The organism is Maribacter algicola, assembly GCF_003933245.1.
Classification (GTDB): domain Bacteria; phylum Bacteroidota; class Bacteroidia; order Flavobacteriales; family Flavobacteriaceae; genus Maribacter; species Maribacter algicola.
Genome location: NZ_QUSX01000001.1, coordinates 1556859 through 2018231 on the forward strand (window position 1 = coordinate 1556859; position 461373 = coordinate 2018231).

General features: G+C 40.9%; 394 protein-coding genes, 1 tRNA gene and 3 pseudogenes (1 of these 398 cut by a window edge). 202 read left to right on the top strand and 196 right to left on the bottom strand.

The genetic code is table 11. The features are described 5' to 3' along the window. Nucleotides 1–277: the 5' portion of a TetR/AcrR family transcriptional regulator gene (locus DZC72_RS06585; RefSeq protein WP_125222056.1), read on the bottom strand. It extends 287 nt beyond the left edge of the window; 277 of the gene's 564 nt are visible here — the first part of the coding sequence; the start codon lies at nucleotides 275–277; its stop codon lies beyond the left edge, outside the window. 190 nt (nucleotides 278–467) lie between these two features. Between DZC72_RS06585 and DZC72_RS17725 the strand changes: the two genes are divergently transcribed. Beyond that, entirely contained in the window at nucleotides 468–632 is a 165-nt protein-coding gene (locus tag DZC72_RS17725) for a hypothetical protein (protein WP_165869283.1), read from the top strand. A gap of 199 nt (nucleotides 633–831) precedes the next feature. Here the strand turns inward: DZC72_RS17725 and DZC72_RS06590 are convergent, their stop codons facing one another. From DZC72_RS06590 to DZC72_RS17730, 6 genes are all read right to left on the bottom strand, one after another. After that, complete coding sequence (locus tag DZC72_RS06590; RefSeq protein WP_125222057.1) at nucleotides 832–1908, bottom strand: serine hydrolase domain-containing protein; 1077 nt, start codon at nucleotides 1906–1908, stop codon at nucleotides 832–834. Further along, nucleotides 1905–2087, bottom strand: a complete 183-nt coding sequence (locus DZC72_RS06595; RefSeq protein WP_125222058.1) for a hypothetical protein — start codon at nucleotides 2085–2087, stop codon at nucleotides 1905–1907. The genes DZC72_RS06590 and DZC72_RS06595 overlap by 4 nt, the downstream gene beginning before the upstream one ends. A 339-nt stretch (nucleotides 2088–2426) precedes the next feature. Continuing rightward, complete coding sequence (locus tag DZC72_RS06600) at nucleotides 2427–4688, bottom strand: amidohydrolase family protein (protein ID WP_125222059.1); 2262 nt, start codon at nucleotides 4686–4688, stop codon at nucleotides 2427–2429. A 160-nt stretch (nucleotides 4689–4848) separates the two neighbouring features. Beyond that, nucleotides 4849–5787 (bottom strand): polysaccharide deacetylase family protein, encoded by a 939-nt coding sequence (locus DZC72_RS06605; protein WP_243641664.1) that lies wholly within the window; start codon nucleotides 5785–5787, stop codon nucleotides 4849–4851. 164 nt (nucleotides 5788–5951) lie between these two features. Further along, the gene (locus DZC72_RS06610; RefSeq protein ID WP_165869284.1) at nucleotides 5952–6293 is read right to left on the bottom strand and encodes a ribonuclease E inhibitor RraB; all 342 of its coding nucleotides are present in this window, start codon (nucleotides 6291–6293) and stop codon (nucleotides 5952–5954) included. Between the two features lie 18 nt (nucleotides 6294–6311). Then, a complete protein-coding gene (locus DZC72_RS17730) occupies nucleotides 6312–6470 on the bottom strand; it encodes a hypothetical protein (protein ID WP_165869285.1) in 159 nt (52 codons plus the stop codon). 155 nt (nucleotides 6471–6625) lie between these two features. On the opposite strand from DZC72_RS17730, the pseudogene DZC72_RS18025 reads away from it, so the two are divergent. Then, nucleotides 6626–6817, top strand: a pseudogene (locus DZC72_RS18025) (phage integrase N-terminal SAM-like domain-containing protein); the annotation flags it as partial. Nucleotides 6818–6832: 15 nt separating this feature from the next. Then, a complete protein-coding gene (locus tag DZC72_RS06615) occupies nucleotides 6833–7405 on the top strand; it encodes a tyrosine-type recombinase/integrase (RefSeq protein WP_262707261.1) in 573 nt (190 codons plus the stop codon). A gap of 28 nt (nucleotides 7406–7433) precedes the next feature. On the opposite strand, the gene DZC72_RS06620 is transcribed toward DZC72_RS06615, so the two are convergent. Further along, nucleotides 7434–8282 carry a helix-turn-helix domain-containing protein gene (locus tag DZC72_RS06620; protein ID WP_125222062.1) on the bottom strand — a complete coding sequence of 283 codons (849 nt, stop codon included), beginning with the start codon at nucleotides 8280–8282 and terminating at the stop codon, nucleotides 7434–7436. Nucleotides 8283–8447: 165 nt separating this feature from the next. Here DZC72_RS06620 and DZC72_RS06625 point away from each other — a divergent pair, with 165 nt between their 5' ends. Both DZC72_RS06625 and DZC72_RS06630 read left to right on the top strand, forming a co-directional pair. Then, on the top strand, nucleotides 8448–9422 hold the full coding sequence (locus DZC72_RS06625; protein ID WP_125222063.1) for a phytanoyl-CoA dioxygenase family protein: 975 nt from the start codon (nucleotides 8448–8450) through the stop codon (nucleotides 9420–9422). A gap of 82 nt (nucleotides 9423–9504) precedes the next feature. Then, nucleotides 9505–11082: a SulP family inorganic anion transporter gene (locus tag DZC72_RS06630; RefSeq protein WP_125222064.1), complete on the top strand. Its 1578-nt coding sequence runs from the start codon at nucleotides 9505–9507 to the stop codon at nucleotides 11080–11082. A 15-nt stretch (nucleotides 11083–11097) separates the two neighbouring features. Here the strand turns inward: DZC72_RS06630 and DZC72_RS06635 are convergent, their stop codons facing one another. Further along, complete coding sequence (locus DZC72_RS06635) at nucleotides 11098–11385, bottom strand: hypothetical protein (RefSeq protein WP_125222065.1); 288 nt, start codon at nucleotides 11383–11385, stop codon at nucleotides 11098–11100. Nucleotides 11386–11488: 103 nt separating this feature from the next. On the opposite strand from DZC72_RS06635, the gene DZC72_RS06640 reads away from it, so the two are divergent. Next, nucleotides 11489–12091, top strand: coding sequence for a TlpA family protein disulfide reductase (locus DZC72_RS06640; RefSeq protein ID WP_125222066.1), 603 nt, complete (start codon nucleotides 11489–11491; stop codon nucleotides 12089–12091). A gap of 35 nt (nucleotides 12092–12126) precedes the next feature. Here DZC72_RS06640 and DZC72_RS06645 read toward each other — a convergent pair whose 3' ends face one another. The 3 genes from DZC72_RS06645 to DZC72_RS06655 all read right to left on the bottom strand — a co-directional run bounded on the left by DZC72_RS06645 (nucleotide 12127) and on the right by DZC72_RS06655 (nucleotide 14640). Next, nucleotides 12127–12609 carry a c-type cytochrome gene (locus DZC72_RS06645; protein ID WP_125222067.1) on the bottom strand — a complete coding sequence of 161 codons (483 nt, stop codon included), beginning with the start codon at nucleotides 12607–12609 and terminating at the stop codon, nucleotides 12127–12129. 85 nt (nucleotides 12610–12694) lie between these two features. Beyond that, a complete protein-coding gene (locus tag DZC72_RS06650) occupies nucleotides 12695–13660 on the bottom strand; it encodes a YheT family hydrolase (RefSeq protein WP_125222068.1) in 966 nt (321 codons plus the stop codon). Nucleotides 13661–13665: 5 nt separating this feature from the next. After that, entirely contained in the window at nucleotides 13666–14640 is a 975-nt protein-coding gene (locus DZC72_RS06655) for an NAD(P)H-dependent flavin oxidoreductase (RefSeq protein ID WP_125222069.1), read from the bottom strand. A gap of 117 nt (nucleotides 14641–14757) precedes the next feature. On the opposite strand from DZC72_RS06655, the gene DZC72_RS06660 reads away from it, so the two are divergent. Both DZC72_RS06660 and DZC72_RS06665 read left to right on the top strand, forming a co-directional pair. Next, a complete protein-coding gene (locus DZC72_RS06660) occupies nucleotides 14758–15231 on the top strand; it encodes an acyl-CoA thioesterase (protein ID WP_125222070.1) in 474 nt (157 codons plus the stop codon). A gap of 85 nt (nucleotides 15232–15316) precedes the next feature. Continuing rightward, nucleotides 15317–15934 carry a GntR family transcriptional regulator gene (locus DZC72_RS06665; RefSeq protein WP_125222071.1) on the top strand — a complete coding sequence of 206 codons (618 nt, stop codon included), beginning with the start codon at nucleotides 15317–15319 and terminating at the stop codon, nucleotides 15932–15934. A gap of 15 nt (nucleotides 15935–15949) precedes the next feature. Here DZC72_RS06665 and DZC72_RS06670 read toward each other — a convergent pair whose 3' ends face one another. Together DZC72_RS06670 and DZC72_RS06675 are read right to left on the bottom strand one after the other, a co-directional pair. Further along, complete coding sequence (locus DZC72_RS06670) at nucleotides 15950–16846, bottom strand: DMT family transporter (RefSeq protein WP_125222072.1); 897 nt, start codon at nucleotides 16844–16846, stop codon at nucleotides 15950–15952. Beyond that, nucleotides 16843–17199 (bottom strand): arsenate reductase family protein, encoded by a 357-nt coding sequence (locus tag DZC72_RS06675; RefSeq protein WP_125222073.1) that lies wholly within the window; start codon nucleotides 17197–17199, stop codon nucleotides 16843–16845. The genes DZC72_RS06670 and DZC72_RS06675 overlap by 4 nt, the downstream gene beginning before the upstream one ends. Before the next feature lie 79 nt (nucleotides 17200–17278). On the opposite strand from DZC72_RS06675, the gene DZC72_RS06680 reads away from it, so the two are divergent. Further along, nucleotides 17279–17737, top strand: coding sequence for a DinB family protein (locus tag DZC72_RS06680; RefSeq protein WP_125222074.1), 459 nt, complete (start codon nucleotides 17279–17281; stop codon nucleotides 17735–17737). A 5-nt stretch (nucleotides 17738–17742) separates the two neighbouring features. Here DZC72_RS06680 and DZC72_RS06685 read toward each other — a convergent pair whose 3' ends face one another. Then, a complete protein-coding gene (locus DZC72_RS06685) occupies nucleotides 17743–18483 on the bottom strand; it encodes a DUF3298 and DUF4163 domain-containing protein (RefSeq protein ID WP_125222075.1) in 741 nt (246 codons plus the stop codon). Between the two features lie 84 nt (nucleotides 18484–18567). Here DZC72_RS06685 and DZC72_RS06690 point away from each other — a divergent pair, with 84 nt between their 5' ends. The 6 genes from DZC72_RS06690 to DZC72_RS06715 all read left to right on the top strand — a co-directional run bounded on the left by DZC72_RS06690 (nucleotide 18568) and on the right by DZC72_RS06715 (nucleotide 26926). Then, nucleotides 18568–19722 carry a cystathionine gamma-synthase gene (locus DZC72_RS06690; protein ID WP_125222076.1) on the top strand — a complete coding sequence of 385 codons (1155 nt, stop codon included), beginning with the start codon at nucleotides 18568–18570 and terminating at the stop codon, nucleotides 19720–19722. 182 nt (nucleotides 19723–19904) lie between these two features. Then, on the top strand, nucleotides 19905–21248 hold the full coding sequence (gene gdhA / locus DZC72_RS06695) for an NADP-specific glutamate dehydrogenase (protein ID WP_125222627.1): 1344 nt from the start codon (nucleotides 19905–19907) through the stop codon (nucleotides 21246–21248). 118 nt (nucleotides 21249–21366) lie between these two features. After that, on the top strand, nucleotides 21367–22809 hold the full coding sequence (locus tag DZC72_RS06700; RefSeq protein ID WP_125222077.1) for an MBOAT family O-acyltransferase: 1443 nt from the start codon (nucleotides 21367–21369) through the stop codon (nucleotides 22807–22809). Continuing rightward, nucleotides 22810–23766 carry a hypothetical protein gene (locus DZC72_RS06705; protein ID WP_125222078.1) on the top strand — a complete coding sequence of 319 codons (957 nt, stop codon included), beginning with the start codon at nucleotides 22810–22812 and terminating at the stop codon, nucleotides 23764–23766. 27 nt (nucleotides 23767–23793) lie between these two features. Then, nucleotides 23794–24513: a DNA repair protein RecO gene (gene recO, locus DZC72_RS06710; RefSeq protein ID WP_125222079.1), complete on the top strand. Its 720-nt coding sequence runs from the start codon at nucleotides 23794–23796 to the stop codon at nucleotides 24511–24513. Nucleotide 24514: 1 nt separating this feature from the next. Next, entirely contained in the window at nucleotides 24515–26926 is a 2412-nt protein-coding gene (locus DZC72_RS06715; RefSeq protein WP_125222080.1) for a TonB-dependent receptor, read from the top strand. Between the two features lie 74 nt (nucleotides 26927–27000). Here the strand turns inward: DZC72_RS06715 and DZC72_RS06720 are convergent, their stop codons facing one another. Next, nucleotides 27001–27354, bottom strand: a complete 354-nt coding sequence (locus tag DZC72_RS06720) for a hypothetical protein (protein ID WP_125222081.1) — start codon at nucleotides 27352–27354, stop codon at nucleotides 27001–27003. Nucleotides 27355–27534: 180 nt separating this feature from the next. Between DZC72_RS06720 and ileS the strand changes: the two genes are divergently transcribed. From ileS to DZC72_RS06740, 4 genes are read left to right on the top strand one after another with little or no spacing between them, the layout of a single operon-like run. Beyond that, complete coding sequence (ileS, locus tag DZC72_RS06725) at nucleotides 27535–30933, top strand: isoleucine--tRNA ligase (protein ID WP_125222082.1); 3399 nt, start codon at nucleotides 27535–27537, stop codon at nucleotides 30931–30933. Between the two features lie 4 nt (nucleotides 30934–30937). After that, nucleotides 30938–31321 (top strand): TraR/DksA family transcriptional regulator, encoded by a 384-nt coding sequence (locus DZC72_RS06730; RefSeq protein WP_099544332.1) that lies wholly within the window; start codon nucleotides 30938–30940, stop codon nucleotides 31319–31321. Nucleotides 31322–31358: 37 nt separating this feature from the next. Further along, on the top strand, nucleotides 31359–31976 hold the full coding sequence (locus DZC72_RS06735) for a hypothetical protein (protein ID WP_125222083.1): 618 nt from the start codon (nucleotides 31359–31361) through the stop codon (nucleotides 31974–31976). A 30-nt stretch (nucleotides 31977–32006) separates the two neighbouring features. Then, nucleotides 32007–32687, top strand: a complete 681-nt coding sequence (locus DZC72_RS06740) for a lipoprotein signal peptidase (RefSeq protein ID WP_125222084.1) — start codon at nucleotides 32007–32009, stop codon at nucleotides 32685–32687. On the opposite strand, the gene DZC72_RS06745 is transcribed toward DZC72_RS06740, so the two are convergent. Next, nucleotides 32666–33232, bottom strand: coding sequence for a 5-formyltetrahydrofolate cyclo-ligase (locus DZC72_RS06745; RefSeq protein ID WP_125222085.1), 567 nt, complete (start codon nucleotides 33230–33232; stop codon nucleotides 32666–32668). The genes DZC72_RS06740 and DZC72_RS06745 overlap by 22 nt on opposite strands. Nucleotides 33233–33740: 508 nt before the next feature. On the opposite strand from DZC72_RS06745, the gene uvrC reads away from it, so the two are divergent. The 9 genes from uvrC (at nucleotide 33741) to DZC72_RS06790 (ending at nucleotide 47370) form a co-directional block, all read left to right on the top strand. Then, a complete protein-coding gene (gene uvrC / locus DZC72_RS06750; protein ID WP_125222086.1) occupies nucleotides 33741–35528 on the top strand; it encodes an excinuclease ABC subunit UvrC in 1788 nt (595 codons plus the stop codon). Continuing rightward, nucleotides 35512–37812: a patatin-like phospholipase family protein gene (locus DZC72_RS06755; RefSeq protein WP_125222087.1), complete on the top strand. Its 2301-nt coding sequence runs from the start codon at nucleotides 35512–35514 to the stop codon at nucleotides 37810–37812. Before uvrC ends, DZC72_RS06755 begins: the two co-directional genes overlap by 17 nt. 329 nt (nucleotides 37813–38141) lie before the next feature. After that, on the top strand, nucleotides 38142–38921 hold the full coding sequence (locus tag DZC72_RS06760; RefSeq protein ID WP_125222088.1) for a DUF3108 domain-containing protein: 780 nt from the start codon (nucleotides 38142–38144) through the stop codon (nucleotides 38919–38921). 6 nt (nucleotides 38922–38927) lie between these two features. After that, complete coding sequence (locus tag DZC72_RS06765) at nucleotides 38928–39896, top strand: tryptophan 2,3-dioxygenase family protein (protein WP_125222089.1); 969 nt, start codon at nucleotides 38928–38930, stop codon at nucleotides 39894–39896. 4 nt (nucleotides 39897–39900) lie between these two features. Beyond that, the gene (locus DZC72_RS06770) at nucleotides 39901–41187 is read left to right on the top strand and encodes a M23 family metallopeptidase (protein WP_125222090.1); all 1287 of its coding nucleotides are present in this window, start codon (nucleotides 39901–39903) and stop codon (nucleotides 41185–41187) included. Continuing rightward, nucleotides 41174–42811, top strand: coding sequence for a glucose-6-phosphate isomerase (gene pgi / locus DZC72_RS06775; protein WP_125222091.1), 1638 nt, complete (start codon nucleotides 41174–41176; stop codon nucleotides 42809–42811). The genes DZC72_RS06770 and pgi overlap by 14 nt, the downstream gene beginning before the upstream one ends. Nucleotides 42812–42981: 170 nt before the next feature. Next, a complete protein-coding gene (locus DZC72_RS06780; RefSeq protein ID WP_125222092.1) occupies nucleotides 42982–46236 on the top strand; it encodes a TonB-dependent receptor in 3255 nt (1084 codons plus the stop codon). Between the two features lie 88 nt (nucleotides 46237–46324). Further along, the gene (locus DZC72_RS06785; RefSeq protein WP_125222093.1) at nucleotides 46325–46762 is read left to right on the top strand and encodes a hypothetical protein; all 438 of its coding nucleotides are present in this window, start codon (nucleotides 46325–46327) and stop codon (nucleotides 46760–46762) included. A gap of 11 nt (nucleotides 46763–46773) precedes the next feature. Further along, a complete protein-coding gene (locus DZC72_RS06790; protein ID WP_125222094.1) occupies nucleotides 46774–47370 on the top strand; it encodes a 3-keto-disaccharide hydrolase in 597 nt (198 codons plus the stop codon). Nucleotides 47371–47383: 13 nt separating this feature from the next. On the opposite strand, the gene DZC72_RS06795 is transcribed toward DZC72_RS06790, so the two are convergent. Beyond that, nucleotides 47384–48421 (bottom strand): endonuclease/exonuclease/phosphatase family protein, encoded by a 1038-nt coding sequence (locus DZC72_RS06795; RefSeq protein ID WP_243641666.1) that lies wholly within the window; start codon nucleotides 48419–48421, stop codon nucleotides 47384–47386. A gap of 193 nt (nucleotides 48422–48614) precedes the next feature. On the opposite strand from DZC72_RS06795, the gene DZC72_RS06800 reads away from it, so the two are divergent. Next, entirely contained in the window at nucleotides 48615–51356 is a 2742-nt protein-coding gene (locus tag DZC72_RS06800) for a carboxypeptidase-like regulatory domain-containing protein (RefSeq protein WP_125222095.1), read from the top strand. Nucleotides 51357–51412: 56 nt separating this feature from the next. Then, on the top strand, nucleotides 51413–52738 hold the full coding sequence (locus DZC72_RS06805) for a DUF5689 domain-containing protein (protein WP_125222096.1): 1326 nt from the start codon (nucleotides 51413–51415) through the stop codon (nucleotides 52736–52738). Between the two features lie 2 nt (nucleotides 52739–52740). Here DZC72_RS06805 and DZC72_RS06810 read toward each other — a convergent pair whose 3' ends face one another. Then, entirely contained in the window at nucleotides 52741–53130 is a 390-nt protein-coding gene (locus tag DZC72_RS06810) for a response regulator (RefSeq protein WP_125222097.1), read from the bottom strand. 191 nt (nucleotides 53131–53321) lie between these two features. Next, entirely contained in the window at nucleotides 53322–53732 is a 411-nt protein-coding gene (locus DZC72_RS06815; RefSeq protein WP_125222098.1) for a response regulator, read from the bottom strand. Nucleotides 53733–54576: 844 nt separating this feature from the next. On the opposite strand from DZC72_RS06815, the gene DZC72_RS06820 reads away from it, so the two are divergent. Both DZC72_RS06820 and DZC72_RS06825 read left to right on the top strand, forming a co-directional pair. Then, nucleotides 54577–55041 carry an ankyrin repeat domain-containing protein gene (locus DZC72_RS06820; RefSeq protein WP_125222099.1) on the top strand — a complete coding sequence of 155 codons (465 nt, stop codon included), beginning with the start codon at nucleotides 54577–54579 and terminating at the stop codon, nucleotides 55039–55041. A 52-nt stretch (nucleotides 55042–55093) separates the two neighbouring features. Then, a complete protein-coding gene (locus tag DZC72_RS06825; RefSeq protein ID WP_125222100.1) occupies nucleotides 55094–55876 on the top strand; it encodes a nitrilase family protein in 783 nt (260 codons plus the stop codon). On the opposite strand, the gene DZC72_RS06830 is transcribed toward DZC72_RS06825, so the two are convergent. The 3 genes from DZC72_RS06830 to DZC72_RS06840 are packed head-to-tail and all read right to left on the bottom strand — an operon-like array spanning nucleotide 55859 to nucleotide 58775. Next, a complete protein-coding gene (locus DZC72_RS06830) occupies nucleotides 55859–56533 on the bottom strand; it encodes a hypothetical protein (RefSeq protein WP_125222101.1) in 675 nt (224 codons plus the stop codon). The two genes, DZC72_RS06825 and DZC72_RS06830, sit on opposite strands and share 18 nt — an antisense overlap. Before the next feature lie 6 nt (nucleotides 56534–56539). Next, the gene (locus DZC72_RS06835; protein ID WP_125222102.1) at nucleotides 56540–58156 is read right to left on the bottom strand and encodes an Ig-like domain-containing protein; all 1617 of its coding nucleotides are present in this window, start codon (nucleotides 58154–58156) and stop codon (nucleotides 56540–56542) included. Nucleotides 58157–58199: 43 nt separating this feature from the next. Further along, entirely contained in the window at nucleotides 58200–58775 is a 576-nt protein-coding gene (locus DZC72_RS06840) for a ComF family protein (protein WP_243641668.1), read from the bottom strand. A 155-nt stretch (nucleotides 58776–58930) separates the two neighbouring features. Between DZC72_RS06840 and DZC72_RS06845 the strand changes: the two genes are divergently transcribed. Next, nucleotides 58931–59842, top strand: coding sequence for a hypothetical protein (locus DZC72_RS06845; RefSeq protein WP_317127114.1), 912 nt, complete (start codon nucleotides 58931–58933; stop codon nucleotides 59840–59842). A gap of 37 nt (nucleotides 59843–59879) precedes the next feature. Continuing rightward, a complete protein-coding gene (locus tag DZC72_RS06850) occupies nucleotides 59880–61427 on the top strand; it encodes a glycine--tRNA ligase (RefSeq protein ID WP_125222104.1) in 1548 nt (515 codons plus the stop codon). Here DZC72_RS06850 and DZC72_RS06855 read toward each other — a convergent pair. Further along, nucleotides 61424–63514: a TonB-dependent receptor family protein gene (locus tag DZC72_RS06855; RefSeq protein ID WP_243641669.1), complete on the bottom strand. Its 2091-nt coding sequence runs from the start codon at nucleotides 63512–63514 to the stop codon at nucleotides 61424–61426. The genes DZC72_RS06850 and DZC72_RS06855 overlap by 4 nt on opposite strands. An 18-nt stretch (nucleotides 63515–63532) precedes the next feature. Continuing rightward, complete coding sequence (locus DZC72_RS06860) at nucleotides 63533–64054, bottom strand: hypothetical protein (protein WP_125222105.1); 522 nt, start codon at nucleotides 64052–64054, stop codon at nucleotides 63533–63535. Between the two features lie 129 nt (nucleotides 64055–64183). Between DZC72_RS06860 and DZC72_RS06865 the strand changes: the two genes are divergently transcribed. From DZC72_RS06865 to DZC72_RS06880, 4 genes are all read left to right on the top strand, one after another. Next, the gene (locus tag DZC72_RS06865; protein ID WP_125222106.1) at nucleotides 64184–64948 is read left to right on the top strand and encodes an exodeoxyribonuclease III; all 765 of its coding nucleotides are present in this window, start codon (nucleotides 64184–64186) and stop codon (nucleotides 64946–64948) included. A gap of 77 nt (nucleotides 64949–65025) precedes the next feature. Next, on the top strand, nucleotides 65026–66066 hold the full coding sequence (locus DZC72_RS06870) for an NADP(H)-dependent aldo-keto reductase (RefSeq protein ID WP_125222107.1): 1041 nt from the start codon (nucleotides 65026–65028) through the stop codon (nucleotides 66064–66066). Between the two features lie 175 nt (nucleotides 66067–66241). Then, on the top strand, nucleotides 66242–66853 hold the full coding sequence (locus DZC72_RS06875; protein ID WP_125222108.1) for a hypothetical protein: 612 nt from the start codon (nucleotides 66242–66244) through the stop codon (nucleotides 66851–66853). A 248-nt stretch (nucleotides 66854–67101) separates the two neighbouring features. Further along, nucleotides 67102–67500: a GNAT family N-acetyltransferase gene (locus tag DZC72_RS06880; RefSeq protein WP_243641670.1), complete on the top strand. Its 399-nt coding sequence runs from the start codon at nucleotides 67102–67104 to the stop codon at nucleotides 67498–67500. 168 nt (nucleotides 67501–67668) lie between these two features. On the opposite strand, the gene radA is transcribed toward DZC72_RS06880, so the two are convergent. From radA to panC, 6 genes are all read right to left on the bottom strand, one after another. After that, nucleotides 67669–69030: a DNA repair protein RadA gene (radA, locus tag DZC72_RS06885; protein WP_125222110.1), complete on the bottom strand. Its 1362-nt coding sequence runs from the start codon at nucleotides 69028–69030 to the stop codon at nucleotides 67669–67671. Between the two features lie 56 nt (nucleotides 69031–69086). Next, nucleotides 69087–69257 carry a hypothetical protein gene (locus tag DZC72_RS17735; protein WP_161595304.1) on the bottom strand — a complete coding sequence of 57 codons (171 nt, stop codon included), beginning with the start codon at nucleotides 69255–69257 and terminating at the stop codon, nucleotides 69087–69089. Nucleotides 69258–69323: 66 nt separating this feature from the next. Further along, nucleotides 69324–70466 (bottom strand): alpha/beta hydrolase, encoded by a 1143-nt coding sequence (locus DZC72_RS06890; protein WP_125222111.1) that lies wholly within the window; start codon nucleotides 70464–70466, stop codon nucleotides 69324–69326. Nucleotides 70467–70493: 27 nt separating this feature from the next. Beyond that, a complete protein-coding gene (locus tag DZC72_RS06895; RefSeq protein WP_125222112.1) occupies nucleotides 70494–71459 on the bottom strand; it encodes a lysylphosphatidylglycerol synthase transmembrane domain-containing protein in 966 nt (321 codons plus the stop codon). A gap of 93 nt (nucleotides 71460–71552) precedes the next feature. Next, nucleotides 71553–71903 (bottom strand): aspartate 1-decarboxylase, encoded by a 351-nt coding sequence (gene panD, locus DZC72_RS06900; protein ID WP_099545342.1) that lies wholly within the window; start codon nucleotides 71901–71903, stop codon nucleotides 71553–71555. A 13-nt stretch (nucleotides 71904–71916) separates the two neighbouring features. Next, the gene (gene panC / locus DZC72_RS06905) at nucleotides 71917–72762 is read right to left on the bottom strand and encodes a pantoate--beta-alanine ligase (protein ID WP_125222113.1); all 846 of its coding nucleotides are present in this window, start codon (nucleotides 72760–72762) and stop codon (nucleotides 71917–71919) included. Nucleotides 72763–72865: 103 nt separating this feature from the next. On the opposite strand from panC, the gene DZC72_RS06910 reads away from it, so the two are divergent. The 7 genes from DZC72_RS06910 to DZC72_RS06940 all read left to right on the top strand — a co-directional run bounded on the left by DZC72_RS06910 (nucleotide 72866) and on the right by DZC72_RS06940 (nucleotide 84239). Continuing rightward, nucleotides 72866–73675, top strand: coding sequence for a glycogen/starch synthase (locus DZC72_RS06910; protein WP_125222114.1), 810 nt, complete (start codon nucleotides 72866–72868; stop codon nucleotides 73673–73675). Nucleotides 73676–73680: 5 nt separating this feature from the next. Next, entirely contained in the window at nucleotides 73681–75573 is a 1893-nt protein-coding gene (locus tag DZC72_RS06915) for a DUF4270 family protein (protein WP_125222115.1), read from the top strand. Between the two features lie 143 nt (nucleotides 75574–75716). Continuing rightward, on the top strand, nucleotides 75717–77561 hold the full coding sequence (gene glmS, locus DZC72_RS06920; RefSeq protein WP_125222116.1) for a glutamine--fructose-6-phosphate transaminase (isomerizing): 1845 nt from the start codon (nucleotides 75717–75719) through the stop codon (nucleotides 77559–77561). A gap of 190 nt (nucleotides 77562–77751) precedes the next feature. Next, on the top strand, nucleotides 77752–80535 hold the full coding sequence (locus DZC72_RS06925) for a TonB-dependent receptor (protein WP_125222117.1): 2784 nt from the start codon (nucleotides 77752–77754) through the stop codon (nucleotides 80533–80535). A 26-nt stretch (nucleotides 80536–80561) separates the two neighbouring features. Further along, entirely contained in the window at nucleotides 80562–82196 is a 1635-nt protein-coding gene (locus DZC72_RS06930) for an SGNH/GDSL hydrolase family protein (protein ID WP_125222118.1), read from the top strand. Nucleotides 82197–82366: 170 nt separating this feature from the next. After that, complete coding sequence (atpD, locus tag DZC72_RS06935) at nucleotides 82367–83875, top strand: F0F1 ATP synthase subunit beta (RefSeq protein WP_125222119.1); 1509 nt, start codon at nucleotides 82367–82369, stop codon at nucleotides 83873–83875. Between the two features lie 85 nt (nucleotides 83876–83960). Next, nucleotides 83961–84239 (top strand): F0F1 ATP synthase subunit epsilon, encoded by a 279-nt coding sequence (locus DZC72_RS06940; protein WP_125222120.1) that lies wholly within the window; start codon nucleotides 83961–83963, stop codon nucleotides 84237–84239. Between the two features lie 143 nt (nucleotides 84240–84382). On the opposite strand, the gene DZC72_RS06945 is transcribed toward DZC72_RS06940, so the two are convergent. The 4 genes from DZC72_RS06945 to DZC72_RS06960 form a co-directional block, all read right to left on the bottom strand. Then, nucleotides 84383–84586, bottom strand: coding sequence for a helix-turn-helix domain-containing protein (locus tag DZC72_RS06945; protein WP_125222121.1), 204 nt, complete (start codon nucleotides 84584–84586; stop codon nucleotides 84383–84385). Between the two features lies 1 nt (nucleotide 84587). Continuing rightward, nucleotides 84588–85103 (bottom strand): DUF2975 domain-containing protein, encoded by a 516-nt coding sequence (locus tag DZC72_RS06950; protein ID WP_125222122.1) that lies wholly within the window; start codon nucleotides 85101–85103, stop codon nucleotides 84588–84590. A gap of 78 nt (nucleotides 85104–85181) precedes the next feature. Next, entirely contained in the window at nucleotides 85182–85718 is a 537-nt protein-coding gene (locus DZC72_RS06955) for a GNAT family N-acetyltransferase (protein ID WP_125222123.1), read from the bottom strand. Beyond that, nucleotides 85719–87515, bottom strand: a complete 1797-nt coding sequence (locus DZC72_RS06960) for a M61 family metallopeptidase (RefSeq protein ID WP_125222124.1) — start codon at nucleotides 87513–87515, stop codon at nucleotides 85719–85721. A gap of 194 nt (nucleotides 87516–87709) precedes the next feature. On the opposite strand from DZC72_RS06960, the gene DZC72_RS06965 reads away from it, so the two are divergent. The 3 genes from DZC72_RS06965 (at nucleotide 87710) to bioD (ending at nucleotide 89965) form a co-directional block, all read left to right on the top strand. After that, a complete protein-coding gene (locus tag DZC72_RS06965; protein ID WP_125222125.1) occupies nucleotides 87710–88861 on the top strand; it encodes an aminotransferase class I/II-fold pyridoxal phosphate-dependent enzyme in 1152 nt (383 codons plus the stop codon). Nucleotides 88862–88864: 3 nt separating this feature from the next. Further along, nucleotides 88865–89242, top strand: a complete 378-nt coding sequence (locus DZC72_RS06970) for a putative signal transducing protein (protein WP_125222126.1) — start codon at nucleotides 88865–88867, stop codon at nucleotides 89240–89242. Nucleotides 89243–89347: 105 nt separating this feature from the next. Next, nucleotides 89348–89965 (top strand): dethiobiotin synthase, encoded by a 618-nt coding sequence (gene bioD, locus DZC72_RS06975; protein ID WP_125222127.1) that lies wholly within the window; start codon nucleotides 89348–89350, stop codon nucleotides 89963–89965. Between the two features lie 164 nt (nucleotides 89966–90129). Here the strand turns inward: bioD and DZC72_RS06980 are convergent, their stop codons facing one another. After that, entirely contained in the window at nucleotides 90130–91620 is a 1491-nt protein-coding gene (locus DZC72_RS06980; protein WP_125222128.1) for an ArnT family glycosyltransferase, read from the bottom strand. 62 nt (nucleotides 91621–91682) lie between these two features. Between DZC72_RS06980 and bioA the strand changes: the two genes are divergently transcribed. The 4 genes from bioA (at nucleotide 91683) to DZC72_RS07000 (ending at nucleotide 96275) form a co-directional block, all read left to right on the top strand. Then, nucleotides 91683–92957: an adenosylmethionine--8-amino-7-oxononanoate transaminase gene (bioA, locus tag DZC72_RS06985; protein WP_125222631.1), complete on the top strand. Its 1275-nt coding sequence runs from the start codon at nucleotides 91683–91685 to the stop codon at nucleotides 92955–92957. Nucleotide 92958: 1 nt separating this feature from the next. Beyond that, the gene (locus DZC72_RS06990; RefSeq protein ID WP_125222129.1) at nucleotides 92959–94170 is read left to right on the top strand and encodes a beta-ketoacyl synthase N-terminal-like domain-containing protein; all 1212 of its coding nucleotides are present in this window, start codon (nucleotides 92959–92961) and stop codon (nucleotides 94168–94170) included. Between the two features lie 65 nt (nucleotides 94171–94235). After that, a complete protein-coding gene (gene bioB / locus DZC72_RS06995; RefSeq protein ID WP_125222130.1) occupies nucleotides 94236–95330 on the top strand; it encodes a biotin synthase BioB in 1095 nt (364 codons plus the stop codon). 78 nt (nucleotides 95331–95408) lie between these two features. Then, on the top strand, nucleotides 95409–96275 hold the full coding sequence (locus DZC72_RS07000) for a cupin-like domain-containing protein (protein ID WP_394340622.1): 867 nt from the start codon (nucleotides 95409–95411) through the stop codon (nucleotides 96273–96275). Between the two features lie 52 nt (nucleotides 96276–96327). On the opposite strand, the gene DZC72_RS07005 is transcribed toward DZC72_RS07000, so the two are convergent. From DZC72_RS07005 to DZC72_RS07020, 4 genes are all read right to left on the bottom strand, one after another. Further along, entirely contained in the window at nucleotides 96328–96798 is a 471-nt protein-coding gene (locus DZC72_RS07005) for a regulatory protein RecX (protein WP_125222132.1), read from the bottom strand. Next, nucleotides 96798–97376, bottom strand: a complete 579-nt coding sequence (locus DZC72_RS07010) for a PepSY domain-containing protein (protein ID WP_125222133.1) — start codon at nucleotides 97374–97376, stop codon at nucleotides 96798–96800. The genes DZC72_RS07005 and DZC72_RS07010 overlap by 1 nt, the downstream gene beginning before the upstream one ends. 219 nt (nucleotides 97377–97595) lie before the next feature. Further along, a complete protein-coding gene (locus DZC72_RS07015) occupies nucleotides 97596–99143 on the bottom strand; it encodes an Rne/Rng family ribonuclease (protein WP_125222134.1) in 1548 nt (515 codons plus the stop codon). A 257-nt stretch (nucleotides 99144–99400) separates the two neighbouring features. After that, nucleotides 99401–99691, bottom strand: coding sequence for an HU family DNA-binding protein (locus DZC72_RS07020; RefSeq protein ID WP_013306152.1), 291 nt, complete (start codon nucleotides 99689–99691; stop codon nucleotides 99401–99403). Between the two features lie 126 nt (nucleotides 99692–99817). Here DZC72_RS07020 and mutY point away from each other — a divergent pair, with 126 nt between their 5' ends. The 6 genes from mutY (at nucleotide 99818) to DZC72_RS07050 (ending at nucleotide 105439) form a co-directional block, all read left to right on the top strand. Continuing rightward, nucleotides 99818–100867: an A/G-specific adenine glycosylase gene (gene mutY, locus DZC72_RS07025; protein ID WP_125222135.1), complete on the top strand. Its 1050-nt coding sequence runs from the start codon at nucleotides 99818–99820 to the stop codon at nucleotides 100865–100867. Between the two features lie 115 nt (nucleotides 100868–100982). Continuing rightward, on the top strand, nucleotides 100983–101444 hold the full coding sequence (locus tag DZC72_RS07030; protein WP_125222136.1) for a single-stranded DNA-binding protein: 462 nt from the start codon (nucleotides 100983–100985) through the stop codon (nucleotides 101442–101444). A 22-nt stretch (nucleotides 101445–101466) separates the two neighbouring features. Beyond that, on the top strand, nucleotides 101467–102795 hold the full coding sequence (locus DZC72_RS07035; RefSeq protein WP_394340623.1) for a gliding motility-associated protein GldE: 1329 nt from the start codon (nucleotides 101467–101469) through the stop codon (nucleotides 102793–102795). Beyond that, nucleotides 102785–103339, top strand: a complete 555-nt coding sequence (gene gldD / locus DZC72_RS07040; protein WP_125222137.1) for a gliding motility lipoprotein GldD — start codon at nucleotides 102785–102787, stop codon at nucleotides 103337–103339. The genes DZC72_RS07035 and gldD overlap by 11 nt, the downstream gene beginning before the upstream one ends. Before the next feature lie 12 nt (nucleotides 103340–103351). Beyond that, complete coding sequence (locus DZC72_RS07045) at nucleotides 103352–104299, top strand: pyridoxal-phosphate dependent enzyme (RefSeq protein ID WP_125222138.1); 948 nt, start codon at nucleotides 103352–103354, stop codon at nucleotides 104297–104299. Then, nucleotides 104300–105439 carry an MBL fold metallo-hydrolase gene (locus DZC72_RS07050; RefSeq protein WP_243641671.1) on the top strand — a complete coding sequence of 380 codons (1140 nt, stop codon included), beginning with the start codon at nucleotides 104300–104302 and terminating at the stop codon, nucleotides 105437–105439. Here the strand turns inward: DZC72_RS07050 and DZC72_RS07055 are convergent. The 3 genes from DZC72_RS07055 to DZC72_RS07065 form a co-directional block, all read right to left on the bottom strand. Further along, complete coding sequence (locus DZC72_RS07055) at nucleotides 105436–105756, bottom strand: hypothetical protein (RefSeq protein ID WP_240042648.1); 321 nt, start codon at nucleotides 105754–105756, stop codon at nucleotides 105436–105438. The genes DZC72_RS07050 and DZC72_RS07055 overlap by 4 nt on opposite strands. A 250-nt stretch (nucleotides 105757–106006) precedes the next feature. Beyond that, the gene (locus DZC72_RS07060; protein WP_125222140.1) at nucleotides 106007–108079 is read right to left on the bottom strand and encodes a M16 family metallopeptidase; all 2073 of its coding nucleotides are present in this window, start codon (nucleotides 108077–108079) and stop codon (nucleotides 106007–106009) included. A gap of 4 nt (nucleotides 108080–108083) precedes the next feature. After that, a complete protein-coding gene (locus tag DZC72_RS07065; protein ID WP_125222141.1) occupies nucleotides 108084–109406 on the bottom strand; it encodes a M16 family metallopeptidase in 1323 nt (440 codons plus the stop codon). Nucleotides 109407–109569: 163 nt separating this feature from the next. On the opposite strand from DZC72_RS07065, the gene DZC72_RS07070 reads away from it, so the two are divergent. The 3 genes from DZC72_RS07070 to rpmA all read left to right on the top strand — a co-directional run bounded on the left by DZC72_RS07070 (nucleotide 109570) and on the right by rpmA (nucleotide 111098). Beyond that, nucleotides 109570–110025: a DUF4199 family protein gene (locus tag DZC72_RS07070; protein WP_125222142.1), complete on the top strand. Its 456-nt coding sequence runs from the start codon at nucleotides 109570–109572 to the stop codon at nucleotides 110023–110025. A 98-nt stretch (nucleotides 110026–110123) separates the two neighbouring features. Then, complete coding sequence (gene rplU, locus DZC72_RS07075; protein WP_125222143.1) at nucleotides 110124–110795, top strand: 50S ribosomal protein L21; 672 nt, start codon at nucleotides 110124–110126, stop codon at nucleotides 110793–110795. A gap of 42 nt (nucleotides 110796–110837) precedes the next feature. Further along, nucleotides 110838–111098 carry a 50S ribosomal protein L27 gene (gene rpmA, locus DZC72_RS07080; RefSeq protein ID WP_099544685.1) on the top strand — a complete coding sequence of 87 codons (261 nt, stop codon included), beginning with the start codon at nucleotides 110838–110840 and terminating at the stop codon, nucleotides 111096–111098. Between the two features lie 58 nt (nucleotides 111099–111156). On the opposite strand, the gene DZC72_RS07085 is transcribed toward rpmA, so the two are convergent. From DZC72_RS07085 to ahcY, 3 genes are all read right to left on the bottom strand, one after another. After that, complete coding sequence (locus tag DZC72_RS07085; RefSeq protein WP_125222144.1) at nucleotides 111157–111678, bottom strand: 5' nucleotidase, NT5C type; 522 nt, start codon at nucleotides 111676–111678, stop codon at nucleotides 111157–111159. A 16-nt stretch (nucleotides 111679–111694) separates the two neighbouring features. Next, on the bottom strand, nucleotides 111695–112990 hold the full coding sequence (locus tag DZC72_RS07090) for a M20/M25/M40 family metallo-hydrolase (protein WP_125222145.1): 1296 nt from the start codon (nucleotides 112988–112990) through the stop codon (nucleotides 111695–111697). A 144-nt stretch (nucleotides 112991–113134) separates the two neighbouring features. Further along, nucleotides 113135–114451 (bottom strand): adenosylhomocysteinase, encoded by a 1317-nt coding sequence (gene ahcY, locus DZC72_RS07095; protein WP_125222146.1) that lies wholly within the window; start codon nucleotides 114449–114451, stop codon nucleotides 113135–113137. A gap of 80 nt (nucleotides 114452–114531) precedes the next feature. On the opposite strand from ahcY, the gene DZC72_RS07100 reads away from it, so the two are divergent. The 8 genes from DZC72_RS07100 to DZC72_RS07130 all read left to right on the top strand — a co-directional run bounded on the left by DZC72_RS07100 (nucleotide 114532) and on the right by DZC72_RS07130 (nucleotide 121524). Further along, complete coding sequence (locus DZC72_RS07100) at nucleotides 114532–115164, top strand: 4'-phosphopantetheinyl transferase family protein (RefSeq protein WP_125222147.1); 633 nt, start codon at nucleotides 114532–114534, stop codon at nucleotides 115162–115164. A gap of 51 nt (nucleotides 115165–115215) precedes the next feature. Then, a complete protein-coding gene (locus DZC72_RS07105) occupies nucleotides 115216–115476 on the top strand; it encodes a hypothetical protein (protein ID WP_125222148.1) in 261 nt (86 codons plus the stop codon). Then, on the top strand, nucleotides 115460–116092 hold the full coding sequence (pnuC, locus tag DZC72_RS07110) for a nicotinamide riboside transporter PnuC (protein ID WP_207891714.1): 633 nt from the start codon (nucleotides 115460–115462) through the stop codon (nucleotides 116090–116092). The genes DZC72_RS07105 and pnuC overlap by 17 nt, the downstream gene beginning before the upstream one ends. Further along, nucleotides 116053–116616, top strand: a complete 564-nt coding sequence (locus tag DZC72_RS07115; RefSeq protein WP_125222149.1) for an AAA family ATPase — start codon at nucleotides 116053–116055, stop codon at nucleotides 116614–116616. The genes pnuC and DZC72_RS07115 overlap by 40 nt, the downstream gene beginning before the upstream one ends. Then, the gene (locus DZC72_RS07120; protein ID WP_125222150.1) at nucleotides 116613–118151 is read left to right on the top strand and encodes a DUF4301 family protein; all 1539 of its coding nucleotides are present in this window, start codon (nucleotides 116613–116615) and stop codon (nucleotides 118149–118151) included. Before DZC72_RS07115 ends, DZC72_RS07120 begins: the two co-directional genes overlap by 4 nt. Nucleotides 118152–118374: 223 nt before the next feature. Beyond that, a complete protein-coding gene (locus tag DZC72_RS07125) occupies nucleotides 118375–118683 on the top strand; it encodes a hypothetical protein (RefSeq protein WP_125222151.1) in 309 nt (102 codons plus the stop codon). Nucleotides 118684–119066: 383 nt separating this feature from the next. Then, nucleotides 119067–119303, top strand: coding sequence for a hypothetical protein (locus DZC72_RS17740; RefSeq protein WP_165869286.1), 237 nt, complete (start codon nucleotides 119067–119069; stop codon nucleotides 119301–119303). Between the two features lie 40 nt (nucleotides 119304–119343). Continuing rightward, a complete protein-coding gene (locus tag DZC72_RS07130; protein ID WP_125222152.1) occupies nucleotides 119344–121524 on the top strand; it encodes a TonB-dependent receptor in 2181 nt (726 codons plus the stop codon). Nucleotides 121525–121615: 91 nt separating this feature from the next. On the opposite strand, the gene DZC72_RS07135 is transcribed toward DZC72_RS07130, so the two are convergent. Beyond that, nucleotides 121616–122053 (bottom strand): Rieske (2Fe-2S) protein, encoded by a 438-nt coding sequence (locus tag DZC72_RS07135; protein ID WP_165869287.1) that lies wholly within the window; start codon nucleotides 122051–122053, stop codon nucleotides 121616–121618. 133 nt (nucleotides 122054–122186) lie between these two features. Here DZC72_RS07135 and greA point away from each other — a divergent pair, with 133 nt between their 5' ends. After that, on the top strand, nucleotides 122187–122663 hold the full coding sequence (gene greA, locus DZC72_RS07140; RefSeq protein WP_125222153.1) for a transcription elongation factor GreA: 477 nt from the start codon (nucleotides 122187–122189) through the stop codon (nucleotides 122661–122663). Between the two features lie 75 nt (nucleotides 122664–122738). Then, complete coding sequence (locus DZC72_RS07145; protein ID WP_125222154.1) at nucleotides 122739–123128, top strand: HIT family protein; 390 nt, start codon at nucleotides 122739–122741, stop codon at nucleotides 123126–123128. On the opposite strand, the gene DZC72_RS07150 is transcribed toward DZC72_RS07145, so the two are convergent. Further along, nucleotides 123118–123474: a hypothetical protein gene (locus DZC72_RS07150; protein WP_125222155.1), complete on the bottom strand. Its 357-nt coding sequence runs from the start codon at nucleotides 123472–123474 to the stop codon at nucleotides 123118–123120. The two genes, DZC72_RS07145 and DZC72_RS07150, sit on opposite strands and share 11 nt — an antisense overlap. A gap of 2 nt (nucleotides 123475–123476) precedes the next feature. After that, complete coding sequence (locus DZC72_RS07155; RefSeq protein ID WP_125222156.1) at nucleotides 123477–124625, bottom strand: sensor histidine kinase; 1149 nt, start codon at nucleotides 124623–124625, stop codon at nucleotides 123477–123479. Nucleotides 124626–124950: 325 nt separating this feature from the next. Here DZC72_RS07155 and DZC72_RS07160 point away from each other — a divergent pair, with 325 nt between their 5' ends. Both DZC72_RS07160 and aat read left to right on the top strand, forming a co-directional pair. Further along, nucleotides 124951–125325 carry a DUF3127 domain-containing protein gene (locus DZC72_RS07160; protein ID WP_125222157.1) on the top strand — a complete coding sequence of 125 codons (375 nt, stop codon included), beginning with the start codon at nucleotides 124951–124953 and terminating at the stop codon, nucleotides 125323–125325. A 144-nt stretch (nucleotides 125326–125469) separates the two neighbouring features. After that, nucleotides 125470–126105, top strand: a complete 636-nt coding sequence (gene aat / locus DZC72_RS07165) for a leucyl/phenylalanyl-tRNA--protein transferase (RefSeq protein ID WP_125222636.1) — start codon at nucleotides 125470–125472, stop codon at nucleotides 126103–126105. Here the strand turns inward: aat and DZC72_RS07170 are convergent. The 4 genes from DZC72_RS07170 to DZC72_RS07185 form a co-directional block, all read right to left on the bottom strand. Next, entirely contained in the window at nucleotides 126094–126786 is a 693-nt protein-coding gene (locus DZC72_RS07170) for a DUF2490 domain-containing protein (protein WP_125222158.1), read from the bottom strand. The two genes, aat and DZC72_RS07170, sit on opposite strands and share 12 nt — an antisense overlap. After that, nucleotides 126773–127357 (bottom strand): hypothetical protein, encoded by a 585-nt coding sequence (locus DZC72_RS07175; protein WP_125222159.1) that lies wholly within the window; start codon nucleotides 127355–127357, stop codon nucleotides 126773–126775. Before DZC72_RS07175 ends, DZC72_RS07170 begins: the two co-directional genes overlap by 14 nt. Further along, entirely contained in the window at nucleotides 127344–127922 is a 579-nt protein-coding gene (locus tag DZC72_RS07180; RefSeq protein ID WP_125222160.1) for a DNA-3-methyladenine glycosylase I, read from the bottom strand. Before DZC72_RS07180 ends, DZC72_RS07175 begins: the two co-directional genes overlap by 14 nt. Before the next feature lie 125 nt (nucleotides 127923–128047). Beyond that, nucleotides 128048–128425 carry a hypothetical protein gene (locus DZC72_RS07185; protein ID WP_125222161.1) on the bottom strand — a complete coding sequence of 126 codons (378 nt, stop codon included), beginning with the start codon at nucleotides 128423–128425 and terminating at the stop codon, nucleotides 128048–128050. Between the two features lie 245 nt (nucleotides 128426–128670). Between DZC72_RS07185 and DZC72_RS07190 the strand changes: the two genes are divergently transcribed. The 7 genes from DZC72_RS07190 to DZC72_RS07220 all read left to right on the top strand — a co-directional run bounded on the left by DZC72_RS07190 (nucleotide 128671) and on the right by DZC72_RS07220 (nucleotide 136002). Next, entirely contained in the window at nucleotides 128671–129357 is a 687-nt protein-coding gene (locus tag DZC72_RS07190; RefSeq protein WP_125222162.1) for a TetR/AcrR family transcriptional regulator, read from the top strand. Further along, nucleotides 129350–131023: a peptidase domain-containing ABC transporter gene (locus tag DZC72_RS07195; RefSeq protein WP_125222163.1), complete on the top strand. Its 1674-nt coding sequence runs from the start codon at nucleotides 129350–129352 to the stop codon at nucleotides 131021–131023. The genes DZC72_RS07190 and DZC72_RS07195 overlap by 8 nt, the downstream gene beginning before the upstream one ends. A 4-nt stretch (nucleotides 131024–131027) precedes the next feature. Further along, complete coding sequence (locus DZC72_RS07200; RefSeq protein ID WP_125222164.1) at nucleotides 131028–132380, top strand: HlyD family secretion protein; 1353 nt, start codon at nucleotides 131028–131030, stop codon at nucleotides 132378–132380. 2 nt (nucleotides 132381–132382) lie between these two features. Next, nucleotides 132383–133789 (top strand): TolC family protein, encoded by a 1407-nt coding sequence (locus DZC72_RS07205; RefSeq protein WP_125222165.1) that lies wholly within the window; start codon nucleotides 132383–132385, stop codon nucleotides 133787–133789. A gap of 11 nt (nucleotides 133790–133800) precedes the next feature. Beyond that, the gene (locus DZC72_RS07210; RefSeq protein ID WP_125222166.1) at nucleotides 133801–134682 is read left to right on the top strand and encodes a YitT family protein; all 882 of its coding nucleotides are present in this window, start codon (nucleotides 133801–133803) and stop codon (nucleotides 134680–134682) included. Between the two features lie 105 nt (nucleotides 134683–134787). Then, a complete protein-coding gene (locus DZC72_RS07215; RefSeq protein WP_125222167.1) occupies nucleotides 134788–135156 on the top strand; it encodes a hypothetical protein in 369 nt (122 codons plus the stop codon). A 216-nt stretch (nucleotides 135157–135372) separates the two neighbouring features. After that, nucleotides 135373–136002, top strand: coding sequence for a thioredoxin family protein (locus DZC72_RS07220; protein ID WP_125222168.1), 630 nt, complete (start codon nucleotides 135373–135375; stop codon nucleotides 136000–136002). Here DZC72_RS07220 and DZC72_RS07225 read toward each other — a convergent pair. The 6 genes from DZC72_RS07225 to DZC72_RS07250 form a co-directional block, all read right to left on the bottom strand. Further along, on the bottom strand, nucleotides 135985–136710 hold the full coding sequence (locus DZC72_RS07225) for an energy transducer TonB family protein (RefSeq protein WP_125222169.1): 726 nt from the start codon (nucleotides 136708–136710) through the stop codon (nucleotides 135985–135987). The genes DZC72_RS07220 and DZC72_RS07225 overlap by 18 nt on opposite strands. Nucleotides 136711–136790: 80 nt before the next feature. Further along, nucleotides 136791–137489, bottom strand: a complete 699-nt coding sequence (gene truB / locus DZC72_RS07230; RefSeq protein ID WP_394340624.1) for a tRNA pseudouridine(55) synthase TruB — start codon at nucleotides 137487–137489, stop codon at nucleotides 136791–136793. A 20-nt stretch (nucleotides 137490–137509) separates the two neighbouring features. Beyond that, nucleotides 137510–138307, bottom strand: coding sequence for an undecaprenyl-diphosphate phosphatase (locus tag DZC72_RS07235; protein ID WP_125222170.1), 798 nt, complete (start codon nucleotides 138305–138307; stop codon nucleotides 137510–137512). 1 nt (nucleotide 138308) lies between these two features. Next, nucleotides 138309–138572, bottom strand: a complete 264-nt coding sequence (locus DZC72_RS07240; RefSeq protein ID WP_099544652.1) for a DUF3098 domain-containing protein — start codon at nucleotides 138570–138572, stop codon at nucleotides 138309–138311. A 9-nt stretch (nucleotides 138573–138581) separates the two neighbouring features. Beyond that, a complete protein-coding gene (locus tag DZC72_RS07245; protein WP_125222171.1) occupies nucleotides 138582–139460 on the bottom strand; it encodes a cell division protein FtsX in 879 nt (292 codons plus the stop codon). Nucleotides 139461–139613: 153 nt separating this feature from the next. Then, the gene (locus DZC72_RS07250) at nucleotides 139614–141491 is read right to left on the bottom strand and encodes a T9SS type B sorting domain-containing protein (protein ID WP_125222172.1); all 1878 of its coding nucleotides are present in this window, start codon (nucleotides 141489–141491) and stop codon (nucleotides 139614–139616) included. Nucleotides 141492–141682: 191 nt separating this feature from the next. Between DZC72_RS07250 and DZC72_RS07255 the strand changes: the two genes are divergently transcribed. From DZC72_RS07255 to DZC72_RS07265, 3 genes are all read left to right on the top strand, one after another. Next, nucleotides 141683–145108 (top strand): leucine--tRNA ligase, encoded by a 3426-nt coding sequence (locus DZC72_RS07255; RefSeq protein ID WP_125222173.1) that lies wholly within the window; start codon nucleotides 141683–141685, stop codon nucleotides 145106–145108. A 257-nt stretch (nucleotides 145109–145365) separates the two neighbouring features. Further along, entirely contained in the window at nucleotides 145366–146466 is a 1101-nt protein-coding gene (ald, locus tag DZC72_RS07260; RefSeq protein ID WP_125222174.1) for an alanine dehydrogenase, read from the top strand. Nucleotides 146467–146610: 144 nt separating this feature from the next. Further along, nucleotides 146611–147306, top strand: coding sequence for a zinc metallopeptidase (locus tag DZC72_RS07265; protein ID WP_125222175.1), 696 nt, complete (start codon nucleotides 146611–146613; stop codon nucleotides 147304–147306). Between the two features lie 141 nt (nucleotides 147307–147447). On the opposite strand, the gene DZC72_RS07270 is transcribed toward DZC72_RS07265, so the two are convergent. Together DZC72_RS07270 and DZC72_RS07275 are read right to left on the bottom strand one after the other, a co-directional pair. Beyond that, nucleotides 147448–147918, bottom strand: coding sequence for an Lrp/AsnC ligand binding domain-containing protein (locus DZC72_RS07270; protein WP_099544477.1), 471 nt, complete (start codon nucleotides 147916–147918; stop codon nucleotides 147448–147450). A gap of 54 nt (nucleotides 147919–147972) precedes the next feature. Beyond that, nucleotides 147973–149346, bottom strand: a complete 1374-nt coding sequence (locus DZC72_RS07275; RefSeq protein ID WP_125222176.1) for a saccharopine dehydrogenase family protein — start codon at nucleotides 149344–149346, stop codon at nucleotides 147973–147975. Between the two features lie 163 nt (nucleotides 149347–149509). Here DZC72_RS07275 and DZC72_RS07280 point away from each other — a divergent pair, with 163 nt between their 5' ends. From DZC72_RS07280 to pckA, 4 genes are all read left to right on the top strand, one after another. Next, nucleotides 149510–149899 (top strand): DUF423 domain-containing protein, encoded by a 390-nt coding sequence (locus DZC72_RS07280; protein WP_125222177.1) that lies wholly within the window; start codon nucleotides 149510–149512, stop codon nucleotides 149897–149899. Between the two features lie 10 nt (nucleotides 149900–149909). Then, nucleotides 149910–151379 (top strand): SLC13 family permease, encoded by a 1470-nt coding sequence (locus tag DZC72_RS07285; protein ID WP_125222178.1) that lies wholly within the window; start codon nucleotides 149910–149912, stop codon nucleotides 151377–151379. After that, nucleotides 151376–152506 (top strand): glycerate kinase, encoded by a 1131-nt coding sequence (locus tag DZC72_RS07290; RefSeq protein WP_125222179.1) that lies wholly within the window; start codon nucleotides 151376–151378, stop codon nucleotides 152504–152506. The genes DZC72_RS07285 and DZC72_RS07290 overlap by 4 nt, the downstream gene beginning before the upstream one ends. A gap of 259 nt (nucleotides 152507–152765) precedes the next feature. Next, nucleotides 152766–154382 (top strand): phosphoenolpyruvate carboxykinase (ATP), encoded by a 1617-nt coding sequence (pckA, locus tag DZC72_RS07295; protein WP_125222180.1) that lies wholly within the window; start codon nucleotides 152766–152768, stop codon nucleotides 154380–154382. Between the two features lie 75 nt (nucleotides 154383–154457). On the opposite strand, the gene DZC72_RS07300 is transcribed toward pckA, so the two are convergent. The 3 genes from DZC72_RS07300 to DZC72_RS07310 are packed head-to-tail and all read right to left on the bottom strand — an operon-like array spanning nucleotide 154458 to nucleotide 157533. Continuing rightward, nucleotides 154458–155201, bottom strand: coding sequence for a uroporphyrinogen-III synthase (locus DZC72_RS07300; protein ID WP_125222181.1), 744 nt, complete (start codon nucleotides 155199–155201; stop codon nucleotides 154458–154460). An 8-nt stretch (nucleotides 155202–155209) separates the two neighbouring features. Next, entirely contained in the window at nucleotides 155210–155863 is a 654-nt protein-coding gene (locus DZC72_RS07305) for a DUF4271 domain-containing protein (protein ID WP_125222182.1), read from the bottom strand. Continuing rightward, nucleotides 155863–157533 carry an ArnT family glycosyltransferase gene (locus DZC72_RS07310; RefSeq protein ID WP_125222183.1) on the bottom strand — a complete coding sequence of 557 codons (1671 nt, stop codon included), beginning with the start codon at nucleotides 157531–157533 and terminating at the stop codon, nucleotides 155863–155865. Before DZC72_RS07310 ends, DZC72_RS07305 begins: the two co-directional genes overlap by 1 nt. 130 nt (nucleotides 157534–157663) lie before the next feature. Here DZC72_RS07310 and DZC72_RS07315 point away from each other — a divergent pair, with 130 nt between their 5' ends. The 3 genes from DZC72_RS07315 (at nucleotide 157664) to DZC72_RS07325 (ending at nucleotide 160263) form a co-directional block, all read left to right on the top strand. Next, nucleotides 157664–158395 carry a polyprenol monophosphomannose synthase gene (locus DZC72_RS07315; protein ID WP_125222184.1) on the top strand — a complete coding sequence of 244 codons (732 nt, stop codon included), beginning with the start codon at nucleotides 157664–157666 and terminating at the stop codon, nucleotides 158393–158395. Between the two features lies 1 nt (nucleotide 158396). After that, nucleotides 158397–159731: a dihydroorotase gene (locus DZC72_RS07320; protein WP_125222185.1), complete on the top strand. Its 1335-nt coding sequence runs from the start codon at nucleotides 158397–158399 to the stop codon at nucleotides 159729–159731. 88 nt (nucleotides 159732–159819) lie between these two features. Then, nucleotides 159820–160263 (top strand): DUF4296 domain-containing protein, encoded by a 444-nt coding sequence (locus tag DZC72_RS07325; protein WP_125222186.1) that lies wholly within the window; start codon nucleotides 159820–159822, stop codon nucleotides 160261–160263. Here the strand turns inward: DZC72_RS07325 and DZC72_RS07330 are convergent. Then, entirely contained in the window at nucleotides 160235–161251 is a 1017-nt protein-coding gene (locus tag DZC72_RS07330) for an NAD-dependent epimerase/dehydratase family protein (RefSeq protein WP_125222187.1), read from the bottom strand. The two genes, DZC72_RS07325 and DZC72_RS07330, sit on opposite strands and share 29 nt — an antisense overlap. 200 nt (nucleotides 161252–161451) lie before the next feature. On the opposite strand from DZC72_RS07330, the gene tyrS reads away from it, so the two are divergent. From tyrS to DZC72_RS07345, 3 genes are all read left to right on the top strand, one after another. After that, nucleotides 161452–162750: a tyrosine--tRNA ligase gene (gene tyrS, locus DZC72_RS07335; protein ID WP_125222188.1), complete on the top strand. Its 1299-nt coding sequence runs from the start codon at nucleotides 161452–161454 to the stop codon at nucleotides 162748–162750. Nucleotides 162751–162792: 42 nt separating this feature from the next. Further along, nucleotides 162793–163182 carry a lipocalin family protein gene (locus tag DZC72_RS07340; RefSeq protein WP_125222189.1) on the top strand — a complete coding sequence of 130 codons (390 nt, stop codon included), beginning with the start codon at nucleotides 162793–162795 and terminating at the stop codon, nucleotides 163180–163182. A 104-nt stretch (nucleotides 163183–163286) separates the two neighbouring features. Continuing rightward, entirely contained in the window at nucleotides 163287–163739 is a 453-nt protein-coding gene (locus tag DZC72_RS07345) for a hypothetical protein (protein WP_125222190.1), read from the top strand. Here the strand turns inward: DZC72_RS07345 and DZC72_RS07350 are convergent. The 5 genes from DZC72_RS07350 to DZC72_RS07370 form a co-directional block, all read right to left on the bottom strand. Then, a complete protein-coding gene (locus tag DZC72_RS07350; protein WP_125222191.1) occupies nucleotides 163736–164713 on the bottom strand; it encodes a LuxE/PaaK family acyltransferase in 978 nt (325 codons plus the stop codon). The genes DZC72_RS07345 and DZC72_RS07350 overlap by 4 nt on opposite strands. An 80-nt stretch (nucleotides 164714–164793) precedes the next feature. Further along, nucleotides 164794–165117, bottom strand: a complete 324-nt coding sequence (locus DZC72_RS07355) for a T9SS type A sorting domain-containing protein (RefSeq protein WP_125222192.1) — start codon at nucleotides 165115–165117, stop codon at nucleotides 164794–164796. A 167-nt stretch (nucleotides 165118–165284) separates the two neighbouring features. Further along, entirely contained in the window at nucleotides 165285–165593 is a 309-nt protein-coding gene (locus tag DZC72_RS07360) for a T9SS type A sorting domain-containing protein (RefSeq protein ID WP_125222193.1), read from the bottom strand. Nucleotides 165594–165751: 158 nt separating this feature from the next. Continuing rightward, a complete protein-coding gene (locus tag DZC72_RS07365; protein WP_125222194.1) occupies nucleotides 165752–166942 on the bottom strand; it encodes a multidrug transporter in 1191 nt (396 codons plus the stop codon). A 20-nt stretch (nucleotides 166943–166962) separates the two neighbouring features. Beyond that, nucleotides 166963–169788, bottom strand: a complete 2826-nt coding sequence (locus DZC72_RS07370) for a TonB-dependent receptor (protein ID WP_125222195.1) — start codon at nucleotides 169786–169788, stop codon at nucleotides 166963–166965. Between the two features lie 261 nt (nucleotides 169789–170049). Between DZC72_RS07370 and DZC72_RS07375 the strand changes: the two genes are divergently transcribed. From DZC72_RS07375 to DZC72_RS07395, 5 genes are read left to right on the top strand one after another with little or no spacing between them, the layout of a single operon-like run. After that, a complete protein-coding gene (locus DZC72_RS07375; RefSeq protein ID WP_125222196.1) occupies nucleotides 170050–170736 on the top strand; it encodes a response regulator transcription factor in 687 nt (228 codons plus the stop codon). Beyond that, nucleotides 170736–171803 (top strand): sensor histidine kinase, encoded by a 1068-nt coding sequence (locus DZC72_RS07380; RefSeq protein WP_125222197.1) that lies wholly within the window; start codon nucleotides 170736–170738, stop codon nucleotides 171801–171803. Before DZC72_RS07375 ends, DZC72_RS07380 begins: the two co-directional genes overlap by 1 nt. A 45-nt stretch (nucleotides 171804–171848) precedes the next feature. Continuing rightward, nucleotides 171849–172517, top strand: coding sequence for a tRNA (guanosine(46)-N7)-methyltransferase TrmB (gene trmB / locus DZC72_RS07385; RefSeq protein WP_125222198.1), 669 nt, complete (start codon nucleotides 171849–171851; stop codon nucleotides 172515–172517). A gap of 3 nt (nucleotides 172518–172520) precedes the next feature. Further along, on the top strand, nucleotides 172521–173153 hold the full coding sequence (locus tag DZC72_RS07390) for a LysE family transporter (protein WP_125222199.1): 633 nt from the start codon (nucleotides 172521–172523) through the stop codon (nucleotides 173151–173153). A 1-nt stretch (nucleotide 173154) separates the two neighbouring features. Next, nucleotides 173155–173496 carry an MGMT family protein gene (locus DZC72_RS07395; RefSeq protein ID WP_125222200.1) on the top strand — a complete coding sequence of 114 codons (342 nt, stop codon included), beginning with the start codon at nucleotides 173155–173157 and terminating at the stop codon, nucleotides 173494–173496. On the opposite strand, the gene DZC72_RS07400 is transcribed toward DZC72_RS07395, so the two are convergent. Together DZC72_RS07400 and DZC72_RS07405 are read right to left on the bottom strand one after the other, a co-directional pair. Next, the gene (locus DZC72_RS07400) at nucleotides 173493–174839 is read right to left on the bottom strand and encodes a sensor histidine kinase (protein ID WP_125222201.1); all 1347 of its coding nucleotides are present in this window, start codon (nucleotides 174837–174839) and stop codon (nucleotides 173493–173495) included. The two genes, DZC72_RS07395 and DZC72_RS07400, sit on opposite strands and share 4 nt — an antisense overlap. Before the next feature lie 2 nt (nucleotides 174840–174841). Further along, a complete protein-coding gene (locus DZC72_RS07405; RefSeq protein ID WP_125222202.1) occupies nucleotides 174842–176206 on the bottom strand; it encodes a sigma-54-dependent transcriptional regulator in 1365 nt (454 codons plus the stop codon). A gap of 209 nt (nucleotides 176207–176415) precedes the next feature. On the opposite strand from DZC72_RS07405, the gene DZC72_RS07410 reads away from it, so the two are divergent. The 14 genes from DZC72_RS07410 to DZC72_RS07475 all read left to right on the top strand — a co-directional run bounded on the left by DZC72_RS07410 (nucleotide 176416) and on the right by DZC72_RS07475 (nucleotide 203827). Next, nucleotides 176416–177762: a TolC family protein gene (locus tag DZC72_RS07410; RefSeq protein WP_125222203.1), complete on the top strand. Its 1347-nt coding sequence runs from the start codon at nucleotides 176416–176418 to the stop codon at nucleotides 177760–177762. Nucleotides 177763–177839: 77 nt separating this feature from the next. Beyond that, nucleotides 177840–179090 (top strand): efflux RND transporter periplasmic adaptor subunit, encoded by a 1251-nt coding sequence (locus DZC72_RS07415; RefSeq protein WP_125222204.1) that lies wholly within the window; start codon nucleotides 177840–177842, stop codon nucleotides 179088–179090. A 119-nt stretch (nucleotides 179091–179209) separates the two neighbouring features. Beyond that, nucleotides 179210–179905, top strand: coding sequence for an ABC transporter ATP-binding protein (locus DZC72_RS07420; RefSeq protein WP_125222205.1), 696 nt, complete (start codon nucleotides 179210–179212; stop codon nucleotides 179903–179905). A 102-nt stretch (nucleotides 179906–180007) separates the two neighbouring features. Continuing rightward, nucleotides 180008–180775 carry a head GIN domain-containing protein gene (locus DZC72_RS07425; RefSeq protein WP_125222206.1) on the top strand — a complete coding sequence of 256 codons (768 nt, stop codon included), beginning with the start codon at nucleotides 180008–180010 and terminating at the stop codon, nucleotides 180773–180775. 3 nt (nucleotides 180776–180778) lie between these two features. Continuing rightward, entirely contained in the window at nucleotides 180779–183160 is a 2382-nt protein-coding gene (locus DZC72_RS07430) for an ABC transporter permease (protein ID WP_125222207.1), read from the top strand. Between the two features lie 42 nt (nucleotides 183161–183202). Beyond that, on the top strand, nucleotides 183203–185590 hold the full coding sequence (locus tag DZC72_RS07435) for an ABC transporter permease (RefSeq protein ID WP_125222208.1): 2388 nt from the start codon (nucleotides 183203–183205) through the stop codon (nucleotides 185588–185590). A gap of 42 nt (nucleotides 185591–185632) precedes the next feature. Further along, the gene (locus tag DZC72_RS07440; RefSeq protein ID WP_125222209.1) at nucleotides 185633–188032 is read left to right on the top strand and encodes an ABC transporter permease; all 2400 of its coding nucleotides are present in this window, start codon (nucleotides 185633–185635) and stop codon (nucleotides 188030–188032) included. A gap of 253 nt (nucleotides 188033–188285) precedes the next feature. Next, nucleotides 188286–190721 (top strand): ABC transporter permease, encoded by a 2436-nt coding sequence (locus DZC72_RS07445; RefSeq protein ID WP_125222210.1) that lies wholly within the window; start codon nucleotides 188286–188288, stop codon nucleotides 190719–190721. A 192-nt stretch (nucleotides 190722–190913) separates the two neighbouring features. Then, complete coding sequence (locus DZC72_RS07450) at nucleotides 190914–193274, top strand: ABC transporter permease (protein ID WP_125222211.1); 2361 nt, start codon at nucleotides 190914–190916, stop codon at nucleotides 193272–193274. Nucleotides 193275–193308: 34 nt separating this feature from the next. Then, complete coding sequence (locus DZC72_RS07455) at nucleotides 193309–195729, top strand: FtsX-like permease family protein (RefSeq protein ID WP_125222212.1); 2421 nt, start codon at nucleotides 193309–193311, stop codon at nucleotides 195727–195729. 81 nt (nucleotides 195730–195810) lie between these two features. After that, on the top strand, nucleotides 195811–198210 hold the full coding sequence (locus DZC72_RS07460) for an ABC transporter permease (RefSeq protein WP_125222213.1): 2400 nt from the start codon (nucleotides 195811–195813) through the stop codon (nucleotides 198208–198210). Nucleotides 198211–198299: 89 nt separating this feature from the next. Continuing rightward, a complete protein-coding gene (locus DZC72_RS07465; RefSeq protein WP_125222214.1) occupies nucleotides 198300–200684 on the top strand; it encodes an ABC transporter permease in 2385 nt (794 codons plus the stop codon). 25 nt (nucleotides 200685–200709) lie between these two features. After that, nucleotides 200710–203118 carry an FtsX-like permease family protein gene (locus tag DZC72_RS07470; RefSeq protein ID WP_125222215.1) on the top strand — a complete coding sequence of 803 codons (2409 nt, stop codon included), beginning with the start codon at nucleotides 200710–200712 and terminating at the stop codon, nucleotides 203116–203118. Between the two features lie 43 nt (nucleotides 203119–203161). Beyond that, nucleotides 203162–203827, top strand: a complete 666-nt coding sequence (locus tag DZC72_RS07475) for an ABC transporter ATP-binding protein (RefSeq protein WP_125222216.1) — start codon at nucleotides 203162–203164, stop codon at nucleotides 203825–203827. On the opposite strand, the gene DZC72_RS07480 is transcribed toward DZC72_RS07475, so the two are convergent. Further along, a complete protein-coding gene (locus DZC72_RS07480; protein ID WP_125222217.1) occupies nucleotides 203824–205497 on the bottom strand; it encodes an amidase in 1674 nt (557 codons plus the stop codon). The genes DZC72_RS07475 and DZC72_RS07480 overlap by 4 nt on opposite strands. A gap of 201 nt (nucleotides 205498–205698) precedes the next feature. Here DZC72_RS07480 and DZC72_RS07485 point away from each other — a divergent pair, with 201 nt between their 5' ends. From DZC72_RS07485 to DZC72_RS07505, 5 genes are all read left to right on the top strand, one after another. Beyond that, on the top strand, nucleotides 205699–206841 hold the full coding sequence (locus DZC72_RS07485) for an Mrp/NBP35 family ATP-binding protein (protein ID WP_125222218.1): 1143 nt from the start codon (nucleotides 205699–205701) through the stop codon (nucleotides 206839–206841). 11 nt (nucleotides 206842–206852) lie between these two features. Beyond that, the gene (locus DZC72_RS07490; RefSeq protein ID WP_125222638.1) at nucleotides 206853–207095 is read left to right on the top strand and encodes a NifU family protein; all 243 of its coding nucleotides are present in this window, start codon (nucleotides 206853–206855) and stop codon (nucleotides 207093–207095) included. 64 nt (nucleotides 207096–207159) lie between these two features. Continuing rightward, nucleotides 207160–208218, top strand: coding sequence for an NAD(P)/FAD-dependent oxidoreductase (locus DZC72_RS07495; RefSeq protein ID WP_125222219.1), 1059 nt, complete (start codon nucleotides 207160–207162; stop codon nucleotides 208216–208218). Between the two features lie 106 nt (nucleotides 208219–208324). Then, nucleotides 208325–208672 (top strand): four helix bundle protein, encoded by a 348-nt coding sequence (locus DZC72_RS07500; protein ID WP_125222220.1) that lies wholly within the window; start codon nucleotides 208325–208327, stop codon nucleotides 208670–208672. A 92-nt stretch (nucleotides 208673–208764) separates the two neighbouring features. Next, a complete protein-coding gene (locus DZC72_RS07505) occupies nucleotides 208765–209097 on the top strand; it encodes a 2Fe-2S iron-sulfur cluster-binding family protein (protein ID WP_125222221.1) in 333 nt (110 codons plus the stop codon). Between the two features lie 166 nt (nucleotides 209098–209263). Here the strand turns inward: DZC72_RS07505 and DZC72_RS07510 are convergent, their stop codons facing one another. The 4 genes from DZC72_RS07510 to DZC72_RS07525 all read right to left on the bottom strand — a co-directional run bounded on the left by DZC72_RS07510 (nucleotide 209264) and on the right by DZC72_RS07525 (nucleotide 214153). Continuing rightward, nucleotides 209264–211003 (bottom strand): ABC transporter ATP-binding protein, encoded by a 1740-nt coding sequence (locus DZC72_RS07510; protein WP_125222222.1) that lies wholly within the window; start codon nucleotides 211001–211003, stop codon nucleotides 209264–209266. A 116-nt stretch (nucleotides 211004–211119) separates the two neighbouring features. Then, nucleotides 211120–211794 (bottom strand): ABC transporter ATP-binding protein, encoded by a 675-nt coding sequence (locus DZC72_RS07515; protein WP_125222223.1) that lies wholly within the window; start codon nucleotides 211792–211794, stop codon nucleotides 211120–211122. Nucleotides 211795–211811: 17 nt separating this feature from the next. After that, on the bottom strand, nucleotides 211812–213074 hold the full coding sequence (locus tag DZC72_RS07520; RefSeq protein ID WP_125222224.1) for an ABC transporter permease: 1263 nt from the start codon (nucleotides 213072–213074) through the stop codon (nucleotides 211812–211814). Further along, nucleotides 213071–214153 (bottom strand): efflux RND transporter periplasmic adaptor subunit, encoded by a 1083-nt coding sequence (locus DZC72_RS07525; RefSeq protein ID WP_243641672.1) that lies wholly within the window; start codon nucleotides 214151–214153, stop codon nucleotides 213071–213073. Before DZC72_RS07525 ends, DZC72_RS07520 begins: the two co-directional genes overlap by 4 nt. A gap of 274 nt (nucleotides 214154–214427) precedes the next feature. On the opposite strand from DZC72_RS07525, the gene DZC72_RS07530 reads away from it, so the two are divergent. Then, nucleotides 214428–216545: an acylase gene (locus DZC72_RS07530; RefSeq protein WP_394340635.1), complete on the top strand. Its 2118-nt coding sequence runs from the start codon at nucleotides 214428–214430 to the stop codon at nucleotides 216543–216545. A 22-nt stretch (nucleotides 216546–216567) separates the two neighbouring features. Here the strand turns inward: DZC72_RS07530 and DZC72_RS07535 are convergent, their stop codons facing one another. The 7 genes from DZC72_RS07535 to DZC72_RS07565 all read right to left on the bottom strand — a co-directional run bounded on the left by DZC72_RS07535 (nucleotide 216568) and on the right by DZC72_RS07565 (nucleotide 223401). Then, nucleotides 216568–217602, bottom strand: coding sequence for an agmatine deiminase family protein (locus DZC72_RS07535; protein WP_125222226.1), 1035 nt, complete (start codon nucleotides 217600–217602; stop codon nucleotides 216568–216570). Between the two features lie 5 nt (nucleotides 217603–217607). Further along, nucleotides 217608–218492, bottom strand: a complete 885-nt coding sequence (locus DZC72_RS07540; RefSeq protein ID WP_125222227.1) for a carbon-nitrogen hydrolase — start codon at nucleotides 218490–218492, stop codon at nucleotides 217608–217610. 100 nt (nucleotides 218493–218592) lie between these two features. Then, nucleotides 218593–219243, bottom strand: coding sequence for a hypothetical protein (locus tag DZC72_RS07545; protein ID WP_317127117.1), 651 nt, complete (start codon nucleotides 219241–219243; stop codon nucleotides 218593–218595). 90 nt (nucleotides 219244–219333) lie between these two features. Further along, complete coding sequence (locus DZC72_RS07550; protein ID WP_125222228.1) at nucleotides 219334–220401, bottom strand: dipeptidase; 1068 nt, start codon at nucleotides 220399–220401, stop codon at nucleotides 219334–219336. A gap of 1 nt (nucleotide 220402) precedes the next feature. Continuing rightward, nucleotides 220403–221515 carry a D-TA family PLP-dependent enzyme gene (locus DZC72_RS07555; protein ID WP_125222229.1) on the bottom strand — a complete coding sequence of 371 codons (1113 nt, stop codon included), beginning with the start codon at nucleotides 221513–221515 and terminating at the stop codon, nucleotides 220403–220405. Nucleotides 221516–221612: 97 nt separating this feature from the next. Beyond that, nucleotides 221613–222074, bottom strand: coding sequence for a RidA family protein (locus DZC72_RS07560; protein WP_125222230.1), 462 nt, complete (start codon nucleotides 222072–222074; stop codon nucleotides 221613–221615). A gap of 10 nt (nucleotides 222075–222084) precedes the next feature. Continuing rightward, complete coding sequence (locus DZC72_RS07565) at nucleotides 222085–223401, bottom strand: gluconate:H+ symporter (protein ID WP_125222231.1); 1317 nt, start codon at nucleotides 223399–223401, stop codon at nucleotides 222085–222087. Between the two features lie 183 nt (nucleotides 223402–223584). On the opposite strand from DZC72_RS07565, the gene DZC72_RS07570 reads away from it, so the two are divergent. After that, nucleotides 223585–224841 carry an aminotransferase class V-fold PLP-dependent enzyme gene (locus DZC72_RS07570; protein ID WP_125222232.1) on the top strand — a complete coding sequence of 419 codons (1257 nt, stop codon included), beginning with the start codon at nucleotides 223585–223587 and terminating at the stop codon, nucleotides 224839–224841. 7 nt (nucleotides 224842–224848) lie between these two features. Here the strand turns inward: DZC72_RS07570 and DZC72_RS07575 are convergent, their stop codons facing one another. The 3 genes from DZC72_RS07575 to DZC72_RS07585 form a co-directional block, all read right to left on the bottom strand. Continuing rightward, nucleotides 224849–225973, bottom strand: coding sequence for an acyltransferase family protein (locus tag DZC72_RS07575; RefSeq protein WP_207891715.1), 1125 nt, complete (start codon nucleotides 225971–225973; stop codon nucleotides 224849–224851). 73 nt (nucleotides 225974–226046) lie between these two features. Continuing rightward, nucleotides 226047–227219: a helix-turn-helix domain-containing protein gene (locus DZC72_RS07580; protein ID WP_125222233.1), complete on the bottom strand. Its 1173-nt coding sequence runs from the start codon at nucleotides 227217–227219 to the stop codon at nucleotides 226047–226049. A 2-nt stretch (nucleotides 227220–227221) separates the two neighbouring features. Next, on the bottom strand, nucleotides 227222–228121 hold the full coding sequence (locus tag DZC72_RS07585; protein WP_125222234.1) for a metallophosphoesterase family protein: 900 nt from the start codon (nucleotides 228119–228121) through the stop codon (nucleotides 227222–227224). Between the two features lie 111 nt (nucleotides 228122–228232). Between DZC72_RS07585 and DZC72_RS07590 the strand changes: the two genes are divergently transcribed. Beyond that, nucleotides 228233–230602, top strand: a complete 2370-nt coding sequence (locus tag DZC72_RS07590; RefSeq protein WP_125222235.1) for a GAF domain-containing protein — start codon at nucleotides 228233–228235, stop codon at nucleotides 230600–230602. Here the strand turns inward: DZC72_RS07590 and DZC72_RS07595 are convergent. Next, a complete protein-coding gene (locus tag DZC72_RS07595) occupies nucleotides 230591–231811 on the bottom strand; it encodes a Pycsar system effector family protein (RefSeq protein ID WP_125222236.1) in 1221 nt (406 codons plus the stop codon). The two genes, DZC72_RS07590 and DZC72_RS07595, sit on opposite strands and share 12 nt — an antisense overlap. Before the next feature lie 56 nt (nucleotides 231812–231867). Between DZC72_RS07595 and DZC72_RS07600 the strand changes: the two genes are divergently transcribed. Further along, nucleotides 231868–235578, top strand: coding sequence for a metallophosphoesterase (locus tag DZC72_RS07600; RefSeq protein WP_125222237.1), 3711 nt, complete (start codon nucleotides 231868–231870; stop codon nucleotides 235576–235578). Here DZC72_RS07600 and DZC72_RS07605 read toward each other — a convergent pair. The 8 genes from DZC72_RS07605 to DZC72_RS07640 form a co-directional block, all read right to left on the bottom strand. After that, entirely contained in the window at nucleotides 235575–236441 is an 867-nt protein-coding gene (locus tag DZC72_RS07605; protein ID WP_125222238.1) for a hypothetical protein, read from the bottom strand. The two genes, DZC72_RS07600 and DZC72_RS07605, sit on opposite strands and share 4 nt — an antisense overlap. Nucleotides 236442–236490: 49 nt before the next feature. Further along, a complete protein-coding gene (locus DZC72_RS07610) occupies nucleotides 236491–237855 on the bottom strand; it encodes a vanadium-dependent haloperoxidase (RefSeq protein ID WP_125222239.1) in 1365 nt (454 codons plus the stop codon). Nucleotides 237856–238025: 170 nt separating this feature from the next. Next, nucleotides 238026–238937, bottom strand: a complete 912-nt coding sequence (locus tag DZC72_RS07615; RefSeq protein WP_125222240.1) for an AraC family transcriptional regulator — start codon at nucleotides 238935–238937, stop codon at nucleotides 238026–238028. 58 nt (nucleotides 238938–238995) lie between these two features. After that, nucleotides 238996–242253, bottom strand: a complete 3258-nt coding sequence (locus DZC72_RS07620) for a VCBS repeat-containing protein (RefSeq protein ID WP_125222241.1) — start codon at nucleotides 242251–242253, stop codon at nucleotides 238996–238998. Beyond that, nucleotides 242243–245575, bottom strand: coding sequence for a VCBS repeat-containing protein (locus tag DZC72_RS07625; protein ID WP_243641673.1), 3333 nt, complete (start codon nucleotides 245573–245575; stop codon nucleotides 242243–242245). The genes DZC72_RS07620 and DZC72_RS07625 overlap by 11 nt, the downstream gene beginning before the upstream one ends. 13 nt (nucleotides 245576–245588) lie before the next feature. Then, nucleotides 245589–248897, bottom strand: coding sequence for a VCBS repeat-containing protein (locus tag DZC72_RS07630; protein WP_125222243.1), 3309 nt, complete (start codon nucleotides 248895–248897; stop codon nucleotides 245589–245591). Nucleotides 248898–249057: 160 nt separating this feature from the next. Further along, nucleotides 249058–250689 (bottom strand): RagB/SusD family nutrient uptake outer membrane protein, encoded by a 1632-nt coding sequence (locus DZC72_RS07635; RefSeq protein ID WP_125222244.1) that lies wholly within the window; start codon nucleotides 250687–250689, stop codon nucleotides 249058–249060. A gap of 21 nt (nucleotides 250690–250710) precedes the next feature. Further along, complete coding sequence (locus tag DZC72_RS07640; RefSeq protein WP_125222245.1) at nucleotides 250711–253842, bottom strand: SusC/RagA family TonB-linked outer membrane protein; 3132 nt, start codon at nucleotides 253840–253842, stop codon at nucleotides 250711–250713. 358 nt (nucleotides 253843–254200) lie between these two features. On the opposite strand from DZC72_RS07640, the gene DZC72_RS07645 reads away from it, so the two are divergent. From DZC72_RS07645 to DZC72_RS07675, 7 genes are all read left to right on the top strand, one after another. After that, a complete protein-coding gene (locus tag DZC72_RS07645; protein WP_125222246.1) occupies nucleotides 254201–255217 on the top strand; it encodes a LacI family DNA-binding transcriptional regulator in 1017 nt (338 codons plus the stop codon). A gap of 14 nt (nucleotides 255218–255231) precedes the next feature. Next, nucleotides 255232–255885 carry a beta-phosphoglucomutase gene (pgmB, locus tag DZC72_RS07650; protein ID WP_125222247.1) on the top strand — a complete coding sequence of 218 codons (654 nt, stop codon included), beginning with the start codon at nucleotides 255232–255234 and terminating at the stop codon, nucleotides 255883–255885. Nucleotides 255886–255940: 55 nt separating this feature from the next. Continuing rightward, nucleotides 255941–258247: a glycoside hydrolase family 65 protein gene (locus DZC72_RS07655; protein WP_125222248.1), complete on the top strand. Its 2307-nt coding sequence runs from the start codon at nucleotides 255941–255943 to the stop codon at nucleotides 258245–258247. A gap of 52 nt (nucleotides 258248–258299) precedes the next feature. After that, on the top strand, nucleotides 258300–260069 hold the full coding sequence (locus DZC72_RS07660; protein WP_125222249.1) for an alpha-amylase family glycosyl hydrolase: 1770 nt from the start codon (nucleotides 258300–258302) through the stop codon (nucleotides 260067–260069). Nucleotides 260070–260145: 76 nt separating this feature from the next. After that, entirely contained in the window at nucleotides 260146–260889 is a 744-nt protein-coding gene (locus DZC72_RS07665) for a glycerophosphodiester phosphodiesterase (protein WP_125222250.1), read from the top strand. Beyond that, entirely contained in the window at nucleotides 260889–262160 is a 1272-nt protein-coding gene (locus tag DZC72_RS07670; protein WP_125222251.1) for a BaiN/RdsA family NAD(P)/FAD-dependent oxidoreductase, read from the top strand. The genes DZC72_RS07665 and DZC72_RS07670 overlap by 1 nt, the downstream gene beginning before the upstream one ends. A 4-nt stretch (nucleotides 262161–262164) precedes the next feature. Further along, nucleotides 262165–262710: a DUF1697 domain-containing protein gene (locus DZC72_RS07675; RefSeq protein WP_125222252.1), complete on the top strand. Its 546-nt coding sequence runs from the start codon at nucleotides 262165–262167 to the stop codon at nucleotides 262708–262710. Here DZC72_RS07675 and DZC72_RS07680 read toward each other — a convergent pair. Continuing rightward, nucleotides 262703–263191: a TspO/MBR family protein gene (locus DZC72_RS07680; protein ID WP_125222253.1), complete on the bottom strand. Its 489-nt coding sequence runs from the start codon at nucleotides 263189–263191 to the stop codon at nucleotides 262703–262705. The genes DZC72_RS07675 and DZC72_RS07680 overlap by 8 nt on opposite strands. A 67-nt stretch (nucleotides 263192–263258) precedes the next feature. Between DZC72_RS07680 and DZC72_RS07685 the strand changes: the two genes are divergently transcribed. The 5 genes from DZC72_RS07685 to DZC72_RS07705 all read left to right on the top strand — a co-directional run bounded on the left by DZC72_RS07685 (nucleotide 263259) and on the right by DZC72_RS07705 (nucleotide 268393). After that, on the top strand, nucleotides 263259–264347 hold the full coding sequence (locus DZC72_RS07685; RefSeq protein WP_125222254.1) for a diphosphomevalonate/mevalonate 3,5-bisphosphate decarboxylase family protein: 1089 nt from the start codon (nucleotides 263259–263261) through the stop codon (nucleotides 264345–264347). A gap of 142 nt (nucleotides 264348–264489) precedes the next feature. After that, nucleotides 264490–265425, top strand: a complete 936-nt coding sequence (locus DZC72_RS07690; RefSeq protein WP_125222255.1) for a mevalonate kinase family protein — start codon at nucleotides 264490–264492, stop codon at nucleotides 265423–265425. An 18-nt stretch (nucleotides 265426–265443) separates the two neighbouring features. Next, nucleotides 265444–266349, top strand: coding sequence for a geranylgeranylglycerol-phosphate geranylgeranyltransferase (locus DZC72_RS07695; RefSeq protein ID WP_125222256.1), 906 nt, complete (start codon nucleotides 265444–265446; stop codon nucleotides 266347–266349). A gap of 119 nt (nucleotides 266350–266468) precedes the next feature. Then, entirely contained in the window at nucleotides 266469–267311 is an 843-nt protein-coding gene (locus DZC72_RS07700) for a pseudouridine synthase (RefSeq protein WP_125222257.1), read from the top strand. Between the two features lie 23 nt (nucleotides 267312–267334). After that, a complete protein-coding gene (locus tag DZC72_RS07705) occupies nucleotides 267335–268393 on the top strand; it encodes a zinc-binding metallopeptidase family protein (protein ID WP_125222258.1) in 1059 nt (352 codons plus the stop codon). Nucleotides 268394–268603: 210 nt separating this feature from the next. On the opposite strand, the gene DZC72_RS07710 is transcribed toward DZC72_RS07705, so the two are convergent. The 4 genes from DZC72_RS07710 to DZC72_RS07725 all read right to left on the bottom strand — a co-directional run bounded on the left by DZC72_RS07710 (nucleotide 268604) and on the right by DZC72_RS07725 (nucleotide 279434). Beyond that, nucleotides 268604–269878, bottom strand: a complete 1275-nt coding sequence (locus DZC72_RS07710) for a hypothetical protein (protein ID WP_125222259.1) — start codon at nucleotides 269876–269878, stop codon at nucleotides 268604–268606. A gap of 62 nt (nucleotides 269879–269940) precedes the next feature. Beyond that, the gene (locus DZC72_RS07715; RefSeq protein ID WP_125222260.1) at nucleotides 269941–271536 is read right to left on the bottom strand and encodes a M1 family metallopeptidase; all 1596 of its coding nucleotides are present in this window, start codon (nucleotides 271534–271536) and stop codon (nucleotides 269941–269943) included. Between the two features lie 137 nt (nucleotides 271537–271673). Further along, nucleotides 271674–272606 (bottom strand): PorP/SprF family type IX secretion system membrane protein, encoded by a 933-nt coding sequence (locus DZC72_RS07720; RefSeq protein WP_125222261.1) that lies wholly within the window; start codon nucleotides 272604–272606, stop codon nucleotides 271674–271676. Between the two features lie 3 nt (nucleotides 272607–272609). Beyond that, nucleotides 272610–279434, bottom strand: a complete 6825-nt coding sequence (locus DZC72_RS07725) for a BspA family leucine-rich repeat surface protein (protein WP_125222262.1) — start codon at nucleotides 279432–279434, stop codon at nucleotides 272610–272612. Nucleotides 279435–279646: 212 nt separating this feature from the next. On the opposite strand from DZC72_RS07725, the gene DZC72_RS07730 reads away from it, so the two are divergent. Beyond that, entirely contained in the window at nucleotides 279647–280501 is an 855-nt protein-coding gene (locus tag DZC72_RS07730; protein WP_125222263.1) for a YihY/virulence factor BrkB family protein, read from the top strand. On the opposite strand, the gene argH is transcribed toward DZC72_RS07730, so the two are convergent. From argH to DZC72_RS07835, 21 genes are all read right to left on the bottom strand, one after another. After that, a complete protein-coding gene (gene argH, locus DZC72_RS07735) occupies nucleotides 280498–281778 on the bottom strand; it encodes an argininosuccinate lyase (RefSeq protein ID WP_125222264.1) in 1281 nt (426 codons plus the stop codon). The genes DZC72_RS07730 and argH overlap by 4 nt on opposite strands. A 67-nt stretch (nucleotides 281779–281845) precedes the next feature. Then, on the bottom strand, nucleotides 281846–282910 hold the full coding sequence (locus DZC72_RS07740; protein WP_125222265.1) for a M20 family metallo-hydrolase: 1065 nt from the start codon (nucleotides 282908–282910) through the stop codon (nucleotides 281846–281848). A gap of 1 nt (nucleotide 282911) precedes the next feature. Next, nucleotides 282912–283691, bottom strand: coding sequence for an acetylglutamate kinase (gene argB / locus DZC72_RS07745; RefSeq protein ID WP_125222266.1), 780 nt, complete (start codon nucleotides 283689–283691; stop codon nucleotides 282912–282914). Between the two features lies 1 nt (nucleotide 283692). Further along, complete coding sequence (locus tag DZC72_RS07750; RefSeq protein ID WP_243641674.1) at nucleotides 283693–284445, bottom strand: SDR family NAD(P)-dependent oxidoreductase; 753 nt, start codon at nucleotides 284443–284445, stop codon at nucleotides 283693–283695. 2 nt (nucleotides 284446–284447) lie between these two features. Beyond that, nucleotides 284448–285386, bottom strand: a complete 939-nt coding sequence (locus tag DZC72_RS07755; protein WP_125222267.1) for a Rossmann-fold NAD(P)-binding domain-containing protein — start codon at nucleotides 285384–285386, stop codon at nucleotides 284448–284450. Then, a complete protein-coding gene (gene proB, locus DZC72_RS07760) occupies nucleotides 285383–286147 on the bottom strand; it encodes a glutamate 5-kinase (RefSeq protein WP_125222268.1) in 765 nt (254 codons plus the stop codon). Before proB (DZC72_RS07760) ends, DZC72_RS07755 begins: the two co-directional genes overlap by 4 nt. 247 nt (nucleotides 286148–286394) lie before the next feature. Beyond that, entirely contained in the window at nucleotides 286395–287543 is a 1149-nt protein-coding gene (locus DZC72_RS07765) for a glutamate-5-semialdehyde dehydrogenase (protein ID WP_243641702.1), read from the bottom strand. Nucleotides 287544–287587: 44 nt separating this feature from the next. Further along, nucleotides 287588–288715, bottom strand: a complete 1128-nt coding sequence (locus tag DZC72_RS07770; RefSeq protein WP_125222270.1) for an aspartate aminotransferase family protein — start codon at nucleotides 288713–288715, stop codon at nucleotides 287588–287590. 142 nt (nucleotides 288716–288857) lie between these two features. Then, nucleotides 288858–289652: a pyrroline-5-carboxylate reductase gene (gene proC, locus DZC72_RS07775; RefSeq protein ID WP_125222271.1), complete on the bottom strand. Its 795-nt coding sequence runs from the start codon at nucleotides 289650–289652 to the stop codon at nucleotides 288858–288860. Nucleotides 289653–289774: 122 nt separating this feature from the next. Further along, nucleotides 289775–290749 carry an N-acetyl-gamma-glutamyl-phosphate reductase gene (argC, locus tag DZC72_RS07780; RefSeq protein ID WP_125222272.1) on the bottom strand — a complete coding sequence of 325 codons (975 nt, stop codon included), beginning with the start codon at nucleotides 290747–290749 and terminating at the stop codon, nucleotides 289775–289777. Next, nucleotides 290742–291929 carry an argininosuccinate synthase gene (argG, locus tag DZC72_RS07785; protein WP_125222273.1) on the bottom strand — a complete coding sequence of 396 codons (1188 nt, stop codon included), beginning with the start codon at nucleotides 291927–291929 and terminating at the stop codon, nucleotides 290742–290744. Before argG ends, argC begins: the two co-directional genes overlap by 8 nt. Before the next feature lie 39 nt (nucleotides 291930–291968). Continuing rightward, nucleotides 291969–292589: a GNAT family N-acetyltransferase gene (locus DZC72_RS07790; protein ID WP_125222274.1), complete on the bottom strand. Its 621-nt coding sequence runs from the start codon at nucleotides 292587–292589 to the stop codon at nucleotides 291969–291971. 239 nt (nucleotides 292590–292828) lie between these two features. After that, the gene (locus DZC72_RS07795; RefSeq protein ID WP_125222275.1) at nucleotides 292829–294172 is read right to left on the bottom strand and encodes a mannosyltransferase; all 1344 of its coding nucleotides are present in this window, start codon (nucleotides 294170–294172) and stop codon (nucleotides 292829–292831) included. Nucleotides 294173–294339: 167 nt separating this feature from the next. Next, nucleotides 294340–294885, bottom strand: coding sequence for a cupin domain-containing protein (locus DZC72_RS07800; protein WP_125222276.1), 546 nt, complete (start codon nucleotides 294883–294885; stop codon nucleotides 294340–294342). A gap of 87 nt (nucleotides 294886–294972) precedes the next feature. After that, nucleotides 294973–295773 (bottom strand): helix-turn-helix domain-containing protein, encoded by an 801-nt coding sequence (locus DZC72_RS07805; protein WP_125222277.1) that lies wholly within the window; start codon nucleotides 295771–295773, stop codon nucleotides 294973–294975. Between the two features lie 105 nt (nucleotides 295774–295878). Then, nucleotides 295879–297207, bottom strand: coding sequence for an MBL fold metallo-hydrolase (locus tag DZC72_RS07810; RefSeq protein WP_125222278.1), 1329 nt, complete (start codon nucleotides 297205–297207; stop codon nucleotides 295879–295881). 58 nt (nucleotides 297208–297265) lie between these two features. After that, complete coding sequence (locus DZC72_RS07815; RefSeq protein WP_125222279.1) at nucleotides 297266–297934, bottom strand: peroxiredoxin; 669 nt, start codon at nucleotides 297932–297934, stop codon at nucleotides 297266–297268. A gap of 167 nt (nucleotides 297935–298101) precedes the next feature. Then, complete coding sequence (locus DZC72_RS07820) at nucleotides 298102–299772, bottom strand: SulP family inorganic anion transporter (protein WP_125222280.1); 1671 nt, start codon at nucleotides 299770–299772, stop codon at nucleotides 298102–298104. A 157-nt stretch (nucleotides 299773–299929) separates the two neighbouring features. Then, the gene (locus DZC72_RS07825; RefSeq protein WP_125222281.1) at nucleotides 299930–301423 is read right to left on the bottom strand and encodes an alpha-L-fucosidase; all 1494 of its coding nucleotides are present in this window, start codon (nucleotides 301421–301423) and stop codon (nucleotides 299930–299932) included. 372 nt (nucleotides 301424–301795) lie between these two features. Further along, nucleotides 301796–302209, bottom strand: a complete 414-nt coding sequence (locus DZC72_RS07830) for an SRPBCC domain-containing protein (protein ID WP_125222282.1) — start codon at nucleotides 302207–302209, stop codon at nucleotides 301796–301798. A gap of 4 nt (nucleotides 302210–302213) precedes the next feature. Beyond that, on the bottom strand, nucleotides 302214–302621 hold the full coding sequence (locus DZC72_RS07835) for a VOC family protein (RefSeq protein ID WP_125222283.1): 408 nt from the start codon (nucleotides 302619–302621) through the stop codon (nucleotides 302214–302216). 355 nt (nucleotides 302622–302976) lie between these two features. On the opposite strand from DZC72_RS07835, the gene DZC72_RS07840 reads away from it, so the two are divergent. After that, nucleotides 302977–303945 (top strand): transposase, encoded by a 969-nt coding sequence (locus DZC72_RS07840; protein ID WP_125222284.1) that lies wholly within the window; start codon nucleotides 302977–302979, stop codon nucleotides 303943–303945. A 204-nt stretch (nucleotides 303946–304149) separates the two neighbouring features. Here DZC72_RS07840 and DZC72_RS07845 read toward each other — a convergent pair whose 3' ends face one another. The 3 genes from DZC72_RS07845 to DZC72_RS07855 all read right to left on the bottom strand — a co-directional run bounded on the left by DZC72_RS07845 (nucleotide 304150) and on the right by DZC72_RS07855 (nucleotide 306511). Continuing rightward, nucleotides 304150–304884, bottom strand: coding sequence for a DUF3667 domain-containing protein (locus DZC72_RS07845; protein WP_125222285.1), 735 nt, complete (start codon nucleotides 304882–304884; stop codon nucleotides 304150–304152). 260 nt (nucleotides 304885–305144) lie between these two features. Then, nucleotides 305145–305846 (bottom strand): family 16 glycoside hydrolase, encoded by a 702-nt coding sequence (locus DZC72_RS07850; RefSeq protein ID WP_207891716.1) that lies wholly within the window; start codon nucleotides 305844–305846, stop codon nucleotides 305145–305147. 95 nt (nucleotides 305847–305941) lie between these two features. Continuing rightward, entirely contained in the window at nucleotides 305942–306511 is a 570-nt protein-coding gene (locus DZC72_RS07855) for a Crp/Fnr family transcriptional regulator (protein WP_125222286.1), read from the bottom strand. Nucleotides 306512–306669: 158 nt separating this feature from the next. Here DZC72_RS07855 and DZC72_RS17745 point away from each other — a divergent pair, with 158 nt between their 5' ends. Beyond that, complete coding sequence (locus DZC72_RS17745) at nucleotides 306670–306834, top strand: hypothetical protein (RefSeq protein ID WP_165869288.1); 165 nt, start codon at nucleotides 306670–306672, stop codon at nucleotides 306832–306834. 215 nt (nucleotides 306835–307049) lie between these two features. Here DZC72_RS17745 and DZC72_RS07860 read toward each other — a convergent pair whose 3' ends face one another. From DZC72_RS07860 to DZC72_RS07925, 14 genes are all read right to left on the bottom strand, one after another. After that, nucleotides 307050–307661, bottom strand: a complete 612-nt coding sequence (locus tag DZC72_RS07860; RefSeq protein WP_125222287.1) for an MBL fold metallo-hydrolase — start codon at nucleotides 307659–307661, stop codon at nucleotides 307050–307052. A gap of 11 nt (nucleotides 307662–307672) precedes the next feature. Then, on the bottom strand, nucleotides 307673–307969 hold the full coding sequence (locus DZC72_RS07865; RefSeq protein ID WP_125222288.1) for an MBL fold metallo-hydrolase: 297 nt from the start codon (nucleotides 307967–307969) through the stop codon (nucleotides 307673–307675). 217 nt (nucleotides 307970–308186) lie between these two features. Further along, nucleotides 308187–309014, bottom strand: coding sequence for a 4,5-DOPA-extradiol-dioxygenase (gene ygiD / locus DZC72_RS07870; RefSeq protein WP_125222644.1), 828 nt, complete (start codon nucleotides 309012–309014; stop codon nucleotides 308187–308189). A gap of 77 nt (nucleotides 309015–309091) precedes the next feature. After that, nucleotides 309092–309919, bottom strand: a complete 828-nt coding sequence (locus DZC72_RS07875; RefSeq protein WP_125222289.1) for an SDR family oxidoreductase — start codon at nucleotides 309917–309919, stop codon at nucleotides 309092–309094. Nucleotides 309920–309944: 25 nt separating this feature from the next. Beyond that, entirely contained in the window at nucleotides 309945–310349 is a 405-nt protein-coding gene (locus DZC72_RS07880) for a DoxX family protein (RefSeq protein WP_125222290.1), read from the bottom strand. 78 nt (nucleotides 310350–310427) lie between these two features. After that, a complete protein-coding gene (locus DZC72_RS07885; protein ID WP_125222291.1) occupies nucleotides 310428–310946 on the bottom strand; it encodes a Crp/Fnr family transcriptional regulator in 519 nt (172 codons plus the stop codon). Between the two features lie 581 nt (nucleotides 310947–311527). Next, on the bottom strand, nucleotides 311528–312067 hold the full coding sequence (locus DZC72_RS07890; RefSeq protein WP_125222292.1) for a hypothetical protein: 540 nt from the start codon (nucleotides 312065–312067) through the stop codon (nucleotides 311528–311530). A 152-nt stretch (nucleotides 312068–312219) separates the two neighbouring features. After that, entirely contained in the window at nucleotides 312220–313269 is a 1050-nt protein-coding gene (locus DZC72_RS07895) for a hypothetical protein (RefSeq protein WP_207891717.1), read from the bottom strand. A gap of 454 nt (nucleotides 313270–313723) precedes the next feature. Next, nucleotides 313724–314188 carry a DUF1572 domain-containing protein gene (locus DZC72_RS07900; RefSeq protein ID WP_125222293.1) on the bottom strand — a complete coding sequence of 155 codons (465 nt, stop codon included), beginning with the start codon at nucleotides 314186–314188 and terminating at the stop codon, nucleotides 313724–313726. A gap of 615 nt (nucleotides 314189–314803) precedes the next feature. Further along, on the bottom strand, nucleotides 314804–316288 hold the full coding sequence (locus tag DZC72_RS07905) for a cellulose synthase family protein (RefSeq protein ID WP_125222294.1): 1485 nt from the start codon (nucleotides 316286–316288) through the stop codon (nucleotides 314804–314806). Between the two features lies 1 nt (nucleotide 316289). Then, nucleotides 316290–316979: a glycosyltransferase family 2 protein gene (locus DZC72_RS07910; protein ID WP_125222295.1), complete on the bottom strand. Its 690-nt coding sequence runs from the start codon at nucleotides 316977–316979 to the stop codon at nucleotides 316290–316292. A gap of 153 nt (nucleotides 316980–317132) precedes the next feature. Next, the gene (locus DZC72_RS07915; protein ID WP_125222296.1) at nucleotides 317133–317438 is read right to left on the bottom strand and encodes a GIY-YIG nuclease family protein; all 306 of its coding nucleotides are present in this window, start codon (nucleotides 317436–317438) and stop codon (nucleotides 317133–317135) included. A gap of 195 nt (nucleotides 317439–317633) precedes the next feature. Continuing rightward, nucleotides 317634–319217, bottom strand: a complete 1584-nt coding sequence (locus DZC72_RS07920) for a 4Fe-4S binding protein (RefSeq protein ID WP_125222297.1) — start codon at nucleotides 319215–319217, stop codon at nucleotides 317634–317636. A 28-nt stretch (nucleotides 319218–319245) separates the two neighbouring features. Beyond that, a complete protein-coding gene (locus DZC72_RS07925) occupies nucleotides 319246–320592 on the bottom strand; it encodes an NAD(P)/FAD-dependent oxidoreductase (protein ID WP_125222298.1) in 1347 nt (448 codons plus the stop codon). A 255-nt stretch (nucleotides 320593–320847) separates the two neighbouring features. On the opposite strand from DZC72_RS07925, the gene DZC72_RS07930 reads away from it, so the two are divergent. The 6 genes from DZC72_RS07930 to DZC72_RS07955 all read left to right on the top strand — a co-directional run bounded on the left by DZC72_RS07930 (nucleotide 320848) and on the right by DZC72_RS07955 (nucleotide 327169). After that, complete coding sequence (locus DZC72_RS07930; RefSeq protein ID WP_125222299.1) at nucleotides 320848–321564, top strand: DUF547 domain-containing protein; 717 nt, start codon at nucleotides 320848–320850, stop codon at nucleotides 321562–321564. Nucleotides 321565–321582: 18 nt separating this feature from the next. Beyond that, nucleotides 321583–322458, top strand: coding sequence for a hypothetical protein (locus DZC72_RS07935; protein ID WP_125222300.1), 876 nt, complete (start codon nucleotides 321583–321585; stop codon nucleotides 322456–322458). A gap of 55 nt (nucleotides 322459–322513) precedes the next feature. Beyond that, a complete protein-coding gene (locus tag DZC72_RS07940) occupies nucleotides 322514–323845 on the top strand; it encodes a BamA/TamA family outer membrane protein (RefSeq protein ID WP_243641675.1) in 1332 nt (443 codons plus the stop codon). 146 nt (nucleotides 323846–323991) lie between these two features. After that, complete coding sequence (locus DZC72_RS07945; protein ID WP_125222301.1) at nucleotides 323992–324999, top strand: glycoside hydrolase family 113; 1008 nt, start codon at nucleotides 323992–323994, stop codon at nucleotides 324997–324999. A gap of 124 nt (nucleotides 325000–325123) precedes the next feature. Beyond that, the gene (locus DZC72_RS07950; RefSeq protein WP_125222302.1) at nucleotides 325124–326083 is read left to right on the top strand and encodes a hypothetical protein; all 960 of its coding nucleotides are present in this window, start codon (nucleotides 325124–325126) and stop codon (nucleotides 326081–326083) included. Between the two features lie 51 nt (nucleotides 326084–326134). Beyond that, nucleotides 326135–327169, top strand: coding sequence for an N-acetylmuramoyl-L-alanine amidase family protein (locus tag DZC72_RS07955; RefSeq protein ID WP_243641704.1), 1035 nt, complete (start codon nucleotides 326135–326137; stop codon nucleotides 327167–327169). Here the strand turns inward: DZC72_RS07955 and DZC72_RS07960 are convergent, their stop codons facing one another. From DZC72_RS07960 to DZC72_RS07975, 4 genes are all read right to left on the bottom strand, one after another. Continuing rightward, nucleotides 327170–327874 carry a TIGR04283 family arsenosugar biosynthesis glycosyltransferase gene (locus DZC72_RS07960; RefSeq protein ID WP_125222304.1) on the bottom strand — a complete coding sequence of 235 codons (705 nt, stop codon included), beginning with the start codon at nucleotides 327872–327874 and terminating at the stop codon, nucleotides 327170–327172. A gap of 28 nt (nucleotides 327875–327902) precedes the next feature. Then, nucleotides 327903–328718, bottom strand: a complete 816-nt coding sequence (locus DZC72_RS07965) for a purine-nucleoside phosphorylase (protein ID WP_125222305.1) — start codon at nucleotides 328716–328718, stop codon at nucleotides 327903–327905. Nucleotides 328719–328720: 2 nt separating this feature from the next. Next, nucleotides 328721–329347, bottom strand: a complete 627-nt coding sequence (locus DZC72_RS07970) for a TIGR04282 family arsenosugar biosynthesis glycosyltransferase (protein ID WP_243641705.1) — start codon at nucleotides 329345–329347, stop codon at nucleotides 328721–328723. Between the two features lie 101 nt (nucleotides 329348–329448). Then, nucleotides 329449–329898 (bottom strand): rhodanese-like domain-containing protein, encoded by a 450-nt coding sequence (locus DZC72_RS07975; protein ID WP_243641676.1) that lies wholly within the window; start codon nucleotides 329896–329898, stop codon nucleotides 329449–329451. Between the two features lie 125 nt (nucleotides 329899–330023). Between DZC72_RS07975 and DZC72_RS07980 the strand changes: the two genes are divergently transcribed. Next, a complete protein-coding gene (locus tag DZC72_RS07980; protein WP_125222307.1) occupies nucleotides 330024–331586 on the top strand; it encodes a glycoside hydrolase family 32 protein in 1563 nt (520 codons plus the stop codon). Here DZC72_RS07980 and DZC72_RS07985 read toward each other — a convergent pair. The 3 genes from DZC72_RS07985 to DZC72_RS07995 all read right to left on the bottom strand — a co-directional run bounded on the left by DZC72_RS07985 (nucleotide 331583) and on the right by DZC72_RS07995 (nucleotide 334462). Continuing rightward, the gene (locus DZC72_RS07985) at nucleotides 331583–332899 is read right to left on the bottom strand and encodes an ADP-ribosylglycohydrolase family protein (RefSeq protein ID WP_125222308.1); all 1317 of its coding nucleotides are present in this window, start codon (nucleotides 332897–332899) and stop codon (nucleotides 331583–331585) included. The two genes, DZC72_RS07980 and DZC72_RS07985, sit on opposite strands and share 4 nt — an antisense overlap. 327 nt (nucleotides 332900–333226) lie before the next feature. Continuing rightward, complete coding sequence (locus DZC72_RS07990) at nucleotides 333227–334198, bottom strand: phosphotransferase (RefSeq protein WP_125222648.1); 972 nt, start codon at nucleotides 334196–334198, stop codon at nucleotides 333227–333229. 191 nt (nucleotides 334199–334389) lie between these two features. Further along, nucleotides 334390–334462, bottom strand: a tRNA-Phe gene (locus DZC72_RS07995). 365 nt (nucleotides 334463–334827) lie between these two features. Between DZC72_RS07995 and DZC72_RS08000 the strand changes: the two genes are divergently transcribed. From DZC72_RS08000 to DZC72_RS08070, 15 genes are all read left to right on the top strand, one after another. Next, nucleotides 334828–336468 carry a TldD/PmbA family protein gene (locus DZC72_RS08000; protein WP_125222309.1) on the top strand — a complete coding sequence of 547 codons (1641 nt, stop codon included), beginning with the start codon at nucleotides 334828–334830 and terminating at the stop codon, nucleotides 336466–336468. Between the two features lie 26 nt (nucleotides 336469–336494). Further along, nucleotides 336495–337811 carry a TldD/PmbA family protein gene (locus tag DZC72_RS08005; RefSeq protein WP_125222310.1) on the top strand — a complete coding sequence of 439 codons (1317 nt, stop codon included), beginning with the start codon at nucleotides 336495–336497 and terminating at the stop codon, nucleotides 337809–337811. A 112-nt stretch (nucleotides 337812–337923) separates the two neighbouring features. Further along, a complete protein-coding gene (locus DZC72_RS08010) occupies nucleotides 337924–338544 on the top strand; it encodes a DUF4159 domain-containing protein (RefSeq protein ID WP_125222311.1) in 621 nt (206 codons plus the stop codon). Between the two features lie 9 nt (nucleotides 338545–338553). Next, complete coding sequence (locus DZC72_RS08015; RefSeq protein ID WP_125222312.1) at nucleotides 338554–339564, top strand: AAA family ATPase; 1011 nt, start codon at nucleotides 338554–338556, stop codon at nucleotides 339562–339564. After that, nucleotides 339561–340457, top strand: coding sequence for a DUF58 domain-containing protein (locus DZC72_RS08020; protein WP_125222313.1), 897 nt, complete (start codon nucleotides 339561–339563; stop codon nucleotides 340455–340457). Before DZC72_RS08015 ends, DZC72_RS08020 begins: the two co-directional genes overlap by 4 nt. Next, nucleotides 340458–341744, top strand: coding sequence for a BatA domain-containing protein (locus DZC72_RS08025; RefSeq protein ID WP_125222314.1), 1287 nt, complete (start codon nucleotides 340458–340460; stop codon nucleotides 341742–341744). It begins immediately after the preceding gene. Continuing rightward, nucleotides 341741–343945 (top strand): tryptophan-rich sensory protein, encoded by a 2205-nt coding sequence (locus DZC72_RS08030; protein WP_125222315.1) that lies wholly within the window; start codon nucleotides 341741–341743, stop codon nucleotides 343943–343945. The genes DZC72_RS08025 and DZC72_RS08030 overlap by 4 nt, the downstream gene beginning before the upstream one ends. Continuing rightward, nucleotides 343935–345668: a hypothetical protein gene (locus DZC72_RS08035; RefSeq protein ID WP_125222316.1), complete on the top strand. Its 1734-nt coding sequence runs from the start codon at nucleotides 343935–343937 to the stop codon at nucleotides 345666–345668. Before DZC72_RS08030 ends, DZC72_RS08035 begins: the two co-directional genes overlap by 11 nt. A gap of 51 nt (nucleotides 345669–345719) precedes the next feature. Beyond that, a complete protein-coding gene (locus tag DZC72_RS08040) occupies nucleotides 345720–346448 on the top strand; it encodes a type III pantothenate kinase (protein ID WP_125222317.1) in 729 nt (242 codons plus the stop codon). After that, nucleotides 346449–347735 carry a hypothetical protein gene (locus DZC72_RS08045; protein ID WP_125222318.1) on the top strand — a complete coding sequence of 429 codons (1287 nt, stop codon included), beginning with the start codon at nucleotides 346449–346451 and terminating at the stop codon, nucleotides 347733–347735. 39 nt (nucleotides 347736–347774) lie between these two features. After that, nucleotides 347775–349145: a tetratricopeptide repeat protein gene (locus DZC72_RS08050; RefSeq protein ID WP_125222319.1), complete on the top strand. Its 1371-nt coding sequence runs from the start codon at nucleotides 347775–347777 to the stop codon at nucleotides 349143–349145. A 1-nt stretch (nucleotide 349146) separates the two neighbouring features. Next, complete coding sequence (gene lptC / locus DZC72_RS08055) at nucleotides 349147–349752, top strand: LPS export ABC transporter periplasmic protein LptC (protein ID WP_125222320.1); 606 nt, start codon at nucleotides 349147–349149, stop codon at nucleotides 349750–349752. Then, nucleotides 349745–349948, top strand: coding sequence for a hypothetical protein (locus DZC72_RS08060; RefSeq protein ID WP_099546844.1), 204 nt, complete (start codon nucleotides 349745–349747; stop codon nucleotides 349946–349948). Before lptC ends, DZC72_RS08060 begins: the two co-directional genes overlap by 8 nt. Nucleotides 349949–349950: 2 nt before the next feature. Further along, nucleotides 349951–351237 (top strand): hemolysin family protein, encoded by a 1287-nt coding sequence (locus tag DZC72_RS08065; RefSeq protein ID WP_125222321.1) that lies wholly within the window; start codon nucleotides 349951–349953, stop codon nucleotides 351235–351237. A gap of 144 nt (nucleotides 351238–351381) precedes the next feature. Further along, entirely contained in the window at nucleotides 351382–353502 is a 2121-nt protein-coding gene (locus tag DZC72_RS08070) for a peptidylprolyl isomerase (protein ID WP_125222322.1), read from the top strand. Between the two features lie 48 nt (nucleotides 353503–353550). On the opposite strand, the gene DZC72_RS08075 is transcribed toward DZC72_RS08070, so the two are convergent. Both DZC72_RS08075 and DZC72_RS08080 read right to left on the bottom strand, forming a co-directional pair. After that, nucleotides 353551–354459 carry a GYDIA family GHMP kinase gene (locus DZC72_RS08075; RefSeq protein ID WP_125222323.1) on the bottom strand — a complete coding sequence of 303 codons (909 nt, stop codon included), beginning with the start codon at nucleotides 354457–354459 and terminating at the stop codon, nucleotides 353551–353553. After that, complete coding sequence (locus tag DZC72_RS08080) at nucleotides 354460–355776, bottom strand: hydroxymethylglutaryl-CoA reductase, degradative (protein ID WP_125222324.1); 1317 nt, start codon at nucleotides 355774–355776, stop codon at nucleotides 354460–354462. A gap of 207 nt (nucleotides 355777–355983) precedes the next feature. On the opposite strand from DZC72_RS08080, the gene DZC72_RS08085 reads away from it, so the two are divergent. After that, nucleotides 355984–358149, top strand: a complete 2166-nt coding sequence (locus DZC72_RS08085) for a S9 family peptidase (protein WP_125222325.1) — start codon at nucleotides 355984–355986, stop codon at nucleotides 358147–358149. A 26-nt stretch (nucleotides 358150–358175) separates the two neighbouring features. Then, a complete protein-coding gene (locus tag DZC72_RS08090) occupies nucleotides 358176–359675 on the top strand; it encodes a peptide MFS transporter (protein ID WP_125222326.1) in 1500 nt (499 codons plus the stop codon). Between the two features lie 2 nt (nucleotides 359676–359677). Here DZC72_RS08090 and DZC72_RS08095 read toward each other — a convergent pair whose 3' ends face one another. The 5 genes from DZC72_RS08095 to surE form a co-directional block, all read right to left on the bottom strand. Continuing rightward, nucleotides 359678–361696: a ComEC/Rec2 family competence protein gene (locus DZC72_RS08095; RefSeq protein WP_125222327.1), complete on the bottom strand. Its 2019-nt coding sequence runs from the start codon at nucleotides 361694–361696 to the stop codon at nucleotides 359678–359680. A 93-nt stretch (nucleotides 361697–361789) separates the two neighbouring features. Beyond that, a complete protein-coding gene (locus DZC72_RS08100; protein ID WP_125222328.1) occupies nucleotides 361790–362365 on the bottom strand; it encodes a C40 family peptidase in 576 nt (191 codons plus the stop codon). Nucleotides 362366–362434: 69 nt separating this feature from the next. Next, complete coding sequence (lpxB, locus tag DZC72_RS08105) at nucleotides 362435–363553, bottom strand: lipid-A-disaccharide synthase (protein WP_125222329.1); 1119 nt, start codon at nucleotides 363551–363553, stop codon at nucleotides 362435–362437. 1 nt (nucleotide 363554) lies between these two features. Further along, nucleotides 363555–363839, bottom strand: coding sequence for a hypothetical protein (locus DZC72_RS08110; protein WP_125222330.1), 285 nt, complete (start codon nucleotides 363837–363839; stop codon nucleotides 363555–363557). Continuing rightward, nucleotides 363836–364612: a 5'/3'-nucleotidase SurE gene (surE, locus tag DZC72_RS08115; RefSeq protein WP_125222331.1), complete on the bottom strand. Its 777-nt coding sequence runs from the start codon at nucleotides 364610–364612 to the stop codon at nucleotides 363836–363838. The genes DZC72_RS08110 and surE overlap by 4 nt, the downstream gene beginning before the upstream one ends. A gap of 189 nt (nucleotides 364613–364801) precedes the next feature. On the opposite strand from surE, the gene DZC72_RS08120 reads away from it, so the two are divergent. Continuing rightward, nucleotides 364802–366946 (top strand): carboxy terminal-processing peptidase, encoded by a 2145-nt coding sequence (locus tag DZC72_RS08120; RefSeq protein WP_125222332.1) that lies wholly within the window; start codon nucleotides 364802–364804, stop codon nucleotides 366944–366946. A 55-nt stretch (nucleotides 366947–367001) separates the two neighbouring features. Here the strand turns inward: DZC72_RS08120 and msrA are convergent, their stop codons facing one another. Together msrA and msrB are read right to left on the bottom strand one after the other, a co-directional pair. Further along, entirely contained in the window at nucleotides 367002–367541 is a 540-nt protein-coding gene (gene msrA / locus DZC72_RS08125; RefSeq protein WP_125222333.1) for a peptide-methionine (S)-S-oxide reductase MsrA, read from the bottom strand. Then, nucleotides 367534–367995: a peptide-methionine (R)-S-oxide reductase MsrB gene (gene msrB / locus DZC72_RS08130; RefSeq protein ID WP_125222334.1), complete on the bottom strand. Its 462-nt coding sequence runs from the start codon at nucleotides 367993–367995 to the stop codon at nucleotides 367534–367536. Before msrB ends, msrA begins: the two co-directional genes overlap by 8 nt. Before the next feature lie 87 nt (nucleotides 367996–368082). On the opposite strand from msrB, the gene DZC72_RS08135 reads away from it, so the two are divergent. Beyond that, entirely contained in the window at nucleotides 368083–368895 is an 813-nt protein-coding gene (locus DZC72_RS08135; RefSeq protein WP_125222335.1) for a DNA/RNA non-specific endonuclease, read from the top strand. Here the strand turns inward: DZC72_RS08135 and rodA are convergent. From rodA to miaB, 14 genes are all read right to left on the bottom strand, one after another. Then, nucleotides 368892–370172: a rod shape-determining protein RodA gene (gene rodA / locus DZC72_RS08140; RefSeq protein WP_125222336.1), complete on the bottom strand. Its 1281-nt coding sequence runs from the start codon at nucleotides 370170–370172 to the stop codon at nucleotides 368892–368894. The two genes, DZC72_RS08135 and rodA, sit on opposite strands and share 4 nt — an antisense overlap. Continuing rightward, nucleotides 370162–372030, bottom strand: coding sequence for a penicillin-binding protein 2 (gene mrdA, locus DZC72_RS08145; protein WP_125222337.1), 1869 nt, complete (start codon nucleotides 372028–372030; stop codon nucleotides 370162–370164). Before mrdA ends, rodA begins: the two co-directional genes overlap by 11 nt. Further along, nucleotides 372027–372536 carry a rod shape-determining protein MreD gene (gene mreD / locus DZC72_RS08150; protein ID WP_125222338.1) on the bottom strand — a complete coding sequence of 170 codons (510 nt, stop codon included), beginning with the start codon at nucleotides 372534–372536 and terminating at the stop codon, nucleotides 372027–372029. Before mreD ends, mrdA begins: the two co-directional genes overlap by 4 nt. Then, entirely contained in the window at nucleotides 372526–373347 is an 822-nt protein-coding gene (mreC, locus tag DZC72_RS08155; RefSeq protein ID WP_125222339.1) for a rod shape-determining protein MreC, read from the bottom strand. Before mreC ends, mreD begins: the two co-directional genes overlap by 11 nt. 39 nt (nucleotides 373348–373386) lie before the next feature. Continuing rightward, a complete protein-coding gene (locus tag DZC72_RS08160) occupies nucleotides 373387–374415 on the bottom strand; it encodes a rod shape-determining protein (RefSeq protein WP_125222340.1) in 1029 nt (342 codons plus the stop codon). Between the two features lie 56 nt (nucleotides 374416–374471). Then, entirely contained in the window at nucleotides 374472–376004 is a 1533-nt protein-coding gene (purH, locus tag DZC72_RS08165) for a bifunctional phosphoribosylaminoimidazolecarboxamide formyltransferase/IMP cyclohydrolase (protein WP_125222341.1), read from the bottom strand. A gap of 90 nt (nucleotides 376005–376094) precedes the next feature. Further along, nucleotides 376095–376544: a GAF domain-containing protein gene (locus DZC72_RS08170; protein ID WP_125222342.1), complete on the bottom strand. Its 450-nt coding sequence runs from the start codon at nucleotides 376542–376544 to the stop codon at nucleotides 376095–376097. A 489-nt stretch (nucleotides 376545–377033) separates the two neighbouring features. Then, nucleotides 377034–378665: a chaperonin GroEL gene (gene groL / locus DZC72_RS08180; RefSeq protein ID WP_125222343.1), complete on the bottom strand. Its 1632-nt coding sequence runs from the start codon at nucleotides 378663–378665 to the stop codon at nucleotides 377034–377036. 114 nt (nucleotides 378666–378779) lie between these two features. Continuing rightward, nucleotides 378780–379058: a co-chaperone GroES gene (locus DZC72_RS08185; protein ID WP_094997291.1), complete on the bottom strand. Its 279-nt coding sequence runs from the start codon at nucleotides 379056–379058 to the stop codon at nucleotides 378780–378782. Nucleotides 379059–379203: 145 nt separating this feature from the next. Further along, the gene (gene secG, locus DZC72_RS08190) at nucleotides 379204–379563 is read right to left on the bottom strand and encodes a preprotein translocase subunit SecG (RefSeq protein WP_099546867.1); all 360 of its coding nucleotides are present in this window, start codon (nucleotides 379561–379563) and stop codon (nucleotides 379204–379206) included. Nucleotides 379564–379568: 5 nt separating this feature from the next. Next, entirely contained in the window at nucleotides 379569–380465 is an 897-nt protein-coding gene (locus DZC72_RS08195) for a hypothetical protein (RefSeq protein ID WP_125222344.1), read from the bottom strand. Between the two features lie 3 nt (nucleotides 380466–380468). Beyond that, nucleotides 380469–380957, bottom strand: a complete 489-nt coding sequence (locus DZC72_RS08200) for an LptE family protein (RefSeq protein WP_125222649.1) — start codon at nucleotides 380955–380957, stop codon at nucleotides 380469–380471. A 125-nt stretch (nucleotides 380958–381082) separates the two neighbouring features. Then, complete coding sequence (locus DZC72_RS08205; protein ID WP_125222345.1) at nucleotides 381083–382354, bottom strand: sigma-54 interaction domain-containing protein; 1272 nt, start codon at nucleotides 382352–382354, stop codon at nucleotides 381083–381085. Nucleotides 382355–382468: 114 nt separating this feature from the next. Continuing rightward, nucleotides 382469–383914 carry a tRNA (N6-isopentenyl adenosine(37)-C2)-methylthiotransferase MiaB gene (miaB, locus tag DZC72_RS08210; RefSeq protein ID WP_125222346.1) on the bottom strand — a complete coding sequence of 482 codons (1446 nt, stop codon included), beginning with the start codon at nucleotides 383912–383914 and terminating at the stop codon, nucleotides 382469–382471. Nucleotides 383915–384143: 229 nt separating this feature from the next. Between miaB and DZC72_RS08215 the strand changes: the two genes are divergently transcribed. Further along, nucleotides 384144–385412: an LVIVD repeat-containing protein gene (locus DZC72_RS08215; RefSeq protein ID WP_125222347.1), complete on the top strand. Its 1269-nt coding sequence runs from the start codon at nucleotides 384144–384146 to the stop codon at nucleotides 385410–385412. 70 nt (nucleotides 385413–385482) lie between these two features. On the opposite strand, the gene DZC72_RS08220 is transcribed toward DZC72_RS08215, so the two are convergent. Next, the gene (locus DZC72_RS08220) at nucleotides 385483–388629 is read right to left on the bottom strand and encodes a WD40/YVTN/BNR-like repeat-containing protein (protein ID WP_125222348.1); all 3147 of its coding nucleotides are present in this window, start codon (nucleotides 388627–388629) and stop codon (nucleotides 385483–385485) included. Between the two features lie 175 nt (nucleotides 388630–388804). Between DZC72_RS08220 and topA the strand changes: the two are divergent. From topA to DZC72_RS08295, 15 genes and pseudogenes are all read left to right on the top strand, one after another. Further along, nucleotides 388805–391293 (top strand): annotated as a pseudogene (topA, locus tag DZC72_RS08225) (type I DNA topoisomerase). Nucleotides 391294–391361: 68 nt separating this feature from the next. Then, nucleotides 391362–392519 (top strand): formimidoylglutamase, encoded by a 1158-nt coding sequence (locus DZC72_RS08230; protein WP_125222349.1) that lies wholly within the window; start codon nucleotides 391362–391364, stop codon nucleotides 392517–392519. Between the two features lie 120 nt (nucleotides 392520–392639). Further along, nucleotides 392640–394004, top strand: coding sequence for a T9SS ring complex lipoprotein PorK/GldK (gene porK, locus DZC72_RS08235; protein WP_099546875.1), 1365 nt, complete (start codon nucleotides 392640–392642; stop codon nucleotides 394002–394004). Between the two features lie 72 nt (nucleotides 394005–394076). Next, nucleotides 394077–394727, top strand: a complete 651-nt coding sequence (porL, locus tag DZC72_RS08240) for a type IX secretion system motor protein PorL/GldL (protein ID WP_125222350.1) — start codon at nucleotides 394077–394079, stop codon at nucleotides 394725–394727. Nucleotides 394728–394785: 58 nt separating this feature from the next. Continuing rightward, complete coding sequence (porM, locus tag DZC72_RS08245; protein WP_125222351.1) at nucleotides 394786–396345, top strand: type IX secretion system motor protein PorM/GldM; 1560 nt, start codon at nucleotides 394786–394788, stop codon at nucleotides 396343–396345. A 61-nt stretch (nucleotides 396346–396406) separates the two neighbouring features. Beyond that, nucleotides 396407–397294 (top strand): type IX secretion system ring subunit PorN/GldN, encoded by an 888-nt coding sequence (gene porN, locus DZC72_RS08250; RefSeq protein WP_125222352.1) that lies wholly within the window; start codon nucleotides 396407–396409, stop codon nucleotides 397292–397294. Between the two features lie 41 nt (nucleotides 397295–397335). Beyond that, nucleotides 397336–398424 (top strand): NAD(P)/FAD-dependent oxidoreductase, encoded by a 1089-nt coding sequence (locus DZC72_RS08255; protein WP_243641678.1) that lies wholly within the window; start codon nucleotides 397336–397338, stop codon nucleotides 398422–398424. A 161-nt stretch (nucleotides 398425–398585) separates the two neighbouring features. Next, nucleotides 398586–400496, top strand: coding sequence for an ABC-F family ATP-binding cassette domain-containing protein (locus DZC72_RS08260; protein ID WP_125222353.1), 1911 nt, complete (start codon nucleotides 398586–398588; stop codon nucleotides 400494–400496). Nucleotides 400497–400650: 154 nt separating this feature from the next. Next, nucleotides 400651–401526 (top strand): leucine-rich repeat domain-containing protein, encoded by an 876-nt coding sequence (locus tag DZC72_RS08265; protein WP_125222354.1) that lies wholly within the window; start codon nucleotides 400651–400653, stop codon nucleotides 401524–401526. 170 nt (nucleotides 401527–401696) lie between these two features. Then, entirely contained in the window at nucleotides 401697–402584 is an 888-nt protein-coding gene (locus tag DZC72_RS08270; protein WP_125222355.1) for a leucine-rich repeat domain-containing protein, read from the top strand. Nucleotides 402585–402999: 415 nt separating this feature from the next. Further along, nucleotides 403000–404130: an efflux RND transporter periplasmic adaptor subunit gene (locus DZC72_RS08275; protein WP_125222356.1), complete on the top strand. Its 1131-nt coding sequence runs from the start codon at nucleotides 403000–403002 to the stop codon at nucleotides 404128–404130. Next, nucleotides 404130–407405 (top strand): efflux RND transporter permease subunit, encoded by a 3276-nt coding sequence (locus DZC72_RS08280; protein WP_125222357.1) that lies wholly within the window; start codon nucleotides 404130–404132, stop codon nucleotides 407403–407405. Before DZC72_RS08275 ends, DZC72_RS08280 begins: the two co-directional genes overlap by 1 nt. Further along, nucleotides 407405–408721 (top strand): TolC family protein, encoded by a 1317-nt coding sequence (locus DZC72_RS08285; protein ID WP_125222358.1) that lies wholly within the window; start codon nucleotides 407405–407407, stop codon nucleotides 408719–408721. The genes DZC72_RS08280 and DZC72_RS08285 overlap by 1 nt, the downstream gene beginning before the upstream one ends. A gap of 32 nt (nucleotides 408722–408753) precedes the next feature. After that, nucleotides 408754–409425 (top strand): hypothetical protein, encoded by a 672-nt coding sequence (locus DZC72_RS08290; protein WP_125222359.1) that lies wholly within the window; start codon nucleotides 408754–408756, stop codon nucleotides 409423–409425. A gap of 12 nt (nucleotides 409426–409437) precedes the next feature. Then, nucleotides 409438–409620, top strand: coding sequence for a CPXCG motif-containing cysteine-rich protein (locus DZC72_RS08295; protein ID WP_125222360.1), 183 nt, complete (start codon nucleotides 409438–409440; stop codon nucleotides 409618–409620). Here DZC72_RS08295 and DZC72_RS08300 read toward each other — a convergent pair whose 3' ends face one another. Both DZC72_RS08300 and DZC72_RS08305 read right to left on the bottom strand, forming a co-directional pair. Then, on the bottom strand, nucleotides 409621–410316 hold the full coding sequence (locus DZC72_RS08300) for a head GIN domain-containing protein (protein WP_125222361.1): 696 nt from the start codon (nucleotides 410314–410316) through the stop codon (nucleotides 409621–409623). It lies immediately after the preceding gene. A gap of 75 nt (nucleotides 410317–410391) precedes the next feature. Then, nucleotides 410392–410931: a helix-turn-helix domain-containing protein gene (locus DZC72_RS08305; protein WP_125222362.1), complete on the bottom strand. Its 540-nt coding sequence runs from the start codon at nucleotides 410929–410931 to the stop codon at nucleotides 410392–410394. 3 nt (nucleotides 410932–410934) lie between these two features. Between DZC72_RS08305 and DZC72_RS08310 the strand changes: the two genes are divergently transcribed. The 5 genes from DZC72_RS08310 to DZC72_RS08330 all read left to right on the top strand — a co-directional run bounded on the left by DZC72_RS08310 (nucleotide 410935) and on the right by DZC72_RS08330 (nucleotide 416380). Next, nucleotides 410935–411351, top strand: a complete 417-nt coding sequence (locus tag DZC72_RS08310; RefSeq protein WP_125222363.1) for a hypothetical protein — start codon at nucleotides 410935–410937, stop codon at nucleotides 411349–411351. A gap of 26 nt (nucleotides 411352–411377) precedes the next feature. Beyond that, nucleotides 411378–412307, top strand: coding sequence for a dihydrodipicolinate synthase family protein (locus DZC72_RS08315; protein ID WP_125222364.1), 930 nt, complete (start codon nucleotides 411378–411380; stop codon nucleotides 412305–412307). A gap of 8 nt (nucleotides 412308–412315) precedes the next feature. Further along, nucleotides 412316–414043 (top strand): DUF885 domain-containing protein, encoded by a 1728-nt coding sequence (locus tag DZC72_RS08320; RefSeq protein WP_125222365.1) that lies wholly within the window; start codon nucleotides 412316–412318, stop codon nucleotides 414041–414043. Nucleotides 414044–414111: 68 nt separating this feature from the next. Beyond that, a complete protein-coding gene (locus DZC72_RS08325) occupies nucleotides 414112–415119 on the top strand; it encodes a 4-hydroxyproline epimerase (RefSeq protein WP_125222366.1) in 1008 nt (335 codons plus the stop codon). A 1-nt stretch (nucleotide 415120) separates the two neighbouring features. Beyond that, nucleotides 415121–416380, top strand: coding sequence for an NAD(P)/FAD-dependent oxidoreductase (locus tag DZC72_RS08330; protein ID WP_125222367.1), 1260 nt, complete (start codon nucleotides 415121–415123; stop codon nucleotides 416378–416380). A 9-nt stretch (nucleotides 416381–416389) separates the two neighbouring features. Here the strand turns inward: DZC72_RS08330 and DZC72_RS08335 are convergent, their stop codons facing one another. The 6 genes and pseudogenes from DZC72_RS08335 to DZC72_RS08365 form a co-directional block, all read right to left on the bottom strand. Next, nucleotides 416390–417238, bottom strand: coding sequence for a GNAT family N-acetyltransferase (locus DZC72_RS08335; RefSeq protein WP_125222368.1), 849 nt, complete (start codon nucleotides 417236–417238; stop codon nucleotides 416390–416392). A 52-nt stretch (nucleotides 417239–417290) separates the two neighbouring features. Beyond that, nucleotides 417291–418505 (bottom strand): annotated as a pseudogene (locus DZC72_RS08340) (glutamate-5-semialdehyde dehydrogenase); the annotation flags it as partial. A gap of 62 nt (nucleotides 418506–418567) precedes the next feature. Then, a complete protein-coding gene (gene proB / locus DZC72_RS08345) occupies nucleotides 418568–419356 on the bottom strand; it encodes a glutamate 5-kinase (protein ID WP_125222370.1) in 789 nt (262 codons plus the stop codon). Next, the gene (proC, locus tag DZC72_RS08350) at nucleotides 419349–420164 is read right to left on the bottom strand and encodes a pyrroline-5-carboxylate reductase (protein ID WP_125222371.1); all 816 of its coding nucleotides are present in this window, start codon (nucleotides 420162–420164) and stop codon (nucleotides 419349–419351) included. Before proC (DZC72_RS08350) ends, proB (DZC72_RS08345) begins: the two co-directional genes overlap by 8 nt. 410 nt (nucleotides 420165–420574) lie before the next feature. Next, on the bottom strand, nucleotides 420575–420772 hold the full coding sequence (gene rpsU, locus DZC72_RS08360) for a 30S ribosomal protein S21 (protein ID WP_125222373.1): 198 nt from the start codon (nucleotides 420770–420772) through the stop codon (nucleotides 420575–420577). 15 nt (nucleotides 420773–420787) lie between these two features. Next, nucleotides 420788–421648, bottom strand: coding sequence for a sigma-70 family RNA polymerase sigma factor (locus tag DZC72_RS08365; RefSeq protein WP_125222374.1), 861 nt, complete (start codon nucleotides 421646–421648; stop codon nucleotides 420788–420790). A 677-nt stretch (nucleotides 421649–422325) separates the two neighbouring features. Between DZC72_RS08365 and DZC72_RS08370 the strand changes: the two genes are divergently transcribed. The 8 genes from DZC72_RS08370 (at nucleotide 422326) to DZC72_RS08405 (ending at nucleotide 430709) form a co-directional block, all read left to right on the top strand. Further along, on the top strand, nucleotides 422326–423825 hold the full coding sequence (locus DZC72_RS08370) for a mandelate racemase/muconate lactonizing enzyme family protein (protein WP_125222375.1): 1500 nt from the start codon (nucleotides 422326–422328) through the stop codon (nucleotides 423823–423825). Between the two features lie 180 nt (nucleotides 423826–424005). Then, nucleotides 424006–424944 carry an RraA family protein gene (locus tag DZC72_RS08375; protein ID WP_125222376.1) on the top strand — a complete coding sequence of 313 codons (939 nt, stop codon included), beginning with the start codon at nucleotides 424006–424008 and terminating at the stop codon, nucleotides 424942–424944. 36 nt (nucleotides 424945–424980) lie between these two features. Then, the gene (locus tag DZC72_RS08380) at nucleotides 424981–425433 is read left to right on the top strand and encodes a nuclear transport factor 2 family protein (protein ID WP_165869289.1); all 453 of its coding nucleotides are present in this window, start codon (nucleotides 424981–424983) and stop codon (nucleotides 425431–425433) included. Nucleotides 425434–425480: 47 nt separating this feature from the next. Then, nucleotides 425481–426551 carry a bile acid:sodium symporter family protein gene (locus DZC72_RS08385; RefSeq protein ID WP_243641679.1) on the top strand — a complete coding sequence of 357 codons (1071 nt, stop codon included), beginning with the start codon at nucleotides 425481–425483 and terminating at the stop codon, nucleotides 426549–426551. A gap of 35 nt (nucleotides 426552–426586) precedes the next feature. Then, nucleotides 426587–427867, top strand: a complete 1281-nt coding sequence (locus DZC72_RS08390) for a mandelate racemase/muconate lactonizing enzyme family protein (RefSeq protein ID WP_125222378.1) — start codon at nucleotides 426587–426589, stop codon at nucleotides 427865–427867. Nucleotides 427868–427894: 27 nt separating this feature from the next. Then, nucleotides 427895–428830, top strand: coding sequence for an RraA family protein (locus DZC72_RS08395; RefSeq protein ID WP_125222379.1), 936 nt, complete (start codon nucleotides 427895–427897; stop codon nucleotides 428828–428830). 102 nt (nucleotides 428831–428932) lie between these two features. Further along, a complete protein-coding gene (locus DZC72_RS08400; protein WP_125222380.1) occupies nucleotides 428933–429373 on the top strand; it encodes a hypothetical protein in 441 nt (146 codons plus the stop codon). 130 nt (nucleotides 429374–429503) lie between these two features. After that, a complete protein-coding gene (locus DZC72_RS08405) occupies nucleotides 429504–430709 on the top strand; it encodes a fumarylacetoacetate hydrolase family protein (RefSeq protein ID WP_207891718.1) in 1206 nt (401 codons plus the stop codon). A gap of 97 nt (nucleotides 430710–430806) precedes the next feature. Here DZC72_RS08405 and DZC72_RS08410 read toward each other — a convergent pair whose 3' ends face one another. Beyond that, a complete protein-coding gene (locus DZC72_RS08410) occupies nucleotides 430807–431049 on the bottom strand; it encodes a hypothetical protein (RefSeq protein WP_125222381.1) in 243 nt (80 codons plus the stop codon). A 35-nt stretch (nucleotides 431050–431084) separates the two neighbouring features. Between DZC72_RS08410 and DZC72_RS08415 the strand changes: the two genes are divergently transcribed. Then, on the top strand, nucleotides 431085–434210 hold the full coding sequence (locus tag DZC72_RS08415) for a WD40/YVTN/BNR-like repeat-containing protein (RefSeq protein ID WP_125222382.1): 3126 nt from the start codon (nucleotides 431085–431087) through the stop codon (nucleotides 434208–434210). Between the two features lie 5 nt (nucleotides 434211–434215). On the opposite strand, the gene DZC72_RS08420 is transcribed toward DZC72_RS08415, so the two are convergent. The 8 genes from DZC72_RS08420 to DZC72_RS08455 all read right to left on the bottom strand — a co-directional run bounded on the left by DZC72_RS08420 (nucleotide 434216) and on the right by DZC72_RS08455 (nucleotide 444920). Further along, nucleotides 434216–435667, bottom strand: a complete 1452-nt coding sequence (locus tag DZC72_RS08420; RefSeq protein WP_125222383.1) for an aldo/keto reductase — start codon at nucleotides 435665–435667, stop codon at nucleotides 434216–434218. Nucleotides 435668–435670: 3 nt separating this feature from the next. Then, entirely contained in the window at nucleotides 435671–437158 is a 1488-nt protein-coding gene (locus tag DZC72_RS08425) for an APC family permease (protein ID WP_125222384.1), read from the bottom strand. Between the two features lie 25 nt (nucleotides 437159–437183). After that, nucleotides 437184–438830 carry a DUF885 domain-containing protein gene (locus DZC72_RS08430; RefSeq protein ID WP_125222385.1) on the bottom strand — a complete coding sequence of 549 codons (1647 nt, stop codon included), beginning with the start codon at nucleotides 438828–438830 and terminating at the stop codon, nucleotides 437184–437186. Nucleotides 438831–439100: 270 nt separating this feature from the next. Next, complete coding sequence (locus tag DZC72_RS08435; RefSeq protein WP_125222386.1) at nucleotides 439101–439940, bottom strand: universal stress protein; 840 nt, start codon at nucleotides 439938–439940, stop codon at nucleotides 439101–439103. 91 nt (nucleotides 439941–440031) lie between these two features. Beyond that, on the bottom strand, nucleotides 440032–440871 hold the full coding sequence (locus tag DZC72_RS08440; RefSeq protein ID WP_125222387.1) for a universal stress protein: 840 nt from the start codon (nucleotides 440869–440871) through the stop codon (nucleotides 440032–440034). 547 nt (nucleotides 440872–441418) lie between these two features. Further along, a complete protein-coding gene (locus DZC72_RS08445; protein ID WP_125222388.1) occupies nucleotides 441419–442255 on the bottom strand; it encodes a universal stress protein in 837 nt (278 codons plus the stop codon). 95 nt (nucleotides 442256–442350) lie between these two features. Beyond that, nucleotides 442351–443403 (bottom strand): response regulator, encoded by a 1053-nt coding sequence (locus DZC72_RS08450; RefSeq protein ID WP_125222389.1) that lies wholly within the window; start codon nucleotides 443401–443403, stop codon nucleotides 442351–442353. After that, the gene (locus DZC72_RS08455) at nucleotides 443400–444920 is read right to left on the bottom strand and encodes a sensor histidine kinase (RefSeq protein WP_125222390.1); all 1521 of its coding nucleotides are present in this window, start codon (nucleotides 444918–444920) and stop codon (nucleotides 443400–443402) included. Before DZC72_RS08455 ends, DZC72_RS08450 begins: the two co-directional genes overlap by 4 nt. Nucleotides 444921–445008: 88 nt before the next feature. Here DZC72_RS08455 and DZC72_RS08460 point away from each other — a divergent pair, with 88 nt between their 5' ends. Then, the gene (locus tag DZC72_RS08460) at nucleotides 445009–445410 is read left to right on the top strand and encodes a hypothetical protein (protein ID WP_125222391.1); all 402 of its coding nucleotides are present in this window, start codon (nucleotides 445009–445011) and stop codon (nucleotides 445408–445410) included. A 38-nt stretch (nucleotides 445411–445448) separates the two neighbouring features. Here the strand turns inward: DZC72_RS08460 and DZC72_RS08465 are convergent, their stop codons facing one another. Both DZC72_RS08465 and DZC72_RS08470 read right to left on the bottom strand, forming a co-directional pair. Further along, nucleotides 445449–446279 (bottom strand): universal stress protein, encoded by an 831-nt coding sequence (locus DZC72_RS08465; RefSeq protein WP_125222392.1) that lies wholly within the window; start codon nucleotides 446277–446279, stop codon nucleotides 445449–445451. 5 nt (nucleotides 446280–446284) lie between these two features. Then, nucleotides 446285–446596 carry an HPF/RaiA family ribosome-associated protein gene (locus DZC72_RS08470; protein ID WP_125222393.1) on the bottom strand — a complete coding sequence of 104 codons (312 nt, stop codon included), beginning with the start codon at nucleotides 446594–446596 and terminating at the stop codon, nucleotides 446285–446287. 122 nt (nucleotides 446597–446718) lie between these two features. On the opposite strand from DZC72_RS08470, the gene DZC72_RS08475 reads away from it, so the two are divergent. The 6 genes from DZC72_RS08475 (at nucleotide 446719) to DZC72_RS08495 (ending at nucleotide 450081) form a co-directional block, all read left to right on the top strand. Beyond that, nucleotides 446719–447171, top strand: a complete 453-nt coding sequence (locus DZC72_RS08475; RefSeq protein ID WP_125222394.1) for a DUF2267 domain-containing protein — start codon at nucleotides 446719–446721, stop codon at nucleotides 447169–447171. 96 nt (nucleotides 447172–447267) lie between these two features. Then, entirely contained in the window at nucleotides 447268–447906 is a 639-nt protein-coding gene (locus DZC72_RS08480; protein WP_125222395.1) for a WG repeat-containing protein, read from the top strand. A 51-nt stretch (nucleotides 447907–447957) separates the two neighbouring features. Further along, nucleotides 447958–448719, top strand: coding sequence for an SDR family oxidoreductase (locus tag DZC72_RS08485; protein ID WP_125222396.1), 762 nt, complete (start codon nucleotides 447958–447960; stop codon nucleotides 448717–448719). A gap of 24 nt (nucleotides 448720–448743) precedes the next feature. Then, entirely contained in the window at nucleotides 448744–448917 is a 174-nt protein-coding gene (locus DZC72_RS17750; RefSeq protein ID WP_165869290.1) for a hypothetical protein, read from the top strand. 34 nt (nucleotides 448918–448951) lie between these two features. After that, nucleotides 448952–449629: an FMN-binding protein gene (locus tag DZC72_RS08490; RefSeq protein WP_125222397.1), complete on the top strand. Its 678-nt coding sequence runs from the start codon at nucleotides 448952–448954 to the stop codon at nucleotides 449627–449629. Beyond that, nucleotides 449626–450081 (top strand): DinB family protein, encoded by a 456-nt coding sequence (locus DZC72_RS08495; RefSeq protein ID WP_125222398.1) that lies wholly within the window; start codon nucleotides 449626–449628, stop codon nucleotides 450079–450081. The genes DZC72_RS08490 and DZC72_RS08495 overlap by 4 nt, the downstream gene beginning before the upstream one ends. A 319-nt stretch (nucleotides 450082–450400) precedes the next feature. Here the strand turns inward: DZC72_RS08495 and DZC72_RS18100 are convergent, their stop codons facing one another. The 5 genes from DZC72_RS18100 to DZC72_RS08520 form a co-directional block, all read right to left on the bottom strand. Then, nucleotides 450401–450571 carry a zinc ribbon domain-containing protein gene (locus DZC72_RS18100; protein WP_125222399.1) on the bottom strand — a complete coding sequence of 57 codons (171 nt, stop codon included), beginning with the start codon at nucleotides 450569–450571 and terminating at the stop codon, nucleotides 450401–450403. A gap of 166 nt (nucleotides 450572–450737) precedes the next feature. After that, nucleotides 450738–451136, bottom strand: coding sequence for a DUF302 domain-containing protein (locus DZC72_RS08505; RefSeq protein WP_125222400.1), 399 nt, complete (start codon nucleotides 451134–451136; stop codon nucleotides 450738–450740). A gap of 161 nt (nucleotides 451137–451297) precedes the next feature. Beyond that, on the bottom strand, nucleotides 451298–452509 hold the full coding sequence (locus tag DZC72_RS08510; RefSeq protein ID WP_125222401.1) for a succinylglutamate desuccinylase/aspartoacylase family protein: 1212 nt from the start codon (nucleotides 452507–452509) through the stop codon (nucleotides 451298–451300). Nucleotide 452510: 1 nt separating this feature from the next. Next, complete coding sequence (locus DZC72_RS08515; RefSeq protein ID WP_125222402.1) at nucleotides 452511–454367, bottom strand: CBS domain-containing protein; 1857 nt, start codon at nucleotides 454365–454367, stop codon at nucleotides 452511–452513. A gap of 26 nt (nucleotides 454368–454393) precedes the next feature. Further along, nucleotides 454394–455359: a 1-phosphofructokinase family hexose kinase gene (locus DZC72_RS08520; protein WP_125222403.1), complete on the bottom strand. Its 966-nt coding sequence runs from the start codon at nucleotides 455357–455359 to the stop codon at nucleotides 454394–454396. Nucleotides 455360–455478: 119 nt separating this feature from the next. Between DZC72_RS08520 and DZC72_RS08525 the strand changes: the two genes are divergently transcribed. Further along, nucleotides 455479–456567 (top strand): site-2 protease family protein, encoded by a 1089-nt coding sequence (locus tag DZC72_RS08525; RefSeq protein ID WP_125222404.1) that lies wholly within the window; start codon nucleotides 455479–455481, stop codon nucleotides 456565–456567. Between the two features lie 12 nt (nucleotides 456568–456579). After that, complete coding sequence (gene upp / locus DZC72_RS08530; RefSeq protein WP_125222405.1) at nucleotides 456580–457233, top strand: uracil phosphoribosyltransferase; 654 nt, start codon at nucleotides 456580–456582, stop codon at nucleotides 457231–457233. Between the two features lie 18 nt (nucleotides 457234–457251). Here upp and DZC72_RS08535 read toward each other — a convergent pair whose 3' ends face one another. Continuing rightward, entirely contained in the window at nucleotides 457252–459747 is a 2496-nt protein-coding gene (locus DZC72_RS08535; protein WP_125222406.1) for a cation-translocating P-type ATPase, read from the bottom strand. A 130-nt stretch (nucleotides 459748–459877) separates the two neighbouring features. Between DZC72_RS08535 and DZC72_RS08540 the strand changes: the two genes are divergently transcribed. Then, nucleotides 459878–460342 carry an Hsp20/alpha crystallin family protein gene (locus DZC72_RS08540; protein ID WP_125222407.1) on the top strand — a complete coding sequence of 155 codons (465 nt, stop codon included), beginning with the start codon at nucleotides 459878–459880 and terminating at the stop codon, nucleotides 460340–460342. A gap of 210 nt (nucleotides 460343–460552) precedes the next feature. Here the strand turns inward: DZC72_RS08540 and DZC72_RS08545 are convergent, their stop codons facing one another. After that, on the bottom strand, nucleotides 460553–461320 hold the full coding sequence (locus DZC72_RS08545) for a patatin-like phospholipase family protein (protein WP_125222408.1): 768 nt from the start codon (nucleotides 461318–461320) through the stop codon (nucleotides 460553–460555). Nucleotides 461321–461373: the final 53 nt, after the last annotated feature.

Consider the following 461373-nt stretch of genomic DNA (forward strand, 5'->3'; position numbering starts at 1 on the left):
TAATATTATTTATACTTTGGTTTAATCTTTGATCAGGAGTGAGCGTGTTGTTTATTAAGGCTCCGAATATTTTTATTTCTACCCATTCATCTATATAGTTGAATACAGCTTCTGCCATTTGTTTTTTGCCCTCTGGAAATCTGTGATACAAACTAGCTTTTTTTAACCCTGTAGCATCAGCTATTTCATTAAGGCTTGCACCTTCAAATCCTTTTGCTCTGAACACTTTGGTCAAAGCAGAATAAATATCGTTATCTAAAACTTTTTGTGGTCTCATAGGGCAAATATACGAATAAAAAATTAATTACCAAACGTTCGGTAAATTTTATTTCAGCTTGTTGCTAACGCAGGGCTATGTGAAGCCACGTTACGGGTTTTAAATTTACGCAATTGGTTGGGATAAATTTAAAATACGTGTTGAACGTGGACAGGTTGCATATAGCCGTTGATATGTACAGTTATCCTCGATGGCACCTAAAGGTGATAGGTTGGCTGGTCCCTTATCCTACGGATTATGCAAACTGGCATGGCCCGGAGCCTGTGCAGAGTTTACCGAAGTAATGATGTACAAATCCCAAGGGGCGGGAATTGGAGCCTTTGGCGAGAATGTAGCGACTTGGGTTCACCTTTAGGTGACCGAGCGAAGCGACCGATGAATACCCTTGAAAAACAATAAAAATTAGATGAATAATTGTACATCATTGGTCTCGGCTATGAGTAGTTGGGTGGTTTAGCACTTAATTTTGCAAGTACACACCAACCTGAAAATCCGCGAGGATTTTCAGAAGTGGGCGAGAACAAGCAATTACTTATAGCCATTGTTGTGTGCAGTTATTTTATTTCTTTTTTAATGTTTAAAGCCAACTCTTCAAGTCTATCATCTATTCCTTTAGATAAAACTGTGCCTTCAAAACTGGCATTCGATAATACAGCAATTCCAATGTTAGATTCTGGGAAAATCATAAGCCAATTCTGCATTCCCCAAATTCCACCGTGATGACGATAACATATTTCGTTTTCAAATTCAATAATATTCCAATGATATCCGATATCAAAATCGTATTGAGTCTTGAAAAAGTTTTTATGGGATTCTTGAACTTCTGGTATTGATTCGTTCAAATGGTATTTAATATATTTCATTAAATCCTTTGTGTTTGAATGAATCCCAGCAATTCCGCCCCAAAGGTTGTTTTGAAAATGCTCTTGTGGTTCCTTCTCTCCATTGTAGCCTTGTATCAACAAAATTTTGTCGTTTGCATTGAGGACAAATTTGGTGTTTGTCATTTCGTTTGGTTCTAAAATATGTTCCTCAATCAGTTTTTGATATGGAACTCCGTAAGTTTTTTCAAGGATATATGCAGTTATTTCAGGTGCAGTGTTTGAGTAATGGAATTCCGTTCCGGGTTTAGAGCTTATTTCTACCTGATGCAATCCATTCCAAAATGCTTTCTTGTTTTCATCATCAGGTGGAAAATTTGGAAAACCGCCTGTATGAGTTATGATATCTTTAATTGTTATTTTTTCTCCTTCGTATTCAAAATTGGGATATTCCTGTGGCAAATAGTTACGAATATCATCGTCAAGCGATATTTTACCATCAAGAACCGCCTTTGCAACCATTGTTCCGGTAAAGGTCTTGGTTACAGAGGCCAGTTCATAAAGCGTAGAGTCGGTTGGTGGGTTTTTCTTGTTTGGATTTTGTTCGCCAAAATGAAATGTAGTTTCTTTTCCGTTATTGTAGAGTGCAATTGAAACGGAATAAATTCTGTCATCATCTAAAAACTCGGTAGCAAAATGTTCGACAATTTCCTCTGGGCTTTTATTCTCTATTGATTTATTTCGATTGCAACTGACTATTAAAAAAGTTACAAATCCAAAAAGTATTGTTTTCTGAATGTTTCTTATCAATGTTTATCGATTTTTGGTAATTGCAAACAACGCCGCGCTATGTGAAGTCCGGCGAATTTTATGGAAATATAGTGAAAATCATCAACGATGGTTCGGTTATCTGACCGGTTTCGGATATTGCTAACCGAATCATCGTTCATCGATAAGGCTACGTAGTGGCCGTCTATCGTGGTTTTCACGGTATTGGGAATATAATTTGTCGACCAGATTACATATAGCGTCCTGATATGTCGAGTAGATAAGCCGTAGCGGCGGTCTTTGCAAAGAGGTCCCTTATCCTAGGGCCATTGCAATCTGACATAGCCCTGCGATGATGTCGACTGGCTTTTGGTGCGGCAATTGCGCTAGCAATGCAACAAAAGTACGCCGCAGGCGTATTCGACATCATCGGTTTGTATAAACGCAGTAGCGGTATTTTATGCACTGACTTTTCGTTTTATAATGGACGTTCAATTTATGTGTTTTGTTTGGTTTAATCACCTTCACCGCTATTGCGTTTATACCGTGTTACCTGCTGTTTACTTCCTATAATTCTCTAATATATTTGTACTTACCCAATATATGTCTTGATTGCTCGTGTAAAAAAGGTATTTTCCATCTCCTGATACAAATGGACATAATTCGTGCTTTTCTGTATTTATGGATTCTCCCATATTTACTGCCTCGGTCCAATTTCCATTTTTGTTTTTAAAGCTTATGTACAAATCTCCTTGACCAAGTCCATTTTTACGAATAGAACAGAATATCATATATGACTCATCTGGTGCGATAAATACATCGGCCTCATATCTATTGGTGTTTATGGATTCAGGTAAGATTTCGGGTTCCAAGAATTGTCCATTCTCATATTCAGAACGATAAATGTCAAAAGCATAACGAGGTGCATCTTTAGATTTGTCTTTAGATGCAAAATATAGTGTTCCATCATTCGTAAAAGATGCATAATATTCATTCAAGGGGCTGTTCACAGGCAATCCCAAATTTATTGGTTTAGACCATTCTGACTCTATTCTTTCTCGCTCTATGTACCAAAGGTCTATATCTTCTTTTGTTGTTTCTCCATCAGGCGAACGGTTGGATATGAAATAAAGCCGTTTCTGGTCTGGTGAAAACATCGGGTCATTGTAGCTGATAGAATCAGATTCAAAAAGCTTTCTTTGAGACGACCAAACACCATCTATCAAGTTTGAAAAATGGATTTCCATTACACCATTGTTATCTACACCAAAATAGAATTCTGTTCCATCCTTCGAGAGTGTGCACCCAAACTCGTGTCTATCTGGTTTTGATATGATATTTGGCGCGAACAATTCAGGTCGATTAAGTGGCGGTTTTTGACCAAAATAGGTCATTAAATTGTCTGTTTCTGAACCTACATTTCCCTTAACAGAATTTATCAGTTTCTTAGGGTCATAACCAATCCCATTTTTAAATACAGTCGCTACTTTCCTAATTGTCTTTGGATTATTTTCTAAGTCGCCATTAAGTATGACCAAATTTGCAATTTTTCCTTCTTCAATCGTACCGATGTCGCTTCTTTCTAAAAGCTTGGCTCCATTGGAAGTCATCACTTGAATAGCTTCTTCTGGCGTAAACCCGGCTTCAATAAATAATTCATAATTTTTTTGGTCGCCAAATCCGGGCATATTGTGAAGACCTGGGTCAAGACCTGCTACTAACAATCCTCCCATTTTAAAGAACTGAAGTTCGTAGGCCATTGATTTGGTAAGCCATTCTTTTTTGAAATACCAAGCATCACCCTGTGCTTGTTTTCTTGCTTCGCGGGTATAGTATGCTTCGCGGTGATGAGGTGCCATTACCTCCAAATCTCTCAAATCCGCAGCGACATTTGCCTGAGCTTCAAAAATGGCCAATGTAGAACCTAGGGCCACTTCATTTTCAATTAATTTTTGTTGAACCTCTTTAACTTCATCGCTTTCTATCGCCAAGTTTGTTCTAAAATCAGTATTCCCACTACAAGTACCTATTTCTCTTTCGGTTGCGTAGTCATAGCTATGAATAAAGCCGTGTTCAACAGCATTAATTCCTATTTCGGCAGCTTCAGAGTAGGTAGTAGCACAAAGATGCCCTGTTACTTTTAAGTTATTTTTATGTGCCTCGTCAACTATGACCTTTAAATCTTGTGGTCTTGTATCTGTGTAAACTTTTAACCATTTAACTCCTTTGTTTGCCCAGTATTGAATGGTATCTCTCACCATTTTCTCGCTCGTAAATCTTACGAAATTTGGTCTTCCATCAGGTCCTGTAAAGTAAGGCCCCGAATTTATTATCTCTGGTCCAGGCTGCGCTCCGTCTTCGATGGATTTTGCTATGGCCAATTCTTCATAAGGGTTTCCAGTTCCACAAGTTTCGATAGTTGTCACTCCGGCAGCGAGATATAATTTTGGTGATGTTGAGAGCATAGCGGAACTTGGAATTCTCATATGGTTGTGCATCCCAATAATTCCTGGAATAATGGTCTTGCCTGAAAGATTTATTTGATAGAATCCATTTGGGACTTGCAGTGAATTTGAGTTCCCAACTTTGAGAATTTTGCCATTTTCAATTAAAATTGTTTGGGAATCTCTTAATGGATTGCCTGTTCCATCAATTACCTTGACATTTTGCAAAGCAACCCTTGAAGAATCAAGAGAAACGAAGCTCTCTGTATAATCTGACAAGCCTACTCTTGAATCTTGCGACACCTCCTCTTGTTTCTGTGAACAACTTTGGAAGGAAACTAGTGTTGGGACAATTAAAATTTTAAATAGTCTTTTCATTTCTCAAATAGCAGGTAACGGTCTAGTATAACCGTCAGTTACGGGTTAATATGCGTTAATTTTCGGTTTGGCACAGACTTTAGCAATTCCGAGTGGATTCGGACGCAGTCGAATCCGCCGTAATTGCGGTTATACATTGTTGGCATTTCGTTTTTATTGCTCATTTGTTATTTTCCTTCAAGATTCCTTCATACAATTCCATAATTGTTTCTGTTGAAGGTTCTTTCTTCATATTTTCTATCCGTTCCTTTTGGGTAGCTTGCCATCTATATAACCAAGAAATCCCCCATTTTTTGAAATAATTATCTTTTTGTTGGTACACTTTATCAGTCAATGCGTTTTCTAGGTTGATAAATTGATATTGTCTTTTTTTTAATTCGGTTATTAATTGGGGCAAAAAATCTGCATTTAACTTGTTGTCGTGACAAAGATAGATTTGGTTGATTGTCCGTTGATAATCTTCTTTTGCAAGAGTCTCAAAAAAATCAAAATATTCTAAAGTTTTAATTAAATAAGACTCTCCAATTTCTTTCGCTTTTTTGAAATCTTTTATACTCAAATAATGCTCGTAAACAGTATTATACATCCAATCGGAACTTTCTATTGTAAATGGTGTAATTATGTATCCTTTCTCTTGTAAAAAATCTTTTATTTGAGAATGCTGAATAGAATCTTTCCCTAAATCGTTAAAAGGAAACCTGAAGTATTTAATGGGTTTCTTATATTTTTTTGCAAGTTGTCGTGAGATAGATTCACCATTCACAATTTCGTGTGCGAAAGAATCAATTCCAATTGTGGAATATCTAAGATGATTAAACGAATGATTGCCTAATGTTACATATTCCTTTTGAATCCAATTGTTTAAAAGTTCAAAATTTTTAGAAATGGAATCAGTTTTGTATATCAGTCCTTCGTTAATAAATATTGCTATAGGTATCTTTAATGAGTCTAATTTATTCAAAAGAACAGATTGATAGCTGTCTTTTTTGAACCTATTTGAATTGGGTACATCATCAATTGTAATCGACACCATTTTTTGACAATTGGCCAATTGATAAGTGATTAAAAATCCAGTTAATAATAGGTGTTTGAAATTCAATTTATTAGTTTTTTTAATGAATGCCAACGGTCTCGGCTATGATTTCGTAGCGGCAATTCCCAACGGGAATTGTCGGACTGAAATCCAGCCGTATTAAAAGTAATTATTTTTAAGCTAGCGGTATGCAGCTATGAATTATAGCCATTGTTGGCGGTAGTTTTTTATTACACGTCCCCAATATCAAATCCGTCGTATGAATTTATTCCAAATTTTTCAGCGACTTTGTAGAATTCTATGTTCCTTTCAAATAGGGAATCAACTGAGTGAATTTCAACTTTTTCAATATGCAAATAATACATTTCCGCTTTTTCATTTTCTTCCGATTCCGCTTTGAAAATGTCAACAAAAGTGTAACCATTCTTTTTAAGGTTATCCCCAACAGTTTTAAGTTTTTGGCGATTTTCGTCTAGAAAAAAATAACCATAAAGTAATTCCCGATTAATATCCCATTCCCCTTTTTGTCGGATGTCCTCGAAAACTTCCAGAATAGTACTCTTATCAATCAATTTAATTCCTTTATTAAATTACCGCCAACGCCGCGCTATGTGAAGTCCGGCGAATTTTATGGAAATATAGTGAAAACCATCAACGATGGTTCGGTTATCTGGCAGGTTTTTGGTATTGTGAACCGTATCATCGTTCATCGATAAGGCTACGTAGTGGCCGTCTATCGTGGTTTTCACGGTATTGGGAATAAAATTTGTCGACCAGATTACATATAGCGTCCTGATATGTCGAGTAGATAAGCCGTAGCGGCGGTCTTTGCAAAGAGGTCCCTTATCCTAGGGCCATTGCAATCTGACATAGCCCTGCGATGATGTAAAAATTAAAGGCCTACAGCCCTAACACCATACGGGTGTACCTAGCTGAGTTTGCGCACTTGCTCCATCTATTGGATGATTATCCCGTACAGGACCTATCGCCCAAAAGGCTCAAGGATTACTTTTTGTACTGTGTAAACGTGGAGAAAATGGCAGAGCGTAAGATGAACGGAAAAATCAATGCCATTAAGTTTTTCTTTGAGCAGGTACTGCACAGACCAAAAATGTTCTTTGATATTCCTAGACCAAAAAAGCCAACGACCCTGCCAAAGCTCCTGAGTAGAACAGAGGTAAAAAAAATAGTGCGCGTCACCATCAATTTAAAACACAATATAGCAATACAGCTTTACTACGGTATGGGGTTACGGGTCTCAGAGTTGGTCAACCTCAAACTGGAGGATGTGGACAGTAAACGTATGATGGTGCGCATTTCCGTTGCAAAGGGAAAAAAGGACCGCTATGTGCCCTTACCGGAATCTATCCTGCCCAAACTTAGGGAGTATTATATCGCCTACAAGCCAAAATTATACCTTTTTGAAGGACAGTACGGCGGCCCCTATGCAAAAAGTAGTCTGCAACAGGTATTTAAAAATGCACTTAGGAAAGCGGGCATAAAAAAGACCATTGGTATACACGGCCTTAGGCATAGTTATGCCACACATCTATTGGAAAGTGGGGCGGATATGCGGTTTGTCCAAGAATTGTTGGGTCACAATTCCATAAAGACCACCCAACTGTACACCAAAGTGACCCCAAGAAGTATCTCCAAGATAAAAAGTCCGCTGGATAGTCTATAGATACCATTTGCCAACTTGTACAAAGTAGTCATCCGGTCATATACCCCTTTTTAAAAACTGATGGATTCTCGCCCGTTATCTTTTTAAAACTCCGGTTAAAATAGGAAAGACTTTCAAATCCGCACTCAAAACACGCTTCGCCCACATGCTTTCCCATGAGCAATAAGCGTTTGGCCTGACTTATACGGTACTGGTTTAAAAATGAAACAAAGGTGCTGCCCGTGGTCTTTTTAAAATAGCGACAAAAAGCAGGTTTGGTCAGCCCGCAGAGGTTGGCCATTTCATCCAGGGTTATTTTTTCCTGATAGCGTTCATCTATATGTGCATATATCTTTCGCATCCGCTTTTGTTCCTTGTTTTTTAGCTTGTTAACATAGGGTGTTTTATGTAACAGTTGAAACTCCTTGCTTTGGGACAAACGTTTTAGAATGTTCAATACGGATATAAAGAACTCAAAGGGTTCCAATTGATACAATTGCTTCAATAGCGTACCCACCTCTTCCTTGGTCTTACCGTAAAAGGCAACCCCATATCTGGATAGGTCCAAAAGACGGTCCAGTTGCTTCAGTTCCGGGTAATCCCGTAACACGGTATCCTTAAAACCGGGTTTTATATGCAGTACCTCTTTGCGGTACGATGTAGTAACCCCATGATCAAAATTCAAATGCGGAATGTTGGAACCTATGAGCACAAGGTCGCTGCCGGCAAAATTCGATATATGATCGCCCACATGGCGTTTGGCATCGGCACCTTCTATATATACCAGTTCCAATTCTGGATGAAAATGCCAATAAAAAAGGTGGCTAAGTTTAGGGTCGTGTAATAACCTGAACGGACTTTTGGAATCGGGCGAAATGGTTTCCAGTTGTACTTTCATCAAAATGAATTTCTATGCCGAATATAACTAAATTGACACTAAAATAGATAGTAACACATAAAAATGTTAATATAGTTCAAACTTAGATTAATATTACGGTAGCCGGAAGGTTTGTTTCGCATTAGTTTTACCTAAAGATTCAGACAAACATCAATACGATACAACATGCAACAATCCAAAGAAAAAATAGCAATGGGAAATATGGCCCATCAGGATATTCCCGGAAATCCGTCGACCGCTACGAGCAGTAAGCAAAAGCTCAATGATCGATCTAATGGAGAACCGCTTCGAGTGCTTTCGGAGTCAGATTGGGAGTTTTGGAAACACAACGGCTACATCGTAATCAAGAATGCCATAACAAAGGAACAGGCCAAAAAGACCGCAGAATTCCTTTGGGAATTTGATGAAAAGGATCCCAATGACAAAAGTACCTGGTATGCCCCGCCACGGGCAGAAATGAAAATGAAGGAACTTACCGGCACAGGGATGGTGGAAGTCTATAACCACCAATACCTATGGGATAACCGCCAAACCCAAAAGGTATACGATGCCTTTGTAGATGTATGGGGTACAGAAAAACTTTGGGTGACCATTGATCGTGCCAACCTAAATTTTCCGCAGCGGGAGGGGGAAAATAAAAAAGGTTTCATCCATTGGGATTATGACCCGGAAACCAAACCGCAAAACGTACAGGGTGTTCTGGCACTAGCCGATCAAACCGATGAAAACATGGGCGGTTTTCAGTGTATTCCTTGGTTGTACCGAAATTATGATACCTGGAAATTGACCCAACCCGAAGACCGAGATCGTTTTCAACCCGATATTTCCAATTTGGAGGATAAAATTGTGAAGGTGAAAATGGAAGCTGGCGACCTCCTGATTTTCAATAGCACAGAACCGCATGGAATCAGGCCCAATAAATCTGGGGATAAGGTACGTATAGCGCAATATATTTCCATGATGCCTGCCGAAGAGGATAATGAAGCCCTTAAAGATTGGCGTATAAATTCATGGAAAAACAGGGTGGCACCGGAAGGTTATGCATTTCCCGGGGATCCCAGAAACTGGGAACAAACGAGATATGAAACCGCCAAACTATCCCCACTGGGAGAAAAATTATTGGGCCTAAAGCCTTGGTAAGTTGCTAAATCGTTAATAATCATTCGGTTTCTGGTCGCTTCTTGTAATTAATACTATTTTTGCGCCCTTAAAATAATGAGGCGTGCGCAAGTATTTGAATTTATTCGATTTTAAACAAAAGGTAGATTATAAAACCGAAATCCTATCTGGGTTAACCGTGGCCTTGGCCTTGGTGCCAGAGGCCATTGCCTTTGCCCTGATTCCTGGGTTTTCTCCCCTAACCGGTTTGTATGCCGCTTTTGTCTTGGCCTTGGTGACTTCAATTTTTGGTGGACGGCCGGGAATGATCTCGGGGGCAACAGGTGCCGTTGCTGTAATTTTTGTGGGGTTGATCTTGGAATTGAAACGGAACTTTCCCGGGATTGAACCCGAGACTATTTTGAATTATGTCTTTGCGACCGTTATCCTGGCAGGGGTGCTCCAAATAGGTGCCGGACTTTTAAGATTGGGTAAGTTTATCAGATTGGTGCCGCACCCTGTCATGTTTGGGTTTGTGAACGGGTTGGCCATCATCATATTCATGGCGCAATTTCCAAATTTTTACAATAAAACTACGGGTGATTTATTAAGTGGGGCTTCATTGTATATCATGTTGGGGCTCACGCTTTTGACCATGGTTATCATTTGGGGTCTGCCCAAATTAACGAAGGCGGTACCGTCTTCCTTGGTTGCCATATTGGTAGTTTCAGCTATCGTATTAGGTTTTGGTATCGATACCATGCAAGTGGCCGATATCATGGCCGAAGGAGAAAGCATCAAAGGTGGTTTTCCCCCTCTATCCATTCCGCAATTACCCTTAACTTGGGCAACGTTTAAAATCATTATACCCTATGCGGCCATCGTTGCGGGCGTTGGACTTATAGAAAGTTTGTTGACGCTGAACATCATTGATGAGATAACGGAAACCCGAGGGAGCGGAAACAAGGAATGTGTCGCCCAGGGAACGGCGAACATCCTTTCGGGATTTTTATCGGGTATGGGCGGTTGTGCCATGATCGGTCAAAGTTTGATCAACACGTCCGCAGGGGCAAGGGCACGTTTATCGGGAATAACCGCAGCTGTAATGTTATTGGTCTTTATCATGTTCGGTTCCAGTTTGATCGAAAGTTTGCCCATGGCGGCGTTAGTGGGTCTTATGTTTATGGTGGCCATTGGGACTTTTGAATGGGCCAGCTTTAAGACCTTTGGGAAGATGCCCAAATCCGATGTTATCGTGATGGTATTGGTAACCTTGATTACGGCCATAACACATAACCTTGCAGTAGCGGTGCTTTTAGGGGTAGTCATTTCTGCCTTGGCATATTCCTGGGAGAATGCAAAGCGTATCCGTGCCAGAAAATATGTGGATGAAAATGGGGTAAAGCACTATGAAATTTATGGTCCCCTTTTCTTTGGTTCTACCACGCTTTTTGCCGAAAAATTTGATGTTCCCAATGATCCGGAAGAAGTGATTATCGACTTTAAGGAAAGTAGGGTCGCCGATATGTCCGGTATCGAGGCCCTGAACAAAATCACGGAACGTTATGCCAAGGTTGGAAAAAAAGTGCACTTAAGACATTTGAGTAAGGATTGTATCCGTCTACTGCAAAATGCCGATGAGATTATCGATGTAAACGTAATGGAAGACCCAACCTATAAAGTGGTCGCAGATAGGTTCTAGAGCAAAAAGTATGTTCTAAATCAAATATTCGATATATAGGAAAGTGATAATAATAAGCAACACAAAAATGCTGATGCCCATAACCCAAAGATTGTGTAACCTATCTTTTTTCGCCTGTTTTCGTATCCTATCCTTTATTATCTGCTGTTGAAATGGGGTAAGTTCCTTAAACTTTAATTTGGTCGTACTAGTCAGGTCCTCATATTCCGCACGTATATCCCTAAAGGTGCGCCGCTTTTTCAATAGCGCCCTATTGGCCCTTATTACCTTTACCGCATCCAATGAAAACCCTCCGCCTCCCATAGTTGTATTATTACTCTAAAAATAGGCATTTTTGGTACCATTGTAATTTCAATGTATCCAATACGTCTATTTAAAGGTTTGACAGGAATAAAATAGCAAGAAAGTGAAAGTATCAAAATTTAAAATCAGTGATGTTCTCTTTGTTGTGTTTATTGTGTTGTTGCTAATACCCCAGACCAGAACCCCTATAATGGTTTTGGTCAACAAGGTAAAAGTGGAACTGTTTTCACCAGGTGCGGTATCAGCAAAGGAACAAATACAATTAGAGCCCTTTATCTATAAACTTGAAAACTTGGATGGAGAATCGGTCAAGGTCAAAGTGGGTGACGGGGATATCACCTTTATAAGTTATTGGGCCACTTGGTGCCCGCCGTGCATCGCAGAACTTCCCAGTATAGAAGCCTTGTATCAGGATTATGGGGACAAAATAAATTTTGTGATGATATCCAATGAAGACCCGGAAAAAATTAGGAAGTTCCTAGAAAAGAAAAATTTTGCCGTTCCAGCAGTCATTCCAAAAATGGAAGCGCCTGAAGAGCTTTATGAAAAAACAATCCCTACGAATTATATAATAGATGCATCTGGAAAAATCATCATCAAGGAAAAGGGAGCTTCGGATTGGAACAGTGAAAAAGTAAGACAGGTCTTGGATGCATTGATTGCGGAGCGAGACAGTACAATGCATAAAAAAGCCCTTTCCAAATAGTAGAAAGGGCTTCAAAGTTTTATTCAATATTTTTTCTAAAGCGTACGCAGGTACTCCGCAACGGCTCTTGCATCTTCCTCGGAAAGGTTTTGGTTTAGCATAATGGCATTATTGTATTCTTTCAACAAAGCCTTGGCAATTGGATCTTCCTTAAGCATTCCATCAGGGTTCAATATCATGTTCATTACCCACTCCGGACTCCTTCTTTCATACACCCCTTTTAACGCCGGTCCGATCATACGCTGTTCCGCCATATGGCAAGCCGTACAAATAGCTTGGAATTTTTCTTCCCCGGCAGCCGCCAAATCTGCATCAATTTCATCCCCAAACGTTACATTTTTGATCGGGCCAACACCTTTGTTGTCCATATCCACAGGAACACCACCGGTGGTCTCCGTAGCCTTAACTTCCTCTTTCTTGGAACGGTTCATTTCAAACCCTTCCTTTTTTTCTTCTTTCTTTTCGCCACAGCTCATGACCATAGCGCCAAGGGCCAATACGGTGAGTAATTTTCGCATTTCTTTTATGATTTTAATCTTAATTAATTTTGGAAGGACTAAGATATGAAATTTTATTTGTTGGGGCTGATTTTTATGGGTCTCCCTATCCTTCAAAAGTCTTAAAAAATTCTAAGGAACGTACTTCCGTATAGGTAGTATTCCTAGGGCCATGAAAGCCTACATGCCCTCCATATTTTGGAATTTCCAGGTGGAGGTTTTTATTTTCTTCGGCTTCCTTTACAGGATAACAGGCTTCGCCTAGAAAGGAATCGTTTGCTGCATTCACGATGAGGCAGGGAACAGCAATGAAAGATAGGAATTGAAGACAGCTGCTTTTGGCATAATAGTCCATGGCATTGGCAAACCCGTGGGCCTTGCTGGTATAAATATCGTCAAAGTCCTTTAAGGTCTTAACTTTTTTGATGTCGTGCGTTGCGATTTTATCGGGAAAAAATTCCTTTTTTATTTTTAGTTTTTCAATGAGGTTTCCTTTGAACCGTTTTGCATACAGGACATTTTTAAATTGTAATAATTGCCCCAAGGAATCCGCCAGTTGGCATGGTACGGAAATGGCCGCCGCTGCAACGATTGCTGAGGGAATCAACTCATTTTCCCCTAAATACTTCAACAACAGGTTGCCGCCCAAACTAAAACCATAAAGATAGATTTGGCTATGTCTGTCCATCTCCAGCAAGTGGTCAATTACATCCACTAGGTCTTCCGTAGCCCCGGAATGATAGGAACGATACCTTTCATTGGGTACGCCGCTGCACCCCCTGAGATTTATGGCACAGACATCAAAGGAATTAGTACTTAAAATTTTGGCCGCACCTTGAACATAGGCCCGTTGTGCGTCCCCTTCAAGTCCATGAATGATAATACATACCTTTTTTGAAGGTTTGGTGGCGTAACTCCAATCCAAATCCAAAAAATCACCATCTGAAAGCCTAATTCTTTCCCTAACCTGAGTCAGCCCCGTTACCTTTCTGAACAGTCCGTTATAAATGGTTGAAAAATGACTGTGCCTGAACAGCAAGGGAGGATTGTAATTGGAAGAAATGAGGGGCATAAAGCTTACTTGGGAAATGTTTCCAGTACTTTGATTTGTTCCTCGATGGCCTTTTTGAATTCCGATTTTAAGTTGGTTACCAATTTGGAAACCGGGAGTGTGTCCTCTATGTTGGCCACTCCTTGACCGGCGGACCAAATGGTTTTCCAGGCCTTGGCCTCGGTATCCAATTCCTTCCCAAAATCTATTTTGGTATCCTTTTTTAAATCTTCCTCTGTTATCCCGGCAGCCTTTAGGCTTGCGCCTAAAAAATTGGCATGCACCCCGGATATCGCTGCTGTATAGACCACATCGCTTGCACCGGCATTAATGATCATTTCACGGTATTCCGCGGGGGCCTTACTTTCTTCGGTATTGATGAATCGGGTACCCATATAGGCTAGATCCGCACCCATTTGAAGTGCCGATGCAATATCCCTACCTGTACTTATGCACCCTGAAAGGATAACGGTTTTCGTGTAGAACTTTTTTATTTCCGAGACCAGGGTCATTGGATTTATGGTTCCTGCATGGCCCCCTGCACCGGCCGCTACCAATATGAGCCCATCCACCCCGGCCTCTGCGGCCTTTTCGGCATGTCTTTTCTTAATGATATCGTGGAAAACCAATCCGCCATAACTGTGAATGGCATTCACTACTTGGGAAACCGCCCCCAATGAGGTGATGATTAAGGGCACTTGATGTTTGATGCACAATTTCAAGTCGGCCTCCAACCTGGGATTGGTTTGATGTACAATAAGGTTGACCCCAAAAGGAGCCGCTTTTTTTCCGGTTTCCGCTTCAAATTCCTTCAGAGCTGTTTTAATTTCGACCAGCCACTCCTCAAAGCCCTCGCTGGTACGCTGGTTTAAGGCAGGAAACGTTCCTACAATCCCATTTTTGCAACATTCTATCACCAGTTTTGGCCCCGAAATAAGGAACATGGGTGCGGCGATAACCGGTAACGAGAGTTTTTCGATAAATGGAGCTTTTGTTGTCATGATATTTCTTGTTGATTTCAAAATTTAATTAAAAAAGCGGAACGGATGTATATCGTTTAACCAAAACTATGGTATTTTTATGAAGTATTATGCGCGCATAGCAAAAAATGGATAGGAATGTACTTAAAAGATTTTGAAATTAGATGGAGCGATGTGGATGCCAACAGACATTTGGCAAACTCGGCCTACCTAAATTTTATGAGCCATACGCGTATGGCCTTTTTAATGGAAATTGGCTTTGATCAAAGGACCTTGGCCGTCCATGAAATTGGACCGGTGGTCTTTTATGAGCATATCTATTATTTCAAGGAAGCCTTTCCTGGGAAGCCTATCAAAGTATCCATGGAAATCATGGGGATGAGTGAGGATGCCAAATTTTTTGAATTTCATCATAATTTTTATAATCATAAAGGGGAGAATTTTGCCCATTGCGAAATGATGGGCGCTTGGATGGATCTAAAAACCCGAAAGCTTACCGGACTTTCGGACCAATTTTTAAACACCTTCAAAAGTGTGGAAAAGGGAGAGGGTTTTAGAGTATTGTCCAAGGAAGATACCCGTAAATTTTCCAAAACCCCCAAAAATTTATAGCTTTATTTTCTTAAGAATTTAGCTACATTCTTTCCCCCGGAATGGCAGTTTGTTTTTATAAGATTTAATTTTTTAATTTCATCTAATGATAGAACAAGCAGTCGACTGTTTCGAAATTGTTTACACCAAGTTCCGCAAATTAATCCTTACCAAAGGAATACCGTCCGGTGAGCCTATTTGTCAGACAAAACTTTCCCAAATCCTAAATGCAAATATCGATTGCCTAGATTTGGCGGTTGAAAGGCTTCGCAAGGAGACTTTCGTCACCCTAAATTCAAAAAAAGAAATCATGATACGGGAGGTGAGTACCAAGGAAATCATCGATATTTTGGATTATAGGATTGCCTTGGAAACACAGGCCATTAAACTCTTTACATTAAGGGCCCCTCAGGCTAGGATAGATGATTTAAGAAACTTGATGGTACCCTTTGAGAATGGCCCCCAGAACGGATATGTCTTTCATAAAATTTATCGAATTTTCCATGAAATTATTGTGGACAATTGTGGTAACGACATGTTGGTCAGCATCTTTAGGCAATTCAATTGCTGGCCAACCTTGGAACTATTAGGTTTTACGAGGCCACTTATGGAAATATTGCAGGAGCATTTGGATATTGTGTCTGCCGTTCATAACAGGGATGCCAATAAAGCGGCGGACCTGATACAACAGCACTTGGAGCAATGTAAATTCTCCATATTATAGGGGGGTATTATAATCCTAGACCTTTGCCCTAACTGGTTTTCTGTTTGCTAGGTATACCCCTGCCAGAACTAGGAATGCCGCCACTATTTTTATAAAGCTCAAGCTGTCCTTTCCCGTTCCCAAGGCGAAAAGAATGCCAATAAGGGGTTGAAGATATGTAAAGGCACTTACTGAGGAAGCTTTTAACTGGGTCAAGGCGAAAACGTTGAACAAATAGGTAAGAAACGTAGTGCCTAAGATTACAAACGCAATGGAGGCATATGCTTGTGGGGGTATCATAGACCATTGTATGGCTTGCACCTCACTCAAGGTTATAGGGAAATTAATTATGACGCCAATGGTGAAAAGCCATTTCATCAAGGTAAGTGGATGGTATTTTTCAATTAGTTTTTTAACAAGGATGAGGTACGTACCGTAGGCAGTGGCATTTACGATTAAAAGGATATTGCCCAAGGGAATATTGGGAGCGTCCTGTCTTACTTCCGCTCCCATTAAGATCAATAGTAGGGCTCCCACAAAACCCATAAGTATCCCCATAGCTTTTTGCCATGTTATTTTCTCTTTGATCAATAAGGCAGACAGTATTACAACGATAATGGGCGTAATAGTTACCAAAACGGAACTATTGATGGGTGTTGATAACTGAAGGCCCTTGAAAAATGACAGCATATTGATGCCCATACCAAAAAACGAGCAGACAAGAAGTCGGCCCCAATCCCTTTTTTCTATTTTTTGTTTTGGCCCAAGCAAGGAGAAAATCCAGAATAGTACTGTAGCACCGGTTACCCTAAGCATTATGAATCCAAAAGGCTGCACATAATGTGGCATAACGCCTTTGGCAATGGTATGGTTGAGGGCGTATATGGTAGTGGCTCCTAGGGCAGCCAATATGGCTAGGGTCCGTCTGTTCACGAATGAATGGCGTCTTTGGCAGTTTCTATGGTCTTTTTGCTATTCCCAATGAAAACTTTGTCATCCATGATGATTACCGGTCTTTTTAAAAAGGTATAATGGTCCAGGATGAGGTCTTTGTAATCTATTTCTCCAAGCTCTTTTTCATGTAATCCCCTTTGCCTAAAGAGTATGGCCCTTTTACTAAAAAGAGCCTCATAACTATTCGATAAAGCATGCATTTCCTCTAATTGATCTTTGGTAATAGGTTCGGACTTTATGTCCTGAAGTACAAACCCGTCCAAGGGTTCTAGCTCCTTTAGAATTCTTTGGCAGGTATTACAGGTGCTTAGGTGGTATATTTTTTTGCTCATGACATATCAAATTGTGGTACAAAGAAACCCAAATCTATTTAATTGTACTATTTTTAGGTATCATTAAAATAGCATCGATTTGAATAGTCAATTAGCCCTTACCTTGCAAAACAGGAGACATTTGCACCAAATATTGACCCAAACACCCAAAAAGGATTTGTTGAAAATACCCGATGGTTTTAGAAATAATATCTGGTGGAATATTGCCCATGTCGTGGTTACCCAACAAATATTGGTTTATAAGTTCAGTGCACTACAGATGAGGGTTCCTGATGAACTGGTTGAAAAATTCATGAAAGGTACCACTCCAGATGGAACTGCCACGGATGAGGAGATTATGATGGTGGCAGATTTTTTGATTTCCACCATTGAATGGACCAAACAGGATTTGGAGGAAGGACTCTTTAAGGAGTACAAACCCTATACGACAAGTGCCGGTTTCCATTTGGAAACTCTTGGGGATGCCATCAATTTTAACCTTTTTCACGAAGGTTTGCATATGGCGACCATCCTGACCCAAAAAAGACTATTGAAGTAAAATTCCTATAAAGATAGTGGTATCAGGTATCGTTGGATTTCCTCAAAGGGCAAGTTCAAAATTATAGGGCCATCCGCATAGGATGCTACTTCATATTGTTCGTAGAATAACTGCAGGCCATCATTGGTAAAACCTATATTCTCGGGGAGGTAAAATTCATCGCCCTCGAACATGAATCCCGTACTGTTAATGGCTTGGGACGTAGGAATATTTTCTTGTTCCCTAAATTTTGCTTCGGCAAAACCTTGAAAATCCACGATATCCTTAAAAAGTTCTTCATTGCCAAGTTCGGTGGCTTTTGTTTTATCAAAGTTCAAAAAACGGGTACTGCCATATCCATGGGCACCGCCCGTAAAGAGATAATAGTCCAGTTGAATGGTCAATATCCTGTCATTTTCATAGGTTACCGCTCCGTTTATCGAGGCTTCCCAAAGGGTGGATTCCTCCGGAAATTTCTCTCTTAATTTGGAATATTCGTTCTGGAACGATTGTATGGCGGAATCGATGGAGTTGGCATTCACTTCGTCGTCATACTTTAGGATGAATATAACCTCTTCCCTCAAAGCATTATTGATTACCTCGTCCAACTTCTTGTTTCCCATAGCCTTAGGTACGGAAATTGTAACCGTCGCACAATTGCTACAGCGCTCGTTGTCAAAACTGGAAGTCTCAAAGATCAGATTCTTATCTTCTTTGCATCCAATAAAAATCAGTGTTACTAGAAGAATTGAAAGTGTATATTTCATGGTTATTTGTCAAGGTTGGACAAATGTAAGGCTTCGTTGTAATCCCCAAAAGATAACGATACATTTGTATGAATAATTATAGGTATGGCTGCCAATAAATTGAGATTCAATAGTAAGGTTATTCACGGAGGCCAAGAACCAGATAAGGCCTATGGGGCTGTGATGCCGCCTATTTATCAAACAACGACGTTTGCCCAAAGTTCGCCAGGCAAAAACAAAGGATATGAGTATTCCAGAAGTGCCAACCCCACCAGGACGGCACTGGAGAACGCCTTGGCAAGTATTGAAAATGGAAATTTTGGACTGACCTTTGCCAGTGGATTGGCCGCAATAGACGCGGTCTTAAAATTATTAAATCCGGGGGATGAGGTTATTTCAACAAGTGATCTTTATGGAGGTAGCTACCGATTGTTCAAAAAGGTTTTTGAAAACTATGGAATCGTTTTTCATTTTGTAGGAACGGAGCATGTTTCCAATATCAAAGACCGAATCAATGAAAAGACAAAATTGATCTGGTTGGAAACACCAACCAACCCTATGATGAACATTGTGGACATTGAGGCTGTTTCCCAATTGGTAGAACGAAACGAGCTTCTTTTGGCCGTGGACAACACCTTTGCCACGCCTTATTTACAAAAGCCTTTGGACCTTGGCGCCCATATTGTTATGCATTCCGCCACCAAGTATCTGGGAGGGCATAGTGATGTCATTTTAGGGGCCTTGGTGGTAAAGGACGAATCATTGGCCAAAAGATTATATTTTATCCAAAATGCCAGCGGTGCCGTATCCGGTCCCATGGATAGTTTTCTCGTGCTACGGGGAATCAAGACTTTACACGTGCGTATGCAAAGGCATTGTGAGAACGGGAAAGCCATTGCAAATTTCCTGCGAAAGCACCCCAAGGTAGAAAAAGTCTATTGGCCCGGGTTTGAAGATCATCCCAATCATAAAATTGCAAGGAAGCAGATGACCCAATTTGGAGGTATGATTTCCTTTGTGCCCAAGGGAAGCAATTATAACGATGCCATTAAAATTGTAGAGCGCTTAAAACTGTTTACGTTGGCGGAATCATTGGGCGGTGTTGAAAGTCTTGCCGGACATCCTGCAAGTATGACCCATGCCAGTATACCTAAAGAAGAGCGGGAAAAGATCGGTATTGTAGATGCATTGATACGTTTGAGTGTGGGAATTGAGGATGTTGAAGACCTTATTGAGGATTTATCGCAAGCCATGGAATAATGGCTCATTTAATGTATTGTTTAACGGGAAACCCTATTTATTTTTCAGGGATATCAAATGTTTGTCATTAAAACCATAATTTTTAATGTATTATGAAATATTTAGGTATATAATTATAATAATAACATAATTTTGCCGATATATTTTGAATTCAATAATTTAAATCGACGTTAATGAGCTCAATGAAAGCAAAAATAGATGCATTTATGGATGAGGTGAAGTCCCGAAATGGACATGAACCAGAATTCATTCAAGCCGTTCAAGAAGTGGCAGATACGGTAATACCTTATATTGCCGATAATGATATATATAACGGCAAGAATATCCTCTTAAGAATGGTGGAACCGGAAAGATTGATTTCCTTCAGGGTCGCTTGGGTCGATGATGCGGGCGAAATCCATGTAAACCGTGGATATCGCATACAGATGAATTCTGCCATTGGACCCTACAAAGGTGGTTTGCGCTTTCATCCAACGGTAAATGCAAGTATCCTTAAATTTTTGGCTTTTGAGCAAGTATTCAAAAATAGTTTGACTACCCTTCCCATGGGAGGTGGTAAAGGAGGATCGGATTTTGACCCCAAAGGTAAATCTGACGATGAGGTAATGCGTTTCTGCCATGCCTTTATGTTGGAACTTAATAGGCACATAGGTCCCAATACTGATGTGCCCGCGGGGGATATAGGTGTTGGCGCTCGTGAAATTGGGTACTTGTTCGGGATGTACAAAAAAATCCGAAATGAGTTTACCGGGGTTTTGACCGGTAAGGGTCTTTCCTGGGGCGGTTCCAAAATCCGTCCAGAGGCTACCGGATATGGTACCGTTTACTTTGCCGAAAACATGTTGAAAACCAAGAATGAGAACCTTGACGGTAAAACCGTTGTAATTTCTGGATCAGGCAACGTAGCACAGTATGCCGCTGAAAAGGTAATCCAACTAGGTGGTAAGGTCGTCACACTTTCAGATTCCAGTGGCTATATCTATGATGCCGATGGTATCGATACAGAAAAGCTGAAATTCGTTATGGACCTAAAAAACAATAAGCGCGCACGTATTTCTGAATATGTTAAGGAATATCCCAACGCGGAATATAGAGATGGTAAAACTCCTTGGGACGTGAAGTGCGATATAGCCTTGCCATGTGCCACCCAGAACGAGTTGAATGAAAAGGATGCCAAGAAACTATTGGACAACGGATGTATCTGTGTTGCCGAAGGGGCCAATATGCCTTGTACCGCAGACGCCGTACATGCCTTTCACAACGCAAAAATCCTTTTTGCACCTGGAAAGGCTTCCAATGCAGGTGGTGTTGCAACCTCAGGACTTGAGATGTCACAAAACTCCTTGCGTATAAGTTGGACCCGAGAGGAGGTCGATGAACGCTTAAAAGGTATCATGTCAGATATCCACGATTCTTGTATCGAGTACGGTATGGAGGAAAATGGCTATTGTAATTACGTAAAAGGTGCCAACATCGCCGGTTTCGTAAAAGTGGCGGATGCCATGTTGGCCCAAGGGGTCATTTAAAGGAATATACTTTATTGTAAGGCCCATCCTTTTTAAGGATGGGCTTTTTGTTAGGTATAAGATCAGATTGGACAGTAGCATCATATTTTATCCTATTTTTATGCCCTAAAACAAGGGCTTGCTATTCAATTCTTTTGAGTTTTTGGTTTTTCTGATTGTTGTCTTTGGGCTCTATTGGCTCGTTTTCAACACCAAAACCAAGTATCAGAATGTATTACTGTTACTAGCGTCCTATAGCTTCTATGGATGGTGGGACTATAGGTTTCTGTCCCTTATTTTCATATCCACACTGGTGGACTATGTAGTAGGCCTTCAAATTCACGGAACCGTTAAAGCATCCCAAAGAAAAGTATTATTGGGAATAAGTATGGCCTTTAATATTGGTCTGTTGGCATTTTTTAAATACTTCAATTTTTTTGTGGATTCATGGATCCAAGTATTGGACAATCTAGGATATCACACAAAGAATACATGGTCGTTGAACATCATACTTCCCGTAGGAATTTCCTTTTATACCTTTCAGACAATGTCCTATACCATTGATGTATATCGAAAGAAACTGGTACCAACCAAAGACTTTATTTCCTTTGCGGCCTTCGTTTCCTTCTTTCCACAGTTGGTAGCGGGGCCTATAGAACGTGCCTCTAATCTGCTGCCACAAATATTGGGAAAGAGGAACTTTTCCTATGAAAAGGGGATGCAGGGATTACGGCTAATTTTATGGGGCTTGGTGAAAAAGGTTGTAATTGCTGATGTTTTGGCCCTTAAGGTGGATGATATCTTTGGAAACTACCATGACTTTGGAGGTGGAGTACTCTGGTTGGGAGCCATCTATTTTGCCATTCAGATCTATTGTGATTTCAGTGGATATTCTGATATCGCCATTGGGGTGTCCAAATTGTTCGGTATCGAATTAATGTCAAATTTCAAGTTTCCCTACTTTTCAAGAAATGTGGGTGAATTTTGGCGGAGATGGCATATTTCCTTGTCCACATGGTTTAGGGATTATCTTTATATCCCCCTTGGAGGTTCACGCAATGGCAAATGGAAATCGCTGCGTAACGTATTTATAATATTTTTGGTAAGTGGACTGTGGCACGGGGCCAATTGGACCTTTGTAGTATGGGGGGGGCTCCACGCACTGTTGTTCGTTCCCAGTTATATCATGGGGCGAAATAGAAAATATACCGATGCCATTGTTGCGGAAAACTCTTGGTTTCCCACTCTAAGGGAATTCGCTGAAATACTGTTGACCTTTTTATTGGTTGTTTTGGCATGGGTGTTTTTTCGAAGCGAATCATTGGCATCCGCTTTGGAATACCTGACTTTTATGTTCACCAAACTGGATTTTCCACTGATTTATAAAAATGGTCTGTACAGTGTAGGGTCCCTGCTCTTTTTGGATTGGATTTTTAGAAAGGATGAACGTCTCAATTTTACTTTTTTAAAGAATATCAACAAAAAAGTGTTGGGTTTTGTGGAAGTAGCGGTCCTGGTCATAGTGGTATACCTTATTAGTTTGAATACCAGTTCAAGTCAATTCATTTATTTTCAATTTTAGATGAAAGCATTTCTCAAAAAGACAGCAATTTTTGGTTTGACGGTGCTGGCATACTTTTCTGCTACGAGTATTTATAATTACACGATCGACCCTTATGGAATTTTTGGAAACAGGAGGGAATTCAAGGGTCTACGGCCAAATGAACACAGTTTAAAAACCAATTATGTACTGCAAAACCCAAATATGTTCAACAGTTTTCTGTTTTCCAATTCCAAAGGAGGCGTACTGCATGTGAACCAATTGAATACAGCGGAATCCAGATGGTACAATATGACCTATTCATTAGGTACTCCAGAAGAATTCTATAAGAGCCTGTTGCTTTTTCTTGAGAACGATGTTCAAGTGGATAACATTATTTTAGCTATGGATGAAGGGGTTATCTACGAGCGAACGAGTGCCCATGAGAACGACGCCTCTCGAAAGTTCGTAAACCTACAGGAGAATAAAATCCAATGGGAGTTTCTATTCTTGCCCATTTCCATCAAGAAAATTTTGGGGGCCGATCTGAGTAAAAAGTATATTGAGCACGATATATATACCGATGGCAATTATTACGCAAATAATGCTTATGAAACGGACTGCAGGCTTCATGAGAATTTGGAGATACTAGATATTCCAGATGCGGTACCCATTCATCCACTGGATTTTTCTTCACAAATTGAAATTCTTAAGAAAATCAAACTATTGTGCGAACAAAGGGGTATCAAGCTAACCTTTCTGGTACACCCCAATTCTTATGAAAATTATATTAGTTCCACGGAAAGGAGGATACAATTTGGCTATCTCTTGGATGTACTTGAAAATAATGGTTTTGAACTCTTTAGGCCATACGGTTCAAAAGTATTGGGTGTAAGCCCCTGTTACTGGTTGGATAAGCACCACTACACTAAAAATATTGGGGATATAATATTAAATGAATACTCCCAGTATTGGATGAACAGAGCAATAAGGCAGTAAAGGATATCTTTGTAAAAACCTTTTTTAATGCAGGTAACCACCAAGGCCATTGTATTGACTTCCATTAAATATGGGGACACAAGTTTGATCGTGCGTATTTATACGGAATCCGATGGGCTAAAATCCTATTTGTTAAGGGGCATTTTGGCTTCAAAAAAGGGAAAGGTAAGAAAAGCGTTGTTCCATCCACTTTCCCAACTTGAAATAGTCGCCAACCATAGAAATAAAGGCTCCTTGGAAAGTATAAAGGAAGCAAAGATCTACTACCATTATCAGAACGTCCATAGCAATATGGTAAAAAATGCCATGGCCCTGTTTCTGGCGGAAATGCTCGCCAATAGTATCCACGAGGAAGAAAGTAACAAGGAATTGTTCCGGTTTCTGGAGGCATCCTTGCAGTGGATGGATATCCATACGGAAATATCCAATTTCCATCTCTACTTTTTGCTACTATTGACCAAGTATCTAGGGTTTTACCCAGATTTGGATAAGGTGGATGCCCCGTATTTTGACCTGTTGGAAGGTGAGTTTGTCTCCACCACGTCTTTAAATCCCATGCTCTACGGTGAAAATATTTCGTATTTCAAATCCTTTTTAGGCATAAATTTTGATGGAATAAGTACTGTAAAAATGAGAAAAAAAAACAGGCAGGAACTCCTTCAATCCTTGGTTTTGTATTATGAATTGCATTTGCAAGGTTTTAGAAAACCGAAATCATTGGCGGTTCTAAATGAGGTGTTTAGTTAGTATGAGCAGAATTTTACCCCTACTTTTTCTTTTATATGGTTGTATAGGGTGGTCCCAACAAGTGACCGTCTTGGATGATGATACCCATGAGCCCATCCCAAATGTGGCCGTATTTAACCCGGATAAGACCAAAATAAGTGTGACCGATTTCGACGGAAATTTTGATTTCACCCCTTTTTTAAATGAGGAGCGATTGATTCTAAGGCATTTGAGTTACGAAACAAAAAAGCTAACGCGTCTTCAGTTAGTCAAAAATGGGTACAAGGTATTTTTACTAATGAAACCTGAGCGATTGGACGAGGTGGTCATGTCCGTCTCCAAGTGGGAGCAACAAAAGAAGGAGGTACCCAACAAAATCGTTTCCATAGATGCCCAGACTATTGCGATGAATACGCCACAGACTTCAGCGGATCTTTTGCAGAGCAGTGGAAAGGTCTTTGTCCAAAAAAGTCAATTGGGAGGAGGAAGTCCTATGATAAGGGGGTTTGCCACCAACAGGCTGGTACTATCCGTGGATGGGGTTCGTATGAACAATGCAATATTCAGAGGCGGAAACTTGCAGAATGTCATATCCATTGACCCCTTCAACATCAGGAATACCGAAATCATTTTTGGTCCTGGATCGGTTATTTATGGAAGTGATGCCATTGGCGGTGTCATGAACTTTTACACGAAACAGCCTACGTTGAGCCAAAAGGAAACTGCTGAAATCTCGGGGAACGCCATTTATAGATTCTCCTCGGCAAATACAGAAAATACGGTTAACGCCAATGTAAACATCGGCAAGGAGAAATGGGCGTCCTTGACCAGTTTTTCTTATAATAGCTTTCAGGATTTAACAATGGGGAAACATGGTCCGGATTCCTATTTGAGGAACTCTTTCGTGAAAACCTTAAATGGGGAAGATATCCTCGTGCCAAACGAAAACCCAAGAAATCAGGTCCCTACGGGTTATGATCAAAGGAACTTCATGCAGAAATTCCTTTACAGACCCCATGTAAACTGGGATTTGAACTTGGGAATCCATTACTCGGAAACATCGGATTATTCCCGTTTTGACAGGCTTATTAGGCCTTCACGCGATGGTCAAGGATTAAGGTCGGCAGAATGGTATTATGGCCCACAAAAATGGTTTATGGGCAATGTGCAGTTAAAAAAGAAAGGCAACGGAAAATTGTACGATGGACTCAAACTCACCGCAGCCTACCAATTTTTTGAAGAAAGTAGGAATGACAGGGATTTTCAGGGCACCGTATTAAATACCACGCGCGAAAAGGTGGATGCGTTAAACCTGAACTTAGATTTTGAAAACAAGAAAATTGGGAATTTTAAACTGTATTACGGGGGGGAGTTTATTTTTAACAAGGTTGGTTCAACAGGTATGGACACCAACATAATCACCGGGGAAATGGCATCTGCAGCGTCCAGATATCCAGACGGTGCCACTTGGAAAAGTTTGGCAGGCTATCTAAATGGGGAATACAAGGCTAAGCCTAACTTCATTTTAATGTCCGGTTTACGGTATAGCCATGTTTGGATAGATGCGTTGTTCAATCGTACTTTTTATGCGTTTCCTTTTGAGAATGCGGATGTTAGTACAGGAGCACTAACTGGAAGTGTGGGTTTCAGTTGGTTTCCAAAACAAAACCTTCAAATTACGTTTAACGGATCAACTGGTTTTAGGGCCCCCAATGTAGACGATATAGGGAAAATATTCGATTCTGAACCGGGCTCCGTGGTAGTTCCCAACCCAGACCTGGAATCTGAATACGCGTACAATGTAGAGTTGGGAGTTCATAAGAATTTTAAGGATAAACTTGTATTGAAAGGGACTACCTTCTATACGTATTTGGTAGATGCCTTGGTTCGAAGGGACTTTACCTTTAATGGCTTAACGCAAATTGAGTACGGAGGCGAGTTGAGCAATGTTCAGGCCATACAGAATGCCGCAAAGGCCTATGTTTATGGTTTTGAGTTTGGATTGGATGCATATTTGTCAGATCAATGGTCCCTTTCGTCCAATCTTACCATTACCGAAGGGATTGAGGAGGAAGAGGACGGTACGGACTCACCGGCAAGACATGCGCCACCTACTTTTGGTGATTTTCATGTAAAATGGAAGAAGGAGAAAATATCCACTGATTTTTTCCTGAATTATAATGGTGAGGTAGCCAATGATCAATTGGCAATATCTGAACAATCCAAGGATTACATCTACGAGAGGGATGAAAATGGAGATCCTTTTTCACCATCCTGGTATACCTTGAACTTTCGTTCCCAATACGCCATTGCGAACAACCTCAAAGCAACGCTAAGTTTGGAAAACATAACCAATCAGAGGTATAGGACCTATTCTTCCGGAATTGTTGCTCCGGGAAGTAATTTAATATTGGGGATAGGGTACCATTTTTAGTATAAAAAGGCCCGCAACCGGGCCTTTTTTGTTTAGAAATTGTACGCTTCCTATTTTAAGAAAGTACAGGTTTTTTACTGTGAAATTTTATCCGCCGCTTCCTTGGTGGCGTCCTTTACATCCTCACCAATTTTTTTTGCTTTGTCCATAGCTTCTTCGCCGGCCTCTTTTGCGGAATCCAAAGCATCCTCGCCTGCTTCCTTGGCAGAGTCAATGGCTTTCTCTCCTGCCTCCTTCATGCTTTCTCCAGCTTCCTTGGCCTTGTCCATGGCGTCTTCGCCAACCTCTTTTAGGTCATTTCCGGTTTGTTCCAAAGATTCTTCAGCTTGGGTGGCTGCGTCTTTCGCCTTTTCTGCCGTTTCCCTACAGGAAATAAAAGAAGCGCCCAAAGCCAAAACCAATACGGTGCTTACTACTAATTTTTTCATGTTGTTAATTTTTAGTGTTTGTACCCGTATATACGAGGGAATACCCTTTTTGGATCAAGGGTCTTGTATTCTCTTTTGGGGAATTTTCCATTTGAGCCATTTCATGGCGGGGTAGGGCTACAGTTCCAACTAAATTAATTAATTTTGCGGGCTTAAAACCCAGAACCATAAGCATTTCGTATGAAGTTCGCAGAATATAAGGGATTAGACTTGCCTAAAGTTGCAGAAGAAGTTCTAAATTACTGGAAGACCGCCAAGATTTTTGAAAAGAGTATTTCATCCAGGGAGGGTAAACAAAGCTATGTCTTTTATGAAGGGCCACCATCAGCGAATGGAATGCCGGGTATCCACCACGTAATGGCGCGGACTATCAAGGATATTTTCCCTCGCTACAAAACAATGAAGGGCTTTCAGGTAAAAAGAAAGGCCGGTTGGGATACACACGGACTTCCTATCGAATTGGGCGTGGAGAAGGAACTTGGGATTACGAAAGAAGATATTGGTGTAAAAATTTCCGTAGAGGAATATAATGCAGCCTGTAAGAAGGCGGTAATGCGCTATACGGATGTTTGGAACGCCATGACCGAGCAAGTTGGGTATTGGGTGGATATGGACGACCCTTACATTACCTATAAATCCAAATACATGGAATCTGTTTGGTGGTTGTTGAAACAGATTTATGAGAAAGGACTCATATATAAAGGGTACACCATACAGCCGTATTCTCCAAAAGCGGGTACCGGATTAAGTTCTCATGAACTGAACCAGCCAGGTACCTATCAAGATGTTACGGATACTACCGTAACGGCCCAATTTAAGGCTTTGGAGGAAACCTTGCCAGACTTCCTTAAAAATGAGGGAACCATTTATTTTTTGGCATGGACAACAACACCGTGGACACTTCCCTCCAATACGGCTTTAACCGTTGGCCCCAAGATTGATTATGTAATGGTAGAGACCTATAACCAGTATACATTTGAACCTATGAATGTCATACTTGCCAAAAACTTGGTAGGTAAGCAATTTGCAGGAAAATATTTTGAGGTTTCGGAAAAATCAGATTTAATCGGCTATACGAAGGAGGACAAAAAGATTCCATTCTATCAGGTAAAGGAATTTAAGGGAATAGACCTTGTAGGCATTCGATACGAACAGCTTTTGGATTATGTACTTCCCTATGAAAATGCAGAGAATGCATTTCGGGTAATTTCCGGTGATTTTGTAACTACGGAAGACGGTACGGGTATTGTACATACGGCCCCAACTTTTGGCGCTGATGATGCCTTTGTGGCAAAGCAGGCCGTTCCGGAAATACCTCCCATGTTGGTATTGGACGAAAATGCGAACCTTGTCCCGCTTGTAGATTTGCAGGGGAGGTTTAGACCGGAGTTAAAGGAACTCGGTGGAAAATATGTAAAGAACGAATATTATGAGGAGGGGGAAGCTCCAGAGCGTTCCGTTGATGTGGAGATTGCCATTAAACTCAAAGAGGAAAACAAGGCCTTTAAGGTTGAAAAATATGTGCACAGTTATCCCAACTGTTGGCGTACCGATAAGCCTATTTTGTATTACCCTTTGGACTCCTGGTTTATAAAGGTTACAGATATTAAGGACAGGATGTTCGAGTTGAACCAGTCCATCAATTGGAAACCCAAGGCAACTGGTGAGGGACGGTTTGGAAATTGGTTGGCGAACGCAAACGATTGGAACTTATCCAGGTCGCGGTATTGGGGCATTCCTTTGCCCATCTGGAGAACCAGTGATGGTAAGGAGGAACTGATAATCGGCTCTGTTTCTGAGTTGAAGTTGGAAATGCAAAAGGCCATGGAAGCCGGCATACTTGAAAAGGATATTTTTGAGGACTTTGTGGTAGGCGATATGTCCGAAGCAAACTATGAAAGGATAGACCTGCACAAAAATATTGTAGATCAGATCACCTTGGTTTCGCCATTGGGGAAACCCATGAAGCGTGAAAGCGACTTGATCGATGTTTGGTTCGATAGTGGTTCCATGCCCTATGCGCAATGGCACTATCCATTTGAAAACAAGGAACTCATCGACACGGGCAAGACCTTTCCAGCCGATTTTATTGCGGAAGGTGTTGATCAGACGAGGGGATGGTTTTACACCCTACATGCCATAGGCACCATGGTGTTCGATTCCGTGGCCTATAAAAACGTGGTTTCTAACGGACTTGTGCTTGACAAGGAAGGGAAAAAAATGTCCAAAAGATTGGGCAACGCCGTAGACCCCTTCGATACGATGAAGGAGCATGGTGCGGACGCGACTCGCTGGTACATGATCAGCAATGCGAACCCATGGGACAACCTAAAATTTGACCCCGAGGGCATTGTTGAAGTGAAGCGAAAATTCTTCGGGACACTTTACAATACGTATTCATTTTTTGCCCTGTACGCAAATATCGATGCCTTTAGCTTTTCCGAGGAAAATATACCCGTGGAGGAAAGACCGGAAATAGATAGATGGATATTGTCCGAACTCAATTCATTAATCGCTTTTGTAGATGATGCCTATGCAGATTATGAACCTACCAAGGCTACGAGGGCAATTTCAGATTTCGTACAGGAAAACCTAAGCAATTGGTACGTTCGCCTGTGCAGAAGAAGGTTCTGGAAAGGGGATTACCAAAAGGACAAGATCGCTGCCTATCAAACACTCTATACCTGTTTGGTAACGGTAGCCAAACTTTCCGCGCCCGTGGCACCTTTCTTTATGGACAGGCTCTACAAAGACCTGATCGCTACGACCAATTTGGAACCCTTTGAAAGTGTCCATTTGGCAGATTTCCCAACGTCGAATAAAAATATGATCGATTCTGCCTTGGAACAAAAGATGCAAAAGGCCCAAACGATATCGTCCTTGGTTTTATCGATTCGGCAAAAGGAAAAGATAAAGGTGAGGCAACCGCTCCAAAAAATCATGATTCCTATTTTGGACGAGCAGGACAGAATGGATATTTTGGCGGTATCGGACTTAATAAAGTCGGAGGTAAATGTTAAGGAAATAGAACTTTTGGACGATGCTTCAGGGGTTTTGGTAAAACGCATTAAACCTAATTTCAAGACCTTGGGACCAAGGTTCGGCAAAGAAATGAAGCAAATCGCAAACGCGATAAATGCTCTAAATCAGGAAGATATCCAAAAAATTGAACAAGAAGGCGAATTATCCCTTCAAATAGAAAATAAAAACATTATTTTACAGTTTCAGGATGTAGAGATAAGTTCCCAGGATATTGAGGGCTGGTTGGTGGCCTCATCCGGCAAAACAACGGTCGCATTGGATATCACCATTAATGATGACCTAAAGAAGGAAGGCATCGCTAGGGAACTGGTCAACAGGATCCAGAATTTAAGAAAGGAATCTGGTTTTGAAGTGACAGACAAAATTGACATAAAGATGCAGAAGGACGGATTTGTAGAGCAGGCCGTAACCAGTAATCTTAGTTATATAAAGGCGGAAACTTTGACAGCAGAATTGAATTTTGAGGAATATTTAGAGAATGGCACTGAAATTGCCTTCGATGAAGTGAACACTAAATTGTTTATTGCAAAACATTAACGAGATGGCAGAAGATTTAAAAGTAAGATACTCGGACAAGGATTTGGCGGAGTTCAAGGAATTGATAGAAGAGAAAATAGAAAAGGCTAAAAGTCATTTGGAGCTTCTTAAAAGCTCTTATATGAACGATGGAAATAACGGTACCGATGACACCTCCCCAACCTTCAAGGCCTTTGAGGAAGGTTCAGAAACTATGAGCAAGGAAGCGAATACCCAATTGGCCATTCGGCAGGAGAAGTTCATCAGGGACTTAAAAAATGCGCTTCTCAGAATTGAGAACAAAACTTACGGCATTTGCCGGATAACGGGCAAACTCATAAATAAGGAGCGTTTGAAATTGGTGCCGCATGCCACCTTGAGTATAGAAGCCAAGAATATGCAAAAATAATCGAAACGCCTTCCGGGGCGTTTTTTAATGGTCCGTTTTGAAATTATTTCCCTTAGTTCTTCTCCTGATCGCAGCACAGGTTACCGCTCAAAAGAAGGTGCACAAAGTTTTGTTGGGCGAATCCGTAAAGTTGATACAGGTCAACGCGGAAAACTGTTACGAGGTCATTTTGGAAACTGGCGATAACGAGGAAATAGAGGTTGATGCCCAAATGGATGGCGAATACAGTGACGATCTTCAAATGAAGGTCTCTGAAGTGGGCAATACATTGGTACTTGGCGCCGGCTTCCAACCCGTCTTTAAAAACCCCAACGATAAACTAAGTGCACACAAAGTGGTCTCCATTGCATTAAAAATTAAACTTCCTAAATACAAAAGCGTGCAAGTTTTTGGAAATAGCTCCCGGGTCATCGCCTTTGGCGATTACTTGAAACTTGATGTCACCCTTTCTGATGGAACCTGTGAATTACATAATATTTCTCAAGCGGTAAACGTAAGAACCCAAAGTGGCAACATTGTGGTATATGCCAATAGGGCAACCATATCGGCAGAAACAAAATATGGCCAATATAAAAAGGATACTATACCTAATGGCTTCAACAGTTATAAGTTAAATTCGGTCACCGGAAATATCATACTGAACAAAACCGAATAATATTTCTATTTTTGCGCCGTTGAAAAGCTCATGAACCTAAAAAAATCCATTTTATTAATAGTTTTGATTCTCCTTATAGACCAATGGAGCAAAATATACATTAAGACAAACTTCGTATTGGGTGAATCTGTTGATGTCTTCAGTTGGTTCAAAATTCTTTTTATTGAGAACGAAGGCGCGGCGTGGGGTGCCAAGCTAAGTGATGTGCTCCCTATTTCCGATGCTACGGGTAAGCTGGTCCTCACCATTTTCAGGTTGTTTGCCATTTTTGGGATCGGCTATTGGTTGTTCGATGTTGTTAAGAAAAAATCCTCAAAAACATTGATAGTTGCGGTTTCCTTAATATTCGCGGGGGCCCTGGGAAATATATTGGATTCTGTTTTTTACGGTCTCATTTTCGATGATAGCTACAATCATGTAGCGACTTTGTTTTCCGATGAACCTTATGGAAAGGTCTTTTATGGTAAAGTTGTGGATATGCTCTATTTTCCTTTAGTGGATACGACTTGGCCGGAATGTATGCCCTTTGTTGGCGGTAGTAATTTTCGTTTTTTCGAGCCCGTCTTTAACATTGCGGATACGGCCATAAGTACCGGGGTTGGGATTTTATTGGTTTTTAATAAAAGGGCATTTGGAAAGAACGAGGAGGAAGAAACTGTAGTTGAAATTTCAGAAAATACTGAAAATCCTCAAGGGTCAATAAACGAATAATTTTTTTGGGGAGTTATACAATAATCCAAAGGAACATCTCCAGGGAAGGCATCGCTTATTAAAGGTTCCGCTTCAAAAAAACTGAGCCCCACTTTTAATACATTTGGTTTACAGCTTGCCAAGAAGTTATCATAGAATCCTTTGCCATAGCCAACCCTGTGTCCATTTATATCAAAAGCCAATAGGGGAATGAATACCACATCCATTTTATCCGGTTCAACCTTTATACCATCTACGGGTTCTGGAACGCCCCAAGAATTGTTTTTGAATTTGGTGTTATCTGTGAGTAGGAAATGTTCTAATACGTTCTGCTGTACTTTTGGGACGACGATATATTTATCCTTTCCCTGCAATATGGACAGTAAATTGATGGTATCCACCTCATGTTTTGAAGGTATAGGAAGAAAAAGATGGTAATAATCTTTTGACCAAATGGGAAGTTCTAATGCCTTGTTGGATATATCAAGACTTTTGGCTGCAATCTGACTTACGGAGAGCTGTTTTCTAAGAGCTGAATATTTTAAACGCAAATCTTTCTTCAACATAATTGAAAAATGATTTGAAGTACCTTGGGCACTATTTAATCTTTTCCTGCCACAGCAAAGAAAACTTTAAAAAATAACATTAAGATGAGGTAGGTTCCGAGTGTTAAAATGTAGCTTTCCATATATTAAACAAAAAGTATTTGAGGTTCCGTTTCAGTTTAAATGTAAGTAAAAAAATTATTAAATCTCCTTGAAAAGCACATTTTTGTCGTTAAAAAGCACAATTTTATATGAAAATTAACAGATAAGAGAATATAAATTTCATCTATAATAATATAATTCCCTAATAATCAATATTTTACACAAAACCACATAGAATCAATCTTTTTTTAATTCCAATTTGACAAACTACCGTTAATTTTTTGAACAATTCCAACAATTGTTTAGCCACCATCCTTTATATCGTAATTCTTTTTTTTTGAAGTTAAAATACCTAGAAAATTTTAGCTGTTTCAAGAAAAGCATGTAAATTCAAATCCATCGATTTAAGAATTAGTTCAAAAGTAGTATGTCCCAAATTCCAATTGACGTCCAGTTAACCGCACTGCCCAATGGACCTGGCGTGTATCAGTTTTATGACAAGGACGATAAAATTTTGTACGTTGGGAAGGCGAAAAATCTAAAAAAGCGGGTTTCGTCCTATTTTAATAAAAATCATGAATACGGGAAGACAAGGGTACTTGTTAAAAAAATACGGGGCATCAAGCACATTGTTGTGCCAACGGAGTCAGACGCGCTTTTACTAGAAAACAATCTGATTAAGGAATACAAACCACGCTATAATGTTTTGCTCAAGGATGATAAGTCCTATCCGTGGTTGTGTCTAAAGAATGAGCGGTTCCCAAGACTGTTTCCCACAAGACGCGTCATAAAGGACGGTTCTGATTATTATGGCCCCTATACTAGCATGAAGACGGTTAGGACACTTTTGGACCTTATAAAAAGTGTGTATCCGCTCAGGACCTGTACGTATGATCTGTCCAATGAGAAAATTAAGGCAGGTAAGTATAAGGTCTGTTTGGAATACCATTTGGGCAATTGTAAAGGACCATGTGAAGGTCTTCAGAGTTCCGAGGAATATGATAGACAGATTGCCGATATAAAGGAAATCATAAAAGGGAATTTTAAGTCTTCTCTTCAATATTTCAAGGGTCAAATGAAATCCTTGGCAGAGGAGATGCGCTATGAGGAGGCCCAGCGTATAAAGGACAAGATCGATGTTCTTGAAAATTACCAAGTAAAGTCTACTATCGTTAACCCAAAAATTAGCGATGTGGATGTATTTACGATAATTTCCGATAGCGCCCTTGCCTATGTGAATTTTCTTCAATTGTCCCACGGATCTATTATCAGGTCCCATACCATGGAGATCAAAAAGAAATTGGATGAATCTGATGAAGACTTACTTCAATTGGCCATCGTGGAAATCAGACAGCGATTCAATTCGCAGTCCAAGGAACTTTATCTTCCTTTTGATGTTGCATTGGATGCAACCTTAAAAATAACCATACCAAAGCTTGGTGACAAAAAACGTTTGCTGGAACTATCTGAACGAAACGCCAAATTTTTCAGACAGGAACGGTTTAATCAAATAAAGATCATTGACCCTGATCGACATACCAATAGGATTATGGCCCAAATGAAGAAAGATTTGAGATTGTCCGAAGAGCCCAGGCATATAGAATGTTTCGATAACAGTAATATACAAGGCACCAATCCCGTGGCGGCCTGTGTCGTCTTTAAGGATGGCAAACCAAGTAAGAAGGACTACAGACATTTTAATATAAAGACCGTAACGGGACCGGACGATTTTGCTTCTATGGAGGAGGTTGTATTCAGAAGGTATAAAAGGCTCTTGGAGGAGGAGGAACCATTACCTCAATTGATAATAATTGATGGGGGCAAGGGTCAGCTCTCCTCGGCATTGAAAAGTTTGGATGCTTTGGGTCTTCGAGGCAAAATAGCGATTGTAGGCATTGCGAAGCGGCTTGAGGAGATATATTTTCCGGAGGATTCCATTCCGCTTTACCTGGATAAAAAATCGGAAAGTTTGAAGATTATCCAACATTTAAGAAACGAAGCTCACAGATTTGGTATAACTTTTCATAGAAATAAAAGGAGCAAAAGTGCTATCAATTCAGAATTGGAAAATATTGAAGGGGTAGGTGAAAAAACAGCACGGGATTTGTTGAAGAAATTCAAATCCGTTAAACGGATCAAGGAAGCTTCCTTAGAACATTTAACCGAAGTAGTGGGTGCTTCCAAGGCAAAAAAAATATATGGTTCGTTTCATTGAATTAGAAATATGGGCACGATGGATAGGCAAGGGTGCTGTATTGCTCCTTTTGTTTCTTTTTACCTTGAATTGCCCGGGTCAAAACCATGAATCAAAAAAACAGAAAGTTGGACTCGTACTCAGTGGGGGTGGTGCCAAAGGATTGGCGCATATTGGGGCCTTAAGGGTAATTGAGGAAGCGGGTGTAGAAATTGATTATGTTGGCGGAACCAGTATGGGTGCCATTGTGGGGGCATTGTACGCCGCAGGATACACGGCGGATCAATTGGATTCTATTTTTAGGGCGACGGATTTTGTCAATTTGATTCAGGATAATTTGCCTAGGAACGCCAAGACCTTTTATGAGAAAGAAGATTCCGAACGCTATGCATTGACATTGCCTTTTGACAATTTCAAGGTCAGTGTACCTACTGCATTTTCAGGAGGGCAGAACATTTACAACGAACTTGTCAGGTTATTGTACCATGTAAAGGACGTAAACGATTTTTCCCAGCTTCCGATCCCTTTCGTCTGCATTGCCACGGATATTGAAACAGGCGAGGAAGTTGTCCTGGATTCAGGTTACTTACCACAGGCCATAATGGCCAGCGGTACCTTGCCATCCTTGTTTGAGCCCTCCAGTATTGACGGCAGGGTCTTGATCGATGGTGGAGTCGTCAATAATTATCCAATTGATAAGGTAAGAAATATGGGTGCGGATGTAATTATTGGCATTGACGTGCAGCACGATCTTTCCAAAAGGGACGCTCTATTGTCCGCAACGGAAATATTATCACAGATCAATAATTACAGGACCGTAAGGGATATGATGGAAAAGTCCAAAAAAACGGATATTTATATAAAACCGGATATTGAAGCCTTTTCAGTAATAGAATTTGACAAAGCTGACGCGATTATTGAAAAAGGGGTAACCGCGGCCAAGGAAAAACTCGAAGATCTTAAAGAGATTTCAAGCAAAGGGACCGTGGTTAGGAACCCAATAGACTATAAAGGCCTCAACGACTCCATAACCATCAATAGATTGATCATTAATGGCAACAACCAACATACAAGGGGGTATGTGAAGGGAAAGCTTCGGTTTAATTTGGCAGAACCAATCACGTTCAAAAAACTACAGCAGGGAATTAGCAATTTGACCGCTACCGGTAATTTTACCACAAATAGGTACAAATTGGTCTCTAATGGTCCCGGGGAGGATTTGATAATGCGATTGGATGAGACCCCTAATACCTTGTTCATTAGGTTGGGCGCGCACTATGACGATCTTTATAAAAGTGCCGCGATAATTAATTTCACAAAAAGAAATTTGGCCCTACAGGATGATGTAGCCTCCTTTGACCTTATTCTTGGGGACAATGTTAGGTACAATTTTCAATATTATGTGGACAAGGGATCCTATTGGAGCTTTGGGTTGAACTCAAGGTTCAGTGCCTTTACGCAGGACATAAACTTTGATTTGATACGTCAAAATTTTGATGTACCCTTTGGAACGAACTTGAACAACTTGAACCTTGATGTCTCTGACTTTACAAGTCAACTGTACATTCAAACGGTTCTTAGGGAGGAATTTGCCTTTACGCTGGGAGCGGAATATAAATATTTGAAATACAGCACACGAACCATTGAACCCTTTTCCGGGGTAGAGGAAAATCTTACTAATACCGCTTCGGATGAACGGTTCTATTTCGAAAATGGGAGCTTTTTTAGTGTATTTGGAAATTTAAAGTTGGACACCTATGACGATAGGTACTTTCCAACTAGGGGATTGTATTTTGATGGGGATATGCATTACTATATTCTTTCATCGGACTTTAATCAGAATTTTAAGGATTTTTCAATTTCCAAGGCAAAATTAGGAGCCGCTTTCCCAATATTTAAAAATCTTTCAATGAACATAGAAACCGAAGGTGGCTTTAAATTGGGAACCTCAGGCGTAACAACCTTCGATTTTGTTTTGGGAGGATTTGGGACGGACCTGATAAATAATTTCACCCCATTTTTTGGATATGATTTTTTAAGTCTTCCCGGAAATAGTTTTGTTAAGGCCTATGGAAGGCTCGACTTTGAATTCTACCCCAAAAACCATTTACTTTTGGCGGCGAATTACGCCAATGTGGAGGATGATATATTTAGAACGGGAGAATGGTTTACCGCCCCGGATTTTTCTGGCTATGGAATTGGATATGGTTGGGAATCTTTTATTGGGCCAATCCAGGTACTCTATTCTTGGTCCCCAGAGGCAAATAATTCAAACTTTTTTTTCAGCATTGGCTATTGGTTTTGATTTGTAAAGTTAGGTATTACGGGCAATTTTCTTAAGGGATTCATAAATCTGACTCTTAAATGTGAATTACTGTTAAGTTGAAAGTTAAAGTAAGTTAAAACCTACCCTAGAAGAAGAGTATGTTTTAATTTTACCGACGTAAGGGGTGGTTCCCTTACAACTTTAAGTATTGGTTTTTCATAATTTAAAGTTTGGTTGGTTATTTAGGAAAAGCCCAGTTATACGACTGGGCTTTTTTTGTGCAATACTTTGGAATAAATTTTGTTTAAGTTATTGTAAGGATGTTTTTCATGAAAAACGGAATAGTATTTTTACATAAAATTAATGATATGAAAAAGGTGTTGGCCATACTGCTTTTTATAGGTACAAACATGCTATTCTCACAAGCACGGCAATCTGCCTTTAAATCTGGGGAATGGCTCAAGTTCAGAATGCATTATGGTTTCCTGAACGCCAGTTATGCTACCCTTCATGTAAAAAATGCGACCATCGATTCCATTCCGGTCTACCATGTTGTAGGCCATGGCGAGACCACTGGATTTGCAAGTATTTTTTTTAAGGTGGATGACACCTATGAAAGTTATTTTGACAAGGAAGATGGCAAGCCTTACAGATTTATAAGAAAGATAAATGAAGGGGGGTATACGAAAGATGTGGAAATCAACTTTGACCATACCAATGACAAAGCCATACTTAATGATAAAAAAAACAATAAAAAGTTTAATTTTGACCTTCAGGACAGTATACAGGATTTAATTTCCGCCTTTTACTATTTAAGGAACAATTATAATCCCGAAGACTTGGTAGTGGGTGAGGCCATTGACTTAAAAATGTTGTATGATGATGATGGTGTTTTCAATTTCAAATTAAAATACCTAGGGAATGAGATAGTTAACACCAAGTATGGAAAAGTGGAATGTCTGAAATTTAGGCCCTATGTGCAATCCGGCAGGGTCTTTAAGGAGCAGGAGAGCTTATCTCTTTGGGTTTCCAATGACGATAATCGTATTCCTATCAGGATTAAAGCAGATTTAGCGGTTGGTGCCATTAAGGCAGATTTGGATGGTTATAATGGTCTAAAGCATCAATTCAAGATATTAATGGATTAATTTAGAATGGAGGACAAGGAGCGGGTCAAATCTCAAATTTTAAAACTTGAGGAAAAGTATAGGGATTCTGGCCAAGATCTTAGCTCTTACTTGGATGGGTTATTATATCAACGATATTTGACCTATTGGGACTACATCCACTTGGATACCCTACTTAGCCTTCAAGTGCCAAGAACGCATTTTCCTGACGAGGAAATCTTCATTATGTACCATCAGATAACCGAGTTGTATTTTAAACTCATTTTGCACGAGCAAAAACAATTGGTGGACGACAAATCCCAGAACCTTGATTTTTTTGTAGAAAGACTTCGGCGAATAAACAGTTATTACACGGCGCTTATTTCTTCCTTTAGTATCATGATAAAGGGTATGGAACGGGAACAGTTTCTTCAATATAGAATGGCCCTTTTGCCCGCTAGTGGATTTCAGTCGGCACAATTCAGAATGATCGAGATTTATGCCACACCGCTTGAAAATTTGGTGCATGAGTCGCAAAGGGAACAGTTTTCTTCGGACAATACCGTAGAGGAACTTTACGAAAATATCTATTGGAAAAAAGGGGCAACGGATGTTTCAACGGGAGAAAAGACCCTGACCTTAAAGCAATTTGAATATAGGTATACTCCTAGATTGGTGCGTACGGCAAAGCAATTGTTAAACAACACCATCTATCATAAATACTTAGCTTTGCCGGATCAGGCTAGAAAAAACAAAGAGTTGCTCGAAGCATTAAAGACGATGGACCTTAACGCTAACGTAAATTGGCCATTGATGCACATGGGCTCCGCCCATCGATACTTAGGAAAGGAATCCGGGGATTTGAGCGCTACCGGTGGAACAAATTGGAAAGAGTATCTTCCGCCCAGTTTTCAAAAAATAGTGTTCTTTCCAGGGATACATACGAAAGAGGAATTAAACGAATGGGGCAAACAATGGGTAGACCATATATACAACCCCAATAAAATAAATACTTAGACTCATGCGAAAATATTGGGGCATAATATTTACGTTGGTTTTGTTAGGGGCATGTCAAGAAGAAAAGGTTGTCGTAAACCATGATGCATTAAAAATCAGTCCTATCGAAGATCCTATAGTTACAAGATTTGGTTTTAATTTCAAGGAATTCAACGTACATCATGACACTATCAAATACGGTGATAGCTTTGGGGAGCTGATGCTAAAAAACAAGGTGGAATATCCTAAAATAGCGACAATCTCAGAAAAATTCCGGGATACCTTTGACGTTCGAAAAATACGTGTTGGCAAACCATATTTGATACTTAAATCAAAGGATACTTCTGAACAGGCGCAAGTCTTCATATATCAAAATAATCCCATTGATTATACCGTAGTGGACTTTAGGGACAGCGTACAGGTTTATAAAGGTAAAAAGAGAGTGAAGTATGTGGAAAGGGAAGTTTCCGGTATCATAGAGACCAATTTGTCAGAGGCCATTTTGAATCAAGGTATAGATTACAGTGTTACGCACAATCTTGCCAATGTTTTTGCCTGGACAATAGACTTTTCAAGACTTCAAAAAAACGATAAGTTCAAGATTATCTATAAGGAGAAATATATCAATGATACTGTTTATGCAGGTTCTGAACCTTTGAATGCCGCCTTTTTTGAACATAATGGAATTCCTCTTTATGCGTTTGCCTATGAAGCCGACTCTTTAAAAAATCAAGTGGACTATTATGATCATGAGGCCAATAACCTTAGACGCGCCTTCCTCAAAATGCCTGTGGAATTTGGTAGATTGTCATCTAGATATAACCTAAAACGAAGAATTCGGTACTATGGTTATAAAGTAAGACCCCATAAAGGAACGGATTTTGCCGCACCTATTGGAACCCCAATACTAGCCACTGCAGATGGTACCGTAACGGAATCTACCAGGAGGGGCGGTAACGGGAAATATGTAAAAATCAGGCATAACGAGACCTATTCCACCCAATATCTGCACATGAAAAACCAGAACGTGAAAAAGGGGCAGTTCGTGCGTCAAGGCGATGTCATTGGTTGGGTCGGGATGACTGGAAATACCGGAGGACCTCACGTATGTTATCGCTTCTGGAAAAATGGCAAACAGGTAGACCCTCTAAGGGAGGAACTACCACAGGTGGAACCCCTTGCCGAGGCTTTGAGACCAGCTTTCTATGCCCACATAAATCCTATAAAGGAACAGCTGGATTGCATAGTTTTCCCAGAAAAGATCGAAGAAGATGAATTGCTAACACTTAATGAAATAGATGGCACTAAATAATATTGACCCAACGACCACCAATGCTTGGAACAATCTAAAAGAACACTATAATACTACAAAAGACCTACACATTAAGGAATTGTTCAGTAAGGATGAATTGCGGGCCGAGCGCTTTAGCATAACTTGGAACGATTTCCTCTTGGATTATTCCAAGAACAGGATAACTACAGACACTTTACAATTGCTATTGGATTTGGCCGAAGAGGTCGGTTTAAAGGGAGCCATTGCGAAGTATTTTAAGGGTGATGAAATAAATCAAACCGAAGGTAGGGCCGTATTGCACACCGCTTTGAGAGCAAAGGAAACAGACGCCATTTATGTGGATGGCATAAACGTGGTTCCGGAAATTTATGAAGTAAAAAGGCATATAAAGGAATTCTCAGAGTCCGTTATAAATGGCAATAGCAAAGGCTATACAGGAAAGAATTTTACAGACGTTGTAAATATTGGTATTGGAGGGTCTGATTTGGGGCCCGCTATGGTGACCGAAGCCTTAAAATTCTATAAGAACCATCTGAACGTTCATTTTGTCAGCAATGTGGACGGGGACCACGTTCATGAGGTCTTGAAAACCCTAAATCCTGAAACTACCTTGTTTGTAGTGGTATCTAAAACTTTCACCACACAGGAAACCTTGAGTAACGCCACCACTATCAAAAAGTGGTTCTTGCAATATGCCTCACAAGAGGATATAGCAAAACACTTTGCTGCTGTTTCTACCAATACTGAGAAAATAGCCGAATTTGGCATTTCAGATACCAATGTTTTCCCTATGTGGGATTGGGTAGGAGGAAGATTCTCATTGTGGAGTGCCGTAGGACTTTCCATAGCCCTTGCGGTTGGTTACGAAAACTTCGATTCCATGTTACAGGGAGCCAATGAAATGGATGTCCATTTTAAGGAAACGGAATTCAAGGAAAACCTACCGGTATTGATGGCACTCTTGAGCATCTGGTATAATAATTTTCATCAGGCCGAAACAGAAGCTATCATTCCGTATACCCAATATTTAAGCCGATTTTCCGCTTATTTGCAACAAGGAATCATGGAAAGCAACGGTAAGAGTGTTGGCAGAAATGGGAAACGGGTCAACTATGAAACGGGAACTATTATATGGGGAGAGCCTGGCACCAACTCACAACACGCTTTTTTCCAGTTGATACACCAGGGAACCAAACTTATACCTGTAGATTTTATCGGCTTTAAAAAATCCTTGCATGGGGATTCCGACCATCATAATAAGCTAATGGCAAATTTCTTTGCCCAAACGGAAGCTTTGATGAACGGAAAAACCCTTCAAGAAGCGATTGCAGAATTACAAGAAAAGGGCACCCCTAAAAAAGATGTCGAACAATTGGCTCCCTTCAAGGTTTTTGAAGGCAACAAGCCTACAAATACCATCATGATAGATATCTTGACACCTAAAAGCTTGGGGGCATTAATCGCCCTTTACGAGCATAAGATTTTTGTCCAGGGTATCATTTTGAACATCTTTAGTTATGATCAATGGGGGGTTGAATTGGGGAAGCAGTTGGCGGGGACTATTTTAAAGGATATAGAGGGTGATAAAATTGCGCCACATGACAGTTCTACATTACGACTATTGCAATATTTTAAGAGTTGATCTGCACTATTCTTATTTTGAAATATAAGTTTATAACTTCTTCATAATCAGTCTTTTTTTCTTATTTATTGTAGTAAATTTAACATGGTGATTTAACGTTCCCTTAACGTTGAAAGTCTAAAAATACGAGATTTTTGCACCGGTTTAAAAACTAACAAATACAAGAAAAAATGAAAAAAATCTACTTTGCAATTGCGGCATTTCTACTGACCGTAACTGCGTTTTCACAGGGGGTAACTACCTCAAGTATGCAAGGTACTGTTTCTGATGAGGCAGGTGAATCCTTATTCGGAGCGAACATTGTTGCGACCCATACTCCTTCTGGAACCGTATATGGGGCCATTTCAAATGAGGAGGGACGATTTTACCTGCCAAATATTCGTGTAGGGGGACCTTACACGGTAAAAGTAACTTATGTTGGTTTTCAGGATAAGACTTTTGAAGGGATAACCCTTGGTTTGGGCCAAAGTTACAACCTTAAGGTCAACCTATCAGAAGGTGTCGAACTAGAAGAGGTGGTTGTAACCTCGCAAAGAGGGGAAATTATCGATCCTGATAGAACGGGACCAACAACAAACCTTTCAAGAGAAAAAATTGATGCATTGCCTACTATTAGTAGAAGTATCAATGACTTTACAAGGCTTACTCCGCAATCAAATGGTACTTCGTTCGCTGGTACTTCAAGTCGTTTCAACAATTATACCATTGATGGAAATATTTACAACAACAACTTTGGACTTGGATCAGGTCAGTTTGCAGGATCTAACCCAATTTCCTTAGACGCAATTGAGGAAGTACAGGTAAACCTTGCCCCTTTTGACGTGCGTTTGGCTGGTTTTACTGGTGCATCCGTAAATGCCGTTACAAAATCAGGAACCAACGAATTTAAGGGTTCTGCATATTATTATTTAAGGAATGATCAGATGCAGGGTAATAAGTTAAGGGACTTAGAGCTAAACCGTGGAGATGCTCAAAATGATATAAAGGGTGTTAGTCTTGGAGGACCCATTGTAAAGGACAAACTTTTTTTCTTTGTAAGTTATGAAGAGGAGCAGGAAGCGGTACCAGGTTTTACAAGACAAGCTGCGAGAGGTGGATTAACTCCAGATGGTTTAACTATTTCTAGGGTTCCCGCTTCAGAATTGGATTTTATTCGTGAAAGCATGCAAAGTCTTTATGGTTATGAGACCGGTCCTTATGAAAATTATCCATTTGCTTCAGAACAGACAAGGTTCAATGCACGATTGGACTACAACTTGAATCAAAACAATAAATTCTCTTTACGCTATAATAGATATGCTTCAGCTGAAGATGTGTCCATTAATGGTAACTCAAATCGATTCTTGGCAACTCGTTATAGAAATACAGATAGGTTTGGCATAGAAGCAATTACTTTTGCCAATGCCAATTACACCAATGATCGTTTGGTAGAGTCCTTGGTAGGTGAATGGAATGCTAAGGTGGCGGACAATATGTCCAATCAATTGAATATAGGTTACACGGCTATTAGGGATCCAAAAAGAGGGATTCCCGGAGGTCAGGATTTTCCGTTTATAGAAGTGTTGGAACCGGATCCTTCTGGCAACCTATTGTACTATACTGCATTGGGTAATGAATTGTTTACGGTAGGAAACCTATTGGAAAACAATGTTTTCAACGTAACCAATAACTTCTCCATATATTCAGGAGACCACACATATACAATTGGTGCAAACTTTGAGTATATGACCTTTAAAAATGCCTTTAACCCTGTATTCAATGGTTTTTATAGGTTTACCAGTTATGACAGTTTCGTAGAGACCGTTATCAACCGTACCCCAGGAGCTTATCCAGACGCTTTCGCCAAAAGTTTTGCCTTGGATGGTTCAACAACACCTCCAGTGGATGAAACCAACTTTGGTCAGTTTGGTGTCTATTTTCAAGATGAGTATCAAGTAAATGATAATTTCAAATTGACAGGAGGTTTACGAGTTGATTTTCCTTTCTACGCAACTGATATTCCAAGGAATACACTTTTGGATGATTTGAACAAAACCTTCACTGATGGGGATGGAAATACCTTTACTCCTGATGTAAGCCAGTTCCCTAAAGTTAGACCATTGTGGTCTCCAAGAGTTGGTTTCAACTGGGATGTGAACGGGGAAGGCAAGACTCAGTTACGAGGTGGAACCGGTATTTTTTCTGGTCGTATCCCTTTCGTGTGGTTGAGCAATCAGGTCAATGGATCTGGTGTTGTACGTGGTGGTCTTGGTTTTGAAGGACAGGACGCTGTGGACTTTTTAGGCCCTAACTACCAGTTCAATCCAGACGTAACTTTTGGAAACCCAGCGAATCCAGGTCAAACTTTGTCCAATGAGTTGAATCTCACTGATCGTGATTTCAAATTGCCACAGGTTTGGCGTACGAATATTGGTGTAGATCAACAATTGCCTTGGGGCATTACGGGTACTTTGGACTTTATCTATTCCAAGGACGTTTCTACGCCTATTGTTTATAATCCTATATTAAGAGAGCCAGATGGAAATTTAGCTGGTCCTGATCAACGTCCTTATTGGGATGGAGGATATTCCAATGATGCCGATTTCCGAAATGTGTTCTTATTGACAAATGCGGAGGAGAAAGCAGACTACTATTCATTTACGGCCCAACTTCAAAAGCAATTCGATAATGGTTTTTATGCAATGATCGCATATACTGCTTCAAGGGCCAGGGATTTGGATGCATCCGGAGGGTCTCAGGCCGGTTCTCTATGGACTGCCACCGTACAGGAGGATAGAAACAAACCAAGATTGGGATTTGCTTCTTTTGACCAACCTAACCGTTTTATTGCCAATTTAAACTATCAAACAGATAACACTACCATCGGATTATTTTGGCAAGGTGGGGAAAATGGAAGGTATAGCTACACATATTCTGGAAACTTTGGAGATAATTCAAATAGGTTAATATACATTCCAAATGACGCTTCTGAGCTTAATTTTGAAGAATATACTGCTGATGGTGTATTTATTTCAGAACAAGCCCAAATCAATGCATTGAACAATTATATTGCACAGGATGAATATTTGAGTGAAAACCGTGGAACTATTGCCGAAAGAAATGGTGCAAAATTACCATGGGTCAATCGTTACGATTTAAGAATCACGGAAGATATTAATCTGACAAAGGACAATAAAAATAAGATTCAGTTGTCTTTGGACTTCTTGAATATTGGTAATATGTTCAATTCAGATTGGGGCGTTCCTCAATTCGCATTGCAAAATAATATATTAAACTATCGAGGTAGAAATGCCGCTAATGAGCCAATTTACAGATTGAATACGATATCTGGAACTTCTGAATTGCCTAGGGAGAGTTTTAGACCTTCCACTAGTTTAGGAGACACCTGGAGACTACAGGTAGGAATCCGTTATCTTTTCAACTAGTATTTAATAACTAAATTGGAACCCCGCTTTTTGCGGGGTTTTTTATGCCTAAAATTCATTATTTTTAAAATTCATTTAAAACAATAGTATGTACGAAACTATTCAAATGCTGCATTCCTATCTGGCCTATGTAGCATTGGCAATATTGATCATTGCCGTAATAAATGCCATTAGCGGATTGATTAGCAAAAGGGTTTTCACTATGAACAAGGACCTTAGATTAAGTCTCTTCACTTTGATAATCTGCCACATTCAATTATTGGTAGGCCTTATTCTGTACTTTATTTCCCCTAGCGGATTGAACGCCATCCAGGAGTTTGGTATGGGAGGACTAACCTCCGCGGCCAGATTATTGGCCGTTGAACATCCCTTTATAAACATACTGGCCATTGCCGCCATAACGATAGGATGGTCCAGGCACAAAAAATTTGTTGAGGGCGATAAAAAGTTCAAGAGTATAGCCATTTTTTATGGAATAGGTCTGATATTGATTTTAAGTAGGATTCCATGGAGTCAGTGGTTTTAAGAATTAGGGGCATGAAGAAATTATTGGCTATCGTTTTATTGATTTTTTGTGGCAGTCTCCTTAAAGCCCAAAGTATTTCCTTGTTCAACGGTGAAAATTTAGATGGCTGGGAAGTTTTTGGAACCGAAAAATGGTATGTGGAAGACGGACTTTTAATTTGTGAAAGTGGGCAAGATGCTGGCTATGGATATTTGGGCACTGAAAAGGAATACAAAAACTTCATTCTCGTTTTGGACTTTAAACAGGAAGCCGATGGGAACAGTGGAGTTTTTATTAGGTCCAGTGTTGAAGGAACTACTGTCAGTGGTTGGCAAGTGGAGGTCGCACCACCGGGCAAATTTACGGGAGGAGTTTATGAGTCTTATGGAAGGCAATGGTTGAAGAAACCAAAGCCTGAAAAGGATGGGGCCTTAAAATTTGGGGACTGGAACCACATGACCATCAAGGTGGATGGCAAACAAATAACCTCATGGCTCAACGGTACGGAAATGGTTTCCTTTAAGGACCGAATAATTGGTAAGGGGGAAGGTTCCGTTCTTCTTCAAATTCACGATGGAGGGGGTATCAAGGTGAAATGGAAAAATATTGAATTGACGCCTTTGGATTAAGGCAGACATCTCTCTACTTAACTTCCCTTATCAAATGCACAAATACAGGGAAATGGTCACTATAGCCCCCAATATAACTTCCGCCAGCGTAGGTACGTAAAGGATAGCCCTTATACATTCCTTTTGGGTCGATTAAGTATGGTGGGTTAAAAACATCTGCCTTCCAAAATCGGTATCCTTTTGGGTTGTTGACTAAATTGGCGGTTAGGTATATTTGGTCAAAAAGGTTCCATTGGTCCCTGTAGGCCAGAGAACCGATACCTTTTTTGAATAAATTTTCCATGGGCCCAAAGAGACCTAAGGAATCCAGCTGTTTCTCCTTACCCCTTACCTTCAGTATTTTCTTAAAGCTGGGACTTATGGGGTCGTCGTTAAAATCGCCCATACTAATAATCTTCGCACTTGGGTCTAGATAACGCAAAGAATCAATAATTCTCCAGTTCAATTCCGCCGCCTTCAATCTATAAGGCCTGCTTCTGAGTTCTCCGCCGCTCCTTGAGGGCCAATGGTTCACGATAACATATATCTTTTCGTTGTCCAAAAGACCCTCCACCACCAATTGGTCCCGAGTGTAATCCCTAAACCCCTCTTCATTCGTCAACAGCAATCTTCTGCTTACAAAGGAAATAGGGATAAAAGAGGACTTTGCAAAAAGGAGACCTACATCAATTCCGCGTTCATCGGGGGAGTCGAAATGCACGATTCCATATTGCCTTTTTTTAAGCAAGGGATGATTGATCAAATCCTCAAGTACGGTTCGGTTTTCTGCCTCACAGACACCAAGCAAGTCAGGACCCGATGGGTTATTATCGGAACCTATATCGGATAGGACTCTGGATAAATTTTCAATCTTTTTCCAATAGCGATCTTCGGTCCAGTTATCCTTTCCGGTAGGTGTCCTGTCATCGTCAAACACCAAACTGTCATTGGTGGTGTCGAACAGGTTTTCAAGATTATAGAAGGCGATGGTCCGTATTTGATATTCCTTTTTATCCTGACCAAAGCCGAACAGTGAGCACAATAGGATATAAAATAAGCTAACCTTCTTCAAATGACTAATTTTAAGTTTACGCATAAATAGTTGAACATAAACCTTTGGTAAAGGTAATCTGCCGCTCCACAAAAACCTCTTTATTAGCGGTCATTAGAACCGAAATATATGGTTTTTAAGCAAAAAAAACGAGTTAAACCATTGTTTTTAAATATATTAGGATACCATTAATTTTTTGCACTAACCAACCACCATGTACAAGGGCATATTCCTTATACTGATTTTTGTCTTTTTCAATACCACATTCGGGCAAACAGGTTATTCCGTCTCCGGAACTGTTTTCAATGAAACTAATGATGCGCCCATTGAAGGAGCCAAGATTAACATTGAAGGACATGGTTTGGAAACTAGCACAAATATAGAAGGGTCATTTTTGTTGCGGACAGACTTGATCGGGGAATTTATTATAAGGATTGCCTATCAAGATTATGAATCTAAAAGGATTCCGGTTCTTCTTGATGGAAAGGAACTGGATCTTGGAATAATAGTTTTAAAAAGGGATATCTCCTTTGAACAACAGGATAATCTGATCACCCTTACCGATGCAGAACTGCTGGATGATGAATCCACCTCCAACGCTTTGGGACTTTTACAGGCTACCCGAGATGTTTTTCTAAGTAGGGCCGCATTTGATTTTGGTCAGGCTTTTTTTAGGGTTCGAGGGTACGATGCCCAAGAAGGGGAGGTGCTGTTGAACGGTGTCCCCATGAACAAATTGTTCGATGGTCGCCCCCAGTGGAATAACTGGGGAGGGCTGAACGATATTACTAGGAACCAGGAATACTCGAATGGACTCGATGCTTCGGACTATACCTTTGGAGGTATATTGGGCAATACCAATATCGATTTGAGACCTTCCGGATTACGAGCGGGAACCCGTATTTCAACATCGGTATCCAATAGAACCTACAAGGGTAGGTTAATGGCTACCTATAATTCTGGTAGAAAAGAAAATGGATTGGCCTACGCACTATCCGGATCTAGAAGGTGGGCAAAGGAAGGTTTTATTGATGGAACTCTTTACGATGCATATTCTTTAAGCGGTCTGTTGGATTATGAGATTAATGACAACCACAGTTTTTTGCTATCGGGCATATTTACCACCAACAGGAGGGGGAGGTCATCGGCGATTACAGAGGAAGTATTCGATTTGGTCGGAAAAAAATACAATCCGTATTGGGGGCTACAGGATGGAAAGATCAGGAACTCAAGGGAACGATTCATTTCAGAACCCATGCTCATGTTCAATTATTTTTATACTACGAACAAATTAAACCTCACTCTTGGTATGGTCTATCAAAATGGCAATCATAAACGAAGCAGGTTGGGGTACTACAATGCCCCTAATCCAGACCCAACATACTACAGATACCTTCCCAGCTTTTATATCAACAGTCCCATTGGTGCGAATTTTATCAGTGTAGAAATGGCCAAGAATAGTTTTCTAAGAGATCCGCAGTTGAATTGGCAAAATGTGTACAATGCCAATGCCAATTCGTCCTTGGCAGGTGAAGCAGTCTATATGCTCTACAATGATGTGGCTTCGGATGCGCAGTTTACGGCCAATTTGAACGGTAATTTCCAATGGAACCCCAACATAAAAGTCGATTTTGGTATCATGAACCGTTATTTAACTTCTAAAAACTTCGCCGAAGTGGATGATTTATTGGGGGCCGAATTTCACAGGGATATCGACCCTTTTTCCGATACCAGAAATGACCTCGATTCCAATTTGGAAAAAAGGGAAGGGGATGTCTTTGGTTATAACTACACATTTAATGCATCTGAACTTAGGGCCTATTCGCAAATTCAGGTCGATTTGAACAAGTGGAAGTTCTTTTTGGCTGGCCAATTCAATCAGAAAGCATATCAAAGAACAGGTAAATTTCAGAATGAACGGTTTCTGGAAAATTCTTTGGGCGCAAGCAGGAACATAACTTTTTCAAATTTTGGGGTCAAAGGGGGTCTTACCCATGCGATAACGGGAAGGCATTGGGTCACTATGCAAGGGGCATTGATCAAAAGGGCACCGCTGCTTCAAAATGTTTTTGTGAACCCAAGGGAGTCAAATGCCCTAGTTCCCAACGTACGTACGGAAACCGTTTCCACCTTGGATGTCAATTATTTCCTTCGTTTACCCAATCTTACCGGTCGGATAACCGGTTATTATACCCGATTTCAAGACCTTACCGATATCAACTTCTTCTTTGTCGACTCCGGTGTTGGGTCGGATTTTGTCCAAGAGGTATTGACGGATTTGGACAAATTGCACCTTGGAACGGAATTGGGGCTGGAATACCAGGTATCCTCAACGGTAAAACTGTCATTGGTTTCTTCCACCGGAAAATATGTGTATGCCAGTGATCCTTCGGTGACCATTAATTTCGATACCGCATCGGCGGAGGAAGAACTGATTAATGTCCAGGGATTCCAGGATTTGGGGCCTGCAAAGCTAAAGGGATATAAATTGGGTCAGGGACCACAACAAGCCTTTGCCTTCGGCATGGAATATAGGGATCCCAAGTACTGGTGGGTAGGTGTCACCGCCAATTACCTTGCAAATAACTATGCCAATATTTCCACAATAACGAGAACGGATAGCTTTGTTTTGAACCCTGAGACGGGGCAACGTTTTCCCGAGGCAACAGAAGAAAATGTGGAAGCACTTTTGGAACAAAAACGCTTGGACAACTTTTACCTTTTGAACCTTGTAGGGGGGAAATCGTGGTTGAAAAATGGAAAGTACCTAGGTGTTTTCGCCAGTGTGACCAACTTGTTCGATGCTACTTTTAGAACCGGTGGCTACGAACAAAGCCGCAATGGCAACTTTGGTCAGTTACGACAGGACAATTTGAGCGGTACCCCTTCCTTTGCGCCAAAATACTGGTATGGTTACGGAAGGACCTTCTTTCTAAATATAGCCCTAAGTTTTTGATGACACTTCTTTCTAAAACATACTACCGGTTCATTATACATACCATATTCTTACTTATGGCATGTATGTTTTTGGCCTGTGTTAAGAGCAAGGATTTTCAGGAATTACAGCCCTCTTGTGAGACAGATTTAATAGCGAACATCAGTATCCAGGAGCTTAAGGATTATTATCAGGGTGAAACGATTCAAATTCTGGAGGATTGGGTCATCGAAGGATATGTGATTTCTTCCGATACCGAAAACAATTTTTTCAGCGTGCTGTATTTTCAGAACACGCCAAGTAACCCCACCGATGGACTTCAGATAGAAATAGACATGCGGGATTCCCATCTATTTTTTGAGGTTGGGAGCAAGATCCTGATCAAGCTAAAAGGATTGTACTTGGGACGTACCAGAAATCAGTATAAAATTGGCGGCGTATTTACCTCCTTTGGGAATATATCCGTTGGGCGATTGCCATATAACCAAGTATTTGAGCATGTCTTTGTAGCCTGTGGTGAAGGAGCTGCTTTGCAACCAGATTTAATTACAATTCCGGACTTGAGGGATATCAATGCAGGCACATTGGTCCGATTTGAAGATTTGGAGTTTTCAGCCGAAGAAATGGGTAAAACCTTTGCCGAAAAAGAGGCCGAAACGGAGCGTCTACTGGTAGATTGCGAGGATAACGAGTTGGTATTGGTAAATAGTGGTTTTGCCGATTTTCAATCCATTTTGCTACCTGAAGGTCGCGGAAATATCACCGGGGTCCTCGTTAAGGACGGAAACGACTTTAAATTGGTCATAAGGGATTTGACCGATATCGAATTTGACCAAGATAGGTGCGAGGATTTCGTGGATGAATTTACTTCCAACACTATTTTCTTTTCGGAATTGGCGGACCCAGATAATAATCCAGAAGCCAGATTTTTGGAATTGTATAATTCGGCTTTAGAGCCCTTGTCACTCAAAGGTTGGCAAATCCTTCGGTATACCAATGACAGTGAAACCGTAAGTGCTACAACGGATCTATCAGAATATACCATAAATGGGGAAAGTACTTTACTGATATCGCCCAATCCATCGGTATTTGAACAAGTTTATGGGTTTTTACCTGATATGGATGCTGGAACCAATTCACCCGCGGATTCCAATGGTGACGACAACCTAGTATTGATGGATCCATTTGGAACTATTATAGATACTTTTGGTGTACCCGGACAGGACGGAACAGGTACCAACCATGAGTTTGAGGATGGTCGTGCCCTACGAAGATTGGAAGTAACGGAAGGGCGTCCCGCTTATAAGTTTTCTGAATGGGAAATATTCAATGATTCCGGGGAGGCGGGTACGGTTAATTCACCTCAACTGGCTCCAGGGGATTTTTCACCAGGAATAAGATGATTTTACTTAATATTTTTCAAAGATTCTTCCATTAAGGGCTTCACTAAATAGGATGTTACCGAGGGAAATTGATGTGCCTTGGTCAAATTCTCCGGACTTATAAAGGAACTCACAATATAAACCTTTACATCTTCACGCTGATGCTTGGGAATGTTCTGAAACTCCTCCAAAAAGCCCCATCCATCTTTGTTGGGCATATTAAGGTCTAAAAAGATAATTTCCGGTAAGGGAATGTTTTCGATCAAAAGCCCAATAAGACTGTCTATGGCTTCCTGCCCATCTGCATACCACAGAACGTTTTCACAAAACTTAATGTCCTTCATGAGTTTTTTTATGTTAAATGCAAAAAACTCATCATCATCAATTATACAACAACTAGAAATCTTACTCATTAAAGGAATTATTTGCCCAAATGGTTTTCTTGAAATTTATATCTAAGTAAAAATTATTGATCAGATATAATAGCTACTAATTAAGGTTAAATAGTATGTTTTGGACCTCATTTAAAATTAGCTACTATAATCAATCACCTAAAATTTTGGGTAAAGCTATAAAATAATGGGTAGATCTTGACTGATAATAGTCATCTTTTAGTTTTTAAGGTTTGTACAACATTTTCCAGGTCATTGGGGGTAATGGGTTTTAGGATATACTTATTGACAACTTTGTAGTTTTTTACTTTTTCCAAATCCCTGGGGTTTACGGAAGAGCTTAAAATATAAATGAGGGTCCCATAAAGTTTATCGCCGTGTAACCTAATAAATTGGTCTAAAAACTCCCATCCGTCCATTATCGGCATATTTAGGTCCAAAAAAATGACATCCGGGATTTTTTTCCCTAATGTGCAAATTTGATCTAACCCCTCCAGTGCTTCTTGCCCATTGCTATATACGATTAGGTCCTCATAGAAATCGGTTTCTTTCATAATTCGCTTGGTTCCATATATAAATATGGGATCGTCATCTATTATACAACACCTTCCGACTTTATTCATAACTAAGATTTCACTTTTTATTCGCTTGTAAACGTTTTGTTTTTGTCTGGTCTACTTTTTTCGCAAAATGGGAACTTCCATTTTCCTTTCTTATCTCGGAAAAGGTTTATTAGTGTTGCCTATTGAATTTACATTGCTATTTCTTGAAAAATGACAACAGAATAAACTTTTGCCGAAATATCGGTCGCTTCTGATTCATATTTAAATTCAAGTGCTTGGTCAGGTTAAATCCCAATCTAAAGGATAGGGAACAAAGTAAAAAAAAGCAATTAAAACACACATGGATATACACAAATAAATATGCAAAATTATCGGAGCGAACCTTTATGGTATGCTAATTTTAATTTTTCATGGAAGTATAATGTATATCCAGTAGGATTTATTTTTAAATATTTTTTGGCCCTTATGGCATTTTTACCAATTAACCTAAGGCATTTTACTGTTTTTGTAGTTTCTATAATGGCAATTATTCTGTGATCTCTTTTCTTTAGTTTTAGTTCCGATTATCTTTGTCAAAAAGTTTTTGCAATCCGTATAGTACCAGGTGTTATTTGTTATAAATGTTATGTAATTTGAATTGAAATGCCTGTTTTTTGTACCTGAACCTATATGACAGTCAATCCGGTATTCCAAAAAGATACTTTTTAACAAGGTTTATTAGAAAATAGGAATTTTCATCGAGTATTTAGCGTTTATTAAGTATAAAATGTTTCCTTTAGCAAAAAAGGGATGATTAAATGTGCTAGGAAATGTGGACTAATTATTGAACGTTTGTCCAGAGGTATTGCCAAAAATAAAGCGTGTGAATTTAAAATAGTCCAGCATTCATTATTTTTTAAGAGATATGAAATTTACCATTTACGATCAAATTAGGAGTGGAGATTTGGAAGGAGTAAAGAAATCCTTAACCATTGAACCGGAACTTGTCAATTCCAGGGATGAAAGGGGGTCTACCCCGCTGGTATTGGCCACATACTATAACCAATTGGGAATAACGCAATTATTACTTGAATCCGGGGCGAACATAAATGCCACGGATGCCGCTGGCAATACACCTTTAATGGGTGTATGTTTTAAAGGTTATTTGGAGGCTGCAAAACTATTGATGGACAATGGTGCTAAAATGGACGTGCAAAATACAATGGGTGCAACCGCACTTATATATTCGGCAATGTTCGATAAATTTGAGCTAGCCCAACTTCTGGTTGATAATGGAGCGGACAAAACAATTAAGGACCAAAGGGGAAATACGGCCTTGGACCATGCCAAGACAAAAGGGAATCCTAAGCTAATTGAATTATTGAAATGATACTTGCAAGGACGCAACCTTTAAAAGGAATATTTGAACCACATTATTTAAAATGAAAAACGAACTTAAGCTTGCCTTGGTCCAGTCTCCAATTATTTGGGAACAGCCAGCACTAAACAGGGATTACTTTTCCTCTAAGATTGCCACCCTAAAAAATGCCGTGGACGTAATCGTGTTACCTGAAATGTTTACCACTGGCTTTACAATGTCTCCTGAAAACTTGGATGCCAAGGAGGGTGGTATTACCCTAACATGGATGCAGGAAAAAGCAAAGGAACTAAATACCGCAATTTGTGGGAGTATAGTTTTTTCAGAACGCGGTTTATATTTCAACAGATTATTTTTTGTAACCCCAAAGGGAGAGGTCCATCAATATAACAAAAGACACACATTTACCTTGGCCGGTGAAAACGAAAAATACCAAGCCGGTAAGCAGCATTTGATTTTGGATTATAAAGGATTTAAAATGAATCTTATGATTTGTTATGATCTACGATTTCCAGTTTGGAGTAGGAATACCGTTGATTATGATGTTCTGCTATATGTAGCAAACTGGCCGAAACCGCGCATTGAAGCTTGGGATACCTTATTAAAGGCAAGAGCTATCGAAAACATGAGTTATTGTATTGGGGTAAATAGGGTAGGAAGGGATGAAAAGGGTCTTGAATATGTAGGTCACTCCGCTGTATATGATTCGCTTGGTCAACAATTAGTTTTTTCGGAAAAGGAAGAAATTCTTGAAATTATTTTGGATAAAGCACATATTATCCAAACAAGGGATAATTTAAAATTTCTTTATGATAGGGACAATTTTGAACTAATTGGAATTAATTAAGGAAAAAAGTGTAACCAAGTCTTCCTCTTTTTTAAGTGATAACTTTTCTTTTTTAAGGATTTCCAAAAAGTTAGAAGGTAATACTGATTTCATGGATTTTTTATTTTTCGGTACCTGCACTGCCTCACCACCATTCTCATTAAAATAGTAATCATTTAATATTTCTACTCTATCAACGCTTTCTAAATTCAACAATTTAGCATCTGAAGGCGCTCTAATTATTTTGACATCAAAAACTTTATATAGGTTGTATTTTCCTTTGAAAAGGATTTCGGCGAAAATTGCTTTATTCCTTTTTTCTATTTTAAGGGGAACAAAACTCTTGTTATTAAGAGTAACTTCTATTCCGTCGGTAGTGAACAAGGCAGAAATTTCCTTTTCCCCTAAAATCTCGATTTCACTGTGGTATGCATTAAAACGTGCAAGAAGTTTAATCTTTTTATTGTTGGATAAATTAACAATAGTAGCTTGTTCCCATTCTTCATTTAAATATATGCTGCCAACAATCTTATTGCCGCTTGTTTCGGAAACCCGTAAAAATGGAACATCCAAATTTCCCATTTGAAGGGTACCTCCGTCTTCATTCACATAATTTGGTTGTGAAAAAAGGGAACAGTAAACAAGTAGAAAATATCCAATAAAAAAAATTCTTATCATACTAGTTCAATTTAGTATTGTAAAAGAAATATTCTCTATCCAATTGGCACGCATCTCAATTGTATTGGGGTAGTATGAAACCTTTTCCGGTTGAACTCCCTTCAGGTAGTTTCCCGTATCCCATTGGCCGTTATTGTTGGCATCGAATATAGCTCGAATTAAATATTTCCCGGGTTTTATGTGATTGAATTCAAAAACTTGGGCTTCCTTTGCAATCTGTTTTCTTTGTACCTCCCCTTTTTCATTCGTCAATTCCAAAATGACGGGATATTCTATGGAATCGCCACTTAAACTAACGGTAAGGTTCCCATAGTCAGCAAAACTCTTGGTGTTTAGGTTAAAATTTATAGAATCGTTCGTGGTTCCAAAAAAATCGGCTACTGCACCGGGAAGCATTTGTATTTTGTATTTTTCATTGGGACCTACTTCAAAATTGAAATTTACCTGATTACCCAAAGTATCTAAGGCTACCGTATGCATCATCTGTAGGGTATCCTGTTTGAAAAGCTTAAACTTGGTACTGTCAATGGAGCTAATAGGGGTATTGGCCCAAAGTGAAAAACGCTCTTCAAAATTCATGGTTCCCGTTTGGCTAGGGGTCAATTTAAGGGAATCTATTCCCACTTTTCTGCTCTTCACATTAAAAGTATCTATCAGTTTAAGACTTTCGTTTCTAACGGTAAAAAGAAGGGAATCCATGTCATAAGGTGTAAACCAGAAATTTAATGTATCCTTATCCCTTTCTTTTAAGATTTTGTAGCTTACGGTATCTGGTATAGTGGAAATGGGACTTATCTCCATCCTCTTTCCATCACCGTAATACCCAAAGATTATTTTATTTTTTGCGGCGAAAGTAGGTACGGTAATTCCGTAATCAGGTACTTCCTTAAAAAGATTGAGCAGGTAAATGGAATCCGTGGGCAAATGGATCGTATCGTTGATAAATCCTATTTTATCCGTATTCTGGTCAAAAACGTTGTTCTTTGCTTGGTCCTTTACCCCAAAAAGGGCGTAGGTTCCTTCTTTTAAGTTTTTCAAATTGAAGATGATGGCACTGTCCAAGGTATTGGTAATGTAGTTAGGTGGCCTCTTAAATATCGTAGAATCTGTGTAACTTGAATCTATACTATAAAGCATGACACTTATAAAATCGTCTGGCTCCTTGTTGAAGGCGTCCTTGACCACACCTCGCAGCTCCAAAGAGTCTATATAATTGCCCGTTGAAAACACATAGGTTAGAAATGGGTTGGGGTTTCCTTCGTTATTGTCCACAATACTTTGACCGAAGTTTATGGTATAGGTTGTATTTTCTTTTAGAGTATCCTGTATTACGATTTCGACGAACTTGTTGGCACCGCCTTGCGGACTTAACAAAGGCTGATATTTTAGCGGGGGCGATACAATCAGTTGTTCTTGTACTTTTTCCAATTTCACCAACTCGTCAAAATAGAGCCGTATTTTATCCCCCTTGAAATTAACGCTCATGTTTTCCGGTTCGGCACGTAGCAGAACGGGCGGGGTAACATCTTTGGGCCCTCCTGTGGGCGTTCCCTTTCTCGCGCATTGATAAAATGCAGTAATAGAGAGTAAAATGAATATGTAGCCTAGGATTCTACGTAACATAGGATAATATTATAGGGCAAAGAAACGATATATTCCTTAGAATCTAATCCACAATTGCAATGCTTGCCAAGAACAGGGAAGTGCCACCTATTTTTAAAAGTTCCCCAGCACAGAGTTCCATTGTGGCACCTGTAGTGATTACATCGTCGACTAGCAAAATAGTTTTATTTTCCAACAAATGGGCGTCAATCACTGTGTACAATGATTTGTTATCATACCACCTAGCCAAGCGGTTCTTTTTTGTCTGTGTTCTTGTATTGGCGGTTTTGATCAGTACATGATCTAAATATTGGGAGCCTAAATGGGTTGCCAATTGTATTGCAAAAAGGGCTGTTTGGTTATAACCCCTCTTCCTGAGTTTTATTCTGTGTAGGGGAACAGGAATGACAAAATCCACTTTTGGGAGATGGTTGTTTTCCACTAATATCTGTCCATACCAATTACCTAGAAATTCACCAATTTGCTCTTGGTTCTTATATTTTAGATGGTGAATGAGGTTCTTTACGATGCCATGATCCGTAAAATGAAGGAATGAACTCGCTTTTTTTATGTTAATTCTACCATAAAAGATACGATCTACAGGGTTTTCTTCGTTAAAGGTATAATCGGTGAGTGGCAATTGATGTCGACAAACGGTACACAAGAGCTTCTCTCCTCTAGTTAATCGATCATTACATCCAAAACATGTATGAGGAAATAGGAGGGTGTTTATATCATTTGCTATATTTGAAAGCTTGGTGAGAAACAATTCTTGCTACATATTTAACCTACTAAATGCCCATTAATTGGATGGACAACCAAGATAATAAATTCAATTATAAAATAATCCTTGCCGCTATGGCCGCTGTGATAATTGGTATCCTAATTGCCTTTTATTACAGTCATGCCCAATCCAAATCTGAAATAGGTTTCCTTGAACAGCAAAAAGAGGTTCTCGTAAAGGATTTAACACTGATGAAGGCAGATCTGGACAGGCTTTCCGCATTGAACGAAATGAACGATATTGAGCTCCAAGATGCAAAGTTTCAGGTTCAACAGCTTAAGGATTCCGTGGGAAGGTTGAACTTTACCATTGATAGGCTCAGGGAATTTAAAACCGAATTGCGAAGGTTGGAGGCCAAAAACGATAGTTTAAAGCTAAAAAATAATTTTCTCAGATATAACAATCTATTGTTGACTGACAAGTACGACGAAGCCAGAAAACAAATAGAACTTTTACAGGCCAATAGCACTAGTTTGGCAGAAGCTGAGGCCCTGCAGCGCAGAAAAATAATGGAACTCAATCAGCAGTTAAAGGTCAAGAACTATTTAAAAATGGATTATTCGGAGGGAAGCGGCTTTAGGCTAAGAGGCTCCCGTCCCGTGGGCACCAATAAAGCATCTACTATAGAAAAATTGCGTGGTTGTGTTACCGTATTGGCAGATTCTGAGGTAACAAAATCCGAAAAGGTAATCTATCTGCAATTTTTAGATCCCAACAAACAGATTGTTGAAGACAATGCAAATACCATTACAGTAAACGGTAATGTTTATAGTAAAAGGGTCGAATTTCAATATTTTGGCGAAGAAACTTCTATCTGTGATTATGTGACCGTACCGGAGGGATCCTTGAAGGAAGGAACGTACACTTTGAACGTGTTTGAGGACGAACGCCTGATTACTTCTTCGGAATTTCAATTAAAATAAATTCCCTTCTTTTTGGCTAATATTCTATTTTTGCCGCATGGCAAATCAAGAAGATAATTTTAAGAAGGTAATTTCCCATGCAAAGGAATATGGTTACGTATTCCAATCCAGTGAAATTTATGATGGTCTAAGCGCCGTTTACGACTATGGTCATAACGGTGTTGAGCTAAAAAATAATATTCGGGCCTATTGGTGGAAAGCCATGGTTCAATTAAACGAGAATATTGTGGGTATCGATGCCGCCATATTCATGCACCCCACCACATGGAAGGCTTCCGGACACGTTGATGCCTTTAACGACCCATTGATCGACAATAAGGATTCCAAGAAACGATATAGGGCAGATGTCCTCATCGAGGATTATGTAGGTAAAATCGATGCCAAAATAGAAAAGGAGGTCGCTAAAGCTGAAAAGCGTTTTGGGGAAAATTTCAATAAGCAGAAATTTTTGGAGACCAACCCTAGGGTAGTCGAATACCTGGAACAGGGCAAGAGCATTCTGAGCCGGATGGCAAAGTCTTTGGAAAAGGAAGACCTTGCGGATGTTAAAGCCTTGATCGAGGAATTGGATATTGCATGCCCCATGTCCGGTTCCAAAAATTGGACCGATGTCAAACAGTTCAATTTAATGTTCGGGACCAAGTTGGGCGCCAGTGCCGAAAACACTATGGACCTTTATTTACGTCCCGAGACCGCACAAGGGATTTTTGTGAACTTTTTGAACGTTCAAAAAGCCGGAAGGATGAAAATCCCGTTCGGGATAGCCCAAACAGGTAAGGCCTTCAGGAACGAAATCGTTGCAAGACAGTTCATCTTCCGTATGCGGGAGTTCGAACAAATGGAGATGCAATTTTTTATACAGCCCGGGACTCAACAGGAATGGTACGAGCATTGGAAGGAAAACAGGATGAAATGGCACCTTTCCCTTGGCATGGGAGAGGATAACTATAGGTTCCATGACCACGAGAAATTGGCCCACTATGCCGATGCCGCGGCGGACATTGAATTCCGTTTCCCATTTGGATTCAAGGAACTGGAAGGAATCCATTCCAGAACCAATTTCGATTTGGGTAGCCATGAAAAATACTCCGGAAAAAAACTCCAGTACTTTGACCATGAGACGAATCGAAACTATGTTCCTTACGTACTTGAAACATCTATAGGCCTAGATCGAATGTTTTTGGCCGTTTTCTCCAATTCATTACAGGAAGAGGAATTGGAAAATGGAACTTTTAGAACTGTCCTTAAGCTTCCGGCCGTATTGGCACCTACCAAAGCGGCTATTTTACCTTTGGTCAAAAAGGATGGATTGCCGGAGGTGGCCCAACAAATTTTGGATGACCTTAAATGGGATTTCAATGTCACCTATGATGAAAAGGATGCCGTTGGCAGACGCTATAGAAGGCAGGATGCGAATGGTACCCCATTCTGTATCACCGTGGACCATCAGACCTTGGAAGATCAAACGGTCACCATACGGCATAGGGATTCCATGGAGCAGGAACGGGTAGCTATTTCAGCATTAAAAGGTATCATTCATGAGGCCGTGGACATGCGTACTTGGTTACAGAAAATGGAGGCCTAAAGAGCGTAGGCTAAATTAATTGCACCATAGTAATTACGTCCATCACCAGGATAATAGTAACGCGGTTCCGCCCCGCCAAAGCCCTGGGTGTTTATGAGCACGGAACGGGCATACGAAATATCAAATACATTGTTGACGCCAAAGTCCACGCCCAACGTGAATTTTGGCGTTAGTTTTTTGCGATATCCGGCACGAAAATTCATCAAATTGAACGCATCACTGTACACATCGTTGGCATCCGTTAAGGGAATACTACCTACGTGTTGGTAGATAAAGTTGAGGTAAAAATGGGTAAAGAAGCGATTTTGGAGGCCCATGGTCAACCGATGTTTTGGTACGCCGGTCAACTCGTTACCGGAATAATCTACCCCGTTATCCACAAAGTCCGTGAATTGATGGCGGTTGAGATTGTAATTTATAAATGGGTTCACTTGAACTTTTGAGCTTGGTGAAGAAAGTGAGTAATCCATTCCAAGCTCCAAACCTTGGTGTTTGGATGAACCGGCATTTTTTTCAATAAATTGGTCATCCCCTACCTGTTCCCTGATCAATAAATTATTGATATTCATTTGATATAGGGTCAGGTCGATACGTAATCGGTTTTGATCCAGTAGTAGGTTGGTTCCAATTTCGTAATTCGTGCCGGTCTCTTGTTTGATATCCGGATTGATGATACCTTCCGGGGTCAAAGTTCGTTCAAGACTGGGATTTGTGAAACCCCTACTGATGTTGGCAAATAATTCCTGATTATTAGCGAACGTATAATTTAGGGTGAGACTGGGTAGGAGGATAGGGTCAAAATCCCTGCTTCCGCTATTATTTGCGTCACCAACATTGAATCGGTCCTGTAAATCAAAGTCCGTTTTATTAAGGTTCAACCCCAATTGAGCCGTAAACGAATTTGAAAAGGGATATTGCAAGGTTGTAAATACGTTCCATTGCCCCCTAAATTCCATGTTTTGGGCAAACTGGTCGCCCTTTAAACTACCATTACCATCATTTTCCTGATACAGATTTTCAAACTCGTCCCAATCATATTCATCCTTGTAAAGTTCCGCACCAAGGGTGAAATCGGTATTTTTTTCAAAGAGTTTTAATTCCCCAGAAAACAGGGTCCTAAATCCAAAACCATTGGTGATTTCTTCCAAGATACCAAAGGGGCGCGCTTCGGTCTTATCCAAATAACTATAAAAGATGCTAGTAGTGTTCTGAAAGCGGGTAGAAAATTCATGGGAAAAGGACGCACCTAAAAGTGTTTGATTGTTCGTTTCGTACCCACGGGAAGCCCTCCATGTAAATGTGGCCTGCGTAGGGTCTTCATTAAAGGCGGTAATTCCTAGAGAGCTAGGTATTTGTGCCGTATAATCGATATGGTTCACCAATAGGGAAAGTTTGTTTTTGGAATTCAGCTGATAGGATGTATTCAGCAGGAATCCATCGCGCTCAAAGTTGTTGTTTTCCCGGTATCCGTCGGTTTCCAAATGCCCATATTGCAAATTCAACCGAAGTTTCCCATCGTAATGGTTAAAGGCCAGGTTATTCTTTATAAGGTTAAAGGAACCTAAGGTAAAATTGTTGCTAAAATTGGTAGATTTTCCCAAGGCCTCTTTTGGGGTGAGGATAATGGCTCCTCCAAGGTTCGCTCCAAATTCCGTTCCTTTAGGTCCTTTCACCACTTCGATCTGACCTAAATTTTCCAAATCGTATGCCTCTATGGTAGAGGAGCCCGTTCCATTGGTCACGGGAATCTGGTTGTAATAAAGTCTTAGCTTGTCCGTACCGAATAGCGTTCTGGCACCTATGCCCCGTATGGTAATTCGATTGGTGTTAAGGGCTCCGGATAATACGTAGACCCCGGGGATTTGGTTCATGGAGGATACAATGTCTACCGGACTGTAATTTTGAAAGGTCTTGGCCGAAATTACTTCAGAAGGGGTAATGCCTATTACTTTTTTGTCTTTAAGAGCATCAATGAGGATCACTTCCTCGAGTTGGGTTATACTATCCCTATTTATGGGGTCTTGGGCACTTGCCGATACTATAGTAAATAGGAATAAGAAGGGTAAGTATTTCATCAATCTTCGCATAAAATGCGAAGTTAGGGTTTAAAATCTAAAACCGATGGAGAGTCCGCCCCGAAACATAAATGCATTTTGAAAATCCTCCGGATTTATATTTCGGCCTATACCGCCATGAATTTCCAAGGTAAAACGGTCGCTTCGGGTGACCCATTTATTACCTATTCCCAATCCAAGGGCCGTAGTGCCGTAGTCATTGTTTCTTGTTCCCAAGGTTGTGGTGTTCACATCATTTTCACCGGCATAATAGAGTCCAAATACTTCGGCAAAAAACCCGCTTCGGGGTATGAAGCCAAAATAGGCGCGAAGGTTAGGACCAATGCCAAAGTTACCGTTGTAATCGGTCGCATCGCCATTAAAATATAGGGTTCCCCCAATACTTGTATCCTCAGTAAAAAAATATTCATAGGAACCTTCCACAGTGGAGGTAGCCAGAAATTGGCCAATATTGAATTTTATTTCGTGATTGTTTTCAAATCTTGGATAAGCCTGTCCCATAATAGAGATGGTAAAACCTAGACTAATAATCAGGAATAAAAAATATTTCATGACGTATGTTTTCTAATTCTTAAAGTGGTAATCAAAGGTTGTTCCAAAGTGTGCAAAGTTAGGATTTAGGTGGCCATACGTGTGAGTATTTGGACAGGCTTTTCTATTTTTGATCCAAAGGCACTTGGAATGAAGATAGTTTCCTACAATGTAAACGGAATTAGGGCAGCCTTGCGAAAGGATTTTTTACCGTGGTTGAACGCCGTAGATCCAGATGTGGTTTGTCTACAGGAAATTAAGGCAAACAAAGAGCAGTTGGATTTATCGCTTTTTGAAGCGGCCGGATACCCCTATCATTATTGGTTCAGTGCCCAAAAAAAAGGCTATAGCGGAGTTGCCATCCTTTCCAAACAAAAACCGGATGAAGTGGTCTATGGTACGGGTATAGACTATATGGACTTTGAAGGCCGAAATATGACCGCCCATTTTGGGGATGTTGCCGTAATGAGCATGTACCTGCCATCGGGTACCAATCTGGCCCGTTTGGAACACAAGCTTACCTATATGGCCGATTTTCAAAGGTTTGCGGACGAGTTTCGGAAAAAGCATCCCAACTTCATTGTTTTGGGCGACTATAACATTTGCCATAAGGCCATCGATATCCACAATCCTGTGGGCCTGCAGAACGTGTCGGGTTTCTTGCCGGTAGAACGGGAATGGATTGGCAATTTTATCAAGAGCGGTTTTACGGACAGTTTTAGACATTTCAATCAGGAACCTGAGAATTATACCTGGTGGAGCTACAGGGCCAATGCCCGAAACAATAATAAGGGTTGGCGTTTGGACTATGGAATGGTCTCGGAACCCTTGAGGGATAAACTTAAACGCTCCGTTATTTTGTCCGAAGCCAAACACAGCGATCATTGCCCCATTTTACTGGAACTTAACGTTTGATTTAAACAACTTCAAAGTGAGAACCGTTCCTATTTTGTAATTTTAGGATTTTTAATCGATAACCTACCTTATCCAACATGAAATACACCCACCTTCCCCACACCGATATTGAAGTAAGTAAAATCTGTTTAGGAACGATGACCTGGGGGAACCAGAATACCGAAGAAGAGGGGCACGAGCAAATGGATTATGCCCTTGATCAAGGAATCAATTTTTTTGATACTGCAGAATTGTACCCCATTCCAGCCCATCCGGACAGACACTCCCTGACCGAAAAAATAATCGGCACCTGGTTTAAGAAAAATGGCAACAGGGATAAGGTCGTTTTGGCCAGTAAGATTGCCGGAAAGGCGGATTTCACTAAATTCATCCGTACAACCGGATTTACCCGTGCATCCATAATCGAAGCCTTGGAAGCGAGTTTAAAGCGCTTACAAACGGATTACATAGACCTATACCAATTGCATTGGCCAGAGCGCAATACCAACTATTTTGGGCAGCGAGGGTACCAACATCAGGTTACGGATTATTGGGAGGACAACATCCACCAAGTTTTGGAAACCTTACGGGATTTGATGCGCGAGGGAAAAATACGCCATGTGGGCATTTCCAACGAAACACCCTGGGGCACCATGCGTTTTTTGGAAGAAAGCAAGGTACATGCCTCATTACCTAGAATGATTACCATTCAAAATCCCTATAGTTTGCTTAACCGTTTGTTCGAAGTTGGCTTGGCCGAAATTTCCATGCGGGAGAACATTGGCCTACTGTCTTATTCCCCATTGGGCTTTGGGGTGCTGAGTGGAAAGTATCTAGGCGATAGGTTGCCGGAAGGCTCCCGTATCGCCTTGTTTCCCAACTACAAAAGATACAGCTCAGAAACTGCCGTAAAAGCTACCCAGAAATATTATGAACTGGCACAGGAACACAATATTTCCTTGGCCCAAATGGCTCTGGCCTATGTGAACTCCAGACCTTTCCTCACCAGTAATATCATTGGCGCCACCAGTATGAAACAGTTGAAGGAAAATATTGGAAGCGTTGACATTACCCTGACTTCAGAAATTTTGGAGGGCATCGAAAAAATTCACAACGAACACCCTAATCCTGCTCCTTGATGATGGATTTATTGGTTTTTTTAAAGGTAGGTTTTTGGCAAGTCGTATTGATCATATTGGTCATCATCATCATTTTGACGATTTCCAGAATTATGAGGGATAGGAGGTAGTATTTTTGAAAATAGAAATATAGTAACTTGTTACTATATACAACCGTTGTGCATTATTTAAAAAAATGAAATCCTTACTTAAATTTATTCTTGTAATTCTCTTTGTCTCATGTTCGGATAAACAAATCTCTTTGGAACAGTATTCTAAATATCCTGTGAAATTTGCACGGAAAAAAATCACTCACCCTACCAATGATTTTTCCGTTTTTATTCCCAAAGATTGGAACTGGGAAATCCAAGAGAACGAATATATGGACGAGTTAATTTTAGGACTCGGTGCCGAGTCAAATCAACATACAAATGGATTCTCCGACATGATTTTAATTGAAAAATTAAAAAGTGATAAAGAGAACGGATTCTTAAAATATGAATATGGAAATTGGCTAAATGGAATGAAAGAAAATCTAGGGGCAAAAGGCATAGTTGAATCAGGATTATCCAACTTTATGAATCAAAATACATATTTCATTCACTCAAAATATAATAATGAAGATGTTGGACAAGTTGAAACTGTACATTTGTTCATTGAAAGTGGAGAAAAAGGAATTTTTTATATGTTGACTGCAAGCGCATCACAGAAAAAAGAATTGGACAAGAAAATGGCTAGTTTGGTACAATGTCTAAAAACGTTCGAAAGCTTGAGAGGAAATAAAAACAATGCACAACAAAACCTATAAACAATGCGGGCTTAGGGCTTAATCCCGGGGTTTGTGTATTTTTATGAAGTCCGCAAAATCTTATGCCCCGATAGCTATCGGGGTAGCTCTGGACAAGAAAAAATAAATCAAAACAAAAAGATTTCGCTATGTGCGTGGCGGAAAGCAAAAGCCAGTTTGCTCCCGTACTGTTCATAGCTAAACCGTTATCAACAAGCTGAATCACTCAAATGGAGACAAAAACTGAATTTACTATTGAACCTTGCGAAATGGAAAACGTAAAGAAAATAGTTAACGGAATTAATGAATATAATTTGAGTAAAGTTCCAGCAAGTACGGATGTTTGGACGCGTTTGGAATTTGTGGCAAAAGATGAAAATGGAATCGAAATTGGCGGAATATTAGCCGGACTTGGATATTGGAATGGCCTTGAAATTAAAATTCTGTGGGTTAAAGAAGAGTACCGAAAAAAAGGAGTTGGAACTAAAATTTTAAAACACACCGAAAAATTGGCTATTGAAAAAGGAGCGGAAATTTCAATGCTAGACACGTTTGATTTCCAAGCAGAGGAATTTTACTTAAAAAATGGATATAAACCAATTGGGGAAATAAAAGGCTTCCCAAAAGGACATAGGCGAATATATTTCTCGAAACACTTGACGGAATAAATAAAAGACTGTTGCTAAGCGGTTTATAATAAATTGCGATCGGAATTTCTACATGGAAATTCCTGCAATCAATTATCTTTAGAGACGGGCGGACATTTTACAGGCTTCGGCTACGCTCAGCCTAAATGAAAAAGTCCGTTTCTAATCATGCGCAAACCGTTCCAATAATCACCCAAACAAACTACGTACCACATCCTCGATTTTGGCTACCAGCTGAACCTTGATTTTGGTATTCTTTAACCCAATCTTATTGTTTTTGGAAACGTAAATGGTGGTGTAGCCCAATTTTTCGGCTTCCAAAATGCGCTGCTCTACCCGCTGAACGGGCCGTATTTCGCCTGCCAATCCTACTTCCGCGGCAAAACAAATGCCCTTTTCAATGGGAATGTCCTCGTTACTGGATAAAATAGCGGCAATTACCGCCAAGTCAATCGCGGGATCGTCTACGGAGATTCCCCCGGTAATGTTCAGGAAGACATCCTTGGCACCCAGTTTAAAGCCTGCCCTTTTTTCCAATACGGCCAAAAGCATGTTCAAGCGTTTGGCGTTATACCCTGTGGTGGAACGTTGGGGCGTGCCGTAAACTGCCGTACTTACCAAAGCCTGGATTTCTATCAACAAAGGCCGCATACCTTCTACCGTGGAGGCAATGGCAGTGCCGCTCAACCCTTCATCGTTCTTGGAGACTAAAACCTCGGAGGGGTTGTTCACTTCCCGAAGCCCACTGCCCTGCATTTCATAAATGCCCAATTCCGCCGTAGAGCCAAATCGGTTTTTAAGGGAACGAAGGATTCGGTAGACGTAGTTTCGGTCCCCTTCAAACTGTAGGACGGTATCTACCATGTGTTCCAAAATTTTGGGTCCCGCAATGGAACCGTCCTTGGTAATATGACCGATCAAAATAACGGGCGTATTGGTTTCCTTGGCAAATTTGATAAGCTCCGCAGTACATTCCCTAATCTGAGAAATACTCCCCGCGGCGGACTCAATATAATCCGAATGTAAGGTCTGTATGGAATCGATGACCACGATATCGGGTTCCGTAGCCTCGATTTGTTTAAAAATGTTTTGGGTCTTTGTTTCCGTTAGGATATAACAGGTTTCGCTATTGGGATGGATGCGGTCTGCCCGCATCTTTATCTGTTTCTGGCTTTCCTCACCGGAAACGTATAAGGTCTTGTAAGGTAGTTTCAACGCAATCTGTAAAAGGAGCGTACTTTTTCCAACTCCGGGTTCACCGCCCAAAAGGACCAAGGCTCCGGGTACGAGACCACCCCCAAGCACCCTATTGAATTCTAGGTCGAACGTATTGAGCCGCATTTCTTTCTCAACACTTATTTCATGCACCAACAAGGGTTTGGAAATACGTTTGGCAGCGGTAGGAGAAGGTTTCCAGCTGGTTTTCTCCTCTTTTTGAACCACTTCCTCAACGACCGTATTCCATTCCTTGCAAGCGGAACACTGTCCAACCCATTTGGCATATTGCGTACCGCAATTCTGACAAAAGAAAGCGGTTTTAGTTTTGGCCATTCGTAGCGTTTCTAGTTTACGCCAAAGGTACTAAGAAGTTAAAAAAGGAAAATTCCTTATTCCTCTTCCGATCGATTTTTCTTGAATTCCCAGATGGCCATAAAAAAGGAGGCCCATGCCAAGAATAAGGAAAGTATGCTCAATGCCAATAGTTTATCGCCTTTGAGGCCATAGTAGGTAAAATACACGCCAGCACAGGCGTAGTATTTAAAGATGCCTTTAAACATAATTGTAGGTTGTAGGTTAGATTTGGGATCTAAGTTTATATTTGGGTTTGCGGGGTTTGGTGTAGGTTAGAAGCCAAAATCCGCTTTTAATGCGTCCATTTTTTCCAATGCCATTTCTTTAGTTAAAAAATCAATTTCATCCATCTGAAAAGCCTTTTCAAAGGTTTTCAATGCTTTTTTGGGCTCTCCCATCTGCTCGTAATATTCTCCTTCAAAATAAAAGCCCATCATGGTATCCGGATATTCCTTTTTGCATAATTCCGATAGGGATTTTAGGGATTCATAATCCTCTTTCTTTCTTACAGCGGCATAAATGGCCATAATATCGTTAAGCTCCACAGGTTTGCTGAACCCGAACAAATCCACAATACCTTGATATTTATTTTCTAGATATTTATATACGGGTTCCTCTGAAGTCAAAATTTGGGTTTTATACTCCTTGGGACTTATGGGTTTGAACATGCCAAACACATTATCGAACGCCTTTCCAATGCCGTAGGTAGCAACGGAAATATGGTCCGCTTTATCGTATTTATCGAAAAAATAATGTAGGGTTTCCTTGTTCAGGGCCTTGATTCCGGAATCCAACGCCATTATTTGAGGGGTGTCATCGGTTTGTTCCCCTTCAACGATCAATTGGTAGAATATCTGTTTGTCAAAAGTGTTCAATCGCATGGGAACCCTACTTTCCATTTCCGGGGCCAAGGTTGGGGAAATGCTAACGTAGGCATCAAAAACCGAGTTGTCCTTGAACAACCAGTAATTTTGGAAGTTTGCCGTCATATCGTATCCGAAAATCATTTTAAAAGGTGCGGTGCTGTAATTTAAATCTAAGTATGGAATCAGCTCCATCCCGATAAATTCATAGAATTGCTTCCCTTTTTCAATGGGGAGACCACTTTCAGGATCAAAGGCACAATCTTCCAACCGGATGCCATTCTTACTTTGGTTTACTCCAACAACAATACTTTCTGGCATGCCGTGAAATTGACTGTAATATTTTGAAGTGGCCACAACCTGATCAAAAAGATAATTGGCATCCAGTACCACGATCAAAGGATATTTTTTGTCCTCGTCCATGTTGGGAGGGAAGTAATATTGTACATCCCTTCGCTCCTGAAGTTTAAAGGACTCGAATATCTCTTGTGTAGTTTGGGCGCTTCCAAGGCAAACTAATAGAAGGGCCAAAAGGGTAAGTATATGACGCATAGGTATTAATTAAACAGAAAACGCTTTTTACTTGTTTCTGTTCAATAACGGTAATAGGAGAAAAGATATTGCACCAAATATAATGTTCATTAGGGTTTGGGCGATCCACATGATCCATCCAAAGGCGTCCCCAGATACGGAACTTATACCAAAGAGACCCAAGGCCTTGCTCACCAATATGGGGAAAAGGCCCACACCGCCATTGGTAGTAGCCATAGCAAAGGCGCCAAAAACAAAAGCTACCATGATTTCATTTAGGGATAGTTGCGTGGTTTCTGGAACAGTGAACTTTATAACCCACATCATGCCAATGTAGCAAGCCCAAATCAGGAGTGTATGAAATGCGAATGCCCACTTTTTCTTCATTTTAAATATGCTGAAAACACCATCCAATAAACCTTTTACAAAGGACTTGATTTTCAATGCTACTGGATTATCTGATTTTTTGATGAACAAAAAGAAAATGAGGGCCGCCGCCAATCCGGCAATTCCCAAGATGATCAGTCCGCTGGCATTGAATCCACGTTGTTCAAAAAAGGTGATGATAATATCGGTCTGTAAAAAGAGCGTGATTATGACCACGATCAACAGCATGATCAAATCAATGACCCTTTCTGTGACTATGGTTCCAAAGCCTTTTTCAAAAGGCACCCCTTCATACGTTGACAAGGCTGTTGCCCTTAAAATCTCACCAGTTCGCGGTATCCCCAAATTGGCCAGATAGGCCATGAAAATCATTAGAACGTTGTTGATGAGTTTTGGACGGTATCCCAAGGGTTCCAACAAATAGTTCCATCGAACCGCCCTGGATATATGTCCTATGATACCCAATAACAATGAAATAGAAACCCAGAATGGATCGGCCTCCTTGATATAAAAAAGGATTTGCTCCCTATTCTCCGGAGAGGTCTTCAAATACCAATACAACACTAAAAACACTCCAATAAGAATGGGAATGACTAATTTTAGGGTCTTTTTCAAGGATTTGTTCACACTACTGGAATACGTTGCAATTCGCTAAGGTAAGTAAGTATTTTTCAAAAGCATATGGAGCATATAAGCAATCTAATAAAGTAGAAAGCAAACCTATTTCAATAGATTGGTTTTCTCATCTGGGAAAACGAGGCTTGGATTGAAGGTTTTTGCTTCCTCTAAAGGCATCCAGGCATAAGTAATCAAAATAAGAACATCCCCTACGGCTACTTTTCTGGCTGCCGCCCCATTTAGGGTGATCTCTCCGCTATTTCTAGGACCGGGTATTACATAGGTTTCAAGTCGTTCGCCATTGTCATTGTTCACGATCTGGACCTTTTCTCCTTGTATAATATTGGCAGCATCCATCAAGTCCTCGTCAATGGTAATGCTTCCTATATAGTTCAGGTCTGCTCCTGTTACTTTTACACGATGAATCTTGGACTTTACTACTTGTACTTGCATGGGACAAAATTAATCAATTGAGTGCTATGTTGTCAATTAGCCTTACATCTTCGGCATAAACGGCAATAAACGCCCTATATTTTTTGTTCTTTACTTTTCTTTTCAATGGGCTTAACGTTTCCACATCGGCAATTTCAAAATATTCCACCTCAAAATCCCCCTCTTTAAGAAATTGGTTTTTTACCCATTCCTTCACCTTTAAAGCACTTTTCGTGCCAAATTTTTCCTTGGCAGATTGCAAGGTCTTAAAGATAAACCCCGCCTTTAGTCGCATTTTTTCGCTCAACCTTTCATTTCTGGAACTCATTGCCAATCCGTGGGCTTCCCTAATAATAGGGCAGGGAATAATATTCACGGGAATTTTCTGTATTTCCACCAGTTTTTTTATAATACGTAGTTGTTGAAAATCCTTTTCTCCAAAATAGGCGTTATCCGGTTTAATTAGTTTGAAAAGTTGCTCCACTATCGTACCTACCCCATTAAAATGGTCGTCCCTGAATTCTCCTTCCATCACGTTGTCCAAACCCTGGAAATCATATGTTTTTGAGTGGACGGAGTGCTCGTAAATCTCAGAAACGGATGGTGCAAAAACAAGAATGTCTGAATCAATGCTTTCAATGAGGGCAAGGTCCTTGGACAGGTCTCTAGGGTATTTCTTAAGGTCTTCCGGATTGTCGAATTGCGTAGGATTTACAAAAATGCTTACTACGACAAGATCATTCTCCTGAACCGCTTTTTTAACCAGTTCCAAATGCCCTTTATGCAATGCCCCCATGGTTGGAACAAGACCTAGCACTTTTGAATTGGACTTACTTTTTAATAGTTTATCAAGTTCATTTTTAGTCTTGATGGGGAGCATGTGAAAACGTAATTAGCGAGCAAACTTACTATAAATACTGGTAATCTCTATATTTTTTGTAATTTTGCACCTGCGTTTCCACGAAAAATAAAAGAAAGTTTTTATGAATGGTAAAAAGGTATTGTTTGTATCTTCTGAATTAGTTCCATACCTCCCCGAAAATGAAGTTTCACATATGTCCTATGAGGCTCCTAGAATGGTCAATAGCAATGGAGGCCAGATCAGGATCTTTATGCCGAGGTACGGTAACATCAACGAAAGAAGACATCAATTACATGAAGTGATCCGGTTGTCTGGTATGAATCTTGTCATAAACGATATGGACATGCCGTTGATCATTAAGGTAGCTTCCATTCCAAGGGAACGTATACAGGTTTATTTTATAGACAACGAAGAATATTTTAAGCGTAAAGCAACTTTTGCAGATAAAAAAGGGGAGTTGTTTCCTGATAATGACCAAAGGGCCATTTTTTTTGCCAAAGGTGTCATGGAAACCGTCAAGAAATTAAATTGGTCGCCTGATATCATACATGTGCATGGATGGATGGCCAGTTTGTTGCCGCTATATCTTAAGAAGTATTACGCAGACGAACCACTTTTTGCCGATAGTAAAATAGTCCTTTCCGTCTATGGTAAGACTTTTGAGGGAGAGCTTGATAAGGATATGATCAAAAGGATCGCTTTTGATGGTATTCCCGAAGAAGAAATTGCCTCTTTGGAAAACCCCTCCTATAATAATTTGTTAAAAGTGGCCGTCGATTATTCCGATGCCATTATTTTAGCCTCGGAAGAAATTCCGGAAGATTTAACAACACATATTTCCAACCAAGAAAAACCTGTGTTAGGATATGTTCCTATCCAAGAATTTGAGGAAGCATATGCTAATTTTTATAATACGCAAGTTTTAAAATAATCTGAATGAACATTTTTCAAAAGCGGGCTATACCCATACTATGTGGGGCATTTTTAATATCTGCGATATTTTTATCCTGCGAGCAAGACCTGACGACTATAGGTGCGGGAGTAACGGGCGAAAATCCGTTTTCAACGGGAAAGGAGGTATACGATGTGTTCGCGTACAACCGTAATATTGAAGCGGTTAGGACCAATAAGTTGCCGGTTTACCAACTAGGCATCTTTGATGATCCTGTCTATGGAAGGACTACTGCTTCTATTACAACACAATTAAGATTGCCAACCAGCAATCCAACTTTTGGGGTTCTTTCCCAAAGTATAGAAGATAATGCCGCAAGCGATGATTCTGAAACCACCATTGATGAAGATGAAACTGTCAAGGAGGTTTACCTGTATATTCCCTACTTAACCAAAGCGATATTAAGGGATACGGACAACGATGGTGTAGCCGATGAATTTGATGACCTTCCTGAAGACGCAACGAATGACAGCGACGGGGATGGAGCAACAAATGGGGAGGAAAGAACGGCCAATACGGATCCCTTGGATGACCAAAGTGTCGATTTGAACCTTGATGGACTCAATGATACGGATGATTCCCGAATATTTGCAAATAATTTTGCCAATACAATAGATTTGGACAGCATTTACGTAAATGCTAGAAATTTTGATGACGTGGACGGACCTGTAGTTATTGGACTGAAAGTACAACGATCCACTTATTTTCTTAGGGATCTAGACCCTAACTCTAATTTTCAGGAGGCTCAACAGTACTATTCTAATCAACAATTTGCGCCTACATTTGTATCAGAAGTTTTGTTTGATTCTGATGTGGATGGTAGTATTACTGTCGATAATAAAGAAATCTTACTGCCTGGCGAAGATGATGAAACTACAGAAGATGTTGATGAATCCCTGATTTTTTCCAAGCTAGATCCGGGAATAAGAGTCCCATTGAACAAACAATTTTTTCAGGATAATATACTTAATAAGGAAGGTTCGCCAGAATTATTGAGTCAGGCAAATTTTTCAGAATTTTTAAGGGGTATCCATCTATCTCTTTTGGAATCCATTGGAGAGCCTACAATGCTATTGCTTGATTTGACACAGGCCAATATTTCCATTATTTACACGTATAATGCCTTCAACTCTGAGGAAGGAGGGCTTGAAGAGCGTGAAAACACGTTTACGTTAGGTCTATTGTCAGGTTCTGCCGCATCTGGATTTTCAGGGAACGCTGTAAACACATATATAAATGACAGTTATCCGCAGGATGTCATAGATGCTTTGAATACCCAGCAAAACGCCTCCCGTATCTTCTTAAAAGGAGCAGCCGGTTTAACTACGGAAATTGAGCTCTTTGAACCGGATAACGCTGAGAATATTTTGGAGGAGATTAGGGCCAATAATTGGATTATCAATGAAGCGAATTTGGTGTTCTATGTGGATAGAAGTTATCCAGGTATGGCTATGGAGCCTGCAGAGCCACCTCGTCTCTATTTGTACAATTCTGAAACCAAAAACCCCTTATACAATGCCGCCACGGAACGTAATTCAACGGTTGGAGGGTTATTCGGCACCTATTTGAATTATGATGGTATTCTTGTAGAGGAAAATGGCCTTGGGTTAAAATATACGGTTAGAATAACGGATCATATTAATAATTTGGTTGTGCGGGATTCGGTAAATAGTACGTTGGGCCTTACACTTACGACAAGCATTCAAAACTCCAATGTCCTAAATGCCATATTTGCCAATGGTGAAGAGGAAAATATTCCAATAACTTCCAATCTTACCCCACTAGGTACTGTTTTGTTCGGGAGTAATATCCCTGAAACAGATCCTAACTACAATAAAAGGTTAAAGTTGGAAATAAGCTATACCAAAACAGAATAAAATTTTCAAAGTTGTTTTGTCAGATTTTTTTCATACAACGTATACACTTTACAGGATTTATTCGTTCAATAAACAGATAACTTATTGAACTTTTGTTCATTGGATTATTTTTGAACTACTTTTTCTAATTCTAATTAAATAATATGTGCGGAATAGTTGGCTACATTGGACATAGGGATGCCTATCCAATAATCATGAAAGGATTGCAACGATTGGAATATCGTGGGTATGATAGTGCCGGAATTGCTTTGTATGATGGCAGCCAGATCAATTTGGTCAAAACGAAGGGTAAGGTTGAAGATTTAAGGCATAAGGCCAACGGCATTTCCCAAAACGGCTCCATAGGAATTGGCCACACAAGGTGGGCCACCCATGGCGTTCCAAATGATGTGAATTCCCACCCACACTATTCCAATTCAGGCGATTTGGTTATCATCCATAATGGAATCATAGAGAACTATGAATCCATTAAAAAGGAGTTGACCAAACGGGGCTATACTTTTACATCGGACACAGATACTGAGGTTTTGGTCAATCTTATTGAAGAGGTTAAAAAAACGGAGGACGTTAAATTGGGCCAAGCAGTGCAAATAGCTTTAAATCAAGTTGTAGGTGCCTATGCCATAGCTGTTTTTGATCGTAAAAAACCAGATGAAATCGTTGTGGCGAAATTGGGTAGTCCTTTGGCTATTGGAATTGGGGAAAACGAATTTTTTATAGCATCGGATGCTTCACCATTTATTGAGTTTACCAATAACGCCGTATATCTTGAAGACGAGGAAATGGCTATTGTAAGACTTGGGAAGGAGATTAAACTTAGAAAGATTAAGAATGATGCCGTAGCCTATCCAAGAATACTGGAGCTCCAAATGAACTTGGAGGAAATAGAAAAAGGAGGTTATGACCACTTTATGCTAAAGGAAATATACGAACAACCTAGGGCCATAAAGGACACTTATAGAGGACGGCTACTTGCGGACCAAGGAATAATTCGAATGGCGGGAATAGACCAAAATTTGGAAAAATTCATGAATGCCAATAGGATTATCATTGTTGCCTGTGGTACATCTTGGCATGCGGGTCTTGTAGCAGAATATATATTTGAGGATTTGGCCAGAATTCCCGTTGAGGTAGAATATGCATCGGAATTTCGATATCGAAACCCCGTAATTACCGAAAAGGATGTGCTTATTGCCATTTCACAATCCGGGGAAACGGCTGACACCTTGGCGGCAATAAAGTTGGCAAAGGAGAAAGGGGCTTTTGTATTTGGTGTTTGTAACGTAGTGGGTTCTTCCATTGCTCGGGAATCCGATGCCGGAGCATATACACATGCCGGACCGGAAATAGGTGTGGCTTCTACAAAAGCCTTCACCACCCAGATAACCGTATTGACGTTGTTGGCGCTAAAGTTGGCCAAGGAGAAGGGTACTTTTTCTGAAACAAAATTCCACGAATTCCTTACCGAGTTGGAGACGATACCCAATAAGGTTGAAAAGGCACTGGAAGCCAACCCATTGATAGAGATTATCGCCGATGTATATAAGGATTCGCCCAACTGCCTTTATTTGGGCAGGGGATATAATTTCCCCGTGGCACTGGAAGGTGCTTTAAAGCTAAAGGAAATCAGCTATATACATGCAGAAGGTTACCCTGCGGCCGAAATGAAACATGGACCTATTGCTTTGATAGACGAGCATATGCCCGTTTTTGTAATTGCCACCAAAAAGGGGCATTATGAAAAAGTGGTCAGTAACATCCAGGAAATAAAATCCAGAAAGGGAAAGATTATTGCCATCGTTACGGAAGGTGATGAACAGGTAAAGGAATTGGCAGATCACGTCATAGAAGTTCCAGAGACCTTGGAAAGTCTTTCACCGTTGCTTACAACAATTCCGCTGCAATTACTTTCCTATCACATTGCCGTGATGCGCGGGTGTAATGTAGACCAGCCCAGAAACTTGGCAAAATCGGTGACGGTAGAGTAAAATCGAAAAACTTAGAAGAAAAGGGACGCAATTTTGCGTCCTTTTTTGTTTTTGGATTGTGATTACCTATAAAATATAGGGGCAATTTTATTAAAATAATACTATGCATGCATAATTTTTTTCAAATTCCTATTTTTCGTATGAAATTATCTGTATCTTCATCTGCGAAAAATTTTAACTCAAATTTAGAATGAGAACAATACTACTGTTAGCATTGATTTTGTTTGGATCGGCAAGTTTTGCGCAGACTACAATCAATGGAAACGTCGTTGACCAAAACGGCGAGCCAATTCCTGGAGCCAACATTGTCATTGTAGGCAAGGCCATTGGGACTACTACCGATTTTGACGGTAATTTTGTGTTACAGACTTCTGAAGTTCCCCCATTTCAGTTAAGTATTACGAGCATTGGGTATACCGATGGACTCCAAAACATTACCTCTGATAACCAGACTGTACGGGTTGTTTTATCCGAAGCCCAAACGTTCTTGGACGAGGTGGTGATTTCCGCATCCAGAACTCCTGAAAGGATATTTGAATCTCCGGTCACTGTCGAAAGAATGGGTATCGAAACGATAAAAAATACGGCATCGGCCGATTTTTATAGTGGGCTCGAAAACCTAAAGGGCGTTGATGTGAACACCAATAGTTTAACCTTTAAGTCGGTCAATACCAGAGGATTTGCAACTTTCGCAAATACCAGATTCATGCAGTTGGTGGATGGGATGGACAACTCCACTCCGGCCTTGAACTTCCCTATTGGGAACTTGGTAGGTATGATAGAACCGGATGTTCTTAGTGTAGAATTGTTACCAGGGGCGGCATCCGCATTATATGGAGCCAATGCTTTTAATGGTATCCTATTTATGAGAAGTAAAAGTCCATTTGATTATCAAGGCATTAGTGTTTCGGTTAAACAAGGTGTTACTTCCCAGGAAGCTGCGGGTACCAATTCGTATACAGATGTGGGTGTGCGAGCTGCCCATAAGTTCAGTGATAAGTTTGCTATAAAATGGAATTTTGGTTATCTGGATGGTACCGATTGGGCCGCTAACAGCACTGTTGATAAATTTGTACCTGGGCGCACAAGGGATGCCTTAAATTATGATGGTATAAATGTCTACGGGGACGAAGTATCTACGGATATAAAAGATGTGGCCGTAACCTTAGAAGGCTTGGGAATCCTTCCAAATGGAGCAAATGCCTTGGTCCCTTCGGTTGAAGTTAGCCGTACTGGCTACAACGAGGGCGATTTGACAAACTATACCGCCCGAAGTATTAAATCAGACTGGGGCCTTTACTATAGGCCGATAGAGGGCAACAACCTAGAGATTTCCTATGTAGGTAAAATAGGTACAGGAAATACCATTTACCAAGGTACCAACCGCTATAACATAGCGAACTTTTTTCAAGAACAACATAAATTGGAACTTAGGAACGACAATTTTTTCCTAAGAGGTTATGTAGTATCCGATAAGGCCGGGGACTCCTATGATATGGTTTTTACGGGAATCAATATCAACAGGGCATGGAAAGACGATAATACTTGGTTCGGAGAGTATACGGGTACTTTTGTGCAGGCATCATTGGCTGGTGCCACGGAAGAGCAGGCCCATGCTGCCGCTAGGGCCCAGGCGGAATCAGGAAGGTTTTTGCCCGGCACTCCAGAATTTCAGGCGGCCTTTGATAGAGTAATCAAGAACCCAGACCTCTCTAGGGGATCGCAGTTCAGGGATGCCTCTAAATACTATCACGCAGATGCCAATTATAATTTTGGTCATTTATGGGACTGGGCAGAAGTACAAATAGGGGGTTCATTCAGGCAGTACAGTCTAAATTCCTTCGGAACTATTTATACGGATGCGGATGGACCGATTGATTACTCTGAATATGGTTTATATACACAGGTACAAAAAAAGATTGAAATGGCGGATGAAAGAAGCCTAAAATTGACTGCTTCCGTACGATACGATAAAAATGAATTTTTTGATGGCTTTTTCTCGCCTAGATTTTCGGCAGGGTATACCTTAAATAGAGACCATAACATTAGGGCGTCCATACAAACTGGTTTTAGAAACCCTACCACGCAGGATCTTTTTATTGGCTTGGATGCAGGTAGGGCCATTTTGGTCGGTGCCGCACCAGATAACCTGGATAGGTATCAAAGGACATTTGATGTTAGTGGAGGAGGACAGCTATTGGGACAACCAAGTACTATCGTTCAAACGGGTAGAGCTGCTTACGAGAATTCTTATACTGCAGAATCTGTTTTGAGGTTATCGGAAACAGGAAACCCGGCAGTCCTTGAGATTGCTAATCCAGATGTGGTACAGCCAGAGCAGGTTACATCGGCGGAGGTAGGCTATCGTGGGAAGGTCAAAAAATTAGTTATAGACTTAAGTGCCTATTACAATAGCTATAGCAATTTCTTGGCCCCTGAAAATGTTATTGCACCCTATTACGGTACAGTCGGTGATGGGTCCTTGTCTGTGGCGGCTATATCAAATCGTGATTTTCAGACTTATCAAGCCTATACCAATTCAGATGTAAACATTAATTCCTATGGAGCTTCTTTAGGGCTTACCGCAAAGGTTTTAGGTGATTTTGACTTAAGTGGAAGCTATACGTATGCGAAGTTGGATTTTGACAGGGTTGCCAATCCTGATTTCCAAGTGGGATTTAATACACCGGAACACCAGTTTAAGGCTTCTTTTGGTAATGCAGAGCTGTTCAAGAATTTTGGTTTCAATGTCAACTACAGGTTCAGCGATGATTACTACTGGGAGGCTACTTTTGGTAATGGGGTCGTTCCGGAATTCCATGTGGTAGATGCACAGATCAATTACACTGTACCTAGCATAAAATCTACCTTTAAGATTGGTGGTAACAACTTGTTGGGCGATGAATACTTTACGGCCTTCGGAACCGGATTTATTGGGTCTATGTATTATCTGTCATGGACAATCAACAACTAAAAATGAAATTTAAATTCCGTTTAGAAATGAAAAGAATAACCTATATATTTTTATCCTCCCTTCTATTGGTCTTTACTAATTGTAACGACCCGGAGGATGTAGATTTGGACCCAAGTATTGAACCTGAAGCCAAACCAGAACTTACGTCAGGCTCAGCTGATTTTTCCAATTATATTTCTTTGGGAAATTCCCTAACGGCCGGTTTTACGGATGGTGCATTGTTTCAAGCTGGGCAAAATTTTTCCTTGCCAAATATACTTTCCCAAAAATTTGCGATAGCAGGAGGTGGCGCGTTCGTACAACCGCTAACCAGCGATAATTTTGGCGGTCTGGCCGCTGGTGGTAACCGAATTCAAGGGCCAAGATTGGTATTTGGAGGGGCAGGTCCTGTGTCACTTGAATCCATAATTGGACCCGTAACAGTAGGTACGGATATTGCACTAAATAATCCTACGGGACCTTTTAACAATTTGGGAGTACCTGGGGCCAAAAGCTTTCATCTGTTAGCTCCTGGTTACGGTAATTTGGGCAATGTGTCCTTAGGGTTGGCCAATCCTTATTTTGTTCGAATGACGGGTTCCACGCCAAATATCAGTGTTCTGGAAATGGCCGTAAGCCAATCCCCAACGTTCTTTTCTTTATGGATCGGAAACAATGATGTACTTGGTTATGCCACTACAGGAGGTGATGGAACCAACCCAATAACTCCAATTGATGGTCCTCCGGGTGTTGGATTTGAAAATACCTACGGCGCTTTGATACAAACACTTACATCTGGTGGGGCTCAAGGGGTGGTTGCCAATATCCCGGATGTTACGAGTATACCTCATTTTACGACCGTGCCACATAATCCATTGGACCCCACCAACGAGTCGTTTGGGCCGTTGATTCCTACCTTGAATGGAATATTTGGGCAGCTGAATCAGGTCTTTGCCTTTTTGGGCGTACCTGAGCGATCTATTGAATTTTCCACCACGGCGGCCAGTGAGGTCATTATCCAAGATGAAACTTTAACGGACCTCTCCGCCCAAATTGCGGGAGTGCTGAATGCCAGTCCTACGTTCCCCGCATTTGTACAATCCTTTGGGTTGCCGGCGCAAGCGGCTCCCTTAGTGGCCAATTTGTTGGGGACAACCTATGGGCAGGCACGTGAGGCTACTGAAGACGATTTGTTTGTCTTGCCCTCTTCTGCCGTTATTGGTCAGCCAAATTTAGAGGTGGCCGGTGCTTTAATGGCCCAGGGACTTTCCCAAGAATTGGCGGGCCAATTTTCAGTGGAGGGCATTACCTTGCCCTTGGCGGATAAATGGGTTCTAATTCCTGAGGAACAAATGGAAATTGCGAATGCCACAGATGCATTTAATGCAATTATTTCCGCGGCTGCCAGTCAGGCAGGTTTGGCATTCGTTGACGCCAATGCTCTTTTGAACCAATTGGCGAATGGAGGAATAACAAGTGGTCAATACACCCTAACGGCTAGTCTGGTAACTGGTGGGGCTTTTTCATTGGATGGTATCCATCCAACGGCTAGGGGATATGCGCTATTGGCCAATGAATTCATGAAGGCTATCGATGCTACATATGGTTCCAATTTTGAGGATTCAGGCAATTTGGTTAATGTAGGGGATTATCCTACCAACTTTTCACCAACCCTGCAATAGCTCTAAAATGATAAGAACTAACAAAAAAGATGCATTTTAGTGCATCTTTTTTGTTTTGGAAAAAACCCAAAAAAACAATTTTTGTTTAAAAGGGAAAGGCATATCTTTGCAGCCTGAAAATCAGAGCATTTTTTAAGATATTTTTAAAGTAATATATAAACAGATTAGTAATGTCAAAAGTTACAGGTAAAGTTTCGCAAATCATTGGACCCGTGGTTGATGTAGAATTTCAGTCGGGAGATGACCTTCCTAAAATCTATGACTCCTTGGAGATAACCAATAAGGACAATTCAAAATTGGTTTTGGAAGTTCAGTCGCATGTTGGAGAGAATACAGTTAGGACCATCTCAATGGATTCTACCGACGGATTGAGCAGGGGAACTGAAGTCGTTGCTACAGGTGCTGCGATTCAGATGCCTATAGGGGATGATGTATACGGACGTCTGTTTAATGTTATTGGTGATGCTATTGATGGATTGGGCAATTTGCCCAAATCCGGTAAGGATGGTTTGCCTATTCACAGGGAAGCTCCAAAGTTTGAGGACCTTTCCACTTCTACAGAGGTACTGTTTACCGGTATTAAGGTAATCGATTTGATCGAACCTTATGCGAAAGGTGGTAAGATTGGTCTTTTTGGTGGTGCTGGTGTTGGAAAAACGGTTTTGATCCAAGAATTGATCAATAACATTGCCAAAGGACACGGTGGACTTTCCGTGTTTGCCGGTGTTGGAGAAAGAACCCGTGAGGGGAACGATTTACTTCGTGAGATGTTGGAGTCCGGTATTATTAAATACGGTGATGATTTTATGCACTCCATGGAAGAAGGTGGATGGGATTTGTCCAAAGTGGATAAAAAGGCCATGAAGGATTCCAAAGCGACATTCGTTTTTGGACAGATGAACGAACCACCGGGAGCACGTGCCCGTGTAGCCCTTTCTGGTTTGACCATTGCCGAGTATTTCCGTGACGGTTCAGGGGAAGGACAAGGAAAAGACGTTCTTTTCTTCGTTGATAATATTTTCCGATTTACGCAAGCCGGTTCAGAAGTATCTGCATTGTTAGGTCGTATGCCTTCTGCGGTAGGTTACCAACCAACATTGGCTACTGAGATGGGTGCTATGCAGGAACGAATTACTTCGACCAAAAGAGGTTCCATTACTTCGGTACAGGCGGTTTACGTACCTGCGGATGACTTAACTGACCCGGCTCCCGCAACTACTTTTGCCCATTTGGACGCTACAACGGTACTTTCCAGAAAGATTGCCGAATTGGGTATCTACCCAGCGGTAGATCCCTTGGATTCCACTTCTAGGATCTTAACACCGGAGATTTTAGGAAAAAACCATTATGCTTGTGCACAACGTGTTAAAGAGTTGTTGCAACGTTATAAAGAGTTACAGGACATTATCGCGATTTTGGGTATGGAAGAATTGTCCGAAGAGGATAAACTGGCTGTAGGTCGTGCAAGACGTGTACAGCGTTTTCTATCCCAACCCTTCCACGTTGCCGAGCAGTTTACGGGTATCCCAGGAGTCCTTGTAGATATTAAGGAGACCATAAAAGGGTTTAATATGATTATGGACGGTGAGTTGGATCACTTGCCAGAATCTGCCTTCAACCTAAAAGGTACTATCGAAGAGGCTATTGAAGCAGGAGAAAAAATGCTTGCCGAAGCGTAAACAGTTAATAGTTTAAAGTTATTAGTTCATAGTTTTAGTTACTTGTACTCTTAACTTTTAACTTAAAACTCATAACTAGAGAAGTATGTATTTAGAAATTGTATCGCCCGAGGCAACTTTATTTTCAGGAGAGGTGGCTTCAGTAACCGTTCCCGGTATAAATGGGGAATTTCAAATGTTGCAAAACCACGCACCCATTGTTTCCCTTTTGCAGGAAGGAAAGGTAAAGGTTCAAGGTAATGTCTCTCTGGATGAGGAATTTGCTTCCAAATTCACCAAAGATCAAAATGGAAATACGGTTTTGGAGATTTCCAGTGGTACCGTGGAACTGAAAGATAATAAAGTGATTGTTTTGGCGGATTAAAAAGGCCTCCCCTAACCCCTCCAAAAGACGGGGACTAAAATAATAATGACCCAATTCGAATGAATTGGGTTTTTTATTGCCCCTTTAGTGGACTATAAGGGTGTTAATTCCGTATTTTTTGTCTTTTGATTTCTGCTCTGTTTTTAACTCTCAAACTCCAATAAATCCCCGGGCTGACATTCTAAGACCTTGCAAATTGCTTCAAGTGTTGAAAATCGAATCGCCTTTGCCTTACCCGATTTCAAAATGGAAAGGTTGGCTTCTGTTATACCAATGGCTTCAGCAAGTTCCTTGCTCTTCATTTTCCGTTTTGCCAACATGACATCTAAGTTTACGACGATTCCCATACTAAATCGTTAAATCGTTTTCATTTTGAACTTTAAGTCCTCTTTTGAAAATTGCAGCAATAAAGAGCAAAAACACACCGAATATTAAACTGAGAATCAAATTATGGATCCCATTCATTATTGAAATATTCAGTATTATCAGCCGTAACGATAAATATACTATTGGGAAAACCAATATATTGATCATTGCCAATATTTTTAAATGACGAATGGCCGCTGGACTAAAAAGAACTGCCGACTTGAATGATTTCAAAATCATTGACAAACTGTAAAGAAATCCACCACCGTAAATTAAAACTAGTGTGATGCTTATTATGATGGAAGTTTTATAATCACCCTTGACGTCAAAGTAGGGGAACAGTGGAAAAGGAATGGTAAAACGACCATCTTTTAGTTCATAATTGCCTATAACAAAGGAAAGTAAAATAAAAAGTGCCAAAACTAAGGAGCCAATGGCCCCTAAGCGGAAAACATAGAACAAATAACTTGAGACTGATTTTGGACCAAACATTTTCATAACAAAATTATTGTTTAACAATAACAAATATAAAATAATTATTGAAAAACAATAATAAAATATTGTAAAAAGAAACAATTAGTTCCAATCCCAATAGACCAATTCCCAGGAAATACCCTCGGATACCTGGGTTTGCAGGATTTTAAATCCTACACTCAAATGGGCGTTTAAGGAACGTTTGTTGCTTGCGGCCACTTCGGTAATTAGTCCGTCAAAATCTTGTTGAAGTTGTCGTTTATAAAAGGAATACAACCCCCTAAATACCCCTTGACCCCTAAATTCCTTGGCAACACAGATTTGTCCCATGGCCAAGTACTTTTTTCCGGCCAAGAAAATATCCGACATTTTGAACATGGGGGACAGAAGAGGAATTTCGGAACCGAATTTCCGTGTCATGCATAAGGCATAGCCTATAACTTCATCATTAACCTTTGCGATGATATGTGGACAATCCGTATTCATCAGCTTCAACAAATCAAAAGTGTGGATGACCGTTAAAAAGCCCTCCTTTGACTTTTCTTCATCGGAAAGGAAACTTGGTGTATTGTTTTGTTGAAGCTCCAGGATGTCATGTAGATCCTCGTCCGAGGTGGCGCGACAGTAGTGTATATCCATCTATTTCAGCTTTAACCAGTCCTTCCTGGCATCGCGTTGCTTTTTTGTCAATTCATCCCCTTCTTTCTCCGAAGGATAAATAACATATATGGGACTGGGAACCAATTTTGCTTGGGTTGTTTTTGGCTTTCCAAATCTTTCAAATTCAATTTTTAGGACATCTCCTGGGTTAAATTGAGATAGGAAGTCATCAAATTGTTGCCCATTAGGAAATGCGCTCCCATTAATGGAGGTAATAATATCCCCTTTATCCAAACCTGCTATGTATGCAGGACTTCCCATTTTTGGATTCGTGGTTATTTCGCCATGGCCGTCTCCATTCAAACGAGCGGAAATTCCTAAATAAGCCGACTCAGCCTTTGTTTCAAGTGCTACACCTACTATTTCAAAAAGGCTTTTGTAATTGGGCATTTCGCTTTTATAGATATAGGAATTAAAGAAAGTATCGGCAAACTTCTTTCCGGCATATTCGCCCAATGTGTTTTGTAAGTCCTTTATTTTATAGGGAATTTGGGTCTTACCAAATTTTTCCCAAACAAGTTTCATGTACCCATCCAAGTTCAATCCTTTTTCCCTTAAAGCAAGGTCTAGGGCCAAGCCCAAAACACTACCATACGAATAATAGGAAATGAACGTATTCTCCCTGTTGACAGGATCGACCGAAGTGGCGGCATCTACAAAAGGTGCCTGGTAGCTCATCTCTATGGGGTTGAAAAATTGTCTGGCCGGTGAGTTCCATACATAATTGAACGTTCCCGTTAGACCTTCTATATATTCCTCAGGTGTCATTAATCCCGCCCTACAGAGTATTAGGTTTGTGTAATAACTCGTAAAACCTTCAGCAAACCAAAGGGCCCCGCTCATATTGGCTTTTTCAAAGTCGAAGGGCTCCAAACTTTTTGGACGTATCCTTTCTACGTTCCAAGCGTGAAAAAACTCGTGGGAAACGGTTCCAATATTTCGCTCCATACCTCCGTCGGCCAAACTTCTAGTACTTGTTAAAATGGTCGAATTTCGATGCTCCATACCGTCGCCCGATGCATTGGGGATATAACAGGCTAGAAACGTATATCGGCCATAATCAAAATTGGGCAATTCTCCATAAACCTCCTTTTCTGTCAAGACCGTTTTCTTTACCTTTTCAAAATAAGTATTCAGTTCCTCATCCGTTCCGTTGTGGTGGAGAACAAACTGGATTTTTTGTCCGTCCACATCAAATTCCCTCATGTCAAAATCACTAATTTCTACGGGACTATCCATAAAATACTGCAAGTTGGGTGCCGTATAGGTGGTACCTGAAACCAAGGGTAGTTGCGTGGCAACCTTCCAATTCAAATCTTCTCTTGTATCAAAAGTGACTTCGATGGGTCTTTCCTCCAAACTTGGTGCAAACATAAAAGTAGCCGGTATATTTAAATGGGCATGGGTTTCGTCTATTTGTGAATATGTACCGCCCCCACGGTTTGCAAATAGGATATACTCGATTTTTACGGTACCGTCATGACCAAGTATTTCCCATTGGTATGGGTCTGGCCTATTCACTTTCAAGGGACTTCCATTACCGTCGTAGGCTTTAAGCCCATAGACATTCTTTGCAAATTCGTGAAGGGCATACCTCCCTGGGGAAGTCCTGCTCATACGTACCGATAGGGTATCTGTGGTAACGGCCGGAAAAGTCGCCGTAATTATCGCTTCGTGGTGGACCGCATTCGGAAAGGAAATGGTGTAGGTGTTGGTTTGTGCCCACGAAAACGAAATTGCACAGAATAGTATAAATAGAGGACGTATGGATTTCATAATAAAAGAATTTGAAACATCGGTTTTAAATATACAGATTTACGGATTGAATTTTTGAGTTTAGGTCGTAAATGACAATATAAATACGCACTTGGTAGTAGTTTGCGAATTACCTGCCGGTACCATAAAAAATAGCATCAAAAAATATTTTTCTCTTTGGGTTTTTTGATAGATTGTGCTTTAAATTTGATGGAATGGTAGACCTTCCCAAAAAACTTCAAAAAAAACTTGATGAGAGAGCAAGTGATGGATCTTTAAGACAGTTGAGCTTTCCTTCTGGATTGGTTGATTTCTCCTCGAACGATTACTTGGGTTTTGCCAAGAACGAAACCCTTTTCTCCAAGACTTTCCAATTATTGTTAAAACATAATATAAGCCAAAACGGGGCTACAGGTTCTCGATTACTGACTGGAAACCATTTCCTGTTTCAGGATTTGGAATCCAAATTGGCACAGATCCATAATACTGAGAATGCCCTAGTTTTTAATTCAGGGTACGATGCCAATATCGGATTTTTTGGGTGTATTCCGCAACGGGGGGATTTTGTCTTTTATGATGAACTTGTACATGCCAGTATCCGCGATGGATTGCAATTGAGCCATGCCAAGAGCTATAAATTCGGGCATAACGACCTATCGGATTTAAAGGAGAAAATCAAAAATACGTTATTGGATGAAGCGGATGTGGAAGTGTACATCGTTACGGAATCCGTTTTTTCCATGGATGGTGACTCCCCGGATTTAAAACAGTTCGCGTCCTTTTGTGAATCCGAAGGGTATAGACTGGTAGTAGATGAGGCACATGCCTTTGGCGTTATTGGAAAACAAGGTCTTGGGTTGGTACAGGACTCGGGATTGGAAAAGGCCATCTTTGCAAGGATCGTTACTTTTGGAAAGGCCCTAGGCGTTCATGGAGCGGCAGTACTTGGTAGCAATGCCCTTAGAGATTATCTCATAAATTTTTCCCGAAGCTTTATATATACAACGGCACTGCCTCCACATGATATCATCGGTATTTTATCCTCCCATGAATTTTTGGCCGCTGAAGGAAAGGCCCAACGCAGCCTTCTTATGGATAATATAGCATATTTTAAGAGCCAGGCGAAGAAAATGAAGTTGGCGGCCAATCTAGTCGATAGTGATTCTGCGATTCAATCCGTAATTATATCGGGCAACGAAAAAACCAGAAAGATTTCAGCTAAATTGAACGATGACGGTTTTGATGTAAAGGCCATCCTTTCCCCTACGGTTCCAGAGGGGAAGGAACGATTACGGTTTTGTCTTCATAGTTACAATTCGAAGGAGGAAATTGGGTTGGTCCTACAATTATTGGCGAAGTATATTTAGAATATGGACGGGAAATTTTATCAATTGGCTTCTTTTGAATATGTGGCCGATGTCCAAATAATGAAAGGAAAATTGGAGTCCGAAGGTATTCCCGTATTTCTGCGTGATGAAAACACCTTGAATTCAGACCCACTGATAAGTAATGCCATTGGAGGTGTAAAATTACTGGTCTATACCCAAGACAAGGATAGGGCCTTGGAGATTTACAACGAGATAAGAGCGTACGCTTTGGATGAAAAAGGGAACCCAATTACGTGTCCAAACTGCAAAGCATCTAAATCTGAAGTATATTATAACAGGAAGGAGATTTTTTATAAACTTTTTCCTTTTTTTGAGAAAAGAAAATATAAGTGCCTAAATTGTGGCATGATAACTCGATAATCGAGATTGGATTAGTGAAGAGGTTTAAGGCTTTACTTAAAATAAAAGCTATATTGTAATACATGTCCCTTGTGCTTGTGCGGGAAGTGATCAAATTAATTAAACATGCAAAAGATTTTTGTTACTGGTATTTCTACGGGAGTAGGTAAAACGGTGGCTTCTGCAATTATAACAGAAGCCCTTCAGGCAGATTATTGGAAGCCCATACAGTCTGGGGATCTAGACCAAACGGATAGTGATACCGTAAAAAATCTTATTTCAAACGATAGAACTAATATATTGCCCAGTAGTTATGAGCTTACGGCTGCCATGAGTCCCCATGCCGCAGCGGAGATTGACGGGGTGAAAATAGACCGTTTCCATATTAACGAACCTACTACGGATAAGAATTTGGTGATCGAAGGGGCTGGAGGCCTCTTGGTTCCGCTAAATGATGAGGATACCATGTTCGACATCATTATGCCGGAATATAAAGTAGTAGTGGTTTCCAAGCACTATTTGGGAAGTATCAACCATACCTTGCTGACCATTGGTTGGTTACAAAACAAGGGCTATGATGTCTCGGTATTGTTTAACGGAAAGGAAAATCCCCAAACGGAAAGGATCATATTACATAAAACAGGGGTTCCCCTAATTGGAAGAATTGATGAGGAGCCAAGGTTGGACAAAACCGTTGTGGCACGCTATGCCGGGGAGTTCAAGCATCTATTGGAGAGCCTATAAGATTGTTCATAGTTTTTGGTTTTTGGTTGTTCGTTAATGGTTCTAGTTCAACAACTATCCCACTAACTCATTATTCCACTATCTCACTTTTTCACCAGTCCACCAATTCCTTTTTTGTTGCTGGTTTTTTGTTGTCAGTTTCTAATTTTGCTAATTGCTAACCGCTAATTGTACTCTTTTCTCTGAAGTATCTCGGCCTTTTCTACCGTGGCCGAAACTCTATAGTGCATGGCTAAATAAGCGTCAATATATTCGTTTTCCTCTTTCTCATCCCTGTCAAATATTAGCCTGCCCTTTCTTACCACCACGGTTTTGGGTTTGATTACTTCCATAATATACCGCAGTTCCTCCAGTGAGTTTTTCCTAGGGTTATCAAAAAACGGATAAAGTTCGTCCCTGCATATATTACTAGGGTGTGTAGCGGCTAAAGTTGGGGGCAATACTCCTAGGTTCCAATATCCTATGTGGTACCCTAAAAACAATATGTTATCGGTTTTTAATTTTTGTTCCGTAATGTATTTTGGAACCGAAAACCCTTCTCCATTATAAAATGTGCCCCTTTCAAACTTGTTTTTGATAATATTGAAATATTCCAAATAACTTTCCGTTGGAATCAGAAATAGCAATAGGAGAAAAAACCTGGGTATTTTTACTTTAAACCGATAGTATAATTGGTGAAGGAACATACTAAGGAATATTACTAACATGGGATGTATTTGAATCAAATAATGTCCATTTATCCTACCTCCCTTAAAAAAAGATGCAAGAACACCACAAATGGCCACAAACAATAGGATGGAAGTTCTGTCCTTAAACGAGATGACATCCCTTTTCCAACAATAAAATAGGAAGGCGCCAATTACAATAAAAGTGGGTGCCAATTTAAAAAAGGAAAACCTTCTTGCCTCGCTATATTCCAAAGGCGCTAGAACCACGGACTTCCACCAAACTTCAAATTGGTTGTTAAGGTAATAGGGAAGAATCGTCAAAATAACTATGAGTATAGTTCCAAGACCAAAAGCAAGAACCCCCCAAAAGGTGACAGTTTTTTGTTTGCTAAAAAGTTCAAGGACCAAATAAATACCCAAAAAGAGCACCGGATAGGCCATATTCAATTTTACCATAATCGCAATCCCCATACTTAGACCTGCCAAGAGTAACCAAAAGGGACCTTTATTTGAAAGAATCAAGTATAGCGAGGGTACAAAAAAAGCCATACATAGATGCTCTGACATGACCCCTTGTAAACTTCCAAATAAACTGAGCAGTACAACACAGAATATCCCGCTCCAAAGGGCAACCTGAAAGGAGGTTATTCTGGATGCAATTTTATAGGTAAAAAAAGCCGTAGAGGCAATAAGTAGGGCCCCAAAAAGCCTTATAGCGATAAAACTCTTTCCAAATACATAGATTATGGATGCAAAGAAGGCAAATGTTAAAGGGGGCTTAAGATCCCACAATTGAGTATACGGTAAATGTCCGTCCACCCATGATTGTCCTAAAAGAATAAAAGTACTTTCGTCCCGATCTATATAATCTCTAAAGAAAAAAGGAAACCGGATAAAGAATGTAATACCGGTAAGTAAAAGAAAAACGGCCCTATTATTTAATCGTGATTCTCCAAAAAGGCATTCCTTTAAGATACTAAGTTTCATCAACAGGTTTAACTTTATTTCCCATCTTTGCAAGATAGATAAATTGTGGATTCTTGAATTCTATGAAAGGGAAAAATCTATCGGAACGCGATCAAAAACACCTTTGGCATCCATTAACGCAACACAAAACGGCCGCTACTCCCGTGGGTATTGTCAAGGCTGAAGGCGCCTTGTTCTGGGACGAAGCCGGAAATTCCTATATTGACGGTATCGCCTCTTGGTACACGGCCATGTATGGTCACGGGAACGAAGCTATTACTAGGGCCCTCACTGAACAAATGAAGCAGTTGGACTTTGTCATGTTCAGTGGGTTTACCCATGAGCCTGCCGTAAAGCTTTCCGAGGAGCTGATGGCTTTATTACCTCGAAACCAAGCCAAGATTTTTTTCAACGATAATGGTTCCACAGCGGTGGAGGCCGCCATAAAAATGGCCTTACAATACCATTATAATCAACATGACAAAAGGGATACATTGATTGCTTTCGAGGATGGCTTTCATGGCGACACCTTTGGGGCGATGAGTGCCTCCGGACTGTCGGTCTACAATGGTCCTTTTGAAGATTTTTTACTAAAAGTAGAAAGGATTCCCGTTCCTCAAAGGGAAAATATGGAGGAAGTGCTTTCCCAACTGAATTCCATCCTATCGGGCAATAAATGTGCTGCCTTTGTATTCGAACCTTTGGTACAGGGTGCCGCAGGTATGAAGTTCCATTCCGCCGAAGGCCTGGACCTGCTCATCCAAAAGTGCCAGGAAAACGGTGTTCTTTGTATAGCCGATGAGGTCATGACAGGTTTTGGAAAGACCGGTAAGAACTTCGCCTCGGAAAACCTACTACATCAACCCGATATCCTCTGCCTAAGCAAGGCCTTGACTGCCGGGATGTTTCCCCTGAGTATTACAAGTTGTACCCAAGAGGTCTTCAATGCCTTTTTGAGCGAGGAAGTCTCCAAAGGCTTTTTCCATGCCCATACCTATAGTGCTCATCCCTTAGGTTGTGCCGCTGCCCTTGCGGGACTCCAACTGCTGAATTCGCCAGAAATTTTGGAACGAAGGAGCTACATTGCTTCGGCACATAAAACGTTTGTTTCCAAGATTTCGAACCATCCAAAAGTTAGTAATGCCCGTTCCATTGGGGTGATTTTGGCCATCGATTTGAAGGTTGAAACGGAACGATATGGCAATCTACGTGACCGATTATATAATTTTTTCATGGTCCGTGGCGTCCTTTTAAGGCCATTAGGAAATACAATCTATGCGTTACCGCCCTATATAATTTCCAATGCGCAGCTACAGCGGATACATGACGCGATTAACGAACTTTTGGATAGTTTATAGTATGGAATTGCCAACCGACAAAATATCCATTACCGCAATAGCCTCTATCTCTCCGTTGGGTGTGACTTTGGAGGAAATCTGGGAGAATTATCAAAACACTGATCATTGTTTAACGCTCCAAGAGATAGATAAAGAATCTGTATGGACAGGTAGGTTAAGCCAAAATCTTCAACAGAAAATAACGGATTTAAAGGAATCTGATTCTAAATACCAACATTTGGACCATAGTGTCCTATATGCTTTGTTCACGGCAAGGAATGCCGTTCACAGGGCGGGTTGGAAGTCATTGGAAAGGAGCGATAAAAATTTCGGTATCAACATTGGATCTTCTAGGGGAGCCACCGGTCTCTTCGAGCACTTCCATGAAGACTATTTAAAGCATAATAGAACACCTTCCCTTACTTCGCCCACCACCACTTTGGGGAATATATCCTCTTGGGTGGCCCATGACCTAGGTACTGACGGACCCGAGTTTTCACATTCCATTACCTGTTCCACTGCTTTACATGCCTTGTTAAATGGTGTTGCTTGGATTCGAAGTGGTATGGCCGATAAGTTTTTGGTAGGAGGTAGTGAAGCTCCTTTGACACCCTTCACCATCTCACAGATGAAAGCTTTGAAAATTTATGCGTCTTCGGTCGATTCTGAAAATTCCTTCGTAGCTGAGCGTAGTCGAAGTTATCCTTGTAGGGCGCTCGATTTGGACAAAAAAAGGAATACCATGGTATTGGGAGAAGGAGCCTCCGTGGCCTGTTTGGAAAAGGGTATTCCACATGGGGCTTTGGCGGTTATCGAAGGAATTGGCTATGCAACGGAGCTTTTGGAACACAACGTATCCATTTCTGCCGATGCACGGTGTTTTCAAAAATCCATGGCTATGGCCTTGGAAAATACTCCCAAAGAAGAGGTCGATGTCATAGTAATGCATGCCCCGGGAACCCTAAAAGGGGATATTTCTGAATGTAACGCGATTAAAAAGATATTTTATAACGATCTTCCTTTTCTAACTACCAATAAATGGAAAATAGGACACACTTTTGGGGCTTCGGGAATGTTGAATATTGAGATGGCCATTTTAATGTTGAGGTATCAAAAGGCTATTCAAGTTCCTTTTTATAAAAATACCGCAGAACCCAAAAATATTAAAAAGGTTTTGGTCAATGCCGTTGGCTTTGGGGGTAATGCGGTGAGTGTCTTACTTGCCAAAGTTTAGAACGGCCAATTATATTTTCTGAACTTATTCCGCTATTTTTGAAATCTACAAACAACTTTGAATTTATGAGCAGAGTACGACACGACTGGACCAAACAAGAAATCCTGGATATTTATAATAAGCCTATGATGGAACTGCTGTACGAGGCAGCTTCGATTCATAGGGAGCATCACGATCCAAACACAGTTCAAGTCTCTACGTTACTTTCTATAAAGACCGGAGGTTGCCCGGAAGATTGTGGATATTGTCCGCAGGCGGCAAGATACCATACAGATATTGAAGGCAACGACTTGATGTCCGTTTCCCATGTAAAGGCACAGGCCTTGCGAGCCAAAGCTTCTGGTAGTTCCCGGGTTTGTATGGGTGCGGCATGGCGCAATGTGAAGGACGGTCCTGAATTCGATCAGGTTTTGGAAATGGTTCGCACCATCAATAAACTGGACATGGAAGTTTGCTGTACTTTGGGGATGCTTACGGAAAATCAGGCACAACGTTTGGCGGAGGCCGGTCTTTATGCGTACAACCATAATTTGGACACTTCAGAGGATTATTACAAAGATATCATCTCAACCCGTGCGTTTCAGGACCGTCTGGACACTATAGACAATGTCCGCAAGAGCAATGTTACCGTATGTAGTGGTGGTATTATTGGTATGGGTGAAAAACTGGAAGATAGGGCCGGTATGCTCGTCGCATTGGCTTCCCTGAACCCCCAACCGGAATCGGTACCCATCAATGCCTTGGTAGCTGTGGAAGGAACCCCTATGGAGGATATTGAACCTATTGCCATCTGGGATATGATCCGTATGGTGGCTACGACCAGGATCGTAATGCCCGAAACCCAGGTTCGTCTATCGGCAGGCAGAACACAAATGAGTAGGGAAGGACAGGCCATGTGCTTTTTTGCCGGAGCCAATTCCATCTTTGCCGGTGATAAACTTCTAACAACTCCTAACCCTGATGTAAACGAGGATATGGAAATGTTCAGGCTATTGGGACTGAACCCACAAAAACCTTTCACGAAGATATCCCAGCCCAAGACGGTCGAGGCTTCCGAATCAAAATTCCAATCTTTGAACGAAAAGCCAAAATGGTCCAGACCGGGGCACACCATAGAACGAAATGAACTGGCCAAACAGAAGGCAAAATTGACAGACTAACCCTACATTATCCCAATTTTAATAAGCTATTTTCCCTGTGTTGACTAAATTTGCGGCTTACTAAAAACCCAAATTGATTTGAAGTTAGCAGAAATTCCAAGGGTAGAAACGATTACTAAGGAAGACTTTATAACCTATTATTTTAGGCCCCAAAAACCTGTTGTCATTCAAAGGGGCATAGAGGATTGGCCCGCTTTTAGGAAATGGAATCTGGACTATATGAAAGAGGTGGTTGGGGACAGGGAAGTGCCGCTGTACGACGATAGGCCCGTTCATCATAAAGATGGTTTTAACCAGCCCCATGCAAAGATGAAGATGTCCGAGTATATTGAGCTACTACAGACCAAGCCCACAAAATACCGTATTTTTCTTTGGAACATATTAAAGGAGGTGCCAGAATTGCAGAACGATTTCTCCTATCCGGATTTTGGAATAAAACTTATGAAAGGACTTCCAATGTTATTTTTTGGGGGTAAGGATTCACATACTTTTATGCATTACGATATTGACTTGGGAAATATTTTTCACTTTCATTTTCAAGGGGAAAAGGAGTGTATTCTCTTTCCGCAATCAGAAACAAAGTACTTATATAAAGTACCTCACTCTTTGATTACCCATGAGCGAATCGACTTTTCAAACCCCGATTATGAAAATTGGCCAGTTTTAAAACAGGCCAACGGGTATAAGACTGTATTAAGGCATGGTGAGGTATTGTATATGCCAGAAGGATATTGGCATTATATGAAGTATAATACCCCCGGTTTTTCCATGAGCTTGAGGGCCATTGCCAGAAACCCGAAGAACCTTGCCAAGGCACTATATAACGTATTGGTAATGCGCCATTTTGATGTTTTGATGCGTAAGTTTAAGGGACAAAAGTGGATCGATCAAAAAAATGAAAGGGCCATTTATAGGACAAATAAATTGAAAAATATTAGTACCTAGAAATTTGTAATTATAGTCAATAGCCAATTAAAAATAAGCTTGTCCAATGCGCTCAACCTACTAGCTCATTTACCTTATCGTACACTAAATGACTTTCCCAACCACGGTATAGCAGGTAATCAGCAAGTTTTTTCTTTTTCTTCTGAATGTCCGTCTCCTTGATCTGCTGCAGTCTTTTTTTTGCGAGGGCATCAAAAGTAATCTGGTACTGGGTCCCTTCGATTTCCTTTAGTGCCGTTTGAATATTGAACCTTGAAATTTCCCTATGCCTCAACTCCGCTATAATGCGCTGTTTGCCCCACTTTTTTATGTTGAACTTGCCCCTGGCAAAACTTTTGGCGAAACGTTCTTCGTTCAAAAAGTTTTCCTTGATCAAATGGGATATAATGGTATCAACGGCAATTGGGATCATGCCCATGTCCTGTAGTTTTTTAATGACCTCTTTATGGCATCGGTCCTGATATGCGCAGTACCCTTCCAATTTTCGGGTGGCTTCCTCCAATGTAAAGGATTCTTTGGCCATTAGGAACTTTTTGCTATTCTTTTCATTCTTTTGGGCCCATACCAAAGCCAAAATCCTGTAATCGTGAAAACCAATAGGGCCAAGCCCATAATGGACGTGTAGATTAGTTTTATTTGATCGCTCGATGTTCCTATGTATCGGTCCAAAATGGAGCCATCATGTACTTGTTCTATAAAGTCGGACCGCCTTCGTTCAATTTTCAACAATTCGCCTGTGGCTCCATCCAGTTGGATTCCGTAGAAATTGTCCACGAACTTGAACTTTAAGATTCCTTTATCCGGCCGTACATCAATTCTATCGATTTCGGGTGAAAGTTCCCCAGAGATGGAATCCCTAAAAATTGTTTGGGCATTGGATTTTAAAATTTCCAAAGGAAGCCATTCCGATAATTCCGTGGAGGTACCTTTTTCCGTTTTTGCAAGGATGAGTCCATTACTGTTTTTTTTCCAACCTAAAAGAAGTCCGGTAATGGAAATAAATAAAAAAAAGAAGAATAGAAGGGCTCCTGTGGTACGATGTATCTTTCTGAAAATACGAATGACTTTTGCCTGGTGCTGTCTTCTGTTATTTTTTGGCATTAAAGGGATTATTTTTTGCAATTCCTAAAGGTAAGATACTCATAAGTGTCTTAAAACACTTTAAGAATTATTTAGATAATCCACTTGCATGAATGAACGTCCAAAATTTATGGAAAGATGTTATCAGGTCCAATAAAAATAAATTACAGACCTTATAAAAATTTGATTTTAAAATGGGAAACAAAAAAAGCGACCTCTTTTGGAAGTCGCTTTTAACGCTTAATATATTGTTTTACCGTCCTTATTCTTAAAACGGTATTCGAGATACGTATACGCATCCCTTGGTTGAATCTTTATCCATCGCTTGTGTTCAAGGAACCACTTGGTGCGAATGGACGGGAATCCTTTTGAAATGTAGGCCGCTATGAAAGGATGTATGTTTAACGTTATGCTGCTGTCTTTTGCAGGTCCTTTCAAGAGCCGTTCCAGATCCACATTGATTTTGTTGATCAAAACGATGGGAGCTTCAATCTCCTGTCCGCCTTTGTTTGGATTCTCTTCGGTTGTTTTAATATTCATTTCGGGCCTTACACGCTGTCTTGTTATCTGTATAAGCCCAAATTTACTGGGAGGTAAAATTTTGTGCTTAGCCCGGTCGTCTTTCATCTCATCCCTAAGATGGTCAAAAAGTTTCTTTCTATGTTGTGATTTTACCATATCGATAAAATCCACTACGATGATACCCCCCATATCCCTTAGGCGAAGTTGTCTCGCAATTTCCGAGGCCGCCAAAAGGTTTACTTCCAATGCAGTGTCTTCTTGGTTCTTGGCCTTGTTGGAACGGTTACCGCTGTTGACATCAATTACATGTAACGCCTCGGTATGTTCAATGATAAGGTAAGCACCTTTGCTCATGGTCGCAGTGCGGCCAAAGGAAGTCTTGATCTGTCTGTCTATTCCAAATTTTTCGAAAATAGGGACATTGGTATTGTAGTGTTTAACTATGGATTCCTTCTCCGGGGCTATCTCGGCAACATAGTCCTTGATTTCTCCGTATAATGTGGGATCGTCAACATAAATTCCGGTAAAGCTATCGTTAAAGACATCCCTAAGGATGGAGGAAGCCCTATTGAGCTCCACTAATACTTTTGAAGGCGTCTGGGCCTTATATAATTTTTTGCACATTGCTGACCATTTATTCAGCAAGTTTGCTAGGTCTTTGTCCAGTTCCGCAACTTTTTTGCCTTCTGCAACCGTTCTGATAATAACCCCGAAACCTTTTGGTTTTATACTTTTTACAAGTCTTTTCAATCGGTCTTTCTCCTCTTTGCTTTCAATTTTCTGCGATACGGAGACACGATCGGAAAAGGGCACCATGACCAGGTAACGTCCGGCAATGGATAGCTCGGAACTTATTCTGGGTCCTTTGGTCGAAATCGGTTCTTTTACAATTTGCACTAAAAGAGATTGATTGGCCTTAATGGCATCCGTAATGACACCATTTTTGTCAATATCTTTTTCGAATGGAAAGTTTTTTAAGGAATAATCCTTTAGTTTTCCGGTACTCACCTGTTTAACGAACTTCAACATAGAAGACAGTTGTGGTCCCAAATCATGATAATGAAGGAACGCGTCTTTTTCGTAACCCACATTAACGAATGCGGCATTTAGACCTGTTACGGGTTTACGAATTTTGGCAAGGAATATATCCCCTACCGAAAAGTCGTTATTGTCTTCCTCTTTGTGGAGTTCAGTGAGTTTTCCGTCTTTTAGCATGGCAAATTCAACGGCATTGGAACTAGATCTTACGATTAATTCTCTATTCACCTGAATGTATTTGTATCTATCCCTAGTTAGTGTAGGATAGATGGATTAAACAATGCTTGAAACAGATTAAAAAAATCTGCCGAGAGTCTCTTTGGAATCTCTATGTCAAGGAACGTAGGTATTAAAATGAAAAAGTAGTTTCTAAAACTACTTTTTCTTGTGTCGGTTAGCTCTTCTGCGCTTCTTACGCTTATGGGTAGCTACCTTATGTCTTTTTCTTTTCTTACCGCTCGGCATAAAGTTCTTCTTTTAGATTATTATTTTACTTGTACGTTGCTTTTTACACCTTCTACAAAAACCTTTGCCGGCTTAAATGCAGGAATGTTGTGGGCGGGGATTTTGATGGTTGTATTCTTAGAGATGTTCCTGCCGGTTTTCTCTGCCCTGGTCTTGATGATAAAACTACCAAAACCTCTCAGGTACACATTATCTCCACTTTCCAAAGAAGTCTTTACTTCTTCCATAAAGGATTCAACTGTTGCTTGTACATCTCCTTTTTCAATTCCCAGCTTGTCTGAGATCTTCGATACAATTTCCGCTTTCGTCATCTTACAATATTAGATTTTCTGTATTTTTTTCGGGTTGCAAATATATAAATTAAATTCAATCTTTCTTTCTAATAATCTAATTTTAAGTATTTAAACTGATACTTTTGCTGCTTATTATTTTTGCGAATGTCTTTTTCCGATAAAATTTTGACATGGTACCTTGAAAACAAGCGCGATTTGCCCTGGCGCGACACCTTGGACCCCTATAAAATTTGGTTGTCGGAAATCATTTTGCAACAGACCCGTGTTGCCCAGGGCATACCGTATTACCATAGGTTTATCGAAGCCTTTCCCAAGGTTGAAGATTTGGCCATAGCCAATGAGGAAAAGGTCCTTAAACTTTGGCAAGGACTGGGCTATTATTCAAGGGCCCGAAATCTGCACGCTTCCGCAAAAATGGTCGTTGAGGAATTCAATGGGACCTTCCCCAAAACCTATACAGGTTTGATAAAACTAAAGGGTGTTGGGGACTATACGGCGAGTGCCATTTCCTCCATTTGTTTTAACGAACGGCAGGCGGTCGTCGATGGAAACGTATACCGAGTATTGTCCAGATATTTTGGTGTGAACATACCGATCAATAGCACGGAAGGGATTAAATCCTTTAAAAAGTTGGCCATTGAGGTCTTGCATCCCACCAATATTAGGGATTACAACCAGGGCATCATGGAATTTGGTGCGGTCCAATGTACGCCCCAAAGCCCCAATTGTTCTTCCTGTCCGCTGGCCGGTGGTTGTGTGGCCTTGGAAATGGGCACCGTAAAGGATTTGCCCGTCAAAATTGGAAAGACGAAAATTAAAAAGCGCTTCTTTAACTACTTGGTACCCTTGGAGCATAGGAAAAGCGATGAGACCCTCACTCAATTGAGACAGCGTAAAGGAAAGGGTATTTGGCAAAATCTCTGGGAATTCCCCTTATTGGAAACGGAACGGGAAATCGGTTTGGAGGACATTGAAATTCGGCATTCCGAGGTGCTAAAGTTCAAAAGACCACCGGAAATCAGCCTATTTAATTCGGATTTTATCGTCCATAAACTTTCACATCAGCATTTGTATACCCAATTTTGGATCTTGGAAGGGCCCTTTTATCGAACCAATGCCATACCCATATCCAATCTTGAAAATTATCCGGTCCCCGTATTGATAGCGGAATTCATGAAAACATTTAAATTTTAGTACTTTTGAACTATGGATTTCCTTAGTATGGGAATCAGCAGGTAGAACTACCTGATTATTGTAAAGGGCAACCTTTAATTTCAGGCAGTTTGTATACAAATAAAGGTGAAAAAATATGAGCGGTACATTAAATAAGGTAATGCTGATCGGGCATTTGGGAGACGAAGTGAAGATGCACTATTTTGAAGGCGGAGGATGCATCGGGCGCTTTCCTTTGGCCACGAACGAGACGTATACAAACAAGCAGACGGGCGAACGCGTTACCAATACGGATTGGCATAATATCGTGGTGCGGAACAAGGCCGCCGAAATCTGTGAAAAATACTTGAGCAAAGGCGATAAGGTATATGTTGAAGGTCGTTTAAAGAACCGGCAATGGCAGGGAGAGGACGGGAACACCCGTTATACTACGGAGGTACACGTACAGGACTTCACCTTTTTGACCACAAAACAGGAAAGTATGGAAAATAGCTCCGGCCAATCTTCCCAGCCGCAACCAATGCAGCATGATGAAAGGACACCTGCAAAAACACCTGCACCTTTGAGTCAGGACGAGGATGATGACCTACCTTTCTAATTTGGATATTAAATTATAGAAAGTGGATCCCGACCGTTTACCACTGGCATCGTTTTTTATGGCAATGGATAGTGCATTCGCACTAAATATTGCCGTCTTGATACTTCTTCTTTTATGCTCTGCCCTCATTTCAGGGGCAGAGGTAGCCATGTTTGGACTTTCGGTGACTGAAATCAACGAAATAAAGGACCAAAAAACGGACAGGGGAACTATCCTTATAAGATTGTTGGAACGGCCTAAAAAATTATTGGCTACCATACTTATTGCCAATAACGCCATCAACATTGGCGTGGTATTGATTTTTAATTTGATAGGTGATACCCTTTTCTCCGAAATAAATACGGTTCTTTTCAATATTGTATCGGTCAGGTTTCTTTTGGAAGTGGTCGTAGCTACATTTTTGATTCTAATGTTCGGTGAAATATTGCCCAAGGTCTACGCCAATAGAAACCGATTGAGTTTCTCCAACTTCATGGCCTATCCCTTAAAGGTCTTGGACTTTATCTTTTCCCCTTTGAGCCTGCCCATGCGCTCCGGCACCCTCTTTTTATACAATAAGCTGGGGAAGGAAAAATCCAATTTAAGTGTGGACCATCTGTCCCAAGCCCTGGAACTTACCTCAGACGGCGATACCACCAAGGAAGAACAAAAGATTTTACAGGGCATCGTTACTTTTGGGAATACCGATACCAAACAGGTCATGAGGCCCAGGATAGATATTTTCGCATTGAACGATCAAATGAAGTTTCCCGAAGTGTTGGAGGAAATTAAAAAGAACGGATATTCAAGGATTCCCGTTTTTTCGGAAAATTTGGACAATGTCCTGGGAGTTTTGTATGTAAAGGACCTTCTGCCATACCTTGACAGGAAATCCCTTAATTGGATGTCATTGATACGGGAACCCTACTTTGTCCCGGAGAATAAGAAATTGGATGATCTCCTGGCCGATTTTCAGACCAAGAAAAATCATTTGGCCGTCGTCGTGGACGAATACGGGGGTACTTCCGGTATTGTGACCTTGGAGGATATAATTGAGGAAATAGTTGGGGACATAAGCGATGAGTTTGATGATGAGGACCTGGTTTTTTCCAAATTGGACGATTACAACTATGTCTTTGAAGGAAAGACCACCCTAAAGGATTTCTATAGGGTCATCAAGCTTACCGATGAGGATATTTTTGAGGAAAACAAAGGAGAATCTGAAACCATCGCCGGTTTTGTGCTGGAAATGGCAGGAAGTTTTCCAAAAAGAGGCGAGGAAGTTGTTTTTCAGGATTATAAATTTGTCGTGGAGAGTTTTGATAAAAAGAGGTTAAAACAAATTAAAGTAACATTGCCCCATGAGATGTAGGATTTTGGTACTCCTTTTTGTCTTTATTGTTCTTTTAGGCTCGTGTGAAGACCAACCCATTCCCAAGCCAAAGGCCCAAATGCGCTTGGAATATCCACAGGGAGCCTCTTCACCCTTGGAAACCGAAAATTTTAGATTCAATTACAATGAATTGGCAACGCCCAATCTGGATTCGGAAACTGCATTTTCCTTGGAGTACCCAGACATGAAGGGCGCTATTTTCTTAAGTTATAAAAAGATAGATGGCAATCTGGAAAAACTGATTGTTGACGCCAAGCGGCTTAGTTACGAGCACGCCGTAAAGGCCGATAATATTGTGGAGCAACCCTATGTAAACCCCGATAAACAAGTTTATGGTTCCTTGTTCGAAGTGCAGGGGAACGCTGCCTCCCAATCACAATTCTTTGTGACCGATAGTACGGAACATTTTTTGACGGGTTCCGTCTATTTTTACGTAAAACCCAATTATGATTCCATATTGCCCGCTGCAGCCTATCTTCAAAATGATATTAGAAGGATCATAGAAACATTGGAATGGAAGTAATTCAAAAATGGGATGAACAAGACTGTACTAACGGATTGCCACAAGAGAATCATTCCTTTCATACATAATACCCCTGTGCTTACATCGACCTTGATCAATGAACGTTTGGGATGTAAGGTGTTTTTCAAGTGTGAAAACTTTCAAAGGGGGGGGGCTTACAAAATAAGGGGCGCTACCAATGCCATTTTGAATCTGCGCGAGGCTCAACGAAGAAACGGTGTGGTTACCCACTCTTCGGGCAACTTTGCGCAGGCCGTTTCCTTGGCCGCCAGGAGTTTGGGGGTTCCTGCACATATTGTTATGCCCACTACGGCACCAAAAGTTAAGAAGGAAGGGGTTGTTGCCTACGGCGGACAAATCTACGAATGTGAACCCACCGTTGAGGCTAGGCAGGCCAAGGCCGATAAAATTGCATCCGAAACAGGTGCGGTGTTTTTGCATCCTTCCAATGATCTGAACGTGATCATTGGACAGGGAACCGCTGCTCTGGAATTGCTTGCTGAGCAAACTGATTTGAACTTTATTTTCTGTCCCGTAGGCGGGGGAGGCCTCATTGCCGGTTCCTCCTTGTCCGCCAAATATTTTGGACAGGATTGTAAAGTTGTAGGGGGCGAGCCTTTTGAAGCAGATGATGCCTACCGTTCCTTGATTTCTGGGAAGATTGAAGGAAATGAGACGGTCAATACCATCGCCGATGGTTTACGAACCACTTTGGGAGATATCAACTTCCCGATAATCAGGGAAAATGTCTCAAAAATCGTTCGGGTTACGGAGGAGGAAATAGTTTTGGCGATGCGCCTGGTCTGGGAGCGAATGAAGATTATCATTGAACCTTCAAGTGCCGTTACATTGGCGGCCCTTTTTAGGGATTGCAAAGAAAATCCATCGGACTATCAGAATAAAAAAGTAGGTATAATTATCTCCGGGGGTAATGTAGATTTGAATCAGTTGCCTTTTTAAATGCGAACACTAAAGCGGATACTAAAACGAATGTTCATATCGATTCTTTCCATCATCATTGTACTTATTATCCTGGGGGCACTGTTCATAAATTTGAGTCCGGAGTTTGGCGGTACCATCTCGGATTCGCAAAAGGAACAATTTTCAAAATCGGAACACTACGAGAACGGTGTTTTTGAGAACTTGGGCGGTGTGACCATGTCCATGGGCTTCAACGATTATCTCAAAGGATTGCGTGGATTCTTTGGTCCGCAGCCAAATGCAAGACCAAAAGGTGCCGTTCCCGTTGTATCGGTGGATTCTATGGAGCTTGCAAAATATAAGGGTCCCGCAAGGATGGTTTGGTTTGGGCATTCCACTTTTTTATTTCAGGCCGATAGTAGGAATATTTTGATAGACCCCATGTTGGGACCGGTTCCCGCCCCCCATCCATTTTTAGGGGGCAAAAGATTTAGCGAAGAACTGCCTATTTCAATTCAAGAATTGCCATCCATTGATTTTGTGCTTTTGTCACATGACCATTACGACCATTTGGATTATGGATCTATCTTAAAATTGAAGGACAAGGTACAGATGTTCTTTACACCCTTGGGAGTGGGGGCACACCTAGTGGAATGGGGCGTAGCCGAAGATAGAATCAAGGAAATGGATTGGTGGGACGAAACTTCTTTTGGAGGCTTTTCCATAAAATGCGTTCCTGCGCAACACTTTTCTGGCCGTGGCCTAACAGATCGGGGCAAGACCTTATGGAGTGGGTGGGTAATCCAGAAGGATGGTGCCAATGTCTTTTTTAGTGGCGACAGTGGTTATGGAAGTCATTTTTCCAAAATTGGAGACAAATACGGTCCTTTTGACTTTGCCATGCTGGAATGCGGACAGTATAACAAACTATGGCATGAAATCCATATGATGCCGGAGGAGACCGCCCAAGCAGGAGTAGATGTGAAGGCAAAGGTAATTATGCCCATTCATTGGGGCGCCTTTAAATTGGCCATGCACCCATGGACCGATCCCGTCGTACGGGTAAGCGATAAAGCAAAGGAATTAAACCTACCGATTGTTACACCTAAAATTGGTGAATTCATTTATTTGGCAGAACCTACTTCCGATGATGAAGCTTGGTGGACGAGGGTAGATTAGTTGTTGCCCAAGAGCGCTTCGGCATTGGCAATACTGGAATTAATTTTTTCCTTAACTTCCTTGACCTTCTCTTCCTCCTCCTTCAACCATTGCTTTTTTTCCTCGCTCAGTTCCTTGCCATCCATGATTTCTTCGGGCTCGAACCTGTCTCCAAAACCTTGCATCCAATCCATCATGGATTTGTTGGCATCCTGTAAATCGCGCATCGCTTTGGCCTGGGGAGAATCCGTTCCTAAGGAATCCGCCATCGGTTTTAACTGACCCACCAGTTTTCCCAATTTTCCCATTTTGGGCATAACCTCGTCATGTATTGCCATAACTTGTTCCATTTGGGAAGGCAAAGTTTCTTTTTTTTCTTCCTTGCATGAGATAAAAAGCAAGAAGCAACTTAAGATTGGGATAAAATATTTTTTCATGAAGATATTCGTATTAAAGGGTAAAGTCATTCTAAGTTGCAAAGATACCAAATAGGGTTATTATCTATAACTACAAAAACTCCAGTTGTAAAATTTAAAATAATAAAAGCCCGCTCCTTTAGGGAGCGAGCTTTTTAATTATTTGTAAAGGTTACTCAAAATCAGCTGGAGTGACCCCTTCGTTGACCTTAATTTCTGACACTATGAACTCTATATTCTGCGGCCCCATACTCTGTATAAGCTTGTACGGGAAAAGGATGCCCGATACTTCCCTATAATCTTCAAGCATCGTAATCTGTTGCATGCTCTGTCCTTGCATGTCGATCACATTTACTTCCTGCAATTTTAGTCCGGTTTCAGTGTCGTAAAAAGCCGTTTTATTATCTGTAATCTTGACTTTGTAGGCCTTCTTGTCTCCTACCATATCGGTTCCTTCCAAGGAAATACCACCAGCTGCCAAATAGTTCAATTCTGGGAACGGGGCGGATTCCTCCTTCATCTTGGTTATTTCTTCTTCTGAAAAATCCTTTCGTTGACCTTGTGCAACCATATAACCTTTGTCTCCATCAAAAACTTGTTTGCTAAGCGAGTTGCCCATCATTTGAAGGTCCTGCATAAACTGGTCCTTGGATGTTTTCTTTAGTTCCAAATTCAGCTTCATCCCCTGCATTTCCGCTTCTGCGGTCATCGAATAGGAATCTACACTTTCCAAAGTTTCCTTACCGCCTATGGCCTTTAGGTAGTTTTCAATCACGGTTTCCGCTGTCAAACCTTCCGGAGTTGCGGCATTGTAATCCGGTTTTTCAGTACGTTCCGCCGTTTTTGTGTAAAATAGAACGGGTAGATTCTTTCCTTTGAATTCCACTTTTTCAAGATTCTCCAATACCTCGCTTCCCTTGCCCGTCACAACCACGCGCGCATTGGAAGAGCTAAAGTATTTTTGGGCTGCCTTTTGAACATCTTCAACGGTTATTTTTTCCAGTCTTTCCAAATAGGTCTTGTAAAAATCTTTGGGAAGTCCTTCTTTTTCTATGTTCAAGGCGTAATTGGCAATGGTCTGTGGTTGTTCCAAGGCCATAACGAACCTACCAGCATATTTGGCTTTGGTGTTTTTCAATTCTTTTTCAGATACGGGTTCGGTTATTATTCTATCAATTTCCTTTAGAATTTCCACTACCGAGCTATCCGTTACCGCATTCCTTACACTTGCCACGGCCCTAAATCTTGATGGTTCATACTTGTCGTCGCCTATGGCAGAATAGGAACCATAGGTATATCCTTTGTCTTCACGCAGGTTCAGGAACAATCTGGCTTCACCGCCGCCTCCCAAAATTTGGTTGGCTATTAAGGCCGGCAGATAATCGGGATCTTTCATTTTCAAGTTTACGATGTTCTGAACGGTAATTTCTGATTGTACCGCGTTAGGCATATCCACAAAACTGATCTGTGTATTGAAAACATCCTTTGGATTGGTGTAAGTAAACGATGGGGGAACCGCTTTGGTCCAGGAAGTAAAGTGCCTTTCCGTTAATTCCTTTACCTCGTCAAAATTTACATCGCCAACCACCACCAGGTAGGCGTTCGCAGGTACAAAATAATCCCGGTAGAAGGTTTTCACATCTTCTAACTTTACATTATTTACCGTTTCAATGGTGGTGAATTCGCCGTAAGGGTGGTCCTTTCCATAGGCCAAGGCCCTTTGAACCCTTTCGCTTATCGCCGAAACATCTTTTTCCTCCGCCTTTAGGGCAGTTATCAAAATGTCCTTTTCCTTGTCGAATTCCTCCTGTGTGAAATTTGGGTTTATGGCGGCATCGGCTATCAATTCCATCATTCTTGGAAAATACTTTGAAAGTGAACTCGCAAAGGCGCTTTGTGCCCCAAAACTCAGTCGGGCCCCAAGAAAATCGACCTCCTCATTGAATTCGTCTTTGGGAATGTTCTTTGTACCCTGCCCCATCAAGGACCCGGTTAAACTGGACACCCCAGCTTTATCGCCCTCCAAAATGGGCGGGTTGTCTATGGACAGTTGAATCGAAACCGTTGGAAGCTTATGGTTTTCAACTACCATAACCTTTAACCCATTGTTTAGGCTAAAACTTTGGGGTTCTTCCAGGTTTATCTCCGGAGCGGGTCCGGGTTTTGGCATCGTAGATCTGTCCACTTGCCCCTGTGTGGCAGTTGCCACTAATATGCTGAATAATAGGGTATATAGCTTTTTCATTTTCTTAGTTTGAAGGTTTTTCTTCAGGTAAATAGTCGATGATCACGCGTTGATTAGGCTTTAAATATTTATTGGCCACTTCCATGATTTCATCTCGGGTTACGGAACGATATATCTCGATTTCCTTATTGATCAATTCCGTATCACCGTAGAGCATGTAGTTTCTGGCCAAGGAATTGGCGATGCCCTCCACACTGGAATTTGAGTTTACATATTGATTTTCAAACTTGTTCTGAAGTTTTTGGTAATCCCTTTCTGTAATGGGTTCTGTACGGACCTTGGCAATTTCTTCTTCCATCTCAGAAATTAAGGTATCCAAGGAAGTCTCTCCAACGGGTAGGGCAAAGACAAAATACATGCTATAATCCTCTTGTGGAATATTGAAAGCCCCCACCTGCAAGGCCTGTTTTTGGTCATCCACCATTTTCTTGTAAAGTTTGGAAGTAGGGCCATCACTTAAATAGGTCGATATCATATCCAATACATAGGCATCCCTTTCTTTAAAGCCCGACGTTCTATAGGCCAATCCGGCAGCGGGTATCTGAATATTGGGGTCATAGAATTGCACTCTTCTTTCCGTGGTGATTGGGGTTTCTTTTGGATAGTTTCGCGAAACATCGGCACCTTTTGGAATCGGCCCAAAGTAATCCTGTACCAGACCTTTTGTTTTTTCTATATCGATGTCCCCTGCAACTACCAGGACTGCATTGTTGGGTACGTAGTATTTTTCATTGTACGCCTTTACGTCTTCCAAGGTAGCGGCTTCCAAATCTTTCATATACCCAATATTTGGGTCTTTGTATGGATGCTTTTCAAAAAGGTTTTCCCCTAAGACCGGAAGCAATTGACCGTAGGGAGAATTATCATATCGCAGCCTCTTTTCTTCTTTTACGACTTCGATTTGGGTATCCACTCCATCCTGATTGATAACGGGATGCAGCATTCTTTCCGACTCCAACCAAAGTCCCAATTTTAGGTTATTTGATGGAAAGACCTCATAATAATAGGTCCTGTCCTGGGTCGTGTTCGCGTTATTGGTACCCCCGTTGGAAGAAACGATTTCAAACCATTTTCCCTTTTCTATGTTTTTGGTGCCTTCAAATAACAAATGCTCAAAAAGATGTGCAAAGCCTGTCCTGCCTTCCGTTCTGTCTTTACCGCCAACATGGTACATGACCGAAGTTGTTACCACAGGCGCCGAATTGTCCTGATGAAGGATGACGTGCAGGCCATTGTCCAGATCATATTCCTCATATTTGACCTCTTGGGCAAGTAGTACTGTGCTAGAAAGCAAAATGGTGTAAACCACAAGTAGCTTTTTTTTCATTTTTTAATGTTTAGTGTTTTTCTATACCATAAGTATAGATTTCTGAGATTTGTTACGCTAAAATAGGTTTTTGTAGGGCTAATCTTGGTAAAGTTCATTGTTTTAGTCGGTTTTGAGTTACGATTTATGGAAAGATTCACTAACTTATAGGGAAAAACAAGTCATGAAAAATTATACGCTCCCTATTAGATTTGGAATTGTAACTAGCGCCTGTCTTATCGCCTATTTTTTGATTTTGGCGCTTATGGGCCTACACACCAATGTTTTTTATAGTCTATTTAATGTGCTCATTACTGGATTTGGTATTTATGAAACTATAAAATACCTAAAAATCAAAGGCCCTGATACTTTTGAATATGGTACCGGTTTTGTAGCAGGGCTCGTAACGGGTGGCATAGCCACATTTATTTTCACCCTGTTTTTTGCTTTCTATTCCACGGAATTGGCACCTGGGTTTTTGGAAGAACTTTCCACAAAATGGGCTAAGGAATACGAGAACTTTGAGGCCATTGTTTTTTTGGTGGTCGCCACAATGGGATTCGTTACCTCCTTGGTACTAACGCTATCGTTTATGCAACTTTTCAAACCTTCCAATAATTTAAAAAGCGGAAGGGGGTAAAATCCTTAAAAAACCCTTGTAGGTTACGTAATAAGCAGTATATTTGCACCCGCCTTTGGAAAAAATCCAATAGGTATTAACAATACATTTTTAACGATATGTACGCAATTGTAGAGATGGCAGGGCAGCAATTTAAGGTTGCGAAAGACCAGAAAGTGTACGTTCACCGTTTACAGACTGAAGAAGGTAAAAAGGTAACTTTTGACAATGTACTTCTTTTGGATGACGGAAAGAGCGTAACTGTTGGCGCCCCAGCTATAGACGGAGCCGCTGTTGAGGCCAAAGTCATTAAGCACCTTAGAGGTGATAAAGTAATCGTTTTTCACAAGAAAAGACGTAAGGGTTACAGAAAGAAAAATGGGCACAGACAATCCTTGACTGAGATTGTAATCGAGTCCATCGTAGCTAAAGGTGCGAAAAAAGCCGAACCGGCCAAAAAAGAGGAGAAGCCAGCTGCCAAGAAGGAAACTCCTGTAGAGAAGTCGGTTGCCTCAAAACCTAAGGCCGCCAAAGCAAAAGCAGCAGCCGATGACCTTAAAAAAGTAGAAGGAATTGGACCAAAAATTGCAGAAACCTTGAATGCTGCCGGCATTACAACCTTTGCAGAATTGGCAAAGTCCACTCCGGAGAAAATCTCTGAAATTATCACAGACGTTCGTGGTAATCACGTAACCGATACTTGGCCAGCGCAAGCTAAATTGGCCGCTGAGGGTAAATGGGATGAGTTGAAGAAGTGGCAAGACGAATTAGACGGAGGTAAAGAATCATAATTCCTTTATTTTCTAAGTATAACAGTATAAAACCTTAAAATTATGGCACATAAGAAAGGTGTAGGTAGTTCAAAAAACGGTAGGGAATCAGAATCGAAACGTTTGGGCGTTAAGATTTTTGGTGGTCAGGCCGCTATTGCCGGTAACATCATCGTAAGACAGCGAGGTACAAAGCACAATCCAGGTGAGAATGTGTACGCCGGTAAAGATCATACATTGCATGCCCGTGTTGACGGACTTGTAAAATTCGAGAAAAAAGCAGGAGGTAAATCCTATGTTTCCATTGAGCCATTCGAGGCTTAATATGTTATTCTCGTAAAAAAAAAGCCCTCACACTGTGAGGGCTTTTTTTATTCAGTTGTCACAGTAGTTTTTCTGCCACCTCTTTCCAAGAATTCACCCGTTCTATTCCCGTGGTATGGATATTATGGGGCGAGGTAAATAGTAATGGCCGACCATCAAATTGTGTAAGGTTATAGCTTCGGTCATCGATCAAAACATCGCCTTTAAGAATGTGTTTATGGCCGCAAAGGATTCGGTTCTGCCACGGGATAAAAGGGAAATGTTCGTCCAACCAATCACTTTTTTCCTCCAAGGAATTGGGAAATTGCATGGCCGCCGAGGCGATATAAACTTCATATTTTTTTGCCAGTTCGTTCAGGACCTGTATACTGTCAGCTATCGGTTTTAAATTTCTAAAGAAACCGCGCCGTCGGGCATGGTTTCGTACACTGTCCTGATGGGCTTCGGGAACCTTATGCCAGACTTCGCTACCCATACATTGCTCCTCGGTGAGCATGGCATTGAATTCTTCATTGTAAATATCTTTATGGGCGCGGTAGGTATCTGCCAACACCTCGTCCATATCCACATGTATCGTCATAAAAATGGAAATTTAATTATTTGTCCAATCCTGCTTGTGCCAATGTAATCAAGAGGGCTAGCTTAATGGATTCCTCTGCGGATTCATCATTTACATACCATTCATGCAATGAATGCGCCCCGCCCCCAGAACCGCCCCGGCCAATGCAAACGGCAGGGATACCTTTTGAAACTGGAATGTTTATATTTGTAGAGCCCGTGCCCAATGAAGGGGTTCCACCAAAATATTCGGTAGCGGCTATGCTCCTTTGAACCAAGGGGATATCCGAAGACAGTTCACCCGAAGGCCTGTCACCGATTTTAATGAGTTCATAAGTTACTTCGCCCTCAACACCACTGGAATTGTATTCGTTTATTGCCTTTTCTACTGATGACTTAAAGATTTCTTCGATCTCATCCAAGTTCTTAGGGCTGATGGCCCTCATGTCAACCTCCATCCAAGACTCGAACGGAATTGAATTAACGGAAGTGCCACCTCCAATGCGGCCAACATTGAAACTTGTTTTGGAGATATCGCCAGAGGTATATTCCCAAGCCGACTTAGAAAAAACATCAATAGCCTTACCTAGGGCATGATGTGGATTGGCAAGTCCGAAAGCACCCCAAGAGTGCCCTCCTTTTCCTTTGACCAACAATTTGTATCGTTTGGAGCCCAAACCTGCATTGCTGATCCTTCCCATACTACCACCGTCAATGGCAATCCAAGAGTCAATGTCCATGCCGGACTCGTTGAAAATGTACTTCATCCCCCTCAAATCGCCCAATCCTTCCTCACCCACCGAGCCAACGATAAGAATATCCTTATCGGTTTTGATTCCTGCTTTGTTCATACCCTTAAGCATGGAAATTAAATTTGCCAACGCTCTTGTGTCATCCCCAATTCCCGGGGCTTTCAAGGTGTCGCCAACCTTTTTGACGGTAACGTCCGTACCTTCAGGGAAAACAACGTCCAGGTGGGCATCGATTCCTACATAGCCAGATTCCCCACTTGTACCTTTTTTAAGACCTATGACATTTCCAACTTTGTCCGTCCATAGACTGTCCACGCCTGCTTCTTCGAGCAGCTTGGCAAAGGCGATACCCCTTTTGTCTTCCTTAAAAGGTGCTGCGAGAATTTCGGTGAGGGCAATGTGGTCTTGAGTGGTTTGTTCCTTTTGTTGCTCAATGTATTTAAATGCCGTTGCCACTTTTTTATCCTTTGCCAAGCGCTCGATTTCCTTTGTGAATTTTTTATCGATGGAGATCGCATCCTGTGCTCCTGAAATATGGACAACCAACAGGCTGGCCAAGGCTATCAAATGTATTTTGCTCATAAACATTTATTTTTTAAATGGGATTAAATTCCAAGGTTACATTTTCATTGTTAATTTAACGGATAATCCAATAAAGAAAAACCACTGGACCAAAAAATAAAGCCCTTACTTTTTGGTAAGGGCTTTTATGGGTCAAATTAGGAATTAATATCTGTAATAATCCGGTTTGTAAGGACCTTCCACAGTAACCCCAATGTATTCTGCTTGCTCCTCATTAAGCTCGGTTAATTCGGCACCTAGTCTTTCCAAATGCAGCTTGGCCACTTTTTCGTCCAAATGCTTGGGCAGCATGTATACTTGGTTTTCATAATTTTCACTGTTTTTCCAAAGTTCAATTTGGGCCAGTGTTTGGTTTGTAAAAGAATTGCTCATTACAAAACTTGGATGGCCTGTAGCGCAACCTAAGTTTACCAATCTACCTTCGGCTAGTACTATGACATCCTTACCATTTATGGTATATTTATCTACTTGGGGCTTTATTTCATCCTTGGTGTCGCCGTAGTTTTTGTTCAACCATGCCATATCGATTTCATTGTCGAAATGGCCAATATTGCAGACGATGGCCTTATCCTTTAGGGCTACAAAATGCTCCGCCCTAATAATATCCTTGTTTCCTGTGGTGGTAATTACAATATCCGCATTTCCAATAACTGTTTCCAATTTTTTGACTTCAAAACCGTCCATACAGGCTTGTAATGCACAAATAGGATCAATTTCCGTAACCGTAACGATAGAGCCGGCTCCTTTGAAAGAAGCAGCGGTACCTTTACCTACGTCACCGTAGCCTGCTACGACCACCCTTTTTCCCGCAAGCATAGTATCCGTTGCCCTTCTGACGGCATCCACGGCACTTTCCTTACAGCCATATTTGTTGTCGAACTTTGATTTGGTCACTGAATCGTTTACATTGATTGCAGGCATGGGCAAAGTTCCTTTTTTGACACGCTCGTATAAACGGTGAACCCCGGTAGTGGTTTCCTCTGACAATCCTTTTATACCAGCTGCCAGTTCAGGATATTTATCCAAAACCATGTTGGTTAAGTCACCGCCATCGTCCAGTATCATATTCAAGGGCTTTCTGTCCTCGCCAAAGAATAAAGTTTGTTCAATACACCAATCAAACTCTTTTTCGTTCATTCCTTTCCATGCATATACTGGAATGCCTGCTTCTGCGATAGCCGCTGCGGCCTGGTCTTGAGTGGAAAAAATATTACAGGAGCTCCAAGTAACTTCCGCTCCTAAGGCCACCAAGGTCTCGATCAATACGGCTGTTTGAATGGTCATGTGCAAACAACCTGCAATGCGTGCCCCTTTCAATGGTTGTTCATCCTTGTATTCTTCACGTAGGGACATTAAACCGGGCATTTCGGCCTCTGCCAATTCAATTTCTTTTCTCCCCCATGCTGCAAGACTCATGTCTTTTACCTTAAAAGGAATGTAGGGAATGGTTGTAGTGCTCATATGTTATTTTCTTTTTACTTTCGTTTTACTACGACTAGCTATTTTATTAGTCCCAAAGGTACAAAATACGTGAAAAATCAATGCCCCTTTACAAAACTATAACAGTAAACTTGAATACTTCCATAGCCATTTGGAAGGTAGAAGAGACGGAAACTTTTTTGGGAAAGGGGATTCTGTTAACGGATCATTGTCAAAACCGATACAATGGCATGAAGTCCGAATTGCACCGAAGGGCATTTTTAAGTATCAGGCACTTATTGGTACTCTATGGTTATGAAGACAAGGATTTGGTTTACGATGAATTTGGGAAACCCCATTTAAAGGATGGTAACTTTATTTCCATAACTCACTCGCATCATTTTACTGCAATAATTATTAGTCGGACAGAACAGGTAGGCATTGATATTGAAAAGAACAGGGAAAAAATTCTCAGGATAGCCCATAAGTTTACCCCTTTCGAAGAGTACAGGACCTTGGCGAATACAGAGGCCATTATTAGGAAACTGACCATTGTTTGGGGTGCCAAGGAATCGCTTTACAAAATTTACGGCCAACAGGGTATCAGTTTTCTGCACCATATCCATGTGGCCGACTTCTCCTTTGCCCAGAACCAAACTACCGCCAAGATCATTTATCAGGGGGATATATCCTTATATGAAGTTCATTTTATGGAGTTCGAAGGTTTTACCCTCGTATATGCCATTAAGGGGTAAATGAAGTAGTTTTTGCACTAATAATCAAATATATTTACCAAAACAATTTTCATGGACATATCCGTAGAACTTACTTTTTCCCCATTACAGGACGATTTTGAGGAACATATCATCAATTTTATTAAAAAACTAAGACACTCCGGACTTGTCGTTTTGGAAAATCCTTTAAGTACCCAAGTTTTTGGACCTTATGACACCGTTATGGATGTGTTGAAGACCGAAATCAAAATCGCTTTTGAACTCATGGACAAAGGCCTTATGTATATGAAGTTGGTCAAGTCCGACAGAAGCGAATATGAGCCCCATTTTTGATTTTTTCCTTGGGCCCTACCGGGATAAAGAGACCTTCATCATAATCATTGAAGCCATTGTCTTTGTAACCGGTATATTAAGTGTTTGGTACGCGAAGAAGGAGAATATTTGGGTGTACCCAACGGGTTTGGTAGCAACTATCCTTACCGTGTATCTTTTATTTAGGGACCGATTGCTGGGTGACATGATGATGAACTTCTATTTTTCGGTCATGAGTGTTTACGGCTGGTGGAATTGGGCCAGGACCAAGAACAATGAAAAGGTCGTACAGATTTCAAGGACCAATACCAGGGAAAAGAGCATCGGTTTTGGACTTTTTATGCTGACAATGGTCGTTACCTATGTTGTATACCGAATTTTTGATGTGGAAGTAGGTCCATCAAACTATATCGATATTTTTACCTCGGGTATCTTCTTTACAGGTATGTGGTACATGGCGCTCAAAAAGTTGGAAAATTGGACCCTCTGGATTTTGGCCGATATTATTACGGTACCCTTATATGCCTACAGGGGTTGGGGAATGCTTTCCTTGCAATATCTTATATTTACCATCTTGGCAATCCAAGGCTATATTGAATGGAAGAAAAGTATAGACAACGACCATCGAACATCCTAAAAGTGGTCCTTTTTGGTCCTGAATCTACAGGAAAAACCACCTTATCGGAACAATTGGCCAGACATTATAACACCGTTTGGGTTCCTGAGTACGCCAGGGAATATCTTCAAAGCAAATGGAACAACGAACGAAAGACTTGTGAGCCGGAAGACCTCTTGCCCATTGCCGAAGGTCAAATGAGATTGGAAAACGAACTCACCAAAAAAGCTACGGATATTCTCATTTGTGATACCGATCTATTGGAAACTAAAGTATATTCAGAAGCATATTATGTTGGGGATTGTGACCCTATATTGGAAAAGTATGCTCTTGAAAATTCTTATGACCTTTATTTACTTACCTATATAGACATTCCTTGGGAGGCGGACGACCTTAGGGACAAACCAGACGAAAGAGAGCAAATGTTCGAATATTTCAAGGCAACTTTGGAAAAGTATCATCGCAATTTTAGTATCTTAAAAGGGAATAAAAAAGAGCGCCTAAAGCGTGCAGTTGAACTTATAGATAATTTACGCAGAAAATGATAGCACTATCGGAACAGGATATGAAACAGATGGCGAACAAGGGGATTGCCAAGGAAAGAGTAGAGGATCAAATCAATACCTTCAAGGAAGGAATTCCCTTTGTGGATCTGCAAAGTGCCGCTGTTGTTGGCAACGGTATTCTTCGTTTTACGGAGGGGGAAGAAAGGGAGTTGATCAACTATTATGAATCCAACGTTAGTAACTTGGATATTCTAAAGTTTGTGCCAGCATCGGGGGCCGCTTCAAGGATGTTCAAGGCACTTTTTTCTTTTTTGGATTCCTATGATCCTTCCAATGAATCCCTTGAAGCTTATTTTGAACGAACGGGTGATAAGGATATTAAAAAGCTTGCCACAGGTTTGGAACAAATGCCATTTTATAAAAAAGTCATGGACAGGCTTCCTTCTAAATTTAATTCTCAAGGGGAAAAGGTATTTAAATTCGTAAAGGAACTTTTAGTCGAAGAGGCATTGAACTACGGCTTTTATCCAAAGGGTTTATTGCCATTTCATAAATATGGCGAAAATACGGCGACCCCTTTTGAGGAGCACCTAAAGGAAGGTGCCCTCTATGCAAGTTCCTCAAACGGCAGCCAATTACACTTTACGATATCTGAACAACATGAAGAAATGTTCAAGGCCGAATTGGATGCCGTTGGGGAGCGTGTTTCCAAAGATACAGGGATAGACTATTCGGTTAGCTACTCCTTTCAAAAACCATCCACGGATACCATTGCGGTGGATATGAACAATGAACCCTTCCGGAATCCGGATGGGACCGTATTGTTCCGCCCGGGGGGTCATGGTGCTTTGATAGAGAACCTGAACGAACAGGATGCCGATATTATTTTCATCAAAAACATTGATAATGTGGCCGTAATGCAGGATGCAAAAGCGGTCGCGGACAGCAAAAAGACCTTGGCAGGTGTCCTGCTGAAAGTCCAGAAAAAAGCTTTTGAATATGCTAAAATGCTTGATGAGGGAAGTGTCTCCGAAAAAGAACTGGATATAATAAGGGTTTTCTTATCCGAAGAAATGAACGTAAAATTTTCCAAGGATTTCGATAGTCTATCCAATAAGGAAAAGACGGACGTTTTAAAATCCAAAATCAATAGGCCCATCCGCATTTGTGGTATGGTGAAAAACGAAGGCGAACCGGGTGGCGGTCCGTTTTGGATAAAAAATGCTGATGGTGAGATTTCATTACAGATTATAGAATCCGCCCAAATCGATATGGATAACCCAAAGCAAGTGGACATTCTACAAAATTCGACCCACTTCAATCCGGTCGATTTGGTCTGTGGTATTCGCGACTACAAAGGAAACAAATTCAACCTTTTGGATTTTATCGACCCCAAACAGGGTTTTATCACCGAGAAAACTATGAATGGAAAGGAATTAAAGGCACTAGAGCTTCCTGGTCTATGGAACGGTGCCATGGCACATTGGAATACCATTTTTGTTGAAGTTCCCTTGGTAACCTTTAATCCGGTAAAGACGGTTCTAGATCTTTTAAAGGATTCGCACCAAGCTTAAAATTTAATCATAGGCAATAAAAAAAGTGTGTACTTGTTACGCAATATTTTTATCTCAAAGATTATAAGTCTTAACATAATGAATAGTGCCCATGCTTTTTTGAGACATACTGGGTATGATCTCTTTATGCGTTAAAAAAAAGTAAAGTTTTATAGTCAAACATCCAACTTGGCAATGACCCCGTAAATAAAGGTAAGTACGAATCATTAACATAAAATATCTAATGAAAAAGTATATCCTATTTAGCATAGTGGTTTTTGCAACGATAATGAGCGGCCATGCAAATTCTTACCAAATGGAAAAAGTTTCAAAAATTGAAATGGTAAATGACGATTATGAAAGAATTCCGTCCAGTGAGTTGACCCCCGCCGTAGTGGAAGAAATTTTAAAGGAATATCCAACATCAAAGTTGGGAGCGGCCTATAGAAATTCTAAAGGAATATTTAAGTTGGTCATGGTATTGAAAAGTGGTACAAGAAGAACGGTCTATATTGATCCTTATGGAAATTGGATTACCAATAAGAAAAGATGACGAATACTGTATTCATTAATCTAAAAAAGGCTGCCTCGGCAGCCTTTTTTTATTTTTCAAATGCGTATTAAAGATTTTCTTTTCAATGATTATTGACAAAAAAAAATATACTTCGTAAATCATTGATTTTCAAATAACAAAAATAAACGTATCAGTTTTTATTTTTAGAAAGGTGACCTTAGCGCTCAAACTGTGTCCTATAAGATGTAAAGAAATTTAAGAACCCTCGAAAGTCAAACACTAACCGTTAACTGTAAAGGGACCATTAAGTTTCAGGACAATTCGACAAAAACGGGCTATTACAATTTGTGGTAGTTGTGTTATGGGAGTTTTCATAAGGTTTTGGTTGTTGTACCCTAGTTTTGGTCCTGAAATTAATCTTGATGGTGGTAAAGGGAGCTGGTCAGTCGGCTCCCTTTTTTTATCAATTTTTTGTCGATCAATATCAATTTATTCAAACAAGCGGTGTATTTTTGCGCCATCTCAAAGGGGTGCCTAATCCTATAAAGGAGGAAGCTGAGATTATACCCAATGAACCTGGGCAGGTAATGCTGCCAAGGGATGGCAATCGCCACATTAGGATTATCAAGGTCCTTAGTTGGACAAAAATTCATGTTTAATTTAGAATAATAGCCCCTTTTATTCGTAACACTTTTACGAATGAAACAATCTATGTTCGCAACATTGGCCTTACTAGGCCTTACCATGGGCTCGTACGCCCAACAACAACCAACGGAAACGGATTCCCTAGAAGGGAAGAAAGTGGTACTGGACGAAGTCTTTGTCTCCGCGGTACGTGTTACCAAGGAGTCCCCGGTAACCTTTTCCAATTTAACAAAGGAAGAAATCAAACCAAGAAATTTAGGTCAGGACATTCCTATTTTAATGAATTTTTTGCCTTCTGTGGTTACCACCTCCGATGCTGGGGCCGGAGTAGGGTATACTGGTATTCGGGTACGCGGTAGCGATGCCACAAGGGTAAATGTTACTATTAATGGTATCCCGTACAACGATGCGGAATCGCAAGGAACGTTTTGGGTGAACATGCCCGATTTTGCCTCCTCTACCGAGAGTCTGCAGCTACAGCGCGGTGTGGGAACCTCTACCAATGGAGCAGGAGCCTTTGGTGCCAGTCTCAATTTGTTGACCGATGGTTTTTCCGAAGATGCCTATGCCCAGATATCTTCTTCCTACGGCAGTTTCAATACGTTTAGGCGGAATATCAAGTTCAGCACGGGTCTCCTAAACGATATGGTGGAAATTTCCGGGAGGCTTTCACGAATAAATTCCGACGGGTATATCGACAGGGCTACATCAGATTTGGATTCCTATTTTCTGCAAGGCGCCTACAAGGACGATAATACCCTGATCAAGGCCCTACTTTTTGGGGGGCATGAAATCACCTACCAAGCTTGGTACGGTATCGATGCGGAGACTCTACGGACGGACCGCACCTTTAATCCGTCAGGAATTTATACCGATGAAAATGGCAACATTCAATTCTATGAGAACGAGGTGGACGACTACAAACAGGACCATGCCCAGCTTTTATGGAACGAACGGCTATCCGATTCCTGGAGTACCAACATCGCTCTGCATTATACCAAAGGTAGGGGATTTTTTGAGCAGTTTAGGGAGGACGATGCTTTTGAAACCTACGGTTTTGAACCCCTTAACGTGAACGGGGAAGAAGTGAACACCACTGACCTGATCCGGCGACGTTGGTTGGACAATGATTTTTACGGTACCGTTTTTTCCGCAACGTATGATAGGGAAAACCTGAACCTGATTTTTGGGGGCGGATGGAACAACTACGAAGGAGACCACTTTGGCGAAGTCATCTGGGCAAGGTTTGCCAGCAATGGTGAATACAAGGACCGATATTATGATGACACCTCAAAAAAATCCGATTTTAATATCTATTCCAAGGCAAATTATAAGCTGAACGACCATTGGTCGCTCTACGGTGATTTACAATATAGAACGGTAGGGTATCAGGCCAATGGCGAGGATACGGGTATGGTAGATGATACCTTCAACTTTTTTAATCCCAAAGCGGGGGTTACTTATGATTTAAACCGAAATAATAATTTCTACTTCTCCTATGCCCGGGCTAACCGGGAACCCAATAGGAACGATTATGAAAATGGTAGTCCAAGACCCGAAAAATTGGACGATTGGGAATTGGGATGGCGCTACATTTCTCCAGACGTTCAAGTGAACACGAACCTTTACTATATGAAGTATCAGGATCAATTGGTATTGACCGGGGAACTGAACGATGTGGGTGCCCCGTTAAGGGCCAATGTGGGGGATAGTTATCGGTTTGGACTGGAAGTTGACGCACAAGTGCGAATAGGCACTAAGTTTACTTGGGGACCTAACATCACATTGAGTACCAATAAAAACAGGGATTTCCTTTTCCAAAGGGACGGAGTGTTGCAAAATTTGGGAAATACCAATATCGCCTATTCCCCAGATATTATAGCCGGAAACTTGATAACCTACAAGCCGGTGGAAGCATTTCAAATTTCCTTGTTGTCCAAATATGTGGGCAAACAGTTTATGGGGAATATAGATGCCGAGAGTTCCGTACTCGATGCCTATACCCAAACCGACCTGAATTTTCAGTATGAACTCCCATTCAAGGGTTTTTTGAAGAGCATTGTATTTTCAGGTTTGGTAAATAACCTGTTTGATGCGGATATCGTATCGAATGGATATTTCTTTACGTTTGATGATGATTTTTCAAACCCCGGAGTGATTACCACTGTGGAAGGTGCGGGATATTATCCGCAGGCGGGCATCAACTTTTTGTTAGGGGCGACGGTTAATTTTTAAACCTATTGCTTGTACCTGAAAAGGTAACAGTTTAAAAATCAAGACCCCAAAGGTTTTAGTCTTTGGGGTCTTTTTTATGTGATATAATTAGTTAGTTTGTTACGGTAACGCTATTTCCGCCAAAGCTTGTTCTGTATTCCAACATGTCATAGTAGCGATTGCCATCGTCCGGTCTGTTGAGCATCTGTCCCGTAAAAAGACTGTATTCATAGTCCTCGCAGGAGCAGGTCGCTACCTGACCGTTCAAGGTCATGGTGGAACAATCGTTGGGCGCGTGGTTGGGACAACTGGCTTCAAAGGCTCGAAACTGGTTAAATCCGGCATTAATTATAAAAACCCCACGGGTACCCACGCCATCAAGTATAATTCGAACTGCACTTCCCGTATTGGTTAAAGGATTATACTCTGGTAAGTTGAGGTTGGCATCGAACCTAAAATTGATTTCCTGCAGATAGGGATTGCGGTTTGTGGTGTTATTGTCGCAGGCCAGAAAAAACAGAAAAAGAATAAGAGCGGATATGCGTTTCATGCTGTAAGAATGTTTGGGGATTCGATACTTAAATTTGTACAAAATTATATATATTTGTGGGAAATCCTCTCTAAAAAAGTCATGGGTATATGGCTGTTATAGAGGATTTTGCTATTTATAAAACGATGAACTAATGAGTAACGTATCATATTACACTGCTGAGGGACTTAAAAAGTTAAAGGAGGAATTGAATTACTTGAGGGATGTGGAGCGGCCAAAGGCTTCCCAGGCCATCGCGGATGCCCGGGATAAGGGAGACTTGTCCGAAAACGCGGAATATGATGCCGCCAAGGAGGCCCAGGGACTGCTGGAAATGAAGATTTCCAAAATGGAGGCCACCTTGGCAAATGCCCGATTGATTGACGAATCCCAATTGGATACGTCCAAGGTACTTGTACTGTCTACCGTAAAGTTAAAGAACCAGACCAACGGTATGGAGATGAAATATAAACTGGTCGCGGAAAGCGAAGCCGATTTAAAATCCGGGAAAATATCCGTGAACTCACCCATCGGAAAAGGATTGTTGGGGAAAAGCGTGGGCGAAGTGGCGGAAATATCCGTACCAAACGGCACCATGAGATTCGATATTCTTGAAATCACAAGGGAATAATAGATTCGAATTGCTTAATTTTAATCCCACCATATTTCTACTATGGTGGGATTTTTATTTACTAAAACCTGAACCATGGCAACCCTATTCACTAAAATCATAAATAGAGAAATACCCTGCTACAAAATTGCTGAAGATGAAAACTATTTGGCATTTTTGGATATCAATCCCAATGCTAAAGGCCATACCCTATGTATCCCCAAGGTTGAGGTAGATAAAATATTGGACTTGGACGAGGCTACCTATATGGGGCTTATGGCATTTTCCAGAAAGGTTGGAAAGGCCCTTGAACAGGCCGTGGAATGTAAACGGGTGGGGATAACGGTGATTGGCCTGGAAGTGCCGCACGTACATGTACATTTGATTCCTTTGAACTCCATGCAGGACGCTACTTTTCAAATTAAGGTAAAACTATCGGAAGAGGAATTTAAGCAGGTAGCTGAGGCGATCGCTTCTAAACTTTGATCGTTCCTCCCAAAAAGAAGTAGACCCCAATACCCACAATCGCGATCATCAGCAAAAGAATAATAAAAAATAGGAAGGTAGGTTTTGCGGATTTTTTTTCCGGTACGACGGTTTTCTGATAATAGTCGAACATACGTTCAATATCATCGGTCCATTTGACGGGATAGATCATGGAGTTACACTTTCTGCAAACAATTTGATTGGTAATCTCATTCGTAGTCTTATGGAAGAAGGCACCGTAGGTGTGCTTTTGGTAAAAAGTGAGCTTTAAATCCTGATTAAAACACTCGGGACAATTATTGTTCAAGTCTGCCTCCTTAATTACTTTCAGTTTTTCCTTTGCCATGATTATTGATGTACTTTAAGTGTGATTTGCATGATGGTTCCTTCTTTTCCTGAGGAGAGCACTTTTATCTTACCGTTATGATATTCCTCAATAATTCTTTTTACAAGGGATAAGCCAAGTCCCCATCCTCGTTTTTTAGTGGTTACGCCGGGGTTAAAAATAGTATTAAAACTACTTTTGGGGATTCCGTGACCGGTATCGGCCACAAGGATGTTCACATGTTTCCCATTGGGAACGATCTCAATGGCGATGCTTCCCTTGCCTTTCATTGCATCGATGCCATTCTTTACCAAATTTTCAATGGTCCAATTATAGAGCGATCGGTTCAATAAAACCTGTGCATTGTCGACCTTTGAATTAAAGGAAAAATGAATCAGTTTGGAACTCCTTCTTTTAAGATAATCATAGGCGTTCCTGGTTTCAATAACAATGTCGCTTGCATCCAGTTTTGGGAGGGAGCCAATTTTTGAAAACCGTTCCGTTATGGTCTGTAACCTCGCAATGTCCTTTTCTATTTCCTTCGTGATGTCCGTACTTATATTCTCGGTTTTCAAAAGCTCGTTCCATCCTAAAAGGGAGGAAAGTGGGGTGCCAATTTGGTGTGCCGTTTCCTTGGCCATTCCGGCCCACAGTTTGTTCTGTTCCGATGCCTTGTTCGTTTTAAAAAGAAAGTAAATAACGGCCCCAAACAACAGAATAATCAATAACAGGGCGATGGGGTAAAACTTCAATTTGTTCAATACTTCAGAATTACCATAGTAGAGTGTTGCCAAATGTTCTCCCTGCTGATCTATGGAGATGGGAACGTTCTCATCCTGGAACTGTTGTAACTTTTTGGAAATGTATAAAGAATCGGTAGCCAACTCAGAAGGAATATTGTTGGTCCTTATGGAACTATCCTTGTTTATAAGGATCATGGGCGTTGAGGTATTGTTTTGGAAAACCTTTAAATGAAGACTTCCTAAATCAACGTCTTCCGCAGATTGTAAAAATTCTGATTGGGCCGTGGCCCAAATCTCCATCTTTAAACGCTCTTCCTCCTTGAAGGTCTTAAAAAAGCTATTGGTATTCCAAAGAATCAAACTCACCACGATAAAGGAGCCAATAACAAGGAATATGTTCGTAGTCTTGTTTTTAGGACTAAAATTCATCCAGAAATTTTATACTATTAAAGATAACCTAAAATGTAATTATTTGTTGTGCTCGGGAGTTTATCTAGATCATTTCATGATGCGCTGTATCAGGGTTTTCGGATTAACCTTTCCTTCGGAGTGGTCGAATCGCAAATTTTCGGGATTCGGGTTAGGCAAAATACAGTCCCGAAAGCTTTCGGGATCTATTTTAGATTTTTGGGCAGAAATGAAACCGGTGATATGCCATAATGAGTTGCCTAGAGGATAGTTGGTTCCAAGAAATTCTTTATTTCCCCATTCATTTTGTTTATTTTTGGTTTCTGTTTATTAAAAGAGCATTAAGATGGAAATAGAAGGAAAGGTAAAATTGATTGGGGATACCCAAACATTTGGTAATAACGGTTTTAGGAAGCGTGAAGTTGTTGTAACCACAGATGAACAGTACCCCCAACATATTATGGTAGAGTTTGTACAGGACAAATGTGATTTGTTGAACAACTACAAGGTTGGGCAGGATGTAAAGATCAGCATCAATCTAAGAGGTAGGGAATGGGTAAATCCACAAGGCGAAACCAAGTATTTCAATTCCATACAAGGGTGGAGAATTGAAAGTTTGGCAGCTTCTCAACCAGAGGGAATGCCACCTGTACCTCCAATGGAGGCCTTTGAACCTGCCGACAATTTGAATGAGGAGGACCATGATGATTTGCCTTTTTAAATAGATTGACGAAAGCTATTTTTTATAATTACTTCGATATTCGAAAACTTGTTCGATCTGAAAAGGTTAAACAAGTTTTCGATTTTTTGGACTATTGTGTAATTTGAAAGAAAAGAATTTACCTTGCAGCGAGGACAAAATGCTATTTATTTTTTGGACCAGGAACTGTATTTTCCGCCAGTAGAAAGGGCAAATTCAGAAGGGTTATTGGCCGTTGGCGGCGACCTTTCCCCAGAAAGACTGCTACTGGCCTATAGAAGTGGAATTTTTCCTTGGTTCAATGATGACTCCCTGATTTTGTGGTGGAGCCCCGATCCAAGAATGGTGCTTTACCCAGAAGAAATATGTATTTCGAAAAGCATGCGCAAAGTGATCAAGTCCGATAAATTCAGTGTTACCGTAAACACCTGTTTTGAAAGCGTTGTGGAAAACTGCTCCGCTATAAAGCGGGATGGGCAAAAGGGCACATGGATTACTCAGGAAATGAAGTCTGCCTATATCAAACTACACGAAATAGGAATTGCAAAATCCTACGAAGTCTGGGAGGAGGGCAGTTTAGTGGGCGGTCTTTATGGTGTGGATCTTGGCCATGTTTTTTGTGGCGAGAGCATGTTCAGTAAAAAATCAAATACATCAAAGTTAGCCTTTATAAGGCTTGCCCATGATTTGCTTGAAAAAGGGTATCGTTTTGTAGATTGCCAATTGTACACGGACCATTTATCAAGTCTGGGTGCCAGGGAAATTTCCAGGGAATCTTTTATGGAACAATTAAAGGCTTAGGACAAGTTCTGTTAAAAAGAACAATACATTTTCTGTCGTATGTAAGTAATTTTCCGCCCTGTATTCCCCTCCAATCTGAAATTTGGTCGTTGGGCTAAGGATCCAACCTAGTTTGGGCGTTATCCTCTGGTCATATTCTGGATTCATGGATTTACCTACGCTTAAAAGGGCCTCTGTGGAGAGTACCAGGTATGGTTCGCCAACATCAAGTTCTTCGCCCTTCAATGGAAAATCTATCGCGAAACGATACCGAAACCTATGAACCGTATTTTCGTTGGTAATCCTTTGTTCTGCCCTAAATCGGTTTCCGTACCGGATACTTCCATTTTTAAAGGTGACGTTGAACTGTTGGGTGAGTCGGAGTTCGTTATTGGCGTTGTTGTCAAAGGAATTTCGGATCCTATATTTTATGCCAAAACCAACACTTTGGTTGTCCCTTGTTTTAAGATTGGAAAAATGGTTGATGTCAATTTGCCTGACAGTAAGTTGAACATCGGAGTCCCTATAAAGAAAGGACCGGTTTTCAATTGAAAAGTTGTGGGAATAATTGGGCGTTACATCATAATTCAAGGCCACCTGTGGATTCCAATAGCCCGTAAGGTTGTCTTGGGCCAAGTTCACGGATGGGGCCATAAAAACAATCAGAAAAAGTAGTACGGAAATACGTTTAATACAGGACATGGTCGTAATTGGGGGGTAGGGACTTACGCATTTTCTTAAAACTACCATCGGACCCAAAAAGCAGTTCGTAGTCAAAGTATTCCTTGTCCTTTTTTCCCGCCACGACGAATTCATAGTTTATGCCGGGTAGAATGAGGTTTTGAAATGCGTTACTTATCGTTTTCTCCTTCGTCTCTTTCTTGGAAACTGGATATTGTTGTTGAATTCTTTTGATACGGTATTTGCGAAAGGATTTATCTAGATACTTTCTTATTTCCTGCATGGGCTCAGAAGGGATATCCACTTCTTTGATTAGGATTTCAACATCCTCCAAGGTTCCCTCTTTATCAAACTCAATACTATACCATAGCCTATCTTTTTTAAACTTGGCCTCATAACTGATTTTGGTGCTATCCGTTTCCTTGTAGTATTTGATTCTTTTGGAGTCTTCCAGTCTATCTTTAATAAGACCAATGGCTGCTGGTGGAAACTGTGATTTCCGTATTCTAAATTCCCGCTCATATTTGTTTTGGGCGTTTACAAAACATCCTATAAGGAGTAAAAAAATTAGAACTGGGCTATATCTCTTCATATCTAAAACAACTTGTTTCGTGGTCATTAACCATTCCGGTCGCCTGCATCATGGCATAGACCACGGTGCTCCCCACAAACTTGAAGCCTCTTTTTTTTAAATCCTTGCTTATGGTATCTGAAAGAGGCGTCGTGCTAGGGGCTTCCTTATAATTGGAAACTTTATTTTTTATCGGTTTGTTGTCTACGAATGACCAATAATACGTGCTAAAACTTCCAAATTCATTTTGGATTTCCATAAAGGCAATGGCATTGGAAACCGTTGCATGTACCTTTAACTTGTTTCTAATGATACCTTCGTTTTCTAAAACTTCGTTTATTTCATTTTGATCGTACAGGGCTATTTTTTTGTAGTCGAATTGATCAAATGCTTTTCTAAAATTCTCTCGTTTCCTTAAGATAGTAATCCAACTAAGTCCCGCTTGAAAGGTTTCCAATACGAGAAATTCGAAAAGTGTGGCATCGTCCATCACAGGTACGCCCCATTCCGTATCATGATAGGCTTTGTATAATGGGTCGCCCATACACCAACCGCATCGTTTTGGTTCATCTTGATTTGCTTTCATACATGATCTACCTTTAGGGCAAAAGTAAAAAATCCCGCTACAAGAATTTTTGCGGCGGGATTTTTGTTTCGGTATTTGTTCCCAAATAATAGATAAGGGCAGAGGCACTTATCTATGAGGAGGGACTAATTCGTAGCTACGGTCGATTTGCTTCTCAAATCAAGGTATTGCAACTCGCCATCCTCAAGGGCTTGAGTCATATCGGCCTTAACATATTTATACGTATTAAAGAATTTTTTTCCATTGACCGATGTAAGCTTGGCCATTCCATCGTCCAGTAATTCCACAACCTTTACCTTGACATCGTCAAGACCTTTATAATCGGCAACGCCTCCACGTTTTATGATAAAATTTGCCTTTGGAAAATGAATGTGGTCAAAGGGCAGGTTGCTGCTTTTTTGAATACTGAATATATCTCCAACCTTAATTTCGGCCGATTCTGTTTGGGAAAAAGCACCAAAAGAGACTAAAAATAATGTTAATAATGATAATAAATGTTTCATAGTTCTTTCATTTTTGGGTTAATAATCAGGTTGTTAAACCAGTCTGATAGGACCTGAAAATAAATATTTGAAAAATATTCATCTTTTAATTTACCATATTCTCAGAATATCCCCATCAAACTTTCAATTCAAAAATATAAAACCCTTTGGATATAAAAGTATAACTTCTGTTAAAAAAGGTTAAACTTTCAATATATAATAGTAATGCTATTATATTAGCGGGTGTTAATTATTAAAATTTTGGAATGGAAGAGCTTTTTCAAGGTGTAAAAATTCGCGTGAACGACAAGTTGTTTGTCAAAGATCCAGAATCTTCGGAACTGGGAAAATCCATTGTAAAGATGAGTATTGTAATGATGGGGGAGCTTGGTTTCGAAAAATTTAATTTTAGAAAATTGGGCGAGAGAATTGGATCGAACGAAAGTTCCATTTACCGCTATTTTGAGAACAAACACAAATTGTTGCTTTATTTGACCTCTTGGTATTGGGGTTGGATGGAGTACCAACTGGTATTCGCCACACACAACATTCCAGAGCCCAATGATAAATTGACAAAGGCCATCTATATGATTACGCGCGAGATTACCGAAGATTCCAATTTTTCCCACATCAATGAGGTATTGTTGAACCAAATCGTAATTAACGAATATTCCAAATCCTATTTGACCAAAGAGGTAGACGAGGAAGATAAGGAAGGATATTTTGCCAGCTACAAGCGCTTGGCAAAAAGGTTGAGTGAAATGATCAGGCAATACAATCCAGATTATAAATACCCTTCTAGTTTGGCCAGTACCATTTTAGGCGGTGCCCTGCACCAACATTTTCTTAAGGACCACTTTTCTTCCATGACGGATTGTGGCGGTGATATAACACCTACTGAATATTTAACAAACTTGGTTTTCAATGTTTTAAAACAAGACTCAAATGAATAAAGAGGTATTGACCCCTTGGCAAAGGCTACTGGGTATGTTGCGTTTGGATAAGCGAGATGTCTTTCAAATTTTCTACTACGCTATCTTTGCGGGTCTTGTGAGTCTTTCCCTTCCGCTAGGAATTCAGGCCATTATCAATTTGATTCAAGGTGCTCAGATCAGTACTTCATGGATCGTGCTAGTAGTTCTGGTTACTTTAGGGGTAGTTTTCGTTGGTATATTGCAGTTAATGCAGATACGTATTATTGAAAACCTTCAGCAAAAAATATTTACAAGGGCGTCTTTCGAGTTCGCCTATAGATTTCCCAAAATAAAAATGAAGGAACTCTATAATTATTATCCGCCAGAGCTGGCCAATCGTTTTTTCGATGTCCTTACGATTCAAAAATCGCTATCCAAGGTATTAATTGATTTTCCGGCTGCCCTGTTGCAAATAATCTTTGGTTTATTGTTGCTGTCTTTTTACCACCCATTCTTCATAATCTATGGTATTTTGTTATTGGGACTTATTTATGTGGTATTCAGGTTCACCGCAAAGAAGGGTTTGGATACCAGTTTGGATGAATCCAAGAACAAATACAAAGTGGCCCATTGGATACAGGAGGTCGCAAGGTCCATCATAAGCTTTAAGCTTTCAGGTAGAACTTCCCATGCAATTGACAAAAATGACAAACTAGTTTCCAAATATTTGGAAGCCAGGGAAAGCCATTTTAGGATTTTGGTCATACAATTGATTCAAATGATCGGTTTTAAGGTATTGGTTACTGCCGGATTACTTTTGATTGGTGGATTGTTGGTCTTGAATCAAGAAATGAATATAGGCCAATTTGTTGCAGCGGAAATCATAATTCTACTGGTTATAAATTCCGTCGAGAAATTGATATTGGGCCTAGAAACATTTTATGACCTGCTTACTTCCCTGGAAAAAATGGGACAAGTAGTGGATAAGGAATTGGAGACGCAAGATGGGGAAAGACCTTTTGTAGAAGGGGAGGGTTTTAACATAGAATTGGATAATGTGCATTATAGCCTGCCCGATACCGGCAAAAAGGTCCTCAACGGCATCAATCTAACAATCACACCCAAAAGTATAATACATTTAAAAGGGGGACGCAATTCTGGCAGGACGAGCTTTTTAAGGGTAGTAGCCGGTATTCTGGAACCCGATTCCGGTGGAGTCTATGTCAACAATGCCTCTTTAAAGGGCATGAACCTAAATTTTTATCGTTCTCACGTTGGGCAATCCTTATTGGAGGAATCCCCTTTTGAGGGAACCATTCTTGATAATATAACTTTTGGGGACAAGTCGATTTCTGAAGAACAGATATATTGGGCCATGGAAAAAGTAGGGCTGACCAGTTTTGTCAAGGAACAACCTAATGGGATTCAAACGATTATTTATCCGGAAGGCAAGCAGATTCCATATACCATTTCAAAAAGAATCGTACTGGCCAGAAGTATTGTAATCAAGCCTAAGTTGCTAGTGTTAAAGGATCCCTTGGATCAGATAGGCAAAGAGGAAGCGGAAAAAATAATCCAGTTTTTGACAGACCCTACAAATGGATGGGCACTTTTAGTAGTTAGTGAGAACGATTTATGGTCCAAGTACTGCAATGGTGTGGTTACTTTGGAAAAGGGTAAGGTTGTAAACGAAAAATATAAATAAGGTTATGTTGAACATTTCACACAATAAACTAAATAAAAGTGTTTCCATTGAGCACTTTATTTCTGTGCAAAAAGTGTTTCATCAGAGACACTATAAGCATTTCAACAGATTCCTTTTGACTTTTGCCATCATTGGAGTTATAATACTTTTTTTGCCCTGGACTCAGAATATAACGGGAACGGGTTCTGTAACTACCCTGACACCCGATCAACGCCCACAGACGATTCAATCCCCTATTCCAGGTAAAATAGAGAAGTGGTTCGTACGGGAGGGGGACTACGTAAAAAAAGGGGATACCATACTGTTTATTTCGGAAATTAAAAATGAATATTTTGATCCAAGATTGGTGGAAAGAACCGGCAATCAGTTAAAGGCAAAAGAGGCCTCGGTAAATTCATACCAAGGAAAGGTAAAGGCACTCAATGTACAAATCGAAGCCTTGGTCAAGGAACGGGGACTCAAATTGCAACAGGCCCAAAATAAGCTGTTGCAGGCCAAACTTAAGGTTCAGAGCGATAGTATCGACCTGGAAGCGGCAAAGACAAATATTTTAATAGCCCAAAGACAGTTCGATCGTACACAACAACTGGAAAGTGAAGGTTTAAAGGCGGTTACCGATGTTGAAGAGAAGCGAATGAAACTTCAAGAGGCTCAGGCAAAATTGATATCCCAAGAAAATAAACTTCTGGCGGCCAAGAATGAGGTAATCAATTCTGAGGTTGAAATCAACAGGGTACAGGCGGAGTATACGGACAAGATATCCAAGGCCCAGAGCGATATGTTTACGGCCCAGTCAAATCAATTTGATTCTGAGGCACAGGTCAATAAGTTGGAGAGTGAAGTGACCAATTATGAAATACGGAACGATCTATATTACATCCGTGCTCCGCAGAATGGTTTTATAAACAAGGCTATTCAGGCGGGAATTGGGGAGACCTTTAAGGAGGGTGATCGATTGGTGGGTATCATGCCTTCAGATTACGATGTAGCCGTAGAGACATTTGTAGAACCCATTGACCTTCCATTGATTCATTTAGGGGAAAAAATTAGAATTCAGTTCGATGGTTGGCCTGTGATTGTATTCAGTGGCTGGCCCAATGTATCCTATGGAACCTACGGGGGTAAGGTCGTTGCCATAGAAACCTTTATAAGTTCCAATGGAAAATATCGTATTCTGGTAGCTCCTGACGAAGATGATCATCCTTGGCCAGACGCCATACGGGTGGGTTCTGGCGCAAGAACCATTGCCTTGCTGGAGGATGTTCCTATTTGGTTTGAACTATGGAGACAGTTAAATGGATTCCCTCCCAATTATTACCAACCTGAGGGAGCACAAGGGGAACCGGTCAAAAAATAAATATGAACAAGTATTTTATCCTAAGCCTACTTTTTTGTAGTAGTTTTTTGGTGAATGGACAGCAGAGCGATACGTTGGTCCTTAAGTTCAACGAATATCTTGGGTATGTCAAAAGGTTCCATCCCATTGCCAAACAGGCAGAATTGGCCTTGAGTTCAGGACAGGCCAATCTCTTAAAGGCGAGGGGCGGTTTTGACCCAAAGTTGGATGTGGACTACGAACGAAAGGATTTTAAGGGTACGGAATACTATGACCGTTTAAACGCAACTTTTAAGATACCCACGTGGTACGGCATTGAACTCAAGGGAAACTTTGAACAAAATGAGGGAGCATTTATAAATCCGGAGGAATCCGTTCCTGAAAATGGACTCTACAGTGCCGGGGTAGCGATGTCCTTGGGACGTGGTTCGTGGATAAACGAACGTATGGCGACCCTAAAAAGGGCCAAGTTTTTTAGGGAACAAAGTAAGGCCGACCGTGATTTGCTGGTCAACCAAATCCTTTTCGATGCGTCCCTGGCCTATTTTAAGTGGTTACAGGCTTATAGGGACAGTAAGGTGTACTCCAATTTTCTGGATAACGCGCAAATTCGGTTTGTGGGAATTAAAAGGAGTGCCATTGCAGGAGATATACCGGCCATTGATACGGTAGAGGCCAAAATTGCCGTTCAAAATAGGGCCCTTGAATTGGAGCAGGCAAAGGTTACCTTGGTCAACCAATCTATGGAACTGTCCAACTTTTTATGGTTGGGGGACAATATACCCGTAAACTTACAACCCAATGTCATTCCAGAAGAGGATCTTGATATGGAGATAGACCAGACTTTTGAGATATTGGGCAAACCCCTTGACAGTTTCTCGTTAGAAAATCATCCAAAATTGAAAAGCCTTGGCTTTAAGGTAGATGGACTGCGGGTGGATAAACAATTGAAAACGAACAAGCTCCTACCAGCCATCGACCTTGAGTACAATCTTCTTACGGAAACACCAGAATTTGCAAATTCATTTCAAACGGATTTTTACAAGGGTGGGGTAACCTTTCAGTTACCTTTGTTTCTAAGAAAGGAGCGTGGTGACTTAAGATTGGCCAAAATCAAATTACAAGATGCCCAGTTCGAATTGGACAATGCTGAAGTGGCAATTCAGAACAAGGTAATAGCCATATACAATGAGTTGGACTCATTTGATAATCAAAACCAACTGATACAGGATATTGTCACAAACTATCAAAGCCTTTTGACCGCCGAGGAGCGCAAGTTCAGTTTTGGGGAAAGTTCCCTTTTCCTTATCAATTCAAGGGAAAGCAAATTGATAGATGCTGTGCTAAAACAAAATGCCGTACAGAACAAATACTATACGGCCAAGGCAAAGCTTTTTAACAGTTTGGCGGTAAACCCTGAAAACCTTTAAAGATTCTTTTCATGGCACAATCTCCGTTTAATATTGGTCCCAATGTAAAATTATTGGTGAAGGATACTTTTTTTTTGGCAGGTGGAATCCTATCCGCGGCCTTTGGACTGGAAAGTTTCCTTTTGCCAAACCAATTCATTGATGGAGGTGCCACAGGTATTTCCCTACTAATGGCAGAAGTCTATGAAATACCTTTATATGTTCTGATCATTTTGGTCAATATTCCGTTCATTTTTTTAGGCTATAAGGTCATAGGAAGACAGTTTACCATCAAGACTTCTTTGGCCATTATGGGTTTGGCCCTGGTTTTGGTAACCTTGGATTTTCCTGAAGTCACTCAGGACAAACTTTTGGTTGCTGTATTTGGAGGTTTCTTTCTTGGGGCGGGAATAGGGCTATCAATCCGTGGGGGTGGCGTTCTTGACGGTACTGAAATCCTGGCTATCTATCTCAGTAGAAAGCTGGGAACTACCATAGGAGACATTATTATACTTATTAACATCTTGGTATTTATGGCAGCGGCCTATCTACTTTCCGTAGAATCTGCACTGTATTCGATGCTGACGTACTTGGCGGCATCTAAGACATTGGACTTTGTAATAGAAGGTATCGAGGAATATACCGGGGTTACCATTATATCGGATTCAAGTGAGGAGCTTCGGGAAATGATCACGAACGTTTTAGGAAGGGGAGTAACCATATATCAGGCAAAAGGGGGCTACGGAAAAAATGGTGTACACAATGAGTATGATGTGCTTTTTACGGTCATTACAAGATTGGAGATAAGAAAATTGAATATTGAAATCTCAAAAATCGACCCCAAAGCCTTCGTGGTTATGAGTAAAATAAACGATACGAGGGGAGGGATGATAAAGAAAAGGACTATAAAATGATAGTAATACTATCAAAAAAGAAAGTTTAACACTCAATTAACGTAGTAAGTATTTTAAATCTGTTGCTTCGACATTATCTTTGCATCATATTATTAATTAAATATTATGAAGAATAATTTTTATTTTTTGTTGATTTCGTGTGTAACTTTTTCAATGGTCCATGCCAACGACGTGGATCGAAATGTTGAACTTATAAATAGCGAAGGTTCCATAGTATGCAAGTTAATGGACTCTAATGGCCTAAGCGGCACCCCCCAATTCACTCTAAATGAGGGATTATCCTTGACCGAGGTAGAACATGAGGTAGATTTAGGTTTTGATCCCTACCTGTTTCTTTCACCGGATTTTGATCCTTATTTTGGAATGGAGTTAAACCTTGATTCGCTAAACCCCCTAGAGGAAGAAGAAGTAATTTTGGATTTTGATACTTCCCTTTATTTGCCTAAGAATTTTAACCCTTATTCGGGTATTTGAGTTTTGTTTGGTTTGGTTGGTTTGGGCTGGTCTTGACTCTTCTTTAAGACCAGCCTTTTTTTATTTTTACTGCCAAAGTACCTAATATCCATAGGCCTATCTTGAAATTAAAACATATATTCTACGAACGCCTTCTAGACCTGTTCTTAGATGATTTACTTAAAATGATATTATTGGATTGTAAGGTTTGCGGTATATTTCCAACCAATAAACTCAATGTCAATTTTCATTCATATGGACGTATTTGAGAAAACATCTTTGGCCCAAGCCCTTAAAGTAGCCTTTACCTATCAACAATATTCGGACCTCATGACAACCATGGCGAACGAGGGAAAGTCTACAGGAGAAGCACCTACGGATGCCTATATAAATTATACAAAGTTGAACGCACGGAGAATGCAGCGATGGGACAAGACCCTTACATTTTCTGAAGCCGATATAGACTCCATACAATCTTTTTCCTACGAAGTGAATTGGTTGGTATTTACTGAAAGTTGGTGCGGTGACGCATCTCCCGCACTGCCCGTAATGCACAAGATTACAGAAATCAACCCCAATATTGCGTTGAAAATTATTCTAAGGGATGAACATCCAGAACTCATGCAACGGTTTTTAACGAACGGCGCATGGTCCATTCCCAAGCTCGTCCAGCTTGAACCTCAAACCAATAGAATTTTAGGGACCTGGGGCCCCCGTTCTACTAAAGCGACCCAACTGGTTGAAGCTTTTAAAATGGAGCATGGGACCTTGACCGCTGCGTTCCGGGAAAGCCTTCAAATATGGTATAATAAGGATAAGGGGCAGAGTATCCTTGAGGATCTGTTGTTGCTACTTGCCTTGAAATAGATACGTAATCGTGCCTTTTTGACTTGGTTTATCGGAAGTGCTAAATTGCGCCTTATAAGCATAAGCAATAGCATTATCCACAAGGCAGCCGTTGGATGTTCCGGAACTTTTTTCATTGAAACTGGCATCCGTCACTTGACCTAGGTTATTCACCTCTATATTGACAACTACTTTTCCGCCTTCTATACAGGTATATATTGGTGGAGGTAATCGGTATCCATTTCTATCGACCAACGAGAAGGAAATGGAGGTACGCCTTTCGGCCAAATAGTTCGTGTATTCCTCCTTTTTTGCTTCCTTTTCACCGAGCATTTGCTTTTTTTCCTCCCTTTTTTTTGCCAGTTCCTTGACCCTCTCCACAAAATCCCCATCAGACATAAGGTTTTCGGCAAGTTCCCCATTATTTTCCATGGCCCTTTCCTCCATAATTTCCTCCAAGGTCTGCAAGGGTTCCGGGTTGTCAACACTGGGTTTGGCAGTTTCGTTAAAGGCCATATGACTTTTTATGGCTTCGGCCTTGGCAAGTTCTTCAAGGATCTCCTGCTCTTCCTCTGTAAGTTCTTCGGGTTCTTCCAAGACCATTTCCACCACATAGTCGTCATCATCTTCCTCTTGGCCGCCCAAGTGGATATTGTATAACGTCAAGACAACGATACCCATGGAAAATAGGGTAATCAAAAAGGATAAATGTTGTCTGTTGAAATTCATGTGTATATAACCGATTTTTTCTAAAAATATTTCAGTAAATCGACGAACGGGAATTTACTAAAAATCCATCGATATAACGATTACTGCAAAATCCGTTCCGATAAATCCGATGGATCCTGGGCTATATTTACGGTAAAATCACCTATTTTGGTTCTTCTGAGCTTGGACAGATGCCCGCCCGAATCCAAGGCCTTTCCAAAATCGTGGGCAATGGAACGTATATAAGTTCCTTTGCTGCAGGAGATTCTAAAGTCGACTTCGGGCAATCGAACATCCGTTATTTCAAAGGAATGGATCAATACCTTTCTCTTTTGGATGGGAACGTCCCTCCCTTCCCTGGCATATTCGTACAAGCGCTTCCCGTCTTTTTTAATGGCCGAAAAAACCGGAGGGGCCTGCTCAATCTCCCCTATAAATTGGGATGTGGTTCTAGTAATCAGGTCTTCGGTAATATGGGCTGTAGGGAAACGTTCGTTTATTTCGGTTTCCAAATCAAAGGAGGGCGTCGTGCCGCCCAACGTGATCGTGCCTGTATATTCTTTGGATTGTCCCTGATATTCTTGAATTTTTTTGGTAAACTTCCCGGTACAGATAATTAAAAGTCCGGTAGCGAGAGGATCTAAGGTACCTGCATGGCCAATCTTGATTCTTTTAAGGCCGAATTTTTTCCGGATGGCCCATTTTAACTTGTTCACCGCCTGAAAGGAGGACCACCCCAAAGGCTTGTCTATGAGTATAAGCTGACCATTCAAATAATCTTCCTTGGTCAAGATTTCCATTACGGTTTCTGTTTTATGGATTACCTATTCGTTAGTCCGTAGATGATGGCAATAAGCCCAACAATCAGGCAGTAGATGGCGAAGTAGGAAAGTTTGCTTTTACGAACAAGGCGGATCATCCAGGTACATGCGGCCAATCCTGCAATAAAAGCGGCTAAAAAGCCTGCTCCCATAGCCAAATTGTTTTCTCCGTTCAATGTGAGTTCGCCACCCATTAGGTCCTTTGCAATTTTACCGAATATCAGCGGCACCACCATCAAAAAGGAAAATCTAGCGGATTTGGATTTGTCTACGCCCAACAGTACGGAGGTAGAAATAGTGGCTCCACTCCGCGAAATTCCTGGCAACATGGCGATGGCCTGGGAAACTCCAATGATAAACGCACTACCAAAGCCAACCTTTTTACCGGTATCCTTTGCTTTATCGGCAAAATATAATAGTATGGCGGTTATAAGCAACATAAAACCAACGAACATAACATTGCCCCCAAAAAAGGCTTCCAACTGCTTCTCAAAGAAGAGGCCTACAAAAACGGCGGGTAACATGGAAACGATGATTTTGGCAGTGAATTGACTTTCCTCGTTCCATTTAAATTGAAATAGTCCTCTAAGGATTTCCCAAACATCCTTTCTAAACACCACTATGGTACTTAAAGCCGTGGCGAAATGTAATACTACGGTAAACAATAAACTTTCCTCGGGAACGGAGTTGTCGCCCAAAATAGCCTTGCCCAATTCCAGATGTCCGCTTGAGGAAACGGGCAGGAACTCGGTCAGCCCTTGAACGATTCCGAGAATGATTGCGTCTAAAATATCCAAATTAGTCTTTCTTTTTGTGAGGATTCAATAATATGGCGTAGACCTCTATTCCCAGTCCTATCAAGACTAGGGTAGGTGCCAAACGGATTCTTCTAAAATTAAAGATTTCCGGATTAAAAACGTTCGGGTCATCGCTACCGCCGCCACTCATCAATATAAATCCCAATGCTAAAAACGCAACGCCAATGAACATGAAGAGGTAATTTTTTTTCTGAAAAATAAATTCACGTCTTGGGGCCTGTTCCACTTTGTCCTTTTTGCTCATAGGGCAAATTTAATAATATAATTCGTCTGTTCTTAGATTTAAGAAACGTTGGGTGGCAAAGTATGTGCTGAGCAAGGAAATAATCATCCCCAAAAGAAACACACCTACTAAAAGAATCACTAGTATCATGGGGTCTTCCAAAAGTCCCAAATCTTGAAAATTGGTGTTTACATAATAGATGACCCCCGCTATGGCAATAAGTGCAATGAGGGCCCCCAACATTCCCAACTTTATGTTCTGCCAGATAAATGGTTTGCGAATAAAACTCTTGGTGGCCCCAACCATTTGCATGGTCTTGATAATAAAGCGTTTGGAATAAATGGATAGTCGTATGGAGCTGTTGATCAACAAAACCGCGATTACGGTAAAAATGGCACTGGCAACTAAAATCCAAAACCCTATTTTTTCTACGCTCTTGGCGACCATACTTACCAATACACGGTCATAGCTTACCTCGTCCACATAGCTTTTTTCTTCAAGGGTGGCTGCGATTTCCGCAACCTTCTCCGCGGTGACAAAATCGGCATTTAATTTAACATCTATGGAATTCTTGAGCGGATTATAACCCAAATAATCCACAAAATCCTCTCCTATCTCCTTGCTGTGTTGGGCGGCCGCTTCCTCTTTGGATACATAGGTGGCAGACTTGGTGTATTCAGACATCGCCAAGGTTTTCTGCAATTGTTCCACCTCCATATCCTTCGCATCCTCTTTTAAAAATACGGAAATAGTAATCTGCTCTTTGGAACGATCGGCCATTTTTTTGGTGTTAAGTACCAGAAGACCTAGGATACCCAATAGAAACAACACCAAGGCAATACTCAATACGACCGAGAAATAGGACGAAATCAATTTTCTTCTCTGATATCTTTCAAATGCTTTGCTCATAAGTAACCGATAGTGATGTAAAAATAGAAAAGTAATGTGACATGAGCCATAACAAATCGTGATACGCAACTAGAAGTTGCATAGGGAATTAGATATGACCGACAAATAAAAATAAAAACGAACAGATACAATGAATCATGAAACCCAAAACTATCATCGCTTCAAGGTAAAATGCCCGGTACGTACCAAGGTGTCCAATTTTATACGGTACCAATAATCCGATTCGGGCATGGGCGACCCCAAAAAGTTTCCGTCCCAAGAGGCATTGCCACCGCTGCCAAATTTTAACAATTTCCCATACCGATCAAAGATGGAAAGCTCCACATGGTTAAAGGACTCGATTCCTTCCGGAATTAAAAAGTCATTGGAGGTATCCCCATTCGGTGTAAAGAAATTGGGGACAACAATATGTAGATAATCGGTCGTGATGATGCCGCAGTTGGTCTTGTCCCTAATGGAAATGGTATACGGTCCTCCCGTAACTGATTCAAAAACGGGGCTGTCCTGAAAATTAATTCCATCTAAGGAATATTCAAAACCCCCAGAATTTTGGGTGGCAACGATGATGGAGCGTCCGTTGGAAGTAATCGAATCCAATCTAGGTGCATCGATCTGTTCCAAAATAATGGTTCGCGTGTTGGAGCATCCATTTACATCCGTTACGGTAACGGAATACTCTCCTGGAGCGCTAACGGAAATATCACGCGTTGACGCTCCAGTACTCCAGGCATAGGTTACGTTATCTATTTCAGCAGATAACATTGCCGCATCTCCCTCGCAAAAAGTTACCTTGCTATCAAAAACGGGGGGTAAAGGATTAAAGGTCAGGGTGACTGCAGTTCTGGAATTCGAAGGACAATCAACTTCACTTGAATTTGCTTCTGCGTAATATGTACCGGCAACTGTTGGGGAGATTTCCCTTCTGTTTTCAAAAAGCAGGTTGCCTCCCGCAGGGGCATCGTACCAATTTACCGTATAAATTTGCGGACTTTGTACGGATACTATAGCGGTTTCATTTTCGCAGGCGACTCTATTTCCATTGCTTATTGGCGGCGGCGGAATGGGTACGATATTGATCTCGAATACATCCGATAGCACATTACAAAGATCATTGGACACGTTGATGGCATCTTCCGCAACTTTTACACGGTAAAAACGGGTCGAATTTACCAGTGGGGTGGTAAAGGTATTGGACGTTTCACCGGGAATGTCGGTCCAAACTTGATTATCTGTACTTTCCTGCCATTGGTAGGCATGGGTCGAAAAAATGGAATTGTCTGGATTGGCCATCAAGGTTGCGCCAATAGCCCCTTGGTTCTCACAAGTAATGATAAAATCTTCCGATTGGTCTGTGGTGACCGATACGGAATCCCCACAGGATTTAAATACGATATCGTCTATGGCGAGGTCATTTCCACATCCACCATTACTATTGTTTCGCATTTTGAGGATAACGGAAGTCTGTCCTGGTAGCGTTTGAAAGACCAGTGCATATTGTTCCCACTCGGCGTTTGTACGTGCTGGAATATTTCCCGTATCTCCTTGGGCCAAAAGATTTGTATCTGTCTCGTCCCATATCTGAAATCGTACGTTTACAGGGATACTATTTCCCTCACACCCTCCTTGGGGCTGTAAGTTTACCAACCAAGATGAAAACTCGTAGGTGGTATTTTCGCAAAGACCTACCACCTGTCTTTGATAAAACTCGCCGGCCGTAAAACTTGCGTTGACAATAAATGCCTTTCCATTATTGTCTCCAGGAGTATGGTCCTCTAAATTCTGCCAGTCAAAATAATTGGTAGTGCTGGAAATGGTATAGTCACCGTCGTTGGGCGTTCCTGTGGTAAAATTATAGGTGGTGGTTCCTGGTGGTAATGCGGGGCCATCTACAATACCAGAACCAAAGTCTTCGGTAAAAATAGGGTCTCCGGAACTACCAGTACAAAAACCGAGCTGGGCCCTTCCTTCCAAAGAGACCAAAAATAGGAAGAGAAGAAAACAAATAAAGTATTTGGGACTTAGTGTATTCACGGAATTAAAGATACGGTTTTGGTATAGAAAGTACCGGTTTTTTAGTTCAATGAAGTTATAGGTGTAATTCGTCAATATCTTTTCAACTTTCGTCGAATAGGCCTATTTTTGTGCCCTAACAAAACTAAGGTCCAAAATGATAAAGCCGTATGGCATAAATTGGTTTGGACCAACCATATAGTACAGAGATAATGAATTACAATTTCAATGAAATTGAGGCCAAATGGCAAAAATATTGGGCGGATAATCAAACCTTTAAAGCCGAAAATGTATCGGACAAGGAGAAGTTCTATGTGTTGGATATGTTTCCCTATCCTTCTGGGGCCGGACTCCACGTAGGCCATCCGTTGGGGTATATCGCAAGTGATATCTATGCCCGTTATAAGAGACACAAAGGATTTAATGTTTTGCATCCGCAGGGATATGACTCCTTTGGTCTGCCGGCGGAACAATATGCCATTCAAACCGGGCAGCACCCTGCCATTACTACCGAGGCGAACATCAAAACCTACAGAAGGCAGTTGGACCAATTGGGGTTTTCCTTTGATTGGAGTAGGGAGGTACGTACTTCGGATCCTAGCTATTATAAATGGACCCAGTGGATTTTCATTCAATTGTTCAATTCCTGGTACAATACCGATGCCGATAAGGCCGAGGATATAGAGACGCTGATCAAGATTTTTGAAACCGAAGGTAATAAAAGCGTCCATGCAGTTTGTGATGATGATACTCCAATTTTTTTAGCGGAGGATTGGAATTCTTTTTCTTCCAAAGAAAAACAGGAGATTCTATTAAAATATAGGCTTACATATTTAGCCGAAAGTGAGGTCAACTGGTGTCCGGCTTTGGGGACCGTGCTCGCCAATGATGAAATTGTGAACGGAGTTTCTGAGCGTGGGGGACATCCCGTTATCCGAAAGAAAATGACGCAATGGAGCATGCGCATCACCGCTTATGCCCAGCGATTGTTGGATGGGCTGGACAAAATCGACTGGCCACAGCCTCTAAAGGATTCCCAGACCAATTGGATCGGGCGTTCTGAAGGAGCCTCGGTAACTTTCCCCATCCTAACCTTCCCCATAGGGGAAGGAACCAAACCGGGTTATTTAACGGGCGGAAACAATTCACATTTATTATTGGAAAGGGCCAAGGAAATGAGAAATAATCCTACTGCAGCCGAGTCAGTTTTATGGGATGGTTTAAAATCTAAGCAACTGGGCTTCAAATTTAGGAGACAACACTTAATAGCCGACTACATTGTAGATTTTGTGTGTCTTTCCAAAAATTTGGTGATAGAGGTCGATGGTGGTATCCATGATTCACAAATAGAAGCCGATGCATCCAGAACAGAAGTGTTAAATCAGCAAGGATTTGAAGTCCTACGGTTTAGAAATGAAGAGGTGATAGGCGATCTGGATACCGTTTTAACTAAAATTCAAAGGAATTTAAATGAACGCAATATTCCCCCATTGGGGGCTAGGGGGATTGAAGTTTTCACCACCCGCCCCGATACCATTTTTGGGGTTTCTTTCATGACCCTGGCACCGGAGCATGAATTGGTGTCCCAAATCACCACCCCTGAACAAAAAGCTGAGGTTGAGGCCTATATCGAGGCTACGGCAAAGCGCTCCGAACGCGACCGTATGGCGGATGTAAAGACGATTTCAGGAGCCTTTACCGGGGCGTATGCCGAGCATCCTTTTACCAAGGAACCCGTACCTATTTGGATCGGTGATTATGTATTGGCGGGTTATGGTACGGGAGCGGTGATGTCCGTTCCCTGCGGCGACCAGCGCGATTACGATTTTGCGACCCATTTTGGGATAGCTATTCCTAACATATTCGAGGGAGTGGATATTTCCGAAGAAGCTTATGCCGAAAAATCCGGATTTGTATTGAAGAATTCTGGGTTTTTGAACGGATTGGGGTACAAGGAAGCTGCCAAAATGGCCATAGCCGAATTGGAAAAATTGGGTCAGGGTAAGGGCAAAGTGAACTACCGTTTGCGCGATGCCGTCTTTAGCCGTCAACGCTATTGGGGCGAACCCTTTCCGGTCTATTATGATGCCGATGGTATACCTCAGATAATCGAAACTCAATATTTGCCCATTACCTTACCGGAAGTAGAAAAGTACCTGCCTACGGAAACAGGGGAACCACCTTTAGGCAATGCTACGGAGTGGGCTTGGGACACTAAAAATAATGAAGTGGTATCCAATGAGCGCATAGACCATAAAATCGTTTTTCCCTTAGAGTTGAACACCATGCCGGGTTGGGCGGGGAGTTCCCAGTATTTCAATCGCTATATGGACCCGCATAACGACGAGGCCATTTTCTCTCAAGAAGCCATCAACTATTGGCAGGATGTGGATCTATACATAGGCGGTAGCGAGCATGCGACAGGCCATTTGCTGTATTCCCGTTTCTGGCAAAAGTTCATGTTCGACAAAGGTTTGGTGCCCAAAGATGAGTTTGCCAAAAAACTCATCAATCAGGGGATGATTACTGGTGAAAGTGCATTTGTAAACATTATTGAGGGAAGATTAAGAAATGGCAATGAAGATATAAGTGGACAATGCCAAATTATTGTGAGCAAAGAACTGTATGAAAGCTTAGAAAAAAATGAGGGGAGCTTAGGTCAACTACCGAAAAAAATATCGTCTTTCTTGGATGAAAGACTGAGTTATCACCAAGATTTTAATCCTGACAATAGTGAATACGATAAATATTACAAAGCCTTTAAATCGACTCAAATAAATGTTGATTTTGTTAATCTTAAAAATGAATTTAGATTTTTAGACTTAAAGGATGATGCTAGGTTGTCGGAAATTGGAAGTGCACACTTTTTTGATGGTGAAAATATTATACCGAATGAAAAAATGACCAAAGAAACTTTGGGGAAAGTTTATCGTGAGGTTGAAAAAATGTCCAAATCCAAATACAATGTGGTCAATCCAGATGCCATTTGTGAAGAATATGGGGCGGACAGTCTACGGTTGTACGAAATGTTCCTGGGGCCTTTGGAGCAGTCCAAACCTTGGAACACGGCAGGGATTACGGGGGTGCATTCCTTCTTGAAAAAACTTTGGAGGCTTTATCACTCCGGTCCTAACGGAGAATTTTATGTAACGGACACCCCTCCATCGGAGGGGCAGGGGGAGGCTTTAAAAACCCTTCACAAAACCATCAAAAAGGTAGAGGAGGATATTGAAAACTTTAGTTTTAATACCTCGGTATCGACCTTTATGATCTGTGTCAACGAATTGTCAGCGCAGAAATGCAATTCCAGGGCCATCTTGGAACCTTTGGCCATTTTGGTTTCGCCCTATGCGCCACATATCGCGGAGGAACTTTGGGAGCAATTGGGCCACACGGAGTCCATTTCCACAGCACCTTTCCCAAAATTCGAGGAAAAGTATCTGGTGGAAAGCAGCAAGGAATACCCCATTTCCTTCAATGGGAAGATGCGCTTTAAACTGGAACTTCCTATGGACATGGGCAAAGAGGAAATCGAAGCGGCTGTTATGGCCCATGAAAAAACCCAACAACAATTAGAAGGGAGAACCCCTAAGAAGGTCATCGTAGTTCCTGGGAAAATTGTAAACATTGTTGGCTAAAAGGATCTTCAACCCCGCCAAGTACTAAAAGGCAACCAGTAACATTATTCACGCCCTCCTTCTTTAGGGGTATACTAAAGCGGGAGGGTGTTTTTTTTAATATTTTATTTATTTTTTTGAATATCCCCCCATAAAAATTAGGGGTAAGTATCTAAGAATTGTATTTAATAAGTATTAACCCTTCCTTTTATCGAATAATTGTTCTATAAAAATTAAAATTATCGCACCTTTACCCCATAATTTTAAATTTGATCATTATGATTGTGGGTATTCCAAAAGAGATTAAGAACAACGAAAGCAGGGTTGGCATGACACCGGCCGGTGTTTTTGAATTGGTAAAAAACAACCATACCGTATATGTGCAATCTGGCGCGGGGAAAGGAAGCGGCTTTTTCAATAAAGACTATCAACAGGCTGGGGCCGTTATTTTGGATACTATTGGGCAAGTATATGCCATGAGTGAAATGATCGTAAAGGTCAAGGAACCCATAGAAGAAGAGTATGAACTGATTCAGGAAGGGCAAATATTGTTCACCTATTTTCACTTTGCCTCCAGCGAGGCACTTACGAAGGCCATGATCCGACGGAAGGCCATCTGTATCGCTTATGAAACGGTGGAAGACGAAGATGGAACCTTGCCTTTGTTGACACCAATGTCCGAAGTGGCAGGTAGAATGGCCATTCAGCAAGGAGCAAAATATTTGGAAAAACCAGTCAAGGGGCGAGGCGTACTTTTAGGAGGCGTTCCCGGAGTGGCTCCCGGTAGGGTATTGGTGTTAGGTGCCGGTGTCGTTGGGATACAAGCTGCTAAAATGGCAGCCGGTCTTGGCGCGCATGTAACCATTTTGGATATCAATATGAAGCGTTTGCGCTATGTAAACGATGTGATGCCACCACACGTAGTGACCGAATTTTCGAACGAATTCAATATTAGAAAACATATAAAGACCCATGATTTAATCATTGGTGGGGTACTTTTAAAGGGAGCAAAAGCTCCAAACTTAATCACTAGGGACATGCTAAAGGACATGCGACCCGGTACCGTAATCGTGGATGTGGCGGTAGACCAAGGCGGATGTGTTGAAACTACTAGGCCAACTACTCACGAAGATCCAGTATATATTATTGACGACGTGGTGCACTATTCCGTAGCGAATATGCCTGGTGCCGTTCCATATACCTCTACCATGGCATTGACCAATGTTACCTTGCCATATGCGCTCAAACTTGCCAATCTCGGTTGGGAAGCGGCTTGTAAGAAGGATGCTTCCTTGGAAAAGGGATTGAACATTGTGTCTGGTAAAGTGGTTTATGAAGAAATAATTGAGGCCTTTGGATGGAAAGAAGCCTTTGCCTAAACGTACAAATTGTCAGATTTTAAAGACCCCATCAGCTCGTGTATATTAAATTACGGGTTTGGCGGGGTTTTTGCTTTTCAGTAATCGATTCCTGTAGAGAATGGAATCTTATGTATATTTATTGAAACTAAAAATTGAAACGTTATGATGGGATATTATATATTAATCGGTGCTATCGCTTTGGTAAGTTGGCTGGTCAGTAGCAGATTAAAAAGTAAATTCAAACATTATTCAAAAGTCCATTTACAAAATGGTATGAGCGGGGCCGAGATTGCCGAAAAAATGTTGTCAGATCACGGCATTCGTGATGTAAAGGTTATTTCTACTCCTGGTATGTTATCCGACCATTACAATCCTAAGAATAAAACTGTAAATTTAAGTGAAGGTGTTTATAATCAGCGAAATGCGGCTGCCGCGGCGGTTGCAGCGCACGAAGTAGGCCATGCCGTACAACATGCGCAGGCCTACGAGTGGTTGACCATGCGTTCCAAATTAGTTCCTGTGGTAAGTGTTACTTCCGGAATGTCTACATGGGTCGTTTTTGGCGGATTGGCCCTAGGTGCTGCAGCAGGTGTTGGATTCGGATATTGGGTGGCCGTAGCGGGATTGATAATGATGGGGATGGCTACCTTGTTCAGCTTTATTACACTTCCTGTTGAATATGATGCTAGTAACCGTGCTCTAGCATGGCTTAAAAGTAAGAATATGGTAACTCAATCTGAATATAAGGGTTCAGAAGATGCCTTAAAATGGGCGGCCAGAACCTATTTGGTAGCTGCTATTGGTTCCTTGGCTACCTTGGTCTACTGGGGACTTCAGGTTTTTGGAAGTAGGGATTAATCTATTCTATCAAAATAAAAAAGCCTTCCCAAATTTGGGAAGGCTTTTTTATATGATAAAATTTTGGGAAACCATCGGAATATGAGCCATTACCCTTTGGGAGGGTATTTTGATGGCCAACTCAAAAACCCCGATTGTGGGTTATATCGTTATTTGTCGGTCAATCTGTTGTGCCAGTGAAATGAAGGTTTCCGTTCTGGACACCCCTTCTATTTGTTGGATTTCCTTGTTGAGGACATGCATCAAGTGTTCGTTGTCCTTACAAAGAATTTTGATAAGGATGGACCAGTTGCCCGTAGTATAATGGCATTCCAAAACTTCGGGGATTTTCTCCAATTGTTTCACCGCAGCGGGATTGCTCATTGCTTTGTCCAAATAAATGCCGATATAGGCCATCGTAGTATAGCCCATGGCCCTAGGGTTGATAATGAACTTGGAACCGGCCAATAGTCCTGAAGCTTCCAGTTTGCGCAACCTTTGGTGTATCGCCGCCCCGGAAATACCGATGCTTCGGGCAATCTCCAACACCGGTTTACGGGCATCTTCCATTAAGAACCGTAAAATTTTTTTGTCGATACCGTCAATCTTGGTGTTCTTGTTATCGGACTTCATAATAATGATTTCAAATTGAAATCAAAATTACGTAAATACCTTGAATGTGTGAGTTTAACTCGCGACGGAATCGGGATTGTAACCCAAATAAGGAACTTCGTATTCCTTGAAGTTGATACCCAAGCCCTCCAATTCCTTGAGGATGGGTTGGTAGACTTCCTTGGTAATAGGGATTTGAACTCCGGGCGTGGTGATTTTTCCGTTCAGGATTTTTAAGGCGGCAATGGCTACGGGCAAGCCCACCGTTTTGGCCATGGCGGTATGCACCCTATCATCACCAATGACTACCAATTTGGAATCGATTTGTTTTTTTTCCCCGTTCAATTCGTAACCAAACTTATGGTACATGACAATCATATCCTTTTCCTTTTCGCCCAAGGTCCATTTGTCTTCCAAAATTTTCTGTAGTGCCTGTGCCGGAGTAGCATCAGGGATACCGATGGTCCTCGTTTTATCGAAAAGGTTCAGTTCCACTAGCTTTTCCCAAGTACTGTCGTCCTGATCTATTTTGAGATAATGCCTCAGTTTCAGTTCCACGGAATCCGTTGGGGAGTAGGGAAGAAAGAGATTGATAAATTCCCGATAGGTCATATTTTCCGAATCCTCGATAGTATAGGTGTCGTCCGTGGCCCCAAGTTGCACAAAAATGTTCCATGCCTTTGAGAACCCTACGCGCCGCATGGTACCCCTATAGATGGTGAGTGCATCCTGTAAGCCGTAGGCTTCCCGGTAATTGAGGGAATCCCTATTGGCATAGCCCTCAAACTTGCCATATCCCTCCACTTCAAAAAATTCCGTACGTCTAAATAATTTATGGTAGGGAATGTACTTGTACGTACCCTCCTGAATAAACTTGGCAGTTCCCCCTTGCCCGGCGAGGACCACATTTCTAGGGTTCCAGGTAAACTTATAGTTCCAAAGATTGTTATCAAACTCGGGTGCTACGAGTCCGCCGCAGAACGATTCGAACAACAGGATTTTTCCGCCTTTATCCCGTATACGGTCAATGACCTGCATGGCGCTCATATGGTCAATGCCTGGATCAAGCCCTATTTCGTTCATAAAGACCAAACCGCTTTCGGTGACTTTTTCGTTCAGTTTTTTAAGTTCTGGGCTGATGTAGGATGCCGTTACCAAATGCTTTTTGTACGTTAGACAGTCTTCCGCAATTTTGATGTGAAAGCGTGCCGGTAACATAGAAATTACCAAATCCGACGCTGCTATTGCCGATGTTCGCTCATCTTCTTTGAAGATATCCAAGGTGCGAACCGAGCAATTGGGGTGTGACTTAATATGCTCTGAAATGGAAGCCGTATCAAGGTCGGCAATGGTAATCTTTAGATTTTCAGAATCCGATTTTTCCAATAAATAATCCAACAAAAACGAAGTGGATTTACCTGCCCCTATAATCAAAATTTTTCGCACCATGCTTATTATGTACTTTTGAGTGTGATTGACTATACGAAGGTATCAATTTGTTACATATGTAAGAATACATATCGATAAAGTTATATAATTAACTTTAAATCGTTACTGAACAATTGAGTACCTTGTAAAGTGAACCTTAGTATTCCATATAGTTTTTGGTTAGATGAAAAAAATAATACTGATTACCGCTTCCCTTTTAGGATTTTTGGCGGTTGCTTTAGGTGCCTTTGGGGCACACGGGTTGGAGAAATTGGTAACTGCGGATGCCGTTGCTACTTTTGAAACAGGAGTTCGCTACCAAATGTATCACGCCTTTTTCCTGTTCATTTTGGGATCATTGCCCGGAATCAATGAAAAGTCCCAAAGGATAGTATACGGGCTGGTCTTGATCGGCGTGGTCTTCTTTTCATTTTCTATTTATCTCTTGGCCTTAAATGAAGTTACTGCATTTGATTTTAGGACCCTTGGGTTTATAACTCCCATTGGCGGAACATTTTTGCTGGCCGCATGGGTATATTTGGGAGTTCAAATCTATAAATCAACCCTAAAATGAAATATATTTTATGAACAAAACAAGATTAATGGGACTCTTTTTAGGCCCTCTTTCCTTTGTATTGATCCTTAGTTTTTTTCATCCGGAGGGATTGTCCAAGGAAGCGAACGCCGTTTTGGCATCCACGGCCTGGATTGCCATCTGGTGGATTACGGAGGCCATTCCCATTGCCGTTACGGCATTATTGCCCATAGTGCTTTTTCCGCTTTCGGGAGGGTTGGACCTTACGGCTACTTCGGGTTCTTTTGGGCATAAATATGTATTTCTCTATATGGGCGGTTTTGTCATCGCCATCGCTATCGAAAAATGGAACCTACACAAACGAATTGCACTTAACATTATCCATTTAATAGGTGCCGATATCCGAAAAATTATTTTGGGGTTTATGGTGGCGACGGCCTTTTTATCCATGTGGATTTCAAATACGGCAACGTCGGTCATGATGTTGCCCATTGGTCTGGCGATTATCAAACAATTAAAGGATAATCCGGCTACGGTGGAGGACGAGAACTTGTTGTTTGGAAAATCCCTGATGCTTGCCATCGCCTACAGTGCTTCCATTGGGGGAATGGCGACTTTAATTGGTACCCCTCCCAATTTGGTATTGGCTGGTGTGGTATTGGATACCTACGGTTATGAAATTACCTTCATGCAATGGTTCATGTTCGGGCTTCCCATTTCCGTGGTGCTGATTTTCATCTGTTGGAAATATTTGACACGGTTCGCTTTTTCCTTCAAACAAGTCGAATTCCCCGGAGGTAGGGCAGAAATAAAAAGACTTAAGAATGGCCTGGGGAAAATCACCTATGAGGAAAAATTGATAGCCCTGGTCTTTGGCGCTACGGCCTTTTGTTGGATTACACGTTCCTTTCTGTTACAGAAACTGTTACCGGGTCTGGACGATACCATCATCGCCATCTTTTTTGCCATTTTACTTTTCCTGATTCCGGCCAAAAAAAGGGGGGAGCAGCTGCTGAATTGGGACGAGGCCGTTAAAATGCCCTGGGGAATCATTTTACTTTTTGGTGGCGGTATGGCCTTGGCAAAGGGTTTTGATGAAAGCGGTTTGGCCGTATGGATCGGTGGGCAGATGACGTCACTGTCCGGACTCCCCATTTTCATTTTGGTATTGGTGTTGATCGCTGCGGTAAATTTCTTGACCGAGATCACCTCCAATCTGGCCACAACGGCGATGCTGTTACCCGTTTTGGCTCCCATGGCCCTTTCCATAGACGTACATCCGTTCGTTTTAATGGTGGGTGCCGCCGTGGCGGCCTCCTGTGCCTTTATGTTGCCCGTTGCTACCCCGCCCAATGCGGTGGTTTTCGGGTCCGGTTACCTACGGATTCCCGATATGGTCCGAAAAGGCTTTTTCATGAACATCATGTCCATCATCGTACTGAGCCTTTTCGTTTATTTTTTATTACCCCAGCTGTGGGACATTGTCATAAATGGATTTCCTGAAAACCTAAAGAAATGAGATTCCTGATCATCCCCGATAAATTTAAGGGTTCCATGACGAGCGAGGAAGTGTACCGATCGTTCAGAAGTGGAGTGGAGCAGGTTATAAGCGAGGCTTCTTTTCATTTTGTAAAGGCATCGGATGGAGGTGATGGTTTTTTGGACGCTATTTCAATGTATAAGGACTGCAAAAGGGTAGCTATGAAAACCCTAGATCCCTTGGGAAGGGAAATTTCCTCATACTATCTTTTGGATGCGAAATCCAAATCGGCCTTTATAGAATTGGCCAATAGCTCGGGCATGGAGCTTCTGGAACCTTCAGAACGAAACGCCTCCTTGACCTCGACTTTTGGTACGGGACAGCAGATCTGCGACGCCATAGAAAAAGGTGCCAAAAAAATATATGTCGGTTTGGGGGGCAGTGCTACGAACGATGGGGGAATTGGCATTGCGAATGCCTTGGGGTTCGAATTTTTGGGTTCTAACGGCAATCCGATGGAACCCATAGGAAAAAATTTAAGTGAGCTTCAAAGGATTGCTAAATCCGATAATTCTATAGAAATCAAAGGGATACAATTCTTTGCCATCAACGATGTCAAAAACCCGTTATTCGGAAAAGATGGGGCCGCTTTTGTATATGCCGCCCAAAAGGGTGCCGATGCTGCCATGATAATGGAGTTGGACAAAGGATTGCGAAATTTATCGGATGTATACGAAGGACAATTTGGTTCCGATTTCTCAGAAGTACCAGGTTCAGGAGCTGCCGGGGGAACCGGATTTGGTCTTAAGGCCTTTTTTGAGGCCGAGTTCCTCAGTGGGGTCGCTTTTATTTTGGAACTATCCGGCGTCAAGGACGTGTTGGATTCGGAGAAGTTTGATTATATCGTAACCGGTGAAGGCAAAATCGACGAACAGACACTTCAGGGAAAATTGATTCAAGGGGTTATGGAACTTGCCAACTGTTACAATATTCCAGTGCTGGCCGTTTGTGGTAAATTGGACGTTCCCATGGACAAGCTTACTTCAAGTGGCGTTAAGGATGTCATTGAAATTAGGGACCCCAACAAATCTTTGGAATATAATATGCAAAATGCCAAGAACCTACTTGAAAAGAAGGTATCGAAGTATTTTAAGGCCTTTTACTAAGCCCTTATTCGTTAAGAATACGGCCGTTTTAATTGTGTAATCGACAGAAAAACCATATTATTTTATCAATTTAAAAATATAAACTCTAAGAATTTACAGCTTGCTTAATAAATATTATGTATACCGATATTTATTTGTTGAAAATTCAATCATTCATCGTAGATTTCATATTTCTTGCCGATAAATACACGAATACCTCTTGATTTTCAAGGGCTTCAAGGTTAAATTTAATAGCTTTGAAGAAATAATTGTTCGAGTTATGCATAGTTCATTTTACAAATCGAAAACGATATCTTTAAAGAATTACGGAATTGACCACGATAATTTTCACTATCAAGAAACACCGGAAGCTCTTCAAAAGGCAACTATAGACCTTGGTATGGGGGTAGAGACCAAAAATGGCACCCTTGCCGTTAATACAGGGGAATTTACGGGAAGGTCTCCTCAAGACCGCTTTATTGTGAAGGACGATATTACCAAGGATAGAATTTGGTGGGGATCTGTAAATATTCCTTTTGAACCTGAAAAATTCAAGGCACTTTATGACAAGGTTATCGATTATTTGAATAATAAGGAACTTTTCGTGCGGGACTGCTATGCCTGTGCTGACCCAGAATATAAATTGAACATAAGGGTTATAAACGAATATCCATGGTCCAACATGTTCGCCTATAATATGTTTTTAAGACCAACGGAGGAGGATTTGGAGAATTTCAATCCCGAGTGGACGGTCATCAATGCACCGGGATTTATGGCCGATGCCCAAGTAGATGGAACAAGGCAACATAACTTCGCAATCCTGAACTTCACTGAGAAAGTTGCCTTAATTGGTGGCACTGGATATACAGGGGAAATTAAAAAGGGAATTTTTTCAGCCCTCAATTTTATTTTGCCAATATTCAAGGAGACCTTACCCATGCATTGCTCGTCAAATATTGGGGAGGATGGGGATACAGCGATATTTTTCGGCCTGTCCGGAACCGGAAAAACAACATTGTCCACAGATCCAAATAGGCGTTTGATCGGGGATGATGAACATGGGTGGACTAGTAGAAATACCGTGTTTAATTTTGAAGGAGGGTGTTATGCCAAGGTCATAAACCTGTCTCAAGAGCAGGAACCTGAAATTTATAATGCCATAAAACCGGGGGCCATACTTGAAAATGTCATTTTGGACAAGGATGGTAATGTGGATTATACAGATACCTCAATAACTCAAAACACTAGGGTAAGTTACCCAATCTACCATATAGACAACATTCAGCAGCCTTCCATTGGGAAAAATGTAAAAAACATATTCTTTTTGACCGCGGATGCATTTGGGGTACTGCCTCCAATTTCTAAGCTAACACCCAGTCAGGCCGCCTATCATTTCATTTCCGGTTATACCGCAAAAGTTGCCGGTACTGAAGCCGGGGTCGTGGAACCGCAACCTTCTTTTTCAGCTTGTTTTGGTGCACCGTTTATGCCTTTGCATCCCACTAAATATGCTGAGATGTTGAGTAAAAAAATGAAGGAAACAGGGGTGGCAGTCTGGTTGGTGAACACGGGTTGGACCGGTGGCCCATATGGAATTGGTACCCGTATGAAGTTAAAGTATACCCGTGCAATGATTAGCGCTGCACTCAATGGCGACCTTGGCCTGTATTCCTATGATACCTACCATATTCATTCCGTTTTTGGCGTGGCGCAACCCAGGGAATGTCCTGGAGTACCCACCAGCGTATTGAGTCCTAGGGCAACTTGGAACAATGATGAAAAATATTATACCACGGCCTTTAAGCTTTCCAATGCATTTAGGGAGAACTTTAAAAAGTTTGAAAAATACGCCAACGAGGAAATTAGACGCGGAGGACCACAGCGATACGCGTTTTGATTCGATAATCAAAAATAGAAAAACAAAAGGCCTTGCAATTTGCAAGGCCTTTTGTTTTAGCATAAAAAGCAAACATTATTTGTTTGCGTTCGTAATATATTTTTGCAATGCCATGGTCATGGACGGTGTCTCCGGCGTTGGGGCTTTTATGTCGATTCTAAGACCTGCACCTGTAGCGGCTTCTACGGTAGAATTTCCAAAAACGGCGATCCGGGTATCATTTTGTTTAAAATCCGGAAAGTTATGTAGTAGTGACTCAATACCCGATGGACTAAAGAACACCAAAATATCATAGTAAACGTCCCTTAAATCTGATAGATCACTGATGACCGTTTTATAAAAAATACCTCTTTTCCAGATGATATCAAGAGCATTTAGAGATTCAGGTACTTCAGGCTTGAGCACGTCTGAAGAAGGTAACAAAAACTTTTCGTCCTTGTATTTTTTGATCATCGGAGCTAAATCGGAAAACAAACGTTTACCTACATAAATTTTTCTTTTCCTATATACTACATACTTCTGTAAATAGTATGCCACAGCCTCGGATTGACAAAAGTATTTCATGGTATCAGGCACCTTGAAACGCATTTCTTCCGCAATCCTGAAGAAATGATCTACCGCATTTCTACTTGTAAGAATTATAGCTGTATAATCCTTTAAATCAATTTTTTGTTGACGGACACCTTTGGCATCTACTCCTTCCACATGGATAAAGGGTCTAAAGTCGACCTTCACTTTTTCTTTGTCTATGAGCCTGGAATAGGGAGAATTTTCCATTTTTGGCTCGGGCTGAGAGACCAAAATTGTTTTTACTTTCATAGGTTACACTATTTTAGAAAGCTTCCCAATATGATTAGGGGTGCAATTTCGAGTGCGCAAAGGTACAAAATAAAATAGAAAAAGTAGGAACTAATGAATTTTTGATGAATCCTAATAACTGAAACCCAGCCTATAATATTAATTAAGAGAAATAGTGCAAATGCTGATAATACTACAGGCATGGAGTTAATAAAAACAAAGCACAAAAGTATATTGGCAAGAAAAAGGACAAGGCTGCCATAGTTCAAATAAGAGGTTTTTTTGAACAGTAATTCATTAATGGTACTATAGGACCCAAAAATGAAACTGTTTCCCAGTTGTAGGAACAACTTTGCGAAAACGAAAAGAAACAGATAGCCTAGGATTACAAAAAATGTCACCTTTGAGACGAATGTTGTGGGGCTTTCATAACTCTTCCAAACGAGAAAGGCGAACAATGATATATTGATGATTTGGAATAAGGTAAGCAGTATATGAAACCAATTGAAAAGCTTCTCTTTTTTGTTGTACATAATTATGTACTTGTTGTTGAAAGGCAAAATGATAAAATTCAGGAACCGTGTATAGAAAATCTTTTTGGCGATGACAATTAAGAGCAGACTGCCAAACAAGATAAGGGTAATCCAGTCCAAGTTATCGGTAATCCTGTCAATTGGCTCCATTAGTTCACTGGTATTGGTTTGGAATTCAGGCCGGGATACAGTCCGTTTTCTGAAATTACGATTCTAATATAGCCTACTTTTTCTTGATCAAACGAAGGAATGTCCAATGTAAAGTCCGTAGTGTCCTTTTTGGACAACACCAAAAGGTCACTGGTTATAGGTTTGGGAATGACAGGTTTTAAGCCCAAGGTATTTTTATATGGGCTCAAATAGGCTATTGAAAATGTAAGCTGGGACAATGCTATATCAAAGTCATAGGGATTGATGACCTGTAGATGATAATCGGAACTACCTAGCACTACGATTTCCTCTTTCAAAGTACATTCAAGCTTTCTAAAGGAATTGAAATCTTGAATGTATTTGCCTTTATAGTCCCAACCATCGGGTTTGGTATATGAAAAAGTATTATCATTGATGTATTTGGATAAATAGGCCACTTTTTTGCCCCGTACCCGTTCTTCGGATGTATCTATGGAATATTGGTTCTTCCTGTACATCACATTGTTCAGGGAGAAGGTCGGGATTCCTCCCGAATAAAATTCGTACATAGGAGCGTTACGATAAGAATTCTCAAAAACTACAGGAATTTCCCCAACCTCCTCGCGAATTCCATTGACCCAGGTCTTGTTGCCATGACTTTCATAATGGAAATCGAAAAGTAAGGGTTGGTAAATGAGTCCGGCCCGTAAATAAAGAATCAGCAAAGCATTGATGATGCCCAAGCGAACCATCCATTTAAGGACCTGTTTATGTCCCAACATAAAATTATATACGATGACCACCAGGGGAATACAGATAATAATGATCCATTGGGTCTGTACCCTTCTGTTGAAGCTGGAAATAAAGAAAAACAGGATTACGCCATAGGTCAAGAACAAGAGTGCCCTATTGAACATGTCCTTGCCCTTGGTTTTAAACAGGGCAAAATAGATTAGCGGGAAGGTAAGCCCAAAAAGTGCGATCAGGTTTACAAAGAAGCCTAGCGTATATTTCTCAAACTGATAGGCATCGTTGGGACGTTCATAAAGATGGTATTTGATACTGACAAAATCATTTTGATACAGCCAGTAAAAATGCGGGGCATAACAGAGTAGTGCAACCAAAACGCTAAGCCAGGCAAACTTGCTCTTAACAAGGTTCAGGTTGGATAGCAACACAAAAACGATGACCAGTACGGCGTGGTATTTACTGTACATCAAGGCCGCCATAAAAATACCCAATAGCATAGCCGCAGGATACTTTGGGTTCTTTAAGAAATGTTTATATGTAAGTAAAAAGCAGGATGTAAAAAATAGTAAAGGGGTATCCGGAAGTGTAAAAAAGCCGTATGCGTTCAACAAGGTCATGGAAAAGACCAGAATGAAAAAATGAGGTATATATCGATTCTTTTCCGGTCTATCGATAAGTAACCATAATACCACCAGATTTAGGGAGGAAATTATGCAGCTCATAAAACGTACTCCAAGCTCACCGTCAAAAAATAGACTGCTAATCTTTATTAGCAATGAAACCATAGGCGGATGGTCAAAATAGCCCCAGGCCATATGTTGGCTATAATACCAATAATAGGCCTCATCGAAAATTAATTCCGTAAATACGGACTGTATTAGGTTCAAAACAAAAAATGCCGTGAGAAAATAATAGAATAGCCTTGGGATTTTTTCAAACATGGGCGGTCGTTAAGGGCGTAAAATTACAAATTCCGATGGTTTTCTATTTTTCAAAATCCGATTTAAACACACTATGCCATTTTTTCGCCATTATTAAAATAGTACTTTTGTGCCCATATAGTATATGCCGATGTCCAGCAGCAGTGTTGTAATCATTCCTACTTACAATGAAATTGAGAATATTGACGCGATAATCAATGCTGTTTTTGAATTGCCAAAAGATTTTCATGTACTTATTGTGGACGACAACTCTCCCGATGGTACTGCGCAACGTGTACGGGAATTACAGAAACAGTATAAGGATAAGCTGTTTTTGGAAGTGAGGCAGGAGAAATCGGGGTTGGGAACTGCCTATATCCATGGATTTAAATGGGCTATCGGTAAAAAATATGATTATATATTTGAAATGGATGCCGATTTCTCACATAATCCTACAGACCTATTGCGATTGCTCAAGGCATGTGAAAAGGGAGCGGACGTATCGGTCGGGTCCAGATATAAAAAAGGAGTGAACGTGGTCAACTGGCCGTTGTATAGGATTTTATTGTCCTACGGGGCGTCCTTTTATGTAAAAATGATTACGGGCATGCGGGTGCATGATCCAACGGCGGGGTTTGTTTGCTACAAAAGGTATGTTTTGGAGAATATCGATTTGGATTCCGTTCGTTTTGTGGGTTATGCATTTCAGATAGAAATGAAGTTTAGGGCCTACCTGAAGAATTATAAAATAGAGGAGGTTTCCATTATCTTTAAGGATAGGGTAAAAGGGAAATCCAAAATGAGTTCATCCATAATTAGCGAAGCTATCTGGGGTGTTTTTGTGATGAAACTCCGAAGCCTTTTCCAAAAAAATAGATTTTAAAATGGGTAAGACATTGTTAAAGAACGCGAATGTCGTAAATGAAGGTGTCATTGAGGAACTAGACCTTCTTTTGGAGGGTGATTATATTTCCCGAATTTCCAAGGATATATCCGATGCGGACGCGACCGTCATCGATTTGGAGGGGAAATACATACTACCGGGAATCATAGACGACCAAGTACATTTTAGGGAACCGGGCCTTACGCACAAGGGCACTATTGCATCGGAGAGTAGGGCGGCCGTGGCCGGGGGAATCACCACCTTTATGGAGCAGCCCAACACCAACCCACAGACCACAACGATTACCAAACTGGAGGAAAAACATGCGATGGCAAGGGAAACTTCCTATGCCAATTATTCTTTTTTGTTTGGGGGAACCAACGATAATCTGGAAGAGTTAAAACGTTTGGACAAAAATGCCTGTTCTGGGATCAAGTTGTTTTTGGGTTCCTCTACAGGGAATATGTTAGTGGATGATGAATTGGTCATAGAAAGTATTTTTAGCAATACGGAAATGGTCATTTCCGTGCATTGCGAGGATGAAACTACCATCCGTCGGAATTTGGAAGCATACAAGGAAAAATATGGCGAGGATATCCCAATCCAATACCATCCGCTGATCAGAAGCGAGGAAGCCTGTTATCTTTCTTCTTCCAAAGCGATTTCCTTGGCCAAAAAAACAGGTGCAAGATTGCACGTTTTCCACCTTTCAACGGGGAAGGAAATGGATTTGTTCAGAAACGATATTCCATTGGAGGAAAAGAAAATTACGGCCGAGGTCTGTATCCATCACCTGTGGTTTTCAGACGCGGATTATTTGGACAAGGGGACGTTGATAAAATGGAATCCTGCGGTGAAGACGGCCAAGGACCGTGACGCTCTATGGAAAGCTTTGTTGGATGATAGGATCGATGTCATAGCAACAGATCATGCACCGCACTTACTTTCGGAAAAGGATAACCCCTATACAAGTGCCCCAAGCGGAGGGCCATTGGTGCAACATGCTCTGCCCGCTATGTTGGAAAAACATTTGGAAGGTGTTATTGGTTTGGAAAAAATCGTAGAAAAAATGTGTCATAATCCGGCCAAATTGTTCGATATAGACAAAAGGGGCTATATCAGGGAAGGATATTTTGCCGATTTGGCCGTGGTTTCGTTGCAAGAACCTTGGCAGGTCTCCAAGGATAATATCTTGTACAAATGTGGCTGGTCGCCATTTGAAGGAAATTCCTTTAGTGCCAAGGTTACCCATACCTTTGTCAATGGGTATTTGGCCTATGACAACGGGAAACTATCGGAGAAAAGGAATGCCAAAAGACTCACTTTTGATAGATGAAAACCACATAGGAGGACTTTGTTGCATAATCGTATGGTCCCTGAAAAGTATTTATGAAATATCAAATAGTTAACCTAGAATTAAAGGTGTGAATAGATTTAGGATAGTCATAATCGTATTGGCATGCCTCACCGCTTGTGGTGAAAAACTCATAGAACAACCGGAAAACCTTATTCCAAAGGATAAGATGGTCTTGATTTTAAGGGACATGGCGTTAATAAATGCTGCAAAAGGGGCCAATTTGGGAATTTTAAAGGACAATGCCGTAGAGCCCACAAGGTATGTTTTTGAAAAATATGGGATAGATAGTGCGCAATTTGTGGTAAGTGACCGATACTATGCCTCGTTGCCAGTAGAGTATGAGGCTATTTATACCGAGGTGGAGGCCTCTTTGGATGCCACTAGAATTGAGCTTGAGGAGGAAAAAAAGATTACCGATAGTCTTAAGCTTCTTGAAAGCAAACGCACAAGAGAGACTGTTTTGGATAGCTTGAAGCCTTCCTCTATTGTTGGTAAAGACAGTCTTCCATAAACTTTTTGGAAGTAAAGGCAATAGATGCTTCCAAAGGTTCAAATGATATGTTCAATACCGTTCTGACTTTTTCACTGTTATACGTTTCAGGATGTAACAGGGAATAAACCGAGTTTTTGGTAAGTGTTCTAGGTTTTCCGGTAAATAAGGTTTTCAAAAAATCAAAATACCGGCCTATTTCCAATTGCCATTTTTTAAGTTCCTTCTTAGGGGGTTTCCTTCCAAGAATATGGGATATGGAGGTCATTATTTCCTTGTAGGTAAGATTTTCGGATACAAGGATAAACCGATCGTTTTTAATGGTGCTCGCCATGAGAAGCGTCATAACGGAAACTACATCGGTTACGGAAACAAATCCAGTTCCCCCTGGGGGATAATAGGAATAGCCCTCGTTTACAGTGGTAAACAACTTGCCACTGCCGCTATTCCAAAATCCAGGACCCAGGATCACCCCAGGGTTTACGATTACCACGTCCAGGTTTTCTTGGGAACCCCTCCACACCTCCATTTCGGCAGAATATTTGGTAAGGGCGTATACGTTCGTGTGCAATTCGTTCCAATCATTACTTTCTGTAGCTTCCTTGCCCCCGATGCTTCTACCAATGGTACCAATGGTACTTACATAACAGAGTTTCCGGATCTTATGATGGATGCACATATTTACAATGTTTGCCGTTCCCTCCACATTCACTTTCCGTAATTTTTTAAAATCCCTTGTGTCAAACGAAATAAGTGCCGCAGCGTGGTATACCTGTTCAATGTCCAAAAAGGCGGATTCCAAGGAGGGTACATCGAGAATATCTCCCTTTACCCATTCTATTTGATTAAAAATGGTTTCTGGAGCTTCCTCATAATAGGAGAAGACTTTTTTAACGTCCCCCAGTTTTTCTACGGACCTATAAATAGCGCGGACTTTTACCTTAGACAGCACCAATCTTAAAAGTAAGTGAGATCCCACCAAGCCTGTACCTCCGGTAACTAAAACCATATTCCATGTGTTTATAGCAATGTCAATCAGTTGATATTTAAACAATTACTTTTGCTTAAGCATCTTGGATTGTACTGCCAAATCCCTCTATGACGTTTCAAATGTAGGAAATAGACTTGGATAAATTCCTCCCAAGATAGGTATGATCAGCGGCGTATTTCCTTTTATATTTGCAAAGAATTAAAATGAAATAGTTTCAAATGGCTTTAAACTTTGTAAAAGAGCTGGAATGGAGAGGAATGTTGCATGATGCAATGCCTGGAACGGAAGAGTACCTTATGGAGGGAATGCAATCTGCCTATGTGGGGATAGACCCAACGGCAGATTCCCTGCACATAGGTCATTTGGTTAGTGTCATGATGCTGAGACACTTTCAATTGGCAGGACATAAACCTATTGCCCTAGTAGGAGGTGCAACCGGTATGATCGGGGATCCATCCGGTAAATCCGCAGAGCGAAACCTTCTGGACGAAGCCACGCTTAGGTATAATCAGGAAGCCTTAAAAAACCAACTTTCCAGATTTCTTGATTTTGAAAGCGATGCGGATAATGCCGCTGTCTTGGTCAATAATTACGACTGGATGAAGGATTTTTCTTTTTTGGATTTTATCCGGGATGTTGGCAAGCATATTACCGTCAACTATATGATGGCGAAAGACTCCGTAAAAAAGCGGCTTTCCGCCGAAGCAAAAGAAGGAATGTCGTTCACTGAATTTACGTATCAACTAGTACAGGGATATGATTTTCTTCATTTATACAAAACCCTTAACTGTACCCTTCAAATGGGTGGCAGTGACCAATGGGGGAATATAACGACGGGCACGGAACTGATTCGTAGAATTGGCGGAGGAAAGGGCTATGCCCTTACCTGTCCTTTGATAACCAAGGCCGATGGCACCAAATTTGGAAAGACCGAAAGCGGAAACGTCTGGTTGGATGCAGAGCGGACCTCCCCGTATAAATTTTATCAATACTGGCTCAATATCTCCGATGCCGATGCGGAAAAATATATCAAGATTTTCACCTTTCTTTCAAAGCAGGAAATCGAGCATCTAGTTTCGGAGCATTCGCAGGCCCCCCATCTAAGGTTACTTCAAAAGCGATTGGCCGAGGAAATAACGGAAATGGTACATTCAAAGGAAGAACTGGAGAATGTGGTCAAGGCCAGTGACATTCTTTTTGGCAAGTCCACATCACAAGACCTCAAAGCGTTGAATGAAAAAACCTTCTTGGATATTTTTGAAGGGGTTCCACAGGCCCAGGTTCCCATGGCTTCTTTGGAAGGCGGATTGGATATGATTGCGGCCCTATCCGCACAGACAGGGTTTTTAGGGTCCAACGGAGAAGCAAGGCGCGAATTGAAACAGAATTCCATTTCCGTAAACAAGGAAAAGGTGAAGGAGGACTATTTGATCGGAAGGGAGGACCTTATCAATGGAAAGTTTGTGCTGCTTCAGCGCGGTAAGAAGAATTACTTCGTACTTACGGTAACTGAATAGGCAACCTTTGCAGCATTTTACCATCTACAGAAAAAATGGTTTATGAAACGAATTTTAGGGCTGATGATTTTGGTTTTTTTGATTTCCTGTGATTCGGACAATGACCCCATTATACAGGAAACCGGTTTGAACGGGGAATGGATATTACAGGAAGTTAGCTGTTTCTGTGCGTTTGATGCCAACGTTGATTTTTCGGAAACAAGGCTGATTTTCGAAACCGATACGAATACCCTTACCGTCATTAATGAGGGTACCGATCGGTTTTTCAAGGAATCGGGGGAATACCGGTATGGCGGTCAGAACAATATTCTAGATTTTACCGATAATACCAGCTATCAATTCGAAGTTACCGGAAACCAATTGACTTTGGTCTACTTGGACAACCCTCAGATTGCGGATGATGAGGTAGTCTATTCCTTTAGAAGGCCTTAATTTGCTGGTTTAAAGATATTTATTGAAAATACTTCACATTCCCTGAACGCAACCCATTGTTATTTGTAGTATCTTAAGATAGAATTAGTTAACCCTTGGAAATTGTGCAAAACCGATTTTTGTTTTTAGTTACGATTATTCTACTTTTTACGGCAGGATGCACCAACGATGATTTGGTGCTAAAGGGAAAGGATTTGCAATTTTCAAGTCAAAAATGGAGACTGGTTCAAATGACAGGAAGTTTTGTTAATTCAACAACTGTGGGCGAGGCTATGGATTGGCAGGAATACTATATTTTCAATCCAGATGGTTCATTTATTAAAAGCAGGGAGCGTGATGGTGCCGTTTTGGAAGCTACTGGAACCTTTGAGGTGGTCGAGTACGATAATGATGATGCGGATTATCTGGAGCTACTTTTCGAGACTGGAGGGGAGTTGGCAGGCGGTTGTTATGGATTTGGTAGGGAAACCTTGCAATATGTTACCGAGGATAGGCTTCAAAGCTCTTGGATGGCATGTGACGGACCTGGTCTATTTTATGAAATACAAAAGGATTAAAGCGCCATCAAATTACATCCTCTGATATCTGAATGGTCAAAACGGCCCAATACTTCAAATTTTCCACTTTCATATAATTTTCCCAAATCCTGGGTGGCTATAAACGAACAAGAGTTCACATTGGCAAGATCGATTACATTGATGCCTCCAGTCTTTGCTTTGGGTAGTAAGGATAAAGGGTCTTCTGTATCCCTAACCAAAATCTTCATCCAAGGGGGACATTCAAAAAGACTATCCCCTAGAGAGTAGGCCTGTGAAAGGAGTTCCGTCATACCATATTCGGAATGAATATGTTTCACGCCAAACCCTTGCTTTAGTTGCTCGTGCAGTTCCTTACGTATCAATTCCTTTCTACGTCCCTTCATGCCGCCTGTCTCCATCACGATGGTATGTTCCAATTCTAATTTAAACGCATCGGCAAAATCCAAAAGAGCAAAGGAAACACCAATTAAAAGGGTCTTTTGTTTTTGGGCTTCCAGTTCCTTAAGGACGGATGCCAATTTAGACAGGTCATTGAGAAAAAATCCGCTAAAGGGATGTTTGCTTTTATCGATTAAATCGTTCACCATGTAAATCAGGGAAGAACCATCGCGCTCTAAATAGGAGGGCAGCAGGGCCAAAACACAATAATTTTCAATAGGCCCGTAGAAGTTTTCAAAGCCTTTTAGGTAGCTCTGTTCGTACAGGTTGAGGTCCGTAACATAGTGCTTACTTGCAACGGAGCCCGTGGTTCCGCTACTGGTAAAAATGATTTCTTCATTGTCCAAAGTACTAACAACCTTGTGTTCCTTGAAGAATTGAATGGGTAGAAATGGAATTTCGGTAAGCGTATTGATTTGCTCCGATTTTATATTAAGATAGTCGCAGAACCTTTGGTAAACCTGATTATTTTGATACTGAAACTGAAATATTTCCAAACATTTGGTTTCAAATTCAGTTTTGGATGAAATATCAAAAATACCTTTTGGGCCCATGGAATATTTAATTCCCTGTAAAGGTAAAGAACCCTGTAGAATGTATCTTCAAAAGTAGGGTAAATCGGGTTAGGTAACAGTTACTTTACCACCAGTTTTCTGTTGATCGTTTTTTTGTTCTCGGTTACTTGGATAACATAGACACCGGGTGAAAGTCTGGAGATGTCCAAGGTTTTGTTCGAGATACGATCGGTCAAAACCAACTCACCAAAGACGTCATATATTCGTATTTCCTTGGTCTCGTTGTTCTCCGTGGTCACATAAACCATGTCTGCCGTTGCTGGGTTGGGATATAGTTTAAAACCTGAGATCTCCTCATTTTTTAAATTCCTAAAATCAATGGTGTCCTGACCATAAATCGTAAAGGAAAACCCCATTAAAAGGATAAAGTAGATTTTTTTCATTGGGCATCGATTTGGGATCAACACCTCAAAGTTACTTCAGTCTTAAAGGGTAAAAATAAAAATGTTGTCAATGATACTATTTTGTATGTCAATAAGATAGCACTTGCAATATATCGGATTTTTTGTACCGATTATCGATATGAGAATATATTAGGTAGCGGTAAAATTTATTTGACGATGAGCTTTCTGGTAGCCATTTTATCCTTTTCAAAAACTCTTAGGACGTACACCCCGGCATCCATATCGTTAAGGGAGAGTTCCTTGCCAAGTATGGTCGTTTTTAGAATTAGGGTTCCAAAAACATCGTAAATGAAAATTTCCTTAGGACTATTGTTAGCCGTTGTAATATACACCTTACCATTCGTAACCGGGTTTGGATACATACTAAAACCGTCTATATCCCCTTGATTTTTGGGACTTTGTCCAAAACCAACAGCACAAAAAAGAAAGAAAATAACGAGGTAAAGGTGCTTCATATATAGCTGGTTACAAATGCTATGCCACAAATATAGGAATTATAGCCTCTGGACGTCAATAGGATATGACTCTTTCTTTAAATTTTTCGATGAAATGCAAAAGGCCCGTCCGAGAATGGTATCGGGACGGGCCTTATTCGTAAACTTTGGATATGTTTTTAATTGATTCCTACGGTCCAACCCGCACCCCAAGTAGCAATGTCAGTACCCGTTCCGTTGCCATCCCCAAAAATAAATTCAGCTTCCGTAAACGCGGCACCTGTATCATTTTTCAATTTAGTGGTTACATTGTTGAACGTAACATCTGTAACGTTTAAATCGCCACTTAGAACTCCAGCTCCGGTATCAGCATCGTCAAGATCGAAAGCTTCATCAAAGTCATTGAATACCATGTTGGTAAAAATTCCTTGTGTACCTGCTCTTAACCGAATGGCCTCACTGGCATCGTTAGCGCCAACGATTGTTACATTGGTTACTGTTGGTTTTGAGAAATAGCCACCTTCGTTACTAAAATCAGTATTGAAACCGTCACATTCAAAAGCCTTATCATGAGCAGTACCGTGTTGGACATATACGTCGGTCAATGTTCCAACGAAGCCTTCTGTCCAGTCAATTGAATCGTCCTCAGAGTTAACTACCACCAAGTGGCTTGCGCTCACAGTACCTCCAAAAAACTCGAATCCGTCATCGGATCCTTCATATACCTGAACATAATCAATAGTGGTAGCACTACCTACACCGTAAACGGAAAGTCCGTTCAATTCCGCATTTCCATCAATGGCACCACCAGCATATTCAATACGCACGTACTCTAAGATTCCACTATTATCGGTTGGGTTGTTGCCACCATAGGAAAGACTACCTACCTCTGAAGTTGCGGTATCATCTGAACCATCAGGAGTAGAGTTAATGGGCGCTCTTCCACAAAGAACAATTCCTCCCCAATCACCAGATGCAGGTGAAGCAGCGTTCGATGTAAATACAATAGGTTCACTGGCGGAGCCGTCGGCTATAATTCTACCGCCTTGTTGAATGGCGATGTAGGCATTGACCCCAACTGGTTGCGCTTTAATGGTCATGCCCGCGGGTATGGTTAGAGTTGCACCATTGGCAATCAAAACGGGACCGGTAACGATGTATTCAATTGATGGGTCTAAAGTGATATTCTCTGTAAATACCCCACTTAAGTTTACACTAGTTACCTCGGGGGTTTCACCACCTCCGGTCGTATTGTTTGTCGTATTGTTGACGACGCTATTGTCATTAATAATGATTTCAGCGGTGTCATCGCTTTCGCATGACCAAAATAGGCCAGCAGCTATACATAAGAGTAATAAGTTGTTTTTCATTTTTAAGAATCTATTAAATATTAAAATTTATACTTGAGTGTTAGTCCAATGTTCAATCCAAGGTTGAATTCTCTGATCACAATGTCACCTAGTTCAGTACCTTCCCTTACCAAGCTGATATCTGGATTCAATAAATTTTTTGCGGATAGATTAGCCTCAAAATTGTCGCCAAATGAGTTCTTCCAGATAAAATTGAGTGTTGGAACCGCCTTTTCCACGATATTCCCCAAACTGCCAGCACCTAAAGAGAAAATTCTATCGGAAAAATAGGAATAGGCAAGAGTTGCTTTGGGTTTATAGCTACCAAATGTTGGGCTGTAATTTATATCCGTATTGATGATAAAAGGAGAAGCTCCTTCCAATTCATCAGAATCCCTGTCAAATGATGTTCCAAAGGTGTTCAAATCTCCGGCAGGAATATCTTTTAGGTCTTGTTTTGTTTTTGTGTAGGCCGTATTTAAACCTAGTGAAACTATGGCATTCTCGTCTTCATCCATGATAAGATTTTTTCTAAGCTCAAGTTCTACACCGTAAACATCTGCCCTATCACCTGTTCTAAAGTAACGTTGCGTTCCAGTTGCATCCGCTGCAACGACCCTGTTCACGGGGTCATTTATAGTCTTTGCAAATGCCGCCAAGGAGAATATTTCTCCGCGCTCGCGGAACCACTCATATTTTAAATCAAAATTATATACGTTTGAATAGATTGCACCCGTTCCATCCAGTCCTCCTAAAAGGTCAGGATTACCGCCTACACGCTGTGTAACCGATTCGTAAACAAAAGGTGCTGCTTCCTTAAACTCAGGGAAAGAAGCCGTTTTGCTAAATGCAAACCTCAAATTGGAATCATCGTTCAATGAATACTTAAGATTTAAACTAGGGAGGAATAAATTCTCGTATACTATTCTCACTCCAGGATCATCAGGTCTAATGTTGATTACATCATATTGTACTCTTTGACTAAAGGATTCAGCCCTAAAACCGGGTATGAATGTCCATTTTTCACCGGCCTTGATGGTTGCGGTAATGAAACCAGCGTGGATATCCAGATTTCCTTGATATGTGTTCTCTGGCAATCCAGGTCTGTTCACATTTCCAATATCATTATTGATTGGATTAAGGACCAATAGATTGTATATGCCGGTCCCATTTGGAATATTTATATTGTCTACATTAAATATGCTGTTGAAATTGTTCACATCTGTAATTGGGTTACCATCCCTGTCTTGGATATCATAGCCGTACCTAATACTACTGAACCTTCTTTCTTTTGTCCTACCGTTATATCCAAAGTTCCAAGTTAGATTTTCAGATGTTTTATAAGTCAAATTAATGTAGCTGTTTAATTCATCGTCCTTTATATCTTGGAAAAACCGTTGGTTGTCAAAAGGAATATTTGTATAGAAAACAGGGTTTGTGGAGGCATCCCCATCTAGAGCCAATTGATAATTTTCCAAGGTTATCCTTTTTCTATCAGGCTCATAGGAAAATACTTTGTTGTAACCAGTTCCCCAGTCAAGACTAAATTTTTCGTCGAAAATATGCTGGCCAGTTAATTGATTTACGAATATCATATCTTGATTGAACTGAACGTTCATTACATAGAAACCTTGATCTGTATCCAATATGGCGTCCCTATTTTTCCCTTGTCCGTTCACACCATAGAATCCAACGGCATCAGTGGCACTATTGATGAAAAGACTGTTATAATTTACCTTATGGTCATTATTAATCTTATAGGTAGTATTCAATAGTGCCGTTGTGGATGTTTTGTACGCATATTCCTCCACATTGGGAAAATCTATTTTCAATACATTCGTGAAGTCCCTGGCCGGGCCTTCTAATAATTGATATCCGCTATCGAAACCTGCAGAGGCAAAAAAGCTCAGTCTTGATTCGTCCCCAAAATTAAATGAGTAACCTCCTTCGACCGCTCCGTTCAAATTGATGGGGTCCCATGAATTTTCCGGGTCAACACCATGAGAAAGCACAACGGCAAAAGGGTTGTTATCATACCTATTATAAAAGCCATATGCACTGGTGCCTTCACTTTTAAAGAAATCTTCTCCAAAGGCATTTGTATTCAGTCCACTTCCAAGGGATATGTCAAAATATCCATCGCCTGTATACTCTTTGGGTTTAATATTTACATTACCTGCCGCAAAATCAGAATAATAAGAGCTATTATATGCCTTACTTACAGATACGTTTTCAATAATGCTCGATGCAAACAAATCTAGATTAATATTCTTTTTATTCACATCATTGGATGGTAGGGACAAGCCGTTCATAGTCGTATTTTGATACCGATCTCCAAGTCCACGAACATATACGTTGCTAGAACCTTGTTGCTTTGAAATACCTGAAATTTGCGCCACTGCCGCAGCGGCATCATCAATACCCTTTAAAGTCAACGCCTCGGCACTAATGGCTTCTTGCATAATCGCCGCATTTTTTTGTTGAAGCAATAGGGCTACCTCCGAGTCCTTTCTTGATGTGGTTACTACGGTTACCTCTTCCAACGCCATACCTTCTGATGCGCTCATAGGAACATTTACCGTTGTTACCTTGCCTGCGACTACATTTACCTGTGGAACTTCTATGGTCTCGTATCCCAAATAACTAAACACAACAATATAAACCCCTGGTTCTAGGTTGTCAATCTCATAAAGTCCATCAAAATCTGAAGTAGCGCCCTTAGTAGTACCCTTAATAAGTACATTGGCAAAAGCAAGCGGTTCATCATTATATTCCTTGTCCGTTAGCTTACCAACAATGGACCCGGTGCTCTGCGCAAAGGCTCCTGCGCTAAAAATCAATAATATACTTACCAAAAATTTTTTCATTGTACGTTTGATCTCTAAAATCTTGCGCAAAGAACGCTTGGGGTTGTAAAAGTCGGGTTACGGTCATGTTAAATGTGGTTTGCAAAAAGGTTACCTAAACGTTACTATATTAAATCAACGTTAAGCGATTTTGTCATACGGGGATAATCTGTACTTTTGATAAATTAACACGTCCAAAAAACGATTGGGGATACTGCTAAACCATTGCATTTTAATACTTTTAGTTGCCTCTGACCATTAAAGACCAAACCATAGGATAAAATGAAGAAAAAGGATATTACCATACTTTTAGTGGATGACGAACCGGATATTTTGGAAATCTTAAGTTATAATCTCTCTTCTGAAGGCTATGAAATCATTACGGCCAAAAACGGTGCAGAGGGCGTTAGCAAAGCCAAAAAGAAGCTCCCTAATTTGATTATCCTGGATGTCATGATGCCCGAGATGGACGGTATAGAGGCATGCGAAATCATGAGGAAGACGCCGGGATTGGAAAATACCATAATTACCTTTTTGACCGCCAGAGGCGAGGATTATTCACAGGTGGCCGGGTTTGATGCGGGAGCCGATGACTATATTACGAAACCCATAAAACCAAAGGTTTTGGTTAGCAAGGTAAATGCCTTGCTTAGAAGATTATCCAAGGAAGATGTGCCTGTAGAGGACATTACGAAGGTGGGGGACATCGTAATCAATAGGGAAGAATACAAGATCATCAATCAGGGGGAGGAAATCATACTTCCGCGAAAAGAGTTTGAACTATTGGCCCTATTGACTTCAAAGCCCAATAAAGTATTTAAGCGAGAGGTTATCTTGGATCGGGTTTGGGGCAATGAGGTGGTCGTTGGTGGAAGGACCATTGATGTCCACATCCGTAAGCTACGTGAGAAAATAGGGGAAGATCATTTTAAGACCGTTAAGGGCGTGGGGTATAAGTTTGTACTGTAATGGCCGTACGATCTAAAAAATCCTATAGGTTTGCCTTTCGGTCGGCATTATACATAGGAGCTATTTCTTTTTTTGTTCTTGGGGGTCTTTTGTGGTATTTCAATATGTTTGACGGGTTGCTATTGGGCATTGCCTCCTTGCTCATTTTCACCCTTTCCTTTGTCACCCTTCAATTAAGGATCGAGCGATTCATCTACCGCCGGATCAAGAAAATTTATGACGATGTGGAATTGTTGGAATCCACTCCGCTCTCTACCAACCCGGTAACTACGGATATGCGTACCCTTACCGCCGAAATCGAAAAGTTTGCCAAGGACAAGAAGATAGAAATAGATACGCTAAAGATTAGGGAAGAGTATCGAAGGGATTTTTTGGGCAACGTTTCGCACGAGTTAAAGACTCCTTTGTTCACCGCGCAGGGTTATTTGGAAACACTTTTGGACGGGGCCATTGAGGACAAAAATATCCGAAGAAAATACATTTCCAGGGCCAATAAGGCAGTGGAGCGACTTATTTATATTGTACGTGACCTGGATTTGATCACCAAACTTGAGGTGGGCGATTTGCGATTGGAAAAGGAGGATTTCAATATTATCGAGCTCATACAAAATGTGTTCGACCTCCTAGAAATGAAGGCTCACAAAAAGAAAATTGTCCTCACTTTTGATATGGCCTATCCAAATCCTATAATGGTATATGCCGATAAGGAAAAAATCCAACAAGTATTGACCAACCTACTTGTGAATTCCATCAAATATGGGAACGAGAACGGCACTACAGAGGTCAGTGTTGAAAATTTGGTCAAGAACAAGGTTATTGTACGGGTAACCGATAACGGGGAGGGCATCCCTGCCAATCACTTGCCCAGATTGTTCGAACGTTTTTATAGGGTCGATCCAAGTGGTAGTAGAAAGGAAGGGGGCAGTGGCCTGGGTCTATCTATCGTAAAGCACGTAATTGAGGCACACGGTGAAAAAATTTATGTGGAGAGTTCCGAGGATGTGGGCTCCGAGTTTTCCTTTACCCTGGAGAAGAGTAAGTTAGAAAATACAAAATCCAAAAAATAAGTGCCTTCTCAATTTTCTTAGCTTTGTGGTTTTAAAGAACAAATTGTGGGCAGTAAGAACAAGCTAAAAAGATTCAAGGAAAACGAAACCTTTCCAAACGTAATCCAACCAACCCGGAAAGAAGTCACGAATGGTTTTGCATACCAGGGAAATTGGAAGGCACATTTTAAAAACGACCATCCGATTGTGTTGGAACTGGGTTGCGGAAAGGGCGAGTACACCATAGGTCTGGCCAAAAGGAACCCGCATAAGAATTTCATAGGTATCGACATCAAGGGCGCCAGATTTTGGAGGGGCGCCAAAACTGCCTTGGAGGAAGAACTGTCAAACGTAGCCTTTCTAAGAACCCAGATAGAGCTGGTGGACCTTTTGTTCGGAAAAAATGAAGTTTCTGAAATCTGGATTACTTTTCCCGACCCCCAAATCAAGTACAAACGTACCAAACATAGAATGACCAATGCCGCTTTTTTGGAGAAATACAAACGAATTTTGGAGCCCCAAGGATTGATGCACCTTAAGACCGATAGTGAGTTTATGCACGGCTATACATTGGGACTTTTGCATGGTTTGGGGATGGATGTCATTTACGCCAATCACGACGTCTACAAAAATGAAGGCAGCCCAAAGGATGTCTTGGAGATACAGACATTCTACGAAAATCAGTATCTTGAGAAAGGGAAACCCATAACCTATATTCAGTTTAGGATACACTAGCCCATGCAACATTTGCTAATCCTTTTCTTCGCTACCTTTTCAGCGGCGTTCATGGCCACGGTACCGCCGGGTCTTTTAAATTTAAACGCCGCCAAGACCAGTGTGGAGAAAAATAAGCTTAACGGGGTTATTTTTAGTCTTGGGGTATCTACGGTCATTATGCTACAGGCAACCATAGCTGTTTTTATCTCTAAATTCTTGGATAGAAACCCCCAAGTGGTATCTACCCTGCTGGAAGTGGCCATCGTAGTCTTCGCCTCTTTGGCCGTCTATTTTTTCATAGCTGCCAAACGAAACAAAAAAACAAAGATCAAGGCGATCAAAATCAGTAAGCGCAATAGTTATCTAAAGGGAATGTTCCTGGCTGCGATTAATTTTTTGACGATTCCTTACTACAGCGGACTGAACATCATGTGGAATGCATCGGGTTGGATCAAGTTCATGTTTTTGGATATAGCAATCTTCGTTTTGGCGGCCGGATTGGGCACCTTTTCGGTGCTGTACCTGTATGTATTTTACTTTGACAAACTGGAGCACAAAACGAATCGGTTTGAGAAAAATGCCAATTACATTCTTTCCTTTCTTATGATGATTTTGTTGATTATTACCGTGGTAAGGGTGCTAAACAGGCAGTGATATGGCAGATAGCGGTAATTTTTTTGAAAAGGTCTATGAAGTAGCCAAACAGATACCTTATGGAAGGGTGACCTCCTATGGGGCCATTGCCAAATATTTAGGGGCTGCCCGGAGCGCCAGAATGGTAGGTTGGGCCATGAACGCCTCCCACAATAGGGATGATATTCCCGCCCATAGGGTGGTCAACAAAGCGGGACTATTAACAGGGAAACACCATTTTGAGGGTACGAACCTAATGCAGCAATTGTTGGAAAGTGAGGGAGTAAAGGTCAAGGACAACCAGATACAGAATTTGGAGCATCATTTTTGGGATCCTTGGAAGGAATTGGGCGAAACGCTTTAATCAAAAATCAAGGTAAATACCGTGTTTTCACCGGTAAGTACTTGGATACTTCCACCGTGCAACCGCATGATTTGTTTTGAAAGGCTCAAACCAATGCCCGTTCCGGATTTTTTGGTGGTAAAAAACGGCACGAAAATGGCATCCAATAAATCAGGGGGAATGCCGGGGCCATTATCCCGTACTTGAATGTATTTTTTATTCATTTCATTGATGCCACAGATAAACCTTACTTCCCCATTTTCTTGCCCCTCCAAGGACTGCTTGGCATTTTTTCCCAGGTTTAACAACACTTGGGAGATTTGCTTTTGGTCCACGAACAGCGCTAGGTCTCTTGGGGTGATTTCAAGGTCGATCGTGATCTTGTTTTCCGCATCCTGTTCATCCAACAACAGTTTTACACGTTCCAAAAGTTTATGGGCGGGAATCAATTCCTTATCCGGTTCCGGTACGCTTAAAAAGGTCCTATAGGATTGTACAAAACTCATGAGGTCGTTCCCTTGATCTTTAATAACTTCCAATCCTTTGGCCGTATTCTTGATTTGATCTTTGTTGAATTCGCTCGGGTCGGTAAGTAAGCTTCCTTTTTTGAAATATCGTAGGATGGACTCGGATATCGAGGTTATTGGGGTAATTGTATTCATGATTTCATGGGTGAGCACGCGGATCAACTTCACCCAGGAATCTGTTTCCTTATCGTCCAATTCCCTATGGATATCGTGCACAACGACCAACAACAATTCCTGTTCCTCAATGGTCAAGGGGGTACATTTTATACTCAAATCCCTTTTACCCCTTTCATTTCCCAATTGGAATATTTTATTTTCAAAAGGGGCCAGATTTTGAAAGAGTTGGTAAAGTTCCGTGTCCACTTGATTGAGTTGCTTTATGTGGTTCAAGGGCCTGTAATTGAGCAAATCCTGAACGGTGGGATTGGCAAAAAGAATATGCCCCTTGGGATTGATGGTAAAAATCCCAATATCCGCCTGCCTCAAAATTTCTTGATAGTACTGCTCTTGCGCCTGTTTTTTTAAATGGATGTCCTGTATCATGCTATTCAGCATGTTCAGGCTATGGTTTAGTTCCTCCAAGGATTTTACGCTTAATTTTTCCGGAAATCGTAGGGTGAAATCCTCATTCTTTATGGCATCAAAAAAATAGGCAATCTTACGATTGGTCTGATTCACGTAATTGATAAGTGCTGATGTTTGTCCAATCAATATCAAAATACCAATACCACATCCTACATAGTTTCCCTTAAAAAAGAGATAGGTCGAAACCACAACGGTCAGTACGATCAAAACAATCCTAAAGACCAGTTGGAGGTATATATTGCGGCTTACCATAATTATTTAGAGGTTTTTTTAAGCTTATTATAAAGCGTTTGTCTAGAAATCCCCAATGCTTCCGCAGCGGCACTATAATTCCCTTCATGTTTGTTCAAGGCGTTGGTAATCATCATCAACTCCATTTCTTCCAAGGTACTGGGACCATTTTCCAAGGAAAGGATATTTTTAGATTCCAGTAAAAAATCATCGGGTTTTAACACATTGCCCTCGCTCAAAATAACGGCTCTTTCCATTGTATGCAACAATTCACGAACGTTTCCGGGCCAGGCATAGCCCAGTAGTTTTTCCTGCGCCTGTTGGTTGATGCGCAATCCTTGTTTCCCGTATTTGTTTATGAATTTGTTCAAATAAAAATCGGCTAGAACAAGAATGTCGTTTTCACGTTCCCTAAGGGGCGGCACTTCCACACGAATGGTATTGATGCGGTACAATAGGTCTTCCCGGAACAGTCCATCGGCAACCATTTGATCCAAATTGCAGTTCGTGGCACAAATTAATCGGATATCAATGGGGATGTTTTTATTGGATCCCACCCTTACTATAACCCTGTTTTGAATGGCAGAAAGCAATTTGGCCTGCATTTGTAGGGAAAGATTCCCTATTTCGTCCAGGAACAAAGTACCGCCGTTGGCCGCTTCAAACTTCCCGGCCCTATCATCCTTGGCATCTGTAAAAGAGCCCTTTACATGGCCAAAAAGCTCACTTTCAAATAAATTTTCAGAAATTGATCCCATATCCACCGAAATGAATACTTCGTTTTGCCTTGCCGATAGTTTATGAAGCTCCCTGGCTATCAACTCCTTTCCCGTTCCGTTTTCCCCAGTCACCAAAACGTTTACATCCGTTTTGGCCACTTTCTGTACTAAGGATAACATTCGGTTTAGGGCCTTGGAATTCCCAATGATGTAGTTGGAATTTTGGTTGATGACCTGCTTTAGATTGGATTCCTTCTCCTTTAACTGAAGTACTTCCTTTTTGGTTTTTCTTAATTCGTATGCCGATTTAACGGTTGTCAATAACCGCTCATTGTTCCAGGGTTTAAGGATAAAGTCGGAAGCACCTTCCTTTAGAGCTTCTACGGCAAGGTTTATTGCGCCGTATGCTGTCATCATGATGACGGAAATATGGGGCGCTTTTTTTTTGATTTCCCGTAACCAGTAGAGTCCTTCGTTTCCCGTGTTTACTCCTGCGGAAAAATTCATGTCCAATAAAATGATATCCAAAGAATTAAAACTTGGAAAGGACGTAATTTGATTGGGGTTTGAGATGGTCTGTACGCTCTTATACTCGAATTGCAATAGTATTTCCAAAGCACTTAAAACGCTCTTATTATCATCAATGACCAATATTTTTGCATCCACCATAATGTGAATAATTTGTGGGTTGATACGGATAAAGCTACAAATTGAGGGGATCGGTAATTAGCAAGTGTCAAAATATTTTACAATATCTGTACAACTATTTTACAGTGTGTTATTGTTTTACACCAAATCAAAATTTTAATGTATTGAAAATCAATTTTTTGTATTTGTGGCATGTAAATAGTATGTTTTTTGGCATAGCATAAAAAAGTATGATACATTTTCTAAGATTATTACTGTTTATCTTTCTATTATGGAGTACGTCTCTAATGGCGCAAAAGCCATGGACCTTGGATGAATGCATCTCCTATGCCTTGGAAAATAATTTACAATTGAACAATTTTGAATACAACAATCTTTCCAATAAGGAAAGCTATAGACAATCGGTGCGAAACCTATTGCCGGTTTTGAACGCCAATTCAGATTATACCATAAATTCCGGTAGGGCGGAAGACCCCAATACGGGTACCTTTGTGGTTCAGGATTTCTTTTCCAATAGTTATTCGTTGCAGTCCAATATCGATTTGTTCAGGGGTTTTCAAAAAATAAATTCCATTAAGGCGTCCAAATTATTGTACAGTGCCACTAAAGAAGAGGTATTGCAACAAAAGTATCTTTTGGCCTTTAGGGTGATGCAGGCATTCAACAACATCCGCTTCTTTGAAGGGCTGGTGGCGATCGCAAAAGAGCAATTGGAAGTTTCCAGAACCAATTATCGACTAGTGGAGAAACAAATCGAGTTGGGATTAATGGCCGGTGCCGATATGTACGGGGCGCAATCCCTTTTATTGGCCGATGAGCTAAACCTTACTCAATCAGAAAACCAATTGGCTGCGGCGAAGTTGACATTGATCCAGGAAATGAACCTGAAGAATACTTCAGACATTCAAATTATCACAGATATGGGCCAAGAGGCAGAAGCCCAAGTTTCAGGAGCCATGGAATCTGATTCCGTATATGAGAAGGCCAGGGATTTTTTGCCTTTGATAAAGGCGCAGGAATTTCGGGCACAAGCCGCTAAGAAACAGGTGGGCGTTGCCCGGGGAAATCTATATCCGTCGTTGAGCCTTTTCGCGGGTATTGGAACAGGTTACTTTGAAACCTTTCAGGATTCCCTGGGCAATACCTTCCCTTTTCGTCAGCAGTTCAGGGACAATACTTCAAGGTTTTACGGTATCAGTCTTAGTGTTCCAATAAGCAATGGTTGGTCTGCAAGGTCTAGGGTGAAACAGGCCAAAATAGAAAAACTGCGTCAGGAAAATAATCTGGAAGTTCAGGAGCAAGTCCTTTTCCAGACCATACAGCAGCTGGTTCAAGAGTATAATTCTTTGCTGGTTGAAATGGAGCAAAGCCAACAAAATATGGAGGCGCAACGATTGTCCTTCACCATAGCGCAGAAGCGCTACGAGAAAGGCATGATCAACGCCATTGAACTTTTCACGGCAAAAAATCTTTTTGCTAGTGCCCAAAACGAGAACTTACAAGTAAGGCTTCGGTCAGAAATAAACAGGAGTACCTTGGATTTTTATAGGGGATTGCCGGTGTTTGCTATTAATTAGGAGTTAGGGTACAGGGGTTAGGTATTTATAAAACGAAAGACTAGAAACGAGAAAAGAACAACGAACAACAGAAAAAAATGGATATTAAATTAGAAAAGAAAAAAGGATTGCGTCCCAAACATTATGGGTATATAGCTTTGGGATTATTGTTGTTATTTGTGGGGTATCAGTTGCTTTTTGCTACTTCGGTCTCAACATTTAGGACCGAGAAGGATAAATTGTCCATTGCGGAAGTTTCCCAAGGCAAGTTTGACGATTACATCACTATAAACGGGAATGTAGCGCCGATCACCACCATTTACATGGATGCGTATGAAGGTGGAAGGGTTACAGAAAAATTGATCGAGGAAGGTGCGATGGTAAAAAAAGGGGACATTATCCTAAAACTCGAAAACATGAACCTGTACGAGCAGATTTTGGCCAGCGAAAGTAATTTGGCCTTGAAACAAAATGATCTTCGTTCCACAAAATTGACCTTTGATTCCCGTCAGGTAGAGGGAAGGCGTTCCTTGGCCACGGCGAGCACAGACCTTCAACGTTTAAAGAGAAACTATGAGCAGAACAAGGCCCTATTTGAGGATGAACTAATTTCCAAGGAGGCTTACCTTACGTCAAAGGAAAACTATGAACTGTCCCAGAAGCAATATGAGATCATCAAACTACAGACAGAGAACGATGATGAGTTGCGTGAAACATCCTTAACAGGTCTGGACAAGGATTTGGCCCGAATGCAGAAGACATTGGGGATGGTATACCAGCGATTGGACCATTTAAATGTGCGCGCCCCTGCCGATGGTCAACTAGGCTTTTTGGATGCCGAAATTGGACAAAATATATCGCAAGGGCAACGTATTGGACAGATCAATGTTTTGACCGATTATAAAATCGAAGCCGATATTGATGAGCATTATATCGACCGGGTGAAAAGGGATTTGAACGCCGTTCTTGAACGGAATGGAACGGAATTTCCTTTAAAGGTAAGAAAAGTATACCCTGAGGTTCGGAATGGAAGATTCCGTGTGGATTTGGTCTTTACGGGTGATAAACCCGAAACGATTCGTACCGGTCAGAGCTATAACATACGGTTGCAATTGGGGGAATCCAGCGATGCCTTATTGGTGCCCAAAGGAAGTTTTTTCCAAAGTACGGGGGGGCAGTGGATATTTGTGGTAGGTAAGGATGGTGAAGAAGCCTTAAAAAGACCTATACGGATAGGGAAACAAAATTCAAGGTACTATGAGGTGCTGGAAGGATTGGACGCGGGTGAAAAAGTGATTACAAGTAACTACGATAGCTTTGGGGAGGCGGAAAGAATCGTATTAAAATAAGCGACTAATCAAAGGAGAGGGGACTTGTAGTCTACGGTTACAAAGAAAAACAATAAGAAAGTGTCACATCGAGCGCAGTCGAGATGTCTTTATAACGAACAATTTAATCAAAAGTAGAGATGATAACAATCAAAAATTTAAAAAAGAGCTTTCGGACCGAGGAAGTGGAAACCTTGGCGCTAAATAACGTAAACCTAAAAGTGGAAGATGGTGAATTCGTGGCCATTATGGGACCCTCTGGTTGTGGAAAATCTACCCTATTGAACATTATTGGTATGTTGGACAATCCAACCGATGGCAGTTACAACTTTGCCGGTCATGAAGTGGGGGGACTCAAGGAAAGCCAGCGTACACAATTGCGAAAGGGCAATCTTGGTTTTGTATTCCAAAGCTTTAACCTTATCGATGAACTAACGGTATACGAAAATGTGGAGCTTCCGTTGATCTATTTAAAAATGGGGAAAAGTGAGCGAAAGGAGAAAGTAATGAAGGTGCTGGAACGCATGAAAATTGCACATCGGGAAAAACACTTTCCACAGCAATTATCCGGTGGACAACAACAACGTGTAGCCATATCAAGGGCCGTAGTAACAAACCCAAAACTGATCCTTGCGGATGAGCCCACCGGTAACCTAGATTCCAAAAATGGTATCGAGGTCATGAATTTGTTAACGGAGCTGAACCAAGAAGGAACGACCATAGTTATGGTTACCCACTCGGACAGGGATTCCCATTATGCCCACAGGGTGGTTAACCTGTTTGACGGACAGATAGTTACAGAAAGTCAAAACCGAGCAATTGGGGCAATGATGTAAAAAGGAGTTTATTCACTAGCCCTGAGCAAGCTTGTGCCGAGCCAAGTCGAAGTAAAGGGTCAATCAAAAAACAATCAAAAAACAATCAAAAAACGAACGGTCATGAAAATTTTCAAAAATAAGGTTCTTACCCTGAGAAGGATCGTCATTGCAGTCACGGCTTTGTTTGCAACTTCATCGATTTTAGCCCAGAAGGAAATAGCAGTGGATCCCTTTGAGAAGGTGATTGTAAGCCCACATATTGAAGTGAACTTTGTTGAAGGTACCACTGAAAAGGTAGAAGTACATGCTAGCACCCAACCGCTTTCAAAACTGAATATTGAAGTAGTTGGTAAAACCCTTCGAATGTACCTAGATGGCGCTAAGACCTATACGGAAAGTAAAGACATAGAGGGAGATAATTATGATTACAAAGTACCCATTTATAACGGCACAGTGGTCAAGGCAACGGTTACTTATAAAAACCTGGAAGAATTGTCTTTGCGGGGAGAGGAAAAATTCATTTGTAAAAGTACAATCGACCAAAATGAATTTACCCTTAAAATCTTTGGCGAATCCCAGGTCTATTTTAACGAGGTACAGTTGGGTGACTTGTCCACGACCATTTACGGAGAAAGTTTTCTAGAACTTAAAGAAGGCAGGGTTGACAGCCAAAAAATTACCGCTTATGGAGAAACCAAGGTAAACACCTTGAATGTTGATTGCAATGATGCGAAAATAACGGCCTATGGAGAGGGAAGTTATCGACTTTCGGTAAAGGACAAGCTAAAAGTTACGGCCTTTGGCGAAGCTACCATTGCCTATGAAGGTTCGCCCGAAGTTAAAAAGGGATTGGTTATTGGCGAGGCCACCATTCAAAGAATGAATTAGGCCATGTTTAATAACTACATAAAAATAGCCTGGAGAAATATCAAGGCAAACAGATTGTTTTCCTTGATTAATATTATTGGTCTTTCCATAGGTTTGGCGATTGTTATTCTGCTGTTTTTGTTCATTTCACATGAACAGAGTTTTGATACTATGTTCTCTAAAAAGGACAGAATTCATAGGGTTTTGGTAGAAACGGATGGTGATTTTGGTTATGAAACTTGGGCCACTGCACCTCCCGTTGTAGCAAGTAGTTTGCAAAAAGAAGTAACCAATGTGGAAAAAGCGGCCAGAATGCTGAAACATGATTTTGGTGGTACAGCATCACTTCGTGTTAACAACCAGAACTTTACGGAAGATCGGTTCTATTGGGTGGATAAGGAGTTGTTGTCCATATTTGATATTTCCATATTAAAAGGAGATAAGGAAAATGCCTTGGATCGGCCAAATACGGTAATTATTTCTGAAACGACCGCAAACATGTATTTTGGAAACGACGACCCTGTTGGCCAGGTACTACTCGTTGATGACAGCCTAAAGCTAGAGGTAACAGGAGTGTATCAGGATTTTCCTGAAAACAGCACCTTGGATGCCGATGTAATGGCCTCTAGTAACGGTTATTGGTTTTATGAGAATAGATCTTGGAGTAATTCCAGTTTTGAAACCTACTGTCTTTTAAAGAACAATGTTTCTTTTGAATCCACTTTAATTCAAATGAACCACATGTTGGACGCCAACGTATCACAAGAGGACCAATGGTATTCCCTTTCCTTGCAGCCCTTGAGCAAAGTACACTTGTATTCTGCTTCTTTTGGCAATACCTATACCTCCCGTGTTGGGGATATCAATGAAGTGAGAAATCTTGGTTATTTGGCTGTACTTATACTGCTGATTGCCTGCATGAACTATATGAACCTTACCACGGCACGATCTCAGAAACGATCAAAAGAGGTAGGCATTAGCAAAACCCTTGGGGCAACCTCTCAGTCTTTGATAGGTAGGTTCTATATGGAAACCGGATTAATTACGGCTATTTCAATGGTGTTGGGTTTCTTTTTGGCAATTATGGTGTTACCTGCCTTTAATGCTTTGACTGATCAGGAAATAAACATTGACCTTTTGCTTACTGGTGAATTTTTAGCAGTGCTGTTGATGATTTGGGCAATAACTACTTTTTTATCGGGAATATACCCAGCACTATATCTTTCCCGATTCTTGCCAAAACAAATCTTATCCCCTTCCTTGAAACAGGATAAAGGAAACTTGGTGGTAAGAAAAGGGTTGGTGGTGCTCCAGTTTGCCGCTTCAGCATCTTTGATTGTGGGCGTATTGATCATTTATCAACAAACTCAATTTATTCAAAACAAGAATTTAGGCTTTGCTCCGGAAAACGTAATGGCTATATCTGTAAGGGGGTTACGAGGAATGGAAAATCGAAGTGCTATGCTCCAAGAATTAAAAAGTTTGACTGATGTTACCTCGGTAGCCATGGCCCAAGGATATCCTAGTATTGATGTAAGTGGACGTTCCTTAAGGAAAAATGAATCGGAAGAACATGGATTGAATATCCAGACCAATGTGACGGATTCTGAAATAATCGATGTCTTAAATCTCAAACTTTTGGCAGGGCAAGGACTTCCAGCGCATAAAAGTGAAGGCGATACATTAGTAGAAGTTGTACTAAATAAAAAAGCGGTTGATTATTTAGGTTTTACCCCTGACGAAGCCATTGGTAAGGAGGTATATATTGGGGTGCCCAATATTATTGTAGGCGTAGTGGACGATTTTAACTATGAATCGTTGCGCCAACCTATTGGTGCCTATGCTTTTCATAACAACACTAGCGAAGGTAAATCCTACATGTTGGTACGGTTTAAAACGGGCAATATTTCAAATACCTTGTCGGGTTTAAAAGCGGCTTTCAACAAAGTAGCTCCCAATTTAGATTTCGACTATACATTTTTGGACCAGAATCTGGAAAAATTTTACGCCCGTGAGAAAAGGGCTGGGCAGCTAAGTATCGTATTCTGTATACTTGCCATTTTTGTCGCGGCCCTAGGCCTGTTCGGTTTGGCAGCCTATACTGCAGAACAGCGTAGAAAGGAAATTGGAATACGGAAGGTTTTAGGAGCTTCGGTTGCCACCGTAGCGCAAATGTTGTCCAAGGATTTTGCCAAATTGGTATTCATTGCATTATTGTTTGGTTTCCCCTTGGCCTATTGGCTTATGGAAACTTGGTTGGAAGGTTTTGCTTATCGCATACACATTCAATGGTGGGTTTTTGTTGTATCCGCAATTATCGCTTTGGGAATAGCCCTGTTGACGGTCAGTTTCCAATCTATCAGGGCTGCCCTTATAAACCCAGTAAAAAGCTTACGAACGGAATAAAAACTTGTGCTGAGCAAAGTCGAAGCATCAAAAACGAGAATCATGATAAAGAATTATTTTAAAATCGCTTGGCGAAGCTTAAAAAAAAGGAAGGGTTTTGCCACAATCAACATTTTGGGCCTGGCACTGGGTTTTGGCTGCAGTATTTTAATTTTTCTGTTTGTTCAACATCATCTGCAATATGATAATTTCCATAAAAATTCAGACCGAATCTATCGGTTCAATACTGAAGAGCATCGGGATATTGTTGATTACGAAGCGTCCGTACCTCCGGGATTTGCCAATGCCTTTAAACAGGATTATGATTATGCCGAAATAGTGGCAAAAAGTGTGGACCGTGAAAATTGGCTGATTTCCATTGAAAATGGTTCGGAAAAAAAGCTAGTAAAAGCAGATATATCCTTTACGGAAGCTGATTTTTTCAAAATATTCAACTATCCCTTAATCGATGGTACTAATCAAGCTCCTATTACAGAACCCAATACCGCTTTGATTACCGAACAATTGGCAAAAAAATTGTTCGGAGATTCCAATCCTATTAATAAAGATTTCGTTCTTGAAAATTTAGAAACCATTAGGATTACTGGAGTATTAAAGGATTTACCAAAAACTACGTTGATTCAGTCACAAATATTCGTGTCCTTCCCAACAATAAAAAGTTATGATGAATTTTTGTCCTCTGAGAGTTGGGGCGGTATTAATTCCAGTTTACACGGTTATGCACTAATGCGTCCTAATCAGGACATTGCGTTAATAGAGGAGCAACTGAAAGGATATGTTGAAAAGTTTCGTCCCAATAGCAAGAATGTACACCATTACAAACTCCAGCAACTGGCGGATATTCATTTTGATGAACGATATAGCGGAGGAATCGACCCCAAAACGCTGTGGATATTTTCTTTAATAGGCTTCTTCATTCTTATAATAGCGAGTATCAATTTCATCAATATTTCCACGGCACAATCTACCAACCGTTCAAAGGAAGTTGGTGTTCGTAAGGTTTTGGGAAGTTTCAAGGGCCAACTGTTTTGGCAATTTATGGCCGAAACGTTTATTGTGAGCCTGCTTGCTCTTCTTTTTGGGGCTTTGTTATGCTTTTTGGTCTTGCCTTACTTTAATTCGATGTTCGATATAAAGCTTTCCATTAAAGGGCTCTTGAACTTTAAATTCCTAGGATTTATTTCGGGTATATTGGTATTGGTTACCCTTTTGGCGGGAAGTTACCCAGGATTGCTTCTATCCAGGATAGCTCCGGTCTTGGCCTTAAAAAGGAAATTATCCCAAAAGGATACAGGTGGTTATTTGACAAGAAAGACCTTAGTGGTCACACAATTCGTCATCAGTATTGTGCTCATAATCGGGGTCATTGTCATAAGCAAACAATTAAAGTATGCCATTAATTCCGATTTGGGCTTTGAAAAGGAAGGAATTGTAATGGTTGAAATTCCGGATGATATTGAACCCATACAATTGCAAGGATTAAAAGAACGCATAGCGCAGAATGCCGGTGTAGAAAGTGTTACGGCCTGTTTTGCGTCGCCAGGGGCTGGCGATAACAATTGGGGTACCAGTGTCAGGTTTAACAATAGGCCAGAGGTAGAGGATTTTAATATTCAAGCCAAGGCGGGTGACAAAAATTACTTGAATACGTTTGATTTGGAACTGGTCGCCGGACGGATTTTTTACGAAAAAGACTCCGTGGACGAGATTATAGTGAATGAAGATTTTGTCAGAAAAGTGGGTCTATCCAAAATGGAGGATGTTCTGAATAAATCGGTCAATATTAGCAATGACTTTATCCAAGGAAAAATAGTAGGGGTGGTTGCGGATTTTCACGATCAAGATTTTCATGCCAATATTAATCCCATATTCATTACGCCTCAACCGAGACTATACACCGAAATAGCTGTAAAAATTAATCTGGAAAACACCAAGAGTGCATTGACACATCTTGAAAACGAGTGGAGCTCGTCTTTTCCGGATTATGTGTTTGAGTATGCTTTTTTGGATGATCGTGTGGCGGAATTGTATGAGACAGAACAACGTTTTCTATCACTCATTGGAATCTTTTCCGGTATGGCTATTTTTATCGGTTGCTTGGGAATTTATGGGCTCATATTGTTCTTCGTAGTACAAAAAACAAAGGAAATAGGTATTAGAAAGGTCTTGGGTGGCAGTGTCAACCATGTGGTAGGTCTGGTCATGCAGGATTTCTTTAAACTGATTGTCATTGCGGGGATTATAGCTTCACCCATTGCATGGTATTTCATGAACCGCTGGCTTGAGAATTTTGAATACAAAACAGCGATCAATTGGTGGATATTCATCTTAGCAATTGCCATTGTCATGATAATTACCCTACTAACCATTAGTTATCAAGCGCTTAAAGCAGCCATGGCAAACCCAGTTAAAAGCCTAAGGACGGAATAAAAACTTGTGCTGAGCAAAGTCGAAGCATCAAAAACGAGAATCATGTTTAAAAACTATATTAAAATCGCCTGGAGAAATCTATTAAAGAACAAAGGGTATTCGGCCATTAACATTGGTGGCCTGGCAATAGGTATGACGTGTTTTTTGTTGATTGCCATGTTTATCAAGAACGAACTTTCGTATGATAGTTATCACGAAAAAGGAAATCGAATTTATAGGGTGGTTCATCACAGTAGTGCAGATAATATCCAAGACAGATGGATATGGGGGAATGCTCCGGTAGGGCCAGCGTTAAAATCCGACTTTCCAGAAGTAGTTGAGAAAGTCCAATTTTCAGGTAGGGATGATGTATTGTTAGAATACAACGAACGTTCCTTTCAGGAGAGCAATTGCTTTTACATGGACCCAACGGTCTTTGATGTTTTTACATGGCCTTTAATTTCCGGTAATCCAAAAACTGCTTTGGAAGCACCTTATTCCATAGTCTTGACGGAAAGTACGGCAAAGAAATATTTTGGAAACGAGGACCCCATGGGGAAAACTATTAAAGGTGTAGGGGGAAGGGCCAACGACGGTGTTTATACCGTAACGGGCGTAATGAAAGATGTTCCCGCTAATTCACATTTTTCCTTTGACGTACTTATGTCCATGAGTTCATTCTATCAGACTAGGCCCGAAATTTTTGATTCTTGGGGCTATGTGGATTTCTACACCTATTTTCTGGTCGATGAGAATTTTGACCAACAGGCATTTCAGTCGAAAATACCAGCATTTTTAGAAAGCAATCGACCTGAGGAATATGACGAATATTTTTATGATCTTTCCTTTGAACCTTTGAGTGAAGCCTATTTGCAATCAGAAGCTGCAAGGCAGCCAGGTATTACGGGCAGCCTTTCCAATATCTACATCTTTGCCATTATTGGGCTTTTCATTTTAATTATCGCATGCATCAATTTTATGAATTTGGCAACGGCCCGTTCTTTGGAAAGAGCCAAGGAAGTTGGTATTAGAAAGGTGATTGGCGCAAATAAAAAAGGACTGGTGTACCAGTTCTTGGGAGAGTCGTTGACCATGGTTTTTTTAGCATCGGTATTAGGTATTGCTTTGGTATTTCTATGTCTTCCTGCAATGCGAACAATTACTGGGAAACCATTTTTAACAGAGGAAATTTTCGATAGCTCTACAGTATTGTTATATGCCGGAATGGCATTTATTATTGGGCTTTTATCCGGTAGCTATCCCGCTTTTGTGCTCTCAAGTTTTAAACCTTCAAGCGTATTGAAAGGTGTTTTTAGAACATCACAAAACGGAAATAGGCTAAGGAAAGGATTGGTCATATTTCAATTCAGTCTTTCCATAGCGTTGATAGCTAGCACAGTAATCGTGTACTTTCAATTAGGATTTATGTTGGACAAAAATCTGGGATTTGACAGGGAACAGCAATTGGTCATCGATTTTAATTGGGACGGGGAAGTACTTGACAATATGGAAACCATAAAAAGCGAGTTTATGGAATTGCCCGAGGTAGTCTCCGTAGCTGGTTCACGAACCGTTCCCGGAAGTCATTTTCCTGCTGCGGGAACAAGTATTCAGACGCAGGAAGGACAAATGAAAAATTTTGACCCATTTCTATATGAAATCGATTTCGATTTTATTCCGCACTACGAAATAGAAGTTGTTGCCGGACGACCGTATTCGCGGGAGTTCGTTACAGATTCCACCCAGGCCATGGTAGTCAACGAAGCCGCGGCCAAAAGTTTTGGTTATGCAGACCCACAGAAAATAGTCGGTAAGCGCTTTGAACAATGGGGTCGTGAAGGTACGATAATTGGGGTAGTGAAGGATTTCAACTATTTGTCCTTACATCAAAAAGTGGCACCATTAACCATGCGGTATTCACAGTATGGGAAATACCTTTCTTTAAAGGTGAAATCCGATAATATTCAACAGGCTATATCCAATATTGAAAATAAATGGGCAGAACTGGCACCCCACCGTCCTTTTTTATATAGCTTCTTGGACCAATCCTTTAACCAACAATATGAGGCCGACTTTAAGTTTAAGAATCTATTTACCATTTTTTCCTTTCTCGCCATTTTAATTGCTTGTTTGGGATTGTTGGGATTGGCAACCTATAGTGCCGTTCAAAGAACTAAGGAAATAGGTGTGCGCAAGGTTTTAGGGGCTGAGGTATCGAGTATTGCTTTACTGTTATCCAAAGATTTTTTGAAGTTGGTATTGCTGGCCATTTTGATTGCAACACCATTTTCATGGTATGCCATGAACAAGTGGCTAAATGACTATGCATACCAAATTGATATACAATGGTGGGTTTTTGCTCTTTCGGGTGGAATTGCGCTGGCCATTGCAATAGCTACAGTAAGCTTTCAAGCCATAAAAGCGGCGAGGGCCAACCCCGTAAAAAGCTTAAGAACAGAGTAGGGAGATATAATATGGTTCGATTGATTTAAACATGTTTATTGCAAAGGGGTTTTAAAATATTTTAGAGGAGCTTCCTGTAAATATATTGTACATATTTTGTCAAAATATTTTACACCTTTAAAATGAAAAATTATTCAAGTACCTGTAAAACAAATGATTGTCTAATTGGCACGGAATTGGACATAACATTATATGAGCCAATACGTCAACCTGTACCGAGGTAGTGGAAGCATCAATCAAAAAATCGTCTATCATGTTTAAAAATCACATCAAAATCGCCTGGAGGAGTTTAAAAAAGCAACCTTTTTTTGCCTTCCTCAATACCTTCGGACTTGCCATTGGTATGGCAGGAGCCCTACTGATTTCATTATATATCCATGATGAATTGACCTATGATACCATGTTTACGGATGCAGATCGAATCTATAGGGTTAATGCGGATATTAAATTTGGTGGCGATGCCCGAAAGTATGCCGTAAGTCCTGCACCAATGGCAGATGCCTTACAAAGTGATTTTTCTGAAATTGAAGTGGTTACCAGGTTTAGGACTCGGGGTAGTGCTTTGGTCAGGAAAGCAGATGCTGAAGCCAACGTCAAGGAGGAGCAAACGACTTTTGTGGATGCCACTTTTTTTGAAATGTTCGGGATTGAGATGTTGGCTGGTGACCCAACTACGGCCTTAAGGAATCCAAACTCAATTGTAATGACAAGGACTGCTGCAGAAAAGCACTTTGGAGTGACCAATGCGGTGGGTCAAGATTTAATATTGAACAATGAAGAGCCATTTACGGTTACAGGGGTAATTGAAGATTTACCCAATAACTCTTTTCTTAGAGACTACAGTTTGTTCGAGGCTATGGCAGGCAATGAGGATGCTCAGACCGTAAATTGGGGAAGTAATAACTACCAGACCTTTTTCAAACTAATTCCCTCTGCAAATGTGGAGAGTATAAAAGAACCGTTGCAAGGATTCTTAGGTAAATATCTAATTCCATGGGCCCAAAGTTTTATGCCTGGTATTACCGAAGAACAATTTGCTGCTGCTGGAAACTATTTGAATTACAGTACGATTCCTTTGACCGATATTCATTTAAGCTCCAATCTGGTTGCCGAAATGAGTTCCAACAATGATATGCAGAGTATTTATATTCTGTCCTTTATCGCAGTTTTTCTAGTGGTTTTGGCCTCTGTTAATTTCATGAATCTTTCTACGGCACAATCCTTGAAACGGGCCAAGGAGGTGGGTGTCCGTAAAACCTTGGGCTCCAAAAAAAGGGATTTGGTGAGGCAGTTTCTGGTAGAATCCGGTCTAATATCTTTTATATCGTTGCTTTTGGCATTGGTTTTGGCCGTATCGGCCCTACCCTTTTTTAATGAGCTGGCGGACAAGGACATTTCACTTCCGTTTCTAAGTCCTTTCTTTTGGTTGATTCTTTTTGGAGGGGCTATTGTACTTGGATTATTTTCAGGAAGTTACCCGGCATTTTTTATGTCAAGGTTTATTCCCGTGAACGTGCTAAAGGGAGGTGGACAAAGTAGTGTAGGGGGTGGAAATATAAGGAACTCCCTAGTGGTCTTTCAGTTTGCCATATCGGTGTTTTTGATTATCAGCACTTTGGTGGTGTATCAGCAATTGAAATATATACAGAGCAAAGATCTTGGGTTTTCTAAAGATCAGGTACTAGTAGTGAACGATGTCTACACTGCGGGTAGCAAGGCCAACTCGTTCAAGGAACAGATAAAGCAATTAAGCTTTGTTAAAAACGCCACATTAAGTAGCTTTTTTCCAACGCCTTCCAGTCGTAGTGATAGTACTTTCGTTCCTGAAGAAGGGCTAACAGATCAGGAAAATGCCGTAAGTATGCAAACTTGGGGCGTGGATTATGATTATGTGCCTACCATGGGATTCGAATTTGTAACTGGTCGTAATTTCGATGAAAATTTTGGCAATGATTCAACGGCGATCATAGTCAATGAAACTGCTGTAAAAGTAATGAAACTTACCCCCGAGACTGCCTTGGGGGAAAGATATTCACCAGACTTCAATGCTGAAAACCCCGAGTTCTTTACCATCATAGGAGTGGTGAAGGATTTCCACTTTGAAACCATGAAGGAGGAAATAGATGCATTAAGTCTAAGATTGGCCAACAACGCTTATGCCATGGCTATCAAAATTGAAGCTGGAAACTTTGAAAATGCGGTTTCAAAAATCGAGAATGTATGGAACAATATTGTTCCGGGAGAACCCTTTAACTACTATTTCATGGACGATTCCTTCAATGACTCCTACCAGAGTGAGCGTAGATTGGGAAATATTTTTGTCATATTCACCATACTATCCATCATCATTGCTTGTTTGGGATTATTTGGATTAGCTGCCTTCAATGCCGAAAAGCGGGTCAAGGAAATAGGTGTACGCAAAGTACTTGGAGCGAGCGTGACGCAAATTTCGGTAAAACTCACCATGGATTTCTTAAAGTTGGTGGGCGTGGCCATTTTAATTTCTTTGCCATTAGGATGGTATGCCATGAACAAGTGGTTAGAGGATTTCTCCTATAAAATTGATATTCCGTGGTGGGTATTCGCATTGGCCGCCTTCTTGGCCATTGCAGTTGCGGTCATAACGGTGAGTTACCAAAGTATTAAGGCTTCCATTGTAAATCCAGTGAAGAGTTTAAGGACAGAGTAAACAATTAGCAGTCAGCAATGAGCAGTAGGAAGTATTAGTAGACGGTTTCATTTTGTAATAGCTTTAAAGTCTTTTACGCTTTACCATTTAAATCAAATTATAACAAAACACGAAGAACCAACAACAAACAAACAACTGACACCATAAGCTATGCAAAGGGAACTGACAACCATTAACTAACAACAAACAACCATGTTTAAGAACTATTTAAAAATAGCTTGGAGAAACTTAATTAGAAACAGAAGTTTTTCTCTTTTGAATATCCTTGGATTATCCATTGGCCTGGCCATGACTACATTGATTGTTCTATGGATAAACTATGAGTTGGGGGTTGATAGATTTCATGATAAAATAACCCGTTTATATGAGGTAAATAACCAATACAATGTTGATGGGGAGATATGGACTTGGAATTCCACACCAAAACCAATGGCGCCTGCCATTAAAAAGGATTACCCTGAAGTAGAGAAGGTAACCCGTTATTTCTATGACAATACATTTCTATTCGCTTGGGATGACCAAAAAATCAAGGCAACCGGAACCATGGTAGACCCGGATTTTTTGGATATGTTCTCATTTCCGTTGCTACAAGGTGATCTCAATACCGTTCTTAATGATGTCAATTCCGTATTGATTACAGAGTCCTTAGCCCAAAAGATATTCGGAAACCAGGACCCTATGGGCAAAATGGTCAAAATAGATAACAGGGACACCTTTAAAGTGACTGGGATTTTAAAGGACCTTCCTTCCAATACACATTTTAATTTTGAGTTTTTGATTCCATGGTCCTATTTGACCCAACAAGGATGGGACGATGAACACTGGGGAAATAATTCAGTAGCCACGTATGTACTTTTAAAAGATAAGACAGATCCAGAAAAATTTTCGGAAAAGATAGCGACGTTGCGCAAAAATTATGACAAGGATACCCCCGATATGAAAACGCTGTTATACCCGTATTCCCGTATGTACCTATATGGGGAATTTGAAAATGGCGTGGAAAAGGGAGGCAGGATTGAACTGATACGAATGTTCGGGCTTATTGCCATAATCATTTTGATAATTGCCTGCATCAATTTTATGAACCTCAGTACGGCACGTAGTGAAAAGAGATCCAAGGAAGTTGGTGTACGTAAGGTATTGGGTGCTCCTAGAAAGCTGTTGATTGGGCAATTTATAGGAGAATCTGTACTTATTACCTTCATTTCCGCAACTTTTGCAGTCATTTTAGTATTGTTATTGCTTCCCTCTTTTAACGATTTGGTGGAGAGGCCTCTTTCTTTGGATTTGGCAAGTGTTGGTTTTTGGATTTTTGCCATAGGGGTTACTATTTTCACGGGATTGTTGGCCGGTAGTTATCCGGCCCTATATCTATCGGGGTTCAAACCATCATCGGTACTAAGGGGTACTTTTAAAAAAGTGGATGCGATGGTTACACCAAGAAAAGTGTTGGTCATTCTCCAATTTTCGGTAGCTATAGTACTTATAACCGCTTCCCTGATAATTACCCAGCAGCTTCATAAAGTTCAAAATAGGCAATTGGCATACGCTAAGAACAACCTGATCTATAGTTCTCTTGAAGGTGATATGGAGAAGAACTATGATTTAATAAAGACCGAATTGCTTGAATCCGGGGCCTTTACAGCGGTAACCAAGACCAATTCACCCATTACCGAGAGTTGGAGCAATACTTGGGGTTTTGAGTGGGAAGGTAAAAATGAGCAGGATAAGACCATAGTTCATAGACTGATTTCCGATGACGATGTTGTAAATACCATGGGACTCGAACTTATAGAAGGGAGGGATTTTGATCTTCAAAAATACCCAACGGATTCTACCGCGGCTATATTAAATCAATCTGCCCTGGAGTTAATGGGCTTTGAAGACCCTATTGGAAAGAAAATAAAGGACAATGGAATAGATTGGCATATTATAGGGGTGGTAAAGGACTTTGTTTACAATTCTCCCTTCCAAAAAATAGAACCTATGGTCATAGAAGGTGCCAAAGGATGGTTCAATGTCATTCATATGAGAATGAACCCAGAGATGAACACGGCCCAAAATTTGGCCGTGGCCGAACGGATTTTTAATAAATACAATCCGGAATATCCCTTTAACTATGAATTTGTGGACGCCGCCTATGCAAAAAAGTTCAACGACCAGCGTACCACGGGGAAGCTCGCCAATATATTTACGCTTTTGACCATTTTTATCTCCTGCCTGGGCTTGTTCGGTTTGGCAAGTTATGTTGCGGAAAATAGGATCAAGGAAATAGGGGTGCGAAAAGTCCTTGGTGCTTCCGTGGGAACCATTACGGGCCTACTTTCAAAAGATTTTTTGAAGTTGGTCTTCATTTCCATCCTGATTGCCATACCGGTTTCTTGGTATTTTATGAGCAGTTGGCTGGAAGAATTTGCTTTTAGAATAGATATATCATGGTGGGTTTACCTCGTTTCCGGAGGGTTGACCCTTATAATAGCCTTTTTTACCGTTAGTTTTCAAGCGATCAAAGCCGCAAGAGCAAATCCAATAAAAAGTTTAAGAACCGAATAATCAGTCAAAAATCAATCATCAAAAAACGAGTACCATGTTCAAAAACTATCTAAAAATCGCATGGCGCAATCTTTTTAAGAACAAAGGATATACCATCATAAATATTGGAGGTCTTGCCTTGGGTATTGCAGTGGCCCTATTCATTGGCTTATGGGTACATGATGAATTATCCTTCAACACCAATTTTAAAAACCATGAACGCATAGCTCAGGTTTTGATGAACAAGACTGGAAATGGGGAAACCCGAACCCGGTACAATCACCCCTATCCACTGGCCGATGAATTGCGTAGCACATACGGTGACGATTTTGAAGAGGTGGTCATGAGTTCCTTTCCCGGAGACAATGTGTTGTCCGTAAAAGATAAACACCTGAATGAATACGGGGCATTTATGGAGCAAGGTGTCCTTCGTATGTTCTCGTTTCCTATGTTGAGGGGTAATCAAAATGCACTCAGTAATCCCAATGCCATTATCATATCCGAATCCACTGCTAAAGCGTTTTTCGGTGATGAAGATCCCATGGAAAAAACAATGCAGTTGAATAACGACGCGGTGGTTACGGTGAAAGGTGTTTTTAAAAATTTACCGAACAATACCAATATTTTTGATGCCCTTAGTGCGTTTTCTGAGCCAAAGGCCCTTCAATTTGTCGCTTCTTGGGAGTTGTATGTGACCATGAACGATTGGGTGAAGACGGCGCGCGATCAAAAGTTATGGGACAATAATTCGTATTTGCTTTATGCACAGATAGCGGACAATTCTTCCATGCAATCCGTAAGTAATAAAATAAAGAATGTTATTTACCAGCATGTACCCGAGGGCACTAAACGGAGCAATCCTCAAATATTCTTACATGCTATGGAGGATTGGCACTTACTGTCTACTTTTCAGAACGGACGACCTGTTGGGGGAACCATCCAATATGTACGTATGTTTGGCATTATAGGCATATTTGTGCTACTGTTGGCCTGTATCAATTTTATGAACTTAAGTACGGCCAGGGCCCAAAAACGTGCCAAGGAAGTAGGGATAAGAAAGACAGTGGGTTCCCTGAGGAACCAATTGGTGGGTCAGTTCATGTTCGAATCTTTGTTGGTTACCCTTTGTGCCTTTATTTTGGCCTGTGGACTTGTATTGTTATTACTGCCTTTTTTCAATCAATTGGCCAACAAACAGGTTTTGTTTCCTTTAGTCAACCCTATTTTTTGGATTATTTGTGCAGGATTAATTTTGGCTACGAGCCTTTTGGCCGGAAGCTATCCGGCAGTATACCTTTCCTCTTTCCGTCCTGTAAAGGTGTTAAAAGGAACTATCCGTACAGGAAAATCGGCGACATCATTCCGTAAAGTACTGGTTGTCGTCCAATTTACGGTTTCCATAATTCTGGTAGCCGGTACGGTAGTGGTTAATCGGCAGATTCAACATTCCAAGGACCGACCTGTTGGGTACGACAAAAATGGATTGATCATGGTCGAAAAAACTACAGAAGATTATCAAGGCAAATACAATGCGCTTCGCGATGCTTTGAAAGAAACTGGCGTGGTACAGGAAATGGCGGAATCCTCAAGTCCTTTGACCGAGGTCTGGAACAGTAATTCCGGTTATGAATGGGAAGGAAAGGACCCTGATTTCATTACCAATATTGTTGCTTTTTATGTATCCCATGATTATGGAAATACTGTGGACTGGGATTTGGCGCAAGGACGGGATTTTTCTAGGGATTTTGCTTCGGACTCAACCAGTTACATCTTAAATGAGGCTGCTGTAAAGTATATGGGATTGGAAAATCCGATTGGTAAAAAGATTCGTTGGTATGATGGGCAACATGAGGTCATCGGAGTGGTTAAGAATTTATTGACCGAATCACCTTTTGAGCCTGTTAAGCCGGCCATATATTCCATTAATTATAATCAGACCAACTGGATTAATTTAAAACTGGCATCTGGAAAAAGCCTTGCGGCATCGCTCGGTCAAATCGAAACGGTCTTTAATAAGTTCTCGCCTGGCGTTCCGTTCAACTATCAATTTGTAGATGCTGTTTTTGAAAAAAAGTTCAAGACTGAGGAGCGTATGCGAAAATTGTCCGAAATTTTCTCGATTCTTGCCATATTCATTAGCTGTCTGGGTCTTTTTGGACTGGCCACTTTTATGGCTGAGCAGCGTACCAAGGAAATTGGCATCCGAAAAGTTTTGGGTGCTTCCGTTCCGAGTCTATTCCAACTACTTTCCAAAGAATTTGTGGTCCTGATAATTGTTTCTGGTCTTATCGCGGTTCCCGTTGCATACCATTCTATGAAACAGTGGTTAGAAAATTATACCTACCGAACGAACATGCCATGGTGGGTTTTTGGAATTGCAATTATTGGTGTCTTACTAGTGGCCATATTAACGGTTAGTTATCAAGCGGTAAGGGCAGCTAAGGTGAATCCAATAAAAAGTTTACGTACAGAGTGACACATTTTAAAAAAAGGAAAGTCTTTATATAAAACATCAATCTGTGCTGAGCATTGTCGAAGCATCAAAAAATCATCAATCATGTTTAAAAACTATCTGAAAATCGCTTGGAGAAACCTTTTAAAAAACAAGGGGTATTCGGTTATCAATATTGGTGGACTGGCCCTAGGTATGGCGGTTACCTTGATTATTGGTCTTTGGATACAGGATGAGCTATCCTACAACAGTTATTTTAAGAACAAGGAAAAAATCGCCCAGATTTTTCAGTCCCAAACCTTCAATGGAGAAACTGGAACGGGGCCAGCTATACCCAGACCTCTTGAAAAGGCCCTGAGGGATGGTTATAGTGACAATTTTGAGCATTTGATCATGTGTTCATGGACCAATGACCATTACCTTAAATATGGGGAGAAGAGTATTTCCAGACCGGGCAATTATATGCAGCGTATGGGCCCAGAACTTTTTAATCTGGAAATTATAAAAGGGGAAAAGGACGGATTAAGGGAAATCAATTCCATTATGTTATCGGAATCCACGGCCAATGCACTTTTTGGCAGTGAAGACCCCATTGGAAAAACCATCAAAGTGAGCAACGAGCACGATATGAACGTTAGTGCCGTTTATAAGGATATTCCCTTCAACAACTCCTTCAACGATACCGAATTTATCATTCCTTGGGAAAAGTACTTGGCGAATAATGAATGGATACGAAATGCGGAGGACCAGTGGGGCAACAATTCCTTTCAAATGTTCGTCCAAATTGCGGATAATACCACCATGGCTGGCGTTACAAATAAAATAAAGGACGTAAAAAAGACCTTGAATGAGAATAGCGCGGAGTTTAATCCGCAAATTTTTCTATTTCCCATGGAGGATTGGCATCTTAGGGGCAGTTTTGAAAATGGACGGCAAGTAGGAGGCCGCATTAAATATGTTTGGCTTTTTGGCATTATAGGGGCATTCGTGCTACTATTGGCCTGCATCAACTTTATGAACTTAAGTACCGCACGCTCAGAAAAAAGGGCCAAGGAGGTAGGTATTCGTAAATCCATAGGTTCCCAGAAGGGTCAGTTGGTCTATCAGTTTTTAAGTGAGTCTTTTTTGGTAGTCCTTTTCGCATTTGTTTTGGCTTTGGTCATGGTACTTCTTTCATTGAACGGTTTTAATGAACTGTCTCGAAAGGAAATCTCGTTTCCTTGGGCCAATGGTACGTTTTGGCTGGTGTCCCTTGGGTTTATAATGTTCACTTCCTTATTGGCGGGCAGCTATCCAGCGCTATATCTCTCGTCCTTTAGACCTGTAGATGTCCTAAAAGGTTCTTTTAAGGCCGGCAAGTACGCAGGTCTTCCTAGAAAAATATTGGTGGTGTTACAGTTTACGGTTTCCGTGGCTTTTATCATTGGCACCGTTATCGTAATGCAGCAGATCAACTATGCCAAAAACCGACCCGTAGGCTATGATAAGGAAGGTCTTATCCAGATACCAACGTTCAGTCAGGATTTTGAGGGAAAATATGATTTAATGCGCAGTGAATTTATAGGTTCCGGAGCAGTGGTAGAAATGTCCACTTCCAGTAGTCCCACAACTCAGATTTGGTCCAATAGAAGTGGATTTACTTGGGAGGGAAAACCGGAAGGTTTTCAGGAAGATTTGGCCTGGACCGAGGTTTCACCGGAATATGCCAAGTCACTCAACTTAAAAATAGTAGAGGGGAGGGATTTTTCAAGGGAATATGCCACGGATTCCCTGGGCGTACTCATCAATGAAACCGCTAAAAAATATTTGGGTATGCCAGACCCAGTGGGTAAACTTTTAAAAGACGATGATGAGGAAGACCCAGGGCCTCCCTTGAAAATTATCGGGGTAGTACAGGACATGATTACCCAATCCCCTTACGAACCCGTGAAACAAGGTATTTACGTATATGATCGGTTCAATAATTCCAGTTATTATAACCTCAGATTGAACCCTGACCAAAGTGCTGGACAGAATTTAGCGGTTGTAGAAAGGGTGTTCAAGGAGCACTTCCCAGATATCCCATTTGAATACGAGTTTGTGGATAGTCAGTATGGAGAAAAGTTTGCTTCGGAAGAACGCATAGGAACCCTGTCCGGGGTCTTCACGGCTTTGGCCATTTTGATCAGTTGTCTTGGGCTTTTTGGACTTACATCCTTCGTTGCGGAGCAGCGCAAGAAGGAAATTGGTGTTCGCAAGGTATTGGGGGCTTCTATATTCAACGTATGGAATATGCTTTCCAAAGACTTTTTAAAGCTGGTTATAATTTCTTGTTTTATCGCTGTCCCCATTGCCTATTTCATTATGAACGGATGGCTGCAGGAATATCCGTATCGGGTGGTTTTAAAGTGGTGGATTTTCGCTTTGGCTATGTTGGGAGCACTTGCCGTAACTATACTAACGGTTAGTTTTCAGGCGATTAAAGCCGCCAAGGCCAATCCTGTAAAAAGTTTGCGGACGGAATAAAGGGAACTTTTAACCAAATGTACCAAAAAAAATTGGCTCGTGATAAAGACCATTTTAAGGGATACTAATAATTAGAAACTGTAGTATGTATGCTCATAAAATTTGCATTACGAAATCTTAAAAAAAGACCCATTTTAAATGGTATCAAAATTATTGGGCTCGGGCTCGGGCTATGTGGTCTTTTGTTTATTGCCCTTTTCATAAAAAATGAACTGGGCTATGACCAACAGCAAAAAAACGCCGACCGAATTTATAGATTGACCTTTACAAGTCCTGATTTTTTGGACAACAATCATTTTGCCCGGTTTTTTGCTTCTCAAGAACTTCCCAAATTGGCCGACAATGTCCCAGAAATAGAGGAATATGTGCGCCTGCAACCCATTCGTGGAAAACTGATTCGGAACCAAGAACAGTATTATGGAATCAATCAGGGTTTTGCTGTTGATGAAAGCTTTTTTAAAGTTTTTGATGTTCGGCTGTCGCAAGGACAAACCAACGCCATTACCAATCCAGGTTCTGTTGTCATTTCCACTTCACTTGCCCAAAAGGTTTTTGGAAATTCCGATCCAATTGGGAAGGTCATATCACTACCAGAGGGACATTTTAATGCTACCCAATCTGATTTTGAGGTTGCCGGGGTGATGCAAGATTTTGTGCAACAAAGTCATTTTCATCCAGATATTCTATTTATACCCGGTAATGAACGTATCCAAGGATGGGCCTATCTCTATCTGCTCCTTAAAGAAAATACCAATGTAGAAGCTATTGCAGGTAAACTATCCAAGGAACTAGCGTTATTGTATACTCCCCAAGGAGCTACGGATAATGTGGCGGTCAAAGCATATTTGATGAACATTGCCGATATCCATCTTAAATCCAATCTATTCCGTGAAATTGAGCCAAATGGCAGTCTCTCCAACATTTGGGTCCTGGCAATGGCAGGGTTCGTTTTATTGTTTATTTCAATAAGCAACTTTACAAGTCTCAATTTGGGGATGGTGGGCTATCTGTCAACTTTTTTGGCACTGAACCAAATCATGGGTTCGTCAAAACGGATTATTGGCAAATATTTAATCATTGAAAGTGCCATTATTGTGCTATTGGCAGTAGCGTTTGTTTTCTTGGGCATGTTTCATTTCAATACATTGATTTCTCAAAACTATCAGATTGACCTTCTAAAAGGCAACTGGCTTTTTACCATAACAGTGATTCTTTGCTGTTCGCTTTTGATTTTGCTCGCTGGGCTCCAACCTATTGTCAAGAATCGGTTTGTACGCTTGTCGCTCAATCAATCCTTGCGTAAAACAGGAAAGGTGAAAGGGTATAATCCATTATTGATAGCCCAATTTACCTTGGTCATCATATTGTTGATTGGAGTGGTCGTAATTTCAAAACAAATCAACTATGGGTTTGATAAGGCCATGGGGGCAAACGAAAATATTATTTGTTTGCCATTGGTGCACTCCAAAGTGCAAAAAGACTTCTTGCTTTTCAAGAAAGAACTTCTCAAACAAACCGATATCACGTCAGTATCCGCAATGATGGATACTCCGGGGAGTGAAACCCATGATATGTTCCAGTATGCAATTGCCGACTCACCTAAACCAAAAGACGGCAACAATGCCATTGGTGTCTTTGCCGCTGACTATTCTTTTGCCGAGGTGTTCGGTCTTTCATTTTTGGGTGGGAAAAATTTTACGGAAAGAAATACCGACGAAAATGGAAATGGCGAATATATTATCAATGAAAGTGCCCTAAGGCAACTTGGATTTCAAGACCCCAGCTCTATTGTTGATAAAGGTTTTAAACTGATTTCACCTGTAGAAGGTGTGGATTTGCCAGAAGGAAAAATTATTGGGGTTGTTGAGGACTTTCACTTGGCCGGATTACAAAGCAAGGTGGAACCATTGGTGATATTTAAAAGGGAGAACAGTTGGTTGAATAGTATTGTCATTTCCTATAAATCCAAATCCCAAAATGGAGTCACCCAGAGTATTCAAAATATTTGGGACGATTTGTTTCCAGAATACCCTTTGGATTATGTAGAGGTCGATACAATCTATCAGAATGTATATAAAACTGAGCTTTTGCAAAAACGACTGATACTTATCTTTTCCTTAATTGCCATTTTCATTAGTATTATGGGTGTCTTGGGGCTTTCTTTAATGGTAGCGAAGAGTCGTTATAAGGAAATAGGTATCCGCAAAGTAAACGGAGCTAGTAGAATTGAAATACTGACCCTTTTAAACAGTGCCTTTTTCAAATGTTTAATATTGGCACTTATATTGGCGATGCCAATTTCATACGTTACGGTATCTGCTTGGCTAAAGGGTTTTGCCTATAGTATACCACTAACTCCATGGATGTTTCTTCTGGCTGGTGGTTCAGTAGTGCTCATTACCATACTTACAGTTAGTTGGCAGAGTTATAAAGCAGCCTCTGTCAATCCCGTGAAAAGTTTACGAACAGAGTAAATTCATCATCAAAAAAATAAGTAACATGATCAAAAACTATCTAAAAATCGGCTTTAGAAATCTTTGGAAGGATAAAACCTTCACTACTATAAATGTCATTGGGCTTGCCATTGCCTTTGGTGTTGCCATATTGTTGGCTACGGCAAGTTTCTATGAACTGTCCTATGAAAGCTTCCATGAAAATAGGGATAAGATATACGGCGTATATAACGTTCAGCAAACCGAAGAAGGCCCAGAGGCAGGTACTAGTCAACCAACACCTTTTGCGGAGGCCTTGAAATCAGAAGTACCGGGAATTGCAAGGAGCACAAGGGTTCTGGAGAGAGTTGCCTTGGTGATTAATGGCGAGAAAGAGCTCGTGCTTGATGCCAACTGGGTAGACAAAGATTTTTTCTCCATGTTCGATTTTCCCTTGATCGAAGGTGGTAAAGGTAATGCCCTTCAAAACATAGGAGAGGTTGTTCTTACTAGAGAGGCTGCCCATAAACTGTTTGGCAGAACTGATGTAATTGGGCAGACTATTAACGTATTGATCAATGGTAAACAGGAGCCGTTCACTGTTGGAGCCGTTGCAGAGGACTTACCAACGAACACTGAAATGGGCTTTGAAATCGCCTTGAGATTTGAAAGCAATCCTGAATATCTGGATACAAAGGAATCTTGGAACGCGCAATATCATTCGGTTTATGTGGAACTTCAGGATAATATTTCCGTGGAGCAATTTGAAGGTGCTACACGTTCCTTTATAGACCTTCATTACCAGGAGGTCATAGAAACCGCTAAAAACTCAGGTGTTTTGCCCAACAATGAAGGACTATACCGGGAAATTAGATTACTCCCGCTTAAGGACATTCATTTTACTAGCTTTAAAAATGGGTTCGCAGAGGAAAGCAGGAGCGTTCCCTATCTTATTTTGGCCGTTGCCCTTTTAATTCTATTCATAGCTTGTGTAAATTTTGTAAACATGAGCCTGGCCAAAAGTTCTCAGCGTCTCAAGGAAATAGGAATGCGTAAGACCCTAGGGGCAAAAAGAAAGCATCTATTTTTTCAATTTTGGGGAGAAAGCTTGATTATTTTTATTGCTTCGGCAAGTATGGGCATTTTACTCAGTTTGTTGCTTTTCGATGATTTTAAAACTGTCTTTAGCACACAAGCCTCCATGGATGCCTTAATGACACCATTGTTTTGGGGTCTATTCTTTACCACTGTTCTGTTGGTAACTTTTATTGTAGGAGGGTACCCGGCTCTGCTATTGAGCAAATTAGGTACTATACAGTCCTTAAAGGGAAAATTGGACAGTAATGGTAAGAATAGGGTAAGAGATATGTTAATGGTTATCCAATTTGGAATCGCTATCCTTTTGATTACAGGAACCTTGGTGCTTCGAGGCCAAATAGAGTTCATGGGAAACAAGGATTTAGGGTATGACAAGATGCATGTACTCTCTTTTCCTTTGAATGGAAAAAAAGAAAGTTATGCCTTGCTACAATTGCTAAAGGACGAGCTAAGGGGCAACCCGGACATATTGGAGGTTTCAGGTGCCGACAATAATTTGGGCCGGGGAAAGGATGGCAGTCGTTCTTCGAGCGTTATCGGTTTTGATTATAAGGGCAAGATCATAAGGACGAACTTTTTGGTCGTGGATTCGGATTATGTTCCCACGCTGGGGCTTGAAATGGTATTGGGAAGAAACTTTAACGGGATAGGCGATAGTTTGGGAATTCTTATCAATGAAAAAATGGCTGAACAATTGGGCGAAGAGGATATTCTGTCCTCAGCATTACCCATAGGCGGAGACGAAATGAACCCTATACTGGGAGTTATAAAGGATTATCATTTTCAGGACTTGGACAAGGCCATAGAACCCATCACCTTTTACATGACCAAGGATTTGCCTTTGACCTACGCCTATGTGAAAGTGGCTCCCAAGAACATAACCAATAGTTTTGAGGCCGTAGAGAATGCATATAAAAAATTGGAACCCAATGCCGATTTTTTAGGCTCTTTTCTGGATGAGAACGTGGACAGGACCTTTCGTCGTGAGAAGTCCATGGCATTATTGATTACCAGCGGTGCACTTATAGCAATCATACTTAGCTGTATTGGTCTTTTTGCCATGTCTATGTTGGTGGTGACACAGCGTACAAAGGAAATAGGTATTAGGAAAGTCATTGGTGCCAGTGTTCTGAACATTACCTTCATACTCACAAAGGATTTTCTAAAACTTGTTCTTTTCGCTTTTTTGATAGCATCACCAATAGCATGGTGGTTTTTAAAACAATGGTTGGAAAACTACGAGTATAGGATAGAACTAAGTTGGGTGTTTTTTGTAGTATCGGGAATACTGGCAGTTGCTATAGCTTTTTTAACTATTGGGACAAGGACAATCGGAGCCGCATTGGCAAACCCGGTGAAGTCGTTAAGGGATGAGTAGTACAATTTAACATCTAAAATTTATCATCTAATATCTAACATCTATGTTATTACAACTTAAGAATATATTTAAATGGGTCAATTCAGGAGGTCAAAGAATTTTTCTGTTAAAGGACATTAATTTGGAAGTGGAAGAGGGGGAATTCATTTCGGTGATGGGGCCTTCAGGATCTGGAAAATCCACTTTGCTGAACGTCATCGGCATGTTGGATACGTTTGACGAGGGCGAGTACAATTTCTTGGATGAATCCGTTCATACCTTAAAGGAGAAACATCGCTCCAACCTGTACAAAGAATATATTGGTTTTGTTTTTCAATCCTACCACCTTTTGGACGATTTAACCGTACAGGAAAACTTGGAGATGCCCTTGTTGTACAAAAAATTCAAAGGGTCCGAAAGAAAGGCCATGGTTGCCGATATGTTGGACCGATTTAATATTGTGGGCAAAAAGGATTTGTTTCCGGCCCAATTGAGCGGGGGACAACAACAATTGGTGGGTGTGGCCAGGGCCTTGATCGCCAATCCAAAACTCATCTTGGCCGATGAGCCTACCGGAAATCTCAATTCCCAGCAGAGTGAGGAAATTATGCAGCTTTTCAAGAAACTGAATGAAGAGGAAGGTGTTACCATTATCCAAGTTACGCACTCCGAGAAAAACGCTGGGTACGGCACCCGAATCATCAACTTATTGGACGGTAGGAAGGTTTAGTCCATGTATCCTTCTGGGTGCATCTCATCAAAATCCGTTTGTTCCTGGAACGCCTTTGCCAGCAATAGGATACTGGCCTCGTCATAAAGGTTCCCCACCAAAGTAATACTAGTTGGATGTTTGTCCTTGTCCAAACCCGTTGGAATGGAAATAACCGGGTGTCCTGTTAAATTCGTAATGACCAACTGTCTATTGCCAAAGGACGGGGAGATGATGACATCGTAATCTTTGATCAGTTCGTTCATTTTTGCAATCAATACTTCCCGATGCCGATTCGCCTGAAGATACTCTACGGCGGGAATGAATCGGGCCTGACGAAGGGAATTCGCCCTTGAGCTTTGGTCCTGCTCCACCATTTTATCAACATCCGAAGAAAGGACCAAATCATCAAAAAACGCACCTGCCTCGGCCCTCAAAATAATATCAAAACTATTGAAAGGGACATCATCAGGTAATTCCAACGAATCCATTTTTATGCCCATTTTATTAAAAACAGCCAGGGCCTTTGTCAGATTGTCCTTTGATTTTGAGGTATCCTTGTCGATATCCTTTTTTAGATATCCTACCTTAAGGGTGGTAACATCCTTGTTTTTGTCAAACCCAAAAGGGTAGTCCGTGGTAGTGGGGTCCTTTGGATCTTTTCCAGATATGATGTTGTAAACAATAGCGCAATCCTGGGCATTTCGGGCCATAGGACCAATTTTGTCCATGGACCAACTCAAGCTCATAACACCATATCTGCTCACCCGGCCATAAGTAGGGCGTAGGCCTGTAATACCATTACGGGTACTGGGAGAAGTAATGCTTCCCAAGGTTTCGGTACCCAAGGCAAATGGAACCAGGCCTGCTGAAGTAGCTGATCCTGAACCAGCCGATGAACCGCTTGCCCCTTGTTTTATATCCCAAGGGTTTTTTGTTTTACCTCCAAACCAAACATCTCCACGGGCCAGTGAACCAGATACCAATTTGGCGATAAGTACACCACCGGCCTCCTGCAATTTTTCCACCACAGTAGCCGTCATATCAAATTCCTGATTTTTATAGGGTTCGGCACCCCAAGTCGTTTTATAGCCTTTTACAGAAATCAAGTCCTTCACGCCATAGGGAATGCCATGCAAAATTCCACGGTATTTTCCCGCTTGCAATTCCGCATCCATTTTTTTAGCCTGTTCCATGGCCATTTCCTCGGTGATGGTGATGGTGGATTGGAGTATTCCATCGTATTTTTTGATTCGGTCTATAAAAAACTGGGTCAATGCCACCGAGGTTATTTTTCCATGCTTTATGAGCGAGGCCAATTGGGGAATGGTATAAAAAGCGAGTTGGGATTTATTGTTAGGTAGTTCAACATCCGTAGGAATTTCCCATGATGGAAATCCCGCTTGCGGTTTGGGATTAAAATTTAACGGCAAGGGGTCAAATTTAATGGCCGGGAAGACGGTATAATCCAATTCGTACGTGCGCAAGGAGTCATAGCCTTCCCTGTTTCTTTCCAAGTAAGGGTAAAGCGTATCGAGCTGTTTTTTGGTAAAGGCAACCCCCACTAGGTTCTGCGCACCTTTTACGTCTCTTTTTGAGAATTTGTGTTTGCTGGCTCCACAGGCGCATAGCATGAAAACCAAAATCGCGAATACGAATAAAACGGGCTTAGTTTTGATTGGGTCTCTCATGGACGTATTGTTTTGAAGTTTGCCTAAAATACTACATTCGACCGATTCATAATTTATTATTGTAATATAATATGCTTGGAAAACATTTTTAAAGTGTTCATAGGATAGGCAGTTCTTATTGCTTTATCTTCAATTTCAATATAATAGCTTCTTAATCTCATACCTAAGGATTATCTTTGTTGTTTAGAATGAATTTACATAATGATGATAGATAAGAAGGACGTTTTAAAGGCATTGGAAACCATCACCGTTCCTGGTGAGGGCCAGAATATGGTTGAAAGCGGGGCCGTACGAAACATTCAGATTTATGGGGATGAGGTTGAGGTGGATATTACCATTAAAAATCCAAGTCTACAGGCCCGAAAAAAAACGGAGGTTGAAATTCTTAAGGCCATCCATAAGGATGTGTATGAAAAGGCCAAGATCAAGGTCAATATCAAGGTAGATGCTCCTTCCACTTCCCCTAAGGTCAATGAAATTAAAGGAAAACCAATTCCCGGTATTCAGAATATCATTGCGGTGGCCTCCGGAAAGGGAGGGGTTGGTAAATCTACGGTGACCGCCAATTTGGCCGTCACCTTGGCAAAAATGGGATTCAAGGTAGGACTATTGGATGCCGATATTTACGGTCCGTCCATGCCCATTATGTTCGATGTGGCTCATGAAAAACCCTTGGCGGTAAATGTCAACGGGAAGTCCAAAATGAAGCCTGTAGAAAATTATGGGGTTAAATTATTGTCCATTGGGTTTTTTACCCAACCTAATCAAGCGGTTATTTGGAGGGGACCCATGGCCTCAAAGGCATTGAACCAAATGATTTTTGATGCCCATTGGGGAGAGATAGACTTTATGCTTTTAGACCTACCTCCTGGTACCGGGGACATCCACTTGAGCATTATGCAATCTATGCCCGTGACAGGTGCGGTAGTGGTGAGCACGCCACAGGAGGTCGCCTTGGCCGATGCCCGAAAAGGAGTGGCCATGTTCCAACAGGATTCCATTAACGTGCCTGTTTTAGGAATTGTAGAAAATATGGCCTATTTTACTCCAGCGGAGCTGCCTGATAATAAGTATTATATATTTGGTAAGGAAGGTGCTAAACACTTAGCAGAAGATCTGAATGTTCCCTTTTTGGGCGAAATTCCCTTGGTACAGAGTATACGGGAGGCCGGTGACGTAGGTAGGCCGGCAGCCTTGCAAACCGCCACACCCATTGAAGCTGCCTTCGAGGAACTCACCAAAAATGTGGTACAGCAGGTAGTCAACAGAAACGAAAACATTCCGCCAACAGAGGCGATCAAGATAACCACAATGGCAGGCTGTTCTGCCGTTAAAAAGAAGTAGTTATGACAACAATGACTTCGGACGATTTAAAAGGAAAAGTAGAAAAAGCATTGGATGAAATTCGTCCTTTTCTTCAAAGTGATGGCGGGGATATTTCTCTTATTTCCATCGACAACGGTAACTCCGTAAAGGTAAAGTTACACGGTGCCTGTGTGGGGTGCAGTGTCAATCAGATGACTTTGAAAAGTGGTGTTGAAATGACCATAAAAAAATATGCGCCCCAAATAGAAGAGGTTATTAATGTAGAGGGGTAACCTGATAACAATCATAAATTTTAAACTTTCCCAAGAGTAGTTTAGCCAGCTAATAGCGCTATACATGATTAAAACAGATATACTTATTATAGGGGCCGGTCCAACGGGCCTTTTTGCCGTTTTTGAAGCCGGATTGTTACAATTGAAATGCCACCTTATCGATGCCTTACCACAAGCTGGCGGACAGTGTTCTGAGATATACCCAAAAAAACCTATTTATGATATTCCCGGTTTTCCAGAAGTTCTTGCCGGTGATTTGGTGGATAACCTCATGGAACAAATTAAACCTTTCCAACCCAGTTTTACTTTAGGGGAAAGGGCCGAAACTATTGCAAAATTAGATGATGGTACCTTTGTGGTCACCACTAATAAGGGGACCCAACATAATGCTCCAGTAGTGGCCATTGCAGGAGGGCTTGGAAGTTTTGAGCCAAGAAAGCCCTTGCTGGAAAATCTATCGAAATATGAGGATAACGGGGTATCCTATATGATTAAAGACCCTGAGGTTTATCGTGATAAAAAGGTCGTTATTGCAGGTGGTGGTGATTCTGCATTGGATTGGAGCATATTTTTGGCCGATGTTGCATCCGAAGTGACATTGGTACACCGAAGAAACGAGTTTAGAGGAGCTTTGGATTCCGTTGAAAAAGTACAGAATTTAAAGAATCAAGGGAAAATTAATTTGATAACCCCAGGTGAAATCGTGGGGCTCAAGGGCGAAGGCAAATTGGAATCCGTAACCATTAGAAAAACTTCCAATGCCGCCGAAGATATTACTTTGGAGGTAGATAATTTTATACCCTTGTTTGGACTTTCGCCCAAATTAGGACCCATCGCGGATTGGGGTTTGGAAATTGAAAAAAATGCCATTAAAGTAGACACGTTCGACTATCAAACCAATGTTCCAGGAATCTATGCCATTGGGGATGTTAACACGTATCCCGGAAAACTAAAATTGATTTTGTGTGGTTTCCATGAAGCCACATTGATGTGTCAAAGTGCATATCAAAGAATATTTCCAGATAAAAAATACGTTCTAAAATACACGACCGTTGGTGGTATTAACGGATTTGATGGTTCAAAAAAAGAAGCTCCCAAAGCAGTAATAAAGGAAATTACATAATGTGAAATAGTGAGTTAGTGAAATAGTGGATAATGAAATAGAGGATTGTGAGATAGTGTAGAGGATGGAATTGCAAATATTCAAATTTTTAAAATAGCGGAACAAAGTGACCATTCAACGATTTGAGGATTTAGTGGTCTGGCAAAAGGCGCAAGATTTGGCGGTTTTAGTTTATCAAAATTTTACTGATAGTAAAGATTTTGGATTTAGAGATCAGATTACTAGAGCCTCGGTATCAATTTCAAATAATATAGCCGAAGGGTTTGAAAGAAGCTCCAACTCAGATTTTAAACGTTTTCTTTATTTTTCATTGGCCTCCAATAGTGAACTAAGGTCTATGTTGTATCTTGCCAAACGATTAAACTATATTGATTCAGATTTGGCTCTGAAGCTGATAAATGAAACAAATGAAATATCTAAAATGCTATATTCATTTATTAAGTCAATGAAATAAACATTATTTAATTTAAACTTTTTTACTAACCCACTAACCCACTAACCCACTAACCCACTAACCCACTAACCCACTAATAAACTATATGGACTATGTCCGATATTAAAATCAAAATAACCGACCGTGACGGTGTACTGCACGAAGTAGATGCCCCAACCGATATGAACATGAACCTGATGGAGGTAGTGCGTTCCTATGAATTGGCTCCTGAAGGAACTATCGGGATTTGCGGAGGAATGGCCATGTGTGCGTCTTGCCAATGCTATGTGAAATCTGACCATGAACTGCCTGCAAAATCGGATGATGAAGAGGCCATGTTGGCGGAGGCTTTTAATGTTCGTGAGAACAGCCGTTTAGGTTGTCAATTACATATTAGTGAAGATATGGACGGACTGGAAGTTGAGCTTGCTCCTGAGGAACTATAACAAATTCAAATTCAAGAGTCAAGTTCAAACTCAAAAAGTAAAAATTCTAATTTTAGGCGAATCACTACTGAATTTGAGTTTGCGTTTGTATTTTTTCAACCATCAACCATCAACCATCAACCATCAACCATCAACCATCAACCATCAACCATCAACCATCAACCATCTATATCCTCGCCTGATACGTAAACAGATTATAGTATCTACCCTCGGTGGCTATCAATTCCTCATGGGTGCCTTGTTCCGCAATACGTCCGTTTTCAATGACCAAAATCTGATCGGCCTTTCTAATGGTACTTAGGCGGTGGGCAATGACAAAGGTTGTTCGGCCTTTGGTGAGTTCAGCCAAACTTTTTTGAATTAGGGATTCGCTCTCGGTATCTAGATTAGAAGTGGCTTCGTCCAGTATCAAAATTTGAGGATTCGCCAATACGGCACGTGCAATGGCGATGCGTTGTCTTTGGCCACCGGAAAGTTTTACCCCACGCTCCCCAATAACCGTATCCAGACCATCATCGAATCTATCGGTGAATTCATCAACATAAGCAGCTTTAACAGCATCCCGTAGTTCTTGCTCGGTAGCATCCGGCCTGGGGAAAAGAATATTTTCACGGATGGTGCCTTCAAATAGAAAGTCGTCCTGCAGCACCACGCCTAAAAACTGTCGAAAACTGGTCAGGTCAACCTTTGAAAGGTCAATGCCATCAATGGTTATGGTTCCGGAATCCGGATTTAAAAAACTGGCTGCCAAACCTGCAATAGTAGATTTTCCAGAACCGGAGCTTCCAACAAGCGCTATGACATCCCCTGCCTTGGCCTCAAAACTGATATTATGCAATACCTCCTTGTCCTCCTCATAGGCAAACGAAACATCCTCAAAGCGCATATCGCCTTTTATTTGTTTTAGTTCAATGGTCCTGTCCTTATCATCCGCTTCGGCCACTTGGTTCATGAGTTCTTCGGTACGGTCCAATCCGGCCAAGGCTTCGGTAAGCTGACTTCCTATATTGCTCATTTGAACGATGGGGGCAACCATAAGGGCCAATAAAAAGGTAAATTCAAAATACTCGCCCGTACTCAACTCGCCCTGCATCATTTTGTATCCTCCAAAACCCATCATAATGCCTGTAGTGGCCAATCCTAAAAGAAAGGTTGAGGAACTGGTCATAACCGCGGTGGCCGTTAGGCTTTTCTTTACGTTTTCGTATAAACGTTCCACGCCTTCTTCAAATACTTTTCCTTCTTGTTCTTCGGCATTAAAGCCTTTAATGACCCGTATTCCTCCAAGAGTTTCCGTTAGTCGGCCTTTCACCTCTGCATTTATTTTGCCTCTTTCCCTAAAAACGGGTCTAATGATCTTGAAGGCTTTTAAAGCAATAACTGCAAACAATATCAGGGGAATAAAGGTCAGCAAGGTCATGGTGGGGCTAATACGTAATAAGAGAATAAGGGAAACAACCGCCGTAATGGTTCCTCCAACCAATTGTACAAGGCCGGTTCCTATAAGGTTACGTACACCCTCCACATCGCTCATGATTCTGGATACCAGTGCGCCCGACTTTGTATTGTCAAAAAAACGAATGGGCAGGGCAAGTACTTTTTTTTGGACCTGCGCGCGAAGTTCAGATATCATAAACTGCGCCTGAATACTCAGTACTTTTGTCAATAGAAATGACATAATGGCCTGTACCAGAAACGAAAGAATTACGACGATCACCAGAATTTTTAAAAAGTCATAGTCCTTATTGGGAACAATATCATCCAAAAAGTACCTAAGGGATACCGGGGCCACAAAACTTGCCGCCTTACTGACCACGATCAGCAAGAGTCCGATAAAAACCAGTTTTCTTCGGGGCCAAATGATGGTTTTAAATGCCTGTAGGATGCTAACCTTTTTCTCTGCCATGATACAAAAATACCTTTTTGTTTAGAAGTGTATGGAATAACTTTAAGAAGCCAACAAAAAATGGGTCCGAGAACAAAAGTTCCATTCATTGAATTACCGAATGATTTTTGGGATGATTATTTCAATATGCTACCATCCTCCATTTCAATTATACGATCTGTGCGTTTTGCAAAATCATTATCGTGGGTTACTACCAAAAGCGAAAGCCCCTTTTCTTGTGCAAGATTCTTAAAGATATTAAAGACATTTTCAGAATTTTGGCTATCCAGATTTCCAGTGGGTTCATCTCCCATTAGAATTGTAGGGTTGTTGATCAATGCACGGGCTATGGCCACACGTTGTTTTTCACCACCAGAAATGCGGGAAGCCCTTTGTTGGGCCAAATGCCCAATATGGAGCATTTTTAATTTCTCTTGGGCGTCATGTTCAATTTCCTCCAAGGATTTTTCGCCGAGTTTTTTTGCTGGTAGCATCACGTTCTCAAGTACGCTGAATTCTGCGAGCAGATAATGAAACTGAAAAACAAACCCTATGTGCCTGTTTCTTATCCTTGATAGTTCCTCATTGGATTTACCGGTTATCAGTTGATCATTTAGATAAAGTTCACCTGTATATTCCGTATCCATGGTGGACAGAATATAAAGCAACGTAGATTTTCCACAACCAGACTTTCCTACTATCGAGGTAAATTCCCCGGGTTGAATCCCAAAAGAAATATCCTTAAGCACATGGAAATCCTTTGGTTTGTAGAAGTGTTTATTGATGTTCCTTGTTTCAAGTACTAATTTCATGACGCAGGTTTGGGGCTCTAGGTTCCCCTGATTATTTTAATGGGATCCATATTTTTCGCCTTATTGGCAGGTAGATATCCGGCGATAAAGGTGGATAGTAAGGCAAAACCGATACCTATGGCATAATAGAGCGGATTATAATTGATTGGATAGGTTTTTATTGTGGGAAGTGCCTCGGTCTCAAAGGGTGTGTTGTCTATCAATACCGAAAGGCCAAACCCAACCAAAAGACCCAGAATACCGCCCAACAGTCCAATAATGACAGCCTGACTGATGAAGATTAGGGACACGTCCCTGCCCGAAAACCCCGTGGCCTTTAAGATGGCAATGTCCTTCATTTTCTCATATATCAGCATATTGAGAATGTTATAAATACCGAATCCGGCAACAATCAATAAGGTGAGGGAAACAGCATAGGTAATAAGGTTTCGTATGCTTGACCCTGTTTCGAACTGTGCATTGGCTTCTTTGATATCTATGGCCTGGATATCAAATTGTCTCTCCAACCTTTTTGCCATAGCGGGCGCCGCTTCTATATCAAACAATTTTATATGAATGTCCGTGATATAGTTTTCAGGTTGTCCTAAAATTCGCTGGGCCGTTTTCAAGTTTACATAGCTCTGTGAATTATCTATCTCTGCCAATCCGCTTTGATAGATACCTACAATTTTTAGGGGAAAAATAGAGCCAGAAACCGTGGCAACCTGAATTCGGTCACCTACCGAAAGCGACATTTTATCCGCGAGCCCCGCGCCAAGTAAAATGCCATTGGCGCTGTTCTTTAAGGCTTCTGGACTACCCGATACAATATAGTCGTTGATATTGGAAAGTCGGGCTTCTTCCATGATATCGGCCCCGATCAGAATACCTCCCAATTCTATCGAACCTGAAAGATAGAAAATCTGGGCCTGCAACTGCGGGGTAGCGCCCTTTACGTCGTCATTGGTTTTAAGATACTTTAAAATGGGCAGTGCATTGTGAATTTTTATTTGGGTTTCCTTTGGTTTTATGGATGTAACGACATTGAAGGCCCCCTTAAAATCGGTATATAGGGAAACAGGTTGCTCTTTGGAAGGTGCAATTTCGTTGTATAATCGAACATGGGGTGTGCGATTGAGCGTAAGTCCGTCGAGCAGATTGTTCAACCCTGTCATGAAGCCGGCCATGGTAATATAGGCTCCTATACCAAAAGTTACACCTAGGGCAGCTGTCACCGTACTTTTCATCTTGGTCGTTAGATGTGTTCTTGCAATTTTTAAGATGACGCTCCAGTTGGTCATTCTTCAGGCTTTAGGATGGCGGTTTTTTCATCTATTCCTTCCAGAACTTCCACCTGATCTAGGCTCTGCAGTCCAATTTTCAGCTGTACAATCCCGTCCCTTGTACGTACTTGATTCCCATTGATCAAATAGGATTTGGGCAGGGTCAGTACATTTTCCTTTTCCGCAATAATGATATTTCCCTCTCCTGCCAATCCCGGATATAAGGTTTTTGGAGGGTCTTTAAAAATGCCCTCAACCTTGAACGTCTGCGAACGTTCATCTTTTCTTGGATAAATTTTATGGATGGATGCTTCAAAAACACTGTTTTTATAGGCATCCAAGGTAACCAGCACTTGTAATCCCGGGGAGATTTTTACAATATCCACTTCGTCCACAAGCAACTCGATTATAAATACATCCTTACTCCCTAACGCCGCCAAGGGTTCCATAGTGGTTACAATTTCCCCGGGTTGCTTGAAAAGCGCATAGACTTTTCCGTTTATTTTACTGGTGACGGTAAAATCCTCCGCATTGGTTTTTGCGGTTTCGTAGCTGTTACGGGCCTGCTGCCATTGCGTGGAAAGTTCTTTCTGCGTGCGATCATAGCGATTTTTAGCCAATCGAAATTTGTTTTGGGAGAGTTCATAGGCCAATTTTTTATTCTCAAACTGTACTTGGGAACCAATCTGTTGCTCCCAAAGTCTTTTTTGCCGAAAATAATTGATAGAGTCGTTCATTAAGGAAAGTTGAGCTGCTTGAATTTCATCTTCCAATGCGGTTAGAATGGCAGCACTGCCCTTGTAATTTTCCTCTGCCAAATTCAGGTTTAACCGGGCGTTGTCCGCATTGAGTTCTGGTGCCGAGTTTATAATCTGTATCAAAGGATCCCCATTTTTGATCAAATCGCCCTCTTCCACCAAATTATTTTTCAAAATTCCAGATACGGCGGCAAATGCTTGATAAAGACTATCCGGTTGAACCGTAGCCGAGGCATAGACAGATTCTGTCATGAACATTTTCTTAGGATAGACCTTTTCCTCCTGATCCTCGCAGGAAATGAACCATAATGTGATGAACAATAAAGCAACTTTTCTCAATGGACGGTTTCTTTACGTACCGGTATGGTTAAATACCAATGATTTAGATTACCAAATTACCGTGTTTATTCAAAGCTACACGATTTTAAGCATACAAAAACTGACAATCGTCATACCATACGGCCCTGTTTTTTTAAAAATGTGGGAGCGTATACTTAAATTGGTAAAAGAGGATACATTTATGTACCTTCAAAAGCGTAAAGAATAGTGTATGAAAGGTGTATTTTACGTTGCCGTATTTTGTCTATTGATGGCCTGCGGGTCCAAGGAAATAATGAATCCCGAAGTTGAAAAATGGAAGGCCCAAGCGGCGGAAATAGAAATTATTCGGGATGATTTTGGGGTGCCCCACATTTATGGTAGGACCGATGCAGATGCTGTTTTTGGCCTGTTATATGCACAGTGCGAAGATGATTTCAATAGGGTAGAGCAAAATTATATTTGGGCAACTGGTAGGCTTGCGGAAGTAGAAGGAGAGGAAGCCATTTACAGCGATTTAAGGGCGAAACTTTTCATGACCGAAGAAGAGGCCAAGGCCAATTATGAAAAGAGTCCGGAGTGGTTGAAGGAGCTATGCGACGCCTTTGCCGATGGTATCAATTATTACCTGTATACCCACCCCGAAGTGAAACCTAAATTATTGACCCGGTTCGAACCTTGGATGCCCATGTATTTTAGTGAAGGAAGTATCGGTGGGGATATCGAACGCATTTCTACCAAAAAAATTGAATCCTTTTACGAGAGTTGGATGGAACTTCCCGTAATGGAGTTGTTGGAAATACAGAAGAAGGAAGAAATGGCGGAACCACAAGGCTCCAACGGAATTGCAATATCGGGGAAATTAACAAAATCCGGGAACGCCATGTTGCTGATCAATCCCCATACTTCCTTTTATTTTAGGGGCGAGGTTCATGTGGTAAGCGAAGAAGGCCTAAATGCCTATGGAGCCGTTACTTGGGGGCAGTTCTTCGTGTACCAGGGTTTTAACGAAAAAACCGGTTGGATGCATACCTCTACGTATACGGATGTGATGGACGAATTCAAGGAGACCATCGTAAAGAACGACGGAAAATTGTATTACCAATATGGGGAGGAGCTACGGCCGGTAGATTCCACCACGGTAACCCTTAAATATAAATCGGATACTGGAATCAAAGAACGAACCTTTCCCATGTACCGTACGCACCATGGTCCCATAACCCATGCGGTGGACGGACAATGGACGGCATCGGCAATGATGTGGGAACCTGTAAAGGCCTTGGAACAGTCTTTTGTTAGAACTAAAAAGGACGGTTATGAAGCATTCCGGGAAATGATGGACATTCGTACCAATTCATCCAACAATACGGTGTATGCCGATGCCGAGGGAAATATTGCCTATTTCCATGGTAATTTTATCCCGAAGAGGGATATCACTTTTGACCATTCAGAACCTGTGGATGGTAGTAATCCTCAAACTGATTGGCAAGGCCTACATACCGTCGATGAAAATATACTGGTACTGAACCCCGACAATGGATGGATACAGAATTGTAACTCCACACCCTATACTTCAGCGGCGGAGTTCAGTCCTAAAAAGGAAAATTATCCCTACTATATGTCCAAAAATCAAGAAAACTTTAGGGGGATTCATGCGATTGAATTATTGACAAATCGGAAAGGGTATACCATTGATAGCCTCATTCAATTGGCCCATGATTCGTATTTACCTGCTTTTAAAGCCTTGATTCCAGGATTGGTAAATGCCTATAATTCCCACGATGATAAAAACCCTAAATTGAGGGAGCCTATGGCTATTTTGGAAAAGTGGGACTTTAGAACCTCAAAGGAATCCGTTGCCATGACCTTGGCCCACTATTATGGAACGGCCATGGGACAAAAGGCAAAACAACCTGCTGGAATTAGCGATATGGAACGAATGGTCTATTTTGGAAATCATCCGGACGAGGGATTACGAGTTTTGGAAGAGGTCATCGATCAATTGGAAAACGATTTTGGTACTTGGAAAATGCCATGGGGCGAGTTGAATCGCTATCAACGTCTAAACGGGGATATTGTTCAGGAATTTAACGACAGCCTGCCAAGCGTGGGAGTTGGTTTTGCCTCGGGTCGTTGGGGTGCTTTGGCGGCGTATGGGGCTAGATATACTACCTCAGGAGCCAAAAAAATATATGGAACCCGGGGTAATAGTTTTGCCGCCGTAGTGGAGTTTGGGGATACCGTTAAGGCAAAAACAATATTGGCAGGCGGCCAAAGTGGAGACCCAAAATCACCTCATTTTGATGATCAAACGGAACGATATATTAATGTTAATTGGAAGGACGCCGCCTATTATAGGGACGATGTACTTAAAAGGGCACAAAAAACATATCATCCGGGGGAAACGGAATAATTAGTCTTTTGTTGAATTCTATTTATTCCGGTATTTGTTGGCTTAAGCAGTGCAATGTCCCAAAGCCCCAGATTAAATCGATACAGTTGATACCGATGACTTCCCGATCGGGGAAGCACTCCGCTAAAATGTTCAGTGCGATACGGTCATTGGAATCATTAAACGTAGGGACCAATACGGCACCGTTTATGATTAAAAAGTTCGCGTAACTGGCCGGAAGTTCCAAACCTTCAAATAGGATGGTTTTTGGCATGGGCAATTCCACCACCTTCAAAGGGGAGCCATCTTCCAAAACTGCTTTTTGGAGTCTTTTCAGATTCTCTTGAAGCGGTTTGTAGTTCTTGTTTTTCGGGTCGGTTTCCACTACAGTTACTACTGTGTTGGCCTTCACGAACCGACAAAGGTCATCTATGTGGCCGTGGGTGTCGTCCCCTTGGACCCCTTCTCCCAACCAAATCGTATTGGTTACTCCTAAATATTCCTTGAAAACAGCTTCATAATCGTCTTTTGTATAACCTGCATTCCGAACCTGAATCGAAGGATGTAAAAGACATTCTTCGGTAGTGATCAAGGTACCTTTTCCATTGACTTCCAAGGCACCACCTTCCAAAATAACTTTATTTCCCTTGTAAGTCGCTTGGGTCAGCGGGACTTTCAAAAAATCTGAAACTACGGCAGGCACATGTTTGTCCAATTGCCAATTGTTGTACTTGGCCCATCCGTTGAAATTAAAATTTATCGCTTCCGATTTTCCATTATGCTTAACGATAATAGGTCCGGAGTCGCGCATCCAACTTCGGTTGGTTTTGTGGATGATAAATGAAACCCTATCAAGGTCAACCGAAGCCATGAGCAGTAGGTCGGACACTTTTTTCTTTAAGGATTGATGGGCAACAACTAAAAATACCGTTTCAAAAAGGGAAACTTTTTTAATGAACTCTACAAAAGCCCACTGAATGGCTTCATACTTCCCAGGCCAATCCTTGCCATTGTGGGGAAAGCACAATAAGACGCCTCTCTGTCGCTCCCATTCCGCTGGAAATCTTCTTTTATCCATAAGACCTAGTCCAAAGCCCTTTTGGTTAGATCTCCAAAGGCATCAATACGTCTGTCCCTAAAGAAAGGCCAGTTTTGTCGCACATTTTCCTGAAGGGACAAATCCACTTTGGCCATAAGGATTTCTTCCTTATCATGTGAGGCCAATGCTAAGATTTCTCCTTGGGGTCCACAGATAAAGGATTTTCCCCAGAACTCGATACCATCTGTGCCGGGTAAATATTTTTCAAGACCTATCCGGTTGGCTGCCGCTACAAAAATCCCATTCGCGACCGCATGCCCTTTCATAACGTTCATCCATGCCCCGTATTGGTTTTCCCCATATTGGGCCTTTTCAGCAGGATGCCATCCAATTGCCGTGGGGTAGAACAGAACTTCGGCCCCCTTTAATGCGGTTAAACGGGCCGCTTCTGGATACCATTGGTCCCAACAGATCAACGTACCAATATTTCCCTTTTGTGTACTTATGGATTGAAAACCCAGGTCTCCGGGTGTAAAGTAAAATTTTTCATAAAAGTGAGGGTCATCCGGAATGTGCATTTTACGATACAAGCCTGCTTGGCTTCCATCAGTATCAATGATATAGGCACTGTTATGATAGATGCCGGACATCCGTTTTTCAAAAAAAGGAACGATGATCACCACACCCAATTCCTTGGCCAAGGCACTGAATGCTGTAAAGGAAACATCGCCAAGAGGTTCGGCAATCTTAAAATTTTCCACGTCTTCGCTTTGGCAAAAGTAATGGCTACTATATAATTCGGGTAAACAGATGACTTCGGCTCCTTGATGGGCGGCCTTCTTGATCCATTCCACACATTTTTTCCGATTTTCATCGGCTGTATTATTCAAATTGAGCTGAACTACAGCTACGTTATAATTTTTGGACATTAAAGAAGATTATTTTAAATATTTAAAGATATTAAATAGAAGATGAACGCTCTACCAAATACTCCATAAAGATAAAATTAAGAGGAGGGAAAATTAAAACCTAATCCTTGGTGACAATCAGCGTTGCCTTGGAACCGGAAGATAATAACCACTTATTGGAGTAGAGCAGTTGCCCGTTTTCATCATACACATCCACTTGGGCCGTATTGGGTGCGGAGGAACCATGGTTAAGTGCCTCAAAATCTATTTTGTTGAAGCCAGGCTGTAAATCGACATTTACACCTTTAAAGGCTCCTGTCAATAACATATTGGGCTCCACTACCATATCGTTTACATATATTTTTACCCGGTCTCCATCCACATATTCATGGTCCCTACAAACAATTCCCACAAATTTTCCGTTACTTTTTATGTCACCCAAATATTGATCGGGGAAAAACTGCCCTGAACCATTGAGACGTTCGCCCGGTCCGATACGTGGGTCAATTTTTAGCCCTGTACCAGCTTGCACAAGCTCTTCGTCCGGAAGCATTTTTACAGGGTTTCTTGTGGTCATATCCAATTTGGGCTGTTCTTTTATCATCGATGGAATGTTCAAGACCGCACCCGAATTGGTCTTACCCGAATTATCGATGGGATTGACCGCATCAATTTTCAATGGTTTTTGCGTAGGTAGGTCTGTTTGGGCCTGAATCCATCCAAATACCAATACGCAAAGGGCCATAGCCAATGAAAACGGTCTGTTCATCATGAAGAAACAATAATCGGAATAAAGATAACAAATACCCTGCCACAGGGACTTAATGGGGTGTTAAATTCGACTAATGTACTATTTGCTATTTCAATCCGGTAGGTGAAGCTGAAGAAACCGTACAAAGTTACCATACATAATGTTGTTTATATCCTCCTTGGTATATCCTCTTTTTTCAAGCATTGGAGGAATTTTTTGGAGATCGGCAATGGTGTCTATGTCCTTTGGGGATTGCTCCAACCCGAAGCCTCCATCCAAATCGGTACCAATTCCCACATGTAGGGAGTTACTGGATAATTGGCAGATATGATCAATGTTCTGTATGGTTTGCTCCAAGGAAACCCCAGTGCTTTCCGGGGTAGACTTTCCGCGAACCCAATTGGGTACCATCATCCAAGCATCCAAAGCCATGCCGATAACCGCTTTTCGGGCGATAAGTTCTTCGATTTGTTCGTCCGAAAATTGACGGTTATGATCAACAAATTTCCGACAGTTATTATGGCTAGCCCAAATAGGCCCTTCATACGCATCCATGGTTTCCCAAAAACTTTGGTCGCACAGATGGGTAGCGTCCAATATAAGTTTCAGCTTTTGGATTTCCTTGAGCAGTTCTCTACCCTTTTGGCCAATACCACCTACGGAATCGGTTCCAAAGGCATAGGTTCCAGGACCGTAATGGGCAGGTCCTATGGCCCGTAAACCTTCTTCATAAGATTTATGAAGATAATCCAGGTTGATAATGGAATCTGCACCCTCTAAACTAAGAATATAGCCAATTGGTGTTTTGACATTGTCCTCGTTCCATCTTTTTAGGTGATTGTTAAATTGATTCTTTGTTGTGATTTGGAATAGTTCACCTGCACTCTCCATGGCCCTATACCAAGCCAATTGCCCTTGGGTCTGTGCCCATGCTTGGTGTGGGGATTTCCATCCGGGCAAATTATTATTTGGCTTTACATAACGGGCAATCTGCGTGGCTACACAAACACCTATATTTCCCTTTCTCATGGCATCAAAGGAAACCGTGTTTTTTCCGCGGTCCGGTTTGTCCATCATTCCTTGTTCACTTTCCCTAATGGCTTTTACGGACCAGGTTAAGTCCCTGTTCCATTCCATGGCGTTCATAGAAAGATCTAAATGGGCATCCAGGATGAACATGTTAAATTGAGATTTTGTGGTTACGGGCGGCTACCTTCCATGCATCGGTAATTTTCCCACTGTCCACTACCAGAAGTTCGTCGTATTTGGCCACGGTGGGACATATATGTTTGGGGATGGCATAGTGTTCCGTACCCACTTCCATGACATTTAGGTCATCATACTCCACCACCAAATGCTCTTCGGACTGGCTAATTTGTTTATCATGTTTCAGACTTAAAAATTCCACTCTTGGAAAGGGCATTTCAGGAGCAATGGATTTATGTCCTAAGTCAAAACATAATATGCCGGGCTTGGGTTTGCTGATAATCCTAGTGAACAATACGGCGGCAGGGAGAAACTTCATCTCTGGGAAAAGACCTCCATACCCTGCGTCCCATAAAAGAGTTGTGCCCGGACTGGCTATGACGTTTTCCCTTTTACTATGGATTGGGAAAGTTGGAGACCCCCCGGCAATGATAATGGGGTTTGGAAGCTTGGCTTCCAAAATTCTTTCTTTCAATTCCAAAACCGAATCGAAGGCTTTATCGCAATCCTGTTTTCTGCTATCAAAATCGGGATTTCTGAGATGACCATCGTAAACATGTAGGCCGAGAATATTCAAATGGGGATTTTCAGATATATGTTTGTATAAATGGAAGGCCTTTTCATCCGGGGCAATTCCCGTTCGGTTCATTCCCACGTTCAAATCGATATATAGGCTGATTTTCAGGTCGTTTTCTTTCCCCGATGTTGCCAATTTGTCTGCAATGGCCAGGGTATCCGTCAGTGCCGAAAATTCCGTATTGGGAAAGGTTTTCATCAAGGTTATGAATCGGGCTATATTGGCCCCCACGGGCTGCATGGCCAAAAGTACTTGGGGAGCACCGCAATTTCCTAGCAATTCGGCTTCGGCAATGTTAGCACATTTGAACTTGTTGATACCCCGTTTCATTTGCATCTGAACGATTTCCGCACATTTATGGGTCTTGATATGGGGGCAAAGCTTTTTTGTATCCCCAACCATTCGTATCATTTCCTCGATATTGTGGACGACCCTTTCCCTATAAACCAATAAGGATGGGGAAATGACCGAAGTAATATCCTTTAGCCGAAACCAATTTTCTTCTTCCATAATTTCACCTAATTTATATTGATTCTATTTTTAGATAGTTATATGCCTATCTACGTATATGCCTTCAGATTAAAATAACACATCCCTTAAAAAGGGTTTATTTGTGAAGTTCGAACATTGCCTCGATTTCCACGGCGATACCTCCAGGAAGCATCATACCCACCGCACTGCGTACGCCCACACCATTTTCTGCACCAAGAACATCGGCCATCAGTTCGCTAAAACCATTGATAACCAAGGGGTGGTCATGGAAATCAGGTGTACAATTGACCATGCCCAAGGTCTTTACCAGCCTTTTAATACGGTCTATTTCACCAAAATGAGTGATGATGGTTGACAACATGGTCAAACCCACATGCCTGGCACCTAGTTTTCCTCCAGCAAGGTCTAGGTCATCCCCAACCCGTCCCTTGTAGAGAGAACCGTCTTTTAAAACCGGGCCTTGACCGGATACATACAGAAAATTATCTACTATCAAAATAGGTCGGTATAGACCCGCTGGTGGGGGAGCCGGAGGCAATTCCAAGCCTAGCTCCCCAATTCTTTTGGATATGCTCATTGAACAATATTTATATAAACTGATTTAATATCAAAACGCCGATCAATCCCATAACTCCTACGGTGGTTTCCATTACTGTCCACGATTTTAAGGTATCCTTAATAGAGAGGTTAAAGTACTCTTTGAACAGCCAAAACCCACTGTCATTGACATGCGATAGCATGAGGCTCCCTGATCCTATGGCCAAGACCATGAGTTCCGCACTTGTCCCTGTTCCTTCTATCAGCGGTAAAACAATTCCTGCGGCTGTTAATCCGGCAACGGTGGCAGACCCCACACAAACCCTTATGATCGTTGATATCAACCATGCCAAAACCAAGGGGGAAATGGCAGACCCGCTAAGGGCCTCACCAATGTACTCGCTCACGCCACTATCGATTAAGACCTGTTTTAAGGCCCCGGCACCGGCAATGATCAATAAGACCATGGTAATTCCTTTGACAGCATCGCCTACGGTATCCATAACTTCCTTCATTGATTTACCACGCGCCAAACCTAAGGTATAAATGGCTACAAGTACGGATAGAAGCATGGCCATCACAGGGTCCCCACAAAAAACCAAAATGGACCTAAGGATGGAATCAACAGGGAGAAAAAGAGCGGCAAGTGCCGCAATGGCCATTAATATTACGGGGAGTAAGGCGGTAAATATGCTAATACCCGTTCCCGGCATTTCCTCATCTTTAAGGATGGTAGGGTTCATCAATTCCTTTAAGGGCGAAGCCTTGATATTCATCATTGTTCTTGAAAGAAAGGGACCTGCCACGATAATGGCCGGAATGGCTACAATGATACCATAAAACAAGGTTTTACCGATATCCGCATTAAAGGTTGCGGCAATAGCGGTTGGGGCGGGATGCGGAGGTAAATATCCATGGGTCACCGAAAGGGACGCCAGCATGGGCAATCCCACATAAAGCAGTGGTAGGCCAGTGGCCGCGGCAATGGTAAAGACCAGTGGGACCAAAATTACGAAACCAACGGAGTAGAACATGGGTATGCCCACAATAAATCCTGTGAGAACTACAGCCCATTGAATACTCTTTTTTCCAAATTTCTCCACCAATTTGGTTGTAATCCGTTGTGCGGCCCCACTTTCTGCGACCAACTTTCCAAGCATGGCTCCAAGCCCTAAAATCAATACAAGAAAACCAAGAATGTTCCCAATTCCTTTTTGTATGGAACTAACAACTGTAATGGGTTCCATGCCTTCGGCTATTCCAACAAATAGGGATACCAAAACAAAGGATATAAATCCATTGAGTTTAAATTTTGCGACCAAAAGGAACAAAAGAAGTATTCCAAGGACTACGATGACAAGAGGCATGGGTTGTTATTGGATTGGTTTGTAAACCCGAATATAAGATAATTTTTTAGGAGGAAGGTACCGCTCCCATGCCGATTCCATTTTCCTTAAAAAGTAGAAATGTCCTGACCTATCCGTAATTTTTAAGGTTTGTAAAATGCAAGTGCTCTTTTTTTAATACTTTTAAGAAAAGACCCTATCCTGATGAACAAAAGAGATTTTATAAAGCAATTGGGAGGTGCCGCCCTTTTTTCCCCGTTTTTGGGAATGCCCCATGATGCTTTGCAGCAATCCCAAAGCCCCTATCCCCAAAATGAGGATGCTTTCTGGGAACGTATTCGTGAGGATTATGACCTGAAACCGGATTACATCAATTTGGAAAACGGGTACTACAACTTCATTCCAAAACCCACTATGGAGAAGTATATGAAGCATATTCAAATGGTGAACTATGAAGCTTCGTATTACATGCGCACCGTGCAATGGGAAAACAAGGATAAGGTTAGGGACCGCTTGGCAAAATTGGTAGGATCCTCTCCGGAGGAACTTATTATTACACGAAATACCACAGAATCCTTGGACATGATTATTGGAGGTTATCCCTGGGAAAAGAATGACGAGGCCATCTTTGCACAACAGGATTATGGGGCTATGAAGGACCAGTTTGGTTTGGTGGCAAAAAAATATGGTGTCGTCAATAAGGTGATTTCCCTTCCCAATCATCCAGCTTCGGATGAAGAAATCGTTTCCTTATATGAGTCCCAAATAACCAAGAGGACGAAACTGTTGATGGTCTGCCACATGGTAAACATCACAGGGCAAATTCTTCCTATTAAAAAAATTTGTGATATGGCCCATTACCATGGGGTGGAGGTTATGGTGGATGGGGCCCATTGTGTTGGACATATCGATGTGAATATCGCGGAACTTGGGTGTGATTATTATGGCAGTAGCCTTCACAAATGGCTAAGTGTCCCTTTGGGCAGTGGCATATTGTTCGTTGCAAAAAAACACATCGCCAAGATTTGGCCCCTTTTCGCGGACCATACGGATGACGTGCCCGAAATCAGAAGGCTTAACCATACGGGCACTTTGCCCGTGCATACGGATTTGGCCATAGATGATGCCATTGATTATTTGGAAAATATCGGACTTAAAAGAAAGGAAGACCGACTCCGTTATTTGCAAAGGTATTGGAGCGATGCGGTCCGAAACGTGGAACACATTGTGGTAAATACCCCTGTAGAACCACACCGAAGCTGTGGTATTGCCAATGTGGGTATAGCGCACATGAAACCGGCAGACTTGGCCAAAAGCTTATTGGAGGAATTCAACATATTTACCGTGGCGATTGATTATGCCAATGTTCAGGGCTGTAGGATTACCCCGAATATTTATACGACCACCGAGGAACTTGATGCATTTATAATTGCTTTGAAGACAATGGCGAATAGAGTTTAGATTATTTCTATCGTTTCTTTTTTAAACCAAAGAACGGCTGTAATAACGGAATTTTTAGAATTAAGAAATGATATATCAACCAGCTAAATCCAAAAGTTCCCAAAACAAGAAGTGATGCCTTTGGAAATAGCCCCCAAGAAAGGTCCATTAAGAAGTAAGCCAAAACAACGGTGACTGTTTGGTGAAGGATGTAAAAGGGATACACGGCCCTATTGGCATATGAAAGAGAGAGACTTTTATGGTTTAAATGTTTTGCCGCAAACCCAAAAAGCACCAAGATCCATGACCATATATTCACTACTTTAAGCAATGCTTCGGTAAAATGGACCACATATCCGTCTTCCAGAAATACCCAAATGAAAACTTGACTAAGAAAGGTGAAAACACCTATTAAAATAGCTTTGGATTTTAAATCCTCCACAACTTTCCAAAATATATCTCCGGTAGAAATCAGAAGAAAGCCATAAAAAAACAAGACCAAACTAAAGCTAAAGTTAAACCAGTCGTCTATCAATGCATGGGTTATGTCAAAAAATGGTTCTACCAGTGCTTCCAATAGATAGAGCGGCACAACAAACCAATAAATGCCAAAAGGTTTGCCAATGATTCTATTGATCCAATCGCTAAAAGGGTTTTGGTTATTTCTTAGGTAAACGAACAAAGGCCCCAACAAGAGGGAGAAAACAAGCAAATAAGGAAGGAACCATAAGTGGTGCCAGCTTATGTTGCCTTCTGGATATACACCCTTAAAGGCAACCGAGGTAAAATAGTCTAGATAAGATCCTGAAAATTGGTGATTGGCCAATCGTTCTATGTAAACTTGAGGAGGCACAATGAACATCATCCCAAATATAAGAGGAATCCCTAATCTTCTAATTCGTTCCCACCTGAACTGACCAAGATTTCTTTTAGAAAATGCATAGTAGGTACCCATGCCGGATATAACAAACAATATGGGCAATCGCCATTGGTTTAAAAATAGCATGGGCCACTTTAACCAATCGTAAATTACGTTGTTTTTGATATGCCATCCCCAAGGAACAAAAAACATTCCTACATGATAAAAAATAAGCAATGCGAATACAATGACCCGTAACCAGTCCAAATCGTATCTCCTAATTGTGGTCTCCATGATTTACTTTTTCGGCAAATATCGACCTGACCTTAGAACGGACAAATTTTTAGGGTACTCTTACTGTCCTGAATTACAATTTTGGAGAAAAAGACTTTATATATGCGGATGGTGAAGTGCCTGTGTACTTTTTAAATGCAGAATAAAACGCGGATTTCGACTTAAAACCCGCCAATGCTCCTATGGCCTCTATGGTCAAATTGGAAAAGCCGGGGTCTATCAATTTCCCTTGGGAGAAGACTATTCTCTTCTGATTTATAAAATCGTTGAAATTGGAATGTTTCCCTTGATTTATAATTTTTGATATATGGTTTGGATGAACTTTTAGAATAGTGGCCAAATCGTTTAGTGAAGCATCTTGGAGAAGAAAATATTTGTTTTCATCTACGTAGGATTCGATACTTGTAAGATTTAGGTTTGATTTAGACTGGCCAATGGTTTCATACTTGTCCGCAACCCAAGATTTTTCAAAAAACCGGGATTCCGATACTAATACATAGGTAGTTAAAAAGGCAAGGCAGCTGTTGAAAATACCCAGGTAATGATCCCCGCCATCGTCATCAAATGAATAGAAAATTGAAAAAATAAATACCAGTAGTAAAAAAAGAACAATAACCGTATTTCGTGTGAAAATATACTTACTGGATTTATTCTGTACCCCAATTTCAGTTAATCTAGATTTTTCTTCCCAAACCATTTTTAAGGATATGACGGCATAAAATAGAAATGTGAAAAGTATCAACCAATCAAAAATATCCTTTATATAATGATAGCTATAGTCAAAGGATTCCGGTATTTTGGCGCTGGGAAACTTCGAATAATATGCGCCAATATAGGCGTTGTATTTCACTGATATAGGGGCAGTATAAAATGGAATCTGCGATAAAAAATATACAATTGGTAGAATGAAATGCCACCAATGTTTTTTGAAAGCAACATTCTCACGTTTCAAAAAGCAGTAAATGGCCAGGTAAAGTGTTGGTCCTATAATTAAAACGAAGGCCTCTGTGGAATCGTTTAGGAACAGCACATATTTAATAAGACCTGTATAGCAAACATAAACATCCAAAAAAATAAGTGCGGTAGCCAAAATGGAAAATCCTAACCATCTTAGGCCAATATTGTTGTTGGACCTAAGAAGGAGTACAATTGATAGGAAGAAGCTTTGGGCCACTCCCAAAAACATTATTGTGGAAATAAGATTATGACGTAAGGGAATGTTTTCAATAAGCGTGTCCAGTTCCACAATTACTGTTTTTTCATATAGTCCACTAACTTTTGCGGTCCTTCAAGCAGTAACCTTACAACTTTAAGTGTTCCGTCCAAAGTGGTATCAATTTGCCATTTTATAAGGGAAATTTGTCCGTTTTCAATTTCAATTCCCGTAATACTTCTTGGGTGGACACAACTACCATCGTTAAAAAATGGGATGTCTCCAGGCTCCGGAAATCTGGGTCTATGGGTGTGGCCTACAATGGTAATAAGGAGGTTGTTGTTAAGTATCCAACGTTTTATCCTTCGCTCCAACTTTATCAACTCCTTAAAATTCTTGGCCGGACTTGTGGGATCTGCAATGCCCCATACTTGTAAGGGTTTCCAAAGTACACGTACCAAAAATCTGCCCCACCTCCAAAAGGTATAGTTCCACCAATCCGCTTGATGGCCATGGGTGAGAAACAATTCCTGCTGTGTTTGCGTATGTTTTAAAACAAGGGCTTCGTTGTAGGTAATGCCTTCAAATAACTCCTTGTCCGTATTATCGATGGGCTCAAAGTAACTGGAAAGATGCTTGTCCACGTAGGCCTTATCCTTATAGACCATGTCATGGTTTCCCCATATCATGTGTAGTCTTTTTTCCAAATGGAACTTTCGTAAAAGTTGGTATACATTTTTATGGGCCTCAAAGATGGACTCAAAATACATATTTTCCCAAAGTTCGTCCCCATCGCCCAACTCGCAATAGTCAAAACCTTGATTGTAATAGTGGTTCAAGGCATGGAAATAGATATTCCTGTTATTGGCGAAGTCATCGGCAAAACTATTGTCCCCTCGGTGGCAATCACTAAAAAGGATGAACTTTGAAGTATCATCGAACGGAATATATTTTGCGTTGGAATAGGCTCTTGAAAGTCTTTTTGCGGAGGACATCTACAAAGTTTTTATAAATATCCGAAAAACCGTAACATCGTCGGATAAAACTTTAACAAAAAAGAACCGTATCTTTTGTAATTTTAAGAGTGTTTGTTAGACAAATGTTTTATGGAATGCGACGATAAAATAAGACCACTAAGGTATCTTATAAGTTTTGACAAACTTCTAAGGGCATATGAAGAAATGCTTGATGGTGATGATGATGTTTTGGCGGCAAGGGCGAGACAGGTTCTTGAAGCCCAAAGGCCTTATCCCATTCTAAGGGATGGATTTGAGGATTTGGAAATGATCGATGAGCACAAGGATGTCATTTCCTTCATTCTTCAAGACAGTTTTTCCCCTATTCTTGGCGAAAATGAAATTAAGGTGGCTTCCATACCCTATTTTGATTTCTTTTTCAATCCCTCAAAACGGTTTCAAAATATCGTCAGACAGGCGGGCCCGTTTTACAAACCAAAAATAAGGAACCAAGAAATTGGGGTGGATTATATCATGGGATGTATCGTAATCCTCAAGTTCTACTATGGGGTGGAACTCGATTTTAGCCGGCCCTATTTTTATGATATTCCAGATTCCAATGGTGTTATGCACCATTACCGTATTATGTATAATGCGGATTTTATTGATATACTACCTACTGAAAAGTCAAGGGATCTTTCTCAAGCGGATATAGACGAACTCATGGAGAGTCCGGACAATCTTATCCTTTGGCAAGAAAAGATTCCGCCGGACAGTTTTTTAGTCAAAGGTTTCATTATTGCCAATATGTTTGACGTGACCTCTGAACATTCCATATCGGAGATAAAGTCCAGCCTCATAGCAAGCGACAAACGGTCAAATGATAATTTTATGGGAAACCTACAGGAAACGTTCAGGTCGTTCTTTAGGTTGCCTGATATCAAGGTAGGTTTTGTGGTTTATAACGCAAGAAAGGACCAATTTGAACCTGTGTATGGAAGAAACATGTCAAGCTTTATCCTGAACGGAAAGGATTCCAAGTTGTGCCATGACGCTCTTTGTCAATATTCCTATAAAAGGCTTATTCAAGAAAACAAATATTTTGCCATTTCCGATGTAGAAAAGTACAATCAGGAATCTAACGGTAGTGACCCCTATCATGTACTTGGGGACCAAGAAATAAAGAGTGCCATTCTTGCCCCAATTGCTTTTGAAGGTGAGCTATTGGGCGTTTTGGAAGTGGTCTCAGGGCGTAAAAACGAACTGAACGGTGTCAATGCACGAAAGTTGGACGATGTAATGCCCTATATAGTTTCTGCGGTCGTACGATCCAAGATAGAGGAAGAAAATCTTATTGACGCCATCATCCAAAATGAGTGTACTTCCGTGCATTCATCAGTATATTGGAGGTTTCAGGAAGAGGCAAAGTACTTTATAAAAGATCAGTTGGAAAGTAGGTCTCCTTCCTTCAAGGAAATCGTTTTTAAGGATGTGTATCCACTTTACGGTCAAATAGATATAAAGGATTCTTCCAAGGCCCGTAATAAGGCCATCCAAAGGGACTTAATGATTCAATTGTCCCAAATTAATGGGGTACTGGAGAAAGCTTTGGTAAAAAATAGATTGCCCATTTATGAGGAGCTCATTTTTAGGGTAAACAATCATTTGAACAGTATCAAGGAGATGCTATATACAAATAGTGAGCAGGCCATTTTTGACTTTGTAAAAGAGGAAATAGACCCCGTTTTCGAACATCTAAAAAAAACGGATGCGAAAATAGCAAAACAAATACATGCCTACGAAGCCAAGATAGATATGGGTACGGGTTCGTATTACGATCATAGAAAAAACTATGATGAAAGCGTAACCAAGATCAACAAAAAATTGGTGTCTGTCCTGGACAAAAAACAAGAAGATGCGCAGGCTATGTTTCCCCATTATTTTGAACGTTACAAGACGGACGGGGTAGAACATAACTTGTATATTGGCGAAAGTATTTCAGAGAACGGAGGCTTTAATTCCTTATATCTCAACAACCTTAGATTATGGCAACTGCAGGTTATGTGCGAAATGGAAAATGTGCACTATAAATTAAAACCTGAGTTGCCTATTCCTTTGGATGCTACCTCCCTTTTATTGGTCTACAGTTCTTCCCTGTCCATTCGTTTTAGAATGGACGAAAAAAAATTCGATGTGGATGGAACCTATAACGCCCGGTACGAAGTCATTAAAAAGCGGATTGACAAGGCCTATATAAAGGGTACCAACGAGCGACTTACCCAGACGGGTAAAATTGCCATCGTTTATTCCCAGAAAAAGGATGAACTTGAATATTTGAGGTATATCAAATTCCTGAAATCCAAAAAATATTTTACCGATAATGTAGAAATCGTTGAACTTGAGGGTCTTCAAGGGGTTTCAGGGCTAAAGGCCATTAGGGCCGAGATCTTGTACAAGACCGATCAAGAGTCCCAAGAATCCTATACCTACGAAGATTTAATGGCCACTTTAGAAGAATAAGGTCTGGGTTACCAAATCCTGTAGTTGTCTTTCCGGACCAAAAAATTTAAAGGACAAAGCAAAAGCTATGACTGAAATGATCATACCAATCATAAAGGTGGTGTAGGTCCAACGTAGCAATTTGTATTTTTTGTTCAATACAAGTCCCAAAAAATAGAGATCCTTAGTCAAGGAGGAATATATATAATCCTTGTCTTTAACCAATTCATTGATGGCCCATTCATAATCTGCAAGGTCCATTTTGTGAAAATTTCCAAAGAATAGTAGGTTGACCTTTCTTTTGGCTACATCGTCCTTTGTGAATTCGCCACTGGTAACATTGGGTCGGGTGGCCAAAACGGCCAATATCATGGAGACAATGCTGAACAATACAAAAATGGCGGTTGGATATATGAGATAATCGTTGGAAGGATTGTCCAATTTTGGTATTAGGTTGGACAAAGCCAAGGAGATGATAATAGCGTTGACCGATAGTAAAATGTTTGCCTTGGTATCTGCAATATCACTCAAGGTAAGGTGGTTTCTTAACGTAACGCGAAAAAGGGTCTGTATCCCCCTATCTGGACTTTCTCCTTTGAATTTTGCCTTTAACTTTTCTTTTTTTGCAATGTTCTTGATGGATTTTTTCTCTTTTATGAGCTTCTTAAGATTGTCATCCTTTTTCTCTTGCCAATTTTCCTTGGCGTAATCCGTATAATATCGATGTTGATTGCCTAGCACACTTATATTTAGGTCTACCCAGTCTTTATAGGTATAGTCTGCAAGATTCAATAATTTAAGTTCTTCCCGTAATAATTCGGATGTTTCCAAATAGCTTGTTTGCGCAAAGTGCGAGGCATCTGCGTCCCTAAGGATTTTTTCCTCAATGGAATTGGGCACCGCATCTTTTTCCGTTGCCATGATGTATCTGTTTACTTTGGAAATCAGGTCAGAATCATATCCTTGGTTCTCAAGAAATTTTGTCGCAATGATGCAGCTATTCTTTTCATGATCCTTTGTCGCAAAAGTATACCCGGTGTCATGAAACCAGGCAGCAATTTCCAATACTTCTTTTTCCTCATCCGATAGGGCACAGGCTTTAGAGATTTCTTTAGTACTTTTAACAACACGTTGGGTATGCCTTAAATTGTGGTAGAGATAGTTTGGATCTAGCTCATTGGACAGTAAGGCCGTAACGTGATTTTTGGTATGCTGAAGAATATCCGCCATAAGGAAACTTTTTTAGGAATTCCAAATTACAAAAAATAGAACACTGGGTCGTCTACATGAGAAAATATACTACCGCTTTTTTACTACTTTGTTTGATTACGGGTTGTGCTACCTATAAATCAAAATATGCAGATGTACGGGATGCTGAGGATATACAAATCGATACGGATGTTGAGCATACCTTTTACCTAATTGGTGATGCCGGACTCTCACCCATTGGCGGTATGAACCCTGCATTGAAAATCTTTAAAAAAAAGCTTGAACAAGCAAATGGGAACAGTACGGCCATTTTTTTGGGCGATAATATTTATCCGGCCGGTTTGCCAGATCCCAAGGACTCAACCATTGCCTATTTAACGGCAAAGAACCATTTGGATGCCCAATTGAAGACACTCGTCAATTTTAAGGGAAGAAAACTATTTATACCGGGCAATCACGATTGGTACACGGAAGGTCTCATTGGATTGGAACGGGAAGAGGATTATATCAAGGAACAACTGAATGATAAAGATGCCTTTTTACCAAAAAATGGTTGTCCCATAGACGTAATAGAAGTGAGCGATGCACTGGCCATTATTGTTTTGGACACGGAATGGTACCTCACCAACTGGAATAGGAGGCCGGGTATCAACGATAAATGTGAAATAAAAAGCAGGGAAAAATTTCTTTTGGAGCTGGAGGATGCAATAAAGGATTACAGGGATAGAACTACGTTGATCGCCATGCACCATCCCATGACAAGTTACGGCCCCCACGGTGGGCAATACTCGTTTAAAAAGCATTTTTATCCAAAAGACATGCCCGTTCCTTTGCCAGGTTTGGGAACCTTTATCAATATTTTGAGGAGGACCTCCGGGGCTTCCACAGAGGATATGGGCAATAAAAGATATTTGGACCTGGTAAAAAGGGTAACGACCTTGGCGCAATACTCGGATAGGGTCATTTTTGCCTCCGGCCATGAGCATACCTTACAATATATCGTTGAAAACAGTACGCCACAGATTGTTAGTGGTTCCGGAGCTAAAAAGGGAGAAACAAGGTTATTGAACGGATCCCGTTTTTCTACTGGGAGAATGGGGTATGCCACCTTGGAGGTTTACACCAATGGGTCTTCACGGGTTCGGTATTACGGTGTTGATGGTCAGGGGAATGAGGAATTCCTTTTTACTTCTGCAGTATTGCCCCCAAATGCACAGAAATTGGACACTATATTTCCTAGAATTCCGGATAAGGAACTAAAAGCATCCGTTTACACCAAAGAGGAAATCGATAAATCCGGTTTTTTCAAGGCGATTTGGGGAGAACGTTATCGTAGCTATTATGGCAGGGAGGTGACCGCACCCGTGGTCTATATAGATACCTTGTTCGGGGGACTTACACCCGTTAAAAAGGGAGGAGGGCATCAGTCCAAGTCCTTGCGTTTAAGACATGCTTCCGGAAAGGAATACGTCATGCGCGCCCTTCGAAAACTACCTGAACTGTATTTGCAATCCATGGCTTTTCAAGATCAGTACCTTATGGACGATTTAAAGGAAACCTATACAAAGGAACTGCTGGAGGACTTTTATACAGGTTCACATCCCTATGCCCCGTTCACGGTTGGTAAACTTTCAGATGCCGTTAAAATTCTTCACACCAATCCGGTACTTTACTATATTCCGAAACAGGAAGCACTGGGTGAGTTCAATGATGTTTTTGGAAACGAACTGTATATGATCGAGGAACATGCTGGCGATGGTCATGGGGATTTGGAGAGTTTTGGGTATTCCAATGAGTTAAAGAGTACGGATTCCATGTTGGAGGACCTTCGGGATGACGAGAAGTATATAGTGGATACCGATGCCTACATCAGGGCCAGATTGTTCGATATGGTCATAGGGGATTGGGATAGACATGTGGACCAATGGCGATGGGCCGAGTTTAAAGAGGATGGTAAAATAGTTTATAGACCCGTTCCAAGAGATCGTGACCAGGCCTATTCCCAAATGGGCGATGGCATTTTAATGGGCCTTGCCACCCGTATCATCCCGGGCCTACGCTTAATGGAAGGATTTAATGAAAAAATTAGAAACGTTAAAGGATTCAATTCCTCTCCAAAAACGTATGTACTGGATCTCGCCTTATTATCAGAAAGCACCTTGGAAGACTGGACCAAACAGGCCAAGTTTTTACGGCAAAGGATTGATGAAAGGGTTATTGACGATGCGTTTACCATGTTTCCCAAGGAGGTGCAGGATGCCGGTGTTCAAGAAATTAAAAGAATTCTACTATCAAGGGTTGAAAGTATTGAAAACACCGCTATCGAATATTTTAAAGTTTTGAACAAATTTGCCACGGTGGTGGGTACGGACAAGGATGATTGGTTCGTAATCACCCGATTGGATGACCAAAGAACCCAGGTAAGCGCCTACAGGATTATTGACGGGGAAAAGAAACAGCAGTTTTTTGATAAGGTCTTCTATACTTCCAGTACCAATGAAATTTGGGTGTATGGCTTGGATGACGATGATATTTTTGAAGTGGTAAACCCTAACGATTACAAAGGGGTAAAGGTTAGGATTATCGGGGGGCAAAACAATGATATTTACAGGATAAAAAATGGTAGGGGTGTCGCCGTATACGATTATAAAAGTAAAAAGAACACGATTGAGGGGGCTGGGAGAACTAAGGTCAAGTTAACGGACGATTATCCGGTGAATACCTATAATCCTTTAAACATTCGAAGTAGCAACAATCAGGTGATACCAACGGTAGGTTTTAATCCAGATGATGGAATCAAGGTGGGTTTTATGGATACCTATACCTACAATGGTTTCAGGCAAAACCCTTTTACCCAACAACATACTCTTAAGGCATCCTACTATTTTGCCACCAGTGGGGTAGAGTTACAGTATAGTGGGGAATTTGCCAATGTGTTCGAACATTGGAATTTGGCTTTGAATACAAGATTTACCACTCCCAATTTTGCTATTAACTTCTTTGGTTTTGGGAATGACACTGATAACTTGGACGATAATTTAGGATTGGACTACAATAGGGTACGCATTCAAAATTTTGAGTTCAACCCTTCCTTGGTATGGAGAAGTCCCCTGGGCGCAAAGTTTGACTTGGGTTTTTCCTATGAAGCCATTGAAGTAGAGGAAACTTCAGATAGATTTATCAACACCTTTTACCAAGTAAACGGTCAGGAGACCGGGAATAAATTTGTGGGCGTACATGGCAAATATTCCTATGAGAACCATGACAATCAGAGTTTTCCCACCATGGGCATGGCGACCTCCATTGCCTTGGGCTTCAAGGAGAACATTGGTATGGCCAATAGGAATTTTGGATACTTAATTCCGAGTATCTCCTTCGACTATAAATTGATTCCTAGTGGCCGACTCGTTTTGGCGACCAAGTGGAAAGGGCACATAAATATGGGGAATGGTTATGAGTTCTATCAGGCTGCCAGTATAGGGGGAACCGATGGATTACGGGGCTATCGAAACCAACGCTTTACAGGGAAGGCTTCCTATTACCAAAATACGGACGTGAGGTTTAGCCTACGTAAAATGCGCACCCGAATTTTACCATCGGCATTGGGGCTTTTTGGTGGTTTCGACTATGGTAGGGTATGGTCACCAGGAATTTCTTCCAATGAATGGCATACTTCCTATGGCGGTGGTTTTTTTCTGAACACCGCCGATATATTGAACCTGAATCTTGCCTTGTTCCATAGTGAGGACGGTCCTCGTTTTACCTTTGGACTCGGTTTTGGGTTTTAACGCTTTTCAACCTTTCTTAAATCCAAGGAATAGAGATTGTTGCCCGAGCCATGGGAGCCTTCATCGGACAGTAATAGCACATCTTCATTTATAAAGCATATGGACTCCAGTTGGGTCCTAATTCCCAAATCTATTTCCTCAACCTTACCATTGGTGAAGTTGTCCCAAGTAAAATCCGTAAAAATGAAGAGTTTTCCGTAACTGAGAGCGATGACTTTAGTGCCGCTTGGGGAAATGTCTATACCCGTTATTTGGCAGGTCTTCCAATCTGAACACAAGTTTATTTCAGCGACTAATGTTGCCACATATTCCCCCTTTACATCCGGTACGCTATAAACATAGGCACTTCCGGTAAAAGGGTTGGACCTGTTTTTGGTAACGATAAATACTTTGTTGCCATGATGGAAGATGGCTTCGGCATCAAAAAAACGTCCGGACTTCTTCGGTGGGAATTGTTGTTGCTCAGGATAGCGTAGCTCAATTTTTTCGGCAACGATTTTGTCGCCAGGTTCTACTTCTGGATTGGGAACCTTGTAAATTTTTAAATTTTTACGGCTGTTATCGTTGTTGCCTATATCGGCTATGTAAACATTCCCCAAATGGTCCTTGGCAAGATCCTCCCAGTCATCATTGTCGCCATTCTTCATCGTAAGGGTCTTTAGGATTTTTCCCTTAAAATCGACTTTATAAAGTTCGTCCTTATTACCCCCATCCTCTACGATCCAAACAGTGGAATCTGTAAGGCTTATCATACCAGAGTTTTCCTTAAGGCTTCCAGGTAAATCCGTAATGACCTTTAACTGCCCGTAATTGGTACAGGAAAAAATGGTAAGGGATAGTAATAAGAGGCACGTTCTAATCATATTGTAAAATATCAATAAGAACGTATGAATTTACGAATCTAAATTTAAACTACTCTTGATTTGCCGCAACGGATTTGACGCTTTTCATATTTATTTTGTCGATAAGCAATGCACCTAGTTCTCGACCTTGTCCCACACCCACTTCTACGGCGGCCCTATAGTGAATTCCTCCGTACATTCTGCTGATGGCAGCCTCATCCGCAGCTTGGTTGAATGAGGTAAAGCTTCTTATGGGAAGCCCGTACGGTAGTTCCGTATCGTCATCAAAGCTGAAATCGTCCCCAAAAATATCCGTCAGGGCCGTTGCGGCCGCTCCGGAGACTACACTATGTCCGCTAGTATATTCAGGAAAGGGTGGTGTTTGCAAAATGGGAACCCAGTTTTCGTCAATGTGCTGATTGATCAATGTTTCCGGTCGAATGAGATTACTTCTGTATTTCTCGTCCCAGCAGCTTATAAAGGCATCTGCGATTGCCATGGAGGTTTTGGTATATGCGTACACCGATTTCTGAAAATCACTTTCGGTTTTTCTACAGGCTATCTTTGTAATTCCGATCCAATGCGCACCTGGAGTGATTTTTTTGGTAGCAAACATCAGATGTCCACGGGTAACGGATACGTAGGGATTACAATCCCAAAACTTAGCTATGGCTACCTCCTCGGATTCGTCACCAACAGCGGTAATCCTGTTACTGGTTTCATATACCTCCAAAAGTTCTTTATAGAATTGGGAATTTTTGTCCATGGAAAATGCTGGTGGAGGTGCCGGTTTGAATTGAGCCGCCGAGTCCAAAAAGAAAGGACGTATCTTGTTCCAATGCGGTTCTATACCATCCATGTAAGCGGGCGGGGTGGGCTGCCACCTTGCCGGATCATCCGTGTCCACCGTAAACTTGGGCATGGTGCGGGTTTGGCTATAATTGTCCTTCCCCATCCATGTTTTTATATGTTCCGCTACTTTTTCCCCGTAGGCCTTGGACGCCTCGAACTCGATTTTGTTCGTAGTTTCCCATGAGGCAAAGAGACTGTCCTGCAAAACGTTGAATTTATCCTCCGAAAAAATCAACTGCTTGCTAATGTTCATGTGGGCGATCAATGCGGCCAAATTAGGATTTATATTGGGGAGTGAGTCTATTTTAGGTATTGGGGTAAGCTCATTTACCTGTCCGGCCAATGAATTATATTCCGGGTTTACCTGTGCTATGATTTCATAGGCAGCGATATTTGGGTATGCGAATATTCTACTGGCCACTGGTGGAGAAAATATATCATGAATCATGATCTCTACCACCTTATCAATGGAGGTATGTAAATCCTCTGCCGTTACATTGATCGGTTCATTGCTTTGTGGTTTTTCCTGTGAACAGGAAAGGAAAACCAAAACAAGCAAAATGGCCGAAACTTTCTTTAACATATTTAGTGTCATTTTGTTAATCATCGTCAAATTAATCCCTCAATCAAAGGACAAAATTACATTATTTTGACTGCCAATCAATTCTTTAGGGTTAAAATTGGACGTTTTGGGGGAACATTAAACTATTGTTAATTCTTTTTAAGATATACTTTGCTTACACAGTTTTAGTCCTAGTCTTTAGCGGAAGTAATCTCAATGGGCATATAGACCTCTGTAACCCAAGTCTTGGAGTCACCTCCCATTTGGGGATTGTTATGAAAGACCTCTAGAGGGGTTTCTTTTATGCTGATACTATTATTTTCGGCATAATTGATCAAGGCATACCAAGCCCTATCGGATGAGATGTAATTTCCATTAAATATTGCCTTTAATGCAGGTTTAGGATTAAGGTACTTAAACTTGATTTCCCCTAAATCAGGTAAGGTGTCCAATTTTTTTATTGGAAAACCGAAGTTGTAGGTTAGACTATCTGTTTTCTTTGCCCAATGGGTAACCTCTACCATGGGAAGACCATCAAATTGTATATTATTTTTTAATAGAACATCGCTAATGAAGTTGGTATTGTCCATCATACCCTTCGCCTTGTTAAACTGTTCCTTTGAAATGGTAACATAGGCGAAAAATTTGGAAGGCGTTTCTTCTTCTCCTTCAATGGTCACTTTAAAATTATCTACATGATCTTTTAACACGGTCATAAAGTCGTAGACCGTTTTTTCAGATCGCTTCACGAAATCAGTTTTCGTAAAAGGCACTTTAAGCTTATTTATGATGCTATTTTTAAGATTACCATCCTTTATCTCTACAGATACTTTTGAAAGTGAGTCATGAATTGGTATTATGGACCAATGATAATCATGGACTGAGTCTGAAAAGGCAAACGTTTGTATTATATGATTAAGGTCCTCTTGCTTTAAAGTGGTGGTAGTTTTTAATCCTTTGCCCCAAAGTTTTATAGATTGATTTATGGTTCCCGGTAGTGATTTGGACTCAAAATTGATAATGTAATCAGATGGTTTAACAAACAGGTACCATAGAGAGAAAAGTAAAAAAATGAAGAGGATGATTTTTATACTTTTTTTCATAATCGATTTTAAAGTTTATGTAGTTATAATTTATTTTATTGGGAATTGCGCCTTGTCCTTAGGGAAGTATCTTATATAGTTGGGCCTTTTCGTTATTGAATGTGGCCAACAAATAAGGTTGGTCATGAAAACGAAGAATATTAAGGTGTCTTAATGATTTAAACATGAATTTTAACCCTAACTCGTTACCCAAAATGATATCATCGGAGGAATTGATCAATGCCCCCGGAAAGGAATCAAACCTACCATGGTAAGGCTTAACACCAAAATAGTTGCCTCCGGCCAATACTTCCTGACTTCCATCACCATCAAAGTCATATTTTAAAAACGTCAAAATAGGGGCCAACTGCATTTCAAAAGGAAAAGCTACAAACTCAAATTTTCCATTCTCATTTTTTAGATAGCCCGAGTTTAAGTTGGTTACGGTTAGGACCGTGGATTCATCAAGGATATCTTTCCCAAGTACATCTTCAATGGACTTACCGGCAAAGGCGGCATAGGACGTGAATTTTTTTCTTAGGAATACGAGTTGACCGGATAGTTCATTAAGTCCGTCGATTGGATAATAGGCATCTTGATTGTAGTTACATACAATAGTCTCCGTATTGCCATTCCCATCAAAATCATGATAATACATTTTCAATGGATGCTTTTTAGAAGCAGAAAATTTGGAATTCGTGCCCCAATTGCCTAATAGATAATCAAGATCACCGTCTCCATCCATATCAAAGCTTTGTATACTTTGCCATAGACCGGTCAAATCGCCGGATACCAAATCGTCATCCCATATAAAGTTGCCGTTGTTATTCTTAAGGAATTTTGGTGCCATCCATTCACCGATAACAATCAAATCGATTTGTCCGTCTTGGTTATAATCCTCTGCAATGGCATCTGTAACCATACCCAATGACTCAAAGATTTTTTGGTTTTTTATGAAATACTCCCCATTATCATTTACCAGTATATATGAATCCGCTGGTCTTCCAAAATCTCCGGAAACGGATTGGCTTCCGATGAATAGGTCCAGATCGCCGTCTCCATCAATATCAATGGGTACTATAACCGAAGTGTTGCCATACAGTTCAGGAAATTGAGAACTCGCGGCTGAACCTTCGTTGGGTCCAATGGTATAGTAGCTGTTAGTCAATGGCTTTGCCTGCCCGTAAAAATCGGCACCTCCTGTTCCAATTAATAAATTGGGCGAACTATCCTTGCCCGGATTCAAAATTAGGGAGACCACGTCTTCTTTTACGGAGTCCTGTTGAATATTGGGATAGGCCATTTTTACAAAACTGGAGTCCTGTTGAATAAATATCTGTGAAGGAATAAACTTGGAACTTCCAAAATAAATATCGTCCTTACCATCATTGTTCAAATCCCCAATGCTAGTTGCTGGTCCACGATCTGAGGTTTGGTAGGGGATTAGCTTTTGCCGATTAAAATCAGTATAAGAATCTTCAATATGTGCAAAATCAATACCTAGATTGTCTTCTACAATAGTGAACAATGTTTTGGTAGCAGATGTATTTGTCTTGTTATAGGGCTGGGTGTTTTGTGGCGATACTTCCAAGGTTTGATTTACGGAAACATTTTTAAGTATTTGGTAGGATAGGTCAGGCCAGATGATTTCTAATGAGTCTATTGTTGTCAATTGGTCAAATCCAAAATGAATAATAGGTTGAGAAGAAGATTGAAATCCCCGAACGGTGTAGAGCTCCCTGAACTGCAAACTGCCGTTTGCATAAGATTTTACTTTTGTTCCAATGCCAAAAGGATTACCTTCCTTGTATGTTAGTTTTAGCTTTAGGTAATTGGAACTATTATTGGTTTGGTTTTCGTAAAAGGTAATTTCACTGTTTAGGTTATTGGTTACTATGTCCAAGTCACCGTCGTTATCCAAATCCCCAAAAGCCGTTGCTCCGGAAACAAGAGTGTCTTGAGGAATCCATTTCGTGGACTGGTCTAGGAAAGAGGCTCCAGAGGTCCCTTGAAAAACTTTGTTTGCAATATTCCCTGATGGCATTAATTCCAATGCTTTTTTATCAATGAGATTCGTATTATTTATTTTCTTCTCTACATTGTCATTGGACAAGAAATTAATGTAGTCCAAATCATTTGGGCGTTTTGGAATCCCGTTACTTATGAAAAGATCTTGTTCCCCATCTTGGTCATAATCCCCAAATAGGGCGCTCCAACTCCAATCTGAAGCGGCGACGCCACTTGCAAGGGCACTTTCCATAAATGTGCCGTCCGGTTGGTTGAGGTAGAGCATGTTACGGGTAAATTGGTAGTGATAGCCATAGTCGTTGATACGAAGTTTTTGAACTTGGATATTATCATCCCCTTCGGAAGATTTTAGCACTTTTTCGTCCTCAGGTAACATATCCAAGGAAATCAGATCGGGACGACCGTCATGGTTAATGTCCGCGACATCACTACCCATGGAAAATCTGGAAGTATGGCCAAAATTTATTCTAAGACTTTCCGTAAAGGTCCCATCTCCATTATTTAGGTAATAATAATCATCCTCATGAAAGTCATTCCCAATGTAGAGGTCTGGATATCCGTCCATATTGAAATCCGAAACGGCTACGCCCAGTCCGTAGCCATTGATGCCTCCAAATATTCCCGCTTCCTCACTTACATCAACAAACTTCCCGTTATCGTTCCTGAGTAACTTATCACCCGTTTCGTAATTTCGTTGATATCTAAGTTGTACATTGCCAAAGGTATCCTGGGTGTGGACGGCGTGATTCAATAGATACATGTCCAAATCGCCATCCAGGTCAAAATCCAAAAAAGCGGCGTTAGAGCTGTAGGATTCAAAATCCAAACCATAGGCAGCAGATTTTTCAATAAATGTACCGTCGCCTTGATTTATAAAAAGCTCATTATGTCCGTTAAAACCATTGAGGCCAACAACGGCACAAACATAAATGTCCAGTAGTCCGTCACCGTTTACATCGCCCATCACTGAGCCCGTGTTCCAAGAGCTTTTACCGGCTACCCCGGCTTTCTCAGTAATATCTTCGAATTTTAGATTGCCTTTGTTGAGGTACAATTTATTTTCAAGTTGATTGGCGGATAAATAAATGTCCGGCAACCCATCATTATTAATGTCTCCTATAGCAATACCTCCACCATTGTAGAAATAGAGATAGTCCAGAATATTAAGGTCATCCGTTTCCTTTAGGGTGTTTGCAAATTTGATACCGGTCTGTTCCGAAGAAACTTTTTTAAAGACCTCTCCTGAATTTTTATCGGTACAACTTATAGAAATCAGTAACGTAAAGAAAGCTATGGATTTAATTCTCATGAAGGCGATAGATTTTCGGGGCAGCATTATTTATAGCCGCAACAATAAATTGATTTCCGGATTTATCCTTAAGTATTTTGAGATGTTTTACTTCATTTCTAATGAACATTCCACTTTTATCATAGTTTTGCCATTCAAAACCAAGTTTTCCATCCCCTAAAAGAACATTGCCGTAATTGGCATCCAATCTTGAAAATTGAGGCTTAAATTCAAAATTGTTCCCTGCCATTATTAGATCTAGGTTGCCGTCCCTATTCACATCTGTGCATGCTATACCGCAAATACAGGAAAATTGGACTTGTGGTGGTAAGATTTTGACGGAAAATTCACCATTCCCCTCGTTGATTGCAATAACGGACTCTGAGGTTGAAGCCGTTTTAACGATGGAATTATCTATAACTCCTTTTGAAAATAACTTGTCTATCGTTCTTTTTGCATAATCCGAAGCTTTAATGTTTGCCTTTTTAAGGGCCAATATCTGGGTCGTTAACTCCTTTTTTTGATGTAGCGGGTAATCGCCCTCGTCATATCGTTGGGTTACAATTTGTTCAATGGTACCATCATTGTCAAAATCGTTTACCCACATCTTCATAGGATTTCCTGGGGTTGGTTTGTAATGTAGATTGCTTCCTGCGTTACCTAAGATCAGATCTATATCGCCATCATTGTCCAAGTCCTTTGCATCAATAGCGCCCCACCAACCGCTGAGGCTATCTAGGCTGGTATCCCATTGACTAAGTCTACGTCCGGAGTTTTTAAATATTTTAGGTGTTCCCCAATCAGAAACTGTAATCAAGTCTTTTTTATCGTCAGAATCTATATCTACCCAGATGGCATCAGTGACCATTCCGGCATTTTTTAAGTCATAGGCAGATTTTTCGGTAACGTCGGTAAAGGTATTGTCCCCATTGTTTTGGAGCAACAAATGATTTGGGTCTACACCATAGGTGCTTACCACACTTCTGGAGCCAATAAAAATATCAGGGTAACCGTCACCGTTGAAATCATTCGTGACTATAACGGATATATTTTTATTGGTACTGGGCAGTTTAGTGTTCAACTTGGTATAGTTGGCTTTTCCATTATTAATATAAATCCTTGCTTCATAGGTGTTCTGCATACCTATTTCGTTTCCGCCACTTCCAACGATAAGATCTAGATCCCCGTCATTGTCCATATCGAAGAAAGCCGCCGCAGTGTCTTCCTGTGCTGCATCTACATCAAAATAGGATGAAGTTGGCCTTCCAATCTTGGCATTATCCCCAAAAAGATAAAGTGCGCCTGGTTGTCCTTTGGCCCCCCCAATGAAAAGATCATCATTACCATCACCGTTAACATCCCCAATGGCCATTGCGGGACCTTCTTGAGCCAAGGATTGATAAATTAGACCCTCGTTGTTGAAATCATTGTATTCATTTTCATTATGGGCAATTAAATAGGGGTTTTTCACTTCTTGCAAAAGAGGCGTGGATTCAACTTTTTTAGGAAGCTTGTATTTAGTAGTAGCATTCTCTTGATTAAATGTCAAGGTAGTATTGACTTCAACATTTTCCAATTTTTCCGTAAGGTCATTCGGCCAAATAATTCGGATAGAATCTAGAGTAGTTTGACCTCCAAGCCCTATGGTCATTGGGTATTCTACCGAAGATTGAAACCCACGTGAAGGTATCAACGTTTGCTCTATGATCTGGTCCTTAAAATAAAGTTTGGCGACCGTACCTATAGCGAATTTGTTTTTATCCGATCCTATGAACTTTAATTTTATAAAATTGTTTTTGTTTTGTTTTTCCGAATTGTTACGGTAGACAAAACTTTCCATATTCACATTATTCACTACAAGGTCCAAATCCCCGTCATTGTCCAAATCCCCATAAGCTGCTCCATTGGATTTGCTGGGCAATTCAAATCCCCATTCCCTGTTTGCATTTTTAAAAGTAATGTCCCCTTTATTTTTATAGGCGTAATTGGGAAGGGGAGTCATGGGCATTTTGTTGATGATGGAATCAATAGATTCTTTATGACCGGTAAGGGCCATTTTTTGGATGATTTCATTGGCAAAGAAGTCTACAAAATCCAAATCCGTGAGGTCATGGTTTATACCGTTGGTGATGAAAATATCCTTAAGGCCATCATTATCCATATCGAACATAAGTCCGGACCAGCTCCAATCCGTTGCCTCAATTCCACTATAATAGGCAATTTCTGAAAACGAACCATTTCCGTTGTTCAATTGTAAGGTATTTTGAATGTACTGTTGGTGAAAGTCCTTACTTTGCTTGAGTTTAAAAACGTTATAACCTTCAAACTCCATAACGGATTTCACGCGCTGGTCCGGTTCTGGGAGCATATCGGTAATAAAGATATCACTTAGGCCATCATTATTGATGTCCGCGATGTCTATGCCCATTGCGGATAGACTTAGGTGATTTGTCCACTTTTTTATTTCTTCACTGAATGTTCCGTCCTGATTATTAATGTATAGGTAATCCCTTTCATAGAAATCATTGGAAACATAAATATCCGGGTAAAGGTCTTGATTTATATCGGTAACCATGACTCCAAGACCAAAACCAATTAAACTGCCGTAGATTCCGGACTCTTCACTAACGTCCACAAATTTTCCATCATCGTTTCTTAACAACATATCGCCTACGCCCTTGAAGATATCTGGAACACCCTCCCAATCCTGTGCACGTACTTCCCGCTGTTCTGCATATCCTAGGCTACTCACAGGGATGTTACTATTGTTAAGGATGTAAGCATCTAGATCACCATCTTTATCATAGTCAAAAAAAGTGGCATGTGTGGAAAAACCTGTTTTTGCCAAGTTATATTCTACCGCACTTTCCGTAAAGGTCAAGTCGCCATTGTTGATGAACAGGTCATTATCATGGTTATTGCCTTCCATATTTCCGGCATTGCTTACATAGATATCCAAAAATCCATCATTGTTGATATCTGCCATAGTAACTCCTGTTGACCAAGGTTTGTTACCTGTAACACCGGCGGATTCCGAAATATCCTCAAACTGAAAATTTCCTTTGTTGAGGTAAAGTCGGTTAGGCACCATGTTTCCCGTTAAATATACATCTGTAAGGCCATCATTATTTATATCTCCTAGCGCTACACCGCCGCCATTATAGAAATTTCTGTATTTGAAGATGTTGAAATTCTTTTGGTTTTCAATGTTATTGTAAAACCTGATTCCTGTACTGTCTGGGGACATCAAGGTAAAAAGAGTATTTTCCATTTTCTGTGGCTCGTTTCCTCCACTGGATTTTTCCTTACAGGAATAGCCTAGAAAAATTGCAATTAATGACATGATATAATAAGCCTTATTCATTTTGATTCTTGTATGTAAAAAAAATTGGTGAGGCATTGTTACGGGCAATAATAAATGCCTCCCTGTTTTTTAGTTTAATTTTTTGTATTTCCCTGGCTGCTCCATCAATTTCCAACATTTGGTATTGGCCTGTAAATGGATTTTGATTGTCCTTGGAATGGTACAAAATTAATCCATGTAATGCATCTAACCGACCTAGCTGCGTACTCATTTCAAAGGTATTACCAACAATCAATAAATCAGAATAACCATCTCCGTTAAAATCTCCAGAAGTTATGTCGTGAACGGAAGATGCCTGTGTAATTAATGGCAGCGGTTGCTTTTTAAACTTCCCGTTTCCTTCGTTCAAGAATAAACAACTTTTTAATTCATAGACAAATTTTTTATCCGATTCGCTCAATGTGGAATTACCGAATATCTCTTCAATACTCGCTTTGGCAAAAGAATTATAGGAAAGAAACCTCTTGTTGAGGAACGGCATTTGCTTTACTAGTTCATCCTTGGAAGCGAATGGTGTTTCCGTATTGCCATGATAATAGGTTATAACTGGATCTTTTTGTCCGTTGGAATCAAAATCATAGTTGTACAGGGTAATGGGTTTTTCTTCAGTAGCCTGGAATTTGGTGTTGCTACCCCAATTTCCGGCAATAATATCCTGATCGCCATCATTGTCAACATCCATAGTAAATATGGTGTTCCACCATCCATGAGTCTGTTCTAAGCCATTTGATTTTAAAAGTTTTAACTTTTTGCCATCGTTGATAAAAATGGAAATAGGCATCCAGTGACCAACCGCTATTAAGTCGCTTAGTCCATCACCGTTGATATCTTCCCATAGCACATCTTTTACATTCCCTATTTTTTTGAGCTCTGGGGCAATAGTATTGACAGCATTGGTAAACGTTCCATTTCCATCATTTACAAAGAAATATTGTTCTGGAACTTCGCCGTACATAGAGGGTACAAGGTCTGAAGTTATAACAACGTCCATATCCCCATCATTGTCATAGTCAAAGGGCAACACCTTGGAAGCATTAAGGGCAACGTTTTCAAAGGCAGTAACGTCCTCATTAAAAGTCCCCTTATAGTTCAAGTAAAGCCTGGGTTTTAATGGGTTTCCATCACGAAATTCGTTTCCGCCACTTGCCACCAAAAGGTCTAGATTGCTGTCCCCATTTGCATCAAAAAAAGAACTGGTAACGTCTTCGTTGATAGATTTAGGGTGGAACAAATCTGATTGACTTTCGGCAAACTGTCCATTTTTATCTTGAATATATAATTTGGAGGATTGCGTTTTGGCTCCTCCAATAAATATATCCGAAAGGCCATCCATATTAATGTCGGCTACGGAAATTGCAGGTCCTTCATTGGATGAGGCAAAAGGAATCAAGGGTTCTTTGTTAAAGTCAAGTGTCTGTTTTTCTTCATGAACAAAATCTATGGCAAAATCCTTTCCTGTGTAATAGTTATACACTAAAGACTTTTTTTTCGGAATAAAACTTGAACGTTCAGGAGCTTCATAAGTCACTACGATTTCCTTATTCAGCTTTAGCTTGGTGATTTTCTTTATTGAATTGTCCGGCCAAATGATGGATAGTGAATCCACTACGGAGTCTTTTCCCATTCCAAAAATTAGAGTATTGGAACCTGATGAAAGGTAATTGTTGGATGGGTAAAGTTCTTGGAACTGTTCATTTCCGTTCGAATAAACATATACCTTTGCTCCTATAGCGTTGATGTTTTTGGAAGGTCCTTTAAATTTTAGTTTAACGAAGTTGTTGTTTTGCAGGGTGTTTTCCATAATGGTAGCTTCTTCATCTATATTATTTATTATTAGATCAAGGTCTCCGTCGTTATCCAAATCGGCAAAGGCACAACCATTGCTAAATGAAGGTTGGCTTTCGAACCAGTTATTAGTATTATCCGAAAATGTTAGATCCCCATTATTTTTAAAAATATAGTTGGCTACTTTTTTTTCAGGAATTTCATTAATTAATGGCATATCTGTATTCCTCATGCCGGCATCTATCCTGCGCTGAATATCTTCATTGGCAATGAAGTTCATATAATCCATGTCATTGGTAGCTCCTTTTATTCCGTTGGTAATAAAAAGGTCTTTATGCCCATCATTATCAAAGTCTGCCAATAAGGGTCCCCAAGACCATTCAGTTGCGGAAATGCCGCTTAAAAAACCGATTTCCGAAAAGCTGGAACCTGAATTATTTAGGTGTAGGGTGTTTTGCATGAATTGTGGAGCAAAACCATTTTTTAAATATTGTTGATAAATTGGATAACCATATTCCAGCCCCGAAGTTTTGTAGGTCTGTAAATCTTCGGGAAGCATATCCAAAGAAATGATGTCCGGATAACCGTCATTATTAACATCCGCTATGGCATTTCCCATGGAGTAGTGCGAGGTATGGCCCATTTTTGTGTCATCATGGGATATTATTTCCTTAAATGTGCCGTCTTGTTGATTGATGTAGAGATAATCATTTTCAAAGAAATCATTGCCAATATAAATATCCGGATAGCCATCAAGATTAATGTCCGAGATGGAAATTCCCAAACCATATCCACTTTTTCCCTGGAATATTCCAGCTTTCTTACTTACATCGGTAAAATGGCCATTTACATTCTCATAAAGTAGGTCTCCTGAAATTGGGTCAATTTTAGACCGATTTTCTCCTTTACCGTAATTGAGGTTCGGATGGACTGAATGGTTCAATAAGTACATATCTAAATCCCCATCAAGGTCATAATCAAAAAATACAGCTTTGGTAGAAAGTCCTTCGAAATCTAGACCATATTCCATTGATTGGTCCTTGAAAATAGGATTTCCAGAAGCGTCTAACCCCTGATTTACAAACAGTTTATTTTTTCCTTTTAGGGCTCTGTATCCTGAAGCCTGACAGATGTAGATATCCAATAATCCGTCGTTGTTAATGTCTACCTGAGTGACCCCGGTAGTCCAGCTGTTTAAATCCATTTCATCCCAAGGGATAGGTATTTTTTTAAACCTGAAATTTCCTTGGTTTACGTAGAAGGCGGGGGGTACTTGGTTACCCGCAAAAAAAAGATCTATAAGTCCATCGTTATTATAATCTGCGGTAATAACACCAGCACCGTTGTAATAGTACAAATAATTGAGAATATTTAGTCGAGGAGTACTTGTTAGGGTATTTGAGAACTGGATGCCGGTACTGCTGGACGGTAACCTGTTAAAGAGTTTGTCCTTAGTATTTTTAGCACATCCTGTTAAAAGTAGTAGTAAACCAATATATACCAAGTGTTTTTGCATAAGGGCCAAGCAAGCAAAAGTGAGTGTAAAGAAATGAATTTATTAGCTTTTAGAAATACTTTTTAACCTTGCACTAACTGTTTTAAACTTTTATTAAGTTTTATTAAAAAAAGAATCCCTTCCATGGAAGGGATTCTTATATACTCAAAAAATTGAACTACTATTCGTAACCTGGATTTTGCACCAAATTTGGATTGGCCAATAGCTGTGGTAATGGGATGGGGAACAACAATCTTTTCTGATTTGCAATTTCCGCATCATTCTTAAATTCCCATGCTCTAAGATATTGTCCAAAACGAATTAAATCATTTCTTCTCCAACCTTCAGTATATAATTCCCTTCCTCTTTCATCAAGAATGTCGCTTTCAGCTACTGAACCAAGTGGATTCGCACCCCTTAACACACGTAGTGTATTAATCATTTCAGTTGGGTCACCACCGCTTCTGAACATTGCTTCCGCTTTCATTAAATAGGCGTCGGCATATCTAAACTGCACTTTATGCAATGTAGTTTCACCAAAACGGGGATTGTATTTAATAATTCGAATACCTGTTCTTTCACTATTATTTATCAAATTTTTGGAACCGGTTCCGTCTACAAAATCTCTAGTAAAGGCCAAATCAACGCCCTGTCTGTCTTGTAATTTACTTCCATCCAAATCGTATTGTTGGTTTACTAAAAATCCAAAACCAACGTTGGAGCCAAATTCATATCCTTCTACATCTTCTGTATATTCTCTACCGGTAAATGGAAGTCCTTCTGCAGGAACACCTCCACGTCTAATTTCTTGTCCATCCAAGGGAGTAAGATCAGTTTCAACCCTATTGCTATTTGGGTCTCCTTCGAATAAATCATAGTATTCAGCCAAGGTACTAAATCCATTCCATCCGCCACCCCCGGCTAGACCAAAAGAATTCAAGTGAAGTGGAGCGTAAATCATGTTTTGTACGTTGGATTCTGTGAACCAAATCGTTTCACTGTCTGGACTGGCTTTGAAAATCTCAAAATAGTTCTCGTCCAATTCATATCCATCTGCTGTAATAGCATCAACCAAAGAAATGACTTCGGCCATATCTCCTGCATCAGGAGATCCACCACCACCGTTTAACTGGTTTACATAAACATGTTTGTTTAAAAGAATTTTTGCTTTTAAGAATCTAGCGGCTGCTTTACCAGGTCTTTTCAGCTCTTCCCCTGAATTTCCTGTAAGTGAAGGTAAACCTGATATACAAGTGTCTAGGTCAGCTAAGATAAAATCTACAGCAGCCTGACCAGAAAGTACCTCTGGCAATGCTGTGGTAGGTAAACTTGTATCCCTGAACGGTACTTGTCCATAAAGGTCTAAAATTCTCCACATGGCATATGCTCTGAGAAAACGTGCTTCTAACTTGACGTCTTCAGGAGAGTTGCTCCTGTCATCTAAAATTTGTGAAGCCAATAGTTGGTTGGAGTTCCATTGCTCAAATGGTGTAATAACATCAGCATCTTCCAAGCCCCATTCGTGCTGGTGTAATTTTCTCCAGCGACCGTTGTCACCCCAGTCAGCTCCTCTAGTGGGAATAAGTTGAGCATCTGTAGTAACTTCTAAAAGGGCATATGTATTAGCTTGGTCAGATAGCTGCCCCCTAACAGCTCCATACAATGCTTCCAATGAAGAAGCCGGGTTTTCAAGTCCTTGGAAACCTTCCGATATAAAGGAATCGGTTTCCTCAATTTCCAAATCGGTACAGGATACAAACCCCGCTGCCATCAGGAAACTTGTTAGATAAATTTTTAAATTAAATCTTTTCATGATAAAACAATTTTTTTTTAATTAAAATGAAGCATTTATTCCAAAAGTAAATGTACGTGGATTTGGGAACGTCATAAAGTCGATACCCCTTGTTGGCAATTCTGCTGCGTTCAAGTTACCAGTATTTACAGTTACCTCAGGATCAATTCCACTATAATCCGTAATTAAGAACAGATTCTGGCCAGTTAAAGAAAATCTAAGGCTTTTCAAAGCACCTTCTCCAGATAAAGGAACTTTATATCCAATAGATGCATTTTGGAACCTTACGAAATCACCTTTTTCTAAGAATCTTGATGATACTGCTGTAGATGCTCCCGGGTCTTCACCAAGGGCAAGTACATTTTGTGTAACGTTTCTTGCAGTACCCAATTGACCTGCGTTAAAGAAGGAGTTCGCGGTGTTGTTGTAAACCGAGAAACCAAATTGTCCTGAGAAAAATGTGTTCACATCCCAGTTTTTATACCTAAAATTCAACGAAAGACCACTTGTAATATCCGGCAATGCATCTTCACCAACAAATGTTTTGTCCACATCAGGATCTCCAACGCCATTTCCATCAACATCTGTATATATTGGATTTCCAGTGCTATCAAATCCTTCGAATATAGCCATGTAATAAGAGAATAAGGAATATCCGGATTCAAAACGTTGCGCAAAAGCACCTGTTAAACCGGGACCGTTTATTGGTCCAGAGTTGATTGCTCCTGCAAAGTCTTGTATTTCATTTTGGTTATAAGAAATATTGAAGTTTGCAGAGAAATTCACATCCTGTTGTTGAATGAAATCATAACCTATGGCAAATTCAATACCTTGGTTGATTACACTCGCATCCACATTACCAAACTGGAATGGAGTTGTAGCAGGGAAAGCAGGAGGTGTACGTAATAATAAGTCTCTTGTGTCCCTGCGATATACATCAATACTACCATTCAATCGATCATTGTTGAATCCAAAATCCAATCCGACATTGTAATCCAATGTACTTTCCCATTTCAATTCAGGATTATCTGTAGCCACAATTGCCAAACCATTTTGTTGTACTACAGCATCATTGTTACTGCCAAGACCTCCAAAACGCTGTCTGGCCACAAAATTACCATAACCTAAACCGGCTTGGTTACCAGTAAGACCTGCACTTAACCTTAACTTAAGAGTCGAGGTATTTTCACCTATAAAATCCTCTTCGGCCAATTGCCAAGCAAAAGCAGCGGAAGGAAAGTAACCATATTGGTTTTCAGGTCCAAATCTAGATGAACCATCCGCCCTCATTGTAGCTGTAAAAAGATATTTGTTATTCAGCGAATAATTGATTCTTCCAAAATAAGATTGCAATTCATCAGTGTTGTCAAAAGTATCAGCGGTAACAGCGTCTACTTTCCTTTCAAATGCATAAGGTATGTTGTCAGTAGTTGAAGAAGGGAATAATCTATTTACGACCAAATCAGATGTATTGGTTGCATAATAGAACTGTTGAAAGGACCCATCAATGGTTCCTTGAGCCTCTTTCACCGTACTTACTAAATCCCTGCCCATTTGATTTAAATCGGTTGTGCTAAATCCTCTACCGGTAGTATTCCTACCTTGGGTTCTAAAGTCTTGGTAAGCATATCCCAGAACAACATCGAGATTCGATTTTTCGAACTCCTTATTATATGAAATGGTTGTCTCTAAGGTTTTATTATCCCTCTCAAGACTGTAATACGTTCCAAAACCCTGTCCTGAAATCCCTGGATAATTGATAATATCAGATGTTAGAACTGAGACATTTTCACTACTCGATTTATCGTATCCAGCATTCACTTTGGCAGAAATTTCAGGAGTGAATTTGTAATCCACAGAACCATTTAATAAAAATCTGTCTGTGTTGCTGATGTTTTGTGATTCAACCAACATGTTGATTGGGTTCCTGGAAATACTTCCTGGAGGTTGAAAGGATATGCTATTGGGCCAAGTAGGATTTGCAGAATAGGTTGCACCTAAAATATCACCTTCAACACCTGCGCCGGAATTCAGCGGTGGTTGTGACCTATTTACCCTTGAAACGGATGTTTGAAGAGTTAACAATAATTTGTCGTCCAAAAATCTTTGGTTTAAATTTAATCTTCCCGTAATTCTTTCAAATTCAGATTTTTCAATGGTACCAAATTGCTTGGAGTAACCAAAAGTAGTACGAACGTTTCCTGATCCATAGTTGTTAGAATAGGAGATGTTATTATTTGTGGATGCTGCTGAACGGAATATTACCTCTTGCCAGTCTGTGTTCGATCCAAAATCGTTGGCAACTGGGTCAGCTCCATAATCCGGTAGTGCTGTTAAAAATTCATCCCTACTTAATAGGTCAAATAGTCTTACGGGCTTGGCAACGCTTAAATTTGAAGAGAATTCCCAAGATCCTTGTGAAGCTCCTTTACCACTTTTGGTGGTAATGATTACAACACCGTTTGCACCACGCGAACCATAGATGGCGGTTGCAGAGGCATCCTTCAGGATACTCATACTTTCAATATCGTTGGGGTTAAGGAAGTTTAACGGGTTACCCACCTGTCCACTGCCAGTTCCTCCGGCATTGGAACCAGTGGCTTCCGTATTTTCACCAAAAAGGGGTACTCCGTCAACAACAAAAAGAGGGTTGTTATTTGCTCTTACCGAGTTGGCTCCCCTAATGTTAATTTGAATACCAGCACCAGGCTCACCGGTTGTTTGTTGAATATTAACACCAGCGGTCTTGCCTTGAATTAATTGTTCCGGAGAGGCAATGTTTCCACCGTTGAAATCCTCGGAGGTTACGGCCGTTACAGATCCTGTAGCATCCTTTACCGTGGTAGTACCATAACCAATTATTACAACTTCTTCCAAAGCTTCAGCGTCTTCTTCCAAAGTAAAGTTTACAGTTGTTCTGCCGTTTACAGATACTTCCTGGGTTTTGTAACCTATATAGCTTACAACTAGAACGGCATCTTCCCCTACTGAAAGGGTGTAGTTTCCATCAAAATCAGTCTGTGTACCGTTTGTTGTTCCCTTTTCCAAAACACTTGCACCTGGCAAGGGGCCAGAAGCATCGGAAACGGTACCCGAAACTTCTTGTGCCTGATTAATGCCAAAGGTCAAAATTGCCCCAAGAACAACTAGGCTTTTTAATAGCGTAATCTTCATAAATTGTTAATTTAAGTTGAGTTTAATTAATTTCAAGAGTTAAAAATATGTAAAAATGTCAAAAGCACACATATAGAATCAATTATATAGTTACGAAACCGTTTTCGTGTTAATAACTTTTAAAAGGATTAAAGGTTTGTGAATCTTGAAGGTGTTAAAATATTCAATTCGTAAAAAAAATAAACCTAAAATGTGAAATTACAATTTTAAACAAATATATGGATTTAATTTTTCTTACTCTTTTCTTGTCAAATATTTAAAGAAATCCAAAAACGTTCTATTTGAATCGGGTTTAAATTTTATTCTAAAATTTATGTAATTTGCTACCTCTGTTATTCCACCTAATACAATTTTCCAATTGAAAAGGAGAGTCACTTTAAAACAAATCGCAAAGGAATTGGAAGTATCTATATCTACGGTTTCCAAAGCATTGAAAAATAGTGAGGAAATCAGTAAGGATACGAAGGAAAAGATTCAGGCGTTCGCCAAACTTTATAATTATAGGCCCAATAATATAGCCCTAAGTCTTAAAAATAGAAAAACAAAAAACATAGGTGTTATTATCCCGGATATTGTCCATCATTTCTTCACTACCGTTTTTAGGGGAATCGAACAATATGCAGGGGAAAAAGGATATAACGTAATGATTTGTGTTTCGGATGAGTCTTTTGAAAAGGAGGTTCTTAATATGGAACTCTTAGCCAATGGCAGCATAGATGGATTCATTATGTCCCTGTCCGCCGAAACACAGGAGAAGAATGATTATACCCATCTCAATGAGGTCTTGAAACAAGGAATTCCCCTTGTACTTTTTGATCGTGTGTCAGAGGAGGTTTTATGTGATAAGGTAATTCTCAATGATGAGGAAATAGCCTATGAGGCGGTGGAGTATATGATCCATACAGGGAAGAGGAATATTGCCTTAATAACCACGGAGGGCTATTTCAATGTTAGTTATGACAGGGCAAAAGGGTATCAAACGGCATTACGGAAAAATGGATTGGATTACAATGATGCATTGGTATTAACATTGCCTTATAAAAGTGAGGACGATACCGATATTTGGAACTTTTTCGAAAACAACGAAATAGATGCCGTACTCTGCGTAAACGAAATTTTTGCGATTAAATGCATGGATGTAGTCCAAAGGCAGGGAAAGAAAGTGCCGGAGGATATTTCTTTCATTGGGTTTACCAACGGAATTTTGTCCAGATATTCAACGCCCAAGTTGACGACTGTGGCGCAGCATGGAGAGCTTATGGGCGAAACAGCCGCCAGATTGCTGATAGACCGAATAGAGAACGATTTGGAAGGAAACCATAAAACAGAAGTGATTTCCGCTACTATTATCCATAGGGAATCCACTATCAATTAGTTACTTTTGCCGGCATGGAAAAAAAGGGATTTATTTTTGATTTGGACGGTGTTATCGTGGATACGGCCAAATATCATTACCTAGCTTGGAAAAAATTGGCCAATGAATTGGGTTTTGACTTTACCTTGGAGCAAAATGAACTTTTTAAGGGGGTTAGCCGAAAGCGTTGTCTTGAGATACTTTTGGAAATTGGAAAAGTTAATGCCAGTAGGGAGCAGTTTGACCGTTGGATGGTCGAAAAAAACAAGGATTATTTGGACTATATTGAAAAAATGGACGCATCGGAGATTTTACCCGATGTACCGCGTGTCCTGGAATTTCTAAAAAACAAGAAGGTTCCAATCGCTTTGGGATCTGCAAGTAAAAATGCTAGACCCATCTTGGAAAAAGTTGGTCTTTTGCCTTTTTTTGATGTCATTGTTGATGGCAATAATGTTACAAAGGCAAAACCGGATCCGGAAGTTTTCTTGATCGCCGCCTCAAATCTTCAAGTAGTACCCCAGAATTGTGTGGTGTTTGAAGATGCGGTTGCTGGCATAAAAGCAGCCAACAACGCCATAATGACAAGTATAGGTATTGGGGATTCGAATACCTTGACCGAAGCGAACTATAATTTCAACGATTTCACGGAAATGACCGATGATTTTTTGAACAGCTTGCTGCAATAAATCGGCTGTATAGGCCAACTAAGAATAGACAAAAATTTTATCCCAATAATAATATATGAATCAGGATTACATACGACCTAACGAGTGGTCCATTATAGAGGAAGGTTTTGATGCGGAAAGGGTAAAATCCTCTGAAAGTCTCTTCAGTATAGGAAATGGGGCCATGGGACAACGGGCCAATTTCGAGGAAACCTATTCCGGGGAAACGTTCCAGGGTAGTTATATTGCAGGTGTCTACTACCCAGATAAAACCCGTGTGGGCTGGTGGAAAAATGGTTATCCGGAGTACTTCGCCAAAGTATTGAACGCGCCTAACTGGATTGGTATAAAGGTGCTTGTAAATGGGACTGAACTCGATTTGGCTACCTGTAAAAAGGTATCGGTTTTCAAGCGTGAATTGAATATGCTAGAGGGTTGGTACAAAAGAAGCTTTGAAGCTGTTTTACCCAACGACGCCCAAGTTGAGGTCCACATTACCAGATTCCTAAGTTTGGAATTGGACGAGGTGGGTGCCATTTCATTTGACATATCCCTAAAAAATATGGATGGTGAAGTAACCTTCATTCCCTATTTGGATAGTGGAATAACCAATGAGGATAGCAATTGGGACGACAAATTCTGGAATACTACCAAGGTGTCCTCATCGGGCAACAGGGCCTTTATTGAAGCCCACACCATGAAGACGCATTTCAAGACCTGCACTTTCATGCAGGCAAGTTTGGATTACAAGGGTGTTTCGATTCCCGGAACTTTGGAAACATCCACGGATACCTTTGTATCCTTGCAATTTTCGCAGAAAGTCTTAAAAGGGGAGAAACTGACCCTCACAAAATTTGGGGGATATACCGTTTCCAGAAACCATCCCGAGGATGCACTGGTAGATGCGGCCAATGAGGCATTGGACAAAGCTACCAATCTTGGTTTTGAAAACTTATTGGAAAAGCAAAAAGAGGCCTGGGCACGGATTTGGGAAATGAGCGATATCAACATCCAAGGTGATATAAAGGCGCAGCAGGGAATTCGGTTCAATATTTTTCAATTGAACCAAACCTATTTAGGAACGGATTCCAGACTGAACATAGGTCCAAAAGGATTTACAGGAGAAAAATATGGGGGTAGTACGTATTGGGATACCGAAGCCTACTGTATACCATTCTATATGGCCACGAAGGACGAAATGGTTGCCCGGAAATTATTGAAATATAGGTATAACCATTTGGAAAAAGCCATTGAGAACGCAGAGAAACTCGGGTTTACCAATGGGGCTGCCCTATATCCCATGGTGACCATGAACGGTGAGGAGTGCCATAACGAATGGGAAATAACATTCGAGGAAATCCACAGAAACGGTGCCATCGCATTTGCTATTTATAATTACTACCGATATACGGGGGATTACTCCTATATTCCAGAGATGGGCTTGGAAGTGCTCATTGGTATTGCCCGTTTTTGGCACCAACGAGCGAATTTTTCCACCCTCAGGAACAAATTTGTCATTTTGGGGGTAACCGGTCCCAACGAATATGAAAATAATGTCAACAACAATTGGTACACCAATTACTTGGCCCAGTGGTGTATCCAATTTGCCCTGGAACAATTGACCAAGGTAAAGGAAGGATATCCGGAGGATTACAAAAGGATAATGGGCAAGACCAACCTTACGCCTACCGAATGTGATGCCTGGAAAAAAGTGGCGGATTCCATGTATTTCCCTTATTCGGAGGAATATGGCGTCTACCTGCAACAGGATGGATTCTTGGACAAGGATTTGGTCAAGGTAAGCGATTTGGAACGATCGGAACGGCCCATTAACCAAAAGTGGAGCTGGGACCGTATTCTACGATCGCCGTATATAAAACAAGCCGATGTGCTTCAAGGCTTCTACTTTTTTGAGGATCATTTTACAACGGATGAACTGGAAAAGCATTTTGATTTTTACGAACCGTTCACCGTGCACGAATCTTCCTTATCACCTTGTGTGCATAGTATCCAAGCGGCAAAATTGGGAAGAATGGAACAGGCGTATACGTTTTACCTTAGAACTTCCAGATTGGATTTGGACGATTATAACAAGGAAGTTGAGGAAGGACTCCATATAACCTCCATGGCAGGTACCTGGATGAGCATCGTTGAAGGTTTTGGGGGTATGCGTGTGGTCAATGATACACTTTCCTTTGAGCCCCGCATACCCAAGCAATGGGACGCTTATTCCTTTAAAGTGAATTTTAGGAACCGCATCATCAAGGTTAAGGTCGCTTCCAACGAATTGACCTTTGAACTGAACGGGGACAACGGAATTTCCATTCTGGTGCGAGGTAAAGCACATGAGTTATTGCCCAAAATGCCCTTAAATGTTAACTAAGACCCCGTATTTTTTGGGGGGTCCGACGATTTGTTGGAAATAGGAAATTGAAATGCAAGGAAAAATCGTAATCTACCACGTTTTTACCCGACTTTTTGGGAATACCAACACTACCAATAAACCCTGGGGAACCATCGAGGAAAATGGGGTGGGCAAGTTTGCGGATTTTACCGATAAGGCCTTATCGGAAATCAAAAAGCTTGGCGTGTCGCACATTTGGTATACCGGTGTTCCGCATCACGCCGTAATCAGGGATTACACGGCCTATGGTATTTCAAATGACGACCCCAACGTGGTTAAAGGGCGCGCAGGTTCCCCCTATGCCGTAAAGGATTATTACAATGTGAATCCGGATTTGGCCCTGGACCCTGCAAAAAGGTTGCAGGAATATAAAGAGCTAATAAATAGGACCCATGCCCATGGTATGAAGGTCATCATGGATATTGTGCCCAATCATGTAGCCCGGGATTATCAAGGTATCTCCAACCCCAATGGTGTACGCAGTTTTGGTGCCGATGATGATACCAGTAAAGAGTATCAAAAAAATAATAATTTTTACTATATCCCCGGCGCCCGTTTTGAAGTGCCGGATTGGAGGGATGGCTATAAGCCCTTGGGCGGTGAACGGCATATATCCATAGGAACGCTCAAGGAAAATCCGGCCAAATGGACAGGGAACGGTTCCAGAAGTCCCAAGCCCGATATGAACGACTGGTACGAAACAGTCCGCGTAAATTACGGTGTAAAACCCGATGGCGGTTTGGATTTCGACCTTCTTCCGTATGATTTTGGGGACAAAGATTTTAAGGAACACTTCCGATTTTGGCAGCATATGGATGTGCCAGATTCTTGGATAAAATTTAGGGACATTGCCTTGTACTGGATGGATTTTGGTGTGGATGGATTTCGATATGACATGGCCGAAATGGTTCCAGTGGAATTTTGGAGCTTTATGAACTCCTACATCAAAATGCGAAATGAGGATGCTTTCTTAATGGCTGAAGTCTATAATCCTGATCTTTACAGAACCTTTATTCACAAAGGAAAAATGGATTATTTATACGATAAGGTCGATTTTTATGACGGTCTCAAACATATCATGAAAGGCTATGGTTGGTCCGATCATATTCCCGTAGTACAGAACAATCTCAAGGATATTGAACATCACATGCTCCATTTCTTGGAAAACCATGATGAACAGCGTATTGCGAGTCCGGAATTTGTAGGCAAGGCCGAAATAGCAAAACCCGCAATGGTGGTTTCCGCCACGATCAGTACTTCCCCCACCATGATCTATTTCGGGCAGGAAGTGGGGGAGCCCGCAGCCGAAAATCCCGGATTTGGAAGTGCCTCAAGGACTTCCATTTTTGATTATGTGGGTGTTCCACATCATCAGAGATGGGTAAACAATAAAAAATTCGATGGGGGTCAATTAACCCAACAGGAGCGGGATTTGCGTGATTTTTACCGGAGACTTTTGAATTTCACCTTGGAAAGCGAAGCCCTAATGGGAAAATATAGGGAAATTCATTTTTACAACAAGGAGCGTACAAAAGGTTATAACCATAGGGTGCTTTCGTACGTGCGATGGTCCGGAAATCAGAAATTGGTTATCGTCCTTAATTTTGATGTGACCGATTCCTTTTCGTTTGATTTAAAAGTTCCAAAGGAGATTTTGGAGCAGTGGAAATTGAAGGAAGGAACCTATGAAATAAAGGATGCTCTCTACGGTATTAGAAATAAATTAAACATTATTGCAGGAGAAGGCCATATAGAAGTGTCTCTTGAACCATTGGAATCCTTTATTTTTGAAATTTTATAGTCTATGTAAGGATACATCCCAAGAACTTTCTGGCGGGTTACTTATATTTGACTGATAAAACAGATATATAGAGCAAATGAAAAGAGTATTTTTAACCTTAGTTTTTGGGATACTACTATCTTCCTGCAATATGAATCAACCTTTGGTAATCGGGCATAGGGGTGCCATGGGACATGAAACCGAAAATACCTTGGCTTCCGTTCAAAAGGCCATGGATCTGGGCGTTGATATGATAGAAATCGATGTGTTCAAAATCCAAAGTGGGGAAATCGTTGTTTTCCATGACGAAACGGTGGACAGATTGACCAACGGCCCAGGAAAGATTGAGGAGTACAACATTTTCGACCTAAGCAAATTATTAGTTAATGGCGGACACAAAATCCCAATGTTGCAGGATGTCCTCAAATTGATAGACAATAAAGTGGCCCTGAACATAGAGCTAAAAGGGGATGATACAGCAGATAAGGTCAACCATATCATGAACTATTACATTGAGAAACAAGGATGGTCGACCGAAAATTTTATCATTTCCAGTTTCAAATGGGACGAGTTACGCGAAATGAGAAAATTGAATCCAAACGTACAGCTTGCGGTATTAACGGAAGAAAACCCTGTGGACGCCATTCCTGTGGCTAAGGAACTTAACGCGGTTGCCATAAATCCCTATTTCAAAAACCTGGATTTGGAAATCGCAAATCAGATCAGGGAAGCCGGACTTAAAATTTACGTGTGGACCGTAAATGAGGATTTTGATATTGACGCCATGAAGAAAATTGGTGTTGACGGTATCATTACCAATTATCCTGAAAGGGTACGGTAATGTTCGATGTGGTCATTGTCGGGGGCGGTGCGGCCGGTTTTTTTGCGGCCATCCATATCGCCGAAGCTAGACCCCAATTAAAAATAGCCATCCTGGAACGTGGCAAACAGGTGTTGACCAAGGTAAAGGTTTCCGGCGGTGGAAGATGTAACGTTACCCATGCCGAGTTCAACCCCGCAGACCTTGCGTCCAATTATCCAAGAGGAGAAAAGGAGTTGTTAGGGCCTTTTCATACCTATGCCACTGGAGATACCATCGGGTTTTTTGAAAAAAGGGGTATATCCTTAAAAATTGAGGAGGATGGCAGAATGTTTCCAACAACGGATTCCTCACAGACCATTATCGATTGTTTTACATCCGAAGCGGATAGATTAGGCATACATATAGTTAGAATTTGTACCGTTACAGGATTTAAGAATGTTTTTTCTGATCAAGGGGATCTATGGGAAATAAGCACTGCCAAAAAAGCGTATAGATCCAAAAAGTTGTTGTTGACTACCGGAAGCAACCCCAAAATTTGGGGACTATTAAACGGTTTGGGCCACACCATCGTTCCTCCGGTACCTTCGTTGTTTACCTTCAATATTCAGGACGAACGCATCAAAAATATACCGGGTATAAGTTCACATACCGAAGTTACCGTTTTGGACAAAATAAAATCCCGAAGAAATAACGGTCGTGTAGGCCATAGCGAAATCCTGTCATCCGAAGGACCATTATTGATTACCCATTGGGGTATGAGCGGTCCGGCAATTTTAAAACTTTCCGCTTGGGGTGCTCGTATATTGGAATCCTATAAGTACCAGTTCAAAATCAAAGTGAATTGGGTTCCGGACTATCACCCAGACGGACTCCTGGAATTATTCATGAAGGTGAAGCAGGTCGAAAAAAAGACGGTTTTAAGAACCAAGGTGGTGGACGTCCCCAAGCGATTATGGGCCAATTTGGTTTGTGCCGCCGGAATCGATGATAGCCTTACATGGCCAGAAGTAAGCAAAAACCAGTTACAGGACTTAACGGCGCAATTGACGGAAAGCCTGTTCTTCGTAAATGGGAAGAGTACTTTTAAGGAGGAATTTGTGACCGCAGGAGGCGTGGACTTAAAGGAGGTCAACTTCAAAACCTTTGAAAGCAAAGTGCTCCCAAATGTTTATTTCGCGGGTGAAATTTTAAACATTGATGCGATAACAGGTGGCTTTAATTTCCAAAATGCCTGGACGGGCGGTTTTTTAGCGGCCCAGGGGATTGTCAACAGTTTTGATCGAACGTAAAACGATGGATAAAAAAATCGCATTTTTAAGGGGAATCAATGTAAGTGGGCAAAGAAAGGTTCCTATGGCAGAATTGCGTTCAATCCTGTCCAACAATGGATTTAAGGGCGTAAAAACCTATATTCAAAGTGGTAATGTTATTTTTGAGGAAGCTGATGTATCGGTTCCCGAAACAAAAGTCTCTTTGGAAAAAATCATTAAGGCTCATTTCGGTTTTGAGGTGCCCGTTTTGGTCAAGTCCGTATCGGATTTGCATAAGATCATCCGCAATAACCCATTTTCAAGAAAAGAGGATTTGGAAGCCAATAGAATATACTTTGTTATGCTTTTTGGACCCCCCAAAAAGGAAAGGCTAGATTTGTTCAGGAAGGAGGTCTATCCGCATGAAACATGGGAATTGGTAGAGGATTGTTTGTATCTCTGCTGTAAAAACGGGTACGGAAATGCCAAATTGAACAACAACCTAGTAGAACGAAAGCTAGGTTTGGAAGCTACCACTAGAAACTACCGCACGATGTTGAAATTATTGGAAATGGGAAACGCTAATTAAGTTCCCAGATTTTGTAATTCAGTAGGGTCGCAAAGCAGACCCATGCCAAGTACGGGATTAAAAGAAACGCCGCTATTTTGCTCACCAGCCTGAACCATTTGATGGTAAAGATAATCATGACCAAAAGCGCTAGGATGACCAATAAGGCCCAAAAGGGCGATTGAAGTCCAAAAAAAACAATGCTCCAAAGCGCATTTAATAAAAGCTGAAAGCCAAAATGATACAGGGCGGTCTTAACCCACTTATGATGGAAACCTTTCGCCCAGACCCATCCGGCAGATATGCCCATCATGATATATAAAGTAGTCCAAACTGGGGCAAATAACCAGTTGGGTGGATTAAAACTGGGTTTGTTCAAGGTAAGGTACCAATCGTTCACGGAACTTTGGGTAACCACACTGGATACAAATCCGATAACAAGACACAAGGTGACACTTATCAAAACAAAGGGAAGTCTCTTTTTTAGTAGGGCCGTGTTCATGCCCTAAAATAATCATTTATTTTTATTGGTCTGGCTAAAAACTATCTTTGCGAAAATAGTTGGCTACATGACAGAAAAAGATTTTATCCCTTCCAAACCCATTGATTTATTTGAGGAGGGAAAGGTTGCTTATAAATCCCCTAGTAACATTGCATTGGTAAAATATTGGGGAAAGAGGGAAGGACAAGTTCCAGCAAACCCTTCTATCAGTTTTACATTAAGCGCATGCGCCACTACCACCAAAATAAATTTTAAAAGACTGGATAGTCCTAACCCTGAATTTTCTTTTGAATTTTTTTTCGAAGGGAATCCAAAACCCAGTTTTATACCTAAAATCGAAACATTTTTTAAACGAATTGAAGCTTATGTTCCATTTTTAAAGGACTATCATTTTATTATTGAAAGCTCCAATTCGTTTCCTCATAGTAGTGGTATCGCTTCATCCGCAAGCGGGATGTCGGCTTTGGCCTTATGCCTTGTGGAAATAGAGAGAATACTTCAACCAGGAATGGATGATGGTTTCTTTTGTAAAAAAGCTTCTTTTCTAGCTCGATTAGGTTCTGGAAGTGCCTGCAGAAGCATTGAGGGACCTCTTGTTTCTTGGGGAATACATGATGAAATTCCAAATAGTACCAATTTATATGGTGTTTCCTATGATTTTGAAGTACATCCTGTTTTTAAAAACTATCATGATACCATTCTTCTAGTGGACAAAGGACAAAAGCAGGTTAGTAGTACCGTAGGTCATGATTTGGTCAAGGGACATCCATTTGCAGAGCAACGTTTTCAGCAGGCCCATAGAAATCTTAGCAGCTTAAAGCCGATCTTAAAATCGGGCAACTTGGAAGAATTTATAAAGATTGTGGAAAGTGAGGCCTTGACTTTGCACGCCATCATGATGACCGGAGACCCCTACTTTGTTTTAATGAAGCCCAACACTCTGGAAATAATAAATAAAATATGGGCATTTAGGGAGGCATCCGGTACACATGTATGCTTTACCTTGGACGCAGGTGCTAACGTGCATGTGCTTTACCCGGAAAAAGAAAAAAAAGAAGTGTATCAATTTATTGTGAATGAGTTAGTTGCATACTGTGAAAACCAGCAGTATATTTGCGATCGAATTGGTTTAGGTGCCACAAGACTAAAGGTTTAGGTAGATACTTTTATTGTTTTAAATGCGTTAGCTGAATAGGTTTTTTGGCGATAGACCTTTTTTTTGAGCAAAAAGATTAAAAATTGCGCTATAGTTATCTATATTTATAGGTGTTTAAGCCATATCGGTTTTATTTAAACAAATGAAAGGACCACTATTTTATTCAAAAATTCTTCTTTTTGGGGAGTATGGAATCATCAAGGATTCCAAAGGGCTTTCCATTCCCTATAATTTTTTTAAGGGGGCTTTGAAAACCAGTAGCGACTCGGAAAAGGCGAAAAAGTCCAACCAAGCTTTACGTGAATTTGCATCGTACCTAAAGGAATTGGCTATTACAGAGCCGGAACTGGTTGCCTTTGATTTCATCGCAATGGATGCAGATATTGAGGAAGGAATGTATTTTGATAGTTCCATTCCACAAGGGTATGGAGTAGGTAGTAGTGGAGCATTGGTCGCGGCCATTTATGATAAATATGCCAAGGACAAGATAACGGTACTAGAAAACTTGACCAGGGAAAAACTCCTTTCCTTGAAAGCCATTTTTGGTAAAATGGAATCATTTTTCCACGGTAAATCTTCTGGATTAGATCCTTTGAACAGTTATTTAAGCCTGCCTATTCTGATTAATTCACAAGACAACATTGAATCCACCAGCATACCATCCCAAAATTTGGAAGGTAAGGGAGCCGTATTTTTATTGGATAGCGGATCCATCGGTGAAACGGCCCCTATGGTTCAAATCTTTATGGAACAAATGAAGAATGAAGGCTTTAGGAATATGCTTAAAGACCAATTTATTAAGCATACTGATGCTTGTGTGGAGGATTTTGTGAACGGCAACGTTAAATCCCTTTTTGGAAACTTGAAAAAGCTTTCCCACGTGGTATTGGATAATTTTAAGCCAATGATTCCTGCCAAATTTCATGATTTGTGGAAGCAAGGAATAGAAACGAACGACTATTACCTAAAACTTTGCGGTTCTGGTGGTGGCGGATACTTTCTTGGATTTACCGAAGATCTTGAAAAAGCGAAGAAGGCCCTAAAAGACTACAAATTGGAAGTGGTCTACAATTTCTAGTATATACCCAACATATTCATGCTTAGTAGAAAAAACAAACTCCTGCTATTAAAGGTATTGAGTCTGTTTTCAGTGGTACGTGGGTACAATTTATTAATGATCGTATTGGCCCAATATTTGGCATCCATCTATATTCTTTCACCCAATCTACCGGTAAGGCAAGTTGTTTTTGATGTCAATCTTTTTGTAATCGTTGTTGCTTCCGTTCTGGTGATAGCTGCAGGCTACATTATCAATAATTTTTACGATGCTGAAAAGGATCTGATCAACAAACCTAGGAAGACCATGCTGGATAGGTTGGTGAGCCAGCATTTCAAATTGTCTTCGTACTTCGTGTTGAACTTTTTGGCCGTTTTTGCAGCAAGTTATGTTTCTTTTCGGGCAGTACTTTTCTTCTCGGCCTATATCTTTGGTATCTGGTTCTACTCCCATAAGCTGAAGAAAATACCCTTTGTTGGGAACTTTGTTTCCGCTACTTTGGCTATTACACCTTTTTTTGCCGTTTTCGTGTATTACAAAAACTTTGAAACCGTAATATTTGTTCATGCGATGTTTCTGTTTTTGTTGATTTTGGCCAGGGAATTGATAAAGGATTTGGAAAATATTTCTGGCGATGTGGCACAAAATTACAGGACGATACCCATTATTTACGGGGTGGGTGTTTCCAAATCGTTCATTGGAATTTTGATGTTGATGACCTTGGTACCTGCCCTATTATTGATTTTTAAGTTTGATGTTGGTTACATGAACTATTATTTTACAGGTTGCATCCTTCTTTTTATTGTCTTTTTGGTCATTCTTTTTAAATCTAGTACAAGGAAGCATTTTTTATGGCTTCATAATATTCTCAAACTGGTCATTGTAGTGGGTGTTTTCAGTATTTTATTGATAGATGTTGATTTGGTCCTAAATCGAATTCTTTAGTCACTACTTTCAGAATTTTCACCCCATGTATCATTTTGTTTCTTCAGAAAGCAAGGAATGAATTAAACCAAGAAGAAATACCATATCCCTTTCTTACCTTTGCTTAAAATAAGACAGTTATGAGCAGGGGGGATTCAAATAAAGGAGATAAGGCTTCTGGGAGGCAAGGCGGTTCTTTTAGAAAAAAAAGTTATGCTAGGGGTAATGCGCCTATAAAGAAAAACACCGCTCCAAAACAGGTAAGCGACCCAAATTCCATCCGGCTGAATAAATATGTAGCCAATTCCGGGGTTTGTTCCAGAAGGGATGCAGATATTTATATAGCTGCCGGAAACGTTACCGTAAATGGAAAACCGGTTACGGAAATGGGATACAAGGTGAAATTAACGGATGAGGTCAGGTTTGACGGGCAACTGTTAAATCCAGTAAAAAGGGAATATGTGCTTTTGAACAAACCAAAGGACTTTTCTACCACCATACGGGACGAAAAAGGGAAGCGTCATGTATCCGGATTGATTTCAAGTGCCTCCAAATCAAAATTGCTTCCCGTGGATAAGTTGGACAAGGAAGATACGGGACTGCTACTTTTTACCAATGATGGTGATTTGACCAAGCGTCTAAAGAGTCCCATCAACGGTCTTAGAAAGATTTACCACGTGATATTGGACAAGGACCTTAGGAGTGCGGATCTAGTTAAAATTCAGGAAGGTGTTGTAGTGGACGAGAAAGTGGTCAAAGTACAGGAAATCAGTTTTATTGACGATGCCCCAAAAAGAGAGGTAGGTATAGAAATCTACAGTTCCAGAAATAAAATTGTCCCAAGACTTTTTGAACAATTGGGCTATAAAATTGTAAAAATGGACCGTGTGGTGTACGGCGGACTCACAAAAAAGGATTTGCCCCGGGGCCACTGGAGGTATTTGACCGAGCAGGAAATCATCAATTTAAAAATGATAAGATAAACTCAGCCTATGAATGGGAGACCATGAAATTGTTCCAATGTTCCAAATGTGGTAATACGGTTGTTTTCGAAAATAACCTTTGTGTTTCTTGCGGGCACTATCTGGCATATTCTTCCTACTACAATCAAATGGTTTCGCTGGAACCCAACCGCTCAGAATGGGCCATACCATCTTTGAACGGTGAAACCTATAAGTATTGCGCCAATAATCTACATGGAATTTGTAATTGGTTGATTCCCATTGATAATAACTCGGAATTTTGCTTGGCTTGTTCCTTGAACAGGACCATACCTGACTTATCGTATCAAAAAAATCAAGAACATTGGAAGCAAATTGAATTTGCAAAGCATAGGTTGGTATATCAGCTATTGAGGTTAAAGTTACCCATTGTCAATAAAGGGGAAGATCCGGAGACTGGGCTTTGTTTCGATTTCCTATCCCCAAAAAACAAGAACAATCTAAAAACCGGGCATGCCCATGGCGTTATTACAATCCTTATTTCTGAGGCTGATGCTGTGACCAGGGAAAAGGTCAAAGAGAAAATGGAGGAGCGTTACAGAACGATGTTGGGCCATTTTAGACATGAAGTAGGTCATTATTATTGGGATATCCTCATACGGACTGATGAAAACGTATTATCAGGCTTCAGGGAAATATTCGGAAACGATATGGTCCCATACGATGGCGCCTTGCAAAATTACTATTTGAACGGTCCTCGACAAGACTGGCAGAACTTCCACATTAGTAAATATGCTTCTTCCCATCCTTGGGAAGATTGGGCGGAAACATGGTCCCATTATCTACATTTAATGGACACTTTGGAAACCGCCTATAATTTCGGACTGAAGACAACTCCAAACTTACAAGGAACACACAGACTGGGCTTCAATGCCGATTTTGACCCATACTATGAAAACGATTTTCCTACTATTTTAAAAACAGGTATTGCATTATTCTATTCCCTGAATAGTATGAACAGGTCCATGGGAAAGGACGATGCCTACCCTTTTATTATTTCAGAGCCTGTAAAGACAAAATTGACATTTATTCATAACCTTTTATTCCAGAGGAAAAGTTTTTGAGCCAAACTTTCTTTTGAATGTGATCGCTCATCTTGTTTAGTTATGCTTTATTGTAAAAAAGCATAAATTATGAATATATCACCCGTATTAGGTTTTGCAAAACTATTGGTAAAGAGCAGAAAGACTAAATTGTTATTGATCGGGGCCCAGCTAGGATATGTTGGTTATAAATACTTGAAAAACAGAAAGAGAAAATACCCAAAATCTAAATCAAAAACAGTCAAAACAACCGATTAGGGAACTTGGCAGTTCTAAATCTTCAGAACCTTTGAGTGGTTCGGTAAGGTAATCCCTATTTTCAATGATTTCATAGAAGTCGTTTGCTATTTGAGGAAGATTATCTCTTCTTGTTTGAATTGCCTTTATGATTCTTTCACCATCCAGTTCAACTAAAAATGGTTGCCAGGCTTTGAAACTTTCTTCAATAGCCAAATTCGAAAGTAGGCCTTGTAATAGCTTCGCCTCTTTAATGAAATATTCTCTTGGAGTATTTTTCAGAAAATATATATCAAAAGGCATGACCAATCCAGGTAGGTAATCTATTTCCTCTTTAAATGATTGGAGGTCCGGTAATACATGTTTGTTAGAAATGATAGAGGGTATGATTCCATCAACACTAAAAAATGCATTATCCCTATCCCCGGCAAGTGGTATTGCTATATATTCGGTTTCATTTTGAGTTACAACCCATCCCCACTGTTTGGAGTGACGGTCCCAATCACCTATGATAATATCAAATAGTCTCGCCCTAATCAATGTTGATTTGTCTATGTTAAGTAAAGGGCCCGTATCCTTTTTCAATTCTTGCAAGTCTTCAGTATCCAAAATGGCCTTCACGTTTTTATAGTGGGTCCAATTTTTTCCTCCATCCGTTTCATGTTCCAACAAGTAAATTTTATTACCATAGTCCTTATTTAACTTTTCCAGAGCGTTTTGTTCTGGGAGAAAAACAGCCTTAGGGTCAGTATGTAGAAGATTTGATTTTTCCGCCAATTTAGCTACTGCTAAGGCCGCATAGGGATGCTGAGCGGAAATCCCATCAACAATAATATTCTCTAAGCCAAGGGTTCTGGCCCATTCTGGAACCAATGGTTCAGGATCTTTATTTATACTTCTAAGTGTATAGATATACCCACTTTCGGTCTCTAGCTTAAGACTGTGTGTTTGTTTTCCGCCCCCTTTCTTCAAAATCTCTGCACCTCCAAGCAGGGTATCCAAATGTAGTACTGGAAACTTTACTGGTGTAGACCACGCTTCACGATACTGTTGCCCTTGCATCATCTTTTTAACGGCGTTAGCTTTGTACAATGTGCTTGGTGCAACAAGTACGGAGTCAATTCGTGAAAAATCAATAGACTTCAAATCTTCTATATTTAGAACAATGGACGAAGTCTTATTTTCCTTACGTGTAGAAGAAATGGAGATATAGGTAAGTAAGATAAAAGCAAGAACAATTATCCCTAAAATTAAACCGATTTTTTTCATGGAATTAAATTACCCATGAAACGATTAACTTAATACTTCTGAAAATTTTTTTTAGAACCCAATTACAATTTTTCTTCAAACAATAACCAAGTGTTAGGATCTATGGTAATTGATTTAGGAGCTTCATTCATGGGTATTTCGAAAATGGTCTTTTTGCCTTCAACATCTAATGTATATGTTTTTTCTACATCGTCCCCTACGCGTATTTCCAACGGAAAGGAAAAAGTAAAGTGGTCTTGCACTTGCTCAACATCGACAAAAAGCTTGTTTTTCTCATAATGCCAAGACCATTTAATCTCTGGATATCCCTTGGTAAATATCCATTGTTGAAAAAAGGTATCCAGGTTTTTTCCCGAAATCTCTTCCATGACAGCCTTGAAATCTTCGGTTAATGCATTGGAGTTCTGATATTTTTTATAATATGCCACAATGCCTTCCCAAAAAAGGTCATCCCCCAATTCATGTCGAAGCATATTTAAAACCCAGCCACCTTTTTGGTAGGTGTTCACGCTCAATACTTTTAGCGGGTCCTTAATGCTGGGGTCTACAATGGGTGATGGATTCTTTTTGTAATAATCGATTATCTGATTCCGATCTAATATCAGTTCCTCTTTTCTTTTTTCATCGCCGTAAACACGCTCTTGGTACAAAATGGCGAAGTAGGTTGCAAAACCTTCACTAAGCCACACATGGTTCCAATCCTTTTCCGAAGCAGAATTTCCAAACCACTGATGCGCTATCTCATGGGCAATGAGTCCCTCGACTTCATTTTTCCCGTTGACCGAATTTTCAAAATAGGCAATGGTTCCCGCGTTTTCAAGGCCTCCCCACTGGGTCTTTGCTTGCATATTGGCCAGTTTGGCATAGGAGTACGGACCTATTTGTTCAATAAAATATCGGAGGACTTTCGTGGCAACGCCATAATCCGAAAAGCCCTCCAGACGATTCTCTGGATACACCCATGCCGTAACGGGAATATCATACACTTCCCCCAACAACCTACTGGCAAATCTTGTGACCCCAATGGTTACGACCTTCATGGCAACGGGCGCAGGTTCCCTATAAATGGTCAATTTTGTGTCATTATCAAGATAGCTTTCCTCAATTTTTTCGCCCGTGGCTACCACATCATAATGGTCCGGGGCGGTAATCTTAAATTCAATGGAAGCCTTGTCGTACGGATGATCAACGGAAGGTAACCAATGTCTGGCTAAATTGGGCCAGTTGTCACCAAAGAAGGAACGTTGGCCAAACTTGGTAGTGTCTATCACCAAGCCTCTTTCAGGTATGCCATGATAGTTTACCGTATATACCTGAGATAAGGGCGTGGATTGATTAGGGGTGATGGTAATTTTATTGTTTTCAAAAACATAGTCCGCAGGTTTTCCTGCTTCGGAAACATTTGAAATTTTCATTCCGTACTTGCCGGAATATCCTATAAGGTCCAATTGAAAGGGAACCGATTCTTTTTCAAAATCCACATGGATTTCCGCCTCTCCTGCAATAACATTGGTAGTGTCGTTTAGCTGTAAATTGAATATATATTTCTTTATATCGACCGATTCATTTCTAGGGTAGGTGTCCTGGGATTTTAGGGAAGGGGCCGATAAAATACAAAGGGCTAGAAGGCAAACGGTTTTACGAATAGACTTTTTCATGAATATAATAGGCGCTAAAATAAAGGCCTAAGATAGAATATATATCCATTTTACCCATTGGGTTGTGGACACGGAAAACCAAAATTCCTTAAATCAGCTTCGATTTAGCTTTTTGTACAATGAACGAAGTAGGGCTGTTAATCTCTGTGATACCCTTCGCCAAAAAGATAGCTCACCACGATCCCATGGGTGTTTCCAAGCGGATTATCGTTAAAGGCCAAGTTGTAGTTGTATATCGCCCTTATATTTTTTAGGAGATAGACCCCGGCCAACAAATTGATGGACGAATTGGTGCGGTAGCCGGTGCCCAGTTCAAACCTGTTTTTATAGCTCATGGCCACATTAAAATCTAATTGAAACGGGGCTCCGTTTTCATACTTGGCCAGCACATTGGGTTTGATCATGATTTCCTCAAAAATGTTCGAATAAAATCGGTAGCCAAAATAGCCGTAATAGGAATTGGAGAGATCTAGATTATCGTCCGTAGCCAAGGTATCCCCCAATACGTTAGGAGCTGAAAAGCCCAAGTGAAAATCGGCCAGGTTCAATAAGATCCCCAAGCCTATGGTGGGTATGGAAGCATTGATGTTCTGGGCGAAATTGGGATCACCAACGATACCCAGATCAAGAAGATTGTCTTGGTATTGCTGTAGCCCTCCCGAAATGGCGAAAGAAAGGGAGTTGGGCGTGTACACCTGCCAGTAGGGCCTGTTCTTCTTTGTATCGAAAAATATCTTATAAGAATAGGTCGCAAAGGCATTGGTGGAGGTCGTTACGCCAATTTCATCGCGAATGAACCCTGCCCCCAATCCTACTTTTCCTCTGTTCAAAGGGGTATGCAGGCTTAATGCAAAACTTCGCGGACTTCCTTCTACCTGGTTAAAAAAACCGGTATTGCTTATGGATATTTCCGTACTTGGGGCCAGTCCGGCATATGCCGTATTGATGAGATACGGATTGTAATTATACTCAGCAAACAAGGGAGTCTGCTGTGCCTGTAATTTGCTTCCGACTATCTGAAATAGAAAGTATATCGCCAATAAAGCGAATTGGTACATTGTTTTGTTCATTTATTATCGCTTTAAGACTAAGAACCCTTGTAGTTTATTAAGATTGTGTTCGCCGGATACCTGTATGTTAAAGAAATAGGTACCACTTGGGAGTTCACTGGCTCCAAGTTTTGTTTTTCGATTGGCGGTACCATTAAATACATTGGACTGATTATCATAGCCCTGAATCTCGAATACCAAATCCCCCCATCTATTATAGATGGAAACCGTGTTATCAGGATTTAGTTCAATACCGTCAATGGTCCAAAAATCGTTTATGCCATCCCCATTTGGAGAGAACCCGTATAAGGTATCATCTTGATTAATGGTGGTGAACATAAATTCGGTACAGTCTATGGCATCCCCCAAGAAATTGTAAGGTGTAATCCTCACATAATACCTGGTATCCTCCATCAATCTTTCCATAAACGTGTAGGAAGTTAGGATGCTTACATCTTCATTATTGACCACATCGCTGCCACCGGAAGAAGTACCAACGCTGAGTCGGTATCCATCTGCCGTGGGCGATTCCTCCCAAGTAAGAGTTATATCTACAGGAACGTTGATATCCCCATTGCTTGGAGTAAGCAAGGAGGTACAATCTGGTATGGTGGGCAAGGTTTCCGTGGTAAAACTCTCTTCTGAACATCCCATTGCCGTTCCATCCAAGTTATAAGGAACGATGGTCACAAAAATGACGGTAGCTTCAGGCAGGTCCGTTGCCAGATCGTACATGCTTACGTTCCCCACGTCGATAGTGTCCAAAATATCGTTTCCACCCGATGTGGTTCCCACTGTTAGGTAATAGCCATCCGCATTGGAAACGGGAGCCCAGGAAATATCGCTGGATAGGATTACATCGGTTGCATTATTTAATGGACTGGTCAGGTTGGTGCAATCTGGAACATTCAATACAGTTTCCGTGACGAAACTTTCTTCCGCACAACCTATGGCACTTCCAACGGCATTATAAGGAACAACAGTCACAAAAATTGTGGTAGCTTCAGGTAGGTCTGTAGCTAAATTGTACATACTCACGTTCCTAACATCGATACTATCGAGGATATCGTTTCCGCCCGTTGATGTTCCTATGGTCAGATAATATCCATCCGCGTTGGAAACGGTATTCCATGAAATGTTCGTGGATAGGATTACATCGGTCGCATTGTTGAGCGGTGCCGTCAAATTGGTACAATTGGGTACGGTTGGCAAGGTTTCGGTTACGAAGCTTTCTTCCGCACAGCCCATTGCATTTCCAACTGAATTATAGGGTACAATCGTCACAAAAATGGTAGTAGCTTCGGGCAAATCCGTTGCCAAATCATACACACTTACATTGCCAACATCTACATTGTCCAAAATGTCATTTCCGCCGGAAGTAGTTCCCATGGTCAGGTAATATCCATCTGCATTTGAAATGGTATTCCAGGAAATATTGGTGGATAGGATTACATCGGTTGTATTGTTGAGCGGAGCCGTCAAACTGGTACAGTTGGGTGCGGTTGGCAAGGTTTCCGTCGTAAAACTTTCCTCGGTGCACGAAGCGGCACTTCCAAAACTGTTGTAGGGTTCAACGGTCACGAAAATAGTTGCATTTTCGGGTAAATCCGAAGGAAGGTCATACATGGTCACATTTCCTAAATCCATAGCGTTAAGAATATCCGTTGATCCGGATGCCGTTCCTACAGTAAGATAATATCCATCCGTATTTGCGGCAGCGTTCCAACTAATATTGGTGTCCAAAGGTACATTCGCCGCCCCATTCAATGGGGATGAAAGCGCCGTACAAAGGGGAGGGTTGTTCAAGGTGGAAGTTCCGGTCCTAAAATTCTCCTCGGCACATCCAACGGCATCGCCTACCTCATTGTAGGGTATAATGGTTACGTAGTGCGTTCTGTTGCCCTGTAATGTTTGTGGGAAGGAATAGGTAGTCGTGTTTCCAACATCTATGCCATTGGCGATCTCAATACCGCCCTGTGTTATCCCCACATTGACGATATAACCTGTAGCGCCGTCCACCATGTTCCAAGTAAGATCCGTATCAATGGGTACATTCACGGACCCCGATATAGGATTGGTTAGGTTTGTGCACACCGGTGGTACGGGAATCAACTCCGTACGGAAGCTTTCCTCGGTACATCCCAACGCAGGATCTTGTTCGTTATAGGGTACTATCGTTACATAAATATCCGTATCCTCGGGTAGGTTGGCTGCCAGATTATAATTGGTGGTATTCCCAACGTCTATATTGTCCAGAATTTCATTGCCTCCGGAACTGGTGCCAATCGTCAATCTATAGCCATCCGCATTAGAAATGGGCTCCCAGGACAAATCGGTATCCACGGCAACTTCCGTAGCTCCGTTCATGGGCATAGTAAGTTGGGTACATTCCGGTATGGTTGGTGGATTGTTAGCTATCGTAAAACTCTCTTCGCTACATGCCACGGCACTTCCCGTATCATTGGTGGGAACTATGGTCACGTATACGGTTTCACCCCCTAAAAATTCGGTTGGGAACTCGTAGGATGTTGCATTGACCACGATTTCATTATTCAGGATATCATTTCCTCCCGGAGTAGTACCAACGGTCAAATGATATTCACGGGCGTAAAGGACAGGCTCCCAATTTAGGTTGGTGTTAACAGGAACATCAACTTCACCCTTTAAGGGTGCAACAAGTAGGGTACATTCAGGAATCGGGCAATCCAGTATATCCTGATAGAAGGACCATCCAAAATTATCCGTCATGGATTGCCTTTCCTCAAGCGCATCGCAATATAGCAAGCCTTGGGCTCCCAACGAAAGACCAGGAGTAAGATTTTGCTCGGACCATGCAATCAAGGTATTGTCGTAGTTAATGCGAGTCAACGCCGTATTGTTGAGCATGTTGGTCACATTGCTGACATCCCCCATTACCCAATCCCCTAAATACTGGTCAAAGGCCGAAGCATTTTCAAACATGGCTTGCATGGAAACACTGCCAAGGTCCCATTGTTCTACAGGCTGATTGAAAGCTGAGGCGTTCCTGAACATCGAATTCATATTGCCTACCCCGGAAACGCGCCAAGTATTAATATTTTGATCGAAGGCCGATGCATTTTCGAACATGCTTTGCATTGTGGTGACCCTACGTACGTTCCAATTATCCAAAGGTTGATTAAAGGCAGATGCCCCGTTGAACATTGAAAACATGGTAGTGACCGATGCCACGTTCCAGGAATTTATGGGTTGGTTGAAGGAAGTGGCACTTTGGAACATAGCCTCCATAGTTGTTACGAAAGAAGTGTTCCAAGCATCTATATTTTGGTTAAAGGCCGATGCTCCCCTGAACATTTCCCTTGCGTTCAATAGCTCACCGGTATCCCAATTTGGTATTGGCTGGTCAAAAACAATTGCATCCTTGAACATGGCTTCCATATTGGTTACGGAACCTACGTTCCAGTTACCTATGGATCCGTTAAAAACCGCCGCATCCTCAAACATGGAATTCATTAGAGTAACCGAAGAAACATCCCAACTATTCAATGGTTGGTTGAAAAGCGCCGCACTCTCGAACATGGATGCCATATTGGCTACGGCACTCACATTCCAAGAATCCAAGGGTTGGTTAAAAACGGAAGCCGATTGGAACATGGATTGCATGTTCACGACGGAATTCACGTCCCAGTTACTCAAAGGTTGGTCAAAAGCACCTGCCAATTGGAACATACTGCGCATATTGGTAACGTTGGTAACGTTCCAGGTATTGATGTTTTGATCAAAGACCTTTGCATCGTAGAACATGTATTGCATGTTCGTAACTTCGGATACATCCCAATTACCCAAGGGTTGGTCAAAATTATCCGTATCGCGGAACATGTAACTCATGTCCAAAACATTGGATACGTCCCAGCTATTTATGTTTTGATCGAATGCCGTGCTCCTACGGAACATGGCCTGCATATTGGTTACACTACTTACATCCCAATTATTCAAGGGTTGGTTAAAGACCATATCGAATACAAAACCGTCGAACATTTGACTCATATCCGTTACATTGCCAACGTTCCAGGAATTTAGCGGCTGGTTAAATAATTCTGCCCTTTCGAACATGGAAGACATATTGGTAACGTTGCTTACGTTCCAACTATCTATATTTTGATTAAAGGCAGATGCTTGCCGAAACATATCCGCCATATTGGTTACACTGCTTACATTCCAATTGTTAAGGGGCTGGTCGAACGAGGTTGCCGCTAAAAACATGGCGCTCATGTTTGTAACATTGCTTACGTTCCAATTGTTCAAAGGTTGATTAAAATCCGTTGCACCTATGAATACGCCGTACATATCGGTCACATTGCTTACGTCCCAATTGGAAATATTTCCATTGAATAATGCACAGGAACCAAACATACTTCGCATATTGGCTACACTTGACAGATCCGGAACATCGGTGGCGTTATATTCCATGTTGGAGCATCCATAAAAGGCTAGTTCCATAGATTCCCATGGTTGGGTGCCCCATTGATCTATGGAGATTAGTTTAAAACTATCCGAATTTGAGTAATAATGGTAGGGTGCCGGAAAATTGCCTATAATGGAAACGGTATATATTCCTGGGGTAAGATAGGTATGCGTTATGGTACTCGTAACATGGTTATTGTATTGGCCATCACCCCAGTCGATGGAATAATCATATACTAAATAGCCTGGATACCCCGTATTGGCCTCTATTCGCAACTGATTGGCGGGTGTACTCTTATAGTCGGTCAGGGTAGTATTGTAGGTCAATTTAAAAGCAGCTGGACTATTGACCCAGCTTTCAACTACCGTGAAGGTAATAGGGGTACAACCCACTGCATCGCCTTCGGCATTAAATGGGATTACCAATACGGAAACATCGTCCCCTGGGGTAAATTCATTGGTGAAATCTACTCCTACAATAGTCGCTCCCAAAGTTTGATTGTACACCTCCACTGGTCCCGAGCCATCGTCCCTGGTTACCGTTACCCTATACCCAGTAGCATTGGGTACCGGGTCCCATCGAATATCACTATTGGCGGGTACTTGGGTATCACCTGCCGCCGGCATTGTAATGTTTGCGCAAAGTACGAACGAACAGTTTATGGAATCCCCGGTAATGTTCCAGCCATGGTTATCCATCAAATCTTGTCTGGCATCGCGACCATCACAATAAGTAAGGTTCGTAGCTCCCAGATTTACGTTTGATTGGACCGTTTGAGCTGCCCATCCTATCAAGGTATTGTCGTAATTTTCTTGGGATATTCCAGAATCGGACAGCATATTCTCCATACTGGATGCATTGCCAATAGGCCACATGCCCAAATTTTGATCAAATGCAGTAGCTTCTTGGAACATTCTGCCCATATTGGTAACACTGGCGGTATTCCAATTGGATAAAGATTGGTTAAATACTGGTGCCCCCCTGAACATACCGTTCATATTGGTAACAACATCCACGGTCCAAGAGTTCAAGGGTTGGTCAAACACCAATGCCCTCAAAAACATATTGTTCATTAGTGTAACGTTACTTACGTCCCAGCTATCCAGAGGCTGATTAAATAACGGAGCATTCTGGAACATTTCGCTCATATCTGTAACGGAGCTTACATCCCAGCTTCCAATAGGTTGATTGAACATATGGGCTCCATTGAACATCCCTTTCATATTGGTAACATTGCTAACGTTCCATCCGGTTATATCCTGATTGAAGTTGTCCGTGTCCCTGAACATATAGCTCATATTCGTCACATTGCTCACGTCCCAATTGTCCAAGGGTTGGTTGAAGGTAACGTTCCAAATCCATCCATCGAACATACCGGCCATGTTCGTCACATTGCTTACGTTCCAGTTGTTAAGAGGTTGGTTAAATGTTCTATGTCTAAAGAACATGTTGCTCATATTTGTAACATTGCTCACGTCCCAACCTTCAATAGGTTGATTGAATTCCCCTTGTGCGAACATACCGGACATGTTGGTCACATTGCTTACGTTCCAGTTGCCAATAGGTTGGTTAAAATCAGAGGAATAGAACATATTGGACATGTCCGTTACATTGCCAACGTTCCAGTTGTTCAAAGGGCGGTTGAAACTATTTGTACTTTGAAAGGTCCCGGACATATTGGTAACCTGACTTACGTCCCAATTATTGATGTTTTGATTGAACGAAGAAGCACCTGAAAACATTCTTGCCATTGTGGTAACGGAGGCCACGTTCCAGTTGTCCAAGGGTTCGTTATAGGCGCTGGCACTATCAAATGTATGGGACATGTCCGTGACCGAAATCGTATTCCAGGCATCCAATGGTCTATTGAAAATGGAAGCTCCATGAAACAGACCTGCCATGGTAGTGACATTGCTTACGTCCCAATTGTTCATGATACCGTTAAAGTTTCGGCAGTTCCTAAAGGTTTGCGACATATTGGTGACTTGGGACAAGTCCGGCGAATTGATGGCATCAAAGTTGAGGTTTTCGCATCCGTAGAAGGCATTTTCCAACGTTTGCCATTGAATGTTCCCCCAGTCCAGTATTTCAATTATTTTTAGTCGGTCTCCCGTATTGTTAAAATAAATGGCAGGAAAACTACCGCTAATTTGTATGGTATAATTTCCGGGAGATGCGTAGATATGGGTTATATTCCCTGTAACTCCCGTATCCGTATTTCCATCGCCCCAGTCTACATCATAATTATAGGTCGTATACGCAGGGTTTATAGGTATGGTTATCGCGTTGACCGCCGAAGACCCGCCGCTTGTATTGTTCGTATTCCAAATGGAAGTAAAGGATTGTGAGCTGGCTGTTACACCGATTAAAAGCAGAATGAAAAACGGGAAGAACTTCTTGAACATAATTCGACATTATAATGTTTGCTGAGAACGTTTTCAACTTCGAATTATTTTAGGAAGGAAGAAAAATGATGTCAGTTGGCCAATATTGGTTGTAAACGCTCCCAAACAATCAATTTTAAAAGGATTTTGGTGATTCGTGATAGTAAATTTCCGATATGGGTCAAGGAAATTGGATCGATTAAAATACCTTCAAAAAAGCCAAATGGAATAGAATGAAATTTAGTTTAAAACAGCTTCCAAAATTATTGTGGACGACTTTTAATACATGGCTGGACAAGGAACCATTTAAAATAAGTGCCGTAATAGCATACTACGCCATTCTCTCCCTACCAGGACTTTTAATAATCATACTTGAGATTGTTGGTTCCATTTGGGGAAGAGAAATTGTTCGTGGGGAACTATTTTCTGAGATATCCTCTGCCATGGGCCCAGAGACGGCACAGTCCATTCAGGGAATATTGGAGAATACCGGGAGTGAAAATACCTCTACATTGGCGACAATTTTAGGAATATGCGTGCTTGTTTATGGGGCAACCGGTGTTTTCTACCAACTACAAAATGCCTTGAACGGTATTTGGGGCGTGTCGCCAAATTACTCAAATGAACTTTTGGCCACTATTTTTGGTAGGTTGAAGAGCTTTGGATTTATTTTGATTTTTGGTTTTCTTTTGCTAATCAGCTTTGTGATTACCTCGTTTCTTTCAGCTTTTTCCAGGCAATTGTCGCGCTTGATGTCCACCACTGTGGTAGGCTGGACCTTTGTAATGGACGTCCTGTTATCGTTGGTTTTTATTTATTTCCTGTTTGCCGCCATGTTCAAATTCTTGCCAAGTAAAGCGGTCAAGTGGAAAGCGGTAAAAATAGGGGCGGCACTTACCGCGCTTTTGTTCTTACTAGGGAAGTATGCCCTTGCCTTTTATTTTGGGAAAGCGGAACCCGGTTCAACCTATGGTGCCGCAGGATCTGTTATTATAGTAATGCTATGGGTTTCCTACTCCAGTCTCATCGTTACTTTTGGCGCACAGTTTACCAAAATTTACTCGGATAGGTTCGTTACTTCAAACTAACCTATTTTATCCATTTTCGACTTGATTTCTGCTAGGCAAAGATTGCCCAAACTCCCTTCATGTGTATGTGAAATATCCCGTTTTGGGGTAAAGGTACCTTGCTGGATTTCCTGCCCCATTTTCTTATACGCATCCCTGAACGGCATTCCGTTTTGGACCAACTCGTTCAAAGTGTCTACACTGAACAGATAATCGTATTTTTCATCTTCCAAGATGTCCTTATTTACTTTGATTTCCGCCAAGCTGAACGTAAGTATTTCCAAGCAAGCCTTCATATCCTGGATGGCAGGCACAATGATTTCCTTGACCAATTGAAGATCTCTGTGGTAACCACTGGGCAAATTGTTGATGACCAGGCTCAATTGGTTGGGGACGGATTGTAGTTTGTTGCATTTTCCCCTGACCAGTTCAAAGACATCCGGATTTTTTTTATGGGGCATAATACTGCTTCCAGTGGTCAACTCGTCTGGAAAGGAAATAAAATTGAAGTTTTGGCTCATGTAAAGGCAAATGTCCATCGCCATTTTAGATAGGGTGGACGCGATACTTGCCATCCCAAATGCCGTTGCCTTTTCAACTTTTCCACGTCCCATTTGGGCGGCTACCACATTATATTTTAGGGTTTCAAAGCCCATTTCCTTTGTGGTGAAGCTTCGGTCTATTGGAAAGGAACTTCCGTATCCAGCTGCACTCCCCAAGGGATTTTGGTCGGCCACTTTGTAAGCAGCTTCTATAAAATAAAGATCGTCTATCAAGCTTTCGGCATAGGCGGAAAACCACAGCCCGAACGACGAGGGCATCGCTATCTGTAAGTGGGTATATCCAGGGAGCAAGACGTCCTTGTACGTATCTGCCTTTTCCAAAAGCAGCTTGAATAATGACTTGGTCATGGATTTAATTTCAGACAACTCAACTTTCAGATATAAATGCATTGCCACCAAAACTTGGTCGTTTCTAGATCTGGCCGTGTGGATCTTTTTGCCCGTATCGCCCAAACTCAAGGTAAGCATGTATTCTATTTTGGAATGCATATCCTCAAAGGAGGGCTCAATGGTGAAGGTCCCCCTTTCTATTCTTGAGGCGATGGCATCCAATTCCTTGACCAGGTCCTGGGTTTCCTTTTGTGTCAAAAGACCGATTTTTCCTAGCATTTTCGCATGTGCCTTTGAGGCGATCACATCATATTTTGCCAGTTGTAAATCCAGTTCCCGATCGTTACCAACCGTGAACTGGTCTATTTTTTTATCCGTGCTAAATCCTTTGTCCCAGAGCTTCATCGTTGTTCAAATTCAATTTCAAGTGCAAACATCAAGTTCAAAAAATTTGTGTTTGAACTTGTGTTTATTATTTAATAAATCCTTCTAATATCTTAATATACAAATCAATGCCTTCCTCAATTTCGCTTACATATATAAATTCATCGGCGGAATGGGAACGGGTACTGTCCCCCGGTCCCAATTTTAAGGATTGGCAACTCAATGCCGCTTGATCAGATAGGGTAGGGGAACCGTAGGTTTTACGCCCCAAAGCGATGCCCGATTTTACCAAGGGATGATCCTTGTCAATGGACGAAGAGTTGAGTCGCAACGAACGTTCCTTCAATTCACACGGGGCTTCACGCTTCAACAAATCGGCGATTTCCTGATTGGTATACTTATCATTTACCCGAACGTCGACGACCAAATCTACCTGAGAAGGGACAACGTTATGTTGGCTCCCCGCGTTTACTTGTGTCACCGTCATTTTCACATCTCCCAAGACTTCCGATTTCCTGTCAAAAGAATAGTTTTTGAACCACTCCAATACTTCTATCGTATTATAAATGGCATTGTTATCGTTGGGGTGCGCCGCATGTGAAGGAGTTCCCCTTACCACGGCATCAAATACCACAAGACCTTTTTCCGCAATGGCCAGCTGCATGAGCGTAGGTTCCCCAACTATGGCGACGTCTATTTTGGGCAGACTGGGCAAAAGTCCCCGTAAACTGTTTTTTCCGGCATTTTCCTCTTCGGCCGAAGCGACCATCAAAATATTATGGTTCAGGTTTTCGGCATGATAAAAATAGGCGAAGGTTGCCAACAGGGAAACCAAACATCCCCCTGCATCGTTACTTCCCAGCCCGTATAATTTACCATCCTCAATATGGGGCTGAAAGGGATCTTTTGTGTATGCTTGGTTAGGCTTTACCGTGTCGTGGTGTGAATTTAAAAGTAAGGTAGGTTTGGCATTGTCCCAATACTTGTTCTTTGCAAAAATGTTGTTGTGAATACGCTCAAATGGAATATCCAGGCCCTTGAACCAATTTTCCAAGGCAGCCGCCGTACCTTCTTCCTCTTTTGAAAAGGAGGGTATGGAAATCAATTCCTTTAGCAGTTCTAAGGCCTTTTCCGTAAGTGTTCGTTGGTTCATTTTATAAGGTTATGGTCGTAAATAGGTCGTTGTTTTGGTCCAACATGAACATATTTCCCAAACAGACCGATTTTACGTTATTATGTAATGCATGGAAACAATTTTCCAATTTGGGCAGCATCCCGTCCGCAATTATGCCTTCGTGTAAAAGCTCCTTGTATTTTTTTGAATCGATGTGCCTAACTACCGATGCTTCATCGGTCACGTCCATCAAAACCCCCGGTTTTTCAAAACAGTAATAGAGTGTTGTGTCGTATTTTTCTCCCAATCCAATGGCCAATTCAGAGGCGATAGTGTCCGCATTTGTATTTAAAAGCTGCCCATTGCCGTCATGGCTCATGGCACAAAACACCGGGGTTAGACCTAGTGAAATCAGATTGGAAATAGTTGTTGTATTCACACCATCAATATCTCCCACAAATCCAAAATCGATTTCTTTAACCGGTCTTTTGTGGGCCTGTATACTATCAGCATCGGCACCGCTCAGACCAATCGCATTACAATGCTTGGACTGTAATTTAGCGACAATATTTTTATTGGTAAGACCCGCATAGACCATGGTAATAATGTCCAAGGTTTCTGCATCGGTAATTCTGCGACCGTTTACCATTTTGGATGCTATGCCCAATTTGGAAGCCAATTGTGTAGCTAGTTTGCCACCGCCATGTACCAAGATTTTAGGACCTTCCATTTCGGAAAACAAATGGATGAATCGCTCCATTTCGGCCTCGTTCTCAATGACGTTTCCTCCAATTTTCACTACTGATAGTTTCTTCTTCATTTCATGAATTTAAAATACCCCCATCAATGGTCATGGCCGTTCCCGTTATCCAAGAAGCATCTTCAGAAACCAGGAACAACGCTAATTTTGCTATATCATCAGGCGTTCCCAATCGATTCATTAAAGTGGATCGAGCCGCAATCTCCACCGCATTCGCCGGATTGTCAAAGGCTTTTGCGGAATCCCACAGTAATGGTGTGTCCACGGGTCCCGGACACATGGCATTTACCCGTACATCAGGGCCATATTCCACCGCCATTTGTTTCATCAAGGCTATGGCACCTGCCTTGGAGGCGCAGTAAGCTGGATGATTTGGGAAACTTTTAAACGCGGCAATGGAAGCATTGATCAATATGTTCCCTTTTGATTTTTGCAATTGCGGGATGGCATATTTGCTAAGATAAAAAATGGCACCCATATTGGTGTCCATCGTTTTATGCCAATCTTCTAAAGTGAGGTCGATTACGTTCCCCAGTCCTAAAATTCCAGCGTTCAAGGCGACTATATCCAAGGCTCCAAAGTTTGATATTGCCGCCTGAACCAATCGTTCATTGTAACTTGGCTCACAAACGTCACCCTCCAAAAAAACGGCATTCCCAAGGTTCGACGCAAGTTGGGTGCCTTCACCTTTATTTCTACCGGATAAAATTAATTTGGCGCCTTCCCCTGAAAATTTTGTAGCAATTGCCCTTCCCATACCACTGGTGGCACCGGTAACGATACATACTTTATTGCTCAGTTTTGCTTCAATCAAGGTTATAGGTTTTCCAGAATTTTCTTTAAAACGATTTGTGCGGAATACGTCCTATTATTGGCCTGTTCAATGACCAAACTTTGGTCGCTGTCCAAAACTGCATCTTCTACCACCACATTTCTACGAACTGGCAAGCAGTGCATGAATTTTGCTGAACCCAATTTTTCTTTAGTCATCATCCAGTCGGGATCCTGATTTAATACCTTCCCATAATCGGTATAACTGCTCCAATTTTTCACATAGACAAAATCCGCATTTTCCAATGCCTTTCGTTGATCATATTGAATGGTCACATTCTTGGTAATCGCCTCGTTCAATTCATAGCCTTGCGGGTGGGTAATGATAAAATCGGCATCTTGCTTTTGCATCATATCTACAAAGGAATTGGCAACTGCATGCGGTAGCGCTTTTGGGTGGGGTGCCCACGACAGCACAACTTTTGGCCTTTCTTTGGTATTGTTCTCGTCCAAGGTAATGGCATCTGCCAAGGCCTGTAAGGGATGGCCCACGGAACTCTCCATATTTACAATGGGAATGCCAGCATATTTTCTAAATCCGTTCAAGACTACTTCGGCTTCGTCCTGCTCTTTGTCAGTCAAGGAAGGAAATGCCCGTATGGCCACAATGTCGCAATATTGCGAAACTACTTGCGCGGCCTCCTTTATATGTTCCGAAGTATTTTGGTTCATGACGGTACCATCTCCATATTCCAGGGCCCAACCCTCGCTGCCAAAATTCATCACCATGACTTCCATGCCTAAATTCATAGCCGCTTTTTGGGTGCTTAAGCGCGTTCTAAGGCTGTTATTAAAGAATAACAAGCAAATGGTCTTGTTGGCTCCCAGATGTTTGTCGGCCCTTGGTTGGGATTTCAATATCCGTGCTTCTTTGACCCATTCAGAAAGATCATCTATATCACTAATGGACAAGTAATTCTTCATATCTTAATTTTTGTAAAGTTCGATGAGCCTTCAATCGCATCCAAAATAAAATTATCCTTGAGACCGTTCACGATCCAAGTTTCAATGTGGGCTTTTTTCGCGATTTTAGCCGCTTGCAGCTTGGATTCCATGCCTCCCGTACCATGTGAGGATTTTTCCGCACTGATTTCCTTTTCCAGTTCGTCTATTTCATGGACTTCCAAAATGGTACTTGGAAGAGGATCATTGATGGTTTCCTTGACATAAATACCATCTGTATTGGTAGCTATGATGAGCAAATCTACTTTTAGAAGACTTGCGGTCAATGCGGCCAATTTATCATTGTCCCCAAATTTAATTTCGTCGGTCGCCACGGTATCGTTCTCGTTGATAATGGGAATAAAATTATTTTCCACCAAAACATTGATGGTGTTTCTTATGTTTTCTTTGGATTCAGGTTTTTCAAAGTCGGAATAAGAAAGTAAACATTGGGAGGTAAAAAGTCCCAACTCCCTAAAATTTTCTTGGAAAATCCGCATGAGGTGGGGCTGCCCAATAGCGGCCAAGGCCTGCTTAACGGTAATTTCCTGCCCATTATGCTCCAATTTCACGAATTGCTTGGCGGCCGCAATAGCACCTGAACTAACCAAAATAAATTCATAGTCATTCTTTAGCTTTGCAATTTGCCGGGCTATATCCTCGATCTTACCTCTGGAAATTTGGTCGGTTTCCTTGGTAAGGGTGTTGGATCCTATTTTTAGCAATATTCTTTTTTTGGACATTTTTTATTCGCTATTCGTCGTTCGCGAGACGCTTACCGCTGTTCACTGTTGGTTTTTCCTAGGGGATGATCTCTTTTTTCTAATTATTTCTAATTTCACGTTAGTTGTTTTATGCTTCTACATTTTCCTTTCTGAATGCGACATTGGATTCCATTGATTCCATATATAGGTCTCGACAGCGCTCGACCTGACAGATTAATTTTTTTTACCATCAACCATCAACCATCAACCATCAACCATCAACCATTTACCTTACCTGCCCATTACCTTTCACATACCACTTGTTGGTTACCAAATGTTGAAGCCCTATGGGTCCTCTTTGATGTAATTTATCCGTACTAATGGCCAACTCCCCGCCAAGACCAAATTCACCCCCGTCCGTAAAACGGGAGGAAGCATTGTGATATACGGCCGCCGAATCCACGGACGTCATGAACGTTTCCGCTTTTTCCTCATTGTTCGTGACAATCACTGCAGAATGTCCACCTCCGTAGGTGTTGATGGTGTGTACCGCTTCTTCCAAATCTGGAACTTGGCCTATTAATATCTTATAATCCAAAAATTCCTCGTACCAAACTTGGGCATCGGGCATTACGGATGTTCCTTCCAAGCCTTCCAGCTTTGCGTCTGTCAGAATCTCGACCTTATGCTTTTTCAAGGATTGTATCAGATGTTGCAAAAACTCCTGTTTTCTATGTAAATCCCTTGAAATAAGAACTTTGTCCAAGGCATTGCATGCCGAAATCTTCGAGGTTTTCCCATTGATGATAATGTCGAGGGCCATCTGTAAATCGGCATCGGTATCCACATATACAAAATTGTTGCCCCTACCACTTACAATGACCGGGCAGCGGGCATGTTTCTTTACAAAGGCAATCAGTTTTTCCCCGCCCCTAGGGACTATCAAATCCAATTTCTGGGTCGGATTTTCCAAAAAGGCCTGTGTCTGAGTACGGTCGAACTCCAAATAGGTTACCCAATCCTTAGGACAATCATGTTCCTCTAGGGCTTTGTGCCAAAGGTTTACCAAGAAAAGGTTGCTGTTCAAGGATTCCTTACCACCTTTTAATAAAATTTTGTTTCCCGATTTAAAAGCGATTCCCGCCGCTTCAATGGTAACATCTGGTCTGGATTCATAGATAATCAAGATGGTTCCAAAAGGAGCCGTTTTGTTACTGACCTTTATACCGTTTTCATGGGAAAAGGCAAAACGTTCGATGCCCAACGGGTCCGGTTCCTTAGCTAATTTTTCCAAGGAGGAAATCATCCCATTAACCTTGACGTCATCCACTTTTAATCGGTCGCCCATGGCCAGATCTGCCCCATTGTAATTATCCATATCCAATTTGTTGGCGGAGAGCAAGGCCGTTTTTTCAACAGAAATCAATCGTGCCATGGTCGTAAGCACGGCGTTTCTGGTCGTTATGTCCAACTGTTTGTTCACTTCAATGCGGTTTTTAAGGCCTCAAAAAATGTATCGATATCCTTTTCTGTGATGTTTAGTGCGGGAAGAACCCGAAGCACATATTTGTCCTTGGCACCACCCGTAAATAAGTGGTGGTCGTAAATCAATTTTTTTCGCAAGGGACCCACTTCAAAACCAAATTGCAGCCCTAGCATCAAACCTTTGCCTTTCACCCTCTTCACTTGGGGTATTTCGGTAGCCTTTTTTGTAAAGTAACTACCTAGTTTGGCCGCATTTTCCACCAATTTCTCTTCCTCGATTACCTCCAAAACGGCCAAGGCAGCGGCACAGGCCAAATGATTGCCCCCAAAAGTGGTACCCAACATCCCATGACTTGCCTTAATACTTTCATGCAAAAGTATTCCGCCCACCGGAAATCCATTCCCCATACCCTTGGCGATGCTGATAATATCCGGTTGTATTCCATGATGCTGAAAACCAAAGAATTTTCCACTTCTGCCGTAACCTGATTGTACTTCGTCAGCTATAAGCACCACCTCATGTTCCTTACACAGGGAGGCGATATTCTGATAGAATGGTGTGGAAGGCTCGTCCAGGCCGCCTACACCTTGAATGGCTTCAATGATAACGGCACACACATCGCCCTTACTCAGCTCCTTTTGCAGGCCGTCCAAATCATCCAGTGCCAAAAAGGTAACTTGTTGCTGCTTGTTTATAGGTGCGTTGATGGAAGCATTGTCCGTTGCGGCTACCGCGGCGGAAGTCCTGCCGTGAAAACTATTTTTAAAGGCGACGATCCGGGATTTTCCCGAAATAAAGGAAGCCATCTTTAGGGCATTTTCATTGGCCTCTGCGCCCGAATTACAGAGGAAAAGATTGTAATTTTCACAACCGGAAAGTTTCCCCAATTTTTCGGCCAGTTCTTCCTGAATGGGATTTTGAACGGCATTGCTGTAAAACCCAATTTTGTCCAATTGGTCCTTTATCCTTTTTACATAGTGCGGATGTGAGTGCCCTATGGAAATCACTGCATGACCACCGTAAAAATCCAAATATTCATGTCCTTTATCATCGGTAACCACGATTCCCTTGGCGGAAACGGGAGTTACATCGTATAATGGGTAAACGTCGAATAGTTTCATATAATAGTTGTTCGTTGCTGGTTGTTGGTTTTTGGTTGTTCTTTCTTGGAACAAGTTCAAGTTCAAATGTCAAGAGTAGTTTCTTACGTTCTATTTGAATCTTTCACTAATTCGCTAACTTACCAGTTCACTATTTCACTTTTTATCGTTTCTTAAACTCGGTTATTTTATCATAGGAGGCCACGATACCCTGGATCAAGGATGAACTTAAGCCTTGGTGTTCCATTTCGTTCAGTCCTTGTATGGTACACCCCATGGGGGTGGTAACCCTGTCTATTTCTTCTTCCGGATGGTTGCCACTTTCTATCAAGAGTTTTGCGGCTCCGTTGCAGGTGTGCATGGCCAATTCCTGGGCTTCTTTCGCGTCAAAACCCAATTGAATGGCACCTTGGGTAGTGGCACGGATCAGACGCATCCAGAAGGCGATTCCACTGGCACAGATTACCGTGGCCGCCTGCATTTGGGATTCCGGTATTTCCATGGAATGGCCCATCCTATTGAAAATAGCTTTGGCCAAATCGATCCGTTTTTTTCCTTTTTCATTGCTGCAGATGCAGGTCATGGATTCCCCTACTGAAATGGCCGTATTGGGCATACTTCGTATAATATAACGGTCTGTTCCAATTACTTCCTCGATCCTTTTCAACTCAAAACCTGTGATGGTGGAGATAATGACATGATTGTCCGTGAAGAGGTCTTTCACACTTTCCAGAATACTTGCAAAATGCCCTGGCTGTACCGCAAAAATCAGGATATCGCATTTGGCCACCGCTTCCCTATTGTCAGCCGTGACAGTGACATTGCCATATTTCTCATATTCAGAAATGGACCTTACATTACGTTTGGTCAGGTACATGCTCGTGGCACCGTTACTGTTCAAAATGCCTTTGGCTATGGAAAGGCCCAGATTACCTGCTCCTATGATCGCTATTTTCATTTCCCTTTTTCGTTATCCGTTGTTCGTTGTTCGTTTTTCGTTGTTGGTTGATGATGGTGCTCTGGAAACTTTCGGTTTTATGCACTATTCCACTATTCCACTATTCCACTATCTCACTATCCTTAAAACACCCCTGCCTTCAAATTTAACCCCAGGTTTTCTTCCAAACCTAAAATTAAATTCATGTTTTGTACCGCTTGCCCAGACGCGCCTTTCAATAAATTGTCGATGGCCGAAGTTATCAAAAGCGTATCATTATGTTTATGCAAGTGGATATGGCAATGGTTGGTATTCACCACCTGTTTTAGACTAATAGGTTCTTCCGATACATGCGTAAAAAGGGCATCGGTATAATAGTCTTTAAAAAGCTCCTTGGCATCTTCCAATGAACCTGAAAAATCCGTGTAAGCTGTAGCGAAAATGCCCCGTGTAAAATTTCCCCGGTTTGGTAGAAAAAACAACTCGCCAATAGGTTGCTGAAAAGAACGTAGGCTTTCGTTGATTTCCCCTAAATGCTGGTGTGTAAAGGGCTTGTACCAGCTTACATTGTTGTTTCGCCAGCTAAAATGTGAAGTATCCGACGGACTTACACCCGCACCCGTGCTTCCCGTGACCGCGTTTACATGGATCTTGTCCGATAACTCACCGGCCTTTGCCAAGGGCAAAAGCGCCAGTTGAATCGCCGTGGCAAAACATCCGGGATTGGCGATGTATTGGGCATATTCAATATCGGAAGTATTCAATTCTGGCAAACCGTAAACAAATTGTTTTCCGTTAAAATTGGCATCGGCCTGTAACCGAAAATCGTTGCTCAAATCGATGATTATCGTCTTTTCGGAAAAGGTGTTGTCCAATAAAAATTGGGAGGAATTTCCATGTCCCAGGCACAGGAAGACAACATCCACTTCCAGATTCACGGTTCCGGTAAATTGCATATCGGTCAGCCCTAAAAGGTCGGGATGCGCAGTATCCAAACCCTTACCGGCCCTGGTAGTGGAATAGACAAAATCGATTTCCACTGCAGGGTGATTCAATAATATACGTATGAGTTCCCCCCCAGTATATCCCGAACCTCCTATGATGCCCGCTTTAATCATTGCCTTGATTTACGTGGTTGTATATTTTTCCTGCGTTGGACTGAATTTTAATAAAGCCTTTGGCTTCCTCAGCCGTCCAACCTTTGTTCATTTCGCCATAACTACCAAAGGACGCATTCATAAGATCATGCGGGGATGAGATACCGTTCAATCGAAACTGGAAGGGATATAGACTCACGAACACATCGCCAGAAACTGTTTTTTGGGTATCGGTCAAAAAGGCTTCAATATTACGCATAACGGCATCCAAATATTGCCCTTCGTGCAAAAGCATGCCGTAGAAATTTCCTTGTTGTTCTTTTTGAAACTGTTGCCATTTGGTCAAGGTATGTTTTTCCAAAAGGTGATGTGCCTTAAGAATGATCAAAGCGGCAGCTGCCTCAAAACCTACCCTTCCCTTAATTCCAATGATGGTATCCCCAACGTGGATATCCCTCCCAATGGCGTATTTGGATGCCATGGCCTCCAATTTTTCGATGTTTTTCACGGGGGTATCCGCAACTCCGTTAATGGCAACCAGTTCCCCTTGTTTAAAAGTCAGTTTAACATCGGTTGGCGTTTTTTCCTCCAACTGGCTTGGATAGGCACTATCCGGCAGGGCTTTATCGGATGTCAAGGTCTCCTCTCCTCCTACGGAAGTTCCCCAGAGGCCTCTATTGATACTGTACTTTGCCTTTTCCCACGGGTAATCCACCCCGTTTTCCTCTAAGTATTTGATCTCGACTTCCCTTGCCAGTTTATTGTCTCGGATAGGGGTAATGATTTCTATTTCCGGAGCAATGATCTGGAAAATCATATCAAAACGCACTTGGTCGTTGCCTGCACCCGTACTGCCATGGGCGATGTATTTGGCCCCTATTTTCTTGGCATGGTTGACTATTTCAATGGCCTGTACGATCCGCTCCGCACTTACGGAAAGGGGGTAGGTGTTGTTCTTGAGTACATTTCCAAAAATGAGGTACTTTACTACCTTGTCGTAAAAGGTCTGCACGGCATCGATAGATGTATAGGAACTAGCTCCCAATTGCAACGCCTTTTCTTCTATGGTTTTAATCTCTTCAGGAGAAAAGCCACCGGTATTTACACTTACGGCATGTACTTCAAATCCTTTATCCTTTGATAAATATTTTGCGCAATAAGAGGTATCCAATCCTCCGCTATAGGCTAATACTAATTTCATTTTTATTTACTTATTCCCCAGTTATTAGGGATGGTTTGATTACTTTTTTTCTTTATTAAAAAATAGGGCTTCCTTGATGCTTTTGAGCCTTTTAAAGGCTTTGCTACTTATCTCCTTCCGATTCTTATCCTTTTCCTTTTGCTCAGGGTCGTACAACATACCTGTACATAGGCACATTTTACGTTCGGTACGTGTGAGGATATCAAAGTTTTTGCAGGTTTGGCAGCCCTTCCAAAATTCAGGGTCGTCCGTAAGTTCGGAAAAGGTTACCGGTTGGTATCCAAGATCATAATTAATTTTCATTACTGCCAACCCCGTGGTAATCCCAAAAATCTTGGCATTGGGGAATTTCTCTCTACTGAGTTCAAAAATCCTACCCTTTATGGCTTTTGCGAGTCCTTGGCCCCGGTAATCGGGATGTACGATGAGTCCGGAATTGGCCACAAATTTCTCATGCCCCCATACTTCGATATAGCAAAATCCAGCAAATTTCTCCCCGTCCAAGGCGATGATGGCATTACCGTTGGATAGCTTTTTCTGGATGTATTCAGGAGTGCGCTTTGCAATACCTGTTCCCCGCACTTTGGCTGATTCCGCTATGGTATCGCAAATGATCTGTGCGTATTTAAAGTGTGATTCGTTAGCAACAACTAGCTTCATTGCTATAAATTAAGATTAAAAAAGAAATAAAAATAAGATTTTGCTCGTGCGGAAATGGACTCACCTAATTCCATTAAAAGTTTATAACCCTTACGGGCGTCTACGGCGAGATACGAACGGACTGATTGGAGTACTGATACTCTTGGAAATCGAAATGTAATGGTTCTCGTTCATTATGAAAGTAAAAGTACAAATTAAATCCAACCTATCTAAACGAGGAAGGAATTTTTACAAAATGGCTACTTTTTGTGAAGTTGTGCAACAACCTCATACACAATAAATCCAATTACCACAGTGTATTCCAAAGACAATAAAAGCAAATTCTCCTTATTGTCCACTTGTGAATAGGCAAAATAACTTAGTACGATCATTCCTGTCCAAATGACGGGATATTTGACCGAGTTAAAGACACCCAATAGTAATACGGAAATAATATACCAAGGATGGACCGTTGTAGAAATCATGTAGTACAGGGTGAGCAACCACATCATGGAAGAAATTAATTTTAGAAGGTCCCTATTGTTTCTTAGGAAGGTCAGAAGTATGGCGGTTGCCAAGGTAATATAGGGAACGATCTTCCCGTAGTCTTTGATAAAATCCCAAGATTTCTCGTCCATGGATATGGCAATTTTCTTGGCGAGGTTATAAATTCCGGCATTAAATTCAAAATTTGAAAACCAAAGTCCGACAGTTTTTGAATAGTTGGTTAGAAAGGCAGGGTCATAAAAAGGCAGAAACAATAGAAGGGAAATACCTCCGATAATAAGATAAAATGGCAGGCTTTTTTTTAGTCCGAAATATTTTAAAAACAAAGGCAAAAAAAGAATCGGCACCAATTTTACCGAAATAGAACAAGCCATTACGACTCCTGCCAGTTGCCATTTATTTTGGGAAAGCAGATAAAGCGCCCATACCAAAAAGAACAACATAATACCCTCAAAATGAAGGTTCCCTGTTAGTTCAACGATGACCAAGGGATTTAAAAAGTACCAGCAGATAAGATGTGGGGACTTATTGAGGTTTTTTAAGAGTTTTCTTCCGAAATAAAAAATACCTAGATCGGCAAGTATGGTAAAGGCCCGCATGACCATTATGGAGCCCAAAATGCTTTTACCGCCCAGCATGGCGGCCAGGGCAAAAAACAGCTGATGTAATGGAGGATAACTGCTGTAATGTTTAGCACTTAGGCTACCCATTCCTTGATAGAGTTCCTGGGCATTTGCAATGGGCAGTCCCAGATTTTCCATTAAGGCGTTTGGGGTTTCCAAATAAGGGTTTATGAAATTCACCACCAGTTCGCCATCCCATATAAACCGATAAAAGTCCTGGGACAAATGGGGTTCTATTGGTATAAATACGAGCCTGAATAATACACCGGAAACCAAAAGAAACCTAAAGTTCCATTTTTCAAATTGGATAAGCTTCCAAGAAAAGAAGAAAAGCGCGGCAAAAAGCGTAAAAAGTTTAAAGTAATCCGTGCGCTCCAATTGATACGCCAAGGTGTAATAAAATACTAACGAGAACAGCGCAAAAAGTAGGGGCAGTTTGTGGAGTTGAAGATACGTTGTTAACCTTCTTGGCACGGTTATTTGGTTTGGTTTAAGAACATGCTAATTTACTCGATTTTTTAGCGATGCTTTCTTTTAAATCCTATTAATCTATAAATCAGGATTTTCAATATCAAAAACCATAAATGAAAAACGGACGGTCATTAGAGGACCATCCGTTGGATGATAAATAATTTTTTCCCTTAAACGAAGCTTATTCCATACCTTCCGCAAATTTCACCAACTTTTGCCAAATCTGGTGAACCTGGAGGCAATTGGGCCAACTCGTGAAACATTACCTCAATACCGGCGGGAAAGGCGGAAGTAATCATTTTAGCTTTTTCCGTTCCTACTACCTTCCAAGCATGGGGTACATTTTTTGGGGCAAATGCAACGTCCCCAGCTTTCAATATAGAGGTTTTTCCATCTACCATTATTTCTACCTCTCCCTTAATCACGCGAAAAATTTCATCTTCTTTGGTATGGATATGGGGCGGTATACCCGCACCCGGTTCAACATTGTCTACCCATTCCATAATCTGATTCCCCGTTTCACTTCCTAAAATTTTGTGGGTTTGAATATCACCAATAACATTAATGGTTTCACCCTCGTCATCCTTAATAATTTTGGGGTCATTCTTATTTTCAACTGATAGGTTTTTTTGAGATTTGCCACTTAATAATTGTGGAGCGATTAGGGTTACGCCCAATCCCATTCCCGTTGCCTTAATAAATTTTTTTCTGTCCATGTTCTTAAGTTTTACGGCAAGTTAAGGGCATACAGGTATTAGCTTCCTATGAAAAACTCCGTAAAGCCTTAGATTTTGGGACTTTTATTATGCTCGGTGCATGGAAGGCGTAAAACCGGTGTGTTGTTTGTAGAAGTAGCTAAAGTAATCCGCTGATGAGAATCCAAGACCAAACCCAATTTCCTTGATGCTTTTATCCGAAAACTTAAGTTGATGGCGAGCCCTCATAATACGCTGTTCTGTTATTAGACTCTTAGCGGTTACTCCCAGGACCTCTTTGACACATTCGTTCAAGTATTTGCTACTTATATTTAGGATATTGGCATATTCCTCTACTTCATGCAGTTCACAGACATGCTTATCCATCAATTTTTTATATTGATAAACAATGGATTTCTTGCTGTTGTTCTCTGAAATGACCGATTTAATATTGCATTGACCATCACAGTACACAAAAAATGTGTTCAAAAGTGAGATGATAGCATCTTCTTTATGGTTTAGGTGGGAATCCACCAGTTCATCTATCATCTCTAAAATACCGTAAACTCTTTTTTCTATCCCCGGGGCCAAATTTATTTTTGGAATTTCTTCTCCTGAAAACAAGCGAACTTCATTGATATGGAGTTTGCTCAATAAGGGATTATTCAATATTTCTGGCGTCAGATACAATATATATCCGTTAGAAATATCACTTTTTCGCTTACTTATTTCCCAATCGGTCTTTGGATGAAGAAAAAAAATGGTGTTTGCCGCATTCATATAGGTTTCACCATCTATTTTTATCCAATCAATATTGTTTTTTAGTAGACAAACAGCAAAACAACCCGCATATTTTTTAACGGTTTTTTTATGGATAATGGGCTCTATGGCGATTAATTGAGGTTTCATCAACTGCAATATAACCCATTTTCCCTATAAGTGGACATTTGTCGTTAATGGTCACAGAATTACCTTTTAATAGGGTTGGGACAAATGAGTTATGCCATAAGCTATCTATTTGAAATCGTTTATATTTTCACCAAGATCCAATACAGTAACATCATTCATAAGTTTACTGAGCAAACTGCTTCCGGCCGCACTTCTATATCCTCCAGCACAATGCACTACAATGGGCTTGTCCTTTGGTATATTCTGGTAGGTATTTCTTAGATTATTTAAGGGATGTGGCAAGGCTTGCCTAAAAAATTTACCGTCATCGATTTCGCTTTGATTCCGTATATCGACAATAGTATAGTGGGATGGATTCTTTTTAAAATCTGACAAGTCCAGAATGCTACTTTTTTCTAACCGATGCTTGTCCAAAGTAAGAACCGATTTCAATTGCCCTTCATAGCCTATTTTAGAAACCCTATCTAGAATGCCCTCCAATTCATAGGGGTTTTCAATGATGACATTGAACACTTCTTCCGGTTCAACAATGGAACCCAGCCAGGTCTCGAATTTATCATTGGATGAATTCGCCTGTATGTTGATACTCCCGGGTAAATGACCTTTTTTAAAATCCGATGCATCTCTGGTGTCTACCAACAAACCTTTCTCAAACGCTTTGAATCTAAATTTAACCGCAGCATTGGCATTGCGACTATTTTTTGCCCCAGTTTTATTGATATCTACGTTAAATCCAAAATAGGAAGGAATGAAAGGTTGGCTATCCAGCAAATAGTTTACAAAATCCTCCTTGGCCTGTTTTTTAAATGCCCAATTGCCCATTCTCTCATTTCCAAGGGTGCTACTCTTGTCAGAACTCAAATTTTTGCCACATAGGGAACCCGCTCCGTGGGCAGGGAAAACCAAGGCATCGTCAGGTAGCTCATTGAACTTGTTCTGAATGGTATAGTACATCATTTCTGCCAATTCCTGTCGCTTTGCCTTCATATTTCCAGCTTTTTCCCTAAGGTCCGGTCTCCCTACGTCACCTATAAATAAAGTATCCCCGGTAAAAAGGGCGGTTTTCCTTCCGTTTCTGGCGACAATAGTGATACTATCCGGGGAATGACCTGGCGTATTGATGGCGGATAAGGTCACCTGCCCCATTGAAATGGTATCACCTTCATCAAAGGTTACATGAGGATAATCCGCACCCAATTTTTCACTATTGTAAATGGTGGCCCCCGTTTCTTCATGAATCTGTAGGTGAGAACTTATAAAGTCTGCATGTGGATGGGTTTCAATGACCGCTACAATCCTTGCTCCATGGTCATGGGCGAACTCGTAATATTGCATGGGGTCCCTTTCCGGATCTATTACGGCCATTTCCCCATCGCTAACGATGGCGTAGGAGTAGTGGGCCAGCGGGGCATATTCAAATTGTTTTATGATCATAAAATCAGTTTTTAAAAAAAGGCGCCTTTAGAAAAGACGCCTTTAGGAAATACATTTTTTAATTTAAACTTTTTTTGGCAAGATACCAAGTTACCTTTTCCACCGAGTCGTCCGCCAATCTTGCATTTAGTTCATCCAAGGATTTTGGTGGCGGAACAATGGCCTTGTCCCCCCTTTTCCAGTCCAGGGGCATGGCAACACCATGTTTGTCAGAAGTTTGTAATGCTTCCAAGGCCCTAAGTATCTCGTCCATGTTTCTGCCAACATTCAAAGGGTAATACATAATGAGCCTGATTTTCTTTTTCGGGTCGATGAAAAATACTGCCCTTACAGCCGCGGTTTCACTTTCGTTGGGCTGAAGCATGCCATATAGTTTGGACACATTCATATCCAAATCCGCTATAATGGGAAAATCAAAATATACGCCGGTGTTTTCCCTAACATTTTGCACCCAACCCAAGTGGGCATGAATACTATCTATGCTCAAACCCAAAAGCTCGGTGTTTAAAGCATCAAATTCACTTTTTCTAGTAGCGAATCCGCTCATTTCCGTGGTACAGACCGGAGTAAAATCCGCAGGGTGCGAAAACATCACTACCCATTTATCCTTGGCAAAATCCGAGAATTTTATTTTTCCTTTGGTCGTGTTGGCCTCAAAATCCGGGGCAATGTCCCCAATTCTTGGCATCATCGTTGGCTTCTCTTTTAGCTCAGCTACATTTTCCATAATATTGATTTTATTTATTGAAGTATTAATTTTCGATAAAAATAAACTATGAAAAACGATAGGGATGTAACCCTGGTTACATAAAATCCGATTTAACTATTGTTTAACCTTAATCCCGAGTTGTGGCTGGATAATGAAATACACTTAAATACGCTTTCAACCTGAAATTAGCTGGGCCGTTCCCCTGCCTTCAATTTGTTCCTGAGATAGGCATAGCTGTCACCAATACGGTCAAAAACTTCTTCTGGGGAAATCAGGTCCGGAATAATATCCACTGCTTCAAGCATATCTTTAGGCTGCTCTTTTAAGCCTACCAGAATTACCTCTATATTCTCTTTTTCAAGGTCGAATATCACATCCTCCAAAGCATACAGGCCCGTTTGGTCCATATAGGGCACCCTATCCATTCGGATGATGACAGCTTTTACATCTTTTGAAAGTGTTTTGATCTGATCTTTAAAATAGGAGGTAAAACCAAAGAACAAGGGGCCATATAAATGTTTTATGATAACCTTGTCCTTGTACTTGTCATAGAATTCAATCTCGTCCTGCCAGGGTTTCTCACCATCCATTTCTGAAATATCTCCCACTTCCAATCCTTTTTCGCCTATGTCCCCTGATTTTTTCATGAATAACAAACATGCCAGGGCAATTCCAATGCCCACGGCATGGATCAAACTTCCAAAGGTGGTTACTGACAGTACCAATATAAGCACGACAGCATCGGCCTTTGGAACTTTTCGCAAATGTTTAAGTCCCTTAAAATCGATGATCTTGAATCCGATGGGAATCAACAATCCGGCTAAGACAGCCAATGGAATATGAGCCGCAAGTTGTCCAAGGCCCAACAAAACCGCTAAAAGGAAAAGACCATGGAATATTCCCGATAAACGTGTTTTGCCTCCGGCATTGATGTTTACAACCGTCCCTTTGGTGGCACCCGCACCGGGAATCCCGCCAATGGCCGCTGCCAACATATTCCCTATGCCCTGTCCAATAAGTTCCCTATTGCTATTGTGCTTGGTCTTGGTCATATTGTCTGCAATGACGGAAGTCAAGAGGGAATCGATACTACCCAGTACGGCCAAGACCAAAGCATATTCAATGATTTTGGGATAAGCACTTGGATCTACGCTTAGGACACCCCCAAGCTGGAAAGCCGGTAACCCGGATGGAATTTCCCCAATCAAGGGAACGTCCCATTTGGCAAAATAAGCAATCAACGTTGCTACGATCAGGGCCACAAGGGCACTGGGAATGGCTTTGGTGATTTTGGGAAAAATGAAATAGACCGCTATGGTTATAGCCCCCAACAAGAGGGCGTATAGATTGGTTTCGGAAGCTATTCTTGGTAAATCTTTTAACACAGAAACCGTTGATTTTGCGGAGTCCATACCTAGAAAAGGAAAAATTTGCAATAAGACGATTATTAAGCCCACACCGCTCATAAAGCCCGAGATAACTGGGTAGGGGAAATATTTAACATAGCCCGCAATGTTCAAAAAACCAAAGACTACCTGAAAAGCACCCCCCAATAAAAAGGTCAATAAAATAACGTTCATGGCATCATCCATACCGGCGTTCATCTGAATGGCCGCAGCTACCAAGGCCGCAGATACTACGGTCATTGGGCCTGTTGGACCACTTGCCTGGGTTTCCGTTCCCCCAAACATGGCCGCGAATATTCCTACCGCAATGGCCCCGTATAATCCCGCCGTTGCACCAAGGCCCGATTGTACACCAAAGGCCAGGGCCAATGGAAGGGCCACTACACCGGCCACCAATCCTCCAGTAAAATCACCTTTTAAGTGCTTGGTATTGAATAATGTATTGATCATAGTGTTTCTTTTAGATTTTTCAAACGGTATTATATAAAAAGGTACTGCCTAAAATATTTATACGAGGAAGATACCAAATCAGTTCGTTTTTTTAGGGTAAAAACAGATTTAAGTCTAGGATATGAAATACCTCCTATTAAAAAAACACATTGGGGAATTATTCCAATTTGGATACCTTGATTGTCCATGCATGATCACTTGGTGGATTCTTTCTGATCGATTTTGGAATGTTTACCACAAAACCTTCATCTTGCGGGGTCCACTTCAAAGCTTCACCATAACCCAAAAGTGTTACCGAACTCCCGTTAGCAGGTCGGTGGGATTTTATGGTGATGCTCGAGGGCATTTCCGTTTCCCCGTCCTTTGCCAAGTAGAGAAAATAGGTGGTGCCATCTTGCTGTTGCGTCATACAGATATTGTCCTCTTTATAGGGAGCTAGGGTTCGACTATTGTATATGGCTTCACTGTTAATATCCATCCATTTGCCATATTCCTGTAGCAAATTATAAGCACCTTGGTCCCATTCCCCTTCAGGCGATGGGGCAATGTTCAATAGCAGATTTCCCCCTTTCGCTACGATATCCACCAACATCTGTACACCTTCCTTGCCGGTCATGTAATTTGAATCCGGTGTGTAGGACCAGCCATCACCTGAAATAATGCAGGATTCCCACGGATAGGGAAGCTCCTTTTCCGGTACCCTGTTTTCTGGGGTAAGGTAGTTCTGGTTTTTACCATAAACGGCACGGTCTACGACAATAAGTCCGGGTTGTTTTTCACGGGCTTTGGCAACCAATTCGTCCATACGGATGTCCTGAGAGACCATTCTATGTTTGATAAAACCGTTTCCCGAAGTGTTTTCGGCAAACTTTTCCGCATAGTTTTCCTCCAAGTTCTGTTGATCTCGTTTTTTGACCCATCCGCCATCGAGCCAAATAATATCCACTTTGCCGTAATCCGTCAATAATTCCAATAATTGATTATGTGTGAATTGTACGTATTTTTCCCATTTTTCAGGATATAGGGCCGGGTCGTAATTGACGTTCCTATCTTGAGGAGGAAAATAAGGATCCCAGTAGCTTTCATGATGCCAATCCGGTTTGGAAAAATAGGCACCTACCCACATATCCTTGGCCCTGAACGAATCGAAAATTTCCTTGGTAATGTTGGCCTTCGGGTTATCACTAAAGGCACATTCCGGGTCTGTAACCTTATAATCGGTGTATTTGGAGTCGAACATGGAGAATCCGTCATGGTGTTTGGTGGTAAAAACCACGTAGCGCATTCCTGCGGCCTTGGCGGCATTGGCCCATTTATCCGGGTCAAATTTTACAGGGTTGAAAGTCTTTTTTAGACCCTCGTACTCTTTTTTATATTCAAAATAGTTTTGGGGATTGCTTCCTTTGGTCCGTTCGCACCAACCGTAATCCTCCGGACAAATGGACCATGATTCCACGATGCCCCATTGGCTATAAGCCCCCCAATGCATTAGTAATCCGAATTTAATATCCTGCCATTGATCCAATTTTTCCAGGACCAAGGGGTCCGTTTCCGGCACATAGCGTTCATCTTCCAAGATGGCCTGGGAGAAGGAAAGGGAAGTAAAAAAAAGAAGTAATACAAAGGCCAATATTTTTAGCATTGTTTTCATAGATAATTATGTTAAGACCAAAAATGGGTTATCGGTTAAATAAGCTGAAATATAGCAAATCTGGAAATCAATTCAGAAATGAAGATCCTAACGGCCATAATGAAGTGTGTGATTTTCTAAAGTATTTAAATAGATCAAAAGTGGCGGTATATCGCTATTACGTAGATAACCGCCAAATCCTTGGACTCATTGATTGTGTGAATTTTATTTCTTTTTCAAAGAGTATGTGTTTTGACTTGTGCTGAAATATGGCTACAGGTTAATAAATAAATTTAAGCTGTTTTTAAATATACCCTATTAAGTGTTTTATATGAAAAGAATAAATATGATCTTATATCGTATGCAGGTTGTAAACTTCAATTTTCTTTTTCCTCAATTTGTTTCAGAGTATTTTTTGAAGTTATTCAAAATTGCTTGCCAACCATTTCTTTGTAATTCAATTGAATTTTCAGTTTCAGGGTCAAATGTTATAGTTACTTCCGTTTGTCCTCCAGTTTCTTTAAAATCAACTGTTGCATATCTTCCTCCAAACTCGTAAGTAAAATTCTGTCCTTTGTCGATTTTCGTATAAACAGCATCAAAGTCAAAACCAAAACTTCCGTCTTTAGCTTCCATTCTTGCCAAATATCGGCCACCAACATTCAAATCGTTCGTTGCAGTGGGACAATGCCAACTTGTGTCCGCAAAGTTCCATTTAATTATATGTTCTGGTAACGTGTAGTAGTCCCAAACTTTTTGTTTGTTAGCCATTACAATTACTTTAATGGTTATCTTTTCTAGTGTCATAATCTTATTGTTGCATTTGAGTTGGGTCAGAAAACATTATTTCCCATTGGTGTCCGTCAAGATCAGCAAAACAGTCGTAATACATCCAGCCATGGTCTGCACTTTCTCGGTAACGTGTCGCACCGTTTTCAAGTGCAAGTTTTACAATTTTATCTACCTGTTCTTTACTTTCAACTTCAATGGCGGTTAGAACCTGTGTAGTTATTCCGTTTGAAATTGGTCTGTTGGTAAACGTGCTGAACAATTCGTGGGTGATAAGCATGGAATATATCAATCCTTCATTTAAAACTAAACACAATGCCTTGTCATCAGAAAATTGTTCGTTAAAAGAAAAGCCAAGTTTTGTCCAAAAATCTCTTGTCCTTTTAAGGTCTTTAATCGGTAGGTTTACAAAGATTGATTTTACTTTCATTTCAGGTAGTTTTTTAACGGGTTCCAAATGGTTGGACTGTGATTAGTTGCATGTTTCACACGCCTAGTTTAGCAAATACAAACCGAATAGAAAACCCGTAAGGATTTTCGTAAGTAGGCTAGGACTAGTAATAATTTATACACGTCTTAAGTTTGATTCTCTATAAATTGATGTACTAATCAGAAAGAACAAAAGAGAGAATTAAGGTTACTATACACGGTGAAGCTTACGACTTCGACAACATTGTTAATCCTCTCTCTTTTACTACTTAAATCACGTTCAGTTCTGTGAGACCTTGATCTCGTTTTCAAGTTGTTGTGATACCAGTAGCTAGTTCTTTCATAAATCATTTCTTATGAATAAATATAAAGAAACTTATGGAGTCGACATCAGTAAGGATGTCTTTGATGTACATGGTAGTAACAAAGGTCACGACCAGTATAAGAACGATGAAATTGGATTTAAGAAATTCCTTAAGGAATTACCCAAAGGTTCATTGGTGGTTATGGAAGCTACCGGTTATTATCATTATAGACTTGCACAGTTTCTTTACAAAAACGGAGTATTGGTTTCTGTTGTAAACCCATTGTCGATAAAACGTTTCGTACAAATGAAACTGGCCAAGGTAAAGACTGACAAAAGCGATGCAAGGGCCATATGTGAATATGCCCTTATAAATGAAGTTCCGCTTTACAATGCTTTAACGGATACCCAGAGCGAATGTTTACAGTTGTTCCGGTTATTGGATACCTATTTAAAACAACGTACCGCGACCAAGAACAAGATACATGGGGAAGCTGTTTTGGGTATACCCTCAAAGTTTGTTTATCGTTCCTTGATACGCAACAAGAAACAGCTGAATAAAGAGGTAGTTGCTATCGAATCAAAGATCCTGTCGTTGGTAAAGGGAGACCAACAAGAACAATTGACCTTGTTGATGTCAATACCTGGGATAGGTCAAAAGACTGCGTTATTTTTAATAGTGGCAACTGATGGTTTCAGCAAGTTCGAAACGGCATCACAGCTATGTAGTTATGTTGGTATAACCCCAACGATACGTGAGTCGGGAAGCAGTGTAAGAGGTCGTGCACGAATAAGCAAGGTCGGCAATAGAAAGCTTCGTAATCTATTGTTTCTATGTTCTTTCAATGCCTGTAAACATAACAAGGCATGCAGAGAGGTATATGAGCGAATCGTAAATAAGGGCAAGAGTAAGAAACTAGCATTGATAGCAGTTGCAAACAAACTATTAAAGCAGTCTTTTGCTATTGCAAAATCTGGTAGACCATATGATGAAACTTACGTTTCCATACTGCCAAGATAAATAGAAGATGGATTGAATAAAAAAAGCTCAAAAAATCAAGTTATTGAACCTATGAGCGTGGAATAATATTGTCTCAAATTAAGGAAGAATTTGTTTGTTTTTTACCTCAGTTCTTTGTTGCCATTTCGTTGTTTTTAATCGTTCATATTATTCAATCAAATTTCGATTTTCAGATTCAGCGTTTGAGTGAATTTAGTCAGCATTTTAATTCGTAAGCTTATTAATTTCAAGCATAGCAGCAAGTGTAATAAATCTCAAAATATGCGATATAATAAGTACCAATAACACTCTTAAAACTAAATATATTTTTTTGTAGTTGTATCCTGAAAAAAATTGATAAAAAAACCAAAAAGCATAACCAAAACCAATTATTGCATATATATTAATTAGTGGTCTTATCAGCGATTTATCATCAATGAAAGCAAATGATAGTGTAAGAGGTAATCCTAGTACAATTAAACCAGACCAAGAATAGATATTCATTACTAAATGTTCAGCAAAATTCAGTTTGCTTCTTCTAAAAAACAGATAACTGGAAATAGTTGTGGCACAAATAACAATTAAATAGGTGAGTTGTGGATAAGTTTCCAAAATTTGATCCAGTGAATCACCAGAACTTTTAAACATTTCTGGTAATGCTTCATTACTATTTACATTGCCAAAATCGAGCAAAAATTCAATTGCGATTAGTAATATTAATAGACTAAAAGCATTAATATGTCGTATTCTTTTTCCTTGAATATATTCTCTGATGCTATGCCCAGGTCGTATAAAAAGCTCTTTTATAGTGAAGAAAAAACTTTTGTTAACGTTAAAAATTCCATTTAAAACTCCATTATCAAAAATATAACTAAACGAAAATCTATGTGTTGATGTTTTTTGTCCGCAATTTGGGCAGAAATTTTCCTTAACCGAGTTATTACAATTTAAACATTGCATTCTATTTGTGTTTTTTTTCTTTAGTTAAAGATTGCATTCCGCAATGAATGGCAACGGTTCGTATATGAAACGTAGCGTGTAAAAAGACACGGAACTTTCGTATTATATACGAGCCGAAATTTTAAATTTTCGTTTTACCTTTTTTCTCAAATAGCCAAATTTAAAAATTTGGCGGCCTTTGTAAATATACACAAACCTCTAGGAAAGCCCATTCTAGCTATGTTTTATATATATTGTTAGCGGCTGGCTTTATTTTTCAGTTATTCAGATTTCAGTATTTTAAAATCCTTAAAATAACCTTCGGTTCCGATATCAACCCAAAGTGCTATACTTCCTGATTGAGTCTTTCCCTTCATTTCGTTCACGATGAATGATGCGTATTCTTGGTCGTTCAGGTAGAGTTTCGCCTCTTTTCCTTTGAATTCTACTCTAAATGTAATCCATTCATCAAGTCCGATATCTGCATAAGTTTCAAACTCGCCTTTTGATTCAGCCCGTAATCGGTCGAACTTATAGTCTGGATACGCATAATATTGTACGGTATGATTTCTCGCAAATTGATTATCCGACCTACCCACATTAGGTCTTAGGTATATCGATTCGTATGCGGAATTGTCTTCATTTGCCCTAAACGCTACGCCAATAAATCCGTGGGACCCTTTGAATGGGGATGGAGTTTGAATTCTACTCAACATTTTTACTTCAAAGACACCGTTTTGGATATCCAGATTTTTCACTTTGACATAAGTCGGCTCGTCCACCGTATTCGATAAGTTTTCTAACTCAAATGGCAGGGCTTTCAAGTCCCGTTCAACTTTCAAAACATTCTCTCTGTTCAATTCCACTATTGATGCTTTTACATCCGTAATTTCAAATTCCCTGCCTTCCCATTCTATGGTTTGTGCAGAGACATTTATAATAACTAGGAGAAACACTATTGTTGTAAATAATGAATATTTCATAACTAAATGATTTTAAGTTTGTTACATTTTAAAAATGCAAATTTAACTAGGCATTGATAATTTAGTCATTGACATAAATCAAGAAATTGGATAATTTATTTTTTTGCCCTTATCCTGCTAAGGGTTTCAGGTGTTATTCCCATATACGAAGCAATCATATACTGAGGTACTCTTTGTATAATGTCGGGATATGTTTCTACGAAAATTTGATAACGTTTGTCTAGGGATAAACTTATGATATTGGCCGTTCTCTTTTGAATTGCCATGTATGCATTGGTCATCAAGATGCGTATATAGCTTTCATATTTTGGCATTATGTCCAAAAGTCTATCGTGTGACCCCTTGCTAATCAAGACAAGCTCCGTATCTTCCAAAGCATCAATGTTGTAAGTTGCAGGTTCTTGTTTGATAAAGCTGTTCAAATCTCCCATTGTCCAACCCTCAAGCCCAAAAAGGACTACATTTTCATCTCCTTTTGAATTTAGCACATAAGCCCTTAATACACCTTTTTCTATGAAAGTTATGTGGTCCGTAATTTCTCCGGCGTAAAGAAAGTGCTCCCCTTTTTTTAGCTTTTTTAAGGATAAATGGTTGAGTAATATTTTCTCTTCTTCCAAATCTAGTGTCACTTTCTCTCTAAACTTTTTTATAAATAGTTGTGACATAAATTGGGAAGTTTGTTTTTTTTAGCTTGCCGCTAACGCAGGGCTATGTGAAGCCACGTTACGGATTTTAAATTTACGCAACTTGTTGGGATAAATTTAAAATACGTGTTGAACGTGGACAGGTTGCATATAGCCGTTGATATGTACTTTTTTCCTCGATGGCACCTAAAGGTGATAGGTTTGCTGGTCCCTTATCCTACGGATTATGCAAACTGGCATGGCCCGGAGCCTGTGCAGAGTTTACCGAAGTAATGATGTACAAATCCCAAGGGGCGGGAATTGGAGCCTTTGGCGACAATGTAGCGACTTGGGTTCACCTTTAGGTGACCGAGCGAAGCGACCGATGAATACCTTTGAAAAACAATAAAATTTAAATGAATAATTGTACATCATCGGTTAGTATATGAAAAGCTGGCCCTTTTGAAGCACAAAAACTTCGGTTAACCAAGAACTTTGATAAGTGCTAAAAGCTTTGAATTTATTATTGTTTTGTCAACTTTCATAGACACTGTTGTATAACATTTATTCTACAAAAACTTCAGTTATTTGGTTTTTGAAGATTGTTTATTTTTTCAATTACACTTTTTCTTAAAGTTGTGTCTATATTTATTTTGAACTCTTCTTTTGTTAAAATTAGAGGGTTTTTTTCTGTTGGTTTTCTTGATCTTAGTTTTTTCATATCATTCAATAAATCATTAACAAAGGGATGGTTTGAAACTAGAGCATTCACATTGTTTTCAACTGTATACCGCTCAAAATAATTTAAAGATTGCAGATATTTTTTATTTCCTTCTAAGGTATTAGGTAAACCAGTTCCCCCCCAAATGGAAACAACCCGATCAGTATTATTGTCGGTTGTATTGAATATTAGAGAAATCGTTCCTTCAGTATGACCTGGTGTCAATAAAATTTCTAGCTTAGTTTCTCCAAGAGATATAACTTCTTTATCATCTACTTTTTGATATGATTTCGGTAATGCTAAATCACTTGATTTATTTCCAAAAGGATCTACTAAAACGGTCGTATTAGGGTCGTGAATACCATTCCAAGCAACTTCGCTCATTAGTATTTTTGAATGATAAACGCTCTCAATATAATTAGCACCACCATAATGGTCAGCATGTTCATGAGTGATAACTAGGTACTTAATATCTTTAGGATCTAATCCAAGTTTTTTATGCTTGGAATGATGACATTCTTTGCATCATCGTTAGTCCACATAGCGTCAATTAAGATAATTCCTCGTGTAGTATTTATAACAAATGCTCCCACACCTTCGTAACCAACAAAGTAAATATTATCAAACAATTTTGTTGGTTCAACAATTTCTGTATTGAATAATGGTGAAGTAGGTAAATCACTTTTTTCGTACGAAGTTGTAATAGTTCCTTCTTTCTTATAATTAGAATTACATCCCAATATAAGTAGGGTGAAGACCAGCAAAATTATGTTTTTCATGTTTTGATTTTAAATGATTTGCAACGGTTTCTTGTATATGAAGTAGCAAAGTAAATAGTACCTAATTTTCTAAAAGTAAAATACCTGATTAAATGCAAAAGGGATTGGGATTTCAATAAAACAACTATTTCTTAGATACGTTGTTGGCTGTTCACCTTTTTTTAAATTATCATTTTGAAGGAAAGTATTTTCAAGTTTGAATATTGTCTATTTTCTTTTATGAAATTTTTAAACTGGTCATACTCAAACTTCCAGCTAAAAGTTTGTCATTAAATAGGTTAATAGTCTCTCCTTTTTCCTGAAGTCCAAGGCTGTATATCAAAGGTAAATAATGATCTGGCGTAGGAATTGCCAATTGGAATGCTATTGATTGTTTGTGGTAATCAATCAGTGGTTGGTAATTACCATCTGTTAAATAATTGTTGATTTTTGCTCTTGCTTCTATGGCCCAATCATAGCCATAATCATCTTTATGCACATTTGCAAAATCAATCATTCTTAAGTTGTGAATGATATTACCACTACCAATAATTAAAATTCCCCTGTTGCGCAGGTTTGTTAGTTTTTTAGCTAACCCATAATGGTATTGTGCAGGTTTTGTATAATCGATACTTAACTGAATTACGGGAATGTTAGCTTTAGGGTAAAGATGTTTTATAACACTCCATGCACCATGGTCCAGACCCCATTTATCATCTAATTCTACCACGGTGGGTGATAAAAGTGATTTGGTTTCCCGAGCAAGAGCTGGGCTTCCCATAACAGGATATTGCACATCAAATAAAGCCTGTGGAAAGCCACCAAAATCATGAATTGTTTTAGGCATTTCCATAGCGGTAACCTTAGTACCATTTGTAAACCAATGGGCCGATACACAGAGTATGGCGTTTGGGGTTGGAATTGTTTTGGCGATTTCTCTAAAGCCTTTAACAAATTCGTTTTCTTCAATGGCATTCATAGGGCTGCCATGCCCTAAAAATAGAACAGGCATTTTCTCAGTTAGTGAAAAAGCTTCTGATATTTTAGTTAAATCATTTAGTTTCATTCCTAAACCCATACATGGGAGCAGACCTAAAATCCCAAGAAAATCCGTTCTATTCATTATATATTAATGACATCAATTTATTCAGATAGCCATTGCTGCAAAGTGGTTTTTGATTTTCCGAGTAAACGGTCAGAATTTTCTGGGTTTCCTGCTTCTTTTGTTTTCTCAAAATACTCAAACATGGGAATAAACTCTTTTAATTGTTTATTGCCAGATATAAACGCTATTATTTTGAGTAACCAAAATGGTGCATTGGCAACCTTTTTAATGTTTGGATGTTTCACCTTAATATATTGCCCCAATGCTTCGTTAATGGTCAGTGCTTCTGGACCATAGGTATTGAATTCTTGATTTCTACATTCTGGTTTTTGATAGGCATTTACCAATAGTTTACCAAAATCTTTAGAAGCAATCCATCGTAGTTTAATCGGTTGTTTTCCCATAACGTTGGCTTTACCATCTTGTATCATTAAAGCCAAAGATTCCATAAACCAAGTTGGTCTAAAAATCATGTACGGAATACCACTCGTTTTTATAAATTGCTCTGATTCGTATTTAGCTTTTATGAACGGCATTTCAGTATTTTCCTTACATACTGTAGCACCACTCACATAGCTAATACATTTTATATCTTGCTTTTTTGCAGCTCTAACAATTTTCTGCACGGCACCAAACTCGTCTAATTGCCCCAAGGTAATATGTATGGCATCACAGTCTTTAATCGCCAATGCCAAGTCGCTATCATTAAACACATCGCCTTTTACCGTTTCATGATTTGGATAGTTAGCTGCTTTTATGCTTCGAGAGAAGAGCTTAAGTTGAAAACCCGCACTATCAAATGCCTTTATGGTCTCTTGTGCCACCATACCACTTGCGCCCAATATGGCAATTTTTTCTATTGACATTTTAGAAAGAGTTTAAAATAAAAAATTACTTGCCAGTTATTGGTGCTTTTTTTGAGCGCCCCCATGCAACGAAAGCTGCGAGGATGAAAAAGAAAATATTCATACCAATAAGTGATACTTCGCCTCTTGAAATATGAAATACCATAGCAGCAATCATTAATGCCATGGTTCCATAAGCTGCAAGTACCGTTAATTTTGGTTGTAATCTAAAAGCTGCCGGTAAAACTATACCTATACCACCAAGTAAATCAACTATTCCTGTAATTTTTAACAACCCTGGGTTATCAAGTGCCCAAGGCAACATCTGCGCGGTTTCTTCAATGGGTTGGAACAATTTGGCGTAACCTGCCCAAATTAAGGTTAATGAAATTAGTACCTGTGCTACCCATAAAGCAATGTTAAGTCCTTTTGATTTTACTGTCGCTGTCATTTTATATCTATTTGATTGTTAGTGATTAAGCAAAGATGCAAACAATCAAGAAGAAAAAAATTAAGGTATCTTAAGAAATTACTTCTGAACTAATTTTCTTCTAACATCACTTAGATATTCTGGTGTCATGCCCAAATAGGAAGCGATTAGTTTTAGTGGTAGTCTTTGTACTAAAGTTGGATAGGTTTCTATGAAATCCCTATAGCGTTCTTCAGCAGTTGCACTCAAAAGATTCATTAAACGCTTATTAGTAGAAATTAAATTGTTTATTAATTTATTGTTTTGCTCAAGCAAATCATCATGACTTAACTGACTTATATTATTGTAATCTGAAGTAGTAATCAGTGATACTTCGCTATCTTCAATTGCATTAATAAAAATATTGGAAGGTTTGCTATTGATAAAACTGTCCATATCTGTAATAAGCCAATCTTCAGCGGCAAAATGTAAAATATGTTCTTTGCCTGACTTGTCAACTACATAACTCTTTAAGCATCCTTTAACCACTCTATAAACGGATTTACAAATATCTCCTTTGTATAAAAGAATCGTTCCTTTGGAGACCTTTTGGGTTTGCAAATCGTTGAAAAGTTTCATTTAAAAGTTGGATTTGTTATGGAGTTACTATTGGGTTATAGCCAACGCAGGGCTATGTGTAGTCGTGCGCTTGGATTTTTGTTTTTCGTACCAGAAAGGTACGTAAAAAAGCAAAATACAAAGGAGCACACCAGATAGCATAGCCACCAGATGGGTTTTGTCGGGATGGTAGCCGTTGATATGCACAGTTGTTCTCGATGGCGCCTAAAGGTGATAAGATCGATGGTCCCTTATCCTACGGCCATTGCAATCTGACATAGCCCGGAGCCTGTGCAGAGTTTACCGAAGTAATGATGCACAAATCCCAAAGTGCGGGAATTGGAGCGTAGCGACAATGTAGCGATTTGGGTTCACCTTTAGGTGACCGAGCGAAGCGACCGATGAATACCTTTGAAAAACAATAAAAATTAGATGAATAATTGTACATCACGGTCTCGGCTATGAGTAGTTGCGTGGTTTGACACTTAACTTTGCAAGTACACACCAAACTGAAAATCCGCGAGGATTTTCAGAAGTAGCTGAGAATAAGCAATTACTTATAGCCATTGTTGTGCCACGTATTTTGTTCGATTTGTTAAAAGTTAAAGAGAATAAAACTCTTCAATAATTTCAGTTTTCCAAATGTCATTTTCTTTAAATTGGCGCAAAGTCCCACCTAAAATACGATTTGGAGTATCTATAACGCCTTTAATCATTAAGCTTATATGAGGAAATGTAATAAGTTCTGTTGCCTCATCAACTGATACCCATTTTATTTCATCAATTCCAGTTGGTTTTTTCAACATTAGAGATTCAATCTTTGCCACATAAACATTTCTCAAAGAGGTAGAGTATTCATTGTTAATTTCGCGCTTAAGAAGAAAAACACCTCTTAATTTAGGTTCTTCTATTTCAATTCCGTAACTCTTAGCCAAATTGTTTAAGCCGTTTTGGATTGTCTCATCTTGTGTTTGATAAAAACCTTGTGTTACCCATACATTAGCATTTTCAACTTTAACCACCATAATTTTATTCTCGGCATTTATAAGCACAAGTCGATGAAATATTTTTATCTCTGGTTCATTCTGACCGAAAACAGAGTTTAGGAATAATATGAATAGTATGAAGATCGTTTTTTTCATAACTGTTTTTATATGTGGCACAACGGTCTCGGCTATGAGTAGTTGGGTGGTTTAGCACTTAATTTTGCAAGTACACACCAGGCTGAAAATCCGCTAGGATTTTCAGAAGTAGGCGAGAACAAGCAATTACTTATAGCCAATGTTGTACGCAGTTATTTTTTCAATTCATATAAATAATTCGCAGCAGCTTTACTAATTTCTCTATAATCGTGTCCGATATTTGGAATAATTTCTAATTTCCAATTGAATTCAGAGTTTAATTCCGATGCGATTTTTTTTGATTCATTATAAAAATATGTTCCTCTTTCCAGTCTATGAAGACCTTGTTTGTCAACTTCTGGTGAGTGTCTTAAATCTCCTCTCGTTTCATTGGCATCGTCTTTTTCTCCAAGAAACAAGACAAGGTTTTTACTGAAATCTATTTCCTTTTCTAACAGATAACTGTCTTTTAAACCAGTTGGAAAATTTTCTCTATCTGTCGGGACAGTGTACCAACCTGAATTTGATGATAAAATTCTATTAGCTTTATTATCTGACTTAAAAATAGCAAGACGATGTAGAATTTGTCCGCCAGCAGAATGCCCGAACAAATCGTAAGTATCTGTTTTAAGATTAAGTTTTTCTTTTGTTAAATTGAAAATTCGGTCAAAATCGTTGTAAATCCATTTATTAGGGTTCTTGCTAATTTTAAAATCTGTCATAGCTGTTCTCTCGTCATTTATTTCCACATCTGTAATCATTCCTGCCAAATTGTAGCTCCAAAATTCAGGATAATATCTTTCAGAGTATTCGGGTGATAGAACAAGAACATTGTATTTTTCGGCTTTTTCAATCCAAGCATCTCGATATTCATCTCCATTTCGCCCAGCACCTGGTAATACAATCACAGTTGGCGATTCGGATTTCAGATTCTTTGGTTTATAGTAATGAATGATTATTTGTTTTTCTTCTTGAAATCCTCCATCAATTAAAAATTTCCCACTTCCGTCCTGAATATTAATTTCATTTAAGATTAGTTCCTTTTCAGGAAGTAAATCACTTTTTTTAATAAGGTTCATTTTACAGTGTGGACAAATTCCAGATTCGTTAAAAGTCAATTCGTCACAAGGTAAATCACAAGGTTTGCATACATACTCTCCCGTTTGGTCTTTACAAGAAATAAGAGCGAAAAGAACTAGAATAAATAAAAATTTTGATTTCATTGTTGATTGATTTGATTGATGTTTGTTCTAATTGCGTACAACGCCGCGCTATGTGCAGTCCGGCGAATTTTATGGAAATATAGTGAAAACCATCAACGATGGTTCGGTTATCTGACCGGTTTCGGATATTGCTAACCGAATCATCGTTCATCGATAAGGCTACGTAGTGGCCGTCTATCGTGGTTTTCACGGTATTGGGAATATAATTTGTCGACCAGATTACATATAGCGTCCTGATATGTCGAGTAGATAAGCCGTAGCGGCGGTCTTTGCAAAGAGGTCCCTTATCCTAGGGCCATTGCAATCTGACATAGCCCTGCGATGATGTCGACTAGCTTTTGGTGCGGCAATTGCGCTAGCAATGCGACAAAAGTACGCCGCAGGCGTATTCGACATCATCGGTCTAGTATAAGCGGTCGTTTTAATGCCGCTTATACATTGTTGTAAGCAGTTTTTATTTGATTCGTTTTTTAAGGAGCAATATTTGTCCAAGATGATAGTATGTATGTTCAATCATCGCATCTATATTCCTGTAATATGTTCCATATTGTTTATCCACAAAATCCGACATTATTTCTTCGTCTGACATCTTACTTACCAGTTCAATAAATTCTTCAGAATCAAAGCAAAATTTATTTACTAGATTCTTCCAATCTTGTTCTGATTTTATTGGAGGAGAATCAAAACTAAATTTATCTCGTATGTCAAGGGTTCCTCCTTTAAGGACTTTAATTATTCCATCCAAGTAATAATCAATGTGGAAGGTCAAATCAGCAATAGTATTGTAATTTTCAACTTTTTGTGTTGCTTGTTTCCAGTTAAGACTAACTATCTGTTCTTTGAAATTTGTTCCTAAAACCCATTTTCCTTCCAATAAAATCTCTTTTAAACGATTGGACAAATATTCGTTAAGTTTCATTCTAAGCCAGTTTTTGTTTTTTCAGCTTGCGTACAACGCAGGGCTATGTGAAGCCACGTTACGGATTTTAAATTTACGCAACTTGTTGGGATAAATTTAAAATACGTGTTGAACGTGGACAGGTTGCATATAGCCGTTGATATGTACTTTTTTCCTCGATGGCACCTAAAGGTGATAGGTTGGCTGGTCCCTTATCCTACGGCCAATGTAATCTGGCATAGCGCGGCGATGATGTCGACTGGCTTTTGGTGCGGTAATTGCGCCAGCAATGCGACAAAAGTACGCCGCAGGCGTATTCGACATCATCGGTTGGGCTATGATTTCGTTGCGGACTTTTGAAAGTGTTGATATATAAAATGCACGTATATGGAATGCCTGCTGTGCGAAGTTGCAAACTTCACACTTCATCAATGCATCATCTAATTTAAAACTTTGTGCTTTGAAGTAGCAAACTTCGAAGAGCGGGATTGCTGTTTGTTTAAATTATTGCCAACGTAGGAGTATAAATCATTGATAATCTATATTTCTTTTACATGAGCAATATAACCAATAATGACATAAGGGCATAAAAAAGGACGGCCATCGCCGTCCTTTATATTTAAACAAATTTGTCTTTTATGCTCTTGCCGTTAAGCTTTTAAAGAAGACAAAGCTAAAGCCTAGGAACAACATAAAGTGGAACGGGAACAATCCAAAATCGTTCAAGGGAACCGCACTGTACATGCCAAAAAGGAAATACAACATTAAGGCGAATTCCAAGATCATGTTGGGAGACAGTTTCTTTGCCAGATACTTGTTGCCCTTCCAGCTTTGTGTCAGGTTATTGATGTTGAACTTGGGCGTACGTACAAATTCACTGCGCTTGCCCATGTGTCCTTCCAAAACCGCAATGGAGTTGTGTAGCGAGAAGCCCAAGGCTACCGAGAAAAAGGTAAAGAACAGTTTTATGTAGTCCACAAAATTGTCAAAGCTACTGCCCTGAACGCTCTTGTAGGTAAACCAATAACAGATGAATAGGATGATGGTACTTAGGATGAAAAAGCTAGTTGCCTCGAACACCCAACCCAAATGCCCATACATATTTTTAATGTACAGCATGGGGATACTCAAAAAGGCCACAATGAAGACACATAGGAACATACTGCTGTTCAATAGGTGCATCACCCCATGAAACTTCGTCTTAAACGGAATGTTTTTCGCTGTGATTACGCTCCAAACGGTCTTTCTAAAGTTTTCCGCACCACCTTTGTTCCAACGGAACTGCTGCGAACGGGCCGCACTGATTACGACAGGTAGCTCGGCAGGCGTCTCCACGTCCTCCAAATACTTAAACTTCCAATTCTTCAATTGGGCACGATAGCTCAAGTCCAAGTCCTCGGTCAAAGTATCGCCTTCCCAGTTACCGGCATCCAAAATGGTCTCTTTTCTCCAGATACCCGCCGTACCGTTAAAGTTGATAAAGTGTCCTTTGGCGTTTCTGCCCACTTGCTCCAAGGTGAAGTGTGCATCCAGGGCAAAGGCCTGTATTTTGGTCAAGGTGGAATAGTCGCGGTTCAAGTGCCCCCAACGGGTCTGTACCACACCAATTTCCGGATCTTTAAAGTAGATAACGGTTTTCTTCAACCAATCTGGAGATGGCATAAAGTCGGCATCAAAAATAGCGATGAACTCGCCTTTGGCGATCTTAAGCCCTTCCTTAAGTGCTCCGGCCTTAAAGCCCGTTCTATCCGTTCTGCGGATATGCTGTATGTCCAATCCGGTTTCCTGAAGTTCGGATATGCGTTGCGCGGTCACTGCCACGGAGTCATCCGTTGAGTCGTCCAACACCTGGATTTCCAACTTGCTTTTTGGGTATTCTATCTTGGCAATGTTTTCCAACAGACGCTCCATTACATATTCCTCGTTGTACACGGGAAGCTGAATGGTAACAAAAGGAATTTCCTTGGGATCCAATAAATTGAATTTTGGAGCCGTTTGGTTCTTCCTTTTTTGGGAAAGGTAATTGACCAAAAGGTTCAATTGGGCCAAACTGTAAAAGAAGATCAACAGCAGTGCAATACTATAGATCGCGATGATAATGTAAGAGATGGTAAGTGCCATATTATTTTAAACTGTATTTAAAGATCCAACCCAATATTTTTACTCCGGCAAAGATAGTACCTTTTACCGTACCGGACACTTTTGAAACACCAATTCTTTTTTTGTAACGCACTGGTACTTCGGTATATGCCATTTTTTTTCGCAAAATTTTCAACTGCATTTCTACCGTCCATCCGTACGTTTTGTCCTCCATTTTCAATTCTTTGAGACTTTCGTATTTTATCGCCCTAAAAGGTCCCAAATCCGTAAATTTAGAGCCAAAAAACAAACGCATTAAAAATGTGGCCAATTGGTTGCCAAAAACCTGTTGCGGGGTCATGGAACCTTCCTCCCGCAAACTTTTTTTTCTGGCGCCTACAACAAAATCAAGATCGTTTTCAATAATGGGAGCTACAAGCCTATCCAATTCCTCCGGATAGTCAGAATAGTCTCCGTCGATAAATACGATAATATCCGGTTGTTTGGATTGCTTGGCGATGTAATCCATACCACAAAGACAGGCATATCCATACCCTTTTTTGGTCTCCGTAAGCACGGTAGCCCCGGCTTTACGGGCATTTTCAACGGTGGCATCCGTAGATGCATTGTTAATAACTATTATTTCCGAAACCGATTTTGGAAGGTCGTGGATAACATGCGCAATGGAATCTGCTTCATTAAAGGCGGGAATAATAACCTTAATGTCTGTCATTATCTTAAAGGGAAATAGCGGTTAGCCATGTTAAAGTGAAATCAGTCGTAAAAGTACCAATAACTTACAAGCTTTTGGAATACTTCTTATTAATGAGGTTGAAGTTTTGGTTGTATAAGCTGCGACCAGCTCAGCGTGACAATTGGAAAGGAATTAATCTCCTTTTCCAAACTGCGTGTAATTTTTAGAAAACTTAATAAGGTCGCTCCAATTTTCATTTATCAAAGCCTGTTTCTTTCGGTGCGACCAACCCTTTATCTGTTTTTCGATTTTTATCGCTTCGGATGGATTTTCACATTGAATCTGCCACACCAATTTTACAGGTCTTCTTAAATAGGTATAACTATCTTTTCTGAAGCCATTTTGATGCTGAATTACTCTTTTGTCCAAGTCATTGGTCACGCCAGTGTACAACGTGCCGTCCGAACATTTTAAAATGTATACGTAGTAGAATTTCATTCAATTGAATTAATGCGCTTCGACAGGCTCAGCGTGACATTTCGTCTTTTATTTGTCGGTCTAGCCTCGACTGCTTCATGTTAGAGGTGTAAATACCCTTTTATCTCAATTATGCTTCGCAAAGTTCAGCATCACATTCGAGTCTCGTTTGTCAGTCCGAGCCTGTCGAGGACCCATATACATACTTATTAAGACCTACTTTCTATTCACCAACTCCATCAAATCAACATCATTGCCCAAAAGTACTTCGGTAGGATTGATGCGACCCTCTTGCGGTCCGTTCTCCAATTTGAGTACGCCGCGGGGACACACGGCCGAGCAGATTCCACAACCCACACAACTGGACCGGACAATGTTCTCGCCTTTTTGGGCATAGGCCCGCACATCGATGCCCATTTCGCAATAGGTGGAGCAATTGCCACAGGAAATGCACTGGCCTCCGTTGGTGGTTATCCTAAATTTTGAAAACAAGCGTTGCTGAAATCCTAGGATGGCCGCCATGGGACACCCAAATCTGCACCATACCCTGCTACCAAAAATGGGGTAGAAGCCCGTACCGATAACTCCTGAAAAGATGCTCCCGATCAAAAAGCTGTACGTAGTCCTAAGTGTATTCGATTTGAATATGAAAATGTTGCCATCACCGCTAAAGAAGTGCATACCGATCAACACCGCGATAATGGTAAAATAACCTATGGCCCCGTACTGGGCATCTTTTTGAAGTTGGTCTCTTTTAAAGATCATGACCCAAGCGAAAACTGCGGTCAGTATTACGGATACCCCAATGAGAAAGGTGCTTTTGGTCAACCAGTATTTGCTGGTGTCGTTCCCCAAATAGGAGTAGATAACGGCCGTAGTCATCAAGGTTACAAAGACTACCACGCTATGCACTACCCAGCGTTCTACCTTCCAGGCGAACTTGGATTTATCGCTCAATTGTCTGAAAGGATCACCCACGGTTTCCGCCAAGGCACCACAGCCACATACCCAAGAGCAGTACCATCGTTTCCCGAATTTATAGGTCAAAATAGGTGAAATCACAAAAATGGAAAGAATGCCAAAAAACAACATGGCCAACCCAATATCCCCTGCATCGATAAAACCGTTTATCCGGTAGCGCTCAAAATTATAGTAGTTCAGCGGCCACATATTCTTAAGGTCATAATAAGGCAGGTCACCGTTCAGACGTGCCATAATTTCGGGAATGATAAAGGCAAAGGCGGTTTGAAAGAACATGACACTAATGGTTCGCAGACGCTGGTAGCCATTATGCCTATATTTCCACATAAATTTTATCCCAAAGGCCAGTATGCCCAATGTATATAAGGCTCCATATACGAACCACTGACTCGCAGGATTCCCGCTCAAAGCCTTGCTCAAAGGGTCGAACAGGGCAATCACTCCCTTGTTGTCCCCGTCCTGTACCAGACCCAAATATTCCGGATAGAAATAAAGTACAATGTAAAATCCAGTAAGGGCAATCCCGGTCAACCAGCCCAAAACACCCCTGCTCGAAATGGATTTGAACCATACACCATCGTTTTTGATACCCTCGTGCTTATGTGCGTAGGCAGCTTGGGAGAATAGGAATACGCCCAAGAAAATCAACAGCAGGGAGATGCTTAGCCAAAGGGCACTGTTTCCCAATTGCAGATTGAACAATTGTAAAATGAGAATGCCCAGTCCGGTCATTCCTATCAATACGGATATTTTCTGGTTGGTGTTCAAGGCATTTGGTGGTTCCCCGGCCAATGACATACTTTTATCTAGAGTGCTCATATAAGTTATTTTTTAAAGGTTGGTTGGGTTAGGCAAGTTTTAAGATCCGCCTCCAACTTTTCTTTTTAGGTTGGATGTTTTGGTTAAAATCTTGATTGAACTTAGCTATGATAGCCTCTTCATAAGAGTCGTAGAGTTCCGGGTCAAAATTGGCGTCCTTAAGGTGTTCCAGTACATATTGGACACTTCTTTTTTCGTTTAGCCATCTATCGAACAGTTCGTGTCGTAGACGGATGCCGAAGTTATTGATTCCCAAAAATTCATGGGTATCCTTGTGGAAGGCTATGGTGATACAGAGTTTTTCCTTGGGATGCCGCCAGTGGAAATGTTCCTCGTACTCTTTTTTATTACGCTCGCTGAACACCCACCCATAGGTCTGATATTCTATGTCCAAGAATTTGGCCGAGTTGAACCAGTGTCCCGGATTGTATTCGGTGGGGTTGCCACAAAGGGTCTGCGCCAAGGTCTCGCCCATCATTCTGCCCGTATACCAAACGGCCTCTACGGGTCTTCGTAGCCCGATTCCTTCATGCTGTTCCGCACAGTCGCCAATGGCGTAGATGTCCTTTATGTTGGTTTCCAGCATTCGGTTTACCTTGACCCCTTTTCCAAGTTCTATGCCGGAATCCTTTAGAAAATCGATATTGGGCGTGACACCTGCCGTGAGTCCCACCACATCGCAGTCAATGGTTTCGCCTTTGTCCGTTACCACGGCTTTTGCTTTGCCGTTTTCATCGGATAGAATTTCTTTCAAATTGGTACCCAAGCGTAAATCAATATGGTGTTCCCTGATGTGCTCGTTGATCATTTCCGATTCCCCACTGGGCAACACCCCGTTCCAAAAGCTGGTCTCACGCACCAAAAAGGTCACCGGGATGTCCCTGCTTCGCAACATTTCGGCCATTTCGATACCAATAAGCCCGCCACCCACAATGACAGCCCGCTTGCAAACATTCTTGTTTGGAGCGTTCTTTTCCAATTGCTCCAGATCTTGTTTGGAGTATAGTCCCTGTACGCCTTTCAAATCCTGACCGGGCCAGCCAAATTTGTTGGGTTTGGAGCCCGTGGCGATGACCAGGGCATCGTATTTAATGAGGTCGCCATTGGAAAGGGACACCGTTTTTTGGTCCGGAAGCACCTTTTCAACATAGCCGTTTACTAATTCTATCCTGTTTTTCTTCCAAAAGTTGTTTTCGTAGGGCTGTGTGTGTTCAAATTTCATGTGGCCCATGTACACGTACATAAGGGCGGTTCGTGAAAAGAAATATTCGGATTCGGAAGAAATGATGGTGATTTTTTTGTCGGATAGTTTCCGAACATGTCTGGCTAAGGTCACACCTGAAATACCGTTGCCAATGATGACGATGTGTTGCATGGTGGGTTGTATTTTTTGTTTGGTCGCAAAGGTGAATTATAACTTATCGGTGGCAATGTAATTTAGAAAGATTACAAAAAGGTAACAAGAAAGGTTATACATACGTGATTTTTCTGTGATTCTTTTCCTTGAATTTTGCTCCGTTGATTGAATACTGCAAAGCTTTAAAAAAGAGTTAGGAAGTTTTTTTTGTAGGGTATATGCCGAATATTCGACATAACGCCAAGCCAAGTGCAACTATAAATTAATTAGATTATGAAATTAAATGTCCCAACCATACTCCTTTTTTTCTTGTTGGCATACAACCTTCCGGCACAGGAACTCACTACATTTTTTGACAAGTCCGATGCTTTTTTTAAGTTCTATGTTAAAAACGGACGTGTCGATTATTCGGCCATAAAGAAAAATCCTGAGGCTTTACGGTCGATACTTATGGAAGCCGAAAATAGCTCCGTACAAAAATCCGATGCAAGCAATTACCAAGCCTTCTGGATCAACGCTTACAACCTACTGGTACTTGACGGTATCGTCTCTGGGTATCCCTTAAAATCACCCTTGGACATTCCCGGATTCTTTGACAGGAATAAGCATAGTATTGGTGGAATGTCGTTGACTTTGAACGACATAGAAAACAAAATGTTACGAGCAGAATTCCCCAAGGAGGCCAGGTTTCACTTTGTGTTGGTATGCGCCGGACTGGGGTGTCCGCCCATTATCGATATGGCCTATGTACCCGAAAAACTGGAAAGCCAGTTACAGGCCCAGACGGTACTCGCCCTGAACAATCCACAATTTATACAAGTCAACAAAAACAAGGTGAAGATCTCACAGATTTTTGAGTGGTACAAGACCGATTTTGAACAAGCAGGCGACGTAGTTGATTTTATAAACAGGTATAGAGACGAGAAGCTCCCCAATAATTCAAAAGTTTCCTATTACCCATACGACTGGTCCTTGAACGACCTTAACTAATTCTAAACATTAAGAGACATGCAATTTTGGACTAAAAGAGTGGCTCTGGTAGCAGCCCTTTGTACCTTTTTTGGAATATCAGCGCAGGACAGCATCAGTAACCAAAGCAACATTCAGCAATACACCCCGTCCAAACTCATAGGAAAGGGACAGTATGATTTAAAATGGTTCAACAATCTGTATACGGAAACCGAAAGTACTTTTGCCGTGGGGAAGCAGCCTAGGCAAACCTTTTTTACCTCTACCTTGGAGGCGTATACCGGTATTGGAAACAATAAACGATGGAACGTAGGGGCGATTTTCGAATTCCGGTCCAATGTCATTGGGGGAAGGGACGCCTTGGAAGTATTCAAATTTGACGGAGATGAGACTACGGCCCGATCGGGCTTAACGTCCATAGCCCCTTCCATTAAGTTTGTTCCGATAGCATCGGTCAACAACTTTTCCATTCAAAGTTCATTTTTTATTCCCTTGGTCGACAACGAAACGGAAAACGGGATCTTTCTTGATCAAAAAGGATACATCTGGCAAAACCGCTTTTTTTATGATCATACCTTTCCAGGTGAAAAGTGGCAGCTTTTTAGCGAAATAAATTCTGAATTGAGTTTTGGGGACCAAAATGAAAGTTTTGCCAATAACAGTTTGAACCTAACCCCGGGGTTGTTCCTCAGTTATTTTCCTTCCAGTAAATTTACCGTGCTCGTACTTGCCCAACACTCCCAACGATTGGATTTGGGCAATAATTTCGCTCAGGATTTTACGGCACTGGGAGGCGGAGCCAAGTATCAATTGACAAAGGCCTTAAATCTGGAAGTATTGTATACCAATTTTGTGCGGGGAAACAATACGGGACTTGGGGAAACTTTTAATATCGGGTTAAGGGCCATATACTAATGATATCAGGTTGTATTTTTTGTCGATGCCCATAGAGGGTTGGGGAACCAAAAAAATGGAAGGATCGAACGTTTTTTTATCTTGTTTCAATCGGGTACAGAGTGTACCCATTTCCGTATTTTGGAAACTGAAATCGGTCCTGGTACTTGGAATACTGCTTTCTTCTTTTTTTATGAACGGACAAGGATCCCTAGTGGAAAAGCTGGAGTTTATCGATGCCAAGCGTACCAAAAAATCCTTCATTGAAAAATTCATAGGAATGAAGCAGGGCATGGCATTGGACTCCGCCCAAATGGAAAGGGATATCCTGCGACTAAAGCGATTGCCTTCCGTAGCGAACGCCTATTATCTGGTCGCTCAAACGGAAAACGGGAATTATGAGGTCCAGTATGTACTCAACGAAAACTTCACCCTCATACCTTTTGCCAATTTGTTCAGTTCTTCCAATGACGATTTTGCCTTTAGGGTGGGGCTGCAGGAATTCAATGCTTTTGGACGGAACATTACCTTGGGAGCATTTTATCAATTGGATGTCTATAATTCCTATGGATTTGCGATTAGGGCCCCATACCTTTTTACCAATAATTTTGGCATTGCCTTTAACTATAATAACTTCTCAACCTTGGAACCCGTGTTCCTTTCCAGTGGTACGGCAGAGTATAGGTATGGGAACACCGGAGTGGAACTTTTGGGACTTTATGAATTCGACCTAAAAAATAGGATGGAACTGGGATTCAGTTTCTTTGTGGAGGATTATGAATATCTGTCCGGCGCCACCAATCCCCAAGTGCCGTTGAACTTGAATGTGGACAAGCATTTGTTTAAACTTATTTTTGACCATGATGGGCTGGACTATTTCTATTATTATGTGGAAGGCTTTAGAAGCCTGTTGAATTTTCAATACGTGGGAAGTTCGGATGTCAACCTCCCCCAATTCTTTATCGGGTTTAACGATTTTACCTATTACAAAAGAATTGGGAACAGGGGCAACTGGGCCAACCGACTCCGTTTGGGTTTGGCAAGTAATGTAAACAGCCCCTTCGCGCCCTTTACAGTTGACAATAACCTGAACATTCGCGGGGTGGGGAATACCATCGACAGGGGAACGGGCGCCATCGTTCTCAATACGGAATATAGGCATACATTGCTCGAAAGGAACAGTTTTGTGTTGCAGGGGAATATATTTTTGGACGGAGGCACATGGCGAAATCCCGGAGGCGATTTTAATGATTTTTTGGATGCCGATAATCTTAGGATCTATCCTGGATTGGGTTTCAGGGTGATGCACAAGCGTATTTTCAATGCCATTTTTAGGGTGGATTACGGCTACGGAATAACACCCGATGCCGCCAACGGAATCGTCTTCGGTATCGGTCAATATTTTTAAGGCCCTTTCCCGAAAACCAACTTATACTATGGGTTGGATTAGGTTGCCCTTGGATAAATTCTCCAAGGATTTAACAAAATATTTAGGCCACACCATGGTGGGCCATGCCCGAAAATCTGCTAATTTAGTTTTCATAATCTTTAATTATGAGGAACTTAGGCCTGTTATTACTCTGTTTTCTTCAGTTTTGCTGTACCAGTAAGGCACAAAAAAAGTTTAATGGTGTCAGTTTTGTCGCCTCAAGAGAAGAGGCGGCCCAGCCCCACGTTGACGAGATAATAAAGATCCATGCAAATAGTGCGGCAGTAATGCCCTTTGGTTTTATACGTAATCTGGCTTCGCCCGAAATTATTTTTGATACGGAAAGACAGTGGTTCGGGGAAACCAGAAAAGGTGCCAAGCAATACATCGAAATGTTGAAAAAGAATGGCTTGCAGGTTATGGTAAAGCCACAGATTTGGATCGGGGGCGGACAGTTTACAGGCACCATCAACATGAAATCGCCTGAAGACTGGAAAATCTTGGAGGCTTCTTACGATAAATTTATCCTTAATTATGCGGAGCTGGCCGAGGAAACCAAAACACCTATTTTTTGCATCGGTACTGAACTGGAAACCTTTGTGAAGAATCGGCCGGAATACTGGAACGAGCTTATCGCGAAAATCCGGAAAATCTATTCCGGTAAATTGACCTATGCTGCCAATTGGGACGAATATGCCAGAACCCCCTTTTGGAAAGAATTGGATTTTATAGGTATCGATGCCTATTTCCCCCTTTCGGAATCCAAAACACCTTCAGTTGAGGAACTTAAATTAGGTTGGCAGCCTTGGAAACAGAAAATTTCAGACTTGGCTCTTCAGACCCAAAGACCTGTACTTTTCACGGAATACGGTTATCGAAGTATGGATTTTACGGCTAAGAAACCATGGCTGGTAGACCGTACCGAGGAAGGAGTGAACATGGAAGGTCAGTCCAATGCCAAAAAGGCCATTTTTGAGGAGTTTTGGGGAGAGGAATGGTTTGCGGGGGGCTTTGTTTGGAAATGGTTCATTCAGCATGAGAAATCCGGTGGGGAAAAGGACAACCGGTTTACGCCCCAAAACAAACCTTCCCAGGCCATCATCGCCAATTACTATAAGTTACATAAGGATTAGTATAATGCTAATGCCTATTTTAATGGGTTATCCGTCCAAAACCACCTGTTTTTGAAATAAGTTATGCCGCCGCTTTGTCAAGGCTATTATTTTTGATAATCTTTGTAGTAAGAACACTATCAACATGTACAGCCAAAAACCAACCTTCCTTTTAAGGATTTTATTCATTTGCTTTCTGTTTCTGACCAACCATACCACCTCGGCCCAAGCATCGGCAAATACCATCGTAGCCAAAACGGGCGATGGCATTTTTTCGGTTTTGAGGCAATCAGGAATCCATCCCATTAAATATTATGAGCAGTTTCTAAAATTGAATGCCGATAACATCAAGAACGGAAGCGAGCTGATCGTGGGAAAGGATTACATTCTTCCCGATGCCCCCGATTCGTTCAAGCTGACCGGAGTCCGAATTGACACGGGCGAAGGTTCTGAAGCGCCCATTTTCAACGAAACGCAGTTGTCCTTGATGGGCCAAAAGGATACCACCTTACAAAATATGGTCTATTACTTTTTACATTCTGGTGGAAGGGAGTCTAAAAAACGATTTGATCAACTGACCCTGCAGTTGGCGAATGACCTCATGGTAAGAGGGGCAAGGGTGTATCTTCTGGAAGACTCCAAAATAGGAAGTATGGCATTGGATTCGCTTCCCAAGTTGGAAAAAAAGGAGCTATACGGTAATTATTCCAGCGCAATCAATAAAAAGTATTTAAGGCATAACGGTGCTTACCAACGGGTGATTTTGATGGAAGACTCCTTTGGAACCCTTGAAAATTCGGTCGTTAGTATAAGTCACAACGCCAAAAGTAGGGAAGGCCGACAGCTGGCTTCAGTTTTGGAGAACGTACTTCAAAAAAATGGCGCAGCGCCATTGAAGGGCAATAAGGAGCCAAATCCCTTTAAGGATGATGCCAGTCTGTACTTGGCCAACAACTTGATTCCGCCCATAGTCATTTTAAATTTCAACGATGGCTCCAAAGCCCTGCAAGGTGGGTTCAGCCTAAAAGCGGGAAAGAAACCTTTGGTGGGTTTGTTGAACGATAGTATTTTAGAGGATTACTCCAATTTGGATCTTGAAAACTAAGAGGTTTTTTACGGATTCTTCGGCACGGACTTTGATTTTGTGAAAGGTATGATGCGTAAGTCTTTCTTGTTTGTATTTCTTTTTTTTGCACACTACTTTCTTATTTATGGACAGGATACCCTGGCCACCGTTACCGCAGAAAAGGGCGATGGTATTTATTCCCTATTGAGAAAACATGGGGTAAATCCGTATGAGTACTACCATGAATTCATAGACATCAATATGGATAACCTGCGGGACAGCCTGCATCTTTTGGAGGGTAGAACCTATATTATTCCCAAAGTGGAGCTTGACACGGTGCCCGTTGTGGATTCTATTCAAAAACAAGCCAAGAAAGTGAAGGAAATAGCTTCTAAGACCTACGATATTTTTGGTGAGGACCATAAAACGGTACTTTCTAAAAGTGAACGGTTGAAAGGGGCCATCTACTACTTGGTTTCCGGTCATGGTGGACCAGACCCCGGTGCGATGGCCGTATATAAGGGCAAATCCATATCTGAGGATGAGTATGCCTATGACATCACCTTGCGTTTGGCCAAGGAACTTCTGGCCCATGGAGCCATGGTCTATATTATCATCCGGGATGAAAACGATGGTATACGGGAAGAGCGTATTTTGGAAATGGACCGTGATGAGGTCGCATACCCAGACAAGGTCATTCCATTGAACCAACTGGATAGGCTGCAACAGCGCGTGGATATTGTGAACGATCTGTACAAGCAGAACAAAGGCGCCTACCAGCGACTCATCGTCACCCATGTGGATAGCAGGAGCGAGGGGCAGAATATCGATGTTTTCTTTTACCATCACGAAAAGAGCCAAAATGGGAAGCGCTTGGCAGAGAGTATCCATAAGACTTTCGAGGCAAAATACAGGCAGTACCAGCCCAACAGAAACTATTCCGGGACTTTTGAGGACCGTACCTCGCTGTTTTTGGTAAAAAAGACGCACCCAGCCATGACCTTTATCGAGATCGGGAACATTCGCAATGAGAAGGACCAGCGCCGTATTCTGGATCCTGATAATAGACAGGCATTGGCCAAATGGATTTCCGAAGGCGTTATTTTGGATTTTGAGGAACGATAGTTACAAGGCGATATTCCTTCTGTAATAATCGTACAAGGTGTCAGGACCCTTTCCCAAATAGTGTTTTAAGTGAATAACGGCAAAGTGGTATTGTAACCTTACCATACCTTTCTGCATGTACCTACGGGCCGAGGTTACCACATAATCATTGATGATTTTGAAAGAGGTCCTTTTATACAGGCGCCCTATGAATTCGTTGTCCTCGTAAACCTTATAGCTTTGATCAAATCCGCCCAGGGTTTCAAAAAGTTCCTTTCCAACATAAAGGGATTGGTCCCCACCGCGACAAATAGGCCGATTGATTTTAGTCCACCACGCGAAAAACCCAAGAAAAAGACTGGGTGTATCAAAACGGAGCCTAAAGCATCCTGCCTTTTTTCCATTGGTATAGGAATCGATGATCTTTTGGTCAAAACCAAAAGGAGGCAAGCTATCCACATGAATAAAATATAGAACTTTCCCTTGGGCCTTTTTGGCCCCCAAGTTCATTTGCCGAGCCCGTCCTTTGGGACTGGAAATAACAGGGACGCCCAATTTTTTGGCATAGGAAACAGTTTGGTCCGTACTGCCACCGTCTACGACCAAAATTTCCTTTATGCGGGTCGTGGTCGAATGATCAAAAATTTTCCCCAATACTCTTTGTATATAGTCTTCCTCGTTCAACACAGGGATGATGATACTGATATTGGGAACTTCTTTTTGCATTTCTAGTTCAACATAGGGAGACCCCCTATTAAAATTGTTTGATAAGTTCCCGGAAGAGTTTTACCATTTTAGGTTCGGTCTTTTCGGCAATGGCAATGATTTCCGATATATTGACAGGTTCTAAATGGTCCGGATCACATTCATCGGTCAAAACGGATACGGCCACAATGGGCAGTCCCAAGTGGTTGGCCACAATGACCTCCGGCACGGTGCTCATACCCACGGCATCGGCACCTAAAATTTTCAACATTCTGTATTCCGCCTTGGTCTCCAACTGCGGGCCCACGACGGAGGCATAGACCCCTGTTTTTAACGATATGCCATGTTCGTTGGCAATGGAGAGCAATTTTTGTCCCATGTCCCTGTCATAAGGCTGCGACATGTCCACAAAACGCTGTCCAAATTCTGCCACGTTCTTGAAAGCAAGGGGAGATCCGCCCTGTAGGTTGATGTGGTCCTCGATCAACATCATATCCCCCTTTTTAAAATCGAGGTTGATGGCCCCCGCCGCATTGGAAATAAAGAGTTTGGTGATACCGAGCATATGCATCACCCGGATGGGGTAGGTGATATCTAGGAAATCATACCCTTCATAGAGGTGAAAACGGCCTTGCATGACCACTACTTTCTTATCCTCGATGGTTCCAAAAACCAATTTTCCCGTATGGAATTCAACCGTGGCCAAGGGAAAGAAAGGTATATGGTTATAGTGGGCCTCAATGGGATCCTTGATTTCATCGACCAACCTTCCCAGTCCGGTACCCAGTACAATTCCTATTTCAGGGTTGTCAAAACCCTTTGATCTCAAGTGCGCTACGGATTCTTCCAATTGCTTTTTTTGCATACTTATCTATTTTTTAAAAATGGGGCAAAGGCCGGATGGTCCTTTATGTCCTCATAATGATCTACATCGTTTCTGATATCTAAAAGTACTTTTTTTTCGTTTTTCAAATCGGAAAGGGTCGATTCCAAAACGGTATCCTTTCCCCAATCCTTATCCGTAAAAAGTTCGGGTTTTAGCTTTTTCATCCCTAACAAATAATAACCTCCGTCCGCTGCCGGACCTATCACGAAATCGGTTTGGGATAAAACCCTAAAGGCACTTTCCAGGTCATCTTGGCTAAGGTCGTACATATCGCTCCCAATGATGACAATCTTTTCATAACCGCGGGAAAACCCGTCCTGAAAGGCATGGAGCATCCGAGCACCCAAATTGGTACCTATTTGTCGTTTTTTAGTATAAATCCTTTGGTCCCAAATGTCCTCTTCCCAGATTTCCTCTGAGTAGTAGACTATTTTTTCGGCATATAATCCAGAAGTGATCTTTACGGTATGGTCCAGGAGAAAGTTGTAGATGTCCAAGGCCGTTTGGTCGCCTACCGTGGCCGCCAAACGTCTTTTTCCCTTGCCAAGTTCAGGGTTTCTGGTAAAGATAAGTAGCAAATTCTTGCTGTTTGCCAAGGTAAAGTCTATGGTTTTTTCGTCCTTTTCGTTTTTATTGGTCTGTAGGATGCCCAAGGGTAAGAAGTGTTTAATGTTGTTAAGGAAAATAGCTTTTTCAGGTCTTTGGTCGTTCAAGGTTGATATACCTTAACACCTTTCTTCAATAATCTTCCCCATAAACGGTTGTAAGCGTGAACACTGTCCGTCGCAACGCCTTTTGGGTTATAGACGGTTCCATTTTGATTCTTCCATTCAAAGATGCCACCGTAGAGATTCTTTACATCGGTGTAGCCCAATTCCTGTAGCTTTTCACCAATATCCTCAGAACGTACGCCTATGGAACAATACACTACAATGGGTTGGTCCTTTTTAGGAATCGTTTGCAGCATGTTGGCAGGGTCGAAATCTGAATTTCCTACCCAAATGGCATTTTTTAAGTGGCTTACCTCAAATTCGCCTAGTTCCCGCGCATCCAATAAGACGATGGAATCATTCATTTCCAAGTTCTCCGGTTGGATGTAGGGTACGGATTGCTTATTCAACAATTTCAGGGTATTGTCCAAGCTACGTTGGGCTCTCATTGCATTGGATTGCAATAGAAATAGGAAAGGGTAAATCAGAAATGATAATATTTTTTGTGACATCTCTACAAAGGTAGTATTTTAGGTATGAAGGTCGCAAATGGCCAAATCATAAAATCTTGCAAATGCTAAAGTTCACCACCCCAATATTTTTGTTTTTTTTGTTGCTCAACTCTTGTAAGGAAGCCCCAAAAAATGAAGTCGAGGAAGACCCGGTAGATACTTCTTATTACAACGAAGACTATAGGCCCCAGTTTCATTTCTCTCCCGAGGAAAAATGGATGAACGACCCAAACGGTTTGGTATATCATAAGGGAATCTATCACTTGTTCTATCAATATTATCCAGATGATATCGTCTGGGGACCCATGCATTGGGGCCACGCCACAAGTAAGGACATGCTACATTGGGAGCATAAACCTATAGCATTGTTTCCGGATGACCATGGCTATATTTTTTCAGGGTCCGCCGTTGTGGACACCAACAATACATCTGGGTTTGGAACGGAAGAAAATCCGCCCTTAGTTGCCATTTTCACCTATCATGATATGGAGGGCGAGAAAGCAGGCAAGAACGATTATCAGACACAAGGAATCGCCTATAGTTTGGACAACGGGGATAGCTGGACCAAGTTCGATGGAAACCCAATAATTAAAAATGAAGGGATACGCGATTTTAGGGACCCCAAGGTTTTTTGGAACGCAATCCTAAACAATTGGACCATGCTATTGGTCGCTGGGGACCACCTGCAGATTTGGCAATCAGATAATTTAAAGGCATGGGAAAAGGTAAGCGAATTTGGGAAGGACAAAGGTGCCCATGGCGGTGTTTGGGAGTGTCCGGATATGTTCAAATTGAACGTTGAGGGAACCGATACGGAAAAATGGGTCCTCCTAATAAGCATCAATCCCGGTGCCCCAAATGGCGGCAGTGGCACACAATATTTTGTGGGCGATTTTGATGGAACCACTTTTACAACGGACCAGGAAGTTACAAAATGGGTCGATTGGGGAAGGGACAATTATGCCGGGGTCACCTATAATGATACACCAGACAACGAACGAATCTTCATTGGCTGGATGAGCAACTGGGACTATGCCCGTGACACGCCCACCGAAGTGTGGCGAAGTGCCAACACGATACCCCGAAACCTATCGCTCCATAAAAACAACGGAACCTTGGAACTGTATAGTTACCCCATTGCCAATTTTGATGAAATCGTGGAGCGTTCCTATGCGGAGAAACCTGTGGCCTTAAAACCGGGACAAAAGACCCAAATCCCCCTAAAATTCGGCAACCAATCTGAGATTCGTTTTCATTTGGAGGCTTTGGACAGCAAATGGATATTTAGCAATCCGGAGGGCGATAGTTTGGTACTTCAGGTAAATCAAAAGGATAAAATATTTTCGTTAGACCGTTCCAAATCCGGGAAGGTGGATTTTAAATCGGAATTTGTTAATGGTATTCAACTTATGCCCATTCCCAATGTACCTGAGGGCCCTATAGAGGTGCGGATGCTGTTGGACCAATCGTCCTTGGAAATCTTTTTGAATAAGGGCCAGTACGTGATGACGAACCAAATCTTTCCCAATGCCGATTATAAGGAACTCACCATGGAAAACACTTCGGACACCGAAATAAAAATCGACAGCCTTATGGAAAGTAAGGTGATGCGGATTTGGAATTAGGGGTATTTTAACACCGTGATTTCTTGGGCCATGGCCTCTAGGTCTATACCCAAATTGTCACGGTTTACCTTCAAGACTTCTTCTTTGATATCCTTTGGTAGTTTGTTGTATCCTGTCTTGGCACCCAAAACCATTCCTGCCACGGCGGCGACCGTGTCATTGTCCCGGCCATAGTTTACGATGTATTGTATCGTTTTTAAAAAATCACCTTCGCCAAAAGCCAGTCCGGTAATCAGGATTTGCCAGATTTCCCCGGCATGAAAGGGAATGGCTTTTTGCTCCCTTTCCAAAAAGGCATAGGACGTTTCTTGTTGTTCCCACTCCAAGGCCGATCCAGGATACTGTACGGGCATCGCAGTCCTATGGGACTTTTTTTCAGTCAGGGTATCGCTGGCTTTGACCATCTTTTTTATACCCCGAATTTGATTGATGGAAGCCATCCAAATATTGTAGGGTATACGGCCAACCAAACGGCTGTCCTGATAGCCCTCGATATCTGTAAAGGGAACCACGTTTAAAATGGAATCCATATCCTGTGTGCGCAGGGCCATATGCGTCATGGCCGATACACTGGCCGTAATATCCTTGGCATAGCCAATGTCAAAGATGGAAAGTTCATACCCCAGGGCATAGGCATCCTCGGTATTGTTGGCGATCAGCCCGAACATGGGCGCATACAACTGTCCGGCACAGGACATTTCACCACCATAAAAGCGGTTGAGGGCACGGGTATAATCGTTCATGCCATTTTGGTACGCCAGTGAGACCCGCGCCCACTCCTTGATCCAATCGATTTGTTCCATTTTTTCGTCCAGAAGGTCGGTTTGGGCGGCTATTCCGGTATCGGAAAGGTTTTTGGTAAGTTGCCGGTAATAGCCGTTGATGAATTCTGAAAAGGAAGTTGCATTTGGCTTCCCTTCGAACTGCGTAAAATATTCCGTCATAAGAAATTTCCAGCGGGTATCATCGGTTGTGGCGCCTTGAAGGAGGTTGTTTTCCCAAGTGCCCTCCGGAGACTGCACGCGTTCCGCCGGGGTAAGTCCTGTGATATAGCCGTATTTCAGTTGAATATCCTTTCGGTGCCACATTTCCGTACTTGCGCCCATGGCATCGCCAATGGCCGAACCCACCAAAGCACCCAAGACCCTATCATAATAGGCCTCTTTTGAGAGTTGCAGGGTATCCGAGGTATATGCTGCATTTTTCGGTGCCGGAATAAGCGGGGTTTCCTTCTCGTTTTGCTTACATGAAAACGTCAGTACCAACGAAAGGGCAACAATACATTTACTTAGGTTTGGATGATGATATTTCATAGGCTTATACTCTTTTAGGGTCAACTAATTTCCGACTGTCATCTCGAATCGAGAGAATACACTTCTTACTATTCAATTAAGATCGATTTACAATTACACCTCAAAAGCCCAATGTATCGTCAATTCGAGTGATTTTGAGGCGCGAAAAATCGTATCGAGAACTAAACGCTGAAAAAATGCTGCTTCTCGATAAAAATTTTTCTCAATTCGAATCGAAAAATCTACTCGAAGTGATGCATTTTTTTAAAATGCAACATAGATTGTCTTGATTTTTTAATACCATGTTTGAACTTTAAATACTAAGTATTGATTGTTTTATATTGTTTGCTATTTAGACATCATCAGTTTTTCGGCCATGGCCAAAAGTGATTCCTTTTCTTTTAAACTGCGTTCCAAGGGAAGCTGTGCCAGGCCGATAATCCGACGCGTGATTTCCACACCGGCTATTTGTGCCATCAACCTTTTGTCATGTTTACCGGGATACGTTTTGGATAAACTATCCACGAAGGTCGCATCATGTGTTGCCATGATGAGGTGGGCGGACATGACGCCCAAATCGAATTCGGGGAAACCCAAAAAACCAAATTCGGGATCCAGGACATAGATTTCCTCGTTTTTGGACATCCAACTTCCCGGATAATAATCCCCATGCAGCAAGGTGTTGCCCTTGCTGAGATAACGATTTCCAAGCCCGGCAATGATCCCTTTTAATTTTGAATGCCGTTTATAGGGCGCTGCCAAATCCTGTAATCCTTTTTGAATGGTATCCAACGAGAACCCGTTGTTTTCCATAAACGGAAACACAAAAATGTGTTGGTGGTTGAGTTGACGCATTTCCATATTGTCTGGAAAATCCTTGGGAGCCTTGCTGCTATGTATTTTGTAAAGTACCTCGACCAAGGTATTCAATTGACGTTGGTCAACATTCCGTTGGTGGTACAAAAAGGTCATGTCCTTGCAATCACCCAAATCTTCCATATAAAGTAAATGGGCGTCTTTGTCATAACCTAAAATTCTTGGAAAATGCGCTTGCAGTTCTTTATTGCTTACCGCTATATAAAAGGCCTGTTCCACGGCAATCCTTTCAATGGGAGCAGGAATATCCTGATACTTTTGTACGTACTCCCGGGATTGCTTTAGAATGAAGGAACGTTGATTGGTATTGATTTTTACGACCACGTTCATATTTCCCTCACCCGCTTTTGACAATTTTTCGATTTTTTCCTCGGGTTGCAGCCATTGACGCTCGGCCAAAAAGCTTTCCAGCGTTTCAACGGGAATTTCATCATGTATCAGCATCAAAATAAATAGTGTGTTTAATGCATACAAGATACGGTTAATGTGGGGATGGTGGTAATATAGGGGTTGAATCCTTGGGAAACTTAACGTGATTTGAGTTTTTATTTCCCTTTTTTTTTGATTAATCAAGCTTGCCAAAAATCAGGAAAATAAAAAACCCGCTCTTGAAGGAGCGGGTTCGCTGCGTTAAGTGGTACCTCCAGGAATCGAACCAGGGACACACGGATTTTCAGTCCGTTGCTCTACCAACTGAGCTAAGGTACCTTTACGCCCCTATAGCTATAGGGAATGCGGCTGCAAATATAATTTCAAATTTCACATATACCAACTAAAAAACAAAAAAAGCACCCTTTTGTCTTTTGGCCTTTTTCAATTTTCTGGTTCTGAGGTCGTTTTGCCCAGATTCAGGGTGCCAAAAGCCACGACCAACCATTTTTCATATTCCCATTAAATTTTAGATTATGATAGGAATTTCATAAAATGTTCTTAATAAAATCTAAATGGGAATCGCACTTATATCTTTAATTCCCTATTTTTAAAGCTATTCCTAAAGTAAGGTAAAATCGAAATCACTATGTGATCATGGTGACTTATGGAATTCTGACTAAGTAAAAAATTAACTCAAACAGATGAAACGAAGAAACTTTGTACAATTGTCCGGCATGGGTGCAGCCTCCTTATTAGTGCCTGCAAGCATGATGGGCAATGTAATTGAAACAGAAGCGCTTTTGGAACCGGGGATGGACGTCCTCCTAAAAAAGAAAATGGCGGATGTTGCCTTGAACACCGCTAAATCCTTAGGTGCCACGTATGCGGATGCCCGTATTGGCAGGTACCTGAACCAATATGTGTTCACTAGGGAGGACAAGGTGCAAAATGTTGTAAATACGGAATCCTTTGGTATAGGTATACGTGTAATCGCCAATGGAACGTGGGGATTTGCCTCTACCAATAATGTGACGGAGGACGGAATCCAAAAAGCGACCCAGCAGGCCGTAGCCATTGCCAAGGCGAATTCCAAAATTCAAAAGGAACCCGTAAAATTGGCTCCGGTCCAGGCACACGGGGAGGTGTCTTGGAAAACTCCATTGACAAAGGATTTTAAGGATGTACCCGTTTCGGAAAAAGTCGACTTGTTGTTAAGTGCCAATGCCGCGGCCATGGAAAATGGTGCCAACTTTGTGAACTCTGCCTTGTTTATGGTAAATGAGCAAAAATATTTTGCTTCGACGGACGGATCTTATATAGACCAGGACGTACATCGTATTTGGCCCACATTTAGCGTTACGGCCGTAGATAGGGAGGCAGGGAAATTCAAGACTCGCCAGGCCATGAGCGCACCCATGGGTATGGGCTATGAATATATGGACGGACTTGCTTCGGAAAAACTAGAGGGTCCCGCCGGAATTACGCTGTATAGTAAAAGTTATGATATTGTTGAGGATGCCGTACAGGCGGCTAAACAGGCCAAGGAAATGCTTTCGGCCAAATCTGTGGATCCAGGAAAATACGACCTGGTATTGGAGCCCAATCATTTGGGACTAACCATACATGAATCCGTAGGGCATCCCTTGGAGCTTGACCGCGTTCTTGGCTACGAGGCCAACTATGCGGGTACCAGTTTTGCCACGCTGGATAAATGGAAGTCTGGCGACTTCAAATACGGTAGCGATATCGTCAACCTGGTTGCGGATAAGACTCAGGAGGGCAGTTTGGGTGCCGTAGGGTATGACGATGAAGGTGTGAAGACCAAAAAATGGGATTTGGTCCGTAATGGAATCCTCGTCAATTATCAGGCCATTCGTGATCAGGTGAACATCATCGACCAAAACGAATCGCACGGATGTTGCTACGCCCAAAGTTGGAACGATGTACAGTTTCAGCGTATGCCAAACGTTTCCTTGGAGGCCGGAAAGGAAAAATATTCTATTAAGGATATGATCAAGGATGTAGAAAAGGGAATTTATATAGCCGGGCGTGGTTCGTATTCCATTGACCAGCAACGATACAACTTCCAGTTTGGGGGTACGGTATTCTACGAAATTAAAAATGGTGAAATCGTAGGCATGTTGAACGATGTGGCCTATCAATCCAATACCCAGGAATTTTGGAATTCCTGTTCCAAGATTTGTGATGAGGGGGATTACCGTATGTTCGGGTCCTTCTTTGATGGAAAAGGGCAACCTTCACAGGTGAGTGCCGTATCCCATGGTAGTTCTACTACAAGGTTTGACGATATCAATGTAATCAACACGGGTCGTACCATTTAAACCAGACCTAATACAAAATTTCGAAAATGGCAATATATACAGAAGAAGAGGCTAGACAAATAATGGAAAAAGCGTTGAGCTTTTCCACGGCCGATACATGTGAAATAAATTTAAGTGGAGAGGAGAGCGGAAATATTCGCTACGCCAGGAATACGGTTTCCACCGCAGGTCATAGATCCAATCAATCATTGGTGGTACAATCCAGTTTTGGTAAGAAATCTGGAACGGCGACCATCGATGAGTTTGATGATGCCTCCTTGGAAAAGGTGGTGAAAAGAGCTGAGGAATTGGCAAAACTTTCCCCGGAGAATCCTGAGTTTATGGAGCCCTTGGAGCAACAAACGTACGACAAGGCCATAAATTTTGTGGAAGCAACGGCAAACATCACCCCAGAATACAGGGCATCAGTAGCAAATGACAGTATTGAACCCGCCGCAGCAAAGGATGTTACCGCTGCTGGATTTTTGGACGATTCCTATGGTTTTAACGCCATGTTGAATTCCAAGGGGCTTTTTGCCTACAACAAATCGTCCAATGTAGATTTTACGGTCACCATGCGTACCAATGACGGAACAGGCTCCGGTTGGGTATCCAGGGATTACAACGATATTGGTAAGTTCGATGCGTCCGAAGCATCCAAGGTAGCTATCGACAAGGCGGTCATGTCCAGGGAAGCAAAGGCCATAGAACCTGGAAAGTACACGGTTATCTTGGAACCTGCCGCGGCAGAGGACCTTATCAGTAATATGGCCCGATCCCTAAATGCCCGTACAGCGGATGAAGGCCGAAGTTTCATGTCCAAGGAAGGTGGTGGGACCAAATTGGGCGATAAAATCGTGGACGAAAGAGTAAGTCTTTGGTCCGATCCGTTGCACCCTGAAGTTCCTACAAGTACTTGGAGCGAGGATGGCCAGGCGTTGAGAAAAACAGTATGGATTGAAAACGGTGTGGTCAAAAATTTGGCCTATGATCGTTTTTGGGCCAAGGAACAGGGTGTGGAACCAGTACCGTTTCCCAATAACATTATTATGGGCGGGGGCGATGCTTCCTTGGAGGATTTGATCAAAAGTACCAAGAAAGGCATTTTGGTTACCCGTTTGTGGTATATCCGTACCGTAGACCCCCAAACTTTATTGTATACCGGACTTACAAGGGATGGAACGTTCTATATTGAAAACGGTCAAATAAAGTATCCGGTGAAGAACTTTCGCTTTAATGAAAGCCCGATCATTATGTTGAATAATTTGGAAACCTTGGGAGAGCAGGTCCGTATCAATGGTAATTTGATTCCCTACATGAAAATCAGGGACTTTACCTTTACGAGCTTGTCAGATGCCGTATAAAGCTTACAAGTTAAAAAGCTGGTTGCCCTATTTTATCGGAAGGCAGCCAGTTTTTTCTTTTTGCGAGTACGGGAATGAACCTTGAGGTAGTTTTTTAAAAGTGGAACCAAAGTTGAGCAACGATTTTTTCTTTACCCGACTACAATATGAATCCGGCGATTGGGATGTGGACCAACGAATGCCCTCCAACCTGCTCAATTCCTTGGTCGAGTATACGACCCTGCAGGTTAATACCGCAGAGAATATAGTTCCCTTGGCCAGTGATGATATTTTCAAATGTCCCTTTTGTTATCTATCTGGCCATAAATTGGTGCAGTTCTCAAAAAAGGAAGGGGAAAACTTTAAAAAGTACGTTGATAATGGCGGTTTTGTCTTTGTGGACGATTGTAACCATGACATCGATGGGCTTTTTGCAAAATCCTTTGAGCGGCAAATGGGGGAGCTGTTCGGGAACGATGCTTTGGTGAAACTTCCCAACGATCATGAACTGTACACCATCTTTTTTGATTTTGAGGATGGGCCTCCTACTACTTCCCAAGAATTGAACGGTTGGGGAGACGATTTGGTTCATGAATACCTAAAGGCGATCGAGGTCAACGGAAGAATAGGGGTCTTGTATAGCAATAAGGATTATGGCTGTGAATGGGATTATGATTTTAGAAATAAAAGGTGGTACAAGAACGACAATACCCGGTTTGGGGTCAACATTGTAATGTATGCACTAACATCTTAAGAAAAGTACATGGATAAAAATTTAATGGCGGCGGAACAGGAAGTAAAGAAATTGACGGATAAACTACCGTTGCTGAAAAAGGAAATAGGAAAGGTCATAGTGGGGCAGGAGGAAACCATAGAGCATATGCTCATCACTTTTCTCGCAGGTGGCCATGCCCTTTTGGAAGGTGTGCCCGGACTTGCCAAGACCCTATTGATCAAAACAATCTCCCAGGCAATCGACTTAAAGTTCAACAGGATTCAGTTCACCCCAGACCTAATGCCTTCTGATATCGTGGGCACCGAAATATTAGAAGAAGACCACTCCACGGGCAAAAAATTCTTTAAGTTCAACAAGGGACCCATTTTTGCCAATATCGTTTTGGCCGATGAAATAAACAGGACCCCTCCAAAGACCCAGGCCGCTTTGTTGGAGGCCATGCAGGAATTTGAAGTGACGTACTCCGGGAAGACCTATGAAATGGACCGACCCTTTTTTATTTTGGCGACGCAGAATCCCATTGAACAATCGGGTACGTTTCCCCTACCCGAAGCGCAACAGGATCGTTTTCTTTTTTATATAAAGATTGGCTACCCGTCAGCAAAAGAAGAAGAGACGATCTTAAAAAATACCACGGGCACCCATCGGCCCAAAGTGGAAAAAATCATCAGTGGACCGGAAATCATCCGCTTGCAGGAACTGGTCCGTGAGGTATATATCAGCGATGATCTTATAGGTTACGTAAGCGATTTGGTGCGGGCCACACGCCCTGAAACCTCCAATTCCGATTTTGTAAAACAGTGGGTAGGTTGGGGCGCAGGACCCAGGGCAGGTCAGGCCATGATCTTGACAGCCAAGGCCAGAGCCTTGCAGGAAGGCCGCTTTTCGGTTACCATACAGGACCTAAAACATGTTGCCTACCCGGTTTTGAGACATAGGGTCATCGTGAACTTTAGGGCAGAGGCCGAAGGCATAGATTCGGACAAGGTCACCCAAGAATTATTGGAACAAATTAAACCTCAAATAGTTTCTCTTTGAAGACCGACTACAGGGAACTTTTTCAACCTCAAATAATCAACAGTGTATCTGGCTTAGCGTTGATCGCAAGGGTCATTGTTGATGGTTTTATGTCTGGTTCCCATCAGAGTAGACGTGTTGGTCCTGGGCAGGAATTCAGTCAGTATCGCGGGTATCAACCCGGCGATGATATGCGCCTTTTGGACTGGAAAATGTTGGCCCGGTCTGGACGCTATTATATAAAGGAGGCCGATATTGACACCCAGGTCAACGTAAAGTTCATTGTGGATACCAGCGCCTCCATGCTACACGAGGAAGCGGGCCTTAGGAAAATCGATTTTGTAAGGGTGCTCGTCGCATCGCTGGCCTATCTTTCCCATAACCAAGGCGATATGGTGGGGCTTTATGCGCTTAACAATTCCGGATTACAGAGTGTCTATCCGGCAGCGCACAAGAAACATTATAATCGGATTATATATGAATTGATCGAAATGAAGGTGGGGGGAGCGTGGCCCGCAAATCTTGAAGATCTGGAAAAAGTCCATCAAAGAACCCAAAAGGAATTATTGTTCGTTATTACTGACATGCATGAATCGGGTATCGAATTGACCCATTGGATCCAAAATCTGAAGACTTCCAGAAACGAAGTGGTGGTATTGCAAATACTTGGTGAAAACGAACTTGAATTCAAGTATGCCGGGGCATTGGTTTTTGAGGATTTGGAAACTGGAAAGAGAGTGAAGGTAGATGCTAAAAGTGCGAAAGATGCCTATCTAAAATCCTTGGAAGCAAATTTATCGGGAATTAAAAACGAATTCCTTTCCCGCAATATCAGTTATGAATTGTTCAGCTTGAACAGCCCAATAGCCCAGGCACTACAATTATTTTTAAAGAAAAGAATCGCTTTGAAATAAATGACGTTCCTGCAACCTACATATCTTTGGGCTCTTTTTTCCTTGGCAATTCCGTTGGTTATACATTTGTTGAACAGGGGGGACGTAAGGACCATAAAAGTAGGAAGTGTCAAATATCTTAAAGAGTTCGATACCAAGCAATCCAGAAAAATCAAACTCAATGAGCTGTTATTACTCCTTTTGAGAATGCTTTTATTGGCTCTGGTTACAATATCCATGGCAGAACCTAGATGGAAAATAAATACCCCAAAAGCACCAATTACCTATTTTATTGAACCTTCATTGGCAGATGAAGCAGGGTTTATGTCCTTTTTGGATTCCCTTCCCCAAAACAATGTGAAATGGTTTTCCCAAGGTTTTCCAGAATTTGGGGTTGAGGTGAACCCACAGGAAACGGTTCACTATTGGCAACTTGCCCAGAAATTACACGAAGTTCCTTCCGATAGTTTTGTGGTCTTTACAAAGGGACTTGTTAAAGGCATACAAGGCGCCAGACCCTTGTTGGCCCAGAAGGTTCGTTGGGTCGTTTTGGAAAATGAACATAGGATTGACGAAACCATAGCGGCCAGGAACGTTGGGGATTCTGTTCAATTGTATCAAGTCACTAGTAGTTCCCTTTTGACAGATTTGAAAATAGAGACCTTCACCAATACGGATAGCCGGATAGTTTCCATGGACAGGGATACCCTTGGGTGGAAGGAATCGGGAAGAATCTTTAAAATTCCGTTTGTAAAAAATGACACCCTCGACGTGCTCATAGCCTATGACGAGGCACATTCGAAGGAGATGCACTATTTTTCGGCTTCCCTAAAGGCCATTGGGCAATATGGTAAGCAAGCGATCCGTCAGCAAAAACTGGACAGCGCGGTGAAGTTTGAGGAACAAGAATCATTGGATCTATTGATTTGGTTGCGGAGCGATAAAGTGCCCAGTATCAAACAGCCCACGATAGCAATGGTAGAGGATTCCTTGGCCAGTTCATTATTGGAAAAAACGGAGTTCAAAAATAGGTACCACCTTACAAGAAAATTGAACATACAGAATAGCCTGGAAGGCAATCTGACCAATGCCTTGGCAAGCATACTGCTACCAAATGATACGGTATCCCAAAAAATGAACGCTTGGGATGGGCGTGTAGTGCAGGAGGCAGCAATGGCCACCAATTTTTCCAATGAAGAGATTGGACAACAACGCCCCAAAAACATGGATATTTCCCCTTGGATCTGGTTGCCCATTGTTCTGGTATTGGTAACGGAGAGAATACTTGCTAAACTAAGGAAGCAATGAGGGAGCCTAAGGAAATTTTACGTAGGGCATTGAATAAATGGCGGTTGATCAGGGGTGCCGAGGTGCTCGTAACGGGCTTTGCCGCCGGTATGTCCACGTATTTTCTCTTTTCAAATGCAATGGTGGCAATGGCCTGTTTTGTAGGAGTGCTTTTGGTTGCCATGCTCTATGTAAAACCTTGGAAATACACCCTTGAGCATATCTGTTCCCGTGTAGATGAAACCATTACACCTATGGAATATAGTACGGCACTGATATTGGCAAATGAAAGCGAATTGCCCCTCTTGTCCAAAATTCAACGGATACGGGCAGGTGAAACCCTTAAAAGGCATCAAAGGGAGATCCGCTTCAAAAATTCCCTCCTGCCTATAACCGGATTATCACTAATCGCTGTTTTGGGAGCTTGGTTACTCCATGTTTTGGGTGTTTTTCAAATAGATCATACTGCGACACAGATACCAGGGACCGATGTGGTGAATTTTAAGAGATTGGATGCTGTCAATAATGAAATGATACCCCCAAAAATTGGCAAACAGGAAATTCACATTGCCTATCCAAACTACACCCAAATGCCCGATGAATTTACGACCCAAATGAACTTGCGTGTCCTGGAGGGCTCTAGGGTATCTTGGAACATCGCCTTTGACCAACCTTTGAAAGGGGTACAAATACAGATCGGTGAAGATTCGCTCCGCATGGATTTTAGAAATAATTCCTATTCAAAAACCATGGTGGTCGATTATGCCAATTTTTATGCTATCAAATTTCAGGATTCACTGGGCAAGGCCTATCTATCCGATTTGTTCGCTTTGGAGGCCTATAAGGATGAACCGCCCGTAATAGAAATAGAGGGTTTGCCGCAGTTCAGCTCTTTTGACTTTGAAGGCCCCCAAAAATTGGCTTTTACTACACAATTAAAGGATGATTTTGGCCTGACCGATGTCGCCATTATCGCCACGGTGAGCAAAGGAAGTGGGGAATCCGTTAAGTTTAGGGAGGAGCGGTTGGGCTTTGATACAAAACTGAGTCATGGAACAAAACGTCAGGATTTCAGCAAGACCCTCAATTTAAGAGAGCTGAAAATGGAACCGGGAGATGAACTCTATTTTTATGTGGAGGCTATTGACAACAAACAGCCTAGACCAAATATTTCCAGGACGGAAACATTCTTTTCGGTCATAAAGGATACCGTAACAGATCAATTTGCCGTAGAAGGTACTTTGGGAGCCGATCTTATGCCCGATTATTTCAGGAGCCAACGCCAATTGATTATCGACACGGAAAAATTGATTGCGGACAAACCGGTCATTGAAACAAAGGAGTTCAACTTTAGGAGCAATGAGCTGGGCTTTGACCAAAAGGCCCTTCGTATAAAATATGGTGAGTTTATGGGCGATGAAAGCGAGGGTGGTCCGGTGGTTACTGAAGTTGAAACCGTGACGGCAGAAGACCCCTTAGCGGAGTATACCCATGACCATGATGGGTCCAATGAGCACAACCTAGTTGCCGAGGAACACGATCATGAAGATCATGCTAATGAAGGCGACGAAGAAAACCCCTTAGAAGCCTATGTGCACAATCATGAGGACCCAGAGGCATCCACCCTGTTCGCCCAGTCCTTAAAGAGCAAATTAAAGCAGGCTATGGCAGAGATGTGGGATGCCGAATTGTATCTGCGACTTTTTCAACCGGAAAAATCCCTGCCCTATCAGTACAAGGCCTTAAAACTGATACAGGAAATAAAGAACAGCGCGCGCATTTACGTGCATAGAATCGGGTTTGATCCGCCTCCTATAAAAGAGGACAAGCGCCTTACAGGTGACCTAAAGGAAATAGGGAATTTTTCCAAGGACGAAACGCTGGATAACGAAGATCTTTACGAAGGCATACGAAACGCGGTGGCACGTCTAGAAATTTTGTTGGATACGGATATGAAAATTACCAAAGCCGATCGGGAACTGTTCAATAAAGCGGGGAACGAACTGGCGCGAAAGGCCATAGAAGAGCCGGGCAGCTATTTGGAGACCCTTCAAATGGTCAAATGGTTGTCCCAATCTGAAAATAGTACTGAACAGCAATTGAAAAGTGCCCTAAAAGGTCTGTATCAAGTCCTACCTAAAAGGCAAAGATTGCCATACAAGGATGGGCGTTATGATAATCAATTGAACAATCTATTTATAGAAGCGTTGGATGTGGAGTAACCTGTCTTTTGAGAATATTGAATGGTTCACGGTCGTGGTTTTAACGGCTATTTTACTTTGGGGCATATTTGTTTGGAAGAGCTGGAACGGTAGGGCGGATAAGCGTTTCTATTTGAATAGTTTCATGGGTTTTGTAGCTGTTCTATGTTTATCACTGTTAGTTTTGAGACCCACCTACCTGCAAAAAGTTAAGGGCGAGGCCGTTTTGTTGACCGATGGATATCAAAAGGAAACCTTGGATAGTATAAAAAGAACCAACCGTAAGATTTCTGTTTTAGATTATACACCGGGAATGAACCTTTCATCATCATTGGATTCCATTGATCGATTACTGATAACAGGATACGGCGTTAGGGATTATGATCTTTGGCAGTTTAAGCAAAGTTCCGTTTCATTCTTGCCAGAGGATGTATCAGATGGAATTCTACAATTGAAGTATGATCAAGAGGTCATGGTCGGGGATGAATTGACCGTGGAGGGACTTTTTAAAAATCCTATTCCGCAAAGCAAGCTGATACTCCATGGGCCCGGTGGAAACCCATTGGATTCCATTGTATTCTTAAATAAGGAAGAACAAGGATTTACGCTAAAGACCAACTTAAAAGCAAGTGGAAAGTTTCTTTTCTTCCTACAAGAAAAGGACAGTAGCGATACTGTATACAATACCGAGCCATTACCTGTAGTCGTGAAAACGAAGGCCCCTTTGAAGATTTTAATGGTCAATGAATTTCCCTCCTTTGAAACCAAGTATTTAAAGAATTTTTTATCCGAAGAAGGGCATCGGGTCATCGCAAAAACAAAACTTACCAAACAGAAGTACAAATTTGAATATTTCAATACGGAAAGCCAACCTATTTATTCATTGAATTCGGATAACTTGGCGTCATTTGATCTGGTTATTTTTGATGATTTATCGTTAAACATGCTTAGCAATTCGGAAAGAACAGTTTTGACCGAAGCGATACAGCAGAACGGACTCGGTGTTTTTGTGCAACAAACGGAAAATCGGTTTCAGTCTAAAAATAATCTGGGAGCATTTGAAATCCAGCCCGATACTGAAAACACCCTTAAAGTAGGGGTTGTAGCAGAACCGTTGCTGGAAAAATATCCGGTAAGCTTCCCAGCCACAGGACTTATGGAAATGGCTATCGGAAATTATGGAAATTCCAAACGATTGGGCCTAGGCCAAATCGGAACAACTTCTTTAAAGAATACATATGAATTGCTGCTGGACGGTAAGCAGGCAGAATACAAAGAAATTTGGACTTCCTTGATCAACGGACTTCGGAAACAAACCCAGAATATGGGAGCATTTCGGTCGGAATACAATTGGGCATTTGTTAATGAACCCTACGATTTTTCGTTTTTTACTTCGGAAGAAAACCCTGCAGTGGTTTTGGACAATCATTACAGAGTACCTCTTCTAAAAAATACCATAGTGGCGGATGAATGGCAAGGAACTGTTTATCCTAAGGAAAAGGGATGGCATGAATTGGTATCGGATTTGGATACTACGGTTTCCAAAAATTTTTATGTGATGGAGGAAGGGAACTGGAGTTCGTTGACCAGCCAAAACACTTTAAAACGGAACAAACGATTCTTCGATACTTCCTTTACGGATTATAAAGAAAAATATCTTCCGTACAGGATACCGCCAATTTGGTTTTTTCTGATTTTTTTATCGGCCATGGCGTATTTATGGCTAGTGCCAAAATTAAGGTAGTTCCATGGGTGTTTTTATTCATAAAGCCATTCCGTTTTATAACTTTACAGCATGAATTTAGTCGTTGATATTGGGAATACCTTTGTAAAATTTGCAGTTTTCGACAATAAGACCCTTGTTTTTGATGAGCGCTTCAAGTTAGGGGAATTTGCCACTAGGGTGAAAAAACTTTTTAAGGCGTATTCTAGTATTGACAAGGCGATTTATGCATCGGTAGGTGCTACGGACAAAAAATACTGGAACGTTCTGACATTGTTCTGCAAGGTACATGTGCTATCCCACCAGTCCAAAGTACCCTTCAAAAACAGTTATGCAACGCCCCAGACCTTGGGTATAGATAGAATCGCCTTGGCTACGGGGGCATTTTATCATGCACCCCAAAGGAATACCTTGGTCATCGATGCCGGTACCTGTATAACGTATGATATGGTGAACGATTTTGGTGAGTATATTGGCGGGGCCATCTCACCGGGGTTGGAAATGCGATATAGGGCCATGCACCAACAGACTTCGGCCTTGCCACTTCTGCAAGTAGAGGCCCCTTTGGACTTGATTGGGAATACAACAAACAGCAGTATGCATAGCGGAGTCGTTAACGGCGTCTGTGCCGAATTGGACGGAATTATTGATCAATATGCAACCAGATTTAAAGATTTAACAGTTATTTTAACAGGGGGTGATACTCATTTTTTGTCTAAAAGACTAAAAAATACCATCTTTGCGGATTCCAAATTCCTGCTAAAGGGACTTAATTATTTGCTGGAATACAACAAGCACTAAATGATCAAGAAAATTGTAATTGCAATAGTGTGCATAGCCTCAGCGGGCATGTACGCTCAAAATGGTACTGTTTCTCCCTATTCGTTTTTCGGTATTGGTGACTTAAGGACTTCGGCAACGGTTGAAAACCAAATGATGGGTCATATAGGGGTGTATACGGATAGCATTCACCTGAACTTACAAAACCCGGCGGCCTATGGTGAGTTGGGCCTTGATGTCATGGACAAAGTAGGCTTGGTGGTCTACACGGCGGGCATTTCAAACAAACAGGTGCGACTTAAAAGTTTTACCGAAGAGCAAAGTAGCTCCTTGACCAATTTGGATTATTTATCCCTGGGTTTCAGTTTGGGCAAAGGGCTGGGAATGGGATTCGGGATTATGCCCTATTCTTCCGTAGGATATAATTTTGTAGATGAAGGTGCTGACAATGGCCAGACGTTGACCAATATTTTTAGTGGCGAAGGCGATGTGACCAGGGTATATTATTCCATTGGATATCAAATAATCAAGGATGTAAGTTTGGGTGTGACCATAAATTACAACTATGGAACCTTGTCCAATGAAAGGCTCCAACAAATAGAGGATGTTCAGTTTGGCACTTTTGATAGAAGATCTTCGCAAATAAATGGGTTTGATTTCAAATACGCCCTCTTGTATACCCCACAGATTAAAGAAGATTATACCTTACATACCTCTGTGCGTGTAAATACCCAAGGGAATCTTGTTTCGAGGAACAATCGGAACATAGGTTCTTTTTCAGTGGCCAACGGAGGCAACATAGAAAATATAGATGTTAATTTGGATGCCAATAACCTGAGGAATACTGAATTTAAAATTCCTACTACTACAACATTGGGAGTGGGTTATGGTAAGGATTTCAAATGGTTTTTGGGTGCGGAATACAGCTTTCAAGGATTGAGCTCTTTTGAAAATCCTTTTTTGGGGACAACCAACATACAATATAACGATGCCAGTTCATTAGCTTTGGGAGGCTTCCTTACACCGGATGCGAGGTCGTTCGATAGTTATCTTAAAAGGATTACGTATAGGGCTGGGGTGCGTTTGGATAGGACCGGAATGGTGGTCAATGACGTGGACATAAATAATTTTGGCATAACTTTTGGTTTAGGGTTACCACTGGGACGAAGTTTTTCCAATCTTAATGTTGGCTTTGAACTGGGAAGAAGGGGAACCACTAGGGCAGATTTGATAGAGGAGAGTTACTTTAAGGTCAACATAGGCCTATCCTTAAACGATCGATGGTTCCAAAAACGAAAGATTAATTGATATATTTTTAGTACATTAACCACTTTTAAAATTAGAAAGATGAAAACTAAACTTTACTTCACGGCAATTATGTTCCTTGGGATGATGGGAGTAAGTAATGCACAGGCGCAAAATCCTGAATGTATGACGAACTTGTCCATATTTTCAGAGCATGCAAAGGTAAAAAACTATGAAGCGGCCTATGAGCCATGGAAAAAGACATATGAAGCCTGTCCTCAATTGAATAATGCCATTTATGTTTATGGAGAGCGTATTCTGAATGATAAAATAGAAAAATCTTCAGGAGCGGAGAAAGAAGGCTATATCAATGAGCTTTTGGGGCTATACGACAATAAGTTGGTTCATTTTTCTTCCAAAACCAGTGAAGGGGAAACCATGGTGGACAAAGCTATGGTTAAGTATGATAACAAAATGGCCGGTGATTCGGAAATGTATGCAATGTTATCAGAGGCCTTTACCAAGGATAGGGACAATTTTACCAATCCGAAGGCTTTGTACCTTTATTTCTCAAGCTTGGTAGACTTACACGATGCAGGGAAAAAGGAATTACAGGAAGTTTTTGATGTTTACGATGAGGTAACCGCAAAAATCGACGAAGAAAATGATAAGTTGACGGATAATATTGCCAAATTACTTCCCAAGGAAGAAGCAGGTACTTTGACCTCGAAAGAGAAAAGGTCCTTAAAGGTGTATAATTCGTATTCTGAAAATTACGGTAAAATTGCCGGTAGTATAGATTCCAAATTAGGTAAGTTGGCGGATTGTGAGAATCTGATTCCATTGTACGAAAAAAGTTTTGAGGAAAAGAAGGGTGATGTAAAATGGGTAAAGGCAGCCGTAGGTAGAATGTACAGTAAAGAATGCACCGAAGACCCAATGTTCAAAAAGTTGGTTGAGGTTCAAGCACAACTCGATCCCTCTGCGGATACTTATGTTTACTTAGGTTCCTTAAAAAAATCCAGTGGCGATACCAATGGTGCTGTTGCGGATTACAACAAAGCATTGGAATTGGAAACGGATGCTAAAAAGAAGTCAAATATTGCGTATAAAATTGCCACTAGTTATACGAAATCGAGTAGGTCGACCGCAAGAAGCTATGCACAAAAAGCGATTGATGCCAACCCGGCAAACGGTAGGGCTTACTTGTTGATTGCTAGTTTATATGCCGGTAGTGCCAATGAATGTGGAAGCACTCCTTTTGAGAAGCGTGCCATTTATTGGAAAGCTGCGGACATGGCCAGACAGGCAGGTAGGGTAGACCCCGCCTTAAGTGGAAGGGCAAGCCAGGCTGCTACAAGTTACAATGCCAAGGCACCAACCAAGGAAATGATCTTTAGTTCTGGGATGGCCGGGCAAACCGTATCCTTCTCTTGTTGGGTGGGCGGCAGCATTAAGGTACCAGCATTATAAAATGACAATACATGCTGTGAAAATATGTACGGGCATTGCCATGGTTTCCATGGCAATGCTTTTTTTTTCATGTAAGGATAATTACAAACGGGTAGGGGAAGAAGCCAAAAAGGAGATTTTTCCACAGGGGGTCGCTGAAAATTTTGTCCTGACCTATACGGAGATGCAAGAGAACCTAAGCGCGGAGGATACGGGTGCTTCTAAGGTACTGGCCGTTATATCGGGGCCCTTGCGAAATGATTTTGAGAATTTGGCATTCCCCCATCAGACCTTTCCAGAAGGACTATTGGTTGAAATTTTTAATGAACGGAATGAAAGAACGACCATTGAGGCAGATTACGGAATTTACTACACGGCAACGGCTATAATCGACCTTCAGGGAAATGTGATAATCAAGGGACACGATGGTAAAAAATTGGAAGCTCCACAGTTGTATTACGACCAGGAAAACGAGTGGGCATTTACCCAAGAAAAGTTTAAGTTTACAAACCCGGAGGATGGGACCGTTATGGACGGTGAGGGAATGGATATAAAGAAGGACCTTACCTTTTTGAACGCCCATAAAACCTTTGGTCTAATGTTGATTAAAGAAGATAAAGATGATTAAAATTTTAAGATATACGGAGTATTTGTATATAATCGTGGCTGCCTTTTCAATCTATAGAATTTTTACGGATTGGAATACGGATCGCAGCATGGCCTATCTTTTTATTTTTTTCGCGGTAATATCCATAGGAATGTTCTTTTTCCGAAGGAACTATCGCAAAAAGTTTGAACAACGCGCTAAGGATAATAACAAGTAGTGGTGGAAACTAGTATTGTAATTATTGTACTTTCCTTGGTATTTTCCGCTTTTTTCTCAGGAATGGAAATCGCTTTCGTTTCCGCGAACAAGATTCATATTGAAATTGAGAAGAAACAGGCCGGTCTTCTTGCAAAAGTGCTAACCCGTCTTACAAAAAGGCCTTCCAAATTTATAGCCACAATGCTCATTGGCAATAACATAGCCTTGGTCGTGTATGGACTTTTTATGGGAGAGGTGCTCATGAATTGGTTTTTGGGCATGAATACTCAAAATAAGGTTCTCAGGATTTTTTTAACGGATTTTAGCCTGTTGTCCCAAACCATTATTTCCACCTTGGTAATACTCATCACAGCAGAGTTCTTGCCAAAGGTTTTGTTCCAGATTTATGCCAACAGTCTTTTGAAAATGTTGGCCATACCTGCCTATATATTTTATTTGATATTTAGTATCGTTTCTGATTTTGTCATTTATATTTCTGACATTATTCTAAAATATATTTTTCGTACATCTGGGGACGAAGTGCAATTGGCCTTTACCAAATTGGAATTGGGCGATTATATCACGGAGCAAATGGAAACCGTAGAGGCGGAAGACGAGGTAGATTCTGAAATCCAGATTTTTCAGAATGCCCTTGAGTTTGCCGAGGTCAAGGCCCGTGAGGTTATGGTTCCAAGGACGGAAATTACTGCCGTGGAAATTCATGAAACACCTAAAAATTTGGCCAAGTTGTTCACGGAGACGGGATATTCCAAAATTCTTATATTTAAGGATACCATTGATAATGTAATTGGTTATGTTCATTCTTATGAACTTTTTAAAAAACCAAAAACGATCAAAAGTATACTCCTGCCCGTAGAGTTCGTTCCGGAAACCATGCTTATTCAAGATATTCTAAATGTCCTTATCAAAAAGCGAAAGAGCATGGCCGTGGTTCTTGACGAATATGGCGGAACTTCCGGTTTGATGACTGTGGAGGATATCGTAGAGGAGCTTTTTGGTGAAATTGAGGATGAACATGATACCACCGATCTTAAGGAAGAACAGATAGATGAACGGAATTTTTTGTTTTCGGCACGATTGGAGGTTGATTATGTAAACGAGAACTATAAATTGGAACTGCCCATTGGGGACGAATTCGAAACACTGGGTGGACTTTTGGTCCATCAAATAGGGAAAATTCCGGAAAGTGCGGCAGAAATTGTAGTGCAAAACTATAAGTTTACCGTACTTGAGGTCTCGAACACCAAAATAGACTTGGTTTCCCTGGAAGTTTTAAAGGATGATTGATTGAATTTTGGGATGGGCAGAGTATAGACCCTATCAAATTATGGACTACCCACCCTACCGCATTTTACCCACTATTATAGTTTTTATTATTTCAATTAAAAATGGTAATTTCGCCAACTGATTTTAATTTTTTGATTCGATAGGATGGCAGTTTTAGAAAATATTAGAAAACGGACCACGGTATTAATACTGATTATTGGTCTGGCACTTTTTGCCTTTGTGATTTCAGGGGTATTTACAAGTAGCAATTTTGGAGCTGGGGGCAAAGTGGGATCTTCCGTAGCCGAAATTAATGGCAAGGAAATTTCCATCGATGAGTTCAGGCAAAGGGTAGAGACCGCCGCTCAAAGGATGGGGCCTACTGTTTCTTCCATGCAGACTATGAACCAAGTTTGGGATCAAGAAGTTAGAAGAAGTATCTTGGAAGAGCAATTTGAGAATTTGGGCATCGGTATAGAGCAAGATCAAATTGTCGATTTTCTAAGAACTACAGGCTATGCCCAAAACCCTGAATTTCAGAATGAAAATGGGGTATTCGACCCAAATAGGTTTCGGTCCACGGTTTTGGATTGGAAGAACAACAATCCTGCCCAATATGATTTTTGGTTGCAGACCGAAAATGAAATAGTTCAAATGGCCAAGGAACAGACCTATTTTGATTTGATCAAGGCCGGAGTGGGAGCTACATTGAAAGAAGGTGAGTTTGATTATAAACTGGCCAATGAGAAAATGGATATTAAGTATGTAAGGGTACCCTATGCTTCAATTCCGGATAGTACCATAACCGTCACCAAAAGTGAGATTTCCGACTATGTCAACAAACACAAGGATGATTTTAAACAGGATCCTGCACGTGATATCCAGTTCGTCTATTTTAGCGAGAAGCCCTCTGAGGCGGATGATATGGCCATAAATGACGAAATAACCAAATTGTTGGATGATACCATTGAATATAATTCACAGACCGATAGGAATGACACCATAGCCGGCTTCAGGAACACAGAGGATATGGAAGCTTTTCTTGATAGACATTCAGATGTTAAGTTCGATACCATATATAAGGCCAAAAAGAACCTGCCCTCTAGTGTTGCAGATACCTTAATGACTTTGAACGTTGGTGAAATTTATGGTCCTTATAAAGATGCAGGCTCTTATAAAGTTTCCAAAATGATGGGAAGAAGGCCTAATGGTTCCGTAAAGGCAAGTCATATATTGATTGCCTATGAAGGTGCCACCAGGGCCAATCCAGAGGTAACTAGAACGAAGGAAGAAGCAGAAAAGGAAGCAAGCAGATTATTGGCCGAAGCGAAGAAATCCGGTGTAGTATTTGCCGAATTGGCAAGGGATAACTCTGATGGTCCGTCCGCACCAAATGGAGGTGATTTGGGATATTTCCAACAGGGAACAATGGTGCCGGCTTTCAATGATTTTGCCTTTGGTAATGATGTTGGAACGATTGGGATGGTTGAGACCGATTTTGGTTTTCACGTTATCAAAGTAGATGACAAGGAAGATTTGGTGCAAATAGCCACTTTGGCAAGGGAAATCGTTGCTTCCGAAGAAACAACCAACAAGCTTTTTACGGATGCCACAAAATTTGAAATGGAAACCATTGAGGATGAAGGTTCCTTTACTGAAATCGCCCAAAAAAGCGAGTATCTGGTTAGGCCGGTCAATAAAATAAAACAATTGGACGAAAACCTTCCAGGGCTTGGATCACAGCGAGTAATAGTTCAATGGGCATTCAACGAGGATACAGAGGTTGGCGATATTAAGCGTTTTAATATAAACGATGGCTATGCCGTAGTGCAACTGACCGGAATCTATAGGGAAGGGCTTATGAGCGCGGAAGATGCTTCGGCCATCGTACTTCCAATTATTAGAAAAGAAAGAAAAGCAGCGCAAATCATGGCCGCTAACCAGGGTAAGGACATGAATGCCATTGCTTCGGACAACAATACCACGGTTTCAACGGCAAGTGCCCTAACCGTAAAGTCGCCTACCATTCCTGGTGCGGGTAGCGAACCGGTAATCGTGGGTACTGCCTACGGAATGAAAGAAGGCGAAACTTCAGGTCTTTTGGAAGGGAACACAGGTATTTTTAAAATTGAGGTAACCAAGAAAACCGAGGCCCCTAAATTGGACAATTATGCTACGTATGCGAACACCTTGAAGACCAACGCGGCCAACAGGGTGAATTCCGAAGTTTACAACGCGCTTAAGGAGTCTTCAGAAATTGAGGACAAAAGAGCTACTTTCTACTAAAACTTTTTAAAAATAATATCAATAGGCCCTCCCAACGGAGGGCCTTTTTTATAGGATTATTTTGAAATATGGAATTACAGTGGTATATCCCTTTTTGCTGAAGTAGTCCATTTCCTCTTGCCCTCCAGTTGCCAATATAAAGTCACCGCCCCAGGCTCCTAGACTTTTGATACAGCCTTGATAGTCGGGAAAAAGTTGGTTTTTAATCGTTTCGACTTTTAAGGTTTTGGAAAGTAAATGCTCATGCGTATTTATTACAGTTTCAAATGTTCCAAGATCTTTCGCTGCTATAAGTTGAGTGGTAAGACCGTTTATTTGGGCAATAAGCTCTTTTTTATCAATATTTAATTGACGATATGCCTTAATAGCCTCCCTGCTATTTTGTTTTTTGTTCAAGTAGATAAAGAAAAGTCGGTCTTTAAACAGTGGGTCAAAAGGCACCTTTTCTACCTGAGGATTGCCTTCCTTTTTTTGATAAACAATGGGAGTATCGTTTTGGGCACAGGCAATGTCATATCCACTGCCGCCAAAAGTGGCTCCTAAAAGTTCAAAGGGGTTCACTTTGGCCCAGTTTGCCATATTATTGACAAGCGTGGATGAAGATCCCAAGCCCCAATCTTTTGGGAAGGTCAATTTAGTGTCGACAAAAACGCCATCGCAAGCATCCAAAAAGGAAGGATTCAAAGCTTTGGCTTCCCTTAAAACGCTAACCAAGCGCTCTGCCGATTTCACATCGGAGGTGGCAAGGATTTGTAAATCTTTTAAGGATAGGTCTGCCGTAAACCAGGGGGTATTTTTTTCGGTAAGGCTTTGCCAATTGATTTGACCCGTAGTTGAATTTTTCACAGATAAATATTGCCCAAATTTGGTAGGTATAGCAAGTCCTTTAGCGCCATCCAAAATAGCATATTCGCCCGTAAGTAACAATTTTCCGTTGCTGTAAAACTCCTTGATCATCTATTTTCTAAGGTTTTCAAGTGCGTTCAAGACCCCCCTATGGGTAACCGTATGGGTCTTAAAGTGTTCAATGAGGGTTGCTTTCTCTTGTTCCGTAGCGGCATGTTGATTCAAAATATTCATTAGGTGCATTTTCATGTGCCCCTTTTGGATGCCCGTAGTAACCAAAGAGCTTACCGCCGCAAAGTTCTGTGCAAGACCCGCCACGGCCATTATTTGCATTAACTCAACGGCCGATGGATTCTGCAATATTTCTAGATTGAGTTTCACCAAAGGATGTAGCTTTGTGAGTCCGCCCACGGTGCCCACTGCAAGAGGAATCTCAATCCAAAATGTGAATATATCTCCATCGATTTTGGCATGTGTAAGACTGCTATATACACCATTTTTTGATGCATAGGCATGTGCCCCGGCCTCAATGGCCCTAAAATCGTTTCCTGTGGCCAGTACCACCGCATCGATACCGTTCATGATACCCTTGTTATGGGTAACAGCCCTGTAAGGCTCCACTGTGGCAATTTCTACGGCCCGTACCATTTTTTCGGCGAAATCCTTGGGTGCTATGTCGTTGGAAAGGTTCAATTGATCAATAGGACAGTTTACTTCGGCCTTGACCAGACAACTGGGAACATAGTTGGAAAGAATACTCATTACTACTTCCAATTGTTTTTCTTCATCGGAAAAATAAGGGTTTGCCAGTGCCTCTTTTTTAAGGGTTTCGGCTAACTGTTCCAAACAACTATTGATAAAGTTTGCGCCCATGGCATCTTTGGTCTCAAACGTACAATGCAGTTGATAGTAATTAGGAAGCTTGCTAGTTTTGTCCTTTAGAACAATGTCATTGATTCCACCTCCTCGCTTTTGCATGCTTTGGGTCAAATGTTCTGCTTCGGACAACAACGTTGTTTTTATATTGTTGAAGAAATCCAATAGTTTGGACGCACTCCCGTGGTACATGAAATGTACCTGGCCCACTTTTTCCGTACCCAGGACTGTTGTCCTAAAACCTCCACGGCCTTCCCAAAATTTGGCCGCTTTACTTGCAGCTGCAACTACGGAACTTTCCTCAATGGCCATTGGGATAGCATAAAGCCTATCATTGATCAAAAAATTAGGTGCTATTCCCATCGGCATATAAAAATTACTGATCGTATTTTCTATAAACTCGTCATGTAGCTGTTGCAATTGGGAATCCGTATTCCAGTACGATTCCAGGATTTTTTTTGATTGTTGGGGGTTTTGTGTGTAGTTGGTGGCGATCCATTCAATTTTTTCTGATTTGGATAGCTTGGAAAAACCGGCAATGGGCTTCATCATTTTTTAGGGTTTCTTGGGTAATACGGCTAACTTTCAAAATTTGAAAACAGCCTGAAAATAGTCGTTTCAAGGGTAAAGATAATGATATTGGCCCTAATGCAAACGAAAGTGAAAGCAGCGTTAAAAATGAGGTCTTTTTGAATGGAATCCGAGGTTTTTTAGATAATTAGTGGTAAACTTGGAGGATTTAACAAATTTCATCATTTCATGCGAAAATTTTACATTCTAGCACTATGCTTGATTGGTTTTCAAACGGCGATTCTTGCCCAACAAAAAAAGGTTACTGTAGAGGAGATTTATTCGGGAACATTCAGTACTCAGGGTCTTGATGTGCTTCGTTCCATGAACAATGGGAAACAATACACCGTTTTAAACTTTGACCGAAATACTGGAATATCTACCATAGACAAGTACGATTATAAGACCTTGGAAAAGGTGGAGACCATAGTTTCTTCGGCGGACTTGGAGGAAGTTGAAAACTTTTCCTCCTATGAATTTAGTAACGATGAGTCCAAGGTCTTGTTGGCAACTGAAGTAGAATCCATTTTTAGGAGGTCTACCCTGGGTGTTTTTTATGTGTTTGATCTCGCTTCCAAGAAGTTAACCAAAATTGGCAATGATAAAATTCAGGAACCTGCCTTGTCGCCCAACGGTGAAAAGGTGGCCTATGTGAGGGATAACAACCTTTATATGATGGAACTGATGACAGGGAACACCCAACAAATCACCAAGGACGGCAAAAAGAATGAAATTATCAATGGTATTACGGATTGGGTCTATGAGGAAGAATTCGCGTTCGTACGGGCCTTTGAATGGAACAGTAACGGAACCAAGATCGCATTTTTAAGATTCGATGAGACTAAGGTGCCGGAATTTTCAATGGATATGTACGGTACCGAAAAATATCCTTCCCAAAATGTATTCAAATATCCAAAGGCGGGAGAGGACAATGCCATTGTGAGCCTTCATTTGTTGGATGTTGCAAGCGGAACAATTTCCATGGTTGATTTGGGCAATCCTTATTATATCCCTCGGATAAAATGGATGAACAACCCAAATTATTTAAGTGTACAGACCATCAACAGACACCAAAACGATTTGCGATTGCAGGAGGTAAATGCCGATACAAAAACTGTTAGGTTATTGTTGCAGGAGACGGACGATGCATATGTGGATATTACGGACGACCTTACTTTTTTGGCGGACGATAGTTTTATTTGGACGAGCGAGAAGGACGGTTGGAACCATATATATCTTTACAATTCCGATGGGGAACTGATGAACCAAATCACCAAAGGGAATTGGGAGGTTACCCGCTATTATGGATATGATCAAAATGAGGATAAGGTGTATTATCAATCTACGGAAAATGGCTCAATAAATCGGGGTGTTTATAGTGTGGAGAGCAGTGGCAAAAATAAGAGGAATTTGGCAGTGGCCGATGGGACCAATAATGCTTCCTTCAGTGCGGACTTCAGTTACTTCATCAACACATTCTCCAACGCTACCACACCCCCCGTCTACACCCTGCATAAGGCTTTAACTGGTAAAAAGCTTAAGGATATAAAGGACAATACAGGGCTTTTGAAGAAATTGGAAGGATACATCATCAATCCAAAAGAGTTTTCCACCATCAATATCAACGGGAATGATTTAAATATGTATATCATAAAGCCCCAGGATTTTGACGCATCCAAAAAATATCCCTTGTTGATGTACCAATATAGTGGCCCGGGTTCCCAAAGTGTGAACAATACATGGTACAATGCCAGGGATTATTGGCATCAGGTCCTAGTTGCCGATGGTTATATAGTTGCCTGTGTAGACGGCAGGGGTACGGGTTACAAAGGCAGGGATTTTAAAAAATCCACGTATTTGAATTTGGTAAAGTATGAGACCGAAGATCAAATAGCAGCGGCCAAAAAATTAAGTGAGAGACCCTACATTGATGAAAACAGAACGGGCATTTGGGGATGGAGCTTTGGAGGCCATATGGCCACAAACTCGCTGCTTAAAGGAAACGATACCTTTGAGATGGCCATAGCCGTAGCACCGGTGACTTCTTGGCGATTTTATGATACAATCTATACAGAACGCTTTATGCGTACACCGAATGAGAATCCTAGCGGATATGATGACAACTCACCCTTTAATTATCCTGAATTGCTGAAAGGGGATTTCTTGTTGATCCATGGCTCAGGGGATGACAACGTTCATGTGCAGAACACCATGCGAATGATAGAAGCGCTGGTGCAGGCCAATAAGCAATTTGAGTGGGCCATTTATCCAGACAAGAACCACGGTATATACGGCGGAAATACCCGAATTCATCTATTCAACAAAATGACCAATTTTGTAAAGGAAAACTTATAAGAAACCAATAAACCAAACCAAGATTTATGGAAATTACTTCAAAACCTAGCGAGGGTAGCTTTAAACATCCAAAAGGATTGTACGTACTGTTCACCGCAGAAATGTGGGAACGTTTCAGCTATTATGGCATGCGTGCCATATTGATTCTTTTTATGACTACTGACGTGGCATTTGAAGGCTTGGGCTTGACCACCGAAACGGCGGGTGCTGTTTACGGTCTTTATACTGCCTCTGTGTATTTGATGACATTACCTGGTGGATGGTTGGCCGATAATATATTCGGACAAAAGAAAGCCGTGTTCTACGGAGGTGTCCTAATCATGATTGGCCATCTAGTTCTGGCCATTCCAGGTTCTCCAATAATATTTTTTACAGGATTGGCTTTTGTTGCCTTGGGAACCGGATTGTTGAAAGGAAATATAAGCACCCTAGTTGGAGAATTATATTCAAAGGACAGTGGTGCAAAAAGGGATGCAGGCTTCTCCATATTTTATATGGGAATAAATTTGGGATCCTTCTTGGGTCAAATTTTTGTGCCTTTATTGGCAGAATATAATTGGCATCTTGGCTTTGGTCTGGCAGCGGTTGGAATGCTTTTTGGTTTGATTGCCTTTAAGGTGTACTCCCCAAAATATCTCGCCGAAATTGGGGTAGAACCTAAAGTTAAAAGTGCCGGTGAAGAAAAAACGTCCTCCAATTCTTCAATAACGATTTTCATTATTGCAATTGTTTTGATTTCCCTTTTTCTGTTGCAGTTCTTAGGTTATATTGATGTGACAACAGCTACGGGCATTGCACAGGCACTTGGTCTAATCATCGTTTTGATAACCATGGGTTACTTCATAAACATTTTGTTCAATGGGGGTTTGAACATTATCGAGAAGAAACAGGTGGGGGTTATTTTTATACTTTTTGTAGGGATAGCTATATTTTGGTCCGGTTTTGAACAGGCGGCTTCTTCCTTGAATTTATTTGCAAGAGATTTTACAGATAGGTTTATAGGAGGTTGGGAAATGCCAGCGGGGATGTTGCAATCCGTGAACTCCGCCTTTATTATAATTTTTGCACCCATCATAGGGGCACTATGGGTAAAACTGGCAGCCAGAAATATAAATATAAGAACGCCCTTAAAGTTCGCTCTTGGACTTATTTTATTAGGTGCCGGTTTCTGGGTGATGGTAGGTGCCGCCAATGTTGCTGCAAGTGGTACAAAGGCGGGTATGTTCGCTTTGATTCTCACGTATTTTCTGCATTCCATTGGGGAGCTGACCATTAGTCCCGTTGGACTGAGTGCAACAAGCAAATTGTCCCCAGCCAAATACTTGGGCCAAATGATGGGAATTTGGTTTGTTGGGGCGGCCCTGGGCAATTTAATTGCCGGATTGATAGGCGGTAATTTTGATCCTGAAAATGTCCTTGAAATGCCGAATATTTTCTTGAACGTCGTTTGGGTTTCCGTTGGGGCCGGAATTATTTTCTTGGTTGCCGGACCCTTTATCAAAAAATGGATGGGCGATGTAAATTAAACCTATTCAATATCAAAAGCGTAATATCCCATTTCACCTGTATAGTGGAATGGGATATCGTATTTTTCACAGGTCGCTTTCCAGGATTCGATAAAACTTGGGAAATTGCTTCCATCTGCAATGATTTCATGTGGTTTGGTTTCAAGAATGAACCGTTCCAGATTTATCTTCGGGGATTCCACAATTAGAAATATGGTTTGGGAATCCTTAGGCATATAAATTCCAGAACTATCGACAACTTGAAAAGTCCTCCCTTTCAACATATAGCTGTTTTTCAGGAGAAGGTATTTCGTTTGTTCGATGCGTTCTTGTACGCCATAACTATCTACCCAGCTTTTCGCACTTGTTGTATCCGGAGTCAGTACATCCAGTTTATTGCCATTTCTATCAAACACTACAGAGTTTTTTATTTGATGCAATATGATAGTTTCCTTCTTTCCACGCGATTCAAATTCTTGATACACCGTGTACAATTGGAACATCAGAAGAAGACCCAAAAAGAGCATAACACGCTTAAAGTTCGTTTTGGAGAACCCATAAATAAGGGAACCAATAAGAAGGTAACCAAGGAGCAATTGCACGTCATCGAAGGAAATGGATTTAAAAACAAAAGCCTCCTGGCGGGCTATCCAACCTATTATTTGGTTCATAAACCCGATAATTTTATTGTAAAGCGAAATCAATGGCGTTGGAGCAATGTCCAATAGGGATAATAGAATAATGCCTATGCCCATTCCCAAAATCAGTCCCAAAAAAGGAACGATCAATAAATTTGAAATAAAGAATAATCCAGGAAATTGATGAAAATAAAACAAGCTTATCGGCAAAACGCCTAGTTGTGCAGCAATACTAACGGATAACAGTTGCCAAACATAACGTAAAACCTTATTCTTTGGATACCACCAGCGCTGTAATAGGGGATAGATCCAAACAATGGCGAAGACGGCTGCATAGCTCATTTGAAAGCCAACCTGGAACAATAAATTTGGATTGATTACCAATAATATAAAGAACATGGATAAAGCCAAAATATTAAAACTGTTCGAAGGTCTGTTTAGGTACATGGCGTATGCTACAAAGGTAAACATGGCACAGGCCCGGATGATGGAAGGTGAAAGTCCCGCAATAAATGCGAACGCCCAAAGTAAAAACACCGTTAGGAACAAACCTATTTTTTTACCGAAAGGGATGCGATGCAATGGTTTTAACAGAAATTGTATTAAAAGCAATAGGATTCCTATATGGAGTCCGGAGACCGCCAAAATGTGTACGGCTCCGGCATCGATATAATTGGAATATGTTTCCTCGGAAATATTGGTACGTTCGCCCAAAAGCAAGGCCTGTATGATGGAAAGTTGCTCGGCTCCAAATTCCTTTTGCTCCAAGGTTTCTATGATATTGGTTCGTATTTGTTGGGCATAACCGAGGAAGGTCCTTGATGGATTTGGCAAGCTGATAAAGTTATCGCCCGACAACTTCATGGAATGATGCACCCCTAAATGCCCCATGTATCCTTTAAAGTCAAACTGATGCGGATTTACGGGCGGTTTTATTTCCGATACCCTTGTTTGTACAAACAGTTCTTGGTCAACCATAAGAGTATTGGAAGCACTATCTCTAGGCTGATTTACAAGGATTTTACCAACGGTCTTCTTGTCATCTACCGTTAAAACCGATGCCAGGTAGTTTTGGGAAAAGGCATTGGGCTTAAGCACATCCCGTATTTTAATTCGAATTAAGGCAGACTCTGATTTGGCAATTTTACTAAAATGATGATCGTACTGAATAGGCTGATTTTGGAGGTAGGTAAATATCCCTAAGATAATGACAGTAGCACCTGCCGTACTATCAAACTTTTGGCTTTTGTAGTCCTTACGAATGAATACATACCCCAAGGTTGCCAAGCTTGCTAATAATAGACCTAGGCAAAGACCAATGGGTATTTTAAAAAAGTATCCCAATAAAATGCCCAATGTAAGCAATAGCGTACCCTTAATTGGGACAAACGCCAATAATTTCACATGTTCCCTTTTAATTAACTTATTGAAAGTTAAACATTTATTTTTGTTGGACACTTCGCACTGTCCAAGAATAACCTCATTGAAGGCTACCCACTATAATATTCTGGTGGCTTTTACAAAGGCCTGGTTCCAAAAACCGTCCCGTAATGAGGAAATGGTTACGCCCCTTGAGGTAGAAGCATGAATGAATTTAATTTCATCCTCCTCTACCGTTACTACCATACCTACATGGTTGATACGTTTAGAACCTCTGGTTGTCTTAAAAAAGAGAAGGTCTCCTTTTTCAATGTCCTTGACCCGGATTCTTTTTCCTCTCTCTGCCATGCGACTGGAGGTTCTAGGAAGCTCCACGTCATGTTCGCTGAAGGACACATATAAAAGTCCGGAGCAATCCATTCCCTTTCTGGTGGTACCGCCATATTTGTAGCGCACGCCTGAAAATGTCAATGCGGTATTTATAATATTATCGGCCTTTGAAGCATTGCTTTTTGGTACTTCAATAGGGTAGGAATCATTGGGGGAATCATTTAGATCAATCCGGCTGGCGCCCCTTCGGACCTTATCAGCTGCGGCAACTGATATGGTACGTTCTGTTAGGGTTCCCTTTTTTTTGGAACTACCACAACTGGTCAATAAAAAAACGAGTAGAAATATGGAAAAATAGCGCATGGATTTCAAGTAGCCTCTTTTACTTGAACATCAAAATTATAGAATTATTTTGTAATGGTCCGGTTTGTACTAGGAATTGGTCATAGCCACTATTGACAGTGCCGTATTTTTACTGGCACCTATTCCCCCCAATTGTTGTCTTAGTAGCCTATAATCCTTTTGGATTTCTTCCCTTTTCGTTCCGGCTAGGATGGCCTGCAATTCCTTTTTCAGTCGATTGGTGTTTAAATCGTTCTGTATCAACTCGGTAACAACTTCCTTCTTCATGATGAGGTTCACCAAGGAAATATATTTCAAGGTAATGATCCTTTTTGCAATTTGGTAGGAAATCCAATTGGCTTTATAGCAAACAACCTGTGGGACTCCAAAAAGAGCTGTTTCCAATGTAGCCGTCCCACTTGTAACCAAGGCGGCATGGGAGATGGACAAGAGGTTGTATGTCTGGTTTTTGACCATTTTTACATTGTTGCCTTTTAAATAGGGTTCATAAAATTGGGATTCTAAACTGGGTGCCCCGGCAATTACGAATTCATAGTCGGGAAAGTCCTTTGTAATGGATAACATTAGAGAAAGCATTTTTTGTACTTCCTGTTTCCTGCTGCCCGGTAGTAAGGCTATAATGGGTTTATGTGGATCGATTTTAAATTTTTCCCTAAAAACAGGTTCTTTTACCTCTGGGCGATTGGAAATGGCATCGATCAATGGGTGGCCTACAAAATTTACGGGGTAGTGATGTTTCTTTTCATAAAACTCCTTCTCAAAGGGAAGTATGACGTGCATGGTATCAATATCCCTTTTTATCTTTTTGATTCTTCCTTCCCTAGAGGCCCATATTTGTGGTGAAATATAGTAATTTGTTTTGTAACCTTTTTCCTTGGCCCATTTGGCAATCCGTAGGTTAAAACCGGAATAATCAATAAAAACGATACTATCCGGATTAAAACTTTCAATGTCTTTTTTGCAAAAAGCAATGTTTCTGAAAATGGTATGTAGGTTCATTAACACTTCAAGAAAACCCATAAAGGCCATTTCTTTGTAGTGTTTTACAAGTGTACCACCGGCCTGCTTCATTAAGTCCCCGCCCCAACATCGCACCTGGGCACTTGGATCTACCTCCCTAAGTGCTTTTATCAAATTGGAGCCGTGCAAGTCTCCTGAGGCCTCCCCTGCAATGATGTAATATTTCATTCTAAAAAACTTTGTAGTATAGAATCACCAAAGCAGTTAGAATGGTGGCAATTAGAACCCCCTTGGCCCTATTGTCCCTCTTTATCCGCAAAAATCCAAAAAAAGCGATCAGGTTTAAAATGGCACCTAGTGCCAACAGACTGCCTACATGACCTTGTGTAACAGCGGCAGTATAGGTCTCCATAATACTTAGGTCTGAGAATAATACGATATAGGCCAAAGTTCCAATGGTATTGGCAATGATGCCCACTAAAAACCCTATTAAAAGTTCCTTTTTAACGTTCATTTTAAGTTCCAATTATTGATGTCCTGTATGGCATGATGTGCCGTAAGGTCAAACTGGGTGGGCACTATTGAAATATAACCGTTTGCCAAGGCCCATTCGTCCGTATCTTCCCCTTTGTCCAAGAGCTCGAATTCGCCCGTCAACCAATAGTAATCCTTACCCATAGGGTTTGTCCTTTTATCAAACTTCTCCTTCCAATTCGCTTTGGCCTGCCTACAGACCTTAATTCCCTTCAGGTCTTTTTTTGGCAGTTTGGGAATGTTGACGTTGAGGACCACACCTTTTGGGATGCCAAACTTTAAAGCCTCACGGACAATGTTTTTTACAAAATCTTCAGAAGGTGCGAAATCCGCTTCCCAATTATAGTCGCATAGTGAAAATCCTATGGCCGGTACTCCCTCGATCCCAGCTTCAATGGCAGCACTCATAGTACCGGAATAGATTACGTTGATGGAGGAATTTGATCCATGGTTGATACCACTCACGCAAATATCCGGCTTCCTGTCCAAAAGTTCTTGAAGACCTAATTTCACACAGTCGGCGGGGGTGCCACTACAACTATATTCCTCTGTACCCGTATGACTGAGATCTACCTGCATTTTTTTTGAATAGAGTGTACTGTCCAAGGTTATGGCGTGCCCCATTCCAGATTGTGGGCTATCCGGGGCTACCACTACAACATCCCCAATTTCCTTCATGTAAGAGACCAATGCACGAAGCCCAGGGGCCGTGATTCCATCATCATTGGTTACCAATATCAAAGGTTTTCCCATGGTATATACTTTCTGTGGTAAAAATACGTTTTTAAATAGGATTTGTCATTTGGCTCGTTTAACAAAAAATTAATTCCAAGCCCCCAAATTGGCATGGTTTTTTCTTTATCTTAGAGGATTTCGACAAAAAAGTTGCTCGTATAATCTATAAATTCCTAGGTTTTGAAAATTAGATTTAAAAATATATTTATGAAAAGAAATTTAGCTTATGTTCTTACGATAATGCTGGTTGCGGTGGCATCCTGCAGTTTCACAAATAAGTCTTTTGATAATGACGATAAGGATAAATTGTTATTGGACCTGATTACCTATGTTTTGGAAAAGGGACATTACGAGCCCAAGGAAATCGACGATGATTTTTCGGTCAGCGTTTTTGAAGACTTTATAGATGTTCTCGATCCCACAAAACGCTATTTTTTAGCTACAGATATAGCTGATTTTGAGCAATATAAGTTCCAAATCGACGATCAAATAAAAAATACTGACATCACTTTTTTCAATTTGGTGTATGAAAGGCTGATGCAACGAATGGGCGATGCGAAGGAAATCTACAAGGAAGTCCTTAAGAAACCTTTCGATTATTCGGAGAATGAAATTATAAGTATAAAATACGAGGATGAGCCATTCGCTTCCAACAGGCAGGAATTAATGGAACGCTGGAGGAAACAACTCAAATATGCTACTTTGGGTACTTATGACTCCAAAATCGCACATGCTGAGAAGCCAGCTGACGAGGCTATTTCAGATGACCATGACCATAGTGCCCATTCCCCGGAAGAGGCTGAAATAGAATCAAGGGAATCAACCGAAGCCACGTTGGATGAATTTTTTGATTTTGTGGATGATTTGGAGCGAAAGGATTGGTTCGTACAGTATATCAACACCATAGTTGACGAGTTTGATCCGCACACATTTTATTTTGCTCCGGACGACAAGGAAAAATTTGACATGAATATGTCCGGCAAATTTGAAGGTATAGGTGCTAGGCTACAGAAAAAACCGGAAGGTGCCAAAATTGTTGAAATCATTTCAGGGGGTCCGGTGTGGAGAGACCAACGGTTGGAAGTTGGCGATGAAATAATTAAAGTGGGCCAAAATGGCGAGGAACCTATCAACATAGTTGGCATGCGTTTGGATGATGCCATAAAGTTGATTAAGGGCCCACAGGGAACGGTTGTTGACCTAACAGTACGAAAGGTAGATGGTTCTTTGGAGGAGATATCGTTGACTAGAGATGTTGTGGAATTGGAAGAGTCCTATGCAAAATCTGCCAATATTATAAGAGGTGATGAAAAATTCGGGATTATAAATCTTCCAAAATTCTATGTGGATTTTGAGGATTACAACGAAAGAAATGCTGCCACAGATGTGGCCAAGGAAGTTGAGCGCCTAAAAGAAGAAGGTGTCGAAGGATTGATTTTGGACCTAAGGGACAATGGGGGAGGTTCCTTAAAGACAGTTGTTGAAATGGCCGGTCTATTCATTAAAGATGGGCCCATCGTTCAAGTTAGGTCAGGAAACAAGCAAAAAGAAGTTTATGATGATAAGGACGAAAGAATACAGTGGGACGGACCTTTGGTGATACTCGTGAACGAACTTTCTGCATCCGCATCCGAAATTTTGGCCGCTGCCATGCAGGATTATAAAAGGGCCATCGTGATAGGAAGCAAGCAAACCTTTGGAAAGGGAACCGTACAAAACGTAATACCTTTGGACAACATCGTTAGAAGCAATGAACATGGAGATTTGGGTGCCATTAAATTGACTACCCAAAAATTCTATAGAATCAATGGAGGTTCAACCCAATTGGAAGGTGTTAAAAGTGATGTTGTGGTACCGGATAAATACAGTTATATCGATTTAGGAGAGCGAGATCAGGCAAATCCTTTAAAATGGGATAAAATTACACCTGCCGACTATGAAATCTGGGATGGCTATCTTGATTATGAGCAAACGGTGGCCAAGAGTAAAAAGAGAATGGAAAGCAACCCACAGATAAAACTTATTGAGGAAAATGCAAAATGGTTGAAGTCTGAACAGGACGAAACCGAGATTTCCCTAAATTACAATACGTATAAAGAGGAGAAGGAAAAGGATAAGGAACAGTCCAATTATTTCAAAAGTCTAATGGACTATGATTCTAAATTGACTTTTAAGTCCTTGAAATATGAACAGGAATTATTTGCCCAAGATTCTGTGTTAAGGGAAAAAAGGGATAGATGGCATAAGAGTTTGGCTAAGGATGTATATGTAGAAGAAGCCGTCAATGTTCTTGAGGATTTAAAAATGAACAATCTTAAGAACCTTAAACTCGCCAGTAGCGTAAAAAATTAACTACTGATATAATGTATGTAGTAAAAAAAAGCCCCGTTTATACGGGGCTTTTTTATTATTTGATTTTAGTGGCATACAACTTTTTTAGCTTGGCAAGTTTAGGATTAATGACGACTTGGCAATACCCTTGTGAGCCATTATTTTTATAGTAGTCTTGATGATAGTCCTCAGCCTCATAAAAAATGCCAAGCGGGGATACTTCCGTAACAATGGGATTTTCATAGAGTGGTGCTACATCCGCCAGTATATTTTCCGCAATTTTTTTCTGATAATCGTCTCTATAGTATATTACGGAGCGGTATTGTGTTCCTACGTCCGCACCCTGCCTGTTCAAGGTGGTAGGGTCATGCGTTGTCATAAAGATTTGTAAAAGGTCGTACACGGTAATCATGGTAGGGTCATAGGATATTTTTACAACTTCGGCATGACCGGTCAGACCGGAACAAATCTCCCTATACGTGGGTTTACCGGGTGCATTTCCACCCGTATATCCTGATATAACGGATTGTACTCCTTTGATTTCCTGAAATATGGCTTCAGTACACCAAAAACAGCCTCCGCCCACTGTGATGGAATCTAAATTTGATTTATTCATTGATCGCCTCCTTAATCATTTTCATGGATTCCGAATTGATACAATATCGTAATCCGCTTGGAGGAGGACCATCAGGAAAAACATGGCCTAGGTGGGCATCACATGTATTGCAAAGAACTTCTACCCGTACCATTCCAAAAGAGGAGTCCTTTATATACTTTATGGCATTTTCTTTTATGGGCTGCGTAAAGCTTGGCCATCCTGTTCCAGACTCAAACTTAATGCTCGAGTCAAATAAAAGGGTACCACAACAAATACAACCATATTTTCCGGCATCGTGAACACTACATAAGGCGCCTGAATGGGGAGCTTCCGTTCCCTTCTTTCTGGTAATCCTAAATTGCTCTGGGGTCAATAGTTGTTTCCATTCACTTTCCGATTTTTCTACGCGCGTGTCCGGAGTGGGATTTCCTTTAACAGAAAAATGAATTATATCTTTCCAAGTAAGTGCCATAAATTTCCTTTCGTCTTATGATTATTAGATACTCTATCCGTCGTAACAATACTATACATCTTACAGAATTGTGACTAACTTTGAAAAATGTCCGTATATCGTAAAAATAGTACTATTTACTCCATTTTAATAGTGATTTGTATCGTTGGGTTTTGGGTATTTGAGAACTTTTACACCCCGGATACCTATTCAAAAAAGAATGATGAAAATAACGCAAGTTCTTTTCCTTTGGAGTATTTGCCCAGTTCCACTACCGGGGATATCGTGCATCATTCCTATTTTTCATTATCGTATAATGAGCCGTTTGAACAAGCGGAATGGGTCGCCTATGAATTGGAAAAAAAACATTTGACTTACGATGATCGCAATAGGCCCTATTTCATTGAAGATCCTTGGGTAAAATCCAAGTCGGCAGACTGGCGAAACTATAAGGGTTCAGGTTATGACAGGGGACATTTATGTCCAGCTGGGGACCGTAGGTTTTCGGAACAAGCTTATAATGAAACATTTTATACGAGTAATATCAGTCCGCAGGACAAGGACTTTAATGCCGGTGTTTGGAATAGGTTGGAGATGCAAGTGCGCCAATGGGCAAAACGTTATGGAAAAGTGATCGTTATAACGGGTGGTGTTCTGGAACAGGGATTACAAGAAATAGGGGAGGAGGATGTGGATGTTCCCAAGAAATTTTATAAGATAGTTGCTCGTAAGGAAGGGAAAAAATTCAAGGTTTTGGGCTTTTTACTTCCCGGAGCGGAACAGCAAAGACCCCTACAAGACTTTTGCATTCCTATAGATAGTATAGAAGCCCTAACCGGAATCGACTTTTTTGGACAAATGGATGTTGGACTTCAGAAAGAATTGGAAGGCAAGGTGGATACGGAAGATTGGAGGTTCTAAAAATTTTCCTTCAATCGATTTGTGTCCAATTTCAAAAAAATAAAAAGCAATAGGGTAAAGAAAAGTAGCCCGGAGCCGCCGTAGCTAAAAAAAGGTAATGGGATTCCAATGGTAGGTAAAATTCCTATTACCATACCTATATTTATAAAATAGTGGATCAGGAGGACAGATATGACACCATAGCCATACATTCTTGAAAACGCATTTTTTTGCCGTTCCGCCAGGTAAATCAATCTCAAAAAAAGAATGGAAAAAAGGATAATTACCGTAGCCGTTCCTATAAAACCCCACTCTTCACCTATCGTTGTAAAAATATAGTCAGTATCCTGTTCAGGTACAAAATCGCCTTTGGTCCTTGTACCCTCTAAAAATCCCTTTCCTGAAATCCCACCTGATTCTATAGCTTTTTCGGACTGATAGGTGTTATATCCGATAGTTTTTCTAATCTGTTCCAATTTTTCAGGGTCTTTTTCCAAACGAAGCCACAAGCTGAACCGATCCCGATGTCGTTGTTCAAAAAGATTGTTAAATACAAAATTCACTGATAGCGAGAAGAGAATTATTGCAATTGAGCCAATAACGATAGGAAGTATGGAAACCTTTAAGGACTTACGTTTTAGAAGAAAAAACAGGGCTATCAAAAGTAATAATCCAATTGTCAGCCAAATAGTTCCGAACATTAAGGTTGTTATAAAGATTAAAATCAAGGTAAAAACAATACCTAAGTAATAGAGAGGCAATCCTTCCCTAAAAATCACGAATATCAAGGAAAAGAACACCAGAGCGCTTCCAGGATCCGGTTGGGGTATGATAAGCAGGGCTGGAATTAGTATAATCAAGAGTGCGTACAATTGGTCCTTTACGCGCCTTAGGTCGGTTTGGATGTCACTCAGGTATTTCGCAAGGGCCAGAGCAGTGGCTACCTTTGCCAATTCAGACGGTTGAAAGTTAAAAAAACCTAAGTCGTACCAAGATGTTGCTCCTGCGATAGTCTTACCAAACAGGAACAATCCTATCAGAGAAAGTATGGTAAGGAGGTAAAATAGGCTTGCAAAGCGTTCATAAAAGTTGGCTTCCAGGGCAAGAATCACAATTATCGTTACAAAACTTACAATGATAAAAAAGAGCTGTTTCCCCGATCGCGTAGTTAAATCCAGTAGCGAGGTTTGTTCATCAGTAAACGTACTTGAATAAATATTGGTCCAACCTATGAGGACCAGTGCCATGTAAATAAGAATCGTAAGCCAATCTATGCGTCTTAGAACTTTACCAAACACGTTCGTTTATTTTAAATTCCTCACCACTAAATGGTTTGGCGTATTCGTGTTCCAGTGTTTTTTCCAACATTTTCTTCTCCAAATCCTTTCTGGTGATATCACCTTTTAAGTATTTTTCGATCATCAAAGACGCTATATGACCGGCATATCTGGACCCAAAATACCCATTCTCGATGTATACGGCTATGGCAATTTTTGGATTCTCAACCGGTGCAAAGGCTATGAACACGGAGTGGTCCGTTAATTGGGTGCGTACACCGTTGATTTTGGTGAAATTTTCGGCAGTACCTGTTTTCCCAGCTACCTCAATACCTGGTATTTGCAACCATCTTGCGGTTCCCTTTCTGTAAACATCTGCCATTCCTTGAACGACGGGCTCAAAATGTTCCTTGTCTATTGTGGTGCGCTTGGGTTCGGTGAACTTGGGGTCCGTAATTTCCTTACCTTCGATTTTTTTTAGGATATGGGGTGTATAATAAAATCCCCTATTCGCTATAGCAGCCGTCATATTCGCCAATTGCACGGGAGTTGCCAATACTTCACCTTGCCCTATGGAATTGGATATGATGAAAGAGGAGCTCCATCTGTTGTCACCGTACCATTTGTCATAGTATTCTTTACTTGGTATTCTCCCTTTTTGACCAAACGGCAAGTCATAGCCTAGATAATCGCCAAGGCCAAAACTTTTCATATGTTTCTCCCAGACATCCATGGCCTCGTCCGTAGTATCAAATTTTTCAAAGATTTTTCTGAAAGTGCCTGCAAAATAAGCATTGCAGGATTGGTAGATGCCACTATTTAGATTTCGGAGACCTCCACCACAGTGGCATCCCCGTTTCTTTTTTCCTACATAAAAACCGTTAAAACATCTAATGGTTGTTGATTCGTCCAACACACCTTCCTGCAAGGCGATAAGGGCATTTAAGGTTTTAAAGGGTGATCCTGGTGGTTGTTGGGCATGAATAGATCGATCCCATGTAGGATTTGCAATGGTGTCATTGTAAAGTTCTGTATAGTTTTTGGAACGTTCCCTGCCTACAAGGAGTGAGGGGTCATAGGTGGGCCCTGAAATCATACTTAAAATTTCACCAGTGGCGGGTTCCAGCGCCACGATACCCCCTCTTTTACCCACCATCAAGCGCTCTCCATATTCCTGAAGGGTCTTGTCCAAGGTTATACTAATCTGTTTTCCTTGTTCTGGAAGTGTATCCAAGGAACCATTTTTATAGGGACCTATATCTCTGTTAAATCTGTCTTTCTGAATATACTGAACACCCTTTCTTCCCCTTAAGAGTTCCTCATAGTATCTTTCAACCCCTGTTCTTCCCCTTAGTTCCCCTTGAATGTAATACTTATTTTTTGCCAGATCCCCTTCATTTACCTCGCTTATATAGCCCAATACATTTGCAGCACTTGGGGTGTCATAATATCTTAGGGATCTCTTTTGTATGTAGAATCCTTTATATTTCCTCATCTTCTCCTGCAACTTGGCATAGTCCTCTTTCGAGAGCTGCGGAACTAGTACCGATGGTAACCTAGGGGAATATACCCTAGCCTTAGTGAGCTTTTCAACAAATTTCTCCTTGTCTATACCTAACATTCCACAAAACTCCAAGGTATCCAAAGGTTGGACTTCCCTTGGTATTACCATTACATCATAGGCAGGATCATTGCCTACCAAGAGATTTCCGTTTCTATCATAGATATAACCCCTTTCAGGATAGGTGTACACCCTTTTTATACTGGGATCTTCAATAACTTGATCGGGCGAGAAGCTGAATATCTGCAAATAGGACAACCTACCCAAAAAGGTAATTCCTATTATTATGATAATCAATGAAAGTAATATTCTTCTCATTCCTTCCTAGTACTGAACAATGAACTAAACAATAAACATAATAGTATGGATGCTGCCCCAATAGTGATACTTTTTTTGAAGATCAGAAGTACATTCGCAAAACTAAAAATCTCCAGCGTAAAATATATAACGTGATGGGTTACAATTAATAACGCTAAAAATGTGAATTGTTGTGCCTTGGTGGAGCTATTTAACTTAAAGCTTTGAAACTCATAATTCACCCCAAAAACGAACCGCATGATGGATGGCCTTAAGTAAGCGATAGTAACTGTAGCTGCTGCATTTAGGGCTAAGGTATCCGAGAAAATATCGATCAAAAGCCCAAGTAGGAAGCAAATCAAAATAAAGGTTGTTCTATTCTTCTTTATAGGGTACCAATAAAGAAACAAAACATATACCATGGGATTTATATAGCCAAAGAAGTTTAACCTGTTGAATACAAGTACCTGAACCAGGATCAATAGGACAAACCTTAGTACGTTTATAAAAAAGGTGTTATTGATCATTTGTTTCCGTTGATTCCTGTAGTTCCAAGATTTCCTGCCTATTCAGGTTTTTTATTATGTAGACATTGTTGATGTTCGTCATATCATTAAAAAGGGAAACATCTATACGGTAAAAACTTTTGGAGGTATCCAAATCGAATTTTTTAATGGTCCCAATGGGAATATTTTCGGGGAAAATACTGCTCATGGCTCCCGTAACTATAGTGTCTCCTATGGTAAGTTGCACCAATCTGGGAATGTCCATCAGTTGCACGGTCTTGTAATCCTTGGTATCCCAAATCAAAGAACCAAAATGATTGGAATTCTTGATTTTGGCATTTATGTTGGATTTTTCGTTGAGTATGCTTTGTACCGTTGCGAAACCATTGGAGGTGTTTTCTACAATACCCAGAATACCTTTTGACGTAATTACGCCCATATCTTGTTCAACACTATCTTTTTTGCCTTTGTTTATGGTAATATAGTTACGTTGGTCTGAGTAACTGTTTTTGATTACCTTGCCCCTTACCACCAAATAATTGCTCTCTAATGAATCCAAGGCTTGTGCCCCGTTATTTGTCTTGTTATATAGTTGATACCGTAACCTTTGGTTTTCCTGTACCAGTTTTTCGTTTTCCTCCCTCAGGTCAAAATAGGAGGTAGTATTGTCGAAAAAAGAATAAATGCTTCCCGAAACATAATTGGCAGAGTTTAGGAATCTGGATTGATGGTAGGAGTGCGATTGAAAAGTAAAAATTAACGAAATGAATAGTAGCAGAAGGTATAATAGGAAGATTTTATACCGAATCAGAAAATTTATTATCTGTTGCATTCACTTCTAAATTTTCATTACAGGAATCTATGTGTGGTATTACTTGATAAGTATGCTCTTATATCTTTCCAAGTTTTTAAGGGCAATACCCGTTCCACGAACGACCGCTCTCAAAGGATCTTCCGCTATGTAAACCGGCAAATCCGTTTTTTGCGAAAGTCTTCTGTCCAATCCCCGTAGCATGGATCCTCCACCAGCCAGGTAAATTCCCGTATTGTAAATATCCGCGGCTAATTCCGGTGGTGTTTGCGACAACGTTTCCATAACCGCGTCCTCAACCCTTAAGATAGATTTATCGAGGGCCTTTGCGATTTCCCTATATGAAATTTGTACCTGCTTCGGTTTTCCCGTTAAAAGGTCCCTACCTTGAACCGACTTTTCCTCAGGAGGGGATTGTAAATCCTCAGTGGCTGACCCTATTTCAATTTTTATGGCTTCGGCAGTACTTTCGCCCACATAGAGATTGTGTTGTGTGCGCATGTAATAAATAATATCGTTGGTAAAAACATCCCCCCCAATTTTTACGGATTTGTCACAAACAATACCTCCCAATGCTATAACTGCAATTTCAGTCGTACCCCCGCCTATATCAACGATCATATTACCCTTGGGCTGCATGATGTCCAATCCTATACCGATAGCGGCGGCCATTGGTTCGTGTATTAAATAAACCTCCTTGCCGTTCACCCTTTCTGCAGACTCCTTTACGGCCCGCATTTCCACTTCAGTAATACCTGATGGAATACAGATAACCATTCTCAATGCCGGTGGGAACCATTTTTTCTTTAGGGCTGGAATGTTCTTTATGAACATGTTGATCATCTTTTCCGATGCATCAAAATCCGCAATTACACCATCCTTCAATGGTCTAATGGTCTTAATGTTTTCATGGGTTTTTCCTTGCATCATGTTGGCTTCCTTTCCAACCGCGATGATTTTTCCACTAACCCGATCCCGTGCTACGATCGATGGACTGTCTACAACGACTTTGTCATTGTGGATTATTAAGGTGTTAGCAGTACCTAAATCAATTGCTATTTCCTCGGTCAAGAAGTCAAAAAATCCCATATGATAATGTTTGGTTATGGATTAGGGGGTGCAATACATCGACAAAAGTAGTAAAATTAATGCTTAAAATGACGCGTGCCTGTCATCACCATAGAAATTCCATTTTCGTTGCAATAATCTATACTTAATTGGTCTTTGATGGAGCCACCGGGTTGTATGACGCTGGTTATTCCGGCGTTGGCCGCGATTTCAACGCAATCCGGGAATGGGAAGAAGGCATCGCTGGCCATTACGGCACCCTTTAAATCGAAATTGAAGGAGTTCGCCTTGTGAACGGCTTGGTTTAATGCATCTACCCTAGAAGTCTGGCCCGTGCCACTCGCACAAAGCTGTTTGTTCTTGGCCAAGACTATGGTGTTCGATTTTGTATGTTTACAAATCTTGGATGCAAACAACAAATCTTGCAACTCTAGTTCACTTGGTTTGGTGGAAGTGGCATGGCTCAAATCCTCGAAAACATCGGTCTTATAATCTTTTTCCTGTAGCAGGATACCGTTAAGGCAGGTACGTACTTGCATTTCGGGCATAGCCACGTCATTTTGCACCAAAATGATACGGTTCTTTTTTCCTTTTAATATGTCCAAGGCATCGTCAGAATAACTTGGGGCAATGACTACCTCACAAAAGAGTTCATGGATCTCTGTGGCGGTAGCCTTATCAATTTCCTTGTTACTGATCAAAACACCTCCAAAAGCGGAAACAGGATCGCCAGCCAATGCATCAATATAAGCCTTATGCAGCGTATCCCTTTGTGCCAATCCACAGGCATTGTTATGTTTTAAAATAGCGAAGGTAGGAGCCTCGTTTTTAAATTCGAGCATTAAGTTCACGGCCGCATCTACATCTAGCAAGTTATTGTAGGAGAGTTCCTTACCATGCAACTGTGAAAACATGGCATCAAAATCTCCAAAGAAAAACCCTTTTTGATGTGGGTTTTCCCCGTATCTTAAAACTTTTCCTTTGGTCTCGCTCACTTTTAAGGCGGCGATATCATGGTTTTTATTGAAGTAATTGAAAATGGCGGAATCATAATGAGAGGAAACATTGAAGGATTTGGCGGCAAATTTCTTTCGCTCCTCTAAAGTAGTCTCACCAGCGTTTTTAGAAATAATATCCAAGAATTCCGCATAATCCTCCATAGAGGATACGCACATTACATCATTATAATTTTTGGCTGCGGCCCTGATCAGGGAAATCCCTCCAATATCTATTTTTTCAATAATATCCTGTTCCGATGCCCCACTGGCCACTGTTTTTTCAAAAGGGTATAAATCAACGATGACAATATCCAATTGAGGGATGTCAAATTCTTCCAATTGGGCAACATCGCTTTCATTGTCTTGTCTATTAAGGATACCACCAAAAACCTTGGGATGTAAGGTTTTTACCCTTCCGCCCAATATCGATGGATAGCTTGTAACGTCCTCAACCGGTATGACGTCGATTCCCAAATCCTTAATGAATTTCTCGGTTCCTCCCGTGGAATAGATAGTAATACCGAGTTCTTGAAATTTTTTTACGATGGGTTCCAGACCATCTTTGTGGAATACGGAGATTAAGGCCGAGGAGGCTTTTTTTGAGCTACTCATTATAGGATTCTTATGGGTTCGATTAAGGCAACAAAAGTACTTTTTTAGCAGTAAACTAAGGCCGACTTTATCAACAAAAACATCAAAGTTTTAAAGAATTTTGGCAACTTCCCCGTTTACGAATTCCAAAAACCTTTCATCTTCTTCCGTGAATGGATCCAAAGTATTCGAGTCAATATCGATTTGCCCAATGTTTTCCCCGTTTACGAACAGCGGCACAACAATTTCAGATTTGACAGTAATGCTACAGGCGATGTAATTGTCCTGCGCCTTCACGTCGGGAACCACAAAGTTTTGGTTGCTTACCGCCACCTGTCCGCAGATACCCTTGCCAAAGGGAATAATGGTATGGTCTGTGGGAGCTCCTGCATAGGGCCCTAGCTTTAGTTCTTCCTTTTGACCGTTTTTAAAATAAAAACCAACCCAATCGTAGTGGTCCACTTTCTCTTTTAGAAGATCACAAAGTTCCTGTAGTTTTGAATCCAAATCCTTTTTAGATTCTAATATTGAGATTATTTGGGGTTTTAAAGTAGTTAACATAATGGGTCTTTTTAGGCAATAAAATTGGGGTTAAACAATTTAAAATACAATGGTTTTCCATTAAATTTTACCATAAGATTTAAGGCACGTAAGTATCTATATTTTAATACCTTAACTCTTAATTTGTTTCTGCTGATATCAATTTTAGTTAATATTTTCTTAACAAAAATATCATGGATCACTATCTGAAATACATTCGTGTAAATTTCTATAAATTAGATTTCAATGGCACAAGCAAAATCAGCTGGTAAACCTGCTGCGAAACCTTCTCCTGCAAAGGCAGGTAAGAAGGCTGCTCCAAAAGCTGCTCCTAGAAAGAAGTAGTCTTGTTGGGACCTATGGGATAGGTCCTTACCTTTGGAAAAAGAAACCACCTTTTGTAAAGAAAGAAGGTGGTTTTTTTATGAGCTAAAATAAAAAAGCTGCCCAATTTTTTAGACAGCTTTTCACTTTAGTTATCTAAGTCCCCTCTTGTGATTTGGGGGATTATTACATCATACCGGGCATGCCACCGCCACCCATTGCTGGGCCTGCAGGAGCATCTTCCTTAATATCGGTCAATGCACATTCTGTGGTCAAAATCATTCCAGAAACAGAAGCGGCATTTTCCAAGGCTACCCTGGTTACTTTCTTAGGGTCGATTATACCGGCCTTCATCATCTCAACATACTTATCTGATTTGGCATCATAACCATAATCTCCTTTTCCTTCAAGAATTTTGGCAACAACTACGGAACCTTCACCACCGGCATTTTCAACGATGGTCCTAAGTGGTGCTTCTATAGCCCTGGCAACAATTTGTAGACCGGTTGCTTCATCCTCGTTTTCGGTAGTCACTTTTGAAAGAACCGACTTGGCCCTTACCAAAGCTACACCACCACCTGCTACGATACCTTCCTCAACAGCGGCCCTTGTAGCGTGCAATGCATCGTCTACACGGTCTTTTTTCTCTTTCATTTCAACTTCAGATGCAGCACCAACATAAAGAACGGCCACACCACCGGCCAATTTGGCCAAACGCTCCTGTAACTTTTCTTTGTCGTAGTCAGAAGTCGTTGTCTCAATTTGAGACTTTATTTGGTTTACTCTTGCCTTTATATCCTTGGCAACCCCGCCTCCGTTTACGATGGTCGTGTTGTCCTTATCGATTTGTACTTTTTCACAAGTACCTAGCATATCAATTGTTGCATTGTCCAAGGAGAAACCTCTTTCCTCGGAGATAACGGTACCTTTTGTCAAGATTGCGATATCCTCCAACATGGCCTTTCTTCTATCTCCAAAACCTGGTGCCTTAACAGCGGCAATTTTTAGGGAACCTCTTAATTTGTTTACGACCAAAGTAGCCAAAGCCTCACCATCCACATCTTCTGCAATGATCAATAATGGCTTGCCTGATTGTGCTACTGGTTCCAATACGGGAAGCAGGTCCTTCATGGAAGAAATTTTCTTGTCGAACAACAAGATGTATGGGTTGTCCAATTCAGTCACCATTTTTTCCGAATCGGTTACAAAGTATGGTGAAAGATAACCTCTATCAAACTGCATACCTTCCACAACATCCACATAAGTGTCCGTTCCTTTGGCCTCCTCAACGGTAATAACTCCTTCTTTACCAACTTTATCAAAGGCTTGAGCGATCAAATCTCCAATTGCCTCATCGTTATTTGCGGATATAGAGGCAACTTGTTTGATTTTTTCGGATGAATCCCCAACTTTTTTGGCTTGCTTGGCCAAATTTTCCACGATGGCCTCTACCGCTTTATCGATACCTCTTTTAAGGTCCATTGGGTTTGCGCCTGCCGCAACATTCTTTAGACCTTCCTTAACGATAGCTTGGGCAAGAACGGTAGCTGTAGTAGTACCATCACCTGCCAAATCATTGGTCTTGGAGGCAACTTCCTTTACCATTTGCGCACCCATGTTCTCAAGTGCATTTTCAAGCTCTATTTCCTTTGCTACGGTAACACCGTCTTTCGTTACTTGCGGTGCTCCAAATGATTTGCTGATGATTACGTTTCTACCTTTTGGTCCTAAGGTTACTTTTACAGCATTTGCCAATGCATCCACGCCTCTCTTGAGTCCGTCTCTTGCATCAATGTCAAATTTTATGTCTTTTGCCATGTTTTAATTTTTTAGTTTTTTCGGCCTTTCGCTCTACGCATATGGCCATAATTAATTTTCTTATAAATCTTTTTGGATTGGGCTATAGGCCAATGGCCTGCAGCTAAACGATTTTTAAATGATCGCTAAAATGTCACTCTCACGCATCATTAGGTAATCAGAACCATCCAACTTTAATTCTGTACCGGCATATTTTCCATAAAGAACGGTATCACCAACCTTAACAGTAACTTTTTCGTCCTTGGTTCCAGGTCCTACGGCAACCACTTTACCTCTTTGAGGTTTTTCCTTTGCCGTATCTGGAATATAAATCCCCGACGCAGTTTTTGTTTCAGCTGCCATTGGCTCAATAAGTACTCGGTCTGCCAATGGTTTGATATTAACTTTAGCCATAATATTAAAATTTTAAATTGATTTTTTAAGTTTCACACTTTAAAGGCAGAAATTATGCCATTACCTAAAAACTGACACATTGTGAAAGCAAAAATGCCAGCTTGTCATTAAGCTGGCATTTTATATAGACTTTTAAGTTCTTAAACTACAGACTGTCGTTCGTTGAACTATCATTTGTGACAGGTGGGGTCACTTCCTCGGGTAAAGTTTCCGGAACCGTGGTCTCGAAATCATCGCCCTGTAAAAGTTTGGAATCCGCATCTCCAAAGTTTCCTTTTAGAGCAATATTGGAAGCTAAAATCAGTATGACCAAAAGTCCGGCCAATGTCCAAGTGCTTTTGTCCAAAAAGTCACCGGTCTTCTTGACGCCTCCTACGACCTGATTTCCTCCGCCGCCAAAAGAAGATGATAATCCTCCGCCCTTTGGATTCTGTACCATGATTACCAATACCAATAAAAAGCAGACAATGATAATTAGTATCAGAAAAATTGAAAATGTACTCATTTTACCTACTTGTTTTCTTGTTGAATTTTATGTACCGATTTTATTCGGTCTGCAAAGAAACTACTTTTTTCCGGATATTTCAAACTTAAAATTTTGTAGGCCTGTATGGCCTTTTTGTATTTTTTTTGCTCCAGATAGACCCTTGCCAAGGTTTCCGTCATTAACTCGTTTTTGTCGATTTTAACCGAGTCTTTTGGATTGAAGGTGACCTTGATATTTTCCTTGGGAACTATTTTTGGGTTCTCAGCAATGAACTTATCTATGCGGTCGAACTTCTGTTTCTTGCGGTCGGGATTTCTGGATTGTTTTTTTTGTGCCGTTCCCTTCGTTTTTTCATTTAAAGAATCCCCGTTTTCTTCCCGTTCTATTTTTTTCTTTGAAGCGAGTTGAAGCCATTCTGTAAAAGAATATTTTTCTTTTTTGTCAAAATCCAAAGGCTTTCCCAAATCCAAGGTATCAACCTCTTTTTTTATTTCCTCTGATGGTTTTTTGGAGGTGAAAATATCAGGATCCAGAATATGTTCGGCATCGTGGATGTCCTGTGGCAAAGGTTTGTCTTCTGATTCCTCGATGAGTTTTATCTCCTTTTGGGTCAAGCTGGGCGCTTCGTCCGTAACAGGGTTTTCATCAACTTCTGGCGATGTGGGCAAATCGTATTGTAGAAAATCCTTGGAGGTAATAAAATCGAAAAGAACATCACGGTCCGTGGTACAGGCCGCGGTAAGTTTCAACGCCTTATTGTACTTATAGCTATTGAGGTTTTTAAGTCCCTTTAAATGTAGGGCCCTTGCCGCTTGAAAATATGGATATTCCTTAATGATATCTTCCAATTGCTTCGTTTGCAAAGGATCTACAACTTTGTTGGGGTGTTCAAGGAAGTATGTAAAATCCGAAATAGTCATGGGTTACCAATCTGCTAAGGAAGCATTAAAAATATCTTGGGTTATACGTTCAAAAATGACTTCATGGGCCTCGTCCTTAATTGCCGACAATTGCACGTTTGCAGGATAGTCATAAAAAAAGGAAAAACTTTGATCAAAATCCGCATCGGGATCGTTACGGTTGTAGAAGCGGGCCTTTACCCTAATGGAAAGTCGGTTTTGGGCCGCTGTTTGTTGGGCTGTTGCGGCCATAGGTGAAATTCTATATTCTGTTATTTCCCCTTCATACAACAAATCGGCATTCCCATTGTTTACCAAATCCAAACTGGTCTGGTTCAGTATCCTGTTTTGCAAGGCCTGGGTAAAATCCCTGTCCATACCCGGTTCAAAGGTAGAACCTGGACTCTGGGTTGCATAGTTTTGAAAGTAATTTACCTGAAAAGTATCTGCGTTTATGGGCCCGGCCCCCGTAAAATTGTATATGCCGCAGCTGATTGTCAAAAGCAGGGGCATGAGAATCAAGATTATTTTTTTTAGTGTGTTCAAGGGTTCAAAATGTTTCAGGTTTCGGGTTTTTTGTTGCAGGTTTCAAGTTTCGGGTTTTCGTTTCTTCAGTCGGCTTTCCTTGCTTTCTCAAATCAAAGATCGTATTGCTTTATTTTTCTATATAACGTTCTTTCCGATATTCCAAGCTCAGAAGCTGCGGCCTTTCTTTTGCCCCTATTTCTATCCAGGGATTTCTTGATCAATTCAATTTCCTTTTCCTGTAAAGATAGGGTTTCCTCTTCTTCGATTTCCTCTGCAAAATGATATTTGTCCTCCTGGGGAGTAGGAGTGTAGGTCCTTTCTACCTTGGGCTCCGGAAGACTTAGCACTTCCAGGGAAGAGACTTCCTGTTCCTCTATTTCCTCCTCTTGTTTATCGCCATAGATCTTGCGTATGAGGTTTTCATTTTCCTTTTGCACTTTTTGGCTGTCATTGTTCTTCAAGAGTTCCATGGTCAACTTTTTAAGGTCGTTGAGATCGCCCTTCATGTCGAACAACACTTTGTACAAAATTTCACGTTCATTGCTGAAATCGCTTTCGGACTTTTTATTACTGACAACGGCCGGAAGGTTATTGCCCACATTTTGTGGCAGGTAACCATGGAGCGTTGCCGCATCTATGGAGCGGTTTTCTTCCAATACGGAGACCTGTTCCGCTATGTTTCTCAGTTGTCGGATGTTTCCCGGCCATCGGTATTTTAACAACAAATCTACGGCACTGTCCTCCAAACGGATGGTGGGCATCTTGTATTTTTGTCCAAAATCCGAAGCAAATTTTCGGAACAACAGATGGATATCCTCCTGCCGTTCCCGCAAGGGAGGAATATTGATTTCCACCGTACTTAACCTGTAGTATAGATCTTCCCTGAATTTTTCCTTTTTTATGGCCTCGAACATGTTCACATTGGTCGCGGCCACAATACGAACGTTGGTTTTCTGGACTTGGGAGGAACCTACCTTCAAAAATTCGCCATTTTCCAAAACCCGAAGCAGTCTTACTTGTGTCGTTAAGGGGAGTTCACCAACTTCATCTAGGAAAATGGTACCTCCGTCCGCCACTTCAAAGTAACCGCTCCGGGTTTGTGTGGCTCCGGTAAATGCCCCTTTTTCGTGTCCAAAAAGTTCACTGTCAATCGTCCCCTCTGGAATGGCCCCACAGTTTACGGCTATATATTTGGCATGTTTCCTGTGTGACAGGGAATGTATGATTTTTGGTATTGACTCCTTCCCAACACCACTTTCTCCCGTAACTAAAACCGAGATATCGGTTGGTGCTACCTGTATGGCCTTTTCAATGGCCCTGTTCAGTTTGGGGTCCTGGCCTATGATTTCAAATCGTTGTTTTATACTTTGTATGCTTTCCATGTACTCGATCATCGAGATTAAAAATACTCCGATTACTTATTTCGGAATAAAATTTGAATTTTTTATATGTGCCTCTAGGGCTCGCGACAGTTTGGGTTATTGTCCCGCAGGTACTCAGTTATTATGGGAATACCCCACGGCCTTGCCCAACAAGGTGGCAGAGGTACAGTCCTGCATTTCTACCATCACAAAATCTCCAACATTATAATCCTCTTTTGGAAAAACGGCCACCGTATTCTGGGAGGTACGTCCCATCCAGTGGGTATCTGATTTTTTGGAAACGCCCTCTATCAATACTTCTTGGGTTTTTCCAAGATTGGCTTTTATACGTTCCAAGGAGTGTTGTCTCTGTAAGTCGATAATTTCAGTTAGCCTTCGTTTTTTTGTCTCTTCGGGTACATCGTCCCTTAGCTTACGTTCTGCCAAGGTTCCCGGTCTTTCAGAATAGGCGAACATGAATCCGTAGTCATATTTCACATATTCCATCAGAGTTAGGGTATCTTGGTGGTCTTCCTCGTTTTCCGTGGGGAATCCCGCGATCATGTCCTGTGAAATCCCACAATCGGGAATTATGTTCCTAATGTTATCGATGAGTGCAAAATACTCTTCCCGCGTATGCAGACGATTCATCGCTTTTAAAATCCGGTTGCTTCCGCTTTGTACGGGCAGGTGGATGTAATTGCAAATATTCTCATACTTCGCCATGGTGTGGATAACATCCAAAGTCATGTCCTGCGGATTGGAAGTGGAGAATCTAATTCTCATTTTTGGCTGGGACAATGCCACTTTTTCCAATAGCTGGGAAAAGTTAACGGCCATGGCCTGCTCCATTTCGGAAGCTTTTCCAAAATCTTTTTTTAATCCCCCGCCGTACCAAAGATAACTGTCCACATTTTGACCCAATAAGGTCACTTCCCTGAACCCTTTGTTCCAAAGGTCGTTTACCTCGTTTATGATGGATTGGGGGTCCCGGCTTCTTTCCCTTCCACGGGTAAAGGGGACCACACAGAACGTACACATATTGTCACAACCCCTTGTAATCGATACAAAAGCGGTAACTCCGTTCGAATTAAGCCTAACCGGGGCAACATCCCCATAGGTCTCATCTTTAGAGAGAATGACATTTACCGCGTTTCTACCTTCATCTATTTCTTGGATGAGGTTGGGCAGGTCTTTGTAGGCATCTGGACCTACGACCATGTCCACAATTTTTTCCTCTTCCAGAAATTGGTGTTTCAATCGTTCTGCCATACACCCCAATACCCCCACTTTTAGATGGGGCCTGTCTTTTTTTATGGCATTGAATTTTTCTAATCTTTTCCGAACCGTTAATTCGGCCTTTTCCCTAATGGAGCAGGTATTTACCAAGACCAAATCCGCGTCCTCCAAATTTTGCGTAGTGTTGAACCCTTCCTCAGCCAGGATAGAGGCCACGATTTCACTATCGGAAAAATTCATTTGACACCCGTAACTCTCTATATATAGGTTTCGCTGGTTTTGAATCTTACCTTCGGTCCTTAGTGCTGATCCCTGTATGCCTTCATCAATTGTTTTCTCCATAAAGCCTTCAATTGCCATTAAATATTGGGTGCGCAAAGATAACATTATATTCAAAAATATGACAAGATGACAGTTTATTTTAGCTTTATTTTATAGTTTGAATTGCCCAATAAAATTCTGTCATACTTAGGTAATACAAATAAAGCGGAGCAAAATATTTTTTCCAAGTTTACGCAACTTGGTTCACCATTTTTCATCTTAGGAAAGTAACTGATTTAACACTAACATCATGAAAAAGAATGTACTATTGTTTTTTTTGTGCTTCGTGATTCCTTTCGTCTCCTGTGATGACGACGGACCCTACGAGGACTATTTGGTGGCACGCCCCATTTTGGAGGATGCAGTTTCATTCAAGGCCGAAGCTATAGATATTATCGACCCAATTCCCATACAGACATCGGGAAAAATTTATGCATACAAGAATTATATTTTTATAAATGATGTGGGAAGTGGATTCCATGTAATCGACAATCAGAATCCTTCGAACCCTCAAAATATCGCCTTTTTCAAATTGGAAGGAAACAACGATATTTCAATCAAGGACGAGAAGTTATTCGCTGATAGTTATGGGGATTTGGTGATTTTTGATATTTCCGATATCAATAACATTCAATTGACCAGCCGTATGGTAAACGCCATCTACAAGAACTATGATGTTTGGGTCCAAAATATAGAATTTCCCCAAGCAGATATTTATGATTATGGCGATATCGATTACGATAGGTATGTTGTGGTTGGTTGGGAAGTAAATATGGAACGCAGACCAGTATCTGAATATGAAGAACAATTCAGGTGCGATAACTGTGAGTTTAGGAATTTCGATAACGTTATAAACACTGCAGAAAGTAATGTGGGTCAAGGCGGCTCCATGGCCAGGTTCAAGATAGTGGGCGATTATCTTTATGTAGTAGATTACAGTGACCTAAATATTTTTGATATTTCAAATTTGGAAACCCCCACCACTTTGGACGATGTATCCGTGGCTTGGGATATAGAGACGATTTTTAACCAAGGTGATATTTTGTTCATAGGGGGAAGACAGGGTATGTACATCTATGATATTAAAGACCCTGCCAAACCTGAATTCGTTTCTGAATTCAGACATGGAACGGCTTGTGATCCCGTGGTGGTAGATGGAAACTTCGCCTATGTGACCTTAAAAGGCGGGGATTTTTGTGGCAATACGGAGAGCGGTCTCTATGTGGTGGACATTTCTAATTTAAAAAATCCTGAGTTGAAGGTTATCTACCCAATGTTCGGTCCAAATGGGCTAGGTATTAAAGGGGACAAACTCTTTATTTGTGATGGAAGCGATGGGCTGAAGGTCTTTGACAAGAGTAATGCCCCCAACATTACCCAACTCAACCATTTCCCTAATATCGAAGCCTATGATGTGATTCCTTTGGAAAATACCCTGTTGATGATTGGTGGAGGCACGTTACGGCAATATGAATATTTGGAAAATGATATCCAGTTGATAAGTACTTTTGAGTTGTAATCACCTTACAATTAAAATAAAAAGGGAAGCCAATAAAGCTTCCCTTTTTATTTAAAATAGTATGTAACGATTATTCTAAGGAAATCATTTTGATTTTGCTTTCCTGCACCTTGTTATTTAGGTTTTCTACGTATTCCTTCATCAATTTATTCAGGTTTTCGATTTCAACATTCAATTCTTTTGTAGCTACCTCAAAGAATTCTTTGGCCTGCTTTGTAGGAGGTTGATCACCTCTTTGGGAATCGGCCAACAAAAATGCAAGCCGATTGTTTATACGAATGCCATAGTTCAAAGGGTCTTGTCGGCTTTGGTTTTTGGTCATATGTATGTTGTTCTCAATAACCGATAATTTCGACTCAAATTCGGTTATGAGTTCCTGCATTGCTGTATCCTCTTTGGTTTTTTCCTTCAAATAATCCAAATCGTTTTTCACCTTTCTGATGGAAATAATGGCATTGTTCGCACGGCTAACCTGATCCCGTACCTTGATTAGAAAATCGAACTGATCTTGTAATTCCTGTTGCGTGATATCCAGCCTAGGGTCTTTCAAGATCGTAAAGTCCTTTTCCTGTACTTGCCCATTAAAAGTTAACCTTACCCTGTAATCCCCAGGCACCGCTTTTGGGCCAATATTGGGCGATGAATAAAACACCATGCCTTTAAAAGCATCAAAACCGGGATATCTCATGTTCCAAACGAGTCGGTTTCCGCCGGGTTTTACTTTTAAAGTTTTAGTGGCCGAAGGATTCAAATTATCGGCAACGGCCTTGTTCGAAAAACGTTGTATAACCTTTCCATTGGTCTCCAGAATATCGATTTGTACGGAATCTGTTTCCTTAAGGTCTTTGAGGAAATAATTGATAATGGTACCATCTGGATGGTTTTCCCCTTCAAATTTGGCATCTCTATCGTCTGAATCGCCGGATTGATACATCCTATAGGATACATCGGGTTTGAATACATAAAAGTCACTAGTGGCAATTTCTTGGGATAATTGATGCAGTGGAGTGAGGTCGTCTATCATCCAAAAACTTCTGCCGTGCGTTGCGGCGATCAGGTCGTTATCCCTTACATGAAGATCGCGTATGGAAGTAATGGGTAAATTAAGTTGAAAAGGGGACCAAGATTTGCCATCGTCAAAGGAAATGTACATGCCCCATTCCGTTCCGGCATACAGCAGACCTTCCCTCACTTTATCAGATCGAATGGCCCTAGTGTAATATTCTGCGGGGATACCGTTGGTGATGAGCTCCCAGGTTTTTCCATAATCCGTTGTTTTATAGAGATAGGGGGTGTAGTCGCCAAACTTATAGTAAGAGGCGGCTACATATGCAGTTCCTTTTTTGAACGGACTCGCATCGATACAATTGATCATGTTCAGTTTTGGGGATATTTCTAAAGGAGGGGTTACGTTCTCCCAATTTTTTCCGTTATCCCTTGTTACATGGATAAGCCCGTCATCACTACCGGTCCATATTACCCCTTCTTCCAACGCCGATTCCGATATAACAAAAATGTTCGAATAGAATTCCGCACCTGTATTGTCTTGGGTAATGGGACCACCACTTGATTGTATGGTTTCAGGGAGACCTCTGGTCAAATCCGGCGATATGGTCTCCCAGGATTGTCCTCCATCCGTAGTCATGTGTAAATAGTTGGATCCCGCATAAAGTTTGTTTGAATCGTGCATACTGAAAGTCACGGGATAGTTCCAATTGAAGCGGTATTTCATGACTTCGGCCCCGGATCCCGCAGGGTTGTCCGGCCATACGTTTGTAGACCTGGCTTGACCTGTGCTATGGTCCAATCTGTTCATGTAACCTTTGTAGGTCCCGCCGTAAACAATATTATTGTTCTTTGGGTCCGGTGCCAAATGAGCGCTTTCACCTCCCGCAGTAGGTTCCCAATCTCTTTCCGTAATGGCACTACCTACTGTTCTATGAGCTATACGTAAGGCGGTATTGTCCTGTTGGGCCCCGTATAGGCGATAGGGAAAAACACTATCCGTCACTACCCTGTAGAATTGGGCGGTTGGTTGGTTATGGTAGGTGGTCCAATTATTCCCGCCATCATTTGAGATTTGTGCTCCCCCATCATCGGCAATGGCCATTCTCATATTGTTATTGGGATCTATCCATAGGTCATGGTGGTCCCCGTGCGGTGCATTTTTTAAGGTGAAAGTTTTTCCGCCATCCGTGGAAACCCCATAGCTTACGTTCATTACATATAGTTTATCCACATTTTGCGTATCCGCATATATTCGGGTGTAGTACCAGGCGCGTTGTCTAAGGGCACGGTTCTCGTTTATCTTGGCCCAAGTTTTTCCACCATCGTCCGATCGAAAAAGACCGCCCTCCTTAGCTTCAATAAGGGCCCAAATCCTTTTGGAATCTATTGGGGATACCGTTATTCCAACAATGCCCCAAGGAAATCCAGGTAAACCGGAATTTGTTGAGATGTCCGTCCAAGTATCCCCGCCATCGATACTTTTGTACATTTTGCTATCTGGCCCCCCACTGTCCATACGGTAGCCGTTTCGTTTCATTTCCCAAGTAGTGGCATACAAAATTCTTGGGTTATTGGGGTCTATGATAAGATCGCCTGCACCTGCCTTGTCGCTTATATAAAGTATTTTTTCCCAGTTAGCGCCAGCGTCCAATGTGCGGTAAACACCCCTTGTTTCGTTTGGTTTCCACAAGTTTCCTAGAGCAGCCACATAAACAATGTCTGGATTTGTTGGATGTATCCTGATTCTCGCTATGTGTTCAGACCCTTCCAATCCTATAAATTTCCATGTTTCTCCAGCATCCAAACTTTTCCACATACCATGACCCGAGGAAACGTTCCCCCGCAAAGTCTGTTCCCCTTCTCCTACATATATAATATTAGGATCGGACTCGGCTACGGCAACGGTCCCAATGGAACCTCCAAAAAAGCCATCGGAAATACATTCCCATGAATTGCCCGCATCGGAGGTTTTCCACACGCCACCACCTGCAGTACCCATATAATATAGGTTTGGGTCATTAATAACGCCGGTTACGGTGCCTGCCCTTCCGCCACGAAATGGACCAACCAAACGCCATTCCATTCCCTCGTAAAGCGATTGGTCAAATTGCACGCCCTTGGCCTTATTGTTTTTTCGTTGGCCAAATACTTTGTTGGAAGGCAAGTAAATAAGCAAGCACAATGCCACTAGGAAGTAGTTTTTTTTCATCTTTGGTCGGTTCATTAATTATTTCTTCTAAAAATAAGAAAACAAATCTTTCAAATTCATAGCTAAGTATGAATTCTTTGATATCAGGAAATTCTTTGATATTACCCTGAAATAATAGAACTCAAATTTTAAAGTATAAATTTTAGTATACATTTGTATCCATAAAAACCATTGCATGGCCAAGAATTTAGTTATCGTCGAATCCCCGGCAAAAGCAAAAACCATTGAAAAGTTTCTAGGAAAGGATTTTAAGGTGGAATCCAGTTTTGGGCATATTGCAGATTTGCCGTCCAAGGAACTGGGAGTGGATGTGGAGAATGATTTTGCGCCAAAATATGTAGTTGACAAGGAGAAAAAGGCCTTGGTCAAAAAACTAAAGGATTTGGCCAACAAAGCGGAGACCATTTGGTTGGCAAGTGATGAGGACCGTGAGGGAGAGGCTATTTCCTGGCATTTGGCGGAGGAATTGGGCTTGGACAAAAAGAAGACCAAAAGAATTGTTTTTAACTCCGTTACCAAAGCGGCCATACAACGTGCCATTGAAAACCCCAGGGATATCAACTATAACTTGGTAAACGCCCAACAGGCAAGAAGGGTACTGGACCGTTTGGTAGGGTATGAGCTATCGCCCGTACTTTGGAAGAAGATAAAACCTGGATTGTCCGCCGGTCGAGTACAATCCGTAGCGGTCAGGTTGATCGTTGAACGGGAGCGCGATATCGAGGCTTTTACACCGGAAGCCTCGTTCAAGATTTCTGCGGAATTCAAAACTGAATCTGGCAGTGTCTTCCTAGCCAAGTTGGGTAAGGCCTTTGACTCCAAGGAAGAGGCGAATGCCTTTTTGAAACAAAATATTTCGGCTAAATTTTCGGTTGCCAAACTGGACAAAAAACCGGCCAAGAAATCTCCTTCGGCACCCTTTACAACCTCTACCTTGCAACAGGAAGCTTCGCGAAAACTTTATTTTTCAGTAGGAAGAACCATGCAGGTTGCACAAAGGCTCTATGAGGCTGGACTTATAACCTACATGAGGACAGATAGCGTGAATCTTTCCGGGGAGGCCATAAATTCGGCAAAAGAGGCCATAATCAACAATTACGGCGAGAAATATAGTAAGGTTAGAAACTTTACTGGAAAATCCAAAGGTGCCCAAGAAGCCCATGAGGCCATCCGACCAACCGATATGTCAAATCAATCACCTTCCCTTGAACGGGATCAGTCAAAATTGTATGACCTTATTTGGAAAAGAACGATAGCATCACAAATGAGCGATGCCGAGCTTGAGCGAACAAATGTTCGTATACAGGCCGATAAACATTCCGAGGAATTCACCGCCAATGGTGAGGTCATCAAATTCGATGGTTTCTTAAAAGTTTACTTAGAGGGTGTTGATGATGAGGATTTGGCCGAAGAACAGGACGGTATGCTACCGGCCATGAAGGTAAACGAGGTCCTTTACAATAACTATATTACCGCAACGGAACGATTTACCAGACCCCCCTATAGATTTACCGAAGCTTCTTTGGTAAAAAAGTTGGAGGAATTGGGCATAGGAAGACCTTCTACCTATGCGCCAACAATTTCTACAATTTTAAATAGGGGTTATGTTGAAAAGGGAACCATAGAGGGTACGGAAAGAAAATATGCCCAATTGGTTCTCGAGGCGAATACTATAAAGGAAAAGAACCTAACAGAAAATGTAGGATCTGATAAAGGTAAAATGGTTCCAACCGATATCGGTACAATTGTAACCGATTTCTTGGTAAGCAATTTTGGAAATATCCTGGATTACAATTTTACGGCCCAAGTGGAAGAGGATTTTGATGAGATTGCCACCGGAGAGGAAGATTGGAAAAAAATGATGAAAAACTTTTATAAGGATTTTCATCCCAATGTCCTGGACGTAGAGGAAAATGCAGATAGGGCCAGCGGTGAGCGTGTTCTGGGCAAAGACCCTAAAACGGGAAGGCAAGTTTCCGTTCGCCTGGGCAGATTTGGCCCCATGGTCCAAATTGGAACGGTTGAGGAGGAGGAGAAACCGCTCTTTGCAAGTCTTTTACCGGATCAGTCCTTGAACACCATTACCTATGAGGAAGCCATGGATTTATTTAAATTACCCAGAAAATTGGGTGTTTATGAAGGCGAGGAGGTGGAAGCAAACGTAGGAAGGTTTGGACCTTATGTCCGTTTTGGCAAGACATTTATTTCATTGCCCTCGGATGAGAACGCCTTGGAAGTGGAAATGGAACGTGCCATTGAGCTTATAAAAGAGAAGCAAAAGGCCGATGCCCCTATAACCAGTTATGAAGGTGAGGATGTAACAAAAGGAGTAGGGCGATTTGGTCCGTATATAAAATGGAACGGTATGTTTATCAATGTCAATAAAAAGTATGACTTTGATAATTTGTCCCAAGACGATATCGTAGCCCTTATTGAGGACAAAAAGCAAAAGGAACGGGAAAAAGTTGTGCAGAACTGGCCGGACCAAGGAATCAGGATCGAAAAGGCAAGGTGGGACGCCACCATATCATAAAAGGGAAGACTAAGGTCGAATTGGCAAAAACGGTGGACGTTTCCAAAATATCATTGGAAGAAGCTACAGAACTGATAGAAAAAAAGACCCCCAAAAAAAAGACAAAAGGGAAACCCAAATCAAAAAAGTAGTATAATTTTGAAAGAAAGTGTAGGAGACCTCACTTTTAAACAATCAAAATCAATACTTAAAAACCAACATGGCCTTTGATTTTTTAGTTCCTGTAGAGGATAGGGTGCTTGCCCACTGCGAACTATTGCCAGCCCAGGCAATAGGTAGAAATACCCATATACATACAGTAAAGGATGGCTTGCCCGTCTTGGCGAACGCTACCGTTGCGATCTTTGGCGTTAAGGAATCCAGAAATGCCTATGAGAAGAAACTGGAAATTTTGGACGTTTCTGCCATAAGGTTACAATTATACAAACTCATGTTGGGAAACTGGGACACTACTATCGTAGATCTTGGTGATTTGGAAGAGGGTGAAACGGTCGAGGACACCTATTTTGTAGTGAAGGAGGTTACAGCGGGCTTGTTGGAAGAAAATGTAATTCCTATCATCTTGGGAGCTACTCAGGATATTACCTACCCCATTTACAGGGCGTTCGACAGTATCAAGGATATGATAAATCTGGTCGCCGTGGACAGTAGGTTCGACTTTGGCATCGATGACGAACTTATATCCTCCCACTCCTATATGAGCAAGATCATTACGGATAAGCCCAACAATCTTTTTAACTTTTCCAACATTGGCTATCAGAGTTATTTTAACGCCCAGGAAGAGGTGGATCTTATGGAACGCCTCTTTTTTGATTCCTACAGGTTGGGAGAAATTGCCAGCGATTTATCGCTGGCGGAGCCCGTGCTCCGAAACGCCCATATGGTCAGCTTGGATGCTAGGGCCATTAAGGCCAGTGAGATTGGATTTTCCGGAAATTTTTCCCCTAACGGATTTACCGGAAGGGAGATTTGTGCCATTTCAAGATATGCAGGTATCAGTGAGCGGGTCATGGCCTTTGGTATTTTCGAAATGGAAAATAACATTCAGTGCCAACAATTGTTGGCACAAATAATATGGTACTTCATAGAGGGTATCAATTACAGGATCAAGGAGTCCCCTTATACTAAAACAGAGGACTTTACCAAATATAATGTTCCTAACGATGAAGAGGAACTCGTTTTCTACAAGAGTCTTCTGACCGAAAGATGGTGGGTAGAGGTGCCATCAATTTTTACTTCACATACTAAAGAAGGTACGCCAGCGTTATTACCTTGCACCGAGCAGGATTATTTGGACGCATGTGACCAAAAAATTCCCGAAAGGTGGTTTAAGGCCTATAAAAAGGGCTTTAATTAATTGAAAAATTAGTATTACATAAAATTTATAATACAATAATTTATTCAAAACATAGTTTTAAGAGTTAGAATAACCTTATAGTATTTGCATTTTAACCATAATCGAAATTTAACCTAAAGTATGAAGAAGCTATTGTTATCATCTATAGCGTTTGTTTTTTTGCTCACAAGTTGTGGGTCAAAGACTAAAGGAGAGCTAGTCGGCGTCCAGGGCAAAAAATGGTATCCGGAAAAACCATATGGAATGGAACTTATCCCAAGGGGTTCTTTCATTATGGGTAAAAGTGAAGAAGATCAAGCCAAAGTATTAAACGCTCCTACCAAGACCGTTACAGTGCGTTCCTTTTATATGGACGATACTGAAATTACCAACAGCGAGTACCGTCAATTCGTGGAATGGGTAAAGGATTCAATTACAAGAACCCGTTTGGCCATTTTAGCGGATGAATTAGGATTAGGTCCAGAGGACGGGGGTATTGGCGATTATGCATTTAAGGATGCGGATACCACTAGAGCTTCGGTGTACGATAAGTATATGTTGGACAACTATTCCGGTATGGGAGAGACCGGTTATGAAGGAAGGGCCTTAAACAAGGATGAAGACCTTATTTGGGACACTTCAGACTATCCTGATGAATATTATGCCGAGGTTATGGATTCATTATACATACCAGAAGAGGAATCCTATAATGGTCAGCGAAGTATCGATGTTACAAAATTAAAGTACAAGTATAGCTGGATGGATATTGAAGCTGCAGCCCGTGCCGCCAAAAAAGGAAAGGGTAGTAGAAAGGATTTTATCCGCACGGAGGAGTTGGAAATTTATCCTGACACTACGGTTTGGATTAGGGATTTTGAATACTCCTACAACGAGCCCATGCATAACGATTACTTTTGGCACGATGCCTATAGCGAGTACCCTGTAGTTGGAATCTCTTGGCAACAGGCAAAGGCTTTCTGTAATTGGAGAACAAAGTTCAAGAACGATGATCAAAAGAGTCGTGGGAAACAATTTGTAAACCAGTTTAGGTTACCAACCGAGGCAGAGTGGGAATATGCTGCCAGAGGTGGAATCGAAGGAGGAACTTATCCATGGGGAGGACCTTATGTAATAAGTGATACAGGTTGTTTTATGGCCAACTTTAAACCGCAGCGAGGTGATTATGCTGCAGATGCTGCGCTGTACACCGTAGAGGCAAAATCCTATGAACCAAACGATTTCAACCTATATAATATGGCAGGTAACGTTGCGGAATGGACAAATTCCAGTTACGACCCAAGTGCATACGATTACGTATCCACTATGAACCCTAACGGAGGAGATCAATCCAATACACGAAAAGTAATACGGGGAGGATCTTGGAAAGATGTCGCCTACTTCTTGCAAGTAAGTACAAGGGATTACGAATATGCAGATTCTGCACGTAGCTACATTGGCTTTAGAACAGTACAGGATTACATGGGCGAGGAAGACTCAACACAGTAAACAAGTAAACTATTCATATTAATTAATTATTAACCAAATCTTTAGTATTAAACCTTAAATTAAAATTAAATCATGGCACAGTCAAAATCAACAAAAAAATTATTCAACATGGCCTACGGGCTTGGAGCATCGGTAGTAATCATTGGTGCATTGTTTAAAATTCTTCACTGGGAGTTTGGACCTCTAACAGGTGGTCTTTTATTGGCCATAGGTCTTATTACAGAAGCCCTTATCTTCGCTATTAGTGCATTTGAACCAGTAGATGACGAAGTGGATTGGTCTTTGGTATATCCGGAATTAGCGGGTGGAGAATCCAAAGGAAGAAAGAATGAAGTAGCCGAAGTTAAGGAGGCAGAGACTTCTTTGTCCAAAAAATTGGATGATTTATTGAAAGAGGCAGGTGTTGACGCCAGCCTAATGGAGAGCTTGGGATCTAGCATCAGAAACTTTGAAGGTGCTGCAAAAGGTATTGCTCCTACTGTAGACGCAATGGAATCTACAAGAAAGTATTCCGAAGAAATGGTACAAGCAGCCGCGCAAATGGAATCTTTGAACAGTCTTTATAAAGTACAATTGGAAAGTGCTAGCAGACAAGCTTCCGTAAACGAGGAAGTAGTACAAAATGCAAGTGCACTTAAGGAGCAAATGGCTTCCCTTTCTACTAACCTTTCTTCTTTGAATGGTGTTTACGGTGGAATGTTGTCCGCAATGAACAGAAACTAAATTGGATTTTAATAAAACCAAACCAAATCAGTATTAATTAAAATCTAATTAGAAAACCATGGCAGGAGGAAAAGCAACACCACGTCAGAAGATGATCAACCTTATGTATTTGATCTTCATCGCAATGCTGGCGTTAAATATGAGTAAAGAGGTGCTAGCGGCATTCGGTATTATGAATGAAAAGCTGGAGACTTCTAACGAAAAGACAACCGCAAGTAACGAAGCGTTCTTGGGAAGTCTTGAAACGAAGGCATCAGAGGATGCGGCTAAATATGAAAAGCTGTACCAAGATGCGCAGAAGATTAAAACAATGTCCCAAGAGTACTTCGACTATTTGGAATCTCTAAAGGATGGTATGACAGAAGGATTGGAAGATCCAAAGGATTATGCCCGTATGGATAATTCAGATTATTTGGATCAGAAATTCTTTCAAGGTGACAATCTTTCAGAAGGTGGTCAAGAGTTTATGAAAAGACTGACTGACTACAGAGACCAAGTTGCCGCTATCGTACCAGCTACCCTAAAACAATCGGTAATCGATCGTTTTAAAACAGGTGATGAAAACGGTAAAGTGGAGAAAAGGGACGGTACAAAGCAAGATTGGATCAACTATCATTATGAAGGGTATCCATTGGTCGCTTCTTTGGCCAAGTTGACTTCTTTGCAAGCTGATGTAAAGGCTACCGAAGAAGCTGCCTTAAAGTCAATGTTGGAAGGTGAGCTGACAAGTCAAGTGTCTCTTAAGAACTTTGCTACATCACTATCAGCAACAAAGTCTGCTTTTTACGCTGGTGAAAAGTACGATGGTAAGATCATCATCAGTAAAACTGACAACACCTCAACACCGGTAAGGGCTGAATTAACTTTAGATGGTAGAAAACTTTCTGAAGGTACGGACTATAAATTGGAAGCCGGAGGCGTTAAAATGCTTATTGGTGCTGGTAATGCAGGTGATCATAAAGTAGAAGGAGCTATTTATTTTAAGCAGGATGGTGAGGAAATCGAGGTACCGGTAAGTAACTCTTTTGCTACTATCTCCAAGCCGAACGCGGCTTTGATCGCTGCGGATAAAATGAACGTGGTATATCGTGGAGTTGCTAACCCAATGTCTATCTCCATACCTGGTATCCCAAATAACAAAGTAAGTGCATCCGCACCTGGTTTGAAGTCATTAGGGGGTAGCAATTATGTAATGAACCCAGGAACAGGTAGAACGGTAACGATTTCTGCTTCGGGTACTTTGCCCGATGGGCAAACAGTTTCCTCTAAATCGGAATTTAGAATTAAGGACATTCCAAGACCTGAAGGTACGATTAGCAAACAGTCCGGTAGTCTTAAATTACCAAGGGCCAACGTTGAGATCGCAACTATTGGTGCTATGTTGGATGAGTTTGATTTTGACTTGAATCTTGCCGTAAGTGGATTTAAATTCAAAGTACCAGGACAACCAACGGTTAGCGTAAACGGTAACAAGTTGGATGCTAAAGCCAAAGCGGCATTGAGACGAGCCGGAAGAGGTGATGTGGTACAGATCTTCGATATCGAGGCGTACATTACAAATAACAAAAGTTACAAGTTGAAGAAAGTTTCTCCGGTAGTTGTGGAGATAACAAACTAAAATAGTGAATATTACCGGGTAGCCTTATAAGGTTGCCCGGTTAATTTTAAAGTTAACAAGAATGAATTGGAAAAATGTATTAATAATGGGTGCGGTTACTTTATTGCCCGCCTCCATGATGGCCCAGGCCAATATCTTGAACGCTAAAAAACCACAGGAAATAGGTGTTCGTACGGAAGAGCAAAAGGCCGTAGATAACGACGCTCCCTTGGAATATGGTTACGTGGATGATAGGGACATTCTTTGGTCCAAAACACTTTGGGAAACCATAGATTTGGATGAAAGGGTAAATTTTCCACTATATTATCCTACGGATACTATGGACATTGGTAAAAACAGAAGGTCCCTATACCATGTTTTGATAAAAAGCCTTAAGGAAGGTAAGTTGGAAGCCTATGCGGATTCCTATTTTACAGAAAAAAGGACCTACAATGATCTTGCCGGTGCGTTACAATCCGTAGATACATTGGATTACGGATATGAACAAATGAATGCCGGTGAGCAGGTTTCTGCCGAATATATTACCCGTAGGAATATCACCGCCGGGGAAATTGAGGAATACCATATCAAAGGTATGTGGTACTTTGACAAAAGGCAGGGAGAGTTAAAATATCGTTTATTGGGGATAGCCCCGGTTGCTCCGGACGTAAACTTCATCGACGATGAAAACCCTGATATGGTTGAACTTTTCTGGATATGGTACCCAGATGCCCGTGAAATATTGCATGAGGCCAAGGTCTTTAACCAGCAAAATTCCGCACAACCCATCTCTTTTGATATGTTGTTGAACGCAAGAAGGTTTAATGCTGTCATCTATAAAGAAGATAATGTGCATGGTGACCGTAAGGTCAGTGATTACATTGCGGACAATGCGCTTTTCCAATTATTGGAAGCAAAACGTATCAAAGAAACCATTAGGGACAGGGAACAAGATATGTGGGCCTACTAAGGCAAAAGAAAATTCCAATTCAATAATATAAGCTCCGATATATGTCGGAGCTTTTTGTTTATGGCTATTTTTGCCAAATGATGGATTATATTGTTGTGGGCCTTGGATTGGCGGGTGCCGCTTTTTGCGAAACCCTTAGGCGTAATCATAAAAGATTTTGTGTCATAAGCGACCAATCCCAGACATCCTCCAAAGTAGCTGCAGGATTGTCCAATCCCGTAATTTTAAAACGGTTCAACCTGGCTTGGAAGGCCAACGAACTAGTGCCCTTATCCAAAAGTTTTTATGAGGAAATGGAGGAAGAATTGGGTGAAAAATTACTGATTGATCTACCTATTTTGCGAAAATTTAGTTCCATAGAAGAACAAAACCTATGGTTTGAAGCTTCGGATAAGGACTATTTAAATCGATTTTTATACCCACGACTTATTAGAAACACAAACGAGGCATTGAATGCGCCCTATGATTTTGGAAGTTTACAAGGAGCCTATCGACTAAAAACCGAGGCATACTTGAATGGGTTTCAAAAGAAAGTACTTTCGCCGTCTACCTTTCTGCAAGAGTCATTTGATCACGTCTCTTTGAAGGTGATGAACGATGGTGTGGAGTATAAGGGAATCAGGGCCAAGAATGTTGTTTTCGCCGAAGGATATGGTATTAAGCATAACCCATTTTTCAACTATCTTCCTATGCAAGGGTCCAAAGGGGAATATTTAATCGTTGAAAGCCATCAACTACAGGAACAGCGTGCCATTAAGTCCTCCATTTTTGTTATACCCATTGGAAAAAACCTTTATTTGGTTGGGGCGAACTATAATTCCGTTGATAAGGACAATATACCTTCAGAAAGTACCAAGCGGGAGTTGCTATCAAAATTGGAAAGGATAATTAAATGTCCGTATCAAGTGGTTGGACACATTGCAGGTGTTAGACCAACTGTAAAGGACAGAAGACCCTTAATTGGAACGCATCCCATTTATAAGTGCCTTCACGTTTTAAATGGTTTTGGATCCCATGGCGTAATGATCGCACCTTGGGCGGCTACGGAATTGTTCGCATCTTTGGAAACGGGGGCTTCTTTGGAGGATGAGGTATCCGTAGCTAGATATCAAAAATTGTATTACAGTTAAAACTACTGCGCATAAAAGTATCTACAATTTAGGTTATCAGATCTTCTTAGAAATACCGTCGACTTCTTGTCCTTTTTTTTGAACTTTGCAAATCCAAAAAGGGAAACGGTCAATTAGTTAATTTCATTGGTTTCCTGTAGGTTTAAAAACAAAAAAATAGCATGCTAAACATTCATAATTTATCCGTTTCATTTGGCGGGGAATATTTATTTGAGGAAATATCTTTTCGGTTGAATGCCGGTAATAGGGTAGGGCTCGTTGGCAAGAATGGAGCTGGAAAATCCACATTGCTTAAGTTGTTGGCCAAGGATATGTCCATAGATTCCGGGACTATTGCCGTTGAAAAGGACATTAAAATCGGTTTTCTCCGTCAGGATATCGATTTTGAATTGGGCAGGACGGTTTTAGAAGAAGCTTATCAAGCATTTAAGGAGCTAAAGCACTTAGAGGCAAAGATGGATGAAATAAATCATCAATTGGCGGAAAGAACGGATTACGAGAGCGAGGCATACAATCAGCTTATAATCGATTTGAGCGATGTCACTTCCCACTATGAAATATTGGGTGGGTATAACTATCAAGGTGAAACGGAGAAAATTTTACAGGGTTTAGGCTTTAAGAGAGAAGATTTTGACAAGAAGACCGAAACCTTTTCCGGGGGTTGGCGTATGCGCATTGAACTGGCCAAATTATTGTTGCAAAGTAACGATGTACTGCTTTTGGATGAGCCTACCAACCATTTGGATATCGAGTCCATTATTTGGTTCGAACAATTTTTAAACAATTATACAGGAGCGGTCATGATTGTTTCACACGATAAAATGTTCTTGGATAATGTTACCAATAGAACCATTGAAATATCATTGGGTAGGATATATGATTACAATAAACCATATTCCAAGTATTTGGTATTACGCGATGAAATAAGGCAGCAGCAATTAAGTGCACAAAAAAACCAAGATCGTGAAATACAACAAGCGGAACGTTTGATAGAGAAATTCAGGGCCAAATCCACCAAGGCCTCCATGGCCCAATCCCTTATAAAAAAACTCGATAAGATCGAGCGCATTGAAGTGGATGAGGATGACAATAGTGTAATGAGCCTTCGTTTTCCGGTATCCGTTACACCGGGTAAGGTTGTGGTGGAAATGGAGAACCTTACCAAGGCCTATGGGGAAAAAAAGGTCTTGGAAGGCATTAATTTATTGGTTGAGCGCGACAGTAAAACCGCTTTTGTTGGACAAAACGGACAAGGAAAATCCACCTTGGCCAAAATAATTGTAGGGGAACTCGAGCATAAAGGCCATCTTAAGCTAGGGCACAATGTGCAAATTGGCTATTTTGCCCAAAACCAAGCGGAGTACTTGGATGGCGACAAAACCATTTTGGATACGATGATAGATGCCGCCAATGAATCCAACCGAAGCAAGGTTCGAGATATATTGGGCTCCTTTTTGTTTCGGGGAGATGATGTTGAAAAATACGTAAAGGTGCTTTCAGGAGGGGAGCGTAACCGTCTTGCCCTGGCCAAAATGCTATTACAGCCCTTCAATGTACTGGTGATGGATGAGCCAACGAATCATTTGGACATAAAGTCCAAAAACGTGCTGAAACAGGCCTGTTTGAATTTTGAGGGAACACTAATCCTAGTCTCCCATGATAGGGATTTTCTGCAAGGTTTGACAAATAAAGTATATGAGTTTAAGGATAAAAAGATCAAGGAATATTTAGGGGACATCGATTTTTATCTAGAACAGCGAAAAGTCAATGATTTTAGAAGTATAGAAAAACGGGAGGAAAAAAAGCAGGAGAAACCTGTTGAAAAAAAGAATGCCTCCTTTGAAGACCAAAAGCAATTGAAGAGTCTGAAAAATCAGCTCAGCGGATTGGAAAGTGAAATAGCGACACTTGAAAGGGAAATTAAAAAAATAGATCATGATTTATTGATGAATTATGATGCCACGATCGCCAAGCCAAATTTCTTTGATGACTATCAAAATAAAAAGGCAAGATTGGAAAAACATATGGAAAAATGGGAGGCCCTTACATTGGAAATTGAGAGTATCCAATGAATTAAAACATACAGTTTTTGCTGTTTCACAACAACTTAGGGCATTTTCACAACAATAGCTTTCCTTTAAACGATAATTTTTGGTGGTTTATCGTTCTTATAGGAAATTTGTAGGATAATTCTTAGTTTTATAGTATCAACTAACTTCACGGTATATGAAAAAGCTTCACCTAATTCTTTCGGTATTTATGTTGATTTCGAGCCTTGGTATAGCCAAAGTTTCCAAAACCGAAAAAAAGGCTTTGATGGCGCTTTACAATAGTACAAACGGTGCTCACTGGATAAGAAAGTGGGATTTGAAAAAACCAGTTTCAGAATGGTACGGGGTAAAGGTAGTAGAGGATAAGGTAGTTGAAATCAATTTATTCCATAACAATTTAATGGGTCCTTTGCCGTTGGGAATGTCAAAATTGGAAAATCTCAAGGTTCTGAACTTGGCCTTTAATTCCATTACCGGGGAATTACCAGAGGACTTGGCCCTCTTAACAGGCCTAAAGACACTAAAGTTGGAGATGAACAGGCTAAAGGGAGAGTTGCCACACAACATAGGCGGACTTTCAAGTTTGGAGGAACTCACTGCATTTAACAACTTTTTATCAGGAGGTATTCCAGAAAGTATTGGGGATATAAAGAATTTAAAGGTTTTAAACCTATCAAGTAATTCCTTAAAGGGGGCTATTCCAAGTTCACTCGGTCAGTTGACCCAACTAGAGACGCTTGGACTTTTTGAAAATACGTTGGAAGGGTCTATACCTGGAGAATTAGGCCACTTGACAAAATTAAAGGAATTGGTATTGGCCAATAATAGCCTCAACGGGGAAATTCCAGAGGAATTCAATCAATTGGCGAGCCTACAAATTTTTCAAATACAGAACAATAATTTTTCCTCATTTAAGAATCTTGAAAAACTTAAGACAAGGGAATATTTGGTTTTTGATCATGACGGATTTGACAAAAAGTACGAGTTCAAGGAGCTAAAACTTGAAAGAACCAGAATGGCCGATACAAAATACGAAGACATAGAAAATTAAGAGTAGTTTACACTTTTAGTTAGTTTGGTTAAGAAAGGGGCGTTGGTAGCGTCCCTTTTTTGGTTTTTGAAATAAAATAAATATACATTCTTCTCGTTATTTACAGGTGCTTTGTAGTTATAAAAGTATACGGGTATATATTTACTACCATGCGCCTAAAAAACAATTGAATGAACAAAATCTTGTTTAAGGTTGGTTTAGTAATTAGCCTCATAGTCTCAAACAATTTTATCGTTGCCCAAGTTCCTTTGAAGGAACGACAAGCCTTGGAGGAGCTACATGCCCTTACTTCAGGTTCATCTTGGATTAATAAATGGGATTTAAACGAAACGGTGTCTTCCTGGTATGGGGTTCAGGTAAGGGAGGGCCATGTAGTGTCCATCAATTTGCACCATAACGGACTAGCGGGCGAATTACCTGATAATTTTAAGGATTTACCCTATCTGGAAGAATTGAATCTAGCTTTTAACCAACTGAAAGGTAAGCTTCCCCCGTCCCTTTTCAAAAATTCAAGGCTGCAAGTAGTAAGGCTTGAAATGAATTCCCTTTCAGGGACATTGCCCAAGGTGTATGCTTCAGAATCCCAATTGAGAAAATTAAGCTTGTTCAACAATCAATTGGAAGGAGAGATTCCTAGTGAAATCGCACACGCAAAAGCCTTAAAATCATTAAACCTTTCCAGTAATTTTCTAATAGGTTCCTTGCCGGAAAGTCTTTCCGGTCTTACACAATTGGAACATTTGGAGCTATTTGGCAACAAACTTTCCGGGGAAATCAAACTTGAATTAGGTAACATGGTAAACTTAAAGGAATTGGTTTTGTCCTATAATAGTTTTGAAGGAAAGCTTCCTAGTAGTACCGCAAATTTGGAGCACTTGGAATTGGTACAATTGCAAGGCAACAACTTTAGTTCTATAAGGGCTTTGAGATATTCAAAATCCGAAGGTCTGGCTACCTTTGACAGTGATGACTTGATAATGAACAGTCAATTTAAGGATAAGAGCGGGTTTCGCAACACACGCATGGCCGATACAAAATTTGAGGATTCAGAAAATTAATTTTCAAGATACATTTTATTCAAAAGAGGTGCATAAAGCACCTCTTTTTTGTTAATGGGTCAATTACTTTTAAACCACTTTACCCAGCATCAATGTTTGCAATTCAAGTTTTATGAAATTTTTAACCTCCTTCAGAGAATACATGGCAGGCGATTTTTTGTAGTTTCGTCCTCTTAAAGAGCTTAATTTTCATCTAATACATTGATTTTTATTCAGTTAACTTTTTTGATGAGTTTTCTTTTGATGTTTTGGATGGTAGAGTGCATCTCTTGGATTGTTACCTAAAAGTTAAGGAATACTTCAGGTCGTTTCAAGAATTAATTTGGACGTTTCACTTACATAATGGAAGTATTGGAAATATACAGGGCTATATTTGTAGCCGTTTTAAAAATCAATAGTTAAAACCAAAACCACAATGCGAAAAATCATCTTTACCGGACTAGGTATCGTATTAATATTGGCTTCATTTTTCTTGGCGAAAGTGATTATAGACAATAAAAAGGTCTTTAAACCAAGAGCCCAAAAAGTAGTGAAAACCGTTTTTACCGAAGTCGTTCAGAACAAGACCATTCCAATTGTTGTAACGGCCAATGGTAATTTAACGGCCAAACAGAGAATGGAGTTGTATGCAGAAGTACAGGGAGTTTTTAAAACCGGGAGTAAACTCTTTAAGGAAGGACAGTCGTACAGACAGGGTGAGACCATTATCAGTATTAATGACGATGAATATGCCGCCAGTGTTCAATCTGCCAAAAGTAATCTTTATAATGAGCTGACCTCTATTATGCCGGATTTGCGGTTGGATTATCCTGATTTCTATTCCAAATGGCAAAAGTATCTGAACGGATTTGATTTGTCAAAAAGTACCCCAAAGTTACCTGAAATGACCTCGGAAAGTGAGCGTTTCTTTATTACAGGCAGGGGTATTTTATCCAGTTATTACAACGTGAAAAATTTGGAACAACGGCTTTCAAAATATAGGATCATCGCGCCTTTCACCGGTGTATTGACCGAAGCACTTGTAACCGAGGGGACCTTGGTAAGATCTGGTCAAAAATTGGGAGAGTTCATTAATCCCGGTGTTTACGAATTGGAGGTTTCGGTGAGTAAATCATTTACTGATTTGCTAAAGGTAGGGGAGTCCGTGGAATTGACAAGTCTGGGTGGCGATGAAACATATACCGGAAAGGTTACTAGAATAAATGGTAGGGTTGACCAGGCTTCCCAAACTATCAAGGCCTATATTGAGGTGGACAATAATAAGTTGCGTGAGGGTATGTATCTAGAAGCGAAATTGGATGCCAGAAAAGAGGAGAACGCCATAGAAATAGATAGAAGCTTACTGTTGGAGGGCGATAAGATTTTTGTAGTTAGGGATTCTGTATTGGATCTTATTGATGTAAAGCCTGTTTATTTTTCAGAGAAAAGCGTGGTGTTAAAGGATGTTCCCAATGGAATGACGATTATGTCCAAACCTTTGATCGGTGCCTATACGGGTATGGCAGTCAAGGTATATGAAGACCAACCAGATAACTCTAAAGGATAATGCGAAAAATTATTGAATACTTTATAAGGTACCATGTTGCTGTCAATGTGGTGGTTATTGCCTTTGCCCTTTTTGGAATCGTGGGGTACAAATCCTTAAAATCCTCTTTCTTTCCATTATCGGATTCCAAGAACATATCTATATCCATAACATATCCAGGTGCTTCACCTCAGGAAGTTGAGGAAGGTATCGTTCTCAAGATCGAGGATAATTTAAAGGGCTTGGAAGGTGTTGATCGTGTCACTTCTACTTCAAGGGAAAACAGTGGTACCATCAATATAGAAATTGAGAAAGGAAGGGACATTGATTTTATGCTGCTTGAGGTTAAAAACGCAGTGGATAGGGTACCCACCTTCCCAACTGGTATGGAACCCTTGGTGGTTTCCAAATTGGAGGCGGTTCGTCAAACTATTTCCTTTGCCATTAGTGGCGAAAATATACCCTTGGCCACTTTAAAAAACGTTGGCAGGCAGATAGAGAACGACTTAAGGGCCATTCCAGGTATTTCCCAGATAGAAATTTCAGGGTTTCCACAGGAAGAAATTGAGATCGCGGTAAACGAAAATAGTCTATTGGCCTATGGTATTTCCTTTCAGGAAGTGGCCACTGCGGTTGGAAATGCCAACATTTTGGTCACCGGTGGTAATATAAAAACGGAGGCTGAGGAATACTTGATCCGTGCCAACAATCGGTCATATTACGGGGATGAACTTTCCAATCTTATTATAAAGGCGGACCCATCCGGGAGTACGGTGCGTTTAAAGGACGTAGCGGATATTAAGGACCGCTTTGCCGAAGATCCAAATGCCAGTTACTTTGACGGTAATTTGGCGGTAAACGTGTCCATAACCAGTACGAATACGGAGGATTTGATCCAATCTGCCAATGACGTAAAGTCCTATGTGGAGGAATTCAACCAAAAATATACCAATGTGGAATTGGATATTGTTTCGGATCAGTCGGAAACATTGGTGCAAAGAACCGAATTGTTGGCTGAAAACGCCATCATGGGGATGATTCTGGTATTGATATTTCTGTCACTTTTCTTGAATACCAGGCTAGCGTTTTGGGTAGCCTTTGGATTGCCGGTAGCCTTCCTTGGAATGTTCGTATTTGCCGGATTTTTCAATGTCACCATCAACGTACTATCCTTGTTCGGGATGATCATCGTAATCGGCATATTGGTGGATGATGGTATCGTGATTGCGGAAAACATCTACCAACATTACGAAAAGGGAAAATCGCCTGTGCAAGCTGCCGTAGATGGCACCATGGAAGTATTGCCCCCAATTATTTCGGCAATTATTACAACCATCTTGGCCTTCTCCATCTTTCTGTTCCTTGATAGCCGAATAGGGGAGTTTTTTGGCGAAGTTTCCGTTATCGTAATCCTTACGTTGGTAGTTTCCCTCGTTGAGGCACTGATTATCCTGCCTGCGCATTTGGCGCATTCCAAAGCTTTGCAGCCGCTGGATGAAAAACCCAAAAAGGGTTTGGCAAGTGCTTTTGCCAAACTAAGGATCATCAATGATTTTGGAGATAAGATTATGGTTTGGATGCGTGACAAATTGTACGCTCCATCCTTGCGTTTCGCCATGCGTTACAAAATTCTCACCTTCAGCTTTTTTGCCATGGCCTTGGTGCTCACTTTTGGTTCTTTGGGAGGAGGTATCATACGAACCGCTTTCTTTCCAAGAATAGCCAGTGACAGGGTAAGTATTGAACTTCAAATGCCCAATGGTACCAACGAAAAAGTTACGGATTCTATCATAAGCCTTATAGAGGAAAAGGCCGAAATCGTAAATCAGGAACTTACCAAGGAATACTTATCCAACTCGGATAAAATGATGTACGAGAACATGATTCGTAGACTTGGCCCTGGATCTTCAACGGCGCAATTGACTATTAACCTTTTACCAGGGGAAGAACGGCCGGATGAAGTGGTGGCCGATGTGGTAACGAGGAGAATCGAGGAGCTGGTTGGTCCTGTTATAGGTGTGGAAAGTCTCATTTACGGTTCCGGAGGAAATTTTGGAGGCTCACCCGTATCCGTTTCTTTGCTGGGTAACAATATTGAAGAGCTCAAGGCGGCCAAGAATGAACTTAAGGGAATTCTACAGAACAATACCCGTTTAAAGGATATTTCTGATAACGACCCCGCTGGTATCAAGGAAATCCGATTACAATTGAAGGAAAATGCCTATTTGTTGGGATTGGACCTACGAACGGTAATGAACCAAGTGCGGGCAGGATTCTTTGGTGTACAGGCCCAGCGTTTTCAAAGGTCACAGGACGAGATCAGGGTTTGGGTGCGATATGACCGGGAAAACAGGTCATCCATTACAAATTTGGACGAGATGCGTATTGTAACGCCCTCCGGAGACCGTGTGCCTCTAAAGGAAATTGCCGAGTATTCCATAGAGCGCGGTGACGTAGCAATCAACAGGTTGGAAGGCCGTAGGGAAATACAGGTATCTGCAGATATGAAGGATATTAAGGATAGCCCCACGGAAATCATGGCTGAAATCCAAAATGTGATCATGCCGGACATTCAGTCCAAATATCCTACGGTTTCCGCTTCCTACGAAGGTCAGAACAGGGAATTGGGCAAGTTGACCGGTTCACTTAAAGTTGTTGGTCTTTCCGTTTTACTTCTCATTTATATTACCATTGCTTTTACTTTTAGGAGTTTTAGTCAGCCCTTAATGTTGCTGCTATTGGTTCCCTTTAGTTTTACGGCGGTCGCTTGGGGACACTGGATCCACGATTTCCCCCTCAATGTACTTTCAATCTTGGGAATTATCGCCTTGATAGGCATCATGGTAAACGATGGCCTGGTACTGATTGGCAAGTTCAACACGAACTTAAGGGAAGGAATGACCTTCGATGCGGCCATTTATGAAGCTGGAAAATCGAGGTTCAGGGCTATTTTCCTCACCTCGGTAACTACCATTGCCGGTTTGGCGCCCCTTATGGCGGAAACTAGTAGGCAAGCGCAGTTTTTAAAGCCTATGGCCATTTCAATCGCCTATGGTATTGGTATCGCAACCATTTTAACACTTTTGATGCTGCCTTTGTTTCTATCCTTTGGAAATAAATTGAAATCCAAAAACAAAATGTTGGCCAGCGGTCACAAGATTACCAAGGAAGAGGTGGAAAGGGCCATCTTGGAGCAAAGGGAAAAAGAACATTTGGAAGGACAAAAGAATCATGGCCCCAACGGAAATCTATTGGAAGAAAAACCATATCATAAAGAATTAGAAGAAACCTTATAATGATAAGATTTAGATTAACAATTTTCCTAGTACTTGTCTCTTTTTTAAGTGGAGCACAGGAAAACCTACTTTCCAAGCAAGAAGCGATTGCGAAAGCATTGGAGAATAATTTTGGCATTTTGGTGGCCAACAACAATTTAAGGATTGCTGAGAATAACAAAAGCCTTATGAATTCAGGTTTTTTGCCTTCCTTAACAGGAAATGCCGGTGCATCCTATGATAAAAACAATCAAGAGGCCACTTTTCAGGATGGTAATGTTAGGGCCATTGATGGTGCAGAAACCACAAGGTACAATGCGTCCTTAAACATGAACTATACACTTTTCGACGGTCTGGGAAGAATGTATGATTTCAAAAGACTCAAGGAAGAATATAATTTGAGTGCCCTAGAGACAAGGGAAACTATTGAGACTACCATGCTCCAATTGTTTACGGTCTATTTTGAGGTAGCAAGACTTACCGAGAATATTAACGTATTGGAAGAAACTTTTTCCAATACCAAAAACAGATTGCAAAGGGCGGAATATAGCTTTGAATTCGGTCGTACAAATAAATTGGATGTCTTGAACGCAGAAGTTGACTTGGTCAACGATAGTATAAACCTTATGAACGAGCGGCAAACGCTCAGGAATACTAAAAGGGATTTGAACCTCTTGTTGAACCGTGAGCTACTTACCACTTTTGAGGTGGATACGGTCGTGACTTTTTCCAATCCTATTAGACTCGAGGAATTTCTTGGGCTTGGAGTTGAAAACAATGTGCGGATTCTCCAAATGAAACAGAATATTAAAATTAACGACTTCACCTTAAAATCCAGCAAATCGGTCTTTTTGCCTACCGTTGGGCTAACAGGATCATATGGTTGGAACCAAGGTAATTTCCCCGCAACCAATTTCTTGGCGTCAAATGTATCTACGGGGGTTTCCGCAGGTCTAAATTTAACTTGGAACTTGTTCAATGGAGGAACAAGTATCACCCAAGTAAAGAACGCCAAGATTTTATTGGATAACCAAGAGATATTGGAAAATCAGACCATTCAAGAAGTGAAACGGGATATCGAAAACGCCAAGGACGATTATAGAAACCGACTTGATATACTGGCACTGCAAGAGAAGAATGTAATAACGGCGCAAAATAATTTTGATCGATCTAACGAGCAATATAAACTAGGGCGAATTACCTCCGTAGAACTAAGACAGGCACAGATCAATTTATTAAACGCCCAAACCAATAAAAACTTCGCCAAATACGATGCTAAATTGGCGGAATTACAATTACTCCAACTCACTGGGCAGTTACTAAATGTTGAAATATAAACGGCACAGTTCAAATTATAAAATAGCGTACCATGTACAAGGATAAAACGGACAAAGAACTTTTGGAGGTGTTGGAACAGTATTCCCAATTGACATTCGAGTCCCAACTAATATTAAAGGACGAGATCAATAAGAGAGGACTTATTGCTGATACCTCGGAACTTGATGCCGCTATCGACGATAAAATTGCACGCATCAAAAATTTTGAATTTTTGAAGGATTTTGGTTTTAAGGCCGAAATGACCGACAATAAATTTTTGGTAACCAGGACCCAAAGCGCGACCTTGACCGATGTCTTTGCGGTCATTTTGGGGCTCATTATTTTCTTCTTGGGCGTCAACGGAGTCGTAAATCTTGTAATGACCTTTGTAAATGGTGAAGAAATCGATGTGTTTACCCTTGCCGTCAAGTTTGCCATGGCGGGACTCGTTTTTGTTGGCATCAAATTCTTTAGTGGCCTAAAACGATTGTTCGACTATAGTGGTTTTGAACTGGCGCGCACGGATGGCGATATTACCTTAAAAAAGCGCTTCGATATTAAACTTGAGGAAATCAGGGCAAAAGCTTCAGACCTGTTCTTGGATAGGGAGGAGGATGAATTGGAGCTTAAATTGGGGAATCAGGTTATTTTCAGTTCCAATGCGGAAAGTTTGGTGCAACGGATGACCTTGGAAGAATTGACCAAAAGACTTAAAGGGAATTAATCGTACCAAGTTATGTACGAGCACTTTTTTCAATGTCCGTATTGCTGGGAAGAGGTTTCCATGCTCATGGACCCTTCCATTTCCAAACAGACCTATATAGAAGATTGTGAAGTATGCTGCAACCCCATTGAAGTGACCCCCGAATTTCAAGGAGATGAATTGGTTGGTTTTGAAGCTAGGGAAATTGGACAATAACTAATCCATTTCTTGAATCTTACCCCCAAAGACTTTGTCCCTTTTCACATTCTTCGGTTTTCCATAGATGTAAATGGATCCACCGGCCTTCACTTTGGCATTTACTTCCTCCGTGGCTCTGACATCGGCCCTACCCCCTGCCATCACGGTTACTTCTGTAACCTCCGTATTCAAATCCTTGCAATAGGCCTTTCCGCCCGTATTCACGGAAACCTCCTGTTTTTTACTGCTTCCCGTTAGGTTTATTTCACTTCCGGATACGGAGCGTACGTAGACTTCCTCCAAATCGACCTTTAGGTCAATGATTCCACCTTCCTGTCCTTTAATTTCGACTTTGGAACCCTTGAAGGTTTCTTCGGAAATAATTTTTGCATTTTCATTGACATCCAACAAGGTCAAGTCTTCTGAATAGTATAAGGTGCCCTTGGCCTCATCGCCGTCCATGAAATTGCCAAACTCCATCTTGATTTTTAGAAGTCCGTTTTTATTGGATATTTCCACTTCGTCACGGTCGTCTCCCGTAATGACCAATTTGTTCTCATTGCTTTTTACCAAGGAAACTACAATTCGGTCGTAGACCTTCAGTTCCGTAAACTTTTCAAGGGTTTTGGTATTTGCCTTTTGGGCGAATGTTAACGAGCCGATACATAAAGTGATGGCGAAAGTATATAACTGTTTCATTTCTAAGATGTTCATTAGCTGAGTTTTTCAAAGGGTAATTTAAGACTATTTACGCAAAGTTAATAACGTGTTTTTTACAACGGAAAACTGCTATTCAAAACTCTTTTTGTAGGAAGATGGGGATATGCCTTTTAGGGCCTTGAATTGTCTATTGAAATTGGACTGATTTTGAAAACCATAGGTCTCTTCGATTTTACTAATTGATAGGCTGTTTGACAACACCAATTGCTGGCACGCATGGGACACCCTATATTCGATTAAAAAGTCCATAAAACTTTTGTTGGTATGTTTTTTAAAGAACCGACAAAAGGAATTTTTGGTCATATGGCTTAAAGAAGCTACTTCTTCCAGTGGTAAGGGCCTATGAAAATTTTGGATTACCAGATCAAAAATGCGCTGCAACCGTTCCCCTTTGTCCAGACTTCGCATCTTTGCGGTGGCCGATAGCGAGAGCGTCTGGCTAGGAAGGCCACATAACTTGCTCAGTAGCTGCAACAATCCTAGAAATCGGTCGAATCTATTTTTATGTTCCATCCCCTTTATAAATTGACCGAGTTCTTTTTGTTGTTCCAACACCCTAAACCCATGTTGCGCCTTGTCAAAAAACATCCGTACATCTTGAAGTTCCAATAAATGGAAGAAATTTTCACCAAAGGAATCCTTGGTAAAAAACAGCGTGTACCTTTTAGATGGTATCTTGCCGGTATCCTCACTTTTAAACAGGTGGGGAATGGTACTTCCTATAACAAAAAGCTCATCGGAGCTGTATGGATGAATTCCGTCTATAAAGATCAGTTTTCCGGTACCCCGCTCAATATAACTTATCTGTATTTCCTCATGTTAATGGAGCTTGTCATAGAACCGGATTTCCTCATCAACCTGGAATACCAAATTCTCCGAGGGCGATTTTGGGATTACGAAGGGCAGTACTTTCATTTTTTAAGATTAGTTCAAAATATCCGTAAAATGCTAATTATTTTCAAATATAAGGGTAATATAATACTGAAACTGGATAAGATGCAATTAGGGCTTTTTACATTGTCTATGTAATTTTATGAAAACAAAATTATTGAGTTATGGTATTTTCATGGCGTGGGGTAATGCCTGCGGTTACTACAAAATTTACAAAGGACGGAGCATTGGATTTGAATATGTTCCAAGTGAACATCGAGGCACAGGTAGCTGCCGGGGTAAACGGCATTATCCTAGGGGGCACCTTGGGTGAGGCGAGTACCTTGACCGGACCCGAAAAGGAGACCTTGTTAAAAAGGACGATCGATATCGTGGATGGAAAAGTCCCGGTAATTTTAAATATTGCGGAACAGACGACCCAAGGAGCTATAGATGCCGTGAAAGCGGCTGAAAAGAATGGCGCATCAGGTCTTATGATGCTACCGCCCATGCGTTACAAGGCCAATGATTTTGAGACGGTGACCTATTTTCAGGAGGTGGCACGTAGTACAGATCTGCCTATCATGATCTACAACAACCCAATCGATTATGGGATTATGGTGACCCTGGATATGTTCGAGATCTTGTTGGATGAAAAAAACATCACCGCCGTTAAGGAAAGTACGCGTGACATTTCAAACGTTACCCGGATAAAGAATCGGTTTGGTGACCGACTCAAAGTATTGACCGGGGTGGATACCCTTGGTCTTGAAAGTTTGTTGATGGGTGCCGAAGGATGGGTTGCCGGACTGGTTTGTGCTTTTCCCGCGGAAACGGTTGCCATTTACAAATTGGCAAAAGCCGGAAGGATCAAGGAGGCCCTCGAAATCTACCGATGGTTCCTACCCTTACTGGAATTGGACATCAACCCACAGTTGGTACAGAATATTAAGTTGGCCGAAGTTGCCACGGGCATAGGCACAGAAAACGTTAGGGCTCCCCGACTGCCTTTACAGGGAGCGGAGCGGGAAAGAGTACTGAAGATTATCGAGATCGGAATGGCAAACAGGCCCCAATTGCCGGATTATTTGCATTTGGAAGAAGCAATTTTTTAAATACAGGGATGATGGCAATACAAACTGTTAGGAGAATTTTAATCTTGGTTTTTGGCATTGTATTGTATGCAAGTCCGATGTTTGCCCAAAAGCAAGCCTTGGAAAAAATCATCGGGGAGGTGGAGGCGTTTGAACTGTATGACCGGAACGAATTCCCCCTTGGCCGATACCTTCCCGAAGTTTTTAAAAAGAATGCCAATTTTGCCCAGGAACAACTAGCAAAACTGGAATCAGTTGGAACGGAAGGTTTTTCCGAAACCGAAATGATTTCCCTAGAACTGCTGAAATTTAGTCTCCAAAACAGGGTGGACGAGTACAAACACGGACTCTACCTAAACCCGATCCAGGCCGATCAGGGTTTTCATCTCAGTCTCAATTATCGTATTCGGCCAATACGGGATTATGAAAGTGCCAAGCATTATTTGAACGTGCTCAATGATATGCCCCGCTTTGCCGAGGAGCATTTTCAAGTGTTGCGAATGGCCCTCAAAAGAAAGGTTTCACAACCCAAGGTAATTTTTGAGGGATATGAATCCACCTACAACCAGCATATCACTGACAATGTTACGGACAATGCATTTTACGGTCCCTTTAAGGATCTGCCATCATCGCTAACATCCGCACAAAAGGATTCCATTCTTGGTGTAGCCAAAATGGCCATTGAGGCATCGGTCGTGCCAACCTTCAAAAAAATAAAGAACTTTTTTGAATCGGAATACTTGCCCAATACCCGGAACACGTTTGGTATTTCCGATACGCCCGGAGGAGCGGAACTCTATCAGAACAGGGTAAATTATTATACCACGACGGATACATACACCGCAGAGGACGTGCATCAAATCGGTCTAAAAGAAGTAGCTCGGATTCGTTCCGAAATGCAGGAAATCATAAAGTCCGTCGGTTTCAAGGGAAGTTTTGCCGACTTTCTGGAGTTTCTCCGAACCGACCCCCAGTTTTACGTGACCGATGGCGAGGACTTATTAAAAGAGGCTCGAAACATTGCAAAGCAAATCGACGCGAAATTACCTGCCTATTTTTCCACCTTGCCCAGAAAACCCTACGGGGTCATAAAAGTACCCGATGCACTGGCACCCAAATATACGGGAGGTAGGTATTCCGGCTCTCGCAGTCCCACAGAACCCGGGTATTATTTGGTAAACACCTATAAATTGGACAGCAGGCCATTGTATGTATTGCCGTCCTTGACCCTTCACGAAGCGGTTCCCGGCCATCATTTGCAGGGGAGTCTCAATCAGGAAATGTCCGATAGTATACCCCAATTCAGAAGAAATATGTACCTCTCCGCCTTTGGGGAAGGATGGGCCCTGTATACCGAGTTTTTGGGCGATGAAATGGGCATGTACAAGACACCGTATGAAAAATTTGGGAAGCTCACGTATGAAATGTGGCGTGCAACCCGTTTGGTCGTGGATACGGGCATTCATGCCAAGGGATGGACAAAGCAACAGGTCTTGGACTTTATGAAGGACAATACGGCGCTGTCGCTCCATGAAATCAATACGGAAACCGACCGTTATATCGCATGGCCCGGACAGGCCCTATCCTACAAAATGGGTGAACTGAAGATACGGGAGTTGAGATTCAAAGCTGAAACGGAACTTGGTCCCGACTTTAACATCCGGGAGTTTCACGAAGTTATTTTGGGCCAGGGTACGGTTACCTTGCCCATTTTGGAAAGAAGGGTGAACGATTATATTAAAAGTAAAAAGTCCTAGGAGCGAACCATAAATTTGAGCGAACTTCGGAGTACAAATTCCAGCATATCCAACAAAATAGAAATTGAGTGAAAGAGCATGTTTTTAAGTGTATTGACGGACATACCTGTGGGAACCCCGTAAGGCTGGTCGTTGAAGGTGCGCCTACCTTGGAGGGGGCGAATATGAGCGAAAAGCGACTCCATTTTATGAAGGAGTATGATTGGATCAGAAAAGGTCTTATGTATGAGCCTAGGGGCCATGATATGATGAGCGGTGCCTTTTTATATCCTCCTTCAAATCCTGATAACGATTTTGGCATTGTCTTTATAGAAACAAGTGGTTGCCTTCCCATGTGCGGGCATGGCAGCATCGGCGTGATAACAATGGCCATTGAAGAGGGCGTTGTGGTTCCCAAAGAGCCCGGCAAGATTAGAATGGAAGCGCCTGCTGGATTGGTGGAGGTGACCTACCAACAGAACGGAAATAAAGTGGAGTGGGTAAAACTGGTCAACGTAGGTTCTTACTTGGCGGCATCGGATTTGACAGTTTCCTCCAGTTACTTGGGAGAACTTGTTTTTGATGTGGCCTATGGCGGAAATTTCTACGCGATTTTTGACCCACAGAAAAACTTTTCTGGATTGCAGGATTGTTCGGCCTCCCAATTGATAGAAATGGCGAGGGAGCTCAGACAGAATATCAACTTGAAATATCCAGAAAAATTTGTACATCCAGAGAATCCATCCATCAAGGATGTGAGCCATGTCCTTTGGACGGGCACGACCATTTCAACCGATGCTACGGCAAGAAACGCTGTGTTCTACGGCGATAAGGCCATTGATCGTTCCCCTTGTGGTACCGGTACCTCGGCCCGCATGGCCCAGTGGTATGCCAAGGGCAAATTGGGCCTTGGAGCGGAGTTTGTGCATGAAAGTATTATAGGCTCAAAATTCATAGGGATGGCTGAAAAGGAATGTAAAATTGGTAATTTTACGGGCGTAATTCCCAGCATAAAGGGTTGGGCGAGAAAGTATGGTTACAATGAAATTACCATTGATGAAGCAGACCCTTATGCCTTCGGCTTTCAAGTAATATAATATGGCGGAAAAGAAAAGGACTTTGATTATCGGCGCTGGTGTAATGGGGCTTTGTTCGGCCTATTACCTGCACAAAAAAGGGCATCAGGTCACGGTTTTGGAACAGTCCATGGGCGGCCAAGGGGCTTCATATGTAAATGCAGGTTATCTCACGCCCAGTCATATCGTACCTATGGCGGCACCCGGGGTGATTACCAAAGGATTGTCCATGATGATGGATAGTAAAAGCCCGTTTTACATCAAACCACGTTGGGATGTCGATTTCTTTAAATGGGCCTGGGCCTTTCATAAATCTTCCACTAAAGAAAAAGTAGATAGGGCCGCGCCCATCATAAAAGACATCAATCTTTTAAGTTCCAAATTGTACGATGAAATTAAGGAATCCGGGGATTTGGGGGACTTTCATTTGGAGAAAAAGGGGCTTCTCATGATTTATCAGACCGATGCCTATGGCGATGCCGAGAAAAAAGTGGCGGCAACCGCCAAAGGCTTTGGCTTGGAGGTTACCCATTTGGAAACCGATGCATTAAAGAAGCTGCACGGGGACACGGAAGTTATTGGGAAGGGAGCCCTTCATTATTTTTGCGATTCCCATACCACGCCCACCGTCTTCATGGCCAAAATGAAGGAATATCTATTAAAGAACGGTGTTCAAATAAACTATGGCGAAGCGGTAACGAAGTTCCAATCGTCAAACGGAAAAATCAATACCGTTCAATCCAACAAGGAAACCTACCAACCTGACAACGTGGTTTTGGCTTCTGGGTCCTGGAGCAATGATTTGGTAAAACAACTGGGCCTAACCCTTCAGGTACAAGCTGGAAAAGGGTATTGCATCGATGTGCATCGGCCTACGGGAATAAAACTCCCAGCCATTTTAATGGAGGCAAAAGTGGCGATTACGCCAATGGACGGATTTACCCGGTTTGCCGGAACCATGGAGTTTTCGGGCGTAAACTATGATATAAATTTGAATAGGGTAGAGGCCATTGCAGAAGCCGTAAAGAAATTCTACCCAACCATAGAAATAACCAAAGCCGAAATCAACAGTGCCAAATGTGGTTTGCGGCCCGTCTCTCCTGATGGTCTGCCCTATATAGGCAAGATGAAGGCCTTCGATAACTTTTTCATCACTACGGGCCATGCCATGATGGGCTGGAGTTTGGGACCTGTAACCGGCAAACTCATTTCAGAAGTCATGGAAGCCGAGGAGACCTCTATGGATATTGCGCCTTTTGACCCGGAAAGGAAGTTTGGATAGGTTACATATTTAATGCCTATTGTAGTACCAAACGTTCATGCTCTCCATTGCGTCCCTAACGAAAGCGTTGTTGGTAAGAGTGCCGGCAAACTTAAAACCATGTTTGCTATACGTAATGTTCAACCCGTACGAAGTGGCTCTTGCCAACGCGTAAATCGTGGTGCAATTCTCAACGTTCATGAGTTTTTTGATTTCCTGCACTAGGTAATAGGAAAGGTTTTGGCCCCTATAGTCAGGATGCGTTGCAAAATCTACAATCTCCAAATTTGCCTCTGTCGTATGTACCCTCAAAATAGCGGATACCAAAAGTTCATCGTTAACGAACAGCCCATGAAATTGATGGTCCATTTCCTCCAATCCCTCAAAATCGTGTACTTTTTTTATATGCTTTGGATGGTATTTATAGGCCATTTCATGTAAGGTAGCCAAAGAGGAAAAATCCTTTTTCCACAGTTTACGTATCGTATAGTCTTTTGGTATGCCCATGTGTGGATTTTCATTGGGCTTGTTGGCGGCCATCGCTATTCTCTTTACGGTTTCAATGGTCTTCAACTGTTTTTCATCACATTGGAGCCTGTTCTTGTTCAAATAGTCCGCTAAAAAATAGCCCGTGGTCTTTCCATTATATAATCCGGGTATTTTTGCCTCTATTGTATAGCCGCTGGATTTGAAATGCGTGATGGCATTTTCCGGGACTAGCCCCAAGATTTTATCATACTTCTTCCGTTTTGCCAGTTCCGTCATTTTTGGCAAAATCGCATCGATTTTTGCAGAATTTATTTCGGATAAGTAAACTCTATTATGGATCTCCCCATGATATATGGTCGCTCCCTCAATAGTCTCTATTGTTTCAAACATTGTGTAGGATTTATTAGGTATTTGAGTTAGAATTTAAGCTTGATTCTTTTCCTTATTCCCTTATTTGACCGTCGCCAAAGACATAATATTTGTTGGTGACCAATTGTTCCAATCCCAAAGGTCCCCTGTGGTGCAGCTTGTCCGTACTGATGGCAAGCTCCGCACCTACGCCCATTTGACCGCCATCGGTAAATCTTGTGGAAGCATTTTGATATACCGCCGCGCAATCAACTTCTTCCATAAACTGTCTGGCAATTCCCTTGTCATTGGTCATAATGGTGGCGGAATGCCCTCCGGAATACTCGTTTATTTTGGAAACTGCTTCGGTCAACGAATCTACTGCCGCCAAGCAGCATTTCATAGCAAGGAACTCTTCCTTCCACATGGATTTATCTTGAATAGGCTTGGCCGTTATCAAGGTTTTACCAACGGTTTCATCTACACATGTTTCAACACCATTGAAGCTCAATAGATTGTACAACTCCGTGAGTTTTTGTTCGTAGTTATCGATTTTCTGACTGATCAGTATTTTGTCCAACGCATTACACGCCGAAATTTTATCGGTCTTGGCATTCATGATGACCTTGATACTTTTTTCCCAATCTGCATTTTCATCCACATACAGGAAATTATTACCTCTACCGCTTACAAGTACGGCGCAATTGGCATGTTCTTTTACGAAATTGATCAACCTTTCCCCACCTCGTGGAACGATGAGGTCCAATTTTTCCGTGGGATTTTTTAGGAATTCTTGGGTTTCCTGTCTATTCAAGGTCATCAATTGGATATAATCTCTGGGAAGGTCGTTTTCCTCTAAGGCTTGGTGCCAAAGCTCGGTAAGTATAGTATTGCTACGAAGGGCTTCCTTACCTCCTTTTAATAATATTTTGTTACTGGCTTTAAAAGCCAAAACCGCTGCTTCAATGGTCACATCTGGTCGCGATTCATAAATGATCATAATGGTGCCGAAAGGGGCCGTTTTATTGATTATTTCCAGCCCATTATCCAGAATTCGAGATGAAATGGGTTGGTTTACAGGATCTTCCTGGCTCTGAACCTCTCGTATCGATTGTATCATACCATCGATTTTGGTATTGGTAACAATAAGTCGGTCATACATAGCCTGGTCCTCTTTCTGGAATAGGTCCAAGTCCTTTTTATTTGCTTTGATGATACTTTCCCTGTTTTTATCCAGAAGTCGCATCATACTGTCCAATACCTTATTTTTTATGTCTGTAGTCAATAATTTCATTTGTTTCTTAAACTCTTTTTTATGGGAACATCTATTTCTTTATTTCAAGCTTTTAAAGCCATCCTAATTAAGATGTTCTATTTTACTAATTCTTCTTCCAAGGTTACCATTGTCCCTACATTTTTACCTTCAATGATGTCGATGATGGTATTCTTCTTTTTACCGTTGGCAATATAGGTAGGTATACCCTTGGCTGCCGCCTGCTGTGCGTAATCCAGTTTGGAACCCATGCCTCCTCGGCCTTCCTCCTCTTTTTTATTATTGTCCGTGATATACTTGTCCAAATTTTCCTCAGGTTTTACATGTTGGACCAAATCACTATTCTCTTCGTTGGGGTCACCTGTGTAAAGTCCATCGATATCGGTCAGGATAATGAGCTTGTCCGCATTCAAAAGCTGAGCAATTAAGCTTGCCAATTCATCATTATCGGAAAACATGCTCATAGTTACAGATACAGCGTCATCCTCATTGGCAATGGGAATAACACCTTCAGACAATAGGCCTTCACAACAGTTGACCATATTTTGTCTATGTACGCCAGGACTGAAATCCCTTTTGGTGGGAAGTACCTGGGCACATTTCATTCCGTAATCATGGAAAATATTGTAATAAAGGCGCATCATTCTGGGTTGTCCAATGGCAGAATATACTTGGCGTCTTTGGGTCCTATCCTCGATGTTGGATTTTCCCAAAACCTCTTTACCAGCGATGACTGATCCGGAAGAAACCAATACGGTAATAATATCCCTTTCGTACAATTTTGCGATTTGCTCTACTAGGTTTCGTAATACAGGTCTAACAATTCTATTGTCTTTGTTGGTCATTACATTGGTACCAACTTTCACCACTATTTTTTCTTTATACATACGATTTCTCTTTTCCAAGTTCAATGGCACGTTCAAATGCTGCAAAGGCAGCTTCCTTAATTAGTTCACCTACCTTGTTATTATCCATACTATCCAAAGCTGCACGGGTAGTACCTCCTTTGCTGGCTACCTTGTCCATCCAAGAATTGGGTGAAAGGTCGTTCTGATTGAAAAGTTCAATGGCACCTGTAAAGGTCTGGCTTACGAGCACTTTGGAGACATTTTTGGAAAAGCCCATTTTTAGGGCCGCCTCCATCATACTTTGCATAAAATAAAACACATAGGCCGGACCGCTTCCGGAAATACCTGTAGAAGCATCGATAAAATTTTCGTCGCTTACCAAAATGGACTTGCCTGTGGTATCCAATAAACTTTCAATGGTTAAAAGTTCTATTCTGGATACTTCTTCCGATGCTACAAAAGAGGTTAGGCCTTTGCCTATTTGGGCTGGAAGGTTTGGCATGGCCCTTACAACTTTACTTAGGCCGGTAAGGACCTTAATCGTTTTTATGGTTACGCCTGCCATAATGGAAATTACAATCTGCCCTTTGTTTACGAGAGGTTCCATTTTCATCATCAAGCCCTCTGCATGATATGGCTTAACGGCAATAAAAATAATATCTGCCTGTGGAACACAATCTGCCAATTCCTTAAAAGTATCAAATTTGGCCTCTTTCCTAAGCGCTTCTAATTTTTCTTCGGAGGTATCCAACACCATAATGTTTCTTCTTTTCAATAGTTTGGATTTGGACATTCCTTCCGCGTAGGTGAGTCCCATGTTTCCTGCTCCGATAACTAAAATCTTCATAAAATAGTTTTGTTGTTTATTAAAATTTAAAGGTGATTGTTTAGTTTAAACGAATAGCATTTTTTCTACTCTGTTATTTTTTTTCGTGAAAAAAGTATGTGTGTATTTGTGCATGGTTTTGAACGGCATTCCTAGAAAATATTTTTTAATATAAGTTACCTTCCAGTTCAAATGCCCTAGACTTGTTCTATATACTTCTCTTACATTGCTTTCTCTTTTTACATAAATAATCTTCATTCTTCGGTTTTTGTAAGTGCATAACATAAGATTCTGAACGGTCTTTACAAATTGACCATGTTAAGCTTATGTTATTTTGATTATCAAGTAGTTAATCCTTAATTCGCACCAATTCTTATTAAGGTATCGTTAGATTTGACACCCATTAAGAGCCATATTGGTAATCCCAAAAATTATTGGTCTTCGTTCTCTAAAATATATTGTTGCCTATATTCCGCCTTTTGAAGGGCCTCTCTCCTTTCAGTGGATTGTTTTTTGTAATGTTTATTCTCTTTTATTTGGTCCAGCACCTTTGTTTTTCTGTATTTTCTTTTGTAACGTTTTAAGGCTCTCTCAATGGATTCTCCTTCTTTTACTTCTATTTTTAACATGTTTCTTTTTTTGGATTATAAATAACTTCTCAATACTTTATTTCTGGACTTTTTTCTTAATGCACGCAGTCCTTTTTCGCGTACTTGTCTCACTCGCTCCCGGGTAATATCAAATAAATCGCCTATTTCTGAGAGGCTCATTGGAGGTTCCTTGCCTATACCATAAAACAGGCGGATTACATCGCGCTGTCTTTCAGGTATTGTTTCCAAGGCTTGATGTATGTCTGTTTGCAACGATTCTTTCATCATTTTTTCATCCGGTTTATCCGCGTCCTTGGAGGAAAGTACGTCATAGAGGTTGGATGATTCTTCCTCCTTAAAGGGAGCATCCAATGAAAGTGACCTCCCAGAAATTTTGATAGAACTTTCCACCTTTCTTTCGCTCATATCCAATTCAGATGCTATTTCCGATGGATTTGGTGCACGTTCCAATTGCTGTTCCAATGAAGAATACACCTTGTAGATTTTGGTGTTCGTCGCAATTTTGTTTTGTGGTAATCGGATAGATTTTCCATTCTTGGACAGAGCCTGTAAAATAGATTGACGGATCCACCAGACGGCATAGGAAATAAATTTAAAGCCCCGTGTTTCGTCAAATCGCTTTGCTGCCTTGACCAGTCCCAAATTTCCTTCGTTGATCAAGTCTGTTAAACTTAATCCCCTATTTTGATATTGTTTGGCAGCAGAAACAACAAATCGTAGGTTGGCATTTACCAATTTTTCCAAAGCTTTTTGGTCTCCCTCTTTTATTCTTTGGGCTAGTTTCACCTCTTCATCAGCCGTAATCAGTTCGATTTTGCTTATCTCTTGAAAGTACTTTTCAAGTGACTTGGTGTCACGGTTCGTAATTTGCTTTGTAATTTTTAGTTGACGCATAAAGTGTTTTGGGTTATGACTTACATATAACCTACACCTTTTATCAAAAAATCCAAATTAAGGATCAAAAACCTTCGGTTTTTAATGAAATCAGTCAATATTTTGCTGAGAATCATTCAATATAGGCAGATAATGAATGATTATACTCGAATCCAATAGATACATAAAATGGGAACTCCAGGCAGCCCCAGTTCATTTCTAAGTGCATTTGGGTAATAGGACTACCTTTTTATCTAATAAATTTTCTGTCCTGTACTTTGAATTACATTTATTGAAAAACTTCATAATGACATTTTATTTGTTAAAATATTTAAGATGTAATATTTATATTGCACAAATAGTATCAATTTAATACATTGGATTTGTTAGGTGTGTAAAATACAATTATTGAATGGGAGTGATGCCTAATTTAAAAGATATATCCTAAGATTCTAATTACCTATCCATTGGAAAACCCAAGCAAAATACTTCTGGAGAAATTGTTTTTGGAACATTATAAACAATGGGGTTTATGAACCGTTTGCCTTTTTTGGAATATTGATATGTTCTACCGCAAAAATAGCCTTTTAACAACGAAATCTTCAACAAGCGGTTTCTAGAATGGGACCTGATAATTTGGATACCAAAGTAAGGTGGGACGTGGATTAACAAGTATACAAGTTTAATAATAGATAAGAATGAAATCAATTCTAAAACAGATCATAGAGAAGAACAAACTGGAAGAGAAGCATCTTTTTCAATCTAGAAAGTCGGAACTTGAAAACCCTAAGACCCCGGACGAAAGAAGAAACTTCCTAAAGAAGACGGCTTTGGGTGGAATAGCGATGACCGGAATGATCGGACTTGGGATAGAGGATACAATAGCCCAAACGACTTCTAAGGTTAGCCGTATGTCCGCACCTTCAGACCTCAAGATAACTGACATGCGATATGCCTTGACCAATGTCATGGGTGGTACCGCTATTATAAAAATAGAAACCAATCAAGGTATCTACGGTCTGGGTGAGGTTAGGGATGCGGCTGATGTTCGCTATGCTCTTTTTCTTAAGAGCAGAATCCTTGGGGAAAACCCTTGTAACGTCGAGAAGATATTTAAGAGTATCAAGCAATTTGGGGGTCCCGCAAGACAAGCGGGCGGTGTCTGTGCCGTAGAAATGGCCCTCTGGGATATTTGCGGAAAGGCCTACAACGTTCCCGCTTGGCAACTGCTTGGTGGAAGATATAGGGACAAGGTTAGGCTATATGCGGATACACCCGAAGCATCATCCCCCGAAGAACAAAAAAGATTGATAGACTTTAGGGTAAATGAGCAAGGATATACTTGGTTGAAAATGGATGTTTCTATAGGGGAGCTCAGGGGAAAACCTGGAACCGTTGTGAATGGTAAGTTTTGGGAAAATGATAAGGGTGTTTTGGCTCAATGGGGAGATCGAAGAAATATGATGTCCTACGGAAATACGATGCATCCTTTCACGCAAATCCAAATCACTGAAAAAGGTTTGGAAGAATTGCAACAGGTAGTTGAGGATGTTCGTAATATGGTGGGCTATGAGATTCCTATTTCCACGGACCATTACGGACACTTTGATTTGAACAACGGTATTCGATTGGCAAAGGCATTGGACAAATACAGATTGGCCTGGTTTGAGGATATGGTACCATGGCAGTACAATGAACAATGGCGCACTATTACGGATGCTATAGAGACGCCAACAACGACTGGTGAGGATATTTATCTTTTAAAGGATTTCCTTCCCTTGATCCATAACAGGGCCGTGGATATTATACATCCGGATTTGGCCTCTTCTGGCGGGCTTTTGGAAACTAAACGAATTGCCGACTATGCCGAGGAATATGGTATAGCCATGGCCATGCATCAGGCTGGTACGCCGGTTTCATTTATGGCCAATGTGCATTGCGCTGCCGCCACTCAAAACTTTTTGGCATTGGAACACCACTCGGTTGACGTTCCCTGGTGGGAAAGTCTGGTAAAAACGGTGGGAGGTTTTAAAATGATAGATAAAGGTTTTGCCACCGTACCACTCACTGCACCAGGTTTGGGTATCGAGTTGGATGAAGAAGTGGTTAAGGCCCATTTGCATCCATCTGATAAGACATTCTTTAAATCCACAGAGGAATGGAATGAACTTAGATCACATGACAGAACATTTAGTTAAGGTTTTAAAATTGTAATTAATAGAACTGAGAAAGAATGTATGAACATTGAAATTTAGAATTTGAGTTAGTTTAAGTTAGGCTGGAGAACACTTCCTTTTTTGGAAGGGTTCTCAGCTTGCTTACAATGGTATCTAAATTTTGTAATACTATAAATCAAGAGAACTTTAATAATTGTAAAAATGAAAAATTTCAAAATTGTAATGGTCTTATGTTGTTTAACATACCATTTCCAAGGCGATGCTCAAGGGGTTACAGGTTCTGCGGAATATATCAAGGAGCTGACTTCCCAATGGAAAGGGGAGCGCTTTGATGATGGAAGACCCAAGGTGTCCGATGCCCTATTAAGTAGAATGAAGAATATACAGATAGAAGAGGCCTGGGGCTTTTTAAGAAGTAGGGGCTACAACAACCAATATGAAGGGGAATGGGAAATAATCCATCCAGAAGGTGTGATGACAGGAAGAGTGGTCACTGCCCAGTATATGCCGTTAAGACCGGACTATCAAAAATTAATAAAAATAAAGGGAGCCGAGGAAAAAAGAGATACCATTGGAGGTAGTAATTCTTGGCCTATTCAACAATTGGTGCCAGGAGACGTTTACGTTGCGGATGGTTACGGTAGAATTATTGATGGGACCCTTATAGGTTCCAATTTGGGGAATGCCATTTATGCCAATTCACAGAACGGGGTCATTTTTGATGGCGGCGTGAGGGACGTTGCGGGCCTTTTGGATATTGAAGGTTTCAATGGATGGCATAAAGGAGCGGACCCATCGTATCTTCAAGAGGAAATGTTAACGTCCATTAATGTGCCCATCCGAATTGGAAGGGCAACGGTATTGCCTGGCGATGTTGTATTGGCCAATAGGCATGGAACCATATTTATTCCTTCCTATTTGGCTTCGGAATTGGTGATTTCCTCTGAAATTGTAGGCTTACGGGATGTTTTCGGATTTCAAAGATTACGGGAAAAGAAATATACAGCGGGTCAAATCGATACCCGTTGGACCGATGAGATCAATGCTGATTTTGAAAACTGGTTAAAATCATATCCCGACAGCAAATTACCTATGACCAGAAAGGAGCTTAACGATTATATGGCTTCCAGAAAAAAATAAATACCAAACCATTAAATAATGAGGAATATGATATCAATGAAGTTGAGATTACATTTCAAGGTTGCCCGTGGACTAGTATTTATTACACTTTTGGGCCTTACTTCTTTAACATCGGCGCAGGGCCCAAATAAGAATGTTTCGGAAATTGAAAAAACAGTTGCGGAATTATATTCGGCCATGGTGGACAAGGATAAAGAAGTTCTGGAGCAATTGACCTCGGAAAAATTGACATATGGCCATTCCAGCGGCTCTTTGGAGAACAAATCTCAATATGTAAACGGGGTACTCAATGGTGCCTTTCAGTTTTCTTCCATTACCCCAAAGGACCAGACCGTTTCGGTAACCGGTAAAGTAGGCGTGGTTCGGCATATTTTTGAAGCCCAAGGAACCAATAATGGTAAACCAGCCGATGTAAGGATTGGCTGTCTATTGATATTTAAAAAAGAAGGCCGATGGAAGCTATTGGCAAGACAGGCTTATAAATTATAACACATATTACCTTGGGAAAAATTACTATTTATTCAATTTCTATAGGATTGGCAGCAGCACTTTTTCTTGTTGTCATAGGTATGATAATTACTGGGAACCTAGACAAGGCCGGCCCATTTATTTTAGGCTTCTTTGCGTTGTTGGCTTTCGGCTTCAATGGTTACGTAAAACTGAGTGGGTTAATTTTTACAACCATGATTTTTGCTGGCGTTACGGCCGCGCTCTATTATCCATCCTATTTTACCAATATTGGGAATTTCAAATTGACCGTTCTTATAATTCCACTTATACAGATTATCATGTTCGGTATGGGAACCACCATGAGTCTTAAGGATTTCGCAGCTGTTTTTCAATCGCCAAAAGGAGTGGTCATAGGAGTATCTGCCCAATTGCTCGTAATGCCATTAATTGGCTACTTTTTGGCGCAGATCAGTAATTTTCCACCTGAAATTGCCGCGGGTATCGTTCTTATAGGCTGCTCTCCCAGTGGTGTGGCTTCCAATGTAATGGCTTTTTTGGCCAATGCGAATGTAGCTTTATCCATTACCATCACCTCCATAGCCACCCTCTTGGCGCCTTTTCTCACCCCACTTATGATGAAAGTATTTGCCGGCGAGTTCATAGAAATCGATGTGCTTTCCATGATGTGGAGCATAATTAAAATGATTATTCTACCCATTGGAGCGGGACTAATTGTAAATAAGATTTTGGGTAAAAACGCAAATTTTATAGGAAAAGCCATGCCGTTGGTATCCATGTTGGCCATAGGTCTGATTATCACCATTATTACTGCTGCAGGAAGGGACAGTTTATTGGAAATAGGGGGTATACTTATGTTATTGGTACTAATACACAATATTTTCGGATACTTCCTGGGGTATTGGTATGCCAAACTATTTAAGATGTCTGAAGAGGATGCAAGGACAATAGCAATTGAAGTAGGAATGCAAAACGGAGGTTTAGCTTCGGGTATCGCGAACAGTCTAGGTAAAATTGCCACCATGGGGCTGGCCCCGGCAGTTTTTGGGCCGTTAATGAACGTAACTGGATCTATATTGGCTTCTTATTGGCACGGAAAACCTACGGTAAAGCAACCCAACACAATAAAGGTCAATTAGCAAAGAAAAACGATGTAAAAAAATCAAAAGAACCAATGAAAAATTCAAGAAGATCTTTTATCTCCAAATCCCTAATGGCCGGTGCCGGATTGGGTATGGTATCAAGTACGTATGGTAACGAGTATGTAACGGCGATTGATAAAAATCCAAAACTTTCCTCACCCTCTGACTTAAAGATTACCGATGTAAAATGCGGTTTTATTCGTCGGGGTAGTGGACTGTTTGTAAAAATATATACCAACCAAGGAATTTATGGATGCGGAGAGGGTGTTGATGCCGTACCCGGAACCTACCATTTGGTCAAAAGAATGGGACACTTTTTAAGGGACCAAAGTCCGTTCAATGTCCATAAAATATTTGAAGATATTCGCCGCGCAGGTCATTTTGGAGGTGCGCAGTCTGGAACTTATGTAGCTGTGCTTTCCGCTATAGAGACCGCTTTATGGGACTTGGCCGGCAAAGCATTGGATTTACCGGTTTATAAGTTGCTGGGTGGTAAATTCAGGGATAAGGTAAGAGTGTATTGTGATACCGCGCTTTATCGAGTTCGTTTTCCTTCTCCGGATGATTTTGCCACTGCGGCCAGAGATGCCATTAGTAATTGGGGCTTTAACGCATTGAAATTCGATTTGGATTATGCGAGCGATCCTGATAAATATGATCGCTATAATTGGACCGCCAGTCCGGGTGAGATTATACGAATGTATGATCAACTTGCTGCGGTTAGGGAAGCGGTAGGACCAAAAATAGATTTATGTGTGGATATGCATGGACGATATGATCATGTGACCGCCCAGACCATTGCCAAAAAAGTAGAAGATTTAAATCTAACTTGGTTGGAAGAGCCTATTCCAGCAGAAAATTTTGACGCATTCAAAACACTTGCGGAGGAAACAAGCACACCCATTTCAGCGGGTGAAAACGTATACTTAGGTCACGGATTTAAACAATTGCTGGACAATGGAGTGGACATCATCATGCCAGACCTTCAAAAATGTGGGGGCCTAGGGGAAGGACAGCGCATTGCCAACCTCGCCAATTTATACTATGTACCCTTCTCACCACATATGGTGGCTTCCTTCTTGGGTGCCATGGCATGTGCCCATGTGTGTGCCTCGGTTCCCAATTTCCATTTAATGGAATGGCAATCCTACTTCCACACAGACCCTATGTTCAAGGAAATAGTGACCTATGATGAAGCGGATTGGGTGAAGGACAGTTTTGTGAAGGTTTCCGATAAACCAGGTATTGGAGTGGATATCAATGAGGACGCCATGCGAAAGTATGCCCCCGAAGGCATTCCATTTTTTGAATAATCAATAACACATAAAATAGAGACGATTATGTTACAAAGAAAGTATATGCTGTTAGTGGTGCTGATCGGTTTGGCGACCCAGATGATGGGGCAACAGATTAGTAAGGAAGAACTTATTTTTTTAACTCCACAGTGGACAGGAGAACGCTTTGAGGATGGAAGACCCAAAGTGTCCGATGCCTTATTGGAAAGGATAAAGTCTGTTAGTGTGGAGGAGGCCTGGGCCGTAATGAAAAACGAAGGCTATCGGTATCAAATTGCCGAAGACTGGAAACTGATCAATCCCGATAGTGTTTTGGTAGGTCGCGCGGTCACCGCAACGTTCATGCCCGGCCGCCCAGATGTTTGGAAAGCCATTGATGACCGGGGAAAAGCACAGGGAAAACGTGGTCAAAACACCTGGCCCGTGGATATATTGGTAAATGGCGATGTGTACGTTGCAGACCAATTTGGTGCGGATAAGGACGGACCTACCATTGGGGACAACGTAGGCAATGCAATTTATGCAAAGACCGGAAATGGAATTGTTTATGATGGAGCTTTAAGGGATGTTGAGGGACTCATGGAAATAGGAGGTTTTACTTCCTATTACACCAGTTATGACGCTTCCCACCATAATCCACCGGGTGATTTGAACACGATGCTCATAGGAATCAATCAACCTACGAGAATCCGTACTGTAACCGTAATGCCCGGTGATGTAGTATTGGGAAAAATGGGTGTGGTAACTTTCATACCACCGCATTTGGCCGAGAAGGTGGCGACGACCTCAGAAGTTGTTCGTTTGCGCGATATGTTCGGACATCAACGTATAAAGGAGGGTGTTTATACTGCGGGCCAAATCGATACTCGTTGGGCCGATGAAATTGAAAAGGATTTCAGCAAATGGCTCAATGAACATATTGATGAATTACCTGTTTCCAGGGAACAAATCCAAGAAATATTGAAGAAGAGAACTTGGTAAGATCTAGAACAATCTAATAAGATTAAGTTGCCATGGCGAATATTCTATATTTCGCCATAGTATGCTTTACTTGCATTATACACCATGTCAACTAAACAATTATTGAATAAATTATCTGTACTAATTCTCGTACCATCCTTTTTAAGCGTCATGGTAGGATGTCAAACGAAGACAGAGAAAACAACCCGGCACACTACCTGGTCCCAATATGGTGGAAGCCCTGACCAATCCAAATACTTTGAATCACCAATCATTACCAAAGCCAATGTGGGTGAATTGGAACTGCTTTGGAGCTATCCTTCTGGAGATGACCGATTTTATTTTTTTAGTCCCATTATCGTGGATAGTACCATGTATGTACTGGGAAAAAATAGTTCTCTAATCGCTATTCATGCCAAAACAGGTAAAGAATTTTGGATACACACAGACCTACCCGGTATTTCCCGTAGGGGCATTAATTATTGGGAAAGCGAGGATAGAATTAAAAAGGGTTTGCCGTTTCTTGCATGCACCTTAATACGGTTTTTTATTTTTAGAATTTGAAAGGAATGAGGCTCAGTTTTTTTAATTGAACTTTTGGCAGGGAACCGGTAAAGATGCCTAAAAGTCCTTTAGCTGGCACCTGACTTATTTGGAATAGCATAGTTTAGATTATAAAAAAAATTAATTATCAATGGAATACATGGAAAATAATCAGATAATTCCCGAAATGGCAAAAGAAGGCACGTGGATAGGAAGATGTTACATTCCAAAAAAAATAGCCTATAATAATATAGCGGGGCCGCACGTCATTTGGGCATATAAGGGGATGGTTTATGACGTATCACGCTATTACAAATCCACCAGTGAATTGGTCAATGATGGCTCCTATATGAAGGTTTTGAACACGGATGATCCCAACATTTCGCAGGTGGGAAACCTGGAAGACATCTTGGACAATTCGTTTTATCAAAACAGGGATGGGAACAAACCCTATCTACTTGCACCAAACGATACTCAGGCGGTAAAGGCTTGTGGGGTTACGTTTATTAAAAGTCTTTTGGAACGGGTCATTGAGGAAAAGGCAAAGGGGGACCCTCGATTGGCAAATCAGATCAGGGAAGAGATTACCGCTACCATTGGGGAAGGACTCAATAACGTAAGACCTGGTTCTGCGCATGCAATGAAGTTGAAGGAGGAATTAAAGAAACGAGGAATATGGTCCCAATATTTAGAAGTGGGTATAGGCCCAGATGCCGAAGTGTTCACTAAGTCCCAACCATTTTCGGCCGTAGGCTACGGTGCCGAAGTAGGAATACACCATGATTCCGGTTGGAACAATCCCGAACCTGAGGTGGTACTGGTGGTTACCAACAAGGGCGAAATTGTAGGTGCAACATTGGGTAACGACGTTAATCTAAGGGACTTTGAAGGCAGAAGCGCCTTGTTGTTGGGAGAGGCAAAGGACCAAAACGGCTCTTGTGCAATTGGGCCTTTGTTCAGAATGTTGGACGAAACATTTACGCTGGAAGACGTAAAGACTTCCAAGGTATCTTTAAAAATTGAAGGCAAGGATGGATTTATTTTGGAGGATTCCAGTGATATGGGCGAAATAAGCAGGTCACCAGAGGAATTGGTGGCCCAGGTCCTGAGTGACAATCATCAATATCCGGACGGGTTTGTACTATTTTGCGGAACGATGTTCGCCCCCACCTTGGACAGGGACGCAGAAGGCATGGGCTTTACCCATAAGTTAAATGATAAAGTGGTTATCGCATCGCCTAAATTGGGTCAATTGACCAATTGGGTCAATATGACGAATAAGATTCCCCGATGGGAATTCGGAATCAATGCTTTTGTGGATTATACCTTAAGGAGAATGAATACCCCAGTAGGGTAAATAAAAATACTCTAAATAATAAAAAAGGCCGAATGCATCCGTTTTTTTCGATGATGGAATTCGGCCCAAAAATGGTTGGTATTAAAAAGGTCTTTGGTTACTCAAATTTGGAAGCATCCAGATTAAAGAATCGTACCGCATTATTAAAGAATATAACACGTTTTTGATATTCAGAAAGGTAATATGCATTATCAATAACACTAATCGAAGTTTTCAATAGGCCGAACCAAATCATTAAATCGATTTCATATAAAATTCTTTTGGCAAAGCCCTTCTGCCCCCAGGTTTTACGATACGTATGAATCTCTTTATTCTGATTGCTCCATATATATTTGGCCAAATCAATTATTTTTGACAGTAACGAAAACATTACGGATGAAAGTTAGCGTATTGAAAACTGCCCTATTCGCCATATTTTGTTTAAGCTTGGCAAGTGCCCAACAAATCGACTTTTCAAAACTACAGAATCTAAAGATCAGGAATGTAGGTCCGGCGAATATGAGTGGCAGGATAACGGCCATTGATGTTGTGACCGATAATCCCAAAATCATGTATGTGGGGGCCGCCTCCGGTGGTGTATGGAAATCTGAGAATGGTGGTTCTGCTTGGAAACCTGTTTTTGATAACCAACCGACCCAAAATATTGGCGCCTTGGCCATCCAACAAAACAATCCCAATGTGATTTGGGTAGGTACAGGCGAAGGAAACCCAAGAAACTCGATGAATTTGGGCATGGGAATTTTCAAAAGTGAGGACGCAGGTAAAAGTTGGAAGCATTTGGGCCTGGAAGCTACCAAGACCATCCATAGGATAATTATTGACCCTACTGATCCAGATATTGTCTATGTGGGTGCCATGGGAGATCCTTTTACGGCCAATCAGGATAGGGGATTGTATAAAACCATCGATGGCGGTACCCATTGGGAGAGAATTTTACATACCAATGAAAGATCTGGCGTTGCGGACATGGTCATGGACCCAAGAAATCCAAACAGGTTGTTCGTGGCCCTATACGAGCATGAACGCACACCGTATTATTTTACGTCCGGTGGGGAAGGTTCCGGACTTTTTGTGAGCGAGGACGCAGGAAAAAACTGGAAGAAATTAGGGACAGATGAAGGCCTTCCTTCGGGCGATTTAGGCCGAATCGGGCTGGCGATGGCCCCTTCCAACCCCAATAGAATGTATGCTAAGATTGAGGCGAAAAAGAACGCTATTTACCGAAGTGAAGATTCGGGAGCGCATTGGGAATTGATCAATGAAAATCCAAAATTTGCCAATAACCGACCTTTTTATTTTCAGGACTTGGCGGTGGATACGGAAGATGCCGATCGCGTCTATAATATATATCAGCCCTTATCCGTCAGTTATGACGGGGCCGTGACTTTTGATACGATCCCCATGATTCCCGCCGATGAGACCAAGGGTATCCATGCCGATTTCCATACCTTTTGGGTCAATCCCAAGGATGCGAAACACTTCATCATTGGGGGCGATGGCGGTCTGGGCATTACCTATGACCATGGCAAAAGTTGGTATTTTCCAGAGACCATTCCCGTGGCACAGTTCTACCATGTGGGTGTGGATAACGACCGCCCGTATAATGTCTATGGGGGCATGCAGGACAACGGCAATTGGTCCGGCCCGGCCTATACATGGAAACGTGGGGGCATCCGCACGCTCTATTGGCAGTATTTAGTGGGTGGTGATGGTTTTGATATTTCGCCGGATTTGGAAAACTCCCGTTTTGGTTATGGTTCTTCGCAAAATGGAAATTTGTATCGGTACGATAAATTGACGGGCTATTACGTGAACATACAACCTCCCGCACCCGATGTAAAAACAGAGCTACGCTTTAATTGGAACGCCGGTTTTGCGAGGGATCCGTTCAACCCCAATGCAGCCTATTACGGGTCCCAGTTCGTGCATTATACTCCAGACAAAGGGGCTACGTGGCAGGTCATCTCCCCGGACTTATCCACCAATAATCCGGAATACCAAAAAGGGGATTACGGCGGACTCACACTTGATGTTTCCGGGGCGGAACGTTACAGCTCCATCCTTACCATAGCGCCCAGTACGCTGGACGAGCAATTGATTTGGGTAGGTACCGATGACGGTCAGGTGCAATTGACCACTGATGGTGGCAAGAGCTGGACCAATCTTACTTCAAATGTAACCGAAATGCCAGAAGAAGGGTGGATCGCTCAGATTCAGTCATCCACGTATAACAAGGGAACCGCTTGGATGGTGGTCAACAATTATAGAAAAGGCGACTACGAACCCTACCTTTTTAAGACCGATGACTTTGGAAAGACATGGCAGCGAATGGTGAACCGAGATTCGGTACGTGGGTATGCCCTCACCTTTATCCAAGACCCCGTAGAACCCAATTTGGTCTTTTTGGGAACGGAGCACGGTCTTTGGGTAAGTGCCGATGAAGGCCAAGCGTGGACGCAGTTTAAAAACGGTTTTCCTTCCGTATCCACCATGGATTTAAAAATTCAGGAAACCGAGTCGGCCCTTATCGTAGGAACTTTTGGAAGGGCCATTTGGGTGCTGGACGATTTGTTGTCTTTGCGGGAAATTGCGGGTAACCGATTGAAAGACGGACTGACCGCCCTGCCCATGAACGATGCCGTACAGGTCAAGGGGCTTTTTATAAATCCGCCGGGGAATATATGGACCGGGTTTCACACCACTTTTGAGGGCGAGAACAAAGTCTTTCAAAAGACGGAAATTCCCTTTTACCTTTCGGGAACACCCAAGGTGGGGGATGTTGTTAAGGCCGATATTTTTGATCATGAAGGCAACAAAATCAATTCGGTGGAAACCAAAGATCTCAAAGTGGGACTTAATTATATGCTTTGGAAATTGGACGAAAAGTCTAGTTCCCTACTAGGTTCCTGGACGGATGATTTCTCAAGGGATATCCCCGTGCTACCCGGAGACTATACCATCGTCCTGAAGTATGGAAATGTATCCGATACCACCAAAGTAAAAGTGATACCGGATCCACGTTTCGATTTGGACGAGGAAGTAGACCTACAGTTATACAAGTATAGAAAAACGGCGGATGTGCAGGTAAAACAGATTTCGGAGCAACTTACATCCATTGATAAAAAGCAGAAAAAGGTCGAAACGCTTTTAAAGCAATTAGCCGATGCATCGGAAAAATCGAACGCTTCCTTACTACGAAAAATTGACCGAATGAAAACTGACTTAAAAGCCTTGAAAGCAAAAGGTCAGACCCCAAGACCGGAACGCCAGGTAGGGGCTTGGCAATCCTTTGAAACATCGGCCTATTCAAAAATTCGGGAAGTCCTACAGATTGCGGCGGCACAGACCACGGAACCATCCAAACAGCATTGGGAGACCTTGGAGCAGGCAACCCAGTTGATTTCCGATTTTTCTGATGCCGTGGACGATTTTATGAATACCCAGTGGCAGGACTTTGCATCGGCTATCAAAAAATCCGATTTGGACTGGGAAATGGAATAGGTGTATTATTGGCTTAAAACCGCTTCGGCCTCAATTTCCACCATATAGCCTTTGCCCACCAATTTGGCCTCCACCAAGGTATTTGCCGGATTGATGTCTTTAAACCGCTCCCCATGGGCACGGGCCACAGCTTCCCAATCGGATAACTCGTTTACAAAAATTCGGGTACGGATTACATCGGCCAAGGTACCCCCAAAAGAGGTTATGGCGCCTTCAATTTTATCGATGATGAAATGGGTTTGAGCGGCTGGGTCGTTTCCGCCTATTCTCAGGCTGCCATGGGTGGCGGTCGTCCCCGATACATGGATCCTGTTATCCACTTTTACGGCCCTGCAGTATCCCGCATATTCCTCCCATTCCGTGCCGCTAAAAATCTGTTCGCGATTGTGTCCGGTTTTAACTGGGGTAAATGCCTTTGGTATGGTTTCCAAGTGGTCGCTGAGGTCGCCGGATGCCGTTAAAAATGGTGGTTTTCTGTATTCGTCCCCACAGTCGCCAGGAATCATTTGTAATTTCTTTAAGGCATTTTTGATGGTTTCCATATCGGAAGGGTCCAAGGTGATGTCCAACATGTTTCGGTTGTCGTGTATGTGTTCACTTTTACCCAACCGCGCCCCAACGATTACAGCGGCAACGGCCGGATTCTCAAGGATGTACCTAGTAGCGATATTGGCAATGGAGGCCTTGTGTTTGTCCGCCACCGTGCGTACGGTTTTTAGCACGTGCTGATAGGCTTCCCATCCTCCGGCGGCGTCTATGAAGCGCTTGTATTTCATTTGTGACCAGGTGTTCAATTCCGCTTGTTTGGGCTCGGGTTTGCCTAACCAGGCATCGGTCAGAAATCCGCCCGCCAATGTACCAAAGGCCAATAGTTTAACATTGTATTGCCTACAGACCGCGGTCATGTTTCCTAGGGCACGCTGATCGATCAAGGAATGACACACCTGATTACTCACAATAGGGATTCCGCTTGCAAGGGCAATACGTAAATGGGCCGCATCGAAATTGGTAACGCCCAAATGTTTTATGAGCCCTTCGTCCTTTAGTTCCTTTAAATAGAAAAGTCCGTCCAGCCAGCTGGGATCCGGATAGTACCAAGCATGAAATTGCATGAGGTCTATGGATGTTTGCTGCATCCTTTCCAAGGCGGTGTTTACCGCTTCGCGAACTTCTTCCCTCGTAATTTTGCCCGGTTTGGGTACCCATTTGGTAAAAAGTTGCACTTTGTTTTTTTCGGCAAGGTTGTTTTTAAAAGTACCCGAAATGATTTCGCTGGAGCCGTAATGGTCGGCCATATCAAAGGAGGTAAGGCCGGCATCCAGATACGGTTGCATGTATTTAGCGGTTTCCACGGAGTCTAAAGTGGTTCCGTGTCGTTCCATATCGGCAATTTGCCAAAGTCCGGTCACTACACGTGAAATCTCAAAACCATCGGCTAATTCTATTGTTGTATGCATTATTTATTCTTCGGGGAGTTGTAAAAATCGTTTTTTTAAATCAGGTTCATTTTTTGTGAGTCGGACCCAATTATATACAAAGATAGCACTTGCCACACCCATAACGATCAACCAAATGGGAGTGGAGTGAAAATACCATTCGGTGGTATCCGCGGTCATATCCTTATAGGTATGGATGATCAAAAAGGCCGATAGCGATACAATACCCATCCAGCCTATCAGAAGCTGCATCGTCCTATTTTTTAGGACACCGATTCTCTTTGCAATTTCAGGATTTAGTTTTCCGATGGAAACCAGGGTGATGCACATCAACAAAAAATTCACCATCATGGAAGTGACCATGATATCGATACCTAAAAAGAAATCGCCCGCAAAATGGGAGCCCAATACCCCGATGCTGGCCATGCCTCCTGCCGCCCAAAGGGCAACGTGCGGGGTTCGGTTTTTAGGGTGTATTTTGGAAACGGCCTTGGGAAAAATACCGTCCTTTGCCCAAGCGAACATCAATCTGGAGACGGACAAAAGCATGGCAGGTAGATCATTTATAAGTGCAATCGCAGCTCCGGCCAAAATGGCGATTCCCAGACCAGAGGGCAATACATAACTTAAAAGGCCCGGTGCGGAAATGTCCTTACTCATGGCTTCCTGGGCCACATAGCTCCACGGAACGATGTGGTATACCGATGCTGCGAACAAAAAGTAAAACAACCCTACTCCTAAAATGGCCAAAAGAATGGCCGTGGGTAGTGATTTTGTCGGGTTTTTGGCCTCCCCACCTGCCTGGGCGATGGAGTCGAACCCGATAAAACTGGAGAACAATAGGGCAGCGGCCGATAAGAAGATGCGCCAGTCAAAATCGGTCTGTTCGGTGGGCTGAAAAGTGGTTCCGGCCTTGTTTTCAAGGGCCAATAGAAAATCAGATGCGTCGTAGATCAATCCGGCAACGATGACGATACCCCCCAAACCGAACATGAGGAACATCATGGGCAGGACAATGCGTTCGTAACTTTTAATGCCTTGGATGTTGATGGCCACAAAGGCCCAAATGAGACTCAAAGCGATGGATACCCGGATCCATCCAATTTCTAAACTTTGGGAGATTTCTTCCCAACCCAAGGCGAGGGTTACGTCCCTGATGAAGGGAACGGTCACATAGGCAATGACCCCAATGACAATCGAAAGTCCGAACCACTGCGAAAAACTGGCAATAAAACCTAGATAAGGGTTAAGACCTCTGCTGGCGTAAATGTAGCTACCTCCGGCACGTGGCATGGCCGAACCCAAAATCCCATAGGCCAAAGCTGCAAACAGTGCCGGTATGGCCGCAAAGGCAAAGGCCGGGAGCACGTAGGGCCCAATACCAGGAACATTTCGCTGGATCATAAAGGGCACCACGTTGATGGAGGCACCCAACATGGAACAGACCCCCGTAGCGGTAAGGGCCAAAATACCCATTTGACGGGCTAATTTTTTCGGGTTGGCATCGGACATTACGAAATGGATTCGATGGTTGCCACTATTCCTGCCCCAAGTAATTTTCCACGCCTGTCATTTGCCATCGGCCCAAGGAAATAGGAATACTTCCCACTGAATTCAATTCGTCAAAGAAGGCGCGCATTTCAAAAGGCTCGTTATTTGCTTCCTTCATTCTTGCATACTCGGCCATGGTATTTTCCAACAGGTATTTTCCGGTGATGTAGCTGGTGCCGTAGCCGGGCTGCCGTAGATATAGATGTTGTTCAAAAAGCAACAATTCCTTTTCTGTCTTCATCCAGCCCCGTGGGGTATGTTCTGAATGAATGCCCCCGGCCTCCTCCATGGTCATGATATTGGCATGGGCATACAGGGAACCCAATCCCCGGGCTGCGCGCTGGGCTATCATAATATAGACGATTTCCCTGGAACGCGGGGAATCGTCATACAGTCCCGCATCCATGAACATCTCCTCTACGGCCGTGGCCGTACCTTCGTTACGGGAGTCGAAAATATTGTACAAGAGGGGCGTTCGCCTGATTTCACTGGCATGCGGTTCAGTGTCCATACGTGCCAATTCAAACCAATGGTAAAAATGGGAGTAGAGGGGCCGCTGGTCATAATGTGCGGTAATCCAGAAGAAGTTACGCGTTTCACGGGGTACGAACGCACCAAGATGTGCATCTAACGCCGGTTCAAAATAATCCTTTACCGTGACCATTTCATTTTTGTCCAGAAAATCAAGGAGGCTTTTGGCGGCAGCTTTGGCACGACGGTCGTATTCCTCTGGGGAATTGGCATCCGTCAATTCAGGGAGGTTTCTATTCCGATGCTCCTCGAGTTTTAAGGCCGACCAAGCTCGGGAAAGTTCCCGTTTTAAGATCATGACTTCATCTTCCCAGGTCAAAGGAACCAAATGAACGTTTTGTAGGTACCAGGTATAATTTTCCTTCCCGATACCCGACGGACCCGTTTTGGTTGATGCCTCGGCTTCCAACCAACTTGCCAAGTTGTCCGTAGAGGCAATCGCTTCTTCAATGGCCTTTATTAATTTTCGGTCCTTTGATATTCCGGGGAGCTCCTTCATGTCTTCTAGGTTTTTGCTCTGGGTTTTAATATCGCGAATTCCGGCAATCCAAAGGTCCTTGGCATTCCCTGTCAGGTTCAGTTTCGCCTGTTCGTTCAAGGGTGGAATGACCTCTAGTTGTGCCAATAATTTGGTGCGTTGTTCCTTGTTCAACGGAAACTCATAGGTCCAAAGATCTATGATGGCATGATGGGTTGGGCCTTCGTGCGCGGGAACATCGCTGCGGGCCGTCCAAATGGTGGCATAAAAGGCGGGGTCGCGCTGCCAGGGTTTCAGGATGCGGTGGTTAAAGTCGTACCCGTTCATTTCGGCGTTTACGATACGCCAATCTACCTGATGCGGTATGGACCAGTCTGTGGTATCCATCTCTAGCAGCTTTTTATGAAGGGTTTGGAATGCCGGCCACCTTTTGTCAAAGGTTTCCTGGGTGTAATCCGGTGCGCCATCCCGTAAAGGAGGGTTTTCAAAGGTTCTCCACTCCTTAAAAAAAGCGGTCAAATCCTGGTATGTATTAGATGAATTTTGAGCATTCAGGGTTGTTGTAAAAAGGGAGACAAATAGAATATGAAATATGTTTTTTTTGATAATGGAAATAGTTTTCATTTAAGGTTTGTTTTGGTAGGACCGTTTTTACGAATTAAATATAGTGTCAAAATCGACCATAATTTAAATGTAATTATTGGTTTATTTTAGATTGCGAAAAGATTAATTGGAATTTTAGTTGTTACGGGCTAAAATGAAATTTATTTTGTAGCTCTTAAAGTACTTAATCGCACCAAGGCAACAGTTTCTTTGCTTTGCTAGTGGGTATTTCAAATTTGTTTACAGTATTCTATATAAACTTAACTCACTTTTTAAAAAAGAATTTTGATTTCAGTGTAGGGCCAAGATTGGTACTATGGCCTTATAACCAATTTCCTTCACCAATGGTTTGGAAAAGACACTATTGAAGAAAAAGTGCTTGTGATTTATAAATGCAATCATATCGCTATTTCTACTTTCAACAAATGAAGTTATGCCTTCTGCTACGTCATTTTCAGTTAGGTTATGAAAGTCATGCTTTATTGGTTCCATAATAGCATGCAATAATTGCTTATTGCTTTCTTGTAGTTCAGTTAAATCATGTTTTTTACTTACATATAACACTCTTACAGTTGATTCAAACATTTTTGCAATCTCAATAAGGTAGCTAAGTTTCCGTCGTTTAAAAGTGGCTTTATAATTTGTTGGAAAAACAATTTCTTTTGGGATAGAAAACTGTACGTTTTTGGGTACGGCCATAACCGGGCATTCTCTAATCTTTTCCATTGCTTTTACGGTATTGCTTCCAAAAATGACGCCCTTTGTTCCAGAAGCTCCTTGGGTACCCAATACTATTAAATCAATGTCTTTTTCAGCAATTGTACGCTTTATCGCTTCAGAAAGATAATTAAAGGTGGAAATTGTATGAAAGGCATGTTTGGGATTGTCGTTATGTAGCTTCAACATATCCAAGAGTTTTAGAAAAGAATCATGGGATTTTGCTTGGGCAGTCCTGTATTCCGCGCTATCAGGTTCAGGAAAAGATAGTGATTTGGTCGTATAGCCGTCCAAGCTGAAAACGTTTAGAAAGTAGAATTCACAATTCAATTTCGAATAAAGGTCAAGTGCATATCTAGCAGCGTTTAATGCATTTTTTGAAAAATCCGTAGGAATTAATATTCTTTTGTCCATGATAGCATATTGTTTACTATGAGTTTTTATTTTTTTACTTAAGAATTACGAACATTATACCTGAACAAATACAATGGAGTTTTTTGAAGGTTTAATCGTGAAGCACTAAAAATGGAATTGTTGTGTGGTAGCTAACTTTTTCAACCGTAGGCCTAAAAAGAATTCGTTCTATAAAATTCAAATGCTTGGCCACCATTACAATCATATCCAGATCGCGACATTCAATGAAATTTTGAATGGTTTCGTCTAATTTTTTTCCTGTAAGGGTGTGGAAAGAGATTTCGATACCCGTAAAATAATCCTCTAAAAATTGTCGATTCTTTTGTTGTTGTTCACTAAATCGTTCTTCATTGGTCGAAACATATAAAAACCGCAAGGCCGAATTATGTGTTATGATCAGCTCCTTTATATTTTGCATTACTTTCCAATTATAGCCCAATTGAAAGTCTGTTGGAAAGCCTATTTCCTTAGGTCTACTATACTTCGCATTTTCAGGTACCGCCAAAACGGCACAGGGTACTTTTGTAATTACATCACCCGTATTGCTACCCATAGAAATGGCCTTTAATCCTGTGGCTCCTTTTGTTCCCATTATAATCAAGTCAATATTTTTGTCTATGACTTCTTTTTTTATGTGATCTGTAAAAAAACCATAAGAAACCTCAGTCTTAAATGTATGTCTTGTGTTTATTGGAAGATGTTCCACTCTTTTGATCAAGTGGCTCATCTTTTCTTTGCTTTCCTTTAAAATACTATCTTCAAGTATTTGAGGAGAAACATACATCGCTGGCTCACCACCAGAATATGCAGCTATTGGGTGAACGTTTACTATATAAAATGTACAAGACGTTTTATTGAATAACTCCAATCCATAAATAATGGCATTCCAAGCGTTTTCCGAGAAATCTGTTGGTATCAGTATATTTTTCATTTCCGAAATGTTTTACTTAAAGGTATTTGTGATCCAGATGTTATCAAATGATTAAGGTCATGCGGTAAAGGGGGTTTTTAAATTTTGAATAAATTGGGACTACGGAACCTAGAACTCGGTGAAAATTCGTCAGCTTGATAAAATCACCTAACTTTTTTCTTATCAGATTTTGAATAATTAGAGCTACATTCCGGTCCTTGCGGAAATTAATTGAATATTGCATTAGTGCTCAACCCGGGTAATTTTAATCACCTTAGGGTTTATATTTACAATGCTAGCACCATTTCACTTCAAAACACTGCCCAAGTTCAATTCTAGTAGCTTTTTACATATAAGGTTGGTTTAAAGAATTGCCTTTTAAACCCATCATTTTTTGTTGGTATTTGTAGTGCTTATGTCAAATCGAATTAAGGGGACGTACGACCAACTTTTTGAATCTAAATACGTTAATAACTTTTGAAGAATGATAATTTTAAAAATACTTCTTAGGAGATAGGTGTGAAATCAAACTAACGGTATGCTATCGCAGTAATCAAAATAGTGTTAGTTATTCATGTAATACCAACATTGGTATGGTGGTGTGAAAACTAAGTTTTTCGATAGTAGTGTCAAATAGGATTTGTTGAAGGAAATTTAGGTTCTTGGCGACCATGGTTAACATATTAATCTGGTTATCAGAAACAAAATTTAGGATGCTGGATTTTACATCCTTGCTTTTTACACTGTAAAAACTATGTGATTTAGGAAATGTCTCTTCCAAATAATCTTTCAAGTAGTCTTTATTTTTTTCTTGTTGGTCAGTTAATGGGATACTAAATTGTTCCACATTAAAAACCTGGAGGTTGGCATTTGTAATGCGTAATAGTTCTGTAATGGTTTTTAAAATGGGATAGGTGTAATACAGATTGTAATCTGTAGGGAAGGCAATTTTTTGAGGGGTAATGAATGAAGCGTTTTCAGGTATGACCAATACATTACAAAGCACTTTGGTAATAACATCCCCGGTATTACTACCTACAATGGTTTCCATTATACCAGAAGCACCTTTAGTACCCATCACTATAAGATCTATTTTCTTTGCTTCCACTGTCTTACGCACAATATCTATAAAATTCCCATAATCTTGAAGTGCCAAAAAATGGTGTTTGTCATTTGTAGATACATCGGCAATTCTTTCGAAGAGTGATTTCAATTTCTCCCGTATGACAGGACTTGAAGTTTTTCGAGGAAATACAAAGGAATTATTCTTGATTTCTGAGTTGCTCAATTCTCCAACATGCAGTATATAAAAGCTACAATTCTCATTTTTAAAAAAATATATCGCATATTCTAGTGCGTTCCAAGAATTTTCGGAGAAGTCTGTGGGTATTAAAATATGCTTCATTAAATTGGTCTGGTACACAAAAATAGACCATTGAGTAAACCTACTATATGATATTTGTCAGATTATTCATTGTTATGATTTTGCAATCATAAAGACTAATCGACATATTGTAAAGCCTCAAGCTCCAAGATTTTGATGTTACGACCCTCAATGGTGATTAGTCCCTCTTTTTTAAAACCGGAAAGGGTGCGTATTAGACTTTCCGGAGCTATTCCTGCCACACTGGCAAGATCGTTTCTGGAAATTTTAATAGGCTCGTCAGTTTTTGTTTGCATGATTTCCGCGAACTGTAATAACGTTTGAGCCGTTTTCTTGCGTACAGAGCTGTAGGCCATTTGAAGTAATTGTGCTTTTATTACGGAAATGTTCTCAGTGAACAACTCCATTAGCTCTATAGATACATCTTTATTTTTTCCTAAAATCTCCATTAGGTTTTCTTTGGAAATACCGGCAAGCTTCACTTGCTCCAAAGCCGTTGCGGATTCCTGATAAGGGATATTGTTTAAAAAAGAGGTAAAACCTAGGAAATCATCTGCTTTATACAATGATGTTGTGAGTTCCTTACCGTCTGCATCCATACAATGACCTTTGACCAACCCCTTAAGGATAAGATATATTTTATTTGATCGTGAACCTTCCTTATAAATAATAGCACCTGCATCAACTTCCACTATCTCGCCATTATCATCAAAAAAATTCTTAAGTTCATGTAACGTACGCATTTCATCGTTTGAAATCGCTTGTTCCGTAGTTTCTGAATCGAGCATACGGTTTAAAAGTTGTGCCTTGGCCAATCTACTTTCAATGGCACTAATCAATTCTTCTTCTTCAAATGGCTTGGTTAGGTAATCGTCTGCACCGAGATCCATTCCTTTTCTGATTTCCTTATGCTCTGTTTTCGCGGATAGGAAAATAAATGGGATATGTTTAGTTTTTTCATCGGAAGATAATTCCTCCAAAACTCCATATCCATCTATTAATGGCATCATTATGTCGCAAATAATGATGTCCGGTAGGTTTTTCTTTGCGAATTGTATACCTATTTGTCCATTTGAAGCAGTTAGTACCGAGTAACCCGAAAGCTCTAAGAGCTCCTCAGTATTCTCTCTAAGTGCCTTATCATCCTCAATTAATAGAATTTGTTTCATTTTCTAATTGGGATTAAGTTTTTGGGGATTCGCAAAACAAAGGTAGAGCCAACATTTATCTTACTGGAGAATTCAAGACTTGCCCCCAAGTTTTCAAGGTGCTGTTTTGAGATATTCAGACCGATTCCTGTACCCTGCGTAACCAAGGCATTCTCCGCTCTAAAATACCGGTCAAATATATGTTTTTGATCTTCTTCTGGAATTCCAATTCCTTCATCGATGACTTTAATAACAACGAATTCCTCCTCAATTTCCAATTTTAAATCGATAATGGAATCCTCTGGGGAATATTTAATGGCATTATGTACCAAGTTGGAAAGTGCCAATTCCAATGTCTTTTCATCAAAAAAGACGATAGCTTCATCTATGTTATCGGGATACTGAATTTTCTGTCCGGATTTGAGTAACATGTTAGCGTTATAGATTACTTCATTCACTACTTTACTCAAAGGAAAGATTTCGTTTTTATAGTTCACCTTTCCGGACTCCAAGCGTTCTACAGATAAAAAATCGTTTAGAATGGCGTTCAGGTATTTTACTTTGTTTTTTATAGTATTTACGTGTTTATCACGTTTTTCCTGTTGTTCTGTTTCGGTATATTTTCCCAACAAAGTAATGGATGTTAAAATACTGCTCAAAGGAGTTTTGAATTCATGGGAAACGAGGGATAGGAATCGTGTTTTTAATTCATTGAGTTCTTTTTCCTTGGCCAAGGCTTTTGTTAACTGCCTTGTTCGCTCCTCTACCGTTTTTTCAAGTTTTTCAGTATATCCTTTGCGTTCGGTTATATCCAAAATGATTGCAAAAAAGACTTTCTTCTCCCCCATTAGGGAAAGTTGGAGGTGGACTTCTACCGGATATAATGTACCATCCTTTCTTAGATGCTTGGTCTCAAAATCTACTTTGCCCATCGCATCTTCCAATAGTGGTTTAGCCAAAGACCTAAATTCTGAAAGTTTGAGGTCAGGTTTAATGTCCAAAGGTGTCATCTCCGCCAGTTCCTGCATGTTATATCCTAAATTTCGCTGAGCTTCCTTATTTACGTTGATGAATCTGAGACTATCAATATCAAAAACATAAATTTCATTCAGGGTTTCATCAAAAATGCGTGCCCAGAGGCTAAGTTCTTTCTCTATTCTCTTACGTTCCGTAATATCAATGACCAGTGCCATGGTGTAGGTAGCACCATACAGTTCAAATGGGTTTAAACCTGCCTCAACGGGAAACTCGTGGCCATTTTTACAAACACCATGTAAATCCCTTCCATGGCCCATTTGGCGTTTTTCACCTTTGGCAATAAAATTTTGAACATGGGTTTCGTGGTGGTTGTGGAATCGATTTGGGATTAGAATTTTTAAAGGTTTTCCAATGAGTTCTTCTTTTCCATATCCAAACATTTCCTCGGCTGAAGAATTGGTCGCTACAATTGTCTGCTCTTCATTTATGACAATTACACCTTCTGAAACCCCTTCTGAAAGTAGGTTAAAAATATTACTGTTTTTCTTGAAAACATGCATAAATCAAATATAAAGAGATTAGACTGATTTTTGTCATTTATTAACTATGGCCCATGTAATACATTTAAGTGTTTAAAAAAGAGAAAGGATGAAAAATACAGCAAGAACAATGAACAAGCTCTATGAAAGTTTAGGCAAATTATTTTATGCCGTAGCGATTAGTGACGGTAGCGTTCATGTTAAGGAATGGGATAAATTAAAAGAAATTGTAAGGGAAGATTGGCTGTCTTTAGATGACTTTACAGATAGGTTTGGAACCGATTCCGCAAACCAAATAGAAATTGTTTTCGATGTACTCATGGAGTATACAAAAAGCAGTGAGGAATGTTTTGACGAATTCAAGGAATTTTATAAAGAACACCCACATGCCTTTACGGAGGAAATAAAGACTACGGCCAAAAAAACCGCAAGAGCGGTAGCTAATTCTTTTGCGGGAAAAAACAAATCAGAACTAATAATTTTGGCTAAGCTTGACTTGTTGTTGAAATAGCTTGAATAGTTTTGCTTTGTATGGAATTATTTCAGGATTTAGATTTTAATGGTGAGAACAGGTAGATTGGCATGGTTGGCAACATCCTCACCTATACTTCTACCACCTAATAAAAAGTGTAAAAAAGGCTTTCTGCCGTGAGTAGGTATGGCAAGTAGATCAAAATTGCCTTTTTTGGAATAATTCAATAAACCTTGCTCAACTGTGTAGTCATCATATATTACCACATCTTGTGATACATTATTGGATTTAAAAAAGAATTTTGCGATTTTTTCTTCGATTTCATTGGTGCTTTTAAAACCAATATATGGCGTGTTGATATAAATGAGTTTTAATTTTGCGGAAAAACCATTTGTAAAAGCCTGAATATTCTTAAATGCCAATATAACATCTTCAGAAAAGTCACAAGCAAAAAGCACTTTTTCGATCTTAAAATCCGGGTTTTTCATCTTTACTACGAGCACCGGCACATTTGAAGTACGCACTACCTTCTCAGTATTTGACCCAACCAATACTTCACTTATTCCACTAGTGCCGTGTGACCCCATGACTATTAAATCAATCTTTTGTTCTTGGGCCAACGCGTTGAACTCATTAAAAATCTTATAGTTTTGAACAATTTCCCTTATTCTAACATTTTTCAAATACGGTTTGTCCAAAAAAGGCATGAAACGCTTTTTAGCAAGTTCCATATAATATCTGGCCTCTTCGTATTCCTGTATTTCATTTTTAGACAACACGGCCTCTGAAAGCCCCAGCATATGCAGCACTACAATTTCTGCCTGTTGCCTTTTTGCAATTTGCGCTGCAATCTCCAAGGCATAAGAGGAGGTCTCGGAAAAATCTACGGGCACCAAAATTCTTTTCATACTAACTAAATGGCTTTTTTATGTTTATTGAATTTTTCCTTGCGTTTTCTTAACTGACGCTCTAAATCACCAATAGTTTCTGCTGCGGATTTTTCAAAATTGTTTTCAATGGTTTTTGCAAAAATTTGTGGACCAGGAACGCTCAACTGTATTTCGCAAATTTTATCGCTACCATCTGTTCCTTGACCTAACTTGAAATAAACATCCCCGCGGATTATGAATTGATATTTATGCGCTAGTTTATGAAGGTTTCTGGTTACTATAGCACTTAAGGACTCACTTCCCGGCATGTCCACATATTGAATATTTACGGTCATAACAAGCATATTTTGATTCATAAACAAAAGTATAGTGGCCTCCTACTTGGTAAAATGATTTAAATCATTTCAGGGTCGTTCACTAATTATAAATTTTGTGTTTCATTTTAAAATATACTCTCATGGCTCTTAATTTTAACCAATACGCTACAGAAGGCACTACCTTTCTAGAGGATTATGCCAAGGAGATGAATATGCCCAATGACCTTGAAAAAGCGGGGCGTATTTTCGCTTCCATCATGCATGCGCTCAGAGATATTATTCCGGCTGAAGAATCTTTACAGTTTATTGCACAACTGCCTATGTTCTTGAAGGCGGTCTATGTAAACGGATGGTCCTTGAAAAAGAAAAAGCCTAAAATTAAAAACATGGCCGATTTTTTGGATTTGGTTCGCGCTCATGATGGGCCCACCCAGTACAATGACTTTGAATATAGCGATGATACTGCCGAAAGATATGTTGATACCACCTTTATTTACATAAGAAAATATGTATCGTTGGGTGAATTGGAAGATATACGTGGCAGCTTGCCAAAGGAATTAAAAAGCATGATTTATTCGAATATAATGTTTTAAGCAGCAAAGAAGTTTTCACCTTAATGCATAATGACTTTGGTCATTTCAAGGTGCTTATAACGGTATTAATTTTAAACGAATGTTAAAATATAAATTATGATAACGAAACTATTATTATTGACTTTTTTGATGATGTTTCCTTTAGCATTGCCATCGCAAGAGCTAAAGGGTATTGATGAAATAGCCCCTTTTAGTGAGGGGTTGGCAGCAGTTAGGCAAGGTGAAAAGTGGGGGTTCATTGATGAGAACGGAACTTTGGTAATTGACTTTAGAAATGATGTTTATTGGAACGATGATGCTGATACCTCCAAGTCCGATATTTCAGGAGTGCGTTATCCCATGTTTCGAGAGGGTAGATGTGTAATTACAAAGAATGTGGAGGATGGTATTCCCGTTTATGGATTTATGGACACAAAAGGAAACACAATCATAGAACCCCAGTTTTTGAACGTTTTCCCTTTTAAGAATGGCTACACCACTGGGGTCCTATTCGATAAGACATTGAAAGGTAAAAACGAGTTCAAACTTGATATTTACGAGTTTAAGTTTTTTGATGTGTTGCTGGATGCCTCTGGAGAAATAGACGAATATTTTGAACGTCGGCATAATATCCTTATGACCAAAAAACGATATCAAGTACCTACAATTGGAGCAAAATATTTAGCGGAAAATCTTGTTGCTATCCATAATAAAGATCAAGGATGGGAAATACGAAAACTAGGATTAAAAAATTAAAAAAGGGATTCCATCTAAGAGTTAAATCAGATTTCTAAAGAAAAATAGTTTATGGGACGATTACAGGATAAAGTAGCCATTATTACGGGTGGAGCAGGAGGAATAGGAAAAGCAACTGCAAAATTGTTTTTGGACCAAGGTGCCATGGTGGTCATTGCTGATATTAGCAAAGAAGCCTTGGAGAAGGCTAGTTTAGAAATAGATCAGGAGAACTTGTCGTATTGTGTCGTTGATGTTTCCAAACCCAAGGAAAACCAAAAGTTGGTGGCATATACTTTGGAAGTCCATAATAAGATAGATATCTTTTTTGCAAATGCTGGTATAGAAGGAACTTCAAAGCCTATAGTGGAATATCCTGATGATATTTTTGACAATGTTATTGACGTAAACTTAAAAGGGGTTTGGTATGGTTGCAAATATGTTGTTCCTAAAATGACGGTTGGAGGAAGTGTGATGATTACTTCCTCAGTAGCCGGGCTAAAGGGTTTTGCGGGATTGGGAGCCTATGTAGCCACTAAACATGCTATTATTGGCATAATGAGAGTTGCAGCTCTTGAGTTTACTTCTAATAAAATAAGAGTAAATACCATTCATCCGGGACCGGTAAACAATGAAATGATGAGGAGGATAGAAAAAGACATTTCACCAGAAAACCCTGGGGAGGTTCTTAAAGGTTTTGAAGCTACGATTCCTTTTGGTCGATATGTGGATTCAAATGAAATAGCACAAATGGCCCTTTTCTTAGCCTCAGAGGATAGTAAAATGATTACAGGTTGTATGCACATAGTCGATGGAGGAATGTTGACCAACTAAAACTTAGTATATATACAATGTATCATGAAAAACAAGAATGATAAAAGTACTTGGGCAATAGGTGGAATGACCATGGTGGGAGTGGGTGTAGGAATTGCTTTTTTGCAAAGCTCGCCACTTATTATGATTGCATGTATTCTATCTGGCATAGGTTTGGGACTTGTTATAACAGCAATTATTTCTACCAAAAAAGATTAATGGTTTACCATTTTCATCGACTAAAAACTTAATTATGAGGGCATTTTGGATTATTGGTTCGCTTATTATTTTATTTATTAGCTGTAAGGAAGAACCTAAGGTAAATATGCCTGATAGCGAAAATACTATACAAGATTTGCCGAAAAAGGAGGGCTTATCAGCAGTTCAAAAGGAAATAGTAAGTTTTGCCGATTCTACTTTTTCTTATAATAGTGATATGAACACATTAATTGCATATAAAAAAATTGATGAGAAGGGAACTATAACGGATATTGACATGAACGAAGGTATTAGATTGTATAAGGAGTTAATAAAATCCAATACCGTAGATGCTGTGCCAATATTTGAAGTGAAAAATACTGATACCGCTATTTTAACTATACGGGGAAAAGGATTTGGAGGGGCTATTTGGGCAAAGGTGTTGGTTAATATAAAGACTTTGGAAATCAAAAAGATTGAATTTGACCATAAGTCAGAAACATATGGTTATGGATCGGCCATGGAACAAAGAGCTTTCGAAAATCAGTTTGTAGGAACAAAAATAGACTTAGATAAGAATTCCTTTACCCTTCAACAAAATATGGAGAAAAGGATGGATGATGGTGTATATGTCGATGGTATCTCTGGGGCTACCATGACTAGTGCGGCCGCTATTGAAATGGTTAATTTAGGGCTTCAAAAGTATAAGGGATATTTAGTCCATAATAGATGAAATCAAAAACACAATTATTCCTGGAACTTTGGATAGAAGCAAGAACACGTTTTACCAATCAACTTGAAAGACTCAAAGAGGAAGATTTGAAGAAGAAGCTGCCACCTTCTGTAAATAGTGTCGGTTTTCTTATTAGGCATATTGGTGACGTAGAACTACTCTTTGCAAAGAACGTTTTTGGTGCATCTGGAGTTAAGGTAATAGCTAAAACGGTAATAGCTTCAACCGATACGGGTGAATGGACCAATCTTTCTGAACTTAATGACTATGTTTATTATTCATTTAATACCCTAAAAGCTATTGTGGAACGGCAAGAGGAAATGGATTGGGAAACCCTGGTGACCACTGAAGAATTCGGGACAAAGACAAAAGCGGAGGCTTTTGGGCGAATTGTATCCCATACTAACCATCATGCCGGTCAGATGGCAATCTTAATTAAATACGGCAGCTGATTTTAGCAAGACGAAGCACACAAAGTTGTTCTATCATAGTCCTTTCTTCTATTATTTCATAAAGTTTAAATAGAAATAAAGAAGAGGCATTTAATGATGGGTATAGTGCTATTTTATTTGAATCCAAGCTTTTCAATTTTCATAGTCTAACAAAAGAGGGTGAACTATAAGATTATTTCAACATTCATGGAAAAACAATTTTTAGCTCGAGAACTAAATGTAAACTATATAATTCTATAATGGCTTGAGGAGTTTAGAGCGCTACATGTGTGGTTTCCTATAGTGTCCTACTTGACTTATGGGCGTTTTCTAAATTACTTTAAATTTTTTGTTCCAAGCTAATACCATGGTCAATGAATATTCCTTTAATAAAACAGAAATGGCAATAATCTGTATTTATAGTGTCGTCTTCGTTGGTACCAAAATCAGACAAGTGGTACATGGGCATACCACAACTTTGGCATAAATTATTTTCTACTGAGGTTTTCATCTTTATTTATCCTACTAGTTTAACTAGTAAGTTAATTATCAATAAAATATATTAAAATGATCTTGGTCAGTATGTTGATATACCTTTAAATAAACGAAGAATTCATCAGCTATATTCGTCTACGTTAATGGTGTGTTAGGTTTAAGGTGTTTGATTGGCCTTGAACTTATTCATTTGCTAGGTTTTGAATTACCTGTTCAAGTTTTGCACGTACCTTTTTCGCTATCGAAACAAGTGCATCGTTTTTTATAGCTTGCATGGAAGCAGCTGGATCTACGGCTGCTATTTCTATGTTTCCTTGCCCTTTCTCTTGAACGATGACATTACAAGGTAGCATGGTGCCGATTTTATTTTCTACCTGGAGCGCCTGATAGGCCATAGATGGATTGCAGGCCCCAAGAATTTTATATTTTAGGATATCAACATCCAGTTTTTGCTTTAGTGTATTTTTCATATCTATTTCGGTCAAAACTCCAAAACCTTCTTTTTTTAATGCCTCTTTTGTTTTTAAGATTGCTTCCTCAAACGTCAAGTTAATTAGTTCGGTAGAAAAATAGTAGTTCATTGGTATAATATTTTTATTCAGATAATTTGTTTTAGCTATATTGTCCGGTAATCATATTTAATTGTGGTTGCTCATGCCAAGTTATTGATTGTATGTTTTTTGGCTAATGATTTAAATCATGCCTGAATTTCAAATTTTTATTGGATGAGGTTATGAGTCGCTTAAAATGTGTTGCGATACCAAGTTGAATTTCTATACTCCTTGTTTTTGGAGATCGCCTCCCTGTTTTTTACTATTAGGAAATTTTTATCGACCTGTCTACTTCTATATCCCAATAAATGAAAAAGTTTTTTTGCCAAGAATTTCGCTATCCTTAGGTCTACCCTTAATGCATCTTTCTGGTCTGATACCCAGGAAACGCCTGGTAATAAGGTAAGCATATGATCCAGGTGCATTTTTCTAAATAATGAGGAAACGGAAAGAAAGATGGGAGGTATGTGCCTGATAATAAAAAAGCCATCTTCTCCCTTTTTTTGGTATAAAGGCATGAAGATATTTCCATCAATAGGTGTATATACTTGTTTCGAATCACTGGTAGCGATCTGTTGCCCTCTTTTTACCGGCTCAAAATTTGTAAAACCCGGTTTTGTGCAGAAATCTTCATCATGTCCAATTTTGTGATGGTGTACAATTTCATATGCATTGTACAAATCATTGGTTGAACGGTCAAGAATTGTATAATAGGAATTAAAATCTATGTCGGTTTTAAGAATCGCACCACTATAGATTAATGTGAGGTATACAAATGCGGTATGGTTTTCTATGGAACAAAGAGCATCATGCTGTCCAGATTCAAACCCAAAGGCTACGTAGCCAAGTTGATTGATATAATTTAACAAGGTGCCATCCAGAAATTCTTCAATCCCTAAAAGTAAAGGTACCGGGTATTGTTCTGTGAACTTTCGATTCAGTAGTGTGTCGTTAACCGTAATAAAGGGTTTTGTTGGGCTTGAGGTGGTATGCAGATCAACAAAATAGAAGGGTCCTTTATCTTCTTCTAAAATTTGAGAAATTATTTTATAAAGTTGATATTGTTCGTAGTCTTCTTCATTTCTATTGATATTGTCTTCTTTTAAAAGCCATTTGACACTTTCTTCTTTCCACATACGATTCAGGTCTTCCCGATGATATCGTACGCCCTGTTCAAGGGCAGAAACATTGCCGGCAATGGCATATATCTTTCCTCGAACATCTATATTCTTTGATTTAATATCATCAAGCACCTTGACCAATGCGAAAACGCCAGATGGCTCATTACCGTGAATTCCTGCCGTGAAAATTAAAGTGGGCCCGGCTGTATCACCCTCCAACTGTCCAAGAATACGATTTATTTCAATGGATTGATCAAGTGCCTTACTATAAACCTTTACCATTTTATATTGTGGTCATATCTTTAAGGGTAATAATACCAATAAGGGAGCTTTTGCTTACTACTGGTAAGCAGCCAATGTGATTTTTTTCAAGTAACTCGTAAACAGTTTCCAAATCGGTTTCTGGAGTTACTGATATTACTTCCCTTACCATCAGGTCTCCTACCTTGGTGGTGGTAAAATCTGACTGCTCTTTTAGATATTCGGTCATATGGCTCCAAGTCAAGAGTCCACAAAGTTCATTCTTGTCGTCCAGTACTGGAACATGATGAATAATCTTCCAGTTCATTATGGTGGTGGCCATATCTGCCATATCGTTTTCGTTGACGGTGAGCAATTGGGTGGACATGATGTGTTTTGCCAGTCTGGCATTGGATCGAACCTTAAACTCTTTAGGAATCATTGGCCATTCTGAAACAGGGGATGATGTTTGCTGGTTTTCGTAAATTGCCTCCGTTAGAGCAATAACCGCATCGTCTTGTTTCATATTTTTTTTGAGTTTACGGTAATTTAAAACGCTCCATCTTGCACCACTATTTCCGTTGGCCCTTCTCTCTATAACTTCCAAATAACGATGGATGTCATTTGAATCGATAGTGCATTTTTTTAATCCTTCATATGCAAGTGGGAGTAATTCCTTAATAACTAAATCTCTTGTTGATATCTCAATGCCCTTCCATAACATTATGCTTGCGGCCCCATTCCTGGCCGCCTTAATAAAGTTATCCTTGGCATCCCTAAAGTCCATGACTTTGGTAATGTCGTCAAATTCCGCGGGTCTGGATTTCATAAGCCCTACCCAAAACGCAAAATTTGCCATTTCATCTAGAACTGTCGGTCCTGAAGGGAGGTACCTGTTTTCAATCCGGATATGGGCATTCTTTTCAGTCGCTCCATAACATGGACGGTTCCAACGATAAATAGTGCCATTGTGCAAATTAAGGGCATTTAATTTTGGAATATTTCCCTTTTTTAATTCTAAGAGCGAATCTTTTTCCACATTATTGGTCAACATAACTTCATATTGAGCGATGTCCTCTTTGTAAATATCGATAATAGACCCTGATGCCCATGAATTACCGAAGGTGACCCTGGCCAGTTTGTCTTGAAGGGTATAGGAGGAACTTCTTGTATCTATACTCTGTTGAAACAAGGCAATGCGTGTCTCACTCCATAGTTCGCGTCCCATCAAAAGAGGAGAATTGGTGGCTATGCCAAGTATGGGGCCTGATATTGCCTGAGCCCAATTATAACTGGCTACAAAATCATCTGGAGCAATTTGGAGATGCATTTGAAAACTGGTATTACAAGCCTCAAACAAAACTGAGTCATGGTGAATGGAAAGTTCGTCTACTCCACGAATGTGCATTTCAAAATCTTTTTTACGTAGTAATTTTACTGCATTGTTTAAGAGTTCGTAGCGGATGTTTGGTGTCATGAACTCCATGGAAAGTTCTTGTGTGGTAATTGTTGGCAGTATACCAGTTAATATAACTTTGTTATCATATTTGCTGGCGGTCTGCATTGCCTTGTTTAGTAATAACCTAAGTTCTTTTTCCATCACTGAGAAACAATTCTCTTTTAACTCTTCAGGATCCAAGTTGATTTCAAGGTTATAACGGGCAATTTCGTTCGTAAAATGGGAGTCGTCAATAGCCTTTAGGATTCTTATCGCGTCTTGGGTAGGACGCCAGTTCTCATCAACCAAACAAAACTCTTGTTCTGAACCAATATGCATAACCTCACTTTCAATCATACCATCTCTAAGCATGATTTTTAATGCCTGAATATCATTCAGTAAATTTTTAATGAATCTTGCTCTAGAATCTTTATCAATTTTTTCTACTTGGTATGTTCCCATGGTAGTTGTCTTGAATATGTTTTGCTTCAGGCGTTGATTTTAATTTTTTGAGATGTATTGGAATTGGAGCATATCCAATCATTTAATTCCTCCACATCCTTAATTTTACACAATTGGGTGCCATCGGTCATAGTGGCTGCAGTTCCACAAGCAACCCCATATTGGGCCATTTCCAGTAATGATTTTCCTTGGGCAAGTGCAAGAACCATTCCTGCAACCATGCTATCACCAGCACCAATAGTACTTTTTTGGTACACTATGGGTGCAGAAATGTAATCAATTGATTGAGCGGTAAACATTACGGCACCTTGAGGCCCCAGGGAAACCACTAATACTTCACAAGGATTATTCTTTAAAAAAGTTTGGCCGATAGATTCCAGTTCCAGAAAAGAGATCGTTTCTACTCCAGAGAGTGTAGCGAGTTCTCCTAGATTGGGTTTTAGCAGATAGGCTCCGGCCTGTGCTCCTTTCAACAAGGCTTCCCCTGAGGTGTCCAGAATAAATTTCACTTTTTTATCTCCGGCAATTTTGGAAATTCTGGCAAAAAAATCGGTAGGCATACCAGGGCATAGGCTTCCACTGGCCACCAAAATATCGCCTTCTGTGAGTACGGCTTCCAATTGCTCCAAAGTCTTTTTCCATTCTTGGTCTTTGATCATGGGTCCGGGCATCCCAAAACGATATTGTTCATTATTCGAAGTATCTGTTACCGCAAAGTTTTCACGTACCCACCCTTCTATGGGAACTACTAGTTGTGGAATACCAAAATCAACTAACATATCGTTTAAATGGCTTCCAGTTGGTCCTCCTGCCAAATACATACATAAGGAGGTTCCGCCCAGTTCGAGAAGCACTCGAGAAATGTTAATGCCCCCACCACCAGCTTCATAGACGGGATGGCTACATCTTAATTTATTATTTGGTTTTATTCCAGATACAGTAGTGCTTTTGTCTATGGCCGGGTTGACAGTTAATGTTATTATCCTATTCATATTGTGGGTTATTTTAACTGTGTTTTCTCAAATATAGTAGTATGTCAAATGGTCTCATATGACCAATGTCATTGTTGAAAAAGTACCTCTGGAATACTTTCGTCTAAAAACAAAACAATATGAAAGGGGTTCTAAAATTGGGGAGTATTTCTGGGATTAAGATAGAAGTACATTGGACGTTTACCCTATTGTTGTTTTGGGTCGCTTTCCTGGAGATACAGCGAGGGTCTAATCTCAATAGAATACTACTTAATGAAGCCCTCATTGTAGTGTTGTTCATTTGTGTTATACTTCATGAATTAGGTCATGCATTAACCGCAAAAAAATTCAATATCAACACCCAAAAAATAACACTTTTACCTATTGGCGGAGTTGCCATGTTGGAAAAGATGCCAGAAAAACCTAGGCAGGAACTGTTGGTTGCCCTTGCCGGACCAGCTGTTAATGTGGTTATTGCCATTTTAATTTTTTTGGTAGTTCCCATAAAAAGCTATTTTAACTTTGATGCCATCGTATTGGAGGAAGTTTTGTATCAAACCACATTCCAAAATTTTTTATTTTATCTTTTTGTTGCCAATGTAATGTTGGTGGTCTTTAATTTAATTCCTGCGTTTCCAATGGATGGGGGTAGGGTCTTAAGAGCATTATTGTCCTTTAAAATAGGTCGTGTAGAAGCTACTAAAATAGCCTCTTCTATAGGTCAGGGCCTAGCGATTCTATTTTTTATTCTTGGACTTTTATTTAATCCGTTTTTGATTTTAATTGCCTTTTTTATCTTATTTGGAGCTTATGGCGAGAACCAAATGGTAAAGCAAAATTCATTATTGGAAGGTCATTTGGTAAGGGAGGCAACTTTGACGAATATCACATTGATAAGTCCTATCCATACAATAAAGGACGTGATGGATATCACTCTCGCTGGCGCCGAAAAGGATTTTGTTGTTATGGATAAGGATGAAATAGTTGGAATAGTTACCCAAAAGCATGTCCTAAAACATGCAAACACCCCGTTGCTTGTAGTGAAGGATGTAATGGATAAAGATTTTAAGACGGTAGATGCGTCAATGGAACTAGTAAAAGTATTGGAACTGTTCGCAAAAGAAAAGAAAAATTTTTTCCCGGTAATGGATGACGGCATGTTGGCAGGTGTCATTGATAGGACCAATATTGGAGAATATATCCTATTCAAATCTGTACCTTTAGAGTAAAATATTTCTACAATGACCGTACATCACTTTGGTAAGGAAGACTCGCTCTTAAATAAATTTATTGCGGAAATCAGGGATACCGACATCCAAAAGGATTCCATGCGATTTCGGCGCAACATAGAACGAATTGGAGAAATTCTTAGTTATGAGTTGAGTAAAAATTTAAATTATTCCAATACCACGGTACAAACACCTTTTGGAAGTAAGGAAATATCCTTGCCAAAGGATAAACTGGTATTATGTTCAGTGCTAAGGGCCGGTTTGCCGTTGCATCAAGGTATGTTGAATTATTTTGATAGTGCCGAGAATGCGTTCATTTCGGCGTATCGTCATCATAGGGGCGATGAGGATGCTTTTGAAGTTATTGTGAAATATTTTGCCGCTCCTTCTTTGTCCGGCAAAACTTTGGTGCTTACCGACCCTATGTTAGCTACAGGGAAGACTTTGGAAAATGTTCTTGAGGCCTTGAAGGATCATGGAAAACCAGATCAGATTCATATCCTTTCCGTAATTGGCTCAAAAGCTGGAATCGAACATATTACAAGAATTTTTCCTGAAAATACGCATTTATGGATTGCCGCCATAGATGAAAAACTAAATAGTAAGGGGTACATTGTTCCGGGTATAGGAGATGCAGGTGATTTGGCTTTTGGAATGAAACTGTAAGTACTTATTAATCTTGAATCAGCTTATTCGTTTGCCCCATTTAACCAATTCGTACCAGATTACCGATCCAAATCCTGAAAGTACGCTTATCGATAATAGCTTTGGTGTTAGCATTTCAAATTCAAAAAAACGGGTGAATGCAGGAATGTAAAGTAACAATACTACAATGGCGATGGTGATACCAATAATCAGCGGCACCAGATTATTCTTATACTTCAATGTTGTAAGGATTGAAAAGTAAAAGGAACGATTGACAAGAGTGAGAAAGATATTGGCTGCAATAAGAACAATAAATACCATAGTTCTGGTAGTAGATTCGTTCAAGCCTTCCGCCACGGCGTATTGATACACCAGGAGAGCCACTAGGGCAATGGTGAGTCCTTGTGTTATACTTGTTGCCAACTCTTTAAACTTAAAAAATGTGGTGGTAAAGGGTCTGGGTTTTTGAACCATGGTGTTTTTTTCCATAGGCTCATTTTCATAGATGATGGAACAGGTGGGGCCCATAATCAATTCTAGCAAAATAACATGGGAAGGTGAAAAAATCGTGGGATAGAGCCACCCTAGCGCCAAAGGGATAAATACCATCAATATGATTGGAATATGGATGGATATAACATATTGAATGGCTTTTTTAAGATTTGTATAAATTTTTCTACCAATAGCTATGGCATCTACTAATTTGGAAAGATCATCTTCCACTAATATTAACGATGCGGCCTGTTTGGCAATTTCCGTTCCTTTTTTACCCATAGCGATTCCAAAATGTGACGCTTTTAAAGCAGGGCCGTCATTTACCCCGTCACCAATCATGGCTACCACCTCATTATTTGCCTTAATAGCATTGATAATTCGGAGCTTGGCGTCAGGAAACATACGTGTATAAACCTGGGTTGTTTTAACTTTTTCCCTTAATTCAACATCATTTAATTGCATTAATTCATCGCCGGACATGCATCGTTCATATCCAATAAAATCAATTTCCTTCGCTATGGCAATTGCGGTCTCTGAATTGTCTCCGGTAACCAATTTTACATCTATTCCAGCTTTATCAAAAGAGGTCAATACCTTGGATATATTTTCTTTAGGTGGATCATAAAAGGCTACGATTCCTTTAAAATCGAACTTGAATTCTTGTTGTTTTTTAGGAAATTCCATACCCATAAAATGAGCCTGTCCCACCCCTAATAACCTATAGCCCTGTTTTCCCAAACTTTTTATGGTCTCCTCTATTTGGGACTTTTCCTGTGTGGTTAAATTTGAAATTTCAAAAAATGCTTCAGGAGCTCCTTTGGCCGCAATGATACGATGGCCATTTGCATTTTGGAAAAGATGCGTCATCATTGGCGGTTTACCTCCAATTGGGTATTCATGCACCATTTGGTAATTTAATCTCTCGTCACTATCTATAAACTGACCATAAGCATTATGGAGTGCGACTTCCATAGGATCGAAGGGAATTGGTTCACTTGCCCACATGGCCAGTGTAATCAATTCTTTCTCGGCTTGGCCCATTTCATTTTTGGGGTCTGATATTACTCCAGATTGTAATACAAAAAGCTTTGCCAAACTCATTTTGTTTTGTGTAAGGGTACCGGTTTTGTCCGCACAGATTACCGTGGCGCTGCCCAAGGTTTCAACAGTTTTTATTTGTTTTACCAATACCCCCATTTTCATCAGGCGCCATGTACCCACCGCCATAAAGGTTGTAAAAGCTACCGGTATTTCCTCTGGTAGAATACTCATCGCAATGGTAAGGGCTTTTAGAAGGCTATCCATCAAATCCATGGATTTATTATAGTTCATTGCCCATACCAAAAAAAAGACGACCACCCCCCAGATGGACATCTTTTTGACAAAATTTGAGATTTGTCTTTCTAGGGGTGTTTTTTCTTCTTGGATAGCCTCCAGACTTTTACTTATTTTCCCCAGTTCCGTATTATTCCCTATTGCCACTACGGTTGCAATGGCCAAGCCACTCACTACCGTTGTACCGCTAAAAATGGAATTATCGTCGTTTTTGGAGTCCTTAAAAACAGCAAGGGATTCTCCTGTTAAAATGGACTCGTTGACGGAAAAATCATTGGAATGGATAATGGTTCCATCGGCAGGGATTAAGGTACCCTCCTCGACCATAAGACTATCCCCAATAACAACCTGTTCGCTAGGTATTCCAATGACCTCTCCGTTCCTTATAACATTGCAATTGGGTTGTGTAAGTGCTTTTAACTTATCAAGTGCCTTTCTGCTTCTAGAATCCTGATAAAGTGAAATAGAGGCTACTAAAACAATCGCTACCGCCAAAAAAACACCATCCCCTACATTTCCGCTCATAAAATAGATGGACGAGGCTACTAAAAGCAAGATGACCATGGGCTCCTTGGCTAAACTTTTTAGTGCATCAAAAAAGCCATTTTCATTTTTATAGGTCAAGGTATTTGATCCGTATCTTTTTCTGGAAGTCTCAACTTCCAAATCTGTCAATCCTTTAATGTCAAATTTACGTGCGGACATACCGTTTTTTGTTTTCTCAAATGTAAAGGCAAAAAAATAGATGGGACTGACCTACATCATTTTGATAAGTGCAAATAGCAACTATTTTCGATTTATAAAACTAATGTTTAACCTTAAAAATAAAAATGTTATGTCACTCGTAAAATTTAAAAGAAGGCCTTTTGGTAATTTGATTACCCAAGATTTTTTTGATATGGACGATTTCTTTGATAACCGAAGTTGGGCAAGGGATATGATGCCCGATCAATTCTGGAACGGTAAGAGATCTCAACCTGCTTTGAATATTAAGGAAAACCATGACACGTTCGAAATTGAATTGGCGGCACCTGGTTTTGCCAAAGAAGATTTTGAAGTTACCATTGAAGACGGTTGTTTGAATATTTCCGCTGAAAAGTCTGTTTCTGATGAGGAGAAGGAGGAAAACTATACTCGAAAAGAGTTTAGTTACAACGCTTTTCAACGCTCGTTGCAATTGCCTGAAAGTGTAAAACAAGAAGCTATTAAAGCAAAGTATAAAGATGGTATTTTAAGCTTCACTCTAGCAAAAAAGGAAGACGCAAAAAAAACACCTCCCAAAAAGGTACAGATTTCATAAATAAATTTTCCTGATAAACTTTTATCAAAAGTAATCCCCTCTCGAATAATCCATTAGTTTATTATTTATAATGGATTCATTTGGGATGGGTTTCCCATAATTTATTTTTAGGTGGTATGCTCCTTAAGTGCAAGGGCAGTTTAATAAGGGGCTATAGATTCTTGAAAAATTTTAAATCAGGTTGCTAGTCGAATTTTGAATCATCTAGTTTTAGGGACCTTTAACAATGTTACTTTGCACTAGGGCCTCTTTGGCGGATTTGTACCCCAGTTCAAAAAGAGCATCTATATTTTTTAGGGAAAACATACTAAACTCTGCCATGCGCTCTGGACGTATCAGAACATCACATTGACCAAATTTTAGCACAGTTTCGTTGGCAACCATTATATGGTATGCACGCTCCAATACATTATGGGCATGCTTCAACTCTGTTTTCTTCATCTTTTCAAAAGGATTCACATAGATTCCTATAATCTGATCGCAAAAGTCTTTGATAAGATCGACCGGGAAATTGTTCAAAGTGCCACCGTCAACATAATAGCCGTTCTTAAAAGGAACAGGTGCAAATAACCCAGGTACGGCTGCAGAAGCCAAAATGGGTTTAATTAACTCACCTTTGTTAAAAATTTTTAAGGTACCATCCAAAAGATTGGTTGCGGTAACATGTAAGGATATCATTAAGGATGAAAAGTTATCCTCTGGAAGATAGACTTTTAAATGATCATAGAATTTTTCAGTATCTACAAATCCAGGTTTGCTTCGTGCATATTTTTTAATGCTGAAAATTTGTGTTGATTTAAAAAAATCCAATATTTCTTCCCAATGGCTACCCCCGGCATATAGTGCGCCAACTATGGCTCCTGCACTGGTTCCGGCAATATGGGATGGGTGGATCCCAAATTCCTCGAGTGCCTTGATGGCACCAATATGAGCTACGCCCCTAACGCCTCCTCCTGATAGTACCAAACCAACATTCATATAGTTTTAATTGAAGCTCGCGCAAAAATACCTTGTTAGCTCCTTGGTTAAAA

Excerpts from the sequence above, each read along its gene's own strand:
- DZC72_RS17725 (WP_165869283.1), top strand. The coding sequence starts at position 468 with ATGGCACCTAAAGGTGATAGGTTGGCTGGTCCCTTATCCTACGGATTA.
- DZC72_RS06600 (WP_125222059.1), bottom strand. The coding sequence starts at position 4,688 with ATGAAAAGACTATTTAAAATTTTAATTGTCCCAACACTAGTTTCCTTC.
- DZC72_RS06615 (WP_262707261.1), top strand. The coding sequence starts at position 6,833 with ATGTTCTTTGATATTCCTAGACCAAAAAAGCCAACGACCCTGCCAAAG.
- DZC72_RS06620 (WP_125222062.1), bottom strand. The coding sequence starts at position 8,282 with ATGAAAGTACAACTGGAAACCATTTCGCCCGATTCCAAAAGTCCGTTC.
- DZC72_RS06625 (WP_125222063.1), top strand. The coding sequence starts at position 8,448 with ATGCAACAATCCAAAGAAAAAATAGCAATGGGAAATATGGCCCATCAG.
- DZC72_RS06635 (WP_125222065.1), bottom strand. The coding sequence starts at position 11,385 with ATGGGAGGCGGAGGGTTTTCATTGGATGCGGTAAAGGTAATAAGGGCC.
- DZC72_RS06645 (WP_125222067.1), bottom strand. The coding sequence starts at position 12,609 with ATGCGAAAATTACTCACCGTATTGGCCCTTGGCGCTATGGTCATGAGC.
- DZC72_RS06650 (WP_125222068.1), bottom strand. The coding sequence starts at position 13,660 with ATGCCCCTCATTTCTTCCAATTACAATCCTCCCTTGCTGTTCAGGCAC.
- DZC72_RS06655 (WP_125222069.1), bottom strand. The coding sequence starts at position 14,640 with ATGACAACAAAAGCTCCATTTATCGAAAAACTCTCGTTACCGGTTATC.
- DZC72_RS06660 (WP_125222070.1), top strand. The coding sequence starts at position 14,758 with ATGTACTTAAAAGATTTTGAAATTAGATGGAGCGATGTGGATGCCAAC.
- DZC72_RS06665 (WP_125222071.1), top strand. The coding sequence starts at position 15,317 with ATGATAGAACAAGCAGTCGACTGTTTCGAAATTGTTTACACCAAGTTC.
- DZC72_RS06675 (WP_125222073.1), bottom strand. The coding sequence starts at position 17,199 with ATGAGCAAAAAAATATACCACCTAAGCACCTGTAATACCTGCCAAAGA.
- DZC72_RS06685 (WP_125222075.1), bottom strand. The coding sequence starts at position 18,483 with ATGAAATATACACTTTCAATTCTTCTAGTAACACTGATTTTTATTGGA.
- DZC72_RS06690 (WP_125222076.1), top strand. The coding sequence starts at position 18,568 with ATGGCTGCCAATAAATTGAGATTCAATAGTAAGGTTATTCACGGAGGC.
- gdhA (WP_125222627.1), top strand. The coding sequence starts at position 19,905 with ATGAAAGCAAAAATAGATGCATTTATGGATGAGGTGAAGTCCCGAAAT.
- DZC72_RS06705 (WP_125222078.1), top strand. The coding sequence starts at position 22,810 with ATGAAAGCATTTCTCAAAAAGACAGCAATTTTTGGTTTGACGGTGCTG.
- recO (WP_125222079.1), top strand. The coding sequence starts at position 23,794 with ATGCAGGTAACCACCAAGGCCATTGTATTGACTTCCATTAAATATGGG.
- DZC72_RS06715 (WP_125222080.1), top strand. The coding sequence starts at position 24,515 with ATGAGCAGAATTTTACCCCTACTTTTTCTTTTATATGGTTGTATAGGG.
- DZC72_RS06720 (WP_125222081.1), bottom strand. The coding sequence starts at position 27,354 with ATGAAAAAATTAGTAGTAAGCACCGTATTGGTTTTGGCTTTGGGCGCT.
- ileS (WP_125222082.1), top strand. The coding sequence starts at position 27,535 with ATGAAGTTCGCAGAATATAAGGGATTAGACTTGCCTAAAGTTGCAGAA.
- DZC72_RS06730 (WP_099544332.1), top strand. The coding sequence starts at position 30,938 with ATGGCAGAAGATTTAAAAGTAAGATACTCGGACAAGGATTTGGCGGAG.
- DZC72_RS06740 (WP_125222084.1), top strand. The coding sequence starts at position 32,007 with ATGAACCTAAAAAAATCCATTTTATTAATAGTTTTGATTCTCCTTATA.
- DZC72_RS06745 (WP_125222085.1), bottom strand. The coding sequence starts at position 33,232 with ATGTTGAAGAAAGATTTGCGTTTAAAATATTCAGCTCTTAGAAAACAG.
- uvrC (WP_125222086.1), top strand. The coding sequence starts at position 33,741 with ATGTCCCAAATTCCAATTGACGTCCAGTTAACCGCACTGCCCAATGGA.
- DZC72_RS06755 (WP_125222087.1), top strand. The coding sequence starts at position 35,512 with ATGGTTCGTTTCATTGAATTAGAAATATGGGCACGATGGATAGGCAAG.
- DZC72_RS06760 (WP_125222088.1), top strand. The coding sequence starts at position 38,142 with ATGAAAAAGGTGTTGGCCATACTGCTTTTTATAGGTACAAACATGCTA.
- DZC72_RS06765 (WP_125222089.1), top strand. The coding sequence starts at position 38,928 with ATGGAGGACAAGGAGCGGGTCAAATCTCAAATTTTAAAACTTGAGGAA.
- DZC72_RS06770 (WP_125222090.1), top strand. The coding sequence starts at position 39,901 with ATGCGAAAATATTGGGGCATAATATTTACGTTGGTTTTGTTAGGGGCA.
- pgi (WP_125222091.1), top strand. The coding sequence starts at position 41,174 with ATGGCACTAAATAATATTGACCCAACGACCACCAATGCTTGGAACAAT.
- DZC72_RS06780 (WP_125222092.1), top strand. The coding sequence starts at position 42,982 with ATGAAAAAAATCTACTTTGCAATTGCGGCATTTCTACTGACCGTAACT.
- DZC72_RS06785 (WP_125222093.1), top strand. The coding sequence starts at position 46,325 with ATGTACGAAACTATTCAAATGCTGCATTCCTATCTGGCCTATGTAGCA.
- DZC72_RS06790 (WP_125222094.1), top strand. The coding sequence starts at position 46,774 with ATGAAGAAATTATTGGCTATCGTTTTATTGATTTTTTGTGGCAGTCTC.
- DZC72_RS06800 (WP_125222095.1), top strand. The coding sequence starts at position 48,615 with ATGTACAAGGGCATATTCCTTATACTGATTTTTGTCTTTTTCAATACC.
- DZC72_RS06805 (WP_125222096.1), top strand. The coding sequence starts at position 51,413 with ATGGCATGTATGTTTTTGGCCTGTGTTAAGAGCAAGGATTTTCAGGAA.
- DZC72_RS06810 (WP_125222097.1), bottom strand. The coding sequence starts at position 53,130 with ATGAGTAAGATTTCTAGTTGTTGTATAATTGATGATGATGAGTTTTTT.
- DZC72_RS06815 (WP_125222098.1), bottom strand. The coding sequence starts at position 53,732 with ATGAATAAAGTCGGAAGGTGTTGTATAATAGATGACGATCCCATATTT.
- DZC72_RS06820 (WP_125222099.1), top strand. The coding sequence starts at position 54,577 with ATGAAATTTACCATTTACGATCAAATTAGGAGTGGAGATTTGGAAGGA.
- DZC72_RS06825 (WP_125222100.1), top strand. The coding sequence starts at position 55,094 with ATGAAAAACGAACTTAAGCTTGCCTTGGTCCAGTCTCCAATTATTTGG.
- DZC72_RS06830 (WP_125222101.1), bottom strand. The coding sequence starts at position 56,533 with ATGATAAGAATTTTTTTTATTGGATATTTTCTACTTGTTTACTGTTCC.
- DZC72_RS06835 (WP_125222102.1), bottom strand. The coding sequence starts at position 58,156 with ATGTTACGTAGAATCCTAGGCTACATATTCATTTTACTCTCTATTACT.
- DZC72_RS06845 (WP_317127114.1), top strand. The coding sequence starts at position 58,931 with ATGCCCATTAATTGGATGGACAACCAAGATAATAAATTCAATTATAAA.
- DZC72_RS06850 (WP_125222104.1), top strand. The coding sequence starts at position 59,880 with ATGGCAAATCAAGAAGATAATTTTAAGAAGGTAATTTCCCATGCAAAG.
- DZC72_RS06855 (WP_243641669.1), bottom strand. The coding sequence starts at position 63,514 with ATGCGAAGATTGATGAAATACTTACCCTTCTTATTCCTATTTACTATA.
- DZC72_RS06860 (WP_125222105.1), bottom strand. The coding sequence starts at position 64,054 with ATGAAATATTTTTTATTCCTGATTATTAGTCTAGGTTTTACCATCTCT.
- DZC72_RS06865 (WP_125222106.1), top strand. The coding sequence starts at position 64,184 with ATGAAGATAGTTTCCTACAATGTAAACGGAATTAGGGCAGCCTTGCGA.
- DZC72_RS06870 (WP_125222107.1), top strand. The coding sequence starts at position 65,026 with ATGAAATACACCCACCTTCCCCACACCGATATTGAAGTAAGTAAAATC.
- DZC72_RS06875 (WP_125222108.1), top strand. The coding sequence starts at position 66,242 with ATGAAATCCTTACTTAAATTTATTCTTGTAATTCTCTTTGTCTCATGT.
- DZC72_RS06880 (WP_243641670.1), top strand. The coding sequence starts at position 67,102 with ATGGAAAACGTAAAGAAAATAGTTAACGGAATTAATGAATATAATTTG.
- radA (WP_125222110.1), bottom strand. The coding sequence starts at position 69,030 with ATGGCCAAAACTAAAACCGCTTTCTTTTGTCAGAATTGCGGTACGCAA.
- DZC72_RS17735 (WP_161595304.1), bottom strand. The coding sequence starts at position 69,257 with ATGTTTAAAGGCATCTTTAAATACTACGCCTGTGCTGGCGTGTATTTT.
- DZC72_RS06890 (WP_125222111.1), bottom strand. The coding sequence starts at position 70,466 with ATGCGTCATATACTTACCCTTTTGGCCCTTCTATTAGTTTGCCTTGGA.
- panD (WP_099545342.1), bottom strand. The coding sequence starts at position 71,903 with ATGCAAGTACAAGTAGTAAAGTCCAAGATTCATCGTGTAAAAGTAACA.
- panC (WP_125222113.1), bottom strand. The coding sequence starts at position 72,762 with ATGCTCCCCATCAAGACTAAAAATGAACTTGATAAACTATTAAAAAGT.
- DZC72_RS06910 (WP_125222114.1), top strand. The coding sequence starts at position 72,866 with ATGAATGGTAAAAAGGTATTGTTTGTATCTTCTGAATTAGTTCCATAC.
- DZC72_RS06915 (WP_125222115.1), top strand. The coding sequence starts at position 73,681 with ATGAACATTTTTCAAAAGCGGGCTATACCCATACTATGTGGGGCATTT.
- glmS (WP_125222116.1), top strand. The coding sequence starts at position 75,717 with ATGTGCGGAATAGTTGGCTACATTGGACATAGGGATGCCTATCCAATA.
- DZC72_RS06925 (WP_125222117.1), top strand. The coding sequence starts at position 77,752 with ATGAGAACAATACTACTGTTAGCATTGATTTTGTTTGGATCGGCAAGT.
- DZC72_RS06930 (WP_125222118.1), top strand. The coding sequence starts at position 80,562 with ATGAAAAGAATAACCTATATATTTTTATCCTCCCTTCTATTGGTCTTT.
- atpD (WP_125222119.1), top strand. The coding sequence starts at position 82,367 with ATGTCAAAAGTTACAGGTAAAGTTTCGCAAATCATTGGACCCGTGGTT.
- DZC72_RS06940 (WP_125222120.1), top strand. The coding sequence starts at position 83,961 with ATGTATTTAGAAATTGTATCGCCCGAGGCAACTTTATTTTCAGGAGAG.
- DZC72_RS06945 (WP_125222121.1), bottom strand. The coding sequence starts at position 84,586 with ATGGGAATCGTCGTAAACTTAGATGTCATGTTGGCAAAACGGAAAATG.
- DZC72_RS06950 (WP_125222122.1), bottom strand. The coding sequence starts at position 85,103 with ATGAAAATGTTTGGTCCAAAATCAGTCTCAAGTTATTTGTTCTATGTT.
- DZC72_RS06955 (WP_125222123.1), bottom strand. The coding sequence starts at position 85,718 with ATGGATATACACTACTGTCGCGCCACCTCGGACGAGGATCTACATGAC.
- DZC72_RS06960 (WP_125222124.1), bottom strand. The coding sequence starts at position 87,515 with ATGAAATCCATACGTCCTCTATTTATACTATTCTGTGCAATTTCGTTT.
- DZC72_RS06965 (WP_125222125.1), top strand. The coding sequence starts at position 87,710 with ATGGTAGACCTTCCCAAAAAACTTCAAAAAAAACTTGATGAGAGAGCA.
- DZC72_RS06970 (WP_125222126.1), top strand. The coding sequence starts at position 88,865 with ATGGACGGGAAATTTTATCAATTGGCTTCTTTTGAATATGTGGCCGAT.
- bioD (WP_125222127.1), top strand. The coding sequence starts at position 89,348 with ATGCAAAAGATTTTTGTTACTGGTATTTCTACGGGAGTAGGTAAAACG.
- DZC72_RS06980 (WP_125222128.1), bottom strand. The coding sequence starts at position 91,620 with ATGAAACTTAGTATCTTAAAGGAATGCCTTTTTGGAGAATCACGATTA.
- bioA (WP_125222631.1), top strand. The coding sequence starts at position 91,683 with ATGAAAGGGAAAAATCTATCGGAACGCGATCAAAAACACCTTTGGCAT.
- DZC72_RS06990 (WP_125222129.1), top strand. The coding sequence starts at position 92,959 with ATGGAATTGCCAACCGACAAAATATCCATTACCGCAATAGCCTCTATC.
- bioB (WP_125222130.1), top strand. The coding sequence starts at position 94,236 with ATGAGCAGAGTACGACACGACTGGACCAAACAAGAAATCCTGGATATT.
- DZC72_RS07005 (WP_125222132.1), bottom strand. The coding sequence starts at position 96,798 with ATGGCCAAAGAATCCTTTACATTGGAGGAAGCCACCCGAAAATTGGAA.
- DZC72_RS07010 (WP_125222133.1), bottom strand. The coding sequence starts at position 97,376 with ATGCCAAAAAATAACAGAAGACAGCACCAGGCAAAAGTCATTCGTATT.
- DZC72_RS07020 (WP_013306152.1), bottom strand. The coding sequence starts at position 99,691 with ATGACGAAAGCGGAAATTGTATCGAAGATCTCAGACAAGCTGGGAATT.
- mutY (WP_125222135.1), top strand. The coding sequence starts at position 99,818 with ATGTCTTTTTCCGATAAAATTTTGACATGGTACCTTGAAAACAAGCGC.
- DZC72_RS07030 (WP_125222136.1), top strand. The coding sequence starts at position 100,983 with ATGAGCGGTACATTAAATAAGGTAATGCTGATCGGGCATTTGGGAGAC.
- gldD (WP_125222137.1), top strand. The coding sequence starts at position 102,785 with ATGAGATGTAGGATTTTGGTACTCCTTTTTGTCTTTATTGTTCTTTTA.
- DZC72_RS07045 (WP_125222138.1), top strand. The coding sequence starts at position 103,352 with ATGAACAAGACTGTACTAACGGATTGCCACAAGAGAATCATTCCTTTC.
- DZC72_RS07050 (WP_243641671.1), top strand. The coding sequence starts at position 104,300 with ATGCGAACACTAAAGCGGATACTAAAACGAATGTTCATATCGATTCTT.
- DZC72_RS07055 (WP_240042648.1), bottom strand. The coding sequence starts at position 105,756 with ATGGCAATACATGACGAGGTTATGCCCAAAATGGGAAAATTGGGAAAA.
- DZC72_RS07060 (WP_125222140.1), bottom strand. The coding sequence starts at position 108,079 with ATGAAAAAGCTATATACCCTATTATTCAGCATATTAGTGGCAACTGCC.
- DZC72_RS07065 (WP_125222141.1), bottom strand. The coding sequence starts at position 109,406 with ATGAAAAAAAAGCTACTTGTGGTTTACACCATTTTGCTTTCTAGCACA.
- DZC72_RS07070 (WP_125222142.1), top strand. The coding sequence starts at position 109,570 with ATGAAAAATTATACGCTCCCTATTAGATTTGGAATTGTAACTAGCGCC.
- rplU (WP_125222143.1), top strand. The coding sequence starts at position 110,124 with ATGTACGCAATTGTAGAGATGGCAGGGCAGCAATTTAAGGTTGCGAAA.
- rpmA (WP_099544685.1), top strand. The coding sequence starts at position 110,838 with ATGGCACATAAGAAAGGTGTAGGTAGTTCAAAAAACGGTAGGGAATCA.
- DZC72_RS07085 (WP_125222144.1), bottom strand. The coding sequence starts at position 111,678 with ATGACGATACATGTGGATATGGACGAGGTGTTGGCAGATACCTACCGC.
- DZC72_RS07090 (WP_125222145.1), bottom strand. The coding sequence starts at position 112,990 with ATGAGCAAAATACATTTGATAGCCTTGGCCAGCCTGTTGGTTGTCCAT.
- ahcY (WP_125222146.1), bottom strand. The coding sequence starts at position 114,451 with ATGAGCACTACAACCATTCCCTACATTCCTTTTAAGGTAAAAGACATG.
- DZC72_RS07100 (WP_125222147.1), top strand. The coding sequence starts at position 114,532 with ATGCCCCTTTACAAAACTATAACAGTAAACTTGAATACTTCCATAGCC.
- DZC72_RS07105 (WP_125222148.1), top strand. The coding sequence starts at position 115,216 with ATGGACATATCCGTAGAACTTACTTTTTCCCCATTACAGGACGATTTT.
- pnuC (WP_207891714.1), top strand. The coding sequence starts at position 115,460 with ATGAGCCCCATTTTTGATTTTTTCCTTGGGCCCTACCGGGATAAAGAG.
- DZC72_RS07115 (WP_125222149.1), top strand. The coding sequence starts at position 116,053 with ATGGAAGAAAAGTATAGACAACGACCATCGAACATCCTAAAAGTGGTC.
- DZC72_RS07120 (WP_125222150.1), top strand. The coding sequence starts at position 116,613 with ATGATAGCACTATCGGAACAGGATATGAAACAGATGGCGAACAAGGGG.
- DZC72_RS07125 (WP_125222151.1), top strand. The coding sequence starts at position 118,375 with ATGAAAAAGTATATCCTATTTAGCATAGTGGTTTTTGCAACGATAATG.
- DZC72_RS17740 (WP_165869286.1), top strand. The coding sequence starts at position 119,067 with ATGGTGGTAAAGGGAGCTGGTCAGTCGGCTCCCTTTTTTTATCAATTT.
- DZC72_RS07130 (WP_125222152.1), top strand. The coding sequence starts at position 119,344 with ATGAAACAATCTATGTTCGCAACATTGGCCTTACTAGGCCTTACCATG.
- DZC72_RS07135 (WP_165869287.1), bottom strand. The coding sequence starts at position 122,053 with ATGAAACGCATATCCGCTCTTATTCTTTTTCTGTTTTTTCTGGCCTGC.
- greA (WP_125222153.1), top strand. The coding sequence starts at position 122,187 with ATGAGTAACGTATCATATTACACTGCTGAGGGACTTAAAAAGTTAAAG.
- DZC72_RS07145 (WP_125222154.1), top strand. The coding sequence starts at position 122,739 with ATGGCAACCCTATTCACTAAAATCATAAATAGAGAAATACCCTGCTAC.
- DZC72_RS07150 (WP_125222155.1), bottom strand. The coding sequence starts at position 123,474 with ATGGCAAAGGAAAAACTGAAAGTAATTAAGGAGGCAGACTTGAACAAT.
- DZC72_RS07155 (WP_125222156.1), bottom strand. The coding sequence starts at position 124,625 with ATGAATTTTAGTCCTAAAAACAAGACTACGAACATATTCCTTGTTATT.
- DZC72_RS07160 (WP_125222157.1), top strand. The coding sequence starts at position 124,951 with ATGGAAATAGAAGGAAAGGTAAAATTGATTGGGGATACCCAAACATTT.
- DZC72_RS07170 (WP_125222158.1), bottom strand. The coding sequence starts at position 126,786 with ATGTCCTGTATTAAACGTATTTCCGTACTACTTTTTCTGATTGTTTTT.
- DZC72_RS07175 (WP_125222159.1), bottom strand. The coding sequence starts at position 127,357 with ATGAAGAGATATAGCCCAGTTCTAATTTTTTTACTCCTTATAGGATGT.
- DZC72_RS07180 (WP_125222160.1), bottom strand. The coding sequence starts at position 127,922 with ATGAAAGCAAATCAAGATGAACCAAAACGATGCGGTTGGTGTATGGGC.
- DZC72_RS07185 (WP_125222161.1), bottom strand. The coding sequence starts at position 128,425 with ATGAAACATTTATTATCATTATTAACATTATTTTTAGTCTCTTTTGGT.
- DZC72_RS07190 (WP_125222162.1), top strand. The coding sequence starts at position 128,671 with ATGGAAGAGCTTTTTCAAGGTGTAAAAATTCGCGTGAACGACAAGTTG.
- DZC72_RS07195 (WP_125222163.1), top strand. The coding sequence starts at position 129,350 with ATGAATAAAGAGGTATTGACCCCTTGGCAAAGGCTACTGGGTATGTTG.
- DZC72_RS07200 (WP_125222164.1), top strand. The coding sequence starts at position 131,028 with ATGTTGAACATTTCACACAATAAACTAAATAAAAGTGTTTCCATTGAG.
- DZC72_RS07205 (WP_125222165.1), top strand. The coding sequence starts at position 132,383 with ATGAACAAGTATTTTATCCTAAGCCTACTTTTTTGTAGTAGTTTTTTG.
- DZC72_RS07210 (WP_125222166.1), top strand. The coding sequence starts at position 133,801 with ATGGCACAATCTCCGTTTAATATTGGTCCCAATGTAAAATTATTGGTG.
- DZC72_RS07215 (WP_125222167.1), top strand. The coding sequence starts at position 134,788 with ATGAAGAATAATTTTTATTTTTTGTTGATTTCGTGTGTAACTTTTTCA.
- DZC72_RS07220 (WP_125222168.1), top strand. The coding sequence starts at position 135,373 with ATGTCAATTTTCATTCATATGGACGTATTTGAGAAAACATCTTTGGCC.
- DZC72_RS07225 (WP_125222169.1), bottom strand. The coding sequence starts at position 136,710 with ATGAATTTCAACAGACAACATTTATCCTTTTTGATTACCCTATTTTCC.
- truB (WP_394340624.1), bottom strand. The coding sequence starts at position 137,489 with ATGGAAATCTTGACCAAGGAAGATTATTTGAATGGTCAGCTTATACTC.
- DZC72_RS07240 (WP_099544652.1), bottom strand. The coding sequence starts at position 138,572 with ATGAGCAAAAAGGACAAAGTGGAACAGGCCCCAAGACGTGAATTTATT.
- DZC72_RS07245 (WP_125222171.1), bottom strand. The coding sequence starts at position 139,460 with ATGAGCAAAGCATTTGAAAGATATCAGAGAAGAAAATTGATTTCGTCC.
- DZC72_RS07255 (WP_125222173.1), top strand. The coding sequence starts at position 141,683 with ATGAATTACAATTTCAATGAAATTGAGGCCAAATGGCAAAAATATTGG.
- ald (WP_125222174.1), top strand. The coding sequence starts at position 145,366 with ATGATTGTGGGTATTCCAAAAGAGATTAAGAACAACGAAAGCAGGGTT.
- DZC72_RS07265 (WP_125222175.1), top strand. The coding sequence starts at position 146,611 with ATGATGGGATATTATATATTAATCGGTGCTATCGCTTTGGTAAGTTGG.
- DZC72_RS07270 (WP_099544477.1), bottom strand. The coding sequence starts at position 147,918 with ATGAAGTCCGATAACAAGAACACCAAGATTGACGGTATCGACAAAAAA.
- DZC72_RS07275 (WP_125222176.1), bottom strand. The coding sequence starts at position 149,346 with ATGGTGCGAAAAATTTTGATTATAGGGGCAGGTAAATCCACTTCGTTT.
- DZC72_RS07280 (WP_125222177.1), top strand. The coding sequence starts at position 149,510 with ATGAAAAAAATAATACTGATTACCGCTTCCCTTTTAGGATTTTTGGCG.
- DZC72_RS07285 (WP_125222178.1), top strand. The coding sequence starts at position 149,910 with ATGAACAAAACAAGATTAATGGGACTCTTTTTAGGCCCTCTTTCCTTT.
- DZC72_RS07290 (WP_125222179.1), top strand. The coding sequence starts at position 151,376 with ATGAGATTCCTGATCATCCCCGATAAATTTAAGGGTTCCATGACGAGC.
- pckA (WP_125222180.1), top strand. The coding sequence starts at position 152,766 with ATGCATAGTTCATTTTACAAATCGAAAACGATATCTTTAAAGAATTAC.
- DZC72_RS07300 (WP_125222181.1), bottom strand. The coding sequence starts at position 155,201 with ATGAAAGTAAAAACAATTTTGGTCTCTCAGCCCGAGCCAAAAATGGAA.
- DZC72_RS07305 (WP_125222182.1), bottom strand. The coding sequence starts at position 155,863 with ATGGAGCCAATTGACAGGATTACCGATAACTTGGACTGGATTACCCTT.
- DZC72_RS07310 (WP_125222183.1), bottom strand. The coding sequence starts at position 157,533 with ATGTTTGAAAAAATCCCAAGGCTATTCTATTATTTTCTCACGGCATTT.
- DZC72_RS07315 (WP_125222184.1), top strand. The coding sequence starts at position 157,664 with ATGTCCAGCAGCAGTGTTGTAATCATTCCTACTTACAATGAAATTGAG.
- DZC72_RS07320 (WP_125222185.1), top strand. The coding sequence starts at position 158,397 with ATGGGTAAGACATTGTTAAAGAACGCGAATGTCGTAAATGAAGGTGTC.
- DZC72_RS07330 (WP_125222187.1), bottom strand. The coding sequence starts at position 161,251 with ATGGTTTTAGTTACCGGAGGTACAGGCTTGGTGGGATCTCACTTACTT.
- tyrS (WP_125222188.1), top strand. The coding sequence starts at position 161,452 with ATGGCTTTAAACTTTGTAAAAGAGCTGGAATGGAGAGGAATGTTGCAT.
- DZC72_RS07340 (WP_125222189.1), top strand. The coding sequence starts at position 162,793 with ATGAAACGAATTTTAGGGCTGATGATTTTGGTTTTTTTGATTTCCTGT.
- DZC72_RS07350 (WP_125222191.1), bottom strand. The coding sequence starts at position 164,713 with ATGGGCCCAAAAGGTATTTTTGATATTTCATCCAAAACTGAATTTGAA.
- DZC72_RS07355 (WP_125222192.1), bottom strand. The coding sequence starts at position 165,117 with ATGAAAAAAATCTACTTTATCCTTTTAATGGGGTTTTCCTTTACGATT.
- DZC72_RS07360 (WP_125222193.1), bottom strand. The coding sequence starts at position 165,593 with ATGAAGCACCTTTACCTCGTTATTTTCTTTCTTTTTTGTGCTGTTGGT.
- DZC72_RS07365 (WP_125222194.1), bottom strand. The coding sequence starts at position 166,942 with ATGAAAAACAACTTATTACTCTTATGTATAGCTGCTGGCCTATTTTGG.
- DZC72_RS07370 (WP_125222195.1), bottom strand. The coding sequence starts at position 169,788 with ATGAAAAAATTTTTGGTAAGTATATTATTGATTTTTAGCGCAGGAGCC.
- DZC72_RS07375 (WP_125222196.1), top strand. The coding sequence starts at position 170,050 with ATGAAGAAAAAGGATATTACCATACTTTTAGTGGATGACGAACCGGAT.
- DZC72_RS07380 (WP_125222197.1), top strand. The coding sequence starts at position 170,736 with ATGGCCGTACGATCTAAAAAATCCTATAGGTTTGCCTTTCGGTCGGCA.
- DZC72_RS07390 (WP_125222199.1), top strand. The coding sequence starts at position 172,521 with ATGCAACATTTGCTAATCCTTTTCTTCGCTACCTTTTCAGCGGCGTTC.
- DZC72_RS07395 (WP_125222200.1), top strand. The coding sequence starts at position 173,155 with ATGGCAGATAGCGGTAATTTTTTTGAAAAGGTCTATGAAGTAGCCAAA.
- DZC72_RS07400 (WP_125222201.1), bottom strand. The coding sequence starts at position 174,839 with ATGGTAAGCCGCAATATATACCTCCAACTGGTCTTTAGGATTGTTTTG.
- DZC72_RS07405 (WP_125222202.1), bottom strand. The coding sequence starts at position 176,206 with ATGGTGGATGCAAAAATATTGGTCATTGATGATAATAAGAGCGTTTTA.
- DZC72_RS07410 (WP_125222203.1), top strand. The coding sequence starts at position 176,416 with ATGATACATTTTCTAAGATTATTACTGTTTATCTTTCTATTATGGAGT.
- DZC72_RS07415 (WP_125222204.1), top strand. The coding sequence starts at position 177,840 with ATGGATATTAAATTAGAAAAGAAAAAAGGATTGCGTCCCAAACATTAT.
- DZC72_RS07420 (WP_125222205.1), top strand. The coding sequence starts at position 179,210 with ATGATAACAATCAAAAATTTAAAAAAGAGCTTTCGGACCGAGGAAGTG.
- DZC72_RS07425 (WP_125222206.1), top strand. The coding sequence starts at position 180,008 with ATGAAAATTTTCAAAAATAAGGTTCTTACCCTGAGAAGGATCGTCATT.
- DZC72_RS07430 (WP_125222207.1), top strand. The coding sequence starts at position 180,779 with ATGTTTAATAACTACATAAAAATAGCCTGGAGAAATATCAAGGCAAAC.
- DZC72_RS07435 (WP_125222208.1), top strand. The coding sequence starts at position 183,203 with ATGATAAAGAATTATTTTAAAATCGCTTGGCGAAGCTTAAAAAAAAGG.
- DZC72_RS07440 (WP_125222209.1), top strand. The coding sequence starts at position 185,633 with ATGTTTAAAAACTATATTAAAATCGCCTGGAGAAATCTATTAAAGAAC.
- DZC72_RS07445 (WP_125222210.1), top strand. The coding sequence starts at position 188,286 with ATGTTTAAAAATCACATCAAAATCGCCTGGAGGAGTTTAAAAAAGCAA.
- DZC72_RS07450 (WP_125222211.1), top strand. The coding sequence starts at position 190,914 with ATGTTTAAGAACTATTTAAAAATAGCTTGGAGAAACTTAATTAGAAAC.
- DZC72_RS07455 (WP_125222212.1), top strand. The coding sequence starts at position 193,309 with ATGTTCAAAAACTATCTAAAAATCGCATGGCGCAATCTTTTTAAGAAC.
- DZC72_RS07460 (WP_125222213.1), top strand. The coding sequence starts at position 195,811 with ATGTTTAAAAACTATCTGAAAATCGCTTGGAGAAACCTTTTAAAAAAC.
- DZC72_RS07465 (WP_125222214.1), top strand. The coding sequence starts at position 198,300 with ATGCTCATAAAATTTGCATTACGAAATCTTAAAAAAAGACCCATTTTA.
- DZC72_RS07470 (WP_125222215.1), top strand. The coding sequence starts at position 200,710 with ATGATCAAAAACTATCTAAAAATCGGCTTTAGAAATCTTTGGAAGGAT.
- DZC72_RS07475 (WP_125222216.1), top strand. The coding sequence starts at position 203,162 with ATGTTATTACAACTTAAGAATATATTTAAATGGGTCAATTCAGGAGGT.
- DZC72_RS07480 (WP_125222217.1), bottom strand. The coding sequence starts at position 205,497 with ATGAGAGACCCAATCAAAACTAAGCCCGTTTTATTCGTATTCGCGATT.
- DZC72_RS07485 (WP_125222218.1), top strand. The coding sequence starts at position 205,699 with ATGATGATAGATAAGAAGGACGTTTTAAAGGCATTGGAAACCATCACC.
- DZC72_RS07490 (WP_125222638.1), top strand. The coding sequence starts at position 206,853 with ATGACTTCGGACGATTTAAAAGGAAAAGTAGAAAAAGCATTGGATGAA.
- DZC72_RS07495 (WP_125222219.1), top strand. The coding sequence starts at position 207,160 with ATGATTAAAACAGATATACTTATTATAGGGGCCGGTCCAACGGGCCTT.
- DZC72_RS07505 (WP_125222221.1), top strand. The coding sequence starts at position 208,765 with ATGTCCGATATTAAAATCAAAATAACCGACCGTGACGGTGTACTGCAC.
- DZC72_RS07510 (WP_125222222.1), bottom strand. The coding sequence starts at position 211,003 with ATGGCAGAGAAAAAGGTTAGCATCCTACAGGCATTTAAAACCATCATT.
- DZC72_RS07515 (WP_125222223.1), bottom strand. The coding sequence starts at position 211,794 with ATGAAATTAGTACTTGAAACAAGGAACATCAATAAACACTTCTACAAA.
- DZC72_RS07520 (WP_125222224.1), bottom strand. The coding sequence starts at position 213,074 with ATGACCAACTGGAGCGTCATCTTAAAAATTGCAAGAACACATCTAACG.
- DZC72_RS07530 (WP_394340635.1), top strand. The coding sequence starts at position 214,428 with ATGAATCCCGAAGTTGAAAAATGGAAGGCCCAAGCGGCGGAAATAGAA.
- DZC72_RS07535 (WP_125222226.1), bottom strand. The coding sequence starts at position 217,602 with ATGGATAAAAGAAGATTTCCAGCGGAATGGGAGCGACAGAGAGGCGTC.
- DZC72_RS07540 (WP_125222227.1), bottom strand. The coding sequence starts at position 218,492 with ATGTCCAAAAATTATAACGTAGCTGTAGTTCAGCTCAATTTGAATAAT.
- DZC72_RS07545 (WP_317127117.1), bottom strand. The coding sequence starts at position 219,243 with ATGATGAACAGACCGTTTTCATTGGCTATGGCCCTTTGCGTATTGGTA.
- DZC72_RS07550 (WP_125222228.1), bottom strand. The coding sequence starts at position 220,401 with ATGTTCATCCTGGATGCCCATTTAGATCTTTCTATGAACGCCATGGAA.
- DZC72_RS07555 (WP_125222229.1), bottom strand. The coding sequence starts at position 221,515 with ATGGAAGAAGAAAATTGGTTTCGGCTAAAGGATATTACTTCGGTCATT.
- DZC72_RS07560 (WP_125222230.1), bottom strand. The coding sequence starts at position 222,074 with ATGAGCATATCCAAAAGAATTGGGGAGCTAGGCTTGGAATTGCCTCCG.
- DZC72_RS07565 (WP_125222231.1), bottom strand. The coding sequence starts at position 223,401 with ATGCCTCTTGTCATCGTAGTCCTTGGAATACTTCTTTTGTTCCTTTTG.
- DZC72_RS07570 (WP_125222232.1), top strand. The coding sequence starts at position 223,585 with ATGAACAAAAGAGATTTTATAAAGCAATTGGGAGGTGCCGCCCTTTTT.
- DZC72_RS07575 (WP_207891715.1), bottom strand. The coding sequence starts at position 225,973 with ATGGAGACCACAATTAGGAGATACGATTTGGACTGGTTACGGGTCATT.
- DZC72_RS07585 (WP_125222234.1), bottom strand. The coding sequence starts at position 228,121 with ATGTCCTCCGCAAAAAGACTTTCAAGAGCCTATTCCAACGCAAAATAT.
- DZC72_RS07590 (WP_125222235.1), top strand. The coding sequence starts at position 228,233 with ATGGAATGCGACGATAAAATAAGACCACTAAGGTATCTTATAAGTTTT.
- DZC72_RS07595 (WP_125222236.1), bottom strand. The coding sequence starts at position 231,811 with ATGGCGGATATTCTTCAGCATACCAAAAATCACGTTACGGCCTTACTG.
- DZC72_RS07600 (WP_125222237.1), top strand. The coding sequence starts at position 231,868 with ATGAGAAAATATACTACCGCTTTTTTACTACTTTGTTTGATTACGGGT.
- DZC72_RS07605 (WP_125222238.1), bottom strand. The coding sequence starts at position 236,441 with ATGATTAGAACGTGCCTCTTATTACTATCCCTTACCATTTTTTCCTGT.
- DZC72_RS07610 (WP_125222239.1), bottom strand. The coding sequence starts at position 237,855 with ATGTTAAAGAAAGTTTCGGCCATTTTGCTTGTTTTGGTTTTCCTTTCC.
- DZC72_RS07615 (WP_125222240.1), bottom strand. The coding sequence starts at position 238,937 with ATGAAAAAAAGTATAAAAATCATCCTCTTCATTTTTTTACTTTTCTCT.
- DZC72_RS07620 (WP_125222241.1), bottom strand. The coding sequence starts at position 242,253 with ATGAGAATTAAATCCATAGCTTTCTTTACGTTACTGATTTCTATAAGT.
- DZC72_RS07625 (WP_243641673.1), bottom strand. The coding sequence starts at position 245,575 with ATGTCATTAATTGCAATTTTTCTAGGCTATTCCTGTAAGGAAAAATCC.
- DZC72_RS07630 (WP_125222243.1), bottom strand. The coding sequence starts at position 248,897 with ATGCAAAAACACTTGGTATATATTGGTTTACTACTACTTTTAACAGGA.
- DZC72_RS07635 (WP_125222244.1), bottom strand. The coding sequence starts at position 250,689 with ATGAAAAGATTTAATTTAAAAATTTATCTAACAAGTTTCCTGATGGCA.
- DZC72_RS07640 (WP_125222245.1), bottom strand. The coding sequence starts at position 253,842 with ATGAAGATTACGCTATTAAAAAGCCTAGTTGTTCTTGGGGCAATTTTG.
- pgmB (WP_125222247.1), top strand. The coding sequence starts at position 255,232 with ATGGAAAAAAAGGGATTTATTTTTGATTTGGACGGTGTTATCGTGGAT.
- DZC72_RS07655 (WP_125222248.1), top strand. The coding sequence starts at position 255,941 with ATGAATCAGGATTACATACGACCTAACGAGTGGTCCATTATAGAGGAA.
- DZC72_RS07660 (WP_125222249.1), top strand. The coding sequence starts at position 258,300 with ATGCAAGGAAAAATCGTAATCTACCACGTTTTTACCCGACTTTTTGGG.
- DZC72_RS07665 (WP_125222250.1), top strand. The coding sequence starts at position 260,146 with ATGAAAAGAGTATTTTTAACCTTAGTTTTTGGGATACTACTATCTTCC.
- DZC72_RS07670 (WP_125222251.1), top strand. The coding sequence starts at position 260,889 with ATGTTCGATGTGGTCATTGTCGGGGGCGGTGCGGCCGGTTTTTTTGCG.
- DZC72_RS07675 (WP_125222252.1), top strand. The coding sequence starts at position 262,165 with ATGGATAAAAAAATCGCATTTTTAAGGGGAATCAATGTAAGTGGGCAA.
- DZC72_RS07680 (WP_125222253.1), bottom strand. The coding sequence starts at position 263,191 with ATGAACACGGCCCTACTAAAAAAGAGACTTCCCTTTGTTTTGATAAGT.
- DZC72_RS07685 (WP_125222254.1), top strand. The coding sequence starts at position 263,259 with ATGACAGAAAAAGATTTTATCCCTTCCAAACCCATTGATTTATTTGAG.
- DZC72_RS07690 (WP_125222255.1), top strand. The coding sequence starts at position 264,490 with ATGAAAGGACCACTATTTTATTCAAAAATTCTTCTTTTTGGGGAGTAT.
- DZC72_RS07695 (WP_125222256.1), top strand. The coding sequence starts at position 265,444 with ATGCTTAGTAGAAAAAACAAACTCCTGCTATTAAAGGTATTGAGTCTG.
- DZC72_RS07700 (WP_125222257.1), top strand. The coding sequence starts at position 266,469 with ATGAGCAGGGGGGATTCAAATAAAGGAGATAAGGCTTCTGGGAGGCAA.
- DZC72_RS07705 (WP_125222258.1), top strand. The coding sequence starts at position 267,335 with ATGAAATTGTTCCAATGTTCCAAATGTGGTAATACGGTTGTTTTCGAA.
- DZC72_RS07710 (WP_125222259.1), bottom strand. The coding sequence starts at position 269,878 with ATGAAAAAAATCGGTTTAATTTTAGGGATAATTGTTCTTGCTTTTATC.
- DZC72_RS07715 (WP_125222260.1), bottom strand. The coding sequence starts at position 271,536 with ATGAAAAAGTCTATTCGTAAAACCGTTTGCCTTCTAGCCCTTTGTATT.
- DZC72_RS07720 (WP_125222261.1), bottom strand. The coding sequence starts at position 272,606 with ATGAACAAAACAATGTACCAATTCGCTTTATTGGCGATATACTTTCTA.
- DZC72_RS07725 (WP_125222262.1), bottom strand. The coding sequence starts at position 279,434 with ATGTTCAAGAAGTTCTTCCCGTTTTTCATTCTGCTTTTAATCGGTGTA.
- DZC72_RS07730 (WP_125222263.1), top strand. The coding sequence starts at position 279,647 with ATGAAATTTAGTTTAAAACAGCTTCCAAAATTATTGTGGACGACTTTT.
- argH (WP_125222264.1), bottom strand. The coding sequence starts at position 281,778 with ATGAAGCTCTGGGACAAAGGATTTAGCACGGATAAAAAAATAGACCAG.
- DZC72_RS07740 (WP_125222265.1), bottom strand. The coding sequence starts at position 282,910 with ATGAACCAACGAACACTTACGGAAAAGGCCTTAGAACTGCTAAAGGAA.
- argB (WP_125222266.1), bottom strand. The coding sequence starts at position 283,691 with ATGAAGAAGAAACTATCAGTAGTGAAAATTGGAGGAAACGTCATTGAG.
- DZC72_RS07755 (WP_125222267.1), bottom strand. The coding sequence starts at position 285,386 with ATGAAGAATTACTTGTCCATTAGTGATATAGATGATCTTTCTGAATGG.
- proB (WP_125222268.1), bottom strand. The coding sequence starts at position 286,147 with ATGTCCAAAAAAAGAATATTGCTAAAAATAGGATCCAACACCCTTACC.
- DZC72_RS07765 (WP_243641702.1), bottom strand. The coding sequence starts at position 287,543 with ATGGCACGATTGATTTCTGTTGAAAAAACGGCCTTGCTCTCCGCCAAC.
- DZC72_RS07770 (WP_125222270.1), bottom strand. The coding sequence starts at position 288,715 with ATGAAACTATTCGACGTTTACCCATTATACGATGTAACTCCCGTTTCC.
- proC (WP_125222271.1), bottom strand. The coding sequence starts at position 289,652 with ATGAAAATAGCGATCATAGGAGCAGGTAATCTGGGCCTTTCCATAGCC.
- argC (WP_125222272.1), bottom strand. The coding sequence starts at position 290,749 with ATGATTAAAGCGGGCATCATAGGAGGTTCGGGATATACTGGGGGGGAA.
- argG (WP_125222273.1), bottom strand. The coding sequence starts at position 291,929 with ATGAAATTAGTATTAGCCTATAGCGGAGGATTGGATACCTCTTATTGC.
- DZC72_RS07790 (WP_125222274.1), bottom strand. The coding sequence starts at position 292,589 with ATGAAGCTAGTTGTTGCTAACGAATCACACTTTAAATACGCACAGATC.
- DZC72_RS07800 (WP_125222276.1), bottom strand. The coding sequence starts at position 294,885 with ATGGACAGAAAAAAATTTATTAAGGCAACGGGAATGGGATTGGGCGTA.
- DZC72_RS07805 (WP_125222277.1), bottom strand. The coding sequence starts at position 295,773 with ATGAAACCTCAATTAATCGCCATAGAGCCCATTATCCATAAAAAAACC.
- DZC72_RS07810 (WP_125222278.1), bottom strand. The coding sequence starts at position 297,207 with ATGATCATAAAACAATTTGAATATGCCCCGCTGGCCCACTACTCCTAC.
- DZC72_RS07815 (WP_125222279.1), bottom strand. The coding sequence starts at position 297,934 with ATGGAAAATGTAGCTGAGCTAAAAGAGAAGCCAACGATGATGCCAAGA.
- DZC72_RS07820 (WP_125222280.1), bottom strand. The coding sequence starts at position 299,772 with ATGATCAATACATTATTCAATACCAAGCACTTAAAAGGTGATTTTACT.
- DZC72_RS07825 (WP_125222281.1), bottom strand. The coding sequence starts at position 301,423 with ATGAAAACAATGCTAAAAATATTGGCCTTTGTATTACTTCTTTTTTTT.
- DZC72_RS07830 (WP_125222282.1), bottom strand. The coding sequence starts at position 302,209 with ATGACACTAGAAAAGATAACCATTAAAGTAATTGTAATGGCTAACAAA.
- DZC72_RS07835 (WP_125222283.1), bottom strand. The coding sequence starts at position 302,621 with ATGAAAGTAAAATCAATCTTTGTAAACCTACCGATTAAAGACCTTAAA.
- DZC72_RS07840 (WP_125222284.1), top strand. The coding sequence starts at position 302,977 with ATGAATAAATATAAAGAAACTTATGGAGTCGACATCAGTAAGGATGTC.
- DZC72_RS07845 (WP_125222285.1), bottom strand. The coding sequence starts at position 304,884 with ATGCAATGTTTAAATTGTAATAACTCGGTTAAGGAAAATTTCTGCCCA.
- DZC72_RS07850 (WP_207891716.1), bottom strand. The coding sequence starts at position 305,846 with ATGAAATATTCATTATTTACAACAATAGTGTTTCTCCTAGTTATTATA.
- DZC72_RS07855 (WP_125222286.1), bottom strand. The coding sequence starts at position 306,511 with ATGTCACAACTATTTATAAAAAAGTTTAGAGAGAAAGTGACACTAGAT.
- DZC72_RS17745 (WP_165869288.1), top strand. The coding sequence starts at position 306,670 with ATGGCACCTAAAGGTGATAGGTTTGCTGGTCCCTTATCCTACGGATTA.
- DZC72_RS07865 (WP_125222288.1), bottom strand. The coding sequence starts at position 307,969 with ATGAAAAACATAATTTTGCTGGTCTTCACCCTACTTATATTGGGATGT.
- ygiD (WP_125222644.1), bottom strand. The coding sequence starts at position 309,014 with ATGAAACTAAATGATTTAACTAAAATATCAGAAGCTTTTTCACTAACT.
- DZC72_RS07875 (WP_125222289.1), bottom strand. The coding sequence starts at position 309,919 with ATGTCAATAGAAAAAATTGCCATATTGGGCGCAAGTGGTATGGTGGCA.
- DZC72_RS07880 (WP_125222290.1), bottom strand. The coding sequence starts at position 310,349 with ATGACAGCGACAGTAAAATCAAAAGGACTTAACATTGCTTTATGGGTA.
- DZC72_RS07885 (WP_125222291.1), bottom strand. The coding sequence starts at position 310,946 with ATGAAACTTTTCAACGATTTGCAAACCCAAAAGGTCTCCAAAGGAACG.
- DZC72_RS07890 (WP_125222292.1), bottom strand. The coding sequence starts at position 312,067 with ATGAAAAAAACGATCTTCATACTATTCATATTATTCCTAAACTCTGTT.
- DZC72_RS07895 (WP_207891717.1), bottom strand. The coding sequence starts at position 313,269 with ATGAAATCAAAATTTTTATTTATTCTAGTTCTTTTCGCTCTTATTTCT.
- DZC72_RS07900 (WP_125222293.1), bottom strand. The coding sequence starts at position 314,188 with ATGAAACTTAACGAATATTTGTCCAATCGTTTAAAAGAGATTTTATTG.
- DZC72_RS07905 (WP_125222294.1), bottom strand. The coding sequence starts at position 316,288 with ATGGCACTTACCATCTCTTACATTATCATCGCGATCTATAGTATTGCA.
- DZC72_RS07910 (WP_125222295.1), bottom strand. The coding sequence starts at position 316,979 with ATGACAGACATTAAGGTTATTATTCCCGCCTTTAATGAAGCAGATTCC.
- DZC72_RS07915 (WP_125222296.1), bottom strand. The coding sequence starts at position 317,438 with ATGAAATTCTACTACGTATACATTTTAAAATGTTCGGACGGCACGTTG.
- DZC72_RS07920 (WP_125222297.1), bottom strand. The coding sequence starts at position 319,217 with ATGAGCACTCTAGATAAAAGTATGTCATTGGCCGGGGAACCACCAAAT.
- DZC72_RS07925 (WP_125222298.1), bottom strand. The coding sequence starts at position 320,592 with ATGCAACACATCGTCATCATTGGCAACGGTATTTCAGGTGTGACCTTA.
- DZC72_RS07930 (WP_125222299.1), top strand. The coding sequence starts at position 320,848 with ATGAAATTAAATGTCCCAACCATACTCCTTTTTTTCTTGTTGGCATAC.
- DZC72_RS07935 (WP_125222300.1), top strand. The coding sequence starts at position 321,583 with ATGCAATTTTGGACTAAAAGAGTGGCTCTGGTAGCAGCCCTTTGTACC.
- DZC72_RS07940 (WP_243641675.1), top strand. The coding sequence starts at position 322,514 with ATGGAAGGATCGAACGTTTTTTTATCTTGTTTCAATCGGGTACAGAGT.
- DZC72_RS07945 (WP_125222301.1), top strand. The coding sequence starts at position 323,992 with ATGAGGAACTTAGGCCTGTTATTACTCTGTTTTCTTCAGTTTTGCTGT.
- DZC72_RS07950 (WP_125222302.1), top strand. The coding sequence starts at position 325,124 with ATGTACAGCCAAAAACCAACCTTCCTTTTAAGGATTTTATTCATTTGC.
- DZC72_RS07955 (WP_243641704.1), top strand. The coding sequence starts at position 326,135 with ATGCGTAAGTCTTTCTTGTTTGTATTTCTTTTTTTTGCACACTACTTT.
- DZC72_RS07960 (WP_125222304.1), bottom strand. The coding sequence starts at position 327,874 with ATGCAAAAAGAAGTTCCCAATATCAGTATCATCATCCCTGTGTTGAAC.
- DZC72_RS07965 (WP_125222305.1), bottom strand. The coding sequence starts at position 328,718 with ATGCAAAAAAAGCAATTGGAAGAATCCGTAGCGCACTTGAGATCAAAG.
- DZC72_RS07975 (WP_243641676.1), bottom strand. The coding sequence starts at position 329,898 with ATGAGAGCCCAACGTAGCTTGGACAATACCCTGAAATTGTTGAATAAG.
- DZC72_RS07980 (WP_125222307.1), top strand. The coding sequence starts at position 330,024 with ATGCTAAAGTTCACCACCCCAATATTTTTGTTTTTTTTGTTGCTCAAC.
- DZC72_RS07985 (WP_125222308.1), bottom strand. The coding sequence starts at position 332,899 with ATGAAATATCATCATCCAAACCTAAGTAAATGTATTGTTGCCCTTTCG.
- DZC72_RS07990 (WP_125222648.1), bottom strand. The coding sequence starts at position 334,198 with ATGCTGATACATGATGAAATTCCCGTTGAAACGCTGGAAAGCTTTTTG.
- DZC72_RS08000 (WP_125222309.1), top strand. The coding sequence starts at position 334,828 with ATGAAACGAAGAAACTTTGTACAATTGTCCGGCATGGGTGCAGCCTCC.
- DZC72_RS08005 (WP_125222310.1), top strand. The coding sequence starts at position 336,495 with ATGGCAATATATACAGAAGAAGAGGCTAGACAAATAATGGAAAAAGCG.
- DZC72_RS08015 (WP_125222312.1), top strand. The coding sequence starts at position 338,554 with ATGGATAAAAATTTAATGGCGGCGGAACAGGAAGTAAAGAAATTGACG.
- DZC72_RS08025 (WP_125222314.1), top strand. The coding sequence starts at position 340,458 with ATGACGTTCCTGCAACCTACATATCTTTGGGCTCTTTTTTCCTTGGCA.
- DZC72_RS08030 (WP_125222315.1), top strand. The coding sequence starts at position 341,741 with ATGAGGGAGCCTAAGGAAATTTTACGTAGGGCATTGAATAAATGGCGG.
- DZC72_RS08035 (WP_125222316.1), top strand. The coding sequence starts at position 343,935 with ATGTGGAGTAACCTGTCTTTTGAGAATATTGAATGGTTCACGGTCGTG.
- DZC72_RS08040 (WP_125222317.1), top strand. The coding sequence starts at position 345,720 with ATGAATTTAGTCGTTGATATTGGGAATACCTTTGTAAAATTTGCAGTT.
- DZC72_RS08045 (WP_125222318.1), top strand. The coding sequence starts at position 346,449 with ATGATCAAGAAAATTGTAATTGCAATAGTGTGCATAGCCTCAGCGGGC.
- DZC72_RS08050 (WP_125222319.1), top strand. The coding sequence starts at position 347,775 with ATGAAAACTAAACTTTACTTCACGGCAATTATGTTCCTTGGGATGATG.
- lptC (WP_125222320.1), top strand. The coding sequence starts at position 349,147 with ATGACAATACATGCTGTGAAAATATGTACGGGCATTGCCATGGTTTCC.
- DZC72_RS08060 (WP_099546844.1), top strand. The coding sequence starts at position 349,745 with ATGATTAAAATTTTAAGATATACGGAGTATTTGTATATAATCGTGGCT.
- DZC72_RS08070 (WP_125222322.1), top strand. The coding sequence starts at position 351,382 with ATGGCAGTTTTAGAAAATATTAGAAAACGGACCACGGTATTAATACTG.
- DZC72_RS08075 (WP_125222323.1), bottom strand. The coding sequence starts at position 354,459 with ATGATCAAGGAGTTTTACAGCAACGGAAAATTGTTACTTACGGGCGAA.
- DZC72_RS08080 (WP_125222324.1), bottom strand. The coding sequence starts at position 355,776 with ATGATGAAGCCCATTGCCGGTTTTTCCAAGCTATCCAAATCAGAAAAA.
- DZC72_RS08085 (WP_125222325.1), top strand. The coding sequence starts at position 355,984 with ATGCGAAAATTTTACATTCTAGCACTATGCTTGATTGGTTTTCAAACG.
- DZC72_RS08090 (WP_125222326.1), top strand. The coding sequence starts at position 358,176 with ATGGAAATTACTTCAAAACCTAGCGAGGGTAGCTTTAAACATCCAAAA.
- DZC72_RS08100 (WP_125222328.1), bottom strand. The coding sequence starts at position 362,365 with ATGCGCTATTTTTCCATATTTCTACTCGTTTTTTTATTGACCAGTTGT.
- lpxB (WP_125222329.1), bottom strand. The coding sequence starts at position 363,553 with ATGAAATATTACATCATTGCAGGGGAGGCCTCAGGAGACTTGCACGGC.
- DZC72_RS08110 (WP_125222330.1), bottom strand. The coding sequence starts at position 363,839 with ATGAACGTTAAAAAGGAACTTTTAATAGGGTTTTTAGTGGGCATCATT.
- surE (WP_125222331.1), bottom strand. The coding sequence starts at position 364,612 with ATGGGAAAACCTTTGATATTGGTAACCAATGATGATGGAATCACGGCC.
- DZC72_RS08120 (WP_125222332.1), top strand. The coding sequence starts at position 364,802 with ATGAAAAGAAATTTAGCTTATGTTCTTACGATAATGCTGGTTGCGGTG.
- msrA (WP_125222333.1), bottom strand. The coding sequence starts at position 367,541 with ATGAATAAATCAAATTTAGATTCCATCACAGTGGGCGGAGGCTGTTTT.
- msrB (WP_125222334.1), bottom strand. The coding sequence starts at position 367,995 with ATGGCACTTACTTGGAAAGATATAATTCATTTTTCTGTTAAAGGAAAT.
- DZC72_RS08135 (WP_125222335.1), top strand. The coding sequence starts at position 368,083 with ATGTCCGTATATCGTAAAAATAGTACTATTTACTCCATTTTAATAGTG.
- mrdA (WP_125222337.1), bottom strand. The coding sequence starts at position 372,030 with ATGAGAAGAATATTACTTTCATTGATTATCATAATAATAGGAATTACC.
- mreD (WP_125222338.1), bottom strand. The coding sequence starts at position 372,536 with ATGATCAATAACACCTTTTTTATAAACGTACTAAGGTTTGTCCTATTG.
- mreC (WP_125222339.1), bottom strand. The coding sequence starts at position 373,347 with ATGCAACAGATAATAAATTTTCTGATTCGGTATAAAATCTTCCTATTA.
- DZC72_RS08160 (WP_125222340.1), bottom strand. The coding sequence starts at position 374,415 with ATGGGATTTTTTGACTTCTTGACCGAGGAAATAGCAATTGATTTAGGT.
- purH (WP_125222341.1), bottom strand. The coding sequence starts at position 376,004 with ATGAGTAGCTCAAAAAAAGCCTCCTCGGCCTTAATCTCCGTATTCCAC.
- DZC72_RS08170 (WP_125222342.1), bottom strand. The coding sequence starts at position 376,544 with ATGTTAACTACTTTAAAACCCCAAATAATCTCAATATTAGAATCTAAA.
- groL (WP_125222343.1), bottom strand. The coding sequence starts at position 378,665 with ATGGCAAAAGACATAAAATTTGACATTGATGCAAGAGACGGACTCAAG.
- DZC72_RS08185 (WP_094997291.1), bottom strand. The coding sequence starts at position 379,058 with ATGGCTAAAGTTAATATCAAACCATTGGCAGACCGAGTACTTATTGAG.
- secG (WP_099546867.1), bottom strand. The coding sequence starts at position 379,563 with ATGAGTACATTTTCAATTTTTCTGATACTAATTATCATTGTCTGCTTT.
- DZC72_RS08195 (WP_125222344.1), bottom strand. The coding sequence starts at position 380,465 with ATGACTATTTCGGATTTTACATACTTCCTTGAACACCCCAACAAAGTT.
- DZC72_RS08200 (WP_125222649.1), bottom strand. The coding sequence starts at position 380,957 with ATGCCCCTGCTTTTGACAATCAGCTGCGGCATATACAATTTTACGGGG.
- DZC72_RS08205 (WP_125222345.1), bottom strand. The coding sequence starts at position 382,354 with ATGGAAAGCATACAAAGTATAAAACAACGATTTGAAATCATAGGCCAG.
- miaB (WP_125222346.1), bottom strand. The coding sequence starts at position 383,914 with ATGGAGAAAACAATTGATGAAGGCATACAGGGATCAGCACTAAGGACC.
- DZC72_RS08215 (WP_125222347.1), top strand. The coding sequence starts at position 384,144 with ATGAAAAAGAATGTACTATTGTTTTTTTTGTGCTTCGTGATTCCTTTC.
- DZC72_RS08220 (WP_125222348.1), bottom strand. The coding sequence starts at position 388,629 with ATGAAAAAAAACTACTTCCTAGTGGCATTGTGCTTGCTTATTTACTTG.
- DZC72_RS08230 (WP_125222349.1), top strand. The coding sequence starts at position 391,362 with ATGGCCTTTGATTTTTTAGTTCCTGTAGAGGATAGGGTGCTTGCCCAC.
- porK (WP_099546875.1), top strand. The coding sequence starts at position 392,640 with ATGAAGAAGCTATTGTTATCATCTATAGCGTTTGTTTTTTTGCTCACA.
- porL (WP_125222350.1), top strand. The coding sequence starts at position 394,077 with ATGGCACAGTCAAAATCAACAAAAAAATTATTCAACATGGCCTACGGG.
- porM (WP_125222351.1), top strand. The coding sequence starts at position 394,786 with ATGGCAGGAGGAAAAGCAACACCACGTCAGAAGATGATCAACCTTATG.
- porN (WP_125222352.1), top strand. The coding sequence starts at position 396,407 with ATGAATTGGAAAAATGTATTAATAATGGGTGCGGTTACTTTATTGCCC.
- DZC72_RS08255 (WP_243641678.1), top strand. The coding sequence starts at position 397,336 with ATGTCGGAGCTTTTTGTTTATGGCTATTTTTGCCAAATGATGGATTAT.
- DZC72_RS08260 (WP_125222353.1), top strand. The coding sequence starts at position 398,586 with ATGCTAAACATTCATAATTTATCCGTTTCATTTGGCGGGGAATATTTA.
- DZC72_RS08265 (WP_125222354.1), top strand. The coding sequence starts at position 400,651 with ATGAAAAAGCTTCACCTAATTCTTTCGGTATTTATGTTGATTTCGAGC.
- DZC72_RS08270 (WP_125222355.1), top strand. The coding sequence starts at position 401,697 with ATGAACAAAATCTTGTTTAAGGTTGGTTTAGTAATTAGCCTCATAGTC.
- DZC72_RS08275 (WP_125222356.1), top strand. The coding sequence starts at position 403,000 with ATGCGAAAAATCATCTTTACCGGACTAGGTATCGTATTAATATTGGCT.
- DZC72_RS08280 (WP_125222357.1), top strand. The coding sequence starts at position 404,130 with ATGCGAAAAATTATTGAATACTTTATAAGGTACCATGTTGCTGTCAAT.
- DZC72_RS08285 (WP_125222358.1), top strand. The coding sequence starts at position 407,405 with ATGATAAGATTTAGATTAACAATTTTCCTAGTACTTGTCTCTTTTTTA.
- DZC72_RS08290 (WP_125222359.1), top strand. The coding sequence starts at position 408,754 with ATGTACAAGGATAAAACGGACAAAGAACTTTTGGAGGTGTTGGAACAG.
- DZC72_RS08295 (WP_125222360.1), top strand. The coding sequence starts at position 409,438 with ATGTACGAGCACTTTTTTCAATGTCCGTATTGCTGGGAAGAGGTTTCC.
- DZC72_RS08300 (WP_125222361.1), bottom strand. The coding sequence starts at position 410,316 with ATGAACATCTTAGAAATGAAACAGTTATATACTTTCGCCATCACTTTA.
- DZC72_RS08310 (WP_125222363.1), top strand. The coding sequence starts at position 410,935 with ATGGAAGAAATTTTCACCAAAGGAATCCTTGGTAAAAAACAGCGTGTA.
- DZC72_RS08315 (WP_125222364.1), top strand. The coding sequence starts at position 411,378 with ATGGTATTTTCATGGCGTGGGGTAATGCCTGCGGTTACTACAAAATTT.
- DZC72_RS08320 (WP_125222365.1), top strand. The coding sequence starts at position 412,316 with ATGATGGCAATACAAACTGTTAGGAGAATTTTAATCTTGGTTTTTGGC.
- DZC72_RS08330 (WP_125222367.1), top strand. The coding sequence starts at position 415,121 with ATGGCGGAAAAGAAAAGGACTTTGATTATCGGCGCTGGTGTAATGGGG.
- DZC72_RS08335 (WP_125222368.1), bottom strand. The coding sequence starts at position 417,238 with ATGTTTGAAACAATAGAGACTATTGAGGGAGCGACCATATATCATGGG.
- proB (WP_125222370.1), bottom strand. The coding sequence starts at position 419,356 with ATGTATAAAGAAAAAATAGTGGTGAAAGTTGGTACCAATGTAATGACC.
- proC (WP_125222371.1), bottom strand. The coding sequence starts at position 420,164 with ATGAAGATTTTAGTTATCGGAGCAGGAAACATGGGACTCACCTACGCG.
- rpsU (WP_125222373.1), bottom strand. The coding sequence starts at position 420,772 with ATGTTAAAAATAGAAGTAAAAGAAGGAGAATCCATTGAGAGAGCCTTA.
- DZC72_RS08365 (WP_125222374.1), bottom strand. The coding sequence starts at position 421,648 with ATGCGTCAACTAAAAATTACAAAGCAAATTACGAACCGTGACACCAAG.
- DZC72_RS08370 (WP_125222375.1), top strand. The coding sequence starts at position 422,326 with ATGAAATCAATTCTAAAACAGATCATAGAGAAGAACAAACTGGAAGAG.
- DZC72_RS08375 (WP_125222376.1), top strand. The coding sequence starts at position 424,006 with ATGAAAAATTTCAAAATTGTAATGGTCTTATGTTGTTTAACATACCAT.
- DZC72_RS08380 (WP_165869289.1), top strand. The coding sequence starts at position 424,981 with ATGAAGTTGAGATTACATTTCAAGGTTGCCCGTGGACTAGTATTTATT.
- DZC72_RS08390 (WP_125222378.1), top strand. The coding sequence starts at position 426,587 with ATGAAAAATTCAAGAAGATCTTTTATCTCCAAATCCCTAATGGCCGGT.
- DZC72_RS08395 (WP_125222379.1), top strand. The coding sequence starts at position 427,895 with ATGTTACAAAGAAAGTATATGCTGTTAGTGGTGCTGATCGGTTTGGCG.
- DZC72_RS08405 (WP_207891718.1), top strand. The coding sequence starts at position 429,504 with ATGGAATACATGGAAAATAATCAGATAATTCCCGAAATGGCAAAAGAA.
- DZC72_RS08415 (WP_125222382.1), top strand. The coding sequence starts at position 431,085 with ATGAAAGTTAGCGTATTGAAAACTGCCCTATTCGCCATATTTTGTTTA.
- DZC72_RS08420 (WP_125222383.1), bottom strand. The coding sequence starts at position 435,667 with ATGCATACAACAATAGAATTAGCCGATGGTTTTGAGATTTCACGTGTA.
- DZC72_RS08425 (WP_125222384.1), bottom strand. The coding sequence starts at position 437,158 with ATGTCCGATGCCAACCCGAAAAAATTAGCCCGTCAAATGGGTATTTTG.
- DZC72_RS08430 (WP_125222385.1), bottom strand. The coding sequence starts at position 438,830 with ATGAAAACTATTTCCATTATCAAAAAAAACATATTTCATATTCTATTT.
- DZC72_RS08435 (WP_125222386.1), bottom strand. The coding sequence starts at position 439,940 with ATGGACAAAAGAATATTAATTCCTACGGATTTTTCAAAAAATGCATTA.
- DZC72_RS08440 (WP_125222387.1), bottom strand. The coding sequence starts at position 440,871 with ATGAAAAATATACTGATACCAACAGATTTCTCGGAAAACGCTTGGAAT.
- DZC72_RS08445 (WP_125222388.1), bottom strand. The coding sequence starts at position 442,255 with ATGAAGCATATTTTAATACCCACAGACTTCTCCGAAAATTCTTGGAAC.
- DZC72_RS08450 (WP_125222389.1), bottom strand. The coding sequence starts at position 443,403 with ATGAAACAAATTCTATTAATTGAGGATGATAAGGCACTTAGAGAGAAT.
- DZC72_RS08455 (WP_125222390.1), bottom strand. The coding sequence starts at position 444,920 with ATGCATGTTTTCAAGAAAAACAGTAATATTTTTAACCTACTTTCAGAA.
- DZC72_RS08460 (WP_125222391.1), top strand. The coding sequence starts at position 445,009 with ATGAAAAATACAGCAAGAACAATGAACAAGCTCTATGAAAGTTTAGGC.
- DZC72_RS08465 (WP_125222392.1), bottom strand. The coding sequence starts at position 446,279 with ATGAAAAGAATTTTGGTGCCCGTAGATTTTTCCGAGACCTCCTCTTAT.
- DZC72_RS08470 (WP_125222393.1), bottom strand. The coding sequence starts at position 446,596 with ATGACCGTAAATATTCAATATGTGGACATGCCGGGAAGTGAGTCCTTA.
- DZC72_RS08475 (WP_125222394.1), top strand. The coding sequence starts at position 446,719 with ATGGCTCTTAATTTTAACCAATACGCTACAGAAGGCACTACCTTTCTA.
- DZC72_RS08480 (WP_125222395.1), top strand. The coding sequence starts at position 447,268 with ATGATAACGAAACTATTATTATTGACTTTTTTGATGATGTTTCCTTTA.
- DZC72_RS08485 (WP_125222396.1), top strand. The coding sequence starts at position 447,958 with ATGGGACGATTACAGGATAAAGTAGCCATTATTACGGGTGGAGCAGGA.
- DZC72_RS17750 (WP_165869290.1), top strand. The coding sequence starts at position 448,744 with ATGAAAAACAAGAATGATAAAAGTACTTGGGCAATAGGTGGAATGACC.
- DZC72_RS08490 (WP_125222397.1), top strand. The coding sequence starts at position 448,952 with ATGAGGGCATTTTGGATTATTGGTTCGCTTATTATTTTATTTATTAGC.
- DZC72_RS08495 (WP_125222398.1), top strand. The coding sequence starts at position 449,626 with ATGAAATCAAAAACACAATTATTCCTGGAACTTTGGATAGAAGCAAGA.
- DZC72_RS18100 (WP_125222399.1), bottom strand. The coding sequence starts at position 450,571 with ATGAAAACCTCAGTAGAAAATAATTTATGCCAAAGTTGTGGTATGCCC.
- DZC72_RS08505 (WP_125222400.1), bottom strand. The coding sequence starts at position 451,136 with ATGAACTACTATTTTTCTACCGAACTAATTAACTTGACGTTTGAGGAA.
- DZC72_RS08510 (WP_125222401.1), bottom strand. The coding sequence starts at position 452,509 with ATGGTAAAGGTTTATAGTAAGGCACTTGATCAATCCATTGAAATAAAT.
- DZC72_RS08515 (WP_125222402.1), bottom strand. The coding sequence starts at position 454,367 with ATGGGAACATACCAAGTAGAAAAAATTGATAAAGATTCTAGAGCAAGA.
- DZC72_RS08520 (WP_125222403.1), bottom strand. The coding sequence starts at position 455,359 with ATGAATAGGATAATAACATTAACTGTCAACCCGGCCATAGACAAAAGC.
- DZC72_RS08525 (WP_125222404.1), top strand. The coding sequence starts at position 455,479 with ATGAAAGGGGTTCTAAAATTGGGGAGTATTTCTGGGATTAAGATAGAA.
- upp (WP_125222405.1), top strand. The coding sequence starts at position 456,580 with ATGACCGTACATCACTTTGGTAAGGAAGACTCGCTCTTAAATAAATTT.
- DZC72_RS08535 (WP_125222406.1), bottom strand. The coding sequence starts at position 459,747 with ATGTCCGCACGTAAATTTGACATTAAAGGATTGACAGATTTGGAAGTT.
- DZC72_RS08540 (WP_125222407.1), top strand. The coding sequence starts at position 459,878 with ATGTCACTCGTAAAATTTAAAAGAAGGCCTTTTGGTAATTTGATTACC.
- DZC72_RS08545 (WP_125222408.1), bottom strand. The coding sequence starts at position 461,320 with ATGAATGTTGGTTTGGTACTATCAGGAGGAGGCGTTAGGGGCGTAGCT.